The sequence below is a fragment of the Bradyrhizobium sp. CCBAU 53340 genome (assembly GCF_015291645.1).
Classification (GTDB): Bacteria; Pseudomonadota; Alphaproteobacteria; order Rhizobiales; family Xanthobacteraceae; genus Bradyrhizobium.
On the sequence record NZ_CP030055.1, the window covers coordinates 4,081,942 to 4,535,992 of the forward strand.

The following is a 454,051-nucleotide window of genomic DNA, read 5'->3' on the forward strand; positions in this document are numbered from 1 at the left end:
GGGTCGTCCGGGCGTTCGTGTCCTCTGCTATCGTTCCGGTCGAACTGAGCGTAACGCTCGCAATTCGAACTGGAGTGCCCGATGTCCAAAACCATTGCGATCCTCGCGCCCGGTGCCATGGGCAGCGCGGTGGCCCGTCGTCTCGGCGAGAACGGCGCGCGCGTGCTGACATCCTTGAAGGGGCGAAGCGAGGCGACGGTGAAGCGGGCCGCGGATGCCGGCATGATCGGCGCAGAGGACAATGCGATTGCGGACGCCGACATCATCCTTTCGATCGTGCCGCCGGGCGAGGCGGTGGCGCTGGCCGAGCGGCTGGCGGCCTTGATCGTCAAGCGCAGCAAGAAGCCGGTCGTGGTCGACTGCAACGCCGTCAATGTCGACACGGTGAAGCGGATCGAGGAGATCATCGGATCGGCGCAAGCGCCCTTCGTCGACTGCGGCATCATCGGCTTTCCGCCGCAGCCCGGTGGCAAGAGCCCGGCGTTCTATGTGTCTGGCGAGCATGCCAGGAGCGTGGCAGTGCTGAAGGATTTCGGCCTCGACCTGCGCATCGTCGAGGGCCCGGTCGGCGCGGCCTCCGCGCTCAAGATGTCCTATGCGGGCATCGTCAAGGGGCTCGCCGGGATCGGCTCGGCCATGGTGATCGCGGCAACCAAGGCGGGGGCCGCGGACGCGCTGCGCGACGAACTCGCGCTGAGCCAGCCCGCGATCCTGGCGCGGCTCGAGGTCGCGCTGCCCGACATGATCCCGAAAGCCTATCGCTGGGTCGCGGAGATGCAGGAGATATCCGGCTTCTTCGGACCCGATCATCCGGCGAGCCAGATCTACGAAGGCTTTGCCAGATGGTTCGAGCATCTGGCCGCCGACGCCAAAGCGGAGGCGGTCGATGCGTCACTGCTGAAGGCGTTTGCGGCCGGTATCGGGAAGAAGAAGGCCTGACGATCGGGCATTTGCGATCAGTCTGCTTGCCATTGCCATATGACGATGGCTGACTGTCGCTGACGTGAGACGGGAGTTCGAATGCGAGTTCTGGTGATCGGCGCGGGCGCGCTCGGTGGATATTACGGAGCCTGCGTGGCACGGGCAGGTGGCGACGTGACGTTTCTGGTTCGTGGGAAACGAGCCGAACAGTTGCGCCGTGACGGACTGCAGATCGTAAGCCCACATGGCAATTTTGCCGTGCAGCCGAAGATCATTCAGGCCAATGATCTCAAGGAGCCGTACGACGTCGTGCTCGTCGGCGTGAAGGCCTACTCGCTCGATGACGCGACGAGCCAGTTCGCTCCCGCCGTCGGCACCAGCACCATGGTGCTGCCGATCCTCAACGGGTTGAAACATATCGACGCTCTGACCGCGAAGTTCGGCGCCGCGCGAGTCCTGGGTGGGTTGGCGAATGTCAGTGCTGGCCTCGATGCGGACGGCCGCGTCGTTCAATTCATGGCCAACCAGACCATCGTCGTCGGCGAGATCGCGGGCTCGCTCAGCGAGCGTGTGCTCGCGCTGGAGACGCTGCTCAATGTCCCCGGGATCGACGTGCGCGCCAGCGAAGCGGTCATGCAGGACATGTGGGAGAAGTTCGTCCAGCTCTCGACGCTCGCCGGTATCACCTGCCTGATGCGCGCGAGCATCGGCGACATCCTGGCCGTGCCGAACGGCGAGCAATCGATCTTCCGCCTGTTCGCCGAATGCTGCGCCGTCGCGACCGCCTCCGGATTCGAGCCGCGCGCGCCATTCATCGAGTTCGATCGAAAGCTGTTCACCACCCTGGACTCGCCGCTCAAGGCTTCCATGCTGCGCGACATCGAGCGCGGCTCGATGACCGAGTCCGAGCATATCCTCGGCGATATGGCCAACCGGGCTCGCACGCTCAACGTCGACACGCCGTTGCTGGATCTGGCTCGCGCCCACGTCGCGGCCTATGAAGTCGGGCGCCGAAGGAGCGCGAGCTAACCCGCTCCGATCAGCGGGATCGCCTCGTCGCGCTCGTAGAGATACAGTAAGCAGCGCAGCGCCTCGCCGCGCTCGCCCTTGAGCTTCGGATCGTCCTTCATGATGCGCAGTGCTTCGTCACGGGCCTGCGTGATGAGCTGGCCGTGGACCTCCGAACGCGCGATGCGATAGCCGGGCAGGCCGCTCTGGCGCACGCCCAGCACGTCGCCTTCGCCGCGCAGCTTCAGATCCTCTTCGGCGATGCGAAAGCCGTCGGTGGTCTCGCGGATCACCTTCAGTCGCGCCTTCGACATCTCGCCGAGCGGCTCGCTGTAGAGCAGGATGCAGGTTGAAGCCTCCGATCCGCGCCCGATGCGGCCGCGGAGCTGGTGCAGCTGGGCAAGGCCAAACCGCTCGGCATTCTCGATCACCATGATGGTGGCGGCCGGCACGTCGACGCCGACCTCGACGACGGTGGTGGCGACCAGAAGTCCGATCTCATGGGCGGCGAACTGGCCCATCACCCGGTCCTTCTCTGTGCCCTTCATCTGTCCATGCACCAGGCCGACGCGATCTCCAAAGCGCTTCTGCAGGCTTTCGAAACGCTTGGTCGCGTTGGTGAGATGCTCGGCGCCCTCGGCCTCGGACTCCTCGACCAGTGGGCAGATCCAGTAGACCAATTTTCCCGATTGCAAAGCACGGCCGACGCCGTCCATGACCTCGCTGAGACGGCTCATGGCAACAGCGCGGGTGTCGATCGGCTGCCGGCCGGCCGGCTTTTCGCGCAGCTCCGAGATGTCCATGTCGCCGAAATAGGTCAGCACCAGCGTGCGGGGGATGGGGGTGGCGCTCAGCACCAGCACGTCCACGGCTTCGCCCTTCGACGTCAGCGCGAGGCGCTCGCGCACGCCAAAGCGGTGCTGCTCGTCGACGATTGCAAGTGCGAGATCTTTGAAGACGACGTCGTCCTGGATCAGAGCATGGGTGCCGACGAGCAGGTCGATCTCGCCCTCGACAAGTTGGGTGATGATCTCGCGCCGCTCCTTGCCCTTTTCGCGGCCGGTGAGGATCGCGACACGCATGCCGGCGCGCTCGGCGAGCGGCGCGATGGTCTTGATGTGCTGGCGCGCCAGGATTTCGGTCGGCGCCATCAGCGCGGCCTGCTTGCCGACTTCAGCCACGGCCGCGGCCGCCAGCAGCGCCACCACGGTCTTGCCGGAGCCGACGTCGCCCTGGAGCAGGCGCAGCATGCGCACCGGTTGCTTCAGATCGTCAGCGATGGCCGCCGCAGCGTTGCGCTGGGAGGGGGTCAACGCATAGGGCAGGGCGTCGATGATCTTGTTGCGCAAATGCCCGTCGCCGGCGTTGCGCACGCCGGCAGGCCGCCGCAATTGGGCTCGGATCAAAGCGAGCGCAAGCTGGCCGGCCAGCAGCTCGTCGAAAGCAAGACGCGACCAGAAGCGTTGATCGGGCAGGATGTCCGTCAGCTCGACCGGCTGATGCACGCGATTGAGCGCTTCGGTAACAGGCGGGAAGTTGCAGCGGCGCAGCACCTCCGGGCTGATCCATTCGGGCAGCGCCGGCAGCTTCTGCAAGGCCTGCGCGATGGCGCGGCGGAGCGAGCCGAGCGCGAGGCCCTCGGTCAGCGGATAGACGGGATCGATGCCGGAGAGCTTTGCGATCGCCTCTTCATCCAGCACGCGATCGGGATGTACGATCTGAGGAGTGCCGTCATACATCTGCAGCGTACCGGAGACGTAACGCTTCTCGCCCACGGGCAGCAGCTTTTCGACATAGCCGGGCTTGGCGCGGAAGAAGGTCAGCACGACATCGCCAGTATCGTCGCTGGCATAGACCAGATACGGCGCCCGCGCATTGCGCGGTGGAGGCGGGCGGTGGCGGTCGACGGTGACCTCCAGCGTCACCATGGTTCCCTGCACGGCGTCGCGGATCTTCGGCCGGGCCCGGCGGTCGATCACCTGGCTCGGCAGATGCAGCAGCAGGTCGACCAGCCGCGGCGTCTCGCTCCGGCTGAGCAGATATTGCAGCAGCTTGTCCTGCTTCGGACCGACGCCGGGCAGGCTGGTCACGGGAGCAAACAGCGGATTGAGCAGGCTGGGGCGCATGGATGCGAATCTAGGATCGTTTCGGCCCGTCATGCCCGGCTTTATGCCGGGCATCCACGTCTTTTTTCTTAGCGCCTCCAGCGGGTGCGGCCATGCCAAATCGAGGGCTGACATGGCCAGTTCCAGTGGCTATATCACCCCGGCCCGGCACGTCCGGGCTTTCGGCGTTTGACTGGATTTGAGACATGACGGGAACGACACGATCGAGCAGCGGACTGGACGATCGCCGCAAGCGGCTGCTGTTCCGCTGCTGGCACCGCGGCACGCGCGAGATGGATTTGATCCTCGGCCGCTTCGCGGATGCCGAGATCGGCAATTTGTCCGAGGCTGAATTGACCGAGCTCGAGACCCTGCTCGAGGTCAACGATCCCGATCTCTATGCCGCCATCACGGGTGACAAGCTGCTGCTAGCCGATGTCACCGGCGCGCTGTTCGCCCGCATCAAGGCCTATCCAATCGCGGACAGCGACGTATGAAGCTGGGCATGAAATCTCCGGCCGAGCTGCTCACGCCCGGCCGCGCGCTGACGCTTGCCAATGTCGCGGAAGGAGCGGAAGGCCTCGTCGTCTCCGACCTGGCGCGCGCGATCGCGGCGCGGCCGAAGAAGCCGGCTGTCAGCCTCGCGGTGGTCTGCCGCGACGGCGGGCGGATGCAACAGCTCGAACGCGCGCTGCAATTCTTCGCGCCCGATCTGCCGGTGCTGACCTTTCCGGCCTGGGACTGCCAGCCCTATGACCGCGTCTCGCCGCATGGCGGCATATTGGCGCAGCGCCTAACGACGCTGGCGCGGCTGGCCGCGCTCACCGGCAGCGACAAGCCGCTGATCGTGCTGACCACGGTGAACGCCGTCGTGCAGCGCGTGCCCGCGCGCGAGCTCGTCGCCGCGCAGGCGCTGTCGGTCGCGCCCGGCAATGTCGTGCCGATGGACACCATCGTCGCCTGGCTCGAGCACAACGGCTACAACCGCTCCTCGACGGTACGCGAGCCCGGCGAATATGCCGTACGCGGTGGCATCCTCGACCTGTTTCCGGCAGGCCTGGAACAGCCGGTTCGTTTCGACTTCTTCGGCGACAGTCTGGAATCGATCCGGTCCTTCGATGCCGAGACCCAGCGCACGCTGCTCGACATGCGCTCGCTCGATCTGGTGCCGATCTCGGAATTTCAGCTCGTCACCGACACGATCCGCCGCTTCCGCATGGGCTATGTCGCCGAGTTCGGCGCGCCCGAGCGTGACGATGCGCTGTACGAGGCGGTCAGCGAAGGCCGCCGCCACCCTGGTATGGAGCACTGGCTACCGCTGTTCCAGGACCGGATGGACACGCTGTTCGATTATCTGCAAGGCGCCGCCGTCGCGATCGAGCCGCAGGCCGAGGACGCCATCCGCGAGCGCTTCAAGCAGATCCAGGACTATTACGAGGCCCGCCGCGATGCGATGGAGCATCCGGGCGGCGGCGCCATCTACAAGCCGCTGCCGCCTGATCGGCTGTATCTGACCGAGGAGGAGTGGGGCAAGCGCGAACGCGATATGCCGCTGATCCGGCTGACCGCCTTCTCCGTTCCGGCCGACGGCACCAGCGTCGTCGATGCCGGCGCGCGCAAGGGCCGTGATTTTGCGCCTGAACGTAACGACTCGACGGTCAACGTGTTCGAATCCGTCGTCAGCCACGTCATGACGCTGCAGGCTAGCCGCAAGAAGGTCGTGATCGCGCTCTGGAGCGAAGGCTCGCGCGACCGCATGACCTCGATGCTACGCGATCACAAGCTGACCCATACCACCAGCGTCAACGCCTGGCGGACGGTGCAGGCCACCCCGCGCAACGAGACGATGCTCGCCGTGCTGGGCCTGGAGAGCGGTTTCGAGACCGACGAGATCGCTGTCATCAGCGAGCAGGACATTCTGGGTGACCGCCTGGTGCGGCCGCGCAAGGCGAGCCGCAAGCTCGACAATTTCATCTCGGAAGTCACGAGCCTCACTGCGGGCGACATCGTCGTCCACGTCGATCATGGCATCGGCCGCTTCATCGGCCTGCAGACCCTCGACGTCGCCGGCGCGCCGCATGACTGTCTCGAGCTGCATTATGCCGCCGAGACCAAGCTGTTCCTTCCCGTCGAAAACATCGAGCTATTGTCGCGCTACGGCTCCGACCAGACCACGGTCGAGCTCGATCGTCTGGGTGGCTCCGGCTGGCAGACGCGCAAGGCCAAGCTGAAGAACCGCATCCGCGAGATCGCGGGCGAGTTGATCAAGATCGCAGCCGCGCGCCATCTGCATGAGGCGCCCAAACTGCCGGTGCAGCAGGGGCTCTATGACGAATTCTGTGCACGCTTCCCCTATGATGAGACCGAGGACCAGCTTGGCGCCATCGAGTCCACGCTGAAGGATCTCGAGCTCGGTCGTCCCATGGACCGGCTGATCTGCGGCGACGTCGGCTTCGGCAAGACCGAGGTAGCTTTGCGCGCCGCGTTTGCCGTCGCGCTCGAAGGCAAGCAGGTTGCCGTGGTGGTGCCGACCACGCTGCTGGCGCGGCAACACGCCAAGACTTTCGCGGAACGCTTCAAGGGTTTTCCTGTCAACGTGGCGCAGGCCTCCCGCCTGATCGCGACCAAGGAGCTGAACCTCGTCAAGAAGGGCATTGCCGACGGTTCGGTCGATATCGTCGTCGGCACCCACGCGCTGCTCGGCAAGGCCATCAAGTTCCGCGATCTCGGCCTCGTCATCGTCGACGAGGAGCAGCATTTTGGTGTCACCCACAAGGAGCGGCTGAAGGCGCTGCGTTCCGAGGTGCATGTGCTGACCCTGTCGGCAACCCCGATCCCACGCACATTGCAGCTGGCGCTGACCGGCGTCCGCGAGCTCTCGATCATTGCCTCGCCTCCGGTCGATCGCCTCGCGGTCCGCACCTTCGTCGCCCCGCACGATCCCTTGATGATCCGCGAGGCGCTCTTGCGCGAGCGCTATCGCGGCGGCCAGGCGTTCTACGTCGTGCCGCGCATCGACGATCTCGCCGAGGTCAAGGATTTCCTCGACAAGAACGTGCCGGAGATGAAGGTCGCGGTCGCGCACGGGCAGATGCCGCCCGCGGTGATCGAGGACATCATGACCGCATTCTACGACGGCAAGTTCGACATCCTGCTGTCGACCACCATCGTCGAATCCGGTCTCGACATCCCCAACGCCAACACGCTGATCGTGCATCGCGCCGACATGTTCGGTCTTGCCCAGCTCTATCAGCTCCGCGGCCGCGTCGGCCGTTCGAAACTGCGGGCCTATGCGCTGTTCACGCTGCCGGCGCAGCAGAAGATCACGGCGCAGGCCGAGCGCCGGCTCACGGTGCTGCAATCGCTGGAGACGCTCGGTGCCGGCTTCCAGCTCGCCTCGCACGACCTCGATATCCGCGGCGCCGGCAATCTGCTCGGCGAGGAACAGTCCGGCCACATCAAGGAAGTCGGCTTCGAGCTCTATCAGTCCATGCTGGAGGAGGCGATCGTCAACCTCAAGGCCGGCGTGTCCGAGCCCGCCGCCGACCGCTGGTCGCCGACCATCACCATCGGTATGCCCGTGCTCATTCCGGAGGACTATGTTGGCGATCTCTCGGTGCGACTGTCGCTGTACCGGCGCCTCGCCGATCTCGACAGCGAGGAGGAGATCGAGAACTTTGGCGCGGAAATGCGCGACCGGTTCGGCGTGCTGCCGGACGAGGTGCGCTACCTGTTCAAGGTCGCCGCGATCAAGGCGTTCTGCCGCCAGGCCAATGTCGAGAAGATCGATGCGGGCCCGAAGGGCGCCGTCATCACCTTCCGCGACAATTCCTTCGCCTATCCCGATCGCCTGGTGTCGTTCATCAAGAGCCACGGCCAGGCCGCCAAGGTGCGCCCCGACATGAAGGTGGTGTTCCTGCAGGATTGGGAAACGCCGGAAGAGCGTCTCGCCGGCACCACCGAGATCATGCGGCAATTGTCGCAGCTCGCGCAGAAAAAGAAGGCGGCGTAGGACTCCGCTCTCACCACGTCATTGCGAGGAGCTCTTGCGACGAAGCAATCCAGAATCTTTCCGCTGAGGCAGTCTGGATTGCTTCGCTGCGCTCGCAATGACGGTGGTTGTTGGGGCAGCGCGCCCGAAAGCTACGACGCCGCCCGCGACGCGTCCGCCGACAGCCGCGCCAGCAGCGACCGTGCCGTATCCGACGGCGACAGCGAGTCGACCGAGACCACGGGATCGCTGCGCATCTCGTGCTTGCCGTTCGAGGTGTGCTTCATCACCGCCGACAGGCGGCGGGCGATCATATGGGCCGTGCGGAAATCGGTCTCGGCGAATACCACGATGACAGAGCCGTCCTTCTGCGCGGCGCCAAAGTCCATCTGCCGCATCAGGCGGCTGAGGATGCGGGCGGCATCGAGCTGCGCGCGGGGATTGCCGGGATCGAAGGCGAAGCGCGCCACCGAGAGGCCGCCGCCGCGGGCGAGCGTCTCGTCGACCGCCTTGGAAAAATCGCGGGCGAAGGCTTCGACCGTGAGCAGGCCGCTGCGCGGATCGAGCCAGCCGCCGGCATCGATCGAGCGCAGCGTGCGGCTCAATTGCGCTTCCATCGCGTGCTGCCGGATCAGCGGCAGCGCGTTCGCGGCGATCTTCACAGGCTCGCCCGCAATCAGCTCGAGATTGGGCAGGTCGTAGCTCTGGGTGAGCTGATGCGCGGTGACGACCACGGGCAGGTTGCGGAAGCGGGTGTCTTCGGCCAGCACCGTGAGGAAGGCATCGGTGACCCGTGGGGTGAAACCGTCCGAGAGCACGACGCCGTCGATGTCGCGGGTGTTGAGATGCTTGGCGGCGGCCTCGATCGAGAGCGCGCCGACCACGCCGGTGCGTTCGCCGAGCGCGACGGATAGGGCAGGATATGCCGCGCCGCGTCCGATCAAGAGCACGATGGCATCGCGTACCGGATCGCTCTCCGGCAGCGCAACTTTCACCTCCGGCAACCGGCGCAGCACGGTGGCGTGCAGCGTGCGGACGCGGATCGCGGCGCGCAAGCGTGCGATCAGGCGTTCGGCCGCGTTGCCACGGGTCGAGAAGGGCAGCGCGTTGTGGGGCAGCGAGGCTTGCGCATCCAGCGCGACCAGCGGCACGTAAAGCGGTCGATCGGCGATCTTCTTCGCCAGCAGAGCGACATGCGGTTCATGCCCGGCGGACATTGTGGCGAGGACCGCGGCCGGCTGCACCTCTTCGACGGCGCGCGCGGCGTTCGCCCAATCGCTGTCGACGACGGGAAAGAGACGGGCCTCGTCCAGCGCCGCAATGAAGGCGGGACGCTCGGTATTGGAGACAAACAGGATCGGGCCCGCCTGGGACATCAGGAAACTCTGATCACGCAATCGATGCTGCGCAATCTAGTCCGCCCGCCTTAATGCGGCGTCAATGTTCCCCGCGAAACAGCGCCTAGACCGGCCCGGATCGGTCGCGAAAAGCCTCGACCATCAAAGGGTTAAGGCCGAGCTCGTTGAGCGCCTCGCGGGCGCGGGCATTGTCCTGGGCCCGGCCTGCCAGCCGATGGCCTGAGAGCCGGTCGGGCAGGGCCGTCAGCAGTGCGCCTTGGCCGAGCCGGCGCGCCCATTCCTGCAGGTCGTTGGACAGGAAGCGATAGCCGCCGACGGCCATGATGCCGGACGGCGGCGCCGTGATGCAGATCGCGCCGTTGGCGCGGTCGATCCGCGCGGCATAGCCGGTGTCGACATAGTCGCGCGGCGGCTGCGCCGTCAGCGTCTCGCCGACCGGCTGGGGCGGCGCATAGGCCGCGATCGGCACCATCGGGCCACGCAGGCCGAGCGTACCCTTCGGGGTCAGCAGGATCTCGCCGGCGATCGACGAGCCGGCCTGCTCGCGAGGGGCGCCATGCGGGCCCGGCATCACCGCGACGGGCACGCCGTCCTCGCCGCGCCGGACGCCGAACAGCCCGGCCTCGCCGAACAGATAGATATCGGTGAGCGGTGCATGCGGCGCGGTCCAGGCTTCGCTCGCGGCCACCTGCTCCGGCGCGCGCCACAGCCCGACGACGTTCCGCAAGGTCGGCATCCGCCCCGCCAGACCGGAATCGCCGAGCCGCAGCGCGAGCTGGGCCGGTGCGATCAGCACGTCGCATGCGTGCTCGTTGATCTGCTGCTCCAGCACCTCGCTCTCGAACGGATGATGCAGCGCCAGCGTGCCGCCGCAGAGCAGCCACACCGCAAGCGAGGAGGCGAGGCCTGCGAACGACATCGGCGTGAATGCCGACATCACGGTCGCACCCTGCCGGATGTCGGCCTCCAGCGACATTGCAAGCCCGCCCGCGATCAGGCTGAAATGCGGTCGCGGCACCGGGCGGAAACCTTCCGCCGTGACGTCGAAGGAGATCATCGCCGCCTTGCGGCCGTCCTGGATCACGGCGCGCGTGGCGCCCGGCGGGCGCGCCATGACCTCGTCGAGCGAAGCCATGCCTTCGGGCAGATCAGCCCCGAAGCCGAACACGTGGCGGATCGAGAAGGCTTCGGCGGCTGCGTGCATCGCGAGGTCGGCGTAGCTGACGCTGTCGACCTTGCTCATGGTGACGATGGCCCGCGCCGCGGTGCGGTTGAGCGCGGCCGCGAGCTCCGCCTGCCGCCACAGCAGCGGCAGCACCGCGACCACGAGGCCGGCGCGATGGGCGGCGAGCACCGTCAGCACGAACTCGACCGTCGCCGGCAACTGGATCGCGATCACCGAATTGGCCGGCAGGCCCGATTCGACGAAATGGGCCGACAGCGCCTCGATGGCGGTGTCGGCCTCCGCGTAAGTCATTCGCCGCGGTGGGTGGCCGGTGATGCGAGATTTGTTGAGGGGGTCGAGCAGGGCAGGCGCGTGCGGCTGCCGCATCAGCGTCCGCTGGAACAGCGTGTCGAGCGTCGGCGATACGGCTGGCTGGTTCACGGCGTCACTTCGCTGGACTGGCTTGGGGCTCACCCTTCGACCACCAGGTCTCCGGCAAATAGCCTGAGAGCGCGGTGGCCTGTGGTCGTTCTATCCGATTCCAGCGCGCGATCCATTGTTCGGATACGTTAAACAGGGGGATTGTGTAGAAGCCCGCCATCAAGGCGCGGTCGAGCGCCCGGACCGCGTCGACGAAATCCGTATGATCACGGGCCTCCAGCAGGGCCTTGATCATGGCGTCGACCGCGGGATCCCTGGCACCCATGTAGTTGCGGGTGCCCGGATTGTCGGCGGCCGCGCTGCCCCAATAGAAATACTGCTCGTTGCCGGGCGAGAGCGACTGGTCCCAGCGGTTCTGGATCATGTCGAATTCGTAAGACAGCCGGCGCTGGTCGAACTGCACGGGGTCGACCGCGCGTACGCTCACATCGATGCCGGCGCGCTTGAGGTCGCGCTGGAAGGCGAGTGCGATACGCTCCTGGTCGCGGGTCGTCACCAGCATCTCGAAGGTGAAGGGCGCTTTTGTCTGGCGGTTGCGCAGCACGGTGCCGACGAGATCGTAGCCGGCGTCCGACAGCAGCTTGAGCGCCGCGCGCAGCGTATTGCGGTCTCGCCCCGAGCCGTCGGTCACGGGCAGGCGGTAGCTGCCATCCATGATGTCCTGCGGGATCTGCGCGGCGAACGGCTTCAACAGCTCGCGCTCGCGCGCATCCGCGGGGCGCGCATAGGCCGACAAATCGGAGCCGGCGAAATAGCCGGCGACGCGCGAATAGAGCGAGAAGAAGTAGTTGCGGTTGACCAGCTCGAAATCGAACAGCAGCGTCAGCGCCTGGCGCACGCGGATGTCGGCGAATACTGGACGCCTGGTGTTGAACACCAGGAATTCCGAGGGCTGCGGCACGCCGGGCTTGAAGGTGTCGCGGATCACGTCGCCGCTTTTGGCTGCGGGAAAATCGTAGCCATCGTGCCAGCGGAGCGGCTCGTTCTCGACGCGAAAATCATAGAGGCCGCGCTTGAAGGCTTCGAACTGGCCGTTGGCTTCGCGAAAATAATCGAGCCGGATTTCGTCGAAATTGTAGAGGCCGCGATTGATCGGAAGGTCGCGCCCCCAATAATCGGGATTGCGCGTCAGGGTCACGCTGGCGCCCGGCTTCACGGCAGTGACGCGGTACGGGCCCGAGGCGATCGGCCCTGTCAGCGTCGTCTCCTCGAAGGTCGCGACGTCGACCGCGTGCTTGGGCAGGATCGGCATCAGGCCAAGGATCAGCGGCAGTTCGCGGTCGTTGGCGCCGGCAAGGTCGAAGCGGACGGTGAGGGGATCGGGAGCTTCGGCCTTGGCGACTTTGGCGTAATATTGCCGGAGATTGGGGCGGCCGTGGTCGCGCAGGAGCTGCCAGGAGAACAGCACGTCCTCGGCGGTGACTTGCTTGCCGTCGGAGAAGCGGGCGCGGGGATCGAGACGGAACGTGACATAGCTCCGATCGTCATCGGTCTCCACGGTTTTGGCGAGCAGGCCGTAGAGCGTGAACGGCTCGTCCTGGCCGCGCGCCAACAGGCTCTCGACCACGTAAGCGCGGATCGGCTGCACCGCCAATCCCTTCACGATGAACGGATTGAGGCTGTCGAACGTGCCGAGCAGGCCCCAGGTCAGCCGGCCGCCCTTAGGGGCATCAGGATTGGCATAGGGCATATGGGTGAAATCGGCCGGCAACGACGGCTTGCCGTGCATGGCGATCGCATGCGCCTCTTCGGCCGGCGCGGCGGTGACCGACAGCCCGATGGCGAGGGCTACCAAGGCGAGGCGGCAAAGGCGGACGGCACGGCCCTCGAGCAGGCGCTGGAACATGAACATTCGGACACGTTGATTCGAGGGCCGGTGGTTCGGAATCCTATCACAGGGATTTCACTGAGCGCCCGTCCGGATGGGGCCAAAGACGCTTGTCGGCATTGATCTTTCCGTCGACCACGCTAAGAAGGCACCCGATCGCGCAAGAGCGCCGAGCCCGTCACGTATCCGCCTCAATTGACGGGGAGAGAGCCGCGCCCAAGGCGGCTTGGTTCGGCGCTTCGGAGCGGTTCGGGCACTTCCCGTTCAGAAAGGGTTTTCTGCAATGAATTTCCGTTATTTGGCCGCGTCCGTCCGGCCGCGCGGGCGACTCCTCGCCCTGTTGACGGCGACGGCATTGGTCGTCCCGTTTGCCGCTGAGGCCCAGGCTCCGGCCCCGGGCGCGCCTGCGCCAAAGGCTGCCCCGAAAGCCGCTCCGAAGGCTGCCCCCAAAGCTCCGGCTCCTGCGCCGGCTCCCCAGGCCCAGCAGGCCCCGGCCCAGCAGGGCGCTCCGGCGCCACAGGGCGGCCAGCCCGCCGATCAGCAGATTCAGCTGATCTACGCCCCCTGGACCAAGTTCTGCCTCAAGGGCCAGGATGCCAACGCCAAGCAGGTCTGCTTCACCGGCAAGGACGGCCGTATCGAATCGGGCCAGCCGGTCATCGCAGCCGTGATCATCGAGCCGGAAGGCGAGCCGAAGAAGATCCTGCGCGTGACGCTGCCGCTCGGCATGCAGCTCGTGCACGGCACCCGCATCATCGTCGACAACAATCCGCCGCTGCAGAGCCCGTATGTGATCTGCTTCCAGAACGGCTGCATGTCGGACTACGAGGCGACCCCCGAGCTCCTCGCCAACATGAAGAAGGGCCAGAACCTCGTGGTGCAGGCGATCAACGCCAACGGTGCGCCGCTGACCCTGCCGCTGCCGCTCGCGGGCGAGTTCGCCAAGGCCTATGACGGTCCGCCGACCGATCCGAAGCAGTTCGAGGAAACCCAGAAGAAGCTGCAGGAAGAGCTTCAGAAGAAGGCTGAGGAGCTGCAAAAGAAGCAGCAACAGCAGCAGGGCACGCCTCCGGGTGCGCCGGCGGCCGGCCAGAAATAATCGGGCTCAGATCCCGGACATGAAAAAGGCGCTCATCTCGAGCGCTTTTTTTGCTGCCTGCTTGTGAAGCTCAGTTCAGGGAGGGATTGCGCGGACGGTAGCCGCCATCCTTGTTCTTGATGAAGATCTCCGCGACCTGGGAATGCCGGATCGGCTCGCCGGACTCGTCGGGCAACAGGTTCTGCTCGGAGACGTAGGCGACGTACTCGGACTCCGCGTTCTCCGCGAGCAGATGGTAGAACGGCTGATCCTTGTGGGGCCGTACCTCCTCGGGGATCGACAGCCACCATTCCTCGGTGTTGTTGAATTCCGGATCGATGTCGAAGATCACCCCCCGGAACGAGAAGATCCGGTGGCGCACGACCTGTCCGATCTGGAATTTGGCTGTCCGCGCTTTAATCATTCTCCGTCGATAGACCAGGATTGTGGCCGATGCTAGTGCCCTGATCCGGAATTAACCCGCGGCTGCGGGGCAGATAGCTTCCAGGTCTTCAGAAAACACTTCATCAATGGTCGATATCCTCAATCTGGCGCTGCCTTATTTCGGCTTGATCTTCGTCGGTTTTGCTTGCGGCAAGGCCAAGTCGCTGCCGGAATCAGGCCTCGCCTGGATGAACTTCTTCCTGCTCTACGTGTCGCTGCCGGCGCTGCTGTTCGCGATCATGTCGAAGACGCCGTTTTCGGAATTGAACAACCCGCCGTTCCTGGTCGCGACCACGCTGTCCACGGTCGCGGCGTTCACCATCGCGCTGGCGGTCGGCAAGGTGCTTGGTGGGTTGACGCTGCGCGAGGCGACGCTCGCGGGCCTCTCCGGCGGTTACGGCAATATCGGCTACATGGGACCGGGGCTCGCGCTTGCGGTGCTCGGGTCGAAGGCCTCAGCGCCGACCGCGCTGATCTTCTGCTGCGACAGCATCTTCCTGTTCACGATCGTGCCTTTGCTGATCGAACTGTCGGACCGCGACCATCCCTCGATCGTGCATGCCTTCGGCGTCGTGCTGAAGCAGATCGTGCTCAACCCGCTGATCATGTCGGCCTGTTTCGGCGCAGCCGTCGCTGCGCTTCATATCGAACTGCCGGTCGCGCTCGACCGCACGATTACCTTCCTCCAGAACGCGGCTGCGCCAACGGCGCTGTTCGTACTCGGTGTCACCGTGGCATTGCGCCCGTTCGATCGCGTGCCGTGGGAAGTGCCAGGCGTGATCGCGGTCAAGCTCCTGATCCATCCGCTCGCGTCGTTCGGCCTGATGCTGGCGTTCGGTCCGTTCGCGCAGCCTTGGGCCGCCACGGCCATCCTGATGGCCTCGCTGCCGCCGGCCCTGAATGTGTTCGTGATCGCGCGTCAGAACGATGCCTGGATCGAATCCGCGTCCGTCGCCGTGCTGCTCGGCACGTTCGCATCGGTGGTGACGCTGACCAGCGTGATGTGGCTGCTGCAGACGGGCCGGCTGGTGTTTCCGTAAAGGCTGCTTGCGCTATTTACGCCACGTCGGCGTCAGTCCCTCGCGCATGGCAAAACGTCGGAGCGGGCCTATGGCGCCGAGCAGGTGCATGCCGACGGCGCGAACCGGTTGCAGCGGCAGGAAATCGTTGAGCAGCGAGCGGTTGGCAATGTCGATCGCAAATGTCCGGCTCAAAATGTCGGGCCGCCGCGCCCGGTCGTAGCGCTTGAGCACTTCGTCCGCGCCGGGGTCCTGCCCCGATGCGACGGCCTCGCCGGCGAGCCGGGCAATGTCGGCAGCATCCCGCAAGCCGAGATTGAGGCCCTGGGCGCCGATCGGGGGAACCACATGGGCGGCTTCGCCGACCAGCGCGATGCGGTCTTGCGCGAAGGATTGCGGCCGCTCGATCGCCAGCGGGAACAGGTTGCGGCCGGGCGCGACCGTCATGCGGCCGAGGATCGAATGCGACTGTTTCTCGATCGCGGTGGACAGCTCCTCATCGCTCAAGCCACGCAGCCGCTCGGCTTCGGCGGGAGCTGAAACCCAGACGATGCTGGACCGGTCGCCGGGCAGGGGCACGAACACGCAAGGCCCGTGCGGAGTGTGGAACTCGGTCGAGACGTTGCGATGCGGCCTGCTATGGCCGACGTTGAACGTCAGCGCCGTCTGTGCCAGGTCGCGCCGCGTCACCGCAATGCCGGCGGCTTCCCGGCACAGCGAGTGCCGGCCGTCTGCGCCAACCACGAGGCGCGCGGTCAAGAACTGCCCGGAGGCCGTGCGGATCGCGACATCATCGGCTTCGATGACGATGCTCTCGGCCTCGTCGTCGAACCGGACAAGGTTGGGCAACTCGGTGGCGCGTTCTTCCAGCGCCAGCATCAGCGAGCGGTTGTCGATGTTGTAGCCGAACGCATCGAGCCCGATCTCGTGGCAGGAGAACCGGACCTCCGGGGCGCGGAACAGCCTGTTGGTGTCGTCGACGAGGCGCATCACCTCGAGGCCTGCCGCGTTGTCCTTGCAGCGTGACCAGACGTCGAGGCTCTCCAGCAGTTCGACGGAGGCGCCCAATAGCGCGGTGGTCCTGTTGTCGGAGTAGGGCAGGCGCCGAGCGACCAGCGCGGTCCGCGCACCCCGCTGCGCCAGTGCAATTCCCGCCGCGAGGCCGGCCGGTCCGCCGCCGATAACACTTACGTCAAAGAGTGTCGATGCGTCTGTCATGGAACGACATTTGACACGGCCCGCGGCAAATTCAAGTCATCCATTTTGCCTGATTTTATGACTGACAGCGCGGCGCAATGCCGCGACGGCGGATGTGCAAACCGGTCCCGTTCTGGTAGCAGAAGCCATGGATACCCAGATGGACAGCCAAGAGGATTCCCTCAAGCCGAGAGCCGCGATCCGTGCCGCGGCATTCTCGGTGCACATCTTCACCGCCTTCGGCGCGGCGATCGCGCTGCTGGCGATGCTGGAGGCCGTGCGCGAGCACTGGGCCGCGATGTTCGGATGGCTGGGCGTCGCCCTCGTCATCGACGCGATCGACGGGCCGATCGCGCGCCTGCTCGACGTCAAGAACGTGCAGCCGAACTGGTCGGGCGACGTGCTCGATCTCGTGGTCGATTTCGTCACATATGTCTTCGTGCCGGCCTATGCGATCGTGGCGAGCGGCATGCTGCTGCCGGTGGCGGCGCCCGTGCTCGGCATCGCCATCATCGTCACCAGCGCACTCTATTTCGCCGACCTGCGCATGAAGGCGGATGACAATCACTTCCGCGGCTTTCCGGCGCTGTGGAATGCGGCAGCATTCTACCTGTTCCTGCTGCACTGGCCGCCGCTGTCCTCGACGCTGCTGGTTGCCGCGCTGGTGGTGCTGACCTTCGTGCCGTTTCACGTCTTGCATCCGGTTCGCGTCGTGCGGCTACGCTGGCTGACGATGTCGCTGATCGTGCTGTGGGGATTGCTCGGGTTCTACGCGCTGGAGGTGGATTTTCGCGTCGGTTCCGGCGTGACGATTGCGCTCTGTGCCATCGCGCTCTGGATCGTCTTCAGCGACGCGCTGATCCGCCTGGCGAGATCTTTCGGATGATGCATTTGTTGACCAGCCCCGAGGCCTGGGCCGCGCTGCTGACCTTGACGTCGCTCGAGATCGTGCTCGGCATCGACAATGTCATCTTCCTCTCGGTGATCGTCTCGCGCATTCCCGAGAAGCAGGCCCATCGCGCCCGCCAGATTGGCCTGGCGCTGGCACTGGTCTTTCGCATCATCCTGCTCAGTGTGCTGGTCTGGCTGATCGGCCTGACCGCGCCGGTGTTTTCGGCTCGAGGCTACGATTTCTCCTGGCGCGACCTCATCCTGATCGGCGGCGGCCTGTTCCTGATCGCCAAGGCCACGCACGAGATCCACGCCGAGGTCGAGGTCGACGACGGCGAGAAGCAGGAGTCTGCGGGCAGCGCCTTCTTCTGGGTGATCGCCCAGATCGTCGTCATCGACATCGTGTTCTCGCTGGACTCGATCATCACCGCGATCGGCATGGCGCAGGATCTCGAGATCATGATCGCGGCCGTCGTGATCGCCTGCCTGATCATGTACATTTCGTCCGGGCCGGTGGCGCGATTCGTCGTTGAGCATCCGACCACCAAGATGCTGGCATTGGCATTCCTGGTGCTGATCGGCGTTGCCCTGGTTGCGGACGGATTCAAATTCCACATTCCTCGCGGCTACATCTATTTCGCAATTGCGTTCTCGGCGGCGGTGGAATTCTTCAACGTGCTGGCCAGGCGCAATCGCAGGAAAGCCGGCAAGCCGTAACCGTTCCAGCTTGGGGCGAGTTGACAAGGCGGGCGCGATGTCTTTCGCTTCGCCTGGGAGAAGAGGAGGTCAGGTGATGACCAAAGCGGTCCGTGTGCACAAGGTCGGGGGCCCCGAAGCGCTTGTCTATGAGAGCGTCGAGGTGCCGGCGCCTGGCCCCGGCGAGGTGCGCATTCGCCAGCAAGCGGTCGGCCTGAACTTCATCGACGTGTATTATCGCACCGGGCTCTACAAGGCGCCGGGGCTGCCCTTCATTGCCGGCAACGAGGCCTCCGGCGAGGTCGTCGCCGTCGGGCCGGGCGTGACCCATTTCCATCCCGGCGATCGCGTCGCCTATTATCATAATCTCGGCGCCTACACGAGCGAGCGCAACATTCCCTGGGAGAAGCTGGTCAAGCTACCCGACCACATCACCCACGAGCAGGGCGCCGTGCTGATGCTCAAGGGCCTGACCGTCTGGTATCTCCTGCACAAGACCTTCAAGGTCGAGCCGCATCACCGCGTGCTGATCCACGCCGCTGCCGGCGGGATCGGACTGCTTGCCTGCCAATGGGCGAGGGCGCTCGGAGCCCACGTCATCGGCACGGTCGGCTCGCGCGAGAAGGCCGAGCTTGCGGAAGCCAATGGCTGCGACCATGTCATCCTGTACAATGAAGAAGACTTCGTCGCGCGCGTGAAGCAGATCAGCCGCAACGAGGGCTGCGACGTCGTCTATGATGGCGTCGGCAAGGCGACCTTCCCGGGCTCGCTGTCCTGTCTGAAGCCGCGCGGCATGTTTGTCTCGTTCGGCAATGCCTCAGGGCCGGTGCCGCCGTTCTCGATCGCCGAGCTCAACAATCACGGCTCGCTGTTTGCGACGCGACCCAAGCTCAACGATTACATCGGCACCCGCAAGGAGCTGCTGGAGGGGGCCGACACGCTGTTCGCCGCCGTCATCAACGGCAAGCTGCACGTGCCGATCAACCACGCCTATGCGCTGAAGGATGCCGCAAAGGCCCATATCGACCTCGAAAGCCGCAAGACGACGGGAGCGTCGATCTTGAAGCCGTAACTTCTCGGCGTCCGTGTCCCGGACGCTCTGCAGCGTTCTTACGCTGCTGCGCAGAGCCGGGACCCAGATGCGACAAGCAATGCGGAGAGATGGGCCCCGGCTCTGCAGCGCACCGCCGAAGGGGCGCTGCGCTGCGTCCGGGGCACGAGACTAGCGTTACGCCACGCGTCTTGCCGCGCCGGCCTTGGTCAAAATCTCGTCGAGACAGCCGATCATCTCGGCGATCTCTGCCTTCGTGACGTTCAGCGCCGGCATGAAGCGCAAGCTGTCGACCTGCGGTGCGTTCAGCAGCACGCCGGCTTCGAAGGCTTGCGCGACGATCGCGGGCGCGATCGGCAGCTTGAGGTCGAGCGCGAGCAGCAGGCCACGGCCACGTACACCGCCGAGGCCGTGCCGGGCCGAGACCTTCTGCAATTCGCTTTCGAGCAGCAGACCGGTCTCGGTGACCTGTTTCAGGAATTCCGGCTTGCCAACCTCCTCGAGCACGGCAAGACCGGCCGCGCACATCACCGGATTGCCGTTGAACGTGCCGCCCTGGTCGCCGTGCGCGAAGCAGGAGGCGCGTTCGGTCGCAAGCAAGGCTGCGAGCGGCACGCCGCCGCCGATGCCCTTGCCGAGCGTCATGATGTCGGGCGCGATGCCGGTGTGCTCATAGTGGAAGAGTTTTCCGGTCCGGCCCATGCCGGTCTGGATCTCGTCGAAAATGAGCAGCAGGCCGTGCGCCTCGGTCAGCGCACGCAGCTCCTGCAGGAACTGATCGGTTGCCGGCCACACGCCTGACTCGCCCTGGATCGGCTCGAGCATCACCGCGACGGTGTTGCCGCTGATCAGCTTCTCCACCGAGCCGATGTCGTTCAGCTTCGCCTTCTTGAAGCCTGAGACCTTCGGCTCGAACAGCGGCTCGAACGCCTTCTTGCCTGAAGCTGACATCGTCGCCAGCGTCCGGCCATGGAAGCCGCCTTCGAAGCTGATGATCTCGAACGCGCCGTTCCTGTGCAGGCTGCCAAATTTGCGCGCGAGCTTGATCGCGCCCTCATTGGCCTCCGCACCCGAGTTGGCGAAGAACACCTGGTCGAAGGCGCTGTTCTCGACCAGCGCCTGCGCCAGCTTCAGGCTCGGCTCGTTGTAGAAGGCCGGGCTCGGCGTCAGCAGCCGCTTGGCCTGCGCACTCAGCGCGTCGGCGACCACGGACGGGGAGTGGCCGAGGCAGTTCACGGCCCAGCCCTGCACGAAATCGAGATAGCGCTTGCGGCTGTCGTCCCAGAGATACGAGCCGGCGCCGCGGACGAACACGGTCTTGGGCCGTGCGGTGATGTCCATCAGCGCGTCATACGGATGCGTCGTCATGTCGAACTCCTCTGGAGGCGGGTGGAATAGGGGCGCAAAAAGCAGAAAGGCCGCACCTTGCGGGTGCGGCCTTCTCGAAAACCTGGGCTGAATTCAGTGGTTCAGCGGCGGCGTCGGACATGGCGCACCATCTCATCGTCGCGGGCGCGACGACGGAGCATTTCGGTGCGGCGGTTGGTCCGAGCGTTGATCATGGGGCGCGTCCCTACAGCCTAATGGCAGGGCTTGTCAAGCGGGTGTTTTGCGAGATGCCGCGCTGAGCGTGCGTCGCTCAGGCGGAATGAGCCGCTTCTTCTGCGTCCTCGTGTCCCCAGTCCGCGTGCGCAATTGCCGTGTCGATCAGCTCGCCGCGCATCAGCTTGAGCGGCGAATTCCAGTACAGCGCGATGTTGTGGAACGGGTCGGTCAGGACCTTGAAGACCCACACCAGTCCGGTGGTGATGCCGCGCGTGGCGAACAGCTGGAGCATGCGCGCCAGTCCGCCACCAATGCCGATCGCGAGCCAGAGCGTGCCGACGTGGCGGACGAAGTCGAGACGATCGGTTAGGGGAGCAAACAATCCGAACAGCGTCGGATAGGCATAGAGCGCGATCGGCGCGCAGCCCCAGACGAGGAGCAGGATGATCTTGCGGGTCTGATTGTAGCCGACCTTGACCGCTTCCTTGTATTCGTTGCTGACGTCGTTGACGGCGTCATAGCCGTTCGGCTCGAAGAAGAAATGCCCGGTCTGTCGCGTCAGCATCGCGAACCAGCCGACGATCCCGGCGAGCGCCGGGTCCTTCACCAGCAGCGCGTAACAGCCGAGGAAGATGACTGCGCTGACGAGGTGCAGCGTCTGATTGACGGTGCTCTGGTGGTAGAAGCGGTAGTCGTCGAAGCGCTGCGTGCGCAGCATGGTCGAGAGGCGTCTCATCAGAAATCCTCGCTCGCGTTGGAAGCGTGGCGAGAGTTAGGGCGAGTCCATGACCTCCGCGTGAATGCATTATAGTGTCACATTGCGGCGAGAGCAGCGCGAATCGCCCCGTAGTTCCGTCCGGATGCCGATCTCGTCACGGCATCTCATTTGTTGGCTGCGCAGAAACCAACAAGCCTCTAGCGCGTTTGTGATCTCGGAACGCGAATTGGTTCGAACCGGACCTCATCCGGGACAGACCAAGAGGGACGGGACCATCAAGATAGTCTGCAACCTTGTCCGATACGTCATACCCGATCGACCTCGACAGCATTCGCGGCGCATTTCCGCCGGGCATCGAGGCGCCGCCTTTGCTGCTCGATTTTGCCGGCTGGCTGAATGGGCGCCCTTGGGGCAGCGTCGGCTGCTTCTCGCTGCAAGGCCAGTTCTCCGACCAGGCTCCGATCTTCGACGGCAGCCCTTTGCGCGATCGCTTCGCGCTGTTCATGCGCCTGCCGGATGGCTCTGCCGTAGGCGGCTGGTACGGCGCCGGCCTCGACCGCGACGATCCGCCGATCGTCGGGCTCGGCTCGGAAGGCGACTATGAGCTGCTGGCGCCATCCCTCGATGCGCTGCTCGCGAAACTGACGTCGCAGCAATTCGACAAGGCCTGGCACGACCTGCGGCCGCACGACGAAGTCGAGTCTCAGACAAGCGAGCTGGCGCAGTGGCTGGCCCGACGGCCGCCCGGCGAGCCTGTTGTGTGCGAGGACGGCGGATCGGAGCTGCCCGACTTCCGCGGCTTCGTTGAGAAGTGGAGCCGGGACCGCGAGGAATACTGGGCCAATCACCGCCTGATGGCCGAACTCGGCTGGCGGCTGGCCGCGCATCTGCCCAAGGGCAAGAACGCCTGGGACAAGACCCATTTCGAGATCGCCATCGTCGGCAAGCAATACCAGGCGCGCGTGCTGTCGCGCGGGCCGCAGCCGTTCGAGGAAGCCGCCTCGATCGAATCCCTGCTGCGCGACCTGCGCGAGGAGATGCGCCGCGCCCAGCCCGAGCTCGGGCTGTGGTATGCGATGAAATTCGGCCTCTATGCCGACGGCCGCGTCATGCCGAATTTCGAGTACGACGCCCGCCCGACCATCGACGGCGAGCCGGCGCTGCTCACTGAGGCCAAGGCCGATCTCGCCCGCGCACCAAGGCCGGAGCGCTGGGTGCCGAAATGGCTGGCGTGACTGCATCCACGTCGTCATTGCGAGCGTAGCGAAGCAATCCAGAATCCCTCCGCGGGGAGAGCCTGGATTGCTTCGCTACGCTCGCAATGACGGAGGCCCTCAGAACCCCGCGACGCTGCCGTGCAGATCGTATTGATCCGCACGCTCGATCTTCGCAGTGACAATCTCGCCGACGCGCAAGGGGCGACGGCTCGATAGGTACACCGCGCCGTCGATCTCCGGCGCATCGGCCTTGGAGCGCCCCTTGGCGACGGTCGGTCCGACCTCGTCGATGATGATCTGCTGGCGCGTGCCGACCTTCCGCTTCAGGCGGCGTGCGGAAATCTTCTGCTGGCGTGCCATGAGCGCATTGTAGCGCTCCTGCTTGACCTCTTCCGGCACGGGATTGGCGATCGCATTCGACGTCGCGCCCGCAACCGGCTCGTATTTGAAGCAGCCGAGGCGATCGATCTCGGCCTCATCCAGCCAGTCGAGCAGATAGGCGAAGTCGGAATCGGTCTCGCCGGGGAAGCCGACGATGAAAGTCGAGCGCAGCGCAAGGTCAGGGCATTCCTCGCGCCAGCGCTTGATACGCGCCAAGGTCTTGTCCTGCGCTGCCGGGCGCTTCATCGCCTTCAGCACCTCGGGGCTCGCATGCTGGAACGGAATGTCCAGGTACGGCAGCACCTTGCCCTCGTTCATCAGCGCGATGACTTCGTCGACATGCGGGTAGGGGTAGACATATTGCAGCCGGACCCAGGCCCCGAGCTCGCCGAGCTCGCGCGCGAGATCCAGAAATTTCGCGCGGACCTGGCGGTCCTTCCACGGGCTCTCGGCATATTTGAGATCGACGCCATAGGCCGAAGTGTCTTGCGAGATGACCAGCAGTTCCTTCACGCCCGCGCCGACCAGGCGCTCGGCCTCGCGCAGCACGTCGTTGGCCGGACGCGAGACGAGGTCGCCGCGCAGTTTCGGGATGATGCAGAACGTGCAGCGGTTGTTGCAGCCCTCGGAGATCTTCAAATAGGCGTAGTGGCGCGGCGTCAGCTTGATACCCTGCGGCGGCACCAAGTCGAGATGCGGATTGTGCGCCGGCGGCAGCGCGCGATGCACGGCATTGAGCACGCTCTCGTACTGCTGCGGTCCCGTGATCGAGAGCACGCCGGGATAGGCCTGCTCGATCTGCTCGGGCTCGGCGCCCATGCAGCCCGTCACGATCACCTTGCCGTTCTCGGCCATGGCATCGCCGATCGCCGAGAGCGATTCCTGCTTGGCGCTGTCGAGGAAGCCACAGGTGTTGACGATGACGATGTCGGCGCCGTCATGCTTGCGGGCGAGCTCGTAGCCCTCCGCGCGCAGGCGCGTGATGATGCGCTCGGAATCCACCAATGCCTTGGGGCAGCCGAGTGACGTGAATGAAATGCGCGGCGCTCTTTCCATGTATCGCCTGGGACCTACATCTGAATTGTTCGGATTTGGGATCCAAGTAATTGATCTGATAGAAAAATTCAACCGCTACATCTGCCAGCGGACGCGATAGGCTTGGACTTCCGCCTTTGGGCGTCTGCAGCTCCTACCTTGGTCCCATTTACCCGGTTCCAATACCTGCTCTGAATACGAACCCGTCCCTCTGACCATCCATGTTGTTCTTGAGGTTGGTGCGCCAGAATCGGACGTGAACAATTCCAGGGAGGTGTCTGTGGCCCCGCGTTCCGTGGTCTTTGTAGCGGCACACCTGGCATTCCTCGCGGGATCTCACGCACTCGCGGCGCAATCGGACGAGTTCAAGCTTGTTACGCCGCCGCTCAGCATATCCAGGGACATCTTACGGCCGCCTGCCGCGACCTTGCCGGTCCCGGCGGGATATACGAGGGATGACATTCTGCACGGCGACCGCGTGTTTCACGGGGAAGCCGCGAACGGGCAGTGCAGCGTCTGTCACGGTGCGGACGGGAAGGGAACACCGAATGGCAACGACCTGACTGTCGGTATGTTCGTTTGGAGCGACGGCAGTGTCAGAGAGCTGAAGCGCACGATCTTGCACAACATGGCCGTGGCCCCCGGAATGGACGGCGACCTGAAGCCAGAGGATGTTGATGCAGTCGCAGCCTATGTCTGGGCCATCAGTCATCCGCCCGAGTGAGGATTGGCCGTATCATTTTTGCTTCACGGCAAAAGGACCTCGCTGCTTCCTGCGACCACCAGAACGACAAGATCCGCTCGCTGCTGCTGCTCGGTCTGTCTTTGCATCCGAAAGCAGATCCCTCGCCTTGACGAGCGCACGCCTTAACGACAGCTTTGCGGCATTTCCTTTGGAAGTGAACGGCTCAGTGGGACGAGCATGCGTGGCCGGAGTCCAATCGTGAGATTACCCCTCAAGGCCATCGGAGCGAAGGTATGGGTCCGATGCGCCTCAGGCTGGGCTGTGGCCGCTCCACTTGCTTGCTCTTTGAAGGCGAGGAGGACCACGTCCAGCTTTGGGCGTGGGAGCGCGGCATGCCGGTAGCGATCAGCAAGATCCCCGAGCTCCACAGATTCAAGCGGGTCGCCACCGGCGCTAGTCCTAATGGCGGTCAATTACAACCCTTTGCAGGGCGTTTCGGCATGCTATGGATGAATCACCTGCCGTGAGTGAGCCATGAGCGCCGAACAGTCGCCCAAAATCGTGATCGTCGACGAAAGCCCGATCCGGGCCGCGATCCTCGAGGAGGGGTTGCGAGAGGCCGGATTCACGCAGGTCGTCCATATCCGCGAGATGCAGAGCCTCTTGGCCCGTATTTATGCGGTCGACCCCGACATCATCCTGATCGATCTGGAAAACCCCAGCCGTGACGTGCTGGAGGCGATGTTCCAGGTCAGCCGCGCCGTGAAACGGCCGATCGCCATGTTCGTCGATCAGAGCGATTCAGCCTCGATCCAGGCTTCGGTCGAGGCGGGGGTGTCCGCCTACATCGTCGACGGGCTGAAGAAGGAACGGATCAAGCCGATCCTGGACCTCTGCGTGTCCCGCTTCAACGCCTTCGCCAAGCTCCAGGAGGAACTGGAGCGCACCAAGTCGCAGCTCGAGGACCGCAAGATCATCGAGAAGGCCAAGGGCATCCTGATGAAGGTCAAGGGTCTCACCGAGGACGAGGCCTATGTGCTGCTGCGCTCCACCGCCATGCGCGAGAAGAAGAAAATCGGCGAGATCGCCCAGTCGATCATCACCGCGTCGGAGATGCTGAAATGACCGCTCCCCTTCGCATCGGATTCATCCCGCTGGTCGACGCCGCCGCGCTGATCGTCGCCGTCGACAAGGGCTTCACCGCGGCCGAAGGGCTCGAGGTCGAGCTGGTGCGCGAAGTGTCCTGGTCCAACGTTCGCGACAAGCTGAATATCGGCCTGTTCGATGCGGCACATCTGCTTGCGCCTGTGGCCATCGCATCCTCGCTCGGGCTCGGCCACGTCAAGGTACCGATCGCCGCGCCCTTCAATCTCGGCATCAACGGCAATGCCATCACGGTCTCGCCGGCGCTCCATGCCGCGCTGATGGAGCAGATCGACGGCGACCGCTTTGACCCGCTCGCCACTGCAAAGGCGCTGGCGAAGGTCGTCGCCATCAGGCGCAAGGCGGGCCTCGAGCCGCTGACCTTCGGCATGACCTTTCCGTTCTCCACGCACAATTACCAGCTGCGGTTCTGGATGGCGGCGGCCGGCGTCGATCCGGATGAGGACGTGCGCCTGGTGGTGCTGCCGCCGCCTTACATGGTGGATAGCCTCAGAAGCGGCCATGTCGATGCGTTCTGCGTCGGCGCGCCCTGGAATTCGATCGCGGTCGATCTCGGCATCGGCCACATCCTGCATTTCGTCTCCGACATCCTGGCGCGCGCAGCCGAGAAGGTGCTGGCGGTGCGTCAGGTCTGGGCCGACAAGAACCCGGACGTGGTGGCAGCGCTGGTGCGTGCGGCGGTGAAGGCGGCCGAGTTCATCGAGAACCCGGACAACCTGGTCGAGGCGGCGCGGATCCTGGCGCAGCCCGAGCGGATCGGCGTCGATGCCGAGGTGATCCAGCGTTCGCTGACCGGGCGCCTGAAGATCTCGCCGGAGGGCACGGTGCGCGAGAGCGATCGCTATCTGCTGGTCGGACGCGAAGAGGCAGGGCGACCGGATCCGGTGCAGGCCGCCTGGCTCTACGCCCAGATGGTGCGCTGGGGGCAGACAGCCCTGAGCGGCGAAGCGCTCAAGACGGCGATGGCCGTGTTCCGGCCGGACCTCTACGATGCTGCCGTCGGGTCCAGCGGAGGAGGCCAGGTCAGCACCCCGTTCGGCGCCTTCGCCGGACCGGCTTTTGACCCCACGGATCTCGGCGGCTATCTGGCCTCGTTCAAGGTCGCTCGACGGGCTCCATAGGCCTGCTCAAAGCTTAATCACATCGATTCGAAGCTCAATCTTTGGGCCATTGCTGCCCGAAGCAGCATGAACCTTGATCCACTTCATGCGCCGCACACAATCCTAAGCCACTGATTCCAAGTGATTTTACGGTTTATGCTGCGTTGGCACACTCCTTGAATAGAGGGAGTCCAAGCCGCCCGGCGTGGGCGCCGGCGGCTTCCAAGTCCATGGTGGATTTCCGCAGCAACGAGGCTGATCGGATCGCTCCGGGCTCCGGCGAGGTGCATGAGCGCCTGCAACCGGCTCCCTGCGATCAACGTCCGTTTCACCCGTTGACGCCGCCCTACGCGCGGCAAGCTGGAGCTTCGATATGGATTACGCGAAACCCTCCGATGTTGTGGCCTCGATGGTCGATGCCAGCCTGAAGAAGCTGGCACTCGCTCCGCGCGACATCATGATCCGCGGTGCGATTTCAGGCGCGCTGCTCGGCGCGGCCACCACGCTCGCGCTGACCGGCGCGGTGACGACGGGACAGCCGATCGTCGGCGCGCTGATCTTTCCGGTCAGCCTCGTGATGATCGTGCTGCTCGGACTCGAGCTCGTGACCGGAAGCTTCGCCATCGTGCCGCTCGCGCGTCTTGAAGGCAAGGCGAGCTGGAATGCGGTCATCGCCAATTGGTCCTGGGTTTTCGTCGCCAATCTGCTCGGCAGCATCTTCGTCGGTGCATTGATCGCGATCTCGCTCACCAACATGGGCAAGCTCGAGGTCGCCGGCGTCGCCGCGAAGATCGTTGCGGTTGCCGAGGCCAAGACCATCGGCAACGCCGCGATCGGCACCGCCGGCATGGTCTCGGTGTTCGTCAAGGCGATCCTCTGCAACTGGCTGGTCTGTCTCGGCGTCGTGATGGCGATGACCTCGACCTCCACGGTCGGCAAGATCGCGGCGACCTGGCTGCCGATCTTCCTGTTCTTCGCGCTCGGCTACGAGCATGCCGTGGTCAACATGTTCGTGATCCCAACCGGCATGATGCTCGGCGCCAAGGTCAGCATCTCCGATTGGTGGCTCTGGAATCAGATCCCCGTGACGCTCGGTAATCTCGTCGGCGGCTTCGTCTTCACCGGCCTTGCGCTCTACGCGACGTACAAGCCCGCCAAGCCTGCGGCCGAAATGGCGCAGGTTGCGGTCCAGGCAGCAGAGTAGGTCCATTCAGCCCATGAAACTCGATACCACCCCCACGGCTGATTTCTCCGACGAGCAGAAGCGCTATCTCGAAGGCTTCATGTCCGGCATGCAGGTCGGGCGTGTCGGACGCGCTTTTGCAGCCGGCGGCGCGCCTGCGGCCGGCGCTCCTGCCGAGCCGACCGGACCGGACGCTGCCGCGATCAAGGCGCAGGACAAGCTCATTGCGGCAGGCAAGAAGCTCGCCGACCAGGAGAAGTTCAAGCGCGAGATGCATCCCTTCGACGCCTATGAGCGGCTGAAGGACCAGGCCCGCAACAACGCCAATCCGACGCCGGCGGACAATTTCCGCTGGCGCTATTACGGCATCTTCTGGGTGGCGCCGGCGCAGACCTCCTACATGGCGCGCCTGCGCATTCCCAACGGCATCCTGAAGCACTGGCAGATGTCGGGTCTCGCCGACATCGCCGAAAGCTGTGGCGGCGGCTATACCCATGTCACCACGCGCGCCAACTTCCAGATCCGCGAGATCGAGCCAAAGAACGCGGTCAAGCTGATCGAGGGCGTCCAGGACATCGGCCTGTGCTCGCGCGGCGCCGGCGCCGACAACATCCGCAACGTCACGGGCACACCGACGGCCGGCATCGATCCGCAGGAGTTGCTGGACACGCGCCCCTATGCGCGCGAGTGGCACTATCACATCCTCAACGACCGCTCGCTGTTCGGCTTGCCGCGCAAGTTCAACGTCGCCTTTGACGGCGCCGGCAAGATCGCAGCGCTCGAGGAGACCAACGACATCGCCTTCACCGCGGTCGAGGTGAAGGACGGCTTCGGCATCGAGCCCGGTGTGTGGTTCAAGCTCGGCCTCGGCGGCATCACCGGCCACAAGGACTTTGCGAAATATTCGGGCATCGTCGTTCGCCCTGAAGACGCGACCGCTGTCGCCGATGCCATCGTGCGCGTCTTCATCGAGCATGGCGACCGCACCAATCGCAACAAGGCGCGGCTCAAATACGTGCTCGACACGATGGGCCACGATGGCTTCCTCAAGCTGGTCGAGGAGCGCCTCAAGAAGCCGTTCTCACGCGTACCAGCGGAAGCGCTTCTGCCGCGCCCCTTGTCCGATCGCATGGCCCATATCGGCGTGCACAAGCAGAAGCAGGCCGGGCTCAACTGGATCGGCGTGGCGCTGCCGGTCGGCAAGCTCACCTGCGAGCAGATGCGGGGGCTCGCCAAGATCGCGCAGGATCTCGGCGACGGCGATATCCGCCTCACGGTCTGGCAGAACCTCTTGATCTCGGGCGTGCGCGACGAGAACGTCGCGCTCGTCACCGCCGCGGTCGAGAAGCTTGGCCTCGCCACTGAGGTTTCGAACGTTCGCGCCGGCCTGATCGCCTGCACCGGCAATGCCGGCTGCAAGTTCGCGGCGTCCGACACCAAGCGCCATGCGGCCGCAATCGGCGACTGGTGCGACGAGCGCGTCAAACTCGACACGCCGCTCAACATCCATCTGACCGGCTGCCATCATTCCTGTGCCCAGCACTACATCTCGGACATCGGCCTGATCGCGGCCAAGGTGCCGGGTGCGAGCGAGGATGACCAGGTCGAGGGCTATCACCTCTTCACCGGCGGCGGCTTCGGCCCCGATGCCGATATCGGGCAGGAGGTATTCCACGACGTGAAGGCCGAGGATGTGCCTGTCAGGGTCGAGGGCCTGCTCAAGGCCTATCTCGCCAACCGTGCCTCGCCTGAAGAGACGTTCCTGACCTTCTCCCGTCGCCATGACAGTGAAGCCCTGCGCAAGCTCGCCGAAGCGGAAGTAACAGCATGACCCAGATGTCCGTGCCTCCCAAGATCGAGATCATTCCGGCCAATGCACCGTTCAGCGAAGGCCAGCGGCTGTGGCTGAACGGCTTTCTCGTCGGCATGCTCGGCCTTGACGGCTCGACGGCGCTGTCGCCGATCGACAACGTGGCCTTGCTGGCACCGCAAGGCGATGGCGATGACGGGGAGGCGCCCTGGCATGATCCGGCCATGGCCATCGCCGATCGCATGAAGCTCGCGGAAGGACGTCCGCTTCGGCGCCGCATGATGGCGGCGATGGCGCAGCAGGATTGCGGTCAGTGCGGCTACAATTGCGCCGATTATTCGGACTCGATCGCCAACAAGAGCGAAGCCCGCCTCAACCTCTGCGCCCCGGGCGGCAAGGAGACGGCGCGGATGCTCAAGCAACTGTTCGAGGAGATCGACAAGGCGCCGGCGGCGAAGCCTGCCGGCGGAGCTGCCGCTCCCGCCGCGAGCACTCCCGCTGTGCCCGAGGTGAAGGCCGAGCTCGGCCGTGCGCGCGAAAATCCGGCTGAAGCTACCTTCCTGTCGCGCCGCCTGCTCAACAAGGCCGGCTCGGAGAAGGAAACCTACCACGTCGAGTTCGATCTCTCCGAGAGCAAGCTCGACTACGTCGTCGGCGATTCCTTCGGCGTGTTCGCGCGCAACGACCTTGGCCTGGTCGACCAGATCATCGCGCTGCTCGGCGCCTCCCATACCACCAAGGTCAACAACAAGACGCTGCGCGAGGCGCTGGTCGAGGACGTTTCTCTTTCTCCCGCACCCGATAAGCTGTTCGAGCTGCTCTCCTTCATCACCGGCGGCGCGCAGCGCGAGAAGGCGAGGGCGCTGGCGCAGGGCGAGGATCCCGATGGCGATGCCGCAACGCTCGACGTGATGGCGGCGCTGCAGAAGTTTTCGGGCACGCGGCCGCATCCGGAAGCCTTCGTCGAGGCGCTGGAGCCGCTGCAGCCGCGGCTTTACTCGATCTCCTCGTCGCACAATGCGACGCCCGGCAAGCTGTCGCTTACGGTCGATTCCGTGCGCTATGTCATCGGCAAGCGCAAGCGCCTCGGCGTCGCCTCGACCTTCCTCGGCGAGCGCATCAACGAGGGCGACAAGCTCAAGGTCTACGTGCAGAAGGCGCATGGTTTCGGGCTGCCGCAGGATCCGAAGACGCCTGTCATCATGATCGGTCCCGGCACCGGCGTTGCGCCGTTCCGCGCCTTCCTGCTCGACCGCAAGGCAACCGGCGCGCAGGGCAAGAACTGGCTGTTCTTCGGCCATCAGCGCAGCGATTGCGATTTCTTCTACCGCGATGAGCTCAACGCGATGAAGACTTCAGGGCTGCTGACGCGTCTGTCGCTGGCCTGGTCGCGCGACGGCGAGAAGAAGTTCTACGTGCAGGACCGCATGCGCGAGCTCGGCCGCGAAGTGTGGACGTGGCTCGCCGAGGGCGCGCATCTCTACATCTGCGGCGATGCCAAGCGCATGGCCAAGGACGTCGAGCGCGCGCTGGTCGACATCGTCGCCCAGTTCGGCGCACGCTCGACCGACGAGGCTGTCAGCTTCGTCGCCGATCTCAAGAAGAAGGGGCGGTTCCAGGCTGACGTGTACTAAACCTCGGTAGAACAGTCGTGAATCGCCGGCGCTGCGCAGGGCGCCGGCGACGGACCTTCTACTGTGCATGGGGTTGTTTTCGCGATTTGGCCGGGCGGAACCGGAGCTGGTTCCATCTGCCGCGGAGTTTAACGAATAGGATTTCTGGAACCGGGCAGGCTGGAGAATGTTCTCCTACAAAGTGGCGCCGAATGACGCTTCCATCACTATTTGCGTGATGGTCTTACAGCCGTCGCGTCCGATCGTTCATACTCACCGCATGGTGCGTTGGAAATCGACCATCCGGGAATTGTCGGCGGAAGCCAGGCTGCACCTCTATGCGCGATCCCTCGCGCGCAGGACCAGAGCGGGCGCGCACCACATCGGGATCTACGGCGCGTGCGCGCTCATTGCCGTGTTGCTCTTCGGCACGCTGTCGGCGCGCCCGTTCTGATCACACCCCGCGCTTGAACGGCGCGACCTCGATCCCGGCATCCTTCAACGCCTGACGCAGCGTCCGCGCGATCTCGACCGCACCATAGGTGTCGCCGTGGATGCAGACCGTGTCCGTGCGCATCTTGATGACCTTGCCTGTCACCGACACCACCGCGCCGTCCTGCACCATGCGCACCACGCGATCGGCAATCGCCTTTGCATCGTGTAGCACCGCGCCCGGCTTCTTGCGCGAGACCAGATTGCCGTCGTCCTCATAGGCGCGGTCGGCGAACACCTCGTGCACCATCGGCAGGTTGGCCTCTTCGCCTGCTTTCACCAGTTTCGAGTTGGCGAGCACGACGAAGATCAGGCTGGGATCGACCGCCTTGATGCCGGCGGCGATCGCCTTCGCCGTCATGTCGTCCTCGCAGGCGACGTTCGAGAGCGCGCCATGCGCCTTCACATGCGTGACCTTGTGGCCGGCCGCGGTCGCGATCGCCTGCAGCGCGCCGATCTGGTAGGCGACGAGGTTCTCGATCTCGGAGGCCTTGAGCCCTGCGATCGGATGCCGGCCGAAGCCCTGCAGGTCGCGATATCCAGGATGCGCGCCGACCGAAACGCCGCGCGCCTTCGCCAGCTCGACGGTCCGGCGCATGATGTCGGGGTCGCCGGCATGGAAGCCGCAGGCGACGTTGACCGAGCTTGCGAGGTCGATCATGGCGGCGTCGTTGCCCATCTCCCAGGCGCCAAAACCTTCGCCGAGGTCGCAATTGAGATCGATCGTCTTCATGGTTGCTCTCCGCCTCTGGTCTTGTTGTCCCTACGGCTCCGCCGCGACCTGCCAGGTTCCGGCATCCACGGCATTCACCGCATGGCCTGCAACATTGGCATCGCTCAGTGCCTCGATATTGAGCTCGACTGTCTCGGAGGAACGCAGGCGATCGGGCAGGGTGCGGATCAGCTGCTGAAACTTGCGCGCCTCGTCCTGCGCCTCGTCCATGCTGACGGCCTTGAAGCGGAACGCCGTTCCCGCCGAGGTCTGGGCCAGACGGCCGACATCTGCCGTGATCACGGTTGCGATCTTGGGATAGCCGCCTGACGTGCCGCGGTCCATCATCAGCGCGATCGGCGCGCCGTTGCCGGGGACCTGGATGCTGCCGTTGACCGTGCCGTCGGAGACGATGTTGTGGCCGTGCAGATGCTTGACCGCAGGGCCTTCGAGCCGGTAGCCCATGCGATCCGAGGTCGCCGAGATCTTCCATTCGCTATTCAGGAACAGCGCCTTGTTGGCGTCGTCGAACTCGTCGTCCTGCGGCCCCAGCACGACGCGGATTGGCCCTGTCGCAGGCTTGGGCAGCTCGATGCGCAGTTCCGCTGCACCGCTCGCGGCATCGACCGCGAATTCGTCGCCGGCCTGCAGCGGGCGCGGGTAGGGGCTGCCGAGACCGGCGCGGGCATTTACCGCGAGGCTGCCGAACACAGGCTCGCCCTTGATGGCGCCTTCGATCGCGAGATAGGTGAAGGCGCCGCCACGAGCAAAGCCCAGCGTCAGCGTCTCGCCGTCCTTCAGCGTGACGGACGTATCCATCGCCACCGGCTTGCCGGCAACGTCTGCATTGCGCGGCGCGCCTGATATCGCAACGCGCACGGCGCCGTTCCTGGCGGTGAAGGTGGCGCCGAATGGGCCGATCTCGACAGCGGCTGCGAACGGCTCGTTGCCGACAAGCGTGTTTGCAGCGGCCAGCGCCAGCCGGTCCATCGCGCCGCTGACCGTCAGGCCGTAGCGTTGTGCGCCGTGACGCCCGCCGTCCTGGACGGAGCTGGCGGGACCGATGCTGGCGACGACGAGCCGGCTCATGCGTCGACCCGCTCGGCAATGATCTCGCCGGCCTCGGCGGCGCGATCCAGCTCGTCGAAAGTCTTGTGGTCGATGGCGAAAAACGTCACGCGATCACCGGGTTCGGTGAGGAAGGTCGGATTGCGGTGGAGCTGATAGGTTCTGACCGGCGTGCGGCCGAGCAGGTGCCAGCCACTGGGCGCGGCCAGGCACTGGATGCCGGCCTGGACGCCGCCGATCGAGATCGTGCCGGCGGGCGTGAACAGGCGCGGCGACTGCCGCCGCGACATATGCAGGGACTTGTCGAGGCCACTGAGATAGGACCAGCCCGGCGTGAACCCGATCATGGCGACGCGATAGTCGCCGCCGACATGACGGGCGACGATATCGTCGGGCGTGGTGTTCAGCGCTTTGGCGACGTCCTCGAGGTCGATGCCGTGCTCGCCGCCATAGGCGACGGGAATGCGCCAGCGCCGCGCCTTGGTGGTCGGCGGCAGGGGCTGGCCAGCGATCGCAAGCAGCTTTTCGCCGAGCGCGTCGAACCCGATCTTGCCGGGGTCGTAATGCACCAACAGCGAGCGGTAGGTCGGGATCATCTCGGAGATGCCCTCGATGGGGTGAGCAGCGAGCGCCTTGTCGAGCGCGAGCACGCGCTCATTGGCGGCGTCGTCGATGGTGCGGCTGAACTCGACCGTGACGGCGCTGTCGCCACTGGGCAGCAGGCGGGGCGGGGGAAGCGTCGCGGCCATGACCTCTCGAAATCGGTCTTGAGAAAAGCGCGGGCTCAGCCTTGAGTTCCGCGATGCCTTTGCTTCGCGTAAATGCGCCCGCAAGTCCAATAAATTAATGCTGGGGGTGGCGATAAAGCCTTGTTATCGCGTCGCATAACCGCCCGGCAGGGCCGCATTCTTGTCAGGGCTTTGGCCCTTGACGACAAGCCCCGGGCTCGCAAGATGCGCGCGTTCTTTCCCGTACCCCGGAGCTCGTTCTCGTCCATGTCGTTGTCCCCCGAAGCCCGCAAGATCCTCGCCGGCATCACCACCGCCACCATCACCACGGTCCTGCTGAAAAAGGGCCTGCGCAATGTGTGGATGCGCGGCGCGCGTCCGCTGCGTCCGGGTCTGCCGCGCCTGGTGGGACCGGCCTTCACGCTGCGCTTCGTGCCGGCCCGCGAGGATCTGGCGACGCCGGAATCCTGGTCGTCGCCGATCTCGACCCGCACCGCGATCGAGGCGATGCCCGAAGGCTGCATCGCCGTGGTCGATGCCATGGGCATCACCGACGCCGGCATCTTCGGCGACATCCTCTGCGCCCGCATGGTGAAGCGCGGCGTCACCGCACTCGTCACCGACGGCGTCGTGCGTGACGTCGAGGGTGTGCTCGGCACCAACCTTCCGGTGTGGTGCGACGGCTATGCCGCGCCGCCGTCCGTGGCGGGTTTGACCTTCGTCGGCTGGGGTGAGCCGATCGGTTGCGGCGGCGTCGCCGTGTTCCCGAACGACATCGTGGTCGCCGACCAGGACGGCTGCGTGCTGATCCCGCAGGCGATGCTCGACCACGTCCTCGCCGAGGGCGTCGAGCAGGAGCGCATGGAAGCCTGGATCGTCAACGAGGTGAACAACGGCGCGGTGCTGCCGGGCCTCTATCCCATGAACGCCGAAACCAAGGCGCGCTACGCCGCCAGCAAGAAGTAACAGGAAACGAGGACATCATGGACATCACGCTCGCAGGAACGCGGCCGACCCGCCGCGCGCCCAAGGAACACTTCACCGGCACCGTACTGCAGGACCCCATCAACATGGCGCCCGCGCCGGCGCGGCTCAACGTTTCGCGCGTCTCGTTCGAGCCGGGCGCCCGCACCAATTGGCATCATCATCCGCTCGGGCAGACGCTCTACGTGATTTCGGGCGTTGGCCGCGTCCAGACCAAGGGCGGGCCGGTGAGGGAAATCCGTCCTGGCGACACCGTCTGGATCCCGCCGGGTGAAGTGCACTGGCACGGCGGCTCGCCAGGCAACAGCATGTGCCACATCGCCATGCAGGAAGCGCTCGACGGCGTGTTCTCGACCTGGCTCGAGCCAGTGACGGATGCCGAATACGCGGCGCCGCTCGGCTAATTCTGCTTGAACAAGGCGCATCGCCTGAGGGCGATGCGCCTCCTACGCCCGCTCCGCGGTCCACGTGCCCGAGCACATGGCGCCGCGCCAGGTGCCGGAGCCTGAGGTGCCGCTGAGCCGGCCGGAGCCGACGGCGTGCTTGATGCCGCTGCCCAGGGTGACGTTGATGCTGCCGGCATCCGCGACGCGGCCCGATGCCGTCACGGCTGCGCTGCTCGAGGCGATCTGGCCGTTGCTGATGCCGATCGCGACGGTCGCGCCGTTGCCGCAGGTCTCGCTCGACGACGAGATGCGCACGTTCCAGGTGCCATCGAAGGCGGAGCCTGCCGCATCAGCCTGCGCGAGCGGGACGGCGATGGCGACAATGGTGGCGAAGAGACCCTTGCGAAATCGATTCATGACACGCCCCTTGATTTTGACCATGCGGGGATCGTGTCAGGAGCGCGGAACTTTTGATGTGAGGGCTGTCACGCGCACCGCGCGCTCTGTGAGGTGACGCACATCGGAGCGACATCTGGCGCAAAAGCAAAGGGGTCCGGATTACGGCCCCCTTGGCTGTCTTGAAGGCGTTGCGCCCGACTCAGTTCACGCGCGTCCAGGTCTGGCCGCCGCAGAACATGCCGCCGAAGGCGCAGCCTTGCACGCGCAGGCGATCGCCTCCCTTCAGCGAGATCGTCGAATCGTAGGTTGAGCCGCTGTTAGGATCGAGGATGCGGCCGGACCATTTCTGGTCCTTGCCGGGCTTCATGTTGATCAGAACCTGTTCGCCGTTCTGATTCGATTTGCTGTCGACCGAATAGCCGCAGAGATTATTGCCGCACTGCTCGATGCGGACCTTGCCTTCCTTCTCCTCGGTGAGCCAGACGCCGAGCGGTGAATTGAGATCGCGCGTAGGTGCGGCGGCAGGCGCCGGCGGTGCGACGGCCGCGGATTGAACCGGAGCGGGGGCAGGCGCCGGAGCGGGTGGTGGCGGCGGTGCCGGCGGCGCGGCCGCTACGGTCGGGGCCGGTGGTGGAGGCGGTGCGGGTGGCGCAGGCGGTACCGCGGCCACTGTCGGGGCAGCGCCCGGAGCCGGTTGCGGCGGCGGCACCATCTCTTCGGCCGGAGCGGTGGTGGCAGTCGCCGCCGGAGGCGGAACAGCCGGAGGTGGCGAGGCCGGAGGCGGCGCCGCGGCCGCAGGCGCTGGTTCTGCGGCGACAGGAGCGGGCGCCGGCGGCGGGGCGGGGGCGGCCGGTGTTTGCGGGTCGACCTTGGCTTGCTGCGGGACCTGCTGGTCCGGCTTGACGTCGTTCTTTTTGGCCTTCCTGGCCTTGGCCTGGCCGGTGTTGTCGTACACGCCGGGAATCTGGACCGTGCCGCGGTCGGGATCGATCCGGATGGTGCGCCCGCCATACTCGAACGTGTACTGCGCTTGCGCGGCGGTGCTCGCCAAAAGGAATGCGGCCGTGGCCAACAGCTTCCTCATTTCCATCTCCCGAACAGGTGGTCCCCGCACCGAGGCTTACGCTTCGGCTCGATCCCGAAAAGTGATCTAGATCACTGTCACGGGTATGAGTCGCCTTCCAGCGGTTTCGGGTTCAATAACGCCGAACTCGGTCCAGAGTTGGACGGCTGGATGCGACCAGCCGCCGCGACCCCGAGCTACTTCTCCGGACAGCGCGAATCCGCGGCCTGCTCGGCGCGGGCCAACGCAACGTCGTTGGCCTTGTCGGTGTGGATCTCGACCGCGCCAAACAGACAGGCCTTCTCGCCGTTGATCGCGAACACCGAGAGCTCCTGGACCTAACGCTCGTCGTCACCGACGCGGCTCCAGGTGCGGATCATGCGCCGCCGGCTCTGGTCAGCGCGAGCGTGGCCACGAGCGCGATCATCAGCCGCATGCTAGTCGAACCAGGCCGCGTAGATCTTCTTGTAGCTGCCGTCCTCCATGGAGATGTGCAGCCATTGGTCGACAAAGGCTTTCAGCGCCATGTCGCGCTGGAGCCAGTAGGCCTTCTCCGAAAAGTCGAACGGCTTGTCCGGATGCACCGCGCAGAGCACGCCCGAGTTCTGCTTCTGCTGGTAGCGGGTCTCGGAGGCGTCCGTCATCATCAGATCGGCGTTGCCCTTGGCGATCTCGTGGAATATCTCGGTGTTGTCGGGGAAGACGGTGATGTCGGCGTCCTTGATGTTGGCGCGCGCGAAACGCTCGTTGGTCCCGCCGGGATTGACGATGACACGGGTGCCTTTCTTGTCGATGTCGGCGAGCGTCTGATATTTGGCCGAGTCGGCGCAGCGCGCGATCGGCGTCTTGCCCTCGCGCATGATCGGGATCGAGAAGAAGCCCTTCTTCTGGCGGTCGAGGGTCACGGAGACGCCGCCCATGGCGATGTCGAACTGGTCGGCTTCGAAATCCTTCATCAGCTTCGGCCAGGCCGTGGGCACAAACTCGACCTTGACGCCGAGCGCCTTGCCCAGCGCCTCCGCCATGTCGACGTCGAAGCCGGAGAACTGCTGCGTCGCCTTGTCCAGATAGGTGAAGGGCTTGTAGTCGCCTGTCATGCCGACGCGCAACGTGCCGCGCTTGACGATCTCGTCGAGGCGCGAGGCGGCCGGCTGCTGCGCGTAAGCCGAGAGGTTTGCCAGCACCATCACGGCCAAAGCCGCCAGGATTCGGACAGTCATTCGAACAGTCATCTCTTTTCCACCCCTACCCAAGCTGTCATTGTGCAGCCCGCGAGAGCTCGATTTAGACCAGATGCCAGTTTCTGGCGAGGCGGAATTGAAAGGAATCCTGGCGTGACGATGTCGATGTATGAGGCCTCGGTGGGCCTCTTCGTGCCTTACCTGCGCAACCTGTCCGTCCTTCTCGACAAGGGTGTCGCCTATGCCGAGACCCGCAAGTTCAATCCGGCGGTCCTGCTCGGCATGCGCTTGGCACCCAACATGTACGATCTGGCCCAGCAGGTCGGCGAAGCCTGCCGCCACGCCACCGTTGCCCCGGCCTTGCTGGCACAGTGCGAACCGGTCGCGCTGCCGCCGCTGGAGCACGACATGGCCGGGCTTCAGGCGCGGATCGCCACCTCAATCGAATTCATTGAAAGCCTGCCATGCGCCGAGATCGATGCGGCGGCGGAGCTGAAGGTCTTCTTCAGGCTGAAGAACGGGACCGAGCTGCCCTTCACCGGGCGGACGCTGCTGCTCACCAACAGCATCCCGCAATTCTTCTTCCACGTCACGACGGCCTACGACCTGCTGCGGCACGCAGGCGTCGAGCTCGTGAAGAAGGATTTCTTGGGGCGGAAGTAACTACGCCTCGCCCTTGCGCTCGTAATCGGCAAGCGAGCTGCGGCCGGCGATCTCGCTGCGCAGCAGCTCGAAGCGGCGGTGTGCCTCGTTCTCATGTTCGTCGACGAAGCGCACTGCGGCTTCGCTGGTCATGGGCCCGCTGACCACGGGGGCTGACTGCTCGCCGATGGTCTCGTGCACATAATACTGGCCGTCGTCGCCGCGATGGACCGTCCATTTCAAGCGGATCGCGACCATCGGTCCGGGGCCGACCTTGCTGTAACCGTCGGCATCGGCCGGGTGCTCCGGCACCAGCGGTTGCTCCTCGACCAGGGGATGCTCGTCGGAGGCCTGATGCTCGTCTGCGACCGAAGACTCATCGGCTGCCACCGTTTCCGTCTCGGTGTCGCGGACGACGAGAACGGGCTCGGGGTTCTCCAGGATGCTGGCGATGGTCGCCAGTGCATGGTCGGTCGGGTCGATCTCTGACAAGGGTCCATCCTCCAGCTCGACGCGGCCGGCAAGTCTGTCCCACTACCGCCGCGGCAGGGAACATTAGGCGCGTTTGATTAAGGCTGAGTTGGGGCCCGATCTGCACCAAAATGGGACGCATTCTGGCCATCCGAAGGCGGGCGGGCTGATCCGACCGCCTTCGGATTTAGCTCAGCCCAGCACGTCCTGATTGATGACGTTCTGCCTGATCGGATCGCCGTCGAGCACACTCAGGATGTTGCGCGCGGTCTGCTCGCTCATGCGCTGGACCGCCTCGACGGTCACGCCGGCGACATGCGGAGCCATGATGACGTTGGGCAGCGCGAACAGCGCGTTGCTGACCGGAGGCGGCTCCACCTCGAACACGTCGATGCCGGCGCCGGCGAGCTTGCCGGAAGTCAGCGCATCGTACAGCGCAGATTCCTTCACGATGCCGCCACGGGCGGTGTTGATCAGATAGGATCTCGGCTTCATCCGGCCGATCCGCACCGCGTCAAATGAACCGACCGTTTCCGGTGTCTTCGGGCAGTGGATGGTAACGAAATCGGCGTTCGGCAGGGCGGCGTCGAGGTCGGTGACAGGCCCGCAGCCGGCGGCCTTGATCTCAGCAGCAGGCTTGTAGGGATCGTAGACCTGCACGTTCATTTCCATGGCCAGGCAGCGCTTGGCGGTGCGGCTGCCGATGCGGCCGAAGCCGACGATCAGCACGGTCTTGCCGTAAAGGTCGAACGGCAGCATGCCGAGCCGCTCGGCCCATTTGCCGTCCTTGACGCAGGAATGCATCTCCTGCGCGCGCTTGGCCAGCGTCAGCATCATGAACAGCGCCGCTTCCGCGACCGAGGGCGAGTTCGCGCTGCCGGCGACCATCAGCGGCACCTTGCGGCGGGAGAGGGCGGGCACGTCGACGGCGTCGTAACCGACGCCGATGCGGGTCACCACCTTCATGTCGCGGGCCGCCTCGAGCTCAGTCTCGCCGAACGCAGTGGCGCCGAGCGCCACGCCGTGAACCGGCGCATGACTCTTCAGCAGGGCCTCAAAATCCTTGGCGGAGATCAGGTTCGCAAACTCGACCAGCTCGATATCGTCCCGCTGGGTGAGGAGGGCGCGTGCCCCTTGCGACAAAGTTTGTGTAACGAAAATCTTCTTCTTGTTGGTCGTCATCGCTCCCTGCCTGCTCCACGTTTCTCGAGCCGGCGTCACAGTACGACGCCGGTTTCCTCGTTTAGCAGGTGCATATTGTTGAGGTCCATCGCCAAACGCATAGGAGCCCCGTCCTTGGCGCCGGCGTTGGGATTGACGCGGCCGCACACCGGCGTGCCGTCCATCCCGAAATAGACCAGCGTCTCCATCCCCATCGGCTCGGTGACGTCGAGCACGGTGTCGAAGGTCTCGACGCCGGGATCCAGGTGCGCGTGCGACTCGGTGAGATGCTCGGGGCGAATGCCGAGCAGCAGCTTGTCGGTGCGCGGCAGCGCGTTGTAACGCGCGGCGCGGGCCGAAGGCAGCGCAAAGGCGATGCGGTCGGTCAGGCGGATCTGCAGCGTGCCGCCGGCGTCCTCAAGGCGGCACGGAATGAAATTCATCGCCGGCGAGCCGATGAAGCCTGCGACAAAGCGCGTCGCCGGCTTGTGGTAGAGCTCGTTCGGCGTGCCGATCTGCTCGATCTGCCCCTTGTTCATCACCACCACCCGGTCCGCCAACGTCATTGCCTCGACCTGGTCGTGGGTGACGTAGACGGTGGTGGTGCGCACCTTCTGGTGCACCTTCTTGATTTCGATCCGCATCTGCACCCGCAGCTTTGCGTCGAGATTGGACAGCGGCTCGTCGAACAGGAAGACCTTTGGGTTGCGGACGATGGCGCGCCCCATGGCGACGCGCTGGCGCTGGCCGCCCGAGAGCTGCTTCGGCTTGCGGTCGATCAGGTCGGTGATGTCGAGCAGGCGGGCAGCTTCCGTCACCCGCGCCTTGATCTCGGCCTTGGGATAGTGCTTCAGCCGTAGCCCGAACGACATGTTTTCGGCGACTGTCATGTGCGGGTAGAGCGCATAGTTCTGGAACACCATCGCGATGTCGCGATCCTTCGGAGGGACGTCATTGACGACGTCGCCTCCGATCATGATGTCGCCGTCGCTGATGTCCTCGAGGCCCGCGATCATGCGCAGCGTGGTCGACTTGCCGCAGCCGGAGGGCCCGACCAGCACGATGAACTCATGGTCTGCGATATCAAGGTCGATGCCGCGCACCGCTTCGACATCGTCGTAACGCTTGATCACCTTACGCAGGGAAACGTCGGCCATTGCACTTCAACCCCTCGATATCAACCCTTTGTCGCACCGGCGGTCAGGCCGGCAATGTAATAGTCCATCAGGAAGGCGTAGATGATCAGCGGCGGTGCGGCGCCGAGCAGCGCGCCCGTCATGATCTGCCCCCAGTTGAACACGTCGCCCTTGATCAGCGTGGTGATGATGCCGACCGGCAGCACCAGCTGGTCCACCGACGTCGTGAACACCAGGGGGTAGAGGAACTGGGCCCAGGACACCGTGAAGGCGAAGATCGTCGCCGCGATCAGTCCCGGGAGCGCCACCGGAATGAAGATCCGCAGCAGGGTCTGGAGCCAGGATGCGCCGTCGATGATCGCGGCCTCGTCGAGCTCCTTCGGGATCGAGGCAAAATAACCGATCATGATCCAGGTGCAGAACGGCACGGTGAGCGTCGGATAGACCAACACCAGCACATACCAGCGGTTCAGCAACGTGATGCCGATGAGATCCTGGATCACCGCCAGCATCTTGAACAGCGGAATGAACAGCAGGCTGTCCGGAATGAGGTAGGTGAGGAAGACGCCGGTCGCGAGCGTCGCCGAGCCCCAGAACTTCATCCGTGCCAGCGCGAACGCCGCGGGGATGCTGATCAGCATCGTCACGATCACCACCACGATCGAGATGATCGACGAGTTCCAGAAGAACCGCAAAAACTGGTTCGAGGTCAGCAGCTCGACGTAGTTCGAGAGCGTTGGGTGAAACACCCACCACGGATTGGTCGCCGCCGAAATCTCCGCGCTGCCCTTGAGCGAAGTGATCAACATGTAGACCGGCGGCGTCAGGAAGAAGATCGCAAACAGCACCAGGAAGAAATAGGACCAGCGCAGCGCCCAGGCGCGGTCCCGACTCATGCTGCCGAGCTTGACCTTGCGCGACGGTCCGGCTTTGTCAATTGCGAGTGTGCTCATCAGGCTTCGTTCCCGCGTTTGGAGACGTCGCGCAGGATGAAGATCGCTGCGACGGCGAGGATCGGTACCATGAACAGCGAGACGCAGGCGCCGAGGGGGATGTCATTGCTCTGGATGCCGACCTGGAACGCCCAGGTCGCGAACAGTTGCGTCGTATCCAGCGGCCCGCCCGCGGTCAGGATGCGCACGATGTCGAAATTGGCGAAGGTCACGATCAGGGAGAACAGCGTGGTGATCGCGATGATGTTGCGCATCATCGGAAGCGTGACGTACCAAATCTTCTGCCACCAATTGGCGCCGTCGATCGCGGCTGCCTCGTAGAGCTGGTCTGGCACGGATTTCAGCGCGGCGAGATACATGATCAAGAAGAACGGCGCGCCGTACCAGACGTTGACGAGGATGACGGAGAAGCGTGCCCAGAAGGTCTCACCGAGCCACGGGACCGGGCCGACGCCGAAGAAGGACAGCGTGTAGTTGAAGGCGCTGTAGGACGGGTCGAACAGCCACAGCCAGGCCAGCGTGCTCATCGCCGGCGGAATCACCCAGGGCACCAGCAGCATGCCACGCCATTTGCGCTGCTTCTTGCCGGGGATGTTGTGGACGAAATGCGCGACGATGAAACCGATCAGCGCCTTGAAGATCACGGCGGTGACCGCGAAGATGCAGGACTGCTTCACCACCATCCAGAACGTCTCGCGCTTGAACAGGAAGGTGAAGTTGCCGAGGCCGACGAACTTCTGCATCGACTTGTTGAGAGTCGCCAGGTGCACCGAATAGACGGCAGGATAGAGCACCAGGAGGACAATCACGAGGATCAGGGGGAGCGTCAGGAAGAACGCCACCGTCGATTTTCGTCCTAGCGTATTGCGCAGGCTCGCGCCCTTGCGTCGGCTGGTGCGGTCGACGCGACCTTGTTCTACGACGATATCGGCCATGAGGCAGCGTCCTTGCTGGATGTCCATCGACAAAGCCGACCGCATTGGTCGGCTTCTCGTGCGGGCGGATCGGAGCCGTGGGCGGCTCACGCGCGAATGGCGTGAACCGCCCTGGCACACCCCGGCGTCAACTCCGCATGAAGCCTTCGCACTCGCTCTCGGCCCAGGCGAGCGTATCTTCCATCTTCTCGCCTTGAGCGTAGCGGAGCACCATCTTGGTCAGCGTCGCCTGATTATAGATCTGCTCCGCGATCTTTGGCGGCGCCGGCGCGGCCGCAATCGACAATGTCTGATGATTGTAGGGGTTCGGATAGTGATAGAGAGTGCCCTTCGGGGGCGCTTCTTCGGCCCAGGTCTTCAGTGTTGTCATATTTGCATATGCCGGCAGATCGTAGCCGCCGCTTGCCTGAACGAACTTTTCAATTGAGGATGGTTGTGACAGGTGGCTCAGCAGGCTCTTGGCTGCTTCCTTGTTCTTGGAGAATTTCCAGATGCTCCAGAAGAACGGTTGGAACGGCGCAAATCGGCCCTTCGGGCCAGAGGGCATGCCATGCGTCCAGCATTGCTCCGCAACTTGAGGAGCATCGCGCTTGGCAACCGCCCAGGCGCTCGGGGGATTCATGATCAGCGCGCCGCGCCCAGAGATCAGCCACTTGTTGTTCGAGGCGTCGTCCCATGACGGCGCGTCCGCGGGCAGGAACGCGATCAGCTTCTTGTAGTATTCGAGCGCCTGGCGAACTGCGTCCGTCTTCACGGTGATGTCGCCCTTGGCGTTGACGAGTTCGGCGCCGAACGACTGGAAGATCGCACCTGCGGTGTCGATACTGTCCGGAGTTTGGCCGAGGCCGATGCCGAAGGGGAAGCCGCCCTTTTGGCAGGCTTCAGCGGCCTTGAGGAACGTATCCATCGTCCAGTTGTCGGCCTTGGGCGGTGAACCGGCCGGATACATTTCCTGGACATCGATATTCGCGTATTTCTTCATAAGATCGATACGCGAGCAGGGACCTTTGATCTGACTACCAGCGGTCCCAGGCACGGCGAGCCATTTGCCGCCGGACTGACCAAGATACTTGACCGTGCCGTTCACCTCGCCGTTCTGCTTGATGACCGGCTCCATGACGTCGTTGACCGGTTCAAGCAGATCGTCATAGGCGTGCGGCTGCCAGCCGATTTGAGACGACAGGATATCGTGACCGGACTGGGCCTGCGCTTCGGCGGCCATCGTCAGAAGAAGCTTGTTGCCCTGGCTGGTGATATAGTCGATGGAAACCTCGACCTTCTCCTTCGCAGCCCATTCATTGACGAGATCGGTCGAGGCCTTGTTGGCGTCGGGGACCCAGTGATCCCAGAAGCCGATCGAGAGTTTGCCGGCGGCGTAAGCGCCGCGGACATAGGGCGCCGTGATCAGCGCCGCGGAGGACATTGCAGTGGCAGCCACAAATTGACGTCGCGTCAGCCTTTTGCGTGACATCTCGTTTTCCTCGCCTTGGTTTGTCCTATTGTTCTGTCGTTTCCTCTGAATTTTCCAAGTTTGCTTTTTGATTTTGTTGTTGGACGTTTCTTGTTGGCCTCGTCATTCCCAGCGGCAAATCACGCGAGGGACGCGGCAAATTGGTAGCGCGATCAGATCATGATTGGTTGCGTCTGTCGAGAAAACCGAATGCCTCGATCTCTAGAACTAACGTTGTGTATGGGACAGCGATGGCGCACTTGCTCGGCCTGAGCTGGGCAGCTCTTATTGCGACGCACACGCCGAGCGAAGCCACCAAATGATCCGTGCGCAATTACGCCGCAGTTCCGAATGAGCTTGCATTGCCGCTTCGCGCCAAAGGTCTTTCCGGCGGGGACAGCGACGGTCCCTACCTAGACCTCGGCTCGGCGAAAACGGTAGAGTTGCAACCGGCAGGAGGCCTGCCGTTCCCTTAAAAGGCAAGCAGATCAAGATGGAGACCCAAATGATCAACCCGGCGCCGCCTGCGCGGCTTGGCCTGCGACGAGGGCTTGCGCTCGGGTCCGTGCTGATACTGCTCGTCGGCGCGGCCGCGGTTGCGAATGCACAAGGTTTGGTCAAGGGCGTCCAGGACGGGGCGGCGGCCGGTAACAAGGCGGCGGGGCCCGTTGGCGGCGTCCTCGGTGGTGCCATTGGCGGCGTGGTCGGCGTCTTCACCGGCGTGCTCGGCGTCGGGAATAACAACAATAACCAGGCGCCGGCTGCCAAGGACGCGACCAAGGATGCCACCAAGGACGCCAGCAAGGATTCGAAGCAGCCGGGTGCCGGCAAGGACAAGGACGCCAAGAGCGCGAAGGCTGGCAAGGGTACCAAAGCGACCAAGGAAGCCAAGAACGCGCCCCAGGGCAATGACAACGCCAATAAGGACGTCACGGTCCTGACCCAGACCGGCGCGCCACAGCTGACCGCCGACCAGATCGTCGCCAACAGCGATTCCTATATCGAGCGGATCAAGACCGAGCTGAACCTCACGCCCGATCAGGAGAAGCACTGGTTCGGCTTCTCCAGTGCCATGCATTATCTGGGGCACAATGGCGCGGAGCGGCTCAACCTGCGCATTGCGCGGGCCAAGCGCGATCCGCCTGACGACATCATCGAGCAGATGCGCAACGAGGCGCAGTTCCTGATCGACCGCGCCGCCGACCAGCGCAACGTCGCCGATGCCGCCGAACCGTTGTACTCGAGCCTCGACGACAAGCAGAAGGAGCTGTTCATCCAGGAAATGGTTCGCCTCAGCCACGAGCGCGGGCTGGATTGATCAAGTTGGATCGGATCATCCGCGCTGAAATTAACGGCGCCTGCCACGATTTCGTGAATGCTTTCTGCAATTGAGTATGCTTAGCTTCGCAAGGTGGCTGCGAGGTTGAGATGGCGGACGGACTCTCCGTTTTCCTGGTCGAAGACGAGGCGTTGATCCGGATGATGATCGCGGACATGGTGGAGGAGCTCGGCCACCATGTCGTCGCGGAGGCGGACAATGTGCGCGATGCGAGCGCCTTTGCGATGACCGCGCAGTACGATTTCGCCATTCTCGACATCAATCTGATGGGCGTCTACGTCGACCCGGTCGCCGATTTGATCGAGCGCCGCGGCAAGCCGTTCCTGTTCGCCACGGGCTACGGGCCGGAATTGCTGCCGTCCTTGCTCCGGCGCCGACCGATCCTGCGCAAGCCGATCGCGCTCGACCAGCTCAAGATCATGATCGACTCGCTGTTTCCGGATGCGGCCGCGGGCGCCCCGCACTGACACCTATATCGCCAACGACAATGGCCGCCCGAAAGGGGCGGCCATTTGACCAGAGGTCCGTCAGTGTCTCACATCAGGCCGGCGCCGAGGTCGATGCCGTGCGCCATCAGGCTCAGCGAGGCGAGAAGGCCTGCGCAGCAGAAGACGACAATGGTCTTGAAAGAATAGTCAGCCGACCGGGCCTCGACGGCAGTCGGCATTTCGGCGAGCGAAATCATGCTCATGTTCATTCCCCCCTGTGTTGATCCTGAATTGCATCAGGTGAGGGAACTCCTAGAGCAAAAAGTTTGATACAGGATTGCCAGGGATCCTTAACGGAATCGCAATCGACCGCTCTGCTGCCGGCTGGCGCCTCGAGGACTTCCAGATCTTGCAAGTGTTAGTTGCGGCCGGCCTTCAGCACCGTCGCAATGGTGTGGGCCGTCATGGCGGCGCGGTCCGAGGCGCGCTGGGCGGCCAGCCGGTCGCGGGCCTTCTCCTCGATCAACAGCTCGATCAGCGCCATGCGCTTATCGTCATCGTCCGCCTCGGTCAGCAATCGATGATAGCGATGATAGTCGAAGCCCACGTCCTGCTTACGCATGTCACGCCCCCGCACCTACGCCACGCATGCTCCGATTGTTTCTCAAAGGAAACCGGCGGGCAAGCGCGATTCTAGGTGGAACCGCGCATTGGCCGCAATCAGTTGGGAAAACGGTCGACGTAACGGGGCGACTTAATCCGCGATGTGGTCGGCAAACATCTTCAGGCCGACGAAGCTCGCGTCGCGCTTCATGACGAGGCGCGTCGGGATGTTGCGCAAATAGTCCTGGAAGCGCCCCTTGGCTTCGAAACGCGCGCGGAACGCTGAAGCCGAAAGGAATTCCGGAAAGCGCGGCGCGATCCCGCCGGCAATGTAGACACCGCCTCGGGCGCCGAAGGTCACCGCGAGATTGCCGGCGACCGAGCCAAGGATGGCGCAAAACATCTCCAGCGTCGCGCGGCTGAGCTCGCAGGTCCCGTCCAGCGCCGCCTTGGTGATACCGGCCGCATCGCGCTGCGGCACCTGGGCTTCATCGACCTCGGCCAGCGCCTCATAGAGGGATTGCAGCCCGGAGCCGGAGAGGGCGCCGCGCTCGATGGAAACATGGCCGAAGCGCCGGCGCATCGAGGCGATCACCCGTTCCTCGCGCTCGTTCTCTGCCGGCAGGGTGGCGTGACCTGCCTCCGTGACCACGGCGAGCCGGGCGCCGTGGCGTTCGATCAGGCAGGAGACGCCAAAACCGGTCCCGGGGCCGACGACCAGCAGCGGTTCTCCGGACATGCCATCCTGTCCGCCGAGCGGAATCAGGTCGGCCGGCTGCAAGGCGGGCAAGGACCAAGCCACCACCTCGAAATCATTGAGCACATGGACGCTGTCGAAGCCGAGCGCCGGCTGAAGCTCGTTGCCGTCGATGACCCAAGGACTGTTGGTCATGACGCAGCGGTTGTTGGTGACGGGACCCGCGACGGCCAGAATGGCCCTGACCGGCTTCTCGCTATCGGCGCGCCGGAGCACGTCGGCGATGGCTTCGCGGACTGTCGGGTGGTCGGCGACCTTCACATAGTCGATCGTTCCGATCTGCTCGCCATTGCTGAGAGCGAAGCGCGCATTGGTGCCGCCGATATCGGCGAGAAGAATATTTCCTGTCTTGCCGACACTCATGACCATTCGGCTGCCGTGACCTTGCAGGCCGCGGGAACCTTCTCCTCCGCTCCTTCACCCCGAGCCATATGCCACGGATATCGGAGAATCCGCTCTCGGATGTGGCTAGTCAACACGAAGGAGGCCAAAGCGTTGCATCCGGGGTGATCGGCGGGCCTTGGCGCGACATTGTCGCTGGAGGCCGGTGGTTGCGAAGCCGCGCGGGAAGGTCGAGACTGTAGAGATCGGCCGGCGCCATCTGGGCCGGACGGACGACATGGGTCCTCTCGATGAAAATATCCGACCGCGACGTGCTGCTGGTGATCGACGTGCAAAACGATTTCTGCACGGGCGGGGCGCTCGCCGTTCCCGGCGGCGAGAAGGTCGTCCCAGCCATCAACCGGATCGCCCAAAAATTCGCCAATGTGGTGCTGACGCAGGACTGGCATCCGGGCGACCACGTCTCCTTCGCGTCGAACCATGCGGGCCGTCAGCCGTTCCAGACCGTCGAGCTCGACTATGGCACCCAGGTGCTTTGGCCCACGCATTGCGTCCAGGGCACGGCCGGCGCCGAATTCCATCGCGATCTGGACCTCACGCGCGCCAGCCTGGTGGTGCGCAAGGGCTTTCGCCGTGGGATCGATTCCTACTCGGCGCTGTTCGAGAACGACAAGAGGACGCCGACCGGCCTGCTCGGCTATTTGCGGGAACGCACGCTGGAGAATGTTTTCGTTGCCGGCCTGGCACTCGATTTTTGCGTCCGCTTTTCCGCGGAGGATGCGCGCAAGGCGGGGTTCGAGGTCGCCGTGATCGAAGACGCCTGCCGCGGCATTGACCTCGACGGTTCGGTCGCCGCGACCCATCAGAGTTTTCGCCAGCTCGGCATTTCCGTCGTCAGCCTGGAGGCATTCCTGTGAGGACCACACGATAATGGCGGAGGAGAACAGCGGACAACAGCCTGGCGGATCGGAACGCGGTCCGGACGAGCCCATGCTGTGGCCGTTTGCAGCGGCAAGGCTCGCCATGGATGCCTGCTTCTGGTGGCTGGAACGCGGCCCCGTGGAGCGGGGCGAGAGCGAACTCGATTGGACGACGCCCGGCGCCCTGGCGCTGGAGCTGGCGACCATGCGCCTGCGCGATTTTTCGCGAACGCAATCGGGCCAGCCGGCGCTGATTTGCGCGCCCTATGCGCTGCATCGCGCCCTGATCGCCGATTTCGCGCCTGGCCACAGCGTGGTGCAGTCGCTGCAACATGGCGGCGTCGATCGGGTCTATCTCACCGACTGGCGCTCGGCCTCGCCCGAGATGCGCTATCTCTCGATCGACAGCTATCTCAGTGATCTCAACATAGCTGTCGAGGAGATTGGCGCGCCGGTCGATCTGGTCGGCCTGTGCCAGGGCGGCTGGCTCTCGCTGCTCTATGCGGCGCGCTTTCCGGCCAAGGTGCGGCGGCTCGTCCTGGTCGGGGCGCCGGTTGATCTGTCGGTCGATTCCCGCCTGTCGCAACTCGCCCGCAGCGCGCCCGAGATGGTCTACGACCAGCTCGTTGCGCGCGGCGGCGGCAATGTCAGCGGCAAGGAGATGTTGCACGTCTGGTCCAAGACGCCAAGCCGCGACGACATCGCGACGGCGTTGCAGAGGGACCTTTCGGACGAGGAGGGGGCGGCCCTGCTCGCGCGCTTCGACCATTGGAACAGCGAAACGCTCAACCTGCCGGGCACCTACTATCTCCAGATCGTCAACTGGATCTTTCGAGAGAACCGCATCGCAACTGGCAATTTCACGGCACTCGGCCGCGCCATCGACCTGAAGGACATCAAGGCGCCGGTCTTTCTGCTGGCCGGCCTCGACGACGGCGTCGTGCCGGCCGTGCAGGCGCTCGCAACCGCCGGCCTCATCGGCACGCCGCCGGCTTTCGTTGCCGCGGCGTCAGAGCCGAGCAACCATCTCGGCCTGTTCATGGGCGCGCGGACTCACGCCCATGCCTGGCCCCGGATTGCCGAATGGCTCCGGGATGATCTCACCAGCGTGCTGGCACGAAGCGCCTGACGCTGCCGAAGAGGCCCGGCGAAGCTGCAAATCCGTTATGCATGGTGGCGGATGGCCTGCACGGGGCCATGGCGATCGGCTACATAGAGTCCGGAGCCGGACGCGGCTGGTCCGACAAGATTTAAGGGTCTTTTGCGCGATGAACTTCCACTCGATCTACGCCCATGGGTTTGCGCGCATGGCGGCCTGCGTCACCACCTCTCATGTGGCCGATCCCACGGCCAATGCGAAGGCCATCCTGGCGGCCGCGAGCGCCTGCCATGACCAGTCGGTGGCAGTTGCCGTGTTTCCGGAGCTCTGCCTGTCGGGCTACGCGATCGAAGATCTGGTGATGCAGGATCCGCTGCTCGACGCGGTCGAGCGCGGCCTTGTCACGATCGTCGAAGTCTCCTCCGCGCTCATGACCGTCCTGCTCGTCGGTGCACCGCTACGCTTTGGCAATCGCATCTATAACTGTGCCGTCGTCATTCACCGCGGCCATATTCTGGGCGTCGTGCCCAAGATCTATCTGCCGACCTATCGCGAATTCTACGAGGGACGCCATTTCGCATCCGGTGCCGGCATCTTGGGCGAAACGATCGGCTTCGGCGGTCTGCGTGCACCGTTCGGCGTCGATCTGCTGTTTGCGGCCGAGGACGTTCCGGGCCTGACCATCGGGGTCGAGATCTGCGAGGACATGTGGATCCCGGTGACGCCGGCCTCGGAGCTCGCCCTTGCCGGCGCCACCGTGCTGATCAATCTCTCCGGCAGCCCGATCACGATCGGCCGGGCGCGGTCGCGTGCGCTACTGTGCCAGTCGACCTCGGCGCGCTGCCTTGCGGCCTATGTCTACTCCGCCGCAGGCGCTGGGGAATCCACCACCGATCTCGCCTGGGACGGCCAGACATCGATCTACGAGAACGGCGTGCTGCTCGCGGAGGGCGAGCGGTTTCGCCAGGGCGGTCAAGTCACCTACGCCGACGTCGATCTCGACCTGCTCAGGCAGGAGCGCGCGATGATGGGCACGTTCGACGACAACAGCCGGCAGCGCGAGGCGTTGTTCCGCAAAGTGACATTCGCCCTGAAGCCGCCGGTCGCCGACATCGGCTTCCTGCGCAAGGTGGAACGCTTTCCATTCGTGCCAAGCGACGAAAGCCTGCTCGAGCAGGATTGCTACGAGGCCTACAACATCCAGGTCGCAGGCCTCGTGCAGCGCATGCGCGCCACCGGTACCAAGCGTGTCGTGATCGGCGTCTCAGGCGGTCTCGACTCCACCCATGCGCTGATCGTCGCCGCCAAGGCGGTCGACCTGCTCGGCCTGCCGCGGGAGAATATTCTGGCTTACACCATGCCGGGCTTTGCCACCGGCAGCGAGAGCAAGACCAATGCGCTGGCGCTGATGAAGGCGCTCAACACGACCTCGCAGGAACTCGACATCCGCACCACCGCCACGCAGATGCTGAAGGACATCGGCCATCCCTTCGGCAAGGGCGAGAAGGTCTACGATGTCACCTTCGAGAACGTGCAGGCGGGCCTGCGCACCGACTATCTGTTCCGGCTCGCCAACCATCACGGCGGCATCGTCATCGGCACCGGCGATCTGTCGGAGCTCGCGCTCGGCTGGTGCACTTACGGCGTCGGCGACCAGATGGCGCACTATAATGTCAATGCCGGCGTGCCGAAGACGCTGATCCAGCATCTGATCCGCTGGGTGATTGCCTCCAAGCAGTTCAGCGGCGATGTGAACGGGACTCTTGGTTCGATCCTGGTGGCCGAAATCTCGCCGGAGCTGGTTCCGGTCAAGCCGGGCGAGAAGCCGCAGAGCACCGAAGCCTCGGTCGGACCCTACGAGCTGCAGGATTTCAACCTGTTCTACACGCTGCGCTTCGGCCTGCGGCCCTCCAAGATCGCCTTCATGGCGTTGCACGCCTGGAAGGATGTCGGGAAGGGCGAATGGCCGCCGGCATTCCCGAGCGACAAGCGCAGGGCCTACGATCTTCCCGAGATCCGCCGCTGGCTCGAAGTGTTCCTGCGCCGCTTCTTCGCGTTCAGCCAGTTCAAGCGCTCGGCGATGCCGAACGGACCGAAAGTCTCGGCTGGCGGCTCGCTGTCGCCGCGCGGCGACTGGCGTGCACCGTCGGATTCCAGTGCGGCGGCCTGGCTCGAGGATCTCGAGCGGAATGTGCCGGGCTGATCGATGTCGGCGATCGCGATTGTCGGGAGATGATTTGATGTCCGGCGAGGCCAGGTCGGAAGCGGGCGAAGAGGTCAGGGTCGTCAACGGCCTCTATATTTTCGACATCGAAATGCGTGATGGCAAGCGCGGGCAGGCAAGGGGCGTGGTCGTGCTTTGCGACGGGCGCATCATGGGTGGCGACAGCTATTTCTACTACACCGGCAGCTACACCTTCCGGAACGGCAAGTGGCGCGGTGACATGATCGTCAACCAGCATACCGAAGCGGTGGGCAAGACGCTGGCCTTTGGCGGCAGGGAGGTCACTTGCGGCTTCTCGGGTGACTACTCGGCAGGTGGTGCCGAGGTGAACGGCATGGCGCTGGTCGGCAAGACCAGCGTGACCTTCACCGCGCGGCTGACGCTGAAGGATGCGATGTAAGCGCGGTCTTCTCATGGAACGACGTTCCCGCTCAGGAACATTCGCTGCGACAGAACGTTCGCGTCTGTTGTTGCGAATCGTCGAGGAGAGGGACCATGCGTAAGCACTTGATGTTATCGACCGCGGCCATTGGCCTCATGCTCGCGTCCGGGCTCGCCTATGCCCAGGCGCCGGAGCGGAAGGACGAGCCGAAACGGACCGAGGAACCGGCGAAAGGCGCGGCGCCGCAGCACGGCGGTGCGGCTCAGGAGCGTGTCCAGGAGCGCGGCCAAGAGCGCGTTCAAGAGCGCGCGCAGGGCGCCCAGGAGAAACTGCAAGGCGCGGGCCGCGAGGAGAAGGGCGCCGCCAAGCATGAGGCCAACGAGGACAAGCGCCAGCCGAATGCAAAGGAGCAGGCCCAAGAATCCCGCGAGCCATCGAAAGATCGCAACCGGGAGGCCGAGAGCGCCAAATCGGGGCACGACGCCGACAAGAGCCGCGCCGAGACGAAGTCGGACAAGTCTGCGCCGCAGAAATCAACGGCCGAATCCGAGAAATCCAAGAGCGGTCCCGCTGCTCAGCAGAACGAGCGCACGGGAGCGGCGGCCAACCAGGGCGAGCGCAACCAGAGCCAGCCACCGCGCAACGCAGCCGAGCAGCAGCCCGCGCAGCCAGGCAATCGGCCGGCCACCGCAACCGACACCAATCGGACGGCTCCAACCAACAACGCACAGAGCGCGCCGCCCGCGACGGGCACGCAAACCAATCAAGCCAACCAGACCACCCAGACCAACACGCAGGTCAATCAGCAGGCCCGCGTGACCTCGGAGAAGCAGGTGCAAATCTCCGAACGACTGAGCCGCGAGCGCCTGGCGGAGCCGGAGCGCAACCTGAACATTTCGATCCGCGTCGGCGAGACGATTCCTCCGCGCGTGCGTCTCTATCGGCTGCCGTCCGAGATCGTCTCGATCGAGCCGGAATATCGGGACTACGAATATTTCGCGACCGACGATGACGTCGTCATCGTGGAGCCGCGGACGCATCGCATCGTCAGCCAGGTGCCGCGCGATCCGTCGCGAGCGCGTGCGGAGATGAGCGGTGGCGCATCAACGAGCATGGCCGCAAGCGGCGGTGGCAATGTGAATTGCCGGATCATGCGGCGGGATGCCTCGGGCAACGTGGCCGAAGCCGAACCGTCAACGGTGGGCTCGAGCGCGCGCTCGGATTCGCTGAGCGTAACGGTTCAGTTGCCCGGTGGCGGCTCGTCCGCCCCGATTCCGCTCGGTGCCGCCGCTGGCGATATCGTGGTCGCGACGCAAGGGCAGGGCGACTGCACGGTGACTCTCGAGCCGCAAACGCGCTGAGCGCCGGATAAGCAAGGCGCTTTCAAAACGACTTCGCGCCGCGCGGCTCACTAAGCCGGCGGCGCGAAATTGCGTTCGAAGTAGAAAGTTTCGAGGTCCGGAGTGCCTAGGAGTCCGGACCTCGTCACCTTGCCCCAGCCTTCAATCCCCCGCCCCATGTGGTCCCCCAACCCCATAGTGCGCGATCAGAGGGTGATGCCCGTGGAAGTGGCCGCCGATCGATGTCCCGCGATGTACGCGAGTTAAGGTTAGGATTCCATTCCGGATCACTACGGACTGAATCGTGCTTGATCGGCGCGCGAATGCGTGCGTCTGCCCGCGCAACGCGCGCACTGTCTGAGTTCGACGTCGAAGCGCAACAGATGTCCACATCGTCTGTCGTTCGTGGAATCGCTGCGCGAGCAATCCAATATCGACGACCGCTCTCGTGTCCCGGACGCGCGGAGCGCGAGCCGGGATCCAGGTGGCCACAGCATTCGCTGCCACATGGGTCCCGGCTCAGCAGCGCACCGTCGAAGAGACGCTGCGCTGCGTCCGGGACATGTGAGAGACCGCCCGCGCCGGGAGCAGGGGAGGCCTGCGCCGGGCCAATCCAGGCGGTTTCGGGGCAAGTTCCCGTTGCGCGCGCCCAGCCCGTGCGCTATCCGGCCGGAAAGGCCTGCGGCGGCTTCATATTTTCTCGCTCAGGCACCCAACCCGAGGACGGAAACCGCCATGCCAGCCTATCGCTCCCGCACCACCACCCACGGCCGCAACATGGCGGGCGCCCGCGGCCTCTGGCGCGCGACGGGCATGAAGGATGCGGATTTCGGCAAGCCGATCATCGCGGTCGTCAACTCCTTCACCCAGTTCGTGCCCGGCCACGTCCACCTCAAGGACCTCGGCCAGCTGGTGGCCCGCGAGATCGAGCAGGCCGGCGGCGTCGCCAAGGAGTTCAACACCATCGCGGTCGACGACGGCATCGCCATGGGCCATGACGGCATGCTCTACAGCCTGCCGTCGCGAGAGCTGATCGCCGACAGCGTCGAGTACATGGCGAACGCGCATTGCGCCGACGGCCTCGTCTGCATCTCCAACTGCGACAAGATCACGCCCGGCATGCTGATGGCAGCGCTCAGGCTCAACATCCCCGCCGTGTTCGTCTCGGGAGGCCCGATGGAGGCCGGCAAGGTCAAGCTGCAGGGCAAGACCAAGGCCGTCGACCTCATCGACGCCATGGTCGCCGCGGCCGATTCCAAGGTCAGCGACGACGACGTCAAGGTGATCGAGCGCTCGGCGTGTCCGACCTGCGGCTCCTGCTCGGGCATGTTCACTGCCAACTCCATGAACTGCCTGACCGAGGCGCTCGGCCTCGCGTTGCCCGGCAACGGTTCGGTGGTCGCCACCCATGCCGACCGCAAGCGCCTGTTCGTCGAAGCCGGCCACACCATCGTCGATATCGTCCGCCGCTATTACGAGCAGGACGACGCCAGCGTGCTCCCGCGCAACATCGCCAACTTCAAGGCATTCGAGAACGCGATGACGCTCGACATCGCCATGGGCGGCTCGACCAACACCGTGTTGCATCTTTTGGCCGCCGCCCACGAAGGGCAGGTGGAGTTCACCATGCAGGACATCGACCGGCTGTCGCGCCGCGTGCCCGTGCTGTGCAAGGTGGCACCATCGGTGGCCGACGTGCATGTCGAGGACGTGCATCGCGCCGGCGGCATCATGGGCATCCTCGGCGAGCTCGACCGCGCCGGCCTGATCGACACGTCGGTCTCGACCGTGCACGCCCCGACCATGAACGAGGCGCTGGAGCGCTGGGACATCATGCGCTCCAAGAGCGAGGCTGTCCGCACCTTCTATCGCGCTTCGCCGGGCGGCATTCCGACCCAGGTCGCCTTCAGCCAGGAGCGTCGCTACGACGAGCTCGATGCCGATCGCGAGAAGGGCGTGGTGCGCGATCTCGCGCATGCCTTCAGCAAGGACGGCGGCCTTGCCGTGCTCTACGGCAACCTCGCGCAGGACGGCTGCATCGTGAAGACCGCGGGCGTCGATTCTTCGATCCTGAAATTCTCCGGCCCCGCGCGCGTGTTCGAGAGCCAGGACGCGGCCGTCGAAGGCATTCTGGGCGGCAAGGTCGTGGCCGGTGAGGTCGTGGTCATCATCTATGAAGGCCCGCGCGGCGGCCCCGGCATGCAGGAGATGCTGTATCCGACCAGCTATCTGAAATCGATGGGCCTCGGCAAAGCCTGCGCGCTCGTCACCGACGGCCGCTTCTCCGGCGGCTCCTCGGGCCTGTCGATCGGCCACCTGTCGCCGGAAGCCGCCGAAGGCGGCAATATCGGCCTCGTGCGCACCGGCGATGTCATCGCCATCGACATCCCGAACCGCAGCATCACGCTGGAGGTCTCCGACGAGGAGCTCGCCAAGCGCCGCGCCGCGGAAGAGGCGAAGGGCGATGCCGCCTGGCAGGCCGTGGGTCGCAAGCGCAACGTCTCGACCGCGCTGCAGGCCTATGCAGCCCTCACCACCAGCGCCGCGCGCGGTGCCGTGCGCGAGGTGAAGCGGCGCACGAAGTAAGCGAGGCGATGCGGCCGTCGCGCATGGCGCGTGCATAGTCAAAAGTTCTGAACGGCCGGCGAAAGCCGGCTGTTCGCATTAAGGATGCCTCGACGAACTTCGGCAAGGCAAGGTTTTGCGGCGTATACTGCCCGCGACCTTCGCAAATCCATTTTCGGGCAACTGGGGCACCATCAATATGTCTCGTACTTTTGCTGTCGTTTTCTCAACTGCCGTCGCCGCGATTTCCATGACGGGTGCAGCCTCCGCCGGCTGCTACAATTGCTACGCACCGCCGCCGTGCACGACCTGCTATCAGCAGCAATACGTTCCGCCGCAATACCGCACTGTCGACGAGACAGTGATGGTGTCGCCGGGCTCCGTCGTCGCGCACCGCACGCCGGCGCAGTACCGCACCGTGATGGTGCCGCAGACCGTGATGGTGGCGCCGCCCGCCGTCCAGTACGAGCGTATCCCGCCGCAATACGCCACGCGCCAGCGCGTCGAGATGGTGTCGCCGGGCTATTCCTATTACGCGCCCGTGCAGCCGGCTTGCGGCCATTGCGGCTACTGAGCCGACGCGGGTCACACCAAGCGCAACAAGCCAACGATTGCGCGGCGTCATCAGGGCGCCGCGTTTTCTTTTGCGGCAAGCCAAACACAGCCCGGGCATGGAGGCGAACCCAACCGGGCCTCCCAGTCGCGAGTGTCCTGGGTCGCTAGTCCTGCCTGAGGCGAGGAACAGGCTGACGCGCGCCCGACAGATCCGTTCCCCGACAAAGCTTCCAGGCCCGCAGCCAACTTCGCGTTGCCTTGCGCTGTCGACTGCGTTAAGCGACAGCCATTCCGGACTTGGAAGGGTGGCCGAGTGGTTTAAGGCACCGGTCTTGAAAACCGGCGTGCCCGCAAGGGTACCGTGGGTTCGAATCCCACCCCTTCCGCCAGTATATTGTTCTCCACTGTTCGCAGTCGTTCGAACTCCACAGCAAAATCAGTGGCTTACGCCGAAGAGCTGTACTTCGCGGTTCCCCGGTGTTCCCCTTAATCGGCTCGCTGACCGTAGCTTTAGACCGTGGGTTCGGAGGACGGTTTCCTGGAGGAATAATGGCTGGAAAACTCAAACCACTCGACGTCGATCGCCAAACCAAGCCCGGCAAATACGCCGACGGCGGTGGGCTTTATTTGATCGTTACAGGACCAACTTCGAAAAGCTGGTCGTACCGGTTCTGGAAGGATGGCAAGGAGCGTTGGCACGGTCTTGGCTCCTTGAAGGATGTGTCGTTAAAGGACGCGCGACTGGCACGCGATGCTGCGCGGCTGCGCGTGAAGGGGGATCGCAGCACCGCCGGCGTGGACATCGTGCAGGAGCGGCGACAGGCGCGCGAAGAGGCGAAAGCCGTCGAGGCCAAGGTCGTCATGCCAACGTTCGAGGAGTGCGCGGAAGCTTACATCCGGGCGAACTGGTCGACCTGGAGCAAGAAGCATCGCGATCAGTGGCCGTCTTCTCTCAAGCGCTACGCTTATTCCACCATCGGCAAGCTGACGATCCCGGAGATCAAGCCGAGCCACATCCACGATTTGCTGAAGCCAATCTGGGTGGAAAAACGGGAGACCGCGAACCGGGTCCGCGGCCGGATCGAAACGATTATCGCGAAGAACGTCGATATCGACGATCCAGACTTTCGTAATCCGGCGGAGTTGACGAGGCAATTGCGCGAGAAGCTGCCGAAGCGCGCCAAGCGGGTTGTCCGCCATCATCCGGCTTTGCCTTACAGCGAGGCGCCAGCGTTCATGAAACTCCTTGCTGGCGCACCCGGAATAGCCGCCGCAATGCTACGCTTCTTAATTTTCACAGCTTGCCGGACGAACGAGGCGGTCGAAGCGCGCTGGTTGGAGATCGATCGTCCAAGCTCGACTTGGAAGATCCCGGGAGAGCGAATGAAGATGGACCAAGACCACTACGCTCCTTTGACGAATCCCGCGTTGGCGGTCCTCGATGAGATGCGAGACGGCCGTCAAGGCGAACTGATCTTCACAAATCCCGAAGGCGGGACATTCTCCGAGAACGCGATGCTCGCGGTACTCGATCGTCTTGGCTACGGGCACGTGACAGTGCACGGTTTCCGGTCGACCTTCGCAACTTGGGCTGAGGAATGCACCGATTATCCGGACGGCGTACGCGAGGCCGCGTTGGCTCACAAGTACAAGAGTGAAACCACTGCAGCTTATCAGCGAGGCCAAAAGTTGGAGAAGCGCCGGGCGTTGATGAAGGATTGGGCCACGTTTCTGAACGGCGCCAGCGTGGCCCAATTGGATGACCGGAGGACAGGGTAGGGCGCCCGCTCTGCTCCAAGAAGCTGACATTGCAAGCGTTCGGCAAATGGTCGGCTGAGGGCCAAGAAGAGACTCATGCGCCACAGCAGATCAACACCTCTATTCGATCACCTCGTCGGCGCTGGCGAGCAGCGTCGGCGGCACGGTGAGATTGAGCGCCTTTGCTGTATTCAGGTTGATGATCAGTTGGAATTTGGTCGGCAACTGCACCGGCAGATCGGCGGGCGAGGCACCGCGAAGTATCTTATCCACGTAGGATGCGGAGCGTCGAAAGAGGTCCTCGATATCTGGCGCATAAGAAATCAGGGAACCGCTTTGAGAGATGCCGGCAACCACCGGGATACGAAACTGCAGCGCCTTTTCGTTAATCAGGACCCGATTTACGGTTAAAAAGGCATCGCTCATCAGAACGAGGCCGTCGTCTCGATCCCTTGTTGCGAACGCCTCCTCGATGTCGGCAACGTTGCCAACCGGCAGTGGGATCGGCGTCACGTCGGCGGCCCTTGCCGCCGCTTCGAATGGCTTCCAGTAATAGTCAAAATAGGTAGCAATCGCCGGATTGAACATGAGCCAGCCCGCTTTGTGCGAGGAGCTACCTCTTTCAGGAGCTCAAGCCATTTTCCCCCGATCGAACCCTCGACATTGATAAAGCCGGTAATATTGCCGCCGGGTCGGGGTAGGCTGGCCACGAAGCCACTACCGACCGGATCGGAAACGGTCACAAAGACCACCGGGATAATGCTCGTTTCGCGCTGCATGGCCGCAGTGGCGGATGTGGAGGTAGTCAGGATTACATCGGGGTTGAGGCCAACCAATTCCTTCGCGAAGGCTCGGTTTCTGTCGGCGTCTCCCGCTCCATAACGAAAGTCGATTGTGACGTCGCGATCCGGCGTCCAGCCCAAATCGGCGAGCACCTTCAAAAAAGCGGCAACACGGCGTTGGGTGGCCGGATCATCCTCGGCGAATCCTATGAGAGCTCCGATCCGCCGCATGCGCTTCGCCGCCTGCTGCGCACGCGCGACAAACGGCCAAGTCGCCGCTGCGCTACCGAGCGCCATGATGAACTTGCGCCGTTGCATGCGCCTCCCTGAGGGCAGGTCTCGTCCAGTGCCTAGAGCCTAGCACTTTGGAGAAGGGGGCGCGGTGAGAAATGGCCCCCAACCGGCCTCAGACGCAATTAGGCGCGATGTCTCAGATGGGTCAACGGCGCCGTTTTGACCAGCGGTGCTTTACGCCCGACCCCGGACATCTCGCCGCAACGCAAAGGAAGCGAAGGGCCACAAGGCGACATGGCGATGTACGTCCGTACTAAATCTGCGCTCTACGAAGGCTGCTGGCCATGTCCTCTGCCCATGCCGGATTATGGGTTCTAAGCGGTGTCAGTACGTCGTCGGGCTGTGTTACATCGCCGGCCATCTGGCGCGCGCAGCGTCGTGCTTCGTCCCACTTTCCCAGCTGCGCATAGCAGCAGACGAGCACTTCCAGGCTGGTTCGCCAATTCGGCCGGACTTGTAGAGCGCGCGCTGCTGTTTCCAGAGCAGCTTCGGCGCGTCCGGAGAAGAGCCTTGCCAGCGCAAGAATGTTGAACCAGACGAAATTCTGGGGATCGTAAGAGCTCAATCGGACCCCATATTCAAGTGGTGCGATTGCTTCCGACGAACGTCCGCCGAACAGGAGAGCCATTCCCAAGACGAGATGCCCCAGAGCAAAGCTGGGGCTGATTTCAATCGCTTTTCTGGCGGCGCTAATCGACTGCTCGAACTGGCCTGCATACGCGCTGACGATCGCAAGCGAGTAGTGTGCATAGGGGTTTCGTTCGTCCAGCCGAACCGCCTTTAAAGCCGCTTCCATGCCCTCCTGCAAATCGGCAGCACGATTGTCGGACCAGCCATAAGCAACCAGGCCAGCGCTGACCCGACCGAGCCAAAGATGCCCTTCTGGAAGTTCGGGATCGAGACTAGCGGCCTGACGAAATAGCTCTCGGGCTTTCAGATGATTCTCGTTAGTGACCTGATGAAAATGCCAGGTCCCACGCCTTACTATGTCCCAGGCTGTAATGTTACCGGTATGTCGAGCCGCTGCTTGCGCGCCTTCCGTTTTGAGCAGCTCCGGTTCGATAGCACCCGCTACGCGTTCTGCAATTTCGTCTTGAATTGCAAACACCTCGGTCAATTCGAGGTCATAGCGCTCAGCCCAGATGTGCTTTGCTGATGTGGCCTCTATCAGCTGTGCAGAAATCCGGATCTTCTGAGCGGACCTGCGGATGCTTCCCTCGATTAAATACTCAACGCCGAGCTCCTGCGCGATCTGCTTTGCGTCAAGCGATTTGTGCTTGTAGGTAAAGCTTGAGTTGCGTGCGATGACGAAAAGCCAGCGAAACCGCGTCAGTGCCGTAATGATATCCTCGGTGATACCATCGGCGAGATATTCTTGTTCCTTTTCGCCACTCAAATTCAGGAACGGCAGAACAGCAATCGAAGGCCGATGCTCAGCCGCGAACGTCTTCGCCTCAGCGATCTGTTGCATTGGCTCCGTCGCCGGCCCGACGAACCGATAGCCGACCCGTGGAACCGTGGTGATCCAATCTCCCCCTTCTGCAGTAGGCCCTAGTTGCTTTCTCAGCGCGGCGATCTGAACCGAAAGGTTGCTCTCCTCGACCGCCGTGTCGCCCCAGGCCGCCTGCATCAATTCGTCTTTTGTCAGCACTCGACCGGGTGAGCCAAGCAGCGCCTCAAGCAACCGAAAACCTTTGCTGCTGATTGCTACGGGCCGGCCCTCTCGAAAAAGGACTCCTCGTTGCAGATCAATAGCAAACGGGCCGAAGGCGAAATCTGTAGACATGCCGCGAGACTAGCTGGTTTTGCAAACTTTCGGAACATTTCGGCCTGGCGTTCAAGACTTTTCGGAAGCTGATGACGAAATTTACGCGCGTGGATCTGTTCACCAAAGGAGGGTTCGATGACGGTCCTTGAAGCCACACAAAGCAACAGCAATGCGATTGCTGCAGCGCAGAAAGCCTCGGTCGTCAAGAGTGGCGCGGGCTACCGCGCAGAGCAAGGCAGCGATTACCAGCCCGGAGTGAGTGCAGAAACAGTGGGCTCACAATCGCTCTGGCTCGGGATGATCACGCTTCCGGCCGGGCAGCGAACGCTGGCACATGTGCACGAGTGTCACGAAACCGCGCTCTACATGCTCAGCGGCGATGAGATGGAATTGTGGACCGGCGACCAACTTCAGCATCGCGACACCGTGCGTCCGGGGGATTACATCTTCATTCCCGCAAACATGCTGCACGTTGCTGTGAACCGAAGCGCACAACCGGCCGTGTTCATTGGCTCACGCAACGAAGCGACGGCACAGGAAAGTGTCGTCCTACGACCTGAGATGGACCGTAAAGTACCGTAGTAACCTCTTCAGGCTCCGCTGGATCAGATCCAGCGGGGCTGGTGCAGAAGAGAATGTCGGCTCAGGGTCAATCGCGTCGGTTTGACCCTGTCAATGCCGGGTCCGGTTTAGCTCTCATCGCCGACATCGACGCGCGGGCCGAGTTTGTCGCGATGGGCCAACAGCGGAAGTCCGGATTCGCGCGCGGGGGCGAGGCCTACCTATCAATGGGCGAGAATGTGCGCACGACCTCATACATGCCCGGCTCAAATTTCGCGATGGTGAGCGCCTCTTCGAGAAAGGGTAACGGTCCAGGATCCTGGCGCATGGCCTCATAGTCTTCCGCGCTGCGCCACTGCGCATACATGGTCACCTTCGTGCCGTCGAGGCTCCGATGAAGGGTCGAGGAAACAAAGCCAGGTGCCCGGCTGACTAATTCATCGGTCGCGCGCGCAAGCAAATCGAGGAGCCGGTCCTGGTTGGCTGGATTTACTGTGAAGACATTTATTAGGCTGATCATGCCGGTTCGGTCCTCTCTTTTGTTGCCTGATGCCTTGCCTATCACGAGGGGGAGTTCCAATAGGACCGTCACCATTTCAGCCTCGCGCCGGATCGACCGCCCGAGGTCGTTGCTGGACGCAAATGACGCGCCCCGCGGGATACCGTAGCGATGGGCCAGAAGGAGACATTGCCGGCGGTCGGCTAGTGGGCGTCCGGAGTGTTGGCTCGTTCCGGCGGTGTGACAAATCTTCCCGCACCGCTCCATTGCTCCAAATTTAGCAAGATCAAACTCTCGCCAACTGCAGCGCGGCCTCAACGCCGCCTTCCAGGATCCGCTCTGCTTGGATGGTGTCGGGGACGGCCCGCGCAAACTGCAAGGTGCCCACCATGAGGCCGAAGATGGCCGTCGCGCGCCGGTGCTTTTTGACGGAATCTCTGCCGGGAAGCAGTGCGGCCAGGGCCATGACGTAGCTATGCAGTGCTTTCTCGTAATCTCGCCGGGTGGACAGGGGTTGACGGGCGATTTCCGGAAGCAACGCCGCGGAGGGACACCCGTCCGCGGCGCCTTCAAGGTGGGCGCGGTTCAGATATCGGCGGATCGTGCCTTCGAGATCGATGCCCTTAAGCTGATCTTGCTCAAGGCATAGCTGCTGCTCACCCAGCGCTCTGCCCAGCGCTTCGCGAACAAGCGTGTCCTTGGACTTGAAGTGCGGAGAGAAGGCTCCTTTAGTGAGGCCGGCCTCGCCCATAATCCCCGCAATTCCCGTGGCGGAGATGCCGTCCCGGCGCATGCACTTCGATGCCACGCCGACAATATGCCGTCGTGTCTCCGCCTTGTGACCCTTCTCGAAGCGCATTTTCTCTCAGCTCCACCAATACCCGGCATCCGCTATGGATCATGGCGCTAGATCGCGATTGGCCCGGTACCAAAAACGCCTTCGATCTTGCGTGCAAGGGCCAGAAGCGTCCGGTCGCTACCTAGCGAAGCATCAAGCTCCAGGCCAATTGGCAGTCCGGCGCGAGACAGGCCGACGGGAAGACTGATACCCGGCAACCCCACGCTGCTCGCCGACACGGTGTGGTTCGCCAAAGCTAGGTAGCTAACTTCCTGCCTCGCAATATGGACAGTCGTCTGCTCCTCGATCAAAGGCGCTGTGCAGGGTGTGGTCGGTTGCAGAATGACCAGCGCCCCATGAGAGACGAACGCCCTGTTGAGCCGACGCTGGATTTCCGGCCGGCTCACATCGAGCGCCGTGTGATAGGCTTCTGCCGAGGTAGCGCCTGCGCCACCTGGTAGTACAATATGCCCCCACGCCTGCCGAAGTTGGGGCTTAAGGCCCTCGTAAATGGCCTCGAAGGTGGTCGGAATGTCCTGGCGGCGAAGAAATTCCGAGATTGCGCCCATCGTCTCATGAGCGAAGATGCCCCACGTCGCGGTTTGGACGAGGGCATTGAAATCGTCGCCAAGGTCTACTTCAACGATCTCGGCGCCAGCGTCCTGCAGCCGCCGCACCACCTCGCGGAAGCGGGTCTCGATTTCCGGGTCCACCAGATCCAAGAACTGTCGCGGCGCGAAGGCCAGCCTCGCTCCCTTCAGGCCGTTGCCGCCGTTGGTCGGCTGGACGACCGCTTGTTCACCCGTCATAACCTGATCGAGCAAAATGCAGTCCTCGACGCTTCGCGCGAATGCGCCCGTCGTATCGAGCGTATGGGAGATCGGAGCAACGCCATCGCGCGGCCAACGTCCGGTAGTTGGCTTGAATCCCACGACACCACAGAACGATGCGGGCACCCGGATTGACCCAACGGTGTCACCGCCCAGCGACGCCGGAACGAGGCCGGCGGCCACCGCTGCGGCGGAGCCGCTAGAGGAGCCCCCTGACATGTGATCCCGCGCGTGCGGATTCTTCACCTGACCATAACGTGCGTTGTGACCGGTCAAGCCGTAAGACATCTCGACAAGGTTGTTCTTGCCGAAGATCAACGCGCCCGCCTCCTTAATGGCCCGGACAGCGTCGGCATCTTCGCGGGGCACAAAATGAGCCAGACTTTCGATCCCCAGACTAGTGGGTAGCCCTTTCGTCAAATAACTGTCCTTCACCCCAAGCGGCATGCCAAGCAGCGGGGCCGTCGATCCGGCCGCACGCAACTTGTCTGCGGCCCGAGCGGCCGCCAGAACCTCCGCCTCGTCGATGGTGATGAAGGCGTTCAGTTCGGCAAGCGCTCGGGCGCGCTGTAAAAGGGCCGCAGTGTAGGCCTCGGAGGTGATGTCGCCGCTGCAAACCGCTGTTGCAGCGATTGCGAGCCCAAGCGAGCTGACATCTGCGGTTTGTAGTGATGAGGCAGTGGTCGTGTCGTCCATGGAAATCCTCGCCAGGAGCTGTTTGGCGGCACCCGGCCGCCGCCCAACAGCGGTCCAGCTCAATGCCATTACGGTCATAATATAAAATTACGAACGTAATTCAATGATGATGGCGACCAGCTAGGACACAAGCGCGTGAAGTGTCGACGGACAATTGCGGGCAATGATTGGTTCAGTGACTTCTGCATTGGGTCAATCGCGACGATTTGGCTCGGTTTAAGTTAGGTCGGGTCTGCCCCTGACAGCCGACATATCCTCGGCCGTAGGATGAGGCAGCGATGGGCCAATTCCAGACGTTCATCTTTCTTGGGTCGAGGCGTAGTATCATATCGTTCGATTTGGCTTTTCTAGCGTTGGTGGCCGCCTCATGAAATTGTATTTCGCCCCCGGCTCATCATCCCTCCTCCCGCACATCGTCCTTCACGAAGCGGCGATCCCTTTCGAGCCCATCAAGATCGACGAACACACTAAAGCCATCTCGGGCGGTGGCGACTACAGAACCGTGAACCCTCTGGGCTACGTACCCGCTCTATTGCTTGACGACGGAACGTTGCTCACGGAAGGAGCGGCGATCGTCCAATACGTTGCCGACCTTGTTCCGGGAAAGAAGCTCGCTCCACCGAACGGCACGATCGACCGCGTAAGACTACAAGCGTGGCTCAATTTCTTCGCGAGCGAGATGCACAAGGGTGGTTTCTCGCCGCTATTCTATAAGGGAATGCCAGAGCAAGGCCGAGATGTTTTCCGCGCTCGTCTGAGGGCTCGTTTCACCCATCTCGATGGGCATCTTTCATCGAACGAATATCTGATGGGACGTGACTATTCGGTGGCAGATGCGCATTTTTTTGTAATATCGAACTGGGCAAGTTGGGTGGATTTCGATCTATCGTCGTATAGCGCCGTGGTCGCGCATCGCCAGCGAGTAGGGTCTCGCCCTGCCGTTGTTACTGCCCTGACAGCCGAAGGACTTGTGCCTTGGCCGGCCAAGCAGCCTCATTGAGGCTGCACCCTGAAGGTCAGCTTCGGGTCAAAATGCGAAGAACTCAGGTTGAGCAAATGTGGTCTGATCTTCCGTGATAAGCGGACCTCCGCCACGCCCTGCGCAACTTCGCAGACGGACAAACACCCGAGGATCCCGTCCAGCCAACTTTGGGTCAGGTCATGTACCGCTCTGCGAGCGTGGGCTGCATTGCGCTGTTTCGAAAGAGTTTAATCTGCGCGTCCGTAAGTTCGCTAAACAATGCGGGATTAGCAAGTGCGGGGATACAAACGACCTCTCGGCGAGAAAGAGCCGACAGCGAAGCGGTGACGACGTCTTCGGCCGTCATCGCAGGGGGAAGCTTGCTGGTGTCGATGCCATGCGCGACATGAAATTCAGTGCTGACCCGGCCCGGCAGACAAGCCTGGACATCGACTCCGGTGCCTTCAAGTTCGCCTGCCAGCGCCTGAGTGAAGGCCAAAATAAAGGCCTTTGCGCCAGCATAGGTTGCGCGCGATGGCAGCGGGTCTGGCGGCAGCACTGCACTGATGGCAAGCAGGGACGCCACGTTAATGATTGCACCTTTGCGTCGTCGAAGCATCCCCGGCAGAGCCGCTCGCGAAAGTCGAGCAACCGCACGCACATGAATGTCGACGAGGTCGTCAATGACCTCAGGATCAATTGACACAAACGGCCGATAACCCGCAAAGCCTGCATTGTTGATCAGCAGGCTAAGCGCTTCGTCGCTACCGGCCAGCGTCTCGACTCTGGCCAAATCCTGCTTGTCGGTTAGATCGGCGCAAACGACCTCGGCAGCTATGCCATTTCCTCTCTTCAGTCTTTCCGCCAGATCAATAAGTCGGTCGCGCCGACGCGCCACGAGAATGAGATCATAGCCTTCACGCGCCAGTCGTTCCGCGTACATCATCCCAATTCCGGACGATGCACCGGTGATAAGAGCCCGGCGACCACTTGAAACGGCATCGGACATTGCAACCTCCCTAGTCAAGGTCGCAAAAATGTACGCGAAACTTTAGATATTTAACAGCCTTCGTGTCACCGCTTTGTCCGCCCGGGGTCAACGGGCTCTCGGCAGCCAACGTGCCCTTGGCTGGGTCATATGCCGGAATCGGATATCGCCGCGCTCTGGGCTGAGGTAAGCCACGGGCCAAGAAGAGAAGTGCGATCTAACCGCTCGTCGCAGCGCGATAGTGCTTGCCTCGCTCGCCCTTCTAGCCACAGTGCTTATGGGTCACAAGCCGGCATCCCGTCACTCTAAGACCTGCGTCTGCTTCCACCCAAAAGCCGACACCTCCGCGCTCCGTGATTGTGAGACGCTGCTTCGCGGCCATGACCGTAGATTTCAACCGTAGCTGTCAAGCAAAGCCGAAAAAGAGCGAACACAAACAAAGCGATCTGGAGGAGGGAGTATCCGCTGCAGAACATATTCGGCGTCAAGTTACCCGCTCAGCCCTGCTTGGAAATCATTCGCGAATTCCGTGACATATGAGAAGGCAATAGTTGTTCGCATATACCGAAGCAAGAAAAGCTGTAGAGTCTCAAAGGCTTGATCTTCAATTCGCTTGCAGGTCGCGCGTGTTGGTCGATTGGGGGCCTGTTACCAAGGCAAATAACGTTAAGTTCGTAAGAAAGGAGCTGCGCTTGGCGCCGTCCGAATGTTCAGTCGTGAAATGCTGAACAACTGGGAACACGGCAATGGCTTCTATGAAGGGTGAAGGCGAGCGCGCGGTAATCGCTACTGTCAACGAGACTATGTTTGCGCTGAAAATCGGTCGCGCGAAGCTCTACGAGTTGTTGAACTCGAACGCATTGGAAAGCTATCGCGAAGGAGCTTCAAGAAAGATCACTTGGAGCAGCATCGACGCGTATATTGAGCGCCGATTGGGCGAAGAATCCAAGCGCCGGGGCGCTGAGTAGTCATGCAGCCCGAGATTGGATTTTTCGCATTAGTGACGCAATCAAGCCGGCGTATGGGCGCCGCAATGAGGCAGCTGCCTTTCCCTAGCGGAGAGAGGAGGAGTTTCATCCGCTTACGCCCTTATTTGGGCGAAGGTCGCATCATTGAATTTCAACGAACTCTGATCTCGCTCCCCAAACCAACCTTCGGGGCGCACAATGCGGGATAGGATCGAAACGCGAAGGGCCGCCCTTGAGCAAGGCGGCCCCGAGACGAGCGTCATAGGAAAAAGCAATCAGGAGCCTAACCAGATCGGTAGCGCCATTCAAGCTCCGAATGATTTACTCACGAAATGGCGGCTGTTGCAGGCCATTGTGACGGATTCCGCGCTTGATCCGGTGAGCAAGCTCGTTGCCACCAGACTGCTTGATCATTGCAACACGAAGACGGGACGTTGTGACCCCTCCTACCAAACGATTGCGGACGCAATTGGCTACTCCCGGCGTCACGTCATTCGCGCCATCCAACGTCTCGCGTCCGCTGGTTGGGTCCAGGTGAACCATCGCGGGCGAGGCCGCCAGGCTCGCTCCAATCAGTTCTCATTTTCGTGGCAGCGGGCTGACGGAGGATTCCTCTCGGCCGTGAAACCGGCAAAGATGAGCCAGGGTGCGCCATCAGCCCGCACCATAAAACCAGGTGATGCCGAGGTGGTGACACCCATGACACCGGCTGGTGACAATTGGGTCACCATACCGAGTGACAAGGGCGTCACCACCCGAGACGCTGCCGTCACTACTGGCGTGACACCCATGTCACCTGAAACAAGGAATTCAAACCAGGAAGAGCTAATCCAGGAACCCAAACAGGCGCGGCAAAGCCGTCCCACTCCGGCCGCCATCTTGTTCGGAGAATGCCGCAGCTATTTAGAGACATCAGCCAGTCTGTCGGCAGACCAAGCGCGTCGATTGCTGGGCAAATGGCGCCAAAAGCACATGGACTCCGTAATTATTGATGCGATTAGCAGGGCGATGCGGCACGAAGCTCAGGACCCCGTGGCCTTTATCACGGCCTGTTTGACCCGCTCCTCGTCTCCGTCCCATTCCCTCGGCGCAATGTCGGCGATTGCTGCGATTGAGAGGTACGAAACATGAGTCCGATGGAAAAGATCACCTTGGAGCACACAAGCCGATCCCCTGAGGCCCTTCTCGATCTCTCGAGGTCGCTTGATGATGTGACTGGACAGCTAGGATGGTGGGATCAGGGCGTCGGAGCCGGCAAACGCCTGCTGCTCCAAGCAGAAAACCTGATCAAAGAGGCCGAATGCTATGCGTCAGCCGTAGACATCGGTGCCGCTGTTCGGGAGCTGAAAGAGCAAAGCCGGCCTGCATCGCAGACCGAAGTCAAGCGCCAGCTCCAGATCTTGATCGGCTCTTTTCCAAACGCCCCGAAACACGACCTTCAACTTTATGGGACGGCGATGGTCGAAGACGTTCTAGAGGAGCGACCTTCGATTTTGGCTTTGTCGAACGCCTGTCGCACTATTCGTCGGACTTCTCGCTTCCTTCCGACCATCTCGGAGGTGCTTGGGGTGTTGGAGAATGAGATGTCGCGCCAGTTTGACCGAATCGAAGCCGCCCAAGAGTTCGAAAGGCGGATCGGCCTAGCCAAGTGCGCATTTGAGGAAGCTCGCAAGAAGATCGATGCGGCATTTGAGTTTCAGGTTCAAATAGCGTGCCGGCAGCTTCGCTGGGGAAATAACACCGCGTTCTTGCCACAGGAGGTCTTGGACGAGGCGAGAAAACGAGCGGGCGGATTGAAGTGAACGTCGGGCGTTAGAGTGGGCCCATTCCCAGACTGAAGGCGGAAAGGGCGGAGCTATGCCCGCCTAGGCAAAGTAGGGGTTCACAGGATGCGCGGACAGCGGGCGGGCTAGGCAGGCGAGTCACCCTTGGGACGCAGAGACTGCTGGTGAGACACCTCGAAAATTGGCAGGTGTCTCACTGCTGCGGCTCGCAAATGACGGAAGATACCCGCGCCTAACGTCGAGGTACGCTCGAAAAACAGCATTACCGGGGTGATTTGCATCGAATTCGGCTGACGAGACACCCGAGTCACCGCGCACGCCAAATGAGACAGGTCGTCTCAGGCATCGCTCGCGCGAAAACCCGAGCTGTGAGAAAGACTTAGCGTGAGACACCCAGCCGATGAGACACTCAGCTGATGAGACACCGCTGCGGTGACGAAGACTGCGATAAGAACAGGGGGTCCAAGCAACTTGGTATCTATGGCGGCTTGGCGACACAGCTGGCGGAGCGGCCCCAACAACCCTCGAAGCATACCTATCTTGAGCGGTTCAAGTTGCCTAACGCCTCAACGTTTTGGCGGCTTATCCGATCTGTCCGCAAAGATCTGTTGGAACTTCACTTCCAATGCTTGCGATACGTGCCAGAGCGTCAAAATGGTGGCGTTGCGGACCCCAAGCTCGAGGCCACTCACGTACGCTCGATCAACGCCTAGACGATCAGCCAATTCGGCCTGCGACAATCCCGCCGAAATGCGGAGCCGCCTAACATTGCCTCCTACCAGCTTCCGTACATCGCCTGCCATGGACACAATGCGGCAGAGCGTGTATTAAAATGCGACGCATTATAATGCTCGGCACAAGCTTATGAGCCTGCCAATAACAACCAATGATCCCAGCGCCAGCTGTAGCAACGCGAATGCTCGACTAGCTCAGCGCAATGAGAGCCTCGAACGCAAGGTTCGGGACCATCGCTCTTTTTGGATTTTAGCAATCGCAATTGTTCCGTCTCTGGTCCTGATCTTATTCCACAGCGTTCGGAGTCGAGAGGTCTGGGAAGGAGCGAATCGTTGCCAGACCCTCAGATGGATGGCTCACGCAGCCCATTCAAATCTCAGTATCGAAACAGACGAAAAGACCATAAACGCGGTAAACTCCCTTGATATCGCACTGTTAGATTGCACACCCTACGATTTCGGCGACGCCCCTGAAGACGAATGATCTGCGCACCTGAGCTTCGGATATGAAATTCAAGGCTGAACAGCATTTCCGAATGGCAGACACGTTGCTTGAAAAAGCACTTGCTCTGACGGACATGAGCCATGCTGCCAAACTTGTGGCAATGGCCCGAACCTTCCGCAGACTCGCAGTGAGGGCTTACATGGCCACCGACGCTGATATGAAGCGGCGAGATTGGAGCAAATATAGCGGGGAGGCTATGCTCCCTGGTCTCATCGATCCGCCTTCGCCATGGGACTCGTTGCTTGAGTGGCAGAGGTATGCAGCGGACCTCGACAAAATGCCCCCTTCGAAGACAATGAGGTTGCTCCTCGAGGAAGCGGAAGAGACCATCGTCCGGAAGAAGCTGGGACTGCTTTGATTAGATCGAGGGGCGGCGCGTTGGTTGCACCCCATTCGCGTCCGGACTGTGGCTGCAGGGCGAAGCGCTGCTCGCCGAGCTTAGTTGCGACAGCAGGGTAGGGGGAAGCAAAGAGTCCTTCGACGGAACGGGGCTCCTCCATGCCAAGCAGCTAAGGGGGCTGATTGGGTTGATCTTTTAGACCAAAATCCAAATCGCAGGATGAATCGCGACGGTGCCAAGCTACGGTTCTGCCGACGGCCAAGTGAGATAGTGAATGACACAGGTCCAATCGTTGTCATGGAGTGACCGCCCGTTTCGGCAGCATTGGCGAACGCGCTTGGCGCAAAGTGCCCGATCCACTCTATGGCTGGACCATCACGAGTCCATCAGGCCAGCTATTGAATCGCGCGGCCGATCGCCGATGCGGTCCTCACGTTCAAGAGCAAACAGATCGGCACAGTGCAGATCGTCGGTACGCGTCGACCGCGGCGGACCTCGCACCACCGAGAACCAAGGTGTCACGGCCCGTAACGTCAACCAGGCGCTGACCGACATCTTCGCGCAGGACCGTGAGACCGCTGTCGCGCTTCACGAGGCTTGCCGGGCCCAAGACAACCTCGCGCCGTCAGCGGCAGACGCGGACGTCATGGTTGGCCTTCATCAGCCGAGCCAATGGGGCGCGCCTGAAGATGTTCCGCTGCCAGCTAACAAACGAATTGGTGGCGCCGATTCGGTCCGCCTCGCAGCCTCAGGTGATACCTTTGAGCATCCGCTCCCGTTTCTCGATTCGAGCGAATTAGGCGGACCACTTAGGCCGGGAGATGCAAGCTTGCCCCAAGCTAAAATAGACAAAATGCAAGCCGTTAACCAATTTGGGCTATGGAACAGCTTGCAGTTTCCTGCTCTTGTTTGGCTATGAATTACCCTCGCGCGCCCATCACCGAAGCAGTCGTCGAGATGAGGTTTGGCCGCCAAATCGACCGCGAAACCATTGAAAAAGCAACATCTTTGATTGCTGGCGACTTCTTTTACAACGAGGAAGAGCAGATCTTCAATATTGCGATGGATGCTGATGTCGTTGGCAAGCCGCCGAAGGTCAAGACGGAGTGGTTGGGCCGTAAGCTCAGTTCGCTTGAAAGGACCGACTTGGTCTTTTTCCGCCAATCGTCATTTGTCTGTAGTCGCCTTGCGCCCTATATGGGGTGGGACAATTTCCGAGAAATAATGGGAACGGCTTGGACGGCTCTAAGAAAGCACTACTCCCAGCCTCTCGATGTCACCCGAGTCGGGTTGCGATACGTGAACAGGATCGATATCCCTGTGCAGGAAGGCGATTCGATCGACATCGATGACTATCTGAACTTCGCTCCGCGCTCGCCGCAGGCGTTTGAGCTTCCCATGCTTGGATATGTGGTCCAGACCCAGCGGCAGATTGACGTCGAGAACGATTTATACTTAAGCCTACTGTCCAGTGCTGTGCCGTCGCCGCTAATAAACACGGCCTCTTTCTCGCTCGACCTTGACGTGTATCGTGAAAAGAATATTCCTAAGCGGGATGATGAGCTGTGGTCGCTGATCGAGCGGATGCGCAGCCACAAGAATTTTGTTTTCGAGGCTTGTATTACCGAGAGCGCCAGAGAACTATTTCGATGACCACTTTGCAACCAGCCATCGGCCGTAGAGCATTTGCAACGCCGTACGTCCCGTCATTGGCAGTTGGCGCGGTGTCGAAGGTGATCGAGGGACAAATCGAAAATCTTCAGAAGCCGTCACCAACGTTCGCGAGCCAAGGAACGGCCACGTTACCGCGGACTTCACTTGATGAGCGGCTGTTCGACGTTCTGGCGCAATTTAAAATACGCACCTCGCAGGTTGCGATGCATCTGAATCGTGACTGGCGCACGCGATTATTTGGTCAGTTCGACAGCTTGCTGAACGTTGAGGACTGGGAGCCTCTTGATCGGCCGCCCACGATCGAATCGTTCGCAACGTTTCTCCGTCTGCTCGTTTTCCTGAAGCCGCAGCGGCGGCCTGGTCTCGGAGCGACGGCGACGGGTGAGCTAATAGCAAGTTGGACAAATGGCAACGACCGGTTGACGATCGAGTGTCTGCCACAGGATCTGGTCAGGTGGACAGTGTCAGTGACCATCAACGAGGAGCGCGAGCGCGCGGCGGGTATTACGCCAGTCTCTCGACTGCCGGCCGTTCTGGCGCCTTACGGCCCCGATCGCTGGTTTGCTGATGCCAATCACGTACCTGCCTGAGACGGATCACTGCGTCCGCTATGTTCCTTGGGCGCGTTTGCGCAAGGACGAGGACGACAATGTTATCGGCATCTACGGCGCGGCCTTTCGGTTGAGAGAGAACGAGGAATATCTGTCGGCGACGTGGGCTGAATTCTTTCAGGGCGCGACCCATGATGACAGGATTGTTGCAACGGTGCGGGCAATCCGGGCCAGTAACCTGGATGTCCGACCAAAGAGCGGATTCGCCGTTGGTCGCGTCGATGGAATCAAGCGGGCCTGCCTGGATGATCCGAAGAAGCACAAGATTCGCTTCATTCACGAGGCTGAGCCGGACAATCCCGGGCATGCCGCGTTGCGGGGCTGGCCCAAGGACAATGATGACCTTCTGAACATGCTCGCCGAGGAGGTGTGGTGCGATGCTGTACTGAACGTCGACATTCCCGCGTAAGCCATTCGCCGCCGCCATCGCCGATACCGAGTGACCGGATCAGAGCCTAAAAATGGCTTGAGCCGCCAACGAAGCTACCCACTCAAAATGGTCGAATGCCTCAGCTTCGTTGCGACCATACGCAAACAACTTAATGTTTAAAGCCCACGGCTGATCTATGTCGAAGAGGAGCTTCAATCGCTCGACAATGAGCTGTATTTCATGTGGCAGGATCTGTGCCTGCCCCTCGACTTCCTCTTTGAAGGCTGCTGCAATTCGATGAGCGACGCCTATCAGAGCGTCCTTCGATCCGTTTTGTTCGAGGTCTCTTAGAACTACATCTGTGTAAGAGCTAACCTGCCTTGGCAGGTGAGAATAGCTGCTTTCGAAGGAGCCGCGTTCGCAGCCAATTGACATGATCGTGGAACCTGGGCGGTTTATTGCAATCAGCAGCTCCTGATACGCTGGGCTATCGGCGACCTCAGGGATGGTCTTCACAAGCTCCGGCTTGTCGGCGAGATCGACAAATCCGTGATTTATGCTTCCGTCAGGACGATGGTTCGGAAAATAAGGGGCTAATCCACGTGGGCCGGTCTCATCATCATAGGCGATGATTATGCCGGGCTCTCGGTGGATTAGTCCACTGTTTGGTTCAGGTGAAGTGTCGTTGATCATTTCTTCGCCTTCAGCCCGAGCTCGACCAGACGGCAGATGATCTCATTCCTCATTCACCTGCGTTCTCCGGATCAGCGTCGGTGAATAATGGTAATCCCTGCTAGGTAATTACGGCAGTGCATATCAGGTCTTGTCCCAGCGAAGTCGCCAAATGTGAATTTAAATGCTTCGCCAATTCAGTCCGATAGAATAGGTTTTCCTGATCTGACAGTCCTCTAAAGCTACTGCCATCCTTGGCGATTACAGCATGGATCGAGGCGATCACGCCGTGCGCGTTCTCGTGATCTTTCATGGGCACAATGGCAACCGACGCTGTTGAAGACTCAAGTGATCCAGGGAAGATCCTCGATTTGTGAGCAACGTTTCCGAACTCGAACAATGGATTGTCACGCTTGAGTTCGAGTCCGAGCGGCTCGGCTGCGAACGCGGCGGCAACGGCACGCACAACCTGGTCGCGGGTATTTGGAGCAAGAATCGAGCACGCAACCAGGTTCGTGGCAACTGGAAGTGCCGCGGGCAGATTAGCGGCAGAGGGGAGCGCAACACCTTTTCCTGGCTCGCGCTGTGCAAGATACGTTTGGATCTGCTTGCGGGTGTTCTCGTCGGCAATTAACCCGGTGTCGATCAGAAATCTCAAGTTTGTGGCAGCCTTATCAGGATCATTTGTTTTAACGACCTCCAATATCCTCGCCGCCTCTGATTTTGTCTGTTCGAGCCGTAAGGCTTCGCGGGCTTGATCGGCATTCAACTTTTGAGCACTAGCCGATCGTTCGCGCTCAAGCTGAGACTGCCTATCGCTGCTGATGAGAGTCACGCCTGCATTGCCAAATGCGGCAGCGGCGGCCGCGAGAACAGCGATTACCAAAGGATTGATCCATCGCGATCGATCAAGCTCCTCGCGCTTCAGGCTAAGCTCGTCACGGCGCAAACTTTCCTCGGCCCGCCATTTCTCACGTTCGAAATCTAATCGAGCCTGGTCCAGATCGTGCTTTGGGGGCTGTTGCTTCATGAGGGATTATTTTCTTAGGTACCCTAGTCCAGATACGACGACCTTGACATGTTTGCTTCCGATGTGCCGACCGTTTGCCTCACCGAACCGCCTCCTTAGGGCAGGGGAAAACTGATCGAAAGCTTCAGATTATACGTCGGCAGTTGCTCTTTTTGTTGCAGCCATTCATCGGTTAGCCAGAGCTGATCAATTATCAATTGCATGCAGCTAGGTTCCTCAGCCTGAGCTGACTGATGGGCTAGGAGGTGTTTGCGGTGTAGCGCGGCGGATAGGGATGGTGATAGGCGGTTCAATAAGGTGGGGCTTTAGCTCTTCTCTTGGGAGGTACCGCGGGCCCGATCCTGAAGCATTTAGCTTCCATTCTGCTCGATCAGGAATCTGGGTCAGTCCGACTGGAAATAGTCTGATCTCTGCATCGGTGATCCGCATCCGTACGAAATTCCGGTGGGAATCGCGCCGCATCGAGCTGAACCCATCGTTATGATTGATGCCGAGGAAGCCTGACGACAAGTAGAGGTAAATGCCGAACATCTCGGCCGCGATCATTCCGCCGACCAAGATCAGCTCGGCCGCAAAAAAGATGAAAGCCGTTCGTGGTGAGACGCCCGGGTCAACCAGCGAAAGGTTCAGCTTTGCAAAGGTCCAGGCTAGTTCAAGGGCAACGACCGAGTGCACTACTCCGTTTACAAGCGAGACAAGCCCTATCTTGGGAGAGCTGCCCTCCTGATGCCTCGTGTAGCCGTAGAAGCCGCCGGCCAATACCAAGAGGCTCACGTACCAGGCATCACTAGGAAAGTGGACGGCGACGAGCCCCAATAGCCAATAGGCGGTACCCAACACGAAGCCGAAGCCAGGATTATAGAGAGGGAAAAGGAAATTCCCCGCAAGCATAGCCATGCTATCGGAGCGAGTCGGGTAGCAAGCCTCTTGAGACACGCCCGCCTTGTCCTTCGAGGTCGCGAGCTTGAGGGTCTTTTCAAAGCCGTTGGCCCAGCTAATGCCGTCTGCGTCGCGATCGACATTGATTGTGTGCGCAAGCTGGTGGGTAGGGTGAAGAAATGCTCCGCCGCCTCCCGAGGTGACGAACTGCGTCCCATTCTTGTCGCCCTCGTACCGGCTATAGTGGTGCGTGTCGCCCGAGATCACGAGCGGAATCTTCACACCCGAGCAGTGGTTGATCGCGATGTTCGCCAGGTAGTCCATTATTTTGAGCGAGCCGTTCCCGGCAATCCGGGTATAGAGCCAACCTGGCTCGGGTCCACAGAGGATGATATTAGAGTTCGGCGCCATGTCCTTCGCGATCGCGACGAAATAGTCCTTCTGCGGCTGGTCCATATCGTCGTCGAGCTGGGAATCCATCCCCCAAATCCACCACGTTTGCGTGAGCTGAAGTGCGAAATAACTACGTCGTTGATGCGTACGCCAGCCGCCCAAATGGAGGTGCTCCTTGCGACTGAACAGCGCAAGAAAAACCACCAGGCCATCGTACCAGTCGTGATTGCCGGGGATGGCGTAGACAGGAGGGCCCTTGATTAGTCCGGGATGTGGATCGGGGAACGCCCAGCCATAGGGCGTGATCAGCTTGTCGTGGTATGCCTCCGATGATGCTGTCGGGTACACCTCATCGCCGCCCATGACGAGCAACTGGCCTCGTGGAAGCGTTTGGTCATCCACCAACAGAGTGTCACGGGCCAGCAGGGAAGCGATGGCATAGGTCGAGTCAAAACCGTCTCCAAGGTCCGCCACCCAGTCGATCCAAAGGGCGCCGTCTTGATCCGGCGTGAAGGTCCATAACTCCTCGTTGTCGCCACCGGGCATGAACTGCCTGGCGCGTTCGACCAGCTCTTCCGGCTTCACCGGGTCGAGGGCCGCCACGATCAGCCGACGGTCTGCATACTGGCCGAATAGATCCGAGACGATCACGCGCCAGAGCAGCTTGAGCAGCAAGGATGGGCCGAACCAACCCGTCATGTGGGGGAGTTCGGCTGGGGACTTATCTGGTTTGGTTATCATCGGACGCTCCCTTCAGAGTAGAATATCGAGATCCCGCTCGCTTTGGGCGGGAGAAAGGGATTTCCACCGATATTTCCGCCGGTGATCGCTTCGATCGGTATTGTGGGAGGGCGGGTCAGGGGGCGCCACTAAACCGAAGCCCAGGACCTCCGATAATCCTTCACATGATCAGAGGCCCCGGGTTTGCTGTTGACTGCAAGCATCGGAGTTTGCAGTTGACTGCAAATCCTAAGCCGGTGGGGTGGGCGGGAACGGGATACGGAGGGGGTTTTGGTGTTGGCCGATTTGACGAAGGTTCTGAAGGCGATTGACGAATTCGATAAGCTCGGACGCGATGGCTTTCTGACGAAGTACGGCTTTGGGAAATCGCATCGATATTTCGTCCGACACAAAGCCAAGCCCTATGACAGCAAGGCCATTGCTGGCGTCGCTCACGGGCGCCTAGGGAAAGGATTTCTAACATGGGGGCCAGCGGATTTCTTCGGGGACGCAAAGACCGTCGCTAAACGTCTTTGGCAGCCGGGTTTCACCGTCAGCAACTGTTCAGTCTCGCATCCAGTCGGTATCCCCTTCGAGGTTGGAAGGCTCTATCACCGCAAGAGAGACAAGTTCGGCGACGAAGGCTTCCAACTCCCGGTTAAGCCGATCACCATCTGCACCATGATAAATTTGCCGATGGCACGTCGAACAAACAGCTCCTACCGACGTGGGATGGGCCGGCCCACCATCGGCCACGCGCTTAATGTGGCGAGGCTCGGACTGCCGTCCTTTCTTAGAAAAGGCGCCGCCATTTTGCAGGATTCGCAAACGCCGTTCGCCCGCTTCAGCACGTTCGCCTTGACCTTGAAGCTTCGCGCGTAATAGGTGCGTTGAGACTCCTTCGAAGGGTTTTCGGCGTGACAGCCGCCGTTATGGCCAGAGCCCTTAACTCCGCGAGCGACTCTCTTTGAGAGTAACCTTTTCTTCGCTCGCTTCTGGCGCAGGTGCGGCCTCAGATATGGGAACGAGCTCGAAGACAATCGCTTTTCGCAATTTGCCTTCGCGATCTGGCGCGTTTTTCATTTCCCAGCCGGCGAACGCGAAACACTCCACATAGCGGTAGTTGCCCTTCGATTTGGTGGCTTCGAACAGGAGAAGGTCTCGGCCGTCGGCCAGATGATCGCGAATGGCTCGGTTACCGCGAATAAATTCCATGTCCCCGCTCTAACTCTTGCCGGTATAGGCGAAGTTGCCGTCAGATTGCCAACCATCAGAATAGCCAAGCTGCTCCTCCGATTCCCCGGTGAAGCGGAAGACGAAGGAGCAATCGCTGGGCGTGGCGATGCCGCCGCGCTCCTATCCGCCGAACGCAACTTGAGCCCGTAAGCTCGAGCGATACAAGGGGCCGTGCCGGGCGGGCGGGAGCCGTGTTTGACCCGCAACGATGCAGGAGAAGGATCACCGCTCCTCCAAACCAGATCGGCCAAGACATTAGACGTTCTCCGGTTTTCGGTACGCCATCCGTGGTTTGAATGATTAACTACGGTCGCGAGCTACAAGCCAGGTGAGCTAGAAGCCGATCCGAGACCGCCAATGCGCAGGTTGGCACGCTTTGCGGCGAAAGTCGGTCTTGGCCCGATGGCGAAGATCGCGATGGTGTGCGACACGTCAGCTATCGAGGCTCGACCGGACACAGCGGAAATGCCGCCCAACGACGCTAATGACCCATGGCGGTCGTCTTGCCACCGCATCGGCACTGTGAAACAATGTGAGGTTGAAGAAAAAGGAAGCGATACGAGACGCTGTGCGCACCGGCGGTAGTAGATAGAACGTTATTCTGTTTGGACGGGAGGGCAGCGAATGGCCTCAAAGTGCCTTCAGAGAATGTTAGGAATTGCACTATTGGCCTTCGTTCTTGTCCCAGCGGCGAGGGCGCAGGGGCAAGAAATCAAGATAACACTCTTGGGCACAGGATGCCCTCCAGCCGTCATGAACCGGTTCGGACCGAGCATCCTCGTCGAAGCGGGTGGACAGAAGTTTATTTTCGATGCAGGCCGCGGTGCCCTTCAGCGGCTCAATCAGATCAAGATGCCTTGGCAGGATGTAAGCGGCGTCTTTTTTACTCACCTGCATTCAGACCACGTCGTCGGTTTCCCGGATCTGTGGCTAACCGGTTGGCTTACGCCGGGGCGGGATCGGCCACTGCAGGTGTGGGGACCAAGAGGGACAAAGCGCATGATGTCGCTGCTCGAGCAGGCATTCGAGTACGACATCCGGATTCGCCTATACGATGATCGGGCGGCACCAGACGGCGTGGTCATCCTCGCGGAGGACATCGCCGAGGGCTTCGTATATGAGAACAGCGGCGTGAAGATCACCGCTTTCGAAGTGGACCACACGCCAGTAAAGCCAGCATTTGGCTATCGCATCGACTACTCCGGTCGGTCTGTCGTGCTCTCCGGAGACACCCGCACCTCTGAAAATCTCATCCGACATGCGCAGAACGTTGATCTCTTGGTACATGAGGTCGCCTCGCCCGAGACGTTCCAGCGCGTTGGAGTCCCGCCAGCGCGGACATCAAGTGTTGTCGCCCACCATGTCACGCCAGAGCAGGCGGGAGAGGTGTTTGCGCGCACGAAGCCTAAGCTGGCCTTGTATTCACACATTGTATTACCAAACGCGACCGAGCAGGATCTCATTCCGCCAACTCGGAAGAACTACTCCGGTCCGTTGGAGCTGGGTGAAGATCTGATGGTCATCGAGGTCGGCGAGAAGGTTGAGGTCCGAAGACCTCCCAAACCTTGATTCGAGCTAAGGCGATCGAACCAATTTGCTGCGTTGCATGAGTCCAGAATTGGCCCCAAGCAGAACGACGCAGCACCCGCCGCGATGTCGGCTGTCTGCGTGAGACTGGACGTTGTACGATGGTTGCGGTGACCGCTGCTTTTGTCTGCGTCCGATTGAAAAGCAGACGTCTGTTCAAGTCATCAATCTATGATGGTGTGCCACGGGGAGCTCGATAATCATGAGTCCGGGCTGCAGTTGAAGCGAGCCGCTCGTTCACCAACGGCGAACCTTCCGAACGCGACCTGTAAGCGTACTCAATGTTACCTGTCCCGAGCAGAGGGCCTTAACTATACAAAGCGACCCATTCAGCCGCTTGTAGCGCTCTGCACCCTTCTCGAAATGAATCGCGAGACCCGCATGTCAAGAATCAAGGCGAAGGCTCAAGGCTAAGTCAAAGCAGGCAGGCGGTCCCCGCTACTTTACCTATGAGCGATTCATTTCAAGCAACGAGCGCCTCAGGCGATCGAGCCGTCTCAAATCACTCCACATGAGGAGGAAGCCGAACGCCATGCCTATCACAAGACTCTGGTCCCGCGCCGTGGTGGACCCGATCTTTTGAAGCGCAGTTGCAAGCCAAGAAAACATCTCGGGATTGGACACCACCAATACCCAGCCGAGAGCCGTTACTGCTATAAAATGGCAAGCGGCCGAGGTGGCCGAAAAAATAAAATAGACATCCTCAAATTCTTCCGACGGAAGCTCGACGAGGTAACGCAACGCGCTGAATAGCATGCTTAGTAGAACGTAGACCAAGAGAGCGGCACCAGTGCCAGTGGTGAGCGGCGAATAACTCCAACAATCGGCAATTGTACAACCGTCATGTATAATCGTGTTGAGCTCTTTCCCCATTGAAGCGACGTGGCCACTGTGAAACAAGAATAAGAACAGAGCGATAAGTATGATTGTATCATCGATGCGTTTGGCGAAGACTTTGAGTCGACGAAAAGAACTTGCTTGAATACGCTCTATTGCTGTGAGTTCTCGCACGAACGTTCGAGCTCCGCCATGAGCGGCGATCGCGTCAATGAGCTGGGGAACAAACTCATCTATGTTCTCCCAGTACGATGTGTGGTCACCGATTGGGGACAACTCGTTGCATAGTTCGATGCTCTCAATGAGTTCGGCGCTATCGACTTCGGCGTTTCTCGAGTCTTTCGCTTTAGGTATGAAGATTGGGCCATTCGGAACCGGATCCATGGACGCGTAGAAGTCGACCCATCTTGGGCCTCCGTCCGCAAACTTGGAGGCTTGATCTTTGACCTGGTCCGTCAGTTCAACCGAGCCTTCGAAAATGGCGATCCCCATAAAAAGAACGGTGCTCAATATTCCCACCCAAGTCGGCAAGCCACGTATAAAGTCGGGAGCAAAATGATGCGCGACCGCAGAAATCTCGTAAACTGCGGCGAACATGGTAACCAAAAGACAAAACCCGATCTTCCTCGTCCGCTTCTTATCTTCGAGTTGGTGTAGTTTCACGATGCCCGCGCCAAAAGTCACCAACAGGCTGATTTTGTTTGAACAGTATTTCTTGAGCGCTAAGTGAGTTACAGCCGCCCCTTGAGAGTGGGCAACAATAATGATGCGCTCGCATCCGAAGTTCGTTTCCAGCCAATCGATGTCGCGAAGCACCTTTGAGACGATGCTCTGCTGACGGATTTTGCTCGACGTGAATATGAAACAATCGCCAAGGACGGACGAAATCGCCGCATTCAGCCGCCGGACGAATTCTTCAACGGCTTTGAGTGGGACGATGGATGCGATCAGTAACGCAAGCAGCGTTATCTCTAACGACAAGGCTATGGGGGCAATGAGGGGGAGCGCCAAAATTGATAAGAGCATCACCGCAAGGGACTTTGCCGCGGCTCGACCTGTTTTTGGAGATTGGTTTATCGCTATTCGAAATTGTCGCGCGACATAGGAAAAACATATCCAAGGAACGATCCACATCATCCAAAGTGTGACCGGTCGAGATGGAGGGGGTGGAAACGAACTGGCCCAGTGGCTCTCCGCTAAGATCCAGTCTGTCGGCATCATCCCTTCGCCATTATTGATAGCGAATCTGGCGTAGGCTGGTGTATCGCGCTCCGATGGAGTGTTTGGGATAGGGCTCGCGAATGCATCGAGCAATTGAACCTTGTCTCGCCTATCTCCATTCGCGAGGTTCCCATCTCTTATAAGGCGGTTTACATCTGGAGGCCTAAGCTCGATCCGATCCTTCAAAGCAGTGTAGATTGGCTCACCAAATCCGACCAGCGTCTCGCCGCGCACCTGGTTGCCAATACCATGGACCAAAAGGATTCCAACGTCTGCCGCCATTGGTAGCCCCATCTCGATAAAGAATATTGCGCATCCATAAGACTAAATATGAAAGGCGTCGGAACGATAGGTTGTGGTAGTATCTCATACTATCGACCGCCAGTATTAGGAATCGCATCACATTTGCTTGCATTTGTTGAATGGCCGAAAACCACGTTCAAGCGATAGCGGCTTTATCCTTCGTAGATGATGTTTCTCACGCAGGCGCCAAGCCGCGATCGACTCAAAACTGTGGCCTAGCCGGGGCCGGTCGAACTTGAATCAGGTCAAGGCCTTGTATGAACCCGAGACCTTTGAGTTCTTCTATAGTCAATCTTTTGGCGCGCCTCGCAACCAGCGAGGCTGGTAACCTATGTCCGCTTACGGTGTCTAAGGCGACATCGGATTTGACTCAATCTAGGTCGGCTAGTGCCCCGTTGCTGACCTTCGCTCGGAGTGCCGCAGTGTCTGCTCACCGGAGATGAGCCGACCAACCTGAAGCAGCCTGTCGGGGCAACTTGTGACCCCGAACAGACTGTTCTGCTCGTTGGCAGAAAGCCAGCCCCATGTTTTGAAACCTCGGTCAGATGTCATGGGCTCGAAATTGAACCGGAATGCTGATTCAATGACACGGCGAAAGGTTGTCACGGGATTAGCCCTAGCGGTGGTGTGGCCGTGGACCTGTCATGCCCAACAAGCTGCGAAGGCGAAAATCATCGGATTTCTCGGCGCATCCTCTGCTGAGACTGCGGGTCCGTGGATTGCGGCCTTCGTCAAGCGGCTCGGTGAACTCGGTTGGACCGAAGGAAAGAACGTCACCATCGAATACCGCTGGGCGGAGGCGAATACCGAACGATATAGCGAAATCGCAGCTGAATTGGCGAGTCGGAATGTGGATGTCATCGTCACCTGGGCCTCTGCGCCGGTGCTGGCGGCAAAGCGCACAACCACCACGATCCCGATCGTGTTTGCTGCCCAGATGGACCCAGTGGGTGCCGGAGTTGTTGCAAGCCTAGCGCACCCCGGTGGCAATATTACGGGCATGTCGATCCAACAGACAGACACTGCCGGCAAGCGCATCGAACTGCTTCGCGAGATTGTCCCGAAGCTTGCGCGACTTGCCGTGATCGCAAACGCTGGCGCACCAGGTGCGATGCTCGAAATGCAGGAGGTCGTGAAGACCGCACGCAGCCTAGGACTTGAGGCGATACCGATCAAGGTCAGGCAAGCAGTCGAGATCTTCTCATCGATCGAGTCTCTCAAGAACCGTGCGGATGCCCTTTATGTGGCAACTGATCCCTTAGTGTTCAACAATCGAGTCAAAATCAACACTATGGCACGAGCCAAGCTCCTGCCGACCATTTACGGCAGTCGGGATTACGCGGATGCGGGCGCGCTGATGTCCTACGGTCCGAATTGGGCTGACCTTTTCCGGCATGCTGCCGAGCAGGTCGATAAGGTCCTGCGCGGCACGAAGCCCGCGGATATTCCCGTCGAGCAGCCCACGAAGTTCGATCTCGTGATTAATGCGACGACCGCCAAAGCGCTCGGCATCGATTTGCCGATGTCGCTCATTGCCCGCGCCGACGAGGTGATTGAATAGGATGATGTTGCGATGCTTCGAGACGTCGCGACGTCAGCGCAAGAAGGTCGAGATGCAGTTTGCACACTTGAAGCGCATCTTGAGGCTTGGGCGGCTCCGGCTTCGTGGCCCACGGGGCGCCCAGGACGAGTTTGTTCTCGCTGCCATCGCTCAAAATCTGAGGCGCCTCGCGTCGTTCGTTGCGCGACCACCACCCGCTCATGCCACGTGCATTGCGTAGCTTGGGAGTTGCGTTGAGAGCGTCGGGGTCGGCGGATCAAAGCCGGTCGGCCTTGCCGAATGGCTGAAAGACATCCGTCGGTACAGCCGACTTTTGCAACGAAATCGGCCCATACCGGACGATGCCCCCATGGCGCGAAAGCTAACTTTTCGCCTAGAATTGATCATCGGAGGAACGGTAGAGTGCGACCATGCGGCAACGTGGTGACAAGGTTGGACCTGGGAAGGGGCGACGTCAGCAGAGAACCAAGGCTGGCAAGTTGCCGGTGTCGGTCCTAGCTAACGACGCTCTAAATCATCGACTTCGCCAACGAACTAGAGAACTCGACGAGGCACTTCAGCAACAGGCTGCCACCAGCGAAGTGCTGAGCATCATTCGCAAGTCGCCGGTGGATGCCCAACCTGTATTCGAGGCGATCGTTGAGAGCGCTGCGCGTCTCTGCGGTGCCATATTCAGCGTTGTCTATTTACAGGACAATGATCGTCTTCGCTTCGCCGCTACGAAAAATTTTTCCACCACGGCAATAAATCAAATTAGGGAGCGCCAGGACCTCAGACAGATCAATCGTTCCTTCGTCGGCGGGCGCGCCATCCTCGACCTTGCGATCGTCCAGATCCCCGACGTGCTTGCGGATCCCGAGTACTCGCGGGAGTTCGCGCTGGCCGGAGGATGGCGGGCGGTGCTCGCGGTTCCTCTGCTTCACGAAGGAAAATCTGTCGGGGCCATAACAGTCGGCAAAACGGAGCCGACGGCATTTTCAGAGCAGCAAATTCGACTCTTGCAAACATTCGCCGACCAGGCAGTGATCGCGATCCAGAATGCGCGGCTGTTCGACGAGGTGCAGGCCCGAACCCGCGACCTAGAGACGTCCTTACAACAGCAGACGGCAACCGCCGATGTGTTGAAGGTGATCAGCCGCTCGACGTTTGACTTGCAACCCGTGCTTGATACGTTGCTCTCGTCGGCATGTCGCTTATGCGAAGCCGATATCGGAACTGTCCGATATCAAGATGGCTCAACCTACCGTCTTGCCGCGGACTATGGCTGTATTCCTGAGTGGCGCGACCATTTAGCGCGCCAATCGTCCAAACCTGACCGAGGCACGATTTTTGGGCGAACGATTGTCGAAGGGCGTACTGTCCATATCCCTGACGTCCTTGTTGATCCTGAGTTTACCCGGTTGGCAGCGCAAAAGCTGATGGGCTTCCGGGCGGCGCTCGGTGTTCCTCTTATACGAGAAGGTCGGGTTTTTGGAGTATTAAGTCTGCTTGGGCGAAGCTCCTTCACCGCGAAACAAATCGAGTTGGTCGAGACTTTTGCAGACCAGGCGGTGATCGCCATCGAGAACGCGCGGCTGTTCAACGAGACGCAGGAGGCGCTGGAGCGGCAGACCGCGACGGCTGAAGTGCTGCAAGTCATATCCAGTTCGCCTGGCGAGCTTGGGCCGGTATTCGAGGCCATGCTAGAAAATGCCGTGCGCATCTGCCGCGCCAGTTTTGGGACGCTGCTCCTGTACGAAGGCGACAGGTTAAGGCGGGTTGCGCGAATGGCCGCGCAAAACGTGCCGCAATTGTATGCGCCCGACCAAGAAACGCCGCCGCACTTCATCGCGCCGTTTGATGGGGTGCCTTCGCTGCGGCGCCTCGTTGAGACCAAGGCGCTGGTTCACATTGCCGATATTGCGACAGAGCATCCGGACGATCTGATCTACAAGGTCGCCGCAGCCCGCACCGTTCTGATTGTGCCGATGCTCAAGGAGAGCGAGCTTGTCGGTGGCTTTGCTGTCTACCGCAAGGAAGTGCAAAAGTTCAGCGACAAGCAGGTCGAGTTGCTGGAAAATTTTGCGGCACAAGCGGTGATCGCCATCGAAAACACACGACTGCTCAAGGAGCTGCGGCAGCGAACCGACGATCTCTCGAAATCCCTCGACGACCTCCGCACCGCACAGGACCGCCTGGTGCAGACCGAAAAGCTCGCCTCGCTTGGCCAGCTCACCGCGGGCATTGCGCACGAGATCAAGAATCCGCTCAACTTCGTCAATAATTTCGCAACGCTTTCAGCGGAGTTGACCGAGGAGTTGAACGAGGCCCTCAAGCCCGCCGAACTCGTCGACAAGATCCGCACCGAAGTCGATGAGCTGACGACGCTTTTGAAGAGCAACCTCGAAAAGGTCGTCCAGCACGGCAAGCGGGCCGATTCCATCGTCAAGAACATGCTGCTGCACTCACGCGAGGGACCGGGCGAGCGTCGTCTCGCCGACATCAATGCCCTGGTCCAGGAGAGTCTTAATCTAGCCTACCATGGCGGGCGCGCAGAGAAGTCCGACTTCAACATCACGCTCACGCAGGACTTCGACCCCGACGCTGGCGAAATCGAGGTATATCCGCAGGAGATCACGCGCGCGCTGCTCAACGTGATCTCCAACGGCTTCTATGCCGCGACCAGGCGCAAGTCCGAGGCGGGAGACGAGACCTTTGAGCCTGTGCTGAGTGCGACCACGAACAACCTGGACGACAAGGTCGAAATTCGCATCCGGGACAACGGCACCGGGATTCCGGTCGAGGTGAAGGAAAAAATGTTCAATCCCTTCTTTACTACCAAGCCAGCTGGCGAAGGCACGGGGCTCGGTCTGTCGATGACCCATGACATCATTGTCAAACAACACGGCGGAACCCTCGATGTCGAGAGCGAGCTGGGTGTGTTTACCGAGTTCATTATCACGCTGCCGCGATGACCTCTTTTGGCCCATCTCGTCGGTTGATGCAGTGCAGCGACATGTCCGATGTTGACGGTAGATCGGAACCGACTTTTGTGTTGAAACGATGCGATTAACGATCACCTGGGAAGTGGGATCGATGCGGCATCGGTAGACGATCCGTGACCCGTCCGCGGATATCCACTCCTCCACACCGGAATAGATAACGCTTTGGAGTATCGCTCCTTTCCGACAAGTTGGCTCGCGCGTCCGCAGTCAGCTACGGTGATAAACTACGAATAGATAAGTCTACCTCCGTCCTGCATTCGAAAGAACGAGCGAGTAGCGCGCTACGCTGCGGAATAACGCGCCACGGCTGGCCTAAACCTTATGCGGTGAGGTTAACTTCCGAACCGGTTTGCGAACCGGTACTTCCGCCGATTCCGTTTCGCTGTCGAGTAGAGTTGGTCACGACCATGATTTTAATTGCTCGACATGGGCCGTCGTCGATTGCGGCTGGGCTGGCGGACCACCTACCATGAGCTTAGAACCGCTAAGCGACGAAAGCCTCCTCCGGATGTACAAAAACATCCGGGAGCAGGCGCGCGCGGACGATTTGGCCGGCATTCGGTTTATGGGTGTGCCGCAAAGCAGCGGGCCGAGCAACTCCGCCAAGAGTTTGGTCGGCGGGGCTGCACTGCCCTCCGATCGACTGGCCATCATGACCGGCTAGCGACGCGCAACTCCCAACTCCTCCTGAAGACGAACAACGGCTTGTTCGTGAAGGGCTTGAGTGTCCCGCAGCGTGGCGAGCACCTTAAAGGCATCGGATGTGTCGTGTCCGTCCCGCTCCAACTGCCTTACTAGTGCTTCCTGCCGGGCCACGAGGCGGCTGGCTGCAGCCGCGTGCTGCTCGGCTTGGGCAAGGTATTGCTGGATAACGAACGGGTCCATGACGGAAGAACAACGCCCCGTGATCGTCCTAGTTCGCGGGCCGGCTACGGATGCGGGAGCTCGAGATCTCGTCGCAACTCCAATATTTCCTTGTCGCTGCGCCCCTGAATCAGATCGCGTCGGTGCCTTCCAACGGCTTCGAGCCACGTTTCATCGAGAAACTGGGCTGCACCGGTCGCGCTCGACCGCTTGTTCTTTTTATTCGGATCACCATTGGACTCGGCGACGATAATGCACTCGACCATTGCCTTTTCGGCCGTCTTGTCGATCGATTTTCCATTCAAATGAGCGTCACGAAACATTACGAAATTCCCGCCGAAAGCTAGGCCGACCGCCACTCCAAGTAACAACGTAATGGATTCTGCAGACAGCCAGTCGCTTGTGGCGACAACGCTCCGGCTCGTGCGGGCGCAGTGGCCGGATTTCCTCGGGACGGCGCGCTTGCTCTGGCGCATGCGCGACGCGGCGCGGGGCACCGTCGGCCATCTTCCGATACAGAGGAATTCCTGGGCTAGGTCTGGCATCGCGTTGACAGGTTCAGTGCTCGGAATACGCCATCGAAGACCCCCGACGGGCAGGGTTTTACCTCCGTGACCGGTTTGACGCGGTTGAGCTTCGCAGTTGCCTTTCCGTGCTCGACTCGAGGTCTGGGCAGCACGACGGCGGATATTCGTCCGGGGGCGCTCGGCTTCTGCTTGATGATCTTCGAAGTCTCTTGCGTGACAACCGCGGTTTGATCCGGCAGAGGCACCACTTCGCTCGAGGAAATCGGCTGCGGCGGCGCTTGAAGCATGTGCGGGATTTTGAGCCGGTCTGCCGTCGTCAGCGTATCGCGTGGGCCAACAGTCGCCTGAGCGGGCGGCGCGTTCACAGGCATTATCGCGCGCTGCGGTGTCTCGAGCTCCATCACCGCGAGTGTACCGAGGCCAGCAAGGATGAGAGTCATTCTCATCTGTCACGCTCTCCGAAGGAGAAGCCTCGCTCAGGCCCGCCGGAAATGAGCGCGGGAAATCGGAGGACGATTGCAAAGATGCAATGGGGCGGCTTAGCGGCATAAGTGAACCAGCCGGCGCGGATACGGGAGAAGATCGGAGACACGGTTAACGTGGGTCGCGCGGTGACGGTTTGATGGACACCAGGTTAAGCTAATCTTTGCTGTGGGGCCGAACTTGGGGAAATTGTCCGGCGTGATCACGCTATGCCTTGGCGCGCAGGTCGCAACAAATGTCACTTAAGATCAATGCTCACGCTTGGGGTTAATTCTGGAACCGCCTGAAAGGCTGGTCTCAATGATGAGACCCACCTCAAGCAAATGCCACTCCGATCGCTCGCTCTGAGCGCCATACGGCCCGGCACGAAAACCGAATTTGTGCGGTGGTGATGGTGAGATCGAACTCGTGCGGAATGCCGATAGGGCTGGGCACCTCTAGGTGGGCGCCGCTATCCGACAAGTTGCGCACGACACAGTTGAATGCGCCTCCGGGAAACTCGATCAAGGCGGCCTTGAAGACGCGCCGCCGGCGTGCCGCTCGTTTTTCCATGACCCACAAACTAGGAGTCACAAATGAGAAATCGATGAAAGTTATCGCCGAAACTCCGGTAGTAATCAGCGGGTACGGCAGAGAATGCGTTTACCATCGCACTCAGAATGTCCTCAGCTAGTTGCTGGCGGCCAGGTCGACGGTCGTGAGCAGCCGGACGATTTTCCCTGATGGGCTTTAACCGTACCTTAGGAATTTCCAGAGACGCTTCGGTTCATGAGAGTCGCAATGGCCTTGTTTGTTGCTCTCCTCACTCTTCATTTCGTGGACGAGCAACTTTTCAGCGCCCGCTATACCCGAGCGGCGACTTCGATGCTGTCTCACATCGTGAGCTCGTTCGGCTAATCTCGATTGAACGCGGCTTCGCCTCGATTGCAGCGCTGATGATCTAGGGTGCGTACTCATAAACTCTGCCGCTGAGAGTAGGCGCACCTATGTCCGCTTGTCCACCAACAGCGGCGCGAAGGCGGACATTGTCGGACTTCCGAGATGGGCCAAAAGGCGACATCATGTGCTTGGCCCGATATGATCAAGGCGGGCGAACTATCAGGGGGACTGACGTGGATTTTTCAGAGTGGATAAAGTTCGAAGCTGGCCGGATCATCGAGAGAGGGCTTCCACTTCCCGAGGAACACCGCGCGGACTACATGCGCATTCAAATTGAAGCCGCTTTGCACAAGGCGTTTGCTCACGGGAGAGATGGGCTTACTGAGACTGATCCACCTCGTGCAATCTGGTAGATGTCGGCTTATGCACTTGCCATGAAGAAAGGCGCGTGGGCCAACATCCCGCCGAAAAGCAACCGAAGCGATCCGATCTGCTTTAGCCCCTACCTTTATCGCGCTCGCAACCAAGTCGAACGGTTCTTCAACAGGATCAAACAATGCCGTCGGGTGGCGACGCGCTACGACAGGCTTGCGGGAAACTATCTTGCCTTCATCCAACTCGCATCTATCCGGCTATGGCTGGCCGCGCGTTATGAGTCCGCGCCCTAGAGCTGCGTCTAGCGAGAAGGTCTTACCTGCTGCTGTTTGGGCAACAGCGACCGGGCTGTTCTTGTGACCAGCCATAAGTTGCTGCCACAACCGGCGCATTCATAAAACTTCAGTCCATAGTCTTTAGCGACAGGAATTACGGCCTTGAGTACTCCGGCCCGGCTACACACCACACATCCGGCTTCACCATTCACGGCAAATCTCTCGAAAAAATAGCTTCGCAAATAAGGACCTGACAAGCTAAGTCTGCGCTGCGGGGCAACAACCGCAAGATAGGGCTCAATCGGACTTATGGCTCGCGCTGCATTGCGAGATGGCTACGGTGATGAAGCACGAGCCAGATGACAAAATTCCATCCGGGTGTACCCTACCACAGGCGGAGTTTTGATTCGTCATGCTGGAAGCAATTCTCATGCTCCTGGGAATTGGCGCGATAGCACTCGTGATAATCGCTTTTTGGGGCGCGCATATATGGCCCCGCCAAGGCTGATCTGCACGCTCGGGTCAAAGCTCATGCTCTATCGCTGGGTGGCTGCGATTCTTGATCTTGACCCAGAATTTTTGGCGGCCACAGCGATAGGGCCGATCGCGATGCTTGGAGACCAAACCTCAAGGCCCATGCGGCAGGCCGCCCGGAATAGATCGGGCCCAATCTCGCCGCTTTCGAACGGCCCCACCGCGATGCAGTCAAGCCATCGTACCAATAGCCGCTCTAGATTCGTCTTCCGCAGGTGCAGCGGTAGCGCGCGCAGGTCGTCGCCGCCCATCGCAAAAACATGGAAGGCGTAGAGCTGCACTTCCTGGTCATACTTGCGCGAGTGAAGCGCTTTAAAGTCGGAGATGCCGCCAACGCCGAGGATCACGGCTTCACCGTCGAGACGAAATGCTTCTGCCGATTCTCTAGCGCGGCCTCGACGATCCAGGGGTATCGTTGTGTCCAGTCGCTGCCAATGCGCGAAAGCAGGCGTACATGATCGCTCTCCCGGATGATGCCAGCATCCGGTAGCCGTCGTGCTCCACTTCGATCCAGTCTGGTCGTGACGGAATCTGCTTGCCGGCAGTTCGCCAAGGAGAGCTAGTACGCCAATACGCGTGCAATTTATTAGGCATTGGTCCGCGAATATGCGAATCTAGCGGCGTTTTCACAGCGTCTCGGAGCCGGGGAGGGGCCGATGCGCATTGCATTGCCGTATCTGGGAATTGGCATCTGCTTATCTCTAACGACCTGGTTGGCATTGGGGCTCGTGTTCTGAAGGCGAGTTTCGCCACCAATCAGATCTTTGGCGCCAGATCTCGCGGGCCAGAGAGAGGGATGATCTGACCGGGCACGCGCCTGCGTCCAGATGTGGTCGCGTGCGGGCGTTTCTGCTGCCCTGCTCAGGATGGGACCGGAGGGGTCGATCTGTCGTTTGGAGAACACGGACGAGAAAGATCTGCCGGGCCACGGCGAACGAGCTCTTGTCGTTTAGCTCTAAGCACCGCGACTACGATCGCGAGCGTTGCGCTGTTTATCGCTTCTTCGATCTGACGACCCGCGGCGTCGCGTGTTTCGCGCCTGCTGATAAGAATGCAACGGCCTCAGCCAAGGCTGAGCCGCTATTAAGACAGGAGAGGAACAACTCTCGACGTCGCGATTTCAGCGGAAGCCACTCCCAGGACTTACATGCCAAGCTCCTGGATAGCCCGCGCGGAAATTTCCGCTGGGTCTCGCACGCCTATTTGCCCAATCTCGATTATCTTCTTGGCAATCATCTCGGCCATAGGGTCGTTTCGATCTTGTATGCCGACGGTGCGCAGGGCGTTCTCGAAGGCCGCGGCCATGCGGTCAACCTCTTCCGGGCCCATCGGAAGATTCTGCAACAATCGATAGATTGGCATTTGGTCAGCCCCTGAAATCTAGCGTGATCACTCTGGAACAGATCTCGACGGACCGAAAGCATCCCGCTCAATCATGGTTAGCTTTTTCGAGCGATCTCGCGTGCGCTGGTGCGGAGAACCGACATTTCCCCCGAACAGTTCTTCCAGGCGCTGGGGCGGGCCCGCAAGGCGGGCCGGGACGAAATCGAGCGGCTGATCGATTGGCTCGATAGCACCATCGACGTCGACGAGGATTTTGCCGTAGACGACGAAACCTGCGAGGGAGATCCGGATGCAGAGCCTTCCCCAGGGTCCTTCGACAGGATGTCGGACCAGATCAAGGCTTGGCCAATCGCGTCAGCGACACCGACCTCGAGCTGGATGACGCCGACCGGGAGGACGACGATCCCGATGAAGCCAAGGATCAGCCCGCTGAGATGGGAGCCGTCGCATGAGCAATCGGCGTCTCAAGCAATGATCACGAGAGTCCGCCAGGTGTGCTGGCGGACCTCTTAGCTTGCTTACCGTTCAGGTCGTTGTGCGGAGCCAGTGAGGATTGCGTAAGCTCGCTCAGCCTGCTCCCTCGTCAAATTGGCTGCTAAGCCTAGCCCAAGTAACGCCGGACCCGCGGCGCTCTCGATCGAACAGATTTCTCATTCGGATGGGAGCACTGGTTGGATGGTTTACATACCTGAAGAGCCACACCGGCCGAGGCCGACCCCGGGTAGGTCCGCCGTTTTAAACAGACTCTTTCCCTGGAAGATCGCCTTGCCGAAGATGCAAGGCACCTCCGCGAAGAAGCCGAATCCCTTCCCCCAGGACCTGTACGTGACGAAGCCCTGCGCAGAGCCCGGCAGGTCGAGACCGGCGCTCACATAAGCGCATGGCTGAGATCGCCGGAACTACAGCCGCCGGGAATAGCTCTCTGGCACGATCTGCATAGACGCCAGACTCGGCCGGGCGCATGTTTTCTTTTTAAGGTCGGGAGGCGGCCTATGATGGAGCGTCTTGTTCAAGTGGCTTTCGTCGCGGTCGGGACCCTCAACGTCGTGCTTTTCGCTTGGCTTGTCCTGATACTTTGAGGCCGCATCAGTTGGCGGCCTCTTTCATTGTAGAGGGGTCCCCAATCTCGGTTTGCGAATGTCTCACCGCAGCGACCCCGCCAACGCTGTTACGCATGACGAGGCCGCCTGCGCTCCGGGTGTACCTGGGGATCGCGACCCAGACCGGAGGCCACCAAACTCTAAGCCTATTGGTTTTGAGATAGGGATAGTTCGAATGAAGCACTCCTTTCGGAGTATCCAAATCGGTAAAATGAATTGAAGCGCCTCACCTGAATCCCGCACGACGAGAACCGCTTCAGCCAGAGGAACCGCAAGGCCCAGTCAAGAATCGTATTCGCAGCTTGCCTGACGCGCGGCGGAGTGAAATGCGATACGTAGCTTATGCTGTCGATCTATCCGGCGTTACTCGTGCAGTTTACGAGATCGACTGCCCAACTGAAAATGATGCTCAAGCTCGAGCTGAGAAACTCTTGGAAGCGCATTCTGTTGTTGAGCTCTGGGACGGGCCTCGTAGGGTGGCGCGGCTCGTGCGTGAGAGTAAGCCAGGTGGCACTCAGGCATGAGGGGGCGCCGCGCAGCCGTTACTGGTGGCTTGGAGCGCCCGCGGAGCTACTGCGCGTCGTGGGTGTGGAGAAGCCCGCCGGTTCACGCTGGCGGGCTCATTCCCCGCAGCAACACAGGGTCTGCCAAAGTCTGTTACGTTGAATCCGAAATTGTCATCATTAGCCAAAAGCGATTTTTGAGCGGTTCTGATAAAGTTTCGCACCGCGCGCGAAAATTCAGTTCCCTCACGGTTAACCTAGGTTGTCGTATCGGCCTGCCTCCTGCAGCAGGCTGCATCTATCACCGCGCGGTCCGTGGCAAATGTCGGTGATGAGAACGCACCGTCGCGCTCCCGCCCAACACATACAGGGAGCAACGCCATGACAAAGCGCCGGCGTCGTTTCAAGCAAACGCAGTCCTTAGAGATACGCCTTGCCGCAGAGGCTGAGCGCCTGCGCGAGAAGGCTAAGACCGCTCCCCCAGGTGCCAAGCGGGAGGAGCTAGTGCGTAAGGCCCGACAGTTCGAGCAGGGCTTGCACATGAGCGAATGGCTGAGGATGCCCGAGCTCCAGTCTCCGAAGTAGTTTCATAAATTGCCCAATGTTATGGCTCGGCAAGCTCTCCGCCCATCTGGTGTTCTAGGCCGGGATTGGACGAAGAGCCGCGCGCCGGACCCCCGTCGCATGACGAAGCTGAAAACGTGCCATGACGGTTATGTGAAACTGTCGGCCGCTGCTCAGTGCATGTTGATTTTATCCAGGGGAAGCCTCACGGGTGGTGGGTTAGATCGGCGCCGTGTCCTCGGTGGAGGGGGCACCGTACCCGGTACAGGGGGCCTCCCATTCCAAGCCTGGGAGTCCTTGCGGGGCTCTTACCAGACGTCGAGACCCTGCCACTAGCGATCAGAGCCAGCAATGCACCGCTACGGGCCTTGACGGCACCAGGTGTCCTAATTTGTTTTTGCGGCGCGGAAACTTTGAGCCAGATCAGACCGTTTGCGTGCGGTCTCGCCATCTTTACCGCCATGGCTCACATCGTCTTCACCTGCCCGACGACGGCGTTTAAGGTCCAGCAATGGCTGGATGAGGAGAGCGATGATAATTCTCTTGGCGATCAGTACGAATCCATCGTTTGCCCCGCCTGCACGAAGATCCACTTCATCAATCGTAGGACCGGCAAGCTACTCGGAGAGAAGTAAGGCCGTTCACAGTGTCCCAGTTCACTGAAATGACTGTCCTGATTAGGATAGCACCTCCTATTTTAGGAGATCTTCGCCCTATGCAGCAGCTTCACGTAGGTCCCACTCTCGTGCAGCTCGAGCCAGCCGCGGGCGACCGCAAGTTCGAGGCCAGCTCCGAACTAGGCGCCCGCTGCCTTGCAGCCTGTCTTCGACAGGAATGGCTCGTTGATCTTCTCGATGTGGATGCGGTCATTGATCGGCTCGACGCCGGCGGCAAGCTCGAGTAGCTTGCGCGCGGCGGCCTCCGGATCGGCGTAGGGGCGGGCCTCGACGCGCTTCATGTAACCACCAGATCTTCCTTCGACGGGCCTCGCGCGACGATCTTGAGTTCGATGTCGGGAAGCGGGCGCTGCAAAGCCTTGGCCTCGTCCCATGGCGCGCGCATCCAGACGTCGCACTCCTCGGCGGTATAGAGGATGACCGGCATGGCCTTGGGGTGGATCGGCGCGACGATGGCGTTCGGCGTGGTCGTCAGAAAGCCGTAGACCTGGTGCGGCCCTGGGACCAGCTTGGACTTGGGGCCGCGGTCTCCGTAGATCGTTGTCCAGATGCCTGCGAAGGCAAACAGGGGCCGCGCGTCCGCGAGCGCGAACCAGACGATGTCCTTCTTGCCGGTCGCGGGATTCGGCTCCGGCGCGTACTCGGAGAAGCTGTTGGCCGGCACCAGACACCGGCTCTCCGGCTTCAGCCAGCGACGCCAGTGAGGCGAGGAAGTATTGCGTACATTAGTCACCGGCGGCCCCTTGATGCTCGACGGGGAGGGCGTGCCCCAGCGCATCATGGCGAGCCCGCGTTCGCCGTTCTCGCCAGTGCGCACCATGGGAGCGGGATTGTCGGGAAAGACCGACGGCATCGCCGGCAGATTGCCGACATGGCGGTTGACGACGCGAAACAGTGCGCTGATGGCCGCCTGGTTGGTGGTGATGCTGTAGAGGTTGCACGTCGTCAGGATGCCTTCTTCGAGCGCCGTGACGGCGCGGCCGGTTGCGGATCGCCGGTCGGGCGCAGGCCCATCAGGTCCGGTCGACGCTTCTTGCCGAGGGTGCGCTGGCACGGGCTGCAGTAAAGATAGTTTTGCATCAAGGCCACCTGGCGGTCGCGCGGCTGCACGACCAGCGCAAGGTCGATCACCTCGGTGTGCTTACAATGTTCACAGCGCACCTCGAGCACGGAGAACCCGCCGGCGATCGCCGCCGCGATGGTGGGCGACCGATGGTCCAGCTCGCCGATGAAGAGGGCGGTGTTCCAGGCCGCGCAGTCGAGCGCATAGGCTTTGGCGCGTGCCGCGTCCGCGGCGGCGTGAGCCTGCGCAGCCTCCTCGATCAGGTGCGCGAAGGTCACCTCGGCCTTATGAATTTCACGGGCGAAGTACTTACGATCGCCACCCGACATGGGCGGCGGCTTGATGATGCGGGCGGCGGACATGCCTCTTGTAAAGCGCGCGGCGGGCCGCTCGTCGAATCCACTACATTTGGGGCTTCCATCCTGACGAGACCCGCTAACTCCTGTGGCTGTTGATGCGTGTGCGAATCAGCCAGCTTTGGGCAGGGCCCCTTCGCCGGCATCAGTCATGGGTACTGATCTCACGGTCCAGAATTCGCGGCTGCCTCGCCGCCGGGACAACGAGTTCCGGGCGGCCCAGTACGTCCGGATGTCGACAGACCGGCAGCAGTACTCGATTGCAAACCAGATGGCCGTGATCGCGGCCTACGCCGCCGAACATCAGCTCACGATCGTGCACACCTATATCGACGAGGGCATCAGCGGGCTGAGGATCAACAACCGGCCCGGGCTGATCGGGCTGCTCAAGGAGGTGCAATCCGGCGCTGCTGACTACGGCAATGTTCTAGTGCGGGACGTCAGCCGCTGGGGCCGTTTTCAGGACACTGACGAAGCCGCCTACTACGAATTCATCTGCAAGCTTGCCGGCGTGAAAGTGCTCTATTGTGCTGAAGTGTTCGAGAACGACGGAAGTCCCATGTCCGGGCTCTGGAAGAACATGAAGCGCCTGATGGCGGCGGAAGACAGCCGGAATCAGTCGGCAAAGGTTCTTGCAGGGCAGAGCAAACTCGCTGGGCTCGGCTACTGGGCCGGCGGCCAACCAGGTTACGGCTTGCTCAGGGACCTGGTCGACGCCAACGGCTGCTCGAGGGGGGTGCTCCGGCGAGGCCAATGGAAGGCGGTCCAGAACGAAAGGGTAGTGTTGCGGCCCGGCCCGCCGGATGAGATCGCGATCGTCCAGTGGATATTCGAGAGCTTCGTCGCCGGCAGAGAGGAAACGGCCATCGCCCGCGAGCTGAATGCGCGAGGCGTCGTCAATCATCGCGGTGTTCCCTGGAATCTTCAGATGATCGGGCGCGTTCTTCGAAACGAGAATTACATCGGCAACACCGTCTACTATCGCACGTCGAATTATCTGCGAGGACGTCGTGTCATCAACGACAAAGCGAAGTGGATCCGGAAGGAAGGCGCGTTCGAGCAGATCGTGCCGGCAAAGCTCTTCGATGCCGCGCAGCGCATCATCGAGCGGAGACTGCGACGGCGGCTGTCATCGGACGAGATGCTGAAGAAGCTTCGCGTCTTGCAGCTCCGCCGGGGCACTTTGTCTGCCAAGGTAATCGACCAGGCCAAGGGAATGCCCAGCGCGGAGAACTATCGCCGGCGGTTCGGGAGTCTTCGCAAGGCTTATGAATTGATCTGCTATGTTCCCAAAGCCGACTATCGCCATCTCGAGACGCGGGGAGAGCGCAGAGACCTGATTAAGCATCTAGCCGCCCAGATCTGCTCCGCCTTGCCGACGATAGACCCTCATCTGATCGCCGAACGGTCGGGCGGCTGCCTAGCTGTCAATGATGGGTCCTTCATCTCGTTGCGCGTCGTCCGCAGCTGGCAGCACTCCCAGAGGCACTGCCCGGCCTGGTCACTGCGGCGGGGCTCGCACGCCCGTCCCGGTCTGGCCGTCGTGGTCAGGCTCGATGAAGAAAATCAAGCTCCGTTGGATTTCATCCTGACGGCGATCGACAGTCTCGCCCAGCGGCCGATGATCGTTACCGAGACGACGGTCGGAAAAGTTTTCCGGCGCAGATTCAAAGATCCCGCGACGCTAATTGCGGCCTTGAAACGGAGCCAAGTCGGGTGTTGAGCATCGTCGCCTCCACCTGAACGCAACAATGCCGGCGATGGGTTATCGCTGAGGCCGATTGCGACAAAGCCTCGGTTTGACAAGCCACGGTTGTACCGGCGATAAACATACCCAGATCTGGGGCTGTTGCAATGCGGAAAGCTGCTTTCCTCTTTTTCTTGCTGTTGACGGGCTGCATGAGCAGCGAAGAGGAGATGGCGGCGGCAAATGCCCAAGACGATCGGCAGTGCCTCTCCTACGGCGCCAAAGTTGGCAGTGACGCCTATGTTGCGTGTCCGACCCAGCTCGAATCTTCGCGAAGGCAAGCCGATGCGACAGCGCGAGCCTCGCGTCGTTCGCTCACATACACCAGCGCAGGCGGCGGAACAGTTCTCTGCAACTGACCGAGCTAACGATGATCCGCCTCGGCAGCCCGTTATCCGGTTAAAAACTACGGTTCTGAGGCGGGTGAGATGACCGTTGCAAACACCGTAGCATTTGGTCCGAAACGCAAGAAAAAGGGAGCGAAATCAAAGAAGTTGACAAGACACCCCTTCCGCCACATCCTTGAAAACACTGCATTTTTTTGGCGTAGATAGTAACTGCGGGTCGTAGGTCTAGATTAAGTCGGCTATCGGCGGGTAGACCGGAAATCGATCCGGGTCAGTCTCATCGGTGCTTTTGACCCGTAGCCGACGTCTTAGCCAAAAGTGCGCTCATCTACCTGATCAGCCCAAGGTTCGTGAGCGCGTCGCAATTGTGCCGACTCGACAGGTTCGTGATCGCGAAGGGGCGCGCGGGCCCGGGCACCAACTTCTGAACCGGTCCTTTCTCGCCGAAGCGAGGCCAGTAGGCGAGATCCCGATTGTGCGTGCGACCATGTTCCTCTCCGCCTTCCGATCGCCCATTGGGATCGTGGAAGCGGACGAAATTTGCCCAATACGATTTCATCTCGGCAGCAAGTTGCTGTCCGCCACTCGTCAGTGGCGGCGGCTGAACGTTTGCTCCCGGTGCGGGGGAGGCAGCGTTGGCGGCGGCATCTGCCGGGCTTTGTATGGTGTTGGCATCGAACAGATACTGCAACTCCGAAGCGTGCGATGCGCCGTAGGAGAAGCCGATCAGCGGCAAGAACACGTTCGGCGCGTCCGGATCGGCAAACTCGTAGGCATAGACCGGGACAAACCTTGCCAGCAATTCGTTGGAGTGGAGAGCTGGGCAGGAGTAGTTGATATCGCCGTAAATCTGGCCGAGAGCCTGGTCCGCGCTGGGTAGGTTGTTGTTATCGGGATTGGGAAAGTTGGCAGGCGGATAGAGCGCCGCGAGCGTCGACACCTTGAACGGGTCGGCAGACGTGGCGGAGATAATCCCCACAAAGAACGCGAAAGGCCGAATGCCGCGATCCACCAGAGATTGCGCCCGGCCGCCTGGTACGAACGTGAAGGCGGGATCAAAGTAAAATGGTTCAAACAGAGTGCCTTCGTTAAGGGTCGTGCCCTGTATGACCGGCACGCGGTTGAAACTGCCGCTGCCGAACGCCTCTGCCCATCCTTGCGGCAGGATCGTGGTGCCTGCAGTCGGCAAGAGAAGGCCGCCCGTCTGGAGGATGCCTTGCGAAGCAAGGAGAGCTGCAAGGGGAGCGTTCCGCAGGCAAGCGGCGATCTGGGAGTTGACACCGGTGCAATTGAGCTTGGTTGCGAACGCAATGCCCGAAGCTTCCTGGGCCGCGACCGAGGGTATCGTGTGCAGCGCATAGGCGCCGCTCTCAATGATCGCTGCTTGAAAGAGTCCCTGTGCCAATGGTGAGGCGAGATGGGAAGAAGTGCTGCCACCGCCGGCCGACTGGCCACCGATGGTTACCCGGTGAGGGTCTCCACCGAAATGCTCAATATTGTCCCGCACCCATTTGAATGCGAACTGCTGGTCCATCAAGCCGTAATTGCCAGCGACCCCATTGCCATCCAAGGCGGGGTGAGCAAGCCAGCCGAGCGCACCGAGGCGATAGTTGATCGTTACGACGATGATCTTATGGGTGCTGACCATAAGGCTCGGGTCGTACTGCGCGCCAGCACCGGTCACGAGCCCGCCGCCATGCAGGAATATCCAGACCGGCAGCCCGTCTTCGCCCTCCGAGTGAACGGGTGTCGTGATGTTGAGAAAGAGGCAATCCTCACTTGAGGGCTGCTGCGCCGAAAACTGGCCGCCCGGCTGCGGGCACGCACTGCCCGGTGTCGTCGCATCGAATATCGTATGAACGCGCGCGGGAGCTGTGGGGACCGTCCATCGGTTCGCACCAGCCGTCGAGTTGGCATAACGTATGCCCTGAAATCTGTTGACCACACCGTCGCTAACGCCACGGATCTGTCCGTTCGTCGTTACGATGATATGGGTGGGAGAGTCGGCGGCGGCGTCAGTCGCCGCAACTGCGAACACGCCCAGCAACCCGATCAAGAAGCCGGCGCCCGTATGTCGCGCACGGGTGACCTTGCCTTGCACCGTCGCAGCAAAGATCGCCATCTGATGGACCCCCATGGTCTTTCCCTCATCGGCTCCATCGATTGGAACCTAGCAGGAGCAAAGAGTCAAAAGGGGTTGTCTCGCTTACGCCTGCACCCGCCGCCGCATCGTTCAAGGGCAACGCCGGGAGTATGCGCCAGAGGTAACTGGATAACTGCTGAACCAATGGCACCTGATTCCGACGGGAGATCGGGATTTACCGACATTTGCAAAACATCTTTCAAAGCCGGACTTGGGACGGCTAAGCTGGCGCTTTCCGAGCGCGGGGGCACCCATGAAGCGCCGCACATTTATTGGTCTAAGTGTAGCAGCAGCCTTGCCGGCGGTTGCGCGGGCGCAGCAGCCCGCTCCGAAAAAGCGTCTTGCTGCCATTGGTCTTCGGAAAGTCGAAGACATGAGAATTGGGCGCGATCAGAATTCGACAATATTCTTGGAGGAACTGCAACGTCTCGGCTTTGTCGAAGGAAATAACCTCGTCGTCGATCGGTGGCAATATCAGGTGGGACATCGTGAGGAGATCGCACGCGAAGTGGTCGATACAAAACCCGATGTGATTTCCTGTGTTGGAACGCCAATGGCCGTCAGCCTCAAAGCGGCGACGACGACCATCCCCATCGTGGCAATTACCGGCGATCCCATCAGTTTCGGGCTTGTTTCGAATCTCGCCCGTCCCGGCGGCAACATCACGGGCGTGAGCGTGGACGCTGGAGTCGAAGTCTGGGCCAAGCGCCTTGAATTGCTTGCCAGCGCTGTTCCCAAAATGGCCAACGTCGTTTTCATCTCAAGCGAAGGATCCTGGACGGGCGCCGGTGGCCAAGTCGTGCGCGACGCCGCGCAAAAGCTGGGGATCACTCTGGTGCGGGGTGCCGTCAGCAGCCCATTTGGCGAAGCAGAATACCGCCGCACATTCTCGTCCATGCAGCGAGATCAATTGGACGGAATCGTCCTTTCGGATGAAGGACCTGCACACCTTCCGAACAAGTCATTGTTGGTTCAACTGATCCAGGAGATGCGGCTGCCGGCCATTTTCACGTACCCGGAGTTTGTGGAGGCGGGCGGAATGATGTCGTACTCCTCCGACTTAAAGAGCCTCATTCAAAGGGCCGCGGTGCAGGTCTTCGAGATATTCAGAGGCGCTCATGCGGGCGATATACCGTATTTTCAAGCAGAGAAGTTCGAATTTGTTGTCAATCTCAAGACGGCCAAGGAGCTTGGAATCGAGTTGCCCGCCGGGCTAGTTGCGGCAGCGACTAGCGTGATTGAGTAGCCAGATGGTTTTCCGCTCATGGCCCTTCGGTGACCTCCCGGCGAACGGCCCCAACGTCTGCTCGTCGGGGGCGACCAGACGTTCTGCCTTATCGTCTCACGCGGCGACGCGACAGCGGCTCTTGCTCCTTCAACGCCCATTACAAGGCCGCACGAGCGGCGGCGAGCGCCGCGGGCAGAGACTTCTCTGGCAGCGCCGCGATGAACTTGCCGGCATCGCGTAAGGTGACGAGCTTGCGCCGTCCCCAGCCGGTTAGGCCTGCTGGCCGATCTTTATGCGATACCATTCGCCCAGCGCTGACGTGACCAAATTCATTTCGTTGAAAAGCTCCAAAAATTCGCGCGAAAAGTCATCGATGATGTCTGCATTGTAGCGGTAGTCGGATTTGTGGAGCAGAGGTCTGCCTGGAACCGGGTTCGCCATGAGGCTCCTCCCTCTCGAAGCGTACAGGCTTGGAAACAGATACCAGCGCGCATCATCCAAATTCAGATCGACTAAACCGTGGGCGATATCATTTCGGCGACCTGCCCAATTTCTGCAACGTTTTAACAAACTGACCGCGTTGGGGCCTAGAGGGCAGTCGGGCCAGCTCAGGAGCCAACTTTCCAGCGCTGCTTGAACCATCTGCACTCTATTTTGAGAGCCAACGATGGCGGAATAGGCACGAAGCATCGGAGTCGTCGGCGCGTGAAAGTCGCCGACAGTAATCATCGTGAACAACGCAGCAACGGCGCTTTCCACCATCTCCCAACAGGAGAGGGCTCTCCCGACCACCACAAATATCTCCGCGTCGGAAGCGTTACCGTGGTCGGCCCAAGGCCTTTCGTCAGGTTTCATTTTCCTGCTCCATATCTGGATTTGAAGCAGCTTCCGCTTGCTGATTCCAGACGCCGCCACAGGGGCAGCATGGCGTTTCGCCGTCCAAGGTGAAGAGGAGCCGGCCGGTGCCGTATCTTGCCGGCGGCAAGGGCCTCCGAGGCGTGGAAGGGTTATTCGCGAGCGTCTTTCAGCGATCGTCACGATCTTCCTCGAGCGACCGCCTGGCTGAGTCTTCCACACCCACGACCGGCGGTAGTTCGCGCGCGTTCCGTACCGCAAGGAATCGACAATTTGACTCTCGCCTGCGCCGCGTTTCGATGGCGGCATGACCAAGGCAGAGAACCGAGCAGCCGCGAAGGCGTGGCATGAAGAGAGACAGCGCCAGCTTACGGCAGAGGCGCGGGCGAGGGCGGTCGAAGTCGAGCTCGCCGAGTTGGATCGGCTGCGCCGCTATCTCATTCGCGAACGCATGCTCGGCTACACGCGCCCGCTGATCGAAGCGATCGACGACTATGTTGAGCAAATCACCGGGGACCGGACCAGGCTGCACGCGAGATCCTCAAGCATCGGGCCGACCAAGTGATGCTTGCGACAAACTCCGCTCCAGCGTCTGAAAACCGGCCGGCTTCCAGGCGGGATATCGATGCCACGATAGGGCATGGATGGCGAAGGTACCTTACGCTCGTGCTGGCTACAGACACAGATATCAAGCGGTCAACCGAACGCGATCAACCATGCCGCGCTGAGAGGCGCTACCACAAGAGCATGTTCACCGTTGTCGTGAAGGCGGCTTGTCGGCTGAGCGGATGTCGCGCGTGGGCGGACAACTCGCCTGACGTAACGGGCAATGCCCCATCTTTGGGCACTTGGGCTGCAAACATCCCTAATTCGGTCTCCCCATCTTCCTGCTGTCGCCACAAACGGGACTAACGAATGTGTGACCGCGTCTTGGGGAGAAGAATGTGCGCGCACAAAGAAGAATATGGAAGGTTGTGGGGGCCAAACCTCAGCCGTCAAACATCGATCAACTTCAGCGGGACCTGGCGTCAGTCAACCGATGCATCGAGGTCTTGGAAAAAGCTGACGCGGATCCCCGCGACATCGAGGTGCTGACGGTCCATGCGCTGACGCTTGCCGAAAGAATCGATGAGATGCGCTGGTTGAACCCAGCGGCGGCCTTGGGTTGGCTATTCGAAAAAGCAATTCCGCAAAGGCCGCTGAAGGAGCGCGAGGGGGTCACGAGCTGAGTTGCGCTTCTGCGAGTATTTGTTCGGCGGCCCGTGACGTCACGCAGGTTATCGGCGATTGCTCGAGAGCAAAGTATCGATCGCCTTTGGTGATCGCTGAACCTTCAGGTTCAGCTGACATCGACTAATTCACATCACATTGAGGCTGGGGGCAGCTTCAGGAGCCGGCTGCATGCCCGTGATTCGTACACTTGCCTTGGCTATTTCCTTCGCTTTTGCTCCGTTGCTTGCGGTCGCACCGGCACACGCGCAGATTGCCATCGGCATCAGCGTCAATGTCGCACCGCCGCCGCTGCCGGTCTACGTACAGCCGCCAATTCCGGCGCCCGGTTATATCTGGGCGCCCGGCTATTGGGCGTGGGACGACGACATCGGCTACTACTGGGTGCCCGGCACCTGGGTGTCGCCTCCGCGCGCGGGCTTGCTATGGACGCCCGGTTATTGGGGGTGGTCCGACGGCGTCTATAGCTTCCACACCGGCTATTGGGGCCCAACCGTCGGCTTCTACGGCGGTGTGGCTTACGGCTTCGGCTATACCGGGGTGGGTTTCGAGGGCGCTCATTGGCAGAATGGCGAGCTTTTCTACAACCGCTCGGTCAGCAATTTCGGCAACGTGTCGGTCACCAACGTCTACAACAAGACGGTCGTGAACAACGTGACCAATGTCAGCTACAACGGCGGCAGCGGTGGCACGACCGCGGCGCCAACACCGGCGCAGCTCGCCGCGGCCAAGGAGCAGCATGTGGCTCCCACCGCCGCGCAGACACAGCACGCGCAGACGGCGGCGAAAGATCCCTCGCTCGCGCTCAACAACAATCAGGGCCACCCGACGGTCGCCGCCACCAGCAGCGCAGGGCAGTTCAAGGGGCCCGGCGTGGTTGCGGCACATCCCGGTCAGCCGGTCGCTGCCATCAAGCCGCAGGGTCACCAGGTCGGTAAGCCGACGACGCCTGGCGCCGGCACCGCGGCGACCACACCGCGCACGACGACCACGACCAGCCCCAAGCCGGGCACGACCACGACCACGGCTGCGCCCGGCATCAAGCCGGGCACCAGCAGCGCCACGACCACGCCGGCCGCCGGCACTGCAACCTCCACGCCCGGCGGCGGCAAACCCGGCGCCGCGACGACCACGACCGGCAATAGGCCGGGCATAGCCGCTCCGGCGACCACGCCCAATGTCCGTGAGCAAAAGGGCGAGGCCCGCGGCGGTCCCTCCGGCCACGAGCAGCCACAGGCGAACAAGCCGCCATCGACCGCGACGGTTGCCCATGCGCCTTCCGCCGCGCACGCTCCGCCGCCACCCGCGAACAAGCCCGCCCCGCAGCCGCGCCTCGCGGGATCGCCGCCGCGGCCTCCGGGCCCGCCGCCGCATGCGCCGGGCGGAGCAGGCGGCAAGCCGAAATGCGAACCTGGCCAACATTGCTGAGCTGCCGGATTGGAATTGCCCTCTCCCCGCGCGTGGGAGAGGGCAAATTGTTTGGCTCACGCTGCGGCGTTAATGGAAGGCCAAACAACGAATTGTCGCGTTCGCAGGTTTGCGGCGAAGTGACTGATTTCGGAATAATCGCATTATGCCACTGTTTTGCCCGACGAGGCTGGGCAAGAACGTTGGATCTCAGGAGTTGATGTAGGATTCGTCTTATGGCGAATCGCACATTCAAGACCGGAGAGAGCCGGGAGCAACCCAGTCTGCTTCCCGCTCGGATTGAGGACTATGTCGGGCCGGACAATCCGGTCCGGGCGATCGAGAGCTTCGTTCATGTCCTCGACCTTGCCAAACTCGGCTTTCGCCATGCGGGCCGCAAGGCTGAAGGGGCCGGCCAGCCGCCGTACGATCCGGCCGATCTGCTGAAGCTCTACCTTTACGGCTACATCAACCAAATCAGGTCATCGCGTCGGTTAGAGCGGGAGGCCTGCCGCAATCTGGAACTAATCTGGCTTCTGAAGAATCTGAAGCCGGGTTATCGGACGATCGGCAACTTCCGCAAAGAGAACTGGGCGGCTCTGAAGGCGGCCAACCGCAGCTTCGTGCTGCTGATGCGCGAGCTCGGTCTTGTCGGCGGCAGCGTTGTTGCGATTGACGGCTCGTTCTTCCATGGCAACGCCAGCAAGGCCAGCATCTTTACGCGCAAGAGGCTTGCCGATCAGATCGCAAAGCTGGACCAGGAGATCGAGGCTTACGGCAAGTCTCTTGAGGACAATGATGCCGCGGAAGCCAAGAAGCCGGGCAAGGATGGGGCTGATGGCGGCGACGGAGATGGTGGCGACATCGGCGAGAAGGTTGCGGCGCTGATGACAAAGCGCTCGCGCGCCCAAGCCGATCTTGTTCGGTTGGAAGAGAATGACCAGACGCAGCTGTCCCTGACAGATCCGGATGCCCGGCTTCTGGTCAAGAGCGGCCAAGGGGTTGCAGGCTACAATGTGCAGACCGCAGTCGACGACAAGCACAAGCTCATTGTCGCCAGCGAGGTGGTGAACGACAGCAGCGATGTCGGCCAGCTACATGCACTGGCCGTAGCGGCAAAGGAGTCCCTTGAGGTCAAGGCCCTGCAGGCGCTGGCAGATGAGGGCTATTACAGCAGTCGCGAACTGAAGGCCTGTGAGGACGATGGCATCACGGCCTATGTTCCGGTGCCGGAGGGCAACGCCCGGCTCGAGAAGCAAGGCCGCTTCGCCCTCAAGGACTTCAACTATGATGGCGCATCCGACACCTACCGTTGTCCCGCCGGCCATCAGCTACATCCGATGAAGAGCAGGCAGAAGAACACCAGTGGCCGCATCGAGATCCGCTACGCGGCGCGCGGAGCGACCTGCAAGACCTGCCCACTCAAGGTCTGTTGCCTCGCGTCGAACGCGACCAACCGGACGATCGGTCGCTGGGAGCATGAAGACGTTCTTGAACGTCACCGCGCGCGGATGCAGGGCGCAGGCGAGCTGATGCGCCGTCGTTCGGGGATTGTCGAGCATCCGTTTGGCACGCTCAAATGCCGTGCCGGCTACCGTCATTTCCTGGTCCGCGGTTTCGACAAGGTCCGCGGCGAGTGGAGCCTGATGGCGCTCTGCTACAACTTCACACGCGTGCTCAACATCCTTGGGTTCGACGCGTTTCTGGCTGCGCTGGCAAAGACGCTCGCTCCTTGCCGATCCACCCTCGCAGCCCTGCTGAAGGGCATCCAGGTTGCTCTAGGGGCCTTCTGGGCCAATATACAGCCACGGCTAGCAATCGGCCGGTTCGCTCCGGCCTGAGGGCGCCAACGACCAATTCTTGCCCAGCCTCGACGCGTCAAACGGGCTTCTGCGGGCGGCGCGAGGCGGACCGGGGAAGGCCTGGATTCGACCGGCCCGGTCTACTGTGCATGGGGTTGTTTTCGATCATTTGGCCGGCGCCATGCGACTGGAACGCCAGCGGACAGGCGGCGGGCTCGGGGGGCTGACCCTAATATTCGCCGGCTAAGGCGCTGAACGATCGTGCATTTTGGTTCTGCCCGCGATCCCTGTGGGTGACGGCGTGCGGAACTTTTTCCTCACCCCCGCGTTACCTCGGCATGACAGAAGACCTTTCCTTCCGACGCAAACCCCTGACCCCCGAACAGCGCCAGGCGCGGGATGCGGCCCGCCGGATCGAGGCCGAGAAGGCGATGCGCGACCACGAGGAAGCGCAGAAGGCGTTCCATGCCAATCGCGAGCGGCTGAAGGCCGAGCGACTGGCCCGCGAGGCGGCTGCCGCCAAGGCCTGACGAGATTGGTCGTTCGGCGTCGCCGGTAGGCTGGTCGCAGCTGTTCCGTCCGATCAGTGCGGACGGGGCGGGCGCGCCGCTGTCAGCGCAAGCCTGAGGGCCTGGACGGCGACCGCGATCGCCCCGGGAGGCGCGCGCTGTGCCTCGATGGCTTCGGCCGCGAGGCGGCAGTCATGGGCGACCTTGAGCAGGCCTGATCGCGCGAGGTCCATGGTCGACAGCGCAGCCTGCTCCAGGCACACGCGCTCAAGCCGTCGAAATTCCCGAAGCTGTCTGTTCATGGCGTCGGCTCTCGGTTTTTCCCGAGCCTATGCGGCCTGAGTCTGCTTAATAAATCGTAAACAAGATTGCCTAGCCGGCCAGGCTGGTCCGGGCCTGACGCTGCCGCCCGGGTCCCGAGCGGCAGCTTGACGGCGCCGGCCTTCGGTCGGAAGCTTCAAATGATCCTCAATTGACGAGAGCTACGGAGACGTTCGCTTCCGATCCAGATCCCATCAGCGATAGCGCAAATGGAGCTGACCATGACCACGTTCGACAAGCGCGAGCAGGGCTTTGAGGCCAAATTCGCCCACGATGAGGAGCTCATGTTCAAGGCCGCGGCCCGGTCGAACAAGCTGCTCGGACTCTGGGCAGCCAGTCAGCTCGGGCTCAGCGGCGATGCCGCGGCCACTTATGCGACGGCGCTGGTCACCGACAATCTGGCAAACCAGACGATGGACGAGACCCTGAACAAGGTGTCGAGCGATCTCGCAGCCAAGGGCATCTCGCGCGAGCAGGTCGGGCAAAAACTCTTGGAGTGCCTGCATCAGGCCTTGGCGCAGCTCGAGGCTGCATCGCGCCAGGCCCGCGACTGATCTCGATCAGCGCCTCACTCGGCGTGCTTGCGCGTGGTCGCGTCGCTGAACTTGTCGACGAAGGCGATCCCGATCGCCGAAACGACGAAGGTGATGTGGATCAGCACCTGCCACATCACGCCGGTCTCGGTGAAGCTGGCGCGGCTTGATCCAAGATTGCCGGCCTCGATGAAGGTCCGCAGCAGCGCGATCGAGGAGATGCCGATGATCGCCATCGCGAGCTTGATCTTGAGCACGCTGGCGTTGACGTGGCCGAGCCATTCCGGCTCGTCGGGATGGCCCTGGAGGTCGAGCCGGGAGACGAAGGTCTCGTAGCCGCCGACGATGACCATCACCAGCAAATTGGAGATCATCACGACGTCGATCAGCGCCAGCACGCTCATCATGATGTCCTGCTCGGTGAGCTCGAGTGCATGCGATGAGAGGTGCCAGAGCTCCTTGAGGAACAGCACGATGTAGACGCATTGCGCCACGATCAGCCCGAGATAGAGCGGCAGCTGCAGCCAGGCGCGAACCGAAGATGATCATCGGCAACAGGCCAAGCCGGGGCGAGGGCGGACGGGGTCCGGTGGTGGTTTCGGGCTCTGCTGACATTCAACATCCACGCGTCGAAATGGTCTCGTCTTCATGTACCCCGCCGGATTGGCAGGAGGAAGACGCAACGCTTGGTCAGCGCCTCTCATGCTATTGTGGCGAGCTGCGGCCGTATGGACCGGCGGGCAAGTGGGGAGACGGACAAGTGGTGCGCAGCGGCTTCGGCAAAAGGTTCGGCAGGCTCGCGCTTGCGAGCGCGGCGATCATGCTCGGCGCCGGCGGCATCACCGAAGTGTCGGCGACACCGCTGACGCCATTCCGCTATGAGGCGCAGGCCCAGCGCCATTGTCCCGGCGACAAGGTGGTGTGGCTGGATTTCAGGAAGGGCGTCTACTACCGCAAGGGACAGAAGCTCTATGCCCAGGGCTTCGATGGCAGCTTCGTCTGCCTGAGTGAAGCGCGCGACAGCCGCTATCGCGGCTCGCCATTGGGGTTGCGCTGAACTGTGCGGGCGAGAAGGTCAGTTGCGCCTATTTGTGGTTCGGCAGGGTCACCGGGACGTGCGGGGAGGTGCTGATGACCCGGGGGCTTCCGTCGGGATAGGTCCGGCCGCCGCGGATCAGCGATTCCAGAACCAGGAAGAATTTCTCGGCGAGCATGTGCGTCACCTTCGATGGAGTGGCCTCTTGAAATTAGGTCGAGGCGGCGAACGCGGAAATTCAATCAACTAAACGGGAGCGGGCCCTGCTTGCTGCGCCGCAGTCGCGCAGCGATCTGAAAGTACAGAAGTCCCGAGTGAGGGATTAGCCGAAGGCGAGGGCGACGAGGCTCGAGCAGAGCAAGACCAGACCGCCAGCGGTCAAGGCCAGAAAGCCGTCGGATACGAAGTCATGTTTGCGCATGGGACACCTGCTGCTCTCGTCTTCGAGGCTCGATCGGATCGATCAAAATTGTCCGAACGCGCCGTTCTGAAGAGGTGATGCAATGTCGCCCGCGCGAGTGCCGTCAGGCCCTCGTGCGGTAGCCTTCAAACGCATGGGCCAGGAAGATCCCCGCGCTTACCAGACCCATCAGTGCCGAAACCGTCTCGATCATCGTTAAATTCCAATCCCGCCCCTGCACGCGAGAAGACGCGTGCGGCCTTGCACAGTCAAAAGAATTCCGGTGAAGCCAGCGATATCGGGGGTGGAGTGAGCTTTTGGCGCAACAGCTTGTGCAGGCCTGGCACAGAAGAGCAGGTGCCAAGGCCCTCGCGCTCCGTAGATTAACGGAGAATGCCATACGTCCTGTTTACCATCCCGGCGCGAACGCTGTGAGCTCCCCATTTCCGCCGTGTTCGGGTTGCGTTATCCTTACCGTCTCCGAGGCGGTGGTGGGCCGCCGTGGAGCTTGAAGACCGGAAGGCGCTACCCCGCAGGCAAGCGGGTTGGGTCCGTCTCCGGGGAAATGGTATTTGGGGCGAATGGGGATCCGACGGTCAGATTCGATGGTGCGGGCCGCGCGGTGCGTTGCGGCGGTGGCGAGCTGCCTAGCGCTCGCCAATTGCGCCTCGTCCAACAAGTTTGCCAGCCGGGTCGATCCCAAATACGGCGTGTCCTCCAGCCCGCGAGTCGTGGCCTGGGGCGAACCCGTCCCCAAGGGCGGCGGCACCTATCGCGTCGGCAAGCCCTATGTGGTGGCCGGCCGCACCTACGTGCCGGAGGAGGATGTCAACTACCGCGCCGAGGGCATGGCGTCCTGGTACGGCGACGATTTCCACGGCCGCCTGACCGCCAATGGCGAGGTGTTCGATATGGGCTCGCTGACCGCGGCGCATCCGACCCTGCCGATGCCGTGCTATGCGCGGGTGACCAATCTTTCCAACGGCAAGTCGCTGATCGTTCGCGTCAATGACCGCGGTCCCTATCACGGCAACCGCCTCATCGACGTCTCGAACAAAGCCGCCGAACTGCTTGAATTCAAAGGCAATGGCGTCGCCAAGGTCCGGGTCGAATATGTCGGCCGGGCGCCGCTCGAAGGCTCCGACGACCGCCAGCTGATCGCGACCTTGCGCACCGGCGTCCCAGCACCGTCGCCCTCGATGGTTCGGGTCGCCTCGGCGCGGCCGTTCGTGCCGGAGCTGCCGTCGTCAACCCGCGGTGCTATCAGGGGCGAAGTCCCGATGCCGGAAGGGCGGCCCTATACCCTCGGCAACACCTCAGCAGACGTTGCCTCGATCAACGCGACCTCGGAGATGTCGGCCTCGAGCCGCAGCCGGGGCCGGGCGCTCCAGAATGTCCGCCAGGTGTCCTATGACCAGGACGGCCGTTATGCCTCCGATAGCGGTCCTGCTGCCTCTGATGACGGCGCAGCCGAGGCCCGCAGCATCCTGACCGGCCGCGGCCTCTACTAAGTCCCGATTGCGCCGCTAGCGAGACGACGCTTCGCGCAGGAATTTGACCAGCGCGGCGCTGACCTCGTCGGGCCGCTCCTGCTGCACCCAATGCCCGGCGCCATCGATGATCAGCTTTCGCGTGAGATTGGGTAGCACGCGCTCCAGCTCGTTGACACGCTTGGCACCGATCAGGCCGGTGATGACGGCATCCTGCGCGCCGGCGATGAAGAGGGAGGGCTGATGGATCTGCGCGTCCTGCCAGGGCGCGGTCAGCTCCCAATTGTGATCGAGGTTGCGATACCAGTTCAGCCCGCCGCGAAAGCCGGACTTGCGGAAGGCTTCGGTGAAGTGAGCAAGATCGCTCTCGCTGAGCCATGCCGGTAGCGGCTCCTCGCCCGTGGCATGGCCGAGAAAGCCCTTTCCCTCCTGCACGAACATGGCGGCGTTGGGATCGGCAAGCCCGCGTCCTCCAAGCACGATGCGCATGGTGCGCGCGACGTCACGCTCGAACTCGGCCTCCGCGACCCCGGGCGTCTGGAAGTACTGCCAGTAAAAGTTGGTGACGCCGCTCTGACGCAGCAGGTCGAGGGGCTTGCCGCGGCCGCGGAACGGCGGCGGCACGCTGAGACCTGCAACCGCCGTGAAGATATCGGGACGAAAGAGAGCCGCATGCCAGGCAACTGGCGCACCCCAATCGTGGCCGACCACCATCGCCTTGGTCTCGCCGAGCACCTGGACGAGGCCGACCACGTCGCCGACCAGGTCGAAGATCGAATAAGCTGATGCGTCAGGCAGGGCCGAGCTTTGGCCGTAGCCGCGCATGTCGGGGGCCACGACATGAAACCCGGCGTCCGCCAGCGCCGGGATCTGGTGCCGCCACGAATAGGACAGTTCCGGCCAGCCGTGGCACAGCACCACCAGCGGACCCTGACCGGCTTCGCGGATGAAGAGGTCGATCCCATTGGCCTTGATCACGCGGGTGGTGGACATCGCTTTTCCGCCTTGTTTCAGGGGTTTGGTCGTAAAACATCAGGTGCCACGATAGGGATGCGACGAGAATCGTGCAATCTCGGTGGCAAGCATCGGTCCTCGTGTTGTTCGCACCGGTTCCATTTGTTAGAACGCCGCTCTCAGGGCTTCGCCATGGCATCTCGTCTCATCTCGCTTCGCCAGACCGGGTTCACAGCCGGAGCGCTGGCGCGCGGCCTGATCGCGACCCTCCTCGCAGCGAGCCTCGGCTGGGGCGGGGCGCTCTACGCCGCCAACCAGAGCGTCCAGGGCGCCAAGAAGACCGAGGATGCCGGCTTCGACGGCGACGCTCCCACCGCAATCCTGATCGAGGCCTCCAGCGGCAGCGTGCTGTTCGCGAAGAACGCCGACGAGCTGCGCGCGCCCTCGAGCATGATGAAGCTTGTCACGGCGGAGGTCGTGTTCAACGCGATCAAGAAAGGCGACATCAAGCTGACCGACGAGTATCGGATCAGCGAAAATGCCTGGCGGAGGGGCGGGGCGCCCTCCGGCACGTCGACCATGTTTGCGGCCATCAACAGCAAGGTCTCGGTCGACGACCTGCTGCATGGTGCTATCATCCAGAGCGGCAACGATGCCTGCATCGCGCTCGCCGAAGGTATCGCCGGCAACGAGCGGATCTTTGCGTCCGACTTCATGACCAAGCGCGCCCGCGAGCTCGGCATGACCAAATCGACTTTCGCCAATTCCAACGGCTTGCCCGACCCCGGCAACAAGATGACGGTGCGCGAACTCGGCATGCTCGCCCGTCACATCATTTTGGACTTCCCCGAATTCTACAAGTTGTTCGGCGAGAAGGAATTCACCTGGAACAAGATCCGGCAGCCCAATCGCAATCCGCTGCTCAACGCGCTCGAAGGCGCCGACGGCCTGAAGACCGGCTACACCAAGGAGGGCGGCTACGGCATGGTCGGCTCTGCCGTGCAGAACGGCACGAGACTGATCGTCGTCGTCAACGGCCTGGAGGATGCCGAGGACCGCGCCACCGAAGCCAAGAAGATGCTGGAATGGGGCTTTCGCAATTTCGAGACCCGCACGCTGATCGCAGCCGACCAGCAGGTCGGTTACGCCAAGGTGTTCGGCGGCGAGAGCCGCTCGGTGAAGCTCGTTGCGAAAGAGCCGGTGAAGGTGATGGTGCACAAGAGCGGCGGCGACAAGCTGATCGCGCGTATCGTCTATAGCGGCCCGGTGCGCGCTCCGGTCCAGGCCGGCCAGCAGGTCGGCGTGGTCAAGGTCTGGCGCGGCGGCAATATCGCGGTGGAGACGCCGGTCTATGCGGCCGAGTCAATCGGCACCGGCTCGACCGTGCGGCGTGCAATCGATGGCGCCAGCGAGCTCGTGATCGGCATGTTCCGCGCAGGCGCCGAGAAGCTCTGACCATGACTGAGAGCAAGGGACAGCGGTCGTCCGGACGCGGACGCTTCATCACCTTTGAAGGCGGCGAAGGGACGGGCAAGTCGACCCAGATCAAGAAGCTCGCCGACCGTCTCAACGCGGCCAGACTCCGCACGATCGTCACGCGCGAGCCGGGGGGCTCGCCGGGCGCCGAGATCATGCGTCATCTGGTGTTGTCAGGAATGGGCAAGCTGCTGGGGCCAGAGGCCGAGACGCTGCTGTTTGCCGCCGCTCGCGACGACCATGTCCGCACCAGGATCGCCCCTGCGCTCAATCAAGGCATCTGGGTGCTGTGCGACCGTTTCGCCGATTCGACGCGCGCCTATCAGGGCAGCCTCGGCCAAGTGCCCGTGGGGCTGATCAATGCCATGCAGCGGGTCACGATCGGCGATCTCAAGCCGGATCTCACCATCATTCTCGACCTGCCGGTCGAGATCGGTCTGCAGCGCGCCGCCGCGCGTCGCGGCAGCGGCACGCCCGACCGGTTCGAAAGCGAGCAGCTCAGCTTTCATCAGGGGCTACGCGAGGCCTATCGGAAGATCGCCGAGGACGAGCCGAAGCGTTGCGTTCTGATCGACGCCAATTCCGATCCTGATACGGTCGCGGGCCGGGTCTGGACGGCGCTGCGCGAGCGCCTCCTGCGCACGCCTGCCTCGGTGGTCTCGGTATGAGCCCGCGTCAGGCCGAGCGCGAATCCGCTATTCCGCATCCACGCGAGACGAGCTTGCTGTTCGGTCATCGCGAGGCCGAGACGGCGCTGCTGACCGCCTATCGCAGCGGGCGCATCCCGCATGCCTGGCTGATCGGCGGGCCACAGGGGATCGGCAAGGCGACGCTGGCCTATCGCATGGCGCGTTTCGTGCTCGCCCACGGCCAGCCGCTGGCGCCCGCCGTGCAGGGCGCCGAAGACCTCGCGATCGACCCCGGCAATGCCGTGGCGCGGCAGGTTGCGGCGAGCTCGCACGGTGGTCTGCTCACGCTGGAGCGCACCGCCAACGACCGTGGCGTGATGCGCACCGTCATCACCGTCGACGAGACGCGCGAGACCATCGCGTTCTTCGGCTCGACTGCGGCGGCCGAAGGCTGGCGCGTCTGCGTCGTCGACACCGTCGATGAGCTCAATCCCAATGCCGCGAACGCGCTGTTGAAGATTTTGGAGGAGCCACCGCAACGATCGCTGTTTCTGTTGGTGAGCCACGCGCCAGCCCGGGTGCTTGCCACGATCCAGTCGCGTTGCCGCAAGCTGCGCCTGCGGTCGCTGACGACCGACGAGGTGATTGCCGCCGCCGCCGCGGCCGCCGACCTTGCTCCGACCGATCTGGCGCTGCGCGAAGCTGCGGAGGCCTCCGAAGGCAGCGTCGCGCGCGCGTTGGCGCTGCTCGGGGGCGATGCGCTGAAGCTTCAGCAGCGTACGGCGGCGCTGCTGGCACGGCTGCCGGAGGTCGATCCGCGCGAATTGCACACGCTCGGCGATTCGCTTCCCACCAACGACCGCGTGGCCCTTGCCGCCTTCATCGATGGCATCGATCGCTGGATCGCCGAACGCCTGCATGCGGACGAGGCCAACGCCAACCAGAACCTGCCGCGCCTTGCGCGCCTCGGCGAGGTATGGGAAAAGATCGTCCGCGCCGCGCGCGACACCGAAACCTACAATCTGGAGCGAAAGCCCTTGGTTTTCTCGGTGTTCGGCTGGCTGGCGGACGCAACGCGCTAGAGCATGATCCGGAAAAGTGCGCAGCGGTTTTCCGAAATGATCATGCGCAAGACAACAACCTAACGCAAACTCGTTTCCAGATTTCGGAAGAGCCGGTAAAGGAATTCGTCGTGGCAACGCGAGCTAAGAAAACCGTCAAAGGCAAGAGCGGCAAGAAGGCTGCGAAGAAGGCCACCAAGAAGGCCGTGAAGGCGCGCAAGTCCCGAGCGGCCCCAAAGGTCAGGAAGACCAAGAAGGCCACCGCCAAGAAGGCTGTGAAGAAATCGGCAAAGAAAGCCGCGAAGAAGCAGGTCGTCGCCAAGAAGTCTTCGAAGAAGACGGGCGCCAAGAAGCCCGTCAAGGGCCCGGCGAAGACGGCTGTCAAGAAGGCAAGGGCGACCGCGCCCGCCGTGATCGCCGCGCCGGCTCCGGCCGCCCCGCCGCCGAAGGCCGTGGAGCCCAAGGTCTCAAAACCCAAAGTATCGAAGCCCAAGCCGCCGCCTGGATCGAAACCGGCGGCTGTTCCGCAGACGGCGGCGCCCGCGCGCGACAACATGTTCTACATCACGACGGCGATCGCCTATCCCAATGGCAGCCCGCATATCGGCCACGCCTATGAGGCGATTGCGACCGACGTGCTGGCGCGCTTTGCGCGGCTCGACGGCAAGGACGTGTTCTTCCTGACCGGGACCGACGAGCACGGCCTCAAGATGGTCCAGACCGCGCAGAACGAAGGCCTGACGCCGGCCGCGCTGGCGACCCGCAACGCCAGCCGCTTCAAGGAGATGGACGAGCGGCTCAACGTGTCGTTCGACCGCTTCATTCGCACCACCGAAGAGCAGCACCATCGTTCCAGCCGGGAAATCTGGCGGCGCATGGAAGCGAACGGTGACATCTATGCCGACACCTATTCCGGCTGGTACTCCGTCCGTGATGAGGCCTATTACGCCGAGGACGAGACGCGCCTGAACGACGACGGCGTGCGGCTCGGACCGCAGGGCACGCCGGTCGAATGGGTCGAGGAGAAGAGCTATTTCTTCCGCCTCTCGGCCTATCAGGACAAGCTGCTCAAGCTCTATGCGGATCGTCCTGATTTCATCGGGCCGGACTCGCGCAAGAACGAGGTCGTGAGCTTCGTCAAAGGCGGCCTGCGCGATCTCTCGATCTCGCGCACGACGTTCGACTGGGGCGTCAAGGTGCCCAGCGACGAAGAGCACGTGATGTATGTCTGGGTCGATGCGCTGACCAACTACATCACCGGCGTCGGCTTCCCCGACGAGAGCGACAAGAACTGGCGCTACTGGCCCGCCGACGTGCACATCATCGGCAAGGACATCATCCGCTTCCACGCGGTGTACTGGCCGGCGTTCCTGATGTCGGCCGGCATTCCCGTGCAGAAGCGGGTCTATGCCCACGGCTTCCTGTTCAACAGGGGCGAGAAGATGTCGAAGTCGGTCGGCAACGTCGTCGATCCTTTCAATCTCGCCGACCAGTATGGCGTCGACCAGATGCGCTATTTCTTCCTGCGCGAGGTGCCGTTCGGGCAGGACGGCAACTACAACCATGAAGCCATCGTCGCGCGCATCAACGCCGATCTTGCCAACGATCTCGGCAACCTCGCGCAGCGCTCGCTGTCGATGATCGCCAAGCAGCTCGGCGGCGTGCTGCCGGAGCCCGGCGACTTCAGCGACAACGACAAGGCGATCCTGGCGATGGCCGACGGCATGATTGCCGCCTCGCGCGAAGCGATGGCGACGCAGCAGATCCATCAATGGCTCAATGCCGTGTGGGCCGTGGTTGCGGAAGCCAACCGCTATTTCGCGGGCGAGGCACCGTGGGCGCTGGCCAAGACCGATCCTGCCAGGCAGAAAACCGTGCTCTACGTGACCGCCGAAGTCGTGCGCCAGATCGCGATCCTGGCCCAGCCGGCGATGCCGACCGCATCGAGCCTGCTGCTCGACAGCCTCGGCATTCCCGAAGGAGAACGCAGTTTTGCGATGCTCGGCGGCGCCAAGCGCATCGCGGCGGGTTCGACGCTGCCTGCACCGACGCCGGCGTTTCCGCGCTACATCGAGCCGGCAGCCTGAGGCGTAGTAGCAATGCTGGTCGACAGTCACTGCCATCTGGATTTTCCCGATTTTGCGGAGGATCTCGACGGGATCGTATCGCGCGCGCGGGCAGCCGGGATCGGCCGCATGGTCACGATCTCGACGCGGGTGCGAAAGCTCGATCAGCTTCTCGCCATCGCCGGGCGCTACGATGACGTCTACTGCTCGGTCGGCACCCATCCGCACAACGCGGATGAGGAAGACGGCATTTCGCCGGATGAGCTGATCGCGCTCACGCAGCACCCGAAGGTGGTTGCGCTCGGCGAAGCCGGGCTCGACTATTTCTACGACGACGGCTCGCCGGAGGCGCAAGCGAGGGGCTTTCGCGCCCATATTGCCGCGGCCCGTGCCACCGGCCTGCCGCTGGTGATCCACACCCGCAACGCGGATGATGATTGCGCCCGCATCCTGGAAGAGGAGGCGGGACGCGGATCATTTCGCGCCGTGCTGCATTGTTACACCGGCGGGCGCGAACTGGCGCTGAAGGCGGTATCGCTCGGGCTGTACATCGGTTTCACGGGCATCCTGACCTTCAAGAAGTCGGATGGCTTGCGTGCGCTGGCGGCCGAGTTGCCGTCGGACCGTATTCTGGTTGAAACGGATTCGCCCTACCTTGCACCGGGCAAATTCCGAGGCAAGCGCAACGAGCCGGCCTATGTGGTCGAGGTCGCCAAGGTGCTTGCCGAGACGCGCGGCGTGTCGCTCGAGGAGGTCTCGCGCCAGACCAGCGAAAACTTCTTTCGCCTGTTCTCCAAGGTAAAAGCTTGAGGTTCTGAGCCGCATGACGCTGACGCTGACGATCCTGGGTTGCGGCTCTTCCGCCGGCGTGCCGCGCCCGGCGCTCGGCTGGGGCGCCTGCGACCCCAACAACCCCAAGAACCGCCGCCGCCGCTGCTCGCTGCTGGTCGAACAGACGTCCCACCACGGCACCACGCGCATCGTGATCGATACCTCGCCTGATCTGCGCGAGCAGTTGATCTCGACCGATGTCGATCACATCGACGCGGTGTTCCTGACCCACGAGCATGCCGACCAGACCCACGGCATGGATGATCTGCGCTCGGTCGTGCTGCATATGCGCAAGCGCATTCCGACCTATTTCAATCAGTCGACCGCCAAGGATATCATGGCGCGGTTCTCCTATTGCTTCATCTCGCCGGAGGGCAGCGACTATCCGCCGATCCTGACGCGGCATTCGATCGAGGCGGGCGAGAGCCAAACCATCCTGGGGAAGGGTGGCGCGGTGACGATGACCGCCTTCCTGGTCCAGCACGGCAACATCCCCGCGCTCGGCTATCGCATCGGCAACGCCGCCTACACGCCCGACGTCAACGACATCCCGCGCGAGAGCTGGGGCGCTCTGGAAAATCTCGATCTCTGGATCATCGACGGCCTGCGCTACACCGGCCATCCCAGCCATTTCAGCATCAACGACGCGCTGTCCTGGATCGAGCGCTTCAAGCCGAGGCGCGCCGTTATCACCAACATGACCGCCGACGTCGATTACGAAGTCATCCGGCAGTCGCTGCCCGCGGGCGTGGTGCCTGCCTATGACGGACTGCGGCTGGAGACGCACTGAGAGCCTGCCTGGTGGGTGGGAATTTGCCGCCGGACGGCATGCTCCTTGCTTTCGCGAGCGCTATCGTGTTGGTCTAACGTCTCAAAGACAGGCGTTGTGGGAGAGCGATAATCAATCCCGATATCGCCGGAATTGATTGCGCCGCAAATGAGGATGGGGGCCGCGTGGCAGGACACAGCGACGACGTGAAGGCTGTTGGACCGATCCGACGCGCGCTCGATCTGCTTTATCTGGCCTCGGGCATCGCCGCCGGTGTCTTCCTGGTCGCGATCTTCGCAATCATGATGGTGATGTCGATAGGGCGGCAGTTCGCGCTCAACATCCCGGCCGGAGATGATTTTGCGTCCTGGTGCATGGCCGCGATGGCGTTTCTCGGCCTCGCCCATACCTTCAAGCGCGGCGAAATGATCCGCGTCGGACTTCTGCTGGAGCGCCTGCACGGGCGGACCAAGCAGGTTGCGGAGATCATGGCGCTCGGGATCGCAACGGCATTTGTTCTGTATTTCACCCGGCATGCGCTGCAGATGACCTATGACTCCTGGCGCTTCAACGACGTGGCACAGGGCGTGGTCGCGCTGCCGCTCTGGATTCCCCAGCTCGGCTTTGCCGGCGGCCTCGTGATCCTGTCGATCGCGTTGATCGACGAGATGGTCAATGTGGTCAGCGGCAACCAGCCGACCTACGAGAGGGGCTCTCCGGACGAAACGCCGGAGGAATTCGTCGAACGCATCTCGCAAGGCGGCGGAGGTTGACCATGGCCAACCTCGGCATGATCGAATTGTCCTTCATTCTGCTCGGCGTCATGATCCTGCTCTTGGGCAGCGGCGTCTGGATTGCGGTGTCGCTCGGGCTGGTCGGCTTCGTGGCGATGGCGCTGACCACGAGCCTGCCGCTTGGCTCGGTGCTTGCGACCACCACCTGGAGCGCAAGCGCGTCCTGGACGCTGGCCGCACTGCCGCTGTTCATCTGGATGGGCGAGATCCTCTTCCGCACCAAGCTGTCGGAGGAAATGTTCCGCGGCCTGTCGCCATGGGTGCAGTGGCTGCCGGGACGGCTGACGCATGTCAACGTGATCGGCTGCGGCATCTTTGCGGCGGTATCGGGCTCGTCGGCTGCGACCTGCGCAACCATTGGCAAGATCGCATTGCCAGAGCTCGACAAACGCGGTTACGACAAGGGCTTGAGCCTCGGCTCGCTCGCGGGCTCCGGGACGCTCGGTCTGCTGATCCCGCCCTCGATTCCGATGGTGGTCTACGCGGTCACGGCCAACGTCTCCGTGCTTCAGGTGTTTCTCGGCGGTTTCCTGCCGGGCGCGCTGGTGATGGCACTCTATTCCGGCTACATCATCATCTGGTCCTTGCTGAATCCTTCGAAGATTCCGCCGCGTGATCCGCCGATGTCGTTCCGGCAGAAGATGCGCGAATCCGCCAAGCTGGTGCCGTGCCTGCTGCTGATCCTGGCGGTCTTCCTCTCGCTGGTGCTCGGCTTTGCGACGGCGACGGAATGCGCGGCTTGGGGTGTTGCGGGCGCGCTGCTGCTGGCGTGGTGGAGCGGCACGCTGACGCGCAAGAACTTCCTCGAGAGCATCATGAGCGCGACGCGCCTGACCTGCATGATCATGCTGATCCTGGCAGGCGCCGCCTACACCACGGCCGCGATGGCCTACACCGGCATCCCCGCCGCGCTCGCCACCTGGGTTCAGGGGCAGCAGCTCACGCCCGGCATGCTCGCGCTGTATCTCAGCATCATGTACATCATCCTCGGATGCCTGATCGACGGCATCTCGATGATCGTGCTGACGGCCGTCATCGTGCTGCCGATGGTCAAGCAGGCCGGTCTCGACCTCGTCTGGTTCGGCGTCTATCTCATCATCCACGTCGAGATGGCGCAGATCACACCACCGGTCGGCTTCAACCTGTTCGTGCTCCAGAACATGAGCGGACGCGATACGTTCACCGTCGCGCGGGCCGCGTTCCCGTTCTTCGTCCTGCTGCTTGCAGCCGTGTTCATCATTACGGAATATCCGCAGATCGTGATGCTGCTGCCCAAGCTCGCGTTTCCCGACTGAGCTCAATTCGACCGTGAGGAGAAGTCCGATGAAGTCTCGTCTCATTCGCGCAGGCCTGATCGCCGTCGTCATGCTGGCTGCGACACCCGTCATGGCCCAGACCAAATGGAATCTGCCGGCGGCCTATCCCGCCGACAATCCGCACTCGGAGAATCTGGTCGCGTTCGCCAAGGACGTCGAAGCTGCCACGTCCGGCAAGCTTCAGATCACGGTCCATCCGGGTGCCTCGCTGTTCAAGGCACCCGACATCAAGCGCGCCGTCATGACCGGACAGGCGCAGATGGGCGAAGTGCTGCTGTCGATCCACGAGAACGAGGATCCGGTCTTCGGCATTGACGTCGTTCCGTTCCTTGCGACGAGCTTTCCGGAGGCGATGAAGCTCTATCAGGCCTCAAAACCGCTGATCACAAAGAAGCTCGATGCGCAGGGTCTGAAACTCCTGTTCGCCGTGCCGTGGGCGCCGCAGGGTGTCTACGCCAACAAGCCGCTGGCCACGATCGAGGATATGAAGGGGCTGAAATGGCGCGCCTACAACGTCGGTACCGCGCGGATCGGCGAACTGGTCGGCGCGCAGTCGGTCACGATCCAGGCCGCCGAACTTCCGCAGGCACTCGCCACGGGCGTGGTGAATTCGTTCATGTCATCGGGCGGCACTGGCTACGATGCCAAGGCCTGGGAGTCGCTGAAATATTTTTACGACGTGCAGGCCTGGATTCCCAAGGACTACACCTTCGTCAACAAGGCGGCATTCGAGGCGCTGGACAAGCCGACGCAGGAGGCGATCCTCAAGGCCGCCGCCACCGCGGAGACGCGAGGTTGGAAGGCCTGGGAAGAGAAGGCCAATTGGTACGTCGATCAGCTCAAGGCGAAGGGCATGACGGTGGAGGCGCCCAGTCCGGCCCTGAAGGCGGGCTTCCAGAAGGTCGGCGAGCAGCTCACGACTGACTGGCTCAAGAAGGCCGGCGCCGACGGACAGGCGGTGGTCGACGCCTATAAGAAGATGTGACGTATTCGTCGGGCGGGTGAGGGTGCCTCGCGCGCCTTCACCCGTCAAAACGCCTGGTCACCAAGCGGAGCGCAGGACGGCCTTGCCGGTATAGGCCTGACTCTGAAGCAGGCACGAGGTTACGCTGAAATCGCCTTGGCCGAGCCGACCTCGTTGCGCAGCAGGAATTTCTGGATCTTTCCCGTCGATGTCTTCGGGATCGGTCCGAACACGACGGCCTTCGGCGTCTTGAAGCCGCTCATATGCGTGCGGCAGAAGGCGATGATGTCGGCCTCGCTCGCGCTGGCGCCGTCCTTCAGCTCGATAAACGCGCAGGGCACTTCGCCCCATTTCGGATCTGGCTTGGCGACCACGGCGGCGAACAGCACCGCCGGGTGCTTGTAGAGGATGTCCTCGACCTCGACCGAGGAAACGTTCTCGCCGCCGGAGATGATGATGTCCTTGGAGCGGTCCTTGATGGTGACGTAGCCGTGCTCATCGAGCACGCCGAGATCGCCGGTGTGAAACCAGCCGCCCGCGAAGGCTTCCTTGGTCGCCGTCTCGTTCTTGAGATAGCCTTTCATTACGATGTTGCCGCGGAACATGACCTCGCCGATGGTCTCGCCGTCGCGCGGCACCTGCTTCATGGTCTGCGGATCGATGACGGTGACGCTTTCCTCGAGCGGGTAGGGCACGCCCTGCCGGCGTTTCATTTTCGCGCGTTCGGCGGCGGGCAACTCGTCCCAGCCGGGCTGCTCGGCGCAGACGGAGGCGGGGCCATAGACCTCGGTCAGGCCATAGACGTGCGTGAGCTTGATGCCGATGCTTTCGGCGCCTTCCAGCACGGCGACGGGCGGCGCGGCGCCGGCGATGAGGCCGACGACGCGGCGGGCCGCATTGCCTTTCGGCGCATCGGGAGCGTTGATCAGCACGTTGTAGACGATCGGCGCGCCGCACATATGGGTGACGCCGTGTTGCCTGATCAGCTCGAAGATCTTGGTCGGTTCGACCTTGCGCAGGCAAACATTGATGCCGGCAGCCGCCGCGATGGTCCAGGGGAAGCACCAGCCGTTGCAGTGGAACATCGGCAGCGTCCAGAGATAGACCGGATGCTGGCCGAGATTGCCGGCGAGGATGTTGCTGACGGCGTTGAGATAAGCACCGCGATGATGGGTGACGACGCCCTTGGGATTGCCTGTGGTGCCCGATGTGTAGCTCAACGCGATCGCATCCCATTCATCGCCCGGCGTGACCGCCGCGAAATCCGGATCGCCTTGCGCGACGGCCGCTTCGTACTCGATCTCGCCGATGCGCTTGCCGCCCTTGAAGGCGGCATCATCGACGTCGATCACGAAGGGCTTCGGTCCGGTCATCTGCGCCAGCGCGTCGGTGATGACGCCGGAGAATTCGGGATCGACCAGGATGATCTTGGCGCCGCCATGATCGAGCTGGAACGCGATCGAGGGGGCATCGAGCCGGATGTTGAGTGCGTTCAGGACGGCGCCGGTCATGGGGACGGCAAAGTGCGCCTCGTTCATCGCCGGGATGTTCGGCAGCATCGCCGCGACGGTGTCGCCGACGCCGATGCCCTTGCCGGCGAGATAGGATGCAAAGCGCTTGCAGCGCTCATGGGTTTGAGCCCACGTGAAGCTGCGCCCCTCATAGACCGTGCTGACGTGATCCGGATAAACCGCGGCGCTGCGGGCGAGGAAGCTCAACGGCGACAGCGGCACGTAATTGGCGGGTGTCTTGCCGAGGCCGATGTTGTACTGGTTCTGCCGATCGCTCATCGACACCCTCCTTGACGCCCACGTTACAGGAATCCAATCGAGATCCAGGGGAAGACCGCGACGACGATCAATCCCACCAGCAGTGCCAGCAGATAGCCCCAGATCGGCCTGACGCCTTCGGCCGGATCGACGCGTCCAATGGCACAGGCCGCATAATAGCCGACGCCGAAGGGCGGCGCGAATAGCCCGATACCCATCGCCAGAATGATCACCATGGCGTAGTGCACCTCATGCACGCCGACGGCGCGGGCGATTGGAAACAGAAGCGGCCCGAACAGCACAATCGCGGGGATGCCCTCCAGCACGCTGCCGAGGACGGTAAAGGCCAGGATGGACACGGCGATGAAGGTCGCAGCCCCCCCCGGCAATCCGGTCATGGCGGCCGCCAGCGAGCGCGAGAAGCCGGACTGGGTCAGGCCCCAGGCCATGCCCGTGGCCGTGCCGATGATCAGCAGGATCGCGCCGGACAGCGCCGCCGTCTCGACCAGCATCGGAAACAGCCGCCGCCAGTCGAAGCGGCGATAGACCAGCAAGCCAACCAAGGCGCCATAGACGATGCCAATGGTCGAGACCTCAGTGGCGGTCGCGATGCCCTCGACCACGGCGTAGCGGATCACGAAGGGCAGCGCGAGCGCGGGCAGGGCGATGATGAAGGTTTTGCCGATCTCGGAGGCCGTGGCGCGGCGGACATGGCTCATGTCCTCATGGCGGTAACGCCACCGGACCAGCATGCAGAGCGTGATCGCGAGCACGACACCCGGTAGCAGTCCGCCGGTGAACAGCGCCGCGATCGACACGCCGGTGACCGAGCCGATCGTGATCAGCACGAGACTCGGCGGGATGGTCTCGGTCTGGGCCCCGGTCGCCGCCAGGAGCGCGACGAGATCGCCGGGCTTGGCGCCGCGCTGCTTCATCTCGGGAAACAGAACGGGCGCGACCGCGGCCATGTCGGCCGCCTTGGCGCCGGATATGCCGGAGACCAGATACATCGCGCCCACCAGCACGTAATGCAGGCCGCCGCGGACGTGGCCGAGCAGGCTTCCCAGGAACGCCACCATGGCCCGGGCCATGCCGGTCATTTCGATCAGCAGCCCGAGGAACACGAAGAGCGGTACCGACAGCAGGATCAGGTGGCTCATGCCCTCGTCCATCCGTCCGACCAGCACCATGACGGGTGTGCGCGTGGTCAGCGCCAAATAGCCGAAGATCGCGAGGCCAAAACCGAACGCAATGGGAACGCCGGCGAAAACGCAGAAGCCGGCGACGCCGACGAAGAAGATAACGAGATTGAGATTGCCGAGAGGCTGTAGGTAAGGCTGCGCCAGCCAGAACAGACCGATAACGACGATGACGGAGATCACGGCCGTCAGCACCATGCGATAATCGGCGGTGCGAAGCAGCCGGAGCAGCGCGAACGCCGCCATCAGGCAAATCCCAACCGGCAGAGCGACGGCACGCCACATGTTGGAAATCTGCAGCGCCGGCGTGGTGATGAAGCTTTCCTCGTAGGCATAGTCCCAGGACGGCCAGATGATCAGCACGAGGAACGCCAATGCCGCGCAGGTCGCGATGAGGTCGAGATAGGCGCGCATGGCCGGCCGCGCGCTCGCGACAACCGCGGTCATGCGCATGTGCTCGGAGCGGCGAAATGCGACCGCCGCGCCCAGCATCGCTAGCCACAAGAACAGGATCGAAGCGAGTTCGTCGGACCAGATCAGCGGCCGGTGCAAGCCGTAGCGCGCGACGACGCCGGCAAACAGGATCGCGATCTCGACAACCACCAGAATGGCCGCCGGGATTTCGACAGCGAGGCCGAGGATGCGCTCGAGCGAAGCCAGCACGGAGGATCGGCGAGGGGGCTGAACAGCCACCTCGCCCACGACTTCGGTCACCTGAACCTCGATATGAGCCATAACGGCTCCAACGCGTTACGACAGCTTGCCGACGGCCTTTTCCAGCAGCTCCCAGGCCTGCTCGCCATACTTGCCCTTCCACTCGGCATAGAAGCCGGCGGACCGCAGCTTGTCGCGGAACGGCGCGACTGCGGGCTGGTTGAAGGTCAGGCCTTTGCCCGCGAGCTCCTGCTGAAGGCTGGCATTCAGCTTGGCGGTGTCCTCACGCTCCTTGATGGCGGCGGTGTTGATGTTCTTGGCGACGATGGTGCGCACATCCTGTGGGAGCTTTTCCCAGGCTCTCCGGTTGGCCAGGAACCAGAAGCCGTCCCACATGTGGTTGGTCAGCGAGCAGTATTTCTGCACTTCATAGAGCTTTGCCGTCGAGATGATCGCCAGCGGGTTCTCCTGGCCCTCGACGATCTTGGTCTGAAGCGCGGAATAGACCTCGGCGAAATTGATCGAGGCGGGCGCGGCATCGAACGCCTTGAACATCGAGGTCCACAGGGGCGAGACCGGCACGCGGATCTTGAAGCCCTTGAAATCGTCCGGGCTGGTGATCGGCTTGGTCGACGACGTGGTCTGGCGGAAGCCGTTGTCCCAGATCTTGTCCATGACCTCGAGGCCGGCCTTCTTGATCTCGCCACGGACATAGGCGCCGAGGTCGCCGTCCATGGCCTTCCAGACCGTGTCGTAGTCCGGGAATGCGAAGCCGATGCCGTTGATGGACGCTGCCGGCACCAGGGTCGACAGGATCAGGCCGGACAGCGTGAAGAACTCGACGCCGCCGGAACGGATCTGGCTCAGCATGTCAGTGTCCGAGCCAAGCTGGTTGTTCGGGAAGATCTGGAGGTCGAACTTGCCGCCAGTCTCGCTCTTGATGGCCGCAGCCATCTCCTTGGCGCGGACGTTCAGCGGATGGCTGTCTGGCAGGTTGTTGGCGTATTTGTAGGTGAACTCGGCAGCCTGGGCACGGGCCACATAGGGCGCGCTGACGCCGCCAAAAACGGCGGTCGCGGCGGAGGCCTTGAGAAGCGCGCGGCGGGAAAAACTCATGGGTCTGCTTCCTCAAAAGGATTGTTCTTGTTGTGAGACGCAAACCATACGGACGTCGGGCCTGAAGGTCATCTGCGATCTCGCGAAGCTCGCTTATTGCAGCCGGACAAGGTCGCGGCAATATCGGCTTTCGAAGACATCGGCCCGATGCAAAATCTGAAAAACAACCCCATGCACAGTAGCCGTCAAGCGCTGACAGGCTGGACAAACCCGCAGCCGGAAATCGCGCAGGAGCAAAAGCGCCATGATAGCAATTTCGGCTAAATATCTGATTGGATTATATATAAATATATTCCATAATATACCTTATGCGAATTACAGATATGGCTTGGCCAATCAGGGCTGCGCGTGATTGCTTTCCCCAAATCGAGATTCTGTTGGCCCCTTGCCCCTTCACAAACAGACCCGCGCCGGCTCGAGCCAGTGCAGTCCGTTTCGGAAGTCGATCGAGTCGCGGCATCCAAAGCGAACTACGCCGACGTGCCAACCGGCTGGCAACATGCCAAGCAGGTGTCCGACACCGGCGGGAGCAGGCCTTGACCGCTAACCGCGGGCGCTAGTCCGCCGAAAGAGAACGGAGCCAGGCCAACCTGGAGATCGCCCTCTCCGCCATCTGTTGCAGGACTTCGGTCCGGGCAGCGTCATCCGAGCGTTCGGCCCCGTCGAGATAGCTGTCGACCAGGGCCTCGGCGATCTCCAGCGAATCCTTATTTTCGAGCGAGGCCGGAAAGCGGCCGACACCAGCGGCGGCGTCGGCCATCCTTGCCGTCTCGTCGTGGAGCTCCCGCGTACGGACCGCGCTTGGCCCGCTCATATGTCGCGCGAGATCAGCCAGCCGGTTGGCCAGGCGAAGCTCGAGCGTCCGCGCATTGATCTGCGGTGTTGCGGTCCCAGATCCCGCGGCGGGTTCCCGCGCGTGCTCGCGATGGTAAGCGCGGCGCCTCTCCTTCCGCAGTACGGCAACATGGCCGAGTTCCTCCCTCGCCATGGCTTCGGACGCCTTCTTGATCTCGGGATCACTGGAATAGGCCGCGAGATAGGACCAGAACGCGAAGGCTCGTTCCTCGTTGCGGACGGCCATCGCGAGCGCGCGATACGGCGTCATCAAGCGGGATGTCTTCACCTCCGCGGCAGCTTCCGGATCAATCGCTTCGGGCGTCTGCCAGCGCACGAGAGCGGGATCGGGAACCTTGCCGCGGCGTGATTGTGACCATTGCGCGACGCTGTCGACGTGCTCGCGCTCGGCGGAACCCAAGTTCGCGAACACGTCGGCGAGATCATGCTTGCCTTGCTTGCGCATCTCTTCGGCCAAATCGTCGTATCGATTTGCCGCCTCCTGCTCCATTCCATGCGCTAGCGCAAACAGCTCGTCGAGAGACGCCGGTACACCACCGGGCTCAGCACTCAGCAATGACGTGCGTAGGAATGGCATGACGAGGGCTCCAGATGCAGACGACTAATTCGGCTCCACATGCACCTAAGGAGTTTTGCGGAGTTGACAGATGCGGTCGTGGACGATGAGTTTTACACGTCAGCGGCGACAAATCATCAACGAAGAATCCTTCAGCACGCGCGGCCCGCTCGGCCGCGCAGATCGCGTTTGACTCGAAATGTCGCAGCAGCCGCATCACGATACCGGCTTCGCAAGACGTGCAGCGCACGCGCTCGCAGGCTTGCTGTTGATGTGTTTGGCGTACATCTCGCCTGCATTCGCCGCCGGCGACTTGCAAACATACCTGCCGAAGCTCGCACCCGCTGACTTTTTCCCTGGTGCGGATCGTTTTGGCTCGCCGCAAGGCGATCCGCCCATTGTTCCGGTCTACCGCGGCGACCAGCTCCAGGGATTTGTCTTCCTCAACTCCGACTTCGCGAACGCCGTCGGCTACTCGGGCAAGCCGATTCACATATTGGCGGGAATCGATCCGAAGGGCGTTCTCACCGGCGTAAAGCTTGTCGACCACAAGGAGCCGATCGTGCTGGTCGGCATTCCTGAGGCACGCATCGTCGCGGCCATGAACTCGCTGATCGGCAAGGACATGAAGCCGGTCGCAAGCGGGGCCGAGAGCCCGCCGCAAGTCGACATTGTCAGCGGCGCGACCGTCACGGTGCTGGTGATGAGCGACAGCATTGTCCGTGCGGCATCCAAGCTCATCCGAAGCGGTCGTATCGGCGGCGGAGACGGCGCCGCGGCGTCGGCGGCCCTACCCCCGGTCATCAAGACTCTCGATCTTGCACAAAGCGACGTGCGCGACTGGGAGAGTCTCGTCGGCGACGGCTCGGTGCGCCGGCTTCATCTCGGGATTGGCGACGTCAACGAGGCCTTTGCCAAGTCCGGGAACGCTGCAGCGAGCCAGTACCCTGAGCCGGGCGATGCGAGCGACAGCTTCATTGACCTTTACGCCGCGCTGGTGACCGCGCCCACGATCGGTCGCAGCCTGCTGGGCGAGGATGGCTATCAACGGCTGAAGGACCGGCTGAAGCCGGGCCAGCAGGCCATCATTGTCGCCGGCAATGGCACCTATTCCTTCAAAGGGTCGGCCTATGTTCGCGGCGGCATCTTCGATCGCATCGAGATCTTGCAGGACGGCAACAGCACCCGGTTTCGCGACCGCAATCATACGCGGCTAGGCGCGCTGGAGGCTGCGGGCGCTCCCGAGTTCAAGGAAATCGCACTGTTCGTCACGCCTCCCGAGTTCACGCTTGATCCGACGCAGGCCTGGCAACTGAAGTTGCTCGTGCAGCGAAGCCTGGGCGGACACGACAAGGCCTTCCTGACATTCGACGTCAACTACACCCTGCCCGACAAATACGTGCGTCGCGAGCAGCGTGCGGTGACCGTGCCGGAGAGTGCTGCTCCCCCTGCAGCGCAGGCCACGGCCGCAGCCGCCCCGGCGCCAGAGACGGATGAGCCGCTCTGGATGCGGATCTGGGGTGCGAACACCGTCTCGGTCGCCATAACAGCGTTCATGCTGGCCGCCCTCACCGGCATCTTCTTTTTCCAGAATCTGCTTGTGCGCCGACCGGTCTTCTACAACTGGGTTCGGCGAGGCTTTCTCGTCTTCGTTCTGGTCTGGCTCGGCTGGTACGCAAACGCCCAGCTCTCCGTGGTCAACGTCGTCACCTTCACCAACGCGCTGGTGACCGGCTTTCACTGGGAATTTTTCCTTGCCGCTCCGCTGATCTTCATTCTCTGGGCTGCGACGGCCGGGGGCCTCCTGTTCTGGGGCCGCGGTCCGTTCTGCGGCTGGCTATGTCCCTTCGGCGCGCTGCAGGAGCTGACCAACCAGGTCGCCAAATGGTTGAAGGTGCCGCAAATCACCGTGCCATGGGGACTGCACGAGCGGCTCTGGCCGATCAAATATATCATCTTCCTGGGGCTGTTCGGCCTGTCGCTCTACTCTGTCGACATGGCCGAACGGTTCGCGGAAGTCGAACCGTTCAAGACGGCCATCATCCTGAAATTCGCACGACAGTGGCCGTTCGTCCTCTACGCAGTGGCGCTGCTCGTGATCGGCCTCTTCATCGAGCGATTCTTCTGCCGCTACCTTTGTCCGCTCGGCGCGGCGCTCGCGATTCCCGGACGCATGAGGACGTTCGAATGGCTTCGCCGCTGGCAGGAATGCGGCTCGCCATGCCAGCGCTGCGCCAAGGAGTGTCCGGTGCAGTCGATCCATCCCGAGGGACATATCAACGTCAACGAATGCATCTACTGCATGCATTGCCAGGAACTCTATTACGACGACCATCGCTGCCCGCACATGATCCAGGTGCGGCTGAAGCGCGAGAAGCGTCAGGCGTTGGCGTCGCCCTCGATGCGCTCGGGCGGCAAAGGTCCCGCGACCGTCATCACCGCTGGCGGCAAGCCTGTCAGCCGATCACCCGTCACCTCTCCACCCGTCACCTCTCCACCCGAAACCTGAAACCGAAAGCCGAGGAGGCAATCATGAGTGAGAACGACAAAGCAAAGGGCGTCAGTCGACGAACGGTGCTGGGAACGACAGCGGCTGCTGCGGGCATCGGCCTGGCGGGCGGCGCCTCAGTGAAGGGCGGTGGCGGGTTCGTTTCGAGCGCCGATGCCCAAACAAACGCGGCCCCGAAGGCGCCCCCGGCGCGATCGGCCGTGCAGAAAACCGAAGTGGCGCCTGGCGAACTCGACGAGTACTACGTGTTCTTCTCGAGCGGCCAGTCCGGCGAGATGCGGATCGTCGGCCTCCCCTCGATGCGCGAACTGATGCGTGTGCCAGTGTTCAATCGCTGCAGCGCGACCGGCTGGGGCCTGACCAATGAAAGCCTCAAGGTTCTGACCGAGGGACTGCAGCCCGCCACGCGCGAATTCCTCAAGACTCGCGGCGGCACGTTCATGAACGGCGACCTCCACCATCCGCACATCTCCTTCACGGACGGCACTTATGACGGCCGCTATGCTTTCATGAACGACAAGGCCAACACGCGCGTCGCGCGGGTGCGGCTCGACGTCATGAAGTGCGACAAGATCATCGAGCTGCCCAACCAGCATACGGTCCATGGCTTGAGAGTGCAGAAATATCCGCGCACCGGATATGTGTTCGCCAACGGCGAGGATGGTGTGCCCCTGCCCAACGACGGCAAGATCCTCGACGATCCCAAACAATATCGGTCGATCTTCAGTGCGATCGATGGTGACACGATGAAAGTCGCCTGGCAGGTGATCGTCAGCGGAAATCTCGATAACGTCGACGCCGACTACCAGGGCAAGTACGCCTTCTCGACCTGCTACAACGGCGAGGAAGGCGTCACGCTGGCCGAAATGACGGCCAACGAGCAGGATTGGGTCGTCATCTTCAACATCAAGCGCATTGAGGAAGCCGTCAAGAAAGGCGACTTCAAGGAGATGAACGGCGTGCCCGTGATCGACGGCCGCAAGGGATCGGCCTACACGCGCTACGTTCCGGTCTCGAACAATCCGCACGGCATGAACACGGCGCCGGACGGTATTCACATCGTGGCAGCCGGAAAGCTTTCGCCGACCGTGACCGTGATGGACGTACGGCTGTTCGACCAGTTGTTCGACGACAAGATCAAGCCGCGCGACGTCGTGGTCGCCGAGCCCGAACTCGGCCTCGGACCGTTGCATACGGCTTATGACGGCAAGGGCAACGCCTATACGACCCTGTTCCTCGACAGCCAGGTCGTCAAATGGAACATCGATCTGGCCAGGCGAGCCTTCAAAGGAGAAAAGGTCAATCCCATCCTCCAGAAGCTCGATGTGCACTATCAGCCGGGCCACAACCACAGCTCCATGGGGCAGACCAAGGAGGCTGACGGCAAATGGCTGATCTCGCTGAACAAGTTCTCGAAGGACCGCTTCCTGAACGTCGGGCCGCTCAAACCGGAGAACGATCAGCTGATCGACATCTCAGGCGACCAGATGAAGCTGGTGCACGACGGCCCGAGCTTCGCCGAGCCGCATGACGCCACCATCGTCCACCGTTCCAAGATCAACCCGATCTCGATATGGGACCGCGCGGATCCGATGTTTGCCGATGCGGTCAAGCAGGCCAAGGCGGATGGCGTCAATCTGGAGGCGGATTCGAAGATCATTCGCGACGGCAACAAGGTGCGCGTCTACATGACCTCGACCGCACCGGCGTTCGGCCTCGAGAAGTTCGATGTCAAACAGGGTGACGAGGTGACCGTCTTCATCACCAACATCGATGCGGTCGAGGATCTGACGCACGGTTTCTGCATCGTGAACTACGGCATCCAGATGGAAATCGCGCCGATGGCGACCGCATCCGTCACGTTCACGGCCAGCAAGCCGGGAGTTTACTGGTATTACTGCTCCTGGTTCTGCCACGCCATGCACATGGAGATGAAGGGCCGCATGTTCGTCGAGCCGAAGTCGGTCTGACGGGAGCCAGCTCGTGAACGTCTTGTTGCGCATGTTCCCGGCGGCGCTGGTTGCCGCCGGGGTATCCGGTTTCGCCAATGCGGAGATTCTGACGGCTGCGCCGGGTCAGCCGTTGCAGGCGCTGCTGGATGGCGCGCGCGCCGGCGACGTCGTCGAGCTCTCGCCGGGCGAATATCACGGTTCGTTTCGGATCGATCGCCCCCTGCAACTGATCGGCCAACAAGCAGCGGTGCTCGACGGTGACGGCGCGGCCAACGTCGTCACGGTCAGCGCGCCGGACGTCACGGTTCGTGGCGTGACCATCCGGCGGTCCGGACGCGATCTACAGGCGATGAATTCCGGAATCTTCCTGGAAAAGACCGCCGAACGCGCGACGATCGAAGACAATCATTTCGTGGAAAACCTGTTCGGCGTCTATGTGCACGGCGCCCGGGGCTCCAGGGTCAGCCGCAATGATATCGAAGGCCTGCGCGGCGGGCGTCTCAGCGAAGCCGGCAACGGCATCTCGCTCTGGAATGCGCCCAACGTCACCATCGCGGACAACACATTCCGCTATGGCCGGGACGGCATCTTCTCGATCTCCAGCAGCAAGGACCGCTTCATCAATAATCGCTTCGACCAGGTCCGCTTCGCAATCCACTACATGTACACCAACGACAGCGAAGTCAGCGGCAACGTGTCGACCGGCAATCATGTCGGCTATGCCATCATGTATTCGAACCGGCTGGTGATCCGCGGCAATGTCTCCGATCACGATCGCGACCACGGCTTCCTGTTCAACTACGCGAATTACGCGGAGATCAACGGCAACCGCGTCACGGGCGGCCCGCTGAGCTCGATGATTGACGGGACGGACAGTGGGCCTGACGACGAGCGGGGGATGCTTCCGGAGCCGGTGCGGGCACGCCCGCTTCGGAGCGGCCCGGAAAAATGCGTGTTCATCTACAATGCCAACCACAACAAGTTCCGCAACAACTGGTTCGAGAACTGCGCCATCGGCGTGCACTTCACCGCCGGCTCCGAAGGCAACGAGATCACGGGCAATGCCTTCGTTAACAATGCCAACCAGGTGAAATATGTCGGCACGCGGAACCTGGACTGGTCGACCGGCGGGCGCGGCAACTACTGGAGCGACAATCCGGCCTTTGACCTCAACGGGGACGGAATCGCCGATACGGCGTACCGGCCGAACGATCTCATCGATCGCGTGCTGTGGACCGCGCCCGCTGCAAAGGTCCTCATCAACAGCCCTGCCGTCCAGGTGATCCGCTGGGCGCAGGCGCAATTCCCGGCCCTGCTGCCGGGAGGCGTCGTCGACAGCCACCCTCTGATCTCCCCGCCCCCGCGCCGCACGGCCAAGGAGGCACGATGATGAAGACGGTACGCATCTCCGACGTGACGAAAGACTACGGCAGCGTGAAAGCCGTCCGCGGCGCCTCGTTCGAGCTCCACCAAGGCGAGCTGGTGGCCCTGATCGGCCACAACGGCGCCGGCAAGACCACGCTCATGAAACTCATGCTGGGGCTGATCCGGCCGACCAGCGGCTCGATCGAGGTGCTTGGCGACAATCCCGCGGCTGGCGAATTCGCGGGCCGCCGCCAACTCGGTTACTTGCCCGAGAACGTCTCCTTCGATGCAGCGCTGACCGCCCGCGAGACGCAGGCCTTCTATGCCAGGCTGAAGCGCGAGCCGGTGGCGGCGGCACTCGATCTGCTCGACGCCGTCGGACTAGGAGCAGCCAGCCGCCGCCGGGTCGGCACCTATTCGAAGGGCATGCGCCAGCGCCTCGGACTTGCGCAGGCGTTGATCGGACGTCCGCGGGTGCTGCTGCTGGACGAGCCGACCACCGGGCTTGATCCGGAGCTGCGTCAGACCTTCTACGAGGTCATTCAGCGACTTGCCGCCGAAGGTGCGACAGTGCTGCTGTCGTCCCACGCGCTCACCGAGCTCGAGGAGCGCGCCGGCCGGGTGATCATCATGAATCGCGGCCTCAAGGTCGCGGACGGATCGATCGCAGAGCTGCGCCGCCTCGCCCAGTTGCCCACCAGGATCCGTCTCAAGGTTTCGGGCCTTGCTCAGAGCGAGCTGCCGGGCTGGGCCCCGCAGGATGCAACCTGCCGCCGCCTGAACGGCCACATCGTCGAGATCGACGCCGCGCCGGAGCGGAAAATCGAGCTCCTGCATCGCGCGACGGCCTCGGGCAATTCCGTCGAGGATGTCGACGTGATCCCGCCCTCCCTGGATGAGCTTTACGCTCATTTCCTCAGGCAATCGGAGCAGGCACCATGAATGTCCTGATCGTTGCAGCCAAGGAGATCCACCAGGCCATCCGCAATCGCTGGGTGCTTGCCGCGACGCTGTTGCTTGCCGGGCTTGCGCTATCGCTGAGCTTTCTCGGCAGCGCGCCAACCGGGAATGTCGGCGTTCGCACGCTCGACGTGGTCATCGTCAGCCTGTCGAGCCTGACGATCTTTCTCATTCCGCTGATTGCGCTTCTGATCTCCCATGACGCCATCGTCGGCGAGATGGAGCGCGGAACGATGCTGTTGCTGCTGAGCTATCCGGTCGCGCGATGGCAGGTGTTGCTCGGCAAATTCCTGGGCCATCTCGCCGTCCTCGCCTTCGCCACCAGCCTCGGCTATGGGCTTGCCGTCGGCGCATTGGCGGCGGCCGGCAGCCGCATCGATACCGATAGCCTGCTGGCCTTCGTAGCCATGATCGGCTCCTCAGTGCTGCTGGGAGCAGCTTTCGTGGCGATCGGATATCTGGTCAGTGCGCTTGTCCGTGACCGGGGAACGGCGGCTGGCATCTGCATCGGATTGTGGCTGCTGCTGGTCTTGATCTACGATATGGCCCTGTTGGGCGTGCTTGCGCTCGACCAGGGACGCAACATCTCCGCAACCGCACTTAACGCTCTGCTGCTGTCGAACCCGACCGACGCCTACCGGCTGATCAATCTGACCGGATTCGCCAATGTCAGCACATTTGCCGGCATGGCCGGCCTGACGCAAAGCACGTCGCTGACGGCGCCGGTTCTTCTGGCCGCCCTGCTCTGCTGGACCGCGGTCCCGCTGGCATTTGCCGCGCTCGCTTTCTCGCGGAGGGAGCTATGAGACAGTGGGTCATGGCTTGCGCATTGCTGCTGCCGCTCGCGCTTACGGGCTGCAACGAGAAACAGGCGGCAAAAATTCCGCCGCCGCAGCGGATGACCGCGGAGGACATCGGTCATTATTGCGGCATGAACGTGCTCGAGCATCCGGGACCAAAAGGGCACATCTTCGTCGCGAGCCTCATAGAACCCGTCTGGTTCTCGTCGGTGCGCGATACGCTCGCCTTTACCCAACTGCCGGATGAGCCGAAGGACATTCAGGCGATCTACGTCTCGGACATGGCCAAAGCGCCGAGTTGGGACAAGCCCGGCCCCGACAACTGGGTCGAGGCGCGCAAGGCGCTGTTCGTGATCGAAAGCCGGGTCAGAAGCGGCATGGGAGGGGATGAGGCCGTTCCGTTCTCCGATCGCGGCGCAGCCGAGAAATTCGCTGCCGAAAATGGCGGCAGGATCGTCGGGTTCGACGATGTGCCCCGCGACTACGTCTTGACGTCGGCGACCGCCAACATTGACGCCACGTCCGACGCAACTGATGGGCTGCCGGGCGAGCGATCGAAAGGGCAACCATGATGCAAATGCCGACGCGCCGACGCTTCATCCGGATCAGTGCCGCAGCGGCGGGCCTCAGCCTGCTGTCCGGCGGGCGCTCCATTCATGCCGAGGTCGTGCCGACTGTCTGGCGAGGCACGATGCTGGGTGCGGTCGCGACGATGGAGGTTCACTGCGAGGACCGCAGCCGTGCGGACCGGCTGATCGCGCTGGCTTGCGCAGAGGCGCGCCGGCTCGAGCGGCTGTTCAGCCTTTACCTGAACGACTCTGCGCTGGTCGAATTGAACCGCACCGGGATTCTGGTTGATCCAGCTGCCGAGATGGTCGATCTGCTATCGGCCTCGCAGCACTACTCCCGCCTGACAGGCGGACTGTTCGATGTCACCGTGCAGCCGCTGTGGGACCTCTATGCCAGCCATTTCGCGCAGGATGATGCGGACCCGGCCGGCCCGGCAGCGGCTGCGATCCACGCCGCGCTGGCGCGCGTCGGGAGCGACCGTATGACGGTCGGCCGCGACCGCATCGTGATACCCCGCGGCATGGCCATCACCCTGAATGGCATCGCGCAGGGCTATGTCACGGACAAGGTGGTGGATCTGCTGCGCGCCCACGGCGTCACCCACAGCCTGGTCGATATGGGGGAAGCTCGGGCGATTGGCGCGCGACCGGACGGACGATCATGGGAGGTCGGCATTGCCGATCCGGATATCGAGGGCCAGACGAAAGCGGTGCTGCCGATCGTCGACCGTGCGGTGTCCACCTCGGGCAATTATGGCTTCAGGTTCGACCCCAGGGCACAATTCAACCACCTGTTCGATCCGCAAACCGGCGGATGCGCTCACCGCTATCGCAGCGTGACCACTGTGTCCCGCAGCGCGACCGCGGCTGATGCCTTATCGACGGCGTTCAGCTTCATGCCGGACGAGCAGATTCGATCGTTGCTGCCAAGGGTCGACATCGATCGCGTGTATCTGATCAATGACGCCGGTCAATCGATCGACATCGCCGCGTAGCGGCTGCTAAATCGTCTGACGCGAAGAGCGTCGGCGAATCCTAGCCGGTCGAGATGGCCGAAGCCGATATTGCCCTTGAACTGCGCGTCGGCGTTCGATCGGCGGCCTCGGGGGGCTTGCCGAGCAACGGCGCAAACTGCTCCGCAGTTATCGTCTCATTGGCGATCAACAACGCGACCCCGGCATCAAGCTCGGCTCGCCGCCGTTGCAGGATATCGCGGGCGCGACGGTCGCCCTCTTCGACCAGGTTCCGCACGGCAAGATCAATCTCACGGCCGGTCGCTTCCGCAGCCGCCACGATCGCATCCTGGGTGGCAGCCATGAAGGCCTGCGGTTTTGGTGCATAGGTGCGCTGCCCGACGGTCTCGTCCATGCCGTATTTGGTCACCATCTCGATGGCGACTTCGGTCGCCCGTTGAAGATCATCGGCGGCGCCGGTCGAAATGGCGCCGTCGAAAATCAGGCGCTCGGACGCGCGTCCTCCCATCAGCACGGCAATACGGTTCTTCAGCTCCTCGATCGTGAGCAGGAACCGGTCCTCGGTCGGACGCTGGATGGTGTATCCCAGCGCCCCGATCCCGCGTGGGATGATCGACACCTTCTGCACCGGATCGACGCCGGGCAGGCTTGCCGCGACGAGGGCATGTCCCATCTCGTGGTACGCAACCCTGCGCCGCTCGTTCGCGCCGAGCACCCTGCTCTTCTTTTCGATCCCGGCTACGATCCGCTCGATCGCCGAAACAAAATCGGCGAACGAGACCTGCTCGCCGTTCCGCCTGGTCGCGGCGATCGCGGCCTCGTTGATGAGGTTGGCAAGATCGGCGCCGGTGAAACCGGTCGTGAGGCCGGCGACCTTGTCGAGGTCGACATCCTCGCCCATGTGGATCTTGCGGACGTGCACCTTGAGAATGGCGACGCGTCCGGTCTTGTCCGGCCGGTCCACGAGGACCTGTCGATCGAACCTGCCGGCGCGCAACAGCGCCGGATCCAGGATCTCGGGGCGGTTGGTGGCTGCGAGCAGGATCACGCCGGCGCTCGGATCGAACCCATCGAGCTCCGACAGCAGCTGGTTGAGGGTCTGCTCCTTCTCGTCATAGCCGCCGACCGACAGCGGCCCGCGGCTGCGTCCCAGCGCGTCGAGCTCATCCACGAAGATGATGCACGGGGCAGCCTTGCGGGCCTGCTCAAACAGGTCCCGAACGCGCGCAGCGCCAACTCCGACGAACATCTCGACGAATTCCGAACCGGAGATCGAGAAGAACGGGACAGCGGCCTCGCCCGCGACCGCGCGGGCCAGCAAGGTCTTGCCGGTGCCCGGCGGCCCAACCAGCAAGATGCCTTTCGGCACGTGCGCGCCCAAACGGCCGTAGCTCTTGGGGTCCTTCAGAAATGAAACGACTTCCTGCAGCTCGAACTTCGCCTCGTCGACGCCGGCGACGTCGGCGAAGGTGACCTTGATGTCCTTCTCGACATAGACCTTGGCGCGGGACTTCCCGATCGCCATCAATCCCCCGAAGCCCTGGCCGCCGGTGACACTGCGACCGAGCCAGAACCAGATCAGGAAGAAGACGATGACCGGGAAAATCCAGGACAGCAGGCTTTGCAGCCCGCCGCTTGCCGGAACGCCGGTCACGCTGACGCCCTTTGCCGCGAGCTTCTCGGCCAGGGCCAGATCAACCCGCGCGGTGACGAATGCTGATTTTCCGCTCGCGAGCGGTTCCTTCAACTTTCCCAGGATTGTGTCCTGACCGACGGAAACTTCGGCGAGCTTGTCCTGGGCGAGCAGTTGCTCAAACTGGCTGTAGGGGATGGTCTCGATCGAATTGTACGCCGTCGAAATGAACTGCAACAAGACGAGCAGCATGCCCCCCGCGAAGATCAGGGCCATCGCTATGGTCTGCTTGCGCGATATTTGTTCAGGCTCCACCGGCTGCTCCCATTGACGTCGGCCAGGATGCAAACGTTACCGGTGCAGCGGTGGCTTCCGCTTGACCCAGGTCAACACCAAGGTCAACACCCAGGTCGACACTCACGTCAACGCGGCGCTGGTCGCGAGCCTCGCGCCTTGGCGCGGTCCTACGGACAGTTCCTTAGGTGATGAGCCCGAATTTCGGCCGCCCGACTGACCCGCTAAAAAGCATTCGGCCAGCACGCATTCGGCTCGTTGACGATGGAGCCTGCAATGAATCACTCGATTTATACCGCAGATAAGGCAACCCACGTGAAGGTCGTTGTCTCCGTTCTGCTCACCAGTATTGCGATCATGGCGATAACGTTGACCGCCCGCCTGACCCATCCTGATGTCAACGCGCGAGCCATGGCGACCCAGACTGTCTCCAAGCCTCATCCTGGCCATGCTCTTACCGAGCTGGCCCGACTGGAAAAGCATCCGATCTAGATCGAATTGGCGGAGGGCACCAAGATGACCAATGAAGCGATCAAGGCGCTGATGGTACTCGCGCTCTACGGCGTGCTCGAACTTGCGCTCTTTTCCTCGTCCATCGGCAGATTCGCAAAGCGAACCGTGCTGTCCGGCCACCGTCGCATGGCGAACGGCGCATTCAAGTCACGGCGATCGCCCCCGATCTAACGCAGCGGCAGCAGCTCGAGTTGGCTCTGCGCCTTCTTGACGGTTGCCGCGAACCAGCTCTGGCTGGGCGCTTCCCTGGCGAAGCACTTGGTGTAGGCGTCCATCGCCTGGTCTTCCAGAGCCATGGAATCCCGCGGGACTTTTCGCGCCATCATCTGCTTCCAGACCTTCTCGCAAGCCGGGATCTCGGCCGTCGTCACGGCCTCGGTTGCCGCAAGGAAGTAGACCTTGTCGTCCTGGATCGCGACCACGTCGATTTCATGCGGCGGTCCCTTGAGGTCGCCATTGCCGCGGATGCCGAGAACGGCGACAGCGACGCTCGCAGATGCTGGCTTGGTGATCGGCAGCTCGGCATATTTGGCGAAGGCAGCGTCCTGGATCGCCTGATAGTAGAAGCGGTCCGACCGAAATGCCGCATCCATCTCCTGCGGCATGCCGTCCTTGCGATGTTCGGCAAGCCAGTGCTTCAGCAGGGACTTCGTGGTCACCACGGCCTGCTGCTTGTCGCCTTCGGTGGCGAAGCCGAGCCCGTCGAGATGGCCAAAGCCGATGTCGCCCTTGAACAGCGTGTCGACATTGGACTTGCCGTCGGCCGCAAGCCCCTTGATCGTGACCGGGCCCACCAGGCCGCGCAACACGCCGGTCAGCTCGTTCAGCGCCGCATCGTGCTGCTTGTAGGTCTCGTCGTTCTCCTTGGCTTTCGAGAACTTCGCGATGTAGCGGTCGCGCAGGTCGAGATAGTGCTGCTCGGAAGAGGCCGCATGCGCTGAAGTGGCGAAGGCAAACAGGCAGAGGAAGGCAAGCGATCTCATTGCAAAGTCCGGGAAGCCAGGGAGCGATCTCCAGTCTTTGTGGCCGTGCCGGGCCCGAAGGTTCATCCACTACGGTTGCCCAGCCGCTGGAGAACCGATCCTTCACCATGCCCTGCCCAGATTGCCAACCTCGTCGGCGTCTCGCCCGAATACATCTTGCGCGTCGAGAGCGGCGAGATCAGCATCCCTCTCCACCAGCTCACCCACATGGCGGATCTGTTTCTGGTCGATCTCGACAGCCTCGTGGCAGGCTCCGCCTCGATTGCCTTGCCGCCGGCCGAGCCGAACGCGCATGAGTCTGCCGGGGCCCCGCTCCGCTAACCCTTCTGACAGCACGAGCCGCTCTGCTCGCCGGTCAGCACACTGCGGCTGTTGCGATCAGGCGGGATGTCGAAGGCCGCGTTGGCCGCGAAGAAGCCGGTCGGCTTCAGCACGAAGCCGGCATACTCGACAGGCATGATCGGAAAATCCTCGGGCTTGCAGATATGAGTGTGGCCGAACGAGTGCCACAGCACGATATCCGCATTCTCGATGTTGCGGTCTTGCGCGGCGTAGCGCGGCAAACCATCGCCGCCGGCATGGTTGTTGGGATAATCGCCGCTGGCGTATTTCTCGGCCGGATCGAATGCCGTCACCCAGACATGCCTGGTGGCAAAGCCTCCGCGCCTGCGCACGTAGCTGCCCTCCTGCGCCAGCATCAGCGGGCTCGGATTGACGACGAGCTTGTAGGCGGGCGCATTGCCGACCGAATTGATCTCGTTGGGATTGCTGATCTTCCAGAACCGGCCGGTCTCGCCATTGGCAACGGCGGCAGCGTCGCGCTCGCGTGAGAGGACGCGCGTGGTGGTATCGAATACGTTGCCGTGGGGATTGTCCGCGCCCCAGGGCCGCGGCACGAACTCATGCTCGGTCACGGTGTTGCCGCCACCGTCGAGATCCATGTGCAGGCGCACGTTGAAGAAATGCTGGTGCGTCGGCCCGCCCAGGTTGTCGTCGACCATTCCGCCCCATTTGTACTTTTCACCCGACGGCACGGCGGCGGTCTGGATGATGCCGGTGAGTTTTGTCTCGAGCTGAATCGTGCCGTCCTGGTAGAGGTACCAGTAGAAGCCGTAATCGTAATTGCCGACGGTCGCGAAGAACGAGATCACGAGCCGCCGGAACCTGCGCACCTCGAACAGGCCATTGCGGAATTCGTAGTGTTTCCAGGCAATTCCGTAGTCTTCTTCATGCATGCAGATGGCGTTCTGCATGACGAAGGGCTTGCCGTTGTTGTCGGCCGCCGGCACGTCGAAATAGTGGATGTTGCCGAGACAATCGCAGCCGAGCTCGAGCGCATTGGCGAGCATGCCGAGGCCGTATTCGCCGGCGTCGAACGCCGACTTCCAGAAGTGATTGGCGGTCGGATCGGCGTAGGGCACCACCATCTCGGTGACGCTGGCGCGATGGATCAGCGAGCGCTTGCGCATCCCGTCCTGATAGGCGAGCTGATGCAGCACCAATCCCTCGCGCGGTGTGAAGCCGACACGAAAGCTCCATTTCTGCCAGTCGACCTTCCAGCCGTCGACGCGAAAGCTCGGCCCTTCCGGCTGCTCGATATGCAGCGGCTTGATGTCGGTACGCGGGTTCGCAACTTCATGCGCGCCATAGTTCCGCTTCTTGCGCGGGATCGGTACGACCGGATCCTCATCGGTGAGGTCGATCACCCTGCCCCCGATCAGGTCGACGACCGCGACCACGCCCTCGATCGGATGGGCGTAGCCGTTGTCCTGCGGGTGCTCGCGAAAGAAGCTTACGGCACGGACGATGCGGGCGCCGCGCTCATAGTCGAAATCGAAGAAGCCAGAGGAAAACGGGTCGACCTGGACCAGCTCGATATCCTTGTCCGTGAGCCCGCGACGGTGCATCGCCGCGCGCCAACCGGAATCGGCTTTGACCACGGCCTCGCACTTGAAGAACTCCTCCAGCATCACCGGTGGCTGCCCATAGGGCGCCTCGCGGTTCGGAATGGCTTTTCGCGCGACGATCTCGCTGCGGCCGAGATCGACGATGTGCTCGATCGCCTCGCCCGTGGCGATGTCCAGCGTCAGCGCAAAGGCGCGGCGCGTTACGCCGCCAGCGGCCAGCTCCTGCTTGGTCGGCTCCTCCAGCCGCACCGTCGGGAATCGGCAATTCTCCGGCGAGGCGGCTTCGGCGCGCACCAGCGTGCAGGCCGCAGTGATCTCCTCGGCGGTCAAGGGATCGAGCGGATGCGGCGTCGCAGTCTGCGTTGATGAATCGGCTTTGACTATATCGAGCATGGGGATGTCCGGAGGTCAGCGCGGAGCCAGGTGTGTCGCGATGGCGCGGAAGGCCGCGAACCAGCGCTGGTCGACCGGCACGTCCATCGCCTTGGGCTGCGTCGCGAGCTTGACGATGACGGTGTCCGAGTCGAGATCGATATGGAGGTGCTGGCCGTGGATACCAATTCCGGTGATCGCGTTCCGCGCCGGATCGATCGTGAACCATTTGCTGCGATAGCGCGCACCCGGGAAGAACTCGGCGAGGTCGCCGTCGGCCCAGGCCTTCGGGTCGCCGTTCTCTCTGATATCGTCGATCCACCAGCCCGGCACCACCTGCCGTCCCTCCACCACGCCGCGATTGCGCATCATCTCGCCGAAGCGCAGCAGATCGCGCGCCGTGACCGAGATGCCGCCGGCGATGCGGCCCATGCCGTGGCTATCGAGGGTGAGCGAGCCGTCCTCCTCCGCGCCCAAGGGCTGCCAGAGATAGTCGGAGAGGATGCGGTGATAGGGCATTCCGCAGGCGCGCTCATAGACCCAGCCAAGCACCTCGGTGTTGGTCGAGACATAGTGGAACACCTTGCCGTGCGGCTTGCCGGTACCGCGTAGCGTCGCCAGATAGGCGCGCTGATGACTGGGCTCGACGCCCGGTGGCGGCACGTCCCAGCCCGACGAGAAGCGATAGCGCGCAACGTCGCCGGCTGGGTCCTCGTAGTCCTCTTCGAACTGGATGGCGACGGCCATGTCGAGCAGGTTGCGGACCGTGCAGGTGCCATAGACCGAGCTCTCCAGCTCCGGCACATAGCGCACCACCCTCGCCTCGGGATCGACCAGGCCGCGGGCGGCCAGCACGCCGCCGAGCGTGCCTGATATCGCCTTGCTGATCGAGCAGATCAGATGCGGCGTAGCCACGCTCATACCGTCGCCGTACCATTCGTGGACCAGCGTGCCCCGATGCATGACCAGCAGCGCATCGGCGAAGGTCTCGCGGAGCGTCGCCTCGATCGTGGTCGCCTGACCGTCAGGTGCGGTGAAGCCAAGCTTTGCCAGCTCGCGCGGCGCGCTCGCGATCGGCGTCGGCTGTGCCGAGCGGCGGATCTCGGCGGTCGGCAGCACTTCGCGAACGTGCGTAAAGCCCCAGCGGATGGCGGGAAAGCTGCGCCAGTTGGCGCGGGTCACCTGGGCCTCTGGCGCGGGCGGGCTGCCGCGCATGATTTCAGTCGGTCGCATCTCGATTCCTCCGCGAAGCGCGATTCCGGCGCCGCTACCCGGACCGGCAGAGCGTAGGACTGCACAGGGGCAGGACCGGGCGTTATCGAGATCCGGCAATATTTTGCTGGACAGGGTCCGTGGCCGTGCCAGTCTGGCGGGGGTTCTGCTGTCTGCACGGCTACAAGATTCTGACATTCCGTCATGGCCTTAAGCGCAACTCCTCCGATTCAAGACTCGGCTGTCACCCTGTTTCAGGCGAGCAGCACCGACGTGGATGAGCATTGCGCGGCGCTCGGCCGCTGGCGGCTGAGCTACGACCAGATCAGCGCCGGCGCATTCGCCGGCAGCTTCACCCAGCTCTCGCTGCCACGCGTCGAGGTGTTCCGCGAGATCACCAGCCAGCAGGTCCGCCAATACGGCCAGTTAGGGGCTGGTAGCTTTGGCATCGGCCTGCCCTGGCACGGTGACGGCGAGGTGAATTGCAACGGCGCCTGCGTTGCAGGCACGCAAGTCATCACCTGCATCGACGCCGAGGTCGACATGTGCACGCCGAAGGCGTTCGAGTTGCGTGGCGTCGTGACCAGCGCGGCGCTGATCGAGGAACTGGCCACTCGCCTCGACGTCGAGCTGCCGCGCACGGTCTGGCACCAGTTGCGGGCGATGGAGATGGCGGAGGCGCCGGTCGCGCGGCTGCGCGCGCATCTCGCCGCGATCCAGGACACCATCGCGACCGCACCGGAACGTTTCGACGATCCAGCCGCCCGACAAGCGCTTGAAGATGCCCTCCTCGTCGAAATCATGGACATGCTGCCGACGGCGCGTTGCGCCGATCCTGGCCGTAGTGCCGTGGCGCGCAAGCGCACCGTCGATCGCGCCCGTGAGTTGATCCATGGCAGCGGCGATCGCCCGCTTTCACTGCTCGAGATCTGCAAGACGGTCGGCGCCAGCCCGCGCAAGCTCGGATATTGTTTCCATGAGGTGCTGGGCACGAGCCCGATGCATTATTGGCGAGCGATGCGGCTGAACCGCGCGCGCCGCGACCTCAAGCGCGGCATCGATGCGTCCGTCTACGACGTCGCCGTGCAGCACGGCTTCTGGCACTTCAGCCAGTTCTCGCTCGACTACAAGCGCCACTTCTCCGAACTCCCGTCGGAGACGCTGCGGCGCGCCCAAGCTGGCGGCCTGATCGGGATCAGCGGTGTCGTAGGCGCCGATTGACCCGGCGCGCCAGATAGTCGCCGGCGCTCTGCACGAGCTGCACCAAGGCGATCAGCACGACCACCACGGCCAGCATCATCTCCGGCATGAAGCGCTGATAGCCGTAGCGGATGCCGAGGTCGCCGAGCCCGCCGCCGCCGACTGCGCCAACCATGGCGGAGTAGCCGAGCAGGCTGACCACCGCGAGGGTGAGCGCCAGCAACAGGCCCGGCAGCGCCTCGGGGATCAGGACCTTGAACACGATCTGGATCGGCGATGCGCCGAATGAGGATGCGGTCTCGATCAGTCCGGCATCGACCTCGCGGATCGCTGCTTCCACGAGGCGGGCGATGAAGGGCGTCGATGCGATCGTCAGCGGCACGATCGCTGCCGTCGATCCGATCGAAGTGCCGGCGACGAGCCGCGTCAACGGGATGATCGCGACCACCAGGATGATGAATGGCGTCGAACGGGTTGCGTTCACGATCATGCCGAGCACAGCGTTGACGGCGGGGGCCGCAAACAGCTCGCCCTTGCGGCTGGCCGCCAGGAACACGCCCAGCGGCAGGCCGAACACGGTGCCGAGCGCCGCCGCGATCCCAACCATGAACAGGGTTTCAAAGGTGGCCTGGATGATCAGGTTGATGAGTTCAGGCGACATAACCGAGACGCTCCGCCGAGAATTGATGCTGAGAGAGCCAGGCGAGCGTGCGCATCGCGGCGCCTTCGTCGGCGGGAATGCCGAGCACCAGCGAGCCCACTTGCTGGCCGCCGATCTCGTCTATGCGCGCCGACAGCAGCGAAACATCGAGGCCGACCTCGCGCGCGAGCCGCGCGATCAGTGTATCGCCGGCCCCTGCCCCGCGCACCTGGACGCGGATCACGACCTGGCTTCCCGGCGCCTGCACAATCCGGCTGGCCAGCGAGACCGGCAGGCTGTCGCCGGTCACCTCGGCCAGGAAGGACTGTGTGATCGGATGCTTGGGATGGGTGAAGATGTCGGCGACATGGCCGCTCTCGACGACGTGGCCGGCATCCAGCACGACGACTTCCCTGGCGAGTTGCCGGACGACCGACATTTCGTGGGTGATCAGCACGATGGTCACGCCGAGCTCGCGGTTGATGTTGGCAAGCAGGTCGAGGATCGCGCGCGTCGTTTGCGGATCGAGCGCCGAGGTCGCCTCGTCCGACAGCAGCACGTCTGGCCGCGTCGCCAGAGCGCGGGCAATGCCGACGCGCTGCTTCTGGCCGCCTGAGAGCTCTGACGGGTAGCGGTCGTGCTTGTCGGCAATGCCGACCAGCGCAAGCAGTTCGGTCACGCGTGCCTTGATGTCGGCTTTCGACCAGCCGGCGATCTCGAGCGGCAGGGCGACGTTGTCGGCTGCGGTGCGCGACGACAGCAGGTTGAAGTGCTGGAAGATCATGCCGATCGACCGCTGCGCTAGCCGCAACTCGCGCCCCGTGAGCGCCGAGATATCTCTGTTATCGACGATCACACGGCCCGTGGTGGGCTTCTCCAGCCCGTTGATGAGGCGGACCAGGCTCGATTTGCCCGCGCCGGAACGGCCGATTACGCCGGTGATGGAACCGCGTCGGATCGCGAAGTCGATGCCTTGCAGCGCGTTGACGCCGGGCTTGCCGCGATAGGCCGGATAGGTCTTCGAGACGGTCTCGAAGCGGACCATTGCCTCCGGTCCAGCCGCGGCATTTCGGATCTCGATCGGCTCTCCGATCAGCAGCGAAGGGTGCGCATTCATGGAAGCGGCTTTCATGGACGATGATTAGCTCGTCCGCCCAAAAGGCGCACGAGACCCAGGTCGCGATCCAGGCGACGAAGGATGGAACCAAGGCAGGCGCTCGATGACGACGCTGCACTGCAGCGCACCATCGCCTCTTCCCATCTCTCTTGCAATGTCAGATATTTGCGGGGAGTTGGGCGAAACTTTCCCAATTTCCAGTGCGAGCAGAAAATTCGTCTGCCCGAATCGGCCCCGGAGGCCCGCCTCACCGGACCATGGACAGCCAGGGCAGCACGACCAGCAATAGCCCGGCGAAATAGAGCACGCCGAAGATCAGCCCAAAGCCCCAGAACTGGCCCTTTCCGATATAGCCGCTGCCGTAATACATCGGCGCAGGTCCGGTCGCATAAGGCGAGATCACGCCCATCAGGCCGAGCGAATACATGCAGAGCATCGCAAGCGTGGTCACGGGCAAATCGGGAATGCCGGAGCCGACCGCAAGCACGACCGGCAGCACCGCGGCCGTATGTGAGGTGATGCTCGAGAAGAAATAGTGGATCCAGAAAAACAACGCGACCAGCAGGATCATCGCGGTCGAGGGCGAGAGTCCCGCGAGCGGCTTTGCGAATTCATTGGCGAACCATTTGATGAAGCCGATTTCGTTCAATCCCGAGGCCAGCGTCAACAACGAGGTGAAATAGAAGAACACCTCCCAGGCGCTCTTCTCGCTGACGATGTCGGCGAATTCGATCACGCCCGTAACCAGCATCAGCGAGATCACGATGAACACGACGGTGGTGGCATTGACGAAGTTCGACCCCAGGATCGGTACGTGGATGTCCGGGCTCGAGCCTGCGATCCACAGGAACATCGCGAGCACGATCAGCGCGAGCATGATCCACTCGTTGCGCGACATCGGGCCCATTTCCGCGAGCTCTTTGGCCGCCCATTCGGAGATTTCCGGGCTGCGTTTCACCGCGGGACGGCAGACCACGTAGCTGAGCAGCGGAACCAGAATCATCAAGAGAATGCCGAGCGGCGCGAAGCCGACGAACCACTGGCTCCAGCTCACATCGACGCCGACCGTCTTCTTGGCGATCGCCAGCGCCGCCGCGTTCGGCGCCAGCGCAGTAAAGAACAGCGAGCTCGTGATCGCGGTCGCCGCGAACGCGGTCCACATCACATAGGTGCCGATCTTGCCGGCGGTCGGCCCCGGCTCGGAGCCATAGATGCGCGGGATGTTGCTGATGATGGGATAGACAATGCCGCCGCTGCGTGCGGTGTTGGACGGCGTTGCCGGCGCCAGCAGGAAGTCGGACATCGCGACCGCATAGCCGAGGCCGAGCGTGTTGGCGCCGAGGCGCCGCACCAGCACCAGCGCGATGCGCCGGCCGAGCTGGCTCTTGCGATAACCGATCGAGAACACGAAGGCGCCGACGATCAGCCACACCGTGCTCTCGGCAAAGCCCGCCAGCATCCAGCGCAGCGATTTGTTGGGATCGGCGTCGATATAGCCGCTGATGCCGGCGACCGTGAGGCCAATCAGGCCGACCGCGCCGACCGGCATTGACTCCAGGATGAGCCCGGTGATGACGGCCGCGAACACCGCGAAATAGTGCCACTGGTTGACGTTGAGGCCCGCCGGCGCCGGCCACAGATAGATCGCGAGCCACACCACGAGCGGTGCCATCAATCTCCAGCGAAAGCCTTTCGCCTCAGGTGCCTGCGAACTGGCGGTCATGCGCCCTCCCCTCAATCGACTGCGAATAGCCCATCGGCCAGGCCGTTTTGTCCCCGCGCGGCGTATACGGATTGTCGGTGCCACGATCAATGGGCCGACATCTACCGTCCCCTGAAGTGCGGCTTGCGGCGGCCCAGGAACGCCTCGACGCCCTCCTTGTGGTCTTCGCTGAAGCTCGCGAGCGCGAACTGGTCGACGTCCATGTGGCTGGCGAGATCATCCAGCGCATGCGCGAGCCGGTTGACGGTCAGCTTGGTCATGGCAACAGACAGCGGCGGCTGCGCGGCCACCTTGCGGGCCAGCTCCATGGCGGCATCGAAGGCATAGCCGGGGTCGGTCACCTGCTCCACCAGGCCCCATTCATAGGCCTCGTCAGCAGAGATGCGCTGGTCGGCCAGGATCACCGCCTGCTTGGTGCGGGCCGGTCCGATCAGATGGAGCATGCGCGGGATGCTCTGCCAGCTCATGTTCATGCCGAGCCCGATCTCGGGCACGCGCAGATGCGCATCGCTCCCCATGACGCGGAAGTCGAGCGCGACCGCCAGCGCCACGCCGCCGCCGACGCAAAAGCCCTCGATCGCCGCAATCGTGATCTGTTCCATCTCCTGCCAGGCGTGCGTCAGGCGCGGCCCGAGCTTGAGGTGCCGCCTGAGCGTGCCGAGATCCATCGCCTTGCGCGATCGCCCTTCGTCGTCCTTGAGGTCGAAGCCGGCACTGAACGCGCCCGAATTGCCCGTCAGCACCACGACGGAGGTCGATGCGTCATCCTCGAAGCTGCGCGCCGCCGCAGTGAGCTGGCGCAGCGCTTCCGGCGACAATGCGTTGATGCCGTCGTGACGATCGAACCGTACCACAGCGATCCGCCCCTCCGGCCCGAGACCTTTCTCGATCTTGACGAAGTCCCTCATGGCGCGCCTCCGAAGCCTGATTTTCGCCGGATCGTAGCGCACATCAGGCGTCACGAATATGGGACCTGATGCGCCGCAACGAACGCTCGACAGGACAGGATCATTGCGCTTAATCTTTCGCGCCATGAGCCACGATCACGACCATCATCATCACGACCACGATCATTCGGAATTGTCGGAGACCGAGCTGCGCGTGCGCGCGCTCGAGACGATCTTGACCGAGAAAGGCTACGTCGAGCCGGCCGCGCTCGACGCCATCATCCAGGCCTATGAGACCAAGATCGGCCCGCATAACGGCGCGCGCGTCGTCGCCAAGGCCTGGACCGATCCCGCCTTCAAGAAGGCGCTATTGGAGGACGGCAGCAAGGCGATCGGCACGCTCGGCCATGTCAGCCGCGTCGGCGACCATCTCGTCGTGGTCGAGAACACGCCCTCGCGTCACAATATGGTCGTGTGCACGCTCTGCTCCTGTTACCCCTGGGAAATGCTGGGGCTGCCGCCGGTCTGGTACAAGGCCTCGCCCTACCGCTCGCGCGCCGTGAAGGATCCGCGCGGCGTGCTCGCCGATTTCGGCGTGAGTGTGCCCAAGGACATTGAGATCCGCGTGTGGGATTCGACCGCCGAGACGCGCTTCCTGGTGCTGCCGATGCGCCCGGCAGGAACGGAAGGCTGGAGCGAAGAGCAGCTTGCCGAGCTTGTGACCCGCGACTCCATGATCGGGACCGGCTTTCCCAAATCGCCGGGAGCGCCGTCGTGAACGGCGTGCATGACATGGGCGGCATGGATGGTTTTGGCAAAGTCGAGCCAGAGCCGAACGAGCCGATGTTTCACGAGGAGTGGGAATCCCGGGTGCTGGCGATGGTGCGCGCGATGGGCGCAGCCGGCGCATTCAACATCGACACCTCGCGCTTCTATCGCGAGACGATCCCGCCGCATGTCTACCTCTCCAGCTCCTACTACAAGAAGTGGTTCCTCGGCCTCGAGGAGATGCTGATTGAGAAGGGCTACCTCACCCGCGAGGAGGTCGCCGCCGGCCATGCCATGAAGCCAGGCAAGGCGCTCAAGCACGGCAAGTTCGATCTCGGTCAGGTCGAGCGCATCATGGTGCGCGGCAAGTTCGCCCGCCCCGCTCCCGCGCCGGCAAAATTCAATATCGGCAACCGCGTACGTGCCAAGAACATTCATCCGACCACGCACACGCGGCTGCCGCGCTATGTCCGCGGCCATGTCGGCGTCGTCGAACTGAACCATGGTTGCCACGTGTTCCCTGACACGGCGGCGATGGAGCGCGGCGAGAATCCGCAATGGCTCTACACGGTCGTGTTCGAAGGGCGCGATCTCTGGGGCGCAGATGGCGATCCGACCCTGAAGGTGTCGATCGACGCGTTCGAGCCCTATCTGGATCCGACGTGATGAGCAGCAGCTCTGCTGCCGCAGCGACGGCGGCGATTCCGAGCATTCCGCGTGACGACGACGGCCCGGTGTTCCGCGCGCCCTGGGAGGCGCATGCCTTTGCCATGGCGTTGACGCTTCACGAGCGCGGCGTGTTCACCTGGCCCGAATGGGCCGCAGCGCTGGCTGATGAGATCAAGCGCGCGCAGGCTGCGGGCGATCCTGATACGGGCGAGACCTACTATCTCCACTGGCTCGCCACGCTGGAGGGCCTCGTCGCACGCAAGGGCGTGGCGTCGATGGACACACTGCACCGCTATCGCGATGCCTGGGATCACGCGGCTGATCGCACGCCGCACGGCAAGCCGATCGAGCTGAGGCCGGAGGATTTCGGGTAGCTGGCGCCTCACTCTCGTGTCCCGGACGCGCTGCAGCGTGGAACGCTGCTGCGCAGAGCCGGGACCCAGAAAGCCACACAGCGCCATTCAGAGACATGGGCCCCGGCTCTGCAGCGCACCGCTGCTGGACGATGCTTCGCATCGCCAGGGAAGCGCTGCGCTGCGTCCGGGGCACGAGGGGAGTATGGCGCGGCGCTACCTCCCCGCCACAAACTCCCGCCACCCCTTCGCCCGCAGGCTGCACGCCGGGCACTCGCCGCAACCGTAACCCCAGTCGTGCCGCGCGCCGCGTTCGCCGAGATAGCAGGTGTGGGATTGGTCGCGGATGAGATCGACCAGCGCGCCGCCTCCGAGATCGTGCGCGAGCTTCCACGTCGCCGCCTTGTCGATCCACATCAGCGGCGTGTGCAGCTCGAACTTTTTGGCCATGCCGAGCGAGAGCGCCGATTGCATGGCGCGGATGGTCTCGTCGCGGCAATCGGGATAGCCGGAATAGTCGGTCTCGCACATGCCGCCCACGATGTGGGTGATGCCGCGCCGATAGGCCAGCGCCGCGGCGAAGGTCAGGAACACGAGGTTACGGCCGGGCACAAAAGTATTCGGCAGGCCGTCGGCGCCCATCGCGATCGCGACATCGCGCGTCAGCGCCGTCTCCGACACGGCAGCCAGCGTCGGGATTGACAGCGTATGGCTCTCGCCAAGCTTTGCTGCCCAATCGGCGCGCAGGCCCTTGATGCCATCGAACAGCCGGTCGCGGCAGTCGAGCTCGACGGCGTGCCGTTGCCCGTACTCGAACCCCAGCGTCTCCACACGAGCGAACCGACTCAGTGCCCAGGCAAGACAGGTGGTGGAATCCTGGCCGCCGGAGAACAGCACCAGCGCGGTTTGTGATGAAAATGCGTCACTCATGGCCCGCGCTTTAGCACTGTGGAACGTATCAGCCAATCAGTGGAAATCGGCCCGTTCCTGCCCGCCCCGCTGGGAACGGCGGCCCGCTTTTGGCATAAGGATTGGGCCCCAGGAGACTGCCCGCCAATGACCCCCTCCCGCGATATTTCCCGCCTGATCGAGATCATGGCGGCACTGCGCACGCCGGTGACCGGCTGCCCCTGGGACCTCGAGCAGAACTTTGCGACGATCGCGCCCTACACGATCGAGGAAGCCTATGAGGTGGTCGACGCCATCGACCGCGGCGATCTCGACGACTTACGCGAGGAGCTCGGCGATCTCCTGCTGCAGGTCGTGTTCCACGCCCAGATGGCTTCGGAGCAGAACGCGTTTTCCTTTGGCGACGTCGTCGAAGCCATCACGCGCAAAATGATCCGGCGCCATCCCCATGTCTTCGCTGACAAGGACGGCAATCTCGCTTCCTCCCACGTCAAGGAGGTCTGGGACCGTATCAAGGCCGAGGAGAAAGCCGAGCGCGCCGCGCGCCGGCCGCCCGAGGCAACGCCGCCGCACAAGTCGTTGCTGTCAGGCGTCAAGGTGGGCCAGCCCGCGCTGACGCGCGCCATGGAGCTGCAGCGCAAGGCCTCCACCGTCGGCTTCGACTGGAACGATCCGCGTGCGGTGCTGCAAAAGATCCGCGAAGAAGCCGATGAGATCGAAGCCGCGCTCGATCGCAACGACAAGCAGGAGATCGCGGAGGAGACTGGCGACCTCATGTTCGCCCTCGTCAACCTCGCCCGCCATGTCGATGCCGATCCGGAGGCAGCGCTACGCGCGACGAATGCGAAGTTCGAAAAGCGCTTTGCCTATATCGAGCGGGCGCTGGAAGCGCAGGGGCGCACGCTGGAGCAGGCGTCGCTGGCGGAGATGGATGCGTTGTGGAATGCGGCGAAGGATGAGACGAAGCCGGCGTCAGAAGGACGCAAGGAAGCGCGCCGCTGACCCCTGTCGTCCCGGACAAGCGCGCCTCACGCGCGCGTAGATCCGGAACCCATACCCCCAGGGAGCAGTTGCGGCGGCAAGCAGACAACCACGCGTCAAGCTACGTCCTGTGGCTATGGGTCCCGGATCTGCGCTTACGCTTGTCCGGGACGACAATGTCGTTGAGGAAGCAGTTGGGTAACTCACACGGCAAGTCGCACGCGACTATGTGGCGTGATGTGGTACGGCGTCGAACCTGTTCACGACGATATCCCGCTTGGTCTCGTCCACCCGCACGGTCATGTCGAAGCGGCCGTCGTGCAGCTCCTTGGCCAGCACTTCGGAATTGCGGTGCAGCCAGGAGATTCCGGCGCCGTCAGCGGCATCGATGGTGAGATCGAGCGTCGTGCGTTTGGCGGCGAGGCGTTCCTCGATCGCGCTGAGCAGTGCATCGATCCCCTCGCCTGACACGGCCGAGACCAGCATCGCCGGATGATCTTCGGGCCTTCGCGCCGCGATATTCAGAAGCTCTTCGCGCCTGTCAGGCTCGTAACGATCGATCTTGTTCCAGACCTCGATGATGCGGCCTGAGTCATCTGGATTGATGCCGAGCTGGCGCAGCACGGCGTCGACATCGCTCTGCTGCGCCTCGGCATCCTCATGCGAGATGTCGCGGACATGCAGAATGACGTCGGCTTCCAGCACCTCCTCCAGCGTGGCGCGGAAGGCCGCAACGAGCTGGGTCGGCAGGTTGGAGATGAAGCCGACCGTGTCCGACAGCATGGCCTTGCCGCCATGCGGCAGGTTGAGTGCGCGCAAGGTCGGATCGAGCGTTGCGAACAGCATATCGGCGGCCTGCACGTCGGCGCGGGTCAGGCGATTGAACAGCGTCGATTTGCCGGCGTTGGTGTAGCCGACCAGCGCGACGACGCGATACGGCACGCGCTGGCGACCGGCGCGATGCAGACGGCGCGTCGCCTGCACCTTTTTCAGCTCGCTTTCGAGCTTGGTGATGCGCTCCTGGATCAGGCGGCGGTCGGCCTCGATCTGCGTCTCGCCGGGGCCGCCCATGAAGCCGAAGCCGCCGCGCTGGCGTTCCAGATGGGTCCAGGATCGCACCAGGCGCGAGCGCTGGTAATTGAGATGCGCGAGCTCGACCTGGAGCGAGCCTTCCTTGGTCTTGGCGCGGCGTCCGAAGATTTCGAGAATGAGCCCGGTGCGATCGAGCACCTTGGCCTGCAGCTCCTTCTCGAGATTGCGCTGCTGGATCGGCGCCAGCGCGCAATCCATCACGACGAGCTCGACGTCGAGACTCTTGGCGAGTGCGGCGATCTCCTCGACCTTGCCCTTGCCGATATAGGTCGCCGGCCGGATCTGGTTGATCGGCGCGATGATGGCATCGGCAATGACGAGGTCGATCGCGCGCGCGAGGCCTGCGGCTTCATCGAGCCGGGCCTCCGCGTCGCGCTGAACATGACTCTCCGATTGCGCGTCGGCACTTCCCGCGCGCGCTCGCAAATAGGGGCCGATGACAAGCACCCGCCCCGTCTGCTTAGCCCCAGCCGACCGCGGACGGTCGGCCTCCCCGTCGAAATTCCGGGGTTCCAATCAGATCACTCTCAAGCCGGCTGATCCTCGCCGCCTTCGAACAGCTGGATCGGAGCGCCCGGCATGATGGTCGAGATCGCGTGCTTGTAGACAAGCTGCGAGTGACCGTCGCGCCGAAGCAGCAAACAGAAATTGTCGAACCAGGTCACGATGCCCTGGAGCTTCACTCCGTTGACCAGAAAGATCGTCAGTGGCGTCTTGGTTTTGCGAACGTGATTGAGGAAGGTGTCCTGTAGGTTTTGTGCGCGGTCTGCCGCCATTGTTTTTTTCTCGCTTTGAGTTTCTTTTTATTGCGCCGGTTGCGGGCCCGTTTTGAAAGTTTTGGCCTTCGTCCGGTTGCCGTCCCCTCTGAGATCCCCCTCTAGGGAACAGCAGGTTGATTAGAAGGCAGGAGGGCATTTTAGGCAAGCCGCTTCACGCGGCAGGACGCGCCCAAGAACACCGAAAAACTACGGAAATCGATGATTTCTCTCGAATAATACCCGTGCCCCCAGGGCCTGAGGCGCTCAACCGACGCCCAATGCCTTCAACTTCCGGTGTAGCGCCGAACGTTCCATGCCAACGAATTCGGCCGTACGAGAAATATTTCCTGAAAAACGGCTGATCTGGGCAATCAAATAGTCGCGCTCGAACACTTCGCGCGCCTCGCGCAGCGGCAGGCCCATGATGTGCTCGCCATTGTTGCTGGTCGGCATCGCCGGGACCATCGAGCCGACGTCCTGAGGCAGCATGTCGGCGGTGATGATCACCTCCGGACCGCCCGCGGCCAGAATCATGACTCTCTCAACGTTGTTGCGGAGCTGGCGCACATTGCCCGGCCAGACATGCGATTGCAGCACCGCCATCGCGTCCTGGCCGATCTGGCGCTTGGGCAGGCCGCTGCCGGCCGAGATCTGCTCCATGAAATAGTCGATCAATTCAGGAATGTCCTCGCGCCGCTCCGACAGCGCGGGCACGCGAATCGGCACCACCGAGAGGCGGTGATAGAGGTCCTCGCGGAAATGCCCGGCCGCGATCTCCTCCTCGAGATTGCGCGCGGTCGAGGAGATGATGCGGACGTCGACCTGCACCTTGGCGGTGCCGCCGACGCGCTGGAACGACTGCTCGACCAGCACGCGCAGGATCTTGTTCTGGGTCTCGCGCGGCATGTCCGCGATCTCGTCGATGAACAGCGTGCCGCCATGGGCCTCTTCGAGCGCGCCGGGCTTGCGCGGCTGCTCGCCGTTGGACTGCTCGACGCCGAACAGTTCGTGCTCCATCCGCTCCGGTGTGATCGCCGCCGCGTTGATGACGACGAAGGGGCCGTCGGCGCGGCCCGAGGCCGTGTGCAGCGTACGCGCGGTCAGTTCCTTGCCTGCGCCGGCAGGGCCGACGATCAGGATGCGGCTGTTGGCCTTGGCGGCGCGCTCGATGGTCTGGCGCAGCTGGTTCATGCTCGGCGAGCGGCCGACGAGCTGGCTGGCGCTCGGCGCGAGCTGCTTCAGCTCCTTGACCTCGCGCTTGAGCCGCGAGTTCTCCAGCGCTCTGGTGGCAACCAGAATGAGCCGGTCGGCCTTGAACGGCTTCTCGATGAAATCATAGGCGCCGCGCTTGATCGCGGCGACCGCGGTCTCGATGTTGCCGTGGCCGGAGATCATTACGACCGGCAGGTCGGCATTGTCCTTCTTGACCTGCTCGAGCAGTTGCAGGCCGTCGAGCTTGGAGCCCTGCAGCCAGATGTCGAGGAACACCAGGTGCGGCCTGCGGTTGGCGATCTCGGCCAGCGCGGAGTCGCTGTCGCGCGCGGTGCGCGTGACGAAACCCTCGTCTTCGAGAATGCCCGCAACGAGATCCCGAATATCGGCCTCGTCATCGACAATCAGAATTTCACTTGCCATGGGTCGCGCCTGTCTTGTCAGCTGCCTGTTGAGGCTTCGATTTTCGTTGAATCATTGGTCTTTTCAGCCGGCTCTTTGGTTTCGGCCGCCGGCTCTTTTGTTTCCTGCGTCTTGACCGATTCCCTGGTGGAATCCGCGGCCGCTTCCTTGTTATCCGCCGTGGTCGCTGGCGCCGGCTCCGCTCCATCGGCCTTCTTGGCCTGACCGGAGATCGCAAAGCGCATCCGCATCCAGGCGCCGCGTTGGCCCGCGCGGAAGTCGGAGGCGTCCTTCAGCTCGATCCGTCCGCCATGGTCTTCCAGCACCCGGCCGACGATGGCAAGGCCAAGGCCGGTGCCCTTGGCGCGCGTGGTCACATAGGGCTCGAGCAGCCGCGATCGTGCGACCTTGGGCAGGCCGATGCCGTTGTCGATCACGTCGATCAAGACGTCCTCGCCCTCGCGCGACACCACGACATCGATGCGGCCTTTGCCGAGCTCCTCCGGCGGGACCTGTTCGATCGCCTCGGTGGCATTCTTGACGATGTTGGTGACCGCCTGCGAGATCAGCCGGCGGTCGAACTGGGCGCGCAGCGGATCCTCTTTGAACTCGGCCTCGATATCGAGCTCGGGATGGGCGACCTTCATCAGGAACACCGCCTGCCGCACGGTATCGGCGACGTCCTCGCCTTCCATCACGGGTTTTGGCATCCGCGCAAAGCGCGAGAATTCGTCGACCATGCGCCTGATGTCGTCGACCTGGCGCACGATGGTGTCGGTGCACTGGTCGAAGATCTGCTTGTCCTTGGCCTCGGTAATGCCCTTGCCGAACTTGCGGCGGATGCGCTCGGCCGAGAGCTGGATCGGCGTCAGCGGATTCTTGATCTCGTGGGCGATGCGGCGCGCGACGTCGCCCCAGGCCGAGGTACGTTGCGCCGAGACCAGCTCGGTGATGTCGTCGAGCGTGATGATGTAGCTGTCGTGCGGCTGGTTCTTCTCGGCGCTGACCCGCACCGACAGATTGCGCTCGGTGCCGTCGCGGGTGATCGTGATCTGGCCCTGCACGAGGCGCTGGGTCCCTTCCCGCGACGTCTTCATCATCTCGTCGAGCTCGGGCAGCACGTCGGAGAGCGGATGGCCGAGTGTCTCGGCCTCGGAATGCCCGATCAGCTTCTCGGCAGAGCGGTTGAGGATGCCGACGCTGCCCGAGGTATCGACGCCGATGATGCCGGCGCTCGCCGACGACAGCACCGCCTCGATGAAGCGGCGGCGGCTGTCGATGAGGTCGCTGGCGTTGACGAGCTCGTCGCGCTGGCTGCGCAGCTCCTGCGTCATCTTGTTGAAGGTCTCGCCGAGTTGCGCGAGGTCGCCTTCCGATTGGTGCACCGGCACCTTCACATGCAGGTCGCCGGTCGAGACCGTGTGGGCCGCATTCATCAGACGCCGGATCGGCGCCACCAGAGAATTGGCGAAGTTGAGCCCGATCAGCACCGAGGCCATCAGGATGGTCAGCGCGATCACTGCGAACATCAGCGCGAACGCGACCTGGATGCCAAGGCGACGCGACTCGATCTGGGCGTATTCGGCGACGCTGAGCTCGGTCTGCTTGAGCTGGTTGACGACGTTCGGATCAAGCGGACGCGCGACATAGAGGAAGGTGTCGTTGAAGGCCCGCAGCCGGATGACGGCGGCGACGAAATTCGCGTCGGGCAGCACCGCGATCTCGGGCTCGGACTCGTTGACATTACTGAGGAAGTCGGGTGCCGGCGGCGAATAGGCCAGCCGCATCCCGGTGTCGGCGGACTCGAGGATGTTGGTGTTCTTGTCGATGATCATCGCCCCCGGCAGGTTGCGGGAGGCGGCGCTTGCCGTCAGCAGCTCGCGGAACGAGCGGCGATCCTGGTCGTAGAGGGGCCTTGCATGGGCGATGTCGTTGGCCATGCCGAGGATGTCGCCGCGGATCAGCTGGGCGTGGTCCTGCATATAGGCCCGCGCGATCGTCAGCGAGTTCTGGATGACTTCCTTGGTGGGACCTGAGAACAGCCGGTCGAGGCCGCGCTCGATGGTGACGTTGGCGACGACGGCGACCAGCACCGCGGGCAGCACGGCGACGATGGAGAACAGGCTGACGATCTGGACATGCAGCCGCGCCGCCGCCCGTCCCCGCCGCCGGGCCAGGATCAGCTGCCAGAGCTCGCGGACGATGATGCCGACCAGCAGCAGGATCGTGCCCGCATTGATCAGGTAGAACGAGCGCACCACTTCCGGCGACGGCTCGATGTTGGTCAGTCCGGTCAGGACCAGGAAGGTCAGGAGGGCCGAGAGCAGCGCCAGGGCGACCGCAAACGGCGCCAGCCAGCGTCGCACCGACCAGCGCCGGGGCTCTTCGGCTGGGGCCGTGTCAAAGGATGCGGCCGAGGTATCTGCGCTGGTCATTCCGGCAATGGGTGCTGAAAACGGGTCCGCGTCGGGCGGATACTGATGTATTCGTACCACATTGTTGCCGAATTGCGACAATTCCGCGGCGTCTCCCGCGCGACGGACGGGCGCATCCACAGGCAAACTCGCGCCGTTGGGTCATGGCCCGGAACAGAATCCGGCCATTCCGTCTTGATCCGGCATGGACAGGTTCTTTCTCGCAATGATGGTGTCGGCCGTGCTGCTGCTGATCGTGGCCTCGGACCTGTTGGTCAACGGCCCGAGCCGGCAGGACCAGACGGCGCAGATGGCCAACATCCAGCCGGTTGTTGCCCGCATGATCAGATAGGCGCGCCGCCGCGACCTGCGGTCGCAATTGCTGCGCGACCGCGGAACATTTCAGCCTCATCAAGACTTCTGCTCACCGCGCAGACCATAACGGCCAGCGCGATCCGGACAGGCTCAGCTCCGCTTTGGTAGGGGGAGCTGAGCCACCGCCGCGCGAACGTGTTCGACGTTGTCGCGCGAGCCTAGCCCCCGCTCCTGTACACCTGGATGTCGAGATCCCGGATCTTCTTCCGCAGCGTGTTGCGGTTGAGGCCGAGCAGATCGGCGGCGCGGATCTGGTTGCCGCGGGTGGCGGCGAGCGCGGCCGTCAGCAGCGGCACCTCGATCTCCTTGAGGATGCGGTGATAGAGGCCCGGCGGCGGCACGCCGTTCGGGAAGCCCTGGAAGTGCGATGAGAGATAGGCCTCCACCGCGCCGCCGAGATTGTCGACGCCCTGCTGGACCGCCGCGCCCGGGCTGACCGAGGGCGGCGCGAGCTCGCCGTCGATGACGGAAGCCGTGATCACGTCCTGCGGATAGAGCGCGGCAAGGCGACGGGCGAGGTTTTCCAGCTCGCGCACGTTGCCTGGCCAGCGATGCTGCTTCAGCCGCTCCAGCGCCAGCCCATCAAGCTTCTTCGGCGGCAATCCGTCCTTCTCGGCGAGCGCGAAGAAGTGGCGCACCAGATCCGGCAAATCCTCGATGCGCTCGCGCAGAGGCGGCAGCCGCAGCGGCACGACGTTGAGGCGGAAAAACAGGTCCTCGCGGAACAGCCCCTGCTGGATCAAGACGCGCAGGTCCTTGTTGGAGGCCGCGACGATCCGCACGTCGGTCTTGATCGGGGTGCGGCCGCCGACGGTGGTGTATTCGCCCTGCTGCAAGACACGCAGCAGGCGGGTCTGTGCCTCCATCGGCATGTCGCCGATTTCGTCAAGGAACAGCGTGCCGCCCTCGGCCTGCTCGAACCGGCCCGAGGCGCGGGTGTTGGCGCCGGTGAAGGCGCCGCGCTCATGGCCGAATAGCTCGGACTCGATCAGATCGCGCGGGATCGCCGCCATGTTGACCGCGACGAACGGGCCGTTGCGACGCTTGCCGTAATCGTGCAGCGCGCGCGCCACCAGCTCCTTGCCGGTGCCGGACTCGCCCGTGATCATCACGGTGAGGTCGGTCTGCATCAGGCGCGCCAGCACGCGGTAGATTTCCTGCATTGCCGGCGAGCGGCCGACCAGCGGGATCGCCTCCATCTCGGCGTCATCGTCCGGCGCTGCGACGCGTTCCTTCGGCTCGGCCAGCGCGCGGCCGACGATGGCGATCAGCTCCTTCAGGTCGAAGGGCTTCGGCAGATATTCATAGGCGCCGCGCTCGGAGGCGCGGATCGCCGTCATGAAGGTGTTTTGCGCGCTCATGACGATGACGGGTAAATTCGGCCGCATCTTCTTGATCCGCGGCAGCAGGTCGAAGGCGTTTTCATCCGGCATCACCACGTCAGTGATGACGAGATCGCCCTCGCCCTGGCTGACCCAGCGCCACAGCGTCGCGGCGTTGCCGGTCAGCCTGACTTCATACCCGGCCCGGGAAAGTGCCTGATTGAGAACCGTGCGGATGGCGGTGTCGTCATCAGCTACGAGAATGCTACCTGCGGGCATTGTTAATCCTCATTTTGCCCCCTGTGATGCAGACGACGACTTCCCGGCAGAGCCGTCGCGACTGCTGTGATCCGCGTGTTTGACCGATGTCGAGTACATCGGCATCAGCACGCGGAAGGTGGTCTTGCGCGGCTGAGACTCGCATTCGATGATGCCGCCGTGATCGCCAATGATCTTCGCGACCAGAGCAAGACCGAGGCCAGAGCCGGTCTGCTTGGTGGTCACGAACGGGTCGAACAGGTTGGGCAGAAGATCGTCCGGCACGCCTGGTCCGTTGTCCCTCACGCAGAATTCGAGCGGCAGGGATACCCGGGATTTTTGACCGGGGACTGACAGGCGCACGCCGGGGCGGAACGCAGTGGTGAGCTGGATCTCGGCGTCGGGCACGTCGATCAGCGCTTCGGCGGCATTTTTAACCAGGTTGAGGAACACCTGGATCAGCTGGTCCTGGTTCGCCAGCACCGGCGGCAGCGAGGGATCGTAATCCTCGATGAAGCGGATGTTGCGGGCAAAGCCCGACTGCGCCAGCCGCTTCACGTGATCGAGCACCGAATGGATGTTGACGGGACCGCGCACCACGGGCCGTTCGTCGCCGAACACTTCCATGCGGTCGACCAGCGTGACGATGCGGTCGGCCTCGTCGCAGATCAGGCGGGTCAACATGCGGTCTTCGGAGGACGCCTGCTGCTCCAGCAATTGCGCCGCGCCGCGGATGCCCGAGAGCGGATTCTTGATCTCGTGCGCGAGCATCGCTGCTAGCGCTATCACCGAGCGCGCAGCGCTGCGGTGGGTGAGCTGGCGGTCCATCTTGTCGGCGATGGAGCGCTCCTGGAGCATCACCACGATATGGCCGGGCCGCTCGGTGAGCGGGGCGACATGCAGGTCGACCTGGCGGTCGCCGCCCATTCGCGGCGTGCCCAGATCGACCTTGTATTCGTTGACCGGTGAGTTCGACGAGCGCACCTGGTCGATCAGCGCCAGCAACGGGCTGCCGAACGGCACCAGCTCCTTCAGCGACTGCCGCTTCAGGAATTGCGTCGATATCTCGAAGAAGGCTTCGGTCGCGATGTTGGCGGCGACGATCTTGCCGTCGGGCCCGATCATGAGCACCGGATTCGGCAAGGCGTCCAGGATCGCGTCGCTGTCGGACGGAACAGGCCGACGATGGTCAGCGGCCGAACTCATGCAGCGGCGCTCCATGCGAAGTCGTCGAAGGCATCCTGCAGCGACTGGTGGACGAGCTTTGGATCCTCGGACGTCAGGATCTTCTGGCGCCAGGCTTTCAGCTTCTCGGCTGGCACGCGGCTCACATCGGCGGCGACGTCGAGCGCCCAGCCGAGATGTTTCCGCGCGTGCTTGAGGCCGACCCGGAGGCCATAGAGCGCGCAGATGCCCTCATAGAGGGTGCGGACATAATGGAGCTGGGTGGCGAGCGAGGGCGTGGCTTCAACCGCCCCGCCCTTCAGACGCCGGCCGATCTCGCCGGGCAGCCACGGCTGGCCGTTGGCGCCGCGGCCGATCATCACGGCATCGGCGCCGGAGGCCTCGAGCGCCGCGCGCGCTTTCTCGTATGTCGTGATGTCGCCGTTGACGACGAGCGGAATGGAGATCGCCTCGCGCACGGCACGGATCGCATCCCAATCGGCCTCGCCCTTGTAGAACTGGCAGCGGGTGCGGCCGTGCACGGTGACGAGCTTGATGCCGGATGCCTCCGCGCGGCGCGCCAGCTCTGGCGCATTGCGGGTGCGGTCGTCCCAGCCGAGCCGCATCTTCAGCGTCACCGGAACTTTCACGGCTGATATCGTCGCCTCGATCAGGCTGACGGCGTGATCGAGATCGCGCATCAGGGCCGACCCCGACTGGCCGCCGGTGACGTGCCGGGCCGGGCAGCCCATGTTGATATCAATGATGTCGGCGCCCTCAGCCTCGGCAATCCGGGCGCCCTCGGCCATCCAATGGGCCTCGCAGCCGGCAAGCTGAACTACATGGGGTCCGACGCCGGTCGCTTCGCAGCGCAACCGCGACATGCGGTGGCCGGTGGCGAGCTCATCGCTGGCCGTCATTTCGGAGACGACCAGGCCTGCCCCTAGCTCGGCGGCGAGCCGGCGGACGGGCGAGTCAGTCACCCCTGACATCGGTGCCAGGAAGACCGGGGTGGCGACAGTAATATCGCCTATCTTCAACGGCTTAGAGCCTGATACTGCCGAGCCGGTCACTGGGGTCTCGTTGCGTGGGCAGCGCCTCATCGCGCCTGCCATGGTCTATCTTGCGCACAATTCTTGTGCAGTCAAGCGTCATGCCTACAGTTTAGACAGTTCTGCAGATTTTTCAAGTGCAGTGCAGCAAAATGCTGTTTCCCACAATCCAGGGAAACCCCCTTTTTTTGCGGGCCTGCCGTGCTAGAGGCATGCCGGCAATCTCCCCCTGCCCGACGCTTCTCTTAACAATTGAATATTTGAGTCCTATGGCGAAATCACAGCGCACCGCAGTCGTTCTTGTCGCGGCCGGACGTGGCCTGCGCGCAGGCGCCGGCGGTCCCAAGCAATATCGAGAGATCGGCGGCGTGCCGGTGATCTACCGCGCCATGGAAGCCTTCAGCACCCACCCTGACGTGTTCGTCGTGCAGCCGGTGGTGAACCCTGACGACAGCGCCATGTTCGCTGCAGCGGTCGGGGGCCTCAAACATGAAGCGCCGACCAATGGCGGCGCGACGCGTCAGGCCTCGGTGTTGGCCGGCCTCGAGGCACTCGCCACTCACAAACCCGATATTGTCCTGATCCATGACGCCGCGCGGCCGTTCGTCTCTTCAGGCGTGATCTCGCGCGCGATCGAGGCGGCCAGCCGCGCGGGAGCTGCGATCCCTGTCGTCCCTGTCACCGACACCATCAAGGTCACGAGCGAGAGCGGCGATGTCGAGGACACGCCTGACCGGGCGCGTTTGCGAATCGCGCAGACGCCGCAATCCTTTCGTTTCGATGTCATCCTCGAAGCGCATCGTCGCGCGGCAAAGGACGGACGCAGCGATTTCACCGATGATGCCGCGATCGCCGAATGGGCGGGATTGACGGTTGCGACCTTTGAAGGCGATGTTGCAAACATGAAGCTCACCACATCGGAGGATTTCGTGCGCGAGGAAGCGCGCCTGGCCAGCCTGCTCGGCGACATCAGGACCGGCACGGGCTATGACGTGCACGCCTTCGGCGAAGGCGATCACCTCATGCTCTGCGGCGTGCGCGTGCCGCACACCAAGGGTTTCCTCGCCCATTCCGACGGCGATGTCGGCCTGCATGCGCTGGTCGATGCCATCCTCGGCGCGCTGGCCGACGGCGACATCGGCTCGCACTTCCCGCCGAGCGATGCGAAGTGGAAGGGCGCCTCCTCCGACCAGTTCCTGAAATATGCCATCGAGCGCGTCACGGCGCGCGGCGGCCGCGTCGCCAATCTCGAGGTGACGATGATCTGCGAGCGGCCGAAGATCGGCCCGCTGCGTGACGTCATGCGTGCACGCATCGCCGAGATCTCCGGCGTCGACATCTCCCGCGTCGCGGTGAAGGCAACGACCAGCGAGCGGCTCGGCTTCACGGGCCGTGAGGAAGGCATCGCGGCCACCGCGAGCGCCACCATCCGCCTGCCCTGGAGCCTGTAGGATTATGGGCGGCAGCGACGCACGTGCCCTCTCCCGCTCGCTGCTCGATTTGTGCCGGATGCGCAAGCTGACGATCGCGACCGCCGAGTCCTGCACCGGCGGCCTCGTCGCCGGAGCGCTGACCGACATTCCCGGTTCCTCTGACGTGATCGATCGCGGCTTCGTCACCTATTCCAACGACGCCAAGCGGGCGATGCTCGGGGTCGAAGCCTCAACGCTCACCAATTTCGGCGCCGTCAGCAAGGAGACCGCGACCGCCATGGCGATCGGGGCGCTGGAGCGGGCCGACGTCGACCTGGCGGTTGCCATCACCGGCATTGCCGGCCCCGGCGGTGCCACACCGGGCAAGCCGGTCGGCCTCGTCCACTTTGCGGCGGCCGCCCGGGACGGCCGCATCATTCATCGCGAACAGCGCTTTGGCGCGATCGGCCGCACCGCGGTGCGCCAACGCTCGGTGGTCGAAGCGCTGCGCATGCTGATGGAGCTCGCACGCGGGCCGCAAGCCGCGGCCAAGCCACGCCGCGCCGCGGCAGCAACGAGGCTCCGTCCCCGCGTCACCCGCTCGCCCCGCCGGCACGCCGTGAAGCGCAGGCCGCCGCGGTCGCCGCGCGGGTAAGTCGCGTCACGCCGCGGCCAGCAGCGCGCTCGCATGGTCCAGCACCCGCTGTTTGACGGCATCGGCATCCGACGGCTTCACCTTCGCGCTCACGGTCAATTCCACAACCGGCGCCGCGGGATCGGCGGCGATCACCTTCGAGACATTGACTGACGGTGCCGTCCGCTCGTCGACGCGCGGGTCACCACGCAGCTCTTTCAGGATCTGGTCGGCAAGTGCATTGGCCGATCCGGCCCTGACCGGAAATGTCACCTTGACCTCGCCCGTGCCGGGATAGGCGCTGTGATTGATGATGGCGGCACCCCACACCTGACCGTTCGGCAACAGGATCTGCGTGTTGTCGGGCGCGACCAGCTCGGTCATGAACAGCGACAGCGACCTCACCTTGCCGGCTTTGCCGCCGACCTCGACGTCATCACCGATGTGGAAGGGACGGAACAGCAGCAGCATCACGCCGGCGGCAAGATTGGAGAGCGTGCCCTGCAGTGCGAGACCGATCGCGAGTGATGTGGCGCCGAGCACGGCGACGAGGCTCGCGGTCTGGATGCCGAACAGCTGCAGCACGGCGATCCCGACGATGGCCAGCACGCCGTAGCGCGTCACGCTGGCAACGAACAACGTCACGAGCGGGTCGACGCGATGCGTCACGCTCAGCACGCGCGTGACGAGGCGCTGCGTGGTGCCGGATAAATACCAGCCGATCGCCAGCAGCAGGATCGCGTAGATCGCGTTCAGGCCATACAGGACCAGTGACGCTTTCAGCGTGTCGAAATTGATGGTCATGAGGTCTCCAACCCGGACAATCTGGAGAGAACGCCGAGCGCAACGAAATGATCCCGCCGGCGGTGTCGGATGGAACAGGCGTGCATGCGACGCGAGCACTTCCGGAGGGTGGATCGATGAAACACATCCATCCAGGCATCTACACGGCCTTGAGCCGCGAGGATGTGAAGCTGTGTCTGAAAATTGAGATGCGAGCGGATAACGGAGCGCGTGCCTTCTACTCCGTCATTGAGCGCAGCGACTTATCCGCCGAAGCCTTGGCGAAGGCGGAAGCAATCCAGAATCCCTCCGCGGAAGGATTCCGGATTGCTTCATTGCAAGAGCCGCTCGCAATGACGACGGAGAGAGTATGCCCTACGACGAGGCCAGCTTCGGCCGGCCGTAGATCGCATCGGCGCGCTTTTCAAATGCGGTCGAAAACCGTGCAAACGCAGCATCGAACATCGAGCCCATCAGCATCGCCAGCATGCGGCTCTTGAACTCGTAGGCGAGGAAGAAGCCGACGTCGCAGAATTCATTGCCGTCCTGCTGGCCTTTCGGCTCGAAGGACCAGCGGTTTTCGAGATTGCTGAACGGACCTTGCAGATATTCGACCAGGATCTTCAGATTGGCGCGGTCGAGCGTCACGCGGCTGGTGAAGGTTTCCTTGACCAGCTTGAACGACACCGTCATGTCGGCGATCAGCACCTCGGTGCCGTCGGGTTTGGCCATGCGCTGACGAATCTTCAGCGCGCTGCACAGCGGCACGAATTCCGGATAGCGCTCGACATCGGCGACCAGATCGAACATCTCGGATGCGCTGTGATTGACACGGCGCTTGCTCGAAAATCGGGGCATATTGGTTCAGCGAGCCGACGCGGCCCGCGCAGCCTTCAGTCTCGCGAAATCCTCGCCGGCGTGATGCGACGAACGGGTCAGCGGGCTCGCCGACACCATCAGGAAGCCCTTGGTGTAGGCGACCTTTTCGTAGGAGGCGAACTCGTCCGGCGGTACATAGCGCATCACGGCGTGATGCTTGCGGGTCGGCTGGAGATATTGCCCGATTGTGAGGAAGTCGACGTCGGCGGAGCGCAGATCGTCCATCACCTGCTGCACCTCGTGGCGCTCCTCGCCGAGACCGACCATGATGCCGGACTTGGTGAAGATGGTGGGATCGAGCTCCTTGACCCGTTGGAGCAACCGGATCGAGTGGAAATAGCGCGCGCCCGGCCGCACCGTGAGATAGCGCGACGGCACGGTCTCGAGATTGTGGTTGAAGACGTCGGGCTTGGCCGCAACCACCACCTCCAAAGCTCCCTCCTTGCGCAGGAAGTCTGGCGTCAGGATCTCGATCGTTGTCGAGGGGCACGCGGCGCGGATCGCACGGATGGTCTGGGCAAAATGCTCGGCGCCGCCGTCGGCGAGGTCGTCGCGGTCCACGGACGTGATGACGACGTGCGCGAGGCCCAGCTTGGCGGTCGCCTCGGCCACATGTTGCGGCTCGGCGGCATCCAGCGCATTCGGCAGGCCGGTCTTGACGTTGCAGAAGGCGCAGGCCCGGGTGCAGGTGTCACCCATGATCATGAAGGTCGCGTGCTTCTTGTCCCAGCACTCGCCGATGTTCGGGCAGCCCGCCTCCTCGCACACCGTGTGCAGCCCGTTGGACTTCACGATGTTGCGGGTATCGGCATAGCCGCGGGTGTTGGGCGCGCGCACGCGGATCCAGTCCGGCTTCGGCGGCGAAGCGGAATCGGGGCGATTCACCTTTTCAGGGTGGCGCGGGCGCAGCGGGTTCGTGACGGTATCGACAATAACGACCATGATCTGTCCGGTCTGTTCAGGTCCTACCTAGTCGGTCTGGCTGCCTGCCGCAACCCGGCTCGCGCCGCTTCAGGGAACATGGCAGATATGGGCAATATCCTGCTCTGTTCTCAGGCGATTCTCACCTCGAATGGCTCCAACCTCGAAGACATCCACACTTCGGCTCGGCAAAGCCCTCAAGCGCAGCTTTTTCGATCGTAACGTGCGCGAGGTGGCCCTCGATTTGATCGGCGCGACCATGCTGGTCGATGGCGTCGGCGGCCTCATCGTCGAGGTCGAGGCCTATCATCATACCGAGCCGGCGGCGCACTCCTACAATGGCCCGACGCCGCGGAACCGGATCATGTTCGGCCCGCCCGGCTTTGCCTATGTCTACCGCTCCTACGGCATCCATTGGTGCGTGAACTTCGTCTGCGAGGAGGAAGGCTCGGCCAGCGCCGTCCTGATCCGCGCGCTGGAGCCGACCCATGGCATTGCCACCATGCGTCGTCGCCGCCATCTCCAGGACGTGCACGCGCTCTGCTCGGGCCCGGGCAAGCTGACCGAGGCGCTCGGAATCACCATCGCCCACAACACCCTGCCTCTCGATCGATGGCCAATTGCGCTGCATGCGCGGACGGAAGACGTCGAGGTTGCGACCGGCATCCGGATTGGCATCACCAAGGCCGTCGAGCTGCCCTGGCGCTATGGCGTCAGGGGCTCGAAATTTCTCAGCAAGCCGTTTCCCCGCTGACGGTTATTCCGGGATGTTCCGAAGGACCAGACCCGGAAGCTCGAGATCCTCAGGTGCGCAAGGGCGCACCAGAGTTCGGCTCTTCGAGCCGCCCCGGAATGACGGCCAGCTTACGAGGCCTGCTTCAGCCGCTCCAGCGCCTCGAGCAGCTTGGCCTTGCGTGCCAAGGCCGCCTCACGCTTTTCGCGCTCCTCCTCGACGACCTCTTCGGCCGCATTGGCGACGAACTTTTCGTTCGCGAGCTTGGACTCGGCGCGCTTGATGTCGGCGTCGGCCTTGCCGATCTCCTTGTCGAGACGCGCGCGTTCGGCGGCGAAATCGACCACGCCCTTCAGCGGCAGCGCAGCCACCTCGCCGCGAACGAGCAGCTGAACCGCGCCGTCGGGCGCGCGATCGGCGAAGGAAATGTCCGACAGCCGCGCCATGCGCTTGATGACGTCGGTCCAGCGTGGCGCGCGTTCCCTGGTCTCGGCCGAGGCGCCTGCGAGCACCAGCGCGGTCAGCGTCGCCGGCGGGATGTTCATCTCGGCGCGCACCGAGCGGATCTGCGTGACGAGGTCGATCACCCAGCCGATCTCCGCTTCCGCCTTTGGATCGCTGAAGTCGGCATGGTCGAAGATCGGCATCATGAACGCTGGCGAGACCAGCGGATCGGTCGGTCCGGCTGCAGCCGCAAGCATCGCAAGCTGTTCCGTGGTCGGCTCGGCCAGCTTCAGCGGCCACGGCGCCAATGCGAGCAGGCCATCGCGCTTGGCCGTCACCTCCCACAGTTCCTCCGTGATGAAGGGCATGAAGGGGTGCAGCAGCTTCAGGATCTCGTCGCGCGCCCAGGCGACCATGGCGCGCGTCTCGTCCTTGAGCGGGCCGTCGGCGCCGAGAAGCGCTGGCTTGGCAAGTTCGACGTACCAGTCGCAATAGATGTTCAACACGAACCGGTACATCGCGCCCGCGGCTTCATTGAAGCTGTGAGCTTCAAGTGCCTCCGTCACCTCGCGCGTGGCTTCCGCGGCCTTGTGTGCGATCCAGCGATTCAGCGGCTCCTTGGCCTTCGCCGGCTCGAAGCCTTCCGGCACGACGCAGCCATTCATCTCGGCGAAGCGACAGGAATTCCAGAGCTTGGTCGCGAAGTTGCGGTTGATCTCGACCAACTGCGACGACAGCTTGATGTCATGCGTGTGGGCCGCCTCGCGTGCCAACGCAAAGCGGAGAGCATCGGCACCGTACTCGTCGATCAGGTTGAGCGGATCGATGACGTTGCCCTTCGACTTCGACATCTTGGCACCCTTCTCGTCGCGGACGAGGCGGTGGATGTAGACCGTCGAGAATGGCGCCTCCTTCATGAAATGAAGGCCCATCATCATCATGCGGGCGACCCAGAAGAAGATGATGTCCCAACCCGTGACCAGCACATTGGTCGGGTAGTAGCGGTTCACCTCGGGCGTGTCTTCGGGCCAGCCGAGCGTCGAGAACGGCCACAGCGCCGAGGAGAACCAGGTGTCGAGCACGTCCTCGTCGCGCGTGATGAAGCCCTCGCGCTTGTTGCGGTCGAGCGCCATCTCACGGCCCTGCTCGGCCGTGATGACCTCCTGCTCGACGTAATAGCCGAGCGCGTGGCTGATCGCCTCCTCCTCGGTCTCGGCGACGAACACCTTGCCGTCGGGTCCGTACCAGGCCGGGATCTGATGGCCCCACCACAGCTGGCGCGAGATGCACCAGGGCTGGATGTTCTCCATCCACTCGAAATAGGTCTTTTCCCAATTCTTCGGCACGAACGACGTCTCGCCAGAACGCACCGCGGCGATCGCGGGCTTTGCCAGCGTCTTGGCGTCGACATACCACTGGTCGGTCAGGTATGGCTCGATCACGCTGTTCGAGCGATCACCATGCGGCACCATGTGGGTGTGCGGCTCGATCCGCTCGACGAAGCCGAACGATTCCAGGCGCTCGACGATGCGCTTGCGCGCGGCGAAGCGGTCGACCTTGTTGAACTCCTCGGCGAATTGCGAGGCACCTTCCGGCAGGCCCTTCAGATAATCCTCGTTGCCGACGAGATCGAGACAGCCTTCCCGGTCGAGCACGCTGATGCGGCGCAGGCCGTGGCGATTGCCGACCTCGAAGTCGTTGAAGTCGTGCGCCGGCGTCACCTTGACTGCGCCCGAGCCCTTCTCCGGATCGGAGTATTCGTCGGCGACGATTTTGATCTTGCGGCCGACCAGCGGCAGGATCACGTTCTTGCCAATCAGCTTCTGGTAACGCTCGTCCTCGGGATGCACGGCTACGCCGGTATCGCCGAGCATGGTCTCGGGGCGCGTCGTGGCAACCACGATGAAAGTCGAGGAATCCTCGGGGCTGAACGTCTTGCCCTCGATCGGATAGCGCAGATACCAGAGGCTTCCCTTCACCTCGGTCTGCTGCACTTCGAGATCGGAGATCGCGGTGAGCAGCTTGGTGTCCCAATTCACCAGCCGCTTGTCCTTGTAGATCAGGCCGTCGCGATGCAGCTCGACGAACACCTTGACGACGGCCTTCGACAGGCCCTCGTCCATGGTGAAGCGCTCGCGCGACCAGTCGCAAGACGCGCCGAGCCGCTTGAGCTGGTTGATGATGGTGTCGCCGCTCTCGGCCTTCCACTGCCACACCCGCTCGAGAAACTTCTCGCGGCCCATCTCGCGGCGGCCGGGCTGCTGGCGCTCCATCAGTTGGCGCTCGACCACCATCTGGGTCGCGATGCCGGCATGGTCGGTACCGGGCTGCCACAGCACGTCGCGGCCGCGCATGCGCTCGAAGCGGCACAGGATGTCCTGCAGCGTGTTGTTGAGGGCGTGGCCCATATGCAGCGAGCCCGTCACGTTCGGCGGCGGGATCACGATGGTAAAGGGCACCGCGCCGCGGCGGTCGGGACGGCCGGCCTTGAAGGCAAGGCTGTCCTCCCACACGACGGACATGCGGGCTTCGATATCGGCGGGCTGGTAGTTTTTCTCGATCATGGGGCTGCTAGAAAGCCGCGCGCGGGGTTCAAGTCAACGGAAAGCTCAGCGGCAAAAGGGCTTTTCGGCCCGACCGGCAGGCCAAATATGACACTGGAGCGGGGCTTTATCGGGGCCGGGCGGCCGGGCTCAGCGGCCGCCGCGCGAGACCCGCTCGATTTCGGCCTTCACGATACGCTCGACGAGGCCCGGCAAATTGTCGTCGAGCCAGGATTTGAGCATCGGACGCAGCATCTCCTTGACCAGATCCTCCAGCGTCCGTGCATTGCTGCTGAGCACCGTGTGGGCCAGGGAATTGAAGGCGGATTCGACCGCCGAGACCGTCGATTGCGCCAGGATCGGCTGCTGCGGCGGCACCGGCGGCGCGTCGAAGTCGACCGGCGCATAGGACGGTGCGGGGCTCGGACGAGGCGGTGGCGCTTCAGCAAATTCGAGATCATCGCGCGGCTCGACCTTGCGGAAGCTGGGCGGAGGCGGCGCCGGCTCCGGATCCATCGCCATCTCGTCGGTTAGCTCGAGCACGTCGGGCTCAGGCTCGGGCTCGGGTTCCGGGACCCGCACCTCGGGCGCAGGCGTCGCCTCGTCGAGCCCCGCCAGCAGCGCATCGATGTCATCCTGGCTGTTGGGGCCGGCGTCCGCCGCAGGCGTGGGCGGTGGCGGCGCCGGAGCAGGTTTTGCAGCCGGCGGTGGTGCGGGCTTCTCAGCGGCAGGTTTTGCAGGCGCGACCTTCGATGGTGGGATGTCGGCCATCGCCTTCGGGGCGGGCGCAGCGGGCGCCTGCTTCGCAGCCTCCGCCGGCGGCGGCTTGGCCTCATCATCGGCAATGATGCGCCGGATCGAGGCCAGAATCTCCTCCATGGAGGGTTCTGTGACCTTTGCAGGCTGCGTCATCTCCGACTCCACATCATCAACGCCCTCGCATGCGTTGTTTTACACCAAGCACGACAGGATTGGCCGGTTCCGGATGTGTGCCCCGACATTTTCGTCGCGACAGCCAGACTTGTCCCCAGATCACGACTCAAAGTGAGGCGCCGCGCCCCTGCTCCGTCACTCAAGCATTACGCATGCAACATCGGATGCGGAGCGAATCGACCCGCAGCTTCTTGGCAAGGCTATGTCAGGGATTTTGACGATTGCAAGCAAAGCGCCGGTCGGCCTCGGCTGTTTGCGAGGTCGACCGGAAGACTACGGCAATCAGCGTCCGTCGGGCGTGCGCACGCCAGCCCAGCTGTCGCGGACCTGATGGTAATGCACGCTGGGATCGTAGACCGTGGTGTTGAGGCCGAGCACCTGCGGTGCAAGGCGGCCGATCGCGTTGAGCACGGAATAGGACGCCACGACTCGGTCATGTTGGGCGGTGACGAGCGCGACGCGCGCGTTGACCAGCGCCTGCTGCGCATTGAGCACGTCCAGCGTGGTGCGCTGACCGGCCTTGGCCTCTTCACGCACGCCGTTCAGCGCGATCTCGGAGGCCGTGACCTGAGCCTGCGCCGACTGCACCTGCGCCTTGCCGGCCTCCAATTGCCCCCAGGCCTGCACGACGTTGGCGCGGGTCTGATCGCGGGTGGTCTCGAGATTCAGGCGCTGCTGCGCGAGGTTCTCTTTCGACTGGCGGATCAGCGCATATTCAGCGCCGCCCTGGAAGATCGGCACGGAAGCTGTCGCGATGGCCGACGCGTTATTCGTTCGAAAGACCGTCAGTTGCTGCTGGTAGGCTGTGCTGGCAGTTGCCGCGACCGTGACCGTCGGCAGCAACGCGCCTTCGTTGATCTTGACCTGAAGATAGTTCACGTCGATGCCGAACATCGCGGCCGTGACGTTGGGATTCTCCACCAGGCTCAAATTCACTGCGGAGGCGATCGTGCCGGGCAGGAAGCGGTCGACCGGCGAGCCCGGGGCGAGGTTGCTCGGCTCGTTTCCGATGATCCTGCGGAAGTTCGCGCGCGTTGTTGTCAGGTTCGATTCGGCGGTTAGGGCCTGGGTTCTGCCGGCGGCCAGCTGAGCTTCGGATTGCGCCACGTCCGTGCGCGTGACCTCGCCGACATTGAAACGATCGCGCGTCTGCTTCAGCGTCTGCTCGAGCACGCGCACGTTGCTGCGTTGAACTTCGAGCGTTGCCGCATCACGCAGGTAGTCCATATAAGCCGTTGCGGCTTGCAGCAGGACCGTCTGCTCAAGCACGCGCAACGCCTCGCGGGCGCCCGAGACCTGGCTCTCTGCCGCACGCGTCCTGTTGGCGGTCTGATTGCCGTTATAGAGCGTCTGGCTAACGCTCACGCTCGCGCTGTTGGGCTGAAGCGGCGGATCGCTATGGATCGCGAGGCCCCTCTGCGTCGCCTGGATATCTTGATATTGGTAACCGGAGCTGAGGCTCAAATTGACCTTGGGGCGATAGCCCGACAGGGCCTGCGGAACGTTTTCGTCGGTCGAGCGCACTTGGGCGCGCTGTGCGTTGAGCTGCGGATTGTTCTGATAGGCGCGCACCAGCGCGGCCTCGATCGTGTCCGCCAAGGCAGGCGTCGGCCCGGCGAGCGCCATCAGGAGGACCGAAACCGCTGCTCCGGTGAAGAGCTTCACCCCATGCATCCCTAAAATTCCGTTCATTCTCACGTCAGACTCGTGCCCGCGAGCCTGGTTACCGTATCCGAGTGGAGTCGTTGCCCCGCAGCAACATAGGACGCGGTCAAGCGCAACGGAACTACCTCTGGGTCGTTCTCAGCGGAAACTCTTCACGTGCAGCATCCCGGCCACACTTCTGATTCAGAACAGGATTTTAACGGGGTTTCAGTGGTCAGAAGACGAAGGCGGCGGCCCGCTCCAAGCCGGGAAGCACCGGGGCTGCCGCGTCGAACAGCGGCCGATAGCCGAATTCGCCGTGCGACCGGGTCACGATCATGGCCCGGGACGGCCGGGATTCGGCCGAGACGCCCACCAGGCGTCCACCTTCCTTAAGCTGACCGAACAGCCCTTCCGGCGTCACCTCGGTCGCGCCGTTGAGGACGATCACGTCATAGGGCGCGGCTGATGGCTCGCCCTCGGCACAGGCCGCGGCCTTGCAGGTGACATTGGCGAGCCCGAGTGAGGCGAAGGCGTCCTTGGCTTTCGCAGCCAGGGCCGAATCGCTCTCCGTTGCCGTGACCTGGCGCGCAAGCTTGGCGGTCAGTGCGGCGAGGTAGCCGGTGGCGCAGCCGACGACCAGCACATTGTCGCCCTCGCCGATCTCGGCAGCCTGGAGCAGCTTGCCCGTCAGCTGCGGCTTGATCAGGTAGCGCTTGGTGGTGCCCTCGCTCACGTCGAGATCGAGGTCGAGATAGGCCAGGGCCTGCCGGCTGGCCGGCACGAACACCTCACGGGGAACCGTGAGCATGGCGTCGAGAATACGGCGATCGGTGACGTCATTGGTACGCACCTGGCCATCGACCATTTTTTGGCGCGCGGTCGAGAAACCGGACATTTGCAGACCCTGCATGGCGGACGGATGCCGCTGAGAGAAGTTGGCGGCATCTTTGGAACAGGCTCCGCGAAAACGCAACACGTCCGTTGGCCCGTCAGCCAACGGCAATGCCAATGCGAAAATCGGGGCGGGAAGCCCTATTCGATCGCGACGGCAAGACGCCCGATCAGGGCCGCCACCTCGTCCAGCCGAGCCGAATCGGGGGTCTCGACCGCACGGGCGAGACAGGCCAGGCATTCATCGTCACTTAGCTCTGGAACATCCGCCGGCAGAATCGAAGGGGCCAGGTGGGCGCGGTCGATCTGGATGTCGGGCATGGGAATCAGCTCCGTAAGAGTCCGGCCCCACCAAGCTCGATTTGAATTAAGTCGATTTGGTGCCGCTGCCGCACACATCCGCTTGAACGCGATTCTGCGCTCGGGATCGCCACATCGATGCTGACAGATTGATCGAGCGATATCGCGTGCCACATCAGCACACGTCCGCAAGCCATTGAAAATGAAGTGAAGTTTGGCTCCCCGGGCTGGATTCGAACCAGCGACCATCCGATTAACAGTCGGATGCTCTACCGCTGAGCTACCGAGGAAAAGGCGAACCTGTCGTTCGCGCGCGGCTGCGTATAACAAAGCCGGTTGCGCTTGCAAAGGACCAATTCGTCATCATTCGCAAAGCATCGAGGAAGGGCTTATCTGGCCCCTCCTCGGGCTCAGGTTAGGTCGCGTTATTCACAGGTCGGCGGAGTTTGTTTTATCCGACGTCGGCGCAGGCACCGAAGCGCCGTTGCTCTTTCCGGTCACCGCGCCGACCAGCGCCTTCACCGGATCATCGCCAGGGGCAAATCCGCTCTGGCGCAGGATCTCGTCGATCATCGGGCGTAGCGCGTGCACCTTGAGGAGCTCGCCGGCAAGCCCTTCGCCGAAGCCGACGCCGCCGCCCGCAGCTCCGTTACCGTTGCCGCCGAACGCGCCGCCAGTGTGCAGGATGCGGACGTCCTTGAGGTTGGCGATCGGCCTGACCATCTCCGCGAGCGCCGAGGGCATCGTCTCGATTCGCTTCTTGGCGATCTCGAAATCGATGACGTTGGTACCGAGCTTGTTCTGCGCCTCGTTCTTCATGGTGATGACGGCAGCCTCGGCCTCACCGATATTGCGGACACCGACCGCCTTGATCTTGTTGGATTCAGCCTCGGCGGTCGCCAGCGTCTTGACGGCCTCGGCACGGTCGAGCGAGGCCTTCTTCTCGGCTTCGGCCGCCACGATCAGCTCGGTCGATTTGCGCTCGGCCTCGGTGCGGGCGGCGAGCACCTGGGTCAGGCGGGCGCGGTCTGCGACCTCGACAGCGCGAGCGGTCACGACCTTTTCCTCCGCCGAGACGGCAAGCGCTTCGGCCGCTTTGGCTTCGGCGACGGCCTCCGAGGTCTGCTTGCTCTTGGACGCGATCTGGATCTCGTTCTCCTGGGTCGCGATTTGGATTTCGCGCTGCGCGTCGGTCTTGCGCTTGTTGATCGCCAGATCCGACTCGATGACCGCGGTCTCCTTGACCTGCTTGGCGCCCGCCTCCTTCTCCGCGACCGCCCGATCGGTGTCGATGCGGGCGTTCTCCTCCGTCAGACGCGCGGTCTGCGTCGCGGTTGCGACTTCGGCGCGGGTGCTCGCGGTCTTGTTGGCGATGTCGCGCTCCTGCGACAGCTCGGCCTCCTTTTTGGTCCGCTCGATCCCCAGCGTCTGCTGGCGCGCCTCAAGATCCTTCTGGGCGATCGCGACCTCGTTGTCGCGCACGATGGCGTTGCGGTCGCGGCGGCGGGTCTCGGTAATGGTCTTGAGCTGGGTCAGGCCTTCGGCGTCGAAGAAGTTCTCGGGGTTGAAGAACTTGACGTCGGTCTGGTCGAGTTTTGTCAGTGACACCGACTCCAGTTCGAGGCCGTTCGATTTCACGTCGGACTCGACGGTCGCCTGCACATGCTTGACGAAGTCGCTGCGCTTTTCCTGCAATTCCAGGATGGTCATGGTCGCCGCCACCGAACGCAGGCCGTCGACGAATTTCGCCTCAACCTGGTTGCGCAAGGCTTCGGCGTCGTTGGTCAGCGCGCCCAAGGTCTGGCTTGCGAGCGCAATGCTCTCGTCATCGGGGCGAACGCGGACGTAGAATTCCGCGACGATGTCGACGCGCAGCCGGTCCTTGGTGATCAGGGACTCCCGCTCCTTGCGCTCGACCGTGAGCCTGAGCGTCTTCAGATTGACGCTGGCATAGGAATGGAAGATCGGCAGGATCATGGCGCCACCGTCGAGCACGACTTTCTTGCCGCCGAGACCGGTGCGCACGAAGGCCTCATCGCGCGTGGCCCGCTTGTAGAGAATGGTGAAGATGACGCCCAAGACGATGATCAGCACGACGCCGATCATGGCCGGGACTGCGATATCGAACATGTCTTTCTCCAATAATGATTTAGCTGCTGCTTAGAGCGGGTTTGGTCGGTTTCAGTTCATCGTCGGCCCTGACAGCCACGAAGCGGGTATCGACGCGATCGACCAGCAGCACCAACGTGCCCTGCGGCAGAGGCGATGAACTGGGAGCGGCCACCGCGGAGACGAAGTGCCTGTTGCCGTGGACATCGGCGACGCTGACGCGGCCCGGCGGGCCCTGATCGAGCGGACCGACGACGACCTCCCCGACGCGACCGACGAGGTCGCCGAGGCCGATGACGTAGCTTTCATCCTTCGGAATGATCCGGGCGATGCCCCGGCTTGCACCGCGCACCAGCGGCACCGAGACCACGACCGCTGCGAGCGAGGCGAGACTGGCCGGCAAGGGCCCCGCCACCATCCGGGCGACGTCCTGGATCAGGAAGCCGGTGATCGAGAAGGCACCAAGCGCCAGCAGCAGGAAGATCAAGAGCGGGACGCCGCCGACATTGATCCAGGAAATAGCGTTGAGGACGCCATTGTCGCTGGGATGGCTGAAATCGATGCTGGTGCCGAGCATCTCGCTCAAGGAGGCCCCGACCAGCATCGTGACGACTTCGAGCGTGCCGACGATGAGGATCATGGCCGCCGCGATCGCGAACGGCCGGACCTCCGGCGCCATGACGTGTTCGAGCAATGCGCTCATGACACGATACTCTTCAGGAGCGCGACTTCAACCGCGCGAGCCTCGCTGCAATTTCCTTATTGCGATGCAGCGCGCTGAGCTCGTCGATGTCGCTCGAATACGGGATGCCCGGCGGCACGCCGGTGACGCGCGCCACCGCCCTGCCCGCACGCAGCGCCTTCGCCGCCGCGGAAGTTCCGCCACGTTTACGCGGCGAATGCGAAGCCTGGTGGCTCGCGGCCGCCTCGCTCTTTTCGAGATCGACGCGGCGCTGCTCGGCGTCTTGTAATGCCGAAAGCACCGCGCGCAGCGACGTCACGCATTGCTCGATCTTCTCGTTGTTCTCGTCGATGGCGCGGGAGAGCACCTCAAACTGGGCCTCCAGATCCATCTGTCTGGCGATACCGGCGCGGGCAAGGTCGTCGCGGCTATCGGCGATTGCGCCCTCGATCTTGGCGGTGAGATCGGTCATCTCGCGTTCGATTTCCTTGCGGCGCGCGTTGAGGCGATATTCCTCGGCGCGCGCGGCCGCGAGCGCATCGCGCGCCTCGCTCTCGGCGCGCTCGATCTCGCGAATGGCTTGGCCGACCACTTTCAGCTTGTTGTTGCCTTCTGCCTGCTCAATCGCGTCATAAGCGATGCCGGCGATCAGACGTCCGACCCGGGACAGGAAATTCTCGGGAGCGGCTGCGATGGTATCCATAGCGTTCTCCTCCTCTGGCAGACTGTTCGGCGTGACGCCGTAGTGAACCTCGAAACCGTCGTCGGTGCGGATCAGGTGCGCGGGCACACTCTGCCCCCAGCCTTCCGCGTAGCCGGCGTAGTCGAAGGGCACGCTGAAGCGCCCTTGCACGGTCGAAATCGAAATTGTGGCCGGGCCTTTGATCTTGGCGAGCTTGTCGTCGAGCGGCAGGCGACGGCCCTGTGCCGCCCGATAGTCGGCGCGGTCGCGCAGCCCCAGCGTCACCAGCCGCGACGGTAGCGCGGTCTGTTTCCGGATCGGCTCATAGGCATGGGCGTGCAGCAATACCACGTTGGAGCCCACATTGTGGGTCCGCGCGACCTCGTCGAGGATCTCCATCATGCGGTCATAGGCCTGGAACGTCGCCTCCATGGCGGCCTTGGCGGCCGGGTCAGGGGCAAGCCTGTATCGAAGCGCCGATGGCGCGTTTCGTGGCGACGGGCTCATGGAAAGCACTAAAGCACCATTTTGGTGCTTTACAAGGGAGGAGTTCGATCACGTTCCACTGATCCTGATGCACTCTATGGATTAGTCGCTGTCGCCTGGGGCTGCGTTCAAGGCGCGCCATCACTGCTAGATCACCGCCGATCAAGACTTCTTGCACGCGCGGGTTGCAATTTGACAAGAAATGCGCGGAGTGGTTGGCAACGCAGTCCGCTCTCTCAGCATCGTTGGTGCCTAGTCCGTCATCCTGAGGTGCGAGCGATGGGGCGCGATGCGCCTCATCGAGAGCCTCGAAGGATGAGCGGCCGGGATGCAGCCGGGCCGTTCACCCTTCGAGGCCTACGCTTCGCTCCGGCACCTCAGGATGACGGCGTTAGAACTTCGCGCTTATTGCATACGTACTTGCGCATCCTCGCGGCTCATCTCGCCCGAGCTTTGCTTGATCTCGTCACCCTCGGATGTCAGAAGGCGCAGGGAAGGCCGGGTGCCGGCAGGCACCCGCGGTCCACTGTGCTGGGGTTGCGCTACAAGAGGCTGCACAGTGGCATACAGGTGAAGCCCAACACACGGCCTTCCCTGCGCAGTGGGTTTACGGCTTATGCCGAGCTCTCCCCGGAGAGCGATGCACTATTGCCCCCGTCGCCTTGCAGATGGCTGACGGGAGAGCCCGGTTGGACCACACCCATCACCGCAAGACTTGACGCACAGGCTCCGGGCGTCAGGACGACACGGTTTTACCGTACGCCGTCTGCACCTGTCGTATGCGCGCGGCCATCGCTCACGGTTGCCCGCCCTGCGATGCCTGTCCGCGCCGATGCAGTCGGCGTCCACCACGGCTCACCCCACGTTCGTGACGATCGCGATACGCCCCTCTGACCGGGATGAGGTGACGGGACAATGCGCAAAATCAGAATTTCTGTAAAGTCGAATATTTTCGCGCAGGCGGATTGACCCGACGCTCGCGTGTTTTGCCCGACGACGGGCAACGCAAGGGATGGTGTTTTATTGCGGACTGCGTCAACAATCCGCCACGGGACTTATCCCTCAAGCGTCCGCCGAGCGCGGTTCGAGACCGGGAAACCATCGATGACTCGTCCGCATCAGGCGATCGGCTCTCGCGCTCGAACCGCACGGTTGCCCTGGTTGCTCGCGGCTGCGCTCGCGCGCGGGCTGGTGGTGGCACTGCTCATCTGCATCAGCTGGTCGGCGGCTCAAGCCGAGGCCGCCAAGCTCCGGGTGGCGACCCGAATAGTGCCGCCCATGGTCGTCGAGAGGAACGGCGTGCTGGGTGGCTTCAGTATCGAGCTCTGGAACAGCATCGGCAAGCGCCTGAACCGCGAGACCGAGTATATCGTGTTGCCCGATGTGAGCGAATTGCTTGACGCCGTGGCAGGCGGACGGGCCGATCTCGCCATCGCGGCGATATCGATCACGTCGGAGCGGGAGGACAGGTTCGACTTCTCTCAGCCGATCATGAACTCAGGCCTGCAAATCCTGGTGCGCGGCACGGCCGTCAATGTCGAAGCCAATCCGCTCCGCGAGCTGATGCAACTGTTCTTCTCACGCACCCTGCTGATCTGGCTCGGCATTGCACTGCTCCTGATCCTGGTGCCGGCGCACCTGATGTTCCTGGTCGAGCGAACGCATCACAGCGGCATCATTCCGACCAAGAAATATTTCCCGGGAATCTTCCATGCGATGTTCTGGGCAGCGGGCACACTCGCTACCCAGGCCGATCAGATGCCGCGGCACTGGATGGCCCGGATCGTCGCCGTGCTGTGGATGTTCACGGGGGTGGTGTTTGTTGCGTTCTATACGGCGCAGCTGACGGCTTCCCTGACGGTGCAGCAGATCAAGGGACCGATCAACAACCAGCAGGACCTTGTCGGCAAGACCGTCGGCACCACCCGCGGCAGCACGGCAACGACCTACCTGAATGAGCTCAAGGCTCAGGTTCGCGAGTTCGAGAAGGTCGATGACCTCTACAAGGCCTTGCTGGACCAGCAGGTCGACGCCGTCGTGTTCGATTCACCTGCCCTGCTCTACTACACGACCCACGACGGCAGCAGATTGGCGCGCACCGTTGGTGACGTGTTTCACAGAGAAGACTATGGCATCGTCTTCCCGACCGGCAGTCCATTGCGCAAGCAGGTCAACGAAGCCCTTCTGGGGCTGCGTGAGAACGACACGTATCAAAGGATCTACGAGGAATGGTTCGGCAAGCGCTAGGTCAGTCGGCCGAAGCGGATCCCGTCATTCGGACTGCGAAGTCCCGCCAAATCAGATGATTGGGCCACAAGACCTATCGGGTTCATAAATCTGTCAGGAATGATTCGGAGCCGTTCCGGATTTGCGTCGGATACCAGCCGTTCAACAACTTGTCCGCAGCATATCCACAGCCGTCGCCTGAACGATTTACGCTGGAATCGCAAAGCACTTGCTGCGCACAAATCCACAAGGAGGTCAGCCGCCGGCTTGGTCGAACACGCTGCGGCAATGCTCGCTCAAGCTTGAGCGGTTACGCCGCAGGCAGGCCGTGATGGCCCGGACATTGGGGATTTCGCCAGCGCACAGCCGATAGACGTCGGGCGTGCAGGCCTTGCGCTGCTCCGGTGTGCTCTGCTGCGCCTGGGCGGCACTGGCAAACAGCGTCAGGAACAGCCCGACCGTCGAGGCGCCATGCGCCCGGCTTCTCACACCCGCAAACCGCAAGAACCTCGCCTTCATGACCAGTCTCCTGTCTGCCCGCCCGCCCGGCCGCCGTTGGCCGGTCTGGGCAAAGAGATAGGAGGAATAAACCGCGGGGGATGTGATCTCTTTCACACTGGTTGCTGCCCTAGGACGCCTAGGGTTCCAGTGGGGTTTTCTGGGGGCTTTTCAGAAATCGCTAACCAAACCGGTCCTGATCGCCTGATCGTTAAAATGCGAACGATCGGGTCAATCGGGTAACAAATCGGCTTTGCGACATTGCGCCATCCGCGTTGTGCGAGGGTGTGATGAGCGAAGCCGAATTCAACTTGATGCTGGATGCCGTGCGGGACGCCATGATCAACGAAGATTTTGCGCCTGCGCCGCAGGAGGATTTCGTGCCCCGCTCGTGGAGCTTTCACACGAGGCCCAAAGCGGCCAATGACAATGAGGGCGCCTGGCCCCTGCTGCCGTTTCCGGACGGCTGGTACGCCGCCTGCTGAGACCTCGCAGCCAAGCCTGAAGCCGAGCCCCCGCGGCTACGCGAGCCACGATCAGTTCTTGACGCTCTCCTCGTCGTCCTGCGGCGCCCGCTCGGGCGCGGCCGGCGGAAAGATGCTGTCATAGATCGCGCGCGCCTCGGCGATGAGGCGAGCACGCTCCAGCTCGGACTTCGGGATAAATCGGACGATCTCGCCCACGTGCTCTCCAGCGCTCGGTTGTTGGGACTGCATCACCCTGCCAATGCGAACTCTGTGCCAGACCACCTGAATCGCGGGTTTCCAACTACCCCCGGGCGAACACGGTGCGGCATAGCGGCAGGTCGCCGTCCGCGGCGCTCGCGGAACCGCCAGGGAATTCGATTTTCTACTGAAATATTAGAGAGTTGTGATGGAGGCCACGACCAGAATTGAACTGGTGTACACGGTTTTGCAGACCGTTGCGTAACCACTCCGCCACGTGGCCCCGTTGTCGAAAAGACAAGTTTTGTCAGTGGGTAAGGATAACCTGAACCATTCTCAATGGCCTGCGCGAAACGCACAAACACGGACGAAAACGGTACAAGTCCCCCAAGAAGTCTCCACGCCTTCGGAGCGGTCCGAAGGTGCCACTCGAATATAGGGCCGCGTCCGGCCGGTCAACCCAGCGTGCGAAAGACTGGCCAAGCTGCCGACTTTCGATAGCGTTCCCAGTAGTTGACCCGGCATGATCTCGGTCACCGGCGGCCGTAACCTGCTGGGCATATGATGTCCGCCCCGGTCAACGCCGCTCCACCAATCCTGATCTGCTCAGGCTGCCGACGTCCGATGACGTTCTTGGCGACCCTCCCGGCCATCCTCGATCTGCCCGCTGTGCACACATTCCAGTGCCGCCCATGTCTGCGCGTCGAGACGATTCCGTTGTCATCTTGAGGTGCAATCGCGGACATACGGGGCGGGACAGGCTCAAGTCAGGACCGTTTGCCGCGGCGGAAGTCGCGCCGGCGGCCTTTGGCTGCCGGCTTTGGCGCCAGTTCGGGCATCTCGGCCTGAACCTCGCGGTAGCGTGTCAACAGCCGTTCAAAACTGGCGTTCAGCGTCTCGGCGATGTCAGGGCGACGCTCGAGCCCCGCCAGCAGCGTCGCGGCTGCCTCGATGGTCGACAGTCCGTCCTTGCGCGGCTCGCGACGCAGGCGGCCATAGCGCGAGGGGTGCTTCGGGTTGAGGATCACGCGCTGGCATTTCAGCATCCAGGGATTGCGCCACCACAGCGCCTTGGCCTGGCTCCAGGTGCCGTCGAGCAGCACCACGCCTTCGAGCTTGTTGAAGATGGCGCGCTGGTTCTCCGCGACCTCGCCCTTGCGGTTGAGCGCGACGATCTCTCCCTCCACGTCGAGGTCGGCGGCGCGCGCCGAGCCGAGATAGAGCACAGCCCAGTGCGAGGCGTTCTCGATCGGATGACCAAGCGCCTTGGACAGGCTCGGCCAGGACAGGCCGACCTTCACGGTCGCATCGGCGAAATGCTTCGCCAGCAACCGGGCGGTGCCGAGCGCCCTGTCCTGCTCTTGCGGATGCTGCAGGATCAGGAGCGACAGCTTGTTCTCGATCGGCGTGACACTGTCGCAGATGCAGAGCGGCATCGGCTTCTGGCAGTGCGGGCATTCGGGGACAGGCTCTGGCGCGGCGGCCATGGTTTGGGCTGGGTTCGACATGGTCGCCGCTATACGCTTGGTGCGGCCGTTCAACAACCTATTCCGCCGGGGCCGCCAGCGCGCGCGGCTCCGACCGTCGGCGCAGGCGGTCGATCAAAAGGTAGATCACGGGCGTGGTGTAGAGCGTCAGGACCTGCGAGACGAACAGGCCGCCGATGATGGTGATGCCGAGCGGACGGCGCAGCTCCGTGCCCGGCCCGGTCGCGATGACCAGCGGAAGGCCGGCGAACAGCGCCGCCATGGTCGTCATCACGATCGGTCGGAAGCGCGCCTGGCAGGCCTCGAAGATCGCCTCGGCCGATGACAGGCCGCGCTGGCGCTCGGCATCGAGCGCGAAGTCGACCATCATGATGCCGTTCTTCTTGACGATGCCGATCAGCAGGATGATGCCGACGAAGGCGATCACCGTCAGCGGCGTATTGGTGATCTGGAGCGCCAGCAGCGCCCCGAGCCCGGCCGAGGGCAGCGTCGAGATGATCGTGAGCGGATGGGCGAGACTCTCGTAGAGCACCCCGAGCACGATATACATCGCCACCAACGCGCCGAGGATCAAGAGCGGCTGCCGGCCGCTGGTCCTGGCGAAATCGCCGGCATTGCCGTCAAAGCTGCCGCGGATGCCCTCGGGCATGTGCAATTCATCGACCGCGCGCTGGATGTTTTGCGTGGCGGCCTGCAGCTCCACGTCCGGCAAGGTGTTGAACGACACCGTGGTCGAGGGCACCGACTGCGAATGATAGACTGCGAGCGCGGCAAGCCCGCGTGTCGCGTGCACCACGGCCGAGAGCGGCACCTGCGCGCCGCCTGCGCCGGCGACGTAGATGCGTTCGAGATTGGAGGGATCGACCTGGAACTTCGGATCGATCTCGAGCACGGTCATGTACTGATTGCGCTGGGTGTAGATGATCGAGATCTGGCGCTGTGAGAAGGCGTTGTTCAGGGCATTGTCGATGTCCTGGACCTTGACACCGAGCGTTGCTGCCCTCTGGCGGTCGATGTTCAATGTGAGCTGAAGTCCACCGGGATCGCGGTCACTCGAAATGTCGGTGATGCCCTCGACCGTCTCCATGCGCTTGGCCACGATCGGCGCCCATTTCTGCAGCAGGTCGAGGTCGGTGCTTGAGAGCGTATATTGGTAATTGGAATCGCTCTGCCGACCGCCAGCACGGACATCCTGCGCGGCGAACATGAACAGGCGGATGCCGGGTACGGGAAACAATGCCTTTCGCAACCGATCGATCACCACCTGGGTCGAGACGTGATCGCGTTCTTCCGGCGGCTTCAGGCTGATGAACATGGTGCCCCGGTTGGAGGTCGCAGCGCCCGGCCCGACACCGCTGCCGACCGTCGAGCCGATGCCGGCCACGGCCGGATCTTTCATCACGATGTCTGCCAGCCGCTGCTGCAGATTCAGCATCGACTGGAACGAGATGTCGGCCGAGGCGCGCGTCGCGCCGATGACGAAACCGGAATCATCCGTCGGGAAATAGCCCTTCGGCACCTTGGCGTAGAGCAGCACCGTTAGCCCAATGGTGGCGAAGAACACCAGCAGCGTCAGCAGCGGAAACTCGAGCACGGCCCGCAGCGTGCGGGCGTAGAACGCGACGATCCGCGACAGCGAGCCCTCGATCAGGCGGTCGAACAGCGTGGCGGATCCCGACGTGGTCTGCCGGACGTAATGGGCGCAGATCATCGGCGTGACCGTCAGCGACACCAGCGTCGAGACCAGAATCGCGAAGGTCAGCGTCAGCGAGAATTCGCGCAGCAGCCGCCCGACAATGCCGTCCATGAAGATCAGCGGCGTGAACGCCGCGATCAGCGACAGGCTGATCGAGACTACGGTGAAGCCGATCTGCCTGGCGCCCTCCAGCGCCGCCTGCATCGGCCGCATGCCGTGCTCGAGATTGCGGAACATGTTCTCGATCATGACGATGGCGTCGTCGACCACGAAGCCGACCGAGATCGCCAGCGCCATCAACGACAGATTGTCGATCGAGAAGCCGGCGACCCACATCCCGGCGCAGGTGCCGGCCAGCGCAAGCGGCACCGAGATGCCGGCAGCGATCGTCGGGGTCATGCGGCGCAGGAACACGAACACCACGACCATGACAAGGATAGCCGTGGCGAGCAGCGTCCACTGCATGTCCATCACGCTGGCGCGGATCGTCGAGGTGCGGTCGACCAGAGTGGAGACGTCGACGCCAGCCGGAATCCATTGCTTCAGCTCGGGAATCAGCGCCTTCACCCTGTCGACGGTATCGATGACGTTGGCATCGCCCTGCTTGGTGATCTGGATCAGCACGGCCGGCTGCTTGTTGAACCAGGCGATCGAGCGCGCGTTGCGGACGCTGTCCTCGATGTCGGCGACGTCAGAGAGCCGGACGAAATTGCCGCTCGCGCTCTTGATGACGATGTCGCCGAATTCCTTGGCCGTGCGCATCTGCCGGTTGAGCGCCAGCGTCTCGCTCTGGCGCTCGCCGTTGAAGATGCCGACGGGGCCGAGCGGGTTGGCGTTGACGATCGCAGTCCTGACGTTGTCGGTGGAAATCCCCGCATTCGACAATGCCACAGGGTTGAGCTGGATCCGCACCGCCGGCTGATCGGCACCCGATACGGTCACATCGCCGACGCCGGGCACTTGCGAGATGCGCTGCGCCAGTACGGTATCGGCGACGTCGTAGATCGCGCTGGCGGACAGCGTCTTCGAGGTCAGCGCCAGCACGAAGACCGGCGCGCCGGCGGTGTTCGCCTTGCGGAAGCGCGGCAGCGCCGGCAGGTCGCTCGGCAGGTCGACCAGCGCAGCATTGATGGCCGCCTGCACGTCGCGGGCGGCCTTGTCGATGTTGCGGCCGATATCGAACTGGAGCTGGATGTTGGAGGTGCCGAGCGACGAGGTCGAGGTGATCTGGTTGATGCCCGCGATTTCGCCGAGCCGCCGCTCCAGCGGCGCGGCCACGGTCGCAGCCATCACGGACGGGTCGGCGCCGGGCCGGTTCGCCGCGACGAAGATGGCGGGGAAGTCCACGTTGGGGACCGAGGCGACGGGGAGGAACTCGTAAGCGACGGCGCCCAGCAGGAACAGCCCGATCGACAGCAGCGTGGTCGCGACGGGCCGGCGGATGAAGGGCTCCGAGATCGATGCCATCACTGCATCCCCTCGGTCGCCCCCGCCGCCGGCGCCTCGGGCTCCGGCGGCGGCAACGCCTGCTCGAGGCGGCGGTTGATGCGGTCGAGCGCGAGATAGATCACCGGCGTGGTGTAGAGCGTCAGCAGCTGGCTCAGCAGCAGGCCGCCGATGATGGAGATGCCGAGCGGAAAGCGCAGCTCGGCGCCGGTGCCGCTCTCGATCGCCAGCGGCAGCGCGCCGAACAGGGCGGCCAGCGTCGTCATCATGATCGGACGGAAGCGCAACAGGCAGGCCTGCACGATCGCCTCATGGGCCGGCATGCCCTGCCCGCGCTCGGCTTCCAGCGCGAAGTCGATCATCATGATCGCGTTCTTCTTGACGATGCCCATCAGCAGAATGATGCCGATCAGGCCGATGACCGAGAGATCCTGTCCGCACAGGATCAGCGCCAGAATGGCGCCGACGCCGGCCGATGGCAGCGTCGAGAGGATGGTGATCGGGTGGATGTAGCTCTCATAGAGCACGCCCAGCACGATGTAGATCGTGATCACGGCGGCGAGCAGCAGCCAGGGCTGGCCGGCGAGCGCCTTGGCGAATTCGGCGGCATCGCCGGCATAGACGCCGACGATGCTGTTGGGCATCTCGATGCGGGTCTCGATCGTCTTTACCGCCTCGACCGCGTCGCCAAGCGCCGCGCCCGGCGCGAGGTTGAAGCTGAGCGAGATCGCCGGGAATTGTGCCTGGTGCGAGATGGCGAGAGGCGCCGTGGTGCGCTTCAGCGTCGCCACCGCGTCGAGCGGCACTTGCGCGTTGGGCGCACCGGCGGTCGCGCTCGCCCCGCCCGGCAGATAGAGCTTCGACAGGATCGAGGGATCGCGCTGGTACATCGGCAGCGCCTCCAGCACCACGCGGTACTGGTTGGCCTGGCCGTAAATGGTCGAGATCTGCCGCTGCGCGAAGGCGTCGTTGAGCGTGTCGGTGATGGCTTGCAGGCTGACGCCGAGCTGGCCGGCACGGGTGCGGTCGACCTCGAGCTGCGCGCGCAGGCCGCCTTCCTGCGCCTCCGAGGAGACGTCGCGGAACAAGGGATCGCGCCGCATCTCATCGACGAGTTTTCGCGCCCATTCCGAGACCAACGCCGCATCGGTGCCGGTCAGCGTATACTGGTATTGCGAACGGCTCGACTGGGTCGAGATCTGCACGTCCTGCACCGGCTGGAAATAGACGGTCATGCCGGGAATGCCGGCGACCTTCTCCTTGAGCCGGACGATGACCGCGCCGACATCGTCGCGCCGCTCGCCGCGCGGCTTCAGCGTCATGACGAGACGGCCGACATTGGTGGTCGGGTTGACCGAGCCCGCGCCGATCACCGACACCACGCCTGTCACGTCTGGATCGGCCTTGATGGCGTCGGCAGCTTCGGCCTGCCGCTTCTGCATTTCGGCGAAGGAGACATCAGGGCCGGCTTCCGTCACCGCCGTGATCGAGGCCGTGTCCTGGAGTGGCAGAAAACCCTTGGGCGCGACGACGTAGAGAACCAGGGTCGCAATCAGCGTGGCAAAGGTCACGATCAGCGTGGCGCGCTGGCGCTCCAGCACCCAGAGCAGCGTGCGGTGGTAGAATTCGACGGTGCGGTCGATGAAGCGGCTGATGGCGGCAAGTCCCGGCACCGCCAGCTCCTGATGGGCGTGCTTGAGCAGCCGCGAGCACATCATCGGCGTCAGCGTCAGCGAGACCACGGCCGAGGTCACGACCGCGATCGTCAGCGTCAGCGCAAATTCGCGGAACATGCGTCCCACCAGGCCCGACATGAACAAAAGCGGGATGAACACCGCGATCAGCGACACCGTCAGCGAAATCACGGTGAAGCCGATTTCGCTGGCGCCCTTCAGCGAGGCCGTCATCGCGTTGTCGCCATTCTCCATGTGGCGGACGATGTTCTCGATCATCACGATGGCGTCGTCGACCACGAAGCCGGTGCCGATCGTCAGCGCCATCAGCGACAGGTTGTCGAGGCTGAAGCCGGCAAAATACATGATGCCGAAGCTCGTGATCAGCGACAGCGGCAGCGCCACGCCCGCAATCACGGTTGCGCGCAGCGAGCGCAGGAACAGCAGCACCACCAGCGTCACCAGCACGACGGCAAGCACCAGCGTGAACTGCACGTCATGGACGGAGGCGCGAATGGTGACGGTGCGGTCGGAGACGATGGTCAGTTTCACGCCGGCCGGAATCGCGCGCTGCACCTTCGGGATCTCGGCGCGGATCTGCTTGACGACGTCGATGACATTGGCGCCGGGCTGGCGCTGGATGTCGATGATGACGGCCGGTGTGCCCTGGTACCAGCCGCCGGTGCGGTCGTTCTCGAGCCCGTCGACGATCTGCGCAACGTCGCCGATCGTGACGGGCGAGCCGTTGCGGTAGGCGATGATGATGGGACGGTAGGCGTCAGCCGCGGCGATCTGGTCGTTGGCGGCGATGATGTAGGCTTGCTGGGCGCCGTCGAGCGAGCCCTTGGGACCCGAGACGTTGGCGTTTGCGATGGCAGCGCGCAAGTCCTCCATGGCGATGCCATAGGCGGCGAGCCGCGCCAGATCCGCCTGGATGCGCACGGCCGGCTTCAGGCCGCCGAGCACGGACACGCGGCCAACGCCGGAGATCTGGCTCAGCCGCTGCGCCAGCAGCGTGTCGGCGATGTCGCTCATCGCCCGCAGCGAGATCGTGTCCGAGCGCAGCGCCAGCGTCATCACCGGCGCGTCGGCCGGGTTCACCTTGGCGTAGGTCGGCGGATAAGGCAGCGTCTTGGGCAAGACGCCAGCGGCAGCGTTGATCGCGGCCTGCACGTCCTGGGTCGCGCCGTCGATGTCGCGGTTGAGGTCGAACTGCAGCGAGATCTGGCTGACCCCGAACGAGCTCGTCGAGTTTATCGCCGTCAGTGACGGGATCTGGCCGAGCTGGCGCTCCAAGGGCGCGGTGATCAGCGAAGCGATCACGTCGGGGCTCGCGCCCGGTAGCTGCGTCGTCACCTGGACGGTCGGGAAGTCGACCTGCGGCAGGGCGGAGACCGGCAGCGCGAAATAGCCGAGCAGCCCGCCGATCAGCAGCGCGATGCCGAGCAGCGAGGTCGCAATTGGACGGCGGATGAAGGGTTCTGAGACACCCATGGGATAGGCCTGCCGCTTCAGGCGGCTGTTGTCGGGATCATGGCTGCTTGCCTCCAGGTCCCGACGGTTGAGCCCCCGGCCCCGGCGCAGGCCCGGTCTGGCCCTTCTGGTCGCCTTCGCTGCTCTTCCGCTTGGCGCGGAATTCGCTGTCCTTGCCCTGCCCGTTCTTCTGGCCTTCTTTGGCGCCATCCTTTGTCTGGGCATCCGGCGCACGGGTACGTTTGCGCGGGGCGAGGTCGGCCGATGGCGTCTGCTCGTCGCGGCCGACGATCACCTTGGAGCCGTCGGACAGATTGGCAAAGCCCGTGGTGACGACCCGATCGTTCGGCGACAGGCCGCTCGCGATCACGGCGTCGTGCTCGTTCTGCTGGGTCACCGTCACCGGTTTCGCCGAGGCGATGTCGCCCTCGCCGATGACATAGCTGAACGTACCGATCGGCCCGCGCTGGACCGCCGACGTCGGCACCACCAGCGCCTGCGACAAGGTCTCGACCTTGAGACGGACATTGACGAACTGGCCGGGCCAGAGCTGGTAATTGGCGTTGGGGAATTCCGCCTTGAGCCTCAGCGTACCGGTGGTCTGGTCAACCTGGTTGTCGATGCCGGTGAGCTTGCCGGTATCGATCACGGTGATGCCGTCATTGCCGAACACGTCGACCGACAGCGCGCCTTTGGCGGCGGCCGCATTCACGCGCATGATCTGCTGCTGCGGCAGGCTGAACCACACCGCGATCGGCTGCAATTGCGTGATGACGACGAGGCCGGTGGTGTCGGAGGCGTGGATGATGTTGCCCTGGTCGACCTGACGCAGGCCGACACGGCCGGAGATGGGCGCGACGATCTTGGTGTAGCTCAGCGTCGCCGCCGCATTGTCGATCGCGGCCTGGTCCGCTTTGACCAGCGCCTCGGTCTGCGCGACCGCGGCGCGCTGGGTATCGGCCTGCTGCTTGGAGCCGGCATTGGAGGCCGCCAGCTGCTCATAGCGCGTCAGATCGATGCGCTGGTTGGCGAGCTGGGCTTCGTCCTGCGCCTTCTTGGCGACGGCCTGGTCATAGGTCGCCTGGTAGAGCGCCGGATCGATCTCCCCGAGCACGTCCCCCTTCTTGACGTCCTGGCCTTCGGTGAACTTCACGGCGATCAGCTTGCCGTCGACCTGGGAGCGCACGGTGACCGTGTTGAGCGCACGAATGGCGCCGACACCATCGAGATAAACTGGCACGTCCTGGACGCGAGGCGTTGCCGCCAGCACCGGGACGGGAAGATCCGGGCGCTGCTGGTTGCGGCCGTTCGCCTGCTGCGGCTGCTGATGCATCACCGTCCAGCCGAGATAACCGAGGCCGCCAAGGATCGCGAGCGTAATCAGGGTCATAACGAAGCCGCGGCCGCGCGACGTCTTCGCCGTCCCGCCTTTCGCGCCGTCCTTCGTATCCGGCTTAAAGAGCATTGACCGGTTTCTCCATTCGCGGCTCCCAGCCTCCGCCGAGCGCCTGGTATAGGCTGACGATGGCAAGAAGGCGTGCGAGCTGCGCCTGAGATAGCGCATCTTCGGCCTGGAACAATGTCAGCTGCGTGTTGAGCACGGTGACGATATCGGCCGTGCCGGCCCGCAGCTGCTGCTCGGCGAGGTCGAAGGCGCGCCGTGAGGCGTTAACGACATCACGCTGCAATTGCAGCTTGATCGTGGTCTGCTTGATCGAGAACAGCGCATTGTCGACGTCGGTGAAGGCCTGGACGATGGTTTTACGGTAGGTCTGGAGCAACTCGTCCTGCCGCGCCTTGGCATATTCGAAATTGCCGAGGATCCTGCCGCCGTCGAAGATCGGCTGGGTCGCGCTTCCGACCAGCTGGAAGAACGCCGCGTGCGGCTGGAATAGCGAGACCAGCGCCGAGCTCTGGTAGCCGCCATTGCCGGTGAGCTGGATGGTCGGGAAGAATTGCGCGCGGGCGTTTCCGATATTCGCGGTGGCCGAGGCGAGTTGCGCCTCCTGCCTGCGGATATCCGGCCGCTGCGTCAGCAGCTCCGACGGCAGGCCTGGCGTGACGCGCGGGATCGCGATCCGATCCAGTGAGCCGCCGGCGAGGCGCACGCTCTCCGGCGGGCGCGACACCAGCACTGCAAGCGCATTGGAGTTCTGGTCGAGCGTCTGGCGCAGCGGTGGCACCAGTGCCTTCTGGTTGGCCAATACGCTTTCCTGCTGGGCGACGTCGAGATCGGTGCCGGTGCCGGCCTTGCGGCGCTCGCGGATGGCATCGAGGATGCGCTGGGCGCTGGCGATATTGCGCTGGGCGGTGCGCAGGCGGTCCTGCGAGGCCAGCACCTGGAAATAGGCATTGGCGACGGCTGCGAGCGTCGTCAGCGCGACAGTGTCGCGATCGAAACGGTTGGCATGGGCGGTCTCTTCCGCCGTCCGCAGCGCGTCGCGGTTCTGGCCCCAGAAATCGAGCTGGTAGCTGGCGCTCAGCGACGCCTGGTAGTTGACGACCTCCCGGCCGCCATTGGTAAGGCCGGACGCGGAGGAGCCTGAGGTACGCGAATAGGTCTCTTGTCCCGTTCCCGACAGGCTTGGCAACAGCGCTGCGCCCGCCTGCCGCGCCTGGGCGTCCGCCTCGACGATGCGGGCGACGGCGGCGGCAATGTCGAGATTGACGGTCTGCGCCTCCTCCATCAGCTGCGTCAGCTCCGCCGAACGGAAGCCGCGCCACCAATCCAGCGTCGGCGGCACGTCCGCCTTCCCCGCGTATTTGTATTGCGCGGGAACGTCGAGCGCGGGATCGGGCAGGTCCTGGGTCAGCACACAGGCGCCCGAGCTCGAGGCCAGGCACAGCAAGGCGACAGCACGGAATGTCCGGGACGCCGAACCCAGGAATTGCCGCACGGCGGCGGCGGCCGGAGTCCGCTGTGTCACATCGCCCCCCTGCCCGCCAGATCGTGCCGCCGCGGCGCGGCGGGATTAGCCGATTCGCGGGCGGACGGCCGGAGGCCTTTCTGAAGCGCGTTCACGGGATGCTTTCTGCGAAACCTGAAATCCATTCTAGCCGGGCGCGGAACCGCGGGACAGTCCCGCACCTGCGAAACGCACAGCCGACCATGCCCGCGACCGGACCATTGGATTGCAAGATATGCCTGTCTTGCAGGCCTTTCTTCGATTCCAGCAAGGTTCGGAAACACAATCGAGCTTACAAAGATTTCATGTGATATTGCGGCCACACTTGCCTCAGAGGCACCGAGCCAGTCCTGCGCTCCAACGAAATCTTTGCCGCGGCGCAGCGCCGCTTAGCAGGCACTCATGTGGGACGCCTGTACGTGGCGACCAAATCCTCTCCAAGGACATCAGTCGAACGCGCCGGCCCGCCTGACTTACTTCTCGAGCCGAGCCTCCTTTCGGCTCTTGAACATTCCATTCGCGTCCCCTGGGCCTGGCGGGCTGAGGTTACAATGAGGGCTACCCCGTTCGGGATCATGTTACTGTGCGTCTCGACATCGGTGCTGTTTCCAACCTGGTGGTACGTCACCTCACTGGCCGGTCCAATGATCACGGCGGCGAGCAATTTCGCCGTGCTGCGCTTTTGCCGGGCCGTGCGTCAGAAACAGATCGGCGTGTCATCGCCGCCAATTTCGATACGACCGATATCGCGAGGTTTGACGAGACCTTCCGTAGGTGGCCGAGCGCGATGATCAACACCGGCTTCTACGACCGAAAGCCGCGGAGGGAGCCTGTCTGCGGAAACCATCTTGGCGCGCGGCAAAACGCGGCCCTATATTATTGGTCGCTGACCGTTTGCAGGGCGCGCTCGGATCCGGCGACCTAACCGGGATGGGCATGCTCGACGGGCGGTCGAACAGTATCCGCTGAGGTCATGGATCAGCCGATGTCGAATGCCATCTCGGTGACGCCTGATGACGTCGAAACAGTGCTTGCCGACTTGCCGCGGATCGTTCGCCTCGCCCTGTCCTTCGGCGCGCGACTGCGGCGCGGGATGCTCGATGTCACCCTGCCGGATGGGCGCCTCGTCCGGCTCGGCGGACTTGAGCCAGGTCCAAACGCCGCGATGCGGCTGCACAATTACGGCTTCGCCTCGCGCCTCATCAATGGCGGCGACATCGGCATTGCCGAAGCCTATCTCGCCGGCGATTGGGATACGCCCGATCTGACGCAGTTTCTCTACCTGTTCTGCGTCAACCACGATCTGATCCAGGCCATGCTGCGCGACAAGCCGCTGATGCGGTTCGTGCAGACGGTGCAGCACTGGTTCAACCGCAACACCCGCCGGCAGGCACGGCGAAACATCCACGCCCATTACGACATCGGCAACGCATTCTACTCGGCCTGGCTCGATCCCAGCATGACCTATTCGTCGGCCCTGTTCGAGGAATCGACGACGGACCTGACCGCCGCACAGACCAACAAATATCGCCGCCTCGCCGAAGCAATCGACCTCAAGCCGGGCCAGAAGCTGCTCGAGATCGGCTGCGGCTGGGGTGGCTTCGCCGAGTTCGCCGCCAAGACGTTTGGCGCGCGCGTCGTCGGATTGACCATTTCCACCCAGCAGCGCGACTTCGCGCAGAAGCGCATCCAGGAGGCGGGCCTCGCCGAGAAGGTCGAGATCCGCCTGCAAGATTATCGCGACGAGCGTGACCGCTATGACCGGATCGCCTCGATCGAGATGATCGAGGCGGTCGGCGAGCAGTTCTGGCCGCGCTATTTCGCGCAGCTGCGTGACCGGCTGCTGCCGGGCGGGCTGGTCGGCATCCAGGCCATCACGATCCAGGACAAGCTTTTCCAGAGCTACCGGCGCGAGGTCGACTTCATCCAGCGCTACGTTTTTCCCGGCGGCATGCTGCCCTCGCCCGCGGTGCTGAAGTCGCTCGGAGATCGATTCAGTATGCCTGTCATCCGCGAGCGCATCTTCGGGCAAGATTATGCCAAGACACTCGCCACCTGGCGGAATAATTTTCGCGCAGCGTGGCCGTGTCTGGTGCCCTTAGGCTTCGACGATCGGTTCCGGCGGTTGTGGGAATACTATCTCGCCTATTGCGAGGCCGGATTCCTTTCCGGAAATATCGACGTCCGACAGGTCATCTTCGCAAAGCAGCAATAAGAACTTCCGCCCTCGTCTTGTGCGGCTGGAGACCCTACTTTAGGGTCTGACGACTTCTCGCCTCCAGCCGGTAATTGCCTGACATGACCATCAAAAACGACGTTGTCGAAGCCATCGGCAACACCCCGCTCATCAAGCTCAAGCGCGCCTCCGAACTGACCGGCTGCACCATTCTCGGCAAAGCCGAGTTCATGAATCCCGGTCAGTCGGTCAAGGACCGCGCCGGCAAATGGATGATCCTCGAAGCCGAGAAGCGCGGCGAGCTGAAGCCGGGCGGCCTCGTCGTGGAGGCGACCGCCGGCAACACCGGCATCGGCCTCGCCGTGGTCGCGAGCGCGCGCGGCTATCGCACGCTGATCGTGATCCCGGAGACGCAGAGCCAGGAGAAGAAGGATTTTCTCAAGCTGTGCGGCGCCGAGCTCTTGGAATCGCCGGCACTGCCCTACTCCAATCCCAACAACTACCAGCATGTCGGCCGCCGTCTTGCCGATGAGCTGCGCAAGACCGAGCCGAACGGCGTGCTGTTCGCCGACCAGTGGAACAATCTCGACAACGCCAAGGCCCATTACGACTCGACCGGCCCCGAGATCTGGGCGCAGACCGGCGGCAAGATCGACGGCTTCGTCTGCTCGGTCGGCAGCGGCGGCACACTCGCCGGCACCAGCCGTTTTCTGAAAGAGAAGAACCAGAACATCCGCATCGCCTGCGCCGATCCGCACGGCGCCGGCATGTATGAATACTTCCGGACCGGCGAGGCCAAGGCAACGCCCGGCGACTCCATCACGGAAGGCATCGGGCTCGGCCGCAAGACCGCGATCGTCGAAAGTGCGAAGGTCGATGATGCCTATCTCATCCCCGACGCCGAAGCCGTCACCGTGATCTACGAGCTGCTCCAGCACGAAGGCCTGTGCCTCGGCGGGTCCACCGGCATCAACATCGTCGGCGCGATACGTCTCGCGAAGCAGCTTGGACCGGGCAAGACTATCGTCACCATTCTCTGCGATTCCGGCAGCCGCTATCAGTCGAAGCTGTTCAACGCCGACTTCATGCGTGCCAAGAATCTGCCGGTGCCGGAGTGGCTGGAGAAGCGCAGCAACATCAAGCTGCCGTTCGTCTAGAGTCTTTCCCGTTCCGATGGAATCGGAACGGGGCTCTAGATTCTTGTTTTGACGCGTTTTCTTGACGCGAACCGATATCCACTTCGCTCGAAAACGCTCTAACAGCCGATCCGTCTAGTGCCAGGTCGGACGCGGTCCGCCTTGCGATACGCGCGCAATGCGCGCGTCCGACGCCGAGAGTTTGCTGGCTGCCCGCGCAGGCCGTTCGAAGGGATCTGAATAGGTCTCGCTGCCGACGCTCGGCCAGAAGGTGAGCGCCAGCAGCAGAGCGAGATTGACCAGGCCACCCGCCATCGTGCCCTGATGCTCCTGGCCGATCGCCCAGGCCGGATACCGGCTCGCCACCATGTGATCGACCACCATGAGTGCGATCCAGGCTGGGATGACGCAGACCGGATCCCAGCCAATGTCGCGGAGGCGCATCGACTGCAGCGTCAAGCTTGCAAGCCCAAACACGATCATCGCGGCAATGATCGCCCAGTTCCTTGTGAGGTCTTCGGGGCGGATCATGCTCGGCGATGTCGTGCGCAGCGTGGCCATCGCGATCCCAAAGCAGATCGCCGTCATCACAATCGCCAGCGCCATCGTGGCCAGGAAGAAATGCAAGCGCCCGAGCCGGGCATTGAGGCCGAACACGAAACTGAGCATTGAAGGCACCCCATTTCGGCGCCTTATGCGCAGCAAGAGCTTTCGGACGCATGAAGCGCCGCGACGTCGCTGACGGCATGGTTTTCGGACAACGACGGAATTACGTAAAATTTTAGGGTATCAGCGCAGGATCTGGCTCAAGAACAGCTTTGTGCGGGCGTGCTGGGGCGCGGCGAAGAATTCGTTCGGCGTGTTGGCCTCGATGATCTGGCCGGCGTCCATGAACACGACACGGTTGGCGACTTCCTTGGCAAAGCCCATCTCGTGGGTCACGACCAGCATGGTCATGCCCTCCTCGGCGAGGTCGACCATGGTGTCGAGCACCTCCTTGACCATTTCAGGGTCGAGCGCCGAGGTCGGCTCGTCGAACAGCATCACCTTGGGATTCATGGTCAGGGCGCGCGCGATGGCGACGCGCTGCTGCTGGCCGCCGGACATCTGGCCGGGAAACTTGTTGGCCTGGTGCGGAATCTTGACCCGCTCCAGGAATTTCATCGCAGTCTCCTCGGCATCCTTCTTGGGGATGTTGCGCACCCAGATCGGCGCCAGCGTGCAATTGTCCAGCACGGTGAGATGCGGGAACAGATTGAAGCTCTGGAACACCATGCCGACCTCCCGGCGCACGGCGTCGACGTGCTTGAGGTTGGGCCCCAGCTCGATGCCGTCGACGACGATCTCGCCCTCCTGAAACTCCTCGAGCGCGTTGATGCAGCGGATCAAGGTCGACTTGCCCGAGCCGGAGGGACCGCAGATCACGATGCGTTCGCCCTTTTCGACCTCGAGGTCGATGTCGCGCAGCACGTGAAACTCGCCGTACCATTTGTTGAGGCCGGAAATCTTGACGATGGGGTCGGACATGGTGAGCTCCATCAGTTGCGACGGTGGGCGTTGAGACGGCGCTCGACGAAGAGCGAGTAGCGCGACATTCCAAAACAGAAGACGAAGTAGATGATGCCGACGAACGCGAAGCCGGTGAAGGCGGTCGACGGCGTCGTCCAGACCGGATCGGCGAACGAGGCTCGCAGCGAGCCGAGAAGGTCGAACAGCGCGACGATCGAGACCAGCGAGGTATCCTTGAACAGCGAAATGAAGCTGTTGACGATGGCGGGAATGACGTGGCGCAGCGCCTGGGGCAGCACGATCAGTGAGGTGGTCTTCCACCAGGACAGGCCGAGGGCGGAGGCCGCCTCTCCCTGCCCGCGCGGCACCGCCGCCAGACCGCCACGCAGGTTCTCGGCCTGATAGGCGCCGGTGAACAGCGAAACGCCGATCAGCGCGCGCACCAGGCCGTCGACGGTGAAGTTGCCCGGCAGGAACAAGGGCAGCATGTAGGTTGCGAAGAACAGCACCGTGATCAGCGGCACCCCGCGCCAGAACTCGATATAGGTGATCGAGAAGATCCGGATCAGGGGAATGGTCGAGCGCCGACCGAGCGCCAGCGCGACGCCGATTGGCAATGACGCCACGATGCCGGTAATCGCAATCACCAGCGTCACCAGGAGCCCGCCCCACAGCCGCGTGTCGACGATCGCCAAGCCGCCGTGATCGAGCCCCATCAGCTTGATCACCGCTGCCATTCCGGCGAACGAGACGAGGCTTGTGATCAGCGGCCGCGATCCGGCACGTGCGCCGCCACCGAGTACGAATAGGATCACCGAGACGACCACGGCAGTGATCAGGAAGTCGAGCCAGGGCCCCTGTCCTGCCGCCTGCATCTGATCGCGCAGCCACGTCAGTGGAAAAATGACCCAATGCAGCAGCGTGCCGAGCAGCGCGATGACGCTGCCGATCGCCCAGGGCAGCGGGCCGACGGCGGACGTCTTGCTCAAACCGACCAAGATCTCTCCCGCTCCGCCGATGCTGTCGGCGAACAATTGCAGCAGGCCCGCGACCCAACTGACGCCGAAGCCGGTGATGCCGCCGCCGTGCAGCAGGAAGAATGCGACCGCCGGAAAGGCGAAGAAGAACAGTCCGGCGTTCACGCTCTTGGCCGGCAACCGCGGAATCAGCAGCGGCAAGAGCAGCACGGCGCCGAGCGCGAAGGTCAGGTTGACCCGCCAGCGTTCGGCTTCGGGATAGAAGCCATAGAAGAGCTGGGTGAACTTGGCCTGGATAAAGGGCCAGCAGGCGCCGACCGGATGGCCGGCATTCTCGGCCAGGCACGCCGTGCGATCCTTGCCGCTCCAGACCGCGTCGACCAGCAGGAATTTGACAGTTGGAACGACGGTGTACCAGACCAGCAACAGGCCGAGGATCGTCAGCAGGATATTCGTCGGCGAGTTCAACAGGCGCGTGCGGACGAAGCCGAGAAAGCCGGTGGTCTTCACCGGCGCCGGGCGCTCGGCAACTAGGTCTTGCCGGACATAGGAGGATGCGATGATATCGGTCATGCACCCAGGCTCCGGCTTATGCGCCAGCCATAGACGCTCATGACGGCGCTGGTGACGAGCGAGGTCAGCAGATACACGCCCATCGTCATGGCGATGATCTCGATCGCCTGTCCGGTCTGGCTCAAGGTCGTGCCGGCAAACACCGAGACGAGATCGGGATAGCCGATCGCGACCGCAAGCGACGAGTTCTTGGTCAGGTTGAGGTACTGGTTGGTGAGCGGCGGCACGATCACGCGCATGGCCTGCGGCACCACGATCAGCCGCAATGTCGCGCCCCGGCTGAGGCCCAGCGAGGAGCCCGCCTCCATCTGCCCCTTATGGACTGACAGGATGCCGGCGCGAACGATCTCGGCGATGAAGGCGGCCGTATAGGTCGATAGCCCCACCGTCAGCGCCACGAGTTCCGGAATGATCCGCGTGCCGCCGGCGAAATTGAATCCCTTGAGTTGCGGCAATTCGAAACTGACGGGCGGACCGAACGCAAGGATCGTCGCGAGCGGCAATCCGACAAGCAATATCAGCACGTATGGCCAGATCCGGATCGCGCGGCCCTGACCAAACAGCGCCCACCTCGCGTAGCTGTGTAGCACCAGCGACACGACAAGGCCGAGCGCCAGCACGGCAAGGAAAGGTACGAGGCCAGGCTGCCCCAGCGCCGACGGCACGATCACGCCGCGATTGTTGAGGAAGAAGGCACCAAGGATCGAGACGCTTTGCCGCGGTGCCGGCAGCGCTGCGAGCACGGCGAGATACCAGAACAGGATCTGGAACAGCAGCGGCAGGTTGCGGATGGCCTCGACATAAAGACCGCCGACGCGGGACACCAGCCAGTTGGGTGACAGACGGCAGAGCGCCACGACGAAACCGATCACGGTGGAAAAGAAGATGCCGACCACCGAGACCAGCAGCGTGTTCAGCACGCCGACCAGGAATACGCGGAAATAGGTATCCGACCCCGAATAGGAGATCAGCGTTTGATTGACGTCGAAGCTGGCGCTGTTTTGCAGGAACCCGAAACCGGCGGCGATGTGCTGGGTTTCCAGGTTGGTACGGGCGTTCGATATGATCTCATAGGCAATCCAGGCCAGGATCGCGCCAAAGACAAGCTGGACGGCGACGCCGTTCCAGCCTGCCTTGCCACCGAGCGCGCGCCTCAGCTTCAGCGCGGTTTGCGGTGGCGGTTTTCGGGCCTCGACGCCCATCGGCGAGCCTGCGGCTTTGCCGATCAGCGGATCGGCGGCGCGTATTGCAGGCCACCCTTGGTCCAGAGGGCGTTGATGCCTCGGCTGATCTTGAGCGGCGAGCCGGCGCCGACGTTCCGATCGAACGACTCGCCGTAATTGCCGACCGCCTTCACGATCCGGATCACCCAGTCCTTGGTGAGGCCCAGCTGTTCGCCGAGATTGCCGTCGGTGCCGAGCACCCGTTTCAGCTCCGGCTTGTCGGATTTCGTCATCTCGTCGACGTTCTTCTGGGTGATGCCGAGCTCCTCGGCCGTGACCATTGCAAACAGCGTCCATTTCACGATGTCGAACCACTGGTCATCGCCATGGCGCACCATCGGACCCAGCGGCTCCTTCGAAATGATCTCGGGCAGCACGACGTGATCGGCGGGATTCGTCAGCTTCAGGCGGCTGGCATAGAGGCCGGATGAATCGTCGGTGAAGACGTCGCAGCGCCCCGACTCGTAGGCCTTGACCGCTTCGTCGATCGTGCCGAACGCGATCACTTCATACTTCATGTTGTTGGCTTTGAAGTAATCGGCAAGGTTCAGCTCGGTGGTGGTGCCGGTCTGGACGCAGACGGAGGCGCTGTTGAGCTCCAACGCCGAATTGACCTTGAGCGACTTCTTCACCATGAAGCCCTGCCCGTCATAATAGGTGACGCCGGTGAAGTTGGCACCGAGCGAGGTATCGCGCGACACCGTCCAGGTGGTGTTGCGCGACAGCACGTCGATTTCGCCGGATTGCAGCGCCGTGAAGCGGTCCTTGGCCGACAGCGGCACGAACTTGACCTTGGTCGGATCGTTCAAGACCGCGGCCGCGATCGCTCGGCAGACATCGACGTCGATTCCGGTCCAGTTGCCCTTGTCGTCGGGCGCCGAGAAGCCGGGCAAGCCCTGGCTGACGCCGCAGGACAGCATGTCCCGATCCTTGACGGTCTTGAGCGTTTGCGCGTCGGCAGCTTGGGCAGAGAGGCCGGCGGCGAGAGCAAGAGAGAGAGCCAGGGTTACGCGTTTCATGGGCTGAAGCCTTTCAAGATCGTCTCAAGGTCAGGAATGTTGTCTCAGGATCGTCTCTGCCGGGGCAATCCTACTTAGGACCTGCCTTGCAAGAGTCGTGCTGGAAAACCTTGCCGAACACTCGCCGATCCCAAGAGGCATACCCTAATCCCCGCCGCACGCGCCCGCCATGATGGCTGTGGCGCAAGATCCGGCCAGACGATGGATCGAAGGTCGCGGCTGCCCCTCAACATGCGGCGACTGAATAGCACCTACGCATCACAGAACGACTGGCGAGCCGGGTCAAGGGGTTGACGGGAGTCTTCTGTGTTCTGTTATTAACATCCGCGGCCTCCGGCCGCCCCGGCCGTGCGATCCGCGCCCGGCGGCAACGCGCCTTTTGAAAGCAGACGCATGGATTCCTCGCACCCCGCACAGCAGCATGCCGAAACCCGGCTGGTCACCTCCGGCCGCGACACCAAGGCGCAGAAGGGGTTCGTCAATCCGCCGGTGTTCCACGGCTCGACCGTGCTCTATCCGACCGCCGAGGACCTGCATGCCCATCGTGGCGAGTTCACCTATGGCCGCCACGGCACCCCGACGACCAGGGCGTTCCAGGACACCCTGATGGCGCTGGAGGGTCCGCAATGCGCCGGCGTCGGCATCGTGCCGTCGGGCCTGTCGGCGATCTCGACCACCCTGCTCTCGGTGCTGAAGGCCGGCGACCACATCCTGGTTGCCGACAACATCTATCGGCCCTCGCGCAATTTCTGCAACGGCATGCTCGCCCGGTACGGCGTCGAGACCACCTACTTTGATCCGCTTGTTGGTGCTGGCATCGAGAAGCTGTTCAAGCCCAACACTCGCGCGGTGCTGGTCGAGGCGCCCGGCTCGCAATCCTTCGAGATGCCGGACATTCGCGCCATCGCCGAGGTCGCGCATGCGCGCGATGCGCTCGTCATCGACGACAACACCTGGGCAACCCCGCTCTATCATCGCTCGCTCGACCAGGGCGTCGATATCAGCATGCAGGCGGCCACCAAATATATCGGCGGCCATTCCGATATCATGTTCGGCACCATCTCGGCCAACGCCAAGGCCTGGCCGCAGATTTCCGAAGGCATCCGCCTGCTCGGCGTCTGCGCCGGCCCCGACGACGTCTTCCTGGCGCTGCGTGGCCTGCGCACGCTGTCGGTGCGGCTCGCGCAGCATCATCGCTCGGGTCTCGAAATGGCGCGCTGGCTCGCTGCAAGATCCGAGGTCGCGCGCGTCCTGCACCCGGGACTCGAGACCGATCCGGGCCACGCCATCTGGAAGCGCGACTTCACCGGCGCCTCGGGCCTGTTCAGCATCGTGCTGAAGCCGGCGCCGCAGACGGCGGTCGACATCATGCTCAACACGCTCAAGCTGTTCGGCATGGGCTTCTCCTGGGGCGGCTTCGAGAGCCTTGCAATTCCCTTCGATTGCGACGCCTATCGCACGGCGACGAAGTGGGCGCCGGGCGGCCCGACTCTCCGCCTGCATATCGGGCTCGAGAACACCGACGATCTCAAGGCCGATCTCGATCGCGGCTTTGCTGCTCTCAAAGCGGCAATGTGAGCCTAGTCACGCAGCATTCCGCCTGCCGACGCGCCAATGCGCGCCGCGGGAACGTGCATGAACACCGGACGTTAACGCCGACGCGCCAACAAGGGTTGATCCACGCTCGTTTGGCGTTAGCCTGACCCTTTCGACCCCGATTCCGGACACGGAGAATGGGTACGTTGGTTCTGCTCGATCTGATGGGTGGCGTGGCGCTGTTGCTGTGGGGCCTGCACATGGTCCAGAGCGGCATTCTGCGCGCCTTTGGCCCCGACCTGCGACGCGTGCTTGGGCGGGCACTCGGCAACCGTTTCAGCGCTTTTGCCGCCGGGCTCGGTCTCACCGGCCTGCTCCAGAGCAGCACGGCGACCGCGCTGCTGACCAGCTCCTTCGCCGCCGAAGGCCTGCTCAGCCTCGTTGCCGCGCTCGCCATCATGCTGGGCGCCAATGTCGGCACCACGCTCATCGTCCAGGCGCTGTCGTTCAACATCGCAGCCATTGCCCCCGTGCTGTTCGTGCTCGGCCTCGTTGCCTTCCGTTCGGGTCCGCGCTCGCGGATCAAGGATATCGGACGGGTCTGCATCGGGCTCGGGCTGATGCTGCTGTCGCTGCATATCCTGCTCGACACGCTGGCCCCGGCCGAGAACGCGCCGGGCGTGCGTGTCGTGATGTCGTCCATCACAGGCGATCCCGTGCTTTGCATCGTCATCGCCGCGCTCGTCACCTGGGCGGTGCATTCGAGCGTCGCCAGCGTGTTGTTGATCATGTCGCTGGCCTATTCGCAGTTCATCACGCCCTACGCCGCACTGGCGCTGGTGCTGGGGGCCAATCTCGGCAGCGCGATCAATCCCGTGTTCGAGGGCGCAAGGCGCGACGATCCCGCCAGCTATCGCCTGCCGGTCGGCAATCTCATCAATCGCGTGGTCGGCATCGTCCTCGTGCTGCCATTCCTCAGCGCGATCGCAGATCATCTGCACGCCTGGCAGCCGGACCTGGCCAAGATGACCGCGGCATTCCACATCGTCTTCAACGTCGGCACCGCCCTCATCTTCATCGGCCTGCTCGACACCATGTCGCGGCTGCTGACCAGGCTGCTGCCCGATCGCGTGCAGGAAACAGACCCGGCCCGGCCGCGCTATCTCGACGAGACCGCGCTGGAGACGCCCTCGCTTGCGCTTGCGGACGCCGCCCGCGAGACACTGCACATGGGCGATCTGGTCGAGGTCATGCTGCGCAAGGTAATGGCCGCGATGATGACGGGCGACCGCTCGCTGGTCGACCAGGTCTCGAAGACGGACAATGTCGTCGACAGCCTCGACGAGGCCATCAAGCTCTACGTCACCAAGCTGACCCGCGGCAGCCTCGACGAAAGCGAGGGCCGGCGCGCGATGGAGATCATCTCCTTCGCCATCAACCTCGAACATATCGGCGACATCATCGACAAGAATCTGAGCGAGCTCGCCACCAAGAAGATCAAGCGGCGATTCCAGTTCTCCCCCGAGGGCGCCGAGGAGCTTGCCGCCTTCCACAAGCGCACGATGGACTCGCTGCGGATCGCCTTCGGCGTGTTCATGTCGGGCGATGCCACTGACGCCCGCAAGCTGCTGGTGGAAAAGACCGCGCTGAAGAACACCGAACTGGCCGCCATCGAACGCCATCTCGACCGCCTGCGCGAGGGCCGCCCCGAGACCATCGAGACCACGTCGCTGCATCTGGACGTGCTGCGCGACCTGCGCCGGATCCATTCGCATATCTGCTCGGTCGCCTATCCCGTGCTGGATGCGGCCGGTGAGTCCTATCGCCGAACCGAGGCGGAGACCGCCGCCCTGCCCGCCTCAGGCGCGACCGCGCTGCCGCGTTAGGGCTGCACGAACCAGAACCGCCCCTCCGGACAGCAGCAGCCCCGCCGCGCAGAGCAGCGTCGGGGCGATCCATAGCGTCAGGAACGACAGCAGGCGCGCGTCTTCGGGGTGCTGCGGATCGTAGGCGATCCTGACCTGCTCGCCATCGGCGTAGGGCTGTGCGGTCGACCCTGCCGAGGACGTGATCGTCATTACGCGGCCGTCGCGCGTTGCGAATTGAAAGGTCGGATAGAGAAACGTACCGCCATGATTGCCGCCGCTTCGTGCGACGGCGCCGGCAAAGCGCGCATCGGTCTGCTCGGCCCTGGCGAGAAAGGCGATCGTGCCCGCCAAATTGAAAAGGCCGAGCCCGAGCAGGATCAGGCCGACCGGAAGGACCGACAGGAGCAGGACTACCGGCAGTTTGCGCATGCCCATCCGGAGATCTGCATGACGAGGAGCCCCTTGATCAGCGATCCAGCGTCTTCGAGGCAGTGCCGTGGTTCTTCCAGATCAGCATGATGTTTCTGATGTAGATGATCGTCGCAAACAGCTGTCCCATGATGATGACGGGCTCACGCTTCACGATGCCGTAGATCAGGGTCATCAAGCCGCCGCCCATCGAGCAGAACCAGAATGCGATCGGCACCACGCTATTGCCGGCACGCTCGCTCGCGATCCACTGCACCAGGAAACGTGCGGTGAAGAACAGCTGCGCGATCAGGCCGAAGGCGAGCCAGAAATCGAACTTGGCGACGAACACTTCGTAGAAGTAGTTGCTCAGCGCCTGGCCGTATTGAATGATCATGCCTTCACCTCAGTCACGTCCGGTGTCGGCTTCTTGCGACGGATAAGCCACCACACGCCGGCGAGATCCATGATGCCGATCCACAGCCGGTCGAAGAACCCATAGTTCGAAACGCCAGAATGGCGCGGCCGGTCGATCACATCGACATAGGCGATCTCGTAACCTTCACGGCGCACCAGAGCGGGCAGGAACCGATGCAGCCCGTCGAAATAGGGCAGCATCAGGAACACATCGCGGCGGAACGCCTTCAGCCCACATCCGGTATCGCGCGTGCCGTCGTTCAGGATCGAGCCCCGCACGCCATTTGCGATGCGCGACTGAAACTTCTTGAAGCCAGTATCCTTGCGCCCGACCCGCTGTCCGGCGGCGAGCCCGACGCGTGCACTCTTCTCGACTGCCGCGATCAGGTCCGGCAGGAAAGCGGGATTGTTCTGGCCGTCGCCGTCGAGCGTCGCCACGATCGCACCGCGGGCCGCGCGCACGCCGCTTCGCACCGCCGCCGACTGGCCGGTCGATATGGCATGACGCAACTGCCGAAGATTGTCCCGCTGCGCCATGATCGCGGCGAGCCGGTCGCCGGTCGCATCGGTCGAACCGTCGTTGACATAGATGATCTCATAGGCCCAGCGCCCATCGAGCGCGGCCGTGATCTCCTCGATCAGGGGCGCAATGTTGTCGGCTTCGTTGCGCACGGGGACAACGATGGAAACCGAAGGCTGGGACGGCGACAAATCGAGAGCTCGTGGTTGGATTGGCCTGCGACCTGAGGAACCGGCGGCCCCGGCAGGCAGCCGCTTTTATGGGGCGGACGGGCCGTGGGCAACCCTTTTGAGGCGTCCGGGAAACGGGCCTGGAAGCGCCACGATGGTCCCGTCGGCGCGGATGGCAAAGGCCAGCCGGCGCGCCGCAAACCAGTAGCGAACCGCCATGGCGCCGACCATGCCGACCAGGGCACCAGCGGTGACGTCGCTTGGGTGGTGCGCCAGCAGCACGAGGCGCGTCAGCAGGATCACAATTGCGTAAGTGAACATGAACACGCGCAGCCGCGGCCAAAGCGCCGAGACCGCAAAGGCCAGAGCGAACGCCGTCACCGCATGCCCCGACGGCAGACTGGTATATGCCCCGGTGCCTTCCAACGGCATGAAGTTGAATGGATCGGCCTTGCCGCCGACGAACGGCCGCCCGCGACCGATGAGATATTTCAGGATCTCGGCGACGAATACCGACGCGGCAACCGACAGAAACAGATATTGCAGCCGGGTGCCAAAGCCGAGCAGCAGCGCACGGCGGGTGCCATGCATGCCGGCGGCAACGAGCGCCACGACGATCAGGGCTATGCCCAGGACCGAGAGTACATTCACGTCCTTGCCGAAATCGGTGAGGATGCGGATCGGCCAGAGCGCCGGCGTGCCCCGCGCTGGCATCAGCTGGATCTCGGTCCGATCGAACGCGAGCATCAGCACGATGACCAGGGCTGCGCCCACCGCGCTCAGCCACAGCGAATGCCGCGCCAGTTTTCGCGCAGCCGTAGCGCGACGCGAATGCGAGGGAGCGCGCACGAGCTGCGCCAGGGAATGTCCAGCGACCGTGAGCAACTGAGTGGGATAGCTCGCACGCGGCGCGATCGTGGGCGCAACAGACATTCTATTCAGTATCCTCGGAGCGGAAGACCGAGATCGAGATCGCGCGGCCTTGCGAGAAATTATAGCCGTCGATCCGCGCGCCGACCTTGTAGCGCAACCCGATCGCCTCGGCGCGCTGCACGAAGCTGCGCTCCGAGCGCTGCTCGATCAACGCAAACCGGCACCTGCCCTGCCTGAGGAAGTCGGCGGCGCCGGACCCGTCGGTCAGAAGGGTCTGCGTTCCCGTCAGGAAGACGAGGCTCGGCTCGTGATAGCCGGCCGATGCCGCCTTCGGTCCGACGCAGGTGACGTTGCGCAAGGCGCGTGCGACCTCGATGCTCGGAAACAGCGGCGTCAAGGACGGCAGCACGATGCCATAGACCACGACCGCCAGCATCAGCGCGGCGACCAGCGCGTTGAGCAGCGAGCGCTCGGCGCGGTTATTGTCGTAGAGCCACCAGGCGAACAGGCCGAAGATCAACGCGGCCGCGATGAACGGCCAGGCGACGAAGGCCGGCTGCCGCGTCAGCATGACCGCGCCCACCACCGCGATGATCGAACCGGCCGCCGGAATCGCGAACCACCAGGCTGAGCCGCGCGCGAGCCACGAGCGCGACAGCACACGCCGCTCCAACGCGCCAACGGTGAGGATCGCGATCGCGGGATAGAGCGGCAACACATAATGCGGCAGCTTGGTCAGCACCGCCTCGAACACGATCCAGGACGGGATCAGCCAGGCCAGCAGGAATTGCGCACCGGGCTCACGCCGCGCCCGCCACACCGCTGGGGCCGCCATTGCGGCAAGCGGCGCGCCCGGCCAGAAGGTGACCCAGAACAGCGCCAGGTACACGCCGGGCGGCGCGCCGTGCGACTCCTGCGCGCCGATCTTGCTGAGCATGTCGCCGCCGACGGAATCCGCAAAGAAGGCATCGCCCGCGCGCCAGAAGATGGCGACGAACCAGGGCAGCACCAGCACCAGCATCCACATCAGCCCCCAGACCGGACGCAAGCGCCACAGCCAGGAGGAATCGCGGTCCTGGATCGCGAGCGCGACGATGGTAAGCCCAGCGAACATCAGGATCAGCGGGCCCTTGATCAGGATGCCGACGGCGAGCGCCGTCCAGAAGATGGCAGGCCAGCTCCACGGCGGATGGGTCTCATCCTCGGCGCGCTGCCAGGAGAGATAGGCCCGTGCCATCGCGCCCATCGCGGCGACGACGCAGAACAACAGCACGGCATCAGTCTTGGCGAGGCGCGCCTCGACGCCAAGCAGCACGGAGGCCGACATCAGCAGCGCGGCCAGAACCGCGGCGCGGCGCGTCACGAATCCCAGCGCCGTCCAATAGGTCATGAGCACTGCGCCAATCGCGCCGATCAGCGACGGCAGCCGGTAGACCCATATCCGCAACTCGGCCTTCGGCAGCTTCAGTGCCGTGGCGACTTCGACCGCGGCGGATTGCAACCAGTAGATGCCGACCGGTTTCTTGTAACGGACGTCTTCCTGAAAGCGGATGTCGACGTAGTCGCCGCTCTCGACCATCTGCTTGGTGGCCTGCGCAAAGCGCGCCTCGTCGCGGTCGACAGGCGGGATGGTGAAGAACCCGGGCAGGAACAGCAGCAGCGCGCACAACGCCAGGAAGCCCACCGCACGGGCGTGACTTGTGGTGACAAAGTCCAGCATCAACACGAGCCGATTGCCCGGATTGACGGGTGTTTTCGGCTCTCGGGGCGCCCCGAAACGGGGAGTTGGGTAGGTCTCGGCCATTGGTTCCGCTTACGCTGAAACCGCCATCGCCACAACCGCTTAAGCCACCGTCATTGAATTCGAATGACAACTGTGTCCGCGGCGCCCGTGGCGTCGATCACGGTCAGCCGAGCAAACCCCGGGCCGGGCGGATCGATCAGGCGCTGACGCCGCCCGTCGATCTCGCCGCGCGCGGCGCCGTTGACCATGACGGTCATCGGCAACACCCCCCCGGCGACCTTGACAGGCATCGCGGCAGCTTCAGCGCCGGCCGAGCGATCCACGTCGATCCTGGAACCATTGAGGGGGAACTGGATGTGAAGGGCCTGCTCGCCGCCGGTCCGCACCAGTTCCCCGACCGGGCGGAACCGCTTCAGCGGCAACGGCAACTTGGCGTTGCTGGCCACCAGGGTTCCCTTCGGCGGCTTGGGGAGCGGAACCAGCGTCTTGCCACTGCGTGCGAAGGCATCGAACAGAATCGGAGCCGCGGCCACGCGACCAATCAGGCCGGGAACCGGCGCGCCATCGGGCCGGCCGACCCAGACGCCGATGGTCATGCGGCCGTCGAACCCGACTGACCAGGCATCGCGGTAGCCGTAGGAGGTCCCGGTCTTGAAGGCGATTCGGTTGTGGGCGGCGTTCTCCGGCGGCGGAGTTCCCAGGAGCACGTTGCCGACCTGCCAGGCCGCAACCGGGTCCAGGAGCCGCAGCGGCTCGCGATCGTCCTTGGTCGCGACGATCTCGCGCAGCGGCCTGGTGGTGCCAAGCCGGGCAAAGCCTGCATAGAGCTGCGCGAGGTCCTGCAATGTCACGCCGACTCCGCCGAGGCCCATCGCAAGCCCCGGTGCCTCGTCCTTGGGCAGGACCAGATTGCCGCCAGCCTGCCGCAACCGCGATGCCAGGCGGCTCGAGCCGACGCGGTCGAGCAGCACGATCGCCGGCACGTTCAGCGAGAGCTGCAGCGCCTTCTTCACGGGCACCGTGCCCTGGAACGTCATGTCGAAATTCTCCGGCGCGTAGGAGCCGAAGCGGACCGGGCGGTCGTCGATCAGACTATCGGGGTGAACGAAGCCGTCCTCGAACGCGAGGCCGTAGATGAAGGGCTTCAGGGTCGAGCCCGGCGAGCGGATGGCGCGCGTCATGTCGACCTGCCCTGCCCGGCTCTCGTCGAAATAATCGGCCGAGCCAACACGGGCAAGCACGTCGCCGCTGTCGTTGTCGACCACGATGATGCCGACCGAGATGTTCGGCCCCAGCGCAATGGCGCGGTCACGCGCCAGCGGCTCCAGCACTTTCTGGAGATTTGAGTCCAGCGTCAGCTTGATGATTGGCGCATCTTTGACCGTGGCCAGCGCGCTGTCGGACGCATGCGGCGCCAGGATCGGCATCGGCTTGCGCAGCTTTGGCACGGCAACGGCCTTGGCCTGCCTCGCGTCGTCGACGCTGACCACGCCCTCCTCGACCATGCGGTCGAGCACGCGGTCGCGGGCCAGGCGCGCGGCCTCGGGATAGCGGTCGAGCCTTCGCGTCTCCGGCGATTGAGGCAGCGCGACCAGAAGTGCGGCTTCCGCCAGCGACAGCCGTTTCGGCTCCTTGCCCAGATAGGCGATCGATGCGGCGCGGATGCCTTCGAGATTGCCGCCATAGGGCGCAAGCGCGAGATAAAGGTTGAGGATCTCGTCCTTGCTCAAGCTGCGCTCAAGCTCGATCGCGCGGACGATCTGATGCAGTTTTGCGTAGAGCGAACGCTGCCGCCGCGGCTCCATCAGCCGCGCGAGCTGCATCGAGATGGTCGAGCCACCGGAGACGATATGGCCGCGCGTCGCGAGCTGCAACGCCGCACGGCCCAGCGCCAGCGGATCGATGCCGTCATGGACATAGAAGCGTTGGTCTTCATAGGCGAACAACAGCTTGAGATAGGTCGGATCGACATTGGCCTTGTCCTCGACCGGCAGCCGCCAGCGTCCATCGGCCATGGCGTAGGCGCGCAGCAGCTTTCCGTTGCGGTCGACGACGGTGGTCGAGACGCGGCGTGCCTCATCGAGCGGGAGCGGACCGAGGGAATACACCCAGCCGACGAAGCCGATGATGGCGAGGATGAAGACGAGCACAGCGGCCGAGAGGAGGCGCATGGTCATGCGCCCTCCTCCGTCATGGCCGGGCTTGTCCCGGCCATCCACGTTTTCAGCCGCAGCCTCAATATCCGTGGATGCCCGGGACATCTGCGCGAAGACGCGCTTCGCGCTTTTGCCCGGGCATGACGACGGAGATTGTGGCTCGTTCGGAACGCTAGTCATCCAAAGCACTCACTTCGCCGCTCGCACCTCGACACTACCCGTTGCGGTGCGGCCGTAGCGCGAGGGGTTGTACATGTCCTCGACATAGGCCTGCGGCAGCACGTATTTGCCGGGCGAGACCACACGCACGACATAGGCGACCGTGAATACCGCCTTGGAGCTCGAAGCCCGGTCGACGGCCGCCGTGAAGCGGTCATCGCGGAACTCGGTGTTCGCAGGCTCCTCGCCGTCCTCGATCCAGTCCAGCGTGCCGCTGTCGCCCGACGACACCAGTTTCGGGTTGTCGATCTCGAGACCCGCCGGCAGATAGTCGGACACCATGATGTGGCCGTACTCAGGCTTCGCCTCCGTGATCTTCAACACCACGGCAAAGCGATCGTTCTGTTTGACCTTGCTGATATCGGCGGGCTTGCCGTCGAGCGTGAAGTAATTCCGCTCGATCTTGAAGCCGTTCGAAGCAGCCGGCTCCGGCGTCACCGGCGAGCCGGACACTGAAACCACCGCCTGCACCGGCGCATCGCCGGTGTTGGTGATCTTCAGCGGCTTGCCGCTGAGGGTATCAGCCTTGTAACTGCGGTAGAGCGCGGTCTTGACCGGCTGGCCGTCGACCTCGATCGAGAGGTTTTCCTTGGCCAGCGCCCGTGCCGCCAGCACCAGCCACGCATTCTCCTGCGTGGAGGTGTAGGGCGTCAGGCCGCGCGCGGTCTCGACCCGCGCCACCGCCTGCGTCAGCGTCGCCTTCGGCGCATTGCCTTCGCTGGCCAGCGAGACCAGCGCTGCGGCATCGCGAAGCTGCGAGCCGTAGTCGCTGCGGCCGAACTCGAGCACCGGCTTGGGCGCGAGGCTATCGAGCGCCGCACCGTAAACCCGCTCGGCCCGGTTGCGGTCGCCGACTAGAGCGAGCGCCGCCGCAAGCTGGGACTTGGCAATTGGGGTCGCCAGATTGCTCAACTTGGTGTCGGCGAGATAGCGGAGATCGCCGATCGGCGCCGCGCCATTACGGGCGAGCACGTAGAGGCCGTAAGCGAGATCGCGGCCGCCGTCCTTCTCCGGCTCGTTGCCATTGACGACGGAGTTTCTGATGCGATCAAGCGCGTTCTTGAACAGGACATCCGGCACCACAAAGCCTTTTTCGCGGGCGCGGGTCAGAAAGTCCGTCACGTAGGCATCGAGCCAGGCATCGTCGCCGCCGGCCGACCACAGGCCGAACGAGCCGTTGGAGCCTTGACGGGCCAAAAGCCGCTCGATCGCGTCGCGGATACGCTGGTCGACATCGGTGTCCATGGCCAGGTGCGCGCCGGCCGCGAGGTCGTTGACATAGAGCAGCGGCATGGCGCGGCTCGTGATCTGCTCCGAGCAGCCATAGGGGTAACGATCGAGCGCTTTCAGGATCGTCGCTGCGTCGAGCGCCGTCGACAGGCTCGCCGAGACCGAGACACTGCCGGTGCCCGGCACGAGGTCGGAGAACATGTCCGAGGTCAGCGTCAGGCTCTCGCCCTTCGCCAAGGTGCGGATCGAGCGCCGTGCCAGGACCTGCGTCGCCGCCTTGACGTCGAACGCATAGTGGCGCGCGAGCGTCAGGCCATTCGGTCCCTTGATGTTGACATCGAGCGTCGCCTGCCCCGCCGCGGTCGCATCGAGCGCGAGCGAGAACGAGTTGCGCTGCTTGGCGGCGAGCCTGACCGTGGTGGCGGGATTGCCTGACATCTTCACCGGGCCGCCCGTCTTCGCGCTGATGACGTAGTCACCGGCCTGGCCCTCGACATTGTCGATCTCGAGATTGACCGTGCCGTGGTCGCCATTGAGCAGGAAGCGCGGCAGGGTCGTGGTCAGCACCACGGGATCGCGGATCACGACATCAGTGTTGGCGCGGCCAAGCTTGGTCGCGGTCCAGGCCACTGCCATCACGCGCGCGGTGCCGGCGAACTCCGGAATGTCGAAGCTGACCTCGGCGCTGCCGTCGGCACCGACGGTGACGATGCCCGAATAGAGCGCCAGCGGCTTCTGCGCGGGCGGCGAGCCCTGCAGCTCGGCTGCGCCAGCGTCGCCGCCTGACTTGATCTGGCCGCGCGTGCCCGACATGCCGTCGATCAACTGCCCGTAGAGATCGCGGATCTCGGCAGAGAGCTGGCGCTGGCCGAGATAATAGTCGTCCGGAGCCGGCGGCTTGTAATTGGTAAGGTTGAGGATGCCGACGTCGACCGCGGCGATGACCACCTTGGCGTCCTCGCCGGGATTGAGCCCGTCGAGCTTGACCGGAATCTTCAGCATCGAATTCGGCCGGATCAGATCCGGCGGCGTCAGCTTGACCTGGAGCGTGCGGGCTTGCTTGTCGATGCCAAACCACTTCAAGCCGATTGCCCGGCCGGGCATGCGCTGAGCGGCCGCATCGAGCGGGCGGCGCAGGGTCGCCACCACATAGGCACCGGTGCCCCAGTCCTTGCCGACGGGGAGTTTGACCTGCGCGGTGCCTTCCCTGACGTCGATGGTCTGGGTCGTCAGCAGGCGGTCGCCGACCACGTTGACGGTGAGCTTGCCGGCGGAGCGGACGTTGACCGACACCGTCATGGTGTCGCCGGACGCATATTGCGGCTTGTCGATCGAGGTCTCCAGGAGGTCCGGCGTGTCGGCGCTGCCGTCGGAATACCAGCCGACGTCGAACTGCACCGAGGTCACCGGGCCGTCGGCGTCGTTCGACTTCACGTCGAGACGGTAGCGTCCGGGCCGCGGCGCGAGCGAAATCCGTGACGGCTTGTCGGCGGCGATGGTGACGTCACCATCGGCGACGCGCGAGGTCGACTTGACCGGCTCGTACTCCCAATAATTGTTCTGGCGATACCATTGATAGCGCGACTCCATCTTCAGGAGCTCATAGCGCAGGCCGTCACGCGGCAGCGACTTGCCCTCGGGCGAGACGAACACGACGTCGAACTCGGCCTTGTCGCCTTCCGCCACGTTCTTGTCGCCGAACAGCGGCTTGATGCCGATCAGGGCGGTCGCAGGTGCGACCGGCAGCACCAGCTTGCGCTCGACGGCGCGGCCCCCGGTTTCGACCATGCGGACGAAGATCTGCGCCTCCTGCGGACGGGTCGAGGCCGGCTGCTTGTCGAGCGTCACCGGGAAGGTGGCGACGCCATTGGCGTCGGCCTCGGGCAGGTTCTCGAGCGGCGTGCGCTCGTTCGAGGTGGTCTGCTCGTCGTCGACGCCGAACTTATAGCCAGCATAGCCCGGCCGCTCGGCAGCCGGCGCAATCAGCATGTCGCCTTCGAGCTGAAGGCCCGAAGCCGGCGCGCCATAGAGGAAATGACCGTCGGCCTTGAGCTCCACAGGAGCATTGGCCTTGATCAGCTTGTCCTTGGCGGACAGGTCGAATTCGATCCGATCGGGGACATAATCCTCGACCATGAAGGTGGTCTCGCCGACCGACGATCCCTTCGGATCTGTGAAGGCGCGGACCCGCCAGGTGCCGGTCGGCACTGCCGAGTTGAGTGGCACGGCGAGCGTGCGGCCGCCGGCGCCCTGGTCGGACAGCACGGCGCGGCGGAATTCGACGCCGTCCGGACGCTCGATCACCAGCGTCAGCGGCCCGCCATTGACGGCATTGCCCTGCCCGTCGCGCAAGAGCGCGGTGAGATAAACGGTCTCGCTGGAGCGATAGACGCCGCGCTCGGCATAGACAAACGCATCGGCGCCTGATGGCACCACGCGGCCCGCGACACCACGATCGCTGAGGTCGAAGGCCGAGGTCTTGAGGCTGAGGAAGGCATAATCGGCCTTCTCGCCGGTAACGGTCAGCATCGCCGGCGACAGGCCGCCCTCGCCGCGCGCAAGCCCCGCCTCGAACAGCACATGGCCGGCATCGTCGGTCTTGCGCGTCGCCAAGATCTCATTGTTGCGGGCAACCAGCCGCACCTCGGCCTTGCCGACCGGGTCGGTCGAGGCCAGCGAGTTCACGAAGACGTGGATGCCGTCATTGCCCGAATAGGCTGTCACCCCCAGGTCGGAGACGATGAACCACTGCGTCGCGAGCTGGTATTCATCGTCGCTGCCCGGGCCCTTGGCCGCCGCCGTCATCACATAGACGCCGGGCTGGAGCTCGCCCAGCGCCTCGTCGACCGGGAATGCGGTGGTGACGTCCTGGTTCAACGTCATCGCGGTCGCCAGTTCGCCGGACCAGACCTTGACACCGCGCTCGTCGCCGAGATCGCTGAGCTGATACTTCGACAGCGTCTTCTGGAAGTCGCTGTCGATCACAGTGTTGATCAGATTGCGATCGCCAATCCTGTAAACGTTGACGTTCACCGCGGGCGTGTTGACGCTGACGACGGGAATGCCGCGCTGGCCGGTCCGCGGCAGCACATAGGCGCGGCTGGTGAAGCGCACGAAAGGCTTGCGGTCGCGCACATAGATGTTGAACTCGGCCGATTTCGGCAGGCCTTCCTTCACGGTCGACGGCAGGCCGGCGCGCAGGTTGATGTTGTAGCGTTCGCCGTGCTTCAGTCCGTCGACGCAGAGCTGTTTGCCCTCAGCCGACAGCGCCGGCTTGTCCTGGCCTGCGAGCGCCAGGAACGGCGCAAAGTCCGTGCGCTTGGCGAGCTCCTCCGAGAACTGGAAGCAGGCGCGCGGACTCGCCGAATCCGAGTCCACGGTATAGTCGAGCAGCCGGAAGCCGTGCTCGTCGCGCAGCTTCTCATATTGACCGCGGACGTCGGCGACCTCGCGCGCCTCGAGCGACAGCCGCAATGCGTCCAGCGCCGGCCGGAACAGATGCCGGTCGGCGAGCGACTTGCCGAGCACGGCAAGCGCGTCGGCCTCCTCGCCCTGATTGCCGGCCCGCATATAGGCGATGTAGGCGGCGGTGGAGGCGCGCTCCAGCAGGAAGGTCTGCTCACTCGAGCTCTTCGGGGTGATCTGGAAGATGACTTTTGCGAGGCGCAGCCAGTTGCTGGCATCCTCGGGCGTCGTGGCGGCGATCTGGCCGAGGACCGAGAGCCCGGAGCGGTAATCGTTGCGTCTGAAGGCGGCGTCGGCGTCCGTCTTCAGCGTCGCATTGGTCTTGGCGACCGGCCCCGCCTCGCTCTTGATCTGCGCCTCCAGCTTGATCGCGGAATCAGCGAGATCGTCGCGCTTGAACGCCTTGTCAGCGGCATGCGCCGCGCTCAGGCCAAACGCCAGCATTGCGCAGAAGGTGACGGCGCGAACCAGACCGATCATGAATGGACTCCCGGAAATCGCGGACGAGCGCCGCGGCGGATAAAGTGCGCGGAAAGGTGACAGACTCAAGGCGATGGAACCAGAGGTGCAAAACGTCGCATTCGCCATGGGAAGGCAAGCCCGGAGGAGACCGATCAAGATACCGCCGCACACGCCGTCCTGTGGCGCAGCCAATACCTGAAACAGTCGGCCGGCGACCGTGTCCCGGAAGCTAGCCAGCGTTGCCGGCGACGTGATCCGTCGTCCAGTCCGCTGCCGCTCAACCCGGCACCCTGACACTTCACCGTTCCGTTTTGTCGCGGCACGGAGGAAAACGGTTCGGTTCAGACTTGGCGAAACACCAGATTTTTCATATTGGCATGCTATATGAACGGCCGGCCCCCAGCGGGGGCGGCTCAGGACGGTCCCGTAGCTCAACTGGATAGAGCATCAGATTTCTACTCTGAGGGTTGCAGGTTCGATTCCTGCCGGGATCGCCAAAGCCGCAGCCCTGTCTATTTGCGCCAGCGTTCATGATTAACGCGCGCCCCGTCGCCCCATTGCCGATCAGTCCTTCACGAACGCGTGCATCGCCGTGTCCCGGGCTTTGAACCGGGCGGATGTGCCCTATCTATCCGCGGCGGGCGAAGATGTGCCCGAGAAGGACGGTCGATGCCGCGAGCTGAGTTAACGAGAATGGGAATCGCCTTTGCGGTGGCGATCGTTGCGATGTCGTTTCTGGCGCTCGATGCCGTCGTAGACGTCAACTCCGGCGCCATCAAACAGCGGATCGAGACGGCGCAGGCCTCCATTGCGGATGTCGCCAGGGGCCAGCATCAGCTCGCCTCCGCTGTTCAGGCGTGGGCGCATCGCGGCCATCAGAAGCAACCATCGACGATCGAGTGATCCCGGCGAGGCGATAGATCGGTCGACAAGTCACGCCATGCCGGTGTGAAGGTTCAGAGCCGGCATTGATTCGACGTCCACCATTCGGCAATCGCCGCTGCAAGATCATTCCATGACCTGGTCGGCAGATCCGGGACCGCGACCCGCACGCTGTACCGATCGGTGGTCGCGTCGTGAAACCATTCGGTCGCGGCGAAATCGAAACCGAAGCTGCCGGCGTGGCGAATAGGATATCCCTGCCCGCTCAGATCGCGGCTCATGGCCTCGGCGGCTTGCCGCGCGCTGGCCTCATCGAGCGGGCGACGGCAGCGGAGCGTGACGTAGAGGCCGTGGACAAAGTGGAGTTCGGCCGCGAGCGAAGCAAGCTCGTGCGCAAAGAGCCGGGCCGCATGGCGGCCATTGCGCAGGATGGCTGCAACGCGCTTTTTGGTGAGCGCCCAATAGGCCTCGCTGCCGATGTAAGGCGGGAAATGCGCCGGGAGCGCCGCGCCACCGAGGAGCCGGACGGCATTGCGCGTCTCCGCAGCCAGCCGGCCGATGATCGCACCGCTTGCCTCAGCGCCCTGCCCGCTCCAGCGGACGAACACCGCAGAGCCGAGCCGTCCGTATTCGGCGCCAAGCGAATCGAGCTTGTTATGACTTCGCACCATCACGACCGGAATTCGACATCGCTGCGCCCAGCGCAGGACGCGGCGGATGCGGCCCGACCGGCCGGCAAAGCATGTCGTGTCGAAGACCAGCAGATCGAGCGCCGAGCCGTCGCAATGCAGGGCCGCCTCGAAAGCGCTTGCGGAAGCGGCCGAATCCAGCAGCAGAATTTGCGGTGTGCCGGCCCGGGCAAACGCATTGGACAGCGGCAGCCTCAGCGTGATCGGGCGCAGGTTCGGGACAAAGCGCTCGATCAATTCCAGCGTCTCGCCGTAAGAGCCCGGCAGCACCAGGATGTGCCCCGCGGGGAGGACCGGCGCGGAGGCCAGCAGCAGGGCCGAGATCGCGGCCATGCCGGAAGCGGTATAGATCGTCTCGTGGCTCGGGCCATGCTCGAGCTCATAGAATGAAGGGCCGCTGACACTGAGATCAGCCCGCTGATAGTCGTAACTGAATGCGAATGGGCCGCTCGAGGGACAGGCCGACGCCGACCACGCTGTCTCCGTCGCTTTCCAGTCCTGCAACTCATGCTCTGCGCGCAGCACTGCGGTGAGTTCGAATTTGGCCTTGATGACCTCATCCACCGATCGCGGACGAGACAGGCGCCGCGGGCTCTTCAGGCAATCGTTCAGCAGCCCAATTTCCCTGTGCTTGCGCTCGAGATAGGCCTCAATGGTCTCCATATGAGTCTTGCTGCGGCCGTCGGAAAACTTCCATCATCCTTCAACGTCCGGCGCGGGCCGGGGGTCCAAATATCGGCTCGCCCGATGATTGTTAATGCCGCGTTTCTACCGCGAAGCGGCAGCCCGACAAAAAATCAAAGGTTGCAAGGAACGGGATCACGACCCGCATGTTGTCTGCGATGAAATCGAGTGGTGCCGACCCGCCAGCCCCGGTCGGCTTTGAAGCGCCCCGTGCTTGTCCGCCGAGCACGGGGCTTTCTCATGCAGGCGCACAAAGCAAAAGGCGCAAGGCGAGCCCCGGACGTGCGTCGACCGAATCGATCATCCTCAAACCACATTGGCCAGCTTAATTGATCTTATCCGAAATCCGGGACGAGCGGCATCACTCGGCTGATTGGAATTCGCTCGGCTCCTCGTCGCGCCGATCGCGCGCGAGCTGATGCCACGCCAAGGCCAGCTCGATGAGCCGTTGCCGGTCGGGGCCTTCAGACGCCGCTGCGCGCTTCATCGCCGCCTCGGCTTCATGCTGTGGATCGTACCTCGTACACATGATGCCGATTTTAGCCGGCTGATATGGACAAGTGCGTGGCAATTTCGTCCGTATGATTGCGGTGGACAAAAGTCGCACCGGCGCACGCGTTTCCGCACGATATTACCGTGATGGATTTTGCGCGCGAGCCGCGTGATCATCCGGCCTGCCGGTCTTCGTATTTTCCTCATTCCACGACAGCCCGCCTTGGCGGCCCCTCCTCAAAGGCAGAAGCCGCAGCACAGGCAGAAGCATCGTTCCTGCACTGGCCCGTCTCCCGAGCAGCGATTTGCATGCGGGCGCCGGCGTTGGAAGCCGCCTTTGACTCCAACGCAAACGAGGCGGGCACTAGGCCCGCCTCGTTCATATTGGATTGCGCGTCGGAGGCTCAGTAGCAGGCGCGCGGATCGGCCTGCACGTATTGGCCGCTCGGATAGCGGTAATAGCAAATGCCCTCGGCCCAATAGTAGCCGGGGCGCGAGGCAGCCGTCGCGCCGGCGATGGCACCGGTCGCACCGCCGATCACGGCACCTGCGGCCGCCCCCGAGGCATTGCCCGAAAGCAGACCGCCGAGCACCCCACCGACAATGGCACCGCCGAGCGCGCTCGCGCCGGGATCGGCGGGCGGCGGTGGAGGTGGCGGCGGCTCATAGGCGACCGGCGGCCCGGCCGGCACATAGGCCACCGGCACGTCGTCATCATAGTCCTCGGAGACATAGGCGGGCGGGCCGTCCATCCGCTGCGGATAATAGTACCAGACGCCGCCGACGTCCCACCACCAGCCGGAGCGGCCGTTGTGGACCTCGTGGCGCCAGCGTCCGCCCTCCCAGGCAAGATTGCCGCGATAGGCGTGTCCGCCCCAATCGCGCGTCGGCACGGGACCGCGTGCCACGGCACGACCGGGTCCGGGAGGCGAACCTCCCGCATTCCGGGGGCCGGGGCTGTGGGGACCGGGAGCCACCCGGGTTTGGCTGCCGGGCTGAGGTGCCGGGCGCGTCGCCTGCTGCGGCGGAGGCCCCTTACGCATGGTTTGATTGGCCGGAGGGGGCGCGCCCTGCCCCGGTGGCTGGCCGGCGCCCTTGGGCGGACCGGCGTCCTGCGCCTGCGCGGAGACCGCCAGCAAGGACATGGCCGAAACCATGGGAATGATGATTTTCACGCGGCTGGACGCACTCATTCGTGCCTACCCCCTCAACTTCGAGAAAATTGCCGTGGTCCAAGCGCGATCAACGATTCGGAGCGCGCCTGGCTGATGCCGGCTGACATAACTGGCCTCCCAAATCAGGCCATGTCCCATTACAAATGTTTAAGATCACGGCAATTTTTCGTCCGGAGACGTTGCGGGACGCCTCTAGCGCGCCGGCTCGATCACGTTGCAATTGCTGCGGCCGGACATCAGGCAGTCCTGCATCTTGCTGGCCGAGGTCAGATCACGGGCGAGCCATAAGCCTATACCGAGGAGGACGGCGGCAATGACCAGCCCGGCTATCGCGCCGCGGCGGCTGTCGCCGGATCGGGGCTTTGGTGTACCGGGCCTCCCGGCTGGGTCAGGCTTGAGCTCTGGTTTGGACATGGGACCTTGCCGCTCGGTGAGGCCCTTTATCACCTCTGCGACGTCGCGTCACATCTCACGCGCCGGCTAGCCGCTGGTCGGCCTCACCGCTTCCTTGCGCGAGGTCTCAACCGCCGGGATCGCCTGCTGCGCGCGCGGCGCGCAACTCGTCAGGATGAAGACGGTTTGGGTGCACTCCCAGGCGGCCCCGAGGACGCTGCTCTCGATGGGGTGTGGCCGCGCGGCCAACAGCACCGCGCCTGCGACCGCCGCTGCTGCGACCGTGATTGCAAGGGCTTTCAGGCTCAGCCGGAAAAAGATCATGCCCGTGCTCCGTCTCGTTAGGGCGGACGCTAGGCGCCGCCGCTGCGTGCCCTTATGAGGGACATCACAATTCGGCAGTTTTTCCGGGCTACGAAGGATCGGCTGGTTCAGCGATTTCGTGGACCTGATCGGCTGCGATTATGGGTGGCTTCGCGGCGCGTGGCGATGTACACGCTTCTGCGTCGCGTGGCGCCTGCTTGTGCCCAGCCGACGTACCAACAGGCAGTGATGTAGGATCGAAAGCGAGGAAGACAAGGCTCGTCGAATGAGTGGATTTAGGGAACCCGGCTTCGCAGACCGGCAAAAGGCGGCACAGGATGCCCGCAAAAATCTTTTAAACAAGTTCAAGTCGCAGCCGGGCCCTGACGATCCTGCTGTCGCGGCGAAGCGTGCCGAGCGCGAGGCGCTTGCAGCCAAGCGCGCCGAAGCCAAGGCCGCGCGCGAGGCCGAAAAGGCCGAGCAGAAGCGCCTTGAGGAAGAGGCCAAGGCCGCTGAAGCTGCGCGCCTTGCGCGTGAGGCCGAGGAAGCGGCCGCCAAGGCGGCAGCGCTCGAGGCCGAGCAGAAGGCCAAGCGCGACGCCCGCTACGCCGCCCGCAAGGCCAAGCGGAAGTAAGCTTCAACAAAATTTGACCTGGGGCGCATGCGCTTCAGGTCAAATCATGCCGGACCGGGCGCGCATGCGCGCAACCGGCGATGGATCATGGGCGGAGCCTGATCAAACAAATGCCGGGCTCGCCCCGTTTGAGGCGGCCGGCATGACGGCAGGAGATCAGTTCTTCTTCATCATCCCGTCGTCTTTCTTCATGCCATCCTTCGACATCGTGTCCTTCTTCATGCCGTCGTCCTTGGACATGTGATCCTTCTTCATGCCGTCCTTGGACATCGTGTCCTTCTTCATCATGCCGTCGTCCTTGCCCATCTTGTCCTGGGCAAAAGCGGCCGGCGACAGCGCCAAGCCAAGCGAGAGAGCGGCAGCCGAGACGCCGAGCACGATGCGGGTGCGAATGGTCATGAGACATATTCCCTTCGAGATGATGTTGCGAAAGCGACAGGTGCCGCTACTCAATCTCGACGGATCGACACGCCTGCTTGTTACGGGGCGTTGCGAACTTTTTTCGTAAGCCGTCGGACGCTTGCACGATCGCTCCCCGACCAAAAGCGTTAATGACCGAACACGAGGTCTTGGCGAGTGCAGCGCAGCAAGGCGAACACTTGCCGCGGGCTTCCATCTCGAACTATCAGATGAGAGGAAGTTCGGGCGAAAGACCGGCCAAGATGGGCCACGGCGCCGGTCTCAAGACCCACTCAGATCATGTCAAACAAGAACCGTTCAAGGGGATTCACCATGCTCACGCGCCGTCATCTGCTCGCGACCGCCGTCGCCGCACCCGCCATTCTCCGCTTCGGCATCGGCACCGCGCACGCCGCGACGACGCTGAAGATCTCGCACCAATTCCCCGGCGGCACCATCGACAAGGGCGATTTCCGCGACCGGCTCTGCCGCATGTTCGCCGCTGAAGTTGCCAAGCGCAGCAACGGAGACATCGCCGCGGAAATCTATCCGAACTCCTCGTTGATCAAGACCAACGCGCAGTTCTCGGCGATGCGCAAGGGCGCGCTCGACATCTCGCTTTATCCAATGCCCTATGCCGGCGGTGAATTGCCCGAGACCAATATCGGTCTGATGCCCGGCCTGGTCACCACTTACGACCAGGGCATGCGCTGGAAAAAGGAGCCGGTCGGCAAGGCGCTCTCCGACTTCCTCGCCGACAAGGGCATCATCTTGCTCTCTTGGGTATGGCAGGCCGGCGGTGTCGCCAGCCGCTCCAAACCGATCGTGGCACCGGAAGACGCCAAGGGCATGAAGGTGCGCGGCGGCTCGCGCGAGATGGACATGGTGCTGCAGACCGCCGGCGCCTCGGTGCTGTCGGTGCCATCAAACGAAATCTACGCGGCGATGCAGACCGGCGCGTGCGATGCCGGCATCACCTCCTCCACCAGCCTGATCTCGTTCCGCCTCGAAGAGGTCGCGAAGTCTCTGACCTCGGGCGCGGGTGCGTCCTACTGGTTCATGCTCGAGCCGTTGATGATGTCGAAGGCGATCTTCGACAAGCTGCCGAAGAACCAGCAGGACATCCTGGTCGCTGTCGGGGAAGAGCTCGAGACCTTCGGCCGCAAGGGCGCGCAGGACGATGATATCGAGGTCGCCAAGGTCTACGAGAAGGCCGGCGCAAAAGTCTCGGCGCTCGATGCCGCGACAGTCGGCAAGTGGCGCGACATCGCCCGCGACACCGCCTGGAAGGACTACAGCGCTAAGACCGCAACCGCGGCCAACCTGCTCAAGCTCGCGTCCGACGTCGCTGCATGAGCCACGGTCCGCTTCCGGATCGTGACGACCAGGCGAACGCTGCTGCAAGGACCGGCCTTGCGGCAGCGCTCGATCGCGGCCTCGCCATCCTCAATCGCATCATCGTCGTGTTCGCTGCGCTGGCGCTGGTCGCAGCCTGCGCCATCCTGAGCTACAGCGTGCTCAGCCGCGCCTTGTTCAAGGCGGCCAATTACTGGCAGGACGAGGCCGCCGTGTTCCTCCTGGTTGGCGCCACCTTCATGACGGCGGCCTATGTGCAGCAGAACCGCGGTCATATCGGCATCGAGGCTTTCGTCGGCCTGTTGTCGCCAGTGGCAAACAGGATCCGGCTCTGGTTCGTCGATGCGGCGACGTTCCTGTTTTGCGTGTTCTTCACCTGGAAGTCGTGGACACTGGCGCACGAAGCCTATGTCGACGGCCAGGTCTCGAACTCGATGTGGTCGCCGCCGCTCGCCATTCCCTATTCCCTGATGGCGCTCGGCATGAGCCTGCTCTGCGTCCAGATTCTCGTGCAGCTGGCGCTGCCTTTCGCAGGAGCCAAGCGGCCATGAGCGTTTTCGGTATTGGTATCGCTTATGGGGTCGCGACGCTGCTCGTGATGTTCTCGGGCATGCCGATTGCGTTCGCGCTCGGCGCGGTCGCGGTCGTGTTCATGGGCATCTACATGCCCTCGGCTTCGCTCGATACGGTGACGCAGAACGTCTACGAGGAAATGGCCTCGATCACGCTGCTGTCGATCCCGCTGTTCATCCTGAAGGGCGCCGCGATCGGCAAGTCGCGCGCCGGCCAGGATCTCTACTCGGCGCTGCATGCCTGGCTGCATCGCGTGCCCGGCGGCCTCGGCGTTGCCAATGTCTTCGCCTGCGCGCTGTTCGCGGCGATGGCGGGCTCAAGTCCTGCGACCTGCTCGGCCATCGGCTCAGCCGGCATCCCCGAGATGCGCAAGCGCGGCTATTCCGGCGGCTTTGCGGCCGGCATCATCGCCGCCGGCGGCACGCTCGGCATTTTGCTGCCGCCCTCGATTACCATGATCCTGTTTGCGGTCGCCGCGGAAAAATCGCTGGGGCGCCTGTTCCTCGCGGGAATCGGTCCAGGCCTGCTGCTGGTCTCGCTGTTCGGATTCTATGCGGTGTTCCGCTTCCGCCAGGAATATGCCGCGGCTGAAGCCGCCTACAAGAACGGCGGCCCGGAGTCCGCGATCCTCGCCCGCGACGAGTACACGCTCGCCGAACGATTCAGTGTGCTGCCCCGCGTGATCCCGTTCGTGCTGCTGCTGACCGGCGTGATGGCAGCGCTCTATGGCGGCTTTGCCACACCGTCGGAGACGGCAGGTCTCGGCGGACTTCTCGCACTGGGGTTGATCGCGGCGATCTACGGCGTGTGGCGGCCTGAAGATCTCGGCCCGATCATGAAATCGACGATCCGGGAATCGACCATGTTGATGATGATCATCGGCATGTCGCTGCTCTATTCCTACGTGATGAGCTATCTGCACATCTCGCAATCGGCGGCCGAATCCGTCGTCGCGATGCATCTGCCGCGCTGGGGGCTGCTATTCGCGATCCTCGTCATGGTGGTCGTGCTCGGCTTCTTCCTGCCGCCGGTCTCGATCATCCTGATGACCGCGCCGATCATCCTGCCGCCGCTCCGCGCCGCAAACTTCGACATCATCTGGTTCGGCGTGGTCATGACCATCGTGATGGAGATGGGGCTGATCCATCCACCGGTGGGATTGAACATCTTCGTCATCCGCAACGTCGCGCCGGACATTTCGCTCAGCGAAGTCATCTGGGGCACGCTGCCCTTCGTGCTCCTGATGATGGGCGCGGTGCTGCTGCTGTGCCTCGTGCCGGAGATCTCGACCTGGCTGCCGGATCTTGTGATGGGACCGGACGGGAGCAGGTAGCGGCAGACCAGTGCCGTAGGGTGGGCACGCTTCCGCCTTCGCTCTTCGAGCTACGGCGGACAAGTCGCTTTGCCCACCCTGCGGCGCCTCCGAACGCGCCGTCATCGTGCTCAGCGCTGTGCGCCGTCGAGGCCTGCAAGAATCTGTCGGGTGCGCTTCATTGAAAAATCATATGTCGCCCGATCGAAGGCGGATGGGTTGCCCCGCATCATGTAGCCGTGACACACCCCCGGTAAGATGTGCACTTCGACGTTCCGCATGCGCGCGGCCAAATCCCGATACGCTTCACACACCTCCACAGGCGCGCGATTGTCCCGGTCCCCCCAGATGAAACAAACTTGCTCGCGAACGCCGACAAGCTCGTGAACAAAATCCAGCATCTGCGATCCATGACAGCAGATACCGGCGGCATAGCCAAGTCGCTTTGGCCCGAGGATCGCATATGGACCGCCGTAGCAAAGCCCCATGACTGCCGCCTGTCCATTGAACTGCGGGAGTGTGCCGAGGTACCGCAATGTGTCGGCCATGTCGTCCTCGCCGACTTTGATGTGCTCAAGGCGCGGCTGCGAGCGCTGGGCAGCACGCGGATCGCCCCGGGACAGCGGGCCGGCAATCGAACGCCAGAACAGGTCGGGCACCGCGACAATGAATCCTTCCGTCGCAAGCTCGTCAGCGATCATGCGCATGTCCGCATCTACACCATGAATGGCCGAGGCAAGCACAATCCCGGCAACGGGCTGTTCAACCTCTGGCATGACGAGATAACAATCGAACTCACCGCCGCCTTGCGCGCTAATCCTTCTTGTCTTCCCCAGCATGTCGACCGCCGCGGATTTCGCCACGCTCCTAGAGCTTGATCTTCGCAAGGCTTATCACCTTGGCCCACTTCTCGGTTTCACTGGCCATGAGCCTGCCGAAGTCGGCCGACGAGCCGCCAAGTCCCGTAGCATCGAGGCTGCCGAGATGCTTTTTGAAGGCGGGATCGGCCAGCGCGGCATTGATCTCCTTGTTGAGCCTGTCGATGATGTCGACCGGCGTGCCCTTCGGCGCACCGATGCCGAACACTGAACTTGCCTCATAGCCGGGCACGAATTCGCCGATGGCCGGCAGCGTCGGCAACGCGTCGGACCGTGCCGCGGTCGTTATTCCGAGCGCGCGCAGCTTGCCGCTGTTGATATGCCCGGTCGTCGGCGCCAGATTTGCAAACACGACATGCACCTGTCCGCCGAGCAGGTCCGTGATCGCTGGCGCCACCCCCCGGTAGGGCACGTGCTGGATATCGAGCCCGCCGGCCTCGAGCTTGAACAGTTCGGCAGCGATGTGGGTGATCCCGCCTACGCCGCCTGAACCATACGACAGTCTTCCCGGATTGGCTTTGGCGTAGGCGATGAACTCCGCAACCGTGTTGGCGGGGACCGACGGGTGGATCACCATCACCAGGGCGCCCCGAGACAGACTTGCGACCGGCGCGATATCCCGCAGGAAATTGAAATCGAGATTTTCGTAGAGCGTGGCGTTGATGGCGTTGGGCGAACCGACCAGCAGGAGAACGTAGCCGTCCGGCGATGCGCGCACGACCGCGTCGGTGGCGATATTGCTCCCTGCTCCGGGCCGGTTCTCGACAACAAATTGCTGACCGAGCCGCTCCGAACACCATTGCCCGACCAGACGCGCAAGGATGTCATTTGGTCCGCCCGCGGCAAAACCGACCATGATGCGGACCGGACGGGACGGATAGCTTTCCGCCCACGCCAAGCCGGACAGCAGCGAGGGCGCAGCCGCGCCCGCGGCAAGGTGCAGAAACCGACGTCGGGAGGGGGTCATCGCTCTTGCTCCGTCGAGCCTGTACGCGCCGGCTCTCCTCAACAGTCAAGGATAGTTGATGCTGTCATAAGCACATAAGGCTATTATCTGATGAGATCATCTCAAATTGGAAATGAGGCCCGCCTCATGCAGATGAGCGATCGCATCGGGAAACGATTGAAGCTTCAGGACCTGCACGTGCTCATGACGGTGGTGCAGGCCGGCAGCATGGGCAAGGCGGCGCTCATGCTCAATACCACCCAGCCGAATATTTCGAGATCGATCGGCGGGCTCGAGCAAGCGTTCGGCGTCCGCTTGCTGGATCGCCACCAAAAGGGAATCGAGCCGACCGAATGCGGCCGCGCGTTGCTCGATTGCGGAGCTGCCGTTTTCGACGAGCTCCGCCAGGGCGTGAAAAGCATCGAAAGTCTGGCCGACCCCACCGCCGGTGAAGTGCGGATCGGAAGCACGGCTTTTCTGGCGGCGAGCTTCGTTTGCGCGCTGATAGACCGTCTGTCCCGGCGTCATCCGCGGATCAGGTTTCAGCTCGTGACCGGCTACATTGAGGCGCTTCACCGCGATTTGAGCGAGCGCAAGGTCGATCTGCTGATCGTGCGCAGTGCTGGCGCGATTGCCGACGACCGGCTTCGTTTCGAATTTCTTTTCGAAGACCATTACGTCGTGGTGGCAGGTGTGACGAACCGATTGGCCCGGCGCCGCAAGATCCAATTTCCCGAGTTGGCGGACGAAGCCTGGGTATTGCCACCGCGTGAAAGCGTTATCGGGTCGATCCTCCTGGAAGCGTTTCGAGACGCCGGGCTCGAATATCCCTACGCAACAGTCGTGACAGATTCTCCCCATATGCGGGTCAGCCTGTTGGCAACAGGCCGTTTCATCACGGTCTTCCCGGCCTCGGCGCTGAGATTTCTCGCCAAGGAAGCCGCCCTCAAGGTCCTGCCTGTCGATCTACCCAAGGCCCGCCGACCGAACGGCATCGTGACTCTGAAAGATCGCGCCCTCAGCCCTGTTGCCCGCCTGGTGATCGACAGCGCACGTGAGTTTGCAAAACCAATGGCGAAGCAGACATGACAGGAGCACGTCTGCAATGGCCCGTGGTCGACCTTATAGGTAGGAAGCCGCCCGCTTCTTCTTCGCGTTCAACGCGGCGGCCACGCGGCTGACGGGCGGCTTGCCCAGCACGACGCTCATTGCATTCGTTGCCTCGAGCAGTTTCCCCATATCGACGCCGGTCGTCATGCCCATGCCCTCGAGCATGTAGACGACATCTTCGGTCGCGACATTGCCGGTCGCTCCCGGCGCGTAAGGACAGCCGCCGAGACCGCCGGCGGCGGCATCGATGACGCGAACGCCCTCCTCCAGGCCGGCATAGAGATTGGCGAGAGCCTGCCCATAGGTGTCGTGGAAATGCATCGCGAGCTTTGCCGGCGGGATATTGGCGGCGACCGCACACAGCATCTCCTTGGCCTTCTCTGGCGTGCCGACGCCGATGGTGTCGCCGAGCGAGATTTCGTAGCAGCCGAGGTCCCACAGCGCGCTGGCAAGATCGGCAACCGCTTTCGGCTTGATCTCGCCATCGAACGGACAGCCAAGCACGCAGGAGATATAGCCGCGCACCTTCACGCCATCCGCCTTGGCGCGCGCCAGCACCGGCTTGAACCGCTCGATGGACTCCGCGACCGTGCAGTTGATGTTGGCGCGCGAAAAGCCTTCCGAGGCCGCAGCGAACACCGAGACCACTTTGGCGCCCGCCGCCCGCGCCGCGTCATAGCCCTTCTCGTTCGGCACCAGCACGTGGAATTCGGCACCCTTGACGTGGGCAACGCCGCGCAGCACGGCGTCCGAGCTTGCCATTTGCGGGATCGCCTTGGGTGAGACGAAGGCACCGACCTCGACGGTATTGAGACCGGCTTCGACCAGCGCCTCGATGAAGGCGATGCGGGCCTCGACGCTGACCGGTGTCTTCTCGTTCTGGAGGCCGTCGCGCGGCCCCATCTCGATGATGCGGACGGGATCGCTCATCTCACTCCCCCGACGGCTCGACCACGGCGAGCTCGATGCCTTCCTGGACGATGTCGCCGACCTTGCACTTGATCGACTTCAGGACTCCCGCGAACGGCGCGCGCAGCGTCTGCTCCATCTTCATCACCTCCAGCGTGAGGATCGGCGCGCCTCTCTCGAGTTTCGCCCCCTCTTCAGCCAGCACGGCGACGACGGTCCCAGGCAAGGGGGCCGCGATCTTGTCCGCGCCGGTTTGCTCCTCGGTCTCGCCGCCGAACGGATCGACCCAGTGAAGGTCGAAGCGGCCGTTGCGCGTGCGCAAGTACAGCTCATGGCCATCGATCACGGCGGCCACCGACGATTTGACGCCATCCAGTGTCAAATCGAAGCCGCCATCCTTCGACGCGACCGAGAACGCCAGCTCGCGCTCACCGATCACGAGCGTTGACGGCCCGCTGCCATAGTTCAACGCGACTTGCTGTTCGCCTCCGTGGCCAACGCGGAAGGCAAAGCTGCGCTGGCGGCGGCCGACCGGCTGCCAGCCGAAGGTCTGCCAGGGTGAATGCGTCTCGCCTTGCGCAGCCCGCTGCTCGTCACTGACGATCGCGGTCACGGCAGCACACAGCTCAAGCTCTCCGGGTGGCGGCGAAGCCTGTGTCAGGGCCGCCAGCTCACGCTCGATGAAGCCGGTGTCGATCGCGTTGGTCCGCACCTTCGGATGCGTGATCAGCGCGGACAGGAACGGGATGTTGGTGACGATGCCACGGACGTCGGACTCTCCCAGCCCGCGGTTGAGCCGGTCGATCGCGACGTCGCGCGTCGGCGCCCAGGCGATCATCTTGGCCAGCATCGCGTCATAATACGGCGAGACACTGTCGCCCTCGCGATAGCCGGCGTCGATGCGCAGGCCGCCGGTCTCCTCGGGCACGCGCCAGGTCGAGATCCTGCCGACCGACGGCATGAAGTTCTTGGTCGGGTTTTCTGCGTAGACACGCGCCTCGACGGCATGGCCGTTGAGCCTGATCTGGTCCTGCTTCAGCGGCAGCGCCTCGCCGAAGGCGACGCGCAGCTGCCATTCGACGAGATCGACACCCGTGATCAGTTCGGTCACGGGATGCTCGACTTGCAGGCGCGTGTTCATTTCGATGAAGAACACATCCTTGCCGTCGGAGACGAACTCGATGGTGCCGGCGCCGACGTAATTCACCGCGCTCGCCGCCTTGCGCGCGGCAGCGCAGACGGTCTCGCGCTGGTCGGCATTGAGTGTCGGCGACGGCGCCTCCTCGATCACCTTCTGGTGGCGGCGCTGCAGCGTGCATTCGCGCTCGAACAGCGACAAGAGATTGCCGTGGCTGTCGCCGACGATCTGCACCTCGATATGCCGGGGATTGTCGACGTATTTTTCGATCAGCATGCGATCGTCGCCGAACGCCGCCTTGGCCTCGCGCTTGGCGCTGACGATGGCGGGACCAAGCTCGGCGGCCGAACGCACGATCCGCATGCCGCGGCCACCGCCGCCGGCGGAGGCTTTCACCAGCACGGGGAAGCCGACTTTCTCGGCCGCCTTTGCCAGCGTGGCATCGTCCTGCGCATCGCCGTGATAGCCGGGCACCAGCGGCACGCCGGCCTTCTCCATCAACGCCTTCGAGCCGGATTTCGAGCCCATCGCGTTCATCATCTCGGCGGTCGGGCCGACGAAGACGAGGCCTGCGTCGTAGCAGGCCTGCGCGAATTCTGCGTTTTCCGACAGGAAGCCATAGCCGGGGTGCACGGCTTCCGCGCCGGTCTTGCGCGCGGCCTCGATCAGCCGCTCGACATTGAGATAGCTGTCGCGGGCCCGCGCCGGCCCGAGGAGCACGGCCTCATCCGCGAGCGCCACGTGCATGGCGTCGCGGTCGGCCTCGGAATAGACCGCAACCGTGCGCAGCCCCATGGCGCGGGCAGTGCGGATGACGCGGCAGGCGATCTCGCCGCGGTTGGCGATCAGGAGCGTGCGAAAACGCCGGTAGAGCTTTGAACGGTCCATCGCATCACATCCTGAACAGGCCGAACTTCGTCGGCTCGATCGGCGCATTCGACGCCGCCGAGAGGCCGAGGCCGAGCACGAGACGCGTGTCGGCCGGGTCGATCACGCCATCGTCCCACAGCCGCGCGGTCGCATAGTAGGGGTGCCCCTGGCTCTCATATTGATCGCGGATCGGCTTGCGGAATTGATCCTCCTCCTCCTTCGACCAGCTATCGCCCTTGGCCTCGATGTTGTCGCGGCGGACCTGGCTCAGCACCATCGAGGCCTGCTCGCCGCCCATCACCGAGATGCGCGCATTCGGCCACATCCAGAGGAAGCGCGGCGAATAGGCCCGTCCGCACATGCCGTAATTGCCGGCGCCGTAGGAGCCGCCGATCACGACGGTGAATTTCGGCACCGAGGCGGTCGCGACCGCCGTCACCAGCTTGGCGCCGTCACGCGCGATGCCGCCGGCCTCGTACTTCTTGCCGACCATGAAGCCCGTGATGTTTTGCAGGAACACCAGGGGAATACCGCGCTGGCAGCACAGCTCGATGAAATGCGCGCCCTTCAGCGAGCTCTCGCTGAACAGGATGCCGTTGTTGGCGATGATGCCGACCGGAAAACCCCAGATATGGGCGAAGCCGCACACCAGCGTGGTGCCATAGAGTTTCTTGAACTCGTCGAATTCGGAGCCATCGACGATGCGCGCGATGATGTCGCGCACGTCGAACGGTTTGCGGCCGTCAACCGGCACCACGCCGTAGATCTCCTCGGCCGCGAATAGCGGATCGCGCGGCTTATGCATGTTGAGGTTCGGCCGCGTGGACGGCTTCAGCGTGCCGACGATACGCCGGGCGATGCCGATGGCATGCGCGTCGTTCTGGGCGTAGTGGTCGGTCACGCCCGATTGCCGCGAATGCACGTCGGCGCCGCCGAGCTCCTCGGCGCTCACCACCTCGCCGGTCGCCGCCTTCACCAGCGGCGGGCCGCCGAGGAAGATGGTGCCTTGATTGCGCACGATGATGCTCTCGTCCGACATGGCCGGCACATAGGCGCCGCCGGCGGTGCAGGAGCCCATTACGATGGCGATCTGCGGGATACCGGCCGAGGACATCTGCGCCTGGTTGTAGAAGATGCGGCCAAAATGCCGCTCGTCCGGGAAGATCTCGTCCTGCAGTGGCAGGAAGGCGCCGCCGGAATCGACCATGTAGACACAGGGAAGATTGTTCTGCCGCGCGATGTCCTGCGCGCGCAGATGCTTCTTCACCGTCATGGGATAATAGGTGCCGCCCTTGATGGTGGCGTCATTGGCGACGATGACGCATTCGCGGCCCGAGATGCGCCCCACCCCGGTGACGACGCTCGCCGAATGCACGTCGCCGCCGTAGAGACCGTAGGCTGCGAGCGGCGACAGCTCCAGGAACGAGGTGCCGGGATCGAGCAGCAGGTCGACCCGCTCGCGCGCCAGCATCTTGCCGCGCGCGGTGTGGCGTTTGCGCGAGGCCTCGCCGCCGCCGCCGGCAACCTGACTGAGCTTTTCGCGCAAATCGGCGACGAGACCGCGCATGGCCTCGGAATTGCGTGCAAAATCTGATGACGATGGATCGATGCTGGAATGGAGCGGCATATGGTCCCGCGCTTCTGGTGACGTGGTTTGAGTGAAGGAGCTTTAAGCGGTTTCCGACATCAGCTCGCGGCCGATCAGCATGCGGCGAACTTCCGAAGTCCCGGCGCCGATCTCGTAGAGCTTGGCGTCGCGCCAGAGCCGCCCCACAGGAAACTCGGATGTATAGCCGACGCCGCCGAGTGCCTGGATCGCCTCGCCCGCCATCCACGTCGCCTTCTCGGCGGAATAGAGGATGGCGGCCGCCGCGTCCTTGCGCAGGCTGCGGGCGTGATCGGCGCGGTCGCAGGCCTTTCCCACGGCGTAGACATAAGCGCGCGTCGCCTGCCAGGTCGCATACATGTCGGCGAGCTTGCCCTGCATCAGCTGGAAATCGCCGATCGGCTGGCCGAACTGCTTGCGCTCGTGCATGTAGGGCACGACCGCATCCATGCAGGCCGCCATGATGCCGAGCGGGCCGCCCGAGAGCACCGCGCGCTCATAGTCGAGGCCGGACATCAGCACCCTGACGCCCTCGCCCACCTTGCCCAGCACGTTCTCCTCCGGCACCTCGCACTCGTCGAAGAACAGCGGATAGGTGTTGGAGCCGCGCATGCCGAGCTTGTCGAGGTGCTGGCCGTGGGTAAAACCCTTGAAACCCTTCTCGATCAGGAAGGCGGTCATGCCGCGCGGGCCGGCCTCCGGATCGGTCTTGGCGTAGACCACGAGCACGTCGGCATCGCCGCCATTGGTGATCCACATTTTGGAGCCGTTGAGCACATAGCGGTCGCCGCGCTTGTCGGCGCGCAGCTTCATCGAGACCACGTCGGATCCCGCACCCGGCTCGGACATCGCGAGTGCCCCGACATGGTCGCCGGAGATCAGCTTCGGCAGGTAACGCTGGCGCTGCGCGTCGTTGCCGTTGCGGCGGATCTGGTTGACGCAGAGGTTGGAATGGGCGCCGTAGGAGAGCCCCACCGCGGCCGAGCCGCGCGAGATCTCCTCCAGGGCGACGATATGGGCGAGATAGCCCATGTTGGAGCCGCCATATTGCTCCGGTGCGGTCATGCCGAGCAGGCCGAGATCGCCAAAGCGCTTCCACAGGTCGGCCGGGAACAGGTTGGCCTTCTCGACCTCGGCGGCGCGCGGGGCGACCTCCGCCTCGACGAAGGCGCGAACCGTGTCGCGCAGCATGCCGATGTCTTCGCCCAGATCGAAATCGATGCTCGGGATGTTCAAGGCGATTCCTCCAAGGATCTTGCAAGTTCTTGTCGGGTCCGAACCTACCCCCGCCCGGGCGCCGTGGCGGTCGAAAAGGTTGCATTTTCCGCCAAGTTTGGCGAGGATTTTCCAAAGGACCCCCGATGCCGTTCCAGGCCGCAACCGCAACGCCGCGCCGCGCCATGACCCCCGCTGCCTTCGTCCGCGGCGTGGTCGCGGCCTATGCCCGCTATGGGCGGGATCCGGCCGAGGCGCTGGGCAAGGGGCAGGTCCTCCCGGAGCTCGTCAACTCCAGCGATGGGCGGGTGACAGCCGCGCAATTCGAGGCGCTCGCCGGCCACGCCATGCGCGAGCTCGACGACGAGGCGCTCGGCTGGTTCTCGCGCCGGCTTCCTTTCGGCACCTATGGCATGCTGTGCCGCGCCTCGATCACCGCGCCCAATCTTGAGGTCGCCCTGAAGCGCTGGTGCCGGCATCACCGCCTGCTGACCGAGGACGTGCTGTTCGAGCTCGCCGTCAGCGGCGAGACCGCGACCATCTCGCTTCGCGAGCAGCGCGATCTCGGGCCGTTGCGCGAATTCTGCCTCGTCACCCTGCTCCGCTACGTGCTCGGCTTCTCCTGCTGGGCGGTGGATTCCGCGATCGCGCTGCGCGCCGCGGAATTCCCGCATCCCGAGCCCGCCCATGTCTCGGTCTATCCGACCATCTTCTGCAAGCACATCCGTTTCGATGCTGATTGCGCCCGCATCGTCTTCGACAAGCACTATCTCTCGCTGCCGCTGACGCGGAGCGCGGCCGATCTCGACGGCATGCTCAAGGGCGCGCTGCGCCTCACCGTGCTGCCCTATCGCCGCGACCGGCTGCTGGTCGAGCGCGTCAGGCGTGTGCTGCGCGAGGCGCGCGGACGCATTCTCGGCGCGGAGGATGTCGCCAGCGAGCTTGCGCTCTCCACCCGCACCATGCACCGGCGGCTCCGTGAGGAAGCAACCTCATTGCGCGACCTGAAGGAAGAAGCAAAGCTCGAGCTCGCCAAGCAGGAGCTGATGCGCGGCCGCACGCCGATCAAGCGGATCGCGGAGATCGCCGGCTTCCGCAACGAGAAGAGCTTTTCGCGGGCTTTCCGCAGCTGGACCGGCGCCAGCCCGCGCGAATTTCGCGGAAAATATCGGTGAAGCGCGCACGATGTTGCGTGTTTCTCACAAATTTACGGCCCCCGAGATCGCCCCGGAGGCCGCAAAGCTCGAAACAGCTTCTAACGCTTTGCGTTAGTTCGAGTTGGTCTGCGCGCCCGGACGAAGCTTCGGGTGCTTGGTCTGCTTGGGCTGGAAGGCGAGCGCATCGCTTGCGGTCTTCGCGCCGCCGCTCTGCGAGCAGGTGCCGCCGATGCCGCTGGCTGCCGACCGACACGCTTCCATCGTCGGATAGCCGCAGCCGTGAGCGGCCTGGGCGCCATTGGTAATGCAGTAGTCCTCAGCCTTCGCGGTCGGCGCCGTCAGAACCAGAAACGCAGACGCAACCAGCGTCGCAGCCGAGGCTGCGAACGTCTTCGAAATCGAGATCATGTTGTCTTTTCCTGCTTAAGGAGTCCCACGAAAGAGTCCTCGGCATGCGACGCAGGCTGAGGGTTCACACCCCGGATGTAGGCCGCGCGCCGGCGCCGACAATCACGGCTCAGCGCATTGCAGCACTTCGTAATTCACATGTCTTTGTTATGTGATCTACTAAGCTATATAATGCCTCACATGACGTGGCGTGCGACGGACCCCTTAGCCCGCCGATGCCGCAAGCATGACGTCAGGCACCGGCAGCGGCACGTCCTTCGCGACGCCCAGCACGGGAAAGCTGCGGACGTTCTTCACGTTGGGCATGGCGGCGAAATGCAGCAGCTGCTGGCGCATGCTCTCGACGCTCGGTGCGACGCATTTGAGGAGATAGTCGGTGTCGCCCGAAATCCGCCAGCACTGCTGGATGCGCGGGATTGCGGCGATGGTGCCCTCGAACGCTTCGAGCACCGGCTGGGCCTGGCTGCCGAGCTGGATCGAGACGAACGACACCACCTCATAGCCCAATAGCCGCTCGTCGATGACCGCGCGCACCGCGCGGATCACGCCGCGGCCGAACAGCGATTTGAGCCGCCGCAGGCAGTTCGGCGCGGAGACGCCGACGCGCAGCGCCAGCTCGTTGTTGCGGACGCGCCCGTCCTGCTGGAGTTCGGAAAGTATCCTCAGATCGACGCCGTCGAGCTGCTCACGCGCGGCCATCCCCCCACCTCGTCATGGTCCGGTCATGGGGGCAGCGAAGCACGCGGCGCAAGGGGTGCCAAGGGCTGATCGGCGAAGACCGGCGAGGAGAAGCCCCTTCAGTGCGTCCAGGGCTCGCCGCGGCGGAAGGAGAAATTGTCGGCGTAGGCGACCTGGCGGTGCAGCGACTCCTTCGGCTCGATCACCTGGTAGGCGATGCCTTTGCGCTCGCAATAGGCGATCGCCTCGTCCTTGGTGTGGAAGCGCAGCGTGATCTGCTGCTTCATGTCCCCGGACGAGGTCCAGCCCATCAGCGGCTCGACCGCGCGCGGCTGCTCCGGCTCGTAATCGAGCTGCCATTCCTTGGTCTTGGAGCGGCCGGATTGCATCGCGTTCTTGGCGGGCTTGAAAATGCGTGCGGTCATTGGCGATCCGGCCTCTTCGTCTTTCGTTCGATATTGATGCGTCACGGTAGCGATTGGTCGAAACCGCGGGCATAGTATAGAGACACCTTTCGGGAACTGATCGGTGATTCCGCCCCTCCCGGGGTCCTCGCCGACGGGTATAGTCATTATGCTGCACTGTGACAATTGCGTACCCGCCTTCCGCCCGGGAATCCCGCCCGGGGGACTCGCCTCGCCGCCTTCAGCTTATTTGCCCCCTTCGAGAGCTTCCGTCGCATGGCCTTCCTGAACATCAACGCCACGCTCCCCGACAAGGGCCGTGACCTCAGGCTCGACCTGTTTCGCGGCATTGCCAACTGGGCGATCTTCCTCGATCACATCCCCGACAATATCGTGAACTGGATCACGACGCGCAATTACGGCTTTTCCGACGCGGCCGACCTGTTCGTCTTCATCTCCGGTTACACCGCCTCCTTCGTCTATGCGCGGATGATGCTGGAGCGCGGCTTCATCGTCGGTGCCACCCGCCTGACCAAGCGGGTCTGGCAGCTCTACGTCGCCCACATCATCCTGTTCGTGATCTACATCGCCTCGATCAGCTATCTGGCGCTCCGCTTCGGCGACTCCGAGATGATCAATGAGTTCAACGTTGCCGGCCTTGTCGACAACGCCACCGAGACGCTGCGCCAGGGACTGTTCCTGCGCTTCAAGCCGCTCAATCTCGACGTGCTGCCGCTCTACATCGTGCTGATGGGCCTGTTTCCGCCGGTGCTGTGGTTCATGCTGCGCAAGCCTGACCTGACGATGGTGCTATCCATCATCCTGTGGCTGACCGCGCGTCACTTCGGCCTGAACCTCAACGCCTATCCGGCCGGCCAGTGGTACTTCAACCCCTATTGCTGGCAGGTGCTGTTCGTGTTCGGCGCCTGGTGCGCCATGGGCGGCGCGCGGCGTTCGATGACGCTGATCAACGCGCCCGTTACGCTGTGGCTCTGCCTCGCCTATCTCGCCTTTGCGCTGGTCATGACCATGGCCGGCCGCTTCCCGACGCTGGGCGGCATGTTTCCGGAATGGTTGTTCTCGGCCTTCAATCCGAACGACAAGACCAACCTTGCGCCTTATCGCTTCATCCATTTCGTCGTGATCGTGATCCTGGTGATCCGCTTCGTGCCGAAGGACTGGCCGGGCCTGGAATGGAAGATCTTCGATCCGGTGATCGTCTGCGGCCAGCAATCGCTCGCCGTGTTCTGCGTCGGCGTGTTCCTGTCCTTCGTCGGCCATTTCGAGCTGTCGATGAGTTCGGGCTCGCTGTTCGCGCAGCTGTTCGTCTCCATCGCGGGCATCGCGATCATGACGACGGTCGCCTACTACATCTCCTGGTCGAAGCGGCAGGACAAGCCGCTGAAGCCCCCGCCGGCGAAGCCCGCAGCCTCACCGGCAGCGAAGGCGGCCGCCTGAGCTGCCCGCGAACGCTCGCGCCTCCAGGCGAGCGTTCCGCCTCCATGGCCATGTCCGGCTTGTCCGGAATCGGATTGACCTGCGTCAACCGGGGGCGACGCCGGCCGGCCTAATGTTGCCAAGACATACGCCGCCGCAATGTCGGCAGCTTCCCCCTTGGACAAGGCCCAAGCACATGCCCTCTCATTTTCACGCCGTGGTCTGGATAGATCATTCGCAGGCTCGCATCTTCCATCTCGGCCTGAGCGGCTCCGACGAAGTCACGTTGCATCCGCAACTGGCGACGCGGCACCTGCATCACAAGGCCAACGCGATCGGCAGCGGCCATGCCGCGCCCGACAAGACGTTCTATGCCGAGGTGACCAAGGCTCTCGCCGATGCCGGCGAAATCCTCATCATCGGTCCGGCGGGCGCGAAGACGGAGCTCGCCAGCCACATCCGCGCCCATGCGCCCGAGCTCGCCAAGCGCATCGCCGCGGTGGAATCGGCCGATCATCCCTCGGATAACGAAATCGTCGCCTACGCCAAGCGTCACTTCAAGCTGCCGCTGCCGCGCATTCAGGCGCCGGGAGCGGCCTTGGGCGAACGACACTCGGGTTGACGGGAGCGGCTCAGGCCGCAGCCTCGCCATCGTATTCGGTGAATTTCTTGTAGATCCAGTCACGCCCGTCGTGACGGCGCCAGACCTTGCCATAGACGAGCTGCCCGTTGATCGAGCGGCGCGGCAGGATGACGGTCCAGAGGTGCCATATCTCGGTCCAGTTCGACCGTGGGCGAACCGTTTTCGAGGTGAGATCGAAAGCCATGACGGACAACTCGCGCGAAACGAAACGCCGCGACGAATGTGATCTCGTATGAACCGCTGGATGCGGCGGCGTCGCGTGCCGGGACCGGTTTGATACCAGTCGTCAAAATGGCCGCAACGACAGCTCGTGCTTAACCTAACCGATCAACCTTACTCGCCGACGGGACGTTGCCCTTGCCGGTTGAAAGGCCTGCCTATCTTTCCTAAGATATTTGCGCAATTTGAGAACGAGCACGCCGATTGCGAAGCGCGTGCCCAGTGATTTCGAACTCGGACTGATTTTTAAAGAGCCGATTGCGCGGGTTAATGATGATGAATCTGCAATGTGCATATTTGCGCCTGGCGATGCCTTCGCCGCCGCCGACACAGCTTGGCCAGCGCACCCACGACAGTTCGCCGAAAGCCGCCAATGACAACTATCCGGTCTGGCCGCTGATCCCGTTTCCGGCGGGCTGGCACGCCTCGAACTGAGCCCGCCAAGAAGCGCAACGCCGCGCAAGCGGAGTATCATCGCTTGGCGGCGTCCGTTAGGTATTGGGCGCTGAAATCCCCAACACCGATGTGTCTATGGCGACGTCCAAAGGTTCGACGAAGCTTTGGTAATTCTCCGCCTGCAATCGGTTTGGATCCCTCATCAGAGTCCACGGCTTGCAGCTGAAGCCCAGTTGCCGTCGGCGCCGAGCACCTCTTGCGAATGACAGATCTGCCGGGTCCTCTGTTCGCACCTTCAACGCCGGGCCTGCGGGGAGCAGGCCCGGCGGGCGCGAAAAGACGACGACCCGCTCCGCATCTCTGCTTCCGGGATAGCAACCAATCCCGCCGCCATGAGTTGCAGGTTTTTCCCATCCTGTCTGTTGGGCCTGCGAGCAGCTCTTTCGCTATTTGCTCGCCGTGGATGGACAGTCATCCCGTCTCACGTCCGTGAGTTGGAGCGCGGCCGGTGAATTTTCGCGAGCAAACGGAGACCAATGATCAGCAGGCCATCGGTCAAGGGGATGAAGTGAGCCAGGTTGATACGACCGAGAAACTGTCCGAGGCAGAGGAGCCCCGGACGTCGCTGTTTGCAATCTGCTGGCTCGGCGTCGCGGTGATCGCGATGATGGGCTGGATCTGCGCGCTCGGCTGGCTGGCCTGGCGCCTGGCGAATTGGGCGCTGTTCTGAGGCTGAACCGGCCGCGACTTGTTGGGCTAATTGACGGTGCCGCCGCTCTTGGGTTTGGACGAGTGCTTCACCGCCGGCTTGGCCGGCACGGCCGGCTTCTTCGACACATCATCGCCGCGGGCAGCTCCCCAGGGATCGACCGGCTTCTGGTCGGGAACATTGTTGAGCGAGCGTTGATAGGCACGCTCCGCCTGCCTTTCCGCCGCCTTCTCCGACTCCGTCTTCGGTGTGGCCTCTTCATGGTACTGCGGAACATGGTCCTGCGCCAATGCGGGGCCGGCGATCACGGCGAATAGGATGGCGATGGCGATTTTCCGCATCGAAACACTCCCGGTTGTACGACGAACATAACAATGCGCCGATTGCGGCAAGAATGCCCGCTCGCTTCTGCGCAAAGTACTTGAAAAGCTGGTCGGGGCAGCTGGATTCGAACCAACGACCTGCAGTACCCAAAACTGCCGCGCTACCAGGCTGCGCTATACCCCGAATGTCCGGCGAGCCCCGTCGATACACGCTTCCCCAGGCGCCAGCAAGCGTTCAGGCCGCCGGCGAGACAGTCCCGACCGCCTGAATCGGGCCTATTTGTTGCCGAACAGGGAATGCCCGACCCGATCTCCGGGGCGAATGCCGTATTTCTGTGCCGTTCCCGCCACCACCTCCAGGACGGCCCGGGCGGGCCCCCGCGACGAGATGATCTTGGTCGAAAGCGGTTCGGTGTTTTCCGCGATGCGCAGGATCCGGCCATCGGCGCGAATGAAGATCATGTCGAGCGAGACATAGGTGTTCTTCATCCACATCGACACTTCCTGCTCGGGATTGAAGTCGAACAGCATGCCTTTGCCGTCCGCCAATTCCTTGCGGTACATCAGCCCGGTCTGCTTCTCCTCCTCCGTGGTCGCCATCTCCACCGAGAATACCTGCACGCCGTTCTTGGTGACGATCTCGAGCGGCTGGAAGCTGGCGGCACGAGCGGGCACGCCAACGACGGCGAAGCCGACAACGACGAGAACGGCGGCAAGCCAGCCCTGGGCAAGGGACCGGGCGACTTTTCGATCAAAGCTCATGGCAGAAAACTCGGCAGGAAATCGGGATGAGACTGACTGGCCTGGCGGCGCGGAACTGCGACATCCTTACGCGGCCACCGCCATAAAAGCCAGAAGCGCGCAGGGCTGGCCCAGCGCGCTTCCGCTCACGAATCCGGGAATTTGAAGCCGCTAGTGCGATTGCAGGCCGGGCGATCCGGTCTCCGGATGGATCTCGGCCGCCATCATGCCCTTGGAGCCCGGCCCGAAGCGGACCAGCACATACTGGCCCGGCCGCAATTCGGTCATGCCGAAGCGACGCAGCGTCTCCATGTGCACGAAGATGTCTGGGGTACCCTCCCCGCAAGTCAGGAAGCCAAAGCCGCGCAGCCGATTGAACCATTTGACCTGGGCCCGCTCGAGCCCGCTGGTCGGGGTCACCGTGACGTGAGTCCGGGGCGGCAGCATCTGCGCGGGGTGGATCGCGGTCGACTCGTCCATCGAGACCACACGGAAGGCCTGGTAGCCCTTGGCGCGCTGGATGCACTCGACGACGATGCGGGCGCCTTCATAGGCAGTTTGGAAGCCGTCGCGCCTAAGCACGGTAACGTGCAGGAGCACGTCGGGCCAGCCATTGTCGGGAACGATGAAGCCGTAGCCCTTTGACGCGTCAAACCATTTGATGACGCCATGAACTTCGACGAGGTTGGCACTACCCTCACCTAACCCGGTGAAGGGACTGAGTGCGCTGTCGCGACCGGCGCCGTGCTCACCCGACGCGGGAACTCCCAGCTTCTTGGACTCAAATCCGTCCGACGACCCCATAACCCCGGACCCCGCAACCGCCATGCAACCCGCCACATTGGCGGTGCTCGAATCACGCGTCTTAAGAGAATGTTCTCACTTCGACGCGACGCGAATCTTTCGACTCAAAAGATAACACTCCCGGTTGCGACGCATAGACAAAAAAGAGATTCGCCGGAACCTATGAACAGCTTGCACAGGCGCGAATCAAATTAACGCCTCAATTGCCGACAAAGGGCCCGAGTGCTTCGCCGATGTCGTGATGGATGACGAGGTCGGCAATGTCGTCCTGCTCGGTCGGTTCGCGATTGATGATCACCAAACGTGCACCTGAATTCTTCGCCATCATCGGAAAGCCCGCCGCCGGCCATACGACGAGCGAGGAACCGATCGCGATGAAGAGATCGCAGGCCTGCGACAACTCGGTCGCGCGCTGCATTTCCTCCTCGGGCATCGCCTGACCGAATGAGATCGTTGCGGTTTTGACCGGCTCGTCGCATGCGGTGCAGTTGGGGGCGCCGTCTGTCTCGAACCGGCGCTTCACCCAGTCGAGCTGGTAGACCTGCCCGCATCCGATGCAGCGCGCGTAAGTAGTATTGCCGTGAAGTTCAATCACGCGGTCGGGGGCAAAGCCCGAGGCCTGGTGCAGATTGTCGATGTTCTGGGTGATGACCGCGGGGATCTTGCCGGCGCGATGCAGCGCTGCCAGCGCGCGATGGCCGCGACCAGGCTTGGCTGCGGCGAAGACCTCCTCCATCGCAAAGCGCCGGCGCCAAGATTCATCGCGTGCCTCCTGGCTGGCGACGAACTGTCGAACTGGATCGGCCGGTTGCGAGTCCAAATTCCGCCCGGCGAGCGGAAATCTGGGATGCCGCATTCGGTCGAGATGCCGGCGCCGGTGAACGGCACGATGATATCAGCGCGCGCGATCATGTCGCCGAGCCGTTCGACGCCGCTCTGAAGGTCCGATGCAATCACCCGCGCCTCCCGATTCAGTTTCGCGCTAGCTGCAACATGTGCAAGCGACAAGATTGTTGACGCTCTTATCCACCACTGCGCAAGTCATGCGCTGTCATTGGCGGCAATTTTTTCCGACCTTTCGCTTATCACAATCCTGCAATGCCTCCTCCCCATTGACGCCCCAATCGGAAGCGCCAATGCATGTGTTGACGCGACTCAACGTGATTGCGGCGGCAGTGCTTGAGTTCAGAAGTGCACACATACTCAGGTGTAGTGGGGATTTGACATGACCGAAGACGAACAACGCAAGATCCGCGAACGCGAAGAGATTGCCGCCCGTGTCGCCGCGTTCCGTGCCACGCAGGAAAAGTTCAAGCGCGAGCGCGAGGAGTATTTCGTCTCGACGCTCGAGAATGCGCGCAAGGTGGAGCGGCCCTCGCTCTGGCCGTGAGAGATCGCGCGGGGATTGCGCGCCTACGAAAAAAGCCCGGAGCATCGTTCCGGGCTTTTCGATTCAAGGGCCGTTACCAGTGACGATAGTAGTAGCGGTGATGCCGATAGTACGGTCCACCATAATAGGCGTACGGGCCCGGGCCGTAGTCATCATAATACACCGGGCCGCCATAATAGCCGTAGCCCGGACCGTAATAGCCGTACGGATGGGACGCGGCGACGGCGCCCGCGGTGATCGCACCGGCGGCGAGACCGAACGCCAGACCCGGGCCGATGCCGCGCGCCTGCGCCGGCGCCGCAACCGCGGTCAGACCAACTGCTGCGACGGTCGCCAGTACTGCGAGTGTCTTCGTCATGATCTCCTCCTTCGCATATTCGGAGGGGACAACGCCGACCGTCCGCAATGGTTCGCGCCGCGTGGAACCGCGATGCGCAGAAAAAATCTCGCCGCAAGGGGAACATTGTCCGGACAGGCGTATTGAACGTGCAAGTGCAGGAGCCTCCGCCATCCGGGTTGAGGTGACAGCACGAAGCCCCGTCAGCATCTCCGCGGTGCTGGCGGGGTTTTCAGTTTCGAACGACAAAAATGGCAGCAGACATGCATCGCTGCCAACGGGGCGGAATCGAGGAGGAGAGATTGCCGCTATCCGCTTTGCTGTCCCGTATCCGCCGGCTTGTTCCCAAGAACCGTGCGGAGCATTACGAGGAGATCGTCCGCAATTTCGGTGTCGGCGCGCTGCGTCCGCCGCCGACGCCGATGAGCGACGGCGAACTCGCCCGCGCCATTGCCGAGTTCCTCAAGAACTCGCCTTCGCCGGAATCGGTTGCGACGCTGGGTCGGCGGCTAGATCCCTCCTCGCGCCTCTGAGGCTGTTGCCTCCGAAGGGAACAAGCCTCCCGCGCGCACGTTGAGGTCGTCTTCCGCACGAGGAGATCCGCCATGCCCGCCTGGCTTGAAGTTCTGCTCAACCTGTCCGGCTATGCCGGCTTTGTGGCGCTTGCGACGAGCGGCGTCGCATGCCCGCAGGACTCCGACGACGACGAAGTCTACGGCAACAAGCGCTAGTTCGCTTGCGGCGGCTGACCCGTGGTGCGCACCGAGATCATGCTCAAACAAGAATCGCGCGGATTGCCTCAGACATCCGCCAGCCATTTCAACGAAGCGCGAAAGCCGAGACTGCGATGGCCGGCGACCAGCACGGTGCCGTACACCTCGGCCCCCTCCTCGCTGAACGTGCCGGAGAAGCCGCTGGTGGCTTCCACGCCGGCGAACAGCGGCCGGACAAGCGGATCGGCGAACGGCGAATGCTGGTTGGTGGCTAGCTCGCCCTTCCAGGTGCCGTTGCCTGAGGTGTAGGACCCGCACGACCAGAAGTAAGGTCCGCCGCCGAGCAGCACGCCATCGCGCAAGATCAACACGCCGCTGTCGCGGCCCTTCACACCGTCGAGCATGTGGATGTGGATCGAGTAGAGCCCGTTCTTCATGGATGCGCCCGCCCTCGCCCGCGACGATAGCGCGGGGCCCTGCGAGCGTCGAGACGGAAACCAGCTTTGTTCCGGCTTCGCCGCCATTTCGTTCTCGGGGAACGAATCGGAATCGACGAAATCGGCGCAACGCAATTCTTAAAGATTCGTTTGCATGCAAACGAGCAACGCGCCACCGCAGACGAACGAGCGCAGCGTGTCTTCCGACAACGCGCGAGAGGACCGTAACGGCGCGACGAGGATGCGGAGCCTCAAACTGACTCGTTTTGACACAGGCCGCGTGCAGCGTTCGGACACGGCGCGACTTGTTCTGCAAACGACTCCATTTCGTTCCCCAAGAACGAATCGGATTCGCAAATGCCAGCGCAGCGCGGTTGCTAACGATCGATGAAGCAAAGCGCCGTCACGTCACCGGCGCCTCTGCGACAACGCTTCACGCCGCCGCGCGCTTGGCGCTGCTCTTCTCGGAGAAGCATTCGAGGATCTGGATGCGGAGCTCTTCGGCAGCCGGTCCCTCGATCTTCCTGAGCTGGTTCCAGAGCCGGATCACTTCGCGCTGTTTCTCAATGGTCATGAGTCACCTCCAAAGCGGATGACTCAACTAGAACAAAATGAGAACAAAGAGTCCAGCCCTCTGACCGGATTTGCTGTGCACGTCGCGTTGAACCTTTTCAGCGCGCCAGAGACCAATCGGAACTGGGGATTTCAGCGCCCAGCCATTATCGCAGCGCCGCCTGACGAACATATTCCGTCACCGCGGCGCTGTTGCTTTTTCGATTTTCAACCTTAAGTTAAACACACCGCTGACGGCCAGGCGCTGAAATCCCATCGCCGTCGGCAAGAGAGCCCCGTGCGCAAGCGCGGGGTTTTTCTTTTTCTCGATGTCGGGAGTGTGCGGGCTGCACTGAACTTTTTCGGTGCTGGCGCGTCTTATTGATGAAGCTCCCCCCAGGCTTCATCCCCACCAGAAAACCCCGCTCCCCCTAGGCGGGGTTTTCCCTTTTTGCCGTCATGATGCGGCTGCCTGCGCGACGACGCAGGCGCCGCCGAATGTCCGGATCAGACGGCGTCCTTGGCCACCTTCAGCGGCGAGGCCTTGACCGACTTGCTCGCAGGCTTCGCCGCGAACTGCATCGGCTCCTTGGTGAAGGGATTGATGCCCATGCGGGCTTCGGTCGCGGGCTTGTTGACCACCGACATCTTCACGAAACCGGGAATAACGAACTCACCGGACTCGTTGAGCTCCTTGTAGCCAACCGTCGCCATGTACTCGATGACCGACTTCACGTCGTTCTTCGCAAGCTGCGTGCCCTCGGCAATCGCATCGATCAATTGAGTCTTGGTCATCTTCGCCATGTCTGGACTTCCTCTGAATTGGGTGCGCGCTGCGATGGTACTTTGTCCGGGGAGCGGTAAAACCAGGCGAGCCGCACGTCGTTCAGGCCTGCCGGCCCTGAAGCAGCCGGGCTTAGAACCCATCGAGGCTGAAAACGCAAGCCGCAGTTCGAGGTCAAGTTCCGCCCTGCGTCCGCCTGATCGCGTGGCCTGCAACGGCGACAAACCGAATTCCACAGCATCCCGAGAGAGTTCTGCCGCTCGGGCGTTCGCGCGCGACTATCTCTGCCGAGCAACGCTAGTGAGATATTTGGCCGGCGGTTTGCCCAGCGCCTTTCTGAACATCGTGATGAAGGCCGTCACCGATTCATAGCCGAGATCGGCCGAGACCTGCTGCACGCTGGCACCTTCGGCAAGCCTGCGGATCGCGACGATCAGATGCAATTGCTGACGCCAGCGGCCGAAGGTCAGTCCCGTCTCCCTGGCGACGAGGCGCGCAAGACTGCTCTCGCTGAGCGCAAGGTGATCGGCCCATTCCGCCAGCGTGCGACGGTCTGCCGGATTGTCCGCCAATGCCGCGGCGATGCGCATCACGCGTCTCTCGCGCGAGAGCGGCAGATGCAATTGCTGCACCGGCATCCGCGGCAGCTCGCCGAGCAGCACGCCGATCAGGCGCTCCCGCCTCACCTCGTCATGCTGCGCGCCATCGGACAATTCGACGATCAGTTCGCGCAGCAACGGCGAGATCGAGATGGTGCAGCAGCGATCGGGCAGACCGACCAGCTCCGCCTCGATGTAGACGAAGAACAGGCGCGCATTCGCGGTGGCGCGATTGGAGTGCGGCATGTTGCCGGGAATCCAGACCGCGCAATGCGGCGGCACCATCCACAGGCCATCGGGAACGCGACAGGTGACGCCGCCTCCGAGTGAGACCACGAGCTGCCCCTTGCGATGGCTGTGGTCGGGCACCTCGCCTTGGGTCCCGTCGGCATCGACGCGCACGGCGATGACCGGCGCGGACCGGTCGTCCACATCCAGGTCCAGCCAGGGGTAACTGAGGGGATAGCGCCGCTTCTGCCTGATCATTGACTGATTTTAGCGATTAATTGGAAGTATATGCAAATTCCTCCTGCGACAAAGCCGGTACTTCTGAGGTCCCCTCAGGAGATGCGACCATGCATGGCTCGATCACTTCTCAAGCCGCCCGTCTGGGCCGACAGGTGCGCACCCAGGCCGGCCTGGTGCGCGGCGACCCGCGCGACGCAAGCGGCGTGCTTGCATTCAGGGGCATTCCCTATGCAGCGCCTCCGGTCGGGCGGCTACGCTGGTGCGCGCCGCAGCCGCCGACGCCGTGGACCGGCGTGCGCGATGCGCTGGCGTTTGGCGCTGCGTGTCTGTCCTCGCTGGCAGACGATTCGCGGCCGGGACCGCGCGCGGAGGATTGCCTCACGCTCAATGTCTGGACCGCCGCGCGAGAGGCCAATGAGAAGCGCCCCGTGATGGTGTGGCTGCACGGCGGCGGCTTTCAGTTCGGCTCCTCCGCCAATCCCGCCACCGACGGCCGACTACTGGCAGCCAAGGGCGTCGTCCTCGTCAGCTGCAACTATCGCTTAGGGATCCTGGGCTTCCTCGCCCATCCCGAGCTCGATGCGGAAGCGCCGTCCGGGAATTACGGCCTGCAGGATCAGCTCGCGGCGCTGCGCTGGGTCCAGGCCAACATCGCGGCGTTCGGCGGCGATCCTGACAACGTCACCTTGTTCGGTGAATCCGCCGGCGCGATGGCGGTCGGCTTTCTGATGGCATCGCCGCTCGCCCATGGGCTGTTTCACAAGGGCATCGCCCAGAGCGGTGCATTCTGGGACGGCCGACACGGGCCGCTGCAAAATCATGAGGAAGCGCGTGCACGCGGCCTCGCGTTTGCGCGCCGGCAGGGAGGTATGTCGATCGCAGCCTTGCGCGCGATGCCGGCCGAGCAATTGAATGCGCAAGCCCCGTGGAGCTTCGCGCGCGACCATGTCACCGAAGCGTTCTCACCGAGCATCGATCATCATGTGGTGCCTGATGCGCCTGCGCGACGCTTCCTGCGCGGCGAACAGATGCACATCCCCCTGCTCTCTGGCTGGAACAGCGCGGAAGAATTCCCCTTCATGTCGCTATCGCTGCCGCATCATCAGGCGCAGGCCTTTCGCACGGCGGCCGAAGCGATGTTCGGCAAGGACCGGATGGCGGATTTTCTGAAACTATATCCCGCCGGCACCGACGCGCTCGCCCAGGCCTCTGCCGCCGCGCTCACGGGCGACATGGTGGTCGGCGAGCAGTGCTGGCAGGCGCTGCGGCTGCAGCGAAGCAGGACGCGCGCACCCGTCTACGGCTACCACTTCAGTTACACCTCGCCCTACACGCCGATCGCCTCGCACGTCACCGAGATCCCCTTCGTGTTCGGCACGCTGACGCCGCAGCGGGTGATCGGCAGCACCGCGCCGCCTGATGAAGCAGACCGCGCCCTGTCGCAGACCATGATGGACTATTGGGTGAATTTTGCGAGGCGCGGCGATCCGAACGCATCAGGCCTGCCGCACTGGCCAGCCTATGACGCGAGCGACATCGTGCAGATCCTCGGCAGCGCGGTCGAAGCCCGCCCCAATCCGCAAGGCGATCGCTTCCGCTTCCTTGGCAGCTTCAGGCAGAACGGTGCTCTGCCGATGCGCTGGCGGCGTGACGCGGGCAACTGAAAGCGGGCCGCCGCTTGGTCCCCGGCGGAGTTTTCCACACGAGGCCTCACCTCGTCGTGATCTTTGCAATTCGATGGACGTTGTTCAGACTCTGGTAACCTAACGCCGCCACTCTCCATGCAGTCTCGTTGCGTTGGAGTACCCCGAAAGTGCTGAATTTTGACGAGCTGCGTGAACTCGCAGCCGATGTTCGTGTGTTTGTCGATGTCGCCGAGGACAAGGCCGAGGCGCTCAGATCAGTGATCGCGGCCTATGATGTCGTGCTGGCGATCTTCCCGTCCGGAGACGGCATGGGCATCCATGTCGTCAAGGGCAAGGAGATCCTGGACAAGATCGCGAAGTCACGCACCCAGGCGATCTACAGCCATACGGCGATCGCAGTTCCCGATCTCGAACATGCCGAAGTGCTGAAATATTTGACCGTGCCCACCGAGCAGCGGATCGCGGCCTGATCGGCCAACGCGGGCACATTGAGCGATCGCCCTCGCGGCCGGTCGCCCCTCAGTGCCCCCACACGGCGATCGCGACGGCGATCCCGATAAAGCCGAGGCCGATGACGACGGGCGCAAACTCGGCGGCGTCGTCCACGCCGCACAATTTGGCGATGACGGTGCCGACTGCGCTCAGGACGATCTCGAAGATGAAGCCGAGCAAGGCGTCAAGCATGGCCGCTCACCCGGCCTTGCCGTGCTTCATGTCATGCACCGCATCGCCGATGACGCCTCCGACGACCAGCGCAGCGAAGACAGGCCATCCTGCAGACGCGACCAGGATGGTCCCGAGATGCGCGTCCCCGCCCGGCTGCCTATAGGCATCAAAGCCGGCAAAGAAGACGACCGCAACCAGGCAGCTCAAGACATATCGTTTGAAACAGCTCACGGCGAAAGACCTCGTTTTTCGGGCATTCGTCGCCGCGAGCTCCGTGCCGGTTCATCAGGCCGGCTCAGCTCCCGTTAAGGGCAGGCTATCGCAGATGGGTTTCACTGGTGTCCGCGGTCTTGCTCCCGCCTCTCCCGCTTGCGGGAGAGGCCGACGCGCCCCGGGCGATGCGAAGCATCGTCCCGTGCGCGGCGGGTGAGGGTTCTCTCCTCACAGGGACATTCTCCGCAATCCCTAGGCAATCCCGACGCGGAGACACCCCCACCCCAGCCCTCCCCCGCAAGCGCAGGGCTATCGCATATGGCCGAACAGGGCGAGGAGGAAGGTGTCGTCCCAGCCGGCGCGCTTGATTTTCCGGCGTATGGAGGTGGGACCAGGACAAGATCGAAGGATGTTGAGCGCGAGTCTGCGCAGGATGGCGAGGTTCTCGGGAGCATGATCCATTCTCGCCCGGTTGCCGTCTTCGTCGAAGTGGACGTCGAGCACCCAATGCAACTGGTTCTCGATCGTCCAATGACTGCGCGTGACCGACAGCAGCCGCCTGGCGGACATGGGCTTGGAGAGCAGGTAATAGCGCACGACCGGCGGCTCGGCGCGATTGCCCTGCAATTGCCTGCGCGAGGTGACGCGGCCGATCGCAACGACGCCAGGGAAGCTGTGGACGGCAGCCAGACTGGTATTGCGCATGATGGTTGCCCGGCGCGCTTCGCGCCGGTCGTGGGTGGAGGGTTCGACCGTTTTGGTGGCCCTACGCTCGCCGGACCGAGCAAACTGCCCGACCACGGCCTTGAACAGCGGTCCACGGTTGGCCTTGATTGCCAGCACATAGTCGCCGCCGCGATCGAGCACCGTCTTTGCCATCGCGCGATGGCAATGCAGCGCATCGGCCGTGACGATGCAGCCTTCAAGAGACAGCAGCGCCAATACCTCCAATGCCCCCTTGGTCTCGTTGCGGCCGGGGGCCTTCTGCTGGGCAAGAGACATTCGCGCCTCCACCGCAAAGACGTTGACCAGGTGCAGAGGCTCGTAGCGCGAACCACGCTCGAAGGCGCCCCGCAGCGCCTTGCCGTCGACCGCGACCACTCCGGTGAGATTGAGCCGGTTAGCCTTGGCAAACGCCGCCATGAAACGCCGGAACGCAGCTTCGAACGCTTCCGGCTCGAGCAAACGGAACACGCGGCTGAAGGTGTCGTGACTGGGAATCCCGTGCGTCAGGCGCAGAAACAGTCGCAGCAGGTCTTCCTTGGCCTCTCCAAACTCCGCCATGTCCGAGCAGGTCTCTGCTCCGCACAGCACCGCAGCCAAGGCGATAACCAGCACCTCCAGCAGATCGTGCCGTGCGTTCGCCGCGCGCGGGTCCGACAACCGCCGAAAAGCCTTCTTGAACTTCCCCATCCGACTCCCTCCGCGTTGTGGGAGTCGTTCTCAGAATCCACCTTGTCAAACAATGCAATAGAGGCCGCAAATCCATATGCGATTCCCCTGCCCGCAAGCGGGAGAGGGAGCCCACTGTCAATGCCGCAACATGGTCCGCACCATATGCGATAGCCCTTCCCGTTGAGGGGGGACCGCGCATAGCGCAAACGAGGTCGGCGCGATTGATGCCGGCCGGCCCGACCACACCGCCGAGCCATTTGCTTTGTGACGACGGTCACAGCGGCCGGCGAGCGCGTGGCGTACGTCTGCGATCACAGGTGCAAGGGGAGCACGCTCCCCGTCGACGGCGGAATGGTCCGCCGTCCGATCTCATGAGGAGCAGACCATGCAGAACAGTGATCATGCGAAGCCGGGAATGATCGAGCTGACGGATGCCGAGCTCGATACGATCGTCGGTGGCAATTGGCTGGGCGACGCCTTCCGCGCCATCGGCAACGCCATCGTCCATGCTGTCGAGTGGGTCGGCGGCATCATCGCCGGCGGCTTGCGGGGTGGCCCAGGCTGTTTCCCCGGCCCGTTCGGCTCGGGGGGCGGACCGGGTCTGCCGCCGCTCTGACGACCATCGTTCCAGACGTCGCCGCGAAAGTTGGAGGCCGCCTCAATGGGCGGCCTCTTTCATTCGCGATCCGCATGCGCGCGTCAGCACGCGCGAGCAAATCGATTTTGGGGCCACACTAAGGTTCGCCGATCCTGCCTGGCCAGTTTCCATCCCCCGGATCCTTGCTCGCGAAATGGCATCCAGCCGCAACCACGACCAGCGCGAAGTTCACGCCAAACAGAATTCGCAGGACCTGACTCATGTCCGTGCTCACGTACCGGACATCGTGCCGGGAGACGTAGCGTACCGGATGTGCGGCATCGGGCTCATGAGGAGAGATGGTCACGAGCGCAAGCCAGGCGACCGTGCCGCAAAGCGCCGCAATCCACGTCATCCGTCCAAGCCGTCGCAGCCAGCGCTTCATGCCGATCTCGTTATGGCGGGAGCTTGCCTCGCTCTGTCGATTGGCGTCCCACAATTGCAGACTTCTCAGCCTGGCGAACGCCGCCGACAACGACAAGGCCGACAGGCTCTGGATCACCGCATTCACGGGCGCCAGCCATGTGACTTAGTCGCGCGGCGTTGGCAGGGGTTCAGGCGGCGATCCCCGAGCGCCGGCTTTCCGCGCCGCCGGCCCGTTCACGGAAGATCAAGCTTCTTGCCCTAGTCTAGAGCGCTGCCTGGGGATCATCAGCGGGGGCTTGATGAGTGAGGGAGAACAACGCAACGACAGGCGTGTCGCGTTCGAGCGGCCCATCGACGCGCGCGTCATGGCGATCGACGGCACCTGGCAACGCGCCTGCAAGATCCACGACGTCTCCGAGCTGGGGGCGAAGCTGGTGATCGACGGCGCGGTGACGGATATCGGCCAGAAGGAATTTTTCCTGGTGCTGTCCCCCACCGGCCTCGCCTACCGGCATTGCGAGCTCGCCTGGATCAATGGCGAGTTCATCGGCGTTCAGTTCATCAATCGCGGCAGAGCCGCAAAGCGAGCGCGCCGCGGCGAAACGCTGGTGAAGTGATTGCCCCCTCATCCTGAGGGCCCGCCTGAGGCGGGCCTCTCGAAGGATGTACGGCGGCTCGGCAAGGCTGCCGGAACCGCGACAGGGATCAGCCGCCCGGCGGCTTGTAAGCCCCGCGCAGCTTGACGGCATTCTGCCGCACCTGCTTGATCTCGTCCTGAGTGAACAGGCGCGTCAGCTTCACGTTCTGCAGCGCACCTGTGGCGACGGTCAGCCCCGAAATCGCCGGTGCTACGCTCGGATCGGGCACGTCGAAGATCACGAGAACGCCGGGCCCGTCGGCAGCAACGCTGTACATCGACACCAGCTTTCCACCGGCGGCTTCGATCACCTTTGCTGCCGCTTCCTGGCGATTGGTCGTGGGGTTTTCCAGGATCGCATTGAGAGCACGCGGCGTGTATTGCCCTGTGAAACAGAAATGCATGGCTGATTTCCTTCTGAAATCATGGAAAATCTCGCCGCGACGAGCTGGTCGTCACGACAGTGGGCTGCGAAAAAAATATGAAGGTCTTGCCCGCCGTGGGCATAAAGGCCGCCGGTAACCGACGAGATTTCGGCACACCTCGTTGGCGGCTCGTCCTGACGATACATCAGCCGGACCAGGTATGAAAGATGCTTTCGCGTGCAGCCGCTGCAAGCGCGTCGGATCGGTTGAGCTCTCGCGAAACCCATCTCTTCTCGATCGCGGCTGGTGGAGAAGCTGGGGTATGTGATGGCGCTGGTGCGGGAGCGAGCCTGACTCGCCCGCATCACGCTGTGAGGCATTCCACTTCAATTCGTTGTGGTCTTGCCGCCGCGCATGGACACGAGCTTGTCCTCACGAAATCGGAGAATGAGCCAAGCGGTCTCATCGAAACCGTGTGCGAGCTTTCCCTCGTGAGAATAGACGATCTGAGCAGCCTTCGACTTCGACGGCGGTCCCAACGCGGTGATGACTTCCTGACGCGACATACCTAAGCGCAGCTTGCTGTCGACGGCGACAGGCGAGAACTGTTCCGGGATGATGGCGCAGTCGGTCGAGGTCCCCTCGTCTTTGTCGGTGAGCTCTTCGACGATTTCCGTGACGCGATGATCCGGGCCGCCCATCTCTCCGCTGGAGACCACCCATATTAGATGCTGCGCGCGCCGATAACACAGCCAATAGATGCTACCTGCAGCGTCACCCCGGTGTTGGATGGTCCCTTCGCCAACGGCTTCACGGACCGCGGCGAGCCGCGTCTCCTCGAAGCGGCCAACGAATGCGCCGAGCGAAAACCGGGTCGCCAATCTCTTCACGACCGTCGACGGCACGTGCTCGAACGCATGTTCGTCGAGTGGCGGCGGCGGTATCTGCGCGGAGCAGTCGGTCGCGGGGATCGCGAAAAGGAGAAGCAGCGCCAAGAGCGTCTTTGTCCTGATCATGCAGCTTAGTCGCATTGGCTCGACGAGGGTTCAGGCGGCTTTCACCATTCACTGCGAGGTCTTGATGCAGCCTTTGGCTTTCATCCAGGTGGCCGCAAGGTTCGCCCAGTCGGAGACTGGAATTGGCGTGACGGTGCTGGACTGCACCTGCCGAATATCTCAAGATCGTTTCAGTGTCGGTGCACCGGATCGTCCGGAAACCAGCGCGCGTTACGTGCACCGCAATAAAATTTGAGAAACGCCAGGGAAGAACGATGCAGCGAAAAAGAAATGTGGCGCTTGATGGTGCCATGGCTTGCCTGGCCCTTGTCGCGATCATCATGGTCGTTGCGATCTCGCCGGCAAACGCCGACGATTCAGCCAACATATCACCTGCGCTCAAATGCGCTGACTTGACCGGCTGGACGATGCCGGGATCGACGGCATCTGTCACCAAGGCCGAAGAGGTGCCGGAGGCGCCGCCGGGGACCGTGCAGCCATCGCCGCCGGCGCCGGCCACCGTATCGGTGGCGCTGCCGCCGAACTGCCGCGCCGATGGCGTGATCGATCAGCGCCTCGGGGTCGAGGGCAAACCTTACGCGATCGGCTTTGCCGTCGCCCTGCCCGATCGCTGGAACGGCCGGTTCTTGTTTCAGGGCGGCGGCGGTTTGAACGGCTCGATCCGGCCGCCGCTGGGTTACCAGGCGGCCGGCGAGGTGCCGGCGCTGGCGCGCGGCTTTGCCGTGGTCTCGACCGATAGCGGTCATCAGGGCGCAGTGTTCGACGCCTCGTTCCTGAAGGACCAGGAAGCCGCGCTCAACTTCGCCAATGCATCCGTCGGCAAGGTGACTGACGCCGCCAAGGCGATCGTCGCGCATTACTATGGCCAGCCCGCAAAACGTTCTTATTTCACGGGGTGCTCGACCGGGGGCCGCGAAGGCATGCTGGCCTCGGCGCGCTATCCCGAACAATTCGACGGCATCGTCGCCGGCGCGCCTGCGATGCGCACCGGCAATTCCAATATCGGTCTCGCCTGGGCCAACGCTGCCTTCAGCCAGATCGCGCCGAAAGATGCGTCCGGCAAGCCGGAGCCCGCCAAAACTTTTTCCGCTGATGAGCGCAAGCTGATTGCGAACGCGATCCTCGATGCCTGCGACGCCAAGGACGGCGTCAAGGATGGCCTGATCTTCGACGCTAAGGCCTGTCAATTCGATCCCGCGGTGCTCACCTGCAAGGGCGACAGCAAGGAATCCTGCCTGGCGCCGCCGCAGGTCGATGCCCTCAGGAAAGCTTTTGCCGGACCGAAGAATTCACGCGGCGCGCAGGTCTACCCGCCCTTCCCGTGGGACAGCGGCGTGGCAGCCGAAGGCGTTGCCATTCCCGGCATCCTCACGACAGGCGCGCGCAGTCCGGTCGGACCGCCTGTTTGGGAAAGCATCGACGTCGATCAACTCGAAGACCGGGTCAACGCGAGCGGGTTGGAACGGCTCACCAACACCGCCTACTGGACCAACCTGTCGAGCTATTTCGGCCATGGCGGCAAGCTGCTGTTTTACCACGGTGTGAGCGATCCCTGGTTCTCGGCAAACGACACCGTGAATTATTACGAGCGCATGGCGGCGGATTCCGGTGGCATGGAGATGGTGCGGGAGAAATCGAGCCGGGCCTTCCTGGTGCCCGGCATGGGTCACTGCTCGAGCGGCGCAACGCTCGATCATTTCGACCTCCTCAGCGCGGTCGTGAGCTGGGTGGAAGACGGCAAGGCACCCGATGCGGTGGTCGCGACGGGACCAGCCTTCCCCGGCCGCAGTCGGCCGCTTTGCGCCTATCCGCAACATGCGCAGTACAAGGGCCAAGGCGATCCGGAGAGCGCCGCGAGTTTTGAGTGCAAGTAGCAGACATTTGAACGGTCAATGCGAACCGTAGAACGCGATGCCAGGGATTGGCGCACGTGGCAGCACCATGACAATGCGAGCAAGCTCTCACCGGAGCGTGTTCAGAACATCGCGCATCGAACTACGGTGACAGTCGAGTACACTCAATTCGGACTTATCCTGCGATCGATTTTGCTCGACACATGCCGATGACAACATCTGCTCTCGCCACGTTTTCAGCCGAAACGGTTTTGCAGTTGCGCAGGTAGTATGTCGCACTGACAAAGTGACTTACGTAACCGGTAACAGTGACTCTCGAATAGACCGAATTCTTTGCAAACAGGCCGGAGAACGTACCTACGCTGGGTATACTGGAAGTTGGTTGAACGGCATCCAGGACCGTAAAGCTTCCCGGAGCAAGGCCAAACGCGCGCGCCTTGCTTTGCATGAAGCGCCAGAGGATCTCAGCCAGTTGGGAAGAATCCACAGATTGCTTTATCTGTCCGAGGCCGATCGCAAGCTCTTCGTGAGTTGACGGATTAGTGAAAGCGAGCACATCGCTGTCCGATTGATCAATCCAACCAACCGGAAGTGTGATGGACAGCATGTCGTTCTCAAGGTGGATCGACACAGATGCTCCTTTGGCCAATTGCGGTTACGGTGACAGCGCACTCAATTCATCCTGCAGCAACTTCGAATAGTGCGTAACCGCCCGGTGAGGACCACGGCGACGCCGAGCCAGACGATTAAGCCGTTACGCGAGAAACGCACCGAAGTCAGGTGCTTCGCGCAACTGCCGGAAGCTTGTTGGTTCAGGAGGCACCGCGTCGTCGTTAGACAACCCAAGGCGCCACCAACCGACATCGCGCCACGCGCCAAGCTTAAAGCCGACGTCCTTGTAGATGCCGATCGCTCTGAAGCCGACAGCCTCATGTAAACCTATGCTTGCGTCATTAGGCAGGGCGATGCCCGCAAACGCCCCGCGGAATCCTTGGGCGCGCAGCATTGCGATCAAGCCGCCATAGAGCCGCCGACCCACGCCCCTTCCGCGCGCCGTCTCGGCGACGTATGCGCTGACATCGACGGACCATCGATAGGCCGCCCGCTGCCGATGTTCGCTGGCATAGGCGTAGCCCAACACCTCGTCTTCCGCCGTGGCGACGAGCCATGGATATTGCTGTTGAATAGATTCGATGCGCCCGGCCATGATCTCGGCCGACGGCGGCTCGATCTCGAACGATATGAACGTGTCGCGCACGATCGGCGCATAGATTGCGGCGATCTGCGCCGAGTCACATCGTTCGGCCGGGCGTAGATTGATCTTGGGAGGTTTCATGCCCATCAATACCAAGCTGCATTTCCGCTGGTAGCTTGTAGGATGGGTTGAGCTCTTGCGAAACCCATCTCTTCTCGATCGCGGCACTCCGCAAGCTCGAAATACCCCATCAGGAACGACAGCTTCCGCTCCGCCAGATTGACGGTGAAGATGCTCCACCCGGAATGAAGTTGCGGCGGTTCGCGGTTATGCGCGATGTTATCGCGCTGCAAGAGAGATGGGTTTCGCAAGAGCTCAACCCATCCTACGGGCTGTCACCGTAATTGAAGGCCCGGCGACGGCGGCAGAGGAGAAGTAGCCCGACTAAAGCAAAAAAGCCCGACCGTTTGACGCGGCCGGGCTAAGTCTGGACTGGAACAGTCGTTCAGACGATCAGTACTTTGCGACGACCGGGCCGCCGAACTTGTAGTTCACACCGATCTTGGCGATCGAGAGCTTGTTCTTGACATCGACATTGGCGGTCGACGGCGCACCCGCCAGCCCGCTGAAATCCATCGCAATGCTCTTCTTGTCGAAGTCGATATAGTTGTACTCGATGAAGGCGCTCCAGTTATGATCGAAGGCGTATTCGGCGCCGAGCCCGAGCAACCAACCGACATTCGTGCTGTCCGCGCTCACCGAGAGCACACCGGGCACACTGAGCGTGTTGTTGGTGTGCATCCAAGCTGCACCGCCCTTCGCGTAGACCAGCGTACGATCAGCGACGACGCCGCCGATGCGGCCCGTGACAGTCGCCAGCCAGTCGCTCTTCGCGCTGCACGACAGAGCGCCGAGGCACGGCGCGGTGCCCTTCACGTCCATCCCGGTGATGTCCCCCTGGACGCCAAACACGGCCCAGCCGCTCTGCCAGTTGTAGCCAAACTGGCCACCACCCAGGAAGCCGCTACGGTCGTTCTGGCTCAGGACCACGCCGGCGGGAAGTCCTGGGACCGCGCCTGTGAAGGAGGTCACGGTGGATTCCGTCGTCCCCCAGCCGGCGCCGACATGACCACCGAGATAGAATCCGGTCCACGACCACACGGCGGCGGGAGCGTACGGGGCCTTGACGGCCAGGTCGGCAGCGAAGCTCAGACTGGTGGACGCAAGAAGGAGTGCAGCGGCGGCGAGTTTTGTTTTCATAATTTCACTTCCAAAATTTCCGGCCAACGGCCATTCACCCCCGGGTTGTACGGGCCGTGGAACCGAGGCGCCTAGTGCACGGCAGCAACACCTTCGTTGTTTCGTCACAACTCACACCAAAATTGCAGCGACACTTCTCAACGCGCGCACACACTCAATGAACAGCGCGCGCGATGGCGACAATGACAGCGTAAGTTTGCGCAAGCACGCGGCTTATCACGTCAAGAATGCGTCTGCTGCGTCTTGCTTCTCGCTGCTGAATCGTTGAACGAGACAACGCATCGCGACCACGGCCGCGGCAGCATCGAATCTCGCGATGGCAGGAAGAAGTGGCACCACTGCCGATCGCGTCATCGCAGAAGCGCGATGACGTCGATGCTGCAAGGCCTAGGGTTCGCCGATCCTGCCCGGCCAATTGCCATCGGCGACGTCCTTGCTCGCGAAATGGCATCCGGCCGCAACCGCGACCAGCGTAAAATTGACGCCAACTCTTAGGATGGGTTGAGCGCTTGCGAAACCCATCTTTTCTCGATCACAGCTCTTCGTAAGCCCGAGATAGCCCGCCGGCTACGGCAGCTTCCGCTTCGCCAGATTGACGGTGACGAAGCTTCCACCTGCAGCGAAGTTGCGAGGGTCCGCGGTCAAGTTGCAACGTTACTCCGCAACAAGAGCGATGAGTTCGCAAGAACTCAACCCTTCCCACAGGCTCTCGCGAGCAGAAGCGGCCCGACGGAAGCTTGTCCGCCAGGCCCTGCCGGATCAGGCGGCGGTGGAAGCTGTCTTGTTAATGCCCTTGCGCAACGCAACGGTATTGAGCTTGGTGTTCGCCGCCTTCTCTTCATTCAGGTTCGTGGTCAGGAAGCGCACGATATCGTCGTGGCCGAACTCCTCTGCCCAGGCGATCAAGGTGCCGTAGCGACATATCTCGTAGTGCTCGACAGCCTGCGCGTTGGCAACGATCGCCGCATCCAGCACCGCCTTGTCCTCGATCTCGCCGGCCGTCTCGTCGGCCTCCTTGATGAGCCCGTCGATGGCTGGGCATTGAGTGCCGCTTGGCGATTGGCCGAGTCTCTCGAAGACCTTTTCGAGACGCTCGATCTGCTTGTTGGTCTCCTCGAGATGGTTCTTGAGGCCCGTGGTCAGATCGCGGTTGGTCGCCTTCTCGATCATTTTCGGCAAGGCTTTGGTGATCTGCTGCTCGGCGTAATAGATATCCTGCAAGCCATGCAGCAGCAGGTCATCCATCGTTTTGATGTCTTCGTGAATAGTCCCATGACGTCGCTCCTCGAATTCAAACCGACGGAACGGCGGCGACAGGGCTCTGTTCCTCGCTGTTGCCGCTGCGGTGATCGCTCGCGCTCGTCATTGCCACCATCCTGACTTGCGGTGTTGGTCCATGTTTGTCTGATTTGCTCCGCCAGCCGCCTCACGCACATTTGCCCCCGCCCCCTGCCCCTGCTCCACGTTTCCTGCTATCTCTCCCCCGCCGTTCCGGCCCAAAGCAAAACCCTCCGAATACCCAAAGGGAGCAAGAACCATGCGTTATCTCCACACCATGCTGCGCGTGCGCAATCTCGATGTCGCGCTGAAGTTTTACCAGGATGCGCTGGGGCTGAAGGAGGTGCGGCGGATCGAGAACGACAAGGGGCGGTTCACGCTGGTGTTCCTGTGCTCGGCGGATGATCTCGACGCGCTGAAGGATCAGCCCAAGACGCGCGGCGCGCCGCTGGTCGAGCTCACCTACAATTGGGACGAGGAGAAATATGGCGAGGACCGCTTCTTCGGCCATCTCGCCTATGAGGTCGACGACATCTACGCCACTTGCGAGAAGCTGATGAAGGCCGGCGTCACCATCAACCGGCCGCCGCGCGACGGCAACATGGCCTTCGTGCGCTCGCCCGATCTGCACTCGATCGAGCTGTTGCAGAAGGGCGAGCCGAAGCCGCCGCAGGAGCCGTGGGCCTCGATGCCCAACACCGGCCACTGGTAACGGCCGCGCCACAGGAACCAGCCCTCGTCGCCGGTGTTGTCCCTCCAACAAGACAATAGGAGGAGGACGCGATGGGACGCGGGATTTTGCTGTGGCTGCTGGGTGTGCCGATCCCGGTGATCATTCTGCTGTGGCTGTTCTTCGGCCACTGACGTCAGCGCAAACGCATTTTGCGTTTGTTGCGCGACTGGTTGCTCTGCAATGAAAGCTCCGCCCTCGGGCGGAGCTTTTTGCATGAGGGGCGCGCGGCAATCGGCGTCGCTGCTTGGCGCAAATTCCGTTATGACCCACGGCAAATAAACGCCGCGGGAGACGCATCATGCCTGACACACAGCTGACGATCTGGGGCCGTGCCAATTCGGTCAACGTGCAGAAGGTGCTGTGGTGCCTTGCGGAGCTGGGCTTGCCCTACCAGCGCATCGATGCCGGCATGGCTTTCGGCAAGACCCGCGAGCCCGGCTATCTCGCCATGAACCCCAATGCGCGCGTGCCGACGCTGGTCGAGGGCGACTTCGCGCTGTGGGAGTCCAACTCGATCATGCGGTATCTCTGCTTGGCGCATGGGCGCGGCACGCCTGTTTATCCCGAGGCGCCAAAGCTGCGCGCCGGCGTCGACCGCTGGCTCGACTGGACGCTGTCGATGGTGCAGCCGGTCGACCGCCCGGTGTTCTGGGGCATCGTGCGCACGCCGCCCGCCGAGCGCGACATGGTCAAGGTGCAACAGGATGCCGATGCCGCCGCCGAGGTCTGGGCGATCGCCGATCACCATCTCGCCTCACGCCGCTTCATGGAGGGCGATCAGTTCACGCTCGCCGACATTGCTGTTGGCGCTTATGCGCGGCGCTGGCTCGGCGTCGAGGGCATCACCCGGCCGGCGCAGCCCAATTTGACGCGGTGGCTCGCCGAGCTCGGCAAGCGGCCCGGATTTGCTCAGCACGTGGCCCCGCCGATGTCGTGAGCCGCGGCGGCTGCGCGCAAGGTTCGGAAAGATCGCGCGGAATCGCGGTTGCCGGGCAAATCGGCCCGCGCCTGCCGGCTACTGTGCATGGGGTTGTTTTCGCGTTTTGCTGCGGCGGCCTAGTGCCAGGCGCGCTCGACCGTCACGACGATGGCGATCAGCGCCAGCGTGACCCCAATGATGGCAAGCTTTGCGATCCAGGACAGCCTGCGGCCGACCCACCAGATCATGACGAGATACATCAGCGCTGGAATGAGCAGGTCGAGCCGCGACAGGTCCGGCGACATGCCGCAAGCCTCTCAGCGCCGGACCGCAGTGCCGACGCTGACCGAGCCGCCGATCTTGACGCAGGTGCTGGTGGCCTCGACCCAATAGAAGCCGCGGCCATAGGAGGCGCAGCTGTTGGCTTTCGCCGTTCCGGTGGTGCCCTTCAGCGGCAGGGCCTTGCCGGCTTGCGGCTCTCCGGCCGGCGGCAGGCGCAAGGTCTCGGCCCGGGCTGCCGAGGTCAGTGCGAGAGGGACGAGAACGAGAATGGCGGCACGCATGCCGCCTTGTAGCCCGGACCCGGGCTCAGCGCCATCAGGACGGCCTGGACGTCAGAGGAACCGGACGCCCGCGGACTTGCCGCGGCGCCAGACCACCTGGCAGCTTCGCCCGGTCCGCGCGTCCCGCGCAAAGGCCATCCGGATCACCCCCGGCAGCTGGCCTGCATCCTCGTCCATGGTGATCTTCGCGCCTGAGGCCGAGATGTCCTGGACCAGGCAATGCCGCGCCGCGAATCCGCCCTCGAGCGTGATCCAGGCGTGCTGCGACAGCAGTTTGCGGGCTGCGCGCTTCTTGGGCTGTGGCATAGACGAAACATCTCCTGCCCCAGCGCTAGCGCAGGGAACCCTAAGAAACCGTTGAATTTACCGTCCGAACAGTCCCGGGGTGGGCTATCCACCGCCGCCCAAAGAGCGTTCCGGAACGGCTTGCCCACGGGCCCAAAGGCCACTATACGTTCGCCCGCTGCAAGCCGCCGGGCACGACTCGGACCGGCCAGCGGGCCTGTCGCCACAGGCGGCTCGGCCTTGCGTTTGCTCCCTTCGTCTATCGGTTAGGACGCCACCCTTTCACGGTGGAGAGAGCGGTTCGATTCCGCTAGGGAGCGCCAAGCAGTGCTCACATCCCTCACCGCTCGCCCTCGAAGCTGCCGCGTCATCCCGGCATGAACCTCCACGGCCCTTGCCTTCGACCAATGTCCGAAGGCAGCCGCATCGCCAGCCACAATGGCGTTACGCCCTTGAAGGACTTGGGGCCCATGGAGCAGCGCAAATCCACCACGGACGACCAGTCCGGCACCCCGTCGGCGATGACCACGCTCCCCACCTGGATGCAGCGCACGACGCCATATGCGCCGGACCGGCGCGCCAGGATGCTGGACCACATGGCGCGCGCCCGATCGGTGCCGCAGCATCAGCCAGCAGTGGCACCGTTGCCGGCGCGAAAGAGCGGCCCGGACATCCTCGGTGATCTCTTCGGCTATATCGTCCTGTTCGGCGCGATCGCCATTCTCTCCGCTTCGCGCATTCCCCTCTATCTCGGCGCGTTTCTCTTCCTGGCCGACGACGAGCGCATCGAAAGCGCCTTTGCAGCGGTCGGCGTCCGGTTCGAGCCCGATACGGTTGGGCCCGACCTCATCAAAGGCTTCCCGTCGTGGTTCGGATGGATCGCCCTGCTCGCGTCCTTGCGAACCTCCGCGCCCGTCTGGCTTGCATCGCTGCTGCCGCCGTCGCAGTCGTGGGGCGACATCGCCAGCGTGGCCCTTGCGCTCTCCGTGGTCGAAGCGCTCGGATCGCTTGCGATACGACGTGCGCGGCTGCGGTTCGGATGGGGCGGCCGGCTCGACAGCCTGACCTTGACGACGATCAAATTCGTGATCGCGATCGGCGCGCTGCTGCTGGTGGTGCTGCTCGGCACTGTTTGAGGATCTCGTCCGATCCGGGCGAGGCCAAAATGGCCGGGGCGGTCGCAATGACGCCGTTGTGAACGTCCGCGCCCGATGACCGGGATGTTTTGTCGCACTCCCCGGCGCACTACCGCCCCGCTCATTTACCGGAAATTTACCCCTCCTCCTGAGCCGCGGTATCATTTGCTTAGAATTTGATTGCTACGTGGAATTACGGAAACAATCAGAAACACGATTTGGCGCCCATGTCCGTCGCGGAGTTCCTCAGGCAGCGAGCAGTGGAAGTGAGCGTGACGGGCAGCTATTCGCTGCACCGCTGGTACGATTGTGAGGGCAAGCTGCGAAACTTCGCCTGCCGCACCAAGCGCGTCTCGCCGTTCCGTATGATCGTGGACGTGCCGGTCGTCGGCAAGATCGGCGAGCGCGTGACCTCCTATTTCCAGGACTTCGGCGAATTCGAATGCACCATCAGCGCGACGATGAAGTCGGGTTTCCTGATGGAGCTCGACATGACGCGGGCGCGCCGCGCCTGGATGTCGGAAAAGCTGACCTGGCTCGAAAAGAAACAGAAAGACGACAGCATCAAGGACCTGCGGCGCGACGCGCGCTTCGTCCCGCAGGCCTCGCACAGCGTCCTGACCCTCGCCGACGGCAGCAGCTATCCCTGCTTCATCATCGACGTCTCCACGGCCGGCGTCGCCATCTCCTGCGAATGCGATCCGGCGATCGGGACCCCGCTTGCCGTCGGTGCCTGCGTTGGACGCGTCATCCGCAAGTTCGACAACGGCTTTGCGGTCAAATTCGCCGAAAAACAGGAGCGGGACGATCTCGTCCGGCTGGTCATACGCCAGGCCGTGCCGCAATCGGCCTGAGGCCGGGCCGGACCAATCCGACGGCGGCCTGAAACGGGCTGCGGCCCGTCTCGCCTCCACGCTGCCCTATCGCGGCCCCATTGCAGGATCAGGTTTTGAGTGTCCGTGCCTCAGGCCGGACGTCATTTGCGGACTTGCGATCGGGGGACCGGATGGCAGTCAACAAGATCACCTGGGACAGGGTCGGCCGGGTCACCGTGCCCGGACGCTACATGTACACGTTCGGCTGGCTCACCATCACAGCGGGCGATCTCGATATCTGGAAGCAGTATCCGCAAGCCGCGTTCACGCTGCTCGCGTACCATACCGAGCCCGATGAGGTCGCCGGCGAGGAATTCCATCTCGGCGCATTCGACATCGCCCCCGACGCTCCACCGCTGTTGACGACCCACTGAGCGGGAAAACGCGAGCTGCCGCGCCTGGAGCTCAAGCAAGCAGCGCCTCGGTGAGACCCCATCGCGCGATATGGGAACGCATGGCATGGGCGTTGCTTAGTTAACGGTATGATCCAGATCCCTCCCGCCGATCAGGCCCTTCTCCTGCTGCTCCTCGTCTCCTGCCTTGGCACGTGCCTTGTACGAGCCATTTGGGAGCTCGAGCAGCTGCGAGCCCGCCGGAGCGCGCTCCTGCCTCGCGAACGTATGACGAAGCGTGACTAGGCCACCCCGCTCGTCGCGCGTTGTCTGAACGAGATCATCTCGTCTCTGGACTTGCGGCCCGCGTACGTGCATCGTGAATCGAAGAAACCTGCACATCATCTTGATCTGACTTATCAATCGCAAGCCGGTGGCCTATGCGTGGCCATTATCGTCGATGACGAGGTGGTCCTGTCATGCAATTGATTCCGCTCGTATTCTACAATTTGCGCCCCCGATGAACGCCAGCTGTCGCGCTTGTTAAGCAAGGGGACAGCGAGCGCATGACAGATGGTCGCATCGGGAAACGTGGATAAGCGGACCAAGGGAATCTATTTTCGGCGCCGATGTACCTGATTGAAGCGTTACCCACCGTCATCGGAACGGCTGCCATCGCCCCGGCGCTGCTGATGCTGTGGCTTGTCATAGCCGCTGAGGAACGCCCCGGACCTCCGGCCCAGGTCTGGACCGCCTTTCTGCTCGGCGCGGCCAGCATCTCGCTGCTGGGTCTCGTCCGGGCGCCATTCGCCAAGATGGTTGCGGCGCCCGACAATCCCTGGGCGGCGCTCGCCATGCATTCGGTCTTCGGGGTAGCGCTGCCCGAGGAGGCGGTGAAGGTCATCGCAATCGTGCTGGTGTCGTCGGCCAAACGGCGAACCTTCGCCAATCCCATGGATACCGTGGTCTATGGCGCCGCCGTCGGCCTCGGCTTCGCGGCCTATGAGAACCTCGCCTATCTGGTTCAGCATGCCGAGATGTGGCGGTCGCTGGCGGCGCTGCGCAGCGTCCTGACCGTGCCGTTCCACGGCGCGCTCGGCATCATCGCCGGCGCCTATCTGACGATTGCGCGTGCCGGGACGGCGCTGGGTGCGAACCGCCATCACCGCGACTGGGCCCGCCTCTCCAGCCGCCTGCTGATCTTCGCGGGTCCGCTGGCACTGCATTCGGCCTTCGACTTCCCGCTCCTCACGCTCCAGCGCATGCCGGATCTCGATCCGACCTTGCGGATGTGGCTGGGCGGCGCAAGCCTGCTGATCGGGTTCAGCTCGATCGCCTTCGCCATTCGCCTGGTCCGCCGCGTCGCGCGTCACCACGCGCCCCGCACCGATATCGCGCGGGAAAGGCTCAGTCAGTTGCGGCGGATGTGGGCGTTGCTGCTTGCTGGCGGCGGCGTCGGCTTCCTCGGCCTCGCTTTCGTGCTGACCTCGATCCACCACTGGCTCATCAACCCCGAGCGCAACCTGACGCTGGCATTGATCCCGATCGGTTTCGTCTCGATCCTGCTCGGCCTTGCGCTTCTGATCGTCACAACCGCGATCTATATTCTTGGCCGCAACCGCATCCGCACCAGTGGCGAAGGCTTTTCGTCTGCGCACGGCGGCGGTTGATCCACCGCATGGCAAGCCTGGTGCGTGCGCACTAGATTGAGCACACAACTTTCGATCAGGAGCTTCCCGATGGCATCGCCCGACGATTTTTCACGGCTGCAATCCGCGATGAGCCAGGCGGTGAAGGCGCACTGGAAGGCCTTCCTGTTCGAGGGCATTCTGCTCGCCTTTCTCGGCATTGCGGCGCTGATCCTGCCACCGCTGGCAAGCCTCGCCATCACGATCTTCCTCGGCTGGATGTTCCTGATCAGCGGCATCGGCGGGTTGATCGCAACCTATTGGGCGCGCACCACGCCGGGCTTCTGGTGGTCGCTGATTTCGGCTGCGCTCGCGATCCTCGCTGGCATGATCCTGCTGGCGCGGCCGATGCAGGCCGTGCTGACACTGACCATCGTGCTCGGCGCCTATTTCCTCGCCGAAGGCGTCGCCAGCATCATGTACGCGCTGGAGCACCGCCGTGAGCTGAGCGGCCGCTGGTCATGGCTCCTGGTCTCGGGGTTCGTCGACATCGCGATTGCATTCATGGTGATCACGGGATTGCCGAGCTCGGCGGAATGGGCGATCGGCTTGCTCGTTGGCATCAATCTGCTGTTCGGCGGTGCAACCCTGATCGGCATGGCGCTGGCGGCACGCAAAAGCAACAGTTGAGCCGCCTCGAAGCCTTGAACGCCGATTGGGGGGTGACAATCCGCCAATGGCGCGCTATATGGCCTGCCATGATCACCGTCGCCACCAGCTATTTTTGGTACTTTAGCTACGACAGCTTGCTGGCGGCAGGAGGATCGCGCTCAATCTAAATATTGAAGCAAACGTCCGAACAGCCGCCAGACCTGGCGGCTTTTTTATTGGCCGGCAGGTTCTGAAACAAACAGGAGCCCGCCGTGCTGAGCACGACTGACGATCTTCGTATCCGCGAACTGAAAGAGCTGAGCACGCCTGAGGACGTGATGCGGGAAGTGCCGCGCACGCTCACGGCGACCCGTGTGGTCATGGCAGCACGCAACGCCATCCACGCCATCCTCAATGGCCAGGACGACCGGCTTTTGGTCGTCGTCGGCCCCTGCTCGGTGCACGATCCCAAGGCCGCGCTCGACTACGCCGACCGCCTCGCACGCTTGCGCGAAGACCTCGCCGACCAGCTCGAGATCGTGATGCGGGTCTATTTCGAGAAGCCGCGCACCACGGTCGGCTGGAAGGGACTCATCAATGATCCCGATCTCGACGGCAGCTTCGACATCAATAAGGGCTTGCGGCTCGCGCGCAACGTGCTCTCGGCCGTCAACAATCTCGGCCTGCCCGCCGGCACCGAATTCCTCGACATGACGACGCCGCAATACATCGCCGACCTCGTCTCCTGGGCCGCGATCGGCGCGCGCACGACCGAGAGTCAGATCCATCGCGAGCTGGCCTCAGGGCTCTCCTGTCCGGTCGGCTTCAAGAACGGCACCGATGGCAATGTGCGCATCGCGGCGGACGCGGTGAAGTCAGCTTCGCATCCGCATCATTTCATGGCGGTGACGAAGCTTGGCCGTTCCGCGATCGCCTCGACCGCGGGCAACGAGGATTGCCACATCATCCTGCGCGGCGGAGCCAAGCCGAACTACGATGCCGCAAGCGTAGCTGCGGCCTGCAACGATCTGGCGAAATCCGGCGTCGCGCCGCTGGTGATGGTGGATGCGAGCCACGCCAATTCTAGCAAGAAGCCGGAGAACCAGCCGCTGGTCATGGCCGACATCGCCAGCCAGATCTCGGGCGGCGAGAAACGCATCATGGGCGTGATGGTCGAGAGCAATCTCGTCGCCGGTCGTCAGGATGTGGTTCCTGGCAAGGCGCTGACTTACGGCCAGAGCATCACCGACGGATGCATCGATTGGGCAACGACGGCGACTGTGCTCGAGCAACTTGCCGATGCGGTCGAGATCCGCCGGAACACCGCGCGCGCCGGACGACACGAGCGTTCCGCCTAATCGGGCCAATGGCGGGCGGCGCGATGCTGTTCGCGCCCTGCCCGCTGCGGTCCGTCTATTGTTTGAGCATGATCTCTTCGGAAAACCGCTTCACAATTTGCGCTACCGCAGCCGTTTGGGTCCGGATCATGCTCTAGCAGCCGCGGCAGATGCTCTTGATCTTCTTGTCGAGCAGAGCGTCTTCTTTGCTCACGGGGTTGTTCGGATCGTTCACGGTCTTCTCGCTCGGCACGTCACCGGCGCGGGGCTGGCGATGACCGACGGGCGCCTGCGGCAACGTTCCCGACGTGGCCCCACCGGACGGCGATCCCTTGGTGGCGGGTTGGGCGAGCGCCGTACCTCCGAGCAAGACCACGAGCGATGCTGCCACCATGATCTTCTTCATATCCAATCCTCCATTCCTCAAGCCTGGCGTGTCCTCCGCTCCTGCTCAGGTCTCGGGCGGATAAAGATGAACGTCGCCACAATAGTCCATGATACGATAGCGCGTTTCCGTCACCACATCACCTGCATCGGCTGCGGTATTTTGCGCCGCCAACACATAATTCGGTCCGACCGGCGATTTGCCGGCGCCGCCGGGAATGTCGATCACATAGTCCGGCTGACACAGTCCTGACACTCGACCGCGCAGCTGCCGCATCAATTCCTGCCCGTGCGCCAGCGTCGTACGCAGATGCGCCGTGCCGGGCGCAAGATCACCGTGATGCAAGTAGTACGGCTTGATCCGGCACTCGACGAACGCCCGCATCAAATCCGACAGAGCTGCGACATTGTCATTGACGCCGCGCAAGAGCACGGACTGGCTCACCATGGGAATGCCGGCGTCGACCAACCGCGCACAGGCTTCGCGGGCCGGCCCCGTCAGCTCGCGCGCGTGATTGGCATGCAGCGCGACCCAGGTGGTTGCGCCCTCGACCTTGACGGCTGCGACCATCTCGTCACTGATGCGCGCGGGATCGGCCACCGGCACGCGGGTATGAAGACGGATGATCTTGACGTGATCGATCGCAGCGAGATCGGCCATGATCTCGCCCATCCGGCGCGGCGACAACATCAAGGGATCACCGCCGGTCAGGATCACCTCCCAGATCTCGCTATGCCCGCGGATATAGTCGATCGCGGCGCGATAGGCCGCCTCGGGCAGCGCGTTCTCCTTGCCAGGCCCGACCATCTCGCGGCGGAAGCAGAAACGGCAGTACACTGCGCAGACGTGAACGAGCTTAAACAGCACGCGATCGGGATAGCGGTGCACGATGCCGGGAACCGGCGAATGCGGATGATCGCCGATCGGATCGGCGTTCTCGCCAGGCTGCATCTCGAGCTCAGCGGCCGTTGGAATAAATTGGCGCGCGATGGGATCGTCGGGATCGGATTTGTCGATCAGATCGACCAGCGCCGGCGTGATCGCAACCGCATAGCGCGCGGCAACACGCTCGAGCGCGGGAAGCGCCGTGGCCGGCACGAGGTCCGCGGCCACAAGTTCGGCCGGCTCGCGCAATGTCCGTGCAAGATTGGTCTTCGTCATCTCTCATCCGCAGGCGGCGTCCACACCACCTGATCAATCCGTGTTGCACCGCTCGCCAGCATCACCAGCCGGTCAAAGCCGAGCGCGACGCCGCTTGCTTCCGGCATTGCGGCGACCGCCGCCAGAAAATCCTCGTCCAGCGGATAGGCCTCGCCGTAGCGGCGCTGCTTCTCCGCCATCGATTCCGTGAAGCGCTCGCGCTGCTCCTCGGCGTCGGTCAGTTCGCCAAAGCCGTTGGCCAGCTCGACACCGCAGGCATAGACCTCGAACCGTTCCGCTACCCTGGGATCGCCTGCCTTCACCCGCGCTAGCGCCGCCTCTGGAGATGGGTATTCGAACAGGATGGTCAAACGCCCTTGTCCCAGATGCGGCTCGACGTGCTCGACCAGGACCTTGCTGAAGATGTCCGACCAGGTGTCGTCCTCGGCCACGCGAACCTTGCCGGCGGCCGCCTGGGCGAGCGCGGCACGGTTACCCTCGGCGCCCGAGATTGTCGACAGCAGGTCGACCCCGGCGAAGCGATCGAAGGCGTCCGCGACCGTCAACAGTTCCGGCTCGGCGAAGGGATCGGCGCTCCGGCCTCGGAACGAAAAGGTCCCGATTCCGGTCGCCTGCGCCGCCCGGGCGATGACCACCACGGTGTCAGCCATGATGGCATCATAGGGGGCAGCCGCCCGGTACCATTCCAGCATGGTGAATTCGGGCAGATGCAGGTCGCCACGTTCGCGGTCACGGAACACCCGGGCGAACTCGAAAATCCGCGCCTCGCCGGCCGCCAACAGCTTCTTGCAGGCGAATTCGGGCGAAGTCCGCAAATATCGGCTGGCCCGGCTGCCATCCGGCCGCATGATCTCGGTCCGGGGGGCGTGCAAATGGGTTTCGTTGCCCGGGGAGACTTGAAGGACCGAGGTTTCGACCTCGACAAAGCCCTGCTCGCCGAAAAAGCCCCTCAGCGACGCGGTAATGGCCCCCCTCGCCTGGAGGAATGGCCGGCGGTCGAGATGCCGGCTGGGCGTCCAGAATGGCGAAATCGGCTTGTCCCCAGCCATTAACCGAGCGCCTCGCAGGCCAGCAAAGTGCTGGCATCGAACCGCAAAATCAGTATGTTGCGGCCCGAAACGGGCGCCGAGGCCTGATTTGAGGCCCCAAGTCCCCCATTGATTTGACCACGTCCTGGCCTGAGCCGGGCCAAGCAAGCAGGAAATATAGCTTTGAGAGTCATCGCCAGTTCTATTCGCAAGGGCAACGTGATCGAGCAAGACGGCAAACTTTATGTCGTCGTGAGCGCCGAGAACATCCATCCCGGCAAGGGCACGCCGGTCAGCCAGATCGAAATGCGCCGAATTTCGGACGGGGTAAAGATCTCCGAGCGCTACAAGACCACTGACCAGGTCGAAAAGGCCACGATCGAAGAGCGCAACTACACCTTCCTGTATGAAGATGGCGACGGTTTCCACTTCATGAACCCCGAGACCTACGATCAGGTCCAGGTCCCCAAGGACGTCGTCGGCGATGCCGCCGCCTATCTTCAGCCAGACATGACCGTCAAGCTGTCGTTGCACGACGTCAACGTTGTCTCGCTCGCTCTGCCGCAGCGCGTGACGCTTGAAGTCGTCGAGACCGAGCCGGTGACCAAGGGCCAGACCGCCTCGTCGTCCTACAAGCCGGCGGTGCTCTCCAACGGCATCCGCACCACCGTGCCGCCGCACATTTCGGTTGGCACCCGGATCGTGGTGATGACCGAAGACGGCTCCTACTCCGAGCGCGCGAAGGACTAAGCGAGGGATCGAAACAAGTGCCGCCGGGGGGCGAGACAGTGGTTGGGAAGAGTTTCCGCTTCGTCTCGCTGCTTCTGGCGTCGCTCTCGCTCCTCACCGCCACGCCGGTCGCGGCGGACGAGATCCGCAGTCCATCCCTCACGGCCCTGCGCGTCGATTGGCGCGCAGCGCTCGATCAGCTTCGCACCGAGATCAACAGCCGGCCACAGATCGCCGGCAACTTCATCTTCGTGCCGCGCCGTTCGGTCCCGCGCTACGATCCGCGCGCCACGCCGGCGCTGGTGCAGCTCAACGCAGTCTCCTCGCAATTCTTCTCCGGCATCGCCCGCAGCTCCGTTCCCGTGCTGCTGCCGTTCGATGCTGCCGCCTATCTCGAGGCGCAACGCAGCGGCGCCCCAGGCGCCTCGCCCGCGCTGTCGCGCTACCAGGCCGATTTCGATCCCGCTGACATGTTCGACGCCGGTCCCGCCGGCTACAGCGCGACGTTCTTTCTCGAGCCCGGCGCCGGCGATGGCATGCCGCCGCGTACCTTCGCAAAACCGGTCGAGGTACAGATCACGGGCTCGGCGCTCGTCTACGACATCGCCGATCCCGCCGGCGGCAAGGGCGAGCCGGTCAAATCACTTGCCACCATCTATCCGGACCTGCGCAAATTCATCCGCGAAGGCTTTGTCCGTTACGCCTTCACGCGGTTCGGTGTCGCCTATGTGGTGTCGATCCAGTGCCTGGACAGCGTCGCAAGGCCGCGGCGGCTAGCCTGCAAGGAGGCCTACCCCGTCGCCGAGCGTTTCCTGAAGGCGCTGCACGTCGCTGGTGGTCAGCGCATGCGGCCGCTGATGGACGTTGCCTCCTACGTGATCGATCGTCCCGCCCCGCGTTCGACGGATTTCAGCTTCCGACCGAGCGGCGATATCATCCCGAACACCGGTTATCGCAAACAGGGCGGCCACCCCGATGCGATGGCCTATGCACAGATCCGCTTCCCGCTCGAGAAAGCGCCGGCCTTCGTGCATTCGCAATCCTACGCCAAGCGCGACAAGGACGACGGCCCGACCGCATATCCCTGGCGCGACAATTTCTGCGAGTCGCGCAGCTTCGAGGTCTGGCAGTGCGGCGGCGGCTACGGCCACCAGGGCGAGGACATCCGCGCCGCCAATTGCCCCTCACCCGGCGACGGCCACGAAGCCTGCGATCCCAAGCAGCGCGGGGTCGTCGCCGTCCGCGATGCCGTGGTGATCCGCACGCCCAAGGACCAGGCGGCAACGCTCGAGGTCAACAGCCACACCGAGCGCATCCGCTTCCGGTACATGCACATGAACCCGCAGGCGTTGAACGCCGACGGGATACTCAATGGCCGCATCGTCAGCGAAGGCGAAAAGATAGGCGTGATCTCGAACTATCTCGACCATCCCGCGGGCACATCGATGCATCTGCATTTCGACGTCCAGGTGTTCACGCGTGATGGCTGGATCTGGGTCAGCCCCTACGTCACGCTGGTCTCGGCCTATGAGCGCCTGATCCGCGCCCGCGGCCGCGAGATCGGCCCGGAGATCGCAGGCACCCCGCAACCGGTCGCACATGCGGCGCCCGAGGATGTAGTGAAGCCCGATCTGCGAGAGGGAGCAAGCAGCGAAGAGAACTAGGAGACGCGCCGTTGAGGTCACCCGGATTTCGCAGACGCTCCATCCGGGTCACCATCTATTTTAGTCCAGATACGTCGTCAGCTGCGCGCCCTCATCGGCCACGAACACGGCGATCAGTTCGGCCGGCTCCGTGGTGCTGGCATTGGCCGAGACCAGATGCGTGGCTCCTGGCGGCTCGAAGAAGGACTGGCCGACACCGAACGTCTCGACCGGGCCGCCCCCGAGCTGGGAGCGGATCTCGCCCCTGGTAATGTAAGCGGTCACCGAGCCGGCATGCCGGTGCGGTCGCGAAAACCCGCCGGGGCCATAAAACACGCGCACGATGGTGACCCGCTTTCCCGGCACGTTTGGCAGCGCGTAGGAACCGATCGGCTCGACCTTGTCGAGCGGCGAGCTCTCCGCAGCGGCGGCGCAGAGGGGCGCGAGTGCGCCTGATACGGTGTCCATCGTGATCGGCAGCACCTTGCCGATCGCGAGCGCACAGGCAAGCCCACCGACGACGGCCAGCACCATCGAGCGCATTGGCACCGGGCGCTGCATGGTGGCTAAATTCATTGCAGTCATGACAAGCTCCCTGTCCCAATCAGGATGTTGCAGCATTCGCTGCGATCGGCCGCTTCGCCGGAGTCCATTGAAAGGCCGCGCCAAACCGGTTCCAGACGTTGATCGAGGCAATCGCGGATGTCAGGTACATCAGCTCGGTCTCGGAGAACTCGCGCTGCACTTCGGCATACACCTCGTCGCCAAAGCCTTCAGGCAGCAGGGTCAGAGCCTCGGCCCAGGCCAGCGCCGCGCGTTCGCGCGCCGAATAGATCGGCGCCTCACGCCAGACGGCGACGAGATGAAGCTTGTCGACGGGCACCCCAAGCCGCTCCGAGAGAAGGACATGGTGCTGCACACAAAAGGCGCAGCCATTGATCTGCGAGGCTCGCAGCTTCACAAGCTCGAGGAGCTGCTTGTCGAGGCCGGCCTTGGCCGCGACCTGGCCCAGAGCCAGCACCAGATCATAGGCATTTGGCGCAATCCTCTTGAAATCCTCATATTCGCTGCGGGCGTGTGACATTGCCGTTCACCTCGTGTATTATAAGAGTACTTATATGTTATAAGAGCCCTTATACATGACACGCAAGCCTGCCGGTATCACAAGATCGCAATCGGAGCGGAAGAGGCCCGACCCCGCAAAGGACAGCCTGGTGCATGTACCCGCCCCCGGCGAGGGCAAGCGTGGCGAACAGGGCTATCTCGGCTATCTCCTGCGCCAGGCCCACGCCGCGGTCCGGCTGAAGATGGAACGCTCGCTGGCCGATCTCGGCGTAACCTCACCGCAATTCGCGGTGCTGACCATGCTCAATGCCTATCCGGGACTGTCAGGGGCCGACGTCGCCCGCCTCACCTTCCTGACGCCGCAGACCGTCGGCGTCATCATCCGCAACCTCGAGCGCGATGGTGCGATCCTGATGACACCCCACCCCGTCCACGGCCGCATCCAGCAGTGGACGCCGACGCCGCGCGGCACGACACTGCTGAAGGCATGTCGGGATCGGGTGCTCGAATTGGAGAAACGTCTTGCGACAGGAATAGACGGCAAGGCCGAAGTCACAATCCGCCGCTGGCTGGCCGGCATCGCGGCCGACTTGCAGGACGAGGCCTAGTCACCTTCAAGAAGGGAATCCGAGCCTTGCGCGAGAGCACCCTATCCGCCTTTGAGCGCATTCTGAACCTCACCGTCGGGCCAAGGCTCGCCAGTTGCCATGACTCGAACACGGCTTCGGTCCGCAGCGTTCACTAGCACATGCGAACTCATCCGGTCGGCACTTGGTTCAAGATGCAGATCCGTTTCTGGTTTCCAGCTCAGCGTTGCCGCAAGATCGGCAGGAAAGATCTGCCAGCACGATCCGTCGTCGAGTTCGACGACATGGCTTTCCGCATGCGCGCGTATCTTCATTCAACCCCGAAGTCTCGTTGAAGCAGGCGGGCCCCGGCGAATTGGCCGGGGCCCTGCTCCGTCAATCGTTGTCGTGATGAATCACGGTCTTGCTGCGATTGCCGAATTCATCTTCCTTCTTGATGACAGTGGTGCGGTCGGCGGGTGCGCGCTCCTTGATGACAGTGGTCCGATCGCGATCGCGGTCACGATACTCGTGGGACTCGCCGACCGTCACGCCAGCGCCGACCGGACCGACGTGAACGCCGACCTCATCCGCGAAAGCAGGGGCAGCGATCGCAGTGACCATGGCCGCGGCAAACAGATATTTCCTCATCTTGTCCTCCTCAATGTCATGCGAGGGGAATGCAGGAGTGCGACACTTTGTTCCGGGGAACGGCCTCTTCCTCGCGTTCCCGGAACCGGCTCGCAGAAGCCCTGTTTCCCGCTACAATGGCTCGATGAAACACGCTGATTCCTCGACCATTCACGTCGCCCGCCGCACCCTGCTCAGATCCGCACTCGGCGCAGCCAGTTTGATCGCAGTTCCGAGGCACGTCCTCGCCTCGCCCCCAGGCTTCGACGAATGGCGCGAGGGCTTTCGTGCACGCGCAATGTCGAAGGGCATTTCGGCTGCGACCTGGCAGCGCGCGATGGCGCGGGTCGAACCCGACATGAGCGTGTTCAAGCAGATGCGCAACCAGCCCGAATTTCACGAGCAGGTCTGGCAGTACATCAACCGTCGCGTCTCCGACTGGCGCATCATCAACGGCAAGATCGCACTGAAGAACAACGAAGCGCTGTTTGCGCGCATCGAGCGCGATTTCGGCGTCGAGCGCGGCACGTTGCTGGCGCTATGGGGCGTGGAGTCCGCTTACGGCGATCCGCTGGTGCAGCAAAATCACATGACGCCGGTGTTTCCCTCGCTCGCCGCGCTCGCCTGGAATGAGCCGCGCCGCAAGGCCTATTGGGAGGCCGAGCTGATCAATGCACTGCGCATCGTCGACAAGGGCTGGAGCACGCCGGAGGAGATGCGCGGCTCATGGGCCGGCGCGATGGGTCATTCGCAATGGATGCCGGAGGTGTGGCTCAATGTCGGCATCGACTATAACGGCGACGGCAAGGTCTCGCCCTTCGGCAAGCCCGACGACGCGTTGGGATCGACCGCAAAATATCTCGTCAATCGCGGCAAGTGGCACCGCGGCGAACATTGGGGCTATGAGGTGCGCGCGTCCGGCGAGATGAGCGGCAGCCGCACCTATGCCGCCTGGCAGGCGGCCGGCGTTACCCGCGCCGACGGCCAGGCATTTCCGCAGCCGAATGCGTCCGCGCAGATGTGGACGCCGGTCGCGGGCGGGCCGACATTCCTGCTGGGGCCAAACTTCTACGCGGTCAAGAGCTACAACCCTTCCATGAACTATGCGCTCGCGATCTGCCATCTCGGCGATCGCTGCCTGGGCGCACCGCCCTTCATTCAACCCTTCCCCGGCTCCGAGCGCGTGCTGACGCTCGCCGAGGTGCAGGAGATGCAGACGCGCCTGACCAAGGCCGGTTTCGATACCGGTGGCACCGACGGCCGCGTCGGCAACGACACGATGAAGGCGATCAAGGATTTTCAGCTGCGTGCCGGGATCACGCCCGCCGATGGTTATGGCGGGCTGAAGGTGCTGGCAAAGCTGCGGCAGGGATCTTAAGCCGCCTCAGTGTCTGTACTGCGGCTCTTCCGCGTCGAGCTGGCGGCGGATCGCGGCGAGATGCAGTCGTGCGGATTCGGAATCGCCCTCGCGCATCTGCGTGTAGGTCGCGGCCGCAATCGCGGGATCGACCGGCAAGACCTTTCGCCCCGTCGACATCGCCAGCACCTGCACTTCGGCGGCGCGTTCGAGATAGTAGAGATCGTCCCAGGCTTCCGCGATGGTCGGCGCCAGCACCATCACGCCATGATGCTTCATGAAGACGATATCTGCACCACCGACGGCTGATGCAATCCGCGCGCCTTCGCTGGTGTCCAGCGCGAGGCCGTTGTAATCGCGATCGACCGCCGTGCGGCCATAGAACTTCAGCGCGGTCTGGCCGGCCCAGATCAGCGGATCGCCCTCGGTCATCGACAGCGCCGTCGCGTAAGGCATGTGGGTGTGGAAGGCGACCTTGGCGCGCGGCAGGCGCTTGTGCATCTCGGCATGGATGTAGAACGCGGTCGCCTCGGGCACGCCCTCGCCATCCAGTACATGACCGTGGAAGTCACAGATCAGCAGCTTTGATGCCGTCAGCTCGCGGAAGGCGTAGCCGTAGGGGTTGACCAGGAAGAGGTCATCGTGGCCGGGCACCACGGCCGAGAAATGGTTGCAGATGCCCTCCTCAAAACCGTTGCGCGCGGCCATGCGAAAACAGGCCGCGAGATCTTCGCGCGCGGTGCGGATCGCATCGGTCACGAGGTCCGGCCGGTTCGAGCGAACGGCGGCGGGCGAGGAGGCGTGAAGGCTGTGCGCCATGACGAAGGAGACCTCTTTCGGGCAATAGACGACTGCGTTCTACAGGGCCGACGCCTGCGCGTCAGCCCCTATGGCCGCCGGCCTGCCCTGCGCGTCTCACGCCCGCCGAGGCACTCCGCCGGCATTCATGCCGCCGTCGATGACGAGTTCGCTGCCGGTGACGTAACGCGAGGCATCTGACGCCAGATACAGCACGCCGGAGGCGATCTCCGCCGCCTGGCCGGCGCGACCAAGCGGGGTTGCGATCTTGGCCCGTTCCTCCGGATCGATCGGCGCGTTCTGGCCTGCGCCGGTTGCACCAGTCGGGATCTTGCCCCAGATCGGCGTGTCGATGATCCCTGGATGGACCGAATTGACGCGAATGCCGTCGCCGGCCGCCGCACACTCCATCGCAATCGATTTGGCGAACAGCCGCACGCCGCCCTTGGTCGCCGAATAGGCTGACAATCCGGGCGCGCCGCGCAAGCCCGCGAGCGACGACATCATGACGATCGAGCCGCCGCCATGCTTGCGCATCAGCGGCAGGCAATGCTTGACCGAAAGGAACACACCATCGAGATTGATCGCGTTCTGCTTGCGCCAGTCGGCGAGCGTCATGTCGGTGATCGACGGCACGGCGATGCCGATGCCGGCGTTCGACACCAGGATGTCGAGCCGGCCGTAGCGCTTGGCGATCTCGGCGACGATCTCGATCCAGCGCTCCTCGCTGGTGACGTCCTGCTCGAGGAAGATCGCCTTGCCACCGGTTTTTGTCACACGCTTGGCGAGTTCGGGGCCGCGTAGCTCATCGATGTCGGTGATGACGACCGTCGCGCCTTCGCGAGCAAATGACTCGACGATGGCCTCGCCAATGCCCGACGCACCGCCCGTCACCAGCGCGACCTTGCCCTCAACCTGCCCTGCCATGTTCACTCCCTTTCTTTTTGTTGCTTGCGGTTTGTTGTTTGCGACCGTTACCTGATCACGGATGGCCCCTGGTCCGGTAGCGCGACGTCGACGACGCGAAACTGTACGCGCTCGGCGCCCTGATAGCGATCGACCGACAGCGACCCCGCTACATGCAATTGCTGACCACGATTGGCCAGCAATGCATTGCCAAGCTTTTGCCCGACGGAACGGAACGCGATACCATTCACGATGGCGCCGTCGCCCGACTTGAAGCGCAGGCGCAGATGCGCCTGTCCGACTTCGTCGGCAAACACGAGCTGATGCGCCGGCAGCGCCAGCACCGGCTCCGGATTGCCGCTGCCGAAGGGTCCTGCGCGATTGAGCGTGGTCGCCAGCTCCGTTGTCACCGCGCGCGCCGAGACTGCTCCGTCGATGTAGAGCTCGTTGACGTGGCGCGCCTCGGCGACATCTTGCGCCAGCGCGTTTTCGAGATAGGCACGGAATTCGGCAAGCTTCTCTTTCCGCAGCGTGACGCCCGCAGCCATGGCATGGCCGCCGCCCTTGAGCAGAATACCGTCGGCGACGGCCTGCCGCACCACCTTGCCGAGATCGACGCCGGCGATCGAGCGACCCGATCCGGTGCCGATCCCGCCGGGCTCCAGCGCGATCGCAAAAGCCGGCCGCGAGAACTTCTCTTTCAGCCGTGAGGCCACGAGGCCGACCACGCCGGGATGCCAGCCTTCGGACGCGGTGACGATCACGCCGAGCTTGTCCTCGAACCCGATCGAGGCCAGCGCCTCGGCTTCGGCCTGCGCTTCGGCCGCCTGCTCGATGACGCGGCGCTCGCTGTTGAGACGGTCGAGCTCGGCAGCGATCCGCGCGGCCTCGACGCTGTCGCCTTCCAGCAAGAGCCGCACACCGAGGTCGGCACGGCCGATGCGGCCGCCGGCATTGACGCGCGGGCCCAGCATGAAGCCGAGATGCCAGGCCTCCGGCGGCCCATTGAGCCGCGCCACGTCCATCAGCGCGGTGTGGCCGACATGGTCGCGCCGGCGCATCGCGATCAGGCCCTTGGCCACGAAGGCGCGGTTCAGGCCGATCAATGGCGCAACGTCCGCGACGGTGCCGAGCGCGACGTGGTGCAGCATGCCGAGCAGATCGGGCTCGGGCATCTCGGCGGTCCAGAAGCCGCGCTGGCGCAGCTCGCGGTTGACCGCAACCAGCGTCACCAGCACGAGGCCGACGGCCGCGAGATGGCCGAGGCCGGAGAGATCGTCGAGCCGGTTCGGATTGACCAGCGCATCGACCTCTGGAAGCACGTCACCGGCCTGGTGATGGTCGATCACGACCACGGACTGGCCCAGCCGTTTCGCCTCCGCCAGCGGCTCGACACTGGTGGTACCGCAATCGACGGTGACGAGCAGCGTGGCGCCCTTGGCCGCGAGGCCTCGAACCGCTTCGACGTTGGGACCGTAGCCCTCGAAGATGCGGTCGGGAATATGGATCAGCGGATCGAGGCCGCAATGGCGCAAGTGCCAGGCGAGCAGCGCCGCCGAGGTCGCGCCGTCGACGTCGTAGTCGCCGAAGATCGCGACCTTCTCGCCCCTCTCCGCCGCATCCGCGATGCGCTTGGCGGCGGCTTCCATTTCCGTCACCGTGAACGGATCGGGCATGAGCTTGCGGATGGTCGGATCGAGGAAATCAGGTACGGCGTCGATATCGACGCCGCGGCCGGCCAGCACCCGCGCCAGCAATTCCGGCAGCTGATGGCGTTGCACAATCGCGAGCGCCGTCGCGGCGCCGCGCGCATCCAGCCGGGAGCGCCAGAGCTTGTCGGTGAGCGAGCGCGCCACGCCCAAGAACGCCTGGGGCATTTCGACGGGGAGTGCGGATGCGGGAGGAACCATCTTGCTTCAGTCCGTACGACGACGGTAGCACATTGGGCAATCTCCCGATGCCCCAGCCGGGCGGTTTTGCACAGCGCCTCCACGAGCCCTTTTTCCGTAGACTTCACCCTGGTCTGCACAGCATCTCGCGGGCTCGGTTGGTGTGATCCGAGATCGCGAAAACAACCCCATGCACAGTAGCGGGAAGGCTTTTTTCACGGCGATTTTTCATTGCCGTTTGACGCGTCGGGCAAGATCGCTTGACACGTCGGGCAAAACACCGGCGTCGGTGCGATGGTGGCGCCATTGGCGGCCTGGTGAGCTTCGTCGAGCGCCTCGGAACACGCCCGCCTCCTCACCTCCAGAGCCCTAAGCCCTGGCGCGATCGTCCTCCGCGGTCTGCAATGTTGCTCCCCCCAGCGTCTGCGACGGATGCTCCCCGAACATCGCGAGGTAATATTGCGCGAACCGGCCAAGCTCGTAAAAGCCCTGCTCCATTGCCACGGCCGCCACGGTGGTCGAGCCGGGCGCGCTCCGGCGCAGAATGGAATGAACGGCGCACAGCCGCTTGTGCCGGAGGAAGCTGACGGGGCCGAGGCCGAACACCTCCTGAAAGGCGCGGTGCAGAGTCCGTCGCGATACGCCCAGCGCCGCGCAGATTTCCGCCACATGAACCGGACGCGTGCCTGTCGCGTCGAGATAGTCCTCGACCCTGCGGATCAGCCGGCGTGCCGAAGGCAGCCAGCCGCTATCGTCCGGCGGCAGCGACGACATGATGTTGGCCGCCATGCATTCGACAATCGATCGCTTCCAGAAGTCGGCAGTTGCCGGCGTCAGGCTGGCGCTACGGGCGCGCAGATGCGACATGATGCGGACCAGGCGGCGGGTGGCGATCGCGCCGGTCTTGGGATCCGCCCGGAAATGACCACGACTGCGCCAGGCGTCGGGATCGCTCAACCGCCCCTCGCCGCTGAACAGCGTCGCGACCTCACCGAGGTCGAAGCGCATCGCGGCGTAAGCGGACGCGCCGTGAAAGACCCCGTCGTGCTCGAGCAGCGGCGGAATGACGAGCACGTCGTTGAGCTGCATGTCGAACGCCCAGTGGGCGACGCGCTCCTCGGCCGCGAGCAACATTCCGATAATCAGCTTGTCGTCGCTGGAGACACGTTGCGTGCGCATGCCGACATTGAAGGTGCCGATGCTGAGCGAGAAGTCGCCGATGCCGACATGGGACAACCTCCCGCGCAACCGGCCGCGGCCGAGCTGCATCACGTCGACATGCGATCCGTGGACGGCCCCGCGAAGGCCTTCAAAACCGTCCAGCTTCCTCGAATCAACCAGAATAAGTGGCCCCATGGCTGCAGGCTGTTGCGGAAGCACGACAATTCTGGGGCGGGCGACAGGGCATCGCAATGCGAGACACCTGCGACAAGCTGACTCGGTTTGAGGCCAATCGGTGCCGAATTTGACGCAAGAGCCGCGCTACGTCGCGCTGGCGCTTGAGGAAATTGCCACGGAGATCATGAGGTCTCGCCTGCCGCGCTCACGCGGACTGGCACAAACTGCACATCACAGCCGTCAAGTTCTCGGATAATATTTTGCTGTCCTAACAATATCGATTGAACGCACTCTGCGGTTGGCAGAGCGCACGCCGCAAGACCTTGTGGCGCGCCGGAACGTGCATGCGCAAAGGAAAGAGATGTTGACGGAATGACGCGTCTTCCTCTCCCCGAGCGCCAAAAGAGGGGGCCAGACCATGTGTGCAAGCTGCCGAGCCATGTGCTGTCGCCGAACTCTGCCAAAGTCCGCGCCTTAGCGTCGGGTGGAATACACGTATCGGAATTTCCACCATGCTGCGTGCGGATCTGGATCGCTGCGAGTGGTTGCCGGATGATGCGAAGACCGGCGAGATGGTCTTCGTTCCCGGTGGAACTTTTCGCATGGGATCCGACCATCACTACCCCGAGGAAGCGCCAAGCCACCGCGTCTGCGTCGACGGCTTCTGGATTGATCGAACGCCTGTGACCGTCAGACAATTCAAGCAGTTCGTCGACGCAACCGGCCATATCACCGAAGCGCAGATCGTTCCGGATCCAACCAATTATCCCGACGCCCCGACAGAGCTGCAATACGCGGGATCCCTGGTGTTCGCGCCGCTGCCGCACATCACCGATCTCGCCGATTGGAGCCAATGGTGGTCCTTCCTGCGCGGCGCCGACTGGTGCCATCCCTACGGCCCCGGCAGCAGCATCAAGGGGCTCGATGACCATCCGGTTGTCCACGTTTCCTACAGCGATGCGGCGGCCTATGCGCGCTGGGCCGGCAAGGCGCTGCCGACCGAAGCGGAGTGGGAATTTGCCGCGCGCGGCGGCCTCGACGGCGAGGAGTTCGCCTGGGGCGATGCGTTGATGCCGGGCGGCAAGCACATGGCGAACATCTGGCAAGGCAATTTCCCTGTCCAGAACCTCGCCGAGGATGGGTTCGTGCGCACCTCGCCGGTCATGGCCTTTCCGCCGAACGGCTACGGCCTCCACGACATGATTGGCAATGTCTGGGAGTGGACCGCCGACTGGTGGTCGGCCCAGCACACGGCCGAAGCTGGAAAGCCGCGCTGCATCCCCCAAAATCCCCGCGGCGGTCGCGAGGAGGCAAGCTACGACCCTCGCCTTCCCGATGCCAGAATTCCCCGCAAGGTCCTGAAGGGCGGCTCGCATCTATGCGCGCCCAACTATTGCCGTCGCTACCGTCCCGCTGCACGCCACGCCGAGCCCGTCGATACCTCAACCAGCGATATCGGTTTCCGCTGCGTGGTGCGTGCAACATAGGCGTATTGCTTGGGCTGCGCGTTGGCCCTTGGGCCGCCACGTCCGTGGAGCTCGCATCATCCGCCTTCCACAAAGGCCACCGGTGTCCCTTTCGCGACGCTGGCTGCGACGCGTTCGGCATCCCAGTTGGTGAGGCGCACGCAGCCGTGCGATTGCCCCTTGGAGATATTTTGCGGCGATGGCGTGCCATGGATGCCATAGCCGTCAGCGGACAGGTTGATCCACACTATGCCGACCGGATTGTTTGGACCGGGCATGATCTTGAAGGGCTTTCGGGCATGCACGCCCTTGAAGTGATAGGCGGGATTGTAGCGGTAGGTCGGATTTGGATCGATCTCCGTCACCTTCAGCGTGCCTGATGGGGACGGCTTCTCCTCGCTGCCGACACTGGCCGGATAGAAACCGATCATCGCATTCGACTTGTCGAACAGCTTCACGGTTTGCCTGACCTTGTCGATCTCGACCCTGTCGGCCTTGACGGGCGGAGCGCTGCCGCCGCCGCTGGTGTCGACGACAGCGATGGTCTCGCCGGCGTGGTCGAAATGACGTCCTGGGTTGAGCGCCGCCAGCAGTTGCTCGCTCATGTGAAACTTCTCGCCCAACGCTTCCCTCGGGCTGGTGTAGCCCAGCTTCGGAATGTCCTTCATGTCTTCCATCTTGGCGGGAAGCTTGCGCAGGAACGGACCTGCGACGTCCTTGTCGGTGATGGTGTAGGTGGTCGTCGGCGGCCGTGCGTCCGCCTGGAGGGCCTTCCAGACGTCGTCGGTCACCTCGTCAGAGACAGGCAGTTGCCGCGCTTCCGCATAGGCGCGAAGCGCCTTCCTGGCATTCTCTCCGAACTTGCCGTCGATCTCGCCAGGCGAGAAGTGGGCCCTGTCCAGCAGAACCTGCAGGCGCACGCCCGCCGGGGTCGGCTTGTCTTTCGAGAGGGTCTTCTTCGAAGGCTGAGTGGACGCGATGGCGGCCGGATCCATCCCGGCGGCGAGCGCTGGCGTGGCCGTCAAGGCCAGCAGTGCGGCTGCAAACGCAATCTTCGCGGCCGCGCGCGGCGGCCTCGCCTCGGCCATGGTCCAGCTCCGACGTAGGGACGTTCGTCGCCATGGCAACTCGGTTCGGCGCTGGAAGTTTCCGGTTTTTCCTGACGGGCGAAAGGTGGGCGGCCTACCAGGCGGCGCGCCGCGCTGCCATCTCGGCCGCGAGCAGGACCGCAGCGCGACTGGCGCCGATCGAGGCGATCCCCTGCCCTGCGATGTCATAGGCCGTGCCATGGGCGGGCGTGCAGATCGGGAACGGGAAGCCGCCGAGCAGGGTCACGCCGCGATCGAAGCCCATCAGCTTCATCGCGATCTGACCCTGGTCGTGATACATGGTCAGCACCGCATCGAAGGCGCCGGCCTTGGCGCGCAAGAACACGGTGTCGGCGGGAAACGGGCCGTCCACGGCGATGCCGTCGCGCTTACCGGCTTCGACCACAGGCGCGATGACATCGATCTCTTCGCGGCCGAAATTGCCGCCATCGCCGGCATGCGGGTTGAGCCCCGCCACTGCAATGCGAGGCCGCGCAAAGCCCCCTTTACGCATGCAAGCATCGGTCAGCCTCAAGGCGCGCTGGATACGCTCGCCGGACAGTTTCGCAGCGACATCCCTCAGTGGAATGTGCGAGGTGACCCGCGCATTCCAGAGTTCTCCAAGCACGTTGAACTCACTGGCCGGCGTCCTCAGTCCCGCGACCTCCGCGGAAAATGCAATCTCGTCGTCGTAGTCGGCGCGCGCAAGGCGCATCGCCTGCTTGTTGAACGGGGTGAAGCAGACGGCATCGACCCGGCGGTCGCGTGCGAGCTCTAGCGCGTTCCGATAGTTCGTCAGGGCGAATTTGCCGCCGGCGAGTGTTGCCGTCTTGGGCGTGACCTCGCTGGGAGCGAGATGACCGAGATCGATGAACAGCGCGTCGCCCGGCGCTGCGCGAAGATCGGTCGCTTGCTCCACGCTGGTGAGCTCCGGCGCAACACCGGCAACGCGCGCACCTTCGTCGAAGATGCGGCGGTCGCCGATCACGACCAAGCGGCAGCGCGCTCGGATCTCGTCCAGCGCCGCGAGTTTTGCCGTCAGCTCGGGGCTGATGCCGGCAGGGTCTCCCGTCGGCAGTGCAATGAGCGGTTTTGCGGTCATATGATCACCTTTTCATGGGCGGGCGTCTCGGCGGCTGGCGAGACGTCTTTGCGGAACGGCCGTGCGAGTTGCAACACCAGCGGAAGCAGCAACAGCGCGATCCCCGCGACCACCAGGCACGTCACCAGCTTGTTGGCAAAGAAGATCCCGAGTGATCCCTTCGACATCAGCATCGACTGCCGGAACGCGTCCTCGGCCTTGTCGCCGATGACGATCGCGAGCACCAGCGGCGCCAGCGGATAGAACAGCTTCTTGAAGAGATAACCAACGACGCCGAAGCCGAGCATCATCACCACGTCGAGATAGGAGTTGGACACCGAATAGGCGCCGACGACGCAGATGATCACGATCAGCGGCGCGATGACGACGAAGGGGATCCGCATCAACGCGGCAAACACCGGGACGGTCAGCAGCACCAGCGCGACCGCGACGATGTTGCCGACATACATCGAGGCGATCAGGCCCCAGACGAAATCTTTCTGGTCCACGAACAACATCGGCCCGGGATTGAGGCCCCAGATCATCAGTCCGCCCATCATCACGGCCGCGGTCGCCGAGCCGGGGATGCCGAGCGAGAGCATCGGCAACAGCGCACTGGTGCCGGCGGCATGATCGGCGGTCTCCGGCGAGATGATGCCCTCGATCTCGCCCGTGCCGAAATAGCGGCCGCGGCGGGAGAAGCGGCGGGCGATGCCGTAGCTCATGAAGGAGGCCGCGGTCGGGCCGCCCGGGGTGATCCCCATCCAGCAACCGATCGCAGCGCTTCGCAACAGCGCAACGCTATGGCGCGGCAGGCGGCCGACCGCACGGAACACCTCCAGCCAGTCGATCTTCGACGAAACGGCACGAGCGTGAAATTCCTCTTCGACCGCAACCAGCAACTCGCCGATGCCGAACAGGCCCATCACCGCGACGACGAAGTTCACGCCCTTGACCAGCTCGTCCACGCCCATGGTGAGGCGGACGCTGCCCGAGACCGTGTCGATGCCGATGGCAGCGATGGCAAAGCCGATCGCGAGCGCCACCACGGTCTTGATCGGCGCCGCGCCGCCCATGCCGACAAAGCTGGCGAAGGCCAGGAAATAGACCGCAAAATATTCCGGTGGGCCGAAGGCGAGCGCGACCTGCGCCACCCAGGACGCCAGGAAGGTGATGAGGATAACGCCAACAAGGGCGCCGAACGCCGCCGAGCCGAAGGCGGTGGCAAGCGCCGTGGTTGGCCTTCCGTCGCGCGCCATCGGATAGCCGTCGAAGGTGGTCGCGACCGAGGACGGCTCGCCCGGGATGTTGAACAGGATCGAGGTGACCGAGCCGCCGAACAGCGCACCCCAATACATGCTGGACAGCAGGATGATCGCCGAGACCGGCTGCATGCCGAAGGTCAGCGGCAAGAGCAGCGACACCCCGTTCGGCGCGCCCAAGCCCGGCAGCACGCCGACAAGAATGCCGAGCAGAACGCCGATCGCCATCAGCACGAGATGCGGCACGGTGACCGCGATGGTGAAACCGTGCAGGAGCTCTGAGAGGTTGTCCATCGCCCTCTCCTCAGAACCCGAGCGCCGCGGCGAGCGCGCCATGCGGCAAGGACACCTGGAACATGCGCTCAAACACGACATAGAGCGCGAGCGCCGTCACCGCGGCTGTACCCGCTGAGCGCACCATGGCTTGATGCCGCGGGATCGCGAGCACGGCGAAGATGTAGCCAGCCGAAGCGACATACATTCCGAGCAACGGGATGGCGGCGACGAAGATCGCCGCCGGCAGGAACAGGCCCGCCAGCCGCCGCAGCTCAATCGACGTGATCGCGACGGGAACGCTCGCCAGCGAAGCTGTCGGCACCACGCCGCGCGCGAGATTGTAGAGGCTGCCGGCAACGATGATGAGGCCGGTCAAAAACGGAAACGTGCCGGACTCGACGCCCTCGCTCGACCAGCCGATGCCGTTGTCCAGGCTCTGGACCACCACCGCAACACCGAAACTGCCGGTGAGGACCGCGGTCGCAAGCTCGAGGACGCGTCGCGAGATCATTGAAGGCTCCGGTCACAGCACGTGCAGCGGCTGGACGTGTATGGCGCGCACTTTTTCCCCACCCCGGGTGGTCGTCCCGGCGAAGGCCGGGACCCATAACCCCAGGGAGCAGTTTGACGAAGACTCGATGTCAAGCGCTCCTCGGTACGACGACCGCCGCCCATCGAGAGATCACGCGGTATGGGTCCCGGCGTTCGCCGGGACGGCGGACGAGCTTGTGGCAAGCCCCGCCTCACTTGATCAGCCACCCCTGCTCGCTCGCGACCTGCTTGACGTGCTCGAGGTCCTCCTTGATGAACTTGTCGAACTCGGCGCCGGTCAGGAACGTGTCGACCTGGGAGGTCTTCTCGATATAGTCCTTCCATTCCGGCGTCGCCTGCACCTTCTTCATGAGGTCGACATAGTAGGCCGCCTGCTCCGGCGAGACCTTGCCGGGCAGCCAGACCGTGCGCGGCTGCTCGTATTGCTTGATGTCGAGGCCCTGCTCGGTGCAGGTCGGAACGTCGCCCCAGCCTTCGGTGGCCGTGATCTTCGGACCTTGCGGCAGCTGCTTCGGGCTGAACACGCAGAGCGGACGCTGCGTGCCGCCGCGCCACTGTCCCAAGCTCTCACTGGGATTGTTGACGTGGGAATCGAGGTGCCCGCCGGCGAGCTGCACGGCCGCCTCGGCGCCGCTCTTGAAGGGGATGTAGGTCAACTTCACATGACCGATCTTCTCGATCATGCGCGTCAGCACCTCGTCGGTGTCCTTGGACTGCGCGCCGCCCATCTTGAATTCGCCCGATGCGGCCGCCTTGAGATAGTCGCCTGCGGTCTTGTAGGGCGCGTCCTGTTTCACCCAGAGCAGGAACTCGTCCTGCGCCATCGCCGCGATCGGGGTCAGGTCGGTATAGTTGAAGGCTACCTTGGAGACGAGCGGCTGCTGCCAGGCGTTCGAGGTGCCGAAGATCACCTTGTAGGGATCGCCGGCGGAGGCCTTGCCGTAGACATAGCCCTCCGCGCCGCTGCCGCCGCCCTTGTTGACGACGACGATCGGCTGCTCCGTCAGCTTGTACTTGGTGATGATGTTCTGCACCGCGCGGGCGAGATTGTCGGTGCCGCCGCCGGGACCTGCGGTCGCCACGAACTCGATCGGCTTCTGCGGCTGCCAGGCTGCGAATGCCGGCGCGCTGCCTGCGAGCACGGCTGCACTGACGGACAATAGAAAGAGAGACGTCCCACGCATGATTTCCTCCAACTGAATTTTCTGTTTGTTTGATCAGTCGTCCTGGCGTCCGCTCAGGCGACGCGTTCTTCGCGCTCCCTGGATGCCGAAACAATTGCGCCTTCTTGTTCGAGCGCTTCGATTTGCGTCTGGTCGAACCCATGCTCGGCCAGCACCTCGCGTGTATGCTCGCCATAGACAGGCGCGCCTGATGCGACCTTGCCCGGCGTCTCCGAGAATTTCACCGGCAGCCCGATGGTCTTGACCGGGCCGAGGGTGGAATGCTCGACCTCGACGACCATCTCGCGCGCCAGCGTCTGCGGATCGCTCAGCGCCTCCAGCATGTCGTACACGGGACCGCAGGGCACGCCCTTCTCGTCCAGCGCCGCGAGCCAATGCGCGCGCGTTTGGGTTCTGAAACGTTCGCTGAGGACCGCTTCGAGCTCCTTCAAATTCGCCATGCGGTCGGAGCCATTGACGAAGCGCGGATCGGCGGCGAGCTCGCTCGCGCCGAGCGCTTCCAGCATCAGCAGCCAGTTCTTCTTGTTGGCGCCGCCGACGACGAGCCAGCCGTCGGAGGCCTCAAACGCCTGATAGGGAGCGTTGAGCGGATGCGCCGAGCCCATCGCGCGCGGCGCTGTGCCTGCGGCGAGCGCAATGGTCGATTGCCAATAGGTCTGCACCAGCGCGGCTTCAAAGAGCGAGGTCTCGACCCATTGCCCTTCACCGGTCTTGAGGCGATGGGTGTAGGCGGCAAGGATCCCCATGCTCGCGAGCAGGCCGGCGGTGATGTCGGACAGCGGCGGGCCGCACTTTACCGGCGGACCATCGGGGCGCTCGCCGGTAAAGCTCATGATGCCGCTCATGGCCTGCGCGACGAGGTCAAATCCCCTGCGATGCTTGTAGGGCCCGGTGCGGCCAAAGCCCGACAGCGAGCAATAGATCAGCGCCGGGAATTTCTTGTGCAGCTCTTCATAGCCAAAGCCCAGACGCTCCATGGCGCCCGGCGCAAAATTCTCGACCAGTACGTCGGCGTCCGCGATCAGGCGCCGCAGCACCTCCTTGCCGCCGTCGGTCTTCAGATCCAGCACGATACCGCGCTTGTTGCGGTTCATCATCAGGAAGGATGCGGCCTCGTCGCCGATCTTCGGCGGCACCGAATGGCGGGTGTCGTCACCACCAGGCCACTTCTCGATCTTGATGACGTCGGCGCCCATGTCGGCGAGCATCAGGGTGCAGGTCGGCCCCGCCATGACATGGGTGAGGTCGATGACCTTGAGGCCCGCAAGCGGTCCCGAACGGCGTGAGGTGGATTGCGATGGTTCGCTTGGCATCGGGCGTCCTATTGACCACGCCACTGCGGGGCGCGCTTGTTGAGGAAAGCATCGAGCCCTTCGCGAAAATCCTGGCTCGTGTAGCACATCAGGATGAGGTCTTCGCCCTCGTCCCGGGTCAGCCGCCGCTGCAAACGGGCGACCGCCTGCTTGGTCGCGTTCAGCGTTAGCGGCGCGTGGCTGGCAACGAGGCGCGCGATCTCATCAGCGCGCGTGTCGAGCGCTGCGAGATCATCAACGATCTCGCCGAGCAGACCGATGCTGGCGGCCTCCGCGGCATCGACGAGGCGGGCGGTGAAGATCAGGTCCTTGACCCGCGCCGCCCCGATCAGAGCGGTGAGACGGCTGACATTGGACATCGACAGGCAATTGCCCAGCGTTCGCGCAATAGGAAATCCGATTTTGGCGCTGCGGGTGCCGATGCGCAGGTCGCAGGCCGCGGCAATGCCCGCCCCGCCACCGGTGCAGAAGCCGTTGATCGCCGCGATCGTCGGCACCCGGCATTGCTCGAGCGTGGTCAGCACCCGGTCGATGCGGTTCTCGTAGTCGATGGCGTCCTGTGGCGTCTCGAATTCGCGGAACTGGTTGATGTCGGTGCCCGAGGCGAAGGCCTTGTCGCCGGCCCCGCGCAGCACCAGCACCTTGATGGAGCTGTCGTCATTGGCTTGCTCGCAGATGGCCGCGAGCCGTTCGTACATGGCGAAGGTGAAGGCATTGCGCGCCTGCGGACGGTTGAAGGTGACCCGCCCGATCCCGTCCTTGCATTCAAAAACGAGGTCGTCTGCCCTCACGGCCTGGTCCATTTCCTCGACTCCCCGACTGTTTTTGCATTTTTGAATGCAAAATTTTTGATTTTCAAGATATAATTCCGGAACTTTCGTCTATTGAGGCACTTTTGCATTCAAAATTTGAGGAAGCCCATGCTGCATGAGGAGGTCGTCGGCCGCATCCGCGACATTCTGCTCGACGGCGAGATCCCGCCGGGCGCGCGGATTCCCGAGCGCGAGCTGTGCGAACGGCTGGAGATTTCGCGCACGCCGCTGCGCGAAGCGCTCAAGGTGCTGGCTGCCGAGGGTCTCGTTCAGCTGCTGCCCCATCGCGGCTCGCGCGCGGCGAAGCTGACCGACAAGGACATGCGCGACCTGTTCGAGGTCTGCCAGGGCCTCGAAGCGCTGGCGGGCGAGCTCGCTTGCGAGCGCATCACCGATCAGGAGATCGCTGAGATTGCCGCCGCGCACGCGGCCATGGTGCAGCATTATCGCGAGGGTGATCTGATCCAGTATTATCGTGGCAACCGCGCCATCCACGAGGGGATCGTCAGCGCCGCCGGCAATCCCGTGCTTTCAGGACTCTACGCATCAGTGACCGCGCGCATCCGCCGCGCCCGCTACGTCACACCGATGACGCCGCAGCGCTGGGCGCTGGCCGTGAAAGAGCACGAAGCGATCCTGAATGCGCTCGAGCGGCGCGACGGCGCCGGCCTCTCCCACATCCTGCGCACCCATCTGCGCCACAAACGGGAGGAGGTGCTGCAGGCGGGGTTTGCCGAGGCGGAAGCGAGCGAGCCCACGCTGAAGATCGCGTGAGGCCGGCTGCCAGTGTAACCGGCGCGATTCCGCTGGCGGCCCACGCGACGGATGTGCTTTCATGAGTGCACTTTTTCCGCTGCCCAGCCTTGGTACGATTTTTCCCGTGTAGTTATTTAAAACATCGGAGACGCAGATGCCTCTCAAAACCTTTTTAGCGATTGTCACGATTTTGGCGATTCCTCACGGGATCGCTTTTGTTTTTGTACCCGACCTGCTCGCGACAATTTATGGCCTTGAGCATTCGCCAGCCGTCGCATTCATGGGCCGGCTGTTCGGAGGCGCTTTGATCGCATGGGGAGGCATCATCTAGTCAGCTCGGAATTTTGGCGACGATGCTAGCATACGCGCCGTCTTGATGTGGACCGCGGGAGCCGAAGCGATTGGCCTGGTGACCGCTGTCGCCGCGACCTTGTCGGGTGTCCTCAATGCGATGGGTTGGCTCGCTGCCGCGATATATCTGTTTGGCTCAGCCGGCTGCACCTACTTCCTGACGACGCAGGCAAAGCTCTCGGCGGCCTGACTTGAGAGAGCCCGGTTCGTCCGGTCCCCCTCCTCTAGCAGCCGAGTCTGTCGGCGATGCCGCCAAAATCCTTGGCGACGATGTCCCAGTTGCCAGTCGCTTCGAAATCGACCTTCTGGTGCGGGCCGTACTCGGTCGGCCGCGCCACGAAGGCGGTCTTCAGGCCGTATTTCTGCGCGGCGGCGAGATCGCCGTTGTGCGCGGCGACCATCATCACCTCCTCCGGCTTGAGACAGAGCAGCTTTGCGGCGCCGAGATAGGTTTCGGGATCGGGCTTGTAGTGCTCGAACAGTTCGGCCGACATGATGAGGTCCCACGGCAGGCCGGCGAACTTCGCCATGTTGGTGAGCAGCGCGACGTTGCCGTTCGACAGCGGCGCGATCACGAACTTCGTCTTCAGCCGCGTCAGGCCGGCGACGCTGTCAGGCCAGGGATTGAGGCGGTGCCAGCCCTTGGTGAGATGATCGAGATCGGCGTCGGTGAGGCCCTTGATCGCGAATTTCTCGACCAGCTTTTCGAGAGAACGCCGATGCAGATCGTCGAGCATGACGTAGCCGCGCTCGGGATGCTCGCGCACATCCTGCATCGAGGCGACATACATGCCGCGCCAGCCATCGACGAGCGCGGTCCAGTCGGCGCTGATGCCGCGCCCCTTCCCCCACCACATGAAATCGGTGATCAGGCTGGTGCGCCAGTCAACGACGGTGCCGAACACGTCGAAGATCAGGGCTTTGACGGCGGAGAGATCGGACATGGCGCGCTTCCCTTGTTCTTATCGTTGTCATTCCGGGGCGATGCGCAGCATCGAACCCGGAATCCATTTCGCCTCAGACTTTGCCGCCCGATGGATTCCGGGCTCTCGCTTCGCGAGCCCCGGAATGACAGAGGCGCTTAGTCCAAATGGAACTTCGCGAGCTCGCGATGCTCGGCCTTGATGTAGCGCACGGTGCCGGTGACGGAGCGCATCACCACCGTCTCGGTCTCGATCACGCCGTCCTTGCGGAACTTGACGCCTGACAGCAGCGAACCGGTGGTGACGCCGGTGGCGGCGAACAGACAGTCGCCGCGCGCCATGTCCTCGATGCCGTAGATCATCTTGGGATCGTTGACGCCCATCTTGGCGGCGCGCTCGATCTTCTCGCCGGAATCGAGGATCAGGCGGCACTGCATCTGGCCGCCGATGCAGCGCAGCGCCACCGCCGCGAGCACGCCTTCCGGCGCGCCGCCGGTGCCGAGATACATGTCGACACCGGTGTTGTCGGGATCGGCGCAGTGGATCACGCCGGCGACGTCGCCGTCGGTGATGAGGCGCACGGCAGCGCCCGTCGAGCGCACGCTCTCGATGATGCTGGCATGGCGCGGACGGTCGAGCACCAGCACGGTGATGCCCTCAGGCTTGACGCCCTTGGCCTTGGCGAGGCGGCGAACGTTTTCGGCCGGCGATGCGTCGAGCTCGACGACACCCTTGTCATAGCCGGGGCCGATCGCGAGCTTCTGCATATAGACGTCGGGCGCGTGCAGCAGCGTGCCGCCATCGGCCATCGCCATGGTGGCGATCGAGCCCGGCATGTTCTTGGCGCACAGCGTGGTGCCTTCGAGCGGGTCGACCGCGATATCGACCTCGGGGCCGGCATTCACGCCAACCTTCTCGCCAATGAAGAGCATCGGCGCTTCGTCGCGCTCGCCCTCGCCGATCACGATGGTGCCCTGGATCGGCAGCTTGTTGAGCTCGCGGCGCATGGCGTCGACGGCGGCCTGGTCGGCGGCCTTTTCCTGCCCGTGCCCGCGCAGCCGCGCCGACGACACCGCCGCCCGCTCCGTCACGCGCACAATCTCCAGCGTCAGAATGCGCTCGAGCAATGCCTGCGGCGGCACTGAAATATGGGTCGACATCGGCTAACTCCTTCGAAACCGTTTTGGACAGGACACCCTGCCCGCATCAACTCGTAACACCCACAGTTCGTTCGAACCGTGTCATCGTTTAAGCATGCTCTTTCCCGAAAACCGCTGCACACTTTTCGGGAGCATGCTCTAGTTCTTCTCAATTCTGATGACCTGCGGCCGTCCGCTGATCACCTTGTCCTTCTGCACGGCGGCCAGCGCGCGGCGCACCGCGTCTTCATGCGTGGCGTAGGTGATCAGGATGACGGGCACGGGCACAGCCTTGCCGTCAGCGGGCGCAACGCCGCCATTGGGGTGCCGCTGCACGATCGACTCGATCGAAATCTTCTGCTCCGCAAGTCGCGTTGCGATCGCAGCTGCGGTGCCCGGGAAATCGCGCGCGAGAAGACGGATGTAGTAGCCGCCCTCGTGCCGCTCCATCGGCGCCTTCTTGGTGTCGCGCAACTGCGCGATCGGCCGGCCGAACGGATTGGCGCGGATGCCGCGCGCGACGTCGGCGATATCGGCAACAACGGCGGACGCGGTCGCAGCGCCGCCCGCGCCCGGGCCGACCAGCGTGATCGGCGGAATGCCCTCGCCATCGATCGTGACCGCATTGGTGACACCCATCACCTGCGCGATCGAGGAAGATTTGGGAACCATGGTCGGATGCACGCGCTGCTCGATGCCCTTGGCGGTGCGAACGGCAACGCCGAGCAGCTTGACGCGGTAGCCGAGATCGGCGGCCGCGCGCAGATCTTCCGGCGCAATGGAGGAGATGCCTTCGACATACACTGCGCTTTGAGCAACTTTCGTGCCGAAAGCGAGGCTGGCGAGGATCGCGAGCTTCTGCGCGGTATCGTGACCGTCGACGTCGAAGGACGGGTTGGCCTCGGCATAGCCGAGCCGCTGCGCATCCTTCAGGCACTCGGCGAACGACAGGCCCTCCTGCTCCATCCGCGTCAGGATGTAATTGCAGGTGCCGTTGAGGATACCGTAGACGCGATTGATGCCGGTTCCCGCAAGACCTTCACGCAACGTCTTGATGACGGGGATCGCGGCGCCGACGGCTGCCTCGAAATTCAGCGCACCGCCATGCTTTTCGGCGGCCTTCGCCAGCTTGATGCCGTGCTTGGCGAGCAGCGCCTTGTTCGCCGTGACGACGGACTTGCCGGCATTCAGCGCAGCCTCGACCGCGGACAGCGAGGGATCGCCCGCGCCGCCCATCAGCTCGACGAAGCAATCGATGTTGGGATCCGTTGCGAGCGCCATCGGATCCTTCGCCCATGTGACGCCACGCAGATCGATGCTGCGCTTCTTTGCTTTTGAACGCGCGGTCACGGCGACGACGTGAATACCGCGACCGCTGCGGCCCGCGAGCACGCGCGCCTGCGTTTCGATCAAACGGACAACTTCGGCGCCCACGGTGCCGAGCCCCGCTATGCCCACTTTCAGGGGTGCAACCATGATGCTTTAGTGAACCTGTCGAAGAGAATTAGCGCCTGTTGGCGAGTGGAACGACGTTGTGCAACGTTTCGATGCCGCTTTCAAGGAAGCGACGCACGCCGCGCGCGGCCTGCCTGATCCGCTGCTCGTTTTCCACCATGGCGATGCGGACATATCCTTCACCATGCTCGCCGAAGCCGACGCCGGGCGAGACCGCAACGCCTGATTTTTCCACCATCAGGGTCGCGAACTGCATGCTGCCGACGCTGCGGAAAGCCTCCGGCAGCGGCACCCAGGCGAACATCGAGGCCTCCGGCGGCGGGATCTCCCAACCGGCGCGGCCGAACGATTCCACCAGCGCATCGCGGCGCTTGCGATACGTGTCGCGCATCTCCTTGATGCAATCGTCGGGGCCGTTCAGCGCCGCGGTCGCAGCGACCTGCACCGGCGTGAATGCACCGTAATCGAGATAGGACTTGACGCGGGCGAGTGCTGCGATCACACGCTCATTGCCGACCGCAAAGCCCATGCGCCAGCCGGCCATCGAATAGGTCTTCGACATCGAGGTGAACTCGACGGTGACGTCCATCGCGCCGGGGACCTGCAGCACCGAGGGCGGTGGATTGTTCTCGTCGAAATAGACCTCGGCATAAGCGAGATCGGACAGGATCAGGATCTCGTGCTTCTTCGCGAAGGCGACGAGGTCCTTGTAGAAGTCGAGGCTCGCGACATAGGCGGTCGGGTTCGAGGGATAGCAGACCACGAGCGCCAGCGGCTTCGGGATCGAATGCACGATCGCGCGCTCCACCGCCTCGAAGAATTGCGGCGTCGGCTCCGAAGGCACCGAGCGGATCACGCCGCCCGCCATCAGGAAGCCGAAGGCGTGAATCGGATAGCTCGGGTTCGGGCAAAGTATGACGTCGCCCGGTGCCGTGATCGCCTGCGCGACGTTGGCAAAGCCCTCCTTCGAGCCCAGCGTCGCCACGACCTGGGTGTCCGGATTGAGCTTCACGCCGAAGCGGCGGTCGTAATAGGCGGCCTGGGCCCGGCGCAGGCCCGGGATGCCGCGGGACGCCGAGTAGCGGTCGGTGCGCGGCTTGCCCAGCGTCTCCTTCAGCTTCTCCAGGACATGCGGCGGGGCCGGCAGGTCCGGATTGCCCATGCCGAGATCGATGATGTCGGCGCCGGCATTCCGCGCGGCCGCCTTGGCCCGGTTGACCTGCTCGAACACGTAAGGCGGTAAGCGGCGGATGCGGTAAAAGTCTTCCATGGGTCTCTGGGCTCCGGGCAGCCGGTCAGGACAGAATCGAGGGGCAATGACCACCCCTTTGAAGGAACCTCGGCCCGCGCCCAAAAATCACTCAAGATCAAATACTTGGAGCGACTTTTGGCGATAAGGACTAAACTCCTTCGCCCTGACTCTCGGCTGAATTGAAGTCTTTTAGCACGGTGTGGCGGGGGCGCCAGCGATTACCTTGCGCCGCACGGCGGCCGTCCCGTCGCTCTTCCGCGCTGCTATTTGGCGTCCTTGGCAGCGATGGCCTGGCGATCGCGCGCAGCCGCAAGCTCCGCCTCGATCTTGGCGCGCTGGTCGGGCGGGATGATCGCCTGGTCACGGTCCGGCGGCAAATCATGCACCGGAAGGTAGGTTCCGGGCTCCCTGGGATGTGCAGGTGAATCTGCGGCCGACATGTCCGCCAACTGGCTCGAGCAGCCGCCCAACGTGCACGCCGCCATCAGCAGCGCGCAGCACGCAAGCCGCGTCTTTTGCAGGTCCCACCACGCCAACACTTGGGAAATCCCCTACTCGTCCCAACGCAAGGCTGCCGATAGCTTAATCAACAACCTGCCCAAGCTCAAACCATTGCTGCCCACAAATGGCACGAGCGAGAAATCATCCAAGGCCCCGCGTCACAAAACGTGCATTGCGATTGTGACAAAAGCAAGAAGCCTTGTCGCAGTGCAGCACATCTTCGCGTCTGTTTAGCGCGAAACCAGCGAGCTTCGCGGTGACGAATACGGAATGAATCGTTACTGTCTCCTTCATGAGTACCGTCACAACCGACACGCCCAAATCCGAGATCAAGTCCGGGACAAGATCCGGGACAACGTCTGACACCAAGTTCGATGCGGAAGCCTTCGCAATGAATGTCGCGCGGGCGATGGAGAGCGGCGGCAAGGCGCTTGCCGCGTATCTGAAGCCCCGCGAAAGCGGTGAGGTTCAGGACCGCCCACCGGCCGAGCTCGCGGAAGTCGTCAAGACCTTCACGTCGGTCGCCGAATACTGGCTGTCGGACCAATCGCGTTCGTCCGACCTGCAGACCAAGCTTGCCAAGGACTATCTCGATCTGTGGGGCGCGGCGGCGCGGCGAATGGCCGGCCAGGACGCGCAGCCCGCGATCGCGCCCTCGCCGCGCGACAAGCGTTTCGCCGATCCGGAATGGAAGTCGAACCAGTTCTTCGACTTCGTGATGCAGCTCTATCTGCTCACCAGCAAATGGGCACAGGAGCTGGTGCGCGATGCCGAGCTCGATCCGGCGACCCGCCGCAAGGCCGAGTTCTACGTCCAGCAGGTCACCAACGCGATCTCGCCGTCGAACTTCGTACTGACCAATCCGGAGGTGCTGCGCGAGACCGTTGCAAGCAGCGGCGAGAACCTCGCGCGCGGGCTGACGATGCTGGCGGAGGACATCGCTGCGGGCAAGGGCATGCTCAAGATCCGCCAGTCCAACCCGGACAACCTCGTCGTCGGCGTCAACATGGCGACAACGCCGGGCAAGGTGATCTACCAGAACGAGATGATGCAGCTGATCCAGTATTCTCCGACGACGGAGAAGGTGCTGCGCACGCCGCTTTTGATCGTGCCGCCCTGGATCAACAAATTCTACATTCTCGATCTCAAGCCGGAAAAATCCTACATCAAGTGGTGCGTCGACCAGGGCATCACCGTGTTCGTGATCTCATGGGTCAATCCCGACAAGAAGCTCGGCACCAAGAGCTGGGAAGACTACATGAAGGAAGGCCCGCTCACGGCGATGGACGTGATCGAGAAGGTCACCGGCGAGATGAAGGTGCACACCGCCGGCTATTGCGTCGGCGGCACCATGCTCGCGACCACGCTGGCCTGGCTCGCCGAGAAGCGGCGCCAGCGCGTCACGTCGGCCACGTTCTTTGCCGCGCAGGTCGACTTCACCCATGCCGGCGATCTCTTGGTGTTCGTCGACGAAGACCAGATCGCAGCACTCGAGCAGGACATGAAGGCATCGGGCGTGCTCGAAGGCTCCAAGATGGCGATGGCCTTCAACATGCTGCGCTCCAACGATTTGATCTGGTCCTACGTCGTCAGCAACTACCTCAAGGGCCAGCAACCGAGCGCGTTCGACCTGTTGCACTGGAATTCCGACGCGACGCGAATGACCCAGGCGAACCATTCCTATTATTTGCGCAACTGCTATCTGGAAAACCGGCTGTCGACCGGCACCATGGTGCTCGACAACACCCTGCTCGACCTCTCCAAGGTCAAGGTGCCCGTCTACAACCTCGCCACCCGCGAGGACCACATCGCGCCCGCGGAATCGGTGCTGTACGGCTCGCAGTTCTTCGGCGGACCGGTGAAATACGTGCTGTCCGGCTCCGGCCACATCGCCGGCGTCGTCAATCCGCCGGCCTCGGGCAAGTACCAGTACTGGACCAACGACAACATCAAGGACGTCAACGTTGCCCAGTGGATGAAGGGTGCGGTGGAGCACAAGGGCTCGTGGTGGCCGGACTGGCGCGAATGGCTTGGCGAGCTCGACCCTGAAGAAGTGCCCGCGCGCAGTGTCGGCACCGAGGCGTTTCCGCCGATCGAGGACGCGCCCGGCAGCTATGTCAGGGTTCGCGCGTAGCGGAATCTGCGACGCTTGTATAAGCTCACTCTCAGACAGCGACGACAGAGGGGACCGGGTTATGACGCGTGAATTGTTCTGGCTGACCTGTACGGTGATCCTGACCGGGGTCCTCTGGATTCCCTACACCATCAACCGCTGCCAGGTTCGCGGGCTCAGCGGCGCCATGGCCAACCCCTCGCGCGGCGACAAGCCCCAAGCCGAATGGGCGAACCGGCTGATGTTCGCGCATGACAATGCGGTCGAGAACCTCGTGCTGTTCGCGCCGCTGGTGCTGATCCTGAATGCGATCGACTATTCGTCGAAATGGACCGTTCTCGCCTGCGTGGTCTATTTCTGGTCGCGAGTCGCGCATCTGATCGTCTACGCGCTCGGAATCCCGGTGTTCCGCACCCTCGCCTTCTCCGTCGGCTTCCTGGCGCAGGCCGTGCTGGCGCTGGCGATCTTCAAGGTGTTTTGAAAACGATACGCAGCCTCGAGGCTGCCTTCGACCTGTAATCAGGACTATCGTTGCGTGCTGGTGGCAACCAACGCGAGGAAAGCCGTGATGCGAATCCTCTTGCCTATTGCCGCGATCATCGTGCTCACCGGACCATGCAGCGCGGCCGGCGCGCAAGCGCAATGCCCTGAATTGACACGGCTGCGCAACGAGGCTGTTCAAGCCGCAAAACCGGCGTCACGCTCTTTGATGCTTGGCGAGTGCGGTGCCTATGTGCGGGCCTCGCGGACGTGGGACGCCGTCGTCGACTATGCGGCTGAGCATCAGGACGTCTGTAACATATCTGACCAGATGCTTGACGCCCTCAAAACCTCTCGCAGCAATGCTGTGACAGCCCGCAACAACGTCTGCGCCGGGCGTCCTGCTCGACCGTTTCCTGCCGACATTGTTTTGCAATGAAGACGCAGAAGCCCGGACCTGCTGACTGTCCGGGCCTCCGATTTGCGGCGCATCACGCAGGGCAATGCTTCAAGGCGCGCTGCGTCGTCTGCCGCCTACTCCTCCGGCAAGCCCAGCATCAGCCGCATATTCTGCACGGCTGCGCCAGATGCGCCCTTGCCAAGATTGTCCAGCCGCGCGACCAGCACGGCCTGATGGTACTTGTCGCTGGCGAAGACGTAGAGCTCGAGCATGTTGGTCTCGTTGAGCGCCTCCGGCTCGAGCCGGCCGCCCTTTGATGCTTCGTTCTGGAGCGGCATCGCCTTGACGTACCTTGAACCTGCGTAACGCTTGGCGAGCGCGGCTTGCAGATCTGCCCCCGTCGGCTTGCCCGGCAACGTGTCGAGCTGGAGCGGCACCGAGACCAGCATGCCCTGCCTGTAATTGCCGACCGAGGGAATGAAGATCGGCCGCCGCGTCAGGTTCGAATAGAGCTGCATCTCCGGCAGATGCTTGTGCTCGAAGCCGAGGCCGTAGAGCTCGAAGGCCGGCGCGCTGCCGTCTTCAAAGCTTGCGATCATCGACTTGCCGCCACCGGAATAGCCGCTCACCGCGTTCACGGTGACGGGATAGTCAGGCGGCAACAGGCCGGCGTCGACGATCGGCCGCAGCAGCGCGATCGCGCCGGTGGGATAGCAGCCAGGATTGGACACTTTCTTCGCGGCCTTGATCTTGCCGGCCTGGTCCGGCGCCAGTTCCGGAAAACCGTAGGCCCAATCAGGCGCGACCCGGTAGGCGGTGGAGGCGTCCAGCACCTTCGGCGCTGAGGGACCCATGCTGTCGACCAGCGCGACCGTTTCCTTGGCGGCATCGTCGGGCAGGCAGAGGATGACGAGATCGACTTCCTCCATCAGCGCCTTCTTGGCCGCGGGATCCTTGCGCTTGTCATCGGGAAGCGTCTTCACGACGACGTCGCTCTGGAGCTTCAGCCGCTCGTTGATGCCGAGCCCGGTGGTGCCGGAGCCGCCGTCGACGAAGACGGATTTTTGCTTGGCGCCGGCAGGCCGGATTTCGTTTGTGTCAGCAAGGCTCATGTCATGCTCCCTTCGAGCTTGGCACCTGGTCCGGCCAGACGCACCAATCGGATGATAGACATAGATGGGAACCCGGGTCGCAGTTCGCGAGCTGCCGGGGTAGCGTTCCATCCGCGGGTTTTACCAGCGGATTGTGACTGATGACGCGGAACGCCGCGCGGCGTTCTGTCTGCGGCGTAATCGAGGGCGAATACATTATCGATCTCCTGCTGGGCCTCCTTGGGGGCCGCCGGATCAGATCGCGCTGACAGGAGAGAGAATGCCGCGGACCGGATCCAGCGGCAAAGACGATGATCTCAAACGCGATCGACCGCCCAAACCGCTAGGATGCGGCGGCGGCGACGGGCGAACAGGATGGTCGCGGCGTTGATCATGGCGCGCGGCTATAAGGCCAGTCGCGGTTCCCGTCAAGGTTTTGGCGTCAAATCGCCCGCCAGATCCATTCCATGATCTTGGCGATCACGTCGCCAAACAGCAGCAGCGCCGCCGACCAGACCAGGGCCGAGACGAAATTGGCCGTCTGGAAGCTCCAGTAGGGCATCTCGAAGATGCCGGCCGCGAGCGGTACCGAAGCCCGCAACGGACCGAAGAAGCGGCCGATGAAGATGCTCGGCACGCCCCAGCTGCGCACGAAGGCCTCGCCCTTGGGCAACAGTTCCGGATAGCGCGAGAGCGGCCACATCTGGGCAACGTGCTCCTTGTAGCGATAGCCGAACCAGTACGAGACCCAGTCGCCAAGCGCAGCGCCAAAGCCGCCGGCGATCCAGACCGGATAGAAGCTGATGCCGCTTGCCCCGATCAGCGCGCCGATCGCCACGAGTGCGCCCCAGGCCGGGATCAGCAGCGAGATGAAGGCGAGCGACTCGCCGAAGGCGAGCAGGAATACGATCGGAGCCGCCCACGCCTGATGAGCCCGCACGAAGTCGGCCAGCGCGTGTGCAAACTGCTCCATTCCAGATTAGCCTTCCCGCGCTGTCTCAAGGTGCTGCTCGATGAAAAGGACTGGTAAGCCAAGCACTTGTGTGACATCAAGTCACAAAATCCGGCCCAGACCGGACCGGCGCGTCAAATTGCCGGGAATGGACGGGTCTGCGGCGTAAAATCGCCGGGATTGGCTCCCAACGACGCCCAAGTTCGGTCCGGCGGTGATTTTTCCAAGCCGGCCGTGGCATAGTCACCTCAACCGATTCGCCGCCTGCGCGGCCCTCAAAACGCATCAAGATATATGTCCAAGCAGTTGAAAACTAAAGCCAAAGACGATTTGTTCGAAGGCAACGAGCCGAAGGGACGCGCGAGCGCCGCAAAGGCAGCCCAGCGCGCGGCCGGCGGCGAGGCTGATTACACGGCCGCCGACATCGAGGTACTCGAAGGCCTGGAACCGGTGCGGCGCCGGCCCGGCATGTATATTGGCGGCACCGACGAGAAGGCGCTGCATCACCTGTTCGCAGAAGTCATCGACAACTCCATGGACGAGGCGCTTGCCGGGCACGCGACCTTCATCGGCGTCGAGCTCAGCGCCGACGGGTTCCTGACCGTCACCGACAACGGCCGCGGCATCCCTGTTGATCCGCACCCGAAGTTCCCGAAGAAGTCGGCGCTCGAAGTCATCATGTGCACGCTGCATTCGGGCGGCAAGTTCGACAGCAAGGTCTACGAGACCTCGGGCGGTCTGCATGGCGTCGGCATCTCCGTCGTGAACGCCCTCTCCTCGCGTCTCGAGGTCGAGGTCGCGCGCAGCCAGAAGCTCTATCGCATGTCGTTCGAGCGCGGCCATCCCAAGGGGAAGCTCGAGGATCTCGGCAAGGTCAACAACCGCCGCGGCACGCGCGTGCGCTTCAAGCCGGATACCGACATCTTCGGCGCCAAGGCCGCGTTCAAGCCGCAGCGCCTGTTCAAGATGACGCGCTCGAAGGCCTATCTGTTCGGCGGCGTCGAGATTCGCTGGAACTGTGCGCCAGAGCTGCTCAAGGGCGTCGAGGACGTGCCGGCGGAAGCGACCTTCCACTTTCCCGGTGGCCTCAAGGATTATCTGGCCGCGGCGATCCACGCCGACACACTGGTGCACCCCGACATCTTCTCCGGCAAGTCGGGCCGCAACGGCGCACACGGCGCCTGCGAATGGGCGGTGGCCTGGACTGCGGACGCCGACGGCTTCCTCTCCTCCTACACCAACACCGTGCCGACGCCCGATGGCGGCACGCATGAATCGGGATTGCGCAGCGCGCTCTTGCGCGGCCTGAAGGATCACGCCGAGCGCGTCGGCCAGGGCAAGCGCGCGGCCTCCGTCACTTCCGAAGACGTGATGGTGGGCGCCGCCGTGATGCTGTCGGTGTTCGTCCGCGAGCCCGAATTCCAGGGCCAGACCAAGGATCGCCTTGCGACCGCAGAAGCGCAGCGCATCGTCGAACAGGCGATGAAGGATCCGTTCGATCATTGGCTGTCGGGCAATCCGAACATGGCCAACCGGCTGCTCGACTTCGTCATCGACCGCGCCGAGGAAAGGCTGCGGCGCCGCCAGGAAAAGGAAACCGCGCGCAAGACCGCGGGCAAGAAGCTGCGCCTGCCCGGCAAGCTCGCCGACTGCACCGATGCTGGCACCGAAGGCTCCGAGCTCTTCATCGTCGAGGGCGACTCGGCCGGCGGGAGCGCCAAGCAGGCGCGCGACCGCAAAACTCAGGCTGTGCTGCCCTTGCGCGGAAAAATCCTCAACGTGGCTTCCGCCGGCAAGGACAAGCTCACCGCGAACGCGCAGCTCTCCGACCTCGTGCAAGCGATCGGCTGCGGCCAGCTCCTGCAATATCGGGAAGAGGATCTGCGCTATCAGCGCATCATCATCATGACCGACGCCGACGTCGACGGCGCGCACATCGCTTCGCTGCTGATTACGTTCTTCTACCGGCAGATGCCGAAGCTGATCGACGAAGGCCACCTCTTCCTCGCGGTGCCGCCGCTCTACAAGCTCACTCACGGGCAAAAGTCGGTTTACGCGCGCGACGACAAGCACAAGGACGAGCTGATCAAGAGCGCCTTCAACGCCAACGCCAAGGTCGAGGTGAACCGCTTCAAAGGCCTCGGCGAGATGATGCCGGCGCAGCTCAAGGAAACCACCATGGATCCGAGCAAGCGGACGCTGCTCAAGGTGGTGCTGCTGCCCGACGATCGCGACACCACAGCGGATTCGGTGGAGCGACTGATGGGCACCAAGGCCGAAGCGCGCTTTGCCTTCATCTCCGACAAGGCGGAGTTTGCCAGCGAGGAGCTGCTGGACGTCTGACACGCCTTGCGAGAAGCGCCCGTCGCTCCCGGCGGCGGCGCCTCTCTCGTTCTTCAAAGCCCCGGCGCAGGCCGGGGCTTTTTCGTGTCGGCACGCGGCAAACACAATTGGCGAGTTCAGCGCTTCCCGATGATTCTCTCGGCGCCCGAGTCGGCCGGGGATTTACGAGCTCAAAGGCCAGACGCGGCCCGCCTTTGTTCGGACGGGCGCGCCCCGCACCCGGACAGGAGCGACCTGGCCGGGTGGCAGTTTCGGTCCGCCACTTTGGGTGGGAAGGTAACCGATTGAATCTATGAATTAATTTCGATCGCCCGCTTGCGCGGCGGAACTGTGTCCTCCGTACAACTGCGGACCCTTTTCCGTCCATTGTGTCTGCGCAGCAACAGCTTTTCGGCAGAAACCGTCTATAGTCCAACCATCGAATTTGACCGGAACGGCGCTCGCGCCCGCTAAAGCCAAGGTTGGGGATTTAACATGAACAAGATTTTGCTGGCTCTGACCGCGGTTGCGGCGATGACGGGAACGGCTTCGGCCGCCGATCTGGCTGCTCGTCCCTATACCAAGGCTCCGGTGGCGGTCGCCCCGGCCGTCAACTGGACCGGCTGCTATCTCGGCGCCGGCGGTGGCGGTGCCATCACGAAGAACGACCACAACGATTTCGTTGCCGGATTTGGTGCAGTTGGTCCCAACCTGTCGACGGGTGCGGATGGCTGGCTCGCAACGGTTCAAGGTGGTTGTGACTACCAGTTCGCTGGTACGAACTGGGTTATCGGCGGCTTCGCCGACTACGACTTCATGGACGTGAGAGGCGATATTTCGACCGGTGGCACTTTTGCTCCGTCGCTCGTCGGAAGCCAGAAGCAGGATTGGCAGTGGGCCGTCGGCGCTCGCGTCGGTTACTTGGTTATGCCCTCATTGCTGACCTACGTTTCGGGTGGCTACACGCAAGGCCACTGGAAGTCGACGACGCTTTCCGCATTTGCTGCCCCCGGCGTTGGCGTCGCAACGTTGCCTGGATCGACCAAGGGTGGCTGGTTCATCGGCACCGGCGACGAATACGCTCTGACGAACTTCCTGCCCGGCCTGTTCTGGAAGACCGAGTACCGTTACTCGGAGTTCGATCGGTCGGACGTCTCCATCAATGCCCTTCCGAGCGGCTTGCCGACCGGCGTTTCCGAAACCCAGAAGTTCCGCGAGCACAGCGTTCGCAGCGAGCTGGTCTACCGCTTCAACTGGGCCGGCCCGGTCGTCGCGAAGTACTGATCTGAACGCGAGTTGTAGACGTCAAAGCCCCGGCATCGCCGGGGCTTTTTCGTTTTGCCGCCAGACGCGACGTTTCGTCGTTCCGGCCTGCGAATTCTACTACTGAGTGTGTCGGATGGGCGACAGCCCGCGCGCACGATTCAAGGTAGGTTTGACTCGTCTCAGCGCCGAGGGCGGACAAATTGGCGCGGCTTCTTGTTTCCAGGGAATTGAAAATGAAGAAATTGATGCTCGTTATGGTTGCGACGGTAGCTATGGCAGGCGCAGCCTCGGCGGCTGATTTGGCCGCCCGCCCCTACACCAAGGCTCCAATTGCTGCGCCGGCCGTGAATTGGACAGGCTGCTATGTCGGCGCCGGTGGTGGCGGTGCAATGACGAAGAACGATCACAACGACTTCGACACCGCAACCGGTGCGGCGCTCGGCCCGAATCAGACGACCGGCGCAAGCGGTTGGCTCGCGACCGTCCAGGGTGGCTGCGACTATCAGTTTGCAGGTACCAACTGGCTCATCGGCGGCTTCGCCGACTACGACTTCATGGACGTTCGGGGCGACATTTCGACGTTCGGCACCGCCTTTCCGACCAATGTCGGCAGGCAGAAGCAGGACTACCAATGGGCGGTCGGCGCGCGCGTCGGCTATCTCGTAACGCCCCAGCTGCTCACCTATCTCTCGGGCGGCTACACCCAGGCGCATTGGACCGCGACCAACATGGTGACCTCAAATACCGCGATCGGGGCCGCGCCAACCACCCTCCCGGGCGGCACCAAGGGCGGCTGGTTCATCGGTGCAGGTGACGAATATGCGCTGACCAGTTTCCTGCCTGGTCTGTTCTGGAAGACCGAATATCGCTACTCGGAATTCGACCGGTCGAACGTTGCTATCAACTTCACCGCCACCGGCACGCCCTTCTTCGGCACCTCGGAGACCCAGAAGTTCCGCGAGCACAGCGTGCGCAGCGAGCTGGTCTACCGCTTCAACTGGGCCGGCCCGGTGGTCGCGAAGTACTGAGCCCAACAAAGTCTCAAACGTCGAAGCCCCGGCATCGCCGGGGCTTTTTCGTTGTGTAGGGTGCTTATCGGCTGACGCTCGCCTTCAGCAATCGGTACGCCTCCCCTAGCCGGCTCTCGATCATCGTCCAGTCGGCTTCGGTTATGGCCTGTCCCCTCGCATCGCGGAACGCCATCGCCTCTGCCCGCGCGATGCCGAACTGCCTGATGCCGGGATCGTCTGCGCTCTCGCCGTAGGTCAGCGCCGTGACCCGCCCGATGGTGAGACCATAGTCCTGCGGGACCACCGCCTCGCGGCGCGCCTGCCACCAGTCGAGCTCGAGGCGGGCGGCCTGCTCCACGTCGAACGCCACGGGGGCCGCCGGCGCGAAATCGCGGTAGTACGCCACGAGCGCCGGCAGCGCCGCATCGGCCTCTTGCCGTGACTGCGTCGGCTGGAACGCCTTGGCGGCCTCGGCCGCGCTGAGGGCGACATGGAGGTGATAGAACAGCGTGGCATAGCGCTTGTCGTAATAGTCCCGCCACATCGCGGTTTCGAGCCGCGCCATTTCAGCCGGATCGAATGCCCGCAGATCCGCCTGGCGCGGCATGGCGACGTAGGCTGCGACCAAAGCGGCCACCGCCGCGGTGCCCGGAATTACGATGCGCACGGACATGCGTCCTCCCGTTTGTTGGAGCATGATCCTTTCGGAAAACCGCTGCGCACTCTTCCGGATCATGCCCTTGCGTCCGCAGCCATTGTATCTGAACCGAAGCTACGGCTAGTCTGGCGGGAAGTTTTCGCGACCCGCACCGATCTTCATGCCGCCGGTCGCGACAGAAGCAGCCCAATGGGGAGGAAAGCATGCGCAGATTTCTGCTTGTCGCAGGCCTGTTTGCCCTCGCTGTCGGGCTGCTCTGGATCGGACAGGGCACGGGCACCGTCGCCTGGCCACGATCGAGCTTCATGGTCAACCAGCTGCAATGGGCCGGCTACGGCGCCGCCATGGCGGGCTTCGGGCTGGTGCTGATCTGGCAGAGCAATCAATAGAAGAAACCAGAAAGTGAAAGCATGACATCCAACCGGTTCGATCTCCGTGGCAAAGTCGCGATCGTCACAGGGGGCAATGGCGGCATCGGGCTCGGATTGGCCCACGGGCTTGCCGACGCCGGCGCCGATATCGCCGTGGTCGGACGCAACGAAGCCAAGTCGGCCGCAGCGGTCGCCGATCTCAAAGCACGCGGCGTGAAGGCGATTTCCGTCACCACCGACGTCACCGACAAGGCGGCGGTCGCCGCCATGATCGACCGTGTCGTCAGGGAGCTCGGCCGCATCGACATCCTCATCAACAACGCCGGCATGAGCATCCGCAAGCCACCGCACGAGCTCGAGCTCGACGAGTGGAACAAGGTGATCGACACCAACCTCACCAGCGCCTTCGTCTGCTCCAAGCTCGCCTATCCGGCGTTGAAGGCGTCGGGCAACGGCAAGGTGATCAATATCGGCTCGATGATGTCGATCTTCGGCGCGAGCTTCGCGACCGCCTATGCGGCCAGCGAAGGCGGAATCGTCCAGTACACACGCGCCTGCGCCAACGCCTGGGCCCCCGACAACATCCAGGTCAACGCCATCCTGCCGGGCTGGATCGACACCGATCTCACCCGCGGTGCGCGGAGCCAGGTGTCGGGCCTGCACGAGCGCGTGCTGGCACGCACGCCGGCGGGACGCTGGGGCGACATCGACGATTTCGCCGGCATTGCCGTCTTCCTCGCCTCCTCGGCCTCGAACTTCGTCACGGGGACCGCGATTCCCGTCGACGGCGGCTTCTCAGTGATGGCCTGAGGCGCCGCCACCATTGCACGCAAAAAAGAAGCCCCGGTCGAAGCCGGGGCTTTTAATTTGGCCGTGATCTTTTCTTTGATTGGTCGTTTGTCGCTTAGTAGCGCGCGATCACAGGAGCGTCGAACTTGTAGCTGGCGCGGACGACAGCCCACTGGATGTCGCGCGGCTTGGCATCGAAGGTGTAATTGCCGGAGATGCCGCCGAGCTGGTAGGTCTGGCTGCCGAAGGCCGCGTAATTGTACTCGAGGCCGACGATCCAGTTGCGGGTGATGCCGTATTCCCAGCCGGCGCCGACGGTCCAGCCGTTGGCCCAGTGGGTCTGACCGCCCGTACCCGTCACAACCGGATCGGTGACCGACAGCCTGTTATTGACGCCGGCGTAGCCGCCCTTGATGTAGAACAGGTTGTTCTGCACGGCAAAGCCGGCGCGACCGACGACGGTCGCGAGAACGTTGGCGCGCCAGGAGAACACGTCGTTCGCCGGGCCGAAAGCGGTGTTCACGATCGTGCCCTTGTTGTCGAGGCCGGAGATCGTACCTTCCACACCGAACACGTAGTTGTTGGCCTGCCAGTTGTAGCCGATCTGGGCGCCACCCATGACGCCCGAGTTGCGCTGGCGATAGCCCTCGCCCGGCGTCAGATCGCCGAACGCCGCGCCCGTGCCGTTGTTGATGAACTGCTCGTTGGTCCAGGCGCCACCGATGTGGCCGCCGACATAGAAGCCTGTCCAGTTGAACAGCGGCTCGATATAGGCGGGCGCCTTCGTGTAGGGACGCGCGGCGAGATCGGCGGCGGAAGCAGCGCCGGTCGAAACCAGTGCGGTCGTGCAGGCGAAGGCGGCAATCAATTTGTTACGCATGGTACACCCCGTGTCCTTTGATGGGCGCACGCTCACACGCAGGTCTTACTCAAATTTGAATCAACAAAGTTAAGGCGCCGGATTGGCCCGCGGCGGGATTTGAATCCAGGTGCGCTGTTGCACGCGCGCAACGCAATGCATGCGATTTAACGCGGTGTTATCCCTACCAGATCCCTGTGCTAGGAGGCCGGCGCGGCTTTCGAATGGACGTGCTCGGGCCGCACGCCGATGGCGATGAAGCGCGCCGGAATGCCCTGAAGCCATGGCCATGCAGACATCAGGCGCAGGATCAGCGGAACCTTGAGCGGCTGATCGCCGCCTTTCAGCGCGCCTTTGATGATGTTGTTCTGCACGGCCACCTGCAGCGCCTGCGTCATCCGCACCGGAAAGGCGCGGCGCCGCCTGATGGCATCGAGCTCCGCCTCCGATGGACAGCCGTGCACCAGCTTCTCTGCGAGCAGATTGGCGGTCGCGACCGCATCCTGGACAGCGAGATTGACGCCGACGCCGCCGACCGGCGACATCGCATGCGCGGCGTCGCCGATCAGCAGCAGGCCGGGCCGCGTCCACCTGACGAGGCGGTTGATCGCGACCGTCAGCAATTTTATATCATCGAAGCTCTTGACGTCGGCAATGCCGCGCTTGAGGGCAGGCGCCATGCGCACGACGTCGTCGAGCAGCGCCGGCAATCCCCTCGCCTTCACCACGTCGTATTGCCCCTTGGCGATGACATAGGCGCATTGCCAATAGTCTCCACGGTCGAAGGTGATCATCATCTTGCCGGACTCGATGCGCGCGAAGAAATTGTCGACCGCGTCTGGCGTTCGCCCGGCGCGGAACCAGAGCACGTCCATCGGCGCCCCGATCTCCTCCGCGCTGAGGCCGGCGCGCTCGCGCACCGTCGAATGCCGGCCGTCGCAGGCGATGGTCAGGTCGGCCTCGATGTCGAGGATGCCGTCGGGCGTCCTTGCGCGCACCCCGGCGATGGTCTCGCCGTGGCGGATCAGATCGATCGCCTCTGTATTCATGAGCACCTTGAGCGAGGCAAAGCGCTGGCCGGCCTCACGCAGGAAATTGAGAAAGTCCCATTGCGGCATGAAGGCGATGAAAGGGTATTTCGTATTCAGCCGGCTCAGATCGGCAATGCGCACCTTGATGCCGCCGATCAGGCCGTCCATGGTCTGCAGGCGCTGATGCGGCAGCTTGAGGAAGCCGTCGATCAGACCGAGTTCGTCCATCACCTGAAGCGTCGAGGGGTGCACGGTGTCGCCGCGAAAGTCGCGGAAGAAATCGGCATGCTTCTCCAGCACCACAACCTCGATGCCGGCGCGTCCCAGGAGATAGCCGAGCATCATGCCCGCAGGTCCGCCGCCGACGATGCAGCAGCGGACTTTCATCAGGCGCGGCGGGGGTTGTTGAGGCGAGGCTGCGTCCATGATTCTGCCTTCTGGCGCTTAGATCCATCAAGGGATTGTAACGCCCGCCTGCGCCAAAGGCTCAATTCGATCGAGAGGAACCGCTCAATTGTTGCTGCGGTTGGCGGTGCGGAAGCTCTTGACCTCCGACACGCTGCCATCGCGATAGGTCAATTCGACCGACATGAATTGCGTCGACGGGGGCAGCTTCTCATAGAGCAGCATACCGGCCGAGATCGCGGTCGGATCTCTGAGATCGCAAGGCGGCATCTTCAGCACCTTGTCCGGCACCGCCGTGTCGATGCCGATGCGCACCTCGCGGATCGCGCAGCGGTACGAGACGAGATGCGTGTAGTAGACCAGCAGCCCGTTGAACTGGCGGAACGAGAGCCAGCTCGTCGCGGTCATATCCAGGATCTTGCGTTGGTCGCGGATCAGCGCCGCCTCTGGATCGAACTTGATCGGAAACGGGCCCTGCATGTCGCCGGAGGCGTCGACGTAACGAACCTCGATGGTGCCGGCCTGCGCATCCGGCGGCAGCTCGATCGACGGGTTCGGCAGGCGCTTGCGCGTGCGCGGGTCGAGCGTGTCGATGAAACCGGTCTCGCGAAAATCGCCACTGCCGGCCATGCGCCAGGAGATGCCGATGGTGGGATCGGCGAAGGAGAACGTCACGCTCCAGCCGCCATTGTGGCGCGAGAAGCTCGCGATCGGCGCGTTGGTGGTCTCTTCCCGCGGCACCCGCGGCACCGAGACCGGCGGCAGCGCCGCGACCTTCTGCGGCGGCGGGTCGGCCGGACGCGCTGCGGCCGCGGCCGCGTCCTTCGCGGCTCCGCTGAGGAAGACGTCGTCGACCATCTGGTCGAAATAGACAGGCACCTGCTTGTGCTTGACGGTGTCGGCCATCTCGCTGACCAGGCGGCGCGTGTGCTGCGCGACCTGAACGAGGTTCTCGCCGGGCTGGAGCAGCTCCTTGGCGAAGGTGCGCGTGAACACTGAATTCGGATTGGAATCGTCGTTGGAGAGACGATCGAGCGCGGTCTGGCGCGGGCCGGCCGAGAACACCGAGAACACGCCCTCGGGCAGCTGCGTCATCGGCGCCAGCCCGCCGCCGCCGGCGACCGCGCGCGTACCCGCGCGCTCGAACGGATTGTTGCGGCAGGCGTCGAACACCAGGATCGAGGTGCGCGCCTTCTTGTTCTGGAGACGCTCGACCACGCGGTCGGCGAGAATGGAGGCGTCGCGCACCAGCTCTTCCTGGCCTTCGGTCGCCGCCGGCACGTCGGTCGGCAGCAGATAGTTCTGGCCGGCGATCTCGAAACCATGGCCGGCGTAGAAGAAGAACGCGGTATCGCCGGGCTCGATCGCCCGGTCGAAGGCAAGCAGCGTCTCGGTGAATTGCTGACGATTCTGGTTTTCAGCGACCATCACCTGGAAGCCGAGCTGCTTCAGCGTATCGCCCATGGTGCGGGCGTCGTTGACGGCCTTCAGGAGTTTGGGGACGTTCTTGTAGTCATTGTTGCCGACGACGAGCGCGACACGTTTTTCGGCATGAGCAACGTCTGCGAAACCGCTGAGGCTCGCCGCCAGGCCAAGCGCTGCCAGAGTTCTGAAAAATCGCCGCGTCATCGTGACATTCCCCTGCAGAACGGCTCCGCCTTGGGCTCCCAGCGGAACCCCGCGCCGTTGATGTGATAGTCGGTCCAATCGCATCGAGGGTTCAACCGCTCGGAGTTTGTCCATTCCCCATTCCACCTATGGCAGATTCCGGTGGAATCTGCTTTTTTCTCGGGTGGAATTCCGTTCGAGACAAGGGGCAGCCGTGTATCGCTGGTGCACCGACGAGGTCGAGCCGCACGACCGCTTCGACTATTGGCGCGAGGTCCGCGCCAAGGGCCTGTTCGGGGTTACAGCAGAACTCGAGCGCGAAAGGCGCGGCGACTTCTACGGCGAATTCTTGCTGGGCCAGCTCGGCGGTGGCGGACTGGTCGAGCTGAAGGCCTCATCCTACGCAGTCGAACGCAGCCAGACCGACATCGGCGACGCGCCGGGTGACAGCATCTGTGTCTACCAGCAGCTCGGTGGCGGCGGCTGGTTCGGCGGCATGCGCGCCAGCGATTTCGTGATTCCCAATGGCAGCTTCGCAACCAGCCATACCGACCTGCCCTACCGCACGAGGCCACTGGGGGACGCCGGTTTTCACCTGCGGATTCTCAAGATCCCCGTCAGCGGCCTCGCGACCGAGGACAAGCGCGTGCGCGAGCTTGCGGCCAAGCCATTCAACGATCCCGCCCTGGCCCCCCTGCTCGATGCCTGTTTTGCCGACCTCGGCGAGGCGGCTGCGAATGATGGCTCGCCCGATGCCGTTCCGCTGGTCCAGGCGCTGGCGCAGCTGGCGCTGATCGAGCGCGGCATCGTCAGGCCGGGCAGCCGGCGCGGACAGGCCGGGCTTCGGACCGCGCGCCTGTCGCTGGCGCGGCGCCTGATCGCGCGCCATTTGCAGGATCCAGACCTGGCGCCGGCACGGGTCGCCGACCTGCTCGGCATCTCCGTGCGCCATCTGCACATGCTGTTCGAGGTTGCCGAGCGCAGCTTCTCGCAGACGGTGACGGATGAGCGGCTGAAGAAAAGCCGCAGCCTGATGCGCGAAGCGCCCGACCGGCTGATCGCGGATATCGCCGCCGCCTGCGGGTTCGAGAGCCTGGCGACCTATTACCGGGTCTTCAACGCCGCCTATGGCATGGCGCCCGGCGATTTCCGGGCCCAGGTCGCAAGGGCGCGTTAACCCTCAGGCTGGCCACCGTAGCCGAAAAGCCGAGCCGCGCCCGCTATTTGGGCAAAAACATGAGGGTTTTTAGGACCTTCCCGCGCCTGCTCCATTGACTTTGGCCGATTCCGCCCTATGTTCCGGGTCGACGCGGCTCAGATCGAAAAGCGATTCCTGAGCCTGGCGCTTTGTTCGCGTGAGTCAGCACCCCCAGCTTCTTTGAGAGCGCGCCGTTTCGGGGTGGAACGCGACAGCCTTTTTACCCTCGATTCCGAACGGCGGTTTCGACCAGAGGCTCAATGTCCTTTTCCAATCTCGGACTGTCCGAAAAAGTCCTCGCCGCAGTCGCGGCCACCGGTTACACCAACCCCACCCCCATTCAGGAACAGGCGATCCCCCACGTCCTCGCGCGCAAGGACGTGCTCGGCATCGCCCAGACCGGCACCGGCAAGACCGCGGCCTTCGTGCTGCCGATGCTCACCATCCTCGAAAAGGGCCGCGCCCGCGCCCGCATGCCGCGCACGCTGATCCTGGAGCCGACCCGCGAACTCGCAGCCCAGGTGAAGGAAAACTTCGACCGCTACGGCGCCGGCCAAAAACTCAACGTCGCCCTGCTAATCGGCGGCGTCTCCTTCGGCGATCAGGATGCCAAGCTGATGCGCGGCGTCGACGTGCTGATCGCCACTCCGGGCCGGCTGCTCGACCATACCGAGCGCGGCGGCCTCCTGCTCACCGGCGTCGAGCTGCTCGTGATCGACGAAGCCGACCGCATGCTGGACATGGGCTTCATTCCCGACATTGAACGCATCTGCAAGCTGGTCCCCTTCACGCGGCAGACCCTGTTCTTCACCGCGACCATGCCGCCGGAAATCCGGCGCATCACCGAGGCCTTCCTGCACAATCCGCAGAAGGTCGAAGTCTCCAAGCCCGCCACCACCGCCGTCACCGTCACGCAGTCGCAGGTGCCCGCCGGACGCGAGGCGCATGAGAAGCGCGAGCTGCTGCGCCGCCTGCTGCGCGAGGCCAAGGATCTCAAGAACGCGATCATCTTCTGCAATCGCAAGCGCGAGGTCGCGATCGTTCACAAATCGCTTCAGAAGCACGGTTTCAGCGTCGGTGCCTTGCATGGCGACATGGACCAGCCGGCCCGCATGGCCGCGCTCGACCAGTTCCGCAAGGGCGAGCTGCCCCTCCTCGTCGCCTCCGACGTTGCCGCCCGCGGCCTCGACATTCCCGAGGTCAGCCACGTCTTCAATTTCGACGTTCCTCACCACGCCGACGACTATGTTCACCGCATCGGCCGCACCGGTCGCGCCGGCCGCACCGGCACCGCGATTTCGATCGTGACGCCGCTCGACCAGAAGTCGATGGTGGCGATCGAGAAGCTGATCGGCCAGAGCATTCCGCGCGCCGAAGGCGACTACGAGGTGCATGCCGGCAGCGGCGAGCAAAGTGATCGCCCGCGCGAGGAGCGTGGACGCGAGCGTTCGCGCGGCGGACGCGGCAAGCCGCAGCGCGGTGGTCGCGATCGCGAGCGCAGCCATGAACCGCGCGAGGCACGGCATTCGGCCGAAGCCCAGCCCGCCGGCGAGCGGCCCGCACGCGAGCCAAGGCCGCAGCGCGAAGCGCGGCCGTCGTCCGAGGCCCGCCACGGCTCGCGCCAGCAGGCCAACAATTCCCACGTGCCGTCGATCGGCCGCCCCGAGCCCCGTCGGCAGCGGGAAGTCGACACCGAGCCCGGCGATCACTCGCATCTCCCGGCGTTTCTGCTGCGTCCGGTCCGCTCTCCCGCCGGGGCCTGACACCGAAATACACGCGTGAGTTGAACGGTCGAGCGTTTACCGGCCGTTCATGATCGTCCGTTAGCCTACGAACATAATTTAAGCATTGCCGCGGTCGATGGGCGCACCGACCGCTGTGGGGTATGTTCTGTGGTCAAAGTGCTCGATGAACACGAACGCACATTGGCGTTCGCCGAGGTGGCGCTCGGTCAGATCCGGTCGCTGAAGCAGACCGCAATTCCACGCAATTACGAGATCTGGTACGTCTACGCGACCGGTTACAACGCGCCGCTCAACAAGATCATCAACGAGACGCTGGCGCGCAACGGCAAGCTGTCCGAAGCCGATCTCGAGCAGATCTACGACACCTACCTCTCCCACATCAAAACGACCGACCGCATCGACAAGGTTGGTGCGCGCGTTATCGGCGAGATCGACGACGTGATGAAGGTCTTGAGCGATGCGCTCGGCATGACCGGCGCCTACGACACCAGCCTGTCGAACGCGACCGATCAGCTGTCCTCGGCCAAGAGCGCTGCGCAGATCAAGACGATCGTCGAGGCGCTGCTGCGCTCGACCGGCGAGATGCGCGACACCAACAGGGCGCTGGAAGACCGGCTGGCGCTCTCCAAGGACGAGATCAGCAACCTTCAGCAGAGCCTGGAGGCGATCCGTGCCGAAAGCCTCACCGATCCGCTGACAGGTCTTGGCAACCGCAAATATTTCGACCGCATGATCGGCATGGCCGTGCAGAGCGCGCTTGCTGGCGGCGAGCCGCTGTCGCTGCTGCTGCTCGACATCGATCACTTCAAGTCGTTCAACGATTCCTACGGCCACCTCACCGGCGACCAGGTGCTCCGGCTGGTCGGCCTGTCCCTGAAGCAGACCATCAAGGGCCAGGACATCACCGCGCGCTATGGCGGCGAGGAATTCGCGGTGGTGCTGCCCAACACCGCAATGCGCCAGGCCCTCACCGTCGCCGACCATATCCGCCGCGCCGTGATGGCGAAGGAATTGAAGAAGAAGTCCACCGGCGAGATCCTCGGCCGCGTCACCATCTCCGTCGGCGTCTCGATGCTGAAGCAGGGCGACGACACCGACGCGCTGATCGAGCGCGCGGATGCCTGCCTCTACGCGGCCAAACGCAACGGCCGCAACCGCGTGATCTGCGAAGTCGATCCGGAGTTCGCGGTCGAGACGAATAGCCGCGTGGCCTGAGACCATTCGGCGGGCGACGCGATCCGGCTCCGCTTGACATTCCAACCTGACGAACGACATCCTCCTCACCAATTTGCATCGGGGACTTGTCGCCGTGCCCAATCCTCATGATTTTCACACGCCGCAACCGTCCTACACCAAGGACGAGCTGCTGAAATCGAGCGAAGGCGGCTATTTCGGCCCGGGCAACGCGCAATTGCCGGCCCCGCCGATGCTGATGATGGACCGCATCACCGAGGTCGCCTGGATGGGGGCGAATATGGCAAGGGCCATATCGTCGGCGAGCTCGACATTCTGCCTGAGCACTGGTTCTTCGACTACCACTATCGCGGCGATGCGATCATGCCGCCCACTCTCGGGCTCGATGCCATGTGGCAGATGATCGGCTACTGGCTCGGCTGGTCGGGCTCGTCAGGCAAGGGCCGCGCCATCGGCGTCGGCGAGGTCGAGGCCACGGGCGAGATCACACCGGCGACGCGATCGGTGCGCTACGAGGTCGCCATGCGCATGGTCCGGCGCGGCAAGCTGGTGCTCGGCATTGCGGATGGGCGTGTGATGGCGGACGGCGTCTGCGTGTTCGCAGCGAAGGACATGCGGGTCGGGCTGACCAAGGCTGTCGACTAAGCAAACGGTCTCGTAGGGTGGGCAAAGGCGCATCGCGCCGTGCCCACCGTCTTTGAATCGTGGGCACGCTTCCGCCTTCGCTCTGCGAGCTTCGGCGGACGAGTCGCTTTGCCCACCCTACCGCACCGATTTCCTGGCTGCCTTCTTGGACGGCCGCTTCTTCGCAGCGGGCTTCTTCGCCTCTGCCTTTCTCTTCGCCGCTTTCTTCTTCGGCCGCTTCTTCACCTTGGCGCGCTGGGCTGCCGCCAGCGCCGCCCTCGCCCATTGCGCCAGCTCCTCGGAATCGTCGAAGAGGCGCGCCGGCAGCTCCCAGTAGGAGTTCACCAGCACGGTCTTGGCGCGGGTCGAATACTGAAACGGCTTCGAGCCTTCCGCTTCGAAATCAGGGATGGTCACCTCATCGGCGCGGAAGAACAGGCCGGCGCGCAAGGCGAGCGCGAAGTTGACGCCGTCGACGGAGATGCCGTGGCCGGAAAACATCTTTCGGATCGTGACGGGACCGAAATCGGCGAACAGGTCGATCAGGAATTCGCGGTCCATGGCCCAACTCTCTCCCCGGCGTCGTCCTGGCGAACGCCAGGACCCATTACCAGAGGGAGAAGTTTAGCTAAGACTGTCGGTACTAGCACCTCGCTCCATCGAAACATCACGCGGTATGGGTCCTGGCGTTCGCCAGGACGACGGCGGAGTGAGACGACAGAACCGGGCCTACCCGTCGATCTTGGCCGGGCGCAGCTCGACCGACTCGCCGCAGCCGCAGGCGGAGATCTGGTTGGGGTTGTTGAAGACGAACTGGGCCTGCATCTTGTCGGCCTTGTAGTCCATCTCGGTGCCGAGCAGGAACAGCACGGCCTTGGGATCGACCAGGATCTTGACGCCCTTGTCCTCGACGACCTCATCGGTCGGGCGGATCTCGTGGGCGTATTCGACCGTGTAGGACTGGCCGGCGCAGCCGCCGTTCTTCACGCCGACGCGCAAGCCGACGATCTCAGAATCGGCGCGCTGGGTCAGCTCGGTGATGCGCTGGGCAGCGGCATCCGTCAGCCGCATCACCTGCGGGCGGGGCCGCCGGGGCTTCGGAGTGGATGCTGGTGTTGCCTGTGTCATGTCAGTGATGTGGTCCGTTGCGGAGCGAATTCAATGTCGGGTTTACGCGTCACCACATGTTGAGCACGAGGCGGGCCTCGTCGCTCATGCGTTCCGGCGTCCAGGCTGGCTCCCAGACCACCTTGACGTCGACCACGCCGACGCCGGGGACGCTGGCGACCGCGTTCTCGACCATGGTCGGCAGCTCGCCGGCGGCGGGGCAGTTCGGCGTCGTCAACGTCATCTGCACGTCGACCGACCGGTCATCCTTGATCTCGACCTTGTAGATCAGGCCGAGCTCGTAGATGTCGGCCGGAATTTCCGGGTCGAACACGGTCTTGAGCCCAGCGATGATCTCGCGGGTGAGACGCTCGGTCTCCTCCGGCGGCAGCGCCGAATGGGTCTCCATCGGATTGGCTTTGATCTCGGCCGTGTCACTCATGCGAACAAATCCCGCGCCTTGAGCAGCGCCTGTGCCAGATGATCGACTTCTTCCCGCGTATTATACATGCCGAACGAGGCCCGGCAGGTCGCGGTCACGTTGAACCGCTCTAAAAGCGGCATCACGCAATGAGTGCCGGCGCGCACCGCGATGCCCTGACGGTCGATCACGGTCGCGACGTCATGGGCGTGGGCGCCCTTCAGCTCGAAGGAGATCACCGGACCCTTGCCCCGCGCGGTGCCGATTAGCCGCAGCGAGTTGATCTCGCGCAGCCGCTCCTGGGCGTAGGCCGTGAGGTCGGCCTCGTGCGCGGCGATGCGCTCCTTGCCGATCGAATTGACGTAGTCGATGGCCGCGCCAAGGCCCACGGCCTCGACGATCGCCGGCGTGCCCGCCTCGAACTTGTGTGGGGGATCGCCATAGGTGACGATCTCGCGCGAGACCTCGCGGATCATCTCGCCGCCGCCGTTGAAGGGACGCATCGCGACCAGATGGTCGTACTTGGCCCAGAGCACGCCGATGCCGGTCGGGCCATACACCTTGTGGCCGGTAAAGACGTAAAAGTCGCAACCGATGTCCTGGACGTCGACGGGCAGATGCACCGCGCCCTGGCTGCCGTCGACCAGCACGGGAATGCCGCGCGCATGGGCGATTCTGACGACGTCCTTGACTGGCACGATGGTGCCGAGCGCGTTCGACATCTGGGTGATCGCGACCAGCTTGGTCTTGGGCGTCAGCAGCTTCTCGAACTCGTCGATGAGGAAATTGCCCTCGTCATCGACAGGCGCCCACTTGATCACGGCCCCCTGACGTTCCCTGAGAAAATGCCAGGGCACGATGTTGGAGTGGTGCTCCATGATCGAGATGACGATCTCGTCGCCTTCTACGATGTTCGGCCCGCCCCAGGACGAAGCGACCAGATTGATCGCCTCGGTCGCGTTGCGGGTGAAGATCACTTCTTCCGTACGCGGCGCGTTGATGAACTGCGCCACCTTGGTGCGACCGCCCTCATAGGCTTCGGTCGCGGCATTGGCGAGGTAATGCAGGCCGCGATGAACGTTGGCGTATTCGGATTGGTAGGCCCGCGTCATGCGGTCGAGAACGGCACTGGGCTTCTGCGCCGAGGCGGCGTTGTCGAGATAGACCAGCTTCTTGCCATAGACCTGCAGGGCGAGGGCCGGAAAATCCTGGCGCACGCGCGCAACATCGTAAGCGCCGTTCTTGACTGCAGGATGCGTGCTCATGACCGCCGCTCCAGCCAGCGCTCGGCAATGCCGATCACGTACTCGCGCAAGACATCATCGGCGATCTGCTCGATCGCCTCGCCGACGAAGGCCTGGATCAGCAGCGCCTGGGCCTGCTTCTCGGGCAGCCCGCGGGCTTTGAGATAGAACAGCAGACTGTCGTCCAGCGCACCGGCGGTGGCGCCGTGGCCGCAGGAGACGTCGTCGGCGAAGATCTCAAGCTCGGGCTTGTTGTCGGCCTCGGCCTCGTCCGAGAGCAAGAGCGCCCGGGTCATCATCTTGCCATCGGTCTTCTGAGCGTCGGGACGGACGATGATGCGGCCCTGGAACACCGAATGGGCGCGATGGTCGATCACGGCGCGGAAGGTTTCGCGGCTGACGCAGTTCGGCACGGCATGGTCGACCACCAAGGTGGTGTCGCCATGCTCGGTCTTCTGCAACAGGTTGACGCCATTGGCCGAGAGCTCGCTGCCCTCGCCCGCCAGGGTGATGAAACCCTGGAGGCGGCTGACGGCCGCACCGGTGGTCATGTTGAAGAAGTTGAGTTTGACGTTGGCACCGACGGTGACGAAGTGCGAGGAGACGTTCACGGCGTCGGGCGCGTCGTCCATCAGGCGGATATGCGCGACGTCGGCATCGTCGCCGATCCAGAGGATCACCGCGTCGCTGACCTGGTAGCCGCTCGCCTTCCCGGCCGCGACGAAGCTCTCGACAATAGTGGCGCGCGCGCCTTTGCCAATCTGCAGATGCGAGCGGGTGAACGCGGACGCACTAGCTGCAGTCGCGATGTGGATGATCTGGATAGGCGCAGACAGCTGCGTGCCGTCGGCCACCGAGATCACGACGCCGTCCGTCGCCATGGCCGCATTGAGCGAGATCACGGCATCGGTCGCGGTGGTCTGGAGGAGATCGCCGGCGGCGGGATTGGCCTCGTTCGTCAAGAGCTCGCGCAGCGTCTTGAGGCTCACCTCGGACGCCAGCACTTTCACGTCGGACAGATCGGCCGCGAACACACCATCGACCAGCACCAGCTTGCGGGCGCCGGCGATCGCATGCGCCTTCACGGCGTCCGCGGCGAGCTTCAGCGCGGCTGCATCCGGCACCGCTGCCAGCGGCAGTACCTCGCCGACCAGCGCGCGCAGGTCCGTGTATTTCCATTCCTCGATCCGGCGGTGCGGCAGGCCGAGACGCTCATAGGTCTCGAACGCCTCGCGGCGTACCGCGTTGACCGCAAGCGAACCCGGCAGTCGGCCTTCGGCGCTGGCGAAGAGATCGCTCACCGCGCGGCCGTTCCCGGTCTTTGCCACAGCAACGTTCATCGCAAAATTCCTTACGCGGCATCCTCGAACTGGGCGTAACCGGACGCTTCCAGTTCCAGCGCCAGATCCTTGCTGCCGCTCTTCACGACACGGCCCTTCGACATCACGTGCACGACGTCGGGCACGATGTAATTCAGCAGCCGCTGATAGTGGGTGATCACGACCATCGCGCGCTTCGGCGAGCGCAGCGCGTTGACGCCGTCGGCCGCGATGCGCAGCGCGTCGATGTCCAGGCCCGAATCCATCTCGTCGAGAATGCACAGGCTCGGCTCGAACAGCGCCATCTGCAGCACCTCGTTGCGCTTCTTCTCGCCTCCGGAGAAGCCGACATTAACGCCGCGCTTGAGCATGTCCTGCGGGATGTTCAGCGACTTCGAGACCTCGCGGACTTTCTTCAAAAAGTCCGGCGTCGAATATTCGCTCTCGCCGCGGGCCTTGCGCTGCGCGTTCAGCGCGGTGCGCAGGAAGGTCATGGTGGCGACGCCGGGAATCTCGACCGGATATTGGAACGCCAGGAACACGCCTTTGGCGGCGCGCTCGTCCGGATCCATCTCCAGCAGGTCCTCGCCCTTGAAGAGGATCTGGCCGTCGGTGACCTCGTAGCCGGGCTTGCCGGCAATGACGTGAGACAGCGTCGACTTCCCGGACCCGTTCGGACCCATGATCGCGTGGATCTCGCCCTCGTTCACAGTCAGCGTCAGCCCGTGGAGGATCTCACGCTCCTCGACACGAACCTTGAGGTCTTTCACTTCAAGCAAAGCCATCTTGTTTTTCCATCTATCCCCTCATCCTGAGGAGCGCCGAAGGCGCGTCTCGAAGGATTGAGGCCACCAATCTTTGCGGTATCCATCCTTCGAGACGGCCGCTTGCGCGGCCTCCTCAGGATGAGGTCTGGGCTAACCGACTGATCCTTCAAGCGAGATCGAGATCAGCTTCTGCGCTTCCACTGCGAATTCCATCGGCAGTTGCTGCAGCACGTCCTTGACGAAGCCATTGACGACGAGACCGACGGCCTCTTCCTGCGAAAGGCCGCGCTGGATGCAGTAGAACAGCACGTCCTCGGAGATCTTCGACGTCGTCGCCTCGTGCTCGAACGTCGCCGAGGAGTTCTTCGCCTCGATGTACGGCACCGTGTGCGCGCCGCATTTGTCCCCGATCAGCAGCGAATCGCAGGCGGTGAAGTTGCGCGCACCAGTCGCCTTGCGATGCGCAGTCACGAGACCACGATAGGTGTTCTGCGACTTGCCGGCGGCGATGCCTTTGGAGATGATGCGGCTCGACGTGTTCTTGCCGAGATGGATCATCTTGGTGCCGGAATCGACCTGCTGGAAGCCGTTCGAGATCGCGATCGAATAGAACTCGCCGCGCGAATTGTCGCCGCGCAGAATGCAGCTCGGATATTTCCAGGTGATCGCCGAACCGGTTTCGACCTGGGTCCAGGAGATCTTGGAATTGGCGCCGCGGCAATCGCCACGCTTGGTGACGAAATTGTAGATGCCGCCCTTGCCTTCCGAATTACCGGGGTACCAGTTCTGTACCGTCGAATATTTGATCTCGGCATCGTCATGCGCAACGAGCTCGACCACGGCGGCGTGCAGCTGGTTCTCGTCGCGCTGCGGCGCAGTGCAGCCTTCGAGATAAGAGACGTAAGAGCCCTTGTCCGCGATGATCAGCGTGCGCTCGAACTGGCCGGTGTTGCGCTCGTTGATGCGGAAATAGGTCGACAGCTCCATCGGGCAGCGCACGCCTGGCGGCACGTAGACGAACGAGCCGTCGGAGAACACCGCCGAGTTCAGCGTCGCGTAGAAATTGTCCGAGGTCGGAACCACCGAGCCGAGATATTTCTGCACCAGCTCGGGGTGTTCGCGGATCGCCTCCGAGATCGGCATAAAGATCACGCCGGCCTTCTTCAGCTCCGCCTTGAAAGTGGTCGCAACCGAGACCGAATCGAACACCGCATCGACCGCGATCTTGCGCTTGGCCGGATCTTCCTCACCCACCTTAGGCTCGACGCCTTCGAGCATGGCAACTTCCCGCAGGGGGATGCCGAGCTTCTCGTAGGTCTTCAGGATTTCCGGATCGATCTCGTCGAGCGAGGTCACCGTCTTCTTCGGCTTCGGCGCCGCGTAGTAATAGAGGTCCTGGAAGTCGATCTTGGGATAGTCGACGCGCGCCCAGGTCGGCTCCTGCATGGTCAGCCAGCGGCGATAGGCCTCAAGCCGCCACTGGAGCATCCAGTCGGGTTCGTTCTTTTTCTGCGAGATGAATTTTACGATCTCTTCCGACAGCCCCTTGGGGGCCTTCTCGGAGTCGATCAGGGTCTCAAACCCATAACGATACTGGTCGACGTCGATGCGCTTGACGCGCTCGACCGTCTCTTGAACGGCTGGCATTCCATCCTCCGCTCGTGGTTTCAAGGACCACGGTGGATCAAACTCGAACGACTATTACGATGTTTCTGTGCGGAAAGCACGGGCTTAGAACGGTTCAAGCCGTGTTTCGTCGCTTAGCCTCTAAGTAGGGTATTACCGAGCTTTCGCCAAGCCTCTAACGCCCGATTGATGTCCTCAGGTTCCGTGGACCAGCCCAGACTGAGGCGCACCGCTCCTTGCGCTACGGTGGCATCGTACCCCATCGCCGAGAGCACGTGGGACGGCTGGACCTTGCCGGAGGAGCAGGCGGAGCCAGAGGACACGGCGATGCCTTCGAGGTCGAATCCGATCACGGCGGTCTCGGCCTTGAGCCCGGGCGCCGTGAGTAAAATGGTATTTGGCAACCGCTCCACATCGTTGGCAAAAACGGTCGCGCCCGCTACGGCGTAGACGCCCTTTTCTAAATGATCTCTGAGGGTTGCCATGCGTTCCGCATCCTCAGGCAGAGCCTGAAGCGCGGCCTTCACCGCCGCACCGAAGCCAGCGATACCGGCGACATTCTCGGTCCCTGCCCGCCGGTTAAGCTCCTGCCCGCCCCCCTTCAGCACGGGCTCCAGCCCGGCAATCCCCTCCGCCACGACCAGCGCGCCAATTCCCTTGGGGCCGCCGATCTTGTGGGCAGAAAAGGTCGCAAGGTCGGCGTCTGCCGCATTAATGTTGAAGGCAATTTTCCCCAGGGCCTGGATCGCATCGACGTGCAGGAGGCCGCCGGCCTCATGGACGATTCCGGCGGCCTCAGCGATCGGCTGGAGCGCGCCGGTTTCGTTATTGGCCGCCATGATCGAGACCAGTGCGGGGGGACCGTCGGCAAGCAACGCGCGGAGGTGATCGAGATCGACCACGCCGGCGCGCATGACCCTGATCTGACTGACGCTCTCCGCAGGGAACCGGCCGCCCGCTAGCACCGAGGCGTGCTCGACGGCTGACACCAGCAGCCGCCGTACCGGCCCGCCCGACGGGCCGCGCAAGCCGGGCGACAGCGCCAGCGCATTGGCCTCGGTTCCAGCGGAGGTGAAAACGACATTCCGCGGCAGCGCGCCCACCGCCGCCGCAAGCGCGGCGCGGGCGTCCTCGACCAGTCGCCGCGCCTCCCGCCCCTCGGCATGAACGGAGGACGGATTGCCGATCAGCTCGTACGCCGCCAGCATCGCTGCGCGCGCTTCGGCACGCAGCGGTGTGGTCGCATTCCAGTCGAGATAGACACGGCTTGGCATGGCGTCCTCTTAGCACCTTTTGGCACCGCGCCAATCGGGCGCCGCCGCACATCAGGCCGGCTGTTGCTGCGCGATCCCGCCAACGGAACGCGGCTCCCACCGTAGCCCGAACAGCGGACGTAACCAGCCAATGCGCCGCACGACCTCGTAGGTCGCCGCACAGGTGAGCGCGGTGCCTAAAATCACGATTGTGGCCTCGCTCGCGGCAGACAGGCCGCTGCCCCGCAGCGCATGCGCGATCACGATGATCGCGGTTTGATGCACGATGTAATAGGGAAAGATCGCATCGGTGAGATAGCGGCGCACCGGGCCGTCGGCCGTCAAATGGCGCCGCGCAAAGCCGAGCACCGCCACCATCGCGATCCATTGGTAGCAGCCATACGCCGAACCGGCGAACCATGTCAGCATCGGCGACCGCGGAAACCAGCCGGAATAACCGAGGACGAAAGCGATGAAGCAAGCGGCCGCAATTGTCAGCGCCACCCACCGCTGCCGGTCGACGTCGCGCCAGACGCGTTCTTGGCGTGCAAGCAGGAAGCCGATCAGAAACGCCGTCGCGTGGTCCGCGTGGTTGTACCAGTCGCCAAATAGCGCGTGCGTCGAGGGAAAGATCGGCGACAGAAACAGCCGCCAGGCGACAAATAGCAGGCACGGAAGCAGCAGCCACGGCCCCGCGAGCGCCGCCGCCAACTTCTCACCCATCCAATCAGCGGCCGCCGGCCGCAGGGCCAGCACGCCAGCCACGGCCATCGTATAAATCCAGAGATAGACCACGAACCAAAGATGGTTCCAGGTCGGTTGCACGATGCAGGGGTTCGGACAGAACTGCGCGCCGAACGCCAGATAATGGTGGAGGTAGTAATCGGCGAAACCTGCCGGGTAGCCGAAGCTCTCGACAATCTGGAGGTAGGACTGCGGCGGCACGATCACGAACATGCCTGACATCAGTGGGATCAAGAGACGCACCGACCGCGCGCAGACGAAGGCAGGCAGCCGGACCTTGCCCAGCATGAAGCGGCTCGCAACCCCGGAGACCAGGAACAGCAGCGACAGCCGCCAGGGATTGAGCACCAGCATCACCGGCTCGAGAAAGGTCAGCCGATGCTCGCTCTTGATGTGAAATCCCCAGGACACGTAGAGCATGCCGACGTGGTAGAAGATCAGAAGCCCAAAGGCTAAAATCCGTACCCAGTCCAGATCGATGCGTCGTTCCGAAATTGGAAGTTGCTGTGGTGTTGACATGGGTCTCTGCTCCCTAACAGGACGACATCAGCGGTTTTCGGGCCATGGCTGACGGCCAAAATGCGCCGGAAACGGAGCCCGTCGAGACGGCTTGGGATCAGAACCGGGCGCGAGGGGACGAGGCGTCGTCGTCAGGGACGAGCGGTTGGTTCCGCGGGATCAGTGGCGACTGGATGATGTTCGCTGCGATCGCGGCCATCGCGCTCGCCATCGGCATCGTCAATGCGCTCTCCGGCGCGCAGGACGCCGCCTGGCGCGGCGACAGCTATGACATTGGCCGGCGCCTGTTCTGGGAACTGTCGAGCATCATCGTCATCCTGCTGCTGGTGCCGATCCTGATGCTGTCGGTGCGGCGGATGCGCCGAGCGACAGGCCTGGCGGAGCGGATCGGAGTTGGCGCGATCGCCCTGCTCGGCTTCTCGGCCCTCCACATCGCGGGCATGGTGGGCTTGCGGAAGGTCATGCTCTGGCTCGCGGGCAGCGCCTACGATTTCCATTTTTCGCTGGCGACGGTCCTGTATGAGTTCCGCAAGGATGCGGTGACCGCATTGCTGATCGGGGCAACGCTCTGGCTGATCGAAAGCCGTCGCGAGCTGCGCAAGGCGGCTCAGGAAGCCCAGTACACGCCGGCTGCTCCGCAGGAACCCTCGTCCCCCGATTTGATCTGGCTCCGCGACGGCAGCAGCCGGATTCGCGTCGCACCGCGCGACATCCTGTGGGTCACATCCGCCGGCAACTATATCGAATACAGCCTTGCCAACGGCACCCAGCACCTGATCCGGGGGACGCTCGCCGCAACCGAAACTGAGCTCGCCCATTTCGCTATCGTCCGTGTGCACCGGACCAGGCTTGCCAATCTCCACCGGGTGAGCGGCGTGGACTTCAAGCCGTCAGGGGATTTCGAGCTCACATTCGACAACGGCAAGACGCTTGGCGGCAGTCGGCGCTACCGGCCCGCGGTGGCCTCGCTCGGAGGCCGCACCGCGGCTTTGTGAATCGCCAGCGGGATCTCGCGCTAGGCGATAAACAATCGTGATTCCAATTGGTTGTCACCCCAAGGACGACCCGGGCCATCCCCTGGTTCAATCCCCGTCGCGGTTGGCGCGCCATCGGGATGGCCGGCTAAGCTCTTGAGCCCATTGATGGATGTCGAAGATGCTTGCTTTTTGCCCCGCAGCCTATGTTAGAACGCGCACCGTCAAGTCACCGCGCGCCGTTTGCGCATCACCGCGAGGCGCACGCCTTCTCATCCTTCCATTCGCGCTTTCATCGGCATCTGCCGATGAGGCCACAATCGATTGATTGCCAAGGACCAGCTCTCCAGCACATCAATCCAGAGATCATCGATGCCTGAAGTCATTTTCACCGGCCCCGCCGGCCGTCTCGAAGGCCGCTATCACCCGGCCAAGCAGAAGAACGCGCCGATCGCGATGATCCTGCACCCGCATCCGCAGTTTCACGGCACGATGAACCATCAGATCGTGTACCAGTGCTACTACGCCTTCGCGCATCGCGGCTTCTCGGTGCTGCGCTTCAACTTCCGCGGCGTCGGCCGCAGCCAGGGCTCGTTCGACCACGGCACCGGCGAGTTGTCGGATGCGGCGGCAGCGCTCGACTGGGCGCAGACGATCAACCCCGAGGCACGCGCCTGCTGGGTCGCCGGCTTCTCCTTCGGCGCCTGGATCGGCATGCAGCTCCTGATGCGCCGCCCCGAGGTCGAGGGCTTCATCTCGATCGCGCCGCCGGCCAATCTCTATGACTTCTCGTTCCTTGCGCCCTGCCCGTCCTCGGGACTGATCGTGCATGGCGAGAAGGATGCCGTGGTGCCGCCGAAGGACGTCAACACGCTGGTCGAGAAGCTGAAGACGCAGAAGGGCATCGTGATCGACCAGCAAGTCATCCCCGGCGCCAACCACTTCTTCGACGCCAAGCTCGAGCCGCTGATGGAAACCATCACGGCCTATCTCGACATGCGCCTCGCCAACGTGCGGTAAGGCTCTCCTTTGAGCATGATCTATTCGGAAAACCGCTTCACACTTTTCCGGATCATGCTCTGATGCCCGCGTTCGTAGCCCTGCTGCGTGCGGTCAATGTCGGAGGCACCGGCAAGCTGCCGATGACCGAGCTCAAGGCGATGTGCGAAGAGCTCGGCCTCGGTGCCGTGCGCACCTACATCGCCAGCGGCAATGTGGTCTTCACCAGCCGCAAATCGGAATCCGCAGTCAAGGCTGCCCTAGAAAAACGGCTGCACGCTTACGCCGGCGCGCCAGTCGGTGTGCTGGTGCGCAGCGCGGCCGAGATGGCGGCGATTCTGGCCGCCAATCCATTTCCCAAAATGGCGCCCAACCGCACGGTCGCGATCTTCCTCGACAAGGCGCCGCCCGCGGACACGCTCGCCGGAATTCGCGGCCAGAAGAATGAAGAGGTCAAGCTCGGCCGCCGTGAGATCTACGTGCATTACGGCGACGGCATGGGAACGTCGAAACTCGCGATCCCCGCCGCCAAGGTCGGCACCGCCCGCAACATGAACACCATCGCCACCCTGGCAAGGATGGCCGCGGAACTCTAGCCGACCGCAGACGACATCGCTCGCAGGGGACAACCATTGAAGGCGTATCTGGTGCTCGACCTGTCGGTGAACGAGTTTGCCGGCTTCAAGACATACATCAGCGAAATCCCGGCGTTCATCGCTAGGCATTCGGGTCGGTACATCGTCCGTGGCGTCGAGCCGACCGCAATCGAAGGCGACTGGACGCCCGAGCGTCTCGTCATCATCGAATTTCCGGAGCGCGCGAATGCGCAAGCCTTTCTGGATGATCCTGACGCTCAGGACCTTTTCAAGCTGCGCCATGCCACGACGACGAGCAAGCTGCTGCTGGTCGACGGCTGCAACTGAAGCCCCTACCGAGTCTATAACGGCGCCCAGGCCGTAAGCTTGAGTAGATGGGCGTCGTGACGAACGAGAAACGCGCGCAGCAATTGCGGATAGTCCGCGCCGACGGCCGTGCGTACGCTTGGGCGCTGCGCGAGCTCGCTCCGCCACACCCGCACCTTCGGCACATCGGCGAAGATGTTGTGCTCGGTCAATTCGTCGAACAGATCGAAATAACGGAAAATCGGTGCGAAGACGGCGTCGACCAGGCTGAACGCTTCGCCTGCGAAGAACGGACCCGCGCCGAGCGCGGCCTCGACACGCGCAAATTTCGCCGTCAGTGCCTGGCGCTTGCTTTCGAAAATCGCCGGATCCGTCGTCGTCTCCAATCCCCAGAGATCGCCGAGGATCGCCGAACCGAACTCCATCCAGGCGCGATGCTCGGCACGCTTGAGTGCGTCGGCTGGATGTAGCTTGGTACCGCCTTGCGTCTCCTCGATGTACTCGCAGATCACGTTGCTCTCGAACAGAGCGACCTCGCCCTGCTCCGTCGTCACAACCAGCACCGGCACCTTGCCGAGCGGCGACAGCTTCAGGAACCAGTCGGGCTTGTTGGCGAGATCGATATCGATCCGCTCGAACGGCACGCCCTTCTCCTTCAGCGCGATCACGGCGCGCTGCACGTAGGGACAGAGTTTGTGGCTGATCAGTTTGAGCGAGGCGGTCATGGCATGATCCCGGCGTTAGATGCAACTGCATTCAACATAGATGCACTTGCATATATCCGTCAAGATCCATGCATTTGCATTAACCGGCGCGGCCTCAGGGCCGCGCGATCACCCCGCCGGTCATCGGCATCGGCACGCCTGTGGTGGTCGGATAGGACAGCGGCAAGCCCTTCAGGCCGCGGGCGGCGAGGAAGCCGAAGGCCTGCGCCTCGATGGCATCGGAGGCCCAGCCGAGCGTTTCGGCGGCCTCGACGGTTGCCTGTCCGACCCGCTCCCGCAGCATGCGCAGCATGGTGAGATTGCGCGCGCCGCCGCCGCAGATGATCCAGCTGCGCGGCCGCCGCGGCAGCAGCGGGATGACACGGGCGATCGCCGCCGCGGTGAAGGCGGTGAGCGTTGCAGCACCGTCGGCCGGCTGAACATCGCCGAGCTTGAGCGCGGCAAAGTCGTTGCGATCGAGCGATTTCGGCGGCGGCGCCGCGAAGAACGGCAATTCCAGGGCCCGCGCGATCCAGGCCTCGTCGGCCCTGCCGAGCGCGGCGAACTTGCCCTCCGCATCGAACGCCTGGTTCATGGTGCGAAACATGAAATCGTCGAGCAACGCATTGCCGGGCCCAGTGTCGCAGGCGATCAGCGTGTCGTTGCCGTCGATATAGGTGATGTTGGAGACACCGCCGATATTGACCACGACGATCGGTCCCTCGCGCTCCAGCGATTGCGCCAGCGCCCGGTGGTAGACTGGCACCAACGGTGCCCCCTGCCCGCCCGCCTCGACATCGGCGGCGCGGAAATCATACATCACGGGGATATGGATCGCCTTGGCCAGCGCTGGCGCATCGCCGATCTGCACCGTCAGCCGCCGCTCCGGCCGATGCAGCACGGTCTGGCCATGGAAGCCGACAATGTCGATGTCCTCGGGCCTCATCCGGTTCTGGGCGACGAACGCGGCGACCGCCTCGGCATGGGCGCGCGTCACCACCCGCTCGGCCTGGCCCAGAACGCCCGGCCTGGCATCGCGCTGTGACAGGTGCACGGCCTCGGAGAGCGCCTGGCGCAGCAAATTGCGCTCCGCCGGGTTGTAGGGCCGGTAACCGGAGGGCCCGAACGCCTTCACCTGCCTTCCGTCGGTTTCGATCAGCGCGACGTCCACCCCGTCCAGCGAGGTGCCGCTCATCAAACCGAGTGCCGTCAACATCATGGGATCAGCGTCCTCAAACACCCCTCCGGCATGCCGATCTTGTGCCAGAGGGACACATCTTATAATGCCACAGCGCCAAGTGGCGGGCAGCAATCGAGTTCCCGGATAAGACCCTTAAATTGCTCCCGAAACAGTAAACCAAGAATTGTCAGGCACGCCGACAGATGACTGCTTTTAAATCGGATTTCCTCAACACGCTTCAGGAACGTGGATTCATCCACCAATGCTCCGATTTCGAGGGGCTGGACGCACTCGCCGCCAAGGGCGAGGCGACCGCCTATGTCGGCTACGATTGCACCGCCCGCTCGCTGCACATCGGAAATTACCTGACCATGATGATGCTGCACTGGCTGCAGCAGTCCGGTAACAAGCCGATCACGCTGATGGGCGGCGGCACCACCATGGTCGGCGATCCCTCCGGCAAGGACGAGACGCGCGCGATGCGCACCATTGCCGAGATCGAGGCCAACAAGGAATCGATCCGCGGCGTGTTCGCGAAGGTGCTGAAATACGGCGACGGCAAAAGCGACGCCATCATGCTCGACAATGCGGAGTGGCTGACCAAGCTGAACTGGATCGAGATGCTGCGCGATGTCGGCCGGCACTTCTCGGTCAACCGCATGCTGACCATGGACTCCGTGCGCCTGCGTCTCGAACGCGAGCAGGAGATGAGCTTCATCGAGTTCAACTACATGGTCTGCCAGGCCTACGACTTCGTCGAGCTCGCCAAGCGCACCGGCTGCAAGTTGCAGATGGGCGGCTCGGATCAGTGGGGCAACATCATCATGGGCGTCGATCTCGGCCGCCGCATGGGCACGCATCAACTGTTTGCGCTGACGACGCCGCTGCTGACGACGGCTTCCGGCGCCAAGATGGGCAAGACCGCGCAAGGCGCGGTCTGGCTCAACGCCGACCAGTTCTCGCCCTATGACTTCTGGCAGTACTGGCGCAACACCGAGGACGCCGACGTTGGCAAGTTCCTCAAACTGTTCACGACGCTGCCGTTGGCTGAGATCAAGAAGCTCGAGGCGCTCGGCGGATCCGAGATCAACGAGGCCAAGAAGTTGCTCGCCACCGAGGCCACCGCGCTGCTGCACGGCCGCGATGCCGCGAACGAAGCGGCTGAAACCGCGCGCCGCACCTTCGAGGAAGGCGCACTCGCCGAAAGCCTGCCGACGGTGGAAATTGCGCGCGGCGAACTGGAGACCGGCCTCGGCGTGCTCAACGCCTTCGTCAAGGCGGGCCTCGTTGCCTCCAATGGCGAGGCGCGACGCCAGATCAAGGGCGGCGGCCTGCGCGTCAACGACGCGCCGGTGACCGACGAGAAGATGACCCTCGCAGCAGCCAATCTGACACCGGAAGGCGTCATCAAGCTGTCCTTCGGCAAGAAGAAGCACGTCCTCATCAAGCCTGCATAGGCGTATGAGCTTTTGATGCTTGTCAGGGCGCAACGAAGCGCGCTCCCTGACGGCAATGGATCAGAACACGCCCAAGAAAGCAGCCAAGCAGCAAAGCGGGGCGACTCAGAGAGATGCGGTGCGCACCGCACTCGTTGTGCTCGCCCTGTGCTTCACACTCGCCGTTCTCGGTCGCGGCCTGAGCGAGAGCTTCACCGTTTTCCTCAAGCCCATCTCCGAAAACTTCGGCTGGGACCGAGGACAGGTCGTCTCGATCTATTCGCTGACCTGGCTGATCAGCGGATTGACCGCGCCGCTGGTCGGCCGCCTGTTCGATCATTCCGGACCACGCATCGTCTATGCGCTCGGCCTGCTGCTGCTCGGATCGACCTTCCTGGTCGCAGGCCACGCGCAGGCGCTCTGGCAATTCCAGCTCTCGATCGGCATTTGCCTCGGCATCGGCGTCGCCTTCATCGGCACTGTGCCGAACTCGATCCTGCTCGGCCGCTGGTTCGGGCCGCGATTGCCGACGGCGATGGCGGTGGTCTATTCCGCCATGGGCGGCGGCGTGCTGGCGCTGCTGCCAGCCTCGCAACTCCTGATCGACCATCTCGGCTGGCGCGAGACCTATCAGGTCTACGGCTTCGCCGCGCTGGGCCTGCTGTTGCCGCTCATGCTCCTGCCCTGGCGCACCTTCGCGGCCGGCTCGCCTTACGTCACCAAGAAGAGCGATCCTGATTTCGTCGACAATGGCTGGACCTTGTTGAGCGCGATGCGTCACCACGCCTTCTGGGCGCTGTTCTCGACCTTCTTCTTCACCGCGGTCGGCATGTATGCGATCGCAGCGCAAATCGTGGCCTATCTGATCGATGCCGGTTTCCCGCCGCTGCAGGCCGCAACCGCCTGGGGCTTCTCGGGCGTCGTGCTGGTGTTCGGCATGTTGGGGGTCTCGGCGCTCGACGGGCTGATCGGGCGCCGGCCGTCCGTGCTGCTGAGCTACGCGATTTCGATCCTCGGTATCGTCCTGCTCTGGCTGCTGCAATATTATCCAAACGTCATCCTGCTCACCGGCTTTGTCGTCTGCTTCGGCAGCATGATGGGCTCTCGTGGTCCGCTGATCACGGCAACCGCGATGAAGATCTTCAGGGGTAAGCGCGTCGGCACCATCTACGGCACAATCTCGATCGGCAGCGGCCTCGGATCGGCGTTCGGCTCCTGGAGCGGCGGCCTGATCCATGACGCCACCCACGGCTACAATGCGCTGCTCGCCTTCGCACTTGCGAGCGTCGTGCTCGGGATGATCCCTTTCCTGATCGTGCCCGCCTTGCGGCGCTAGGTTTCCCGAAGGTAACCTGCACTCATTCGTGTCACCGGGGAACTACGTGCCGCTCCGCGCGTAGACGCTTAAAAAATGCAAACAATTCGCGGCTGAAACCCCAGCCTGCGGTGTTTTGTCCGTCATGACGAAAATGTCAGCGTGAATTGACCTGGCGCAGCTTGCGAGGCGGAACCGAATGCGGTCCTAGTCGCAGCATCGGATCGAGGGCACAAACCAATGAACTTTCCTTATCTCTCTCGCTATCAACCGGTTCTCTTGAGCCTGTTTCGCTTCATCACAGGACTGCTGTTATTCCAGTACGGCATGACCAAGCTCTTCCACATTCCGATGGTGGCGATGTTCGCCAATCCGCCGCCGCTGATCTGGGCGGCCGGCCTGATCGAGCTCGTGCTTGGCGCGACGCTGATGATCGGATTGTTCACCCGACTGTCGGCCTTTGTCCTTTCCGGCGAAATGGCCTTCGCCTATTTCATCGGCCACGTCTTCCACATCTCCAAGGAAGGCCCGCCGGTGTTCCTGCCGCTGATCAACGGCGGTACCGCCGCGATCCTGTTCTGCTTCGCTTGCCTGTATCTCGCCGCGGCGGGTGGCGGCGCAGTGAGCGCCGATGCGGCAATGGGCAACGAAAGCAGCTCGACCAGCGGCGCGTTCGCGCGGCGCTGAGATATTCGATCCGCACACACACTAAAGATGGCGCCGGCGACTTCGCCGGCGCCATTCTCTTTACCTTGAGCCCAGCGCGTTCCAGATCAGAACGAGAGCTGCTGCAAGCAACACGGACATGATGATGCGGTGAACGAATCGGTTCATTGCAGGTCCGGCCGGGCGTGATGCCCACCAAAATCCGAGATTCACAACCGGGGGCGCGCCTCACCGGCTGGGCCTGAGATGCTTCGCGCTAACGGCGCGCGCTGCAACCGCTCGACAGCTGCCTTGCCGACCCCGTCGGGCTGTCGCCGGACTGCGACGACGGCAACTGATCGTCGAACGGCGTGTTCTGCTTGCCGGTGTTGAACTCCATGATCTTGCGGGTCACGCCGGGAAATATGGCCGAGATTGGATTGACGCGCATCACGGGTGCGGCCGGCGTGCCGACGACCTCGTAGGTCACGCCGATCAGTCCCTCCTTGTCGCCAGCCCCCAGGAACAACCCGAGCACCGGAATCTGTCCGAACATGTTGTTCAACCCGTACATCGGCACGAAGGTACCGCTCATGCACACCTGGTTGCCGGGATAGTCGATCGAGCCCTCGATGGTGGCGCCGATCATCGGGCCCTTGACCACGCCGTCGCGGATGGTCAATGCGCCGTTCTGGCGGATGAACTCGGCGCGGAGCGCGCTGAAGGAAATGCCATTGCCGGTGCCGTTCGGGGCGCCCGCGGCGACGCGCTCGAGCTGCGCCTCGCCCTTCACCGTGAAGTCGCGCACGTTGATGAGCCCCTCGCGCGCCGTGTTCGGCTCGGACGTCGGCGGCTCCATCGCCACGACCATCTGGCCGCCGACCGCCTTGGTATAAGTGTCGGTGAACTTCAGCAGCGCGCCGGCGTCATTGGTCTGGAGATAGATCACCTCGCGGCTGCCCTGCGCGCGGCCGCCGCGCAGATCTGCTGCCACAGGGGTGTTCTGGCCGATCCTGCCGCTCAGCGCGAACGCCTTGATGGCCCCACTGCGCTTCGACATCTTGGCATCGACGCTGCGCATCGCCTCGCCGTTGAACCCCATGACAGTGCCGAGCTTCACGTCGATGTCGAAATCGACGTTCTTCAGCTTGCTCTTGCTGTCGTCCTTGGAATTGCCTGAGATCGCCGACTTCAGGAAGCCGCGGCCGTCGAACACGTCGCCGCGCATGGTACCGCGGACCACGCCGTCCTGACCACGCTCGACCTTCAACGACGTCTTGTCTCCGTCGGACGGCGCATAGATCGGGAAGTTGGCGTTCATCAGATCGCCGTTCGGATCGACCTCCAGCGAGCCCTTGATCGAGGCGCCGCCGCCTTCGATGACGATGTCTTCGAGCCGCGTCGATTGTGCCGTCGGCACCACCTTGAATGTCGCCTTGCTCGACTTGCCGGGCAGCTTGACCCAGCCGGGAAGGATATTGTCGAGCTTGGCCGATGTCAGGTCCACCTCGATGCCGAGCTTCGTCGTCGCGTCGGGACCGCCGGCAATCTTGCCCGACACCTTGACCGGGACCGATCCGCTGACGGCGGGACTGAGATCGAAGCCGAGGCGCGCACGGCTGGCATCGTCCAGCGTCGCCTGCAGCTTGACGTCCGCATCGCCATCGGTCGCCTTGCGGTAGTCGAGCGAGGCCGCCTGCCCGTTGATCTTGACGTCGCCCTTGACCTGATAACCCTGGTTGTTGGCGACGATCTTGAGATTGTTGGCCTCGAGCTTCTGGTTCATCACCAGCTTGTCGGCGGCAAAGCCGTTGAGATCGGCAGTGACGGCATAGACGGTGTCCGCCTTGGTCAGCTCACCCTTGACCGGCAGGCCGAGCTGGATGTTGGCCGTGAACGTACCCTTGCTGGCGTTGGGATCGACGACGGTCGACGACAGATCGCTTAAGCGGTCATTGGACAGCATTTCGGCCGCCGCCGGCACCGGGCCATCGACACGGAAGCGGGTCCGCGAGGGTGACGGCTTCGGCGCCATGTCCGGCACCTCGAACGTGAAGTCGGAGATCGTGATCTTGCGCCCCGCGGGCGTGTCGGCAATGCCCTGTCCGATATTCACGGTGGCCGTGCGTCCGGTCACGTGCGCCTTGAGGTCGGCATCGTGCACGACAGGCATGCCGTCGACGGGACGAACCGCGACGCCGCTCGCCACGATGTTGACCGAGAGACCGTCGTCGGGAATTGGCGGTCCTTTGCGTGGAAGGTTACGCGTCGGCGAGTTGACCCCGATCTCGATGCGCTGGAGCGTGCCGCGCTCGATCCGCTCGATCACCCATTGGCGCAGCTCCGGGACGATCAGCGTCGGCCACATCCGCTTCAGCGCGGAGGCCGACATCGGCGTTCCCGCAAAGCCGAGCGTCAGCCGCGGTTCGCCCGAATAGTCGATCGCGCCCGTGCCAGCGATACCGATCTCGCCATTGGAGATGTCGGCCTGCGTCAGCAGCATGCGCTTGTGATCGGTATCGAAGCGGAAGCCGATCGCGATGCGGTTGAAGACGAGCGGCGGCTCGTTGTCGATGCCGCCGAGCAGGATCGAGCCGCCGCTGAAGCCGAGCTGCCAGTCGTTCACGGTGCCGTTGGGCGGCTCCAGATGGGCCAGCAGCGTCAGACGGTTCGAGCCCGAAAGGATCTTGAACGGTGCGACCAGCACCCGCCGATTGGCATCCCATTCGACATTGATCTCGGCCGAGTCGATCGCCATCGGATAATCGGGCGTGTCGGTGTCGATGATGTTGCCCGCGCCCACGGTGACCTTGCCGCGGAAGAATGTCGGCACGCCGTCGCGGCCGAGCTCACCCTTCAACTCGCCGGTCAGCGGCAGATCGGCCGTATAGGTCAGGTCCTTCACCCGCATCGCGAGCAGGATGTTGGAGGTCGAGACCTTGTCGGCCCGGATATCGACCGAGCGCACGCCGTTCTCGGCCGGGCCGATCGTGGCGCGCAGCAACCATGGGTGGGCGCCCTCCTCGCCAAGGCTGAGCGTGACGCCGCCATGGCTCGGTCGGCGCAGGCTGAGCGTGATGTTCTCGAACGACCATTTGCTGCCGCGCTGCTGGTCGTCGACAATCAGGTTGCCGTTCTTGAGGCCGATCTCGTTCAGGTTCTGGCCGTCGAGCCCGGTCATGCTCAGGCTGTCGAGCCAATCGAGGCCCTGAAGGATTCCACTCTGCGCCGTGGTCTGAGGCGCGGCCTGCGATGCGTCCGGCGTCGCAGGCGCCATCCCGAACGGCGGCGGCGGAATACCGTTGCGGGGGAATGTCGGCGGCAGGCCGGCCTCCTTCTTGGACGCGACGCCGGTGGCAAGCGGCTTTGCCGTATCGCCGGCCGACACCGTGACGGTTCCGTCAGGCGCGATCCGGATCGCGAGCTCGGCATCGACGAGGTTGAGACTTTCGGCGCGCAGATGCCCCATGAGAAGCGCCGCTCCCGACAGCCTGACCTCGGCCTTCGGCGCGCTGGCGACAATGGCATGATCATGATCGCGAACAACGATGTCGCGGATGCGCACGGCAATCCGGATGCGTCCGGCGCGCTCGATCTGGGTGCCACCGACCTCCACGGTGTTGCCGTGGCCGATATTGTCCTCGATCGCCGCGGCCAGCCACGGCGTTGCCATGTCGAGATTGATGGGGCCGGCGCCGAGCCGCCACCACAGCGCACCGAAGCAACCGACGAAGATGACGATCAAGGCGCCGAGAACGACGGATACCCGGCGAATCCAGCGTCCGCTCGGCAGCATCCGCCGGACCGACGAGAAGCCGTCACCAACCTGGAAGCGCGAACTGGAACGCGACAGCAGGCGGCGTGCGCGATGGCCCGCCTCCTCCTCCTGATCTTGATCCCAGTCGGCCTCGTCCCATTCCGGCTGCTCATGATGGCCGCCGTGCCGATCGAAATCCCTGATGTGATCCTGGGGCGACGTATTCCTTGCCATTGCCTCTCGATGCAGGCGCCCATCGTAGGATTGAGCGCCACCGGGACCGCAGCCATCGACAGGGATCGACGCTCCCCGCCCCGGCATTGCAGCCATACTTCTGATGTTCCTGCTGTTCGTCATTTCGCCCCGGGAGCGCGTTCAACGAGCAGTGGGGTGGTGCGTGGAATTCCTTGTAACCATACTCCGGCGCCGCCAAACTTGCCCAGCCGAGGGCGCGAATCCGGCACACCGGACGAGAGCTGCAATACCGCTTTGGTTGACCCGCCGAAAGCGACGAAAGGAAGGCGTATGTCCAAGAAATCCCGAAAGAAATTGTCCAAATCGCCCTCCGGCAGTTCGACCGTCAAGAAGAATCCCTTGAAAACACGGGCATCGACTCAAACACGCAGCGCGAAAACACAGCCCGCATCGGCGGCCAAACCGGGCCCAACGGGTGCAAAGACAGCATCGCATAAGGCCGCATCGAAACGGTTAAAATCTTCTGAAAAGGCTTCCAAGCCAGCCACTGCGACGTCAGGCACCAAGTCAGCTTTGATCGAGGGCCAGAAGGCCCCGGCATTCCGCCTGCCCCGGGACGGCGGCAATGTGGTTACCCTGTCGGATTATGCCGGCCAGAAGCTGGTCTTGTTCTTCTATCCCCGCGCCGACACGCCAGGCTGCACCCGTGAGGCGATTGACTTCACCCGCCTCAAGGACGCCTTCACCTCTGCCGGCACCGCCGTGCTGGGGATTTCGGCCGATCCGTTAAAGGCCCAGGAGAAGTTTCGCGACAAGCACAGCCTCGGCATCCCCCTGATCTCGGATGAAGCCCACGAGATGTTGGAGGCTTATGGCGCCTGGGGCGAAAAATCCATGTATGGCAAGAAGTTCGTTGGGATTCTTCGCACCACGGTGCTGATCGGCGCCGACGGCAAGGTGGCCAGGGTCTGGCGCAATGTCCGGGTCGACGGCCATGCTGATGAGGTGCTGGCTACGGCAACAAGTCTTTAACCAGCCCGTTAAAATCGAGCGCTCCCGTTTCCGGAAAATTAACCATGACGGGCCCAGATTGCCGCGGCAATTTGGCCGCAAGGAACCGTTCCGACCGGCGCGGGAGTGCCGATGTCGAAAAGTTCTGCCCAATATTCGCAGTACCCCCAGCATCATCCCCACGACCACGGACGGGCCTACCAGCGTCGTGCCGCCCCTGTCGCGGCAGCCGCCATTCCCCTCCCCGACACCGACGACGCCTACACCATCCAGCATCACGGCAAGCAGGTTCGCCTCGGGCCGGTGGTGTTCTGGATCGTGGTCGGCACCGTGGTCCTGCTCGGGCTGTGGTCGGCGGCGACCGCCACCTATTTCGCCTTCCGCGACGACGTGCTGACCCGGCTGATCGCCCGCCAGGCCGAGATGCAATACGCCTATGAAGATCGTATCGCCGAGCTCCGCGCCAAGGTCGACCGCGCCACCAGCCGGCAGCTGCTCGACCAGGAGCAGTTCGATCAGAAGCTCGACCAGATCATGAAGCGCCAGACGGCGCTGGAATCCCGGGCCACGGCGCTTGGCGCCATGCCCGACGTGACCGGATCAATCCCGCGCTCGACGCCGCAGCGCGGCGATTCGGCACAGACGACGCAGGGCACGCCCAAGCCATCGCCGATCAGCGACACCGTCATTTTCGTGGCGCCGCCTGACCGCGAAGCACGGCTCGAATCCCGCGCCCCGGCCGCGACCAGCGCGCCGGTCAATCAATTCGCCAAGAACCAGGGTTTTGACAACGTCCTGGTTCGGCTCACGACCTCGCTCGATCAGGTTGAGCGCCGCCAGGTCGCGGCGCTCAACGCCGTCGAGGAAGGCATGGATTCGCGGATGCGGCGCATGCGCGGCGTCGTCAGCGACCTCGGCCTGAACCTCGCCAGTCTCGAGGCCGCCGTGCCGCGCGCCCCGATGGGCGGCCCGTTCGTACCGGTGAAACTCACTGCGAACGCGGGTCCCTTCGAGAAGCAGCTCTATCGTATCAATGTCACGCGCGCCGAAATGGACCGACTCAATCGCACGCTGGCGCAAGTGCCCTATCGCAAGCCTGTCGTCGGCGAAGTCGAGTTCACCTCGGGCTTCGGCGTGCGCAGCGATCCCTTCCTCGGCCGGCCTGCGATGCATACCGGCCTCGACTTCCGCGCCGCGACCGGCGATCCCGCCCGCGTCACGGCCAACGGCAAGGTGGTTTCGGCCGGCTGGTCCGGTGGTTACGGCCGCATGGTCGAGGTCGATCACGGCAATGGTCTATCGACCCGCTACGGTCATCTCTCCGAGATCAATGTGAAGGTCGGCGAGATCGTGAGGATCGGCCAGGTCATCGGCCTCGTCGGCTCGACCGGCCGCTCGACCGGCCCGCATCTGCACTATGAAACCCGCATCGACGGGGAAGCCGTCGACCCGCAGAAATTCTTGCGCGCCGGCGTACGGCTGAGCGCGGGCTGAGCCTGTCACTATTGGCCATGCTCGTGGCCGACCTCTCCGGTAATGACGTCGCCGAACAGCTCCCAGACCTGCCCGTTGAAGCGCATCAGCTGCATCTGCTCGATCGGGAAATAGTCATCGGGTGAGGTATTGACCATGATGCCGGGCAGCATCAGGTCGGTGTGGAAATCCTTCAGGTTTGCCGCCTGCTTCATGACGTTCTCGCGCGTGAGATTGTCGCCGCACTGCTTCAGCACCTGTGCCATCGCTTCGGCCTCCACGTAGCCGTAGAGATTATTGGCATTCGTCTTGTCGCCGTCGGGATAATATTTGTCCATGAACGCGCGCCACGCGATCACCGCCGGATCCTTGTCCCAGGTCGGGTCGGTCGGATCCTTCAAATAAGCGGTCGAGATGATGTCCTTGGAATAGTCGAGCCCCGCAGGCTTGAGCACCGAGGCAATCGACGTTGCGGTGTTCGCCAGGAAAAATTTGGGCTTCCAGCCGAGCTCGCCCACTTTGCGGATCGCTTGCGCCGAGCCTTTGGGCGCGGCCCATGAGAAGAAGATATCGGCGCCGGAATCGTGCAGGGCGACGATCTGCGAGTCGATCGAGGGATCGCTGACTTCGTAGGATTTGTCGGCGATGATCATGTCAGCCTTGTCGCCGAGGCCGTCCTTCAAACCCTTGAACTGATCCTTGCCGGCGTCGTCGTTCTGCCAGAACACGGCAATCTTGCCGTTCGGAAAATGATCGCGGATGTATTTTGCGTAGATCCGCCCTTCGCTCTGGTAGTTCGGCTGGAATCCCATGGTCCAGGGAAAGTTCTTGGGATCGCCGAACTTGGTGCCTCCGGAGGCGACGAAGAGCTGCGGCACCTTCTTGGCGTTCATGTATTTCATGATCGCCGAGTTCGAGGGTGTGCCGAGCGCCTGGAAGATCAACAGCACCTCGTCGCTCTCGACCAGCTTGCGCGCCTGCTCGATCGCCTTCGGCGGCGAATAGGCATCGTCATAGCTGACGAAATTGATCTTGCGGCCATTGATGCCGCCCTGATCGTTGACCATCTTGAAGAACGCGGCCTCGGTCCTGCCGATCACGCCATAGGACGACGCCGGCCCGCTATAGGGCATGATGTTGCCGATCTTGATTTCGGTGTCGCTGGCGCCGGGGTCGTATTTCTTCTGCGCCACGACCGGTGTCGCGGCGAGTACGGCGACGGCAAGCATGGCGAGGGCAGCAAGGTTTTCGCAACGACCCGGCATCGTTCTCTCCCCTATGTCATTTTTATTTTGTGGGCAGTGTCGCAAGGCGGCCGGCGAATGGCAAGCGGCAGGATCTTCCGCCGAATGAAACGCTCGCCCTGGGAACTTATCGAGCGCGCTGCAACATTCTCAGAGCGCGTCCGTCGATCACGATCAACGCGCTGCCGATGACGATCGCACCGGCGATCTCACGCAAGGAGATCGGCTCACCCAGCACCAGCCATCCCAGCAGGATCGCGGTCACCGGAATGAGAAGCGTCACCAGCATCACGTTGGTCGCGCCGGAGCGTCGTATGATCTGAAAGAACACGATGTAGGCGAGCGCGGTCGAGAACGCAGCAAGGCCGAGCACGGCAAGCCAGGTCGCTAGGCCCGGCAGCGGGTGTCGCCACGGCTGCTCGACCGTGGCGGCGACGATTGCCATCATCACCGTCGATGCCGAGAGTTGAAACGTCGCCGTCCCGAGCGGCGGGGAGTCTTTCAGGAGCCGTCGCGCCGCGAGCGCCGCAAAGCCATAGCTGAGCGCGCCCCCGAGACAGAGCAGGATGCCGATCCCCTGCCCGGTCCGCGCCTCGATCCCCCAGCCCCGCAAAATGACCACGCCCGCGAGACCCAGCGCCACGCCAGCCACCCGCCGCGCCTGCAACGCCTCTTCGCCCGAGGCGGCCATTACCAGGACCGTGAACAGCGGCGTGGTCGCATTCAGGATCGACGCCAGTCCGCTCGGGATGAAGGTCTGGCCGATCACGATCAGCGAGAACGGAATGACGTTGTTGAGCAGTCCGATCGCAAGGAACGGCGTCCAGCCGGCGACGCCCTTGGGAAAGCTGATCCCCTGCATGCGCAGCAGCGGCAACAGCATGGCCGCGCCGAGGACCACGCGCAGGAACACCAGCGTCAGCGGTGGCAACTCGCGGAGCGCAGCGCCGTTGAAGAAGAACGAGCCGCCCCAAAGGATCGACAGCAATGCGAGCAGCGACCAGTCTCGCGCGTCGATCCGTTTATCGTTCAGGGGCATGCGCTTCACCTCGGCGGCCGACCTAGGCGAGACCGGCTGGCAACGCCACCCGATTTCCGATCAGACGAGGGTTGGGAAGCACCGTTCGCCTCAGCCAACGCGCAGCTTCCGGATAAGGGCATTTTCCAAGACGGGCTCGAATGTCCAATCGGCGGCCATGCATTCGAACGTCTCATCGCGGAAATAGAACAGAAAATGACGCGACGACGTCGAAGTCCCGCCCACGAGCTCCCAGTCTATCGGATCCATCATATGGGGATCACAACCCGCAATCTCGTAGAATTCGCCCCAGCGTGGCGCCAACTTGCTGTAACGGCATTGTCCGCGAGACCACCCCTCATCGTTGGTCGCTCCGAGGCGATACCGGACGCAATTGCTAAAGCGAAGGATGCCTTGGTCCTCCTCCGCAAACGACGTGAATTGAAAAGGGTTGAGCAGGAAGCTCAGCAGGACGTCATGGCCGGATATGGCCACGTGCGGCCACGGAGCATTCGGCTCTGCGTTCCATCCTTCGTTCAGCTTTCGAAATGACAATTGCCCCAAATGTCACTCTCAGAAGTTGGCCAGTCAGACTTCTTCGCGCTTCTGCGCGGTCCCAGCGATATCGGCGATCACCGCCCCGATCACCAGCGCCCCGCCAACAAGCGCATGCACGGCCGGCACCTCGCGGAAAGCGACCCAGATCCAGAACGCCATCAACGGCGTCTCCAGCGTGGCGATCAGCGATGCCTGCCCTGACGGCAACAGGCGCGAGCCGAGCATATAGAAGGTCAGGCCGAGCGCGACCTGGAGACAGCCGAACATCGCGAGGATCGTGAGGTTGTGGCCGCCGACATGGGCGATGTCGTGGGCGAGCGGCAGGCTGACGAGGCTGCCGATGAAATTCGAGAGCGCAGCCGCCGCCACCATCGACGTCTCGCGATGGCGCCGAACCACGACCGTCATGGCCGATATGGCGAGCACCATGAGACAGCTCAACGCCACGCCGCCGACATCGGCGCCGGCCTGGATGCCGCCGACGGTGATGGCCACGCCGGCAAACGCAACGAGGCTCGCGATCAGCGTGCGCCGTGTCGCGGCTTCGCCGAGCCACAGCCATGCCAATGCCGCCGCAACGAACGGCTGGGTTGCGATCAGCACCGCGACGTTCATCACCTTGGTCATCTGCAGCGCGGGGATGAACGAGATCATGCCGATGGCGGACAGAGAGGCGACGAGCAAACCGCCGCGTCCCGGCACCACCAATTGCCCGAGCGCGCCGCGCCCCTGCATCAGGACGAGAATCGCCGAGATCAGGCTGCCGCCGAACAGGCCGCGCCAGAACAGGATGGTCCAGGGATCGAACGGCAACAGCCGCGTGAAGAACGGCGCCGTGCTCCAGGCAATCGCCGCCGCAGCAACGAGGGCAATGCCGAGACCGCGTTCCGATCGAGGCTGCCCCATGTCGAACTTCCCGATTAAGACGGCTTTCTCGGCCGCGACACCAGCTCGATCATCCTGCCTTCGTCCTCGTCCGGCATCGCCGCCGTCGCCCGCGCGTAGGACTCGACCGCGGCGTGCGCGACCAGCGGCTTATCGGCCAGCAGGCTCTCGGCGAGCCTGACGGCATAGGCCGCATCCTTGTGCCGCAACGCCGTCGTGAAGGTCGCGTGGCTGAAGTCGCGCGCCACCATGCGCTTGGAATGACGCTGGACCTGGGGGCTGGCGGCAACACCCGCCTGGATCGACTCCAGCACCAGCTTCATGTCGAGCCCGGCCTGCTCGGCGATCGCGAGCCCTTCGGCGAGGCCCGCGATCTGGATCGCGCCCAGGAGATTGTTGATGAGCTTGTAGACCGTGCCGGCGCCGACCGCGCCGAAATGGCGGATGGTCGCGCCGATCGGTTCGAGATAAGGCCGCACGCGATCGAGGTCGGCAGCATCCGCGCCGACCAGCAGCGTCAGCTTTCCGCTTGCAGCCGCATCCGGCGCACCCGTCACGGGGCAATCGACATAGATCAGGCCACGCGCGTTCATCTCGCGGCCCATCTCGCGGGCGTGATCATAGGAGACGGTGGAGCACTCGATCGCGATGGTGCCTGATTTCATCGCCTTGGCCGCGCCCTTGGGCCCGAGCCAGACCGCGCGCGAGGCCTCGTCATCGGCGACCATGGCCACGACCGCGTCGGCATCGATCGCGGCATCCTCAGGCGACGTCGCCCACTTCGCGCCGCGCGCGATCAGATCTTCCGCCTTGGCCTTGCTGCGATTCCACAGCGTCACCGTGAAGCCGGCATCGAGATAGCGGCCGGCCATGCCGTGGCCCATCCGCCCCAATCCGATGAAGGCGACGCGGGGCATGATCAGTCCACGTCCTGGACATCGCCGGCGGTGGTCCCGAAGGCGCGCTGCGCCAGGGTCGCGGCCATGAAGTCGTCGAGCTCGCCGTTGAGCACACCGGAGGTGTCGGAGGTCTGCACGCCCGTGCGCAAATCCTTCACCATCTGGTAGGGCTGCAGCACATAGGAGCGGATCTGGTGACCCCAGCCGATATCGGTCTTGGCGGCCTGGTCAGCGGCAGCCTTCTCCTCGCGCTTCTTCAGCTCGATCTCGTACAGGCGCGCGCGCAGCATGTCCCAGGCCTGCGCCCGGTTCTTGTGCTGGGAACGGCCGGCCTGACAGACCACCGCGACGCCGGTCGGGATATGCGTCAGGCGCACCGCGGATTCGGTCTTGTTGACGTGCTGGCCGCCGGCGCCGCCCGAGCGCATGGTGTCGGTACGGACGTCGGATTCCTTGATGTCGATCTTGATGCTGTCGTCGATGACGGGGAAGACCTGCACGCTCGAGAACGAGGTGTGCCGCCGCGCGTTGGAATCGAACGGCGAGATGCGAACGAGACGATGCACGCCGGCCTCCGTCTTCAGCCAGCCATAGGCATTGTGGCCGGAGATCTGGATGGTCGCCGATTTGATGCCGGCCTCTTCGCCCTCGGACTCTTCGAGGTATTCGACCTTGAAGCCGTGATTTTCGGCCCAGCGCGTGTACATGCGCAGCAGCATCTGCGCCCAATCCTGGCTCTCGGTGCCGCCGGCGCCGGCATGGACCTCGAGATAGGAATCGAAGCGGTCGGCCTCGCCCGACAACAGCGCCTCGAGCTCGCGCCGCGCCACTTCCTTCTTGAGGTTCTTGAGCGCGGCTTCAGCCTCGGCCACGACACCGGTATCGCCCTCGGCCTCGCCGAGTTCGATCATGCCGATGTCGTCTTCGAGCTCCTGCTCGACCTTGCCGATGCCCGAGAGCGAATCCTCCAGCGAGGTGCGCTCCTGCATCAGCTTCTGGGCTTTCTGGGGATCGTTCCAGAGGTTGGGATCTTCTGCGAGCTTGTTCAGCTCAGCGAGGCGCGCCGTCGATTTCTCGACGTCAAAGATGCCTCCTCAGCAGCCCGACTGACTGCTTGATCTCTTCTACCAACCGTTCGATTTCGGCGCGCATGTGGTTCTCTGATGTCGCGGAATGGGTCCGCGTTCGATTGCAACGGGATGTAACGGCGGCAGCGCCAAAGCGCAACCGCCGGAACAGGGTTCGTTTGCCTTGTCCTAAGCCTTAGTACAGCCCGCCGGTGCCCGGCCGCATGAAGAAGCCGGAATCCGGCTGCTGTTGCTGCGACGCCGGCACGCCGCCGCGCCCATCGGCGTCGGCAACGCCGATCACCGAGTAATTGTCCGGCGGCGCCGTGCCCGGCTTGAAGGCTTCCAGAATGGTTCCGCCGGTCTCGCCGGGGCCGGCGCGCATGCCGGTCTTGGCGACGACGCGGATCAGCTTGATGCCGGCCGGCACCTTGAACGGAACGGCGGGCTTGTCGGCGAGCGCGAGTTTGAGGAAGTCGCGCGCGATCGGAGCCGCCAGATGGCCGCCGGTCGCGGCGTTGCCTTTGCCGAGCGGACGCGGCTTGTCGTAACCCATGTAGATCGCGACTGCGATGTCAGGCGAGAAGCCGACGAACCAGGCATCCTTGGCCTCGTTGGTCGTGCCCGTCTTGCCGGCGATCGGCTTGCCGACCTCCCTCACCACGGTCGCAGTACCGGCCTGCACCACGCCTTCCATCAGCTCGGTGATCTGATAGGCGGTCATGGAGTCCAGCACCTGCTCGCGGCGGTCGATCAGCTGCGGCTCGGGCTGGTTCTTCCAGCCGCCGGGCGCATCGCAGCCGCGGCATTCGCGCTGGTCGTGCTTGAAGATGGTGTGGCCGTAGCGGTCCTGGATACGGTCGATCAGGGTCGGCTTCACGCGGCGCCCGCCATTGGCGATCATCGAATAGGCCGTGACCATGCGCATCGCCGTCGTCTCGCCGGCGCCGAGTGCGTAGGAGAGATAGTTCGGCAGCTCGTCATAGACGCCGAAGCGGCGCGCATATTCGCCGATCAGGGGCATGCCGATGTCCTGCGCAAGCCGCACGGTCACCGTATTGAGTGACTGCCGCAGCGCGTTCCGCAGCGTCACCGGCCCCTGATATTTGTTCGCCGAGAAGTTTTCAGGCCGCCACACGCCGGCGCCCTGCCCCTGATCGATCTCGATCGGCGCGTCGAGCACGACGGTTGACGGCGTGTAGCCGTTGTCGAGCGCGGCCGAATAGACGATCGGCTTGAACGACGACCCAGGCTGCCGGTAGGCCTGCGTGGCGCGGTTGAACTGGCTCTGGTCGAACGAGAAGCCGCCGACCATCGCGAGCACGCGGCCGGTCCAGGGGTCCATCACCACCATTGCGCCCGACACTTCGGGGATCTGGCGAAGACGGTACTGACCTTCGACCGGCTGCCCCTCCTTGGTGTAGAGCGGATCGGCATAGATCACGTCGCCGGGCTGCAGCACCTGCGCCACCGAGGTCGGCGTCTTGCCCTTGGCGTTGCCCTGCGTCGCCCGCGCCCAGCGCACACCGTCGAGCGTCACGAGACCGGTCTCGCGCTGCTTGCTGACGGCGCCGCCGAGTTCGCGGTTCGGCTGGAAGCCGATGCGCGCCGACTGGTCGCTGGTTTCCAGCACCACCGCCATGCGCCACGGCGAGATGTCGGAGAGCGACTTGATCTCCGCGAGCTTCACGCCCCAGTCGCCCGAGATATCGAGCTTGCTGATGGCGCCGCGATAGCCCTGCTGCTCGTCATAGTTCACGAGACCGGTGACCATGGTCTTGCGGGCCATGACCTGGATCTTCGGATCGAGCGTGGTGCGGACCGAGAGGCCGCCCTCGTACAGCTTCTTCTCGCCGTAGCGCTCGAAGATGTCGCGGCGGACTTCCTCGGCGAAATATTCGCCGGCGAAGGTGTGGGCACCGTTGGAACGGCTGGTGACGACCAGCGGCTCCTTGCGCGCCTTGTCGGCGTCAGCCTGCTTGATCCAGCCGTTCTCCTGGAGACGGTCGATCACGTAGTTGCGGCGCTCGATGGCGCGATCGCGGTTGCGCACCGGATGCAGCGTCGCCGGCATCTTCGGCAGCGCCGCGAGGTAGGAAGCCTCCGCCACGGTGAGCTCATTCACCGACTTGTCGAAATAGACCAGCGAGGCGGCGGCGATGCCGTAGGCGCCGAGGCCGAGATAGATTTCGTTCAGATACAGCTCGAGGATCTTGTCCTTCGAATAGGTCTTCTCGATGCGCATCGCGAGCAAGGCTTCCTTGATCTTGCGCGAGAAAGAGACCTCGTTGGTCAGCAGGAAATTCTTGGCGACCTGCTGGGTGATCGTGGAGGCACCTTGCGGACGGCGGTTGGAGCCGTAGTTCTGAAGATAAAGCAGACCCGCGCGCGCCATGCCGGTGTAGTCGATGCCGCCATGCTCGTAGAAATTCTTGTCTTCGGCGGCGAGGAAGGCGTTGATCACGAGCTTCGGCACCGCCTGGATCGGCAAATAGAGCCGGCGCTCCTTGGCGTATTCGCCGAGCAGCGAGCCGTCGACCGCGTGCACGCGCGTCATTACCGGCGGCTCGTAATCCTGAAGCTGAGAGTAGTCGGGCAAGTCCTTGGAGAAATGCCAGATCAGGCCTGCCACGGCACCGACACCGACAAGGAACACCACCGTTCCCGCGGCGAACAGGAAGCCCATGAACCGCACAAGCAAGCGCATTATGTGTTTATCCGTTCAATTCCAGGATCAGCCCAAAGGCACCTAAAACAAGGCACCCCAAACGGGCGCCGTCCTCACGTCGCGAATTCACCGGCCTACTCAATACCATCAATGCCGGACCGAAAGACGCCTGCCGAACGGGATTCTCGTCGATTCCGGAACCCCCTGCGTCGTTTTTATAAGGCGTCCGCTGTGGCCAAACTAGGGCTTAACGGCTGATCCGGCATTCCCTTCTTAATTCCCGGCGCCTGCCGTCGCCATCCGCTTGGCCAGGAAGGTATCGATTGCCTGGGCCATCGAGCCGACTGCCTTGGAGCGCCAGCCCTCGGACACGAGGTGCTCGAGATCGCCCTTGTTGGAGACATAGCCGATCTCGACCAGGACCGACGGAACGTCAGGAGCCTTCAGCACCCGGAAGCCGGCCGACTTCAGGGGATGCTTGTGCATCCGCACTGTCGACTTCATTTCGCCCATCAGCAAATGGGCAAAACGGTTTGAAAAGGTGCGGGTTTCCCGCTGCGTGAGATCGATCAGGATGTCGGCGACATCGGTCGGCTCTTCCGCCAGATTGAAGCCGGCAATCGCATCGGCGCGGTTTTCGGCGTCGGCCAGCCGCTGCGCCTCGGCGTCCGAGGCCTTGTCCGAGAGCGTGTAGATGGTGGCGCCCTGGGCATCGCCCTCGGCCTTCGGCAGCGCGTCGGCGTGGATCGACACGAACAGCGCAGCGTTCAGATTGCGGGCGACCTTGGGCCGGTCATTGAGCGGAATGAAGGTGTCGTCGTCCCGCGTCATGACCACCCGGTATTTGCCTGATTTTTCCAGCCGGTCGCGCAGCGCGAGGCCAAAGGCGAGCACCAGGTTCTTCTCGCTCTCGCCGCTCGACTGGGTGCCGTTGTCGATGCCGCCATGGCCGGGATCGATGACGACGACCGGACGGCCGTTGGAAGCGGTCCCCGGCTTCTGCGGCGCCGGTTCCGGCACAGCGGAAACTGCCGCCGGCGGCAGCGCGGCGATGGCCGGCCGCAATTCAGGGCGATTCTCCGGGACCGGCGTCTGCACGAAGGTGGCGCGATCGACCTCCTCCAGTTCGAGCACCAGCCTGGCCGGCTGACCATTGGCCGCCTCGAGCACGTAGGAATTGGCGATCTTGGCGGGACCGGTCAGGTCGAATACGATTCGGGAGCCGCCGGGCATCACGAGCCCATAGCGAAACGCCTTGACCAGCCCTCGCCCGGCTCCACTCCCCGGCGCCAGCTGAAAATTGACCTGGGGGATGTCGACCACGACCCGGTAGGGATCGGCGAGCGTCGCGGTGCGGAAACTGACGGTCTGGTCAAGGTCGAGAATGAAGCGGGTCTGCTTGCTGTCACCAGCCAGGCGCGCAGCCGTGGCGACCGGGAAATTCGCCGTCGCGACAGAGGGTTGCGATGGGCTTTCGGCCGCATTCAGGCGCGAGGAATCGCCGCACGGCACTACCGCGGCGCACAGCAGCGCAAACCCCAGCAAAACCCGTTGATTTGTGCGGCTCGCCACCGAATCCGTGCCTCCGAGCGGCCCTCTTTAACGCATTAGAACCACAGGGTTAATCGATCCTTAATGACACAAACGCAAAACTCTCCGACTGTGACCGGCGTGCGACGCTCCCTTGCACGGATGCCCCATTCCTCGTATGTACGGAATGCTGACGGCCGATATTTCCGGTTGTGTCGCATTCAGCCTCCCGGTGCAGCGCCGGAACTCCCAAGGTTTGGGAATTCCAGCGTTTTCCGTTCCCCTCGAAGACCAGCGCGGTGCGCGGCAGCGAGACGGAACGGGGGCAAGCTCCGGCGGCGGACGGTTTCCGGTTACCACCACGTTTCCGGAACGGTTCTGACAGCGACGTAACTCGTTACCCGGTCCCTTGATCCCAAGGGGGCGGTTCGCAAGTCCCCAAGGCGAGCGCGCTCGCGCCATGCCTGGCCAGCAGCAACTGATTGAGGGGCGGCCCCGCCGCCCGATGTTTCATACGGGCCGACGCTTGATGCGCCAGACTGTGCCGACGAATTCTGAAGGACCTTTCGCGACGCTGCGGAGTGCAAATCCCGCGCGCCGCTTCGGTCCTGAAGCTTCCGGTTCGGCAAGGCGCGAGAGACGGCGTTTCGGCCTTCCCCTCACCCCCGAATCAGGTGGACCGTCGCGTCACCCGGCAGCGCTCTTCGCGCCCACGGTGAACCGCGCCCACCGCCGCCAAGAGTTAAGACATGCCCAACAAGATGTTGATCGATGCCACCCACCCGGAAGAGACCCGGGTCGTCGTGGTCCGCGGCAATCGCGTCGAAGAGTTTGACTTCGAGACCGCACAACGCAAGCAACTGCGCGGGAATATCTACCTCGCCAAGGTCACCAGGGTCGAACCCTCGCTCCAGGCCGCCTTCGTTGAATATGGCGGCAACCGCCATGGCTTCCTCGCCTTCAGCGAAATCCATCCCGACTACTACCAGATCCCTGTCGCCGACCGGCAGGCTCTGATCGAGGCCGAAGAGCAGGCCCATCGCGAAGCCGAGGAAGAGAGCGAGAACCGCTCCCATGGCCGCCGCCGCTCGCGCCACCGCAATGCCCGCCGCCGCGGTCATGGCGAGCGCGTCCGCAGCGACATCGTCGAGGGTCTCGACGCCGGCGCCGATCCTGCCGCCCAGCCGGTCGAAGGCCAGCCCCTGCCCGAACACGCCGAGGGTGCGCCGTCCGAGGGCGAGCACCTACACGCCGATGCCGAGCATCACGGCGAGCACGAAGATCACGATCACGATCATCATGACCATGATCACGACGATCACGGGCATGACGATCACGAGCACGATGATCATGGCCACCGTGATCATCCGCACGCACATGATGACGAGCACGCGCATGATCATGACGAGCATGGTCATGACCACGCGCACGATCATCACGCAGACGAGACGCCCGCGCCGGTCGCGGCTGTTGGCGCCGAGCCCGTGGTTGCGGCCGAGACCGTTGCCGAGCCTCACGAAGCGCCTGCCGTCGAAGCCCATGGCGAAGCGTTTGCCGAAGCCGTGACCTCCGTCACCGAGCCTGCCGATGCGATTTACGCCGCCGACGAAACGGTCGAGGCGCCGCATGGCGAGGCTGCGGAAGCCGCCGGTGAAGACGACGAGGATGATGAAGACGGCGAGGAAGCCGAGGAGGAAGTCGTCGAATCCGTCGGCGGTGACGACGTGCTCGAGGAAGTGCCGGAGCGCACCTTCCGTCCGCGCCGCCAGTACAAGATCCAAGAAGTCATCAAGCGCCGCCAGGTGATGCTGGTGCAGGTGGTCAAGGAAGAGCGCGGCAACAAGGGCGCGGCGCTGACGACCTATCTGTCGCTCGCCGGCCGCTATGCCGTGCTGATGCCGAACACCGCGCGCGGCGGCGGCATCAGCCGCAAGATCACCTCGGCGCAGGATCGTTCGCGCCTGAAGGAAGTGGTGCAGGATCTCGATGTGCCCGAGGGCATGGGCATCATCCTGCGCACCGCAGGCGCCGCCCGCACCAAGCCCGAGATCAAGCGCGACTTCGAGTATCTGATCCGGATGTGGGAGACGGTGCGCGACCTGACGCTGAAGTCGCAGGCCCCGACCCTGGTCTACGAGGAAGGCTCGCTGATCAAGCGCTCGCTGCGCGACCTTTACAACAAGGAGATCGACGAGATTCAGGTCGCCGGCGAAGCCGGCTATCGCGAAGCGCGCGACTTCATGAAGATGCTGATGCCCGCCAATGTCAGTGCGGTCAGGCAATATCGCGACGGCCAGCCGCTGTTCTCGCGCATGGGCGTCGAGAGCCAGCTCGATGCGATGTTTTCGCCGACCGTGCAGCTTCGCTCCGGCGGCTATATCGTGATCAACCAGACCGAGGCGCTGGTCTCGATCGACGTCAACTCCGGACGATCGACCCGCGAGCACCATATCGAAGACACCGCGCTCAAGACCAATCTGGAGGCGGCCGAAGAGGTCGCCCGCCAGCTCCGCCTGCGCGACCTCGCCGGCCTGATCGTCATCGACTTCATCGACATGGACGAGAAGCGCAACAACCGCTCGGTCGAGCGCAAGCTGTCCGATTGCCTCAGGCAAGATCGCGCGCGCATCCAGGTCGGCCGCATCTCGCATTTCGGCCTGCTCGAGATGTCGCGCCAGCGCATCCGCGCCAGCGTGCTGGAGTCTTCGACCGATCCCTGCCCGCATTGCGGCGGCACCGGGCATGTCCGCTCGGTGTCTTCGGTCGCACTCCAACTGCTGCGCGGCCTCGAAGAGATCCTGATGAAGGGCGCGACCCACAATCTCGTGGTCCGCACCCGCACCGACGTCGCGCTCTATGTGCTGAACCACAAGCGCGGCCATCTGCGCGACCTCGAGAACGGCTTCAAGGTCACGCTCTCGGTCATCGCCGATCAATCCATCAGCGGCCCACAGGCCTACGTCATCGATCGCGGCGAGCAGGTGCATACGCTGGAAGCCGCCAAGGCACTGCTCGCGGCACAGGCGGCCGCAAGCCCGCCGCCCCTGGCCGAAGAGGCCTATGACGACGAGGACGGTTTCGACCTCGAGACCGAATCCGAAGTCGAGACCGACGAGACTGAAGGTCTCGGCGAGGAGCAGGTGTCGGGTGAAGCCGCTGCCGAAGGGGACGGCCAGCGCCGCAAGCGCCGCCGCCGTCGTCGCGGTCGCGGCGGTCAGCGCGACGGTGAGCTTCGCGAGGACAGCCCGGCCACGCTTCCGGAGCCGGCCCTGGCCGCCGGCGAAGGCGAAGAGGATGGCGACACCGAGCAGGATGGCGAGGACGGCGAAGAACAGGCCGCCCGTGGCGAGCAGCAGGGCAGCGGCGAGCGCCGCCGCCGCCGCGGCCGCAGGGGCGGACGTCGTCGGCGCGGCGGCACTGAGGAAGGGCTTGCCGGATCGATCGGCGACGAGCTCGGCGGCAATCCGCCGTCGGAAGCAACCGACGCGGTGGCCGATTTCGACAGCTCCGCGAGTGAAAGCGCGCCGTCGATTGCGCATTCGGAGTACATCGCGCCCGTTGAAACCTCTCAGCCAGAACCTCAGGCACCGGTTCAAACACCGGCCCAGCCCGCGCCTTCTGCTGCTGTCGCGGAAGACGAGCTCGCAGCCGACGACAAGGCCACGCGACGCCGCTCCACCGTTCGCGAAAAGGTGAGCTTCCTGACGAGCAGCCCGAGCGAGCCTGCGACTTCGGTTGAGGCTGCGCCGGAGCCGGTCGCTCCGCCCGTCCCTGCGCCGGAGCCCGCGCAAGAAGCGGCAGTCGAGACGCCGGCAGCCCCGCGGCGCGCCGGCTGGTGGTCGCGCCGCTTCGGCGGCGGCGAATAGGGCGAGCGCCCAAAATAAAAACGCCCGGCCTGGCCGGGCGTTTTTCGTTTCATGCCGCATCGGATGCTACGGCGGCAGCTCGTCATTCCCGACTGGCGCAGCATCGCGCGAAGCGATCTGGCGAAGTTGGTCGTAGAGATCGGGCGCCTCGCTGGTGCAGAGACAGACGCCCTTGGCGGACGCCGCCTCGCCGGCGTTGAGGTAGGCGTGGCCCATGGTGCTGTCGAGATAGATGCCGTCGCCCTCGTCCAGGATTTCAGGCGCGTAGAACTCGGTGTGAACCGCGACGCGTCCGCTCGTCACCAGAAAATACTCTTCGCCGGCATGGCGCAGCAGCGGGCCGAATTCCTCCAGCGAGCGCGCGCGGACCTCGGCCACGATCGGCACCATGCGTTTGCCGATCAGATCGGTGCATTGGTACGTGTACGTGTAGAATTTCGTGTTGATCAGCTGACCCTGCCCGGCCCGGCTGATGCTCCGCCGCGCGGTGACGGGCCGCCCTTGCGCCGGCGCCGCGACCGCCGGATTGAACAGCTCGGCGATCTCCATCTTCAGGCCTGCGGTGAGCTGGAGCAGCTTGTCGTAGGTCAGCGACATCAGGCCGTTCTCGACCTTCGACAGGGTCGACAGTGCCATGCCGGTCCGCTCCGCCACCTGCTTGAGTGTCAGGCCGCGTGCCTGGCGGGCGGCCTTGAGACACTGGCCGAGCTGGGAATTGGCACCTTCTGACGTCGTGATCTCGCTCATGTAACAATCCTACCACAACGGCGGAAAAACTTGTTTGTCTATCCGCCTAATCTTTTCGGCGAAATCGGCCTCTCGCGCCGGATTTGGCGACCCGTTGGGCAATTAAGCCACGATTTGCGCATGAAATGCCTCGATCTGACGAATTTTGATGCGAGAACTCCATTTTCCGATATGCTAAATCGTTTTCATAATCTGAAAGGGATTGGCATTGTCCGAACTTTGCGACACGAGTGCCGTTGAGCTGCGCCGTCTGCTGGCCGCGCAGACAATCTCCCCTGTCGAGCTGCTCGACTCCTGCCTGTCGCGCATCGCCGCCACTAACGCCGCCGTCAACGCTGTCGTGACCCTGGACGAACCGGGTGCCCGCGCCGCCGCAAAGGCCGCCGAGACCGCCATCCGGTGCGGCGAGGATCGCGGTGCGCTGCACGGGCTCCCCGTCCTGATCAAGGACACCCAGGACACCGCCGGGATGCGCTCGACCTATGGCAGCCCGTTGCTCCGCGACAATGTGCCGGCCGCCGACCAGGGCTCGGTCGCGCGGCTGCGCGCAGCCGGCGCCATCATCTTCGGCAAGACCAACACGCCGGAATGGGCGGCGGGCGGCAACACCCGCAATCCCGTGTTCGGGGCGACCGGCAATCCGTTCGATCCCTCGCGCTCGGCGGCCGGCTCCTCGGGCGGCTCGGCGGTCGCGCTCGCCTGCGGCATGGCTCCGCTCGCTTCGGGTTCCGACACGGGCGGCTCGTTGCGCAATCCGGCCGGCTTCTCCGGCATCGTCGGCATGCGCCCGTCCTATGGCCTCGTCGCCAGCGAGAAACGCATCTTCGGCTGGTCCAACCTGTCGACCGACGGACCGATGGCGCGCAATGTGGCTGACGCCGCGCTGATGCTGTCGGTGATGGCGAGCGACGATGCGCGCGATCCGCTCGCCTACACCCTACCCGGCGAACCGGTGCGCGCACGCGTCGAACGCTGGGCCGGGCCGCGCCCCGCCGACCTCGGCAAGCTGCGTCTCGCCTTCACCGAAGACTTTGGCTTCGCGCCAACCGAGCAGGCCATCCGCCGCGTCTTCCGCAATCGCGTCAGCAAGCTCGCGCCCCTGTTCGCCGAAAGCCGCGAAGCCACCCCCGACTGCACCGGCGCCGACGATGCCTTCGCCGTGCTGCGCGCCGGCATGTTCCTGGCGACGCATGGCAAGAACTACAAAGAACGTCCCGAGATGCTCGGTCCCAATGTCCGCGCCAATGTCGAGGAGGGCCTAGGCTATTCGCTCGAAGACCACGCCCGCGCGAGCACGACGCAGACGCGGATCTATCGCGCCTACCAGGCCTTCTTCACCAATTGCGACGTGCTGATCAGCCCGACCATCACGCTGAGCCCGCGGCCGTGGTCGGAGCTCTATCCCGCCGAGATCGACGGTGTGCCGACCAAATCCTATTTCCACTGGCTCGCGCTCGCCTATGCCGTGACGCTTGCGGGCCACCCCGCGATCAGCATTCCGCTCGGCCTCGATGAAGCCGGCCTGCCGTTCGGCCTCCAGATCGTTGGCCCGCGCGGCGGCGATGCCATCGTGCTCGCGGTCGCCGCCAGCATCGAGGCGGCGTTCGCGGGCGATGCGCAGATGTGCCGGCCGCTGCCTGATCTGGCGCGACTTGCCGCGGCGCCGCCGCTGTCATCGGCACCCGGCTTCCTCACCTGGGAATAGCACCCGGCAACAGACCAAGCAGGCATGGCCGCCGGGTCGCCGGCGAAACGGAGATGAGCATGACCGAACTTTCGCAGCGGAAAACCGGAATCGTCGCCTTCGCCCTGCTCTATCTCGCCTATTGCATCTCCTATATCGACCGCGCCGCGATCTCGCTGGCGCTGGCGCAGATCGGCAAGGACTTCAATCTCCAGGCCGCCGATCTCGGCATCGTCATTAGCGCGTTCTTTCTCGGCTACGCGGCAATGCAGGTGCCGGGCGGATGGCTCTCAGACCGCTTCGGCTCGAAATATGTGGTCATCGTCACCATCGTGATGTGGTCGCTGTTCACGGCGTTCACGAGCCTTGCCTGGTCGCTGACCTCGCTGATCGCGATCCGCTTCATCTTCGGCATCGCCGAGGGCGGCTTTCCGCCGGCGAGCATCCGCGCCATCGCGGAGTTGTTCAAGAAGGACAGCCGGCCCAAAATGTCGGCGCTGCTGCTGTCGTCGAACTATGCCGGCAGCATGATCGCACCGCTGATCATGGCGCCGCTGATCCTTTGGCTGGGCTGGCGTCACGCCTTCAATGCGATCGGCATCGCCGGTGTCCTGTTCGCGGTGGTTTATTTTGTCGCCGTTCCGCACCTTGCGCGCATCGGCGTGGGCCCCGTGACGGCGAAGCCCAAGGCGCCGATGCGCGAGCTCATGAAGAACCCGCTGCTGTGGCAATTGATGGTGGTGTGGTTCGGCCTCAGCTGCGTCAACAAGGGCCTGGATTCCTGGATGCCGCTCTATCTGCTCCAGCAGCGCGGGCTCGACCTCAAGACGGTTGGCGTGGTGGCGCCGATCCCGTTCGTGATGGCCACCATCGCGACCGCGATCGGCGGCTGGGTGATGACGACTTTCTTCTCCGAGCGCGAGAAATATCTGCTGATCGGCAGCTCCGCGTTGACCGGCATCTTCCTCTACGCCATGTACAAGGCGGAGACGATCACGATGTTGATCGTCTACCAGTCTGTGGTCTACTTCTTCAAATCCTTCGTGCTGGCCTCGGTGGTTGCGCTTCCGACAAAACTGCTCCGCGACGACCAGATTGGATCGGGCGTCGGCATGGTCAATCTCGGCGGCCAGAGCGCGGGCTTCGTCGCTCCGGCCATCATGGGCTTCATCGTGACCGGAACCGGATCATTCGACGCGGCCTTCGGCTTTCTGGTCGCGATGACGGCGATGTCGGTCATCGTCGCCACGACCATCAACACGGCGCAGCCCAGGCTCGCGCCCAAGCCGGCGTGACAGGAGAGCTCTGCCGATGAAGAGCGCAATCATTCTCGGCGGCGGCATGGTGGGCGTCGGCGCCGCGCTGCATCTGAGGCAGCGCGGCTGGGCGGTCACGCTGGTCGACCGCAGGGAGCCGGGCCGCGAGACCAGCTACGGCAATGCCGGCATGATCCAGGCTGAGGCGGTGCGGCCCTACGCCATGCCGCGCGATCTCCCGTCACTTCTTGATATCGCGACCGGTCGCACCAACGACGTACGCTACAGTCTTTCGTCGCTGCATCGTCACGTCGAGCCCCTGCTTCGCTATTGGTGGCACTCGGCGCCGAAGCGGCATCGCGAAGCCATCGCGGCATGGGCGCGCCTGATCGCCTACGCAACGCCCGAGCACGACATCCTCATCCGCGAAGCCCACGCCGACAATCTGATCCGTCGCGCCGGCTATCGCGTGCTGCACCGTGACCCTGTCTCCTTCGACCAGGCGATCAAGACGGCGGAAGAAGACCGCCGCGAGTTCGGCGTGAACTTCCGCGTGCTCTCGGGCAGCGAGCTGACCAAGGCCGAGCCGATCCTGCGCGACGATCTTCCCGGCGCGATCCACTGGCTCGACACCTGGACCGTGTCAGATCCCGGCGCGCTGGTGACGGCCTACGCCGATCTCTTCCAGCGCCTCGGCGGCAGCATCGTGCTCGGCGATGCGCAGTCGCTGCAGCAGACCGCGACCGGATGGTCGGTCGAGACCGACAATGGACGCATCGACGCCGCCAACGCTGTCGTCACGCTGGGGCCGTGGTCGCCGGATCTCTTGCACAAATTCGGCTATCGGATTCCGCTGGTGCGCAAGCGCGGCTATCACATGCACTACAGCGGCGGCGCCTCGCTCGATCTGCCGCTGGTCGACAAGGGCGGCGGCTATGCCATGGGACCGATGGCCAAGGGCATCCGCATCACCACGGGCGCGGAGCTGACCGGGCCGGACGCGCTGGCAACGCCGGTGCAGCTCGCCAGCGCCGAAGCCTCGGCACGCGAGCTGATCGATCTCGGCCAGCGCGCCGAGCCGGAGCCGTGGTTCGGCACCCGCCCCTGCACGCCCGACATGGTGCCCGTACTCGGCCGCGCCCCGCGCCACCCCGGCCTCTGGATGAACTTTGGCCACGGCCACCAGGGATTTACGCTCGGCCCCGCCACCGGGCGCCTGCTCGCGGAGATGATGAACGACGAGACGCCGTCGATCGATCCGACGCCGTACCGGCCGGAGCGGTTCTAGCTTTCGTGTTTGGCCAGCGCATCCCTGATGCGCTGGGCATCGGCGGGCGTCGCCGGGTTGTAGACGACCATGCCAAGATCGGGCCGGCCGTCGACCGCGAAGGCCGAATATTCGAACGCGATCGGGCCGAGCACCGGGTGGCGCAGATGCTTGATGCCCTCACCATAGGAGCGGACGTCGTTGTCGGCCCACAGCTTCGCGAATTCGGGACTGAGGCGGCACATCTCGTCGACGAAGTCGGCGACATGTGAGACCGCGCCGGCACGGGCCGCATCGGCACGGAACGCCGCCACCACGAAACGCGCGACGCTGTTCCAATCATATTGCGCGGCGCGCACATGTGGCTCGCAGAAGATCAGGCGCAGGATGTTGCGCTGCTCGGGCAGCAGCTTTGAATAGTCGGTCAGCACGATCGTGGCCGCGCGATTCCAGGCGACGACGTCCCACGTCACGGTTCTGATGATGGCAGGGCTCGTCTCGAGCGCATCGAGCACGCGCTGCAGCCGTGGCGAGACACCCTCGCTCGTTCGGTAGCGCACTTCGGGCGGACGGCCGAGACCGATCAGGAACAGATGCTCGCGCTCGACGTCGGTCAGCATCAGCGCACGAGCGATCCGGTCGAGCACGTCGGCTGACGGTGCGCCGCCGCGGCCCTGCTCCAGCCAGGTGTACCAGGTCGGGCTGATATTGGCCCGCTGCGCCACCTCCTCGCGCCGCAGCCCCGGCGTGCGCCGGCGGCTGCCGCCGAAGCCGAAGCTGGCTGCATCGAGCCGGATACGTCGGTCCTTCAAATAGGTCCCGAGCAGGTTCTCGCTGGCCGTCTCGCTCATCCTGTTAGCTATTATACCCTGATAATGTCACTACTTTTACCTGGATAATCCTAGCGCAGATGCTTCCCCCCACCAACCCTGGAGAATGCTCATGCGTATATTCGTCACTGGCGCCACAGGCTTCGTCGGCTCCGCCGTCGTCACCGACCTGATCGCGGCCGGTCACAGCGTTACCGGCCTTGCGAGGTCGGACGCCGGCGCGGCCGCCCTCACCGCGATGGGCGCCAAGGTCCATCGCGGCTCGCTGGAGGACCACGCCTCCTTGCGCAGCGGCGCGGCCGGTTCCGACGGCGTGCTGCATCTCGGCTTCAACCACGACTTCTCCAAATTCGCCGAGAATTGCGAGCTCGACCGCCGCGCCATCCTCGCGCTCGGCGAGGAGCTCAAAGGCTCCGAGCGTCCGTTCATCGTCACGTCGGGCGTGGCGCTGCTCGCACCCGGGCGGCTCGCAACCGAGGACGATGCGGCAGCGCGCCACTTTCCGCGCGTCTCGGAAGCGACCGCCGAAGACCTCGCGCAGCAAGGCGTCCGTGCTGGCATCGTGCGGCTGCCGCCCACCACCCACGGCGAAGGCGACCACGGCTTTGTGCCGCGGCTGATCGCGATCGCGCGCGAGAAAGGCGTCGCCGCCTATATCGGCGAGGGCAACAACCGCTGGCCCGCTGCGCACCGCATCGATGCCGCCCGCGTCTATCGCCTCGCGCTCGAGCAAGGCGCATCCGCTCGCCGCTATCATGCGATCGCCGAGGAAGGCGTGCCCTTCAAGGTGATTGCGGAAGTGATCGGCAAACGGCTCGGCGTGCCCGTGGTCTCGAAATCGCCAGATGAAGCCGAGGCCCATTTTGGCTGGTTCGCGCGCTTTGCGGCCGTCGACGTGCCAACCTCGAGCGCGAAGACACGCGCGGTTCTCGGCTGGGAGCCGAAAGAAAAAGGGCTGATCGAGGATCTCGACCAGCCCTACTATTTCAAGGTCTAACGGCGCACCGCGCCGTTGGATCCAAATCAGTCCGTCGTGATCGCCGTTTCCATGTCGGTCGGATCGATCTGCCGGCTCAGCCGCGCGGTGAGCTTGTCGCGATCGAGCTCGCCTTCCCACCAGGCGACAATCACGCAGGCAACGCCATTGCCGCAGAGATTGGTCAGCGCGCGGCACTCGCTCATGAACTTGTCGATGCCGAGCACGATCGCCATGCCCGGCACGAGCCGCGGGTCGACCACCGCGAGCGTTGCCGCCAGCGTGATGAAGCCCGCACCCGTGATGCCGGAAGCGCCCTTCGAGGTCAGCATCGCCACGACCAGGATAGTAAGCTGCTGGCTGAAGCTGAGATCAAAGCCGAGCGCCTGGGCGATGAAGAGCGTCGCCAGCGTCATGTAGATATTGGTGCCGTCGAGGTTGAACGAATAACCCGTGGGCACCACGAGGCCGACCACCGACTTCGAGCAGCCGAGTCGTTCCAGCTTCTCCATCAAGGACGGCAGCGCGCTCTCGGAGGACGAGGTGCCGAGCACGATCAGCAGTTCGTCCTTGATGTAGGCCAGGAACTTGAAAATCGAGAAACCCGCAATCCGCCCGATGATGCCGAGCACGACGAACACGAACAGCGCGGCGGTCAGGTAGAATGTCGCGATCAGGCCAATCAGATTGAGGATCGCACCGGCGCCGAACGTGCCGATGGTATACGCCATTGCGCCGAAAGCGCCGATCGGCGCGGCACGCATCACGATCGAGATGACGCCGAACACCGCATGCGCGGCATCGTCGATGAAGCTGCGGATGGTGTGGCCGCGCTCGCCGAGGCTCATGATGGCGAAGCCGAACAGCACTGAGAATAGCAGCACCTGCAGGATCTCGCCCTGCGCGAACGCGCCCACCACGGTGTCCGGAATGATGTGCAGGACGAAGTCGACGCTCTTCTGCGCCTTCGCCTGGTCCGCGAACTTGGCAACCGCCTGCGCGTTCGCTGCGGCGCTGCCGAAACCGGCACCCGGCTTTATCAGATTGCCGATGACAAGCCCGATCACGAGCGCAAAGGTCGAGACCACCTCGAAATAGACCAGCGCCTTGACGCCGATGCGGCCAACTTTCTTGGCATCCTGAATATGGGCGATCCCCGACACAACGGTGCAGAAGATGATCGGCGCGATCACCATCTTGATCAGCTTGACGAAGCCGTCACCGAGCGCCTTGATCCATTCGTTCTTGGCGATGTCTGGCCATAGCGCACCGAGGATCGCGCCGAGCACGATCGCAATCAGCACCTGGATATAGAGAATTTTATACCACGGCTTGGCCGTAGCAGGTGCGGCCGGCGTCCCGGCCATCGTTGTCGTTGTCATTGTTTCACTCCCCCTCAAAACTCAGAGCCAGCCAAGATCAACTTGGCCGGCCCTGTCAATTGGAACATTCCGTGTGGTGAAATCTAGCCGCGGCGGTCGACGATCCGGCGCGCCGCCGGGAGCAGCGCAGCGCCGAGCGCATTCTTGACGACCGAGGCGGCGATGAACGGCGCAACGCCGACCATCCAGGCCTTGGTTGCGCCGAGGCCGATGCCGTAGGCCAGCCAGCTGAAGCCGGCCACGAAGATGACCAGATGTCCAATCGCCATCGCCGCAAAAAGCAGCATGATATGGCGATCCCAACCGCGTTCGGCGAACCAACCGATGACCAAGGCGGCCAGCACGAAGCCGTAGAGATAACCTGCGGTCGGGCCGACAAGCGGTGCAATTCCGCCGATCGGACCAGCGAACACCGGCAGCCCCATCGCACCTTCGGCGAGGTAGGCGACCATGGTTGCGCTGCCAAGGCGCCAACCATAGGCCGCGCCGATCATCAGCACGACCAGCGTCTGCAACGTCATGGGCACATAGGGCAGCGGCAGACTCACCTTGGCCGACAGCGCCATCAGCGCGGAACCGAGCGCGATCAGGACGACGGCGCGCAAGGCACCGACGGACTCACCCGGTCGGGTCGGCCACATCACTGCGGCAAGAGGAGAATGCGACGTGGCGGCAGACTGGACGGTTCGGTCAGACAAGTTCAACTCCGGAAGGCTGTCGAGAACTGGCGGCTATTTAAGCCAGTGAGCGATCCGGTCAACCGCCTCCCGCATCTCTGCGGCCGAACGCGCATAGGAGAATCGGATGAACGAGCGGCCATGGATCGGGTCGAAATCGAGTCCGGGCGTTGCCGCAACATGGGCCTGTTCCAGCATCTTCTTGGCGAAGTCGAAACTGTCCGACGTGAAATCCGAAACGTCGGCATAGAGGTAGAATGCGCCATCCGCCGGCAGGAACTTGGCCAGACCCGCCCTGGGCAATCCCTCGATCAAAATGCGCCGGTTTTCCTGATAGCCGTGCTTGATGTCTTCCATCTCGGCCGCACCATCGAAGGCGGCCTCTGCCGCGATCTGCGACAGCGACGGCACCGAGATCGAGAGGTTCTGCTGCAGCCGTTCGATCGGACGCACCAGGATGTCGGGCACGACCATCCAGCCGACGCGCCAGCCGGTCATGCAGAAATACTTCGAGAACGAGTTGATCACGAGTGCATGCGGGGAGAGTTCGGCGGCCGTCACCGCCGGAAAGGCGTAGTCGAGCCCGTGATAGATCTCGTCGGAGATGAAGCGGATGCCGGCGTCTTCCGCCGCCGCAATCAGGCTTGAGAGCGCTTCCCTGGACATCATGGTCCCGGTCGGATTGGCCGGGCTGCCGACCAGCACGCCCTTCAGCGGCGCCTTGCGGTGGGCAGCCAGCAGCGCCTCGCCGGTCAGCGCGTGGCGCGTCTCGTTGGTGGTCTCGATCAGCACCGGCTCGCAGCCGAGCGCGGTGAGGATATGCCGGTACGGCGGATAGCCCGGCACCGTCACCGCGACGCGATCGCCGGGCTCGAACATCGACAGGAAGGCCAGGATGAACCCGCCGGAGGAGCCCGTGGTCACCACGATCCGCTCAGGGCTGACGGTGCAGCCATGGGCATCGCGGTAATGCCGCGCGATGCGTTCGCGCAAGGACGGGATGCCGAGCGCCGAGGTGTAGTCGATCCGTCCCGTTTTGAGCGCAGCCTGCGCCGCCGCGATTGCGGTCTTCGGCGCCCCCGCGGCGGGCTGGCCGACCTCCATGTGGATGACATTTCCGCCGGCGGCCTCGATTCGGGCGGCAGCCGCCATCACATCCATCACCATGAACGGGGGAACATCACTGCGGCGGGAGGGCTCGAGCCACTGCCCCGCCCGGTTCCTCAATGTCGCATCGTGCATCGATTTCTGCTATTTCGCTGGCGGACCGATCCGTTCGGTCCGGAAAACGGGGCACTTGCGCCCCAGACTAGCCGCATTATACGGCTCATAAGGGCATATCGCGTATCCGGTCCGCCGCCAATCGCCAAAACCAAGCACAAAACTGCATTCAAAGCCCGTTTGACCCAGACCGTTTGATGTTCCTCCAGATCGCATTGCGCAAGAAGGCCTCGGCGCTGACCGCTCTCGTCACGGCTGCGGCAATGGTGATGGCGCCGTTCACAGCGGCGCGAGCCCAGGAGGGCGGCAAGGGACCGCCGATCCTGCGCGATACTGAAACCGAGCAGCTGCTGCGCGAATATACCCGCCCGATCCTGCGCGTCGCCGGCCTGGAGAAGCAAAACATCCAGATGGTCATCATCAACGACAGCTCGTTCAACGCGTTCGTCGCCGATGGCCGCCGCATCTTCGTCAATTATGGCGCGATCCTACAGTCCGAGACGCCGAACCAGCTGATCGGCGTGCTCGCGCACGAGACCGGGCATTTGGCCGGCGGCCATCTGTCCAAGCTGCGCGAGCAGCTCGCCAATGCCCAGACCACGATGATCATCGCCATGCTGCTGGGCGCAGGTGCTCTCGCAGCGGGTGCCACCCGCGGCGGCAACAACGGCAATAATGGGCTCGCCAATGCGGGCGCGGCCGCGATCGCCGGTCCGCAGGAGATGATCCGCCGCTCGCTGTTGTCCTACCAGCGCCAGCAGGAGGAGAACGCCGACCGCGCCGGCGTCAAGTTCCTGACCGCGACCCAGCAGTCGCCGAAAGGCATGTACGAGACCTTCAAGCGCTTCACCAGCGAGAGTCTGTTCGCGGCGCGCGGCGCCGATCCCTATCTCCAGTCCCACCCGATGCCTGCCGAGCGCGTCGCCGCACTCCAGGAATTCGCCAGTACCAGCCCCTATTGGGACAAGAAGGACGATCCCGCGCTCCAGCTTCGCCACGACATGGTGCGCGCCAAGATCTCCGCCTTCATGGAACGGCCGGAGCTGGTGTACCGCCGCTATCCCCTGACCAATGACAGCATGCCGGCGCGCTATGCCCGCGCCATCAGCACCTATCTGCACGGCGATCTGCGCAGCGCGCTGACCCAGATCGATGCGCTGATCGCGGTCCAACCGAACAACCCGTATTTTTACGAGGTCCGTGGCCAGGCCCTGCTGGAGAGCGGCAAGCCGGCCGAGGCGATCGCGCCCCTGAGCAAGGCCGTCGCACTCTCGAACAATTCGGCCCTCATCGAGATGTTACTTGGGCAAGCTCTGGTTGGAACCGATAATAAAGCCTACACCGACGACGCGATCAGGATTCTCCGCGCCGCAGTGGCACGCGAGCCCGAGGCGCCGATTGGCTACACTCAGCTCGCGATGGCCTATGGCCGGAAGGGAGACTATGCCGAGGCGGATCTCGCCTCCGCCCAGGCCGCGTATTTGCGCGGCGACAACAAGACCGCTCGCGAGCTCGCCACGCGCGCGAAAACCCGTTTCGCCGTCGGCACGCCCGGATGGGTCAAGGCCGACGACATCGTGGCGTCGAAACCGCCGCGCAACTAGACTCAAGGCAACACTCACTGCGCCTGATCACGACATTCGCCATTGTTACGTCACGACACCAGCTTAAGTCCGCCGGGACGTTTTTTGAAACCTGCTCTGGATAAGAGGATTTGCCAATGCCTTCGCTGCGCCTGCTTGCTCCCGCGCTGTTTGCGCTCGCCATCTTCGGCGCAACGGGACCGGCTTCGGCCGACAGCTTCTCGGATGCCCAGCGCACCGACATCGAGGCGATCATCAAGAACTACCTGGTCAGCCATCCTGAAGTGCTCGAGGAGGCCATGACCGAGCTCAGCAAGCGCCAGGCTGACGCCGAAACGAAGAAGCACGAGGCCAGCATCGAGCAGAACTCCAACGCGATCTTCAACTCACCGCGCCAGGTCGTGCTCGGCAACAAGGATGGCGACGTCACCTTCGTCGAGTTCTTCGACTACAATTGCGGCTACTGCAAGCGCGCGATGAGCGACATGCTCGACCTGATGAAGTCCGATCCCAAGCTGAAGGTCGTGCTCAAGGAGTTTCCGGTGTTGAGCCAGGGCTCGGTCGAGGCAGCCCAGGTCGCCGTTGCCGTCCGCATGCAGGATCCGACTGGCAAGAAATATCTCGACTTCCATCAGAAGCTGCTCGGCGGTCGCGGCGCGGCCGACAAGGCGCGCGCGCTCCAAGCTGCCAAGGAAGCCGGGCTCGACGTCGCCAGGATCGAGAAGGACATCGCCAGCCCCGAGGTGCGCGCCACCATCGAGGAGAACTTCAAGCTCGCCGAGGCGATGGGCATGAACGGCACGCCGAGCTACGTGATCGGCAAGCAGATCGTAGTCGGCGCCGTCGGCCTCGACGGCCTCAAGGAAAAGATCGGCGTGGCGCGCTGCGGCAAGGCGACTTGCTAGCGAGACGCTTCACTACTTACGGACGTAACGAGGCCGGCTGAGAAGCCGGCCTTTTTCGTTGGCCAAATCTCTCCACAAATCCTGGCGTGAATCCGGCGCGACTGTTCATCGCGCGTTTAGGAAACAAATGCCGGGGAACAGCAGATGTTCCGGAACAAGTGACACCTCCTCCCGTTGTCGGCGCGGGCAATGACGCAAAGAAACACGTGAGGAGAATACGATGTTGAACCGCTTTATGATCTCGGTTGCCGCGCTCGCGCTCGTCGCAGGCACAGGTCTGGCGAACGCACAAGGCACGATGAAGAACGAGAACGGCGGCGCCGGCGCGCAGCCGATGCAGCACTCGCAGTCTTCGGGCGGCGCCACCGAGCGCGGCAAAGAATCCGCAAGCCCGCAGAAGGGCACGGTGGGTCAGGCCGGCGGCTCCATGAAGCAAGGCGAAGAGAAGTCGTCTGGCGCGATGGAGAAATCCGGCACCGCGGAGAAATCCGGCAAGATGGAAAAGTCCGGCGCGATGAACAAGAACGCGGCTGAGGAGAAGGCCGGCGCGGCGAAGGGCGAACACGCCCAGAGTGCGCAGGAGAAGTCGACGCAGGACAAGTCCAAGAGCATGAGCCAGGACACCACCAAGTCCGGCGCCCAGAAGGACATGAAGGCTGAGGGCACCAAGAGCGGCACCTCGACCAACAATGCCGAGAACCAGAAGGGCACGGGGACCCGGACCAACCAGAATGCTCAGGGCCAGACGAGCCCTAGCACGAACCAGAACGCGCAGGGCCAGAGCAGCACCAATACGACGGTCGGCCAGGCCGGCGCCGGTGCCAAGCTGTCGACCGAGCAGCGCACGCAGATCACCTCGGTGATCCGCGAGGAGCATGTCGCTCCCGTGACCAACGTGAACTTCTCGATCTCGGTCGGCACCCGCATTCCGCGCGAGGGCATCGAACTGCACGCCCTGCCGTCACGGGTCGTGACGATCTATCCGGAATGGCGGACCTATCGCTACGTCCTGGTCCGTGATGAAATCGTGATCATCAATCCGGACACCTACGAGATCGTGGCGGTCCTGAACGTCTAAGGCCGGAAGACCGGTCAGCCGAGGGGGCGGGCAGCGATGCCCGCCCCTTTGCGTTGAGCCGGCAGCCACGGCTCGGACTGGTTAACAAGCAATTTCCGTAGTTTCCGCACAGGTTTTTGCACACTGGATGAGGTACCTGAAGCCCTCCCCGAGGCCCTTCAAGGCTTCCCCTCACGCGCTTTGTTACCTATAACCCCGCCACGCCGAAACACCGGGACAGGAATGGCCGAACCAGCAACCGACACGATCCTCGTTCTCAACGGGCCGAACCTCAACATGTTGGGGACGCGCGAGCCCGAGAAGTATGGCCATGCGACGCTCGCCGACGTCGAGGCGCTGTGCCGGGAGACGGCGGCGACCTTCGGCCTCAAGGCGGACTGCCGGCAGTCCAACCGCGAAGGCGAGCTGATCGACTTCATCCACGAGGCGCATGCGCGCAAGATGAAGGGCATCATCATCAATGCCGGCGGCTATTCGCATACTTCGATCGCGCTGCACGACGCGCTGCTTGCGGTGCAGATCCCGACCGTCGAAGTTCACGTGACCAACATCCATGCCCGCGAGAGTTTCCGTCACCATTCCTACACCGCGCGCGCGGCCTTCGCCTCGCTCTGCGGCTTCGGCATCGAGGGCTACCGCCTCGCCATCCAGGGCCTTGCCGCCAAGCTCGGCATCAAGCCCAAAGCCTGACGCTCCCTCTTCACCCAGAACATTCGGATCAAAGAACATGGCGCGCCAGCCAGACGACAAAGCAGCCGCAAAATTCTCAAGCGACGATTCCGCGCTCGTCCGCGAGCTCGCTCTGCTGCTCGATGAGACCAGCCTCACCGAGATCGAGATCGAGCGCGCCGGCTTGCGCCTGCGCGTTGCCCGCAACATCAGCGTCGCCGCGACCATGCCGATGCCGATGGCGGCCGCAGCTCCAGCGCTTGTCGCGGCGCCTGCCGCCGCCACTGCTGCGGCCGCAGCCGCAGACGTCTCCAAGCATCCGGGCGCCGTGACCTCGCCCATGGTCGGCACCGCCTATTGGGCGCCGGAGCCCGGCGCCAAGCCGTTCATCGAAGTTGGCTCCAAGGTCTCGGTCGGCCAGACCCTGCTGATCATCGAAGCGATGAAGACCATGAACCAGATCCCCTCGCCCCGCGCCGGCACGGTGACGCAGATCCTGGTCGAGGACGGCCAGCCGGTCGAGTTCGGCGAGCCGCTGGTCGTTATTGAATAAGCGAGTGGCGAGTTTCGCCCGCTGAGGCACCATGTTTGACAAGATCCTCATAGCCAATCGCGGCGAGATCGCCCTTCGCATCCTGCGGGCCTGCAAGGAGCTCGGGATCGCGACTGTTGCCGTGCACTCCACCGCAGACGCCGATGCCATGCATGTGCGCCTGTCGGACGAGAGCGTCTGCATCGGACCGCCACCGTCCAAGGACAGCTACCTCAACATTCCCGCACTGCTCGCAGCCTGCGAGATCACCGGCGCAGACGCCGTGCATCCCGGCTACGGCTTCCTGTCGGAGAATGCGCGCTTCGCCGAGATCCTTTCCGAGCACAATCTGCAATTCATCGGTCCCAAGGCCGAGCACATCCGCCTGATGGGCGACAAGATCGAGGCCAAGAAGACCGCCAAGCGGCTCGGCATTCCCGTGGTGCCCGGCTCCGACGGTGCGGTCGGTCCCACCGACGACGCAATGGCGATCGCCAAGAAGATCGGCTTTCCCGTGCTGGTGAAGGCGGCTGCCGGCGGCGGCGGCCGCGGCATGAAGGTCGCGCAGAGCGAGGCGGATCTCCAACTGGCGCTGTCGACTGCGGCCAATGAGGCGAAATCCGCCTTCGGCGACGCCTCCGTCTACCTCGAAAAATATCTCCAGAAGCCGCGCCACATCGAGATCCAGATCCTCGGCGATGGCCGCGGCGGCGCGATTCATCTCGGCGAGCGCGATTGCTCGCTGCAGCGCCGCCACCAGAAGGTCTGGGAGGAAGGCCCCTCGCCCGTGCTGGCCGCAGCGGCGCGCGCCAAGATCGGCGAGACCTGCGCGAAAGCGATGCGCGAGATGAAATATCTCGGCGTCGGCACCATCGAGTTCCTCTACGAGGACGGCGAGTTCTACTTCATCGAGATGAACACGCGCATCCAGGTCGAGCATCCCGTCACCGAGAGCATCACCGACATCGACCTCGTGCTGGAGCAGATCCGCATCGCCGCCGGCGGCGAGCTGCCCGCCAGGCAGGAGGACGTGCAGATCATCGGGCACGCGATCGAGTGCCGCATCAACGCGGAAAATCCACAGACCTTCCGGCCCTCGCCGGGCCGCATCCAGCAATATCACCCGCCCGGCGGGCTCGGCGTGCGCATCGATTCCGCGGTCTACCAGGGCTACCAGATCCCGCCTTATTACGATTCCCTCGTTGGCAAGCTGATCGTCCACGGCAAGACCCGCACCGAATGCCTGATGCGGCTGCGCCGCGCGCTGGACGAGATGGTGGTCGAGGGCATCGAAACCACGCTGCCCCTGTTCCGCGATCTGGTGCGCCAGGACGACATCATCAACGGCGACTATCACATCCACTGGCTGGAACAGTATCTGGCCGGCAAGGCGGAACCGGGCGCGAAATAATCGCCCCGCCCCATGGAACCCTTTGGCCCCAATCGCGTTCTGCACGGTGGGGCCAGTTCCGAGGGGGCGTTTTGAATTCCACCCAGCCTGACAACATGAGACCGTCGTGACGATCGAGTCGCAGCGACGGCGTGTCTTTTGGCAGATCCTGCTGTTCGCGGCAGGCCTGGTCGTGCTGACCGTCATCAGCGCCGGCTCCGTCTACCTCGTCAACAAGGCGCGGGACGACAGCAAATGGGTCGTTCACACGATCGAGGTGGAGAACCAGATCAATGCCTTGCTGCTCGAAGTTCGGCGCGCAGAGAGCAGCGCCCGCGGCTTTCTCCTGACACAGGGACCGGATTTCCAGTCGGAGCACGAGAAAGCCGTCGCAGCAATCATGCCGGCGCTCGACAAGCTCACGCACCTGATCGGCGACGATCCGGCGCAACGCGACAACATCGAGAAGCTGGGCGCAGCGATGAAGACCCGGCTCGACCAGCTCTCGCGCGAGATAGGCTTCGTCAAGCAGGGGCAGCCGGACAGCGCCATCACGCTCATTCACGAAGCCGCCGCCGGCGACACCACGACGACGATCAGCAACCTGGCCAACGCGATGATCCGGGAGGAGGAACGACTGTTCCGGATTCGCACCGCCAATTCCGACCGGAGCCAGACGCTGGCCGCTTCGCTGACCGGCATCGGCTCGGGCCTCGTGGTGGTGCTGGCGCTGATCTCGATCTGGCTCATGCAGCGCTCGGCACGGATGCGTGACGAGGCCGAGGCGAGCCTGCGCGACGCCAACCTCAATCTCGAAACCATCGTCGACGAGCGCACGGCCGATCTGCGCGAGGCCAACAACGAGATCCAGCGCTTTGCCTATATCGTGAGCCACGATCTGCGCTCGCCGCTGGTCAACATAATGGGCTTCACCAGCGAGCTCGAGGAGCTGGGCGGCGACATCTTCCGCCGCGTCAGCAGCCTCACCCACGTCCCCGCCGACGGGCCGCCCCTGGTGCCCGACACCAACGGCGAGATCCTGCTCGAAGGTCCCGACCAGCAGCTGTCAACGGACTTTTCCGAGGCGCTCGGCTTCATCAAGTCGTCGATCGCCAAGATGGACCGCCTGATCTCCGCGATCCTCAACCTCACCCGCGAGGGCCGGCGCGAATTCCAGCCCGAGAAGATCGACACCCACGCCTTCGTCGAGGCCATCGTGTCGACGCTGGCGCATCAGGCCGTCGAGGCGCAGGCCGAGATCCACATCGAGCGGCTGCCTGATATCGTCAGCGACCGCCTTGCGCTGGAGCAGATCTTCTCCAATCTGATCGATAACGCGATCAAATATCTCAAGAGCGGGGTCCCCGGCGAAATCAGGATTCGCGGGCGCACCAAGCTCGGCTACGCGATCTTCGAAATCAGCGACAACGGCCGCGGCATCGACGCCAGGGATCATCAGCGGATTTTCGACCTGTTCCGCCGTGCGGGAACCCAGGACAAGCCCGGTCAGGGCATCGGTCTTGCCCATGTACGTGCACTTGTGCGCCGCCTCGGCGGCACGATGTCAGTATCGTCCGAACTGAATACGGGCAGCACCTTCACGATCACGTTGCCCATCACATGGAATGCCACCAACCGGAACGCCGACAAATGACCCAACCTGTCAGCATCATCATGATCGAGGACGACGAAGGGCACGCCCGGCTGATCGAGCGCAATATCCGCCGCTCCGGCGTGAACAACGAGATCATCTCTTTCGCCAACGGCACTGAGGCGACTAGGCATCTGTTCGGCCCGGACGGCAGTGGTCTCAGCCAGAAGGGCAACGCGCTCCTGATCCTGCTCGACCTCAACTTGCCCGACATGAGCGGGATCGATATCCTGAAGCAGATCAAGGAGAACAAATATCTCAAGGCGTCGCCCGTGGTGGTGCTGACCACGACCGACGACAGCCAGGAGATCAAGCGCTGCTACGAGCTCGGCTGCAACGTCTACATCACCAAGCCCGTCAACTACGAGAATTTCGCCAATGCCATCCGGCAGCTCGGCCTGTTCTTCTCGGTCATTCAGGTCCCGCCCGCCGCCTCATGAACCAGCGCACACCGACATTGCTTTACATCGATGACGACGACGCACTGGCGCGCCTGGTCGATCGCGGCCTGACGCGGCGCGGCTACAAGGTCGTCCATGCCGCCAGCGGCGAGGAAGGCCTCGAGCACATCCGCAGTGCGGGGGGCTGCATCGATGTCGTGGCGCTCGATCAGTACATGCCCGGCCTCGACGGGCTCGAGACGCTCGAGCAGATCATGGCGATCCCGGACGCCCCGCCGGTGGTCTTCGTTACGGCCTCGCAGGATTCCAGCATCGCCGTCACCGCGCTGAAGGCAGGTGCGGCCGACTATCTGGTCAAGGACGTCAAGGGCGACTTCATCCCGCTGCTGCATGTCGCGGCCGAGGGCGCGCTGCGCCAGGCCGAATTGCAGCGCGCGCGCGAGGAAGCCGAGGCCGAGATCCATGCCTCGCGCGACCGCTACGCCGCACTCGCCGCCGAACGCGAGCTGCTGCTGCGCGAGGTCAATCACCGCGTCGGCAACTCGCTCCAGATCATCGCATCGCTCCTGCACCTGCAGGCGAGCTCCGCCGCCCAGGACGAGGTCAAGGCCGCGCTGACCAACGCGATGGGCCGCGTCGCGGCCGTCGCCCAGGTGCACCGCCGCCTCTACACCTCGCAGGATCTGAAGAGCGTGGTGCTAAACCAATATCTGGATTCCCTGCTCGAGGATCTCCGGCGCTCCGCCGAAGGCAACCGGATGTCGCGCCTGACCGTGAAGGCCGAGCCGATCGAGATCGACCCGGACCGTGCCGTCGCCGTCGGCATCATCGTCAACGAGCTGGTGATGAACGCGGTGAAATACGCCTATCCCGACGGTGCCGGCCCCATTCATGTCGAGCTGATCTCGAAAGGAGACGATCTCCTGCTGTCGATCACCGACAACGGCGTCGGCGACAACGTCAAGGCCGATCCGCGCTCCACCGGCATGGGCCAGCGCATTGTCGCCGCCATGGCCTCAAAGCTCGAAGCCACCGTCGAGCGCGATCCCGCGCATTCCGGAACCCGCATCATCCTGCAGTTCCCCCGAACCCCCGCCGTCCCCGGCAAGGCGAGCAGCGCCGCTGCGGGTTGATCTCCTCAAGCCGCAATTCGCCCCCATCGCACGCCCATCGCGATCCTGCTATGATCGGACGCCATGACTTCGCGCGACTCCGCTTCCTCTGAAATCACCCCGGCCGTGCTGCTGCGCGCTTACGCCTGCGGCATCTTTCCGATGGCCGAGAGCGCCGACGACCCGACCCTGTTCTGGGTCGAGCCGGAAATGCGCGGCGTGATCCCGCTCGACGGCTTCCGCGTCGCCTCGCGGCTGGCGCGCACGGTACGCTCGGATGCGTTTCGCGTCACCGTCAACACCGCGTTCAAGGCAACCATCGCCGGCTGCGCCGCGCCGCAGGTGGGACGCGAGGACACCTGGATCAACAAGCGTATCCGTGACCTCTATGGCGGCCTCTACGAGCTCGGCCATTGCCACAGCGTCGAGGCCTGGCAGGGCGACGACCTCGTCGGCGGCCTCTACGGCGTGAGCCTGGGCCGCGCCTTCTTCGGCGAGAGCATGTTCCACACCGCGCGCGATGCCTCGAAGGTCGCGCTGGTGCATCTGGTCGCGCGGCTGATCCATGGCGGCTTCGAGCTGCTCGACACCCAATACGTCACCGAGCACCTGAAGAGCTTTGGCGCGGCCGAGATCTCGCGTCGGCGCTACACCGCGCTGCTCGACAAGGCGCTCGCCGGCGAGCCCGGCGATTTCCTGCGGCTGTCCAGGGGTGATGCGATCCCGGGCGCGCGCGCGCTCGAGATCATCGCCTCACGTCAATAATCAGAATTGACCGGCTGCCGAACCCGGGGGATTTGGCCTAGCGACTGCCAAACCCGGGAATCCCGAACAGGCCCGGTCGCTGCTCCGGCGGCGGAGGTGGCGGCGGGGCCGGCTGCGGTGGCGGCAGAGGCTGCGGCGGACGCTGCTGCACCTGTTTGGGCGCGGCCTTCTTCTGCGCCGGAGGCGGTGGTGGCGGCGCGGGCTTGGTCGCGGGATCCGGTGCCGCGGTCGCAATGGTCTGCTGCGGCTCTTTGCAGTCGGTCAGCCAGATGTCGTAGATCGGGTGCTCGACGCCGTGCAGGCCCGGGCTCGCGGCGTACATCCAGCCGGAGAAGATCCGCTTCACCTCGCCTTGCAAGGTGATCTCGTCGACCTCGACGAAGGCGTCGGTGTTGGCGGCTTCGGTCGCCGGCCGCGTATAGCAGGCGTCGGTCTTCACGCGTAGCGCGCCGAACTGCACGGTCTCGCCGATATCCTCGTCGAAATTGATGATGCGTCCGGTGATCTTGTCGAGGCCGGAGAAGGTCGCCTTCTTGTTCACGATCTTCTGGGCGGGTGGCTCGGTGACGACCTCGTCGCCCGGCTGCAGGCTTGCGGGCGCCTGCGGCACGGCACCCTGCTGCGGCGCGCCCTTCTGTTGCGGCTGGCGCTGGCCGGGAGCGCCCGGCGGTGCCACCGCAACCGCCGGCGGCTGGTTCTGCGGAGCGACGGTGGTACCCGGCGGCGGTGCCAGCGGCTGGCTCTCGACCGGGCCCGGCATCACATTGCCTTGCCGGCCCGGCGGCGGCATCGGCCGCGACGGCAGCACGCGCCCCTGCGGCGGCAGCTCGGGCACCTCTTCGTCGTCATCAGGGGTCGGCATCGGTTGCGGCTGCCCGCCACGAGGGATGGTCCCCGGCGGCCGCAGCGGCGGCGGATCGGAGAAGATCGTGCCGATCTGCGCCTGCACCGGCGTCGCAACCGTCAGCGCGGTAGCGGCCAGCAGCGCCGCAAGGCCTGTCAGGGTATAGGTTTTGAACATCTCGCGCGGCTTCAACAGCGAATCGGGCTTGTTCGACATTCTACAGGGGGTACCGCCGCTCGCAGGCCGTCCGGTTAACACGGCGAATACGGCGGGTTTGCGTCGCAATCAAAAAAGGCTGCAATTTCAACGTAAACTGTGACGCCCGTTCTCATTCCGTTACCGCCTTTTTCAGGGGTTTGTGATACCAATCTGATACCGGATCACGGCTTGCTCTCGTCGCCGGGGCGCCCCTGCAGCGACTATTGGCACCACTCAAGTTCCAAGGCAATGGACCGGCGGTGTGACTCGCCTCACAGAAAGCCGCTTGTTGATCGTCTAACACGACGACACGCCCGACAAGCAATAGGAGCAAGGCGATGAGCGAGACCAGCAAGGAATTTCAGGAGAACAGTCTCGATTGTTCAGACCTAGATCGAGTAACCGGCGGCTCGTTTGTGGAGAGTTTCAAAAGCGCCATTTCCGGTGGCCCGACCGAGATCACCGTCAACAAGTCTCTATCGATGGATCGAGCCTTTCAGGCGTTTGATGCTTACGTGCGCGGTTGACTGCTGACACGGCGCAAAGCTACGACGAATTGTAGTCTCCGGGCGCTGCCTACCGCCAGGAATCGATAATTTGCGAGATACCTGGCACCAGGCTGACACCCGCATCATCCGAATGCCGTCCGTTCTCCGAACCTTGTTCGCCCTTCCGCTGCGCGGCCTGACCTGGCTCGGCGGCCAGGGCACGCGCGCCGTGGCCTCGGTCGTGTTCATTGCGGCCGCCGTGCCGCCGCTCGGCGCGCTGCTGCGCCCCTATGTCACCGAGGCGATCCTCGTTCTGCTCTGCATCTCCTTCATGCGGGTCGACCTCGTGGCGCTCTACGGCCATCTGCGCCGGCCGGCGCTGGTGGCATCAGCCACGGCCTGGACCACGATCGGCGTGCCCCTGATCGCCGGGCTGATCGCACATGCGACCGGGCTCGCCGAGCGCGCGCCCGGCCTGTCGCTGGCGCTGATGCTGCAGAGCATGGCCTCGCCAATGATGGCCTCTCCGGCGCTCGCCGCCCTGATGGGCCTCGACGCGACGCTGGTGCTGGTCACGCTGGTGACGGCAACCGCGATCGTGCCCTTCACCGCCTCGCTGTTCGCAAGCCTCTTCCTCGGCGGCATGCTGAGTATCTCGCCGCTCACGCTCGGCCTGAAACTGCTCGGCATCCTCGCAGCTTCGCTGCTATCTGCGACCGTCATCCGCTGGCTGTTCGGCGCGGAGGCGATCCAGCGCCACAAGCAGCCGATCGACGGCTTCAACATCATCATCCTCTTCGTCTTCGCTTCAGCGATCATGGGCGATGTCGTGAGCGATCTGGTGACGCAGCCGATCCTCACCCTCAGCCTCGCGGCCCTGTCGTTTGCGATCTATTTCACGCTGCTCGCTGTGACGACCCTGCTGTTCCGCCGCATCGGCTACCAGCGCGCACTCGCGCTCGGGCTGATGGTGTCGCAGCGCAATCTCGGCCTGATGCTGGCCGCGACCGCAGGCGCGCTGCCGGGCACGACCTGGCTCTATTTCGCGATGACGCAGTTTCCGATTCACCTGTCGCCGTACATGCTGACACCGATCGCGCGGCGGCTAACGGCGCGGACCGATGCGCCCGGTGCGGCGGCTCCGGGCGGCGCAGCTTAAGAGCTGCCGTCCGGAAAGCACGGAAGCATTATGGATGGCGCGGTCTCTTTTTCTTGCACTCTGCCAGGATCCAGTCGCGAAACGCTTTCATCGCATGCGAGAGCTTTTTTGATTTCAGCGACGTGAGCCAATAGGATCCCAGAAAGACTTCACTGTCATAGGGGCAAACCAGTCTCTTGCGCGACAGGTCGTCCGAGAACAACACGACCGGAAGGAGCGCGACCCCGGCGCCTTGAGCCGCGGCATGCGCCAGCGAGACCGACGAGTCGAAGGTTGGGCCGGTCATTCGCGGTTGCCTGCATCTTGCGATCTCGAACCAGTGCGCCCACTCGCCCGGCCGGTACGACCGCAACAGCACCTCCTTATGCAGGTCGATTGGATCCTTAAGGCGCTTTGCGACGGCAGGTGCGCACATCGGCGTGAAGTGAGCCTCGACCAGTTGCTCAGCATTCGTTCCATGCCAGGCGCCGTCGCCAAATCGAATGGCGTAGTCGAGCCCTTCGCCGCCGAGGTCGACACGGTTGTTGTTCGCAAAGATCCTGACGTCGATATGCGGATGCCCCGCGGTGAAGCTCGCAAGGCGCGGAAGCAGCCAGCCGGATGCGAACGTTCCGACCACACCGACGGCCAGACTTTCGCGCATCCGGCCGTTCTCGAACCGATCCAGCACCTGACTGATCTGGCCGAAGGCGCTCGAGATGACGGGCTGCAGCGCCTCGCCTTCTTCCGTGAGAGCGAGCCCGCGGGTCAATCGCTTGAAAAGCTTGACGCGCAGGCTCTCTTCCAAAGTCCGCACCTGCTGGCTCACCGCGGCCTGCGAGACGCGAAGTTCGAGACCGGCTTTGGTGAAGCTGAGATGGCGCGCAGCCGCTTCGAATGAGCGGAGCGCGTTCAGCGGCAGGCTGGAAATACTGACAGGGCGGCGGGCCACATCTGATCCAAGTTTTACTTATGGATGGCCTTACGAACCATCGTTTGTCAATCGCCAGGGCGCGACGCAAAACCGTCCCGCATTCAAGGGGAGCTCTCGATGCTATCTCGACGTCAATTCAGCTCATCCGCAGTTGCGGTCGCCGGAAGCCTCTTCCTGCCGAACATTTCCGTCGCCGCATCAGGCGGAACTGCATCGCTCATTGAGGCCATCAAACAGCTGGAACTGAAGAGCGGAGGCCGGCTCGGCGTCTCAGTGCTCGACACCAATACGGGCATTGCGATCCATCACAGGGGAGACGAACGCTTTCCCATGTGCAGCACATTCAAGGTCCTGGCGGCGGCAGCAATATTGAAAGACATGGGCAGCAAGCTGGACGGCCTTGAACGGCGCATTCGTATCGAGCAGGCCGATCTCGTCGAGTACTCGCCCGTCACGAGCAAGCATGTCGGCGGCGAAGGCATGTCGCTTCGCGACCTTTGCGAGGCTGCTATTACCATGAGCGACAACACGGCCGGCAACGCGCTTCTGAAAAACATCGGCGGTCCCGCCGGATTGACCAGCTTTGCGCGAAGCCTCGGCGACGAAATCACACGACTGGATCGGATTGAAACCGAGCTGAACGAGGCCGTGCCGGGCGATCCCCGCGACACCACCACGCCGAATGCGATGGCCGCGAATTATCGGCGCCTGCTGCTCGGTGACGCCCTGCTCCCGGAAGGGCGCGATCAACTCGGTAAATGGCTCATCGCCAACAAAACTGGGGATACGCGTTTGCGTGCCGGCCTGCCGCAAGGCTGGCGTGTCGGCGACAAGACCGGAGCCGGTGAACATGGCACCACCAATGACGTCGCCATCGTATGGCCGCCTGAGCGCGCGCCGCTCATCATCGCGGTCTATCTCACCGGGGCATCGCTCGACCCCAATGGACGTAGCGATGTGATCGCGTCCGTCGGTCGCGAGGTCGGCAAGAGTCTTGGCTGACAAGCACCTGGGCTGACGAGCGCCTTCCTTGCCTACCCCGCCCTCGCCGCGCGCCGCAGCGCCTGCGGCGGCTGGCCGAAGGCGCGGATGAAGGCGCGGCGCATGCGCTCGGGATCGCCGAAGCCGGTCGTCTCCGCGACGCGCTCGATCGCCTCGCGCGAGGACTGCACGCGCTCGCGGGCGACCTCGATCCGCAGCCGCTCGATCGCCTTCGACGGCGTCGTGCCGGTCTCCGCGGCAAAGGCGCGCGCGAAATGCCGCGCGCTCATGCCGGCGCGATCGGCGAGGTCTTCAACGGTCAATCTCGTGTCGAGATTTTCGCGCGCCCAGGACAGCAGCCCACCGAAGCGGCCGTTCGGCGTCTTCAATTCCAACAGCGATGAGAACTGCGACTGGCCGCCGCTGCGGCGGTGATAGAGCACGAGCTGGCGCGCGGTCGTTTGCGCGACCTCCTCACCATGATCCTCGGTGACCATCGCGAGCGCGAGATCGATGCCGGCGGAGATGCCTGCCGACGTCCAGACATTGCCGTCGCGGGTGAAGATCTGGTCCGGCTCGAACTTCACCTTGGGATAGCGCGCGACGAATTCGCGCGTGCGGCCCCAATGCGTGGTGGCGCGGCGGCCGTCGAGCAGGCCGGCTTCGGCCAGCACATAGGCGCCCGAGCAGACGCTGGCGATCCGCACGCCGCGCTTGGCCAGCCGCTGCACGAAGGCGAGCGTGGTGGGACAGCGCGCCGGAGCCGACACGCCCGCGCCGCCCGCCACCACCAGCGTCGTGATCGCGTTCGCCGCTTTGAAATCGCGCGCCATCATCTCGACGCCGGAGGACGAGCGCACAGCGCCCGCGTTCAGCGCCAGCACCCGTAGCGCAAGCGGCTTGCCGCTGGCGCGTGATGCGATCTCGAACACCGAGATGGGACCTGCAGCATCGAGCAATTGGAAATCTGGGAAGATCAGAATGCCGATCATGGTCATGTCCGAAAGTGAGGGAAATACGCCATTTTGGACGGGATCGCATCATGCCATCTTGCGCCCGTCAAGCCCTTCATTGGAGGTTCTCATGCCGGCACCGCTCCAGATCGGTCTCCTGGTGTTCCCGCGCGTCACCCAGCTCGACTTCACCGGGCCGCTGCAGGTGTTTTCGTCGGTCCCCGGTGCGACCGTGCACCTGATCTGGAAGACGCTCGATCCGGTGCCGAGCGATTCCGTGCTGATGCTGACGCCGACCATCACGTTCGCCGACTGCCCGCAACTGGATGTGATCTGCATTCCCGGCGGCTTCGGTACCGATGCCCTCCTCAACGACGAGGAGACGCTCGATTTCGTGCGCAAGCAGGCGACAAGCGCCAAATTCGTCACCTCGGTCTGCACGGGATCGCTGGTGCTGGGCGCGGCCGGCCTCCTGAAGGGCTACAAGGCCGCCACCCATTGGAGTGCGATGGACATGCTGACGCTGTTCGGTGCGACGGCGACGAAGACGCGCGTCTGCGTCGATCGCAACCGTGTCACCGGCGGCGGCGTCACCGCAGGAATAGATTTCGCGCTGACGCTGGTGTCGCTGCTGCTCGATCGCACCACCGCGGAGGCCATCCAGCTCCGTCTCGAATACAATCCCGCACCGCCCTTCAACGCCGGCTCGCCGGAGACCGCGCCAGCCGAGGTGCTCGCGCTGATGAAGGAGCGCGTCGCGCCCTCGCAGGCCCGGCGCCTCGACGCCGCCAAGCGCGCTGCCGAGCGGATGATGTAGCCCTCTCCTCTCGTGTCCCGGACGCGCTGCAGCATGCAACGCTGCTGCGCAGAGCCGGGACCCAGGAAGCCACACAGATCGCCGCAAAATAGGCCCCGGCTCTGCGGCGCACCGCACCGGACGATGCTTCGCATCGCCGGGGGCGCTGCGCCGCGTCCGGGGCGCAAGGCCGGAGCATTTGCGCACAGCTGCATCAACATCGTCATTGCGAACGCCGCGAAACGTAAGCGTTCCACCTTCGGTGGTGGAACTGAGGTTTTGGGGGACGAGTTATGTCCGCGCGAAACTCACCGCATCCGGAGCGCAATCATGGAGCATCTCCACTACCCCAACGAAAGCACCGAGTATCGTACCGCGCGAAATGCGTTGCTGGATGATGAGATTGCCCTGCGAGCCCAGATTGAGGCCGTTGCCGCCAGGCGTCGCGCGCTGCCACTCGGCGGCGAGGTGCCCCAGGACTACGTCTTCGAACGCATCGGCAAAACGAGCATGCCGGAACAGGTCAGGATGTCGGAGCTGTTCGGCCGGCATGACACGCTGATCCTGTACAGCTTCATGTACGGGCCGGAGCGCGAGCTGCCCTGCCCCGGCTGCACCCATTTGCTGGACGGGCTCGACGGCGCCGGACGGCACATCGGCGAGCGTGCCGCGCTTCACATCGTTGCGAAATCGCCGATCGCGCGTCTTGCCGCCTGGACCCACGAACGCGGTTGGGAACATCTGTCGCTGCTGTCCACGGCCGGCAACAGCTTTGACGCGGACTATTTCGGCGACACCTCGAAATTCTCCAAGAGCATGCGCGCGCAGCACCACGTTCCCGATGGGCAGAACTGGGACGAGACGATCTTCAACGTCTTCAAAAAAGCAAACGGCAAGATCAGGCACTTCTGGGGCTCGGAGATGAGCTTCGCGCCGCCCGCGCCGAAGCAACATCATCGCGCCGGCGATCTGGTCGATCCGCTCTGGGGCCTGCTCGACATGACGCCTGAAGGCCGCGGCGACTTCTTCCCGAAGGTGCGCTACGACTGAGTGTCATCAAACAACAGAAAAAGGCCGCTCGGTTTCCCAAGCGGCCTTTCCTGTCTCACGGCGGCGCACATTCTCATCGGGCGATGTCGGAGCTTCCAGACCGGGGGCCTATCTCCCGATCGAGTCCTTCCTCGGCGGCCGCTGCATCTCGGGACAGTCGCGAACTGTTGCCCGAACCGAACGCGATGGTTTCCCATCTCCGTAAGATGGGTTCATTGAGCCGCATCGCTCGCACAGGCGCAATGGCCACGCAGCCGGCATCCCCGCTGTTCCCGTTGTCCACAGCGAAACGATGCGGATGCGTGTGCATCCAAACCGATGTTTGGACGAGCGCCCGGACTAGCCAGGCGTCCAGGGTTGGTAATCGCCGGTCGCCTTGGGCCGCCTGCCGCTGGCCAAGGTCGAGCCGGAGGGCCGGTAGGCCTTCGCCGTGCCGGTGAGATTCGGCTGGTGCGGCTTTTCCCACTCGCGCGACCGGTAGTTGATCTCGGTCGGCGGGGTGTCGACGACGTGATGGATCCAGCCGTGCCATTCCGGCGGAATTCGGCTCGCCTCGGCATAGCCGTTGTAGATCACCCAGCGCCGCTCGAAGCCGAGCGTCGGGTCGATCTTGCCGCCGGCGGTGCGGTAGTAGCGGTTGCCCTGCTCGTCCTGGCCGACCAACTCCCCGAACCTGGAGGTCCAGAGTTGCGTGCCAAAGGTCTGGCCGTTCCACCAGGTGAAGAGCTTCAGGAAGAATTGTTTCATGCGGCAAGGGCCCTGCTTCGTGGGGTCCTGATGCCATCCGGACGACCAAATGTCCAGTTCGACAGGCGCGACCATGCCCAGCCCAAACATGGTGACGGGAGGCAGCTTAAGCTGCCGCAAATCGGACGCGATCCATTCATGCCCGGTACAGCCCGGCTGAGGAAGTCTGCCCCTCATGCGCAAACCGGCGTGATCCCAGGAACTGCAACCCTTTCAAGGGATTTGCTTTCCGGGAAAGGAGTTTGAACATGAACAGTCTCAGAGTTTTAAGTGCGGCGGCAACGCTGGCACTTGTTGTTCCGATGGCGACGCCGAGCTTCGCCCAAAGCCATGGCCACTTCGGCGGCGGCGGCGGGGCGCACTTCAGTGGTGGCGGCGCCCGCATGGGCGGCGGCAGCTTTGGCGGCGGCGCGCGGATCGGAGGCGGCGGCGGCAGCTTCGCGGCCAGCGCAGCGGTGCGCCCGAGCGGCGGCACGGCACCAACCTTTGGCGGCACCCGCACCTTTAGCAGCACCTCGCCCACCTTCAGCGGCGGCACCCGCAGCTTCTCGACCGCCTCTTCAGGCACGTGGAACGGTGGCACCTGGAACGGCGGCTGGCACCACCATCACCACGGCGGCTTCTGGCCCGGTTTCGCGGCGGGCGCCGCGATCGGCGGGCTCAGCTCTTACGCCTATTACGGCGGCGGCCCGTACTACGATGATTCCTACTACGACGACGGCTATTATGACGACGGCGCGTCCGTTGCCGTGGTGCCCGACGGTGGCGGCGATTCGGCGGCCTATTGCGCCCAGCGCTACCAGTCCTATGACCCGGCCTCCGGCACCTATCTCGGCTATGATGGCCTGCGCCATCCCTGCCCGTAACGCAGCCTGAGCAATAGCATTTGTGGGCGGCGCTGACCAACGGCGCCGCCCATGCATTTCACGGCGCGGACGTGAAAGCGGACAGCCTCCTCAAACAGACTGCCAGAACGATCGCATCGACCGCGCATGAGCGGCGAGCTCCGCCAAGTTGATCGCGCGAGTTTAATTCAACCTGTCATTGAACTCCGACGATATACGCCCGTCGCAGACGTCACTCCGCCGCAATCGATGCTCGAAAGCCGCAGGGGCGCTATGCATCGCGCCGTGCATATCCTTCCCGGCCCAATCCAAATTGACCCGGCGCACGATTCGCCTATATCACGAGACGCTGTGGGACTTCGATCTACTAGGAAATGTCATGCCGCGCATCCTCGTGGTTGACGACGATCCGATGGTTGGCGCGACCATCGAAGTCCTTCTCCTGCGTCAGGGCTTCGAAGTCACGTTGACCGACGGCGGCGAAGCGGGGCTTGCTGCACTGGAAGCGCAGACGTTCGATGTGATGCTGGTCGATATCTTCATGCCGCATATGCGCGGCTTTGAATCCATCCGCATCTTTCACGAGCGTGCGCCGACCATTCCGCTGATTGCCATGTCGGGTTACGCCTTCGCCTCGTCCGCCTCGCCCTCTCCGGACTTCCTGCGCATGGCGCTGGAGCTCGGCGCTTCGCGCTGCCTGCGCAAGCCGTTCACGCCCGAGACGCTGCTGGCGACAATCCGGGAATGCCTCGCCGGTCCCGGCGAGAGCGCCGAGAAGGACAAGAAAGAAGTCCCTTGATCCCCTCGCAGCGCGTCATTCTCGGTGCTGGACTTGCAATCCTCCTGATCATCACCGCCGCCTCGATCGGCCTCGACGTCAAGTCGCGGTCGGACACGACCTGGGTCAATCACACCGTCGAGGTGTTGAAGAAGATCTCGGATCTGCGGGTGCTGATGCGCCGCGCAGAGAGCGCGGCGCGTGGCTTCGAGCTCTATCGCAGCTCGACCTTCGGCGACGAGTTCCAGGCGGCGCGGGGCAAGCTGGCGCCTGCGCTGGCCGACCTCAAACAGGCCGTCCGCGACAATCCCGACCAGGTCGCGCTTCTGGAGGGCACCGAACCGCTGGCGATGCGCCGGATCGAGATCGCGGCCGAGGCGATGCGGCTGCGCGCCGACAACGACCTGGCCGGCATCGCTGCGCTGCAGGGTAAGGCCGAAGGTCGCGGCCTCATGGATACGGTCATGATCAATCTCGATCGCCTGGCCGCCGACGAGCAGAGGCTGCTGGCTGTGCGGACATCGGATTCCCGCCGGACCGGCATCGTATTGCTCGGTATCGACGTGATCGGCGCCCTGGTGATCCTGCTGCTGGTCCTGATGCTGATCCGCGAAAGCCAGCGGACCCAGGTCGCGCTCAAGAGCTCGCTGCATGAGACCCAGGCCGCCAAGGAAGTCCTCGAGGCCGCGGTTGCCGAACGGACCGATCATCTCGTCGCCGCTCATGACGAGCTGCGGCTGTCGGTCAACGTGCTCCAGAGCACGTTCCGCAGCATGGCCGAAGCGGTGCTGGTGATCGATCGTGAAGGCAACGTGCTGCTGTCCAATCCGGCTGCGGAACGCATGCTGTTGCACCGCGCCGGCATGAACCTGAGCAATCTGCGCGCGCTGTCCGACGTCTTCCACGGCGATGGTGTCACGCCGCTCAAGCCCGATGAGCTGCCATCCGTGCGCGTGCTGCACGGTGACGAGTTCGAAGAACTGGAGATGATCGTCCGCCCGCACAGCGGCAACAACCCGCGCCATCTGATGGTCAGCGGCCGGCCGATGCGCGACGGGCAAGGCAAAATCTCCGGCGCCGTGCTGGTCTATCACGACGCGACCGCCTCGCGCGAAACCGAGCGGCAGCTGCAGCAGTCGCAGAAGCTGGACGCGATCGGCAAGCTGACCGGCGGCGTCGCGCACGACTTCAACAACATGCTGACCGTGATATCGGGCAATACCGAGACGCTGGTGGCGAGCCTGAAGGAGCAGCCGGAGCTGCAGCGCACGGCGCGCCTGATCGACGATGCGGCCGAGCGCTGCGCCGAGCTGATCCAGCACCTGCTGGCCTTCGCGCGCAAGCAGCCGCTGCAGCCGCACGACGTCGAGATCAACGCTGCCATCGCCGACCTCGCCAAGCTCTTGCGCCCGACCCTCGGCGAGCAGATCCAGATCGAGACCGTCCTCGAACAGGGGCCGATGACCGCACATATCGATCCGTCGCGCCTCGCCAATGCCGTGCTCAACATGGCGATCAACGCCCGCGATGCCATGCCGAACGGCGGCAAGCTCCTGCTCGAAACCCACCGGGTCGTGCTGGACGATGCCTATGCACAAGCCAATGCCGATGTGCGGCCCGGCCCTTACGTGATGCTCGCCGTCAGCGACACCGGTACCGGCATGGCGCAGAGCGTCCAGGAAAAGGCGTTCGAGCCGTTCTTCACCACCAAGGAAGTCGGCAAGGGCTCGGGTCTCGGCCTCTCCATGGTCTACGGCTTCGTCAAGCAGTCCGGCGGCCACATCAAGATCTACAGCGAGGAAGGCCACGGCACCACGATCAAGCTCTATCTGCCGCCGGGCCAGGGCGCGGCGGAAGCAGGCGCCACGATCGCGCCGCAGGCCGAAGGCGGCGCCGAGACCATCTTTGTCGTCGAGGACGACTTGCTGGTGCGCAACTTCGTCACCGCGCAGCTCCAGAGCCTCGGCTACAAGACGGTCGCCGCCGGCGACAGCAAGGCCGCACTGCAATTGATCGACGCCGGCCAGGCCTTCGACCTGCTCTTCACCGACGTCGTCATCCCCGGCGGCATGAGCGGGCGCGAGCTCGCCGACGAGATCGCCAGGCGCCGCCCCGGCGTCAAGGTGCTCTACACCTCCGGCTACACCGACAACGCCATCGTCCATCACGGCAAGCTTGATGACGGCGTGATGCTGCTGACCAAGCCCTACCGCCGCAACCAGCTCGCCGAGATGATCCGGAAGGCGCTGGGCGGCGGGGCTAGCGCGTCGCCAGCACCACCGCCGCCAGCGTGAAGATCAGCGCGGCGATCTGCCCTGCGCCGAGCGGCTCGTGCAGCGCGATCGCGGAGGCCACGACGCCGATGACGGGCACCGCCATCGTCCCGATCGCAGCGACCGAGGCCGGCAGGCGTGCCAGCGCTGCAAACCAGCTGACATAGGCGATGCAGAACTGCACCACGGTCGAATAGACCAGCAGCCACCAGCCAACCGGCGTCACCTTGTCCAGATGCGAGGTTTCGACGAGCAGACCGACGATCGAGATCGGCAGGCAGCCGATCCCGATCTGCCAGGCCGCGGCCGTGATCGGCGGCAGATGGATCGGATACTTCTTGGAGACCACCGTGCCGACGGCAAAGCCGAGCGCGCCGCATAGCGCCATGATGATGCCGGGCAGCTTCTCGGCACTGGCAACGATGCCGTTGCCGCCCATGATCGAGGCAAGCCCGGCAAAGGCCATCACCAGGCCCAGCGTACGCAGCAGCGTCGGCCGCTCCCCGAGCACGGGCCAGGCGATCAGCGAGGCCCACACCGGCATGGTATAGGCGATCAGTGCCGCCTCGCTCGCCGGCAGCCAGAGCAGCGCCAGCCCCATCAGCACCATCCAGCCGGTGACGTTGAGAACGGCGGCTGCGAGCAGCCGCGGCCAGATCGCGCTCGCCACCTTCAGGCTGTCGCCGCGGACCAGCGCGAGCGCGGCCAGCAGCACGGCGCCGAGCACGCCGGTGACCCCGCGAAGGGTGAGCGGCGGCAGCTCGCTGATGAGGAATTTCGTGACCGGCCAGTTGAAGCCCCAGCCGATCGAGGTGATGGCGAGGAACATCAGGCCGGCCGGGGCGATGCGGGGCCGCAGCACCGGGCGAGTCGAATCAAGCATGTGGGTATCCGGCAAGTCAGAGGTCAGCTTGGCGCGGATTCGGCGCTCCGACCACCACCTCGGCGGGCATGCCTGCCCTCACCTTCCGTAAGGATACGTGAGTCCTGCTGACGCAATCCCATTGCCCAAAAATATACCTGCCCTGTGAACAGCGGGATGAAGCGTCCGGATCATCACGGGACGCAAATTTTTTCGGTTGGGATTCCCTGAGGACTCACCGATACTTGGGCCCACAACAGGCGCGGGCTTTCCCCCTGTTATCCCCCGCAATCCACCATATTTAGTATTTGATTTAGGAACTCGCACTAGTTCTTGACGGGCGCAGCGGAGAGTCCTAGCTTTTGATCCGTTCGGCGCGAGTGAGTTTGCGTCCCGCCGACACTCCCCCAAAGGGTCTCGCAAATCTCAGCTCCGCCAAGCCAGACGAAGGCCGCGGGACGAGGGCTTGTCTGCCCTGAGAAGCGGACTTTTCGGGCGCCAGAACGGGCCGGCAACAGGCTCGGATGGCATCGGTAGACGTTGTGACGGTGGGGCGTTTGAACGCATGTCGGGCTCATCCCTTGGGGCGGATGGGTCTGGACATGCCGGCGGATGATCGGTGCGCGCATCGACCACTCACGTCGGGAGAAACTGGGCCGGATCCACCGGCTGAACTGCGGTGCCCAAGGGCCTGACAAGGCTTGGGTGGGAAACGCGAAACGAAATGTCGACCCGGACGCCTTCAACGAGGGGCCGATCCGGTCAAAGATAAGGACGGGGCAAGACCATGCGGATTGAGCGGCGCCATACCACTTCGGGACAGTCACCTTATGCGGGAATCGAATTCCGCCTGACCACGTCGGAGATCCGGAATCCCGACGGCTCGGTCGTGTTCAAAATGGACGGCGTCGAGGTCCCGGCCGAATGGTCGCAGGTCGCCTCGGACGTGCTCGCCCAGAAGTATTTCCGCAAGGCCGGCGTTGCCGCGCGCCTGAAGAAGGTCGAGGAGGAATCCGTCCCCTCCTTCCTGTGGCGCTCCGTGCCCGATACCGAAGCCCTCGCCGCTCTCCCCGAGAAAGAGCGCTTCGTCAGCGAGCTCTCGTCAAAGCAGGTATTCGACCGCCTCGCCGGCTGCTGGACCTATTGGGGCTGGAAGGGCGGCTATTTCTCGTCAGACGAAGACGCCCAGGCGTTCTATGACGAGCTCCGCTACATGCTCGCCATGCAGATGGTCGCGCCGAACTCGCCGCAATGGTTCAACACCGGCCTGCACTGGGCCTATGGCATCGACGGCCCCGGCCAGGGCCACTATTACGTCGACCCCTTCACCGGCAAGCTGACCAAGTCCAAGTCGGCCTATGAGCATCCGCAGCCGCACGCCTGCTTCATCCAGGGCGTCGGTGACGACCTCGTCAACGAGGGCGGCATCATGGACCTCTGGGTCCGCGAAGCTCGCCTGTTCAAGTACGGCTCCGGCACCGGCTCGAACTTCTCCCGCCTGCGCGGCGAAGGCGAAAAGCTGTCGGGTGGCGGCCGCTCCTCCGGCCTGATGAGCTTCCTCAAGATCGGCGACCGCGCCGCCGGCGCCATCAAGAGCGGCGGCACCACGCGCCGCGCCGCCAAGATGGTCGTGGTCGACGTCGATCACCCCGACATCGAGACCTATATCGACTGGAAGGTGAAGGAGGAGCAGAAGGTTGCCGCCCTCGTCACCGGCTCCAAGATCAACCAGAAGCACCTGAAAGCGGTGCTGAAGGCCTGCGTCAATTGCGAAGGCTCGGGCGACGATTGCTTCGACCCCGAGAAGAACCCGGCGCTCCGCCGCGAGATCAAGCTCGCGCGCCGCAGCCTGGTGCCCGACAACTACATCAAGCGCGTCATCCAGTTTGCCAAGCAGGGCTACAAGGACATCCAGTTCGAGACCTACGACACCGACTGGGACTCGGAAGCCTATCTCACCGTCTCGGGCCAGAACTCCAACAACTCGGTCTCGCTGAAGGACGACTTCCTGCGCGCGGTCGAAACCGACGGCGACTGGAATCTCAACGCCCGCACCTCCAAGAAGGTGACGAAGACGCTGAAGGCGCGCGACCTCTGGGAAAAAATTGGCTACGCCGCCTGGGCGTCGGCCGACCCGGGCCTGCACTTCAACACCACCATGAACGACTGGCACACGTGCAAGGCGTCAGGCGACATCCGCGCGTCCAATCCGTGCTCGGAATACATGTTCCTGGACGACACCGCCTGTAACCTGGCGTCCGCCAACCTGCTCACCTTCTACAACACGACGACAAAGCAGTTCGACGTGAAGGGCTACGAGCACCTGTGCCAGCTCTGGACCATCGTGCTCGAAATCTCCGTCATGATGGCGCAGTTCCCGTCGCGCGCGATCGCTGAGCTCTCCTACGAGTTCCGCACGCTCGGCCTCGGCTATGCCAATATCGGCGGCCTCTTGATGACCATGGGCCTGTCCTATGACTCGAAGGAAGGCCGTGCGCTCTGCGGCGCGCTGACCGCTGTCATGACCGGCATCACCTACAAGACCTCGGCCGAGATCGCGGCCGAGCTCGGCACCTTCCCCGGCTACAAGAAGAACGCCGCGCACATGCTGCGCGTCATCCGCAACCACCGCCGCGCCGCGCATGGTGAGGCTTCCGGCTATGAGGCGCTCTCCGTCAACCCGGTGCCGCTCGACCACGCCTCGTGCCCGCAGCAAGACCTCATCGCCCATGCCAAGGCGGCCTGGGATGCGGCGCTCGAACTCGGCGAAAAGCACGGCTATCGCAACGCCCAGACCACCGTCATCGCGCCGACCGGCACGATCGGCCTCGTCATGGATTGCGACACCACGGGCATCGAGCCCGACTTCGCGCTGGTGAAGTTCAAGAAGCTGGCCGGTGGCGGCTACTTCAAGATCATCAACCGTGCGGTGCCCTCAGCGCTGCGCGCGCTCGGCTATCGCGAGAGCGAGATCGCGGAGATCGAAGCCTACGCCGTCGGCCATGGCTCGCTCTCCAACGCGCCCGGCATCAACGCCTCGACCCTCAAGGCCAAGGGCTTCACCGATGAAGCCATCGCCAAGGTCGAGAAGGCGCTGCCGACCGCCTTCGACATCAAGTTCGCCTTCAACAAGTGGACCTTCGGCGAAGACTTCATCCGCGACCAGCTCGGCATCGGCGCCGAAGCGATCGCAGCCCCCGGCTTCGACCTGCTCCAGGCCGTCGGTTTCACCAAGCGCGAGATCGAGGCGGCCAACGTCCACATCTGCGGCGCGATGACGGTGGAAGGTGCCCCGCACCTGAAGGCCGAGCACTATCCGGTGTTCGACTGCGCCAATCCCTGCGGCAAGATCGGCAAGCGCTATCTGTCGGTCGAGAGCCACATCCGCATGATGGCGGCGGCCCAGCCCTTCATCTCCGGTGCGATCTCCAAGACCATCAACATGCCGAACGACGCGACGGTCGAGGACTGCAAGTCCGCCTACATGCTGTCGTGGAAACTCGCCTTGAAAGCCAACGCGCTCTATCGCGACGGCTCCAAGCTCAGCCAGCCGCTCAACTCGCAGCTCATCAGCGACGATGAGGACGAGGACGATGTGGTGGAGACGCTTTACGAGAAGCCGATGGCGGCGCGCGCCGCCCAGGTCTCGGAGAAGATCGTCGAGAAGCTGGTCGAGCGCATCATCGTGATGCGCGAGCGCGAGAAGATGCCGGATCGACGCAAGGGCTACACCCAGAAAGCGGTCGTCGGCGGTCACAAGGTCTATCTGAGAACCGGCGAATATGACGACGGCCGTCTCGGCGAGATCTTCATCGACATGCACAAGGAAGGCGCCGCGCTCCGCTCCTTCATCAACAACTTCGCCATCGCCGTGTCGCTCGGCCTGCAATACGGCGTGCCGCTCGACGAATATGTCGACGCCTTCACCTTCACCCGCTTCGAGCCGGCGGGCCCCGTGCAGGGCAACGACAGCATCAAATACGCGACCTCGATCCTCGACTACGTCTTCCGCGAACTGGCGGTGAGCTACCTCTCTCGCTTCGACCTCGCCCATGTCGATCCCAACGAGACGGGTTTTGACGCGCTCGGCAAGGGCATCGAGGAAGGCAAGGAGCCCGATGACGAGCACGGCGGCCACCACGCCACCAAGCTGGTCTCGCGCGGCCTCACCCGCTCCCGGACCGACAACCTCGTCGTGATGCGCGGCGGCTCCGCCGCGGTCGCCCAGGGCAACGACAGCGCGCCCTCAGGCGGCAGCAAGGTCACGGCCCTCGCCTCCCACGGTGCGTCCGCCCGTGTCGGCGATGCCATCGAAGGCGCCGTCGCCCTGAAGCAGGAAGCGCAACACGACCTTTCTCCGACGGAGAAGCTCGAAGCCCTGCAGTGGAGCAAGGCCGGCAGCGCCGCGTCAGCCGCCCCCACCAAGGCCGAGCGCCGCGCCGAAGCCAAGGCCAAGGGCTACGAGGGCGAGATGTGCTCAGAGTGCGGCAACTTCACGCTGGTGCGGAATGGCACCTGCATGAAATGCGATACGTGCGGCAGCACGACGGGGTGTTCGTAACCATCAAGCACCACCGAACGAGCGATGACGTGGGAAGGCCGCTCTGTTGAGCGGCCTTTTCGTTGACACCGGGCAGGGAAAATCTCCTTTTGAGCCTCGATCCGCCTTGCCTCCGCCCTCGCCATAATTTCTCCTTCGCCCGCGCGTTGTGTTCGAGGACGGCGAGGCCTATCCTTGCAGCGATCGGACTGCCGCACTCCCATTGACCCGACTGGATGGAGAGCGCATCGGTGCCTGAAGCGGACGATCCCAAGCCTGAGACTCCAAAGCCTGAGGCCCCCAAGCCGAACGAGGCGCGGGCCGATGGCGGGCTGGCGCGGGCCTTTGACCAGATCAAGAGCGCGGAGCAAGACCTCGCGCGGCTGGACCGGCTGGTTTCGGGAATGGAACACGCAGGCGATGGCCTGCGAGCCTCGCAGGCAAGTGCCGGTGCGAAGGCGGCCGAGACTCCAAAGTATGAGACTTCCAAGTACAAGGCGACCGATAGCGACGTTCGCGCTCAAGGCCTGAAGGGAGACCGGCCGATGCTGCGTGCTTTGGTTGGCCTCGTGCTCGCGATCGGCATTCTCGGTGCCGCCTTCGCTTCGCAATATCGCGATCAGGCCAAATCGATCAGCAAGTCGATCATGGCACGATGGGTTCCGCCAGCCGCAAGCCAACCCCAGCAAGCGGCCGCGGTTGAAAGTCCGGCGCAGCCGCCGGCTGTGCTACTGGCGGCTGCCGATCAGCCAACTTCGGTCCCCGCGCCGCCGGTCGGCAAGGAAACGGAAAGCGCACCAAAACCTGACGCTCCAAGATCTGACGCTGCAAAAACCGGCACCACAGCGCCCGACCAGCCGTCGTCCGATCTCGCGCAATCGCTCAAGACCATCACAGGCGAGCTTGCGAACATCAACGGAAAGCTCGAGCAACTGAAGAGCCGCAACGAGCGGGCGCTGCGCGAGCAGGCCGACACCATTCAACAGCTCAAGGCAGCGCAGGAGAAGGATGCGGCGGAAAATGCGCGCCTCGCTGCGCAGGTCCAAGCGCTGCAAACGCAGCTGCAAACGCAAGTGACGTCTTCATCCGCATCTGCACCCGCGAAACCCACCGTGCGCAGTGTGAACAACGAGACGGCTGCACCTGCACGGCCGCACGTGCAAGCGGCGCCACCCCGGCGGCCGAGGCCTCCGCCGCGAGGACCCTGGATGCCCCCGTCCTATATGGACTACGGCGATCCGGATTGGTGAGCCCGCAGGGCGCATGATTGCGCACGGGCGCGAGAACGCCGTGCAGCCCGGATGTCGCTCACGCTCCACCCGGGCCATTCGTTTCTCACCGCTCATCGTTCGCCACCGCATGTCGACGCGCTTGTCCTGCGGCTTGCCTCGCCGCCCTCCTCGCAACCCAGCGCGCGCGAAACTGCTTTGCGGCACGAAAGGTTCGTGGCGCGACGACCTGAAAGGCCAATGAGGCCATTCCGGCGACCATTCCTTTCATCACGTCGAAAGCGAAATCGGGTCCAAAATACTCCCACATGACCCTGCCTCCTTCTCGCGAAGGCTCCGCCTGATGGGAATGGGCTGATTTGCGAACATGAAAAAGCCCCGTCCGTCACCGGCGGGGCCTCGGGAAAATCTCAGTGCGCTTTGTTCAGCGCACGCGAAATCTCTCGGTACACCCGCTCATGGTGGACTCGATGAACCGGCTGCAAAGCATGGCCGTGCGATGAAAAACGCCCATAGTGATCATCCCAAAATTTCGAAATGCGATGGCGCCCGAATGCGCAATGCCAAACGCGCAGGAGAGGCCTGATGGCGGCAGATAAACAGAAAGGACGGCCGCCGTCTGTGGCGTAATTCACATCCGCGGTATGATTTTTTTTGGGCGCAGTGGAGCGAGGCGATACCCATCATCGGTCGTTCGACAGAGTGATGGGTTTCGCTAGGCTCAACCCGCCCTACACGCTGCTGTATCCGTCAGTACTTGAACATAAGTACCTGGACTTCAGTACCCCGACTTTGCGCTCGAGCCGGCGGCTGGCTTCGTGCTCATGCCGGTGGTTTGACCTGGAGCGTAGTTGGACGCGCCGTGGGTCTTCTTCGTGGCTTTCGCATGGTGCATCGCGTGATGCATCTTATGTCCGGGAGCGTAGCTGGAAGCGCCCGGCTCGCCCTTCTTGGAACCCGTTTGCTGCATCTCCTGACCTGGCGCCGTGTTCGATACACCCTGAGCAAGCACGGCAGGTGCAGTGGCCATGACAACGGCAGCAGAGAGCGCGACGATCGTTGCTTTCATGATGTCCTCCTCCCGACAGCCCCTCAATGCAACGAAATGAGCCAATGCCCGTTCCGCGACGAATGTTCATGAGTGTGAGATTCCCAACAGTGACCGCCGCATCTTGCGGCGCTGGGAGCTAGAGGAATTACGGTGGCAGTGCACTAAATTCGTTCGCTAACGCCGGATCGGCTACTTCGGCCAACTTTCGTATGCGCCCCTGATTAAGTGCACACCGCATTCCTCCGAAATTGCCTTTGCGGTCGAGCCCATCCCCCCTAAACTCCCGATCTCATCGGCATGGGTTCCGACGGGCCCGGTAGAAGCGGAGTTAAGTTATGCCCAAACCGGAAAGCTTCCCGATCGAGAAGATCTTCGTTCCCACGAAGCAGAAGAAAGCCATCAAGCCCGAGACCGTCGCGGAGGTCGCGGAAAGTATTATGGAGATCGGACAGCAGGACCCCATTTCTATCAGGACCGACGGAGATCGCCTCGTCCTGGTCGAGGGACTGCATCGGCTCGAGGCCTGCAAGGCGCTCGGCGAGACAACCATCATCGGTGTCCTGGTGCCGGCCGAGCTTGCTCAATACAAGCCGCAGCTCGCCGAACGTCCCGAGGTCGAGGCAGAGCGCCTCAAGATGGCGCGATTGAAACAGTTGCGTCTGGAGAAGGAAGCCGCGGAGGCATCGATAGCGGCCTCGAGGAGCGTCAACGCCACGGAAGCGCCGCGCACCCGTCCGGCGAAAGGCGTCCGCGACAATCCAAAGGCTTCACCCACCCGGACTGCAAAACCGGCACCGAAGACATTGTCGGCCTGGATCAACCAGCAAAAGGGCAGCGGCGGCCGCTACTGATTGGCGGCCGCCTCGCTCAGGGCCGCGCGCTCGTTGTCTGGGCGAATGAAAATATCATGCACCTGTCCGCAGGATGGGTTTCGCTTTCGCTCAACCCGCCCCACGCGTTCAAGCCGCAGCTTCGGTATCCGGCGTCGAAGGCTTCCCGCCGTCCGCATCCCGCGAAGCCGCTGCCTTGCTCCCCGCCATGAAGATGTCGGTCACCAGCCCGAGCTTCCCCAACCCCAGAATGATCAGGCCGTTGATGTCGACCTCGTACCAGGCGTGCGACAGATAAGCGTCGCGCGGAAAGCGGTGATGGTTGTTGTGCAGCCCTTCGCCGAAGGTGAGGATGGTGGTGACGAGCTCGTTCGTGGTGCCGTCGCCGGTGTCGAAGCGGCGGTAGCCCCAGCGGCCGTCGCTGTGGCAGACCGAGTTGACTAGCGAGGTCGCCATGGTCATGAGGTAGCTGCGGAATAGGCCGGAGAACAGCACGCAGCCGATCATCGTGCGCACGCCGCCGAAGGCGTAGCCGAGGGCGGCCGGAATGATCAGCGCCGACAGCGCGTACCAATACCAGCGCGTCCGCGTGAAGAACATCGCGATCGGGTCGGCCAGGATGTCCCTGGCGTAGTATTCGGCATCCGTGGTCGCCTTGTCCCACACCCAGCCGCCCTGCGCATGCCCCATGCCCTTGGCAAAACCCTCGATGGGATTGCCGAAGCCGTCATAATAAGGGCTGTGGACGTCGCCGGGCCGGTCGGAATGCAGATGGTGCCGGCGATGGTTGCTCACCCATTTCAGGATCGAGCCTTGCACCGCCATGGTGGCGATCGCAGCCAGGATCGTCCGCATCACCGGGCCGCAGCGGTAGCTGCGGTGGACGAAGTAGCGATGCATGAAGCCGATGCCCATGGTGGTCAGCATGAACATGCCGGCGAAGACAGCGATCTCGACCCGGCCGATGCCATAAGCGAAGGCCCAGATCAGCGCGCCGATCGTGCCGCCGATCATCAGGGCGAACGAGATGTAGGAATCGCGGAATTTGGCGTCGACCACCTCGCCTTCGAACAGCACGCCCGGCGGCATCTTCGGCGGCAAAGTCCGCTCGGCACCCTGTTCCGGAGCCACGCCCTCGATCACGGTCATTTCGTCTGGTCCATCGATGGAGAGCCCATCCTCGCAACGCAAGGTTACAGAGGCGGCCTGTCCCGGGCAACCCGTGGAAGCGCGGTGAGGCGATCAGCTGTCCGCGGGGGTTAACGCGACGGGGCGGCTGGCTCGGTGCCGTAGGGTAGGCAAAGCGACTTGTCCGCCATAGCTCGAAGAGCGACGGCGGAAGCGTGCCCACCATGTCCGTGATGGAGAAAAACCGTGGGCACGGCGCGTCGTGCCTTTGCCCACCCTACGAGATTGTCTCCGGGGAGACCGCGACCGTCTTTGGCCACTACCACCAATACGGCCAGCGCCAGCCCTCATAACGAACATAGGACGGCACCGGCGGCGGGGCATAGGGATCGATGCGATCGTCTTCGGGGCGATAACGGTAGCGGGGAACGACGTTGTAGTCCCATGGCGTCGGCCTGAGCACGGGCGCCGTGACGATCAGCCTCTCCTGCGGTGCGCGAACGACGACGACCTTCCGCGTCCGGGCCTCGGCACCGGACGCCCCAAGCAGCACCAGGGCGGTTCCGAGCGCACAGGCGACAGTCATGATTTTCATGCGTTGATCTCCTTCGCGGCAAGAGTGCGCAAGGACACGAGCGAAGGCAAGTCAATTCGCCGCGCTGAAAGCCCCGCAGCGCCCGCTCGAATTGTCGCCACGCACACCGCCCTCATCCTGAGGGCCCGCCGAAGGCGGGCGTCTCGAAGGATGGGCCGCTGGCGGGCGGCTCGCTAGCTTACGCCGCGTGGGGCTGGCGGGCCGCGCCTTGCGGCGGATTGATCTCCTTAAGGCACGTATCGCTCTGATGAATGGCGAGAATGTTGATGCCGAGCGCCATCAGCTGATAGCCGTTGTCCACGAGCCATTGCTCGAGCTGCCGCGGATCGGACTTGATCTTCTCGATCAGCAGCATGGGGCGATGAGCCCTGATCGTCGCCTGCGCGCCGGCCAGCGCCTCCATCTCCATGCCCTCGATGTCGATCTTGATGAAATCGACCCGCGGCAGGTTGAGCTCGTCCAGCGTCATCTTGCGCACGAGCACCGTGTTGTTGGTGTAGTCGATCTGCTGGCCGATGAATTCGTTGCTCGGGCGCGGCCGCAGCTCCAGGCTGCCGAAGCTGGACGGCGTGAAATAGTTCGGATTGGGCACCTGCATCGTGCCTGCCTCCGACGACACCGCCGCATGCACGGCGAGCGCATTGAAGCAGTTGTTGATGGCGATATTGCCGGCCAGCGCATAATAGATCCGCTCCTGCGCCTCGATGGCGATCACCGAGCCCCAGCCCGTCATCGCGGATGCCCATTCGATGGTGTGCACGCCGATATTGGCGCCGCAGTCAATCGCGATCACGCCGTCGCCGCGATGCTTGCGCCGCAGGCTCAGGAGTTCGAGCGCGATCTTGACCTCGCCCGGATCGAAGGCGGCCGCTTCCAGGATCTGGTAGCCGACGCCATAGCCGCGGTCGGGAGCGACCATGCGATAGTCGAACCGGTTGACAATCATCGTGCCATGGCTGGACGACGTCATGACAAAGGCCAGCTTTTGCCCCGCGATCGGCATGGTGGAATCTCCTCAGGCTTCGAGTGGATTCCGTTATTGCAGGGCCGGCTTATGCGAGGCTTGCCCCCGAAATGGAGTGCCGTAGGGTGGGCAAAGGCGCAAAGCGCCGTGCCCACGCTCTCCCTCGGTCGCCAACAATGCGTGGGCACGCTTTCCGCCGTCGCTCTTCGAGCTATGGCGGACAAGTCGCTTTGCCCACCCTACGAAGCCCTCGCAACGCCAGGAATTACCCCATGTCAGTCCTCCGCATCTCCGCCTTCTCCGACGGCATCAGGGGCGGCAATCCCGCCGGGGTCTGGATCGGCGATGCCCTGCCCGATGCCGCCGCGATGCAGGCGATCGCGGCCGAAATCGGCTTTTCCGAGACCGCCTTTGCCGCGCCTGATGGCGAGGCCTGGCGTGTCCGCTATTTCTCGCCGGCGATGGAGGTGCCGTTCTGCGGCCATGCCACCATCGCGCTTGGCGCGGCGCTCGCGCATCGCTTCGGTGATCGCAGCTTCGAACTGCAGCTGAACGCTTCCGTCATTTCCGTGTCCGGGCGACGCGACGGCAGCACCATCGCAGCCGCGCTGCAATCGCCGCCGACCCGCAGCGCCCCGCTCGACGCCGGCTTGCGCGATGCCTTGCTGGACCTGTTCGGCTATGCGAGCTCTGATCTCGACCCAATGCTACCGCCCGCGAAAATCCATGGCGGCGCCGATCATGCGCTGCTCGGCCTGCGGTCGCGCGAGCTGCTTGCGCGCATGGCCTATGATTTCGAACGAGGCCGCGCCCTGATGGAGCAAGCGGGCCTCGTCACCATCATGCTGGTGACTGTGGAAACGCCGCGGCTGTTTCATGTGCGCAACGCCTTTGCCGCCGGCGGCGTGGTCGAGGATCCCGCAACGGGCGCGGCCGCCGCCGCGTTTGCCGGCTACTTACGCGACATCGGCTGGCCCCATGGCGGCGCCATCGACATCGTCCAGGGAGAGGACATGGGCGCACGCTCGCTGATCCGCGCGGAAATCGGCGAGAGCAAAGGCAGCTCGATCCGCGTCTCGGGGACGGCGCGCTTCATGGAGGGTTTTGATGCCGTCGACGGCCTCGTCAATTGCCTCGCAGGCTCAAAATGTACTCCGACAGCACATCGGCCTGATCGGGCGTGATCACGAGGTTCGGCATGTCCTGGTGGCTGGTCCTCCAGAACACCCTGAGCGAGAGCGCAGTGGTGCCGTTGCGGTCGGCGATGGCCTGGAAGCTCGGTGCGAGGTCGAAGAAACCGGTCATGTGCGGCTCGACGGCGTGGCAGGGTTGACACCAGGCCTGCGCGAGGCGATGTCCTTCCGCGACCTTGCGCTGGGACCTGGATGCACCGGCCGCGGTGTGGACGACGCTGAACAGAAACAGCACCGACAACGCAACCAGGATGGCAAGGCCGACATAAATTCGGACGCTGCGCGACATCACTCCGACCTCGCCTTCGCTTCATTGACTTGATAAGCGTACCCGGCGCGCGTTGCGGCCGATTGATCTGAGTCAAGGGGCCGGGGCGATGCGCATAGGAAGAGATGGCGCGCAATCTTGCGGGAAGGACCACCACCATGAACGGCGATCGCTATTACGGCGTCCGCGTCGAGGGCGCGAAATACGGTGTCGGCTTCGGCTCGGCGCTCGCCATCGCAATCTCCTACACCAACAACCACTCCATCCTGTGGGCGATCATCCACGGGATCCTGGGCTGGCTCTACGTGATCTTCGTCGCGTTGTTGCGCTGACGCCCCGCCACTTTCCTTTTCTCAGCTCCGAGATCGAGACCATCATGACTGACGCCACCAAATGCCCCAACTGCCAATCGGAGCACGCCTACCAGGATCGCGATCTCTGGGTGTGCCCGGAATGCGCCCATGAATGGAGCGCTGCGGGCGATGCAGCTGCGCCTGCGCCGCAGGAGGCGGGCGTGCGCGATGCCCATGGCAATCTGCTCACCGACGGCGACAGCGTCATCGTGATGAAGGACCTCAAGGTCAAGGGCTCATCGTCGGTCGTCAAGGGCGGCACCAAGGTCCGCAACATCCGCCTGCAGGAGGCAACCGACGGCCACAACATCGCTTGCAAGATCGACGGCATCGGCGCCATGAACCTGAAATCGGAGTTCGTGAAGAAGGCGTGAGGCCCGGGCTTTTTCGGGTCGGCGGCTGACCCGGCGGATCCGCGCAGCCGTCCACCATCACATCATGCGCCTGTTTTGCCCGACGGGTCAAGATTTATTCCGAATATCAGAAATCGAAAAGAGCGCAGGCATTTCTACTGTGCATGGGGTTGTTTTCGCGGTTTGCGTTGGCACCCGCGCAAGGGCACGGCTGCCTGTGAGGCGCTTCACAAGCGCCTCACCTCCCCTGTGGTAACTTGCCGCATCCAAGCAGCTCCTGGTCTGCGATTTCAACAGCTGCACCGTCACGTGCAGCCCGGCGGCGAAGGGCAGCTAGCGGAGGCGCGTTCTAGCTCTGCCTTTGCGCGAGGTAGAATCCGCACAGCACCGTCACGAGGCCTGCGGCCTGCAGCATCGTCGGCGGCTCGCCGAGCAGCAGCCATCCGGTGAGCACGGTCAGCGCCGGCACGCAGGCCGGGAACACCGCCGCGCGCGCGACGCCGAGGCGCTGTACCGAGACCGCGAACAGATAGAGCGCGGCGGGCCCTGCGAGCACGCCCTGTGCCAGTGCCTGGATCGCATTCTCGGTGAGACCGATCGCGGCGATGTGGGCAAGGCCGACAGTGGCGATGTAGATCGGCAGCAGCAGCAGCGACAGCACGTTGATGACGAGCGCGGCCGACACCGCCGCGACGCGCCAGTGCCGCAGCAGCGCGCTGAAGCCTGCGAACATCAGACCGGTCAGCACGAAGATCAGATCGCCCTGCACGCCGTCGATGCCGATATGGCCGATCGATTCCGCGCCGATCACGCCGAGCCCGGCGACGATGACGATCGCGCCTGCGAGCCGCGAGGCCGAGATGCGTTCCTTCAGGACCAGGGCCGCCAGCAACAGCCCGCCGAGCGTGGCGCAGGAGGGCTGGATCACGCTGCCATGGCCGAGCGGCACGAACAGGAACCCGGTGTATGAGATCAGCGACATCACGGGGCCGCCAAGCACCATCAGCGCAAGGCCCCGTCCCCAGCCGATGCCGCAGAGATCCGAGATCCCGGCGCGCGCGACCAGCGGCAGGAAGGCGATGCCCGACCAGACATAGCGATGCACCAGAAGATCGACCGGCGTGAAGCCGATTTTCAGCCCATGCCGCGTGCCGGCAAAGCCCAGCGCCCAGAACAGCGCGGCCGACAGCCCCGCGAGGACACCGAGCAGCGCCTGCCTCGTCGCATCGTTGGCTTGAGTGAGAGCGCCAGCGCCGCTCGTCCGCTGATCCATGCCCAAGCCTTATGTCACTGTGTGCATCGGCTCAACCCATGCGGCTGCAGGGCTGGCCCGCGGCGGAGAATGCGAGACCGGCGCATCAGGCGTCGTTGCCAAACACCATGTGCCATCCCTTGCGCGTGTCCATGTATTCCCGCACCTCGCGGATGCGGTCGCCGGCCAGGGTGAACACGAAGCAATAGTCGTTCTCGTAAGGCCTGCCACCGGGCAGCGTCGCGCACATCCGCTCTTCCACGATCACGGTGTCGCCGTCCGCATAGACCCCACGGAAGGCGATATTGATTCCGGAAAACATCTTGTGCATCTCCTGCGCGATGAAGCGCGCGATCTGCTTCGCCCCGACCATGTGGTCGGTGTGATCGAGCGCAACCGCCGTGGCGTTGCCCTTCGGCGCGATCCACGCGGCATCGTCGGTGAACAGCGCCGCAATGCGATCCGCATCGCGCGACGAAAAGGTTTTCCAGGCGTTGAGTACGATGTCCTTCGGGCCAGTCATGTTGCGCTCCCTCGACTTGCATTGGCGTGAGGGCCGCGTTCTAGGCCGCGACGCATCATGCGGCTCGCCACAATCGGACTCGGTCATCCCCCAGCCCTTCCGTCCGCGCCGGCATGCGCTATCATTTGTCCATGCTGAGTTTCGAGACCTGCAACGCCGCGCGGCTGCGCCGTGATCCCGCCTATGACGGCCGCTTCTTCACGGCGGTGAAGACGACGGGGATCTATTGCCGTCCGGTGTGCCCGGCCAAACACCCGCTGACGCGCAACGTCGCCTATTATCCGACGGCAGCTGCGGCCGAGGCGGCCGGATTCAGGCCTTGCCTGCGTTGCCGGCCCGAGACCGCGCCGTTCTGTCCGGCCTGGAACGGCACGCGCTCGACCGTTGCACGCGCAGTGAAGCTCATCAATGCTGGCGCGCTCGACGAGGATAGCGTGGTAACGCTGGCCGCGCGGCTCGGCATCTCATCGCGCCATCTGGCGCGGCTGTTCGAGCGTCATGTCGGAGCGACGCCGCAGCAGCTTGCCAAGACGCTTCGCGTCCAGCGCGCCAAACGTCTGCTCGACGCCGGCGATCACACCATGACAGAGATTGCATTCCAGTCGGGCTTCGGCAGCCTGCGCCGTTTCAACGCCGCCTTCGCCGAACTCTATGGCCGTTCGCCATCGCGCCTGCGAGCTGTGCGGAGAGCGTAATCGCTCAGAAGAAGCCGGGACTGAGATCGAGCCCGTAGGTCAGGCTCAGCACGAATACGAACAGTGCGGCGGCAGCAAACAATGCAAGATGCCGGACGATGAACCGGCGCGGCGACGTGGCAACGACAACAGCTTTTAGCGCAACGGGCATAACAATCTCCATTTTCAAAAACGATTCTTGGCCGCCAATACGCGGCGCGCGCATCAAGCACCTTGATCGGCAGAACAACTGTTAAGGAGATCACACTCGCTCTCGGCCGCGGCACACAAGTCGCGCGTGACGAGACTTTTTCTGCCAATGGCTTCTCAGGCAGCGCATCAATGCACAACAAGAGATGGGCCGTGCGCGACACGCAAAAAAATGGCCGGGACAAGCCCGGCCATGACGTCGTGAAAGCCTCGGCGCCGATCCCTCGGCCCGGCGCGATCGCAGCTTAGCGGGCGGAGCCCGTGGTCACGTTCGCGGTCTTCACCTTGCGCGGCGTGAGCACGCTGACCTGGAGCGCCGTCACGCTGGTAGCGGGCGCCGTCACCTGCTGCTCGACATGGGCTGCGCCAAGCACGCTGACCTGCACGGGCGAGGCCGGAATGCCATTGGCCTCATAGGTCGGCAGTTCGGCGGCGAAGGTGGCAGTCGAGCCCGCAACAGCGAGAACAATGGCTGCGATCGACAAAGTCTTCTTGTTCATGGTGATGCTCCAAAGAGAAGTTCGGAGCCCATGTAAGCCTGATTTGCTGCGTTGCGACATGCATTGCCGCAACGCAACAACGCGCACTGCGCATGGCAATATGTTTAACGCGCCCAGTGGCTTGGAGGAATCCCGCCAAGGCGGATCACCCGCCCAGGACATTGCCCCAGCCGTCAAAAATGTAGGCTTTCCAGGCCACGGTTCCATCATCGCGCGCCTGGCTGGCCCGGCGATAATCATCAGCCTGATCCGCCGTCCAGGTGATGATCGTGCCGGAAACACGATCATGCAGGATGGCGGGCTCGGTGGGGTCGAAGGCGTCCATGGGGCGCAGCGAGGAATGCGTCATGGCCAAGCAACGCGGCCGGAACGGCAAAGTTGCCTCGATGTTTCAGGCAGAATGCCGCACGACGCCCTTACTTCAGCGCGGTCGCCAGCGATTGCAGCTTTGCGACAAGGTTATTGCCCAGCGCATAAATAATCTCGATGATCGCAAGCGCGATGCCTGCGGCGATCAAGCCGTATTCGATCGCGGTGGCACCGGATTCATCGGTCGCGAATTCAGACAAGAGCCATTTCAATTTCACAAGCATGTCCTTCCCAATTCTACCGGACGTTGCCGGCACGCGAGGAATGCCTCACCACAATCCAAGATTGAGTAAATCCGGAGCGTTCAATTTGATGCTCATCCGGAAGCTGATTCTGCCGGTTTTTCTCGCCTTGCATGGCCAGAACTGAACGGGAACCGGCGTTGCACTGAGGCAACACTGGTTTGAAAAGCCCATTTTGGGGAATATGCGCCATTGCACTGCCACATCGTCCCCCGAACAATGAAGGCGCCGCGTGCTTGGCTGTGCAATCTGGTTCGCTTGATGAACCTCGGAGGCAGGGATCATGAATGATCGGCGGTCTCTTCTTGTAGCGGTCTCATGCCCCTCGGCCGTGATGGTCGGCTGGCTAGCGCTCTCCCTCTCTGCCTATGCCCCGGCCCTGATCGAAAATAGTGGCGCCAACGCCGCCGCCGTCGCCCACGCCAAAGATCTCACGCACCTCGCGCTTGCCGGCATCCCGCGTGCGGCGACGATTGACGATGGCATCGCGCTGACTGCCGACATCGCGGCCGCCGCAGCGGCGTCCCCGAGCGTGGCGATGGTCGAAGCCCCCACGCCGGAGGCGCCCGCCCCCGCGATCAAGCTTGCCTCGGCCGATCCGACCGACATGGTGCCGCCTGCTGCGCCCGCGCCTCAGCTTGCGCCCGAACCCGCCCTCGTCGCGAGCGAAGCCGCTCAACCCGCTCCGGTCGCGAGTGAAGCTGCGGCCGAGCCGACGGCCGAACCCACCGTCAAGCTCGCATCCACCGATTCCGGCGACGTCGTGCCGCAGGACGCGCTGTCGCCCGCCGCTATCGCGAGCGGGCCGGTCGCCGAAAGCAAGGCATCACCCCCCGCCGACACCGTGGCCGTGCTCGACGAATGCTTCGTCATGGACGCCTGCATCGACCGCTATCTCTGGGCGCTCTATCAGCGCACGCCGAAGGAAGACTCGATCAAGGTCGAGGACCGCCGTGCCGTCACCATCAAGCGCAAGGGCAAGATGGTCACGGTGATGCGCAGCTTCACAAAACTCGTCGACGAGGATTTTGCCTGGAAGGATCCGAAGGCCGCCGACCATGCCAACATGCCGTTGATGGATTACGTCATCGGCGGCATGGACAAGGGCTTCAAGCAGAAGCTGTTTCGCATGCTGCTCGCGGCGGAAGAAGCTGGCCTCTCGCCCGGAATCACCAGCGCGTTCCGCGACGACTACCGTCAGGAGATTGCGAGCGGTTTGAAGGCGGCGTCCAACCGCTCCTATCACGGCGGTAGTCTTCGCGGCGGCTACGGTCACGGCATGGCCGCTGATATCGTCAGCACCCAGGGTAACAACCGTGCCCAGCGCTGGGCCTCGACAGAAGTGCTATGGAAGTGGGTCGATACGAACGGCAAGGCTCTCGGCATCGGCCGGCCCTATCTCGACCACGACCCGCCGCATGTCGGTCCGATCGACGGGCAGGAATATATCTCGAAGCGCGGCGTGGCGACCGACCGCAAGGACGCCGCCAACACCAGACCGAAGAAGACGCGCGTCGCGGCCAGCGCCAAGCAGCCGAAGGCACAAGGCTCGCGTGAGCCGAGGAGCTCGGCAAAGCCGCAGAAATCTGCGCAATCTATTGCGAAGAAGCGGGCGACGTGACCTAAAGCATGATCCGGAAAAGTGCGAAGCGGTTTTCCGAAAAGATCATGCTCAAACAATAACCTAAAGCGCGATGAGATTCATCCCAATCTCATCGCGCTTTGGTCTCACGTGCCTGATGTTGGTAACGGCACAAGACGCATCTCGGCAGATCCCGCCTGCTGGGTGCGAACGAGCACTGCAAAGATGGTCTCGACCGCAAGCCGCACCGCAGCCTCGACGGCCGTGCCCTTGGCGAGGTGCGCGGCGATCAAGCCGGTGAGGAGATCGCCGGTACCGTAGGGCCGGATCGGCAGAAGCGGCGTCGCAAAGCGCGACAATTGCCCATCCGCGCACAAATTCGTTTCCACCTGCCCCGCCGGCGTGTCGGTGAGCGTGCAACCGGTGGCGACGATGTCGATCCTGCGCGCCCCTGCAATCGCAGCCGCTGCAGCGCGCAGGCCATCTGTGTCTGCAATCTTGACGCCGGAAAGCAGCTCGAGCTCGAACTGGTTCGGCGTGATCAGGTGCGCTGCCGGCAATAGCCGATGCCGCACGACATCCAGAATGCCGTCGGCGACATAGACGCGACCGTCATCGCCGATGACGGGATCGCAGAGATAGACGAGCTTGGAATTGCGCGACAGCGCACGCTCGACGAAATTGGCGACGACGGCGGCGTTGTCGGGCGAACCGAGATAGCCGGTCACGAGCACGGCCGCCTCATCGACGAGATCGCGCTCCTCGACGCCTTTCAGCAGATCGGCAACCAGCTCGGCGTCAAGCACCCGTCCGCGCAAGGTCGGGTAGCGCGGATGGTTGGACAGCAGCGTCGTCGGCACGGCGGCGACGTTCACCCCCTCTGCCTGTATGGCGTGGACCGCCGCGCTGTTGCCAACATGGCCGTGGACCACCTGGCTTTGGATGGAGATGACGAGCATGCAGAGGTCCGTAAAAGCAATCGCGCCGCGGCGCAAGCGCAGCCCGATCACGAAATGTCGTAGTCGAGCCCAGGCCGTAATGCTTGCATCTTCCGCGCCAGCCGCCGGTGTCCGCTCTCCTCCGAGCGCACCAATTGACCGGCGACCACGACATGATCGGCGTCACTCTTGTGCTGATTGAGCTTGGCCTGCCCCTCGACCTGATCGACCACGAGCTCGACGACGCGGATCGCGGCCAGCATGCTGTCGCGCTTGCCCGGCTCCATTTGCGCCAGATCCCAGGGCCGCTTGGGCAGCCGCGCCTCGGCCGCCGCGAGCAGCGCATCGCCATGGCCGCGGTTCTCATCGTGCCCGCGCAGATGCGCCACGCCCGACAGGTGCACCGCCTCGTAGAGCCAGGTCGAGACGTTGTCGGGCGACGAATACCAATCATTGGAGATGTAGGCATCGTCGCCGGCGACGATCAGCAGGAAGCGCCTGACGCCGTCGGCAAGCTCAACCAGCGGATTCTTCGCCGTGAAGTGCATCTGCACGATCCTGCGCCCGTCGCGTTCGGCCAGCACGAACGGCACATGCGAAGCGCGCGGCCCTGTCGCATCCGCCGCCACGATCACGCCGAAGCCGCGCCGGCCCGCAAATTCCAGCGCGTGCTGCTCCTCGATGCGGAACTGGGGTCGAAGGACATGCATGGCGCAGCACCCGAGCGGAAGATGGGACGACGGAAGGCTACCCCATGATCCTACGGCCGGCGAAACGAAATTCAGCCGCAAACACGGATGCCAGAAATGACGTCAGCGTCGTGCCAGCTCATCGAGATAAGCGCAAAACATGTCGGCCAACCCGTCGGCATGACGCAAGATCTCCGCCTCGCTACGCGGCGTCTCCGAAAACCGCTTGCCGACCTCAGCCAGCGTCGTCTTGATCAGCTCCCCGGCGAGCTCGCGGGTTGCCTCCGAGGCCTTTGGCAGCGCCTCGCGCATGAAAACCGCGACGATGCCCTCGCCCGCCGCGCGCGCCTCCTGCGCCTCGGGCGCATCGCGATAGAGCGGCGCGGCATCGCTCAGCGCGCCGCGGATCGCGGCCTCCTCGCATTCGGAGCGAATGAAGGCGTGGACCAGTGCACGCAGCCGCGCCAGAGGCGGCTGCGTCCTATCAGCCAAAATGCCGCGCAGAAGCTCGCTCGTGCTGCGCCATTCGTCGCTTTGCAGGCGAAACAGGATCGCCGCCTTGTTCGGAAAATATTGGTAGAGCGATCCGACGCTGACCCCGGCCCTCTCCGCCACCCGCGCGGTGGTGAAGCGTTGTGCGCCCTCCTTCATCAGAACCTGAACCGCGGCATCGAGAATGGCCGCAACGAGCTCGCTGGAGCGGGCCTGTTGCGGCTGTTTTCGTGAGGAAACTGAACGACTTCGACGATCGGCCATAACGCTTCCGGGGTAATGCGAATAGGAAACGCGACGAATTAGTCGTATTTCAGTTCGCGCGCAAGCATGCGCTCTGCCGTGAACCTGGAGGCACCAAATGACCACCCCGACAATGACATCGCTTGCACCGCTGCTGGATCGTCTGTTCGACCGGGACGAAGCTGCTCGCGGCGCGCTGCGAGCCGCCTTCGCAGATGTGACCGACGCCGAGCGCACCCGCATGATGCAAAGCAAGACCGATTACCGCGACCTCTACGCACGCCTGAAGGACGCGCCGCTCGCCGTCTCGCGCGAGACGGGCCACCTGCTGTACATGCTGGCGCGCAGCTCTCGCGCCAGGACGATCGTCGAGTTCGGCACCTCGTTCGGCATCTCGGCGCTGCATTTGGCCGCAGCCTTGCGCGACAATGGCGGCGGCCGTCTCATCACCAGCGAGTTCGAGCCGTCCAAGGCGGCGCGGGCCCGAGACAATCTTACGGCCGGCGGCCTGATCGATCTCGTCGAGATCCGCGAAGGCGATGCGCTGAAGACGCTGAGCGCCGATCTGCCCGATCAGATCGACCTCGTGCTGCTCGACGGCGCCAAGGCGCTCTATCCTGAGATCCTCGATCTGGTCGAAGACCGTTTGAGGCCGGGCGCGATCATCGTGGCCGACAATGCGGACGACAGCCCCGATTATCTGGCGCGCGTGCGCGCAGCCGGAAGCGGCTATATGTCCACCCCCTTCGCAGAGGATGTCGAGCTGTCCGTGCGGATCAGTTAGGGCCGCATCGAACATATCGCACATCCTGGAGCCGCCGCACGATCCGTCGTGCGGCGGTTTTGTGCTGTCGACCGCGGAAATCCTGAGGGTTCGACTTGTCGCAGGCCCGTCACTGACACGTGATATTTGCTCCCGACAAAAGCCATGTTGTGCGCGCTGAACATACCTACCGCGCGGTATCTTTCTCGCGCACACTCGAGATCGCCATGACGTCCGCTTTCACCTCCTATGCCGCGCTTGCCCTCGCCATCGTGTTCGAAGTGACGGCTTCAGCCTTTTTGCAGCAGTCCGCGCAGTTCACGCGGCCGTGGCCGACGATGGCGATGGTGCTGTTCTACGTTGCCTCGTTCTACGCGCTGTCGGTGGCAATCCGGGCGATCCCCCTCAGCATCGCCTATGCGATCTGGGGCGGGGTCGGCATCATCCTGACCGCCACCGTGTCCTTCGTGCTGTTCCGCCAGATGCTGGACGCCGCGGCCTTCGTCGGCATCGGATTGATCGTCTCGGGCGTTTTGGTCATCAACCTGTTCTCGCAGACGACGGCTCATTGATGCCGGCAAGCGCCTACACCCGCGCCAAGCAGCCCGAGCAGGTGCGACGCGCCCTGCTCGACTGCGCGGCCGATATCGCCTTGGACCACGGCGTCTCCGGCATCACTGTGCAGGCCGTGGCAGCGGCGGCCGGCGTCACCAAGGGTGGGTTGTTCCATCATTTCGGAAGCAAGCAGGCACTCATCGAAGGCCTGTTCGCCGACCTGCTCGCCCGGGTCGATGCCGAGATTGACGCGGCCATCGAGGCGGATTCGAAACCGCGGGGCAGCTTCACCCGCGCTTATGTGAATGCGGTATTCACCGGCAAGGCCTTCGGCTTCGCCACGCCGTGGGCGGCGCTGAGCATGGTGGTGGTCACTGATCCGTCGCTGCGCAAGCTCTGGAACGACTGGATGAAGGCACGCCTAAAACGCCACCGCACCACCGATGCGGCGCCAGAGCTCCAGATCGTGCGTCTCGCCGCCGACGGCGCCTGGCTGTCCTTCGTCACCACGGGACAGACACGCATGAACGCCGACTTGCGCGCCGTCCACGACCGCCTGATCGAACAGACCTATCGGCGCGCCTGACCAGAGCCGGATCGGCGCCTACTGGCTCTGCGCAGGCTTGGGCGGACGCGATTTGGACCGGGATGGCTTTGCGCCAGGCTTGGCCGCAGCGGCGGGAGGCGGCGTATCGACCGAGACCAGATAGGCCGCAAGCGCCTTGGCACTATCGGAACTGGTCGAATAGTGATCCGCCAAGAACCAGGAGAGCGTCAGGCTCATGCGTCCCTTCGCGAGCCCCCGGGGGCTGCGATGACAGGCCGTGCAACCGTCAGCAAAGAGCTTCTCCGGCGACTTGCCGGCATCGAGATTTTGCGCGGAGGCGAGCGGCGCCGTCAGCGCCACGGCAATGGTCCCAAGAATCACCAGAGGCGCGAGGAGTTCGCGCCCCGGTCGAAATAGCGATCTCAATGTCGTCCCCTAGCCCGTCCTGCGATCACGCTGCCAGCAACCGATCGAACTCCGGCGGCGCATAGGCCTTGCCGTCCTGATCGGTGATGACGACCCGCCATCCTTCGCTCGCCCAAACCTTCGCCTTCGCCACGATGAGCAATCGGCTCTCGCGGGCAAAACTGTACTTCTCGTTGTCGCGTTCTGCGACCATCTTATAGGCCAATGCGCATCCCCTTGCGTTGCCCTGCACCCGCCTCGTCGTGGCAGCGGGCTTTGGCGGCAATTCGCCGGGAGCGTGGCAATTTGGTGCCGGCCGCGGCAGCATTGTGCCGATGACGACTCCCGTCGGGCGACGAAGGTCGATCATGCGTCATCCGGAATGCGATTCTGCTAGCCGGGAGCTTGGTGGCCGTCATGCCTGGCGCCGCGCAGACCTGCGCCGCGCTATCCGGCCTGCACCGAGGTCTACACCATCGACGACAGCACGATCGACTGTGCCTTCACGTCGATGGCGCAATGTGCCGCGACCGCCTCCGGGCAGCCCGAGCCAATGCTATGCCAACCCCCATGCGGTCCAGAGCCGCCAGCCGGACTCCGGCCCATCGCCGCCGCGACGGAACCGATTGCGTCCGGGATGCGCTCAGTGGACGCGGATCACATGTGGCCGACCGAGATCTATCAGACCCTGCACGGCCGACAGGCGATCGTCCAGGGCAGCAATGGTGAGCAACAAATTGTTGCGACGCTCGTCGAGCATACCCATCTCGGCGCCGGTGAGCTTCTTGCTCGTCCGCTCCTTGTGGATGCCGTCGAGAGATTTGCGCAAGCCGGCGATCAGGCCGGTCAGTTGCTTGGCCTCTTTGGTCATCGACTTCTTCGCGACATTTTGGCGGCGCGACTCCGCCTGGCTCTGTCTCATCGTCATCATCCTCCCGTAGCCCCGCTGCCCCGAGTGGATGCTTACAGCTTTGAATAGACATCTTACGATCAATGAAATCTGCGGGCGAAGAACTTTCTTAAATTGTACGCGCACGGAACCCGAGCCGGCCCAAAAAGAAAGCCCGGCACGAAGGCCGGGCTTTCGTTGGCAAATTCTAGTGTTTCTAGTGTTTCTCGTGGCCGCCGGGTGCGCCGCCACCGTGCGGAGCTGCGGCATTGACGTGCGGAGCACCGCCACCACCGCCGCCGGGATGCGCCATCGCAGGTGCGGGTGCGGCCGCGCGCGGCGCCGGCATCTGCGCATGCGCATTCATCGGTGCGCCATGGCTGACATTCGGCTGAGCGACGTGCGGCATCGCGGGCCGAGCCGCCGGCGCAGCTGACATGCGCGGCGCTTCATGTGCACGGGCCATCGGTTGCGCGCGCGCCGCGGCTCGGGCAGCAGTCGGCTCGTGCATCATGCGCGCCTGCGCATCGCGGGGATTGCGCCCCTGCACGGCGGTCCGCTCATGCGCGATGCGCTCGCTCCGCCCGGCGCCGGTCCGGTCCGCCGTCACCGCAGCGTCGCGCTTCGTAATGGCAGCGTCACGCTTCGTGATGGCGGCGTCACGCCGTGCGGTCGCAGCATCCCGCCCGGAGATTGCGGCGGCACCGTTGACATTGCTCTTGCCACGAATGCCTTCGCGCTCCAGCGCGACTGCTGCGTCATGCGTCGCCGCGCGACCGATGCGAGCAGCGCGCGGATCAACCGTTATCTGCGTCGCGAAACGCTCGTGCGACGTCCAGTAGCTGTCCCAGTAAGCATGGCGGCGATACCAGGGACGTCCCTCGTAGTAGCTCGACCAGTACGAACTCAACACGAAGGGAACGACCGGCACGTCAATCTCGTCGACATAGTCGGGAAGATAGACGTAGTGATTGCGGTAGAGATATTCGAGATATTGCGACGACACCCAGCCGCGGTCGTCGGAGAAGCTCACGTCGCACCAGGCATCGCCGCGAAGGCAACCATGGATGTTGACGCGGGCGCCCTCGGGGATGCGATCGACCAGGGGAAAGCCGGCACCCGGACCGGCGCGCAGGCCGGTCGAGACGGTGACGATGCCAGGCGCGGCCAATGCGGCCGTCGGGGCGAGCAGCAGTGCTGCAACTAAAGCGGTTCTCAGTCTCATGGCGAAATCCTCCTCTGAGAGGCGGAACGCGCGAACGGAATAAAGCGTTCCGCTCGCGAGCGTCGTATCAGCCAAAAGATTGAGAGACGCGCCGTGCACCGAGTTCGATATTCATCCGCCATTCATCGGCGGAGCAAAACCTTAGTTCACTTGCAGCATGAAGCCGTCGAAATATGCCGCGAGCGCGGCAAAATCGTCGAGCGGCAGCACCTGCGCGACGTACTGATCCGGCCGCACCACAACCATGCAGCCGGCCTTCCGATCGATGCCGCGCAGCGGGAAAACGTCCTGGCCGCCCTTGAGGTCCGGACAGAACATCTTTTCGTAATCGAGCAGACCGTAACGCCCCTTGCGCGGCAACAGCAGCGCAGGCATCGCCTCGATCGCGAGCGCGCGATGGTCCTGCTGAAACACCGCACGTAGATCGATCAAGGAATCGATATCGGCGCCGGAGGGCGTGTAGCGCCGAAGCGGGGATTCCCGGGCGTCAGTCAGGAAATTGCATAGCGCCCGAATGGCGGAGCCGGACGCGGCCGGATCTTCCGGGCCTGAGAACGCATAGACCCGAAAGCGTCCGTCAGCTTGCGCCGCGTGGCCAAGATGCACCGGCTTGGCGTCTCCAAGCCGTATCACCGGCGCGGAATGGAAACGCTTGCCAATGACGAATCCTTGCGCGAGATGCTGGTGCGAGGCTGCGCCGGTCAGGATTGACGGCGTGTAATGCGTCGCTGTCCCTGCGGTGTAGCGACCGTGCCTGACAAAATAGTCCTGCGTCTTGGCGGCGTCAGCGCCGCCGGCCTTGGCCGCGGAGGCCAGGATCCCCGCCCACTCGCGATCGAAATCGATCAGCTCCTTGGCGACCGCCTGCCGTTCGGCCGAATAGGAATGCAGCAGGCTTGGCGCGCACTGCTTGCGCAGCACAGCGGCGAGCTTCCAGCCGAGATTGAAGGCATCCTGCATCGAGACATTCATGCCCTGCCCAGCCTTCGGGCTATGGGTGTGACAGGCATCGCCGGCGATGAAGATGCGCGGGAGCCGCATCGTGATCTCGGCTTCCGGCACGTCGTCGAACTTGTCGGTCAGGCGCTGGCCGATCTCGTAGACCGACCACCAAGCGATCTCCTTCACCTCGAGCGTATGCGGCTTCAGGATTCGCTGCGCTTTCGCGATCACGTCTTCAGCCGTGATGTTGCGGTTGGCGACGCGCTCGCCGACATCGAGCTTTGCCAGTTCGACATAGATGCGAACCATGTAGCCGCCTTCGCGCGGGATGATCAGCAGGCTGCCGTCCTTCGCCGACTGGATCAGGCTCTTGAAACGAATGTCCGGAAAATCGGTCACCGCCAGCACGTCCATCACGCCCCAGGCGTGGTTGGCGGAATCGCCATGCAGCTCGCGGCCGATCGATTTGCGCACCGTGCTGCGCGCGCCGTCGCAGCCGACGACATAGCGCGCCTTGATGGTCTCGACCTTGCTCTCATCAGCGCCATCGACACCCTGCAGGCGCACCGTCACGGCAGGATCGGCGGGATCCGCGGCCGTATCGATCTGGAGGTCGAGCAGGCGCCGTCCATAATAGGGCTCGAGCTTGGCCGGCGATTTCCGCATGACATCGAGAAAGCCGTCATGGATCCGGGCCTGGTTGAGGATGACGTGGGGGAATTCCGACAGCCCGTCCTCGACGTCCTGTACGCGGCCGCTGCGAACGATCCTCTCCGGCATGCGCTCGTCAGGCTTCCAAAACGTCGTCTCGTTGACCCAATAGGCCTCCTTCAGCACGCGCTCGCTGAAGCCGAAGGCGTGAAACATCTCCATGGTGCGGCAAGCGATGCCGTCAGCCTGGCCGACCGTGAGCCGGCCGGGCTTCTGCTCGACGATGCAGGTCTTGATGTCGGCGAATTGCGCGAGCTGGGCGGCGAGCGTCAAACCGGCGGGTCCGCAACCGACGATGAGGACATCGACCTCGCCGGGCACGGCGCCGACAGCGCCTGCGGCCTGAACGCGATCGGCCGGATCGGCGATCTCGGGATCGCCCGGCTGGAATCCATTGAGATGGAATTGCATGGGCCTCACTCCCATTGATGCCTCGTTTGATATTGATCAGTATGCTGACTATCAGTATACTTGTCAATCATCACCCGCCGGCCCTGCGCTCGAGGAGAATTCGGTGAAAGAGAACAACGACATGCCCGGCCATCTGGCGCGGCGGTTCCAGCAGATTGCGGTTGCGGTGTTTCTGGCCGAAGTCGGCGACGCCGGCTTCGATCTCACCCCCGTGCAATACGCAGCGCTTGCGACCATCAAGACCAATCCGGGCCTGGATCAGGCGACGCTCGCAGGTCTGATCGCCTACGACCGCACCACCATCACCGGCGTGATCGATCGTCTGGTCCAGAAAGGCCTGATCGAACGCCGCGCCAGTCCCCGCGACCGCCGCGCCCGTGAGCTCGAGATCACCAACGATGGCCGCCATACGCTGCGCAGGATCACGCCGGCGGTCGAGTCCGCCCAGCGCGTGATGCTGCGGGGCCTCACTGCCAAGGAGGGCGAGGAATTGATGCGGCTGCTTCGCAAGGCCATCGCGGCCGGCAATGAGCTCAGCCGCGCCCCGCTACGCCAGTCGCAGGCCTAGAGCATGATAGTCCGAGCGCACCCGCGTCATACGCCAGAGCCCGTATTTCTATCAGTAGATGTCGCAGATCCGCGAAACCTGTAGCTAACCTTCGACTGTTAGGGTCGGTGATATTCTGCGCTTAACGCGCCATTAACTTTGCCGGCTCGGGAGTTTCGGATGTTCAGGTTCACCATTGCAGCCGCCGCCGTCGCGCTCTCGACCGTGCCTGCACTCGCCAACGGCCATGGCGACGATGCTCCTGCTCCGCCGAAGCCCGAGGCGACGACGGCACCGGCGAAAGTGGTCCTGACCAAGCAGGGTCCCAAGCTGGTCGATCTCAAGGGCATGACGCTCTACACTTACGAGCGCGACACCAACGGCAAGAGCTCGAACTGCAACGGCAAATGTACCGAGAGCTGGGTGCCGCTGGCCGCGACCGCCGACGCCAAGGCCGTCGGCGACTTCACCGTGATCAGCCGCAACGACGGCAGCAAGATGTGGGCGTATCGCTACCGCCCGCTCTACACTTCGCCGGCCGACAAGGCGCCGGGCGATGCCAATGGCAACGCCACGACGCTGCAATGGCGCGTGGCTCGGCCTGAAAACTAAGGCGCAAACGGCGCGCGTCCGTCACCACGCGGCGCCCCGGCGAGCTTGGCGTGGGCCGTGGCATCGACCGCGGCGTAATTCACCTCCGGATTCCAGGTCAGCGCGACATACAGGACCAGGCCGGCCAAAATCGATCCGTAGAAACCAAGCGTGGCCAAACGCCACTTGCGCACGATGCGACGATCGTTCTCGTCCAATTGATCAATGAATTTTTGCATGATGCCTCCAATGGCAACGAGCCATTGGGGCATAGCGCATGTGCAGCAGAACGCGTGTGAAGCAATTCACCTTGGCAGCGGCCGGGCCGCAATCGGCGCAGTCCCGTCATTCAAGCTTTGGTGATGGAGTTGACGTGACAGGACAGGTCGGCTGCTTCACCCGCGCCAGCTCGGCCCCGTCTCGATCTGCGCGCTTTGCCCGGGCGGCAGCACCACCACGGTCGCGTTGAGCTTCACCCGGTCGAACAGATCGATCACATCCTCGTTGCGCATCCGGATGCAGCCCGATGAGATCGCCTGCCCGATATATTCCGGCTGGTTGGTGCCGTGGATGCGGTAGAGCGTGTCCTTGTTGCCGACATAGAGATAGATGCCCCGCGCGCCCAGCGGATTGGCCGGACCACCGGCCACGCGCGCCGGATACGGCCCGAGCCGCGCCTGGATTTCTGCCGTCGGCACCCAGTCCGGCCATTCCGCGAGGCGGCCGACGCGCGCAACGCCCGAGAAGGCCATCGCCTCCTCGCCGACCGCGACGCCATAGCGGATCGCCTTCCCATCGGGCAGCACGTAGTAGAGGTAGCGCGCATCCGTATCGACCAGGATGGTGCCCGGCAGCTCCTTGCGCGGATAATCGACAATGTGGCGGAGATATTGCTCGGGTATGCTGGCCTGGGCGTAAGGCGTGTGCGTCAGCAACTGCCGGTCGCGCGGCGTCATGCTCGCGTCGGTCGACGGCGACAAGGTCGCCTGCATGCAGCCGCCGAGCGGCAGCAAGGCGGCAACGAGAACTGCGATTGAGAATCTTGGCACCGCCGGCCCCCGATAGCGGATAGCAGCGCCCCCAGCATCGCCAGATGCTGCCCAAATCGTGCTCAAAACAAGGCAGCGCGGAACAATTGCGCGTGTTTGGCGGGCCGGGTTCCATCACCACATCTGGCAGAAGACCGTCGCAGTCTCTCCATCGCCTCGCCTTGCTTTGGTCAAACCCGGCTGGACTCGTGCGCCATCGGGCCAATCTGACCAGACTTGGATGGGGCCATTAACTGATCGGCTCGCGCCAATGCGGACGACCAACGCTTCAAAGGAGCTGCGATGCTCGCGACGCTGAACAGTCGGCAAATCGTCGATGAGATCGTGAAGGACACGGTCAAGGACAACGATCCGCACGACGCGATCCAGATTTCGCCCGAGGTGGTGCGGGCCTCGCGCCCCAGCAGCGAGGCGCCGACGCTTGCGCCGGAGCTTACGATCCGTCCGGAGCCGAAATTCGCGCCGGAGCCGAAAGTGACGATGGAGCCGAAGTTCAGCTTGGTATTGGAGCCGCAAGCCGCCAAACCCCAAGCAGTTACGCCTCAGACAGTTACGCCCCAAGCAGCTGCGCCTTCAGTCGACACCGCCGTGCGCGTGACAGCGAGTGACGATCACGTCAGGCCAAAGCGATCGGCCGCCGGCAAGTGGTTGCGCGGCGCGTTCGTCACGTTCCTGTTCGCTGGCGGCAGCGCCGCCGCGACCATCGCCTGGGAGAAGCACGGCGATACCGCGACGCAGATGCTCGCCCAATGGACACCGGCCCTGGCCTCGCTGCTGCCGTCGACGTCGACATCGCAGACAGCGCCGGTCGCCGCAGCGCAGGCCGCTCCACCTGCCGCGCAGCAGGATCAGACCGCCGATTCAACTGCGCCCCCGCCCGCCGCGCCGGTTGCCACCGCCGCTGCCGCACCTGCCGCGACGCAAGCCGATGCTGCCTCATCGGCGGAATCGATGACGCGCGACATTGCCGCGATGGCGCTGCAGATCGAGCAGCTCAAGGCGAGCATCGCCGAGTTGAAGGCCGGCCAGGAGCAGATGGTCCGTGAGATGGCGAAGCCGCCCGCGCCCAAGCCCGTGGCTGAAGTCAAGCCGGTCAGTCCGCCCGCGCGCGCATCCGCGCTCGCGCCGCGCGCTCCGGCGCCGCTGCCGCCACCGGCTCGCAAACCCAAGCCGGTCGTGTCGCGCACCTACATGCCCGCCTACTCGCCCCCGCCGATCGCACCTCCGCCACCGCCGTCGCAAGCTGCCGCGGTCCCGCCGCCAGCGGCACCGCCGGTCGCAACGACGCAAGCCGTTGCCGATGATGACGGGCCTGTCGTGCGTCCGCCGATGCCGGTGCACTAGAGCTGCACCACACGACAACGCAAACTGTCCGACTCGACGTGACGCGTTGAGTCCGTGCAACTACGGTGATGTGTCGATAGGCGCAAAGAGAAAAGGCCGTCGGGATCTATGCCGCCGGCCTTCTCTTGCAGCTGCCGGTTCCCGGAGCCCGGTTCTGCTGCAATTCCATGCCTTATGATCATGCTGACATATTTAATTAAGTCTTAAGGCGCCCGGATGTTGCACATCATTTCTCCGCCATAAGCACAGAGATTGCGCGCGCCGTTCATTCGATAGATATCGACTCAGTGGTATGATCCAGCATGTTCTGAAGACTTGCGTTGAAGGCTTCTTTTGAGACTTTGGGTCGTCACACCGGGGAATTCGGATGCCTTATTACTCCTTCGATCTCGTTGACGGTGAAGAGTTCAAGAACCAGGGCGGAATCATCCTCGAAGATATCGAGGTCGCCTCCGATCGCGCCGTGCAGCTCGCCTGCGAGCTGTCACAGGTGAAGCCTGAGTTGCAGCGAAAGGGTTGCGCGGTGCGCGTGACCGATCGCGATCACAACGAGGTCTATCGCACGCCGCTCGATCCCGTGCCGGTCTGGCAGCGCTAGCTACTCGTCGAGAGCAGGCGGATCGAACCAGTTCGTCAGCGACAATCCGCCGTCGACGACGAAGGCTGCGCCGGTGACGTAGCCGGAAAGCTTGTTCGACAGCACGGTGAGTGCGACAGGCACGAGGTCGCTGGCCTCGCCGAGCCGGCCGAGCGGAATGTGCCGCGCCAGCGAGGGGTCGGCGACAAATCCGCCGGCCGCGATCGCACCGGGCACCAGCGCGTTGACGCGGATGTCGTGACGGCCAAACGTCTTCGCGAGCTCCTTCACCAGCATCGCCATTCCCGCCTTCGCGGTCGAATAATGCGGCAGGTTGCGCGCCGTGCCGGCATGCAGTGACGTGAGAAACAGGAACGAGCCCGATCGCTTCGCCGCGATCAACCGTTTTGCGATCTCGCGCGCCAGATGAAAGCCGGCATCGAGATTGACGGCGTGCATCTCCTGCCAGGTCCGGCGGTCGACCGCGAGCGCGTGATCGGCTTCGCGCCGTGGCGGAGAGGCGCTGTGCACGAAATGCGTGACCTCGCCGAGCGCTGCGTCGGCGGCCGCAAGCAATTCGTCGCACGCCTCCAGCCTGGCGAGATCGCCGATCCAGGGCAGCGCCAGATCAGGCCGCTTGCTCGCGCCGATGGCGGCCTTCACCCGCTCCGCGCTCACATCGGCAAACAACGTGCGTACACCCTCGCCGACCAGGCCCAGCGCGATGGCGCGGCCGATGCCGTTGCCGGCACCGGTGACGAGCGCCCTGTCGCGTTCGGGATCGAACGGCGTGCTGAACAGGCTCATGGCGCTCTCCGGACCCTGGGACGACTCAGTCTAACGCGCCGCGCGAACGGGCGACAATCGGCCCCGGCGACCATTGCGGAGCGGCCCGCCGGACGCTAGCCTCTGCAAAAAACGAGGAGGACCCAAGGATGCGCTACCCCTTCCTGATGGCAGGCCTGTTGCTGATCGCAGCTCCCGCCCAGGCGGCTGACGACCACACCCGCTCGACCTATGTGACGATGGTCTTGCAGGCCTTTGCCGCCAAGGTCGAATGCCCTGGCACCGATGTCGTCTATCAGGATCTGGTGCAGAAGGCGCAGCAGATGCAGCTTCCTGACGGCACCACCGAGCAGGTGCGTAAAGCGATTGCCTGGATGCACACCGGCGGCAAGATGGGCGAGAAGCAGGCCGACGACATCATGGCGGAGGTTGCGGTCGCGACCCAGATGACCGACCTCGACCAACGCCGGCTCGGCATGAGCAATTGGTGCGAAAAACAGAAGACCAGCCTCGCCGGCATGATCCGCAGCAAGGGCGGCTAGGTCCATTCGCGCCTCGTTAAGGACGCCGGGACGGAACCGCCGTCCTGGCCCATAATCGTCACATTCGTGGCGAGCATGCAGGCGTCTTCAAACTGGAGAACCCCATGCGGATCATCAATCTCGTCTTCGTCGGCGCGCTCGTGGCGAGCGCCGCGCTGGCAGCGCCAGCGCTGGCGAGGAATGCCGATGCCCAGAAGGGCGAGGACAAGGCAACCTCCTCATCCTGCAGCGCCTACCAGCAGGCGGCGGACGGATCGTGGGAGCAGCTCCCCTGCAAGGAGACCGGCGAACGTGCGCAGCCGCAAACCCAGCACAAGCCGGTGACGCGGGGCACCGAGCAGGGCGAGCGTTAGGCCTAACCAGGCCACCCGCCGGCTCGCGGCGGCATTTGGCCTGGCAGGGCATCGAAACGCAGACAGCCGAGCGGGTCAGCTCTGGTGCGGCCCGCGCATGATCTTCATGGCGTCAGCGATGTGGCGCCACTCCTTGGCCTCATCTGCATCGCCGCGGCCTTCGCAGGCCTGGGCTTGCTCGGCGGCCTTCGCAATTGCAGCGAAACCATGCCGTTCCAGCATCTGCCGGGCGACGGTATGAACCTGGACCTCCGACATCATGGGCGCTTCTCCCGGTTTGGCGATCCCGCGGCGCTTGGCTCACGCAGGTACCTCACAACGATTGAACCTCAGCCCTCGTTCCGTAGCGTCCATGTCAACACGCAGAAGGCGGCCCGCTATGCCCAGCGGACCGCCTTCTCACCCACCCCACATGGAACGCCGTTGGCCGCGTCCCCTACGCGACCGCCACTTTCTTGCGCTCGAAATCGTTGGGCACCTCGATATCGACCTCGAGGGTCGAGACCTCGTCGCCGCGCTCGAGCCGCACGATGACCTTGGTCGGATCCAGCATCACATGCTTGGAGACGACAGCCAAAATTTCCTCACGCAGCACACCGAGCAGATCGGGTTGGCCACGCATTCCGCGTTCATGGGCCAGCAGGATCTGCAACCGTTCACGTGCGACGGGTGCAGACGCCTTGTTGCCGCGGAGAAGCCGGAGCAGACCCATGCTCATGCAGCCCTCCGTCGCAGCAGTCGATCCATGAAACCCTTGCGCTCGGTCGGCACCTGCATGGCGACGGTCTCGCCGCACAGCCGCTTCGCCGCATCGATATAGGCTCGCGCCGGTGCGCCTTCGGCGTTCGAGAGCGTCACCGGCGTGCCGACGTTGGAGGCCTTCAGCACGTCCTGGCTCTCCGGGATGATGCCGAGCAAGGGCGTTGCAAGGATTTCGAGGATGTCGTCGATGGTCAGCATCTCGCCGCGCGCGGCCCGCGAGGCGTCGTAGCGGGTGATGAGAATGTGCTTCTCGACGCGCTCGCCCTTCTCTGCCCGCACGGTCTTGGAATCGAGCATGCCGATGATGCGATCGGAATCGCGCACCGAGGAGACTTCGGGGTTGGTGACGATCACGGCCTCGTCGGCAAAGCGCATTGCCATGGAGGCGCCGCGCTCGATCCCGGCCGGGCTGTCGCAGATCACCCAGTCGAAGCGGCTGCGCAAGTCGGCAATCACCGTGCCGACGCCCTCTTCCGTCAGCGCGTCCTTGTCGCGGGTTTGCGAGGCCGGCAGCAGCCAGAGATTCTCCAGCCGCTTGTCCTTGATCAGGGCCTGCGGCAGCTTTGCCACGCCCTGCACCACGTTGATGAGGTCGAACACCACGCGGCGTTCGGCGCCCATCACGAGGTCGAGATTGCGCAGGCCGACGTCGAAATCGACGACGACGACCTTGTCGCCGCGCTGCGCCAGCGCAGCCCCCAATGCGGCGGTCGTCGTGGTCTTGCCGACGCCCCCCTTGCCTGATGTCACGACCAGTACCTTGGCCATCTCAAATATCTCCTTCTGGTCAGTTCAGCGCGGTAATTCGCATGGTGTTGCCCTGCAGCCAGGCCTGGGCCGGCCGGCCGCGAAGAGCGGCGTCGATGTCGTCGGCGGTCTGATAAAACCCATCGATTGCAAGCAGTTCGGCCTCGATCTTCTGGCAATAGATGCGCGCGCTGGTGTGACCGTTCACACCAGCCATGGCGCGGCCGCGCAGCGCGCCGTAGATGTGGATGGAGCCGCCGGCGACGACCTCGGCTCCGGAGCCGACCGACCCCAGAATGGTGACGTCGCCTTCGGGGAAAATTACGGTCTGGCCGGAGCGCACGGGATTTTCGAGAAGCAGCGAGGTCGGCTTGGCCTCGGCCTTGGCCTCCGGTTTTCTCGGAGCGGTCGGCTCGATCACGCAGCTGCGGCCGCCCGAGAGCAGCGGCGGCATCATCGGCGTCAACCGGCCCTCCTCCACGCCCTCGATGCCGAGCACCCGGATATTGCGGTCCTGCAGGCTGGTGAGCAGATGGCCGATGCCGGCCTGGCTGAGATCGACCGAAGACAGGTCGATCACCACGGGCCGACCGGCAAAGAAGCCGGGCGAGCGGGCGATGGTGGCGTCGATCTCCTGGAGCCAGTCCTGGATCGGAACCGTCGGCACGAACACGAAGGCCACATAGGAGCGCCCGCGTAGGCGCACCATCTGGCGTTGGACTTTTGCTGCAGCCTCCATAGCGGCCGACTCGTTCCCTGTTATTGAATGGTTAACGATGCCGTCGATATGGTTAATGGTCGGTTAATTTCTCCGTTGGGTTACGTGGGATGGCGCCGCCCCTGCGTGTCCCGGACAAGCTGCAACGCACCTGCGTTGCGGCGCAGAGCCGGAACCCAGAGGCGACACGGTACGCGCCGATCGATTGGACCCCGGCTCAGCAGCGCACCGTCGAAGAGACGCTGCGCTGCGTCCGGGGCACGAGAGTGCAGAGCTTCGCTCAGCCCTTGCGCATCTTGCTGAGAAGATAGTTGTCGTAAAAATTCTCCGCGATCTGCGTGTAGAAAAGCAGCTCCTTTCGATACGCGTCGTGGCTGTCCTTGGTGCGCTTGAACAGATCGCTCTTGGCGGCGAGCTCGCTCAGATGCTCCTGGGTCGCGCTGTAGCACGCCTCCATCACGGCTTGCGGGAATGCCTTCAGCTCCGCGCCGCCGGCGATCAACCGCTTCAAGGCTGCCGGATTCACGCTGTCGTACTTCTCCAGCATCCAGGCGCCCGCAGCGGCCGCAGCCTGGTTGACGACCGCCTGGTATTGCTTCGGCAAGCTCGTCCACTTCTCGTCATTGACGACCATGTGCAGCATCGCGCCGCCTTCCCACCAGCCGGGGAAGTAGTAGTATTTTGCGACTTTCTGGAAGCCGAGCTTCTCGTCGTCATAGGGGCCGACGAACTCGACTGCGTCGATCGTGCCCTTCTCCAGCGCCGGGTAGATGTCGCCGCCCGCGATCTGCTGCGGGACGACGCCGAGCCGTGCCAGCACATGGCCGCCCATGCCGGCGATGCGGAATTTGAGGCCCTTGAGATCGTCGACGGTCTTGATCTCCTTGCGAAACCAGCCACCCATCTGGGTGCCGGAGTTGCCGCAGAGGATGGCGTGCGCCTTGAACGGTTTCAGTGCCTCGTTGGCGAGGTCGGCACCACCACCAAAGTACCACCAGGATTCCTGGTGACGATGGTTCATGCCGAATGGTGCGCCGGTGGCGTAGGCCAGCGCCGGCTCCTTGCCGATGTAGAAATAGAGCGGCGTCTGCGCCATTTCGACGGTGGCGACGCTGACGGCATCGAGCGCCTGCAGACCGGGGACGATCTCGCCGGCCGCAAAGGTCTGGATCTGGAATTTGTTGTCGGTGGCCTCGGCAACATATTTCGCAAAGGTCTGCGCGGTGCCGTAGATGGTATCGAGCGACTTCGGGAAGCTCGAGGTCAGGCGCCATTTGATCTCGGGCGCGCTCTGCGCGATCGCAGGAGCAGCCACCAGCGTCGTCGCGCCGGCGACCGCGCCACCCCTGAGGAATGTACGGCGTTTCATGATCAGGTCTCTCCCTTGAGTCAGGCTTGAATTGGATGGCGTAAGCCACGGTCTTCGCGGACCGTTTGCCCGTTCCGGTCATGCAGTTCAAGTCATGCTAAAGGAGGGGCGATCTGCCAAATCAGACAGCCGCGGCATGGCGCCGCGTGGGCTCAGGCGTCCTCGACAAAGCTCGACAGCGCCTGCCGCAATTCCCTGTAGGCTCGCGGACCGATCTTGGCCGCGAGCGCCTTGTCGCTTGCAGCGGCCGCCGGCCTCAGCCGGCTCAGCAGCGCTACGCCGGCCTCCGTCAGGTAAAGCACGTAGTAGCGGCGGTTGATCGCCGATGCCGTGCGCCGCACCAGGCCACGGCCTTCGAGATGGTCCACCAGCCGGCCGAGCCCGGCCCGCTCGATCGACAGCAATTGCGCGACCGCGAGCTGATTGACGCCGGGATTGGCGTCGATCACGCACAGCACGGAAAATTGGGCCGGACTGATCTCGAAAGCCGCAAGCTGCCGGCTGAACTCCCTGAAGATCCAGAGCTGCGCCCGGCGGATGGAGTAACCGAGCAACTGCGACAGATCTCCCAGCGCAAGCGGCTTCGCTCGAACCGGCTTTGCACCAGGCGCGGCGCGCGGCGCCGATCGCGACGGCTTTGTCGCACCCACTGAACGCTGCGGTCGCTGGGCGGCACCCCGCTTCCTCGCCCGTGCCTTCGCTGGCTGCATCTACCTGCATCTTTCATAGAGCCGGTGCTTCAGGCGCATCCGGCTGTGGCTGGAGGATTCGGACAGCGAGTCTAATGCAACACCGTCTGATCGAGAAGCCGGACGGACACCGGCCTCGCGCGCACAGCTTCTACGACAGGTTGCACGGCAATATCGCGTGATGCGTCATGTTGACACGGCAACATGGCTCCCTTAAGGATCGTGAAAGCCCGCCGTGCCACGAGCGGGTTCAAGGGGAGCGAACGTCCGTGCCGTCATCTGGGGTGGGCACCGATCCGCATGCCACAGCGCATCGCGGCGAAACGGTCTTGCGCGCGAGCGCAACTGCGTCGTGGCGCATCGCCAGCGCGCGCATGTCTCCCAACAACGATTTCAGAGACGTTTCCGATCACGCGACGCATCGCCGACGTCGGCGCGTCACGGCGCTTTCGTTCAATCATCGACGACGAAACTGGGAGGGCATGACATGAAACGACTTTTTCTCGCCTCGACGATCATCGCCACGTGGGCGTCGTTCGGTCCACAGGCCACCGCGCACGGACTGCCGCCGAGCGGCGTCGCCCCGCGCGCGTCCTGCACGGCCCTCACCGGACTCACGCTGCCGAACACCCAGATCCTGACCGCGACGCAGAAGCCGGGCTATTGCAACGTGGTCGGCATCATCAACAAGCGCGTCTCGACCCAGGATCCAGATCATTTCACCTACGGCATCGGTTTCGCGCTCAACCTGCCCAACACCTGGCATGGCCGCTTCGAGATGATGGGCGGCGGAGGCACCGACGGCAGCCTCAATGCCGACCCGCAAGGCGCAGCCGGCGTCGAGGTCGGCCAGGGCTGGGCCGTCGCAGCCGATGACGGCGGCCATGAGGACAATCCGGCCAATGTGGTGGGCGGCTATCAGGATGACGATGTCAATGCCGGCGGCTCCGCGCATTTCGCCATCGATGCGCAAGCGCGGCGCGAGTACGGCTATCTTGGCATCGAGAAGACTGCGACGACCGCCAAGCAGATCATTTCCTATTTCTACGGTCTCGACATCGTCTATTCCTACATCATGGGCTGCTCGAACGGCGGCCGCGATGCAATGGTGGCGTCACAGCGCTCGCCCTGGCTGTTCGACGGCGTGATCTCGCAAAACCCTGGCTTCAACCTGCCGCAGGCGGCCCTTGCCGAAGCCTGGAACGAGCAGGTGCTCGGTACGCTCGCGACCAGCAAGGACATCAATGGACAGCCCTTCATCCCTGACACGTTCCCCCAGCAGGATCTTCAGGTGGCATCGGCCGCGATCCTGAGCGCCTGCGACGCGCTCGACGGCCTCGTCGATGGCATCATCGACAACTATCACGCCTGCACGGTCAAGAAGGTCTATCCGGCGCTCGCCAGTTACACCTGCGGCACCGGCTCGCACGGCAGCACGCCGCATGGCGGCACCTGTCTCACCAGCGCACAAGTGGATGCGCTGAAAAAGATCTACGCCGGCCCGGTCAACTCAAGCGGCGATCGGCTCTATTCGAACTGGTTCTGGGACGCCGGCATCTGGACGCCGCCGACTGCACCCGGCGCCGGCTGGCAATTGTGGAACGTCGTCACCGCACCGGTGCCCGGCGTCAATACAGCGATCAACCTGACGCTCGGCGCCGGCGCGATCCCGATGATCTTCCAGACACCGCCGGTTGTTACCCCCGTCAACGGACCGACCGGCCAGGAAGCGTTCGTGTTCAAGTTCAATTTCGACACCGACGCGCCGAAGATCTTCACCAAGACAGCGGCCTATCCCGAAAGCTCGATGGACTTCATGGCGGCGGTGGCAACCGATTTGCGTCCGTTCCGGGCGCGCGGCGGCAAGCTGATCATCTCATCCTCGGTCAATGACGGCATCTTCTCCGGCGCATCGATCGCACGTTGGTACCGCAAGATGAACCGGCACATGGACAATCACGCGACCGATTTCGCGCGGCTGTTCATGGTGCCCAACATGGCCCATTGCGGCGGCGGCGCGGCCACCTCAAGCTTCGCGACGAACGAGCTCAAGGCGATCACCGACTGGGTCGAAAACGGCATCGCTCCGGAACGCATCATCGCGGCCAACACCAACACCGTCTCGCCCTACCCGGCCGGCGGCCTGTTCGATCCGCGCGTTGCCCAGAACTTCCCGACCGGCGGCACGCGGCCGCTCTGCGTCTATCCCAAGATCGCATCGTACAAGGGCAGCGGCCTGACCAGTGATGCGGCCAACTTTGCGTGCGTCGATCCCGGCTTCGGCCAAGGCGGCGATCACAACTTCCACGACGATGATGACGGGCAACACTAAGCAGCCGCTCTCGTGCCCCCGGACGCAGCGCAGCGCTTCTTCAGCGTTGCGCTGCTGAGCCGGGGCCCATGCCTCCACCGCTCGTGTAATTTCCTGGTCCCGGCTCTGCGCAGCAGCGTTGCACGCCGCAGCACGTCCGGGACACGAGCTTCCCTCGCCTCACCCGGCCTTGTCGTACAGGCCTGCAACGAAGTCGCTGAACGTCGGCGCAAGCGGCAGAATGTAGCCCCATCTGTCGGACATCGCCTCGGCAAGCGTCCACGGCTTGTCGTACTCGGCAACCTCGTGATCGATGCACCAGATCTGGCCGAAATGCGCCTTGTCGATCGTCATGCAGATCGGATTGCCGCCGTGATCGTTCGAGGAGAGAACGTTTGGCTAAAGCAGCTTCGCGCTCACGAACAGCGCACGCACTGCGTTGGTGGCTTGGACCGCGAGCATGGCATTGCCGGCGGCCCCCTCCAGCGCATGGACCGCTTCGTCATGCAGCGAGCGGAATTCCATCCATTCGACCGATTTGAAGTTGGTGAGGAACTGATAGGCCTGGCCGACAGTCGCGATCGCCAACGTGTCACCGTTCAGCTTGATCTTGAACGTCGTACGCAGCGGGGTCTCGGAGCTTGCTGGATCACTCATGGGCTGCTTCTGGACGACAACGGCTTAACGAAGGGAAAACGGCAGCCCCGCCGCAGCAGGTAGAGTTCGGGTCCAATATCAGGAATCGGTGCTGCCGCGCTGCGAGGCGGTCGTCGCACCGCGCAGGCTCGGGACCACGACCAGGCGATTGAACTCGCCATTGTCGTAAGCCTTGAGGAAGCGATCATAGTCCTTGATCGAGACGCAGCCGTTGGAATCGCCGCGCGGCCCGAGCATGTAGGTATGGGTGAGCAGGCCGACGCGGCCGAGCGCGCTGGTGCCGTCAGTCGGCGTCATGCGCAGCGCGCGAACGCCGTGGAACAGTTTTTCCCGCGGCTTGAGATCGTAGGTCGCCGGCGGAGTCGCGCCCACCATGCGCTGGTCGACATGGTCAGGATCGTCCATCAGCGCGCCCATGCCCGAATGGGCTTCGATCGCGACGCCGCTCGGCAGGTAAAGCGCCTTGGCCTTGATGTCATAGACCGCCGTCTTCGAATCGTAGCCGAGCGCGGCGAGATCCGGCGCCCTGCCGAGCAGGCCGTCGCCGGGGGTCAGCGAAGCGAGCCTGATCTTGTCAGTGAATTTTTCGAAGAAGTTGCGGTTGTCGACTCGGGGATTGGCGTCGGCATAGGCCTGGCTCGAGGCGATCTGCGCGGAGAAGTCTGCCTGGACCGGTCGCGAGCGCGGCATCGGAACGGCATCGGCGCGCTGTGCTGGCTTCGGTGTCTCTTCGGTCGCGGGCTGGTCGTTGTCGGCCAAGGTCGAACGCCAGTCGTCAGCCTGGAGCTTTTGGGCGAGCATCGCCTTGGCATCGCGAAGCTTGAGCTGGACCGCATCCAGAGCGGAGCGTTCCATCGTCCGCAGGCCGAGGTCGCGAGTCGGCGGGTTAACCGACAGCGAGGCGAAACGGTCTTCGAACGACGGTGCATTGGCCGGCGGCAGTGCGGCGGTGACCAGCGGTGTCGAGTCGCCGATGTCAGCGACCCACGCAGCGGCGCCCAGCGCCAGCGCGATGGCAGCCATAGACAGCAGTATTCTCTCGGCTCGCCCAACACGGCGGCGCGACAACAGCCTCTCGGCGCGTGCGCGGTCGGAAACCATCAGATCCCCAAAACGACCCCCGGGGGACCCAACCCCCACCCGGAGACTCTATACCAGCTACCACATTGGGAGCCAAAAGTTAGGCATAATCGCGGCCGGCAAGTCCTCCGGAGGTATCCAATGACCGATCCTTTCGATCTAGAGCGCTTCCTGAGAGCCCAAGAGCCGGTTTTTCACGCCGTCCAGGGAGAATTGACCGAGGGACGGAAGCAAAGCCACTGGATGTGGTTCGTCTTTCCCCAAATCGCCGGACTCGGCTTCAGCGCCATGTCGCAGCGTTACGCCATCGGCTCGCGGGCGGAGGCCAAGGCCTATCTCGCCCATCCCGTCCTCGGCCCGCGCCTGGTCGAATGCACCCGCCTCGTCCTCGCAGTGCAGGGGCGAACCATCCATGCGATCCTCGGCGCGCCTGACGATGCCAAATTCCGCTCGTCGATGACGCTGTTCGGCGCCGTGTCCGACGAACCCGTTTTCGACGAAGCGCTGGCCCGGTATTTCGCCGGCGAGCCCGATGGCGCGACGCTGCAGATTCTCGCGTCCCTCGATCAAGCGGCCGGGTGACTGCGGGCACCGGCGACAGTCAGCGTAAACCCGCGATTAAGAGGCTCCCCCTATTTTTCGGAGAAATATCTTTCTCCTCGCGTCAATCGCCGGACAGATCATGAAAATCGGTACGCTGCTGACCACCGCCATCGTCTCGCTCTCGACCGTCGGCGGCGGCCTCGCAGTCTACGTCGCCGTGACGAAGTACCAGACGATCGAGCGGATCACGGAGACACAGGGCCGGCTCACGATCGTCCGCGCCGTCAGCGACATCCCGCGTTATCTCAACCCCGAGCGCGGCTTTGCCACCAACATCCTCTATGGGCCCGCGACCGTCGACCCGGCGCAGCTCGCCGAGCATGACAAGCTGCGCAAGCAGACCGACGGCGCCCGCGATCGGATGAATGCGGTGCGCAAGGATTTGCCCGGTCCGTTCGACGACGGCACCACCATCGGCAGCAACATCGACAGCCTCAATGCGAAGTTCACGGCCCTGCGCGAAGCCGTCGACAAGGCGATCGCGGGACCTGCGGAGGCGCGCAAGGACGCCGCCAGGAAGATCGTCGCGGACAATGCCGTGCTCAACGCCGGCGTGACCGCGCTGCTCAACGAGCAGGTCCGCCGCATGGCGATCCTCAACGGCGATGCCTATCGCCAGGCGAGCTATGCCAACATCGCGATGACGCTGCGAGACATCGGCGGCCTCAACGCCAGCCTGCACAAGAACCTCGTCGGCTCGAAGAAGGTGGCGACCGACGCAGAGAAGGCCGACATCGCCCGCACCCAGGGGCGCAACGACCAGCTCGTGATGTCGCTCCAGGAGCTGCGCGGCAACCCGACCACGCCGGCCAATGTCGCATCCGCACTGGAGACGATGAACACCGACTATGTCGAGGGCTTCGGCCATGAGCAGAAGCTCGTCAAGGAAGGCGCGGTCAGCGGCAAATACGAGCACGACCTCGCCACCTATTACGCCGCATCGCAAGTCGGCCTCGGCGCGATCATCGGCGTCCGCGACGCCTTCTATGACAACGCCGAGCAAATTCTCGCCGGCGCCTCCAGCGCCGCGCGTACCAGCTTCACGATCGCACTTGCCGGCCTGCTCGCCGTGCTGATCGCGAGCGGCGGCCTCATCGTGATGGTCCGCCGTCGCGTCTGCGTCCCGATCGTCAGCCTGACGACCCGGATGTCGCGGCTCGCCGACGGCGACGTCGCCGAGGAGATCCCCGGGGCCGAGCGCTCCGACGAGATCGGCGCGATGGCCGCCGCCGTCCAGGTGTTCAAGGACAACATGATCCGCGCCGACCGGCTTGCCGCCGAGAAGCAGGCCGAGAACGACGGCAAGATGCGCCGCGCCCAGGCGCTCGACGAATTGACCCGCGCCTTCGAAGCCAAGGTCGGCGAACTTGTCGGCGGCCTGTCGCAGGCGTCCTCCACCATGGAGAGCACCGCACAGTCGATGACCTCGACGGCGGCCCAGACCAACAGCCAGGCCGCGGTTGTCGCTGCCGCCTCCGAGCAGACCTCGACCAACGTGCAGACGGTCGCAAGTGCCACCGAAGAGCTGACCTCCTCGATCGCCGAGATCGGCCGTCAGGTCGCGCAATCGACCGAGATCGCGGCCCGCGCGGTCGACAATGCCCGCCGCACCGGCGACACGGCGCGAGCGCTTGCCGAGGGCGCGCAGAAGATCGGCGACGTCGTCACGCTGATCCAGAGCATCGCCGAACAGACCAACCTGCTGGCACTCAACGCCACGATCGAGGCCGCCCGTGCCGGCGATGCCGGCCGCGGCTTTGCAGTCGTCGCGTCCGAGGTGAAGTCGCTGGCCGGCCAGACTGCCAAGGCGACCACCGAGATCTCCGAGCAGATCACGGCGATCCAGACCGCGAGCGACGAGACCGTGGCCGCGATTCGCAACGTCGCCGACGTGATCGCCGAGATCGACCAGATCGGCACCGCGATTGCGGCCGCGATCGAAGAGCAGGGATCGGCGACCAAGGAGATCGCCCGCAGCGTCCAGGAAGCCGCCCGCGGCACCCAGGAGGTCAACAGCAACATTTCAGGCGTGCAGCGCGCCGCCGACGACACCGGTACGGCCGCGAGGGACGTGCTCAGCGCAGCCGAGCAGCTCTCAACCCAGTCGCGCGACCTCGCCGGCCAGTTCGACCGTTTCCTCGGCGAGGTCAGGGCGGCTTAGAGCCGCCCCACGACGTCGGCGGCCTTTGCCACCAGCCGCCTGCGGCCGAGATCGATGAAGGGCATCTCGACGAAGCGCCACATCAGCCAGGCCGCGGGCGTCGTGATCAACAACGCCGCCACGAACAGGATCGCTGCGCGCACCACCGGCTGCTGGTCGAATGGCAACAGACGGGCCGCAATCGCAAGCCCGATCATGTGCAGAAGATAGAAACTGTAAGATATGCGTCCGTAGAACCGAACGATGCCGAAATCGAACGGTCCGAGCACGGCCAGTTTGCGCGAACCGAAGGCGGCAAGATACACGAGCGCCGACGCGCAAAGCGTTTCAAAAGCGATCGTGACTGCGGTCTGCTTGCGAACCGCGACAATGACCATGACGGCGAACGCAGCAGAGCCGACGACGGTCGCCCGAGACGGCTGCAGCATCGATTGCGATGAATCGCCCGGCAAGGCCCCGCCCGATTGCAGAAGCAGGCCGACCACGAAGGCATAGAGTGGCGCAAGATTGGTGGCACCGTCCAGCACGTGCACATAGGGCCCCCAGAACGAGAGCGCGACGAGAATTGCGACTAGGGTCCACACCGGGATCGTTCCATGTCGCCTCAGGAGCGCGTGCGACATCAGGATCACCGGAATCGCGACGCATTCCACGGTCAGGGACCACATCACGCCGTTGATGTCGCTCCTGATGAGCAACGCATTGAGAACAATGTTGAGCGGGTCGAACGAAGGCGGCATCAAGCCCATGTAGAAGCCGACGCTCTGATAGGCCAACGTCAGCAGCAGGACTGTCGTGACTGCGGCCGGCAGCAGTCTGAACAGACGGTGACGCACGAAGGCAAACGGATCAGAATCGCGATCCAGCGATCGGGCGAGCAGGAACCCGCTGAGCACGAAGAACACGACGACCGGTGCCATTCCGGTAGCGATGGTGTCCCAGGACAGCGCGCAGGCATGGAACGCAAGCACCGATACCGCCGCATACCCACGCATAGCCTCAAGTCGCGGCAGAAATGCCGAATTTCGATGCCCTTCCATTACACCGAACGATTAACCCGGCAGATCGCGGACGGCAACCACGCCGGGCACCGCGACGGACTCAATACGGCGGCGCCTTGCGCGCACGCTGCGCTTTCGCGGCCTCGATCCACCACGTCAGATCATCGGCGAAGCGCGGGAACGCGCGCTCCAGCGCCTTGCCGCCCTCGCCGATCGGCTGGCTTTCGGCCGACAGCGTCTGCGCGATAGGGCCGACACCGATGGTGCTGGAGATCACCACCATGCCCATCTCCGACAGCGTGCCGTGCCAGGCCGTCGAGGCGCGCGCGCCGGACAGGCGGCCGGCGGAATAGCTCACGATCGCAGCCGGTCGCCAGAACCATTCCTCCAGGAAATGGTCGGTGAGATTCTTCAAGCCCGGCTGAATGCCCCAATTGTATTCGCCGGTGACAAAGACAAAGCCGTCGGCGCCGCGGATCTGGCCAGCCAGCTTCTCCAGCGCTTCTGGCGCGGCGCCCGCTGGATATTCCTTGTACATGCGGTCGAGCATCGGCAGACCGATCGCCTTGGCGTCGATGAACTCGACCTCCTCGCCGCGGCTGCGCAGGCGATCGATGACGAAATTCGCAAGACGGATGCCCATGCGGTCGGAACGGTAAGAACCGTAGAGGACGAGGATGCGGTTGCTCATGGCCGGCAGGCTAGCACGAAATGGCGCGACAGCCCTCCATCGATTTGCCGCGACGGCGTCTCACCCAACTGGTCGCGGTAGCTTCGCGAGACATCTTCAAGGACGCTCTGAGCGAGCGCGCGAGAAGATGGCGGGCTGACATCACGAACCGCCCAGACAGTCGCCTAGTGCGTCGCCCTGTATTTGATGCGGCGCGGTATCGAGCCGCATGCCAACCGTTCGGCGAGCAGCTTCATGTCCTCGTGGCGACCGCTGCGGATCAGCCTGCCGAACTCTTCAGGGGTAAATGGAAGGCTGGGATCATCATCGAGCGGACGCCGCATCCGCGGGCCGAAGAACCATCGAACCAGGCTAGCCAGCCGCCGCATGTCAATTCCCTCGCGCCAGCAACAAACCTCTTGCGAGGCATATTGTTCCTGCTAGCGCGAGCGGATTGCAAGACCCAACTGAAGGATCGTCACCAAAATTTGCGGGACCGTCCGGCAGTAGCCCCCTACCCGATCCGCTTGAGCGTCTCGATGTCGTTCATGGCGCTGGTCAATGCGCCATTGCGGTCGCGCACGAAGGTTTCGAGGTCCGCCAGCACGGCGTTGATCATCTGAAGATTCTTGAACATCTCCTCGATCTGCGCCACGATGCTGTTGTAGCCGTCCTGGGTCTGGATCAACTGGCCCCGGGTCTCGTTGATGTTGGCTCCGAGCGACTCGAGCGAGGTTTCCATGCCGCCGATCGAGGCATGGGTCCGCGTGAGGCTGCTCCTTGTATCCTGCGCGAGCTTCTTCACCTCGGTTGCCACCACCGAGAAGCCGCGTCCCGCCTCGCCGGCGCGCGCCGATTCGATGGTTGCGTTGAGCGCGAGCAGATTGGTCTGGCCCGCGATCGTATCGATGATCTTCAGGATATCCCGCAGGCCGTTCATCGCCTGGGTGAGGCCGGCGAACTCCTGCGACAGCGCGGTGGTGTCGGTCGCCTTCGCCGCCGACTGTGCGCTGGTCAGGATGACCGAGCGGATTTCCCTCACCATCGTGTTGATCGAAGCCGTCTGCTGCAGCGCGCCCTCGACCTTTCCACTCAACGTGGCGCTGGCGCTCAGATATTCCGTCAGACGCTGGACGATGCCGTCCTTGATCTGGTTCAGCAGGACCATGCGGCTGAGGTGGGTGCGCGTGAAATATTCGACGAAATGCGCGTAGTGGATCGGAAACATCTCGATGAACGGATCGTCCAACGGCTTCTTGCTGACGTCGAAGAACACGATCGCGGTCAGGGTCTGGTTGATGTTGATCCCGAACAGCTCGCCGAAGGTGGAAAAGCCGGCGACCGGCATCGGCCACATGTTGCTCATGTTGCGGAGCTGGCTCTCGTTGTTCAACCGGCGCAGGATGCAGTCGTTGAGGATCGCGCCGATCGCCGGCGGCTTGCCGCGCAGGAAGGCTTCGAGATCGCGTCGCGTCTGGTCCACGAAATCGGTGGCTTCGAGCAGCTCCAGCCTGTCGCCAGAGTTGACGTCGCAGAAGAAGGAGACGACACCGCTGGCCTGGTCGATGCCTGCGACCGAGCGAACGAACAGGTCCCCGCCAACCTCGATGCCGAAGGAATACTTCGTCATCATCGACATCAGGTTCGCCGGCGTGGTGTTCAGCGCTTTCGCCACTGCGGAAGCGAACGGCTTGATCTCGCTCCCCTCCATGATGCCCGAGGCGGTCCGCCGATCCGGATCGGCGCCCATCACGACGAAGGATTTTCCGGACTTCCTGAAGTTCTGCGTCTTGAAGATGCTGTAGGCCCGTCCCGGCGCCAGCTTCAGGAAAGCGATGAGGGCGTGGTTTTCGAGAACTCGCCGGCCGTCATAGAGATAGGTGTTCTTGAAATCGAGCTTGCCGCCGGCGGAGCCGCCGACGAAGGCGCACGGAAACTTGCCGCTCTTGTACACCGCCTCCATGAAATAGTTCTCCGACGCCGACACGCCGTCCACGAGCGCGAAGGCGATCGTATCGCGAACGTTGACCGCAAAGGGCGTCCTGATCGCCGCGACCTCGCGCGCGATCGCCTCGATGCGCGCGTCATGTGCCTTCGATGGCTCGCCCTTGCGGATGTCGTCGTTGTGGAGGCTCACACTGTGGATGCTGACCGACTGGAGCAAGTCCGCCGGGAAGATCTGCACGACGACCGACGACCAGCTCGTCCCCGTCGGCTTGTAGAGCGAGGCCCCTGCCGAGCACAGCTCGCCGGCGCTCGATATCGCGATCACCGGCGTCGAGCCCGCCAGCCTTTGCAGCGACGATACGACGCGCGCGAAATCGCAATGCGGCGAGATGAACGCGATGGCGAGCGGCGAGCGCGCGCCCTCCACGACGAAGTCACCTTCGGAAATATTTTGCAGCCGGTCGTCACTTTCCAGCACCTTGATCGCGCCGGCTTCACGGAAGGCCGGCGCCTCATCGTGGACCTCCGGAACGATCGACGGGGCGGCCTGCTTATGACTTGCCTGAGAAAACAACGAGAGCATGGCAATATCCTTGTTCGACGCGTGAGACGTCTCAAAGGAATGGATTACGGATTCGACATTGCCATCAGGTTATGCCGCGCACGGCACAACCGCCTTTGTGTTGACGATCTTCACCGTATGACTACGGCGCCGCGGGTTCATGATACCGATCGCGTCGGCGCGTTTGATCTAGATCAATTTTTTCGCGGCGCAAAGACTCGGCGACGCTGCTGCAATGGTCTTCAGCATCACCCGATGTGTATGCGTCCCGAATCACCGCTCACATCTGCCGATGCACGCAGATTTGCCAGCGCTGGTCGGCGAAGCCGACGAAGCGCACGCACGCTTGGCGCGTTCGATGACCGCCTCGATCACTGCGCGCGGCACCGGCTCATTCTTGAAACCACGCGCACTGCGGCGCGACTGGACCAGTGTTTCGAATTCCACCTCGGCGCCTCCCTGCCCGTTCATTCGCCGGCATGGAGATGTAGCGCCTCGCCGGTTGCCGATGTGGCGCACCGTATCTATGCTAACCGCCAAGCAAGACCAAGAACCCCCGGGAGGACCTGCAAATGCCCGCGCCGCTCGACCCCGTTGTCGCAGAGATCATTCCGAAGCTGCCGCTGCGCGATCCCGCGACGATGACGCCACAGAGCGCCCGCGAGTCCTTGCGCGCCCTCGCTGCCGCGCGCGCGGCCGTGCCGCCCCCGCCCGTCGATACCGTGCAGGATATCAAGGTGAAAGGCGGCGCCGACCCGCTCGATGCTCGGGTCTACAAGGTCGGCAGTGCGCCTGCGCCCACTGTCGTGTTCTTCCATGGTGGCGGCTGGGTCGCGGGCGACCTCGAGACCCACGACCGGCAGGCGCGCAATCTCGCCATCGAGACCGGCGCGGTCGTGGTGTCCGTCGACTATCGCCGCCCGCCGGAGGTGCGCTTTCCCGGTGCGTTCGAGGATGCCTTCGCGGCGGCGAGCGACGTGTTCAATCGCGTCGGGGAATTTGGCGGCGATGCCGCGCGGCTCGGCGTTGCCGGCGACAGCGCCGGCGGCAATCTCGCAGCGGCAACCGCTATCGCCTGCCGCGATGCCGGCATCAAGCTCGCCGCGCAATTGCTGGTCTATCCCGTGACCGACGTCGTGGGCTCCTATGCAGACGCGAGCGAGAACGCACGCTTCCCCTCGCGCGCCGAGAATGCAGAAGGCTATTTCCTCTCCCGTGCCGTGATGCAATGGTTCGCCGGCCATTATCTTGCCGACAGCAATCACGCCGCCGACTGGCGGGTCTCGCCGCTCCGCGCCACCTCGCTCGCGGGCCTTGCGCCGGCGATCGTGACCACCGCCTGGTTCGATCCGCTGCGCGACGAAGGCGCGGCCTATGCGAAAGCGCTGGAGGCCGCCGGCGTGCGGGTGAAGCATCATGAAGGCGCCGGCCTGATCCACGGCTATTTCGGTCTCGGCGATGCCTCCGAGGTCGCCCGCGCCGAGGCGCAGCGTGCGCGCGCCGACTTCAGGGTGTTGCTGGCGCGCGGGATCTGATCGCAACCGGGCCGCGGGGGGAATCAGGCAGCGACGGACGATGCCTGGTCAAGGCCAAGCAATCGTCGGTCGCTGGAAAAAATGCCCCGCGCGCGATTGCGCCTGCTTGATTGCGCCACGATTCCGGGCTCCAATCCCCACGCCATCTTTTTGGTTTAGGGAGACATCCATGATGAAGCGAATTTTCCTCGCCGCGATCGTTGCGACCTTTGCAGCGGGCTCGGCTCTCGCGGACGACACCTGCGAGAGCAAGGCGGTCGGCAAGGACGGCAAGGCGCTCGCCGGCGCTGCCAAGACCTCGTTCATGAAGAAGTGCAAGCAAGACGCCTGCGCGCCGAAGGCCGTCGGATCCGACGGCAAGCCGCTCGCCGGTGCCGCCAAGAACAGTTTCATGAAGAAGTGCGAGATGGGCGCGTAGCCGCTCCGAATTCACTGCTTCTTTAACGAGCAATCGCTCCACCAAACTCGTCATGCCCGGGCAGAAGCGCGAAGCCAGTCTTCGCGCGAGATGTCCCGGGTATCTCGTTCTTGCTTTCGAATACAGGGGCGAAGACCTTTCGCCGCCATCCTGCACGCGCCGAGCGCGCAAGCCAATCTCATCGCCACCCTAGACAGAACGGCTCGGCTGTCGGATCATGTCCGTGCTGAGCGAACAGGGGCGCATCGAAGAGGCTTCCAGGAAAGGGTGGTCGAGATGTTGCAGTTTCGAGTGCGTGATCACATGATGGCGACGATGGGCGTGCTGTTTGCACTGCTCGTCAGTCTTGACGTTGCGAACGCAAGGGGCCCCGGCCTGCCCAATGTCATGGTTCTCGCAACCGGTGGCACGATCGCCGGCAGCGGGGCGAGCAGCACCACGGTGGTCGGTTACACCGCAGCCACAGTCGGCATCGAGACCCTGCTCAACGCCGTCCCCGAACTGAAGACGGTAGCCAACGTCAAGGGCGAGCAGGTTTTCCAGATCGCCAGCGAGAACATGAACAACGACTACTGGCTGAAGCTCGCCAAGCGCGTCAACACGCTGCTCGCGCAGGACGACGTCGACGGGATCGTGATCACGCACGGAACCGATACGATCGAGGAGACCAGCTATTTCCTGGACCTCGTCGTCAAGAGCAAGAAGCCTGTCGTCATCGTCGGCGCGATGCGGCCGTCGACGGCGATCAGCGCGGATGGGCCGATCAACCTGTTCAATGCGGTGATCCTCGCAGGCAGCGAGGAGGCCGTCGGCAAGGGCGTGCTGGTTGCTCTCAACGATCAGATCAACGCGGCGCGCGACGTCACCAAGAACAACACCTCGACGGCAGACACCTTCCGCACGCCCGAGCTCGGCTTTCTCGGCTACATGCAGGGCAACAAGCCCTATTTCTATCGTCAATCGACCCGGCGGCACACGGCGGATTCCGAATTCGACGTCTCCAACCTCGATACCCTGCCGCAGGTCGATATCGTCTACGGCTACGCCAACATGAACCGGGTCGCGATCGACGCTTTTGTCGCCGCGGGCGCCAAGGGGATCGTGCATGCCGGCGTCGGTGACGGCAGCCTGGCCCGGCCCGCGGTCGAGCCGGCGCTCGATGAGGCTCGCAAGAAGGGTGTCGTGATCGTCAGGAGCAGCCGTGTCGGCAACGGCATCGTCGCGCGCAACGGCGAAGCCAAGGACGACGAGCACGACTTCGTCGTCTCCGATACGCTCAATCCGCAGAAGGCCCGAATCCTGCTGATGCTGGCGCTGACCAAGACATCAGACACCAAGGAAATCCAGCGGATGTTCTACACCTACTAGGGTGTCGGCTACTCCCGCTTGAAGCGGTAATCAAACGCGGCGCCGAACGGTTTGATCACTCCGACCGTCGGCGCCGGAAAATGGATCGGCAGGATCAGCGTGTCGGTGTCCGCGACGGAGGCGAAGAACTTCCGCCGCGACACCGCCGACTGCTTCGCGTCCCAATCGGGCTTCGACGACCACTCCGGCTCGCGGCATTGGATCTGGTGATGCATGAGGTCGCCGGCGACCACCGCGCGCTGGCCTTTCGAGAAGATGTTCACGCAGCAATGGCAGGGCGAATGCCCTGGCGTCGGCGTCAACGTGACGGTGTCGTCAAGCGCATAATCGTCGTCGACCAGCAGCGCCTGCCCTGCCTCGACGATCGGCAGGCAATTGTCGCGAAACACCGTGCCGGGCGGATTGTTGCCCTTGGCGTTTTCGGCCTCCCAGGCTGCATACTCGCGCTTGTGGAAGACGTATTTCGCATTCGGGAACGTCGGCACCCAGCGGCCATCACGGAGCGTGGTGTTCCAGCCGGTATGGTCGATGTGCAGATGCGTGCAGAAGACGTAGTCGATCTGCTCGAAGCCGATGCCGAGCGCGAACAATTCGTTGCGCCAGCGTTCCTTGCCCGGAAAATCGAACGGCGGCGGATGGCCCTTATCCTCGCCGGTGCAGGTATCGACCAGAATGGTGTAGCGCGGCGTCCGCACGACAAAGGTCTGATAGGTGATGACGATCATGCCGCGCGCGGCGTCGAACACCTCCGGCTCCATCGTCGGCAGATGATGCCTGAATACGGCCTCGTCATACGCCGGGAAAAAATCCTGCGGGCGCCGCCATGGCCCTTCCCGCTCGATCACCGCATCGATGGTGATGTCGCCGATCCGAAGCTGCTTCACGCGTCCCTCCCGATTTTTCTCAAGCGTAGCGAACGGGTTCGCAGCGTTCAAGACGCATGAGCGCATACGCGCGCTGACGGGTTCCCATCGCTTGCGCGACAGAGCTTCAGTTGGACGCTTGCGACAGCATTCACACGGCGACGCAGATGCGTCGCCCAGGCGTCACACGCGCGTCGTCGGCCACGCTCGATAATCTCCGCCTCATTTTAGACTGATCGCGCACAGATTGTGCAGCAGAAAGCATGGGGGCACCCAAGTGAAGAAGCTCTTCTCCGTGATAACGTCGATATCGCTCGCGGCAACGCTGGCCGGCGCTGCGGCGCCGGCACACGCCGATCAGGATGACAACGGCCGCGACCGCGGCTTCGACAACTTCCGCGATCGCGACCATGATCGAGGCCATCACCACGGCCGCAGGTCCCCGCCGGTGGTCCTCATCTCGCTCGACGGCGCAAAGCCCGATTTCATCCAGCAGTTCATCGAGGAAGGCGTGCTTCCGCGCGACGGCGGGCTGGCGCGGCTGAGCCGCCATGGCGCGGTGGCGCTGCAGAACATCACGGCCTCGCCCTCGCTCACCGCGGTCTCCCATATCGAGATCGCCACCGGCTCGACCGCCGTCCACAACGATATCCCCTCCAACACCTTCCAGGCGATCGTCGGCCCGATCACATCGAGCTTCAGCGGCTTCGCGGCGCCGATCGGCGGCTATCGCGAGAGCCCGCTTGGGCCCTCGCCGCAGCCGACCGCGGCGCCGCTGTGGGTGCAACTGCGCCAGCAGGGCAAGAAAGTGGTCACCGCGACGTGGCCGGGCGGCGACGGCGCCGACATCTCGATCAACGGCACCGTGGTACAACCGGCCCAGCCGATCCGCGTCACCGACTACACCGTGCCGTTCGGCGCGTTCGGCGGGCTCAGCGCACAGGGCTTCCAGTTCTCGCAGTCGAACTTCATACCGGCTCCGGCGGTAGGCGCATCGCTCCAGGCGGCCGGCCACTTCTCGTTCAGCCCGGTGATGGCAACGCCGACGCCGATCGAGACGTTCTCATGCGCATCGGCGCAGACCGCGACCTGCACCAACGCGGCCACGCAAGACGTCAAATACGGGATCCGGGTGGCGGCGATCGACACCACCAACGACAACAAGGTCAACTACGACACCCTCGTGTTCTTCGACGACACACGCGGCATCACGGCCGGGCCGTTCGCGCCGCCGTCGACCGGACCCGCCTATGCGAAGTTCGGCGGGGAGAATGCGCCGTTCTTCTTCGAGGGCAGCGGCGCCAGGGTCGGCACCGCCTACTTCGTCTCGCAGCTTGCGCCCGATCTGTCGGCAGTGCACTTTGCCCGCTACAGCGCCAATTACATTCCGCGCAACACGCCGGTTCTGGCCGACGTCGACGACATCAACAACAGCATCGGGTTCTGGCGCCCGCAGGCCGATTTCCGCATCCCCGAGCGGCTGAGCGAGGGCTTCATCGGCTTCCCCGACATCGAGATCGAGGCGATGTACGAGGACATGGTCAAGACCTTCGTGCGCTACCAGGCCGATATCGGCGAGCGCGCGATCAAGAACCATCCCGACGCCGATCTGGTGATGATCTATATCGAGCAGCCGGACGGCTCCGAGCATCAGTTCCTGCTCACCGATCCCCGCCAAGGCACCAATCCGAAGGACCCGAGCTCGATCGGTGCCGGCCAGGACGCCGCCAAGGTCGCGCGCTACAAGTCCTACATCCGCTTCGCCTATAAGACCGCCGACAAGGCGGTGAAGCAGATCACCGAGGCGGCGGGGCCGGACAGCAACATCATCGTCGTGTCGGACCACGGCTTCGCGCCGTTCCACACCTCGGTCAGCATGACCAACATCCTGAAGAATGCCGGCATCGACACCAGCAAGGTGGCGATCCGCACCTCGGGTCCGGCGGTCAACATCTACGTCAACCTGCAGCAGCGCGAACAGAGCGGCACCGTCGACCCCGCAACCTACAGCGCGCTGGTGACGCAGATCGCTGATGCCGTGAAGAACGCGGTCGATCCCAATCCGAAGTTCAACGGCGCGCTCGAGGGCGGACGGCTCTTCACCGTTGTCGAGACCCGTCCGCTCCAATGCGAAGCCGGCATCGGGCAATGCACCAGCAAGAGCATCGGCCAGGATTTCGGCGATGTGTTCGCGCTGATGGCTCCGGGCTACAATTTCGACGGCATCCAGAACCCCGGCATCGCCCGGCTCGGCGATGCGCCGTTCAACGCGGCCACGACCTCGCTGTCGATGCCCAACTTCTACGGCGCCCACGGCCACGATCCCAGGCTGCCGGTGATGAGCGCAACCTTCATCGCCGCAGGCCCAGACATCCGCTACAACACCGCGATCCGACGCATGCACAATCTCGACGTCGCCCCGACCATCATGCAGATCCTCGGCGTCCGGCCGCACGGCGTCGATGGCGAGGTGCTGCGCGAGATTTTGCGGTAAGTGATGGCGACAGCGGATGGGCGCCGATCAGCGCCCATCCTGGAGAAATCTTGTCGCAGCGAGGAGTTACGCCTCGCGGTCGACCACGCCGTAAGATTGCACGGCATTTCTGCCCCTCAGCGGCAACGCGAGCATACCGACAAATTGCAACTGCAGGGCGGCGGCAAGAACTTGAGCGTCCGTGTGATTTCGTTCACAGCACCTTTCCAGTTCGGCTGTATGATCCAACATGCAACGCGGTGGTTTTCAGACCTTCTGCGGTCGCGTCGCTGAAAGCGATTGCGGCTCTGGGCAGATTGGCTGAAAAGTCCACCAGGCCCAGGCCCACTACCCGCTTCGCGGCGCAAGTTTCATAGGGGTTCGCCGACACGACAAGTTGGTCTCGTCTGACATGGCGCTCACCGGAGGGAGGTTTGCTGCTTATGATTTGGGGACCCCTTCGTTCAACACGAAAACACCGGCGCGCTCGTCAGCGAGCATTGGGAGCACCAGCTGTTTGCCGGTCGCTGTCAATGGCGTCACGTTCTGCTATCCTGCCCCCGTTCTGCCAAGCAACGGGGCAGTCAACGTGAACCATCCGGGGATCGATGTTGCAGAACCCCCGCCAACGCGGCGCGTGCTTGCAATCCTGGCCGCCGACGTCGTGGGCTATGCTCGCTTGACCGAGGTGGCCGAGGAGGCCACTCACATCCGCCTGCGCGCACTTCGTTTCGGCGTGATCAACCCGTGCATCGTGTCCTTCCGCGGCAGGATCGTGAAGAACACGGGGGACGGTTTTCTCGCCTCTTTCGATTCCTCGCTTGATGCCACACGCTGTGCGGTCGCATTGCAGCACGAAGTCGCGGCTGCGCAGACCCGCGAAGGGTACGATCGGAAGATACAATTTCGAATAGGTCTGAACGTCGCGCAGACCATCGTTGAAACGGAGGACATCTTCGGAAAGGGCGTCAATATAGCGGCGAGACTTGAGCAGTCAGCGCCTGCTGGGGGCGTGGTGCTTTCTGATGAGATGTTCCAGCAGATCAAGGACCGGCTCGACGTGCCCGTCCAGGACCTGGGCGTTCTCCGGCTCAAGCATCTTGCACGCCCCGTTCACGCTTATTCTCTCCTGCTGCCGGAGGCCGAACGATTGCCGTCGGGCGGCGGCCGCAAGGCGAGCCGCCAGGCCAAGGTGCCCTACATCGCGGTCCTGCCGTTTCGTACGCAGGGAGCGAACCCGGAAGACGATTACTTCGGCGATGGGACGGCCGGCGAGATCGTCGTGGCGCTCCAGAGCCTCCGCGGGCTGTTCGTCATTTCAAGCATGTCCACGTCCCCCTATCGTAGCGGACCGATCGACAGCCAGAGGATCGGCCAGGAACTCGGCGTCCGATACGTCCTGAGCGGCAGCATCCGGCGAGCAGACAAGCGGCTTCGCATTGGAGTCGAATTGACGGACGTCGAAGCGGGAATCTTGCTCTGGGCCGATCACTATGATGGCGATGTCTCCGAGCTGTTCGAATTTCAGAGCCGCATTGCGACACGCATCGTATGGAGCATAGCTCCCCAGGTCCGCGAGGCGGAGCTCAAGCGCGCGCTTCAAAAGCGCTCGGACAATCTCAATGCTTACGAGCTGCTCATGAAGGCGATCGACTTCATGTACCGCATGAATTTCTTCGACTTCGGCCGGGCGGGCGAGCTGTTGCAGGCCGCAATCGCCTCGGATCCGAGCTACGCGACCCCCTATGCCTATGCAGCGCTTTGGCACATCCACAATGTCGCACAAGGCTGGGGCGCCGAGGGTGGCCCCGATGCGGCGGAAGCGGCGCGCCTTGCCGGCGCGGCGGTCGATCGTGCGCCGGCGGACGGCTTCGCGCTCGCCGTTCTCGGACACACCAAGGCGCTGTTGTTCAAGGACTACGACGCCGCGCTCGACCTTTTCGATAGAGCGTTGAGCGCCTCGCCCGGGAACGCCATGGCCTGGACTCTTAGCAGTGGCGTGTACGGCTACCTGGGGGATGGCCAATCGGCGATTACGCGCGCCGAACAAGGATTGCGTCTATCGCCGGCCGATACACAGGCGTATTTCTACCTGATGTTCCTCGGCCAAGCCCATTACATAAATGGCAATTACGACGAAGCGGTCGTGTGGGCCCGCAAGACCGCCGCTCTGAATGGACGGCTATCCGCCAACCTGCGTGTTCTAGCAGCCGCCTATATTGCAAATGGCCAGCACGAGGAGGCGCGAAGCGTCACCCGGATGCTTTTGGACATACAACCTCGATTCAAGCTTTCGGCCTATCGTGAGCGATGCCCCTTCAAACCAGGTTTGCGGGAGCGCTTCATCGATCATTTGCGCGAGGCCGGCTTGCCGGATTGAAACCATGCTGCATTTGCAGCGAACCACAGGAGGATCCCGTCATGGGGGGAAATTGGTTCGGAGGCAACTGGTTTGGTGGCAATTGGTTCGGAGGAAACTGGACGGGCGGATCGGGCGGCGGCGGAGCACCCGTGTTCGCTATGAGGGCAGATCGGCCGCTTGCCGAGATCGCCATCACGCGGTCCTACGACGCCAAGTTCCGAGACGCGGAGTGGGACCCGGATCTGCGCGCCATCACGATCCTTCCTGAGTTTCTGGCGCAGAGCATCAAAGGCAAGCAATGGCAGGCGGCGGTTGCGCTGCCGCCGCCCACTTACCCGGTCACTGCGAAGATGATCGACGAGGTCCTGGTGCTTGCCGTTGCCGAGCGGCCGGAAGCGCTTGGCGAAATCGTGGAGGAGGACCAGAATTTTCAGCTGCGCTGGCTGCAGCTTCTCAACATGAGCGCCACAGCCTATCCACATACGTTCCTGCTGATGAAGATCGTGGCCCGCGTCGGCGAGTTCGCGATGGTCAAGCTCAAGCTGCAATATTCCAACATGAGCGGCGCCGCACCCCCACCCTATTGGTACCAGCCGCGACCAAGCCAGGTCTGCCCGACGCTTTATCCGCCGGTCCAGGTTCCGGGCCACCCGTCCTATCCGGCCGGACACGCGCTAATTGGCACGCTCACCTCCGAATGCCTGGCCGACTTGTTGCCTCAGTACAAGGAACCATTGCACGCATTGGCCGCGCGAGTCGCGATGAATCGGGTGATCGCGGGATTGCATTATCGCGAGGACATCGACGCGGGCGCCAGGGCCGCGGTCGCCCTGAAGCCCTTTCTGACGGCTTGCCCGTTCTACGCGGCCACATTCCAGCTCGCCCGGGATGAATGGAAGTGAAATCACGCGCAACCTGACCTACGGCAGCGGAGGCAGTCATGAAGGCTTGGGACCTGCGCACCGGCTATGTGCGGGTGCTGGTGCAACGCAATCAGAACGGCGTGCTCGTGAAGGCGACAAACGACCTGCTCAAGGGCGATAGTCCGATCGGCACGATGCGTGATTACATCCACGAGAACGCGGCACCCGACTTTTTGATCGACGGTGAGTTCGGCGCCTTGCCGATTTGGGATGGCGCCGATCAGCGACCTGCAGTCTCGCCCAAGGACAGGGGCGAGAAAGCGTTCTCACTCCTCGCGCTCGAGAAATCGAAGAAATTTCTGATCCGCGCCTACGTTTCTCCCGCGAGCCTCGCCAAGCCGGACTTCAACGACGGCGAGCCGGTCTGGTTGGATTCCGATGTGCGCGGCTTGCTTGCTCTGCCTCCTGCCAACAACGCCACGGGCGACACAGAGACGCTTCGGCAGGACCTCAACGCCGCAACGCTGCACGACAACGGCCTCTACGGAACGGATGTCGCCGTCGCTATCGTTGATACCGGCACCTGCAGGCCACATCTTGCCAGGCGCCTCGGCTTCAATCCGACCCTGGATGTCGGCAATTCATGGACGCCGCCGACGGTGGCGACGAAGCCAGGCCTCCATCGGATCGGACACGGCACGATGTGCGCCTACGACGTGCTCGCAATTGCTCCGAACGTGACGCTGCTCGACTATCCCTTGCTGCTTGGACGTCCGGCCGGGGAGCACACCGTCAGTGCAACGATCGGCGAGATGATGCGCGGTTACCTGGTGCTGATCTGGCGCTGGGCGATCCTGGGATCCATTCCGCAGAGCGCACTCGTCGTCAACAACAGCTGGGGCATCTTTCATCCAAGCCTCGACGACTTTGCGCCCGGCGATCCCAGGCGCTACATCGACAATCCCGGTCATCCCTTCAGATTGTACATCGCCTTGCTCAAGGCATTCGGGGCCGACGTGCTTTTCGCCGCCGGGAACTGCGGTAACGGCTGCCCCAATGCCGTGTGTCTGCAGCGGACGACGGGAATGATCATGGGCGCCAATTCATACGACGAAGTGCTGACGCTCGCCGGCTGCGACATCCGCGACGTGCGCGTCTGCTATTCCTCGCAAGGACCGTCCATCGCGGGCATGCCTCCGCAGAAGCCTGATGTCACCGCCTATACGCAGTTTCTCGGCTCGAAGGTGCTGCGAGGCCCGCGCGGCTTCGAGCCGGATACGGGAACGTCGGCGGCATGTGCCGTGGCATCCGGGTGCGTCGCCGCGCTCCGAACGGCGCGGTCGCCCATCGCGACGGATCCGGCAACTATGATTGCGGTGCTGGAAGCGACAGCACATCCTATGGGCGGCGCGGTGCCCAACTACGATTACGGCTACGGCATCGTCCGGCCGGTGGCGGCCGGGCAAAGCCTGGGCATCATTCCATAAACGGAAATTGCCCTAGCTCCGCAGCCCCGGCGCTTCCTGCCCGGTCCGCGCCACGTATTCCGTATAACCGCCGCCATACTGGTGAATGCCCTCGGGCGTCAGCTCCAGCACGCGGTTCGAGAGTGTCGCGAGGAAATGCCGGTCGTGCGAAACGAACAGCATGGTGCCCTCGAAATCGGCCAGCGCCGTGATCAGCATTTCCTTGGTGGCGAGGTCGAGATGGTTGGTCGGCTCGTCCAGCACCAGGAAGTTCGGCGGATCGAACAACATCTTGGCCATCACGAGCCGCGCCTTCTCGCCGCCCGAGAGCACGCGGCAGCGCTTCTCGACGTCGTCGCCGGAGAAGCCGAAGCAGCCGGCGAGCGCGCGCAAGCTCCCCTGCCCCGCGGTCGGAAACTGGTCTTCCAGCGACTGGAACACGGTCCGCTCGCCGTCGAGCAGATCCATCGCGTGCTGGGCGAAATAGCCCATCTTGACGCTGCCGCCCAAGGCAACCGTGCCCTCGTCCGGATCGCTCGCGCCTGCGACGAGCTTGAGCAAGGTCGACTTGCCGGCGCCATTGACGCCCATCACGCACCAGCGCTCCCTGCGGCGGATCATGAAATCGAGCCCGTCATAGATGCGCTTGGTGCCGTAGCCCTTGTAGACGTTCTTCAGCGCGACGACGTCCTCGCCCGAACGCGGGGCCGGCGGGAAGTCGAACGCAATGCTCTGGCGACGGCGCGGCGGCTCGACGCGCTCGATCTTGTCGAGCTTCTTCACCCGGCTCTGCACCTGGGCCGCATGCGAGGCGCGCGCCTTGAAGCGCTCGATGAACTTGATCTCTTTCGCCAGCATCGCCTGCTGGCGCTCGAACTGCGCCTGCTGCTGCTTCTCGTTCAGCGCCCGCTGCTGCTCGTAGAACTCGTAGTTGCCGCTGTAGGTGGTCAGCGAGCCGGAATCGATCTCGACCACTTTCGAGATCACGCGGTTGATGAACTCGCGGTCATGCGAGGTCATCAGAAGCGTGCCTTCGTAATCGTGCAGGAACTTCTCCAGCCAGATCAGGCTTTCGAGGTCGAGATGGTTGCTCGGCTCGTCGAGCAGCATCACGTCGGGACGCATCAAGAGAATACGCGCCAGCGCCACGCGCATCTTCCAGCCGCCGGAGAGCTTGCCGACGTCGCCGTCCATCATCTCCTGGCTGAAGCCGAGGCCGGACAGCGCCTCGCGGGCGCGGCCGTCCAGCGCATAGCCGTCGAGTTCCTCGAAGGCGTGCTGCACCTCGCCGTAGCGGGCGATGATCTCGTCCATCTGGTCGGCTTTATCAGGGTCGGCCATATCGGCCTCGAGCTGGCGCAGCTCGGCCGCGACTTCGCTGACGGGACCGGCGCCATTCATCACCTCGGCGACGGCGCTGTGGCCAGACATCTCGCCGACGTCCTGGTTGAAATAGCCGATGGTAATGCCGCGATCGGTCGAGACCTGCCCTTCGTCGGGCAGTTCCTCACCGGCAATCATCCGGAACAGGGTGGTCTTGCCGGCGCCGTTCGGGCCGACGAGGCCGATCTTCTCGCCCTTGTTGAGGGCGGCGGAGGCTTCAATGAACAGGATCTGGTGGCCGGCTTGCTTGCTGACGTTGTCGAGGCGGATCATGGGGGTCTTTTGGGGGGATTTTGCGTTGCAGCGTATAGGCCATGCCGGCCTCCGAGGGAAGCCCGGCGGGGTACGGGTTTTCCCCTCCTGACAAATCCTTAGCGAATTTCCGTCACAACCGCTGATAGTGCCGCCCAGCGAATCCAATGGACGGCCGTCGATCTGACGTTTGGAATGCTCCTGGGGGAATACCGATGAAAATTCGCTTTGGCCTGGTCATGACCGCCGCGCTCATGCTCGGCGGCAGCGCCGCGATGGCTCAGACCCTGCCCGACTACATGGCGCCGATATCAGGCAAGCCCAATGCCGCGCCCGGCGATGTCGCCACCAGGGACGTGCTCGCGCTGAACACGGCGATGTTCGAGCTCTATGGCGACGCTGCTAAGGTGTTCCAGAAGAACATCCTCGACAAGCACCCCGTGATCCTCGGCCTGTTCTCCGGCGCCGGCGGACGGCTGATCCTCTATCGGCCGGGCCAGCCGCCGCTGGATGCGCCGCCGGTGCCGGTCGTCTATCAGCTGCTGAAATCGATCGGCCACAGCACCATGGCGCTGGCCGAAATCGTCGGCCCCTATGTCGACAATCCCGATAACAAATCCTGGCGCGGGGCGATGCTGTCGTTCCGCAGCCGGATGCAGTCGGCGCTGGACGGCCTCGACGCCACGCCAATGCAGGCCGACTGGCGCGACAACAACCGCACCATCCTGAAGAACAACATCGCCTTCATGGACGAATGCCTCGCGAGCGGCGTCATTCCGTTCGCGAAGCTGGAGGCCTTCGGCAAGCAGCAGGCCCCGTTCCTCGCCAGGAACGTGGCCTGGGCGGCCCAAACCCAGGTCGCGCACTGGATGGGCGTGTTGGCCGATTGGAAGGCGCAGCTCGGTCCCGACTGGGAGAAGACCTATGCCGCCAGTAACACCATCTATGTCACGCGGCAGAACAACGTGATCTTCAGCGTGCTCGCACAGTTCTTCGGTCCCGAGGCCATCAACACGCGTCTGCTGCTGATCGAGACGGTTTCATTCACGACGACGCCGGCTGACATGCTGGAATCGCTGACGCGGATCATCGCCGATCGCTCGGTCGGCGCGCTGTTCTTCGGCAATTATCACCTGATGGATTACGAGCTCATGGGGGGCGACGCGCGCGCCGCGATCATTGCCGAAACTGAAAAGCGCGGCATGAAGCCGTTCCTGCCGCCGCTGGTTCCGTTCGGCTCGAAGCAATGGCCGACCCTGGTCACGCCGGGCCCCGGCCCCGCGACCATCGCCGACCTCAAGTGACGCCTTGACCGAAAGCGTGCGCTGGATGAGAGGCGGCTGCGTTCGCGGCAGCCGCCTTCACCTCTCGTAAACGGCCGTACTGTTTTACTCCCGCTGCGGCGAATCGCGGCTGCAACGCCGTCAGCACCGCGAGCCGGTAACGACCTTGTACAAGGATGAAATCATGCGGCCTTCGCGACGCGAGTTCGTGAAGTGGGTATCGGCGGGCGGCATTTCGGTCAGCCTGTCGCGTCTCGCAGCGGCGGCGAATGTTCCCTTCGCGGCGCACGAGACGCTGCCCGGACGCGGCAAATTCAATCCCGCAACCAAAGGAGCAGGCCGCGTCGATGGCGTCGCCAAGGTCACGGGCGCAAAGCTCTACGCCTCCGACTTCCGTGCCAACGATATGCCGGGCTGGCCGCAGACCACCTCGCACGCGATCCTGGTCCGCGCCAATGACGCCACGCATGTCTACACCGGCATGGATCTCGCCCGCCTCGGCGGCGCGCTGCAGCCGTCGGTCATCGTGACAGCGGCGGATCTCGATCGCATCGGCACGGAGGTGCCGGCGTTCTACGCCGGCGACCTGTTCTGCCCGCTCGGCAAGACGCCGCTCTATCTGGGCCAGCCGGTCGCGCTTCTGATCTTCGAAAAATTCGACGCCTTCGACCAGGCGCGGCTCGTGCTGCGCGACGGTACCTTCGTCAAGTTTGGCGAGGAGACCGGTCCTGTGATCGCGGCCGATTACGGCGCCTATCGCTTCACCCGCGTCGCAAGCCCCTCGCCCGACAAGCCGGACGTCTATTCGCCGATCCAGGCCGGTTGGGTCTCGCCCAAGAAAGTGCAGAGCGCCGCACTGCCGGTGTGGTCGCCGCTCGCCAAGGAGATGCCGGCCGACTACGCCAAGGCCGCGAAATATGGCGAGCAGACCCGCGCTGAATTGGCCGCGAACAATGCCTCCATGCTGGTGCTCGACCGCGAGTTCGAGACCCAGTCGGTCGATCCGATGTTCCTGGAGCCGGAATGCGGCCTTGCCTGGTACAGCGGCAAAGGCGGCAATCTCGAGCTGGTGCTCGGCGTGCAGTCTCCCTACGAGGCCGCCGAGTCGCTCGCGCATCTGCTGGCCAAGGCGCAGGCGCCCTACAAGCCCTCGCACATCAACGCCCAGTTCGCCCATGTCGGCGGCGGATTTGGCGGCCGCGACCACACGCCGTTCATTCTCTATGTTGCGCTCGCCGCGATCTGCTTCCCCGGCAAGCCGGTGCGGCTGGCGCATGACCGCTACCAGCAATTCCAGGGCGGCATCAAACGCCACCCGATCAAGATGCGCTCGCGCATCGGCATCGACCGCAACACCGGCCTGATCAAGGCCTTTGCCGCCGATCACGTGCTCGATGGCGGCGGGCTCGCCAACTTCTCCGCCAACGTCGCCGTGGTCGCCGCCACAGGCGCGATCGGCATCTACGACATTCCCAAGGTCGACGTCACCACGGTCGCGATGCATTCGCGCGGTGTTACCGCCGGCTCGATGCGCGGCTACGGCACGCTGCAGACCATGACGGCGCTGGAAGTGCTGATCGACGAGGCCGCGTCCGAGCTCCAGCTCGACCCCATCGAATTCCGCCGCCGCAATGCCCTCAAGCAGAACGGCCGGACCATGACCGGCAATCCCTATATCGTCTCGGTGCGCACGCCCGAGATCCTCGAGAAGCTCGAGAAGCATCCGATCTGGCAACAACGCGCGCAGCTCAGGCAAACCTCGGGCGACCGGCTGGTCGGCACCGGTGTGGCCTGCGTGACCAAGGATTACGGCTCTGGCGCGGACTGCTC

At 63.5% G+C, this 454,051-nt stretch carries 436 protein-coding genes, 6 tRNA genes and 7 pseudogenes (1 of these 449 cut by a window edge); 208 read left to right on the forward strand and 241 right to left on the reverse strand.

All coding sequences use genetic code 11. The annotated features are described in order from the left end of the window. Positions 1-81: 81 nt before the first annotated feature. Together XH89_RS19415 and panE are read left to right on the forward strand one after the other, a co-directional pair. Positions 82-939, forward strand: a complete 858-nt coding sequence (locus tag XH89_RS19415; RefSeq protein WP_194462067.1) for an NAD(P)-dependent oxidoreductase — start codon at positions 82-84, stop codon at positions 937-939. Positions 940-1,020: 81 nt separating this feature from the next. Further along, positions 1,021-1,950 carry a 2-dehydropantoate 2-reductase gene (panE, locus tag XH89_RS19420; RefSeq protein WP_194462068.1) on the forward strand — a complete coding sequence of 310 codons (930 nt, stop codon included), beginning with the start codon at positions 1,021-1,023 and terminating at the stop codon, positions 1,948-1,950. Here panE and recG read toward each other — a convergent pair. Then, entirely contained in the window at positions 1,947-4,055 is a 2,109-nt protein-coding gene (gene recG, locus XH89_RS19425; RefSeq protein ID WP_194462069.1) for an ATP-dependent DNA helicase RecG, read from the reverse strand. The two genes, panE and recG, sit on opposite strands and share 4 nt — an antisense overlap. Before the next feature lie 185 nt (positions 4,056-4,240). Here recG and XH89_RS19430 point away from each other — a divergent pair, with 185 nt between their 5' ends. After that, a complete protein-coding gene (locus tag XH89_RS19430) occupies positions 4,241-4,531 on the forward strand; it encodes a succinate dehydrogenase assembly factor 2 (protein ID WP_194462070.1) in 291 nt (96 codons plus the stop codon). Continuing rightward, complete coding sequence (gene mfd / locus XH89_RS19435) at positions 4,528-8,046, forward strand: transcription-repair coupling factor (protein WP_194462071.1); 3,519 nt, start codon at positions 4,528-4,530, stop codon at positions 8,044-8,046. Before XH89_RS19430 ends, mfd begins: the two co-directional genes overlap by 4 nt. 131 nt (positions 8,047-8,177) lie before the next feature. Here the strand turns inward: mfd and XH89_RS19440 are convergent, their stop codons facing one another. From XH89_RS19440 to XH89_RS19450, 3 genes are all read right to left on the reverse strand, one after another. After that, positions 8,178-9,401, reverse strand: a complete 1,224-nt coding sequence (locus XH89_RS19440) for a GGDEF domain-containing protein (protein ID WP_194462072.1) — start codon at positions 9,399-9,401, stop codon at positions 8,178-8,180. Between the two features lie 85 nt (positions 9,402-9,486). Next, positions 9,487-10,989, reverse strand: coding sequence for a class I adenylate-forming enzyme family protein (locus XH89_RS19445; protein ID WP_194462073.1), 1,503 nt, complete (start codon positions 10,987-10,989; stop codon positions 9,487-9,489). A gap of 4 nt (positions 10,990-10,993) precedes the next feature. Then, the gene (locus XH89_RS19450) at positions 10,994-12,841 is read right to left on the reverse strand and encodes an extracellular solute-binding protein (protein ID WP_194462074.1); all 1,848 of its coding nucleotides are present in this window, start codon (positions 12,839-12,841) and stop codon (positions 10,994-10,996) included. A 259-nt stretch (positions 12,842-13,100) separates the two neighbouring features. Between XH89_RS19450 and XH89_RS19455 the strand changes: the two genes are divergently transcribed. Next, entirely contained in the window at positions 13,101-13,916 is an 816-nt protein-coding gene (locus XH89_RS19455; RefSeq protein WP_194462075.1) for an invasion associated locus B family protein, read from the forward strand. Positions 13,917-13,986: 70 nt separating this feature from the next. Here the strand turns inward: XH89_RS19455 and hspQ are convergent, their stop codons facing one another. Next, entirely contained in the window at positions 13,987-14,319 is a 333-nt protein-coding gene (gene hspQ, locus XH89_RS19460; RefSeq protein ID WP_018317973.1) for a heat shock protein HspQ, read from the reverse strand. A gap of 106 nt (positions 14,320-14,425) precedes the next feature. Here hspQ and XH89_RS19465 point away from each other — a divergent pair, with 106 nt between their 5' ends. Beyond that, on the forward strand, positions 14,426-15,379 hold the full coding sequence (locus tag XH89_RS19465) for an AEC family transporter (protein WP_194462076.1): 954 nt from the start codon (positions 14,426-14,428) through the stop codon (positions 15,377-15,379). A gap of 12 nt (positions 15,380-15,391) precedes the next feature. Here the strand turns inward: XH89_RS19465 and XH89_RS19470 are convergent, their stop codons facing one another. After that, entirely contained in the window at positions 15,392-16,576 is a 1,185-nt protein-coding gene (locus XH89_RS19470) for a UbiH/UbiF family hydroxylase (protein ID WP_194462077.1), read from the reverse strand. 139 nt (positions 16,577-16,715) lie between these two features. On the opposite strand from XH89_RS19470, the gene pcsA reads away from it, so the two are divergent. From pcsA to XH89_RS19485, 3 genes are all read left to right on the forward strand, one after another. Then, positions 16,716-17,441, forward strand: coding sequence for a phosphatidylcholine synthase (gene pcsA, locus XH89_RS19475; protein ID WP_246767561.1), 726 nt, complete (start codon positions 16,716-16,718; stop codon positions 17,439-17,441). Then, positions 17,438-18,163 (forward strand): TerC family protein, encoded by a 726-nt coding sequence (locus tag XH89_RS19480; RefSeq protein ID WP_194462079.1) that lies wholly within the window; start codon positions 17,438-17,440, stop codon positions 18,161-18,163. The genes pcsA and XH89_RS19480 overlap by 4 nt, the downstream gene beginning before the upstream one ends. 76 nt (positions 18,164-18,239) lie before the next feature. After that, on the forward strand, positions 18,240-19,214 hold the full coding sequence (locus XH89_RS19485) for a quinone oxidoreductase (protein WP_194462080.1): 975 nt from the start codon (positions 18,240-18,242) through the stop codon (positions 19,212-19,214). A 156-nt stretch (positions 19,215-19,370) separates the two neighbouring features. Here the strand turns inward: XH89_RS19485 and XH89_RS19490 are convergent, their stop codons facing one another. Both XH89_RS19490 and XH89_RS19495 read right to left on the reverse strand, forming a co-directional pair. Continuing rightward, complete coding sequence (locus tag XH89_RS19490; protein ID WP_194462081.1) at positions 19,371-20,561, reverse strand: acetylornithine transaminase; 1,191 nt, start codon at positions 20,559-20,561, stop codon at positions 19,371-19,373. Positions 20,562-20,832: 271 nt separating this feature from the next. Further along, positions 20,833-21,474: a hypothetical protein gene (locus XH89_RS19495; RefSeq protein ID WP_194462082.1), complete on the reverse strand. Its 642-nt coding sequence runs from the start codon at positions 21,472-21,474 to the stop codon at positions 20,833-20,835. A 275-nt stretch (positions 21,475-21,749) separates the two neighbouring features. Between XH89_RS19495 and XH89_RS19500 the strand changes: the two genes are divergently transcribed. Continuing rightward, positions 21,750-22,691, forward strand: coding sequence for a hypothetical protein (locus tag XH89_RS19500; protein WP_194462083.1), 942 nt, complete (start codon positions 21,750-21,752; stop codon positions 22,689-22,691). 99 nt (positions 22,692-22,790) lie between these two features. On the opposite strand, the gene rimO is transcribed toward XH89_RS19500, so the two are convergent. Then, complete coding sequence (gene rimO / locus XH89_RS19505) at positions 22,791-24,110, reverse strand: 30S ribosomal protein S12 methylthiotransferase RimO (protein WP_194462084.1); 1,320 nt, start codon at positions 24,108-24,110, stop codon at positions 22,791-22,793. A gap of 235 nt (positions 24,111-24,345) precedes the next feature. Between rimO and XH89_RS19510 the strand changes: the two genes are divergently transcribed. The 8 genes from XH89_RS19510 (at position 24,346) to XH89_RS19540 (ending at position 32,098) form a co-directional block, all read left to right on the forward strand. After that, positions 24,346-24,813, forward strand: a complete 468-nt coding sequence (locus XH89_RS19510; RefSeq protein WP_194462085.1) for a cytochrome c — start codon at positions 24,346-24,348, stop codon at positions 24,811-24,813. Positions 24,814-25,166: 353 nt separating this feature from the next. Beyond that, positions 25,167-25,301 (forward strand): hypothetical protein, encoded by a 135-nt coding sequence (locus tag XH89_RS41850; protein ID WP_256439949.1) that lies wholly within the window; start codon positions 25,167-25,169, stop codon positions 25,299-25,301. A 7-nt stretch (positions 25,302-25,308) separates the two neighbouring features. Beyond that, complete coding sequence (locus tag XH89_RS19515; RefSeq protein WP_027559205.1) at positions 25,309-25,899, forward strand: ANTAR domain-containing response regulator; 591 nt, start codon at positions 25,309-25,311, stop codon at positions 25,897-25,899. Beyond that, positions 25,896-27,059: a CmpA/NrtA family ABC transporter substrate-binding protein gene (locus XH89_RS19520; RefSeq protein WP_194462086.1), complete on the forward strand. Its 1,164-nt coding sequence runs from the start codon at positions 25,896-25,898 to the stop codon at positions 27,057-27,059. Before XH89_RS19515 ends, XH89_RS19520 begins: the two co-directional genes overlap by 4 nt. 352 nt (positions 27,060-27,411) lie before the next feature. Then, the gene (locus XH89_RS19525; protein WP_194462087.1) at positions 27,412-28,242 is read left to right on the forward strand and encodes a formate/nitrite transporter family protein; all 831 of its coding nucleotides are present in this window, start codon (positions 27,412-27,414) and stop codon (positions 28,240-28,242) included. Between the two features lie 13 nt (positions 28,243-28,255). Then, on the forward strand, positions 28,256-30,052 hold the full coding sequence (locus XH89_RS19530; RefSeq protein WP_194462088.1) for a NirA family protein: 1,797 nt from the start codon (positions 28,256-28,258) through the stop codon (positions 30,050-30,052). Further along, positions 30,049-31,665: a sulfite reductase subunit alpha gene (locus XH89_RS19535; protein WP_194462089.1), complete on the forward strand. Its 1,617-nt coding sequence runs from the start codon at positions 30,049-30,051 to the stop codon at positions 31,663-31,665. The genes XH89_RS19530 and XH89_RS19535 overlap by 4 nt, the downstream gene beginning before the upstream one ends. 166 nt (positions 31,666-31,831) lie before the next feature. After that, positions 31,832-32,098, forward strand: a complete 267-nt coding sequence (locus XH89_RS19540) for a hypothetical protein (RefSeq protein ID WP_194468738.1) — start codon at positions 31,832-31,834, stop codon at positions 32,096-32,098. Here the strand turns inward: XH89_RS19540 and XH89_RS19545 are convergent, their stop codons facing one another. From XH89_RS19545 to pxpB, 3 genes are read right to left on the reverse strand one after another with little or no spacing between them, the layout of a single operon-like run. Beyond that, positions 32,099-32,869, reverse strand: a complete 771-nt coding sequence (locus XH89_RS19545) for a LamB/YcsF family protein (protein WP_194462090.1) — start codon at positions 32,867-32,869, stop codon at positions 32,099-32,101. It lies immediately after the preceding gene. 30 nt (positions 32,870-32,899) lie between these two features. After that, entirely contained in the window at positions 32,900-33,937 is a 1,038-nt protein-coding gene (locus tag XH89_RS19550; RefSeq protein WP_194462091.1) for a biotin-dependent carboxyltransferase family protein, read from the reverse strand. Further along, positions 33,934-34,665, reverse strand: coding sequence for a 5-oxoprolinase subunit PxpB (pxpB, locus tag XH89_RS19555; RefSeq protein ID WP_194462092.1), 732 nt, complete (start codon positions 34,663-34,665; stop codon positions 33,934-33,936). Before pxpB ends, XH89_RS19550 begins: the two co-directional genes overlap by 4 nt. 246 nt (positions 34,666-34,911) lie before the next feature. Here pxpB and XH89_RS19560 point away from each other — a divergent pair, with 246 nt between their 5' ends. Together XH89_RS19560 and XH89_RS19565 are read left to right on the forward strand one after the other, a co-directional pair. After that, positions 34,912-35,610, forward strand: a complete 699-nt coding sequence (locus XH89_RS19560) for a ribonuclease activity regulator RraA (protein ID WP_035712304.1) — start codon at positions 34,912-34,914, stop codon at positions 35,608-35,610. A 17-nt stretch (positions 35,611-35,627) separates the two neighbouring features. Then, on the forward strand, positions 35,628-36,032 hold the full coding sequence (locus XH89_RS19565; RefSeq protein ID WP_194462093.1) for a cupin domain-containing protein: 405 nt from the start codon (positions 35,628-35,630) through the stop codon (positions 36,030-36,032). A 42-nt stretch (positions 36,033-36,074) separates the two neighbouring features. Here XH89_RS19565 and XH89_RS19570 read toward each other — a convergent pair whose 3' ends face one another. The 4 genes from XH89_RS19570 to XH89_RS19580 all read right to left on the reverse strand — a co-directional run bounded on the left by XH89_RS19570 (position 36,075) and on the right by XH89_RS19580 (position 38,696). Then, positions 36,075-36,431 (reverse strand): hypothetical protein, encoded by a 357-nt coding sequence (locus XH89_RS19570; protein WP_194462094.1) that lies wholly within the window; start codon positions 36,429-36,431, stop codon positions 36,075-36,077. A gap of 181 nt (positions 36,432-36,612) precedes the next feature. Continuing rightward, on the reverse strand, positions 36,613-37,497 hold the full coding sequence (locus tag XH89_RS19575) for a DUF2147 domain-containing protein (protein ID WP_194462095.1): 885 nt from the start codon (positions 37,495-37,497) through the stop codon (positions 36,613-36,615). Between the two features lie 176 nt (positions 37,498-37,673). Continuing rightward, positions 37,674-37,799, reverse strand: coding sequence for a hypothetical protein (locus XH89_RS41855; protein ID WP_256439952.1), 126 nt, complete (start codon positions 37,797-37,799; stop codon positions 37,674-37,676). Between the two features lie 114 nt (positions 37,800-37,913). Then, positions 37,914-38,696: a transporter substrate-binding domain-containing protein gene (locus tag XH89_RS19580; RefSeq protein WP_194462096.1), complete on the reverse strand. Its 783-nt coding sequence runs from the start codon at positions 38,694-38,696 to the stop codon at positions 37,914-37,916. Between the two features lie 126 nt (positions 38,697-38,822). On the opposite strand from XH89_RS19580, the gene XH89_RS19585 reads away from it, so the two are divergent. After that, positions 38,823-39,320 carry a DUF1993 family protein gene (locus XH89_RS19585; RefSeq protein ID WP_194468550.1) on the forward strand — a complete coding sequence of 166 codons (498 nt, stop codon included), beginning with the start codon at positions 38,823-38,825 and terminating at the stop codon, positions 39,318-39,320. Here XH89_RS19585 and XH89_RS19590 read toward each other — a convergent pair whose 3' ends face one another. The 6 genes from XH89_RS19590 to XH89_RS19615 all read right to left on the reverse strand — a co-directional run bounded on the left by XH89_RS19590 (position 39,321) and on the right by XH89_RS19615 (position 45,426). Further along, on the reverse strand, positions 39,321-39,791 hold the full coding sequence (locus XH89_RS19590) for a hypothetical protein (protein WP_194462097.1): 471 nt from the start codon (positions 39,789-39,791) through the stop codon (positions 39,321-39,323). It abuts the gene before it with no gap. 171 nt (positions 39,792-39,962) lie between these two features. Then, complete coding sequence (locus XH89_RS19595) at positions 39,963-40,952, reverse strand: hydroxyacid dehydrogenase (RefSeq protein WP_194462098.1); 990 nt, start codon at positions 40,950-40,952, stop codon at positions 39,963-39,965. Between the two features lie 35 nt (positions 40,953-40,987). Further along, a complete protein-coding gene (locus XH89_RS19600) occupies positions 40,988-42,088 on the reverse strand; it encodes an ABC transporter ATP-binding protein (protein WP_194462099.1) in 1,101 nt (366 codons plus the stop codon). A gap of 20 nt (positions 42,089-42,108) precedes the next feature. Further along, entirely contained in the window at positions 42,109-43,020 is a 912-nt protein-coding gene (locus XH89_RS19605) for a carbohydrate ABC transporter permease (protein ID WP_194462100.1), read from the reverse strand. Continuing rightward, positions 43,020-43,955 (reverse strand): carbohydrate ABC transporter permease, encoded by a 936-nt coding sequence (locus XH89_RS19610; protein ID WP_194462101.1) that lies wholly within the window; start codon positions 43,953-43,955, stop codon positions 43,020-43,022. Before XH89_RS19610 ends, XH89_RS19605 begins: the two co-directional genes overlap by 1 nt. A gap of 127 nt (positions 43,956-44,082) precedes the next feature. Further along, positions 44,083-45,426: an ABC transporter substrate-binding protein gene (locus tag XH89_RS19615; protein ID WP_194462102.1), complete on the reverse strand. Its 1,344-nt coding sequence runs from the start codon at positions 45,424-45,426 to the stop codon at positions 44,083-44,085. A 484-nt stretch (positions 45,427-45,910) separates the two neighbouring features. Here XH89_RS19615 and XH89_RS19620 point away from each other — a divergent pair, with 484 nt between their 5' ends. Further along, complete coding sequence (locus XH89_RS19620) at positions 45,911-46,723, forward strand: Spy/CpxP family protein refolding chaperone (protein ID WP_194462103.1); 813 nt, start codon at positions 45,911-45,913, stop codon at positions 46,721-46,723. Between the two features lie 110 nt (positions 46,724-46,833). Beyond that, entirely contained in the window at positions 46,834-47,211 is a 378-nt protein-coding gene (locus tag XH89_RS19625; protein WP_194462104.1) for a response regulator, read from the forward strand. A 68-nt stretch (positions 47,212-47,279) separates the two neighbouring features. Here the strand turns inward: XH89_RS19625 and XH89_RS19630 are convergent, their stop codons facing one another. From XH89_RS19630 to glk, 3 genes are all read right to left on the reverse strand, one after another. Continuing rightward, entirely contained in the window at positions 47,280-47,435 is a 156-nt protein-coding gene (locus XH89_RS19630; RefSeq protein ID WP_194462105.1) for a hypothetical protein, read from the reverse strand. 155 nt (positions 47,436-47,590) lie between these two features. Then, on the reverse strand, positions 47,591-47,794 hold the full coding sequence (locus XH89_RS19635; protein WP_194462106.1) for a hypothetical protein: 204 nt from the start codon (positions 47,792-47,794) through the stop codon (positions 47,591-47,593). A 132-nt stretch (positions 47,795-47,926) separates the two neighbouring features. Further along, positions 47,927-48,895 carry a glucokinase gene (glk, locus tag XH89_RS19640; protein WP_194462107.1) on the reverse strand — a complete coding sequence of 323 codons (969 nt, stop codon included), beginning with the start codon at positions 48,893-48,895 and terminating at the stop codon, positions 47,927-47,929. Between the two features lie 269 nt (positions 48,896-49,164). Here glk and pncA point away from each other — a divergent pair, with 269 nt between their 5' ends. The 9 genes from pncA to XH89_RS19685 all read left to right on the forward strand — a co-directional run bounded on the left by pncA (position 49,165) and on the right by XH89_RS19685 (position 59,738). After that, complete coding sequence (gene pncA, locus XH89_RS19645; protein ID WP_194462108.1) at positions 49,165-49,791, forward strand: bifunctional nicotinamidase/pyrazinamidase; 627 nt, start codon at positions 49,165-49,167, stop codon at positions 49,789-49,791. A gap of 73 nt (positions 49,792-49,864) precedes the next feature. Continuing rightward, on the forward strand, positions 49,865-50,923 hold the full coding sequence (locus tag XH89_RS19650; RefSeq protein ID WP_371825164.1) for an alpha/beta fold hydrolase: 1,059 nt from the start codon (positions 49,865-49,867) through the stop codon (positions 50,921-50,923). Between the two features lie 139 nt (positions 50,924-51,062). Then, positions 51,063-53,096 carry an NAD(+) synthase gene (locus XH89_RS19655; protein ID WP_194462110.1) on the forward strand — a complete coding sequence of 678 codons (2,034 nt, stop codon included), beginning with the start codon at positions 51,063-51,065 and terminating at the stop codon, positions 53,094-53,096. Between the two features lie 37 nt (positions 53,097-53,133). Next, on the forward strand, positions 53,134-53,517 hold the full coding sequence (locus XH89_RS19660) for a GrlR family regulatory protein (protein WP_194462111.1): 384 nt from the start codon (positions 53,134-53,136) through the stop codon (positions 53,515-53,517). A gap of 95 nt (positions 53,518-53,612) precedes the next feature. Further along, entirely contained in the window at positions 53,613-54,860 is a 1,248-nt protein-coding gene (locus tag XH89_RS19665) for a DUF1236 domain-containing protein (RefSeq protein WP_194462112.1), read from the forward strand. Positions 54,861-55,574: 714 nt separating this feature from the next. Continuing rightward, complete coding sequence (gene ilvD / locus XH89_RS19670; protein ID WP_194462113.1) at positions 55,575-57,425, forward strand: dihydroxy-acid dehydratase; 1,851 nt, start codon at positions 55,575-55,577, stop codon at positions 57,423-57,425. 229 nt (positions 57,426-57,654) lie between these two features. Further along, positions 57,655-57,978 (forward strand): hypothetical protein, encoded by a 324-nt coding sequence (locus XH89_RS19675; RefSeq protein ID WP_194462114.1) that lies wholly within the window; start codon positions 57,655-57,657, stop codon positions 57,976-57,978. 280 nt (positions 57,979-58,258) lie between these two features. Then, a tRNA-Ser gene (locus XH89_RS19680) sits at positions 58,259-58,348 on the forward strand. A 160-nt stretch (positions 58,349-58,508) separates the two neighbouring features. After that, on the forward strand, positions 58,509-59,738 hold the full coding sequence (locus XH89_RS19685) for an integrase arm-type DNA-binding domain-containing protein (RefSeq protein ID WP_194462115.1): 1,230 nt from the start codon (positions 58,509-58,511) through the stop codon (positions 59,736-59,738). A gap of 99 nt (positions 59,739-59,837) precedes the next feature. Here the strand turns inward: XH89_RS19685 and XH89_RS41860 are convergent, their stop codons facing one another. From XH89_RS41860 to XH89_RS19700, 3 genes are all read right to left on the reverse strand, one after another. Then, complete coding sequence (locus XH89_RS41860) at positions 59,838-60,230, reverse strand: ABC transporter substrate binding protein (RefSeq protein ID WP_256439955.1); 393 nt, start codon at positions 60,228-60,230, stop codon at positions 59,838-59,840. Further along, entirely contained in the window at positions 60,227-60,817 is a 591-nt protein-coding gene (locus XH89_RS41865; protein WP_194462117.1) for an ABC transporter substrate-binding protein, read from the reverse strand. The genes XH89_RS41860 and XH89_RS41865 overlap by 4 nt, the downstream gene beginning before the upstream one ends. A gap of 229 nt (positions 60,818-61,046) precedes the next feature. Further along, positions 61,047-62,579: a winged helix-turn-helix domain-containing protein gene (locus XH89_RS19700; protein WP_194462118.1), complete on the reverse strand. Its 1,533-nt coding sequence runs from the start codon at positions 62,577-62,579 to the stop codon at positions 61,047-61,049. Between the two features lie 117 nt (positions 62,580-62,696). Here XH89_RS19700 and XH89_RS19705 point away from each other — a divergent pair, with 117 nt between their 5' ends. Further along, positions 62,697-63,143 carry a cupin domain-containing protein gene (locus tag XH89_RS19705; RefSeq protein ID WP_194462119.1) on the forward strand — a complete coding sequence of 149 codons (447 nt, stop codon included), beginning with the start codon at positions 62,697-62,699 and terminating at the stop codon, positions 63,141-63,143. A 196-nt stretch (positions 63,144-63,339) separates the two neighbouring features. Here XH89_RS19705 and XH89_RS19710 read toward each other — a convergent pair whose 3' ends face one another. The 3 genes from XH89_RS19710 to XH89_RS19720 all read right to left on the reverse strand — a co-directional run bounded on the left by XH89_RS19710 (position 63,340) and on the right by XH89_RS19720 (position 65,985). Next, positions 63,340-63,717 (reverse strand): antibiotic biosynthesis monooxygenase, encoded by a 378-nt coding sequence (locus tag XH89_RS19710; RefSeq protein ID WP_246767562.1) that lies wholly within the window; start codon positions 63,715-63,717, stop codon positions 63,340-63,342. Between the two features lie 190 nt (positions 63,718-63,907). Continuing rightward, positions 63,908-64,480: a TetR/AcrR family transcriptional regulator gene (locus XH89_RS19715; protein WP_194462120.1), complete on the reverse strand. Its 573-nt coding sequence runs from the start codon at positions 64,478-64,480 to the stop codon at positions 63,908-63,910. Positions 64,481-64,527: 47 nt separating this feature from the next. Further along, the gene (locus tag XH89_RS19720; protein WP_194462121.1) at positions 64,528-65,985 is read right to left on the reverse strand and encodes an amidase family protein; all 1,458 of its coding nucleotides are present in this window, start codon (positions 65,983-65,985) and stop codon (positions 64,528-64,530) included. Between the two features lie 367 nt (positions 65,986-66,352). On the opposite strand from XH89_RS19720, the gene gstA reads away from it, so the two are divergent. Next, positions 66,353-66,985, forward strand: coding sequence for a glutathione transferase GstA (gstA, locus tag XH89_RS19725; protein WP_194462122.1), 633 nt, complete (start codon positions 66,353-66,355; stop codon positions 66,983-66,985). Between the two features lie 154 nt (positions 66,986-67,139). On the opposite strand, the gene XH89_RS19730 is transcribed toward gstA, so the two are convergent. Then, on the reverse strand, positions 67,140-67,955 hold the full coding sequence (locus XH89_RS19730) for an SDR family oxidoreductase (RefSeq protein ID WP_194462123.1): 816 nt from the start codon (positions 67,953-67,955) through the stop codon (positions 67,140-67,142). A gap of 725 nt (positions 67,956-68,680) precedes the next feature. On the opposite strand from XH89_RS19730, the gene XH89_RS19735 reads away from it, so the two are divergent. From XH89_RS19735 to XH89_RS19745, 3 genes are all read left to right on the forward strand, one after another. Then, positions 68,681-68,902: a helix-turn-helix domain-containing protein gene (locus XH89_RS19735; protein ID WP_194462124.1), complete on the forward strand. Its 222-nt coding sequence runs from the start codon at positions 68,681-68,683 to the stop codon at positions 68,900-68,902. Between the two features lie 198 nt (positions 68,903-69,100). Next, entirely contained in the window at positions 69,101-70,033 is a 933-nt protein-coding gene (locus XH89_RS19740; protein ID WP_194462125.1) for a helix-turn-helix domain-containing protein, read from the forward strand. Positions 70,034-70,038: 5 nt separating this feature from the next. Continuing rightward, positions 70,039-70,704 carry a hypothetical protein gene (locus XH89_RS19745; RefSeq protein ID WP_194462126.1) on the forward strand — a complete coding sequence of 222 codons (666 nt, stop codon included), beginning with the start codon at positions 70,039-70,041 and terminating at the stop codon, positions 70,702-70,704. Between the two features lie 548 nt (positions 70,705-71,252). Here the strand turns inward: XH89_RS19745 and XH89_RS19750 are convergent. Next, a complete protein-coding gene (locus tag XH89_RS19750; protein WP_194462127.1) occupies positions 71,253-71,489 on the reverse strand; it encodes a helix-turn-helix domain-containing protein in 237 nt (78 codons plus the stop codon). Between the two features lie 437 nt (positions 71,490-71,926). Between XH89_RS19750 and XH89_RS19755 the strand changes: the two genes are divergently transcribed. The 4 genes from XH89_RS19755 (at position 71,927) to XH89_RS19770 (ending at position 74,959) form a co-directional block, all read left to right on the forward strand. Then, positions 71,927-72,283, forward strand: a complete 357-nt coding sequence (locus XH89_RS19755) for a hypothetical protein (protein ID WP_194462128.1) — start codon at positions 71,927-71,929, stop codon at positions 72,281-72,283. Between the two features lie 861 nt (positions 72,284-73,144). After that, complete coding sequence (locus tag XH89_RS19760; protein WP_194462129.1) at positions 73,145-73,918, forward strand: TIGR04255 family protein; 774 nt, start codon at positions 73,145-73,147, stop codon at positions 73,916-73,918. After that, positions 73,915-74,529: a hypothetical protein gene (locus XH89_RS19765; RefSeq protein WP_194462130.1), complete on the forward strand. Its 615-nt coding sequence runs from the start codon at positions 73,915-73,917 to the stop codon at positions 74,527-74,529. Before XH89_RS19760 ends, XH89_RS19765 begins: the two co-directional genes overlap by 4 nt. A 37-nt stretch (positions 74,530-74,566) precedes the next feature. After that, positions 74,567-74,959, forward strand: a complete 393-nt coding sequence (locus XH89_RS19770) for a hypothetical protein (protein WP_194462131.1) — start codon at positions 74,567-74,569, stop codon at positions 74,957-74,959. A gap of 39 nt (positions 74,960-74,998) precedes the next feature. Here XH89_RS19770 and XH89_RS19775 read toward each other — a convergent pair whose 3' ends face one another. The 3 genes from XH89_RS19775 to XH89_RS19785 form a co-directional block, all read right to left on the reverse strand. Next, complete coding sequence (locus XH89_RS19775) at positions 74,999-75,613, reverse strand: hypothetical protein (protein WP_194462132.1); 615 nt, start codon at positions 75,611-75,613, stop codon at positions 74,999-75,001. Positions 75,614-75,713: 100 nt separating this feature from the next. Continuing rightward, positions 75,714-76,622, reverse strand: coding sequence for a hypothetical protein (locus XH89_RS19780; protein ID WP_194462133.1), 909 nt, complete (start codon positions 76,620-76,622; stop codon positions 75,714-75,716). 216 nt (positions 76,623-76,838) lie between these two features. Further along, the gene (locus XH89_RS19785; RefSeq protein WP_194462134.1) at positions 76,839-78,635 is read right to left on the reverse strand and encodes a metallophosphoesterase; all 1,797 of its coding nucleotides are present in this window, start codon (positions 78,633-78,635) and stop codon (positions 76,839-76,841) included. A gap of 276 nt (positions 78,636-78,911) precedes the next feature. Here XH89_RS19785 and XH89_RS19790 point away from each other — a divergent pair, with 276 nt between their 5' ends. Then, a complete protein-coding gene (locus XH89_RS19790; protein ID WP_194462135.1) occupies positions 78,912-79,496 on the forward strand; it encodes a hypothetical protein in 585 nt (194 codons plus the stop codon). 63 nt (positions 79,497-79,559) lie between these two features. On the opposite strand, the gene XH89_RS19795 is transcribed toward XH89_RS19790, so the two are convergent. Further along, on the reverse strand, positions 79,560-79,829 hold the full coding sequence (locus tag XH89_RS19795; protein ID WP_194462136.1) for a hypothetical protein: 270 nt from the start codon (positions 79,827-79,829) through the stop codon (positions 79,560-79,562). Positions 79,830-80,603: 774 nt separating this feature from the next. Between XH89_RS19795 and XH89_RS19800 the strand changes: the two genes are divergently transcribed. Continuing rightward, positions 80,604-81,419, forward strand: coding sequence for an MBL fold metallo-hydrolase (locus XH89_RS19800; protein WP_246767563.1), 816 nt, complete (start codon positions 80,604-80,606; stop codon positions 81,417-81,419). A gap of 465 nt (positions 81,420-81,884) precedes the next feature. Here XH89_RS19800 and XH89_RS19805 read toward each other — a convergent pair whose 3' ends face one another. Next, positions 81,885-83,777, reverse strand: a complete 1,893-nt coding sequence (locus XH89_RS19805; protein WP_194462138.1) for a hypothetical protein — start codon at positions 83,775-83,777, stop codon at positions 81,885-81,887. Between the two features lie 604 nt (positions 83,778-84,381). Between XH89_RS19805 and XH89_RS19810 the strand changes: the two genes are divergently transcribed. The 4 genes and pseudogenes from XH89_RS19810 to XH89_RS19825 all read left to right on the forward strand — a co-directional run bounded on the left by XH89_RS19810 (position 84,382) and on the right by XH89_RS19825 (position 89,007). Beyond that, positions 84,382-85,359 carry an ABC transporter substrate-binding protein gene (locus XH89_RS19810; protein ID WP_194462139.1) on the forward strand — a complete coding sequence of 326 codons (978 nt, stop codon included), beginning with the start codon at positions 84,382-84,384 and terminating at the stop codon, positions 85,357-85,359. Positions 85,360-85,384: 25 nt separating this feature from the next. Continuing rightward, positions 85,385-85,579 (forward strand): annotated as a pseudogene (locus XH89_RS19815) (transposase); the annotation flags it as partial. Between the two features lie 190 nt (positions 85,580-85,769). Next, positions 85,770-88,313, forward strand: coding sequence for a GAF domain-containing protein (locus XH89_RS19820; protein WP_194462140.1), 2,544 nt, complete (start codon positions 85,770-85,772; stop codon positions 88,311-88,313). A 538-nt stretch (positions 88,314-88,851) separates the two neighbouring features. Continuing rightward, positions 88,852-89,007, forward strand: a complete 156-nt coding sequence (locus XH89_RS19825) for a hypothetical protein (RefSeq protein ID WP_210345220.1) — start codon at positions 88,852-88,854, stop codon at positions 89,005-89,007. Between the two features lie 265 nt (positions 89,008-89,272). On the opposite strand, the gene XH89_RS19830 is transcribed toward XH89_RS19825, so the two are convergent. The 3 genes from XH89_RS19830 to XH89_RS19840 form a co-directional block, all read right to left on the reverse strand. Next, positions 89,273-89,683 (reverse strand): hypothetical protein, encoded by a 411-nt coding sequence (locus XH89_RS19830; protein WP_194462142.1) that lies wholly within the window; start codon positions 89,681-89,683, stop codon positions 89,273-89,275. A gap of 56 nt (positions 89,684-89,739) precedes the next feature. Beyond that, on the reverse strand, positions 89,740-90,174 hold the full coding sequence (locus XH89_RS19835) for a hypothetical protein (protein WP_246767564.1): 435 nt from the start codon (positions 90,172-90,174) through the stop codon (positions 89,740-89,742). Positions 90,175-90,532: 358 nt separating this feature from the next. Next, positions 90,533-90,769 (reverse strand): PilZ domain-containing protein, encoded by a 237-nt coding sequence (locus XH89_RS19840; protein WP_194462144.1) that lies wholly within the window; start codon positions 90,767-90,769, stop codon positions 90,533-90,535. Positions 90,770-91,539: 770 nt separating this feature from the next. On the opposite strand from XH89_RS19840, the pseudogene XH89_RS19845 reads away from it, so the two are divergent. Continuing rightward, positions 91,540-91,764 (forward strand): annotated as a pseudogene (locus XH89_RS19845) (transposase); the annotation flags it as partial. Positions 91,765-92,282: 518 nt separating this feature from the next. Here XH89_RS19845 and XH89_RS41320 read toward each other — a convergent pair. The 6 genes from XH89_RS41320 to XH89_RS19875 all read right to left on the reverse strand — a co-directional run bounded on the left by XH89_RS41320 (position 92,283) and on the right by XH89_RS19875 (position 97,893). Next, the gene (locus XH89_RS41320) at positions 92,283-92,627 is read right to left on the reverse strand and encodes a hypothetical protein (protein WP_246767565.1); all 345 of its coding nucleotides are present in this window, start codon (positions 92,625-92,627) and stop codon (positions 92,283-92,285) included. 796 nt (positions 92,628-93,423) lie between these two features. Next, positions 93,424-93,642, reverse strand: coding sequence for a hypothetical protein (locus tag XH89_RS41130; protein ID WP_210345221.1), 219 nt, complete (start codon positions 93,640-93,642; stop codon positions 93,424-93,426). A gap of 2,535 nt (positions 93,643-96,177) precedes the next feature. After that, entirely contained in the window at positions 96,178-96,384 is a 207-nt protein-coding gene (locus tag XH89_RS19860) for a hypothetical protein (RefSeq protein ID WP_194462146.1), read from the reverse strand. Between the two features lie 203 nt (positions 96,385-96,587). Next, positions 96,588-96,749: a hypothetical protein gene (locus tag XH89_RS42110; RefSeq protein WP_371825165.1), complete on the reverse strand. Its 162-nt coding sequence runs from the start codon at positions 96,747-96,749 to the stop codon at positions 96,588-96,590. Then, positions 96,746-97,417 carry an SOS response-associated peptidase gene (locus XH89_RS19870; RefSeq protein WP_194468552.1) on the reverse strand — a complete coding sequence of 224 codons (672 nt, stop codon included), beginning with the start codon at positions 97,415-97,417 and terminating at the stop codon, positions 96,746-96,748. Before XH89_RS19870 ends, XH89_RS42110 begins: the two co-directional genes overlap by 4 nt. Then, a complete protein-coding gene (locus XH89_RS19875; protein WP_194462147.1) occupies positions 97,414-97,893 on the reverse strand; it encodes a hypothetical protein in 480 nt (159 codons plus the stop codon). Before XH89_RS19875 ends, XH89_RS19870 begins: the two co-directional genes overlap by 4 nt. Positions 97,894-98,038: 145 nt before the next feature. Here XH89_RS19875 and XH89_RS19880 point away from each other — a divergent pair, with 145 nt between their 5' ends. Further along, entirely contained in the window at positions 98,039-99,610 is a 1,572-nt protein-coding gene (locus tag XH89_RS19880) for a recombinase family protein (protein ID WP_194462148.1), read from the forward strand. Between the two features lie 699 nt (positions 99,611-100,309). Here XH89_RS19880 and XH89_RS19885 read toward each other — a convergent pair. Next, a complete protein-coding gene (locus XH89_RS19885) occupies positions 100,310-102,103 on the reverse strand; it encodes a carboxylesterase/lipase family protein (protein ID WP_194462149.1) in 1,794 nt (597 codons plus the stop codon). A gap of 274 nt (positions 102,104-102,377) precedes the next feature. On the opposite strand from XH89_RS19885, the gene XH89_RS19890 reads away from it, so the two are divergent. Beyond that, positions 102,378-103,370: an ABC transporter substrate-binding protein gene (locus tag XH89_RS19890; RefSeq protein ID WP_194462150.1), complete on the forward strand. Its 993-nt coding sequence runs from the start codon at positions 102,378-102,380 to the stop codon at positions 103,368-103,370. Positions 103,371-103,622: 252 nt separating this feature from the next. Here the strand turns inward: XH89_RS19890 and XH89_RS19895 are convergent, their stop codons facing one another. After that, positions 103,623-104,207 (reverse strand): hypothetical protein, encoded by a 585-nt coding sequence (locus XH89_RS19895; RefSeq protein WP_194462151.1) that lies wholly within the window; start codon positions 104,205-104,207, stop codon positions 103,623-103,625. A 307-nt stretch (positions 104,208-104,514) separates the two neighbouring features. Between XH89_RS19895 and XH89_RS19900 the strand changes: the two genes are divergently transcribed. The 5 genes from XH89_RS19900 (at position 104,515) to XH89_RS19920 (ending at position 109,176) form a co-directional block, all read left to right on the forward strand. Then, on the forward strand, positions 104,515-104,772 hold the full coding sequence (locus XH89_RS19900) for a hypothetical protein (RefSeq protein ID WP_194462152.1): 258 nt from the start codon (positions 104,515-104,517) through the stop codon (positions 104,770-104,772). Between the two features lie 379 nt (positions 104,773-105,151). Then, complete coding sequence (locus XH89_RS19905; protein ID WP_194462153.1) at positions 105,152-105,436, forward strand: hypothetical protein; 285 nt, start codon at positions 105,152-105,154, stop codon at positions 105,434-105,436. Between the two features lie 172 nt (positions 105,437-105,608). Further along, the gene (locus XH89_RS19910) at positions 105,609-106,865 is read left to right on the forward strand and encodes a YXWGXW repeat-containing protein (protein WP_194462154.1); all 1,257 of its coding nucleotides are present in this window, start codon (positions 105,609-105,611) and stop codon (positions 106,863-106,865) included. Between the two features lie 215 nt (positions 106,866-107,080). Further along, a complete protein-coding gene (locus XH89_RS19915) occupies positions 107,081-108,685 on the forward strand; it encodes an IS1182 family transposase (protein ID WP_194461977.1) in 1,605 nt (534 codons plus the stop codon). A gap of 299 nt (positions 108,686-108,984) precedes the next feature. Then, entirely contained in the window at positions 108,985-109,176 is a 192-nt protein-coding gene (locus XH89_RS19920; protein WP_057756667.1) for a hypothetical protein, read from the forward strand. Between the two features lie 53 nt (positions 109,177-109,229). Here XH89_RS19920 and XH89_RS19925 read toward each other — a convergent pair whose 3' ends face one another. Then, positions 109,230-109,457, reverse strand: a complete 228-nt coding sequence (locus XH89_RS19925; protein WP_194462155.1) for a hypothetical protein — start codon at positions 109,455-109,457, stop codon at positions 109,230-109,232. 240 nt (positions 109,458-109,697) lie between these two features. Here XH89_RS19925 and XH89_RS19930 point away from each other — a divergent pair, with 240 nt between their 5' ends. Continuing rightward, positions 109,698-110,030 (forward strand): DUF1476 domain-containing protein, encoded by a 333-nt coding sequence (locus XH89_RS19930; protein ID WP_194462156.1) that lies wholly within the window; start codon positions 109,698-109,700, stop codon positions 110,028-110,030. A gap of 14 nt (positions 110,031-110,044) precedes the next feature. On the opposite strand, the pseudogene XH89_RS19935 reads toward XH89_RS19930, so the two are convergent. Then, positions 110,045-110,624 (reverse strand): annotated as a pseudogene (locus XH89_RS19935) (TIGR00645 family protein). A 205-nt stretch (positions 110,625-110,829) separates the two neighbouring features. On the opposite strand from XH89_RS19935, the gene XH89_RS19940 reads away from it, so the two are divergent. Then, positions 110,830-111,066 (forward strand): hypothetical protein, encoded by a 237-nt coding sequence (locus XH89_RS19940; protein ID WP_371825232.1) that lies wholly within the window; start codon positions 110,830-110,832, stop codon positions 111,064-111,066. Positions 111,067-111,094: 28 nt separating this feature from the next. Here the strand turns inward: XH89_RS19940 and XH89_RS41870 are convergent, their stop codons facing one another. Then, positions 111,095-111,223: a hypothetical protein gene (locus XH89_RS41870; RefSeq protein WP_256439958.1), complete on the reverse strand. Its 129-nt coding sequence runs from the start codon at positions 111,221-111,223 to the stop codon at positions 111,095-111,097. Between the two features lie 803 nt (positions 111,224-112,026). Here XH89_RS41870 and XH89_RS19945 point away from each other — a divergent pair. Then, positions 112,027-112,956 (forward strand): septal ring lytic transglycosylase RlpA family protein, encoded by a 930-nt coding sequence (locus XH89_RS19945; protein ID WP_194462158.1) that lies wholly within the window; start codon positions 112,027-112,029, stop codon positions 112,954-112,956. A gap of 15 nt (positions 112,957-112,971) precedes the next feature. On the opposite strand, the gene XH89_RS19950 is transcribed toward XH89_RS19945, so the two are convergent. Continuing rightward, complete coding sequence (locus XH89_RS19950; protein ID WP_194462159.1) at positions 112,972-113,928, reverse strand: alpha/beta fold hydrolase; 957 nt, start codon at positions 113,926-113,928, stop codon at positions 112,972-112,974. A gap of 153 nt (positions 113,929-114,081) precedes the next feature. Between XH89_RS19950 and XH89_RS19955 the strand changes: the two genes are divergently transcribed. The 9 genes from XH89_RS19955 (at position 114,082) to XH89_RS19995 (ending at position 123,816) form a co-directional block, all read left to right on the forward strand. Then, a complete protein-coding gene (locus tag XH89_RS19955) occupies positions 114,082-115,344 on the forward strand; it encodes a D-alanyl-D-alanine carboxypeptidase family protein (protein ID WP_194462160.1) in 1,263 nt (420 codons plus the stop codon). A gap of 2 nt (positions 115,345-115,346) precedes the next feature. Next, positions 115,347-116,033, forward strand: coding sequence for a dTMP kinase (gene tmk / locus XH89_RS19960; RefSeq protein ID WP_194462161.1), 687 nt, complete (start codon positions 115,347-115,349; stop codon positions 116,031-116,033). Next, on the forward strand, positions 116,030-117,076 hold the full coding sequence (locus XH89_RS19965; RefSeq protein WP_194462162.1) for a DNA polymerase III subunit delta': 1,047 nt from the start codon (positions 116,030-116,032) through the stop codon (positions 117,074-117,076). Before tmk ends, XH89_RS19965 begins: the two co-directional genes overlap by 4 nt. 110 nt (positions 117,077-117,186) lie before the next feature. After that, positions 117,187-119,142, forward strand: coding sequence for a methionine--tRNA ligase (gene metG, locus XH89_RS19970; protein ID WP_194462163.1), 1,956 nt, complete (start codon positions 117,187-117,189; stop codon positions 119,140-119,142). 12 nt (positions 119,143-119,154) lie between these two features. Continuing rightward, on the forward strand, positions 119,155-119,931 hold the full coding sequence (locus tag XH89_RS19975; protein WP_194462164.1) for a TatD family hydrolase: 777 nt from the start codon (positions 119,155-119,157) through the stop codon (positions 119,929-119,931). A 13-nt stretch (positions 119,932-119,944) separates the two neighbouring features. Then, entirely contained in the window at positions 119,945-120,742 is a 798-nt protein-coding gene (locus XH89_RS19980) for an MBL fold metallo-hydrolase (RefSeq protein WP_194462165.1), read from the forward strand. Positions 120,743-120,906: 164 nt separating this feature from the next. Continuing rightward, on the forward strand, positions 120,907-121,494 hold the full coding sequence (locus tag XH89_RS19985; protein WP_194462166.1) for a TRAP transporter small permease: 588 nt from the start codon (positions 120,907-120,909) through the stop codon (positions 121,492-121,494). Positions 121,495-121,496: 2 nt separating this feature from the next. Next, the gene (locus XH89_RS19990) at positions 121,497-122,810 is read left to right on the forward strand and encodes a TRAP transporter large permease (RefSeq protein WP_194462167.1); all 1,314 of its coding nucleotides are present in this window, start codon (positions 121,497-121,499) and stop codon (positions 122,808-122,810) included. 28 nt (positions 122,811-122,838) lie between these two features. After that, positions 122,839-123,816: a TRAP transporter substrate-binding protein gene (locus XH89_RS19995; protein WP_194462168.1), complete on the forward strand. Its 978-nt coding sequence runs from the start codon at positions 122,839-122,841 to the stop codon at positions 123,814-123,816. Between the two features lie 119 nt (positions 123,817-123,935). Here XH89_RS19995 and XH89_RS20000 read toward each other — a convergent pair whose 3' ends face one another. Genes XH89_RS20000 through XH89_RS20010 form a run of 3 tightly spaced genes read right to left on the reverse strand, consistent with a single transcriptional unit; the run spans position 123,936 to position 128,533 of the window. After that, positions 123,936-125,585, reverse strand: a complete 1,650-nt coding sequence (locus XH89_RS20000) for an acyl-CoA synthetase (protein WP_194462169.1) — start codon at positions 125,583-125,585, stop codon at positions 123,936-123,938. 23 nt (positions 125,586-125,608) lie between these two features. Then, entirely contained in the window at positions 125,609-127,498 is a 1,890-nt protein-coding gene (locus tag XH89_RS20005; RefSeq protein ID WP_194462170.1) for a TRAP transporter large permease subunit, read from the reverse strand. 15 nt (positions 127,499-127,513) lie between these two features. Next, on the reverse strand, positions 127,514-128,533 hold the full coding sequence (locus tag XH89_RS20010; RefSeq protein WP_194462171.1) for a TRAP transporter substrate-binding protein: 1,020 nt from the start codon (positions 128,531-128,533) through the stop codon (positions 127,514-127,516). Positions 128,534-128,629: 96 nt separating this feature from the next. Here XH89_RS20010 and XH89_RS20015 point away from each other — a divergent pair, with 96 nt between their 5' ends. After that, complete coding sequence (locus XH89_RS20015) at positions 128,630-128,797, forward strand: hypothetical protein (protein ID WP_194462172.1); 168 nt, start codon at positions 128,630-128,632, stop codon at positions 128,795-128,797. Positions 128,798-129,089: 292 nt separating this feature from the next. On the opposite strand, the gene XH89_RS20020 is transcribed toward XH89_RS20015, so the two are convergent. Then, a complete protein-coding gene (locus XH89_RS20020) occupies positions 129,090-129,965 on the reverse strand; it encodes a ferritin family protein (RefSeq protein ID WP_194462173.1) in 876 nt (291 codons plus the stop codon). A 250-nt stretch (positions 129,966-130,215) separates the two neighbouring features. Between XH89_RS20020 and XH89_RS20025 the strand changes: the two genes are divergently transcribed. From XH89_RS20025 to XH89_RS20055, 7 genes are read left to right on the forward strand one after another with little or no spacing between them, the layout of a single operon-like run. Further along, on the forward strand, positions 130,216-132,453 hold the full coding sequence (locus tag XH89_RS20025) for a NosR/NirI family protein (RefSeq protein WP_246767567.1): 2,238 nt from the start codon (positions 130,216-130,218) through the stop codon (positions 132,451-132,453). Between the two features lie 23 nt (positions 132,454-132,476). After that, on the forward strand, positions 132,477-134,423 hold the full coding sequence (gene nosZ / locus XH89_RS20030; RefSeq protein WP_194462175.1) for a TAT-dependent nitrous-oxide reductase: 1,947 nt from the start codon (positions 132,477-132,479) through the stop codon (positions 134,421-134,423). A 13-nt stretch (positions 134,424-134,436) separates the two neighbouring features. Next, positions 134,437-135,795 carry a nitrous oxide reductase family maturation protein NosD gene (locus tag XH89_RS20035; protein ID WP_194462176.1) on the forward strand — a complete coding sequence of 453 codons (1,359 nt, stop codon included), beginning with the start codon at positions 134,437-134,439 and terminating at the stop codon, positions 135,793-135,795. After that, positions 135,792-136,712 carry an ABC transporter ATP-binding protein gene (locus tag XH89_RS20040; protein WP_194462177.1) on the forward strand — a complete coding sequence of 307 codons (921 nt, stop codon included), beginning with the start codon at positions 135,792-135,794 and terminating at the stop codon, positions 136,710-136,712. The genes XH89_RS20035 and XH89_RS20040 overlap by 4 nt, the downstream gene beginning before the upstream one ends. Further along, a complete protein-coding gene (locus XH89_RS20045) occupies positions 136,709-137,536 on the forward strand; it encodes an ABC transporter permease (RefSeq protein ID WP_194462178.1) in 828 nt (275 codons plus the stop codon). Before XH89_RS20040 ends, XH89_RS20045 begins: the two co-directional genes overlap by 4 nt. Beyond that, positions 137,533-138,102, forward strand: a complete 570-nt coding sequence (locus XH89_RS20050) for a nitrous oxide reductase accessory protein NosL (RefSeq protein ID WP_194462179.1) — start codon at positions 137,533-137,535, stop codon at positions 138,100-138,102. Before XH89_RS20045 ends, XH89_RS20050 begins: the two co-directional genes overlap by 4 nt. Continuing rightward, positions 138,099-139,094 carry an FAD:protein FMN transferase gene (locus XH89_RS20055; RefSeq protein ID WP_194462180.1) on the forward strand — a complete coding sequence of 332 codons (996 nt, stop codon included), beginning with the start codon at positions 138,099-138,101 and terminating at the stop codon, positions 139,092-139,094. The genes XH89_RS20050 and XH89_RS20055 overlap by 4 nt, the downstream gene beginning before the upstream one ends. Positions 139,095-139,134: 40 nt before the next feature. Here XH89_RS20055 and ftsH read toward each other — a convergent pair whose 3' ends face one another. Beyond that, entirely contained in the window at positions 139,135-140,982 is a 1,848-nt protein-coding gene (gene ftsH / locus XH89_RS20060; protein WP_371825233.1) for an ATP-dependent zinc metalloprotease FtsH, read from the reverse strand. A gap of 100 nt (positions 140,983-141,082) precedes the next feature. On the opposite strand from ftsH, the gene XH89_RS20065 reads away from it, so the two are divergent. Genes XH89_RS20065 through XH89_RS20075 form a run of 3 tightly spaced genes read left to right on the forward strand, consistent with a single transcriptional unit; the run spans position 141,083 to position 141,684 of the window. Beyond that, positions 141,083-141,220, forward strand: a complete 138-nt coding sequence (locus tag XH89_RS20065; protein WP_194462182.1) for a hypothetical protein — start codon at positions 141,083-141,085, stop codon at positions 141,218-141,220. Between the two features lie 56 nt (positions 141,221-141,276). Further along, positions 141,277-141,492 carry a hypothetical protein gene (locus tag XH89_RS20070; RefSeq protein WP_194462183.1) on the forward strand — a complete coding sequence of 72 codons (216 nt, stop codon included), beginning with the start codon at positions 141,277-141,279 and terminating at the stop codon, positions 141,490-141,492. Positions 141,493-141,516: 24 nt separating this feature from the next. Beyond that, positions 141,517-141,684 (forward strand): hypothetical protein, encoded by a 168-nt coding sequence (locus tag XH89_RS20075; protein WP_194462184.1) that lies wholly within the window; start codon positions 141,517-141,519, stop codon positions 141,682-141,684. Here XH89_RS20075 and XH89_RS20080 read toward each other — a convergent pair. After that, positions 141,681-142,496 carry a hypothetical protein gene (locus tag XH89_RS20080; RefSeq protein WP_194462185.1) on the reverse strand — a complete coding sequence of 272 codons (816 nt, stop codon included), beginning with the start codon at positions 142,494-142,496 and terminating at the stop codon, positions 141,681-141,683. The two genes, XH89_RS20075 and XH89_RS20080, sit on opposite strands and share 4 nt — an antisense overlap. A 156-nt stretch (positions 142,497-142,652) precedes the next feature. Here XH89_RS20080 and XH89_RS20085 point away from each other — a divergent pair, with 156 nt between their 5' ends. After that, the gene (locus XH89_RS20085) at positions 142,653-142,817 is read left to right on the forward strand and encodes a hypothetical protein (RefSeq protein ID WP_246767568.1); all 165 of its coding nucleotides are present in this window, start codon (positions 142,653-142,655) and stop codon (positions 142,815-142,817) included. Here the strand turns inward: XH89_RS20085 and XH89_RS20090 are convergent. Together XH89_RS20090 and XH89_RS20095 are read right to left on the reverse strand one after the other, a co-directional pair. Then, the gene (locus XH89_RS20090; protein WP_194462186.1) at positions 142,814-144,796 is read right to left on the reverse strand and encodes a primary-amine oxidase; all 1,983 of its coding nucleotides are present in this window, start codon (positions 144,794-144,796) and stop codon (positions 142,814-142,816) included. The genes XH89_RS20085 and XH89_RS20090 overlap by 4 nt on opposite strands. 15 nt (positions 144,797-144,811) lie before the next feature. After that, positions 144,812-146,008 carry a serine hydrolase gene (locus XH89_RS20095; protein WP_194462187.1) on the reverse strand — a complete coding sequence of 399 codons (1,197 nt, stop codon included), beginning with the start codon at positions 146,006-146,008 and terminating at the stop codon, positions 144,812-144,814. A 183-nt stretch (positions 146,009-146,191) separates the two neighbouring features. Between XH89_RS20095 and XH89_RS20100 the strand changes: the two genes are divergently transcribed. Continuing rightward, positions 146,192-147,208 carry a helix-turn-helix domain-containing protein gene (locus tag XH89_RS20100; RefSeq protein WP_194462188.1) on the forward strand — a complete coding sequence of 339 codons (1,017 nt, stop codon included), beginning with the start codon at positions 146,192-146,194 and terminating at the stop codon, positions 147,206-147,208. Here XH89_RS20100 and XH89_RS20105 read toward each other — a convergent pair. The 4 genes from XH89_RS20105 to XH89_RS20120 form a co-directional block, all read right to left on the reverse strand. Continuing rightward, positions 147,183-147,848 carry a methionine ABC transporter permease gene (locus XH89_RS20105; protein WP_194462189.1) on the reverse strand — a complete coding sequence of 222 codons (666 nt, stop codon included), beginning with the start codon at positions 147,846-147,848 and terminating at the stop codon, positions 147,183-147,185. The genes XH89_RS20100 and XH89_RS20105 overlap by 26 nt on opposite strands. Further along, positions 147,838-148,944 (reverse strand): methionine ABC transporter ATP-binding protein, encoded by a 1,107-nt coding sequence (locus XH89_RS20110; RefSeq protein WP_246767569.1) that lies wholly within the window; start codon positions 148,942-148,944, stop codon positions 147,838-147,840. Before XH89_RS20110 ends, XH89_RS20105 begins: the two co-directional genes overlap by 11 nt. A gap of 247 nt (positions 148,945-149,191) precedes the next feature. After that, positions 149,192-150,667 (reverse strand): DASS family sodium-coupled anion symporter, encoded by a 1,476-nt coding sequence (locus XH89_RS20115; protein ID WP_194462191.1) that lies wholly within the window; start codon positions 150,665-150,667, stop codon positions 149,192-149,194. 101 nt (positions 150,668-150,768) lie between these two features. Further along, on the reverse strand, positions 150,769-151,575 hold the full coding sequence (locus XH89_RS20120; RefSeq protein ID WP_194462192.1) for an enoyl-CoA hydratase/isomerase family protein: 807 nt from the start codon (positions 151,573-151,575) through the stop codon (positions 150,769-150,771). A 124-nt stretch (positions 151,576-151,699) separates the two neighbouring features. Between XH89_RS20120 and nthA the strand changes: the two genes are divergently transcribed. The 3 genes from nthA to XH89_RS20135 are packed head-to-tail and all read left to right on the forward strand — an operon-like array spanning position 151,700 to position 153,365. Beyond that, positions 151,700-152,332: a nitrile hydratase subunit alpha gene (gene nthA, locus XH89_RS20125; RefSeq protein WP_194468553.1), complete on the forward strand. Its 633-nt coding sequence runs from the start codon at positions 151,700-151,702 to the stop codon at positions 152,330-152,332. Next, complete coding sequence (nthB, locus tag XH89_RS20130; protein WP_194462193.1) at positions 152,329-152,988, forward strand: nitrile hydratase subunit beta; 660 nt, start codon at positions 152,329-152,331, stop codon at positions 152,986-152,988. The genes nthA and nthB overlap by 4 nt, the downstream gene beginning before the upstream one ends. Next, positions 152,988-153,365: a nitrile hydratase accessory protein gene (locus tag XH89_RS20135; RefSeq protein ID WP_194462194.1), complete on the forward strand. Its 378-nt coding sequence runs from the start codon at positions 152,988-152,990 to the stop codon at positions 153,363-153,365. Before nthB ends, XH89_RS20135 begins: the two co-directional genes overlap by 1 nt. Positions 153,366-153,560: 195 nt before the next feature. Here XH89_RS20135 and queC read toward each other — a convergent pair whose 3' ends face one another. Further along, a complete protein-coding gene (queC, locus tag XH89_RS20140; protein WP_194462195.1) occupies positions 153,561-154,274 on the reverse strand; it encodes a 7-cyano-7-deazaguanine synthase QueC in 714 nt (237 codons plus the stop codon). A 126-nt stretch (positions 154,275-154,400) separates the two neighbouring features. Here queC and mazG point away from each other — a divergent pair, with 126 nt between their 5' ends. Further along, positions 154,401-155,255 carry a nucleoside triphosphate pyrophosphohydrolase gene (gene mazG / locus XH89_RS20145; RefSeq protein ID WP_194462196.1) on the forward strand — a complete coding sequence of 285 codons (855 nt, stop codon included), beginning with the start codon at positions 154,401-154,403 and terminating at the stop codon, positions 155,253-155,255. Between the two features lie 204 nt (positions 155,256-155,459). Here the strand turns inward: mazG and hflX are convergent, their stop codons facing one another. The 4 genes from hflX to XH89_RS20165 form a co-directional block, all read right to left on the reverse strand. Continuing rightward, positions 155,460-156,842, reverse strand: a complete 1,383-nt coding sequence (gene hflX, locus XH89_RS20150) for a GTPase HflX (protein ID WP_194462197.1) — start codon at positions 156,840-156,842, stop codon at positions 155,460-155,462. A gap of 11 nt (positions 156,843-156,853) precedes the next feature. After that, on the reverse strand, positions 156,854-157,102 hold the full coding sequence (gene hfq, locus XH89_RS20155) for an RNA chaperone Hfq (protein ID WP_007591126.1): 249 nt from the start codon (positions 157,100-157,102) through the stop codon (positions 156,854-156,856). A gap of 246 nt (positions 157,103-157,348) precedes the next feature. Continuing rightward, entirely contained in the window at positions 157,349-158,719 is a 1,371-nt protein-coding gene (locus tag XH89_RS20160) for a sigma-54 dependent transcriptional regulator (protein WP_092301233.1), read from the reverse strand. A gap of 17 nt (positions 158,720-158,736) precedes the next feature. Continuing rightward, positions 158,737-161,133, reverse strand: coding sequence for a PAS domain-containing sensor histidine kinase (locus XH89_RS20165; RefSeq protein WP_194462198.1), 2,397 nt, complete (start codon positions 161,131-161,133; stop codon positions 158,737-158,739). 184 nt (positions 161,134-161,317) lie between these two features. Here XH89_RS20165 and XH89_RS20170 point away from each other — a divergent pair, with 184 nt between their 5' ends. After that, the gene (locus XH89_RS20170; RefSeq protein WP_194468739.1) at positions 161,318-161,464 is read left to right on the forward strand and encodes a hypothetical protein; all 147 of its coding nucleotides are present in this window, start codon (positions 161,318-161,320) and stop codon (positions 161,462-161,464) included. Between the two features lie 181 nt (positions 161,465-161,645). Here the strand turns inward: XH89_RS20170 and ntrC are convergent, their stop codons facing one another. Genes ntrC through dusB form a run of 3 tightly spaced genes read right to left on the reverse strand, consistent with a single transcriptional unit; the run spans position 161,646 to position 165,271 of the window. Further along, a complete protein-coding gene (gene ntrC / locus XH89_RS20175) occupies positions 161,646-163,088 on the reverse strand; it encodes a nitrogen regulation protein NR(I) (protein ID WP_194462199.1) in 1,443 nt (480 codons plus the stop codon). A gap of 9 nt (positions 163,089-163,097) precedes the next feature. Beyond that, positions 163,098-164,273, reverse strand: a complete 1,176-nt coding sequence (locus XH89_RS20180) for a nitrogen regulation protein NR(II) (RefSeq protein ID WP_194462200.1) — start codon at positions 164,271-164,273, stop codon at positions 163,098-163,100. After that, positions 164,270-165,271: a tRNA dihydrouridine synthase DusB gene (gene dusB, locus XH89_RS20185; RefSeq protein ID WP_194468554.1), complete on the reverse strand. Its 1,002-nt coding sequence runs from the start codon at positions 165,269-165,271 to the stop codon at positions 164,270-164,272. The genes XH89_RS20180 and dusB overlap by 4 nt, the downstream gene beginning before the upstream one ends. Positions 165,272-165,552: 281 nt before the next feature. On the opposite strand from dusB, the gene XH89_RS20190 reads away from it, so the two are divergent. Both XH89_RS20190 and XH89_RS20195 read left to right on the forward strand, forming a co-directional pair. Then, positions 165,553-166,734 carry a bifunctional 2-C-methyl-D-erythritol 4-phosphate cytidylyltransferase/2-C-methyl-D-erythritol 2,4-cyclodiphosphate synthase gene (locus tag XH89_RS20190; protein WP_194462201.1) on the forward strand — a complete coding sequence of 394 codons (1,182 nt, stop codon included), beginning with the start codon at positions 165,553-165,555 and terminating at the stop codon, positions 166,732-166,734. A gap of 4 nt (positions 166,735-166,738) precedes the next feature. Then, positions 166,739-167,350, forward strand: a complete 612-nt coding sequence (locus XH89_RS20195; protein WP_194462202.1) for a CinA family protein — start codon at positions 166,739-166,741, stop codon at positions 167,348-167,350. A gap of 6 nt (positions 167,351-167,356) precedes the next feature. On the opposite strand, the gene XH89_RS20200 is transcribed toward XH89_RS20195, so the two are convergent. From XH89_RS20200 to lipA, 3 genes are all read right to left on the reverse strand, one after another. Next, complete coding sequence (locus tag XH89_RS20200; protein WP_194462203.1) at positions 167,357-168,133, reverse strand: mechanosensitive ion channel family protein; 777 nt, start codon at positions 168,131-168,133, stop codon at positions 167,357-167,359. A 354-nt stretch (positions 168,134-168,487) separates the two neighbouring features. Beyond that, entirely contained in the window at positions 168,488-168,970 is a 483-nt protein-coding gene (locus XH89_RS20205) for a type II toxin-antitoxin system RatA family toxin (protein WP_194462204.1), read from the reverse strand. A 6-nt stretch (positions 168,971-168,976) separates the two neighbouring features. Further along, positions 168,977-169,933: a lipoyl synthase gene (gene lipA / locus XH89_RS20210; protein ID WP_194462205.1), complete on the reverse strand. Its 957-nt coding sequence runs from the start codon at positions 169,931-169,933 to the stop codon at positions 168,977-168,979. A gap of 130 nt (positions 169,934-170,063) precedes the next feature. Here lipA and XH89_RS20215 point away from each other — a divergent pair, with 130 nt between their 5' ends. Continuing rightward, complete coding sequence (locus XH89_RS20215; RefSeq protein ID WP_194462206.1) at positions 170,064-170,666, forward strand: DNA-3-methyladenine glycosylase; 603 nt, start codon at positions 170,064-170,066, stop codon at positions 170,664-170,666. Positions 170,667-170,776: 110 nt separating this feature from the next. Here XH89_RS20215 and XH89_RS20220 read toward each other — a convergent pair whose 3' ends face one another. The 9 genes from XH89_RS20220 to XH89_RS20260 all read right to left on the reverse strand — a co-directional run bounded on the left by XH89_RS20220 (position 170,777) and on the right by XH89_RS20260 (position 181,392). Further along, positions 170,777-173,653 carry a valine--tRNA ligase gene (locus tag XH89_RS20220; RefSeq protein ID WP_194462207.1) on the reverse strand — a complete coding sequence of 959 codons (2,877 nt, stop codon included), beginning with the start codon at positions 173,651-173,653 and terminating at the stop codon, positions 170,777-170,779. 129 nt (positions 173,654-173,782) lie between these two features. Beyond that, positions 173,783-174,544, reverse strand: coding sequence for a PopZ family protein (locus XH89_RS20225; RefSeq protein WP_194462208.1), 762 nt, complete (start codon positions 174,542-174,544; stop codon positions 173,783-173,785). A gap of 303 nt (positions 174,545-174,847) precedes the next feature. After that, positions 174,848-176,239, reverse strand: coding sequence for a TolC family outer membrane protein (locus tag XH89_RS20230; RefSeq protein WP_194462209.1), 1,392 nt, complete (start codon positions 176,237-176,239; stop codon positions 174,848-174,850). Positions 176,240-176,444: 205 nt separating this feature from the next. Further along, the gene (locus tag XH89_RS20235; protein WP_194468555.1) at positions 176,445-177,107 is read right to left on the reverse strand and encodes a protein-L-isoaspartate O-methyltransferase; all 663 of its coding nucleotides are present in this window, start codon (positions 177,105-177,107) and stop codon (positions 176,445-176,447) included. 137 nt (positions 177,108-177,244) lie between these two features. Continuing rightward, positions 177,245-177,424, reverse strand: a complete 180-nt coding sequence (locus XH89_RS20240; protein WP_194462210.1) for a hypothetical protein — start codon at positions 177,422-177,424, stop codon at positions 177,245-177,247. A 194-nt stretch (positions 177,425-177,618) separates the two neighbouring features. Next, positions 177,619-177,693, reverse strand: a tRNA-Asn gene (locus XH89_RS20245). Positions 177,694-177,832: 139 nt separating this feature from the next. Beyond that, the gene (locus XH89_RS20250) at positions 177,833-179,533 is read right to left on the reverse strand and encodes a flotillin family protein (protein ID WP_194462211.1); all 1,701 of its coding nucleotides are present in this window, start codon (positions 179,531-179,533) and stop codon (positions 177,833-177,835) included. A gap of 19 nt (positions 179,534-179,552) precedes the next feature. Then, complete coding sequence (locus XH89_RS20255; RefSeq protein ID WP_194462212.1) at positions 179,553-180,215, reverse strand: OB-fold-containig protein; 663 nt, start codon at positions 180,213-180,215, stop codon at positions 179,553-179,555. A 13-nt stretch (positions 180,216-180,228) separates the two neighbouring features. Beyond that, positions 180,229-181,392, reverse strand: a complete 1,164-nt coding sequence (locus XH89_RS20260; RefSeq protein WP_194462213.1) for a PspA/IM30 family protein — start codon at positions 181,390-181,392, stop codon at positions 180,229-180,231. Between the two features lie 1,074 nt (positions 181,393-182,466). Here XH89_RS20260 and XH89_RS20265 point away from each other — a divergent pair. Then, on the forward strand, positions 182,467-183,609 hold the full coding sequence (locus tag XH89_RS20265) for a transporter substrate-binding domain-containing protein (RefSeq protein WP_194462214.1): 1,143 nt from the start codon (positions 182,467-182,469) through the stop codon (positions 183,607-183,609). Between the two features lie 234 nt (positions 183,610-183,843). On the opposite strand, the gene XH89_RS20270 is transcribed toward XH89_RS20265, so the two are convergent. After that, entirely contained in the window at positions 183,844-184,107 is a 264-nt protein-coding gene (locus XH89_RS20270) for a hypothetical protein (RefSeq protein ID WP_194462215.1), read from the reverse strand. A gap of 269 nt (positions 184,108-184,376) precedes the next feature. Here XH89_RS20270 and XH89_RS20275 point away from each other — a divergent pair, with 269 nt between their 5' ends. After that, complete coding sequence (locus XH89_RS20275) at positions 184,377-184,571, forward strand: hypothetical protein (RefSeq protein WP_194462216.1); 195 nt, start codon at positions 184,377-184,379, stop codon at positions 184,569-184,571. A gap of 51 nt (positions 184,572-184,622) precedes the next feature. Here XH89_RS20275 and XH89_RS20280 read toward each other — a convergent pair whose 3' ends face one another. From XH89_RS20280 to XH89_RS20310, 7 genes are all read right to left on the reverse strand, one after another. Continuing rightward, on the reverse strand, positions 184,623-184,769 hold the full coding sequence (locus XH89_RS20280) for a hypothetical protein (RefSeq protein ID WP_194462217.1): 147 nt from the start codon (positions 184,767-184,769) through the stop codon (positions 184,623-184,625). Positions 184,770-184,960: 191 nt separating this feature from the next. After that, positions 184,961-185,034 (reverse strand) — tRNA-Cys (locus XH89_RS20285). 484 nt (positions 185,035-185,518) lie between these two features. Then, positions 185,519-186,259, reverse strand: coding sequence for a tRNA-uridine aminocarboxypropyltransferase (locus tag XH89_RS20290; protein ID WP_194462218.1), 741 nt, complete (start codon positions 186,257-186,259; stop codon positions 185,519-185,521). 37 nt (positions 186,260-186,296) lie between these two features. After that, a complete protein-coding gene (locus tag XH89_RS20295) occupies positions 186,297-189,401 on the reverse strand; it encodes an efflux RND transporter permease subunit (RefSeq protein WP_194462219.1) in 3,105 nt (1,034 codons plus the stop codon). Next, on the reverse strand, positions 189,401-192,547 hold the full coding sequence (locus tag XH89_RS20300) for an efflux RND transporter permease subunit (RefSeq protein WP_194462220.1): 3,147 nt from the start codon (positions 192,545-192,547) through the stop codon (positions 189,401-189,403). Before XH89_RS20300 ends, XH89_RS20295 begins: the two co-directional genes overlap by 1 nt. A 37-nt stretch (positions 192,548-192,584) precedes the next feature. Continuing rightward, positions 192,585-193,991 (reverse strand): efflux RND transporter periplasmic adaptor subunit, encoded by a 1,407-nt coding sequence (locus tag XH89_RS20305; protein ID WP_194462221.1) that lies wholly within the window; start codon positions 193,989-193,991, stop codon positions 192,585-192,587. After that, on the reverse strand, positions 193,981-195,423 hold the full coding sequence (locus tag XH89_RS20310) for an efflux transporter outer membrane subunit (RefSeq protein ID WP_194468556.1): 1,443 nt from the start codon (positions 195,421-195,423) through the stop codon (positions 193,981-193,983). The genes XH89_RS20305 and XH89_RS20310 overlap by 11 nt, the downstream gene beginning before the upstream one ends. A 592-nt stretch (positions 195,424-196,015) precedes the next feature. On the opposite strand from XH89_RS20310, the gene XH89_RS20315 reads away from it, so the two are divergent. The 3 genes from XH89_RS20315 to XH89_RS20325 all read left to right on the forward strand — a co-directional run bounded on the left by XH89_RS20315 (position 196,016) and on the right by XH89_RS20325 (position 198,765). Further along, complete coding sequence (locus XH89_RS20315; protein ID WP_194462222.1) at positions 196,016-196,357, forward strand: hypothetical protein; 342 nt, start codon at positions 196,016-196,018, stop codon at positions 196,355-196,357. Between the two features lie 60 nt (positions 196,358-196,417). Further along, complete coding sequence (locus XH89_RS20320) at positions 196,418-197,647, forward strand: cyclopropane-fatty-acyl-phospholipid synthase family protein (protein ID WP_194462223.1); 1,230 nt, start codon at positions 196,418-196,420, stop codon at positions 197,645-197,647. Between the two features lie 83 nt (positions 197,648-197,730). Continuing rightward, positions 197,731-198,765 (forward strand): cysteine synthase A, encoded by a 1,035-nt coding sequence (locus XH89_RS20325; RefSeq protein ID WP_194462224.1) that lies wholly within the window; start codon positions 197,731-197,733, stop codon positions 198,763-198,765. Between the two features lie 114 nt (positions 198,766-198,879). On the opposite strand, the gene XH89_RS20330 is transcribed toward XH89_RS20325, so the two are convergent. The 5 genes from XH89_RS20330 to XH89_RS20350 all read right to left on the reverse strand — a co-directional run bounded on the left by XH89_RS20330 (position 198,880) and on the right by XH89_RS20350 (position 204,045). Further along, positions 198,880-199,413, reverse strand: a complete 534-nt coding sequence (locus XH89_RS20330; RefSeq protein WP_194462225.1) for a DUF805 domain-containing protein — start codon at positions 199,411-199,413, stop codon at positions 198,880-198,882. 120 nt (positions 199,414-199,533) lie between these two features. Continuing rightward, positions 199,534-200,271, reverse strand: coding sequence for an amino acid ABC transporter ATP-binding protein (locus XH89_RS20335; RefSeq protein WP_194462226.1), 738 nt, complete (start codon positions 200,269-200,271; stop codon positions 199,534-199,536). Positions 200,272-200,282: 11 nt separating this feature from the next. Then, on the reverse strand, positions 200,283-201,803 hold the full coding sequence (locus tag XH89_RS20340) for an amino acid ABC transporter permease (protein ID WP_194462227.1): 1,521 nt from the start codon (positions 201,801-201,803) through the stop codon (positions 200,283-200,285). Next, positions 201,800-203,005: an amino acid ABC transporter permease gene (locus XH89_RS20345; RefSeq protein WP_194462228.1), complete on the reverse strand. Its 1,206-nt coding sequence runs from the start codon at positions 203,003-203,005 to the stop codon at positions 201,800-201,802. The genes XH89_RS20340 and XH89_RS20345 overlap by 4 nt, the downstream gene beginning before the upstream one ends. A 23-nt stretch (positions 203,006-203,028) precedes the next feature. Continuing rightward, entirely contained in the window at positions 203,029-204,045 is a 1,017-nt protein-coding gene (locus XH89_RS20350) for an amino acid ABC transporter substrate-binding protein (protein ID WP_194462229.1), read from the reverse strand. Positions 204,046-204,438: 393 nt separating this feature from the next. Between XH89_RS20350 and metC the strand changes: the two genes are divergently transcribed. Both metC and XH89_RS20360 read left to right on the forward strand, forming a co-directional pair. Next, complete coding sequence (gene metC / locus XH89_RS20355) at positions 204,439-205,623, forward strand: cystathionine beta-lyase (protein WP_194462230.1); 1,185 nt, start codon at positions 204,439-204,441, stop codon at positions 205,621-205,623. A gap of 155 nt (positions 205,624-205,778) precedes the next feature. Then, positions 205,779-207,467 carry a Na/Pi cotransporter family protein gene (locus tag XH89_RS20360; protein ID WP_194462231.1) on the forward strand — a complete coding sequence of 563 codons (1,689 nt, stop codon included), beginning with the start codon at positions 205,779-205,781 and terminating at the stop codon, positions 207,465-207,467. On the opposite strand, the gene XH89_RS20365 is transcribed toward XH89_RS20360, so the two are convergent. From XH89_RS20365 to XH89_RS20395, 7 genes are all read right to left on the reverse strand, one after another. Beyond that, a complete protein-coding gene (locus tag XH89_RS20365; RefSeq protein WP_194462232.1) occupies positions 207,441-207,884 on the reverse strand; it encodes a DUF3592 domain-containing protein in 444 nt (147 codons plus the stop codon). The genes XH89_RS20360 and XH89_RS20365 overlap by 27 nt on opposite strands. A 31-nt stretch (positions 207,885-207,915) precedes the next feature. Continuing rightward, entirely contained in the window at positions 207,916-208,254 is a 339-nt protein-coding gene (locus XH89_RS20370) for a lipid-A-disaccharide synthase N-terminal domain-containing protein (protein WP_194462233.1), read from the reverse strand. Then, positions 208,251-208,985: a glycosyltransferase family 2 protein gene (locus tag XH89_RS20375; RefSeq protein ID WP_194462234.1), complete on the reverse strand. Its 735-nt coding sequence runs from the start codon at positions 208,983-208,985 to the stop codon at positions 208,251-208,253. The genes XH89_RS20370 and XH89_RS20375 overlap by 4 nt, the downstream gene beginning before the upstream one ends. Before the next feature lie 66 nt (positions 208,986-209,051). Continuing rightward, a complete protein-coding gene (locus XH89_RS20380) occupies positions 209,052-209,897 on the reverse strand; it encodes a phosphatase PAP2 family protein (protein ID WP_194462235.1) in 846 nt (281 codons plus the stop codon). Position 209,898: 1 nt separating this feature from the next. Beyond that, positions 209,899-211,641, reverse strand: a complete 1,743-nt coding sequence (locus XH89_RS20385) for a glycosyltransferase family 39 protein (protein ID WP_194462236.1) — start codon at positions 211,639-211,641, stop codon at positions 209,899-209,901. Positions 211,642-211,691: 50 nt separating this feature from the next. Then, positions 211,692-213,842, reverse strand: coding sequence for a penicillin-binding protein 1C (pbpC, locus tag XH89_RS20390; protein WP_246767570.1), 2,151 nt, complete (start codon positions 213,840-213,842; stop codon positions 211,692-211,694). A gap of 84 nt (positions 213,843-213,926) precedes the next feature. After that, entirely contained in the window at positions 213,927-219,131 is a 5,205-nt protein-coding gene (locus tag XH89_RS20395; RefSeq protein ID WP_194462238.1) for an alpha-2-macroglobulin, read from the reverse strand. A gap of 402 nt (positions 219,132-219,533) precedes the next feature. Here XH89_RS20395 and XH89_RS20400 point away from each other — a divergent pair. Both XH89_RS20400 and XH89_RS20405 read left to right on the forward strand, forming a co-directional pair. Next, positions 219,534-219,610, forward strand: a tRNA-Arg gene (locus XH89_RS20400). A gap of 196 nt (positions 219,611-219,806) precedes the next feature. Beyond that, a complete protein-coding gene (locus XH89_RS20405; RefSeq protein WP_246767571.1) occupies positions 219,807-220,016 on the forward strand; it encodes a hypothetical protein in 210 nt (69 codons plus the stop codon). Positions 220,017-220,069: 53 nt separating this feature from the next. On the opposite strand, the gene XH89_RS20410 is transcribed toward XH89_RS20405, so the two are convergent. From XH89_RS20410 to XH89_RS20425, 5 genes are all read right to left on the reverse strand, one after another. Then, positions 220,070-221,347 carry a hypothetical protein gene (locus tag XH89_RS20410; protein ID WP_194462240.1) on the reverse strand — a complete coding sequence of 426 codons (1,278 nt, stop codon included), beginning with the start codon at positions 221,345-221,347 and terminating at the stop codon, positions 220,070-220,072. Between the two features lie 382 nt (positions 221,348-221,729). Further along, positions 221,730-221,855: a hypothetical protein gene (locus tag XH89_RS41875; protein ID WP_256439967.1), complete on the reverse strand. Its 126-nt coding sequence runs from the start codon at positions 221,853-221,855 to the stop codon at positions 221,730-221,732. A gap of 409 nt (positions 221,856-222,264) precedes the next feature. After that, positions 222,265-223,053, reverse strand: coding sequence for a hypothetical protein (locus XH89_RS20415; protein ID WP_194462241.1), 789 nt, complete (start codon positions 223,051-223,053; stop codon positions 222,265-222,267). Between the two features lie 174 nt (positions 223,054-223,227). Beyond that, on the reverse strand, positions 223,228-223,449 hold the full coding sequence (locus tag XH89_RS20420) for a hypothetical protein (RefSeq protein ID WP_194462242.1): 222 nt from the start codon (positions 223,447-223,449) through the stop codon (positions 223,228-223,230). 66 nt (positions 223,450-223,515) lie between these two features. Next, the gene (locus XH89_RS20425; protein WP_194462243.1) at positions 223,516-223,752 is read right to left on the reverse strand and encodes a hypothetical protein; all 237 of its coding nucleotides are present in this window, start codon (positions 223,750-223,752) and stop codon (positions 223,516-223,518) included. Positions 223,753-224,017: 265 nt separating this feature from the next. On the opposite strand from XH89_RS20425, the gene XH89_RS20430 reads away from it, so the two are divergent. Then, a complete protein-coding gene (locus tag XH89_RS20430) occupies positions 224,018-224,365 on the forward strand; it encodes a DUF6481 family protein (RefSeq protein ID WP_194462244.1) in 348 nt (115 codons plus the stop codon). Between the two features lie 156 nt (positions 224,366-224,521). Here the strand turns inward: XH89_RS20430 and XH89_RS20435 are convergent, their stop codons facing one another. Continuing rightward, entirely contained in the window at positions 224,522-224,764 is a 243-nt protein-coding gene (locus XH89_RS20435) for a pentapeptide MXKDX repeat protein (protein ID WP_128962548.1), read from the reverse strand. Between the two features lie 333 nt (positions 224,765-225,097). Here XH89_RS20435 and dctP point away from each other — a divergent pair, with 333 nt between their 5' ends. Genes dctP through XH89_RS20450 form a run of 3 tightly spaced genes read left to right on the forward strand, consistent with a single transcriptional unit; the run spans position 225,098 to position 228,026 of the window. Beyond that, entirely contained in the window at positions 225,098-226,120 is a 1,023-nt protein-coding gene (dctP, locus tag XH89_RS20440; RefSeq protein ID WP_194462245.1) for a TRAP transporter substrate-binding protein DctP, read from the forward strand. Further along, the gene (locus tag XH89_RS20445) at positions 226,117-226,671 is read left to right on the forward strand and encodes a TRAP transporter small permease (protein ID WP_194462246.1); all 555 of its coding nucleotides are present in this window, start codon (positions 226,117-226,119) and stop codon (positions 226,669-226,671) included. The genes dctP and XH89_RS20445 overlap by 4 nt, the downstream gene beginning before the upstream one ends. After that, on the forward strand, positions 226,668-228,026 hold the full coding sequence (locus tag XH89_RS20450) for a TRAP transporter large permease (RefSeq protein WP_194462247.1): 1,359 nt from the start codon (positions 226,668-226,670) through the stop codon (positions 228,024-228,026). Before XH89_RS20445 ends, XH89_RS20450 begins: the two co-directional genes overlap by 4 nt. Before the next feature lie 110 nt (positions 228,027-228,136). On the opposite strand, the gene XH89_RS20455 is transcribed toward XH89_RS20450, so the two are convergent. Then, complete coding sequence (locus XH89_RS20455) at positions 228,137-228,844, reverse strand: dienelactone hydrolase family protein (RefSeq protein ID WP_194462248.1); 708 nt, start codon at positions 228,842-228,844, stop codon at positions 228,137-228,139. Between the two features lie 28 nt (positions 228,845-228,872). Then, complete coding sequence (locus tag XH89_RS20460; RefSeq protein ID WP_194462249.1) at positions 228,873-229,850, reverse strand: tripartite tricarboxylate transporter substrate binding protein; 978 nt, start codon at positions 229,848-229,850, stop codon at positions 228,873-228,875. Between the two features lie 126 nt (positions 229,851-229,976). On the opposite strand from XH89_RS20460, the gene XH89_RS20465 reads away from it, so the two are divergent. Then, entirely contained in the window at positions 229,977-230,918 is a 942-nt protein-coding gene (locus XH89_RS20465; RefSeq protein ID WP_194462250.1) for a LysR family transcriptional regulator, read from the forward strand. Between the two features lie 33 nt (positions 230,919-230,951). On the opposite strand, the gene XH89_RS20470 is transcribed toward XH89_RS20465, so the two are convergent. Genes XH89_RS20470 through XH89_RS20485 form a run of 4 tightly spaced genes read right to left on the reverse strand, consistent with a single transcriptional unit; the run spans position 230,952 to position 236,698 of the window. Beyond that, positions 230,952-231,869 carry a hydroxymethylglutaryl-CoA lyase gene (locus tag XH89_RS20470; RefSeq protein WP_194462251.1) on the reverse strand — a complete coding sequence of 306 codons (918 nt, stop codon included), beginning with the start codon at positions 231,867-231,869 and terminating at the stop codon, positions 230,952-230,954. Position 231,870: 1 nt separating this feature from the next. Beyond that, positions 231,871-233,874, reverse strand: a complete 2,004-nt coding sequence (locus tag XH89_RS20475) for an acetyl/propionyl/methylcrotonyl-CoA carboxylase subunit alpha (protein WP_194462252.1) — start codon at positions 233,872-233,874, stop codon at positions 231,871-231,873. 4 nt (positions 233,875-233,878) lie between these two features. Beyond that, on the reverse strand, positions 233,879-235,483 hold the full coding sequence (locus XH89_RS20480) for a carboxyl transferase domain-containing protein (RefSeq protein ID WP_194462253.1): 1,605 nt from the start codon (positions 235,481-235,483) through the stop codon (positions 233,879-233,881). Between the two features lie 42 nt (positions 235,484-235,525). Beyond that, positions 235,526-236,698, reverse strand: a complete 1,173-nt coding sequence (locus XH89_RS20485) for an isovaleryl-CoA dehydrogenase (RefSeq protein WP_194462254.1) — start codon at positions 236,696-236,698, stop codon at positions 235,526-235,528. Positions 236,699-236,823: 125 nt separating this feature from the next. Between XH89_RS20485 and XH89_RS20490 the strand changes: the two genes are divergently transcribed. Further along, positions 236,824-237,852, forward strand: coding sequence for an AraC family transcriptional regulator (locus XH89_RS20490; protein ID WP_194462255.1), 1,029 nt, complete (start codon positions 236,824-236,826; stop codon positions 237,850-237,852). A gap of 93 nt (positions 237,853-237,945) precedes the next feature. Here XH89_RS20490 and XH89_RS20495 read toward each other — a convergent pair whose 3' ends face one another. From XH89_RS20495 to XH89_RS20505, 3 genes are all read right to left on the reverse strand, one after another. Then, positions 237,946-238,242 carry a DUF3551 domain-containing protein gene (locus tag XH89_RS20495; protein WP_194462256.1) on the reverse strand — a complete coding sequence of 99 codons (297 nt, stop codon included), beginning with the start codon at positions 238,240-238,242 and terminating at the stop codon, positions 237,946-237,948. Between the two features lie 204 nt (positions 238,243-238,446). Then, positions 238,447-238,941, reverse strand: coding sequence for an Lrp/AsnC family transcriptional regulator (locus XH89_RS20500; protein ID WP_194462257.1), 495 nt, complete (start codon positions 238,939-238,941; stop codon positions 238,447-238,449). Positions 238,942-239,039: 98 nt separating this feature from the next. Next, a complete protein-coding gene (locus tag XH89_RS20505; protein WP_194462258.1) occupies positions 239,040-239,345 on the reverse strand; it encodes an ETC complex I subunit in 306 nt (101 codons plus the stop codon). A gap of 255 nt (positions 239,346-239,600) precedes the next feature. Between XH89_RS20505 and XH89_RS20510 the strand changes: the two genes are divergently transcribed. Together XH89_RS20510 and XH89_RS20515 are read left to right on the forward strand one after the other, a co-directional pair. Beyond that, positions 239,601-240,782, forward strand: coding sequence for an OpgC domain-containing protein (locus XH89_RS20510; protein WP_194462259.1), 1,182 nt, complete (start codon positions 239,601-239,603; stop codon positions 240,780-240,782). Positions 240,783-240,957: 175 nt separating this feature from the next. After that, positions 240,958-241,383: a translational machinery protein gene (locus XH89_RS20515; RefSeq protein WP_194462260.1), complete on the forward strand. Its 426-nt coding sequence runs from the start codon at positions 240,958-240,960 to the stop codon at positions 241,381-241,383. A 10-nt stretch (positions 241,384-241,393) separates the two neighbouring features. Here XH89_RS20515 and XH89_RS20520 read toward each other — a convergent pair whose 3' ends face one another. After that, entirely contained in the window at positions 241,394-241,588 is a 195-nt protein-coding gene (locus tag XH89_RS20520; protein ID WP_194462261.1) for a hypothetical protein, read from the reverse strand. 305 nt (positions 241,589-241,893) lie between these two features. Here XH89_RS20520 and XH89_RS20525 point away from each other — a divergent pair, with 305 nt between their 5' ends. Both XH89_RS20525 and XH89_RS20530 read left to right on the forward strand, forming a co-directional pair. After that, positions 241,894-242,058, forward strand: a complete 165-nt coding sequence (locus XH89_RS20525) for a hypothetical protein (RefSeq protein ID WP_194468740.1) — start codon at positions 241,894-241,896, stop codon at positions 242,056-242,058. A gap of 469 nt (positions 242,059-242,527) precedes the next feature. Next, positions 242,528-242,749 carry an RNA-binding protein gene (locus XH89_RS20530; RefSeq protein WP_194462262.1) on the forward strand — a complete coding sequence of 74 codons (222 nt, stop codon included), beginning with the start codon at positions 242,528-242,530 and terminating at the stop codon, positions 242,747-242,749. A gap of 26 nt (positions 242,750-242,775) precedes the next feature. Here the strand turns inward: XH89_RS20530 and XH89_RS20535 are convergent, their stop codons facing one another. The 5 genes and pseudogenes from XH89_RS20535 to XH89_RS20555 form a co-directional block, all read right to left on the reverse strand. Continuing rightward, on the reverse strand, positions 242,776-243,069 hold the full coding sequence (locus tag XH89_RS20535; RefSeq protein WP_194462263.1) for a hypothetical protein: 294 nt from the start codon (positions 243,067-243,069) through the stop codon (positions 242,776-242,778). Positions 243,070-243,158: 89 nt separating this feature from the next. Then, positions 243,159-243,235 (reverse strand) — tRNA-Pro (locus tag XH89_RS20540). Between the two features lie 92 nt (positions 243,236-243,327). Continuing rightward, positions 243,328-243,813: a DUF192 domain-containing protein gene (locus XH89_RS20545; RefSeq protein ID WP_194462264.1), complete on the reverse strand. Its 486-nt coding sequence runs from the start codon at positions 243,811-243,813 to the stop codon at positions 243,328-243,330. Between the two features lie 150 nt (positions 243,814-243,963). Next, a complete protein-coding gene (locus XH89_RS20550) occupies positions 243,964-244,596 on the reverse strand; it encodes a cold-shock protein (RefSeq protein ID WP_194468557.1) in 633 nt (210 codons plus the stop codon). 199 nt (positions 244,597-244,795) lie between these two features. Then, positions 244,796-245,484, reverse strand: a pseudogene (locus tag XH89_RS20555) (NAD-dependent protein deacetylase). 337 nt (positions 245,485-245,821) lie between these two features. Between XH89_RS20555 and XH89_RS20560 the strand changes: the two are divergent. Next, on the forward strand, positions 245,822-245,986 hold the full coding sequence (locus XH89_RS20560) for a hypothetical protein (protein ID WP_164933808.1): 165 nt from the start codon (positions 245,822-245,824) through the stop codon (positions 245,984-245,986). A gap of 73 nt (positions 245,987-246,059) precedes the next feature. On the opposite strand, the gene XH89_RS20565 is transcribed toward XH89_RS20560, so the two are convergent. Beyond that, positions 246,060-246,344, reverse strand: a complete 285-nt coding sequence (locus tag XH89_RS20565) for a hypothetical protein (RefSeq protein WP_194462265.1) — start codon at positions 246,342-246,344, stop codon at positions 246,060-246,062. A 281-nt stretch (positions 246,345-246,625) separates the two neighbouring features. Here XH89_RS20565 and XH89_RS20570 point away from each other — a divergent pair, with 281 nt between their 5' ends. Continuing rightward, positions 246,626-246,856, forward strand: coding sequence for a hypothetical protein (locus XH89_RS20570; protein WP_194462266.1), 231 nt, complete (start codon positions 246,626-246,628; stop codon positions 246,854-246,856). 72 nt (positions 246,857-246,928) lie between these two features. Beyond that, on the forward strand, positions 246,929-247,054 hold the full coding sequence (locus XH89_RS41880; RefSeq protein WP_256439973.1) for a hypothetical protein: 126 nt from the start codon (positions 246,929-246,931) through the stop codon (positions 247,052-247,054). 68 nt (positions 247,055-247,122) lie between these two features. On the opposite strand, the gene XH89_RS20575 is transcribed toward XH89_RS41880, so the two are convergent. From XH89_RS20575 to XH89_RS20590, 4 genes are all read right to left on the reverse strand, one after another. Next, positions 247,123-247,473: a GrlR family regulatory protein gene (locus tag XH89_RS20575; protein ID WP_194462267.1), complete on the reverse strand. Its 351-nt coding sequence runs from the start codon at positions 247,471-247,473 to the stop codon at positions 247,123-247,125. Between the two features lie 433 nt (positions 247,474-247,906). After that, positions 247,907-248,047, reverse strand: coding sequence for a hypothetical protein (locus XH89_RS20580; RefSeq protein WP_194462268.1), 141 nt, complete (start codon positions 248,045-248,047; stop codon positions 247,907-247,909). Positions 248,048-248,532: 485 nt separating this feature from the next. Then, positions 248,533-248,829, reverse strand: coding sequence for an HU family DNA-binding protein (locus XH89_RS20585; RefSeq protein ID WP_057754729.1), 297 nt, complete (start codon positions 248,827-248,829; stop codon positions 248,533-248,535). 258 nt (positions 248,830-249,087) lie between these two features. Then, positions 249,088-249,894, reverse strand: coding sequence for a helix-turn-helix domain-containing protein (locus XH89_RS20590; RefSeq protein ID WP_194462269.1), 807 nt, complete (start codon positions 249,892-249,894; stop codon positions 249,088-249,090). Between the two features lie 89 nt (positions 249,895-249,983). Here XH89_RS20590 and XH89_RS20595 point away from each other — a divergent pair, with 89 nt between their 5' ends. Both XH89_RS20595 and XH89_RS20600 read left to right on the forward strand, forming a co-directional pair. Beyond that, positions 249,984-251,540 carry a carboxylesterase/lipase family protein gene (locus XH89_RS20595; RefSeq protein WP_194462270.1) on the forward strand — a complete coding sequence of 519 codons (1,557 nt, stop codon included), beginning with the start codon at positions 249,984-249,986 and terminating at the stop codon, positions 251,538-251,540. A 149-nt stretch (positions 251,541-251,689) separates the two neighbouring features. Further along, positions 251,690-251,992, forward strand: coding sequence for a hypothetical protein (locus tag XH89_RS20600; RefSeq protein ID WP_194462271.1), 303 nt, complete (start codon positions 251,690-251,692; stop codon positions 251,990-251,992). Positions 251,993-252,041: 49 nt separating this feature from the next. Here the strand turns inward: XH89_RS20600 and XH89_RS20605 are convergent, their stop codons facing one another. The 3 genes from XH89_RS20605 to XH89_RS20615 form a co-directional block, all read right to left on the reverse strand. Next, positions 252,042-252,206, reverse strand: a complete 165-nt coding sequence (locus XH89_RS20605; RefSeq protein ID WP_194462272.1) for a hypothetical protein — start codon at positions 252,204-252,206, stop codon at positions 252,042-252,044. 6 nt (positions 252,207-252,212) lie between these two features. Continuing rightward, positions 252,213-252,419: a hypothetical protein gene (locus XH89_RS20610; RefSeq protein ID WP_194462273.1), complete on the reverse strand. Its 207-nt coding sequence runs from the start codon at positions 252,417-252,419 to the stop codon at positions 252,213-252,215. A gap of 291 nt (positions 252,420-252,710) precedes the next feature. After that, a complete protein-coding gene (locus XH89_RS20615) occupies positions 252,711-253,814 on the reverse strand; it encodes an ISAs1 family transposase (RefSeq protein WP_194462274.1) in 1,104 nt (367 codons plus the stop codon). 367 nt (positions 253,815-254,181) lie between these two features. Here XH89_RS20615 and XH89_RS20620 point away from each other — a divergent pair, with 367 nt between their 5' ends. Next, the gene (locus XH89_RS20620; protein ID WP_194462275.1) at positions 254,182-254,412 is read left to right on the forward strand and encodes a ComC/BlpC family peptide pheromone/bacteriocin; all 231 of its coding nucleotides are present in this window, start codon (positions 254,182-254,184) and stop codon (positions 254,410-254,412) included. Positions 254,413-254,530: 118 nt separating this feature from the next. Here XH89_RS20620 and XH89_RS20625 read toward each other — a convergent pair whose 3' ends face one another. Further along, positions 254,531-254,944: a hypothetical protein gene (locus tag XH89_RS20625; RefSeq protein WP_246767572.1), complete on the reverse strand. Its 414-nt coding sequence runs from the start codon at positions 254,942-254,944 to the stop codon at positions 254,531-254,533. A 151-nt stretch (positions 254,945-255,095) separates the two neighbouring features. Between XH89_RS20625 and XH89_RS20630 the strand changes: the two genes are divergently transcribed. After that, positions 255,096-255,416 (forward strand): PilZ domain-containing protein, encoded by a 321-nt coding sequence (locus XH89_RS20630; protein ID WP_194462276.1) that lies wholly within the window; start codon positions 255,096-255,098, stop codon positions 255,414-255,416. A gap of 88 nt (positions 255,417-255,504) precedes the next feature. Here XH89_RS20630 and XH89_RS20635 read toward each other — a convergent pair whose 3' ends face one another. Together XH89_RS20635 and XH89_RS20640 are read right to left on the reverse strand one after the other, a co-directional pair. After that, positions 255,505-255,840 carry a GYD domain-containing protein gene (locus XH89_RS20635; RefSeq protein ID WP_194462277.1) on the reverse strand — a complete coding sequence of 112 codons (336 nt, stop codon included), beginning with the start codon at positions 255,838-255,840 and terminating at the stop codon, positions 255,505-255,507. Positions 255,841-256,187: 347 nt separating this feature from the next. After that, complete coding sequence (locus tag XH89_RS20640; protein ID WP_194462278.1) at positions 256,188-256,817, reverse strand: hypothetical protein; 630 nt, start codon at positions 256,815-256,817, stop codon at positions 256,188-256,190. A 64-nt stretch (positions 256,818-256,881) separates the two neighbouring features. Here XH89_RS20640 and XH89_RS20645 point away from each other — a divergent pair, with 64 nt between their 5' ends. From XH89_RS20645 to XH89_RS42120, 3 genes and pseudogenes are all read left to right on the forward strand, one after another. Then, positions 256,882-257,052 carry a hypothetical protein gene (locus XH89_RS20645; RefSeq protein WP_194462279.1) on the forward strand — a complete coding sequence of 57 codons (171 nt, stop codon included), beginning with the start codon at positions 256,882-256,884 and terminating at the stop codon, positions 257,050-257,052. 172 nt (positions 257,053-257,224) lie between these two features. Continuing rightward, a pseudogene (locus XH89_RS42115) lies at positions 257,225-258,106 on the forward strand (tannase/feruloyl esterase family alpha/beta hydrolase); the annotation flags it as partial. 45 nt (positions 258,107-258,151) lie between these two features. Then, positions 258,152-258,691 (forward strand): tannase/feruloyl esterase family alpha/beta hydrolase, encoded by a 540-nt coding sequence (locus tag XH89_RS42120; RefSeq protein WP_371825234.1) that lies wholly within the window; start codon positions 258,152-258,154, stop codon positions 258,689-258,691. Positions 258,692-258,845: 154 nt separating this feature from the next. Here the strand turns inward: XH89_RS42120 and XH89_RS20655 are convergent, their stop codons facing one another. From XH89_RS20655 to XH89_RS20665, 3 genes are all read right to left on the reverse strand, one after another. Continuing rightward, on the reverse strand, positions 258,846-259,277 hold the full coding sequence (locus tag XH89_RS20655; protein WP_194462281.1) for a hypothetical protein: 432 nt from the start codon (positions 259,275-259,277) through the stop codon (positions 258,846-258,848). A 147-nt stretch (positions 259,278-259,424) separates the two neighbouring features. After that, positions 259,425-260,006, reverse strand: a complete 582-nt coding sequence (locus tag XH89_RS20660) for an arsinothricin resistance N-acetyltransferase ArsN1 family B (protein WP_194462282.1) — start codon at positions 260,004-260,006, stop codon at positions 259,425-259,427. Between the two features lie 372 nt (positions 260,007-260,378). Then, positions 260,379-261,125, reverse strand: coding sequence for an outer membrane protein (locus XH89_RS20665; protein ID WP_194462283.1), 747 nt, complete (start codon positions 261,123-261,125; stop codon positions 260,379-260,381). Between the two features lie 366 nt (positions 261,126-261,491). Between XH89_RS20665 and XH89_RS41885 the strand changes: the two genes are divergently transcribed. Beyond that, complete coding sequence (locus tag XH89_RS41885; RefSeq protein ID WP_256439974.1) at positions 261,492-261,620, forward strand: hypothetical protein; 129 nt, start codon at positions 261,492-261,494, stop codon at positions 261,618-261,620. 264 nt (positions 261,621-261,884) lie between these two features. On the opposite strand, the gene XH89_RS20670 is transcribed toward XH89_RS41885, so the two are convergent. Next, a complete protein-coding gene (locus XH89_RS20670; protein ID WP_194462284.1) occupies positions 261,885-262,370 on the reverse strand; it encodes a ferritin-like domain-containing protein in 486 nt (161 codons plus the stop codon). 292 nt (positions 262,371-262,662) lie between these two features. Here XH89_RS20670 and XH89_RS20675 point away from each other — a divergent pair, with 292 nt between their 5' ends. Both XH89_RS20675 and XH89_RS20680 read left to right on the forward strand, forming a co-directional pair. Next, a complete protein-coding gene (locus XH89_RS20675) occupies positions 262,663-263,115 on the forward strand; it encodes a VOC family protein (RefSeq protein WP_194462285.1) in 453 nt (150 codons plus the stop codon). 319 nt (positions 263,116-263,434) lie between these two features. Then, positions 263,435-264,073, forward strand: a complete 639-nt coding sequence (locus XH89_RS20680; RefSeq protein ID WP_194462286.1) for a glutathione S-transferase family protein — start codon at positions 263,435-263,437, stop codon at positions 264,071-264,073. Between the two features lie 119 nt (positions 264,074-264,192). Here the strand turns inward: XH89_RS20680 and XH89_RS20685 are convergent, their stop codons facing one another. The 3 genes from XH89_RS20685 to XH89_RS20695 are packed head-to-tail and all read right to left on the reverse strand — an operon-like array spanning position 264,193 to position 264,924. Next, positions 264,193-264,360: a hypothetical protein gene (locus XH89_RS20685; protein ID WP_194462287.1), complete on the reverse strand. Its 168-nt coding sequence runs from the start codon at positions 264,358-264,360 to the stop codon at positions 264,193-264,195. Between the two features lie 12 nt (positions 264,361-264,372). Beyond that, a complete protein-coding gene (locus XH89_RS20690) occupies positions 264,373-264,618 on the reverse strand; it encodes a hypothetical protein (protein WP_194462288.1) in 246 nt (81 codons plus the stop codon). 51 nt (positions 264,619-264,669) lie between these two features. Then, positions 264,670-264,924: a PilZ domain-containing protein gene (locus XH89_RS20695; protein WP_194462289.1), complete on the reverse strand. Its 255-nt coding sequence runs from the start codon at positions 264,922-264,924 to the stop codon at positions 264,670-264,672. Between the two features lie 227 nt (positions 264,925-265,151). Here XH89_RS20695 and XH89_RS20700 point away from each other — a divergent pair. The 7 genes from XH89_RS20700 to XH89_RS20730 all read left to right on the forward strand — a co-directional run bounded on the left by XH89_RS20700 (position 265,152) and on the right by XH89_RS20730 (position 270,883). Further along, positions 265,152-265,226 (forward strand) — tRNA-Glu (locus XH89_RS20700). Between the two features lie 147 nt (positions 265,227-265,373). Continuing rightward, positions 265,374-266,039, forward strand: coding sequence for a hypothetical protein (locus XH89_RS20705; RefSeq protein WP_194462290.1), 666 nt, complete (start codon positions 265,374-265,376; stop codon positions 266,037-266,039). A 227-nt stretch (positions 266,040-266,266) separates the two neighbouring features. After that, on the forward strand, positions 266,267-266,893 hold the full coding sequence (locus XH89_RS20710) for a PilZ domain-containing protein (RefSeq protein ID WP_194462291.1): 627 nt from the start codon (positions 266,267-266,269) through the stop codon (positions 266,891-266,893). A 152-nt stretch (positions 266,894-267,045) separates the two neighbouring features. Next, positions 267,046-267,288, forward strand: a complete 243-nt coding sequence (locus tag XH89_RS20715) for a hypothetical protein (protein ID WP_194462292.1) — start codon at positions 267,046-267,048, stop codon at positions 267,286-267,288. Between the two features lie 587 nt (positions 267,289-267,875). Continuing rightward, positions 267,876-268,916 carry a PrsW family glutamic-type intramembrane protease gene (locus XH89_RS20720; RefSeq protein ID WP_194462293.1) on the forward strand — a complete coding sequence of 347 codons (1,041 nt, stop codon included), beginning with the start codon at positions 267,876-267,878 and terminating at the stop codon, positions 268,914-268,916. Positions 268,917-268,985: 69 nt separating this feature from the next. Further along, positions 268,986-269,564 (forward strand): HdeD family acid-resistance protein, encoded by a 579-nt coding sequence (locus XH89_RS20725; RefSeq protein WP_194462294.1) that lies wholly within the window; start codon positions 268,986-268,988, stop codon positions 269,562-269,564. 233 nt (positions 269,565-269,797) lie between these two features. Continuing rightward, positions 269,798-270,883 (forward strand): 3-deoxy-7-phosphoheptulonate synthase, encoded by a 1,086-nt coding sequence (locus tag XH89_RS20730; protein WP_194462295.1) that lies wholly within the window; start codon positions 269,798-269,800, stop codon positions 270,881-270,883. A 133-nt stretch (positions 270,884-271,016) separates the two neighbouring features. On the opposite strand, the gene XH89_RS20735 is transcribed toward XH89_RS20730, so the two are convergent. The 3 genes from XH89_RS20735 to epmA are packed head-to-tail and all read right to left on the reverse strand — an operon-like array spanning position 271,017 to position 273,457. Then, positions 271,017-271,268, reverse strand: a complete 252-nt coding sequence (locus XH89_RS20735) for a hypothetical protein (RefSeq protein ID WP_194462296.1) — start codon at positions 271,266-271,268, stop codon at positions 271,017-271,019. Positions 271,269-271,313: 45 nt separating this feature from the next. Next, positions 271,314-272,408 (reverse strand): lysine-2,3-aminomutase-like protein, encoded by a 1,095-nt coding sequence (locus XH89_RS20740; RefSeq protein WP_194462297.1) that lies wholly within the window; start codon positions 272,406-272,408, stop codon positions 271,314-271,316. Continuing rightward, positions 272,405-273,457, reverse strand: coding sequence for an EF-P lysine aminoacylase EpmA (gene epmA / locus XH89_RS20745; RefSeq protein WP_194462298.1), 1,053 nt, complete (start codon positions 273,455-273,457; stop codon positions 272,405-272,407). The genes XH89_RS20740 and epmA overlap by 4 nt, the downstream gene beginning before the upstream one ends. Positions 273,458-273,619: 162 nt before the next feature. Here epmA and efp point away from each other — a divergent pair, with 162 nt between their 5' ends. Further along, positions 273,620-274,186 carry an elongation factor P gene (efp, locus tag XH89_RS20750; RefSeq protein ID WP_194462299.1) on the forward strand — a complete coding sequence of 189 codons (567 nt, stop codon included), beginning with the start codon at positions 273,620-273,622 and terminating at the stop codon, positions 274,184-274,186. 17 nt (positions 274,187-274,203) lie between these two features. After that, positions 274,204-275,829, forward strand: a complete 1,626-nt coding sequence (locus tag XH89_RS20755; protein ID WP_194462300.1) for a M23 family peptidase — start codon at positions 274,204-274,206, stop codon at positions 275,827-275,829. 60 nt (positions 275,830-275,889) lie between these two features. On the opposite strand, the gene XH89_RS20760 is transcribed toward XH89_RS20755, so the two are convergent. After that, a complete protein-coding gene (locus XH89_RS20760) occupies positions 275,890-276,393 on the reverse strand; it encodes a cupin domain-containing protein (RefSeq protein WP_194462301.1) in 504 nt (167 codons plus the stop codon). 19 nt (positions 276,394-276,412) lie between these two features. Continuing rightward, on the reverse strand, positions 276,413-276,892 hold the full coding sequence (locus tag XH89_RS20765; RefSeq protein WP_194462302.1) for a carboxymuconolactone decarboxylase family protein: 480 nt from the start codon (positions 276,890-276,892) through the stop codon (positions 276,413-276,415). A gap of 55 nt (positions 276,893-276,947) precedes the next feature. Between XH89_RS20765 and XH89_RS20770 the strand changes: the two genes are divergently transcribed. After that, entirely contained in the window at positions 276,948-277,481 is a 534-nt protein-coding gene (locus XH89_RS20770) for a MarR family winged helix-turn-helix transcriptional regulator (RefSeq protein ID WP_194462303.1), read from the forward strand. A gap of 41 nt (positions 277,482-277,522) precedes the next feature. On the opposite strand, the gene XH89_RS20775 is transcribed toward XH89_RS20770, so the two are convergent. Together XH89_RS20775 and XH89_RS20780 are read right to left on the reverse strand one after the other, a co-directional pair. Further along, positions 277,523-277,774 carry a hypothetical protein gene (locus XH89_RS20775; RefSeq protein WP_194462304.1) on the reverse strand — a complete coding sequence of 84 codons (252 nt, stop codon included), beginning with the start codon at positions 277,772-277,774 and terminating at the stop codon, positions 277,523-277,525. 61 nt (positions 277,775-277,835) lie between these two features. Continuing rightward, entirely contained in the window at positions 277,836-278,090 is a 255-nt protein-coding gene (locus XH89_RS20780) for a hypothetical protein (RefSeq protein WP_194462305.1), read from the reverse strand. Between the two features lie 124 nt (positions 278,091-278,214). Here XH89_RS20780 and XH89_RS20785 point away from each other — a divergent pair, with 124 nt between their 5' ends. Continuing rightward, positions 278,215-279,447, forward strand: a complete 1,233-nt coding sequence (locus XH89_RS20785; protein WP_194462306.1) for a lytic murein transglycosylase — start codon at positions 278,215-278,217, stop codon at positions 279,445-279,447. A 6-nt stretch (positions 279,448-279,453) separates the two neighbouring features. Here the strand turns inward: XH89_RS20785 and XH89_RS20790 are convergent, their stop codons facing one another. From XH89_RS20790 to XH89_RS20805, 4 genes are all read right to left on the reverse strand, one after another. Then, a complete protein-coding gene (locus XH89_RS20790) occupies positions 279,454-280,245 on the reverse strand; it encodes an aldolase (protein WP_194462307.1) in 792 nt (263 codons plus the stop codon). A 96-nt stretch (positions 280,246-280,341) separates the two neighbouring features. Beyond that, the gene (locus XH89_RS20795; RefSeq protein ID WP_194462308.1) at positions 280,342-281,151 is read right to left on the reverse strand and encodes an SDR family NAD(P)-dependent oxidoreductase; all 810 of its coding nucleotides are present in this window, start codon (positions 281,149-281,151) and stop codon (positions 280,342-280,344) included. 47 nt (positions 281,152-281,198) lie between these two features. Next, the gene (recJ, locus tag XH89_RS20800; protein WP_194462309.1) at positions 281,199-283,040 is read right to left on the reverse strand and encodes a single-stranded-DNA-specific exonuclease RecJ; all 1,842 of its coding nucleotides are present in this window, start codon (positions 283,038-283,040) and stop codon (positions 281,199-281,201) included. Between the two features lie 348 nt (positions 283,041-283,388). Beyond that, positions 283,389-284,375, reverse strand: a complete 987-nt coding sequence (locus XH89_RS20805; protein WP_194462310.1) for a helix-turn-helix domain-containing protein — start codon at positions 284,373-284,375, stop codon at positions 283,389-283,391. Positions 284,376-284,869: 494 nt separating this feature from the next. On the opposite strand from XH89_RS20805, the gene XH89_RS20810 reads away from it, so the two are divergent. Beyond that, on the forward strand, positions 284,870-285,844 hold the full coding sequence (locus XH89_RS20810) for a formylglycine-generating enzyme family protein (protein ID WP_194462311.1): 975 nt from the start codon (positions 284,870-284,872) through the stop codon (positions 285,842-285,844). A gap of 56 nt (positions 285,845-285,900) precedes the next feature. Here the strand turns inward: XH89_RS20810 and XH89_RS20815 are convergent, their stop codons facing one another. The 7 genes from XH89_RS20815 to XH89_RS20845 form a co-directional block, all read right to left on the reverse strand. Continuing rightward, entirely contained in the window at positions 285,901-286,911 is a 1,011-nt protein-coding gene (locus XH89_RS20815) for a L,D-transpeptidase family protein (RefSeq protein ID WP_246767573.1), read from the reverse strand. A 94-nt stretch (positions 286,912-287,005) separates the two neighbouring features. After that, positions 287,006-288,013: a 4-hydroxythreonine-4-phosphate dehydrogenase PdxA gene (locus XH89_RS20820; RefSeq protein ID WP_194462312.1), complete on the reverse strand. Its 1,008-nt coding sequence runs from the start codon at positions 288,011-288,013 to the stop codon at positions 287,006-287,008. Further along, positions 288,010-289,548 carry a tripartite tricarboxylate transporter permease gene (locus XH89_RS20825; RefSeq protein ID WP_194462313.1) on the reverse strand — a complete coding sequence of 513 codons (1,539 nt, stop codon included), beginning with the start codon at positions 289,546-289,548 and terminating at the stop codon, positions 288,010-288,012. The genes XH89_RS20820 and XH89_RS20825 overlap by 4 nt, the downstream gene beginning before the upstream one ends. Positions 289,549-289,558: 10 nt before the next feature. Continuing rightward, a complete protein-coding gene (locus tag XH89_RS20830; RefSeq protein ID WP_194462314.1) occupies positions 289,559-290,041 on the reverse strand; it encodes a tripartite tricarboxylate transporter TctB family protein in 483 nt (160 codons plus the stop codon). Positions 290,042-290,273: 232 nt separating this feature from the next. Continuing rightward, positions 290,274-291,266 (reverse strand): tripartite tricarboxylate transporter substrate binding protein, encoded by a 993-nt coding sequence (locus XH89_RS20835; RefSeq protein ID WP_194462315.1) that lies wholly within the window; start codon positions 291,264-291,266, stop codon positions 290,274-290,276. A gap of 53 nt (positions 291,267-291,319) precedes the next feature. Next, positions 291,320-292,579: a CaiB/BaiF CoA-transferase family protein gene (locus tag XH89_RS20840; protein WP_194462316.1), complete on the reverse strand. Its 1,260-nt coding sequence runs from the start codon at positions 292,577-292,579 to the stop codon at positions 291,320-291,322. A gap of 8 nt (positions 292,580-292,587) precedes the next feature. Continuing rightward, positions 292,588-293,382: an enoyl-CoA hydratase/isomerase family protein gene (locus XH89_RS20845; protein WP_194462317.1), complete on the reverse strand. Its 795-nt coding sequence runs from the start codon at positions 293,380-293,382 to the stop codon at positions 292,588-292,590. 117 nt (positions 293,383-293,499) lie between these two features. On the opposite strand from XH89_RS20845, the gene XH89_RS20850 reads away from it, so the two are divergent. From XH89_RS20850 to XH89_RS41890, 3 genes are all read left to right on the forward strand, one after another. Beyond that, on the forward strand, positions 293,500-294,165 hold the full coding sequence (locus tag XH89_RS20850) for a GntR family transcriptional regulator (protein ID WP_194462318.1): 666 nt from the start codon (positions 293,500-293,502) through the stop codon (positions 294,163-294,165). A 136-nt stretch (positions 294,166-294,301) separates the two neighbouring features. Next, positions 294,302-294,478, forward strand: coding sequence for a hypothetical protein (locus XH89_RS20855; protein ID WP_194462319.1), 177 nt, complete (start codon positions 294,302-294,304; stop codon positions 294,476-294,478). Between the two features lie 78 nt (positions 294,479-294,556). Then, positions 294,557-294,688 carry a hypothetical protein gene (locus XH89_RS41890; RefSeq protein WP_256439975.1) on the forward strand — a complete coding sequence of 44 codons (132 nt, stop codon included), beginning with the start codon at positions 294,557-294,559 and terminating at the stop codon, positions 294,686-294,688. A 34-nt stretch (positions 294,689-294,722) separates the two neighbouring features. On the opposite strand, the gene XH89_RS20860 is transcribed toward XH89_RS41890, so the two are convergent. The 5 genes from XH89_RS20860 to XH89_RS20880 all read right to left on the reverse strand — a co-directional run bounded on the left by XH89_RS20860 (position 294,723) and on the right by XH89_RS20880 (position 299,806). Then, complete coding sequence (locus XH89_RS20860; protein WP_194462320.1) at positions 294,723-295,442, reverse strand: haloacid dehalogenase type II; 720 nt, start codon at positions 295,440-295,442, stop codon at positions 294,723-294,725. 137 nt (positions 295,443-295,579) lie between these two features. Further along, entirely contained in the window at positions 295,580-296,581 is a 1,002-nt protein-coding gene (gene glpX / locus XH89_RS20865) for a class II fructose-bisphosphatase (protein WP_194462321.1), read from the reverse strand. Positions 296,582-296,719: 138 nt separating this feature from the next. Then, complete coding sequence (locus XH89_RS20870) at positions 296,720-298,036, reverse strand: homoserine dehydrogenase (RefSeq protein WP_194462322.1); 1,317 nt, start codon at positions 298,034-298,036, stop codon at positions 296,720-296,722. Positions 298,037-298,064: 28 nt separating this feature from the next. Then, positions 298,065-299,285 (reverse strand): LL-diaminopimelate aminotransferase, encoded by a 1,221-nt coding sequence (locus XH89_RS20875; RefSeq protein ID WP_194462323.1) that lies wholly within the window; start codon positions 299,283-299,285, stop codon positions 298,065-298,067. A gap of 245 nt (positions 299,286-299,530) precedes the next feature. Then, on the reverse strand, positions 299,531-299,806 hold the full coding sequence (locus XH89_RS20880; protein WP_194462324.1) for a hypothetical protein: 276 nt from the start codon (positions 299,804-299,806) through the stop codon (positions 299,531-299,533). A 254-nt stretch (positions 299,807-300,060) separates the two neighbouring features. Between XH89_RS20880 and XH89_RS20885 the strand changes: the two genes are divergently transcribed. From XH89_RS20885 to XH89_RS20895, 3 genes are all read left to right on the forward strand, one after another. Next, a complete protein-coding gene (locus XH89_RS20885; RefSeq protein ID WP_194462325.1) occupies positions 300,061-301,902 on the forward strand; it encodes an alpha/beta hydrolase in 1,842 nt (613 codons plus the stop codon). Positions 301,903-301,963: 61 nt separating this feature from the next. Further along, positions 301,964-302,362 (forward strand): MAPEG family protein, encoded by a 399-nt coding sequence (locus XH89_RS20890; RefSeq protein ID WP_194462326.1) that lies wholly within the window; start codon positions 301,964-301,966, stop codon positions 302,360-302,362. Positions 302,363-302,449: 87 nt separating this feature from the next. Beyond that, entirely contained in the window at positions 302,450-302,800 is a 351-nt protein-coding gene (locus tag XH89_RS20895; protein WP_194462327.1) for a hypothetical protein, read from the forward strand. A gap of 95 nt (positions 302,801-302,895) precedes the next feature. On the opposite strand, the gene argC is transcribed toward XH89_RS20895, so the two are convergent. Then, the gene (gene argC, locus XH89_RS20900) at positions 302,896-303,873 is read right to left on the reverse strand and encodes an N-acetyl-gamma-glutamyl-phosphate reductase (protein WP_194462328.1); all 978 of its coding nucleotides are present in this window, start codon (positions 303,871-303,873) and stop codon (positions 302,896-302,898) included. A 421-nt stretch (positions 303,874-304,294) separates the two neighbouring features. Next, the gene (locus XH89_RS20905; protein ID WP_194462329.1) at positions 304,295-304,825 is read right to left on the reverse strand and encodes a DedA family protein; all 531 of its coding nucleotides are present in this window, start codon (positions 304,823-304,825) and stop codon (positions 304,295-304,297) included. A 273-nt stretch (positions 304,826-305,098) separates the two neighbouring features. On the opposite strand from XH89_RS20905, the gene parE reads away from it, so the two are divergent. The 3 genes from parE (at position 305,099) to XH89_RS20920 (ending at position 309,420) form a co-directional block, all read left to right on the forward strand. Further along, complete coding sequence (gene parE, locus XH89_RS20910; RefSeq protein ID WP_194462330.1) at positions 305,099-307,147, forward strand: DNA topoisomerase IV subunit B; 2,049 nt, start codon at positions 305,099-305,101, stop codon at positions 307,145-307,147. A gap of 474 nt (positions 307,148-307,621) precedes the next feature. Then, positions 307,622-308,410, forward strand: coding sequence for an outer membrane protein (locus tag XH89_RS20915; protein WP_194462331.1), 789 nt, complete (start codon positions 307,622-307,624; stop codon positions 308,408-308,410). 215 nt (positions 308,411-308,625) lie between these two features. After that, on the forward strand, positions 308,626-309,420 hold the full coding sequence (locus tag XH89_RS20920; RefSeq protein WP_194462332.1) for an outer membrane protein: 795 nt from the start codon (positions 308,626-308,628) through the stop codon (positions 309,418-309,420). A gap of 64 nt (positions 309,421-309,484) precedes the next feature. On the opposite strand, the gene XH89_RS20925 is transcribed toward XH89_RS20920, so the two are convergent. Further along, on the reverse strand, positions 309,485-310,075 hold the full coding sequence (locus XH89_RS20925; RefSeq protein ID WP_194462333.1) for a hypothetical protein: 591 nt from the start codon (positions 310,073-310,075) through the stop codon (positions 309,485-309,487). 188 nt (positions 310,076-310,263) lie between these two features. Between XH89_RS20925 and XH89_RS20930 the strand changes: the two genes are divergently transcribed. Then, positions 310,264-310,449: a hypothetical protein gene (locus XH89_RS20930; RefSeq protein ID WP_007591540.1), complete on the forward strand. Its 186-nt coding sequence runs from the start codon at positions 310,264-310,266 to the stop codon at positions 310,447-310,449. Positions 310,450-310,470: 21 nt separating this feature from the next. Further along, entirely contained in the window at positions 310,471-311,241 is a 771-nt protein-coding gene (locus XH89_RS20935; protein WP_194462334.1) for an SDR family NAD(P)-dependent oxidoreductase, read from the forward strand. Positions 311,242-311,335: 94 nt separating this feature from the next. Here the strand turns inward: XH89_RS20935 and XH89_RS20940 are convergent, their stop codons facing one another. From XH89_RS20940 to XH89_RS20950, 3 genes are all read right to left on the reverse strand, one after another. Continuing rightward, a complete protein-coding gene (locus tag XH89_RS20940; protein ID WP_194462335.1) occupies positions 311,336-312,100 on the reverse strand; it encodes an outer membrane protein in 765 nt (254 codons plus the stop codon). A gap of 179 nt (positions 312,101-312,279) precedes the next feature. Continuing rightward, complete coding sequence (locus XH89_RS20945; RefSeq protein ID WP_194462336.1) at positions 312,280-313,536, reverse strand: FAD-dependent oxidoreductase; 1,257 nt, start codon at positions 313,534-313,536, stop codon at positions 312,280-312,282. An 84-nt stretch (positions 313,537-313,620) separates the two neighbouring features. Continuing rightward, positions 313,621-315,144, reverse strand: coding sequence for a caspase family protein (locus tag XH89_RS20950; RefSeq protein WP_194462337.1), 1,524 nt, complete (start codon positions 315,142-315,144; stop codon positions 313,621-313,623). A 193-nt stretch (positions 315,145-315,337) separates the two neighbouring features. Here XH89_RS20950 and XH89_RS20955 point away from each other — a divergent pair, with 193 nt between their 5' ends. The 4 genes and pseudogenes from XH89_RS20955 (at position 315,338) to fabA (ending at position 319,905) form a co-directional block, all read left to right on the forward strand. Then, positions 315,338-316,300, forward strand: a complete 963-nt coding sequence (locus XH89_RS20955) for a helix-turn-helix domain-containing protein (protein WP_194462338.1) — start codon at positions 315,338-315,340, stop codon at positions 316,298-316,300. Positions 316,301-316,581: 281 nt separating this feature from the next. Beyond that, a complete protein-coding gene (locus tag XH89_RS20960) occupies positions 316,582-318,084 on the forward strand; it encodes a DEAD/DEAH box helicase (RefSeq protein WP_194462339.1) in 1,503 nt (500 codons plus the stop codon). A gap of 129 nt (positions 318,085-318,213) precedes the next feature. After that, positions 318,214-319,281 carry a GGDEF domain-containing protein gene (locus XH89_RS20965; protein ID WP_194462340.1) on the forward strand — a complete coding sequence of 356 codons (1,068 nt, stop codon included), beginning with the start codon at positions 318,214-318,216 and terminating at the stop codon, positions 319,279-319,281. Between the two features lie 94 nt (positions 319,282-319,375). Further along, a pseudogene (gene fabA, locus XH89_RS20970) lies at positions 319,376-319,905 on the forward strand (bifunctional 3-hydroxydecanoyl-ACP dehydratase/trans-2-decenoyl-ACP isomerase). Between the two features lie 117 nt (positions 319,906-320,022). Here fabA and XH89_RS20975 read toward each other — a convergent pair. The 9 genes from XH89_RS20975 to XH89_RS21015 form a co-directional block, all read right to left on the reverse strand. After that, complete coding sequence (locus XH89_RS20975; RefSeq protein ID WP_194462341.1) at positions 320,023-320,445, reverse strand: TfoX/Sxy family protein; 423 nt, start codon at positions 320,443-320,445, stop codon at positions 320,023-320,025. 168 nt (positions 320,446-320,613) lie between these two features. Further along, positions 320,614-321,012: an iron-sulfur cluster assembly accessory protein gene (locus XH89_RS20980; RefSeq protein ID WP_074123211.1), complete on the reverse strand. Its 399-nt coding sequence runs from the start codon at positions 321,010-321,012 to the stop codon at positions 320,614-320,616. A 49-nt stretch (positions 321,013-321,061) separates the two neighbouring features. Then, positions 321,062-321,433 carry an SUF system Fe-S cluster assembly protein gene (locus XH89_RS20985; RefSeq protein ID WP_092229105.1) on the reverse strand — a complete coding sequence of 124 codons (372 nt, stop codon included), beginning with the start codon at positions 321,431-321,433 and terminating at the stop codon, positions 321,062-321,064. Next, a complete protein-coding gene (locus XH89_RS20990; RefSeq protein ID WP_194462342.1) occupies positions 321,430-322,677 on the reverse strand; it encodes a cysteine desulfurase in 1,248 nt (415 codons plus the stop codon). The genes XH89_RS20985 and XH89_RS20990 overlap by 4 nt, the downstream gene beginning before the upstream one ends. Next, on the reverse strand, positions 322,674-323,996 hold the full coding sequence (sufD, locus tag XH89_RS20995; RefSeq protein ID WP_194462343.1) for a Fe-S cluster assembly protein SufD: 1,323 nt from the start codon (positions 323,994-323,996) through the stop codon (positions 322,674-322,676). The genes XH89_RS20990 and sufD overlap by 4 nt, the downstream gene beginning before the upstream one ends. A gap of 11 nt (positions 323,997-324,007) precedes the next feature. Beyond that, entirely contained in the window at positions 324,008-324,760 is a 753-nt protein-coding gene (gene sufC / locus XH89_RS21000; RefSeq protein ID WP_194462344.1) for a Fe-S cluster assembly ATPase SufC, read from the reverse strand. A gap of 132 nt (positions 324,761-324,892) precedes the next feature. After that, entirely contained in the window at positions 324,893-326,389 is a 1,497-nt protein-coding gene (gene sufB, locus XH89_RS21005; protein WP_194462345.1) for a Fe-S cluster assembly protein SufB, read from the reverse strand. A 113-nt stretch (positions 326,390-326,502) separates the two neighbouring features. Beyond that, positions 326,503-327,642 (reverse strand): cysteine desulfurase family protein, encoded by a 1,140-nt coding sequence (locus tag XH89_RS21010; protein ID WP_194462346.1) that lies wholly within the window; start codon positions 327,640-327,642, stop codon positions 326,503-326,505. Positions 327,643-327,693: 51 nt separating this feature from the next. Continuing rightward, a complete protein-coding gene (locus XH89_RS21015) occupies positions 327,694-328,884 on the reverse strand; it encodes an acyltransferase (RefSeq protein WP_194462347.1) in 1,191 nt (396 codons plus the stop codon). A gap of 173 nt (positions 328,885-329,057) precedes the next feature. Here XH89_RS21015 and XH89_RS21020 point away from each other — a divergent pair, with 173 nt between their 5' ends. The 4 genes from XH89_RS21020 to XH89_RS21035 all read left to right on the forward strand — a co-directional run bounded on the left by XH89_RS21020 (position 329,058) and on the right by XH89_RS21035 (position 331,780). Further along, on the forward strand, positions 329,058-329,879 hold the full coding sequence (locus XH89_RS21020; protein WP_246767574.1) for a LytTR family DNA-binding domain-containing protein: 822 nt from the start codon (positions 329,058-329,060) through the stop codon (positions 329,877-329,879). 351 nt (positions 329,880-330,230) lie between these two features. Further along, positions 330,231-330,878 (forward strand): alpha/beta hydrolase, encoded by a 648-nt coding sequence (locus tag XH89_RS21025; protein ID WP_014495555.1) that lies wholly within the window; start codon positions 330,231-330,233, stop codon positions 330,876-330,878. A 62-nt stretch (positions 330,879-330,940) separates the two neighbouring features. Next, the gene (locus XH89_RS21030) at positions 330,941-331,453 is read left to right on the forward strand and encodes a DUF1697 domain-containing protein (RefSeq protein ID WP_194462349.1); all 513 of its coding nucleotides are present in this window, start codon (positions 330,941-330,943) and stop codon (positions 331,451-331,453) included. 36 nt (positions 331,454-331,489) lie between these two features. Then, positions 331,490-331,780, forward strand: a complete 291-nt coding sequence (locus tag XH89_RS21035) for a DUF1330 domain-containing protein (protein ID WP_194462350.1) — start codon at positions 331,490-331,492, stop codon at positions 331,778-331,780. A 14-nt stretch (positions 331,781-331,794) separates the two neighbouring features. Here XH89_RS21035 and XH89_RS21040 read toward each other — a convergent pair whose 3' ends face one another. Together XH89_RS21040 and XH89_RS21045 are read right to left on the reverse strand one after the other, a co-directional pair. After that, positions 331,795-332,484: a glutathione S-transferase family protein gene (locus XH89_RS21040; protein WP_194462351.1), complete on the reverse strand. Its 690-nt coding sequence runs from the start codon at positions 332,482-332,484 to the stop codon at positions 331,795-331,797. Positions 332,485-332,578: 94 nt separating this feature from the next. Then, positions 332,579-333,682: an anhydro-N-acetylmuramic acid kinase gene (locus tag XH89_RS21045; RefSeq protein WP_194462352.1), complete on the reverse strand. Its 1,104-nt coding sequence runs from the start codon at positions 333,680-333,682 to the stop codon at positions 332,579-332,581. Between the two features lie 164 nt (positions 333,683-333,846). Here XH89_RS21045 and tyrS point away from each other — a divergent pair, with 164 nt between their 5' ends. From tyrS to XH89_RS21060, 3 genes are all read left to right on the forward strand, one after another. Further along, on the forward strand, positions 333,847-335,100 hold the full coding sequence (gene tyrS / locus XH89_RS21050; RefSeq protein ID WP_194462353.1) for a tyrosine--tRNA ligase: 1,254 nt from the start codon (positions 333,847-333,849) through the stop codon (positions 335,098-335,100). 55 nt (positions 335,101-335,155) lie between these two features. Next, complete coding sequence (locus XH89_RS21055; protein ID WP_194468560.1) at positions 335,156-336,415, forward strand: MFS transporter; 1,260 nt, start codon at positions 335,156-335,158, stop codon at positions 336,413-336,415. Positions 336,416-336,634: 219 nt separating this feature from the next. Further along, positions 336,635-337,081, forward strand: coding sequence for a DoxX family protein (locus XH89_RS21060; RefSeq protein WP_194462354.1), 447 nt, complete (start codon positions 336,635-336,637; stop codon positions 337,079-337,081). A gap of 235 nt (positions 337,082-337,316) precedes the next feature. Here the strand turns inward: XH89_RS21060 and XH89_RS21065 are convergent, their stop codons facing one another. After that, positions 337,317-341,117, reverse strand: a complete 3,801-nt coding sequence (locus XH89_RS21065; protein ID WP_194468561.1) for a DUF3971 domain-containing protein — start codon at positions 341,115-341,117, stop codon at positions 337,317-337,319. 204 nt (positions 341,118-341,321) lie between these two features. Between XH89_RS21065 and XH89_RS21070 the strand changes: the two genes are divergently transcribed. Then, positions 341,322-342,023, forward strand: coding sequence for a peroxiredoxin (locus XH89_RS21070; protein WP_194462355.1), 702 nt, complete (start codon positions 341,322-341,324; stop codon positions 342,021-342,023). A gap of 111 nt (positions 342,024-342,134) precedes the next feature. After that, positions 342,135-343,496 carry a M23 family metallopeptidase gene (locus XH89_RS21075; RefSeq protein ID WP_194462356.1) on the forward strand — a complete coding sequence of 454 codons (1,362 nt, stop codon included), beginning with the start codon at positions 342,135-342,137 and terminating at the stop codon, positions 343,494-343,496. Positions 343,497-343,504: 8 nt separating this feature from the next. Here the strand turns inward: XH89_RS21075 and XH89_RS21080 are convergent, their stop codons facing one another. The 8 genes from XH89_RS21080 to XH89_RS21115 all read right to left on the reverse strand — a co-directional run bounded on the left by XH89_RS21080 (position 343,505) and on the right by XH89_RS21115 (position 353,386). Next, the gene (locus tag XH89_RS21080) at positions 343,505-344,740 is read right to left on the reverse strand and encodes an ABC transporter substrate-binding protein (protein ID WP_194462357.1); all 1,236 of its coding nucleotides are present in this window, start codon (positions 344,738-344,740) and stop codon (positions 343,505-343,507) included. Between the two features lie 106 nt (positions 344,741-344,846). After that, entirely contained in the window at positions 344,847-345,758 is a 912-nt protein-coding gene (locus tag XH89_RS21085) for a DMT family transporter (protein ID WP_194462358.1), read from the reverse strand. 90 nt (positions 345,759-345,848) lie between these two features. Further along, positions 345,849-346,301 carry a hypothetical protein gene (locus XH89_RS21090; RefSeq protein ID WP_194462359.1) on the reverse strand — a complete coding sequence of 151 codons (453 nt, stop codon included), beginning with the start codon at positions 346,299-346,301 and terminating at the stop codon, positions 345,849-345,851. Between the two features lie 24 nt (positions 346,302-346,325). Then, positions 346,326-347,201, reverse strand: coding sequence for a DMT family transporter (locus XH89_RS21095; protein WP_194462360.1), 876 nt, complete (start codon positions 347,199-347,201; stop codon positions 346,326-346,328). Positions 347,202-347,215: 14 nt separating this feature from the next. Then, the gene (locus XH89_RS21100; RefSeq protein ID WP_194462361.1) at positions 347,216-348,097 is read right to left on the reverse strand and encodes an NAD(P)-dependent oxidoreductase; all 882 of its coding nucleotides are present in this window, start codon (positions 348,095-348,097) and stop codon (positions 347,216-347,218) included. A 2-nt stretch (positions 348,098-348,099) separates the two neighbouring features. Next, positions 348,100-349,231, reverse strand: a protein-coding gene (gene prfB, locus XH89_RS21105) for a peptide chain release factor 2 (RefSeq protein ID WP_194462362.1) whose coding sequence is annotated in 2 segments (ribosomal slippage) — positions 348,100-349,161 and positions 349,163-349,231 — 1,131 coding nt in all. Because the reading frame shifts where the segments join, the coding sequence is not laid out codon by codon here. A 111-nt stretch (positions 349,232-349,342) separates the two neighbouring features. After that, the gene (locus tag XH89_RS21110; RefSeq protein WP_194462363.1) at positions 349,343-351,853 is read right to left on the reverse strand and encodes a penicillin-binding protein 1A; all 2,511 of its coding nucleotides are present in this window, start codon (positions 351,851-351,853) and stop codon (positions 349,343-349,345) included. A gap of 234 nt (positions 351,854-352,087) precedes the next feature. Then, on the reverse strand, positions 352,088-353,386 hold the full coding sequence (locus XH89_RS21115) for an N-acetylmuramoyl-L-alanine amidase (protein ID WP_194462364.1): 1,299 nt from the start codon (positions 353,384-353,386) through the stop codon (positions 352,088-352,090). A gap of 707 nt (positions 353,387-354,093) precedes the next feature. On the opposite strand from XH89_RS21115, the gene XH89_RS21120 reads away from it, so the two are divergent. Then, on the forward strand, positions 354,094-357,210 hold the full coding sequence (locus XH89_RS21120; protein ID WP_194462365.1) for a ribonuclease E/G: 3,117 nt from the start codon (positions 354,094-354,096) through the stop codon (positions 357,208-357,210). Between the two features lie 66 nt (positions 357,211-357,276). On the opposite strand, the gene XH89_RS21125 is transcribed toward XH89_RS21120, so the two are convergent. Next, on the reverse strand, positions 357,277-357,957 hold the full coding sequence (locus tag XH89_RS21125) for a helix-turn-helix domain-containing protein (protein WP_194462366.1): 681 nt from the start codon (positions 357,955-357,957) through the stop codon (positions 357,277-357,279). 208 nt (positions 357,958-358,165) lie between these two features. Here XH89_RS21125 and XH89_RS21130 point away from each other — a divergent pair, with 208 nt between their 5' ends. From XH89_RS21130 to XH89_RS21140, 3 genes are read left to right on the forward strand one after another with little or no spacing between them, the layout of a single operon-like run. Further along, positions 358,166-359,662 carry an amidase gene (locus XH89_RS21130; protein ID WP_194462367.1) on the forward strand — a complete coding sequence of 499 codons (1,497 nt, stop codon included), beginning with the start codon at positions 358,166-358,168 and terminating at the stop codon, positions 359,660-359,662. Positions 359,663-359,721: 59 nt separating this feature from the next. After that, complete coding sequence (locus tag XH89_RS21135; RefSeq protein WP_194462368.1) at positions 359,722-360,936, forward strand: MFS transporter; 1,215 nt, start codon at positions 359,722-359,724, stop codon at positions 360,934-360,936. Between the two features lie 16 nt (positions 360,937-360,952). After that, the gene (locus tag XH89_RS21140) at positions 360,953-362,185 is read left to right on the forward strand and encodes an FAD-binding oxidoreductase (RefSeq protein WP_194462369.1); all 1,233 of its coding nucleotides are present in this window, start codon (positions 360,953-360,955) and stop codon (positions 362,183-362,185) included. Here XH89_RS21140 and XH89_RS21145 read toward each other — a convergent pair. Beyond that, positions 362,182-363,015: a helix-turn-helix transcriptional regulator gene (locus XH89_RS21145; RefSeq protein WP_194462370.1), complete on the reverse strand. Its 834-nt coding sequence runs from the start codon at positions 363,013-363,015 to the stop codon at positions 362,182-362,184. The two genes, XH89_RS21140 and XH89_RS21145, sit on opposite strands and share 4 nt — an antisense overlap. A 91-nt stretch (positions 363,016-363,106) precedes the next feature. Here XH89_RS21145 and XH89_RS21150 point away from each other — a divergent pair, with 91 nt between their 5' ends. Then, positions 363,107-363,991, forward strand: coding sequence for an SDR family oxidoreductase (locus XH89_RS21150; RefSeq protein ID WP_194462371.1), 885 nt, complete (start codon positions 363,107-363,109; stop codon positions 363,989-363,991). Positions 363,992-364,017: 26 nt separating this feature from the next. Here the strand turns inward: XH89_RS21150 and XH89_RS21155 are convergent, their stop codons facing one another. The 3 genes from XH89_RS21155 to XH89_RS21165 all read right to left on the reverse strand — a co-directional run bounded on the left by XH89_RS21155 (position 364,018) and on the right by XH89_RS21165 (position 367,271). Beyond that, on the reverse strand, positions 364,018-365,352 hold the full coding sequence (locus XH89_RS21155) for a dicarboxylate/amino acid:cation symporter (RefSeq protein WP_194462372.1): 1,335 nt from the start codon (positions 365,350-365,352) through the stop codon (positions 364,018-364,020). A gap of 83 nt (positions 365,353-365,435) precedes the next feature. Further along, complete coding sequence (locus XH89_RS21160; protein WP_194468562.1) at positions 365,436-365,993, reverse strand: biotin transporter BioY; 558 nt, start codon at positions 365,991-365,993, stop codon at positions 365,436-365,438. Between the two features lie 90 nt (positions 365,994-366,083). Further along, entirely contained in the window at positions 366,084-367,271 is a 1,188-nt protein-coding gene (locus tag XH89_RS21165) for a pyridoxal phosphate-dependent aminotransferase (protein WP_194462373.1), read from the reverse strand. 176 nt (positions 367,272-367,447) lie between these two features. Here XH89_RS21165 and XH89_RS21170 point away from each other — a divergent pair, with 176 nt between their 5' ends. From XH89_RS21170 to aat, 10 genes are all read left to right on the forward strand, one after another. Further along, positions 367,448-368,854 carry a M48 family metalloprotease gene (locus tag XH89_RS21170; protein WP_194462374.1) on the forward strand — a complete coding sequence of 469 codons (1,407 nt, stop codon included), beginning with the start codon at positions 367,448-367,450 and terminating at the stop codon, positions 368,852-368,854. Between the two features lie 116 nt (positions 368,855-368,970). Beyond that, positions 368,971-369,738, forward strand: coding sequence for a DsbA family protein (locus tag XH89_RS21175; RefSeq protein ID WP_194462375.1), 768 nt, complete (start codon positions 368,971-368,973; stop codon positions 369,736-369,738). Between the two features lie 220 nt (positions 369,739-369,958). Beyond that, the gene (locus tag XH89_RS21180) at positions 369,959-370,816 is read left to right on the forward strand and encodes a DUF1236 domain-containing protein (RefSeq protein ID WP_194462376.1); all 858 of its coding nucleotides are present in this window, start codon (positions 369,959-369,961) and stop codon (positions 370,814-370,816) included. 222 nt (positions 370,817-371,038) lie between these two features. After that, positions 371,039-371,506 (forward strand): type II 3-dehydroquinate dehydratase, encoded by a 468-nt coding sequence (gene aroQ, locus XH89_RS21185; protein WP_018646964.1) that lies wholly within the window; start codon positions 371,039-371,041, stop codon positions 371,504-371,506. 37 nt (positions 371,507-371,543) lie between these two features. Beyond that, a complete protein-coding gene (accB, locus tag XH89_RS21190) occupies positions 371,544-372,038 on the forward strand; it encodes an acetyl-CoA carboxylase biotin carboxyl carrier protein (RefSeq protein ID WP_194462377.1) in 495 nt (164 codons plus the stop codon). A 31-nt stretch (positions 372,039-372,069) separates the two neighbouring features. Then, complete coding sequence (accC, locus tag XH89_RS21195) at positions 372,070-373,428, forward strand: acetyl-CoA carboxylase biotin carboxylase subunit (RefSeq protein WP_194462378.1); 1,359 nt, start codon at positions 372,070-372,072, stop codon at positions 373,426-373,428. A gap of 106 nt (positions 373,429-373,534) precedes the next feature. Then, positions 373,535-375,061: a CHASE3 domain-containing protein gene (locus tag XH89_RS21200; protein ID WP_194462379.1), complete on the forward strand. Its 1,527-nt coding sequence runs from the start codon at positions 373,535-373,537 to the stop codon at positions 375,059-375,061. After that, positions 375,058-375,498: a response regulator gene (locus XH89_RS21205; protein WP_194462380.1), complete on the forward strand. Its 441-nt coding sequence runs from the start codon at positions 375,058-375,060 to the stop codon at positions 375,496-375,498. Before XH89_RS21200 ends, XH89_RS21205 begins: the two co-directional genes overlap by 4 nt. Further along, positions 375,495-376,592, forward strand: a complete 1,098-nt coding sequence (locus XH89_RS21210; RefSeq protein WP_194462381.1) for a sensor histidine kinase — start codon at positions 375,495-375,497, stop codon at positions 376,590-376,592. The genes XH89_RS21205 and XH89_RS21210 overlap by 4 nt, the downstream gene beginning before the upstream one ends. Positions 376,593-376,655: 63 nt before the next feature. Continuing rightward, entirely contained in the window at positions 376,656-377,336 is a 681-nt protein-coding gene (gene aat / locus XH89_RS21215) for a leucyl/phenylalanyl-tRNA--protein transferase (protein WP_194462382.1), read from the forward strand. Between the two features lie 37 nt (positions 377,337-377,373). Here the strand turns inward: aat and XH89_RS21220 are convergent, their stop codons facing one another. Continuing rightward, on the reverse strand, positions 377,374-378,396 hold the full coding sequence (locus XH89_RS21220; protein ID WP_194462383.1) for a DUF2155 domain-containing protein: 1,023 nt from the start codon (positions 378,394-378,396) through the stop codon (positions 377,374-377,376). A gap of 320 nt (positions 378,397-378,716) precedes the next feature. Here XH89_RS21220 and XH89_RS21225 point away from each other — a divergent pair, with 320 nt between their 5' ends. Both XH89_RS21225 and XH89_RS21230 read left to right on the forward strand, forming a co-directional pair. Further along, a complete protein-coding gene (locus tag XH89_RS21225) occupies positions 378,717-378,905 on the forward strand; it encodes a hypothetical protein (RefSeq protein ID WP_194462384.1) in 189 nt (62 codons plus the stop codon). A 112-nt stretch (positions 378,906-379,017) separates the two neighbouring features. Beyond that, positions 379,018-380,025 carry a Na+-dependent transporter gene (locus XH89_RS21230; protein WP_194462385.1) on the forward strand — a complete coding sequence of 336 codons (1,008 nt, stop codon included), beginning with the start codon at positions 379,018-379,020 and terminating at the stop codon, positions 380,023-380,025. 28 nt (positions 380,026-380,053) lie between these two features. Here the strand turns inward: XH89_RS21230 and XH89_RS21235 are convergent, their stop codons facing one another. Then, positions 380,054-380,956, reverse strand: coding sequence for a LysR family transcriptional regulator (locus XH89_RS21235; RefSeq protein WP_194462386.1), 903 nt, complete (start codon positions 380,954-380,956; stop codon positions 380,054-380,056). Between the two features lie 99 nt (positions 380,957-381,055). On the opposite strand from XH89_RS21235, the gene bla reads away from it, so the two are divergent. Continuing rightward, on the forward strand, positions 381,056-381,940 hold the full coding sequence (gene bla / locus XH89_RS21240; RefSeq protein ID WP_194468563.1) for a class A beta-lactamase: 885 nt from the start codon (positions 381,056-381,058) through the stop codon (positions 381,938-381,940). Between the two features lie 32 nt (positions 381,941-381,972). Here the strand turns inward: bla and XH89_RS21245 are convergent, their stop codons facing one another. After that, entirely contained in the window at positions 381,973-382,911 is a 939-nt protein-coding gene (locus XH89_RS21245) for a GlxA family transcriptional regulator (RefSeq protein WP_194462387.1), read from the reverse strand. A gap of 91 nt (positions 382,912-383,002) precedes the next feature. Here XH89_RS21245 and XH89_RS21250 point away from each other — a divergent pair, with 91 nt between their 5' ends. Then, positions 383,003-383,689: a DJ-1/PfpI family protein gene (locus XH89_RS21250; protein WP_194462388.1), complete on the forward strand. Its 687-nt coding sequence runs from the start codon at positions 383,003-383,005 to the stop codon at positions 383,687-383,689. Positions 383,690-383,998: 309 nt separating this feature from the next. Beyond that, positions 383,999-384,718: a DUF899 family protein gene (locus XH89_RS21255; RefSeq protein ID WP_194468564.1), complete on the forward strand. Its 720-nt coding sequence runs from the start codon at positions 383,999-384,001 to the stop codon at positions 384,716-384,718. 339 nt (positions 384,719-385,057) lie between these two features. Here XH89_RS21255 and XH89_RS21260 read toward each other — a convergent pair whose 3' ends face one another. Continuing rightward, the gene (locus XH89_RS21260; RefSeq protein ID WP_194462389.1) at positions 385,058-385,465 is read right to left on the reverse strand and encodes an NADH:ubiquinone oxidoreductase subunit NDUFA12; all 408 of its coding nucleotides are present in this window, start codon (positions 385,463-385,465) and stop codon (positions 385,058-385,060) included. A gap of 248 nt (positions 385,466-385,713) precedes the next feature. Between XH89_RS21260 and XH89_RS21265 the strand changes: the two genes are divergently transcribed. The 3 genes from XH89_RS21265 (at position 385,714) to XH89_RS21275 (ending at position 389,382) form a co-directional block, all read left to right on the forward strand. Further along, the gene (locus XH89_RS21265) at positions 385,714-386,331 is read left to right on the forward strand and encodes a BA14K family protein (protein WP_194462390.1); all 618 of its coding nucleotides are present in this window, start codon (positions 385,714-385,716) and stop codon (positions 386,329-386,331) included. Positions 386,332-386,689: 358 nt separating this feature from the next. After that, positions 386,690-387,109, forward strand: a complete 420-nt coding sequence (locus tag XH89_RS21270) for a response regulator (RefSeq protein WP_194462391.1) — start codon at positions 386,690-386,692, stop codon at positions 387,107-387,109. After that, complete coding sequence (locus tag XH89_RS21275) at positions 387,106-389,382, forward strand: CHASE3 domain-containing protein (RefSeq protein ID WP_194462392.1); 2,277 nt, start codon at positions 387,106-387,108, stop codon at positions 389,380-389,382. Before XH89_RS21270 ends, XH89_RS21275 begins: the two co-directional genes overlap by 4 nt. On the opposite strand, the gene XH89_RS21280 is transcribed toward XH89_RS21275, so the two are convergent. Next, complete coding sequence (locus tag XH89_RS21280; RefSeq protein WP_194462393.1) at positions 389,348-390,244, reverse strand: DMT family transporter; 897 nt, start codon at positions 390,242-390,244, stop codon at positions 389,348-389,350. The genes XH89_RS21275 and XH89_RS21280 overlap by 35 nt on opposite strands. A gap of 766 nt (positions 390,245-391,010) precedes the next feature. Here XH89_RS21280 and XH89_RS21285 point away from each other — a divergent pair. Continuing rightward, positions 391,011-394,784, forward strand: coding sequence for a vitamin B12-dependent ribonucleotide reductase (locus XH89_RS21285; RefSeq protein WP_194462394.1), 3,774 nt, complete (start codon positions 391,011-391,013; stop codon positions 394,782-394,784). A gap of 215 nt (positions 394,785-394,999) precedes the next feature. Beyond that, the gene (locus XH89_RS21290; protein ID WP_194462395.1) at positions 395,000-396,013 is read left to right on the forward strand and encodes a hypothetical protein; all 1,014 of its coding nucleotides are present in this window, start codon (positions 395,000-395,002) and stop codon (positions 396,011-396,013) included. Positions 396,014-396,770: 757 nt separating this feature from the next. Here the strand turns inward: XH89_RS21290 and XH89_RS21295 are convergent. Then, positions 396,771-397,061, reverse strand: a complete 291-nt coding sequence (locus XH89_RS21295) for a hypothetical protein (RefSeq protein WP_194462396.1) — start codon at positions 397,059-397,061, stop codon at positions 396,771-396,773. A 317-nt stretch (positions 397,062-397,378) separates the two neighbouring features. On the opposite strand from XH89_RS21295, the gene XH89_RS21300 reads away from it, so the two are divergent. Next, the gene (locus tag XH89_RS21300; protein WP_194462397.1) at positions 397,379-397,894 is read left to right on the forward strand and encodes a ParB N-terminal domain-containing protein; all 516 of its coding nucleotides are present in this window, start codon (positions 397,379-397,381) and stop codon (positions 397,892-397,894) included. A gap of 108 nt (positions 397,895-398,002) precedes the next feature. Here the strand turns inward: XH89_RS21300 and XH89_RS21305 are convergent, their stop codons facing one another. The 3 genes from XH89_RS21305 to XH89_RS21315 form a co-directional block, all read right to left on the reverse strand. Continuing rightward, positions 398,003-399,022: an acyl-CoA desaturase gene (locus XH89_RS21305; RefSeq protein WP_194462398.1), complete on the reverse strand. Its 1,020-nt coding sequence runs from the start codon at positions 399,020-399,022 to the stop codon at positions 398,003-398,005. Between the two features lie 298 nt (positions 399,023-399,320). Further along, positions 399,321-399,596: a hypothetical protein gene (locus XH89_RS21310; protein ID WP_194462399.1), complete on the reverse strand. Its 276-nt coding sequence runs from the start codon at positions 399,594-399,596 to the stop codon at positions 399,321-399,323. Positions 399,597-399,774: 178 nt separating this feature from the next. Beyond that, positions 399,775-400,599: an FkbM family methyltransferase gene (locus tag XH89_RS21315; protein ID WP_194462400.1), complete on the reverse strand. Its 825-nt coding sequence runs from the start codon at positions 400,597-400,599 to the stop codon at positions 399,775-399,777. A 233-nt stretch (positions 400,600-400,832) separates the two neighbouring features. Here XH89_RS21315 and XH89_RS21320 point away from each other — a divergent pair. Beyond that, positions 400,833-401,660 (forward strand): annotated as a pseudogene (locus XH89_RS21320) (PhzF family phenazine biosynthesis protein); the annotation flags it as partial. A gap of 25 nt (positions 401,661-401,685) precedes the next feature. Here the strand turns inward: XH89_RS21320 and XH89_RS21325 are convergent. After that, positions 401,686-402,042 (reverse strand): cytochrome c, encoded by a 357-nt coding sequence (locus tag XH89_RS21325; RefSeq protein WP_194462402.1) that lies wholly within the window; start codon positions 402,040-402,042, stop codon positions 401,686-401,688. Positions 402,043-402,146: 104 nt separating this feature from the next. Here XH89_RS21325 and XH89_RS21330 point away from each other — a divergent pair, with 104 nt between their 5' ends. Both XH89_RS21330 and XH89_RS21335 read left to right on the forward strand, forming a co-directional pair. After that, a complete protein-coding gene (locus XH89_RS21330; RefSeq protein ID WP_194468741.1) occupies positions 402,147-402,353 on the forward strand; it encodes a hypothetical protein in 207 nt (68 codons plus the stop codon). A gap of 44 nt (positions 402,354-402,397) precedes the next feature. Further along, a complete protein-coding gene (locus tag XH89_RS21335; RefSeq protein ID WP_194462403.1) occupies positions 402,398-402,748 on the forward strand; it encodes a zinc ribbon domain-containing protein YjdM in 351 nt (116 codons plus the stop codon). Positions 402,749-403,076: 328 nt separating this feature from the next. Here XH89_RS21335 and XH89_RS21340 read toward each other — a convergent pair whose 3' ends face one another. Next, positions 403,077-404,000 carry a DMT family transporter gene (locus XH89_RS21340; protein WP_194462404.1) on the reverse strand — a complete coding sequence of 308 codons (924 nt, stop codon included), beginning with the start codon at positions 403,998-404,000 and terminating at the stop codon, positions 403,077-403,079. 85 nt (positions 404,001-404,085) lie between these two features. Further along, positions 404,086-404,502, reverse strand: coding sequence for a nuclear transport factor 2 family protein (locus XH89_RS21345; protein WP_246767575.1), 417 nt, complete (start codon positions 404,500-404,502; stop codon positions 404,086-404,088). A gap of 131 nt (positions 404,503-404,633) precedes the next feature. Between XH89_RS21345 and XH89_RS21350 the strand changes: the two genes are divergently transcribed. Further along, positions 404,634-405,197: a bifunctional transcriptional activator/DNA repair enzyme AdaA gene (locus XH89_RS21350; RefSeq protein ID WP_194462406.1), complete on the forward strand. Its 564-nt coding sequence runs from the start codon at positions 404,634-404,636 to the stop codon at positions 405,195-405,197. A gap of 4 nt (positions 405,198-405,201) precedes the next feature. On the opposite strand, the gene XH89_RS21355 is transcribed toward XH89_RS21350, so the two are convergent. The 4 genes from XH89_RS21355 to XH89_RS21370 form a co-directional block, all read right to left on the reverse strand. Further along, positions 405,202-405,402: a hypothetical protein gene (locus XH89_RS21355; protein WP_194468742.1), complete on the reverse strand. Its 201-nt coding sequence runs from the start codon at positions 405,400-405,402 to the stop codon at positions 405,202-405,204. A gap of 229 nt (positions 405,403-405,631) precedes the next feature. Next, complete coding sequence (locus XH89_RS21360; protein WP_194462407.1) at positions 405,632-405,886, reverse strand: hypothetical protein; 255 nt, start codon at positions 405,884-405,886, stop codon at positions 405,632-405,634. Positions 405,887-406,031: 145 nt separating this feature from the next. Further along, positions 406,032-406,211, reverse strand: a complete 180-nt coding sequence (locus XH89_RS21365) for a hypothetical protein (protein WP_246767576.1) — start codon at positions 406,209-406,211, stop codon at positions 406,032-406,034. A gap of 91 nt (positions 406,212-406,302) precedes the next feature. Further along, entirely contained in the window at positions 406,303-406,467 is a 165-nt protein-coding gene (locus XH89_RS21370; protein WP_194468566.1) for a Flp family type IVb pilin, read from the reverse strand. Positions 406,468-406,780: 313 nt separating this feature from the next. On the opposite strand from XH89_RS21370, the gene XH89_RS21375 reads away from it, so the two are divergent. Next, positions 406,781-408,118: a hypothetical protein gene (locus XH89_RS21375; RefSeq protein WP_194462408.1), complete on the forward strand. Its 1,338-nt coding sequence runs from the start codon at positions 406,781-406,783 to the stop codon at positions 408,116-408,118. Between the two features lie 107 nt (positions 408,119-408,225). On the opposite strand, the gene pdxY is transcribed toward XH89_RS21375, so the two are convergent. The 3 genes from pdxY to XH89_RS21390 all read right to left on the reverse strand — a co-directional run bounded on the left by pdxY (position 408,226) and on the right by XH89_RS21390 (position 410,462). Further along, complete coding sequence (pdxY, locus tag XH89_RS21380) at positions 408,226-409,038, reverse strand: pyridoxal kinase (RefSeq protein WP_194462409.1); 813 nt, start codon at positions 409,036-409,038, stop codon at positions 408,226-408,228. Between the two features lie 47 nt (positions 409,039-409,085). Further along, the gene (locus XH89_RS21385) at positions 409,086-409,727 is read right to left on the reverse strand and encodes an FMN-binding negative transcriptional regulator (protein ID WP_194462410.1); all 642 of its coding nucleotides are present in this window, start codon (positions 409,725-409,727) and stop codon (positions 409,086-409,088) included. 102 nt (positions 409,728-409,829) lie between these two features. Further along, entirely contained in the window at positions 409,830-410,462 is a 633-nt protein-coding gene (locus tag XH89_RS21390; protein WP_194462411.1) for a TetR family transcriptional regulator, read from the reverse strand. A 97-nt stretch (positions 410,463-410,559) separates the two neighbouring features. On the opposite strand from XH89_RS21390, the gene XH89_RS21395 reads away from it, so the two are divergent. From XH89_RS21395 to XH89_RS21405, 3 genes are all read left to right on the forward strand, one after another. Continuing rightward, complete coding sequence (locus XH89_RS21395; protein WP_194462412.1) at positions 410,560-411,225, forward strand: O-methyltransferase; 666 nt, start codon at positions 410,560-410,562, stop codon at positions 411,223-411,225. A 206-nt stretch (positions 411,226-411,431) separates the two neighbouring features. Then, complete coding sequence (locus XH89_RS21400) at positions 411,432-411,776, forward strand: multidrug efflux SMR transporter (protein WP_194462413.1); 345 nt, start codon at positions 411,432-411,434, stop codon at positions 411,774-411,776. Then, positions 411,776-412,345 (forward strand): TetR/AcrR family transcriptional regulator, encoded by a 570-nt coding sequence (locus XH89_RS21405; protein WP_194462414.1) that lies wholly within the window; start codon positions 411,776-411,778, stop codon positions 412,343-412,345. The genes XH89_RS21400 and XH89_RS21405 overlap by 1 nt, the downstream gene beginning before the upstream one ends. A gap of 18 nt (positions 412,346-412,363) precedes the next feature. On the opposite strand, the gene XH89_RS21410 is transcribed toward XH89_RS21405, so the two are convergent. The 5 genes from XH89_RS21410 to XH89_RS21430 form a co-directional block, all read right to left on the reverse strand. After that, entirely contained in the window at positions 412,364-412,672 is a 309-nt protein-coding gene (locus XH89_RS21410; RefSeq protein ID WP_246767896.1) for a hypothetical protein, read from the reverse strand. Between the two features lie 85 nt (positions 412,673-412,757). Next, complete coding sequence (locus tag XH89_RS41330; protein ID WP_246767577.1) at positions 412,758-413,081, reverse strand: hypothetical protein; 324 nt, start codon at positions 413,079-413,081, stop codon at positions 412,758-412,760. A gap of 273 nt (positions 413,082-413,354) precedes the next feature. After that, positions 413,355-413,633 (reverse strand): hypothetical protein, encoded by a 279-nt coding sequence (locus tag XH89_RS21420; RefSeq protein ID WP_194462415.1) that lies wholly within the window; start codon positions 413,631-413,633, stop codon positions 413,355-413,357. A 184-nt stretch (positions 413,634-413,817) separates the two neighbouring features. Continuing rightward, positions 413,818-414,825: an SH3 domain-containing protein gene (locus tag XH89_RS21425; RefSeq protein ID WP_194462416.1), complete on the reverse strand. Its 1,008-nt coding sequence runs from the start codon at positions 414,823-414,825 to the stop codon at positions 413,818-413,820. Between the two features lie 141 nt (positions 414,826-414,966). Beyond that, positions 414,967-416,889: an FAD-binding monooxygenase gene (locus XH89_RS21430; RefSeq protein ID WP_194462417.1), complete on the reverse strand. Its 1,923-nt coding sequence runs from the start codon at positions 416,887-416,889 to the stop codon at positions 414,967-414,969. A gap of 103 nt (positions 416,890-416,992) precedes the next feature. Between XH89_RS21430 and XH89_RS21435 the strand changes: the two genes are divergently transcribed. Together XH89_RS21435 and XH89_RS21440 are read left to right on the forward strand one after the other, a co-directional pair. Then, the gene (locus tag XH89_RS21435; protein WP_194462418.1) at positions 416,993-417,457 is read left to right on the forward strand and encodes a MarR family winged helix-turn-helix transcriptional regulator; all 465 of its coding nucleotides are present in this window, start codon (positions 416,993-416,995) and stop codon (positions 417,455-417,457) included. A 159-nt stretch (positions 417,458-417,616) separates the two neighbouring features. Next, the gene (locus XH89_RS21440) at positions 417,617-418,048 is read left to right on the forward strand and encodes a hypothetical protein (protein WP_194462419.1); all 432 of its coding nucleotides are present in this window, start codon (positions 417,617-417,619) and stop codon (positions 418,046-418,048) included. Here XH89_RS21440 and XH89_RS21445 read toward each other — a convergent pair. Both XH89_RS21445 and XH89_RS21450 read right to left on the reverse strand, forming a co-directional pair. Further along, positions 418,045-418,266, reverse strand: coding sequence for a hypothetical protein (locus XH89_RS21445; protein WP_194462420.1), 222 nt, complete (start codon positions 418,264-418,266; stop codon positions 418,045-418,047). The two genes, XH89_RS21440 and XH89_RS21445, sit on opposite strands and share 4 nt — an antisense overlap. Positions 418,267-418,422: 156 nt before the next feature. Further along, positions 418,423-419,019 (reverse strand): L,D-transpeptidase, encoded by a 597-nt coding sequence (locus tag XH89_RS21450; RefSeq protein WP_194468569.1) that lies wholly within the window; start codon positions 419,017-419,019, stop codon positions 418,423-418,425. A gap of 339 nt (positions 419,020-419,358) precedes the next feature. Here XH89_RS21450 and XH89_RS21455 point away from each other — a divergent pair, with 339 nt between their 5' ends. Together XH89_RS21455 and XH89_RS21460 are read left to right on the forward strand one after the other, a co-directional pair. Continuing rightward, on the forward strand, positions 419,359-420,420 hold the full coding sequence (locus XH89_RS21455) for a hypothetical protein (RefSeq protein ID WP_194462421.1): 1,062 nt from the start codon (positions 419,359-419,361) through the stop codon (positions 420,418-420,420). A 367-nt stretch (positions 420,421-420,787) separates the two neighbouring features. Then, positions 420,788-421,018 (forward strand): hypothetical protein, encoded by a 231-nt coding sequence (locus XH89_RS21460; RefSeq protein WP_194462422.1) that lies wholly within the window; start codon positions 420,788-420,790, stop codon positions 421,016-421,018. On the opposite strand, the gene XH89_RS21465 is transcribed toward XH89_RS21460, so the two are convergent. Beyond that, the gene (locus tag XH89_RS21465; protein ID WP_194462423.1) at positions 421,019-421,804 is read right to left on the reverse strand and encodes an SDR family NAD(P)-dependent oxidoreductase; all 786 of its coding nucleotides are present in this window, start codon (positions 421,802-421,804) and stop codon (positions 421,019-421,021) included. Between the two features lie 128 nt (positions 421,805-421,932). Here XH89_RS21465 and XH89_RS21470 point away from each other — a divergent pair, with 128 nt between their 5' ends. Both XH89_RS21470 and XH89_RS21475 read left to right on the forward strand, forming a co-directional pair. Further along, the gene (locus tag XH89_RS21470) at positions 421,933-422,325 is read left to right on the forward strand and encodes a hypothetical protein (RefSeq protein ID WP_194462424.1); all 393 of its coding nucleotides are present in this window, start codon (positions 421,933-421,935) and stop codon (positions 422,323-422,325) included. A gap of 104 nt (positions 422,326-422,429) precedes the next feature. Then, on the forward strand, positions 422,430-422,678 hold the full coding sequence (locus XH89_RS21475; protein WP_194462425.1) for a hypothetical protein: 249 nt from the start codon (positions 422,430-422,432) through the stop codon (positions 422,676-422,678). Positions 422,679-422,753: 75 nt separating this feature from the next. Here XH89_RS21475 and XH89_RS21480 read toward each other — a convergent pair whose 3' ends face one another. The 6 genes from XH89_RS21480 to XH89_RS21505 all read right to left on the reverse strand — a co-directional run bounded on the left by XH89_RS21480 (position 422,754) and on the right by XH89_RS21505 (position 426,924). Continuing rightward, the gene (locus XH89_RS21480; protein ID WP_194462426.1) at positions 422,754-422,939 is read right to left on the reverse strand and encodes a hypothetical protein; all 186 of its coding nucleotides are present in this window, start codon (positions 422,937-422,939) and stop codon (positions 422,754-422,756) included. 175 nt (positions 422,940-423,114) lie between these two features. Next, positions 423,115-423,396, reverse strand: coding sequence for a cell division topological specificity factor MinE (gene minE / locus XH89_RS21485; RefSeq protein WP_097660833.1), 282 nt, complete (start codon positions 423,394-423,396; stop codon positions 423,115-423,117). Beyond that, positions 423,393-424,208: a septum site-determining protein MinD gene (gene minD, locus XH89_RS21490; RefSeq protein WP_194462427.1), complete on the reverse strand. Its 816-nt coding sequence runs from the start codon at positions 424,206-424,208 to the stop codon at positions 423,393-423,395. The genes minE and minD overlap by 4 nt, the downstream gene beginning before the upstream one ends. Before the next feature lie 19 nt (positions 424,209-424,227). Next, entirely contained in the window at positions 424,228-424,926 is a 699-nt protein-coding gene (gene minC, locus XH89_RS21495) for a septum site-determining protein MinC (protein WP_194462428.1), read from the reverse strand. Positions 424,927-425,185: 259 nt separating this feature from the next. Then, positions 425,186-426,274 carry a TRAP transporter substrate-binding protein gene (locus XH89_RS21500; protein WP_194462429.1) on the reverse strand — a complete coding sequence of 363 codons (1,089 nt, stop codon included), beginning with the start codon at positions 426,272-426,274 and terminating at the stop codon, positions 425,186-425,188. Between the two features lie 152 nt (positions 426,275-426,426). Further along, a complete protein-coding gene (locus XH89_RS21505; RefSeq protein ID WP_246767579.1) occupies positions 426,427-426,924 on the reverse strand; it encodes a MarR family winged helix-turn-helix transcriptional regulator in 498 nt (165 codons plus the stop codon). A gap of 526 nt (positions 426,925-427,450) precedes the next feature. On the opposite strand from XH89_RS21505, the gene XH89_RS21510 reads away from it, so the two are divergent. Continuing rightward, complete coding sequence (locus XH89_RS21510; RefSeq protein WP_194462431.1) at positions 427,451-429,295, forward strand: tannase/feruloyl esterase family alpha/beta hydrolase; 1,845 nt, start codon at positions 427,451-427,453, stop codon at positions 429,293-429,295. 159 nt (positions 429,296-429,454) lie between these two features. On the opposite strand, the gene XH89_RS21515 is transcribed toward XH89_RS21510, so the two are convergent. From XH89_RS21515 to XH89_RS21525, 3 genes are all read right to left on the reverse strand, one after another. Beyond that, positions 429,455-429,628 (reverse strand): hypothetical protein, encoded by a 174-nt coding sequence (locus XH89_RS21515; protein ID WP_194462432.1) that lies wholly within the window; start codon positions 429,626-429,628, stop codon positions 429,455-429,457. 45 nt (positions 429,629-429,673) lie between these two features. Then, positions 429,674-429,931 carry a hypothetical protein gene (locus XH89_RS21520; RefSeq protein WP_194462433.1) on the reverse strand — a complete coding sequence of 86 codons (258 nt, stop codon included), beginning with the start codon at positions 429,929-429,931 and terminating at the stop codon, positions 429,674-429,676. A gap of 78 nt (positions 429,932-430,009) precedes the next feature. Continuing rightward, positions 430,010-430,963 (reverse strand): DUF2778 domain-containing protein, encoded by a 954-nt coding sequence (locus XH89_RS21525; RefSeq protein ID WP_246767897.1) that lies wholly within the window; start codon positions 430,961-430,963, stop codon positions 430,010-430,012. Between the two features lie 189 nt (positions 430,964-431,152). Here XH89_RS21525 and XH89_RS21530 point away from each other — a divergent pair, with 189 nt between their 5' ends. Continuing rightward, positions 431,153-431,593, forward strand: coding sequence for a DUF1810 domain-containing protein (locus tag XH89_RS21530; RefSeq protein WP_194462435.1), 441 nt, complete (start codon positions 431,153-431,155; stop codon positions 431,591-431,593). Positions 431,594-431,693: 100 nt separating this feature from the next. Then, positions 431,694-433,775, forward strand: a complete 2,082-nt coding sequence (locus XH89_RS21535) for a methyl-accepting chemotaxis protein (protein ID WP_194462436.1) — start codon at positions 431,694-431,696, stop codon at positions 433,773-433,775. Here XH89_RS21535 and XH89_RS21540 read toward each other — a convergent pair. The 5 genes from XH89_RS21540 to XH89_RS21560 all read right to left on the reverse strand — a co-directional run bounded on the left by XH89_RS21540 (position 433,772) and on the right by XH89_RS21560 (position 438,402). Continuing rightward, the gene (locus XH89_RS21540; protein ID WP_194462437.1) at positions 433,772-434,770 is read right to left on the reverse strand and encodes an acyltransferase; all 999 of its coding nucleotides are present in this window, start codon (positions 434,768-434,770) and stop codon (positions 433,772-433,774) included. The genes XH89_RS21535 and XH89_RS21540 overlap by 4 nt on opposite strands. A 106-nt stretch (positions 434,771-434,876) precedes the next feature. After that, positions 434,877-435,467 (reverse strand): NADPH-dependent FMN reductase, encoded by a 591-nt coding sequence (locus tag XH89_RS21545; RefSeq protein WP_194462438.1) that lies wholly within the window; start codon positions 435,465-435,467, stop codon positions 434,877-434,879. A gap of 164 nt (positions 435,468-435,631) precedes the next feature. Next, a complete protein-coding gene (locus XH89_RS21550; protein ID WP_194462439.1) occupies positions 435,632-435,835 on the reverse strand; it encodes a hypothetical protein in 204 nt (67 codons plus the stop codon). A gap of 125 nt (positions 435,836-435,960) precedes the next feature. Continuing rightward, a complete protein-coding gene (locus XH89_RS21555) occupies positions 435,961-437,976 on the reverse strand; it encodes an FIST N-terminal domain-containing protein (RefSeq protein WP_194462440.1) in 2,016 nt (671 codons plus the stop codon). 252 nt (positions 437,977-438,228) lie between these two features. Then, positions 438,229-438,402: a nitroreductase family protein gene (locus XH89_RS21560; protein ID WP_246767580.1), complete on the reverse strand. Its 174-nt coding sequence runs from the start codon at positions 438,400-438,402 to the stop codon at positions 438,229-438,231. Between the two features lie 125 nt (positions 438,403-438,527). Here XH89_RS21560 and XH89_RS21565 point away from each other — a divergent pair, with 125 nt between their 5' ends. From XH89_RS21565 to XH89_RS21575, 3 genes are all read left to right on the forward strand, one after another. After that, positions 438,528-439,490 (forward strand): alpha/beta hydrolase, encoded by a 963-nt coding sequence (locus XH89_RS21565; RefSeq protein ID WP_194462441.1) that lies wholly within the window; start codon positions 438,528-438,530, stop codon positions 439,488-439,490. 169 nt (positions 439,491-439,659) lie between these two features. Further along, a complete protein-coding gene (locus tag XH89_RS21570) occupies positions 439,660-439,908 on the forward strand; it encodes a hypothetical protein (protein WP_128965923.1) in 249 nt (82 codons plus the stop codon). 276 nt (positions 439,909-440,184) lie between these two features. Continuing rightward, a complete protein-coding gene (locus XH89_RS21575) occupies positions 440,185-441,276 on the forward strand; it encodes a type II asparaginase (RefSeq protein WP_194462442.1) in 1,092 nt (363 codons plus the stop codon). 8 nt (positions 441,277-441,284) lie between these two features. On the opposite strand, the gene XH89_RS21580 is transcribed toward XH89_RS21575, so the two are convergent. After that, entirely contained in the window at positions 441,285-442,160 is an 876-nt protein-coding gene (locus XH89_RS21580; protein WP_194462443.1) for an MBL fold metallo-hydrolase, read from the reverse strand. A 256-nt stretch (positions 442,161-442,416) separates the two neighbouring features. Between XH89_RS21580 and XH89_RS21585 the strand changes: the two genes are divergently transcribed. The 4 genes from XH89_RS21585 (at position 442,417) to XH89_RS21600 (ending at position 449,324) form a co-directional block, all read left to right on the forward strand. Beyond that, positions 442,417-444,633: an alkaline phosphatase family protein gene (locus tag XH89_RS21585; protein ID WP_194462444.1), complete on the forward strand. Its 2,217-nt coding sequence runs from the start codon at positions 442,417-442,419 to the stop codon at positions 444,631-444,633. 496 nt (positions 444,634-445,129) lie between these two features. Then, a complete protein-coding gene (locus tag XH89_RS21590) occupies positions 445,130-446,992 on the forward strand; it encodes an adenylate/guanylate cyclase domain-containing protein (RefSeq protein ID WP_246767581.1) in 1,863 nt (620 codons plus the stop codon). A gap of 140 nt (positions 446,993-447,132) precedes the next feature. Beyond that, positions 447,133-447,876 carry a phosphatase PAP2 family protein gene (locus XH89_RS21595; protein ID WP_246767899.1) on the forward strand — a complete coding sequence of 248 codons (744 nt, stop codon included), beginning with the start codon at positions 447,133-447,135 and terminating at the stop codon, positions 447,874-447,876. 38 nt (positions 447,877-447,914) lie between these two features. Further along, a complete protein-coding gene (locus tag XH89_RS21600) occupies positions 447,915-449,324 on the forward strand; it encodes a S8 family serine peptidase (RefSeq protein WP_194462446.1) in 1,410 nt (469 codons plus the stop codon). A 12-nt stretch (positions 449,325-449,336) separates the two neighbouring features. Here XH89_RS21600 and XH89_RS21605 read toward each other — a convergent pair whose 3' ends face one another. Then, positions 449,337-450,959: an ABC-F family ATP-binding cassette domain-containing protein gene (locus XH89_RS21605; protein ID WP_194462447.1), complete on the reverse strand. Its 1,623-nt coding sequence runs from the start codon at positions 450,957-450,959 to the stop codon at positions 449,337-449,339. 194 nt (positions 450,960-451,153) lie between these two features. Between XH89_RS21605 and XH89_RS21610 the strand changes: the two genes are divergently transcribed. Beyond that, the gene (locus XH89_RS21610; protein ID WP_194462448.1) at positions 451,154-452,242 is read left to right on the forward strand and encodes a hypothetical protein; all 1,089 of its coding nucleotides are present in this window, start codon (positions 451,154-451,156) and stop codon (positions 452,240-452,242) included. Positions 452,243-452,405: 163 nt separating this feature from the next. Beyond that, positions 452,406-454,051, forward strand: the 5' portion of a protein-coding gene (locus XH89_RS21615) for a xanthine dehydrogenase family protein molybdopterin-binding subunit (protein WP_194462449.1). 1,126 nt of this gene lie beyond the right edge of the window; the window shows 1,646 of its 2,772 coding nt (coding positions 1-1,646); its start codon is at positions 452,406-452,408; the stop codon falls past the right edge of the window.

Coding starts and splice junctions, on each gene's coding strand:
- XH89_RS20895 (WP_194462327.1), top strand. CDS start 302,450: ATGCGAATCCTCTTGCCTATTGCCGCGATCATCGTGCTCACCGGACCA.
- XH89_RS21265 (WP_194462390.1), top strand. CDS start 385,714: ATGAACAGTCTCAGAGTTTTAAGTGCGGCGGCAACGCTGGCACTTGTT.
- pbpC (WP_246767570.1), bottom strand. CDS start 213,842: ATGTCCCGGGCATCCACGGATATTGAGGCTGCGGCTGAAAACGTGGAT.
- XH89_RS19890 (WP_194462150.1), top strand. CDS start 102,378: ATGAAGCGCCGCACATTTATTGGTCTAAGTGTAGCAGCAGCCTTGCCG.
- XH89_RS20820 (WP_194462312.1), bottom strand. CDS start 288,013: ATGACCGCAAAACCGCTCATTGCACTGCCGACGGGAGACCCTGCCGGC.
- XH89_RS20195 (WP_194462202.1), top strand. CDS start 166,739: ATGGGCGGCAGCGACGCACGTGCCCTCTCCCGCTCGCTGCTCGATTTG.
- XH89_RS20930 (WP_007591540.1), top strand. CDS start 310,264: ATGCGCAGATTTCTGCTTGTCGCAGGCCTGTTTGCCCTCGCTGTCGGG.
- XH89_RS20905 (WP_194462329.1), bottom strand. CDS start 304,825: ATGGAGCAGTTTGCACACGCGCTGGCCGACTTCGTGCGGGCTCATCAG.
- XH89_RS19465 (WP_194462076.1), top strand. CDS start 14,426: ATGGTCGATATCCTCAATCTGGCGCTGCCTTATTTCGGCTTGATCTTC.
- XH89_RS20450 (WP_194462247.1), top strand. CDS start 226,668: ATGAGCGTTTTCGGTATTGGTATCGCTTATGGGGTCGCGACGCTGCTC.
- XH89_RS19840 (WP_194462144.1), bottom strand. CDS start 90,769: ATGGAAAAACGAGCGGCACGCCGGCGGCGCGTCTTCAAGGCCGCCTTG.
- argC (WP_194462328.1), bottom strand. CDS start 303,873: ATGAGCCTTGCTGACACAAACGAAATCCGGCCTGCCGGCGCCAAGCAA.
- XH89_RS20620 (WP_194462275.1), top strand. CDS start 254,182: ATGCAGAACAGTGATCATGCGAAGCCGGGAATGATCGAGCTGACGGAT.
- XH89_RS20490 (WP_194462255.1), top strand. CDS start 236,824: ATGCCGTTCCAGGCCGCAACCGCAACGCCGCGCCGCGCCATGACCCCC.
- XH89_RS21250 (WP_194462388.1), top strand. CDS start 383,003: ATGCCGGCACCGCTCCAGATCGGTCTCCTGGTGTTCCCGCGCGTCACC.
- XH89_RS20170 (WP_194468739.1), top strand. CDS start 161,318: ATGGACAGGTTCTTTCTCGCAATGATGGTGTCGGCCGTGCTGCTGCTG.
- XH89_RS19530 (WP_194462088.1), top strand. CDS start 28,256: ATGAAACTCGATACCACCCCCACGGCTGATTTCTCCGACGAGCAGAAG.
- XH89_RS20960 (WP_194462339.1), top strand. CDS start 316,582: ATGTCCTTTTCCAATCTCGGACTGTCCGAAAAAGTCCTCGCCGCAGTC.
- XH89_RS19880 (WP_194462148.1), top strand. CDS start 98,039: ATGGGTACTGATCTCACGGTCCAGAATTCGCGGCTGCCTCGCCGCCGG.
- XH89_RS20080 (WP_194462185.1), bottom strand. CDS start 142,496: ATGAGATCGCTTGCCTTCCTCTGCCTGTTTGCCTTCGCCACTTCAGCG.
- XH89_RS19575 (WP_194462095.1), bottom strand. CDS start 37,497: ATGAGGAAGCTGTTGGCCACGGCCGCATTCCTTTTGGCGAGCACCGCC.
- XH89_RS19980 (WP_194462165.1), top strand. CDS start 119,945: ATGACGCTGACGCTGACGATCCTGGGTTGCGGCTCTTCCGCCGGCGTG.
- aroQ (WP_018646964.1), top strand. CDS start 371,039: ATGGCCGAACCAGCAACCGACACGATCCTCGTTCTCAACGGGCCGAAC.
- queC (WP_194462195.1), bottom strand. CDS start 154,274: ATGAGTGACGCATTTTCATCACAAACCGCGCTGGTGCTGTTCTCCGGC.
- XH89_RS21405 (WP_194462414.1), top strand. CDS start 411,776: ATGCCGGCAAGCGCCTACACCCGCGCCAAGCAGCCCGAGCAGGTGCGA.
- XH89_RS20385 (WP_194462236.1), bottom strand. CDS start 211,641: ATGGCCGAGACCTACCCAACTCCCCGTTTCGGGGCGCCCCGAGAGCCG.
- XH89_RS21100 (WP_194462361.1), bottom strand. CDS start 348,097: ATGCCCCGCGTCGCCTTCATCGGATTGGGGCGGATGGGCCACGGCATG.
- XH89_RS19685 (WP_194462115.1), top strand. CDS start 58,509: ATGGCTGGAAAACTCAAACCACTCGACGTCGATCGCCAAACCAAGCCC.
- nthA (WP_194468553.1), top strand. CDS start 151,700: ATGAGCCACGATCACGACCATCATCATCACGACCACGATCATTCGGAA.
- XH89_RS20510 (WP_194462259.1), top strand. CDS start 239,601: ATGGCCTTCCTGAACATCAACGCCACGCTCCCCGACAAGGGCCGTGAC.
- mfd (WP_194462071.1), top strand. CDS start 4,528: ATGAAGCTGGGCATGAAATCTCCGGCCGAGCTGCTCACGCCCGGCCGC.
- XH89_RS20250 (WP_194462211.1), bottom strand. CDS start 179,533: ATGTTCGATATCGCAGTCCCGGCCATGATCGGCGTCGTGCTGATCATC.
- XH89_RS19735 (WP_194462124.1), top strand. CDS start 68,681: ATGGCTTCTATGAAGGGTGAAGGCGAGCGCGCGGTAATCGCTACTGTC.
- XH89_RS21230 (WP_194462385.1), top strand. CDS start 379,018: ATGCCGTCCGTTCTCCGAACCTTGTTCGCCCTTCCGCTGCGCGGCCTG.
- XH89_RS21300 (WP_194462397.1), top strand. CDS start 397,379: ATGCCCAAACCGGAAAGCTTCCCGATCGAGAAGATCTTCGTTCCCACG.
- XH89_RS19800 (WP_246767563.1), top strand. CDS start 80,604: ATGAACCGGTTCGGACCGAGCATCCTCGTCGAAGCGGGTGGACAGAAG.
- XH89_RS20785 (WP_194462306.1), top strand. CDS start 278,215: ATGAAACACGCTGATTCCTCGACCATTCACGTCGCCCGCCGCACCCTG.
- XH89_RS21565 (WP_194462441.1), top strand. CDS start 438,528: ATGCCCGCGCCGCTCGACCCCGTTGTCGCAGAGATCATTCCGAAGCTG.
- XH89_RS20810 (WP_194462311.1), top strand. CDS start 284,870: ATGCTGCGTGCGGATCTGGATCGCTGCGAGTGGTTGCCGGATGATGCG.
- XH89_RS20100 (WP_194462188.1), top strand. CDS start 146,192: ATGGCCTTAAGCGCAACTCCTCCGATTCAAGACTCGGCTGTCACCCTG.
- XH89_RS21470 (WP_194462424.1), top strand. CDS start 421,933: ATGCGCTACCCCTTCCTGATGGCAGGCCTGTTGCTGATCGCAGCTCCC.
- XH89_RS21595 (WP_246767899.1), top strand. CDS start 447,133: ATGAGGGCAGATCGGCCGCTTGCCGAGATCGCCATCACGCGGTCCTAC.
- XH89_RS20515 (WP_194462260.1), top strand. CDS start 240,958: ATGCCCTCTCATTTTCACGCCGTGGTCTGGATAGATCATTCGCAGGCT.
- XH89_RS21140 (WP_194462369.1), top strand. CDS start 360,953: ATGAAGAGCGCAATCATTCTCGGCGGCGGCATGGTGGGCGTCGGCGCC.
- XH89_RS20180 (WP_194462200.1), bottom strand. CDS start 164,273: ATGAGTTCGGCCGCTGACCATCGTCGGCCTGTTCCGTCCGACAGCGAC.
- XH89_RS20980 (WP_074123211.1), bottom strand. CDS start 321,012: ATGACACAGGCAACACCAGCATCCACTCCGAAGCCCCGGCGGCCCCGC.
- XH89_RS21610 (WP_194462448.1), top strand. CDS start 451,154: ATGAAAATTCGCTTTGGCCTGGTCATGACCGCCGCGCTCATGCTCGGC.
- XH89_RS20595 (WP_194462270.1), top strand. CDS start 249,984: ATGCATGGCTCGATCACTTCTCAAGCCGCCCGTCTGGGCCGACAGGTG.
- XH89_RS19825 (WP_210345220.1), top strand. CDS start 88,852: ATGTACAAAAACATCCGGGAGCAGGCGCGCGCGGACGATTTGGCCGGC.
- XH89_RS19920 (WP_057756667.1), top strand. CDS start 108,985: ATGACAGAAGACCTTTCCTTCCGACGCAAACCCCTGACCCCCGAACAG.
- XH89_RS19795 (WP_194462136.1), bottom strand. CDS start 79,829: ATGGAATTTATTCGCGGTAACCGAGCCATTCGCGATCATCTGGCCGAC.
- ftsH (WP_371825233.1), bottom strand. CDS start 140,982: ATGGCCCTGATCTTCGCGGGGGGCATGCTGCTCGTCTTGTTGCAGTTC.
- XH89_RS19605 (WP_194462100.1), bottom strand. CDS start 43,020: ATGAGCACACTCGCAATTGACAAAGCCGGACCGTCGCGCAAGGTCAAG.
- tmk (WP_194462161.1), top strand. CDS start 115,347: ATGACTGAGAGCAAGGGACAGCGGTCGTCCGGACGCGGACGCTTCATC.
- XH89_RS19940 (WP_371825232.1), top strand. CDS start 110,830: ATGCTCGGCGCCGGCGGCATCACCGAAGTGTCGGCGACACCGCTGACG.
- XH89_RS20845 (WP_194462317.1), bottom strand. CDS start 293,382: ATGGACCAGGCCGTGAGGGCAGACGACCTCGTTTTTGAATGCAAGGAC.
- XH89_RS21450 (WP_194468569.1), bottom strand. CDS start 419,019: ATGCAGGCGACCTTGTCGCCGTCGACCGACGCGAGCATGACGCCGCGC.
- XH89_RS20885 (WP_194462325.1), top strand. CDS start 300,061: ATGAGTACCGTCACAACCGACACGCCCAAATCCGAGATCAAGTCCGGG.
- XH89_RS21220 (WP_194462383.1), bottom strand. CDS start 378,396: ATGTCGAACAAGCCCGATTCGCTGTTGAAGCCGCGCGAGATGTTCAAA.
- XH89_RS20090 (WP_194462186.1), bottom strand. CDS start 144,796: ATGCTCGATATAGTCAAAGCCGATTCATCAACGCAGACTGCGACGCCG.
- XH89_RS21345 (WP_246767575.1), bottom strand. CDS start 404,502: ATGACTGGCCCGAAGGACATCGTACTCAACGCCTGGAAAACCTTTTCG.
- XH89_RS19550 (WP_194462091.1), bottom strand. CDS start 33,937: ATGAGCCGGCTCGTCGTCGCCAGCATCGGTCCCGCCAGCTCCGTCCAG.
- XH89_RS20435 (WP_128962548.1), bottom strand. CDS start 224,764: ATGACCATTCGCACCCGCATCGTGCTCGGCGTCTCGGCTGCCGCTCTC.
- XH89_RS21205 (WP_194462380.1), top strand. CDS start 375,058: ATGACCCAACCTGTCAGCATCATCATGATCGAGGACGACGAAGGGCAC.
- XH89_RS19895 (WP_194462151.1), bottom strand. CDS start 104,207: ATGAAACCTGACGAAAGGCCTTGGGCCGACCACGGTAACGCTTCCGAC.
- XH89_RS19760 (WP_194462129.1), top strand. CDS start 73,145: ATGGAACAGCTTGCAGTTTCCTGCTCTTGTTTGGCTATGAATTACCCT.
- XH89_RS20565 (WP_194462265.1), bottom strand. CDS start 246,344: ATGACGAAGACACTCGCAGTACTGGCGACCGTCGCAGCAGTTGGTCTG.
- XH89_RS19775 (WP_194462132.1), bottom strand. CDS start 75,613: ATGATCAACGACACTTCACCTGAACCAAACAGTGGACTAATCCACCGA.
- XH89_RS20340 (WP_194462227.1), bottom strand. CDS start 201,803: ATGACCGATATCATCGCATCCTCCTATGTCCGGCAAGACCTAGTTGCC.
- XH89_RS20190 (WP_194462201.1), top strand. CDS start 165,553: ATGGCGAAATCACAGCGCACCGCAGTCGTTCTTGTCGCGGCCGGACGT.
- XH89_RS21465 (WP_194462423.1), bottom strand. CDS start 421,804: ATGAGCCTGTTCAGCACGCCGTTCGATCCCGAACGCGACAGGGCGCTC.
- XH89_RS19560 (WP_035712304.1), top strand. CDS start 34,912: ATGTCGTTGTCCCCCGAAGCCCGCAAGATCCTCGCCGGCATCACCACC.
- XH89_RS20590 (WP_194462269.1), bottom strand. CDS start 249,894: ATGATCAGGCAGAAGCGGCGCTATCCCCTCAGTTACCCCTGGCTGGAC.
- XH89_RS20330 (WP_194462225.1), bottom strand. CDS start 199,413: ATGCTCAGTTTCGTGTTCGGCCTCAATGCCCGGCTCGGGCGCTTGCAT.
- hfq (WP_007591126.1), bottom strand. CDS start 157,102: ATGGCGGCAGACCGCGCACAAAACCTACAGGACACCTTCCTCAATCAC.
- XH89_RS20535 (WP_194462263.1), bottom strand. CDS start 243,069: ATGCGGAAAATCGCCATCGCCATCCTATTCGCCGTGATCGCCGGCCCC.
- XH89_RS20520 (WP_194462261.1), bottom strand. CDS start 241,588: ATGGCTTTCGATCTCACCTCGAAAACGGTTCGCCCACGGTCGAACTGG.
- XH89_RS20945 (WP_194462336.1), bottom strand. CDS start 313,536: ATGGACGCAGCCTCGCCTCAACAACCCCCGCCGCGCCTGATGAAAGTC.
- XH89_RS21085 (WP_194462358.1), bottom strand. CDS start 345,758: ATGCCCCTGAACGATAAACGGATCGACGCGCGAGACTGGTCGCTGCTC.
- XH89_RS20870 (WP_194462322.1), bottom strand. CDS start 298,036: ATGGTTGCACCCCTGAAAGTGGGCATAGCGGGGCTCGGCACCGTGGGC.
- XH89_RS20850 (WP_194462318.1), top strand. CDS start 293,500: ATGCTGCATGAGGAGGTCGTCGGCCGCATCCGCGACATTCTGCTCGAC.
- XH89_RS19450 (WP_194462074.1), bottom strand. CDS start 12,841: ATGTTCATGTTCCAGCGCCTGCTCGAGGGCCGTGCCGTCCGCCTTTGC.
- XH89_RS20225 (WP_194462208.1), bottom strand. CDS start 174,544: ATGACGCAGCCTGCAAAGGTCACAGAACCCTCCATGGAGGAGATTCTG.
- XH89_RS19520 (WP_194462086.1), top strand. CDS start 25,896: ATGACCGCTCCCCTTCGCATCGGATTCATCCCGCTGGTCGACGCCGCC.
- XH89_RS20425 (WP_194462243.1), bottom strand. CDS start 223,752: ATGATCTTTTTCCGGCTGAGCCTGAAAGCCCTTGCAATCACGGTCGCA.
- XH89_RS21155 (WP_194462372.1), bottom strand. CDS start 365,352: ATGACAACGACAACGATGGCCGGGACGCCGGCCGCACCTGCTACGGCC.
- XH89_RS21375 (WP_194462408.1), top strand. CDS start 406,781: ATGAATGATCGGCGGTCTCTTCTTGTAGCGGTCTCATGCCCCTCGGCC.
- XH89_RS21360 (WP_194462407.1), bottom strand. CDS start 405,886: ATGAACAAGAAGACTTTGTCGATCGCAGCCATTGTTCTCGCTGTTGCG.
- XH89_RS20345 (WP_194462228.1), bottom strand. CDS start 203,005: ATGGGCGTCGAGGCCCGAAAACCGCCACCGCAAACCGCGCTGAAGCTG.
- XH89_RS19655 (WP_194462110.1), top strand. CDS start 51,063: ATGAACTTCCACTCGATCTACGCCCATGGGTTTGCGCGCATGGCGGCC.
- XH89_RS19630 (WP_194462105.1), bottom strand. CDS start 47,435: ATGAGCATGATTTCGCTCGCCGAAATGCCGACTGCCGTCGAGGCCCGG.
- XH89_RS20165 (WP_194462198.1), bottom strand. CDS start 161,133: ATGACCAGCGCAGATACCTCGGCCGCATCCTTTGACACGGCCCCAGCC.
- XH89_RS21430 (WP_194462417.1), bottom strand. CDS start 416,889: ATGCAATTCCATCTCAATGGATTCCAGCCGGGCGATCCCGAGATCGCC.
- XH89_RS19650 (WP_371825164.1), top strand. CDS start 49,865: ATGCTGTGGCCGTTTGCAGCGGCAAGGCTCGCCATGGATGCCTGCTTC.
- XH89_RS19885 (WP_194462149.1), bottom strand. CDS start 102,103: ATGGCGATCTTTGCTGCGACGGTGCAAGGCAAGGTCACCCGTGCGCGA.
- XH89_RS19515 (WP_027559205.1), top strand. CDS start 25,309: ATGAGCGCCGAACAGTCGCCCAAAATCGTGATCGTCGACGAAAGCCCG.
- XH89_RS20460 (WP_194462249.1), bottom strand. CDS start 229,850: ATGACCCCCTCCCGACGTCGGTTTCTGCACCTTGCCGCGGGCGCGGCT.
- XH89_RS20445 (WP_194462246.1), top strand. CDS start 226,117: ATGAGCCACGGTCCGCTTCCGGATCGTGACGACCAGGCGAACGCTGCT.
- XH89_RS21365 (WP_246767576.1), bottom strand. CDS start 406,211: ATGGACGCCTTCGACCCCACCGAGCCCGCCATCCTGCATGATCGTGTT.
- XH89_RS21535 (WP_194462436.1), top strand. CDS start 431,694: ATGAAAATCGGTACGCTGCTGACCACCGCCATCGTCTCGCTCTCGACC.
- XH89_RS20685 (WP_194462287.1), bottom strand. CDS start 264,360: ATGTCGCCGGACCTGTCGCGGCTCGACCTGCTCATTCCAGCGCTGATG.
- XH89_RS21420 (WP_194462415.1), bottom strand. CDS start 413,633: ATGAGACAGAGCCAGGCGGAGTCGCGCCGCCAAAATGTCGCGAAGAAG.
- XH89_RS21520 (WP_194462433.1), bottom strand. CDS start 429,931: ATGAGTGATCCAGCAAGCTCCGAGACCCCGCTGCGTACGACGTTCAAG.
- lipA (WP_194462205.1), bottom strand. CDS start 169,933: ATGGTCGTTATTGTCGATACCGTCACGAACCCGCTGCGCCCGCGCCAC.
- XH89_RS21225 (WP_194462384.1), top strand. CDS start 378,717: ATGAGCGAGACCAGCAAGGAATTTCAGGAGAACAGTCTCGATTGTTCA.
- XH89_RS21025 (WP_014495555.1), top strand. CDS start 330,231: ATGCCTGAAGTCATTTTCACCGGCCCCGCCGGCCGTCTCGAAGGCCGC.
- XH89_RS20805 (WP_194462310.1), bottom strand. CDS start 284,375: ATGGGGCCACTTATTCTGGTTGATTCGAGGAAGCTGGACGGTTTTGAA.
- ntrC (WP_194462199.1), bottom strand. CDS start 163,088: ATGCCCGCAGGTAGCATTCTCGTAGCTGATGACGACACCGCCATCCGC.
- XH89_RS21475 (WP_194462425.1), top strand. CDS start 422,430: ATGCGGATCATCAATCTCGTCTTCGTCGGCGCGCTCGTGGCGAGCGCC.
- XH89_RS19700 (WP_194462118.1), bottom strand. CDS start 62,579: ATGTCTACAGATTTCGCCTTCGGCCCGTTTGCTATTGATCTGCAACGA.
- XH89_RS20660 (WP_194462282.1), bottom strand. CDS start 260,006: ATGAAACCTCCCAAGATCAATCTACGCCCGGCCGAACGATGTGACTCG.
- XH89_RS21080 (WP_194462357.1), bottom strand. CDS start 344,740: ATGCCGGGTCGTTGCGAAAACCTTGCTGCCCTCGCCATGCTTGCCGTC.
- XH89_RS20825 (WP_194462313.1), bottom strand. CDS start 289,548: ATGGACAACCTCTCAGAGCTCCTGCACGGTTTCACCATCGCGGTCACC.
- XH89_RS20395 (WP_194462238.1), bottom strand. CDS start 219,131: ATGATCGGTCTGGTTCGCGCCGTCACCTTCTGCGCAATGCTGGCGTTT.
- pxpB (WP_194462092.1), bottom strand. CDS start 34,665: ATGGCCGCGACGCTTCCCCCGCCCCGCCTGCTGCCCAGTGGCGACAGC.
- XH89_RS20230 (WP_194462209.1), bottom strand. CDS start 176,239: ATGCATGGGGTGAAGCTCTTCACCGGAGCAGCGGTTTCGGTCCTCCTG.
- XH89_RS20855 (WP_194462319.1), top strand. CDS start 294,302: ATGCCTCTCAAAACCTTTTTAGCGATTGTCACGATTTTGGCGATTCCT.
- glpX (WP_194462321.1), bottom strand. CDS start 296,581: ATGTCGACCCATATTTCAGTGCCGCCGCAGGCATTGCTCGAGCGCATT.
- bla (WP_194468563.1), top strand. CDS start 381,056: ATGCTATCTCGACGTCAATTCAGCTCATCCGCAGTTGCGGTCGCCGGA.
- XH89_RS20380 (WP_194462235.1), bottom strand. CDS start 209,897: ATGTCTGTTGCGCCCACGATCGCGCCGCGTGCGAGCTATCCCACTCAG.
- XH89_RS20720 (WP_194462293.1), top strand. CDS start 267,876: ATGTACCTGATTGAAGCGTTACCCACCGTCATCGGAACGGCTGCCATC.
- XH89_RS20110 (WP_246767569.1), bottom strand. CDS start 148,944: ATGAATGCGCACCCTTCGCTGCTGATCGGAGAGCCGATCGAGATCCGA.
- parE (WP_194462330.1), top strand. CDS start 305,099: ATGTCCAAGCAGTTGAAAACTAAAGCCAAAGACGATTTGTTCGAAGGC.
- XH89_RS21045 (WP_194462352.1), bottom strand. CDS start 333,682: ATGATGTTGACGGCACTCGGTTTGATGAGCGGCACCTCGCTGGACGGG.
- XH89_RS20265 (WP_194462214.1), top strand. CDS start 182,467: ATGACTCGTCCGCATCAGGCGATCGGCTCTCGCGCTCGAACCGCACGG.
- XH89_RS41885 (WP_256439974.1), top strand. CDS start 261,492: ATGACGTCGATGCTGCAAGGCCTAGGGTTCGCCGATCCTGCCCGGCCA.
- XH89_RS20635 (WP_194462277.1), bottom strand. CDS start 255,840: ATGCATTTCTGTTTCACAGGGCAATACACGCCGCGTGCTCTCAATGCG.
- sufB (WP_194462345.1), bottom strand. CDS start 326,389: ATGCCAGCCGTTCAAGAGACGGTCGAGCGCGTCAAGCGCATCGACGTC.
- XH89_RS20985 (WP_092229105.1), bottom strand. CDS start 321,433: ATGAGTGACACGGCCGAGATCAAAGCCAATCCGATGGAGACCCATTCG.
- XH89_RS19660 (WP_194462111.1), top strand. CDS start 53,134: ATGTCCGGCGAGGCCAGGTCGGAAGCGGGCGAAGAGGTCAGGGTCGTC.
- XH89_RS21575 (WP_194462442.1), top strand. CDS start 440,185: ATGTTGCAGTTTCGAGTGCGTGATCACATGATGGCGACGATGGGCGTG.
- XH89_RS21160 (WP_194468562.1), bottom strand. CDS start 365,993: ATGTGGCCGACCCGACCGGGTGAGTCCGTCGGTGCCTTGCGCGCCGTC.
- XH89_RS20300 (WP_194462220.1), bottom strand. CDS start 192,547: ATGGGTGTCTCAGAACCCTTCATCCGCCGTCCAATTGCGACCTCGCTG.
- XH89_RS21480 (WP_194462426.1), bottom strand. CDS start 422,939: ATGATGTCGGAGGTCCAGGTTCATACCGTCGCCCGGCAGATGCTGGAA.
- XH89_RS19710 (WP_246767562.1), bottom strand. CDS start 63,717: ATGGTGACGGTCCTATTGGAACTCCCCCTCGTGATAGGCAAGGCATCA.
- XH89_RS19620 (WP_194462103.1), top strand. CDS start 45,911: ATGATCAACCCGGCGCCGCCTGCGCGGCTTGGCCTGCGACGAGGGCTT.
- nosZ (WP_194462175.1), top strand. CDS start 132,477: ATGAGTGAGAACGACAAAGCAAAGGGCGTCAGTCGACGAACGGTGCTG.
- XH89_RS21530 (WP_194462435.1), top strand. CDS start 431,153: ATGACCGATCCTTTCGATCTAGAGCGCTTCCTGAGAGCCCAAGAGCCG.
- XH89_RS19835 (WP_246767564.1), bottom strand. CDS start 90,174: ATGACTCTCATCCTTGCTGGCCTCGGTACACTCGCGGTGATGGAGCTC.
- XH89_RS20480 (WP_194462253.1), bottom strand. CDS start 235,483: ATGCCGCTCCATTCCAGCATCGATCCATCGTCATCAGATTTTGCACGC.
- XH89_RS20760 (WP_194462301.1), bottom strand. CDS start 276,393: ATGACTGCAATGAATTTAGCCACCATGCAGCGCCCGGTGCCAATGCGC.
- XH89_RS20115 (WP_194462191.1), bottom strand. CDS start 150,667: ATGACCGCCAGTTCGCAGGCACCTGAGGCGAAAGGCTTTCGCTGGAGA.
- minE (WP_097660833.1), bottom strand. CDS start 423,396: ATGAGCATGGGTCTGCTCCGGCTTCTCCGCGGCAACAAGGCGTCTGCA.
- XH89_RS21460 (WP_194462422.1), top strand. CDS start 420,788: ATGCCTTATTACTCCTTCGATCTCGTTGACGGTGAAGAGTTCAAGAAC.
- minC (WP_194462428.1), bottom strand. CDS start 424,926: ATGGAGGCTGCAGCAAAAGTCCAACGCCAGATGGTGCGCCTACGCGGG.
- XH89_RS20675 (WP_194462285.1), top strand. CDS start 262,663: ATGCGTTATCTCCACACCATGCTGCGCGTGCGCAATCTCGATGTCGCG.
- XH89_RS20645 (WP_194462279.1), top strand. CDS start 256,882: ATGCAGCCTTTGGCTTTCATCCAGGTGGCCGCAAGGTTCGCCCAGTCG.
- XH89_RS21600 (WP_194462446.1), top strand. CDS start 447,915: ATGAAGGCTTGGGACCTGCGCACCGGCTATGTGCGGGTGCTGGTGCAA.
- XH89_RS21390 (WP_194462411.1), bottom strand. CDS start 410,462: ATGGCCGATCGTCGAAGTCGTTCAGTTTCCTCACGAAAACAGCCGCAA.
- aat (WP_194462382.1), top strand. CDS start 376,656: ATGACTTCGCGCGACTCCGCTTCCTCTGAAATCACCCCGGCCGTGCTG.
- XH89_RS20215 (WP_194462206.1), top strand. CDS start 170,064: ATGGCTCCAACCTCGAAGACATCCACACTTCGGCTCGGCAAAGCCCTC.
- XH89_RS21545 (WP_194462438.1), bottom strand. CDS start 435,467: ATGAGCAACCGCATCCTCGTCCTCTACGGTTCTTACCGTTCCGACCGC.
- XH89_RS21350 (WP_194462406.1), top strand. CDS start 404,634: ATGCTGAGTTTCGAGACCTGCAACGCCGCGCGGCTGCGCCGTGATCCC.
- XH89_RS20665 (WP_194462283.1), bottom strand. CDS start 261,125: ATGAAAACAAAACTCGCCGCCGCTGCACTCCTTCTTGCGTCCACCAGT.
- XH89_RS21315 (WP_194462400.1), bottom strand. CDS start 400,599: ATGCCGATCGCGGGGCAAAAGCTGGCCTTTGTCATGACGTCGTCCAGC.
- XH89_RS19945 (WP_194462158.1), top strand. CDS start 112,027: ATGGGGATCCGACGGTCAGATTCGATGGTGCGGGCCGCGCGGTGCGTT.
- XH89_RS21175 (WP_194462375.1), top strand. CDS start 368,971: ATGCCTTCGCTGCGCCTGCTTGCTCCCGCGCTGTTTGCGCTCGCCATC.
- XH89_RS19930 (WP_194462156.1), top strand. CDS start 109,698: ATGACCACGTTCGACAAGCGCGAGCAGGGCTTTGAGGCCAAATTCGCC.
- XH89_RS42110 (WP_371825165.1), bottom strand. CDS start 96,749: ATGAAGCGCGTCGAGGCCCGCCCCTACGCCGATCCGGAGGCCGCCGCG.
- sufD (WP_194462343.1), bottom strand. CDS start 323,996: ATGAACGTTGCTGTGGCAAAGACCGGGAACGGCCGCGCGGTGAGCGAT.
- XH89_RS20045 (WP_194462178.1), top strand. CDS start 136,709: ATGAATGTCCTGATCGTTGCAGCCAAGGAGATCCACCAGGCCATCCGC.
- rimO (WP_194462084.1), bottom strand. CDS start 24,110: ATGGAAAGAGCGCCGCGCATTTCATTCACGTCACTCGGCTGCCCCAAG.
- XH89_RS21500 (WP_194462429.1), bottom strand. CDS start 426,274: ATGAAACGCCGTACATTCCTCAGGGGTGGCGCGGTCGCCGGCGCGACG.
- XH89_RS21285 (WP_194462394.1), top strand. CDS start 391,011: ATGCGGATTGAGCGGCGCCATACCACTTCGGGACAGTCACCTTATGCG.
- XH89_RS20075 (WP_194462184.1), top strand. CDS start 141,517: ATGACCAATGAAGCGATCAAGGCGCTGATGGTACTCGCGCTCTACGGC.
- XH89_RS19965 (WP_194462162.1), top strand. CDS start 116,030: ATGAGCCCGCGTCAGGCCGAGCGCGAATCCGCTATTCCGCATCCACGC.
- XH89_RS21170 (WP_194462374.1), top strand. CDS start 367,448: ATGTTCCTCCAGATCGCATTGCGCAAGAAGGCCTCGGCGCTGACCGCT.
- XH89_RS19415 (WP_194462067.1), top strand. CDS start 82: ATGTCCAAAACCATTGCGATCCTCGCGCCCGGTGCCATGGGCAGCGCG.
- XH89_RS21210 (WP_194462381.1), top strand. CDS start 375,495: ATGAACCAGCGCACACCGACATTGCTTTACATCGATGACGACGACGCA.
- XH89_RS19635 (WP_194462106.1), bottom strand. CDS start 47,794: ATGCGTAAGCAGGACGTGGGCTTCGACTATCATCGCTATCATCGATTG.
- XH89_RS21245 (WP_194462387.1), bottom strand. CDS start 382,911: ATGATCGGCATTCTGATCTTCCCAGATTTCCAATTGCTCGATGCTGCA.
- XH89_RS19490 (WP_194462081.1), bottom strand. CDS start 20,561: ATGACGACGCATCCGTATGACGCGCTGATGGACATCACCGCACGGCCC.
- XH89_RS41880 (WP_256439973.1), top strand. CDS start 246,929: ATGCCCGCCTGGCTTGAAGTTCTGCTCAACCTGTCCGGCTATGCCGGC.
- XH89_RS21055 (WP_194468560.1), top strand. CDS start 335,156: ATGGATCAGAACACGCCCAAGAAAGCAGCCAAGCAGCAAAGCGGGGCG.
- XH89_RS20105 (WP_194462189.1), bottom strand. CDS start 147,848: ATGTCGCCTGAACTCATCAACCTGATCATCCAGGCCACCTTTGAAACC.
- XH89_RS21335 (WP_194462403.1), top strand. CDS start 402,398: ATGACTGACGCCACCAAATGCCCCAACTGCCAATCGGAGCACGCCTAC.
- XH89_RS21455 (WP_194462421.1), top strand. CDS start 419,359: ATGCTCGCGACGCTGAACAGTCGGCAAATCGTCGATGAGATCGTGAAG.
- XH89_RS20790 (WP_194462307.1), bottom strand. CDS start 280,245: ATGGCGCACAGCCTTCACGCCTCCTCGCCCGCCGCCGTTCGCTCGAAC.
- XH89_RS20470 (WP_194462251.1), bottom strand. CDS start 231,869: ATGAGCGATCCCGTCCGCATCATCGAGATGGGGCCGCGCGACGGCCTC.
- XH89_RS20795 (WP_194462308.1), bottom strand. CDS start 281,151: ATGGCAGGGCAGGTTGAGGGCAAGGTCGCGCTGGTGACGGGCGGTGCG.
- XH89_RS20240 (WP_194462210.1), bottom strand. CDS start 177,424: ATGCCCGACATCCAGATCGACCGCGCCCACCTGGCCCCTTCGATTCTG.
- tyrS (WP_194462353.1), top strand. CDS start 333,847: ATGACTGCTTTTAAATCGGATTTCCTCAACACGCTTCAGGAACGTGGA.
- XH89_RS21120 (WP_194462365.1), top strand. CDS start 354,094: ATGCCCAACAAGATGTTGATCGATGCCACCCACCCGGAAGAGACCCGG.
- XH89_RS19570 (WP_194462094.1), bottom strand. CDS start 36,431: ATGAATCGATTTCGCAAGGGTCTCTTCGCCACCATTGTCGCCATCGCC.
- XH89_RS20095 (WP_194462187.1), bottom strand. CDS start 146,008: ATGCGACCGACTGAAATCATGCGCGGCAGCCCGCCCGCGCCAGAGGCC.
- XH89_RS21255 (WP_194468564.1), top strand. CDS start 383,999: ATGGAGCATCTCCACTACCCCAACGAAAGCACCGAGTATCGTACCGCG.
- XH89_RS21440 (WP_194462419.1), top strand. CDS start 417,617: ATGTTCAGGTTCACCATTGCAGCCGCCGCCGTCGCGCTCTCGACCGTG.
- XH89_RS20050 (WP_194462179.1), top strand. CDS start 137,533: ATGAGACAGTGGGTCATGGCTTGCGCATTGCTGCTGCCGCTCGCGCTT.
- XH89_RS20575 (WP_194462267.1), bottom strand. CDS start 247,473: ATGAAGAACGGGCTCTACTCGATCCACATCCACATGCTCGACGGTGTG.
- XH89_RS19925 (WP_194462155.1), bottom strand. CDS start 109,457: ATGAACAGACAGCTTCGGGAATTTCGACGGCTTGAGCGCGTGTGCCTG.
- XH89_RS19715 (WP_194462120.1), bottom strand. CDS start 64,480: ATGCGCTTCGAGAAGGGTCACAAGGCGGAGACACGACGGCATATTGTC.
- XH89_RS20815 (WP_246767573.1), bottom strand. CDS start 286,911: ATGGCCGAGGCGAGGCCGCCGCGCGCGGCCGCGAAGATTGCGTTTGCA.
- XH89_RS19525 (WP_194462087.1), top strand. CDS start 27,412: ATGGATTACGCGAAACCCTCCGATGTTGTGGCCTCGATGGTCGATGCC.
- XH89_RS20320 (WP_194462223.1), top strand. CDS start 196,418: ATGTCGAATGCCATCTCGGTGACGCCTGATGACGTCGAAACAGTGCTT.
- XH89_RS20010 (WP_194462171.1), bottom strand. CDS start 128,533: ATGAGTTTTTCCCGCCGCGCGCTTCTCAAGGCCTCCGCCGCGACCGCC.
- XH89_RS21145 (WP_194462370.1), bottom strand. CDS start 363,015: ATGAGCGAGACGGCCAGCGAGAACCTGCTCGGGACCTATTTGAAGGAC.
- XH89_RS20135 (WP_194462194.1), top strand. CDS start 152,988: ATGAGCAGCAGCTCTGCTGCCGCAGCGACGGCGGCGATTCCGAGCATT.
- hspQ (WP_018317973.1), bottom strand. CDS start 14,319: ATGATTAAAGCGCGGACAGCCAAATTCCAGATCGGACAGGTCGTGCGC.
- XH89_RS19745 (WP_194462126.1), top strand. CDS start 70,039: ATGGAAAAGATCACCTTGGAGCACACAAGCCGATCCCCTGAGGCCCTT.
- XH89_RS20835 (WP_194462315.1), bottom strand. CDS start 291,266: ATGCGTGGGACGTCTCTCTTTCTATTGTCCGTCAGTGCAGCCGTGCTC.
- XH89_RS20545 (WP_194462264.1), bottom strand. CDS start 243,813: ATGAGCTTTGATCGAAAAGTCGCCCGGTCCCTTGCCCAGGGCTGGCTT.
- XH89_RS41870 (WP_256439958.1), bottom strand. CDS start 111,223: ATGCTCGCCGAGAAATTCTTCCTGGTTCTGGAATCGCTGATCCGCGGC.
- XH89_RS19430 (WP_194462070.1), top strand. CDS start 4,241: ATGACGGGAACGACACGATCGAGCAGCGGACTGGACGATCGCCGCAAG.
- XH89_RS20070 (WP_194462183.1), top strand. CDS start 141,277: ATGAATCACTCGATTTATACCGCAGATAAGGCAACCCACGTGAAGGTC.
- XH89_RS21295 (WP_194462396.1), bottom strand. CDS start 397,061: ATGAAAGCAACGATCGTCGCGCTCTCTGCTGCCGTTGTCATGGCCACT.
- XH89_RS21555 (WP_194462440.1), bottom strand. CDS start 437,976: ATGCTCTCGTTGTTTTCTCAGGCAAGTCATAAGCAGGCCGCCCCGTCG.
- XH89_RS20200 (WP_194462203.1), bottom strand. CDS start 168,133: ATGACCATCAATTTCGACACGCTGAAAGCGTCACTGGTCCTGTATGGC.
- XH89_RS19995 (WP_194462168.1), top strand. CDS start 122,839: ATGAAGTCTCGTCTCATTCGCGCAGGCCTGATCGCCGTCGTCATGCTG.
- XH89_RS20290 (WP_194462218.1), bottom strand. CDS start 186,259: ATGTCGAACCCAGCCCAAACCATGGCCGCCGCGCCAGAGCCTGTCCCC.
- XH89_RS21020 (WP_246767574.1), top strand. CDS start 329,058: ATGATGTTCGCTGCGATCGCGGCCATCGCGCTCGCCATCGGCATCGTC.
- pcsA (WP_246767561.1), top strand. CDS start 16,716: ATGGACAGCCAAGAGGATTCCCTCAAGCCGAGAGCCGCGATCCGTGCC.
- XH89_RS20005 (WP_194462170.1), bottom strand. CDS start 127,498: ATGGCTCATATCGAGGTTCAGGTGACCGAAGTCGTGGGCGAGGTGGCT.
- XH89_RS19585 (WP_194468550.1), top strand. CDS start 38,823: ATGTATGAGGCCTCGGTGGGCCTCTTCGTGCCTTACCTGCGCAACCTG.
- XH89_RS20160 (WP_092301233.1), bottom strand. CDS start 158,719: ATGGCAAGTGAAATTCTGATTGTCGATGACGAGGCCGATATTCGGGAT.
- XH89_RS21040 (WP_194462351.1), bottom strand. CDS start 332,484: ATGACCGCCTCGCTCAAACTGATCAGCCACAAACTCTGTCCCTACGTG.
- XH89_RS21605 (WP_194462447.1), bottom strand. CDS start 450,959: ATGATCCGCCTCGACAACGTCAGCAAGCAAGCCGGCCACCAGATCCTG.
- XH89_RS41130 (WP_210345221.1), bottom strand. CDS start 93,642: ATGCCAATCTATCGATTGTTGCAGAATCTTCCGATGGGCCCGGAAGAG.
- XH89_RS20305 (WP_194462221.1), bottom strand. CDS start 193,991: ATGCTCTTTAAGCCGGATACGAAGGACGGCGCGAAAGGCGGGACGGCG.
- XH89_RS20055 (WP_194462180.1), top strand. CDS start 138,099: ATGATGCAAATGCCGACGCGCCGACGCTTCATCCGGATCAGTGCCGCA.
- XH89_RS20780 (WP_194462305.1), bottom strand. CDS start 278,090: ATGAGGAAATATCTGTTTGCCGCGGCCATGGTCACTGCGATCGCTGCC.
- XH89_RS19730 (WP_194462123.1), bottom strand. CDS start 67,955: ATGTCCGATGCCGTTTCAAGTGGTCGCCGGGCTCTTATCACCGGTGCA.
- XH89_RS20295 (WP_194462219.1), bottom strand. CDS start 189,401: ATGGCATCGATCTCGGAGCCCTTCATCCGCCGGCCCGTCGCGACCACG.
- XH89_RS19565 (WP_194462093.1), top strand. CDS start 35,628: ATGGACATCACGCTCGCAGGAACGCGGCCGACCCGCCGCGCGCCCAAG.
- minD (WP_194462427.1), bottom strand. CDS start 424,208: ATGGCCAAGGTACTGGTCGTGACATCAGGCAAGGGGGGCGTCGGCAAG.
- pncA (WP_194462108.1), top strand. CDS start 49,165: ATGAAAATATCCGACCGCGACGTGCTGCTGGTGATCGACGTGCAAAAC.
- XH89_RS21395 (WP_194462412.1), top strand. CDS start 410,560: ATGACCACCCCGACAATGACATCGCTTGCACCGCTGCTGGATCGTCTG.
- XH89_RS19480 (WP_194462079.1), top strand. CDS start 17,438: ATGATGCATTTGTTGACCAGCCCCGAGGCCTGGGCCGCGCTGCTGACC.
- XH89_RS21445 (WP_194462420.1), bottom strand. CDS start 418,266: ATGCAAAAATTCATTGATCAATTGGACGAGAACGATCGTCGCATCGTG.
- XH89_RS20025 (WP_246767567.1), top strand. CDS start 130,216: ATGTGTTTGGCGTACATCTCGCCTGCATTCGCCGCCGGCGACTTGCAA.
- pdxY (WP_194462409.1), bottom strand. CDS start 409,038: ATGCTCGTCATCTCCATCCAAAGCCAGGTGGTCCACGGCCATGTTGGC.
- XH89_RS20915 (WP_194462331.1), top strand. CDS start 307,622: ATGAACAAGATTTTGCTGGCTCTGACCGCGGTTGCGGCGATGACGGGA.
- XH89_RS20505 (WP_194462258.1), bottom strand. CDS start 239,345: ATGACCGCACGCATTTTCAAGCCCGCCAAGAACGCGATGCAATCCGGC.
- XH89_RS21400 (WP_194462413.1), top strand. CDS start 411,432: ATGACGTCCGCTTTCACCTCCTATGCCGCGCTTGCCCTCGCCATCGTG.
- XH89_RS21110 (WP_194462363.1), bottom strand. CDS start 351,853: ATGCGCTTGCTTGTGCGGTTCATGGGCTTCCTGTTCGCCGCGGGAACG.
- XH89_RS19665 (WP_194462112.1), top strand. CDS start 53,613: ATGCGTAAGCACTTGATGTTATCGACCGCGGCCATTGGCCTCATGCTC.
- XH89_RS20325 (WP_194462224.1), top strand. CDS start 197,731: ATGACCATCAAAAACGACGTTGTCGAAGCCATCGGCAACACCCCGCTC.
- XH89_RS20410 (WP_194462240.1), bottom strand. CDS start 221,347: ATGGAGACCATTGAGGCCTATCTCGAGCGCAAGCACAGGGAAATTGGG.
- XH89_RS20205 (WP_194462204.1), bottom strand. CDS start 168,970: ATGCCCCGATTTTCGAGCAAGCGCCGTGTCAATCACAGCGCATCCGAG.
- XH89_RS19750 (WP_194462127.1), bottom strand. CDS start 71,489: ATGGCAGGCGATGTACGGAAGCTGGTAGGAGGCAATGTTAGGCGGCTC.
- XH89_RS21070 (WP_194462355.1), top strand. CDS start 341,322: ATGTCCAAGAAATCCCGAAAGAAATTGTCCAAATCGCCCTCCGGCAGT.
- XH89_RS21355 (WP_194468742.1), bottom strand. CDS start 405,402: ATGCGCGCGCCGCGTATTGGCGGCCAAGAATCGTTTTTGAAAATGGAG.
- XH89_RS21310 (WP_194462399.1), bottom strand. CDS start 399,596: ATGAAAATCATGACTGTCGCCTGTGCGCTCGGAACCGCCCTGGTGCTG.
- XH89_RS20940 (WP_194462335.1), bottom strand. CDS start 312,100: ATGCGTAACAAATTGATTGCCGCCTTCGCCTGCACGACCGCACTGGTT.
- XH89_RS19990 (WP_194462167.1), top strand. CDS start 121,497: ATGGCCAACCTCGGCATGATCGAATTGTCCTTCATTCTGCTCGGCGTC.
- XH89_RS19720 (WP_194462121.1), bottom strand. CDS start 65,985: ATGGACGACACGACCACTGCCTCATCACTACAAACCGCAGATGTCAGC.
- XH89_RS20360 (WP_194462231.1), top strand. CDS start 205,779: ATGGGTACGTTGGTTCTGCTCGATCTGATGGGTGGCGTGGCGCTGTTG.
- XH89_RS20670 (WP_194462284.1), bottom strand. CDS start 262,370: ATGGATGACCTGCTGCTGCATGGCTTGCAGGATATCTATTACGCCGAG.
- XH89_RS20680 (WP_194462286.1), top strand. CDS start 263,435: ATGCCTGACACACAGCTGACGATCTGGGGCCGTGCCAATTCGGTCAAC.
- XH89_RS20335 (WP_194462226.1), bottom strand. CDS start 200,271: ATGTCCGACCCCATCGTCAAGATTTCCGGCCTCAACAAATGGTACGGC.
- XH89_RS21065 (WP_194468561.1), bottom strand. CDS start 341,117: ATGCCGGGGCGGGGAGCGTCGATCCCTGTCGATGGCTGCGGTCCCGGT.
- XH89_RS21060 (WP_194462354.1), top strand. CDS start 336,635: ATGAACTTTCCTTATCTCTCTCGCTATCAACCGGTTCTCTTGAGCCTG.
- XH89_RS21015 (WP_194462347.1), bottom strand. CDS start 328,884: ATGTCAACACCACAGCAACTTCCAATTTCGGAACGACGCATCGATCTG.
- XH89_RS21125 (WP_194462366.1), bottom strand. CDS start 357,957: ATGAGCGAGATCACGACGTCAGAAGGTGCCAATTCCCAGCTCGGCCAG.
- XH89_RS20890 (WP_194462326.1), top strand. CDS start 301,964: ATGACGCGTGAATTGTTCTGGCTGACCTGTACGGTGATCCTGACCGGG.
- XH89_RS21260 (WP_194462389.1), bottom strand. CDS start 385,465: ATGAAACAATTCTTCCTGAAGCTCTTCACCTGGTGGAACGGCCAGACC.
- XH89_RS20585 (WP_057754729.1), bottom strand. CDS start 248,829: ATGGCGAAGATGACCAAGACTCAATTGATCGATGCGATTGCCGAGGGC.
- XH89_RS21330 (WP_194468741.1), top strand. CDS start 402,147: ATGGCGCGCAATCTTGCGGGAAGGACCACCACCATGAACGGCGATCGC.
- XH89_RS21340 (WP_194462404.1), bottom strand. CDS start 404,000: ATGGATCAGCGGACGAGCGGCGCTGGCGCTCTCACTCAAGCCAACGAT.
- XH89_RS19830 (WP_194462142.1), bottom strand. CDS start 89,683: ATGCGCCAGAGCAAGCGCGCCGTCCCGAGGAAATCCGGCCACTGCGCC.
- XH89_RS20350 (WP_194462229.1), bottom strand. CDS start 204,045: ATGAAACGCGTAACCCTGGCTCTCTCTCTTGCTCTCGCCGCCGGCCTC.
- XH89_RS20695 (WP_194462289.1), bottom strand. CDS start 264,924: ATGCCACAGCCCAAGAAGCGCGCAGCCCGCAAACTGCTGTCGCAGCAC.
- XH89_RS19580 (WP_194462096.1), bottom strand. CDS start 38,696: ATGACTGTCCGAATCCTGGCGGCTTTGGCCGTGATGGTGCTGGCAAAC.
- XH89_RS20740 (WP_194462297.1), bottom strand. CDS start 272,408: ATGACGAAGACCAATCTTGCACGGACATTGCGCGAGCCGGCCGAACTT.
- XH89_RS20655 (WP_194462281.1), bottom strand. CDS start 259,277: ATGCTGTCCATCACACTTCCGGTTGGTTGGATTGATCAATCGGACAGC.
- XH89_RS19740 (WP_194462125.1), top strand. CDS start 69,101: ATGCGGGATAGGATCGAAACGCGAAGGGCCGCCCTTGAGCAAGGCGGC.
- XH89_RS19785 (WP_194462134.1), bottom strand. CDS start 78,635: ATGATAACCAAACCAGATAAGTCCCCAGCCGAACTCCCCCACATGACG.
- XH89_RS21325 (WP_194462402.1), bottom strand. CDS start 402,042: ATGTCGCGCAGCGTCCGAATTTATGTCGGCCTTGCCATCCTGGTTGCG.
- XH89_RS20365 (WP_194462232.1), bottom strand. CDS start 207,884: ATGGGCATGCGCAAACTGCCGGTAGTCCTGCTCCTGTCGGTCCTTCCG.
- XH89_RS20420 (WP_194462242.1), bottom strand. CDS start 223,449: ATGTCCAAACCAGAGCTCAAGCCTGACCCAGCCGGGAGGCCCGGTACA.
- XH89_RS20840 (WP_194462316.1), bottom strand. CDS start 292,579: ATGCCAAGCGAACCATCGCAATCCACCTCACGCCGTTCGGGACCGCTT.
- XH89_RS21515 (WP_194462432.1), bottom strand. CDS start 429,628: ATGACGATCGACAAGGCGCATTTCGGCCAGATCTGGTGCATCGATCAC.
- XH89_RS20875 (WP_194462323.1), bottom strand. CDS start 299,285: ATGGAAGACTTTTACCGCATCCGCCGCTTACCGCCTTACGTGTTCGAG.
- XH89_RS20255 (WP_194462212.1), bottom strand. CDS start 180,215: ATGAGCGCATTGCTCGAACACGTCATGGCGCCGGAGGTCCGGCCGTTC.
- XH89_RS20040 (WP_194462177.1), top strand. CDS start 135,792: ATGATGAAGACGGTACGCATCTCCGACGTGACGAAAGACTACGGCAGC.
- XH89_RS19900 (WP_194462152.1), top strand. CDS start 104,515: ATGACCAAGGCAGAGAACCGAGCAGCCGCGAAGGCGTGGCATGAAGAG.
- XH89_RS19675 (WP_194462114.1), top strand. CDS start 57,655: ATGACGGGTGCAGCCTCCGCCGGCTGCTACAATTGCTACGCACCGCCG.
- XH89_RS20605 (WP_194462272.1), bottom strand. CDS start 252,206: ATGCTTGACGCCTTGCTCGGCTTCATCTTCGAGATCGTCCTGAGCGCA.
- XH89_RS19805 (WP_194462138.1), bottom strand. CDS start 83,777: ATGGCGGCAGACGTTGGAATCCTTTTGGTCCATGGTATTGGCAACCAG.
- XH89_RS19765 (WP_194462130.1), top strand. CDS start 73,915: ATGACCACTTTGCAACCAGCCATCGGCCGTAGAGCATTTGCAACGCCG.
- XH89_RS21280 (WP_194462393.1), bottom strand. CDS start 390,244: ATGCTTGATTCGACTCGCCCGGTGCTGCGGCCCCGCATCGCCCCGGCC.
- XH89_RS19545 (WP_194462090.1), bottom strand. CDS start 32,869: ATGAAGACGATCGATCTCAATTGCGACCTCGGCGAAGGTTTTGGCGCC.
- XH89_RS20020 (WP_194462173.1), bottom strand. CDS start 129,965: ATGCCATTCCTACGCACGTCATTGCTGAGTGCTGAGCCCGGTGGTGTA.
- XH89_RS20415 (WP_194462241.1), bottom strand. CDS start 223,053: ATGAGTGCGTCCAGCCGCGTGAAAATCATCATTCCCATGGTTTCGGCC.
- XH89_RS21570 (WP_128965923.1), top strand. CDS start 439,660: ATGATGAAGCGAATTTTCCTCGCCGCGATCGTTGCGACCTTTGCAGCG.
- XH89_RS20950 (WP_194462337.1), bottom strand. CDS start 315,144: ATGACGCGGCGATTTTTCAGAACTCTGGCAGCGCTTGGCCTGGCGGCG.
- XH89_RS19610 (WP_194462101.1), bottom strand. CDS start 43,955: ATGGCCGATATCGTCGTAGAACAAGGTCGCGTCGACCGCACCAGCCGA.
- accB (WP_194462377.1), top strand. CDS start 371,544: ATGGCGCGCCAGCCAGACGACAAAGCAGCCGCAAAATTCTCAAGCGAC.
- mazG (WP_194462196.1), top strand. CDS start 154,401: ATGACCCCCTCCCGCGATATTTCCCGCCTGATCGAGATCATGGCGGCA.
- XH89_RS20920 (WP_194462332.1), top strand. CDS start 308,626: ATGAAGAAATTGATGCTCGTTATGGTTGCGACGGTAGCTATGGCAGGC.
- XH89_RS20860 (WP_194462320.1), bottom strand. CDS start 295,442: ATGTCCGATCTCTCCGCCGTCAAAGCCCTGATCTTCGACGTGTTCGGC.
- XH89_RS41865 (WP_194462117.1), bottom strand. CDS start 60,817: ATGCAACGGCGCAAGTTCATCATGGCGCTCGGTAGCGCAGCGGCGACT.
- XH89_RS21305 (WP_194462398.1), bottom strand. CDS start 399,022: ATGACCGTGATCGAGGGCGTGGCTCCGGAACAGGGTGCCGAGCGGACT.
- XH89_RS19875 (WP_194462147.1), bottom strand. CDS start 97,893: ATGTCCGCCGCCCGCATCATCAAGCCGCCGCCCATGTCGGGTGGCGAT.
- XH89_RS19495 (WP_194462082.1), bottom strand. CDS start 21,474: ATGAGACGCCTCTCGACCATGCTGCGCACGCAGCGCTTCGACGACTAC.
- XH89_RS20710 (WP_194462291.1), top strand. CDS start 266,267: ATGTCCGTCGCGGAGTTCCTCAGGCAGCGAGCAGTGGAAGTGAGCGTG.
- dctP (WP_194462245.1), top strand. CDS start 225,098: ATGCTCACGCGCCGTCATCTGCTCGCGACCGCCGTCGCCGCACCCGCC.
- XH89_RS19535 (WP_194462089.1), top strand. CDS start 30,049: ATGACCCAGATGTCCGTGCCTCCCAAGATCGAGATCATTCCGGCCAAT.
- XH89_RS20405 (WP_246767571.1), top strand. CDS start 219,807: ATGGGAATCGCCTTTGCGGTGGCGATCGTTGCGATGTCGTTTCTGGCG.
- XH89_RS21385 (WP_194462410.1), bottom strand. CDS start 409,727: ATGCATGTCCTTCGACCCCAGTTCCGCATCGAGGAGCAGCACGCGCTG.
- XH89_RS21165 (WP_194462373.1), bottom strand. CDS start 367,271: ATGCACGATGCGACATTGAGGAACCGGGCGGGGCAGTGGCTCGAGCCC.
- XH89_RS21010 (WP_194462346.1), bottom strand. CDS start 327,642: ATGCCAAGCCGTGTCTATCTCGACTGGAATGCGACCACACCGCTGCGT.
- XH89_RS19595 (WP_194462098.1), bottom strand. CDS start 40,952: ATGACGACCAACAAGAAGAAGATTTTCGTTACACAAACTTTGTCGCAA.
- XH89_RS20000 (WP_194462169.1), bottom strand. CDS start 125,585: ATGAGCGATCGGCAGAACCAGTACAACATCGGCCTCGGCAAGACACCC.
- glk (WP_194462107.1), bottom strand. CDS start 48,895: ATGAGTGTCGGCAAGACAGGAAATATTCTTCTCGCCGATATCGGCGGC.
- XH89_RS19910 (WP_194462154.1), top strand. CDS start 105,609: ATGCCCGTGATTCGTACACTTGCCTTGGCTATTTCCTTCGCTTTTGCT.
- XH89_RS20550 (WP_194468557.1), bottom strand. CDS start 244,596: ATGGGGTCGTCGGACGGATTTGAGTCCAAGAAGCTGGGAGTTCCCGCG.
- XH89_RS20975 (WP_194462341.1), bottom strand. CDS start 320,445: ATGGACCGCGAATTCCTGATCGACCTGTTCGCCGATTTCGGTCCCGTC.
- XH89_RS20580 (WP_194462268.1), bottom strand. CDS start 248,047: ATGACCATTGAGAAACAGCGCGAAGTGATCCGGCTCTGGAACCAGCTC.
- XH89_RS21180 (WP_194462376.1), top strand. CDS start 369,959: ATGTTGAACCGCTTTATGATCTCGGTTGCCGCGCTCGCGCTCGTCGCA.
- XH89_RS20370 (WP_194462233.1), bottom strand. CDS start 208,254: ATGATCATTCAATACGGCCAGGCGCTGAGCAACTACTTCTACGAAGTG.
- XH89_RS20775 (WP_194462304.1), bottom strand. CDS start 277,774: ATGAAGATACGCGCGCATGCGGAAAGCCATGTCGTCGAACTCGACGAC.
- XH89_RS19915 (WP_194461977.1), top strand. CDS start 107,081: ATGGCGAATCGCACATTCAAGACCGGAGAGAGCCGGGAGCAACCCAGT.
- XH89_RS19780 (WP_194462133.1), bottom strand. CDS start 76,622: ATGAAGCAACAGCCCCCAAAGCACGATCTGGACCAGGCTCGATTAGAT.
- XH89_RS20990 (WP_194462342.1), bottom strand. CDS start 322,677: ATGAGCACGCATCCTGCAGTCAAGAACGGCGCTTACGATGTTGCGCGC.
- XH89_RS20615 (WP_194462274.1), bottom strand. CDS start 253,814: ATGGGGAAGTTCAAGAAGGCTTTTCGGCGGTTGTCGGACCCGCGCGCG.
- XH89_RS20770 (WP_194462303.1), top strand. CDS start 276,948: ATGACACGCAAGCCTGCCGGTATCACAAGATCGCAATCGGAGCGGAAG.
- XH89_RS21550 (WP_194462439.1), bottom strand. CDS start 435,835: ATGCGGCGGCTGGCTAGCCTGGTTCGATGGTTCTTCGGCCCGCGGATG.
- XH89_RS19950 (WP_194462159.1), bottom strand. CDS start 113,928: ATGTCCACCACCCGCGTGATCAAGGCCAATGGGATCGACCTCTTCATC.
- XH89_RS19455 (WP_194462075.1), top strand. CDS start 13,101: ATGAATTTCCGTTATTTGGCCGCGTCCGTCCGGCCGCGCGGGCGACTC.
- XH89_RS19540 (WP_194468738.1), top strand. CDS start 31,832: ATGTTCTCCTACAAAGTGGCGCCGAATGACGCTTCCATCACTATTTGC.
- XH89_RS19820 (WP_194462140.1), top strand. CDS start 85,770: ATGCGGCAACGTGGTGACAAGGTTGGACCTGGGAAGGGGCGACGTCAG.
- XH89_RS21030 (WP_194462349.1), top strand. CDS start 330,941: ATGCCCGCGTTCGTAGCCCTGCTGCGTGCGGTCAATGTCGGAGGCACC.
- XH89_RS21075 (WP_194462356.1), top strand. CDS start 342,135: ATGTCGAAAAGTTCTGCCCAATATTCGCAGTACCCCCAGCATCATCCC.
- XH89_RS19955 (WP_194462160.1), top strand. CDS start 114,082: ATGGCATCTCGTCTCATCTCGCTTCGCCAGACCGGGTTCACAGCCGGA.
- XH89_RS20925 (WP_194462333.1), bottom strand. CDS start 310,075: ATGTCCGTGCGCATCGTAATTCCGGGCACCGCGGCGGTGGCCGCTTTG.
- XH89_RS41850 (WP_256439949.1), top strand. CDS start 25,167: ATGCCGGTAGCGATCAGCAAGATCCCCGAGCTCCACAGATTCAAGCGG.
- XH89_RS19625 (WP_194462104.1), top strand. CDS start 46,834: ATGGCGGACGGACTCTCCGTTTTCCTGGTCGAAGACGAGGCGTTGATC.
- XH89_RS41875 (WP_256439967.1), bottom strand. CDS start 221,855: ATGAAGCGCGCAGCGGCGTCTGAAGGCCCCGACCGGCAACGGCTCATC.
- XH89_RS19615 (WP_194462102.1), bottom strand. CDS start 45,426: ATGTCACGCAAAAGGCTGACGCGACGTCAATTTGTGGCTGCCACTGCA.
- XH89_RS20715 (WP_194462292.1), top strand. CDS start 267,046: ATGGCAGTCAACAAGATCACCTGGGACAGGGTCGGCCGGGTCACCGTG.
- XH89_RS21540 (WP_194462437.1), bottom strand. CDS start 434,770: ATGCGTGGGTATGCGGCGGTATCGGTGCTTGCGTTCCATGCCTGCGCG.
- XH89_RS20725 (WP_194462294.1), top strand. CDS start 268,986: ATGGCATCGCCCGACGATTTTTCACGGCTGCAATCCGCGATGAGCCAG.
- XH89_RS19975 (WP_194462164.1), top strand. CDS start 119,155: ATGCTGGTCGACAGTCACTGCCATCTGGATTTTCCCGATTTTGCGGAG.
- XH89_RS20735 (WP_194462296.1), bottom strand. CDS start 271,268: ATGAAGAAGATCATGGTGGCAGCATCGCTCGTGGTCTTGCTCGGAGGT.
- XH89_RS19705 (WP_194462119.1), top strand. CDS start 62,697: ATGACGGTCCTTGAAGCCACACAAAGCAACAGCAATGCGATTGCTGCA.
- XH89_RS20430 (WP_194462244.1), top strand. CDS start 224,018: ATGAGTGGATTTAGGGAACCCGGCTTCGCAGACCGGCAAAAGGCGGCA.
- XH89_RS21135 (WP_194462368.1), top strand. CDS start 359,722: ATGACCGAACTTTCGCAGCGGAAAACCGGAATCGTCGCCTTCGCCCTG.
- epmA (WP_194462298.1), bottom strand. CDS start 273,457: ATGGCTGGGGACAAGCCGATTTCGCCATTCTGGACGCCCAGCCGGCAT.
- XH89_RS20705 (WP_194462290.1), top strand. CDS start 265,374: ATGGAGCAGCGCAAATCCACCACGGACGACCAGTCCGGCACCCCGTCG.
- metC (WP_194462230.1), top strand. CDS start 204,439: ATGGATTCCTCGCACCCCGCACAGCAGCATGCCGAAACCCGGCTGGTC.
- XH89_RS20690 (WP_194462288.1), bottom strand. CDS start 264,618: ATGCGTGCCGCCATTCTCGTTCTCGTCCCTCTCGCACTGACCTCGGCA.
- XH89_RS21290 (WP_194462395.1), top strand. CDS start 395,000: ATGGAGAGCGCATCGGTGCCTGAAGCGGACGATCCCAAGCCTGAGACT.
- gstA (WP_194462122.1), top strand. CDS start 66,353: ATGAAATTGTATTTCGCCCCCGGCTCATCATCCCTCCTCCCGCACATC.
- XH89_RS20465 (WP_194462250.1), top strand. CDS start 229,977: ATGCAGATGAGCGATCGCATCGGGAAACGATTGAAGCTTCAGGACCTG.
- XH89_RS19440 (WP_194462072.1), bottom strand. CDS start 9,401: ATGTCCCAGGCGGGCCCGATCCTGTTTGTCTCCAATACCGAGCGTCCC.
- XH89_RS19485 (WP_194462080.1), top strand. CDS start 18,240: ATGACCAAAGCGGTCCGTGTGCACAAGGTCGGGGGCCCCGAAGCGCTT.
- accC (WP_194462378.1), top strand. CDS start 372,070: ATGTTTGACAAGATCCTCATAGCCAATCGCGGCGAGATCGCCCTTCGC.
- XH89_RS20270 (WP_194462215.1), bottom strand. CDS start 184,107: ATGAAGGCGAGGTTCTTGCGGTTTGCGGGTGTGAGAAGCCGGGCGCAT.
- XH89_RS20525 (WP_194468740.1), top strand. CDS start 241,894: ATGATGATGAATCTGCAATGTGCATATTTGCGCCTGGCGATGCCTTCG.
- XH89_RS20935 (WP_194462334.1), top strand. CDS start 310,471: ATGACATCCAACCGGTTCGATCTCCGTGGCAAAGTCGCGATCGTCACA.
- XH89_RS19470 (WP_194462077.1), bottom strand. CDS start 16,576: ATGACAGACGCATCGACACTCTTTGACGTAAGTGTTATCGGCGGCGGA.
- XH89_RS19755 (WP_194462128.1), top strand. CDS start 71,927: ATGAAATTCAAGGCTGAACAGCATTTCCGAATGGCAGACACGTTGCTT.
- XH89_RS20235 (WP_194468555.1), bottom strand. CDS start 177,107: ATGTCCGGTTTCTCGACCGCGCGCCAAAAAATGGTCGATGGCCAGGTG.
- XH89_RS20220 (WP_194462207.1), bottom strand. CDS start 173,653: ATGATCGAGAAAAACTACCAGCCCGCCGATATCGAAGCCCGCATGTCC.
- XH89_RS19600 (WP_194462099.1), bottom strand. CDS start 42,088: ATGGCCGACGTTTCCCTGCGTAAGGTGATCAAGCGTTACGACGATGTC.
- XH89_RS21510 (WP_194462431.1), top strand. CDS start 427,451: ATGAAACGACTTTTTCTCGCCTCGACGATCATCGCCACGTGGGCGTCG.
- XH89_RS41330 (WP_246767577.1), bottom strand. CDS start 413,081: ATGATCGACCTTCGTCGCCCGACGGGAGTCGTCATCGGCACAATGCTG.
- XH89_RS19810 (WP_194462139.1), top strand. CDS start 84,382: ATGACACGGCGAAAGGTTGTCACGGGATTAGCCCTAGCGGTGGTGTGG.
- XH89_RS20560 (WP_164933808.1), top strand. CDS start 245,822: ATGACCGAAGACGAACAACGCAAGATCCGCGAACGCGAAGAGATTGCC.
- recG (WP_194462069.1), bottom strand. CDS start 4,055: ATGCGCCCCAGCCTGCTCAATCCGCTGTTTGCTCCCGTGACCAGCCTG.
- recJ (WP_194462309.1), bottom strand. CDS start 283,040: ATGGTTCCTCCCGCATCCGCACTCCCCGTCGAAATGCCCCAGGCGTTC.
- XH89_RS20475 (WP_194462252.1), bottom strand. CDS start 233,874: ATGGACCGTTCAAAGCTCTACCGGCGTTTTCGCACGCTCCTGATCGCC.
- sufC (WP_194462344.1), bottom strand. CDS start 324,760: ATGGCTTTGCTTGAAGTGAAAGACCTCAAGGTTCGTGTCGAGGAGCGT.
- XH89_RS21270 (WP_194462391.1), top strand. CDS start 386,690: ATGCCGCGCATCCTCGTGGTTGACGACGATCCGATGGTTGGCGCGACC.
- XH89_RS20120 (WP_194462192.1), bottom strand. CDS start 151,575: ATGAGGGACTTCGTCAAGATCGAGAAAGGTCTCGGGCCGGAGGGGCGG.
- panE (WP_194462068.1), top strand. CDS start 1,021: ATGCGAGTTCTGGTGATCGGCGCGGGCGCGCTCGGTGGATATTACGGA.
- XH89_RS21095 (WP_194462360.1), bottom strand. CDS start 347,201: ATGGGGCAGCCTCGATCGGAACGCGGTCTCGGCATTGCCCTCGTTGCT.
- XH89_RS20495 (WP_194462256.1), bottom strand. CDS start 238,242: ATGATCTCGATTTCGAAGACGTTCGCAGCCTCGGCTGCGACGCTGGTT.
- ilvD (WP_194462113.1), top strand. CDS start 55,575: ATGCCAGCCTATCGCTCCCGCACCACCACCCACGGCCGCAACATGGCG.
- XH89_RS20765 (WP_194462302.1), bottom strand. CDS start 276,892: ATGTCACACGCCCGCAGCGAATATGAGGATTTCAAGAGGATTGCGCCA.
- XH89_RS20830 (WP_194462314.1), bottom strand. CDS start 290,041: ATGATCTCGCGACGCGTCCTCGAGCTTGCGACCGCGGTCCTCACCGGC.
- XH89_RS20455 (WP_194462248.1), bottom strand. CDS start 228,844: ATGCTGGGGAAGACAAGAAGGATTAGCGCGCAAGGCGGCGGTGAGTTC.
- XH89_RS21150 (WP_194462371.1), top strand. CDS start 363,107: ATGCGTATATTCGTCACTGGCGCCACAGGCTTCGTCGGCTCCGCCGTC.
- XH89_RS20640 (WP_194462278.1), bottom strand. CDS start 256,817: ATGATCAGGACAAAGACGCTCTTGGCGCTGCTTCTCCTTTTCGCGATC.
- XH89_RS20500 (WP_194462257.1), bottom strand. CDS start 238,941: ATGGCCGCGCGTGAGCAGCTCGACGGCGTCGATCTGAGGATACTTTCC.
- XH89_RS21425 (WP_194462416.1), bottom strand. CDS start 414,825: ATGAGACTGAGAACCGCTTTAGTTGCAGCACTGCTGCTCGCCCCGACG.
- XH89_RS20275 (WP_194462216.1), top strand. CDS start 184,377: ATGAGCGAAGCCGAATTCAACTTGATGCTGGATGCCGTGCGGGACGCC.